General features: G+C 69.8%; 297 protein-coding genes, 2 tRNA genes, 2 pseudogenes and 1 riboswitch (1 of these 302 running past the window's edge). Of the genes and pseudogenes, 122 read left to right on the top strand and 179 right to left on the bottom strand.

All coding sequences use genetic code 11. The annotated features are described in order from the left end of the window. A pseudogene (locus tag H8N03_RS26685) lies at positions 1–108 on the top strand (IS30 family transposase); the annotation flags it as partial. A 34-nt stretch (positions 109–142) separates the two neighbouring features. On the opposite strand, the gene H8N03_RS08690 reads toward H8N03_RS26685, so the two are convergent. Further along, a complete protein-coding gene (locus tag H8N03_RS08690) occupies positions 143–598 on the bottom strand; it encodes a c-type cytochrome (protein ID WP_187075750.1) in 456 nt (151 codons plus the stop codon). A 90-nt stretch (positions 599–688) separates the two neighbouring features. Further along, positions 689–1144, bottom strand: coding sequence for a c-type cytochrome (locus tag H8N03_RS08685; protein ID WP_187075749.1), 456 nt, complete (start codon positions 1142–1144; stop codon positions 689–691). 89 nt (positions 1145–1233) lie between these two features. Here H8N03_RS08685 and H8N03_RS08680 point away from each other — a divergent pair, with 89 nt between their 5' ends. Then, complete coding sequence (locus H8N03_RS08680) at positions 1234–1926, top strand: cytochrome b/b6 domain-containing protein (protein ID WP_187075748.1); 693 nt, start codon at positions 1234–1236, stop codon at positions 1924–1926. Between the two features lie 111 nt (positions 1927–2037). Further along, a complete protein-coding gene (locus tag H8N03_RS08675) occupies positions 2038–2514 on the top strand; it encodes a GNAT family N-acetyltransferase (protein ID WP_187075747.1) in 477 nt (158 codons plus the stop codon). A 117-nt stretch (positions 2515–2631) separates the two neighbouring features. On the opposite strand, the gene H8N03_RS08670 is transcribed toward H8N03_RS08675, so the two are convergent. From H8N03_RS08670 to H8N03_RS08565, 22 genes are all read right to left on the bottom strand, one after another. After that, a complete protein-coding gene (locus tag H8N03_RS08670) occupies positions 2632–3138 on the bottom strand; it encodes a peroxiredoxin (protein ID WP_187075746.1) in 507 nt (168 codons plus the stop codon). Between the two features lie 81 nt (positions 3139–3219). Next, positions 3220–3489 (bottom strand): 30S ribosomal protein S17, encoded by a 270-nt coding sequence (gene rpsQ, locus H8N03_RS08665; protein ID WP_187075745.1) that lies wholly within the window; start codon positions 3487–3489, stop codon positions 3220–3222. A 12-nt stretch (positions 3490–3501) separates the two neighbouring features. Next, complete coding sequence (rpmC, locus tag H8N03_RS08660; protein WP_169423006.1) at positions 3502–3705, bottom strand: 50S ribosomal protein L29; 204 nt, start codon at positions 3703–3705, stop codon at positions 3502–3504. A 14-nt stretch (positions 3706–3719) separates the two neighbouring features. Then, positions 3720–4136 (bottom strand): 50S ribosomal protein L16, encoded by a 417-nt coding sequence (gene rplP / locus H8N03_RS08655; RefSeq protein ID WP_145895491.1) that lies wholly within the window; start codon positions 4134–4136, stop codon positions 3720–3722. Positions 4137–4158: 22 nt separating this feature from the next. Further along, complete coding sequence (gene rpsC / locus H8N03_RS08650) at positions 4159–5064, bottom strand: 30S ribosomal protein S3 (protein WP_187075744.1); 906 nt, start codon at positions 5062–5064, stop codon at positions 4159–4161. Positions 5065–5072: 8 nt separating this feature from the next. Further along, positions 5073–5408 (bottom strand): 50S ribosomal protein L22, encoded by a 336-nt coding sequence (gene rplV / locus H8N03_RS08645; protein ID WP_187075743.1) that lies wholly within the window; start codon positions 5406–5408, stop codon positions 5073–5075. Positions 5409–5417: 9 nt separating this feature from the next. Further along, positions 5418–5696: a 30S ribosomal protein S19 gene (rpsS, locus tag H8N03_RS08640; protein WP_187075742.1), complete on the bottom strand. Its 279-nt coding sequence runs from the start codon at positions 5694–5696 to the stop codon at positions 5418–5420. A 12-nt stretch (positions 5697–5708) separates the two neighbouring features. After that, positions 5709–6533: a 50S ribosomal protein L2 gene (gene rplB, locus H8N03_RS08635; protein WP_187075741.1), complete on the bottom strand. Its 825-nt coding sequence runs from the start codon at positions 6531–6533 to the stop codon at positions 5709–5711. A gap of 2 nt (positions 6534–6535) precedes the next feature. Continuing rightward, complete coding sequence (rplW, locus tag H8N03_RS08630) at positions 6536–6862, bottom strand: 50S ribosomal protein L23 (RefSeq protein ID WP_187075740.1); 327 nt, start codon at positions 6860–6862, stop codon at positions 6536–6538. Beyond that, complete coding sequence (rplD, locus tag H8N03_RS08625) at positions 6859–7482, bottom strand: 50S ribosomal protein L4 (RefSeq protein ID WP_187075739.1); 624 nt, start codon at positions 7480–7482, stop codon at positions 6859–6861. The genes rplW and rplD overlap by 4 nt, the downstream gene beginning before the upstream one ends. Further along, positions 7483–8181 carry a 50S ribosomal protein L3 gene (gene rplC / locus H8N03_RS08620; RefSeq protein ID WP_187075738.1) on the bottom strand — a complete coding sequence of 233 codons (699 nt, stop codon included), beginning with the start codon at positions 8179–8181 and terminating at the stop codon, positions 7483–7485. A gap of 321 nt (positions 8182–8502) precedes the next feature. Next, a complete protein-coding gene (gene rpsJ, locus H8N03_RS08615; RefSeq protein WP_145895499.1) occupies positions 8503–8814 on the bottom strand; it encodes a 30S ribosomal protein S10 in 312 nt (103 codons plus the stop codon). A gap of 2 nt (positions 8815–8816) precedes the next feature. Beyond that, positions 8817–10007 (bottom strand): elongation factor Tu, encoded by a 1191-nt coding sequence (gene tuf / locus H8N03_RS08610; protein WP_187075737.1) that lies wholly within the window; start codon positions 10005–10007, stop codon positions 8817–8819. 224 nt (positions 10008–10231) lie between these two features. After that, the gene (fusA, locus tag H8N03_RS08605; RefSeq protein ID WP_187075736.1) at positions 10232–12334 is read right to left on the bottom strand and encodes an elongation factor G; all 2103 of its coding nucleotides are present in this window, start codon (positions 12332–12334) and stop codon (positions 10232–10234) included. Positions 12335–12401: 67 nt separating this feature from the next. Then, entirely contained in the window at positions 12402–12875 is a 474-nt protein-coding gene (gene rpsG / locus H8N03_RS08600) for a 30S ribosomal protein S7 (protein WP_135251794.1), read from the bottom strand. 152 nt (positions 12876–13027) lie between these two features. Then, the gene (rpsL, locus tag H8N03_RS08595) at positions 13028–13405 is read right to left on the bottom strand and encodes a 30S ribosomal protein S12 (RefSeq protein WP_027477404.1); all 378 of its coding nucleotides are present in this window, start codon (positions 13403–13405) and stop codon (positions 13028–13030) included. 295 nt (positions 13406–13700) lie between these two features. Beyond that, the gene (locus tag H8N03_RS08590; protein ID WP_187075735.1) at positions 13701–14930 is read right to left on the bottom strand and encodes a D-alanyl-D-alanine carboxypeptidase family protein; all 1230 of its coding nucleotides are present in this window, start codon (positions 14928–14930) and stop codon (positions 13701–13703) included. Positions 14931–14952: 22 nt separating this feature from the next. Next, on the bottom strand, positions 14953–16098 hold the full coding sequence (locus H8N03_RS08585; RefSeq protein ID WP_255428142.1) for a D-alanyl-D-alanine carboxypeptidase family protein: 1146 nt from the start codon (positions 16096–16098) through the stop codon (positions 14953–14955). A gap of 11 nt (positions 16099–16109) precedes the next feature. Then, positions 16110–16739: an alpha/beta hydrolase gene (locus tag H8N03_RS08580; RefSeq protein WP_187075733.1), complete on the bottom strand. Its 630-nt coding sequence runs from the start codon at positions 16737–16739 to the stop codon at positions 16110–16112. A 2-nt stretch (positions 16740–16741) separates the two neighbouring features. Then, positions 16742–17083: a (2Fe-2S) ferredoxin domain-containing protein gene (locus H8N03_RS08575; protein WP_187075732.1), complete on the bottom strand. Its 342-nt coding sequence runs from the start codon at positions 17081–17083 to the stop codon at positions 16742–16744. Next, complete coding sequence (locus H8N03_RS08570; RefSeq protein ID WP_187075731.1) at positions 17080–18210, bottom strand: VanZ family protein; 1131 nt, start codon at positions 18208–18210, stop codon at positions 17080–17082. The genes H8N03_RS08575 and H8N03_RS08570 overlap by 4 nt, the downstream gene beginning before the upstream one ends. A 2-nt stretch (positions 18211–18212) precedes the next feature. After that, a complete protein-coding gene (locus tag H8N03_RS08565) occupies positions 18213–18635 on the bottom strand; it encodes a CopD family protein (protein ID WP_187075730.1) in 423 nt (140 codons plus the stop codon). Between the two features lie 259 nt (positions 18636–18894). On the opposite strand from H8N03_RS08565, the gene hemB reads away from it, so the two are divergent. From hemB to H8N03_RS08545, 4 genes are read left to right on the top strand one after another with little or no spacing between them, the layout of a single operon-like run. Next, the gene (hemB, locus tag H8N03_RS08560; protein ID WP_187075729.1) at positions 18895–19896 is read left to right on the top strand and encodes a porphobilinogen synthase; all 1002 of its coding nucleotides are present in this window, start codon (positions 18895–18897) and stop codon (positions 19894–19896) included. Between the two features lie 4 nt (positions 19897–19900). Beyond that, positions 19901–21007 carry a magnesium transporter CorA family protein gene (locus tag H8N03_RS08555; RefSeq protein ID WP_187075728.1) on the top strand — a complete coding sequence of 369 codons (1107 nt, stop codon included), beginning with the start codon at positions 19901–19903 and terminating at the stop codon, positions 21005–21007. Position 21008: 1 nt separating this feature from the next. After that, the gene (locus H8N03_RS08550; protein WP_354005093.1) at positions 21009–21590 is read left to right on the top strand and encodes a DUF1003 domain-containing protein; all 582 of its coding nucleotides are present in this window, start codon (positions 21009–21011) and stop codon (positions 21588–21590) included. Beyond that, complete coding sequence (locus tag H8N03_RS08545) at positions 21587–22315, top strand: DUF72 domain-containing protein (protein WP_187075727.1); 729 nt, start codon at positions 21587–21589, stop codon at positions 22313–22315. Before H8N03_RS08550 ends, H8N03_RS08545 begins: the two co-directional genes overlap by 4 nt. On the opposite strand, the gene H8N03_RS08540 is transcribed toward H8N03_RS08545, so the two are convergent. From H8N03_RS08540 to H8N03_RS08530, 3 genes are read right to left on the bottom strand one after another with little or no spacing between them, the layout of a single operon-like run. After that, positions 22298–22948 (bottom strand): glutathione S-transferase family protein, encoded by a 651-nt coding sequence (locus H8N03_RS08540; protein ID WP_187075726.1) that lies wholly within the window; start codon positions 22946–22948, stop codon positions 22298–22300. The two genes, H8N03_RS08545 and H8N03_RS08540, sit on opposite strands and share 18 nt — an antisense overlap. Continuing rightward, entirely contained in the window at positions 22945–23814 is an 870-nt protein-coding gene (locus H8N03_RS08535) for an amidohydrolase family protein (protein WP_187075725.1), read from the bottom strand. The genes H8N03_RS08540 and H8N03_RS08535 overlap by 4 nt, the downstream gene beginning before the upstream one ends. Further along, complete coding sequence (locus H8N03_RS08530; protein WP_187075724.1) at positions 23814–24497, bottom strand: dienelactone hydrolase family protein; 684 nt, start codon at positions 24495–24497, stop codon at positions 23814–23816. The genes H8N03_RS08535 and H8N03_RS08530 overlap by 1 nt, the downstream gene beginning before the upstream one ends. A 117-nt stretch (positions 24498–24614) precedes the next feature. Between H8N03_RS08530 and H8N03_RS08525 the strand changes: the two genes are divergently transcribed. The 7 genes from H8N03_RS08525 (at position 24615) to H8N03_RS08495 (ending at position 36170) form a co-directional block, all read left to right on the top strand. Beyond that, positions 24615–25361 carry an SDR family oxidoreductase gene (locus H8N03_RS08525; protein ID WP_187075723.1) on the top strand — a complete coding sequence of 249 codons (747 nt, stop codon included), beginning with the start codon at positions 24615–24617 and terminating at the stop codon, positions 25359–25361. Continuing rightward, complete coding sequence (locus tag H8N03_RS08520; protein ID WP_187075722.1) at positions 25361–25822, top strand: MaoC family dehydratase; 462 nt, start codon at positions 25361–25363, stop codon at positions 25820–25822. Before H8N03_RS08525 ends, H8N03_RS08520 begins: the two co-directional genes overlap by 1 nt. After that, on the top strand, positions 25822–26466 hold the full coding sequence (locus tag H8N03_RS08515; protein WP_187075721.1) for a MarC family protein: 645 nt from the start codon (positions 25822–25824) through the stop codon (positions 26464–26466). The genes H8N03_RS08520 and H8N03_RS08515 overlap by 1 nt, the downstream gene beginning before the upstream one ends. A gap of 84 nt (positions 26467–26550) precedes the next feature. Next, a complete protein-coding gene (locus H8N03_RS08510; protein WP_187075720.1) occupies positions 26551–29961 on the top strand; it encodes a DUF748 domain-containing protein in 3411 nt (1136 codons plus the stop codon). A 105-nt stretch (positions 29962–30066) separates the two neighbouring features. Beyond that, positions 30067–32004 (top strand): GAF domain-containing protein, encoded by a 1938-nt coding sequence (locus H8N03_RS08505; RefSeq protein ID WP_187075719.1) that lies wholly within the window; start codon positions 30067–30069, stop codon positions 32002–32004. Positions 32005–32011: 7 nt separating this feature from the next. Beyond that, on the top strand, positions 32012–34174 hold the full coding sequence (locus H8N03_RS08500; RefSeq protein WP_187075718.1) for a PqqD family peptide modification chaperone: 2163 nt from the start codon (positions 32012–32014) through the stop codon (positions 34172–34174). A 4-nt stretch (positions 34175–34178) separates the two neighbouring features. After that, on the top strand, positions 34179–36170 hold the full coding sequence (locus tag H8N03_RS08495) for a preprotein translocase subunit SecA (RefSeq protein ID WP_187075717.1): 1992 nt from the start codon (positions 34179–34181) through the stop codon (positions 36168–36170). 30 nt (positions 36171–36200) lie between these two features. Here H8N03_RS08495 and H8N03_RS08490 read toward each other — a convergent pair whose 3' ends face one another. After that, complete coding sequence (locus H8N03_RS08490) at positions 36201–73454, bottom strand: tandem-95 repeat protein (protein ID WP_187075716.1); 37254 nt, start codon at positions 73452–73454, stop codon at positions 36201–36203. Positions 73455–73833: 379 nt separating this feature from the next. Beyond that, entirely contained in the window at positions 73834–74643 is an 810-nt protein-coding gene (locus tag H8N03_RS08485; RefSeq protein WP_187075715.1) for an efflux RND transporter periplasmic adaptor subunit, read from the bottom strand. A 123-nt stretch (positions 74644–74766) separates the two neighbouring features. On the opposite strand from H8N03_RS08485, the gene H8N03_RS08480 reads away from it, so the two are divergent. From H8N03_RS08480 to groL, 3 genes are all read left to right on the top strand, one after another. After that, a complete protein-coding gene (locus tag H8N03_RS08480; RefSeq protein WP_187075714.1) occupies positions 74767–76155 on the top strand; it encodes a TolC family outer membrane protein in 1389 nt (462 codons plus the stop codon). A 240-nt stretch (positions 76156–76395) separates the two neighbouring features. After that, positions 76396–76686: a co-chaperone GroES gene (groES, locus tag H8N03_RS08475; protein ID WP_187075713.1), complete on the top strand. Its 291-nt coding sequence runs from the start codon at positions 76396–76398 to the stop codon at positions 76684–76686. Positions 76687–76730: 44 nt separating this feature from the next. Beyond that, positions 76731–78377 carry a chaperonin GroEL gene (gene groL, locus H8N03_RS08470; RefSeq protein WP_187075712.1) on the top strand — a complete coding sequence of 549 codons (1647 nt, stop codon included), beginning with the start codon at positions 76731–76733 and terminating at the stop codon, positions 78375–78377. A gap of 60 nt (positions 78378–78437) precedes the next feature. Here groL and H8N03_RS08465 read toward each other — a convergent pair whose 3' ends face one another. Continuing rightward, the gene (locus H8N03_RS08465) at positions 78438–79022 is read right to left on the bottom strand and encodes a hypothetical protein (RefSeq protein ID WP_187075711.1); all 585 of its coding nucleotides are present in this window, start codon (positions 79020–79022) and stop codon (positions 78438–78440) included. Positions 79023–79163: 141 nt separating this feature from the next. Between H8N03_RS08465 and xylF the strand changes: the two genes are divergently transcribed. Genes xylF through H8N03_RS08445 form a run of 4 tightly spaced genes read left to right on the top strand, consistent with a single transcriptional unit; the run spans position 79164 to position 82607 of the window. Next, positions 79164–80186 carry a D-xylose ABC transporter substrate-binding protein gene (gene xylF, locus H8N03_RS08460; protein ID WP_187075710.1) on the top strand — a complete coding sequence of 341 codons (1023 nt, stop codon included), beginning with the start codon at positions 79164–79166 and terminating at the stop codon, positions 80184–80186. Between the two features lie 4 nt (positions 80187–80190). Continuing rightward, positions 80191–81450 (top strand): sugar ABC transporter permease, encoded by a 1260-nt coding sequence (locus H8N03_RS08455; protein ID WP_354005092.1) that lies wholly within the window; start codon positions 80191–80193, stop codon positions 81448–81450. Then, complete coding sequence (locus tag H8N03_RS08450) at positions 81447–82214, top strand: ATP-binding cassette domain-containing protein (RefSeq protein WP_187075709.1); 768 nt, start codon at positions 81447–81449, stop codon at positions 82212–82214. Before H8N03_RS08455 ends, H8N03_RS08450 begins: the two co-directional genes overlap by 4 nt. A 30-nt stretch (positions 82215–82244) precedes the next feature. Then, positions 82245–82607, top strand: a complete 363-nt coding sequence (locus H8N03_RS08445; protein WP_187075708.1) for a hypothetical protein — start codon at positions 82245–82247, stop codon at positions 82605–82607. Here the strand turns inward: H8N03_RS08445 and pcl are convergent. The 4 genes from pcl to H8N03_RS08425 form a co-directional block, all read right to left on the bottom strand. Next, complete coding sequence (gene pcl, locus H8N03_RS08440; protein ID WP_187075707.1) at positions 82604–83842, bottom strand: 4-coumarate--CoA ligase; 1239 nt, start codon at positions 83840–83842, stop codon at positions 82604–82606. The genes H8N03_RS08445 and pcl overlap by 4 nt on opposite strands. Then, positions 83839–84225, bottom strand: coding sequence for a photoactive yellow protein (gene pyp / locus H8N03_RS08435; protein WP_222622884.1), 387 nt, complete (start codon positions 84223–84225; stop codon positions 83839–83841). The genes pcl and pyp overlap by 4 nt, the downstream gene beginning before the upstream one ends. Before the next feature lie 85 nt (positions 84226–84310). Further along, a complete protein-coding gene (locus tag H8N03_RS08430) occupies positions 84311–85090 on the bottom strand; it encodes a pseudouridine synthase (RefSeq protein WP_187075706.1) in 780 nt (259 codons plus the stop codon). Further along, positions 85083–85808 (bottom strand): Crp/Fnr family transcriptional regulator, encoded by a 726-nt coding sequence (locus H8N03_RS08425; protein ID WP_187075705.1) that lies wholly within the window; start codon positions 85806–85808, stop codon positions 85083–85085. The genes H8N03_RS08430 and H8N03_RS08425 overlap by 8 nt, the downstream gene beginning before the upstream one ends. 119 nt (positions 85809–85927) lie before the next feature. Here H8N03_RS08425 and H8N03_RS08420 point away from each other — a divergent pair, with 119 nt between their 5' ends. The 9 genes from H8N03_RS08420 (at position 85928) to H8N03_RS08380 (ending at position 96411) form a co-directional block, all read left to right on the top strand. Next, entirely contained in the window at positions 85928–87862 is a 1935-nt protein-coding gene (locus tag H8N03_RS08420) for an AMP-dependent synthetase/ligase (RefSeq protein WP_187075704.1), read from the top strand. Further along, positions 87859–88686, top strand: a complete 828-nt coding sequence (locus H8N03_RS08415; RefSeq protein WP_187075703.1) for an ABC transporter ATP-binding protein — start codon at positions 87859–87861, stop codon at positions 88684–88686. Before H8N03_RS08420 ends, H8N03_RS08415 begins: the two co-directional genes overlap by 4 nt. 1 nt (position 88687) lies before the next feature. After that, positions 88688–89617, top strand: a complete 930-nt coding sequence (locus H8N03_RS08410) for a branched-chain amino acid ABC transporter permease (protein ID WP_187075702.1) — start codon at positions 88688–88690, stop codon at positions 89615–89617. A 2-nt stretch (positions 89618–89619) separates the two neighbouring features. Further along, positions 89620–90696, top strand: coding sequence for a branched-chain amino acid ABC transporter permease (locus H8N03_RS08405; protein WP_187075701.1), 1077 nt, complete (start codon positions 89620–89622; stop codon positions 90694–90696). Positions 90697–90717: 21 nt separating this feature from the next. Next, a complete protein-coding gene (locus H8N03_RS08400; RefSeq protein ID WP_187075700.1) occupies positions 90718–92031 on the top strand; it encodes an ABC transporter substrate-binding protein in 1314 nt (437 codons plus the stop codon). Positions 92032–92124: 93 nt separating this feature from the next. Continuing rightward, a complete protein-coding gene (locus H8N03_RS08395) occupies positions 92125–92925 on the top strand; it encodes an ABC transporter ATP-binding protein (protein WP_187075699.1) in 801 nt (266 codons plus the stop codon). Positions 92926–92944: 19 nt separating this feature from the next. After that, positions 92945–94195: a phenylacetate--CoA ligase family protein gene (locus H8N03_RS08390; RefSeq protein ID WP_187075698.1), complete on the top strand. Its 1251-nt coding sequence runs from the start codon at positions 92945–92947 to the stop codon at positions 94193–94195. Between the two features lie 127 nt (positions 94196–94322). Next, complete coding sequence (locus H8N03_RS08385; RefSeq protein WP_187075697.1) at positions 94323–95303, top strand: tripartite tricarboxylate transporter substrate-binding protein; 981 nt, start codon at positions 94323–94325, stop codon at positions 95301–95303. Between the two features lie 94 nt (positions 95304–95397). Then, positions 95398–96411, top strand: a complete 1014-nt coding sequence (locus tag H8N03_RS08380; protein WP_187075696.1) for a Bug family tripartite tricarboxylate transporter substrate binding protein — start codon at positions 95398–95400, stop codon at positions 96409–96411. 95 nt (positions 96412–96506) lie between these two features. Here H8N03_RS08380 and H8N03_RS08375 read toward each other — a convergent pair whose 3' ends face one another. Beyond that, a complete protein-coding gene (locus H8N03_RS08375; protein WP_187075695.1) occupies positions 96507–96830 on the bottom strand; it encodes a DUF1840 domain-containing protein in 324 nt (107 codons plus the stop codon). Then, positions 96830–98092, bottom strand: a complete 1263-nt coding sequence (locus tag H8N03_RS08370; RefSeq protein ID WP_187075694.1) for a class I SAM-dependent methyltransferase — start codon at positions 98090–98092, stop codon at positions 96830–96832. Before H8N03_RS08370 ends, H8N03_RS08375 begins: the two co-directional genes overlap by 1 nt. Before the next feature lie 138 nt (positions 98093–98230). On the opposite strand from H8N03_RS08370, the gene H8N03_RS08365 reads away from it, so the two are divergent. Then, positions 98231–98710, top strand: coding sequence for a MarR family winged helix-turn-helix transcriptional regulator (locus tag H8N03_RS08365; protein ID WP_187075693.1), 480 nt, complete (start codon positions 98231–98233; stop codon positions 98708–98710). Further along, positions 98707–100332 carry an AMP-binding protein gene (locus tag H8N03_RS08360; RefSeq protein ID WP_187075692.1) on the top strand — a complete coding sequence of 542 codons (1626 nt, stop codon included), beginning with the start codon at positions 98707–98709 and terminating at the stop codon, positions 100330–100332. The genes H8N03_RS08365 and H8N03_RS08360 overlap by 4 nt, the downstream gene beginning before the upstream one ends. Here H8N03_RS08360 and H8N03_RS08355 read toward each other — a convergent pair. The 4 genes from H8N03_RS08355 to H8N03_RS08340 form a co-directional block, all read right to left on the bottom strand. Beyond that, positions 100313–101512, bottom strand: a complete 1200-nt coding sequence (locus tag H8N03_RS08355; RefSeq protein WP_187075691.1) for a multidrug effflux MFS transporter — start codon at positions 101510–101512, stop codon at positions 100313–100315. The genes H8N03_RS08360 and H8N03_RS08355 overlap by 20 nt on opposite strands. 116 nt (positions 101513–101628) lie before the next feature. Continuing rightward, entirely contained in the window at positions 101629–102162 is a 534-nt protein-coding gene (locus tag H8N03_RS08350; RefSeq protein ID WP_187075690.1) for a GNAT family N-acetyltransferase, read from the bottom strand. A 19-nt stretch (positions 102163–102181) separates the two neighbouring features. Then, complete coding sequence (locus tag H8N03_RS08345; protein ID WP_187075689.1) at positions 102182–102685, bottom strand: hypothetical protein; 504 nt, start codon at positions 102683–102685, stop codon at positions 102182–102184. 6 nt (positions 102686–102691) lie between these two features. Next, the gene (locus H8N03_RS08340) at positions 102692–102901 is read right to left on the bottom strand and encodes a DUF3606 domain-containing protein (protein ID WP_187075688.1); all 210 of its coding nucleotides are present in this window, start codon (positions 102899–102901) and stop codon (positions 102692–102694) included. A 105-nt stretch (positions 102902–103006) separates the two neighbouring features. Here H8N03_RS08340 and gspF point away from each other — a divergent pair, with 105 nt between their 5' ends. Together gspF and H8N03_RS08330 are read left to right on the top strand one after the other, a co-directional pair. Further along, positions 103007–104230: a type II secretion system inner membrane protein GspF gene (gene gspF, locus H8N03_RS08335; RefSeq protein ID WP_187075687.1), complete on the top strand. Its 1224-nt coding sequence runs from the start codon at positions 103007–103009 to the stop codon at positions 104228–104230. Positions 104231–104234: 4 nt separating this feature from the next. Beyond that, positions 104235–105140 carry a 5'-nucleotidase gene (locus tag H8N03_RS08330; RefSeq protein WP_187075686.1) on the top strand — a complete coding sequence of 302 codons (906 nt, stop codon included), beginning with the start codon at positions 104235–104237 and terminating at the stop codon, positions 105138–105140. A gap of 137 nt (positions 105141–105277) precedes the next feature. On the opposite strand, the gene H8N03_RS08325 is transcribed toward H8N03_RS08330, so the two are convergent. Beyond that, complete coding sequence (locus H8N03_RS08325) at positions 105278–106225, bottom strand: DMT family transporter (protein ID WP_187075685.1); 948 nt, start codon at positions 106223–106225, stop codon at positions 105278–105280. A gap of 72 nt (positions 106226–106297) precedes the next feature. Further along, positions 106298–106447: riboswitch (FMN riboswitch) on the top strand. A gap of 103 nt (positions 106448–106550) precedes the next feature. On the opposite strand from H8N03_RS08325, the gene ribB reads away from it, so the two are divergent. Further along, entirely contained in the window at positions 106551–107189 is a 639-nt protein-coding gene (gene ribB / locus H8N03_RS08320) for a 3,4-dihydroxy-2-butanone-4-phosphate synthase (RefSeq protein ID WP_187075684.1), read from the top strand. 149 nt (positions 107190–107338) lie between these two features. Here ribB and acuI read toward each other — a convergent pair whose 3' ends face one another. Genes acuI through H8N03_RS08290 form a run of 6 tightly spaced genes read right to left on the bottom strand, consistent with a single transcriptional unit; the run spans position 107339 to position 112425 of the window. Then, positions 107339–108316 (bottom strand): acrylyl-CoA reductase (NADPH), encoded by a 978-nt coding sequence (gene acuI / locus H8N03_RS08315; protein ID WP_187075683.1) that lies wholly within the window; start codon positions 108314–108316, stop codon positions 107339–107341. A gap of 9 nt (positions 108317–108325) precedes the next feature. After that, entirely contained in the window at positions 108326–108883 is a 558-nt protein-coding gene (locus H8N03_RS08310) for a Crp/Fnr family transcriptional regulator (RefSeq protein ID WP_187075682.1), read from the bottom strand. 6 nt (positions 108884–108889) lie between these two features. After that, positions 108890–109513 (bottom strand): ABC-type transport auxiliary lipoprotein family protein, encoded by a 624-nt coding sequence (locus H8N03_RS08305; RefSeq protein WP_187075681.1) that lies wholly within the window; start codon positions 109511–109513, stop codon positions 108890–108892. Continuing rightward, on the bottom strand, positions 109510–110463 hold the full coding sequence (locus H8N03_RS08300) for an MlaD family protein (protein WP_187075680.1): 954 nt from the start codon (positions 110461–110463) through the stop codon (positions 109510–109512). Before H8N03_RS08300 ends, H8N03_RS08305 begins: the two co-directional genes overlap by 4 nt. Positions 110464–110488: 25 nt before the next feature. Further along, positions 110489–111307, bottom strand: a complete 819-nt coding sequence (locus H8N03_RS08295) for an ABC transporter ATP-binding protein (protein ID WP_187075679.1) — start codon at positions 111305–111307, stop codon at positions 110489–110491. After that, positions 111307–112425: an MlaE family ABC transporter permease gene (locus tag H8N03_RS08290; RefSeq protein ID WP_187075678.1), complete on the bottom strand. Its 1119-nt coding sequence runs from the start codon at positions 112423–112425 to the stop codon at positions 111307–111309. Before H8N03_RS08290 ends, H8N03_RS08295 begins: the two co-directional genes overlap by 1 nt. 106 nt (positions 112426–112531) lie before the next feature. On the opposite strand from H8N03_RS08290, the gene H8N03_RS08285 reads away from it, so the two are divergent. The 4 genes from H8N03_RS08285 to H8N03_RS08270 all read left to right on the top strand — a co-directional run bounded on the left by H8N03_RS08285 (position 112532) and on the right by H8N03_RS08270 (position 118444). After that, positions 112532–113305 (top strand): enoyl-CoA hydratase/isomerase family protein, encoded by a 774-nt coding sequence (locus H8N03_RS08285; protein WP_187075677.1) that lies wholly within the window; start codon positions 112532–112534, stop codon positions 113303–113305. Between the two features lie 2 nt (positions 113306–113307). Next, complete coding sequence (locus H8N03_RS08280; RefSeq protein WP_187075676.1) at positions 113308–115077, top strand: acyclic terpene utilization AtuA family protein; 1770 nt, start codon at positions 113308–113310, stop codon at positions 115075–115077. A gap of 28 nt (positions 115078–115105) precedes the next feature. Beyond that, positions 115106–116647 carry a CoA-acylating methylmalonate-semialdehyde dehydrogenase gene (locus tag H8N03_RS08275; protein WP_187075675.1) on the top strand — a complete coding sequence of 514 codons (1542 nt, stop codon included), beginning with the start codon at positions 115106–115108 and terminating at the stop codon, positions 116645–116647. A gap of 159 nt (positions 116648–116806) precedes the next feature. Then, positions 116807–118444, top strand: a complete 1638-nt coding sequence (locus H8N03_RS08270; RefSeq protein ID WP_187075674.1) for a GMC family oxidoreductase — start codon at positions 116807–116809, stop codon at positions 118442–118444. On the opposite strand, the gene H8N03_RS08265 is transcribed toward H8N03_RS08270, so the two are convergent. After that, entirely contained in the window at positions 118441–119238 is a 798-nt protein-coding gene (locus H8N03_RS08265; RefSeq protein ID WP_187075673.1) for a hypothetical protein, read from the bottom strand. The two genes, H8N03_RS08270 and H8N03_RS08265, sit on opposite strands and share 4 nt — an antisense overlap. A gap of 2 nt (positions 119239–119240) precedes the next feature. Further along, entirely contained in the window at positions 119241–120260 is a 1020-nt protein-coding gene (locus H8N03_RS08260) for a hypothetical protein (protein ID WP_187075672.1), read from the bottom strand. Between the two features lie 410 nt (positions 120261–120670). Here H8N03_RS08260 and H8N03_RS08255 point away from each other — a divergent pair, with 410 nt between their 5' ends. Beyond that, a complete protein-coding gene (locus H8N03_RS08255) occupies positions 120671–121429 on the top strand; it encodes a sulfite exporter TauE/SafE family protein (RefSeq protein WP_187075671.1) in 759 nt (252 codons plus the stop codon). Positions 121430–121453: 24 nt separating this feature from the next. Beyond that, positions 121454–121996 carry a DUF2946 family protein gene (locus tag H8N03_RS08250; RefSeq protein ID WP_187075670.1) on the top strand — a complete coding sequence of 181 codons (543 nt, stop codon included), beginning with the start codon at positions 121454–121456 and terminating at the stop codon, positions 121994–121996. A gap of 45 nt (positions 121997–122041) precedes the next feature. Here H8N03_RS08250 and H8N03_RS08245 read toward each other — a convergent pair whose 3' ends face one another. Continuing rightward, positions 122042–122974: a c-type cytochrome gene (locus H8N03_RS08245; RefSeq protein WP_187075669.1), complete on the bottom strand. Its 933-nt coding sequence runs from the start codon at positions 122972–122974 to the stop codon at positions 122042–122044. A 103-nt stretch (positions 122975–123077) separates the two neighbouring features. Between H8N03_RS08245 and H8N03_RS08240 the strand changes: the two genes are divergently transcribed. From H8N03_RS08240 to H8N03_RS08200, 9 genes are all read left to right on the top strand, one after another. Further along, positions 123078–123153, top strand: a tRNA-Arg gene (locus tag H8N03_RS08240). 93 nt (positions 123154–123246) lie between these two features. Then, positions 123247–123933 (top strand): TetR family transcriptional regulator, encoded by a 687-nt coding sequence (locus tag H8N03_RS08235; protein WP_187075668.1) that lies wholly within the window; start codon positions 123247–123249, stop codon positions 123931–123933. 117 nt (positions 123934–124050) lie between these two features. After that, positions 124051–124614, top strand: a complete 564-nt coding sequence (locus H8N03_RS08230) for a TRAP transporter small permease (RefSeq protein WP_187075667.1) — start codon at positions 124051–124053, stop codon at positions 124612–124614. Continuing rightward, positions 124611–125891, top strand: a complete 1281-nt coding sequence (locus H8N03_RS08225) for a TRAP transporter large permease subunit (RefSeq protein WP_187075666.1) — start codon at positions 124611–124613, stop codon at positions 125889–125891. The genes H8N03_RS08230 and H8N03_RS08225 overlap by 4 nt, the downstream gene beginning before the upstream one ends. Positions 125892–125921: 30 nt before the next feature. Then, on the top strand, positions 125922–126920 hold the full coding sequence (locus H8N03_RS08220; RefSeq protein ID WP_187075665.1) for a TRAP transporter substrate-binding protein: 999 nt from the start codon (positions 125922–125924) through the stop codon (positions 126918–126920). Positions 126921–126927: 7 nt separating this feature from the next. Beyond that, the gene (gene aroQ / locus H8N03_RS08215; protein ID WP_187075664.1) at positions 126928–127398 is read left to right on the top strand and encodes a type II 3-dehydroquinate dehydratase; all 471 of its coding nucleotides are present in this window, start codon (positions 126928–126930) and stop codon (positions 127396–127398) included. Next, positions 127395–128255 carry a shikimate dehydrogenase family protein gene (locus tag H8N03_RS08210; RefSeq protein WP_255428113.1) on the top strand — a complete coding sequence of 287 codons (861 nt, stop codon included), beginning with the start codon at positions 127395–127397 and terminating at the stop codon, positions 128253–128255. Before aroQ ends, H8N03_RS08210 begins: the two co-directional genes overlap by 4 nt. A 4-nt stretch (positions 128256–128259) precedes the next feature. Further along, a complete protein-coding gene (locus H8N03_RS08205) occupies positions 128260–129174 on the top strand; it encodes a 4-hydroxyphenylpyruvate dioxygenase (protein ID WP_187075663.1) in 915 nt (304 codons plus the stop codon). Next, positions 129171–130076 carry a sugar phosphate isomerase/epimerase family protein gene (locus tag H8N03_RS08200; protein WP_187075662.1) on the top strand — a complete coding sequence of 302 codons (906 nt, stop codon included), beginning with the start codon at positions 129171–129173 and terminating at the stop codon, positions 130074–130076. Before H8N03_RS08205 ends, H8N03_RS08200 begins: the two co-directional genes overlap by 4 nt. Here H8N03_RS08200 and H8N03_RS08195 read toward each other — a convergent pair. Beyond that, complete coding sequence (locus H8N03_RS08195; protein WP_187075661.1) at positions 130073–130777, bottom strand: glutathione S-transferase N-terminal domain-containing protein; 705 nt, start codon at positions 130775–130777, stop codon at positions 130073–130075. The two genes, H8N03_RS08200 and H8N03_RS08195, sit on opposite strands and share 4 nt — an antisense overlap. Before the next feature lie 221 nt (positions 130778–130998). Here H8N03_RS08195 and H8N03_RS08190 point away from each other — a divergent pair, with 221 nt between their 5' ends. Further along, positions 130999–131322, top strand: a complete 324-nt coding sequence (locus H8N03_RS08190; protein WP_187075660.1) for a hypothetical protein — start codon at positions 130999–131001, stop codon at positions 131320–131322. A 15-nt stretch (positions 131323–131337) separates the two neighbouring features. On the opposite strand, the gene H8N03_RS08185 is transcribed toward H8N03_RS08190, so the two are convergent. From H8N03_RS08185 to glpK, 28 genes are all read right to left on the bottom strand, one after another. Continuing rightward, positions 131338–132168, bottom strand: a complete 831-nt coding sequence (locus H8N03_RS08185) for an amidohydrolase family protein (protein WP_187075659.1) — start codon at positions 132166–132168, stop codon at positions 131338–131340. Between the two features lies 1 nt (position 132169). After that, complete coding sequence (locus tag H8N03_RS08180; RefSeq protein ID WP_187075658.1) at positions 132170–133312, bottom strand: ABC transporter substrate-binding protein; 1143 nt, start codon at positions 133310–133312, stop codon at positions 132170–132172. Between the two features lie 27 nt (positions 133313–133339). Then, positions 133340–134188 carry a shikimate dehydrogenase family protein gene (locus tag H8N03_RS08175; RefSeq protein ID WP_187075657.1) on the bottom strand — a complete coding sequence of 283 codons (849 nt, stop codon included), beginning with the start codon at positions 134186–134188 and terminating at the stop codon, positions 133340–133342. A gap of 14 nt (positions 134189–134202) precedes the next feature. Then, positions 134203–134949, bottom strand: a complete 747-nt coding sequence (locus H8N03_RS08170) for an ABC transporter ATP-binding protein (RefSeq protein ID WP_435531659.1) — start codon at positions 134947–134949, stop codon at positions 134203–134205. 2 nt (positions 134950–134951) lie between these two features. Then, complete coding sequence (locus H8N03_RS08165) at positions 134952–135695, bottom strand: ABC transporter ATP-binding protein (protein WP_187075656.1); 744 nt, start codon at positions 135693–135695, stop codon at positions 134952–134954. Beyond that, positions 135692–136678 (bottom strand): branched-chain amino acid ABC transporter permease, encoded by a 987-nt coding sequence (locus H8N03_RS08160; RefSeq protein WP_187075655.1) that lies wholly within the window; start codon positions 136676–136678, stop codon positions 135692–135694. Before H8N03_RS08160 ends, H8N03_RS08165 begins: the two co-directional genes overlap by 4 nt. Continuing rightward, positions 136675–137550, bottom strand: a complete 876-nt coding sequence (locus tag H8N03_RS08155; protein WP_187075654.1) for a branched-chain amino acid ABC transporter permease — start codon at positions 137548–137550, stop codon at positions 136675–136677. Before H8N03_RS08155 ends, H8N03_RS08160 begins: the two co-directional genes overlap by 4 nt. Before the next feature lie 142 nt (positions 137551–137692). Further along, positions 137693–137769 (bottom strand) — tRNA-Met (locus H8N03_RS08150). A 20-nt stretch (positions 137770–137789) separates the two neighbouring features. Then, the gene (rplQ, locus tag H8N03_RS08145) at positions 137790–138188 is read right to left on the bottom strand and encodes a 50S ribosomal protein L17 (protein WP_187075653.1); all 399 of its coding nucleotides are present in this window, start codon (positions 138186–138188) and stop codon (positions 137790–137792) included. A gap of 64 nt (positions 138189–138252) precedes the next feature. Continuing rightward, complete coding sequence (locus H8N03_RS08140; RefSeq protein WP_187075652.1) at positions 138253–139242, bottom strand: DNA-directed RNA polymerase subunit alpha; 990 nt, start codon at positions 139240–139242, stop codon at positions 138253–138255. Positions 139243–139325: 83 nt separating this feature from the next. Beyond that, positions 139326–139949 (bottom strand): 30S ribosomal protein S4, encoded by a 624-nt coding sequence (gene rpsD / locus H8N03_RS08135; protein ID WP_187075651.1) that lies wholly within the window; start codon positions 139947–139949, stop codon positions 139326–139328. 87 nt (positions 139950–140036) lie between these two features. Next, the gene (gene rpsK / locus H8N03_RS08130) at positions 140037–140441 is read right to left on the bottom strand and encodes a 30S ribosomal protein S11 (protein WP_187075650.1); all 405 of its coding nucleotides are present in this window, start codon (positions 140439–140441) and stop codon (positions 140037–140039) included. A gap of 19 nt (positions 140442–140460) precedes the next feature. Continuing rightward, entirely contained in the window at positions 140461–140826 is a 366-nt protein-coding gene (gene rpsM, locus H8N03_RS08125) for a 30S ribosomal protein S13 (RefSeq protein WP_187075649.1), read from the bottom strand. Between the two features lie 22 nt (positions 140827–140848). Next, positions 140849–140962, bottom strand: a complete 114-nt coding sequence (gene rpmJ / locus H8N03_RS08120; protein ID WP_011481465.1) for a 50S ribosomal protein L36 — start codon at positions 140960–140962, stop codon at positions 140849–140851. 24 nt (positions 140963–140986) lie between these two features. Next, positions 140987–141205, bottom strand: coding sequence for a translation initiation factor IF-1 (infA, locus tag H8N03_RS08115; protein WP_077563621.1), 219 nt, complete (start codon positions 141203–141205; stop codon positions 140987–140989). A 2-nt stretch (positions 141206–141207) separates the two neighbouring features. Continuing rightward, positions 141208–142524 (bottom strand): preprotein translocase subunit SecY, encoded by a 1317-nt coding sequence (gene secY / locus H8N03_RS08110; RefSeq protein ID WP_187075648.1) that lies wholly within the window; start codon positions 142522–142524, stop codon positions 141208–141210. A 16-nt stretch (positions 142525–142540) separates the two neighbouring features. After that, complete coding sequence (gene rplO / locus H8N03_RS08105) at positions 142541–142972, bottom strand: 50S ribosomal protein L15 (protein WP_187075647.1); 432 nt, start codon at positions 142970–142972, stop codon at positions 142541–142543. Then, positions 142972–143160 carry a 50S ribosomal protein L30 gene (rpmD, locus tag H8N03_RS08100; RefSeq protein ID WP_187075646.1) on the bottom strand — a complete coding sequence of 63 codons (189 nt, stop codon included), beginning with the start codon at positions 143158–143160 and terminating at the stop codon, positions 142972–142974. Before rpmD ends, rplO begins: the two co-directional genes overlap by 1 nt. Positions 143161–143171: 11 nt before the next feature. Next, entirely contained in the window at positions 143172–143693 is a 522-nt protein-coding gene (gene rpsE, locus H8N03_RS08095; protein WP_187075645.1) for a 30S ribosomal protein S5, read from the bottom strand. A 17-nt stretch (positions 143694–143710) separates the two neighbouring features. After that, positions 143711–144079, bottom strand: a complete 369-nt coding sequence (rplR, locus tag H8N03_RS08090; protein WP_187075644.1) for a 50S ribosomal protein L18 — start codon at positions 144077–144079, stop codon at positions 143711–143713. Positions 144080–144090: 11 nt separating this feature from the next. Beyond that, on the bottom strand, positions 144091–144624 hold the full coding sequence (gene rplF, locus H8N03_RS08085) for a 50S ribosomal protein L6 (protein WP_187075643.1): 534 nt from the start codon (positions 144622–144624) through the stop codon (positions 144091–144093). A gap of 15 nt (positions 144625–144639) precedes the next feature. Further along, on the bottom strand, positions 144640–145035 hold the full coding sequence (gene rpsH / locus H8N03_RS08080) for a 30S ribosomal protein S8 (RefSeq protein WP_187075642.1): 396 nt from the start codon (positions 145033–145035) through the stop codon (positions 144640–144642). 21 nt (positions 145036–145056) lie between these two features. Continuing rightward, positions 145057–145362 (bottom strand): 30S ribosomal protein S14, encoded by a 306-nt coding sequence (rpsN, locus tag H8N03_RS08075; protein WP_187075641.1) that lies wholly within the window; start codon positions 145360–145362, stop codon positions 145057–145059. Between the two features lie 9 nt (positions 145363–145371). Then, positions 145372–145914, bottom strand: a complete 543-nt coding sequence (gene rplE, locus H8N03_RS08070; protein WP_187075640.1) for a 50S ribosomal protein L5 — start codon at positions 145912–145914, stop codon at positions 145372–145374. A 2-nt stretch (positions 145915–145916) separates the two neighbouring features. Beyond that, positions 145917–146234 carry a 50S ribosomal protein L24 gene (gene rplX, locus H8N03_RS08065; protein WP_187075639.1) on the bottom strand — a complete coding sequence of 106 codons (318 nt, stop codon included), beginning with the start codon at positions 146232–146234 and terminating at the stop codon, positions 145917–145919. 9 nt (positions 146235–146243) lie between these two features. Next, positions 146244–146612 carry a 50S ribosomal protein L14 gene (rplN, locus tag H8N03_RS08060; protein ID WP_187075638.1) on the bottom strand — a complete coding sequence of 123 codons (369 nt, stop codon included), beginning with the start codon at positions 146610–146612 and terminating at the stop codon, positions 146244–146246. 229 nt (positions 146613–146841) lie between these two features. Then, entirely contained in the window at positions 146842–148467 is a 1626-nt protein-coding gene (locus H8N03_RS08055) for a glycerol-3-phosphate dehydrogenase/oxidase (RefSeq protein ID WP_187075637.1), read from the bottom strand. Then, a complete protein-coding gene (gene glpK / locus H8N03_RS08050) occupies positions 148440–149936 on the bottom strand; it encodes a glycerol kinase GlpK (RefSeq protein WP_187075636.1) in 1497 nt (498 codons plus the stop codon). The genes H8N03_RS08055 and glpK overlap by 28 nt, the downstream gene beginning before the upstream one ends. Before the next feature lie 53 nt (positions 149937–149989). On the opposite strand from glpK, the gene H8N03_RS08045 reads away from it, so the two are divergent. The 3 genes from H8N03_RS08045 to H8N03_RS08035 are packed head-to-tail and all read left to right on the top strand — an operon-like array spanning position 149990 to position 152795. Next, entirely contained in the window at positions 149990–151147 is a 1158-nt protein-coding gene (locus tag H8N03_RS08045) for an esterase-like activity of phytase family protein (RefSeq protein ID WP_187075635.1), read from the top strand. Further along, entirely contained in the window at positions 151144–151965 is an 822-nt protein-coding gene (gene proC, locus H8N03_RS08040) for a pyrroline-5-carboxylate reductase (RefSeq protein ID WP_187075634.1), read from the top strand. Before H8N03_RS08045 ends, proC begins: the two co-directional genes overlap by 4 nt. 14 nt (positions 151966–151979) lie before the next feature. Further along, positions 151980–152795, top strand: a complete 816-nt coding sequence (locus tag H8N03_RS08035) for an FkbM family methyltransferase (protein ID WP_187075633.1) — start codon at positions 151980–151982, stop codon at positions 152793–152795. Here H8N03_RS08035 and ubiA read toward each other — a convergent pair. From ubiA to recG, 4 genes are read right to left on the bottom strand one after another with little or no spacing between them, the layout of a single operon-like run. After that, the gene (gene ubiA / locus H8N03_RS08030; RefSeq protein ID WP_187075632.1) at positions 152780–153637 is read right to left on the bottom strand and encodes a 4-hydroxybenzoate octaprenyltransferase; all 858 of its coding nucleotides are present in this window, start codon (positions 153635–153637) and stop codon (positions 152780–152782) included. The genes H8N03_RS08035 and ubiA overlap by 16 nt on opposite strands. 2 nt (positions 153638–153639) lie before the next feature. Then, positions 153640–154584, bottom strand: coding sequence for a Dyp-type peroxidase (locus H8N03_RS08025; RefSeq protein WP_187075631.1), 945 nt, complete (start codon positions 154582–154584; stop codon positions 153640–153642). Next, the gene (locus H8N03_RS08020) at positions 154581–155534 is read right to left on the bottom strand and encodes a LysR substrate-binding domain-containing protein (RefSeq protein WP_187075630.1); all 954 of its coding nucleotides are present in this window, start codon (positions 155532–155534) and stop codon (positions 154581–154583) included. Before H8N03_RS08020 ends, H8N03_RS08025 begins: the two co-directional genes overlap by 4 nt. 47 nt (positions 155535–155581) lie before the next feature. Continuing rightward, positions 155582–157648 carry an ATP-dependent DNA helicase RecG gene (recG, locus tag H8N03_RS08015; RefSeq protein WP_435531658.1) on the bottom strand — a complete coding sequence of 689 codons (2067 nt, stop codon included), beginning with the start codon at positions 157646–157648 and terminating at the stop codon, positions 155582–155584. Positions 157649–157696: 48 nt separating this feature from the next. On the opposite strand from recG, the gene queA reads away from it, so the two are divergent. Then, complete coding sequence (gene queA / locus H8N03_RS08010) at positions 157697–158737, top strand: tRNA preQ1(34) S-adenosylmethionine ribosyltransferase-isomerase QueA (RefSeq protein ID WP_187075628.1); 1041 nt, start codon at positions 157697–157699, stop codon at positions 158735–158737. A 23-nt stretch (positions 158738–158760) separates the two neighbouring features. Continuing rightward, positions 158761–159921: a tRNA guanosine(34) transglycosylase Tgt gene (gene tgt / locus H8N03_RS08005; RefSeq protein ID WP_187075627.1), complete on the top strand. Its 1161-nt coding sequence runs from the start codon at positions 158761–158763 to the stop codon at positions 159919–159921. A 128-nt stretch (positions 159922–160049) separates the two neighbouring features. Here tgt and H8N03_RS08000 read toward each other — a convergent pair whose 3' ends face one another. Further along, positions 160050–161987, bottom strand: a complete 1938-nt coding sequence (locus H8N03_RS08000; protein WP_187075626.1) for an MFS transporter — start codon at positions 161985–161987, stop codon at positions 160050–160052. 137 nt (positions 161988–162124) lie between these two features. On the opposite strand from H8N03_RS08000, the gene H8N03_RS07995 reads away from it, so the two are divergent. Next, positions 162125–162862 carry a helix-turn-helix domain-containing protein gene (locus tag H8N03_RS07995; protein ID WP_187075625.1) on the top strand — a complete coding sequence of 246 codons (738 nt, stop codon included), beginning with the start codon at positions 162125–162127 and terminating at the stop codon, positions 162860–162862. Between the two features lie 6 nt (positions 162863–162868). Here the strand turns inward: H8N03_RS07995 and H8N03_RS07990 are convergent, their stop codons facing one another. After that, positions 162869–164539, bottom strand: coding sequence for a glycosyltransferase family protein (locus H8N03_RS07990; protein WP_187075624.1), 1671 nt, complete (start codon positions 164537–164539; stop codon positions 162869–162871). Between the two features lie 177 nt (positions 164540–164716). On the opposite strand from H8N03_RS07990, the gene H8N03_RS07985 reads away from it, so the two are divergent. The 4 genes from H8N03_RS07985 to H8N03_RS07970 are packed head-to-tail and all read left to right on the top strand — an operon-like array spanning position 164717 to position 168357. Next, the gene (locus tag H8N03_RS07985) at positions 164717–165670 is read left to right on the top strand and encodes an NAD-dependent epimerase/dehydratase family protein (protein ID WP_187075623.1); all 954 of its coding nucleotides are present in this window, start codon (positions 164717–164719) and stop codon (positions 165668–165670) included. Continuing rightward, a complete protein-coding gene (locus tag H8N03_RS07980) occupies positions 165667–166977 on the top strand; it encodes an NAD(P)/FAD-dependent oxidoreductase (protein ID WP_187075622.1) in 1311 nt (436 codons plus the stop codon). The genes H8N03_RS07985 and H8N03_RS07980 overlap by 4 nt, the downstream gene beginning before the upstream one ends. Positions 166978–166984: 7 nt before the next feature. Next, complete coding sequence (locus H8N03_RS07975; RefSeq protein ID WP_187075621.1) at positions 166985–167386, top strand: GtrA family protein; 402 nt, start codon at positions 166985–166987, stop codon at positions 167384–167386. Then, positions 167383–168357: a lysylphosphatidylglycerol synthase transmembrane domain-containing protein gene (locus tag H8N03_RS07970; protein WP_187075620.1), complete on the top strand. Its 975-nt coding sequence runs from the start codon at positions 167383–167385 to the stop codon at positions 168355–168357. Before H8N03_RS07975 ends, H8N03_RS07970 begins: the two co-directional genes overlap by 4 nt. Before the next feature lie 35 nt (positions 168358–168392). Here H8N03_RS07970 and H8N03_RS07965 read toward each other — a convergent pair whose 3' ends face one another. The 6 genes from H8N03_RS07965 to H8N03_RS07940 form a co-directional block, all read right to left on the bottom strand. Continuing rightward, on the bottom strand, positions 168393–169826 hold the full coding sequence (locus tag H8N03_RS07965; RefSeq protein ID WP_222622883.1) for a UbiA family prenyltransferase: 1434 nt from the start codon (positions 169824–169826) through the stop codon (positions 168393–168395). An 87-nt stretch (positions 169827–169913) separates the two neighbouring features. Then, positions 169914–171161 (bottom strand): FIST signal transduction protein, encoded by a 1248-nt coding sequence (locus H8N03_RS07960; protein WP_187075618.1) that lies wholly within the window; start codon positions 171159–171161, stop codon positions 169914–169916. An 8-nt stretch (positions 171162–171169) separates the two neighbouring features. Continuing rightward, positions 171170–171820 carry a PhaM family polyhydroxyalkanoate granule multifunctional regulatory protein gene (locus H8N03_RS07955; protein ID WP_255428111.1) on the bottom strand — a complete coding sequence of 217 codons (651 nt, stop codon included), beginning with the start codon at positions 171818–171820 and terminating at the stop codon, positions 171170–171172. Positions 171821–171885: 65 nt separating this feature from the next. After that, positions 171886–172332 (bottom strand): copper chaperone PCu(A)C, encoded by a 447-nt coding sequence (locus tag H8N03_RS07950; RefSeq protein WP_187075617.1) that lies wholly within the window; start codon positions 172330–172332, stop codon positions 171886–171888. A 28-nt stretch (positions 172333–172360) separates the two neighbouring features. Next, complete coding sequence (locus H8N03_RS07945) at positions 172361–173164, bottom strand: enoyl-CoA hydratase/isomerase family protein (protein WP_187075616.1); 804 nt, start codon at positions 173162–173164, stop codon at positions 172361–172363. Further along, entirely contained in the window at positions 173161–174132 is a 972-nt protein-coding gene (locus tag H8N03_RS07940) for a TraB/GumN family protein (RefSeq protein WP_187075615.1), read from the bottom strand. The genes H8N03_RS07945 and H8N03_RS07940 overlap by 4 nt, the downstream gene beginning before the upstream one ends. Positions 174133–174168: 36 nt before the next feature. On the opposite strand from H8N03_RS07940, the gene H8N03_RS07935 reads away from it, so the two are divergent. The 5 genes from H8N03_RS07935 to H8N03_RS07915 all read left to right on the top strand — a co-directional run bounded on the left by H8N03_RS07935 (position 174169) and on the right by H8N03_RS07915 (position 179342). Continuing rightward, positions 174169–174582: a VOC family protein gene (locus tag H8N03_RS07935; protein ID WP_187075614.1), complete on the top strand. Its 414-nt coding sequence runs from the start codon at positions 174169–174171 to the stop codon at positions 174580–174582. A 93-nt stretch (positions 174583–174675) separates the two neighbouring features. After that, complete coding sequence (gene otsB, locus H8N03_RS07930; protein WP_187075613.1) at positions 174676–175416, top strand: trehalose-phosphatase; 741 nt, start codon at positions 174676–174678, stop codon at positions 175414–175416. Continuing rightward, positions 175413–177218, top strand: coding sequence for a glycoside hydrolase family 15 protein (locus H8N03_RS07925; RefSeq protein ID WP_187075612.1), 1806 nt, complete (start codon positions 175413–175415; stop codon positions 177216–177218). The genes otsB and H8N03_RS07925 overlap by 4 nt, the downstream gene beginning before the upstream one ends. 10 nt (positions 177219–177228) lie before the next feature. Further along, the gene (gene otsA, locus H8N03_RS07920; RefSeq protein ID WP_187075611.1) at positions 177229–178632 is read left to right on the top strand and encodes an alpha,alpha-trehalose-phosphate synthase (UDP-forming); all 1404 of its coding nucleotides are present in this window, start codon (positions 177229–177231) and stop codon (positions 178630–178632) included. A 173-nt stretch (positions 178633–178805) separates the two neighbouring features. Next, entirely contained in the window at positions 178806–179342 is a 537-nt protein-coding gene (locus H8N03_RS07915) for a fasciclin domain-containing protein (protein ID WP_187075772.1), read from the top strand. 1 nt (position 179343) lies between these two features. Here the strand turns inward: H8N03_RS07915 and H8N03_RS07910 are convergent, their stop codons facing one another. The 4 genes from H8N03_RS07910 to H8N03_RS07895 all read right to left on the bottom strand — a co-directional run bounded on the left by H8N03_RS07910 (position 179344) and on the right by H8N03_RS07895 (position 183685). Next, a complete protein-coding gene (locus tag H8N03_RS07910; RefSeq protein WP_255428110.1) occupies positions 179344–181065 on the bottom strand; it encodes an OPT/YSL family transporter in 1722 nt (573 codons plus the stop codon). 20 nt (positions 181066–181085) lie between these two features. Next, a complete protein-coding gene (locus tag H8N03_RS07905) occupies positions 181086–181466 on the bottom strand; it encodes a hypothetical protein (RefSeq protein WP_187075610.1) in 381 nt (126 codons plus the stop codon). A 68-nt stretch (positions 181467–181534) separates the two neighbouring features. Continuing rightward, positions 181535–182503 carry a Bug family tripartite tricarboxylate transporter substrate binding protein gene (locus H8N03_RS07900; protein WP_187075609.1) on the bottom strand — a complete coding sequence of 323 codons (969 nt, stop codon included), beginning with the start codon at positions 182501–182503 and terminating at the stop codon, positions 181535–181537. A gap of 162 nt (positions 182504–182665) precedes the next feature. Beyond that, entirely contained in the window at positions 182666–183685 is a 1020-nt protein-coding gene (locus tag H8N03_RS07895) for a fumarylacetoacetate hydrolase family protein (protein ID WP_187075608.1), read from the bottom strand. A 97-nt stretch (positions 183686–183782) separates the two neighbouring features. Between H8N03_RS07895 and H8N03_RS07890 the strand changes: the two genes are divergently transcribed. The 3 genes from H8N03_RS07890 to H8N03_RS07880 all read left to right on the top strand — a co-directional run bounded on the left by H8N03_RS07890 (position 183783) and on the right by H8N03_RS07880 (position 185918). After that, entirely contained in the window at positions 183783–184568 is a 786-nt protein-coding gene (locus H8N03_RS07890) for an IclR family transcriptional regulator (RefSeq protein WP_187075607.1), read from the top strand. Then, complete coding sequence (locus tag H8N03_RS07885; protein WP_187075606.1) at positions 184565–185524, top strand: DUF3108 domain-containing protein; 960 nt, start codon at positions 184565–184567, stop codon at positions 185522–185524. The genes H8N03_RS07890 and H8N03_RS07885 overlap by 4 nt, the downstream gene beginning before the upstream one ends. Before the next feature lie 121 nt (positions 185525–185645). Continuing rightward, positions 185646–185918, top strand: a complete 273-nt coding sequence (locus H8N03_RS07880; protein WP_187075605.1) for a BTH_I0359 family protein — start codon at positions 185646–185648, stop codon at positions 185916–185918. Positions 185919–185969: 51 nt separating this feature from the next. Here H8N03_RS07880 and H8N03_RS07875 read toward each other — a convergent pair whose 3' ends face one another. Further along, on the bottom strand, positions 185970–187028 hold the full coding sequence (locus H8N03_RS07875) for an AbrB family transcriptional regulator (protein WP_187075604.1): 1059 nt from the start codon (positions 187026–187028) through the stop codon (positions 185970–185972). Positions 187029–187048: 20 nt separating this feature from the next. On the opposite strand from H8N03_RS07875, the gene H8N03_RS07870 reads away from it, so the two are divergent. Next, the gene (locus H8N03_RS07870) at positions 187049–187786 is read left to right on the top strand and encodes a ChaN family lipoprotein (RefSeq protein WP_187075603.1); all 738 of its coding nucleotides are present in this window, start codon (positions 187049–187051) and stop codon (positions 187784–187786) included. 102 nt (positions 187787–187888) lie between these two features. On the opposite strand, the gene aptA is transcribed toward H8N03_RS07870, so the two are convergent. Together aptA and H8N03_RS07860 are read right to left on the bottom strand one after the other, a co-directional pair. Beyond that, a complete protein-coding gene (aptA, locus tag H8N03_RS07865; RefSeq protein WP_187075602.1) occupies positions 187889–189220 on the bottom strand; it encodes an omega-aminotransferase AptA in 1332 nt (443 codons plus the stop codon). Between the two features lie 37 nt (positions 189221–189257). Next, positions 189258–189950 (bottom strand): DUF4197 domain-containing protein, encoded by a 693-nt coding sequence (locus tag H8N03_RS07860; protein ID WP_187075601.1) that lies wholly within the window; start codon positions 189948–189950, stop codon positions 189258–189260. An 86-nt stretch (positions 189951–190036) separates the two neighbouring features. Here H8N03_RS07860 and purU point away from each other — a divergent pair, with 86 nt between their 5' ends. The 3 genes from purU to H8N03_RS07845 all read left to right on the top strand — a co-directional run bounded on the left by purU (position 190037) and on the right by H8N03_RS07845 (position 193322). Then, positions 190037–190885: a formyltetrahydrofolate deformylase gene (gene purU / locus H8N03_RS07855; RefSeq protein WP_187075600.1), complete on the top strand. Its 849-nt coding sequence runs from the start codon at positions 190037–190039 to the stop codon at positions 190883–190885. 4 nt (positions 190886–190889) lie between these two features. Further along, positions 190890–191759: a LysR substrate-binding domain-containing protein gene (locus tag H8N03_RS07850; protein WP_187075599.1), complete on the top strand. Its 870-nt coding sequence runs from the start codon at positions 190890–190892 to the stop codon at positions 191757–191759. Positions 191760–191828: 69 nt separating this feature from the next. After that, the gene (locus H8N03_RS07845) at positions 191829–193322 is read left to right on the top strand and encodes an FAD-linked oxidase C-terminal domain-containing protein (protein WP_187075598.1); all 1494 of its coding nucleotides are present in this window, start codon (positions 191829–191831) and stop codon (positions 193320–193322) included. Here H8N03_RS07845 and H8N03_RS07840 read toward each other — a convergent pair. After that, a complete protein-coding gene (locus H8N03_RS07840; RefSeq protein WP_187075597.1) occupies positions 193319–197107 on the bottom strand; it encodes a two-partner secretion domain-containing protein in 3789 nt (1262 codons plus the stop codon). The genes H8N03_RS07845 and H8N03_RS07840 overlap by 4 nt on opposite strands. 254 nt (positions 197108–197361) lie before the next feature. Here H8N03_RS07840 and H8N03_RS07835 point away from each other — a divergent pair, with 254 nt between their 5' ends. Then, the gene (locus H8N03_RS07835; protein WP_187075596.1) at positions 197362–198300 is read left to right on the top strand and encodes a GlcNAc-transferase family protein; all 939 of its coding nucleotides are present in this window, start codon (positions 197362–197364) and stop codon (positions 198298–198300) included. A 1-nt stretch (position 198301) separates the two neighbouring features. Here H8N03_RS07835 and H8N03_RS07830 read toward each other — a convergent pair whose 3' ends face one another. Genes H8N03_RS07830 through tsaB form a run of 3 tightly spaced genes read right to left on the bottom strand, consistent with a single transcriptional unit; the run spans position 198302 to position 200189 of the window. Next, positions 198302–199018, bottom strand: coding sequence for a uracil-DNA glycosylase family protein (locus H8N03_RS07830; RefSeq protein WP_222622882.1), 717 nt, complete (start codon positions 199016–199018; stop codon positions 198302–198304). A gap of 2 nt (positions 199019–199020) precedes the next feature. Further along, positions 199021–199485, bottom strand: a complete 465-nt coding sequence (gene rimI / locus H8N03_RS07825; RefSeq protein WP_187075594.1) for a ribosomal protein S18-alanine N-acetyltransferase — start codon at positions 199483–199485, stop codon at positions 199021–199023. Next, entirely contained in the window at positions 199482–200189 is a 708-nt protein-coding gene (tsaB, locus tag H8N03_RS07820; RefSeq protein ID WP_187075593.1) for a tRNA (adenosine(37)-N6)-threonylcarbamoyltransferase complex dimerization subunit type 1 TsaB, read from the bottom strand. Before tsaB ends, rimI begins: the two co-directional genes overlap by 4 nt. A 48-nt stretch (positions 200190–200237) precedes the next feature. Between tsaB and dacB the strand changes: the two genes are divergently transcribed. Continuing rightward, on the top strand, positions 200238–201623 hold the full coding sequence (gene dacB, locus H8N03_RS07815) for a D-alanyl-D-alanine carboxypeptidase/D-alanyl-D-alanine endopeptidase (protein WP_187075592.1): 1386 nt from the start codon (positions 200238–200240) through the stop codon (positions 201621–201623). Between the two features lie 231 nt (positions 201624–201854). On the opposite strand, the gene H8N03_RS07810 is transcribed toward dacB, so the two are convergent. Genes H8N03_RS07810 through purE form a run of 4 tightly spaced genes read right to left on the bottom strand, consistent with a single transcriptional unit; the run spans position 201855 to position 205510 of the window. Beyond that, positions 201855–202805, bottom strand: a complete 951-nt coding sequence (locus H8N03_RS07810; protein ID WP_187075591.1) for an SGNH/GDSL hydrolase family protein — start codon at positions 202803–202805, stop codon at positions 201855–201857. A gap of 53 nt (positions 202806–202858) precedes the next feature. Continuing rightward, positions 202859–203848: an L-threonylcarbamoyladenylate synthase gene (locus H8N03_RS07805; RefSeq protein WP_187075590.1), complete on the bottom strand. Its 990-nt coding sequence runs from the start codon at positions 203846–203848 to the stop codon at positions 202859–202861. Positions 203849–203852: 4 nt separating this feature from the next. Continuing rightward, positions 203853–205007, bottom strand: coding sequence for a 5-(carboxyamino)imidazole ribonucleotide synthase (locus H8N03_RS07800; RefSeq protein WP_187075589.1), 1155 nt, complete (start codon positions 205005–205007; stop codon positions 203853–203855). Continuing rightward, complete coding sequence (gene purE, locus H8N03_RS07795; RefSeq protein WP_187075588.1) at positions 205004–205510, bottom strand: 5-(carboxyamino)imidazole ribonucleotide mutase; 507 nt, start codon at positions 205508–205510, stop codon at positions 205004–205006. The genes H8N03_RS07800 and purE overlap by 4 nt, the downstream gene beginning before the upstream one ends. Positions 205511–205564: 54 nt before the next feature. Here purE and trxA point away from each other — a divergent pair, with 54 nt between their 5' ends. Beyond that, positions 205565–206455, top strand: a complete 891-nt coding sequence (gene trxA, locus H8N03_RS07790; RefSeq protein ID WP_187075587.1) for a thioredoxin — start codon at positions 205565–205567, stop codon at positions 206453–206455. Between the two features lie 189 nt (positions 206456–206644). Here trxA and H8N03_RS07785 read toward each other — a convergent pair whose 3' ends face one another. The 4 genes from H8N03_RS07785 to pyk form a co-directional block, all read right to left on the bottom strand. Then, positions 206645–207067 carry a hypothetical protein gene (locus H8N03_RS07785; protein WP_187075586.1) on the bottom strand — a complete coding sequence of 141 codons (423 nt, stop codon included), beginning with the start codon at positions 207065–207067 and terminating at the stop codon, positions 206645–206647. Between the two features lie 53 nt (positions 207068–207120). Continuing rightward, positions 207121–208023 (bottom strand): phosphoribosylaminoimidazolesuccinocarboxamide synthase, encoded by a 903-nt coding sequence (locus tag H8N03_RS07780; RefSeq protein ID WP_187075585.1) that lies wholly within the window; start codon positions 208021–208023, stop codon positions 207121–207123. Positions 208024–208092: 69 nt separating this feature from the next. Next, on the bottom strand, positions 208093–209157 hold the full coding sequence (gene fba / locus H8N03_RS07775) for a class II fructose-bisphosphate aldolase (protein ID WP_187075584.1): 1065 nt from the start codon (positions 209155–209157) through the stop codon (positions 208093–208095). 259 nt (positions 209158–209416) lie between these two features. Beyond that, positions 209417–210850, bottom strand: coding sequence for a pyruvate kinase (gene pyk, locus H8N03_RS07770; RefSeq protein WP_187075583.1), 1434 nt, complete (start codon positions 210848–210850; stop codon positions 209417–209419). Positions 210851–210976: 126 nt separating this feature from the next. On the opposite strand from pyk, the gene H8N03_RS07765 reads away from it, so the two are divergent. Then, on the top strand, positions 210977–212053 hold the full coding sequence (locus H8N03_RS07765; protein ID WP_187075582.1) for a fatty acid desaturase: 1077 nt from the start codon (positions 210977–210979) through the stop codon (positions 212051–212053). On the opposite strand, the gene H8N03_RS07760 is transcribed toward H8N03_RS07765, so the two are convergent. The 7 genes from H8N03_RS07760 to def form a co-directional block, all read right to left on the bottom strand. Next, positions 212046–212675, bottom strand: a complete 630-nt coding sequence (locus tag H8N03_RS07760; RefSeq protein ID WP_187075581.1) for a hypothetical protein — start codon at positions 212673–212675, stop codon at positions 212046–212048. The genes H8N03_RS07765 and H8N03_RS07760 overlap by 8 nt on opposite strands. 99 nt (positions 212676–212774) lie before the next feature. Continuing rightward, complete coding sequence (locus tag H8N03_RS07755) at positions 212775–213968, bottom strand: phosphoglycerate kinase (protein ID WP_187075580.1); 1194 nt, start codon at positions 213966–213968, stop codon at positions 212775–212777. A 61-nt stretch (positions 213969–214029) separates the two neighbouring features. Continuing rightward, complete coding sequence (locus tag H8N03_RS07750; protein WP_187075579.1) at positions 214030–214368, bottom strand: AzlD domain-containing protein; 339 nt, start codon at positions 214366–214368, stop codon at positions 214030–214032. Continuing rightward, positions 214365–215102: an AzlC family ABC transporter permease gene (locus tag H8N03_RS07745; protein ID WP_187075578.1), complete on the bottom strand. Its 738-nt coding sequence runs from the start codon at positions 215100–215102 to the stop codon at positions 214365–214367. Before H8N03_RS07745 ends, H8N03_RS07750 begins: the two co-directional genes overlap by 4 nt. Further along, a complete protein-coding gene (gene fmt, locus H8N03_RS07740; RefSeq protein WP_187075577.1) occupies positions 215102–216061 on the bottom strand; it encodes a methionyl-tRNA formyltransferase in 960 nt (319 codons plus the stop codon). Before fmt ends, H8N03_RS07745 begins: the two co-directional genes overlap by 1 nt. After that, positions 216061–216555, bottom strand: coding sequence for a hypothetical protein (locus H8N03_RS07735; protein WP_187075576.1), 495 nt, complete (start codon positions 216553–216555; stop codon positions 216061–216063). Before H8N03_RS07735 ends, fmt begins: the two co-directional genes overlap by 1 nt. Before the next feature lie 11 nt (positions 216556–216566). Beyond that, a complete protein-coding gene (gene def / locus H8N03_RS07730) occupies positions 216567–217079 on the bottom strand; it encodes a peptide deformylase (RefSeq protein WP_187075575.1) in 513 nt (170 codons plus the stop codon). 138 nt (positions 217080–217217) lie between these two features. Here def and H8N03_RS07725 point away from each other — a divergent pair, with 138 nt between their 5' ends. The 3 genes from H8N03_RS07725 to H8N03_RS07715 all read left to right on the top strand — a co-directional run bounded on the left by H8N03_RS07725 (position 217218) and on the right by H8N03_RS07715 (position 220122). Continuing rightward, complete coding sequence (locus H8N03_RS07725) at positions 217218–218450, top strand: LysM peptidoglycan-binding domain-containing protein (protein WP_187075574.1); 1233 nt, start codon at positions 217218–217220, stop codon at positions 218448–218450. A 9-nt stretch (positions 218451–218459) separates the two neighbouring features. Next, complete coding sequence (dprA, locus tag H8N03_RS07720) at positions 218460–219572, top strand: DNA-processing protein DprA (protein WP_187075573.1); 1113 nt, start codon at positions 218460–218462, stop codon at positions 219570–219572. Positions 219573–219639: 67 nt separating this feature from the next. Then, positions 219640–220122, top strand: a complete 483-nt coding sequence (locus H8N03_RS07715) for a Smg family protein (protein WP_187075572.1) — start codon at positions 219640–219642, stop codon at positions 220120–220122. A 107-nt stretch (positions 220123–220229) separates the two neighbouring features. On the opposite strand, the gene H8N03_RS07710 is transcribed toward H8N03_RS07715, so the two are convergent. From H8N03_RS07710 to H8N03_RS07690, 5 genes are all read right to left on the bottom strand, one after another. Beyond that, positions 220230–222869 carry a DUF1631 family protein gene (locus H8N03_RS07710; RefSeq protein ID WP_187075571.1) on the bottom strand — a complete coding sequence of 880 codons (2640 nt, stop codon included), beginning with the start codon at positions 222867–222869 and terminating at the stop codon, positions 220230–220232. Between the two features lie 13 nt (positions 222870–222882). After that, on the bottom strand, positions 222883–223836 hold the full coding sequence (secF, locus tag H8N03_RS07705; RefSeq protein WP_187075570.1) for a protein translocase subunit SecF: 954 nt from the start codon (positions 223834–223836) through the stop codon (positions 222883–222885). Between the two features lie 44 nt (positions 223837–223880). Further along, entirely contained in the window at positions 223881–225764 is a 1884-nt protein-coding gene (gene secD, locus H8N03_RS07700) for a protein translocase subunit SecD (protein WP_187075569.1), read from the bottom strand. Positions 225765–225767: 3 nt separating this feature from the next. Beyond that, entirely contained in the window at positions 225768–226100 is a 333-nt protein-coding gene (yajC, locus tag H8N03_RS26265; protein ID WP_187075568.1) for a preprotein translocase subunit YajC, read from the bottom strand. Between the two features lie 122 nt (positions 226101–226222). Then, positions 226223–229792 carry an indolepyruvate ferredoxin oxidoreductase family protein gene (locus H8N03_RS07690; RefSeq protein ID WP_187075567.1) on the bottom strand — a complete coding sequence of 1190 codons (3570 nt, stop codon included), beginning with the start codon at positions 229790–229792 and terminating at the stop codon, positions 226223–226225. Between the two features lie 128 nt (positions 229793–229920). Between H8N03_RS07690 and H8N03_RS07685 the strand changes: the two genes are divergently transcribed. After that, a complete protein-coding gene (locus H8N03_RS07685; protein WP_187075566.1) occupies positions 229921–230400 on the top strand; it encodes an Lrp/AsnC family transcriptional regulator in 480 nt (159 codons plus the stop codon). Positions 230401–230497: 97 nt separating this feature from the next. Here H8N03_RS07685 and mltA read toward each other — a convergent pair whose 3' ends face one another. Continuing rightward, positions 230498–231691 (bottom strand): murein transglycosylase A, encoded by a 1194-nt coding sequence (gene mltA / locus H8N03_RS07680; RefSeq protein ID WP_222622880.1) that lies wholly within the window; start codon positions 231689–231691, stop codon positions 230498–230500. Here mltA and H8N03_RS26260 point away from each other — a divergent pair. Further along, a complete protein-coding gene (locus H8N03_RS26260; RefSeq protein WP_255428107.1) occupies positions 231639–231767 on the top strand; it encodes a hypothetical protein in 129 nt (42 codons plus the stop codon). The two genes, mltA and H8N03_RS26260, sit on opposite strands and share 53 nt — an antisense overlap. On the opposite strand, the gene H8N03_RS07675 is transcribed toward H8N03_RS26260, so the two are convergent. The 4 genes from H8N03_RS07675 to H8N03_RS07660 form a co-directional block, all read right to left on the bottom strand. After that, on the bottom strand, positions 231764–232393 hold the full coding sequence (locus H8N03_RS07675; protein WP_187075565.1) for a response regulator transcription factor: 630 nt from the start codon (positions 232391–232393) through the stop codon (positions 231764–231766). The two genes, H8N03_RS26260 and H8N03_RS07675, sit on opposite strands and share 4 nt — an antisense overlap. A 2-nt stretch (positions 232394–232395) precedes the next feature. Continuing rightward, the gene (locus H8N03_RS07670; protein ID WP_187075770.1) at positions 232396–234345 is read right to left on the bottom strand and encodes a two-component system sensor histidine kinase NtrB; all 1950 of its coding nucleotides are present in this window, start codon (positions 234343–234345) and stop codon (positions 232396–232398) included. A 68-nt stretch (positions 234346–234413) separates the two neighbouring features. Then, positions 234414–235223 carry a carbon-nitrogen hydrolase family protein gene (locus H8N03_RS07665; RefSeq protein ID WP_187075564.1) on the bottom strand — a complete coding sequence of 270 codons (810 nt, stop codon included), beginning with the start codon at positions 235221–235223 and terminating at the stop codon, positions 234414–234416. Between the two features lie 10 nt (positions 235224–235233). After that, entirely contained in the window at positions 235234–239346 is a 4113-nt protein-coding gene (locus H8N03_RS07660; RefSeq protein ID WP_187075563.1) for a YhdP family protein, read from the bottom strand. Between the two features lie 24 nt (positions 239347–239370). Between H8N03_RS07660 and glnE the strand changes: the two genes are divergently transcribed. The 5 genes from glnE to H8N03_RS07635 all read left to right on the top strand — a co-directional run bounded on the left by glnE (position 239371) and on the right by H8N03_RS07635 (position 249560). Further along, positions 239371–242166 carry a bifunctional [glutamate--ammonia ligase]-adenylyl-L-tyrosine phosphorylase/[glutamate--ammonia-ligase] adenylyltransferase gene (gene glnE / locus H8N03_RS07655; RefSeq protein WP_187075562.1) on the top strand — a complete coding sequence of 932 codons (2796 nt, stop codon included), beginning with the start codon at positions 239371–239373 and terminating at the stop codon, positions 242164–242166. 138 nt (positions 242167–242304) lie between these two features. Further along, positions 242305–243717 carry an efflux transporter outer membrane subunit gene (locus tag H8N03_RS07650; RefSeq protein WP_187075561.1) on the top strand — a complete coding sequence of 471 codons (1413 nt, stop codon included), beginning with the start codon at positions 242305–242307 and terminating at the stop codon, positions 243715–243717. A gap of 31 nt (positions 243718–243748) precedes the next feature. After that, positions 243749–244993, top strand: coding sequence for an efflux RND transporter periplasmic adaptor subunit (locus H8N03_RS07645; protein ID WP_187075560.1), 1245 nt, complete (start codon positions 243749–243751; stop codon positions 244991–244993). Next, positions 244990–248076, top strand: a complete 3087-nt coding sequence (locus tag H8N03_RS07640; RefSeq protein WP_187075559.1) for an efflux RND transporter permease subunit — start codon at positions 244990–244992, stop codon at positions 248074–248076. Before H8N03_RS07645 ends, H8N03_RS07640 begins: the two co-directional genes overlap by 4 nt. A 50-nt stretch (positions 248077–248126) precedes the next feature. Further along, positions 248127–249560 (top strand): sulfatase-like hydrolase/transferase, encoded by a 1434-nt coding sequence (locus tag H8N03_RS07635; RefSeq protein WP_187075558.1) that lies wholly within the window; start codon positions 248127–248129, stop codon positions 249558–249560. Here the strand turns inward: H8N03_RS07635 and rfaE2 are convergent. Both rfaE2 and H8N03_RS07625 read right to left on the bottom strand, forming a co-directional pair. Next, a complete protein-coding gene (gene rfaE2, locus H8N03_RS07630) occupies positions 249557–250048 on the bottom strand; it encodes a D-glycero-beta-D-manno-heptose 1-phosphate adenylyltransferase (protein WP_187075557.1) in 492 nt (163 codons plus the stop codon). The two genes, H8N03_RS07635 and rfaE2, sit on opposite strands and share 4 nt — an antisense overlap. Then, the gene (locus H8N03_RS07625) at positions 250045–250902 is read right to left on the bottom strand and encodes a ferritin family protein (protein WP_187075556.1); all 858 of its coding nucleotides are present in this window, start codon (positions 250900–250902) and stop codon (positions 250045–250047) included. The genes rfaE2 and H8N03_RS07625 overlap by 4 nt, the downstream gene beginning before the upstream one ends. Before the next feature lie 145 nt (positions 250903–251047). Here H8N03_RS07625 and H8N03_RS07620 point away from each other — a divergent pair, with 145 nt between their 5' ends. Then, complete coding sequence (locus H8N03_RS07620; RefSeq protein WP_187075555.1) at positions 251048–251614, top strand: glutathione peroxidase; 567 nt, start codon at positions 251048–251050, stop codon at positions 251612–251614. Between the two features lie 264 nt (positions 251615–251878). Here the strand turns inward: H8N03_RS07620 and H8N03_RS07615 are convergent, their stop codons facing one another. Next, the gene (locus tag H8N03_RS07615; RefSeq protein WP_187075554.1) at positions 251879–252490 is read right to left on the bottom strand and encodes a glutathione S-transferase family protein; all 612 of its coding nucleotides are present in this window, start codon (positions 252488–252490) and stop codon (positions 251879–251881) included. Between the two features lie 143 nt (positions 252491–252633). Between H8N03_RS07615 and purB the strand changes: the two genes are divergently transcribed. Further along, positions 252634–254013, top strand: a complete 1380-nt coding sequence (purB, locus tag H8N03_RS07610; protein ID WP_187075553.1) for an adenylosuccinate lyase — start codon at positions 252634–252636, stop codon at positions 254011–254013. A 1-nt stretch (position 254014) separates the two neighbouring features. Further along, complete coding sequence (locus H8N03_RS07605; RefSeq protein WP_187075552.1) at positions 254015–254575, top strand: YaeQ family protein; 561 nt, start codon at positions 254015–254017, stop codon at positions 254573–254575. Between the two features lie 178 nt (positions 254576–254753). Here H8N03_RS07605 and H8N03_RS07600 read toward each other — a convergent pair whose 3' ends face one another. Both H8N03_RS07600 and H8N03_RS07595 read right to left on the bottom strand, forming a co-directional pair. Further along, entirely contained in the window at positions 254754–255053 is a 300-nt protein-coding gene (locus H8N03_RS07600) for a putative signal transducing protein (RefSeq protein ID WP_187075551.1), read from the bottom strand. A 1-nt stretch (position 255054) separates the two neighbouring features. After that, positions 255055–255483 (bottom strand): DUF3717 domain-containing protein, encoded by a 429-nt coding sequence (locus tag H8N03_RS07595; RefSeq protein WP_187075769.1) that lies wholly within the window; start codon positions 255481–255483, stop codon positions 255055–255057. Between the two features lie 284 nt (positions 255484–255767). Between H8N03_RS07595 and H8N03_RS07590 the strand changes: the two genes are divergently transcribed. Genes H8N03_RS07590 through H8N03_RS07580 form a run of 3 tightly spaced genes read left to right on the top strand, consistent with a single transcriptional unit; the run spans position 255768 to position 257262 of the window. Further along, a complete protein-coding gene (locus H8N03_RS07590; protein ID WP_187075550.1) occupies positions 255768–256451 on the top strand; it encodes a TerC family protein in 684 nt (227 codons plus the stop codon). Positions 256452–256462: 11 nt separating this feature from the next. After that, entirely contained in the window at positions 256463–256870 is a 408-nt protein-coding gene (locus H8N03_RS07585; protein WP_187075549.1) for a hypothetical protein, read from the top strand. A gap of 35 nt (positions 256871–256905) precedes the next feature. Continuing rightward, entirely contained in the window at positions 256906–257262 is a 357-nt protein-coding gene (locus tag H8N03_RS07580; protein WP_187075548.1) for a phage holin family protein, read from the top strand. Here H8N03_RS07580 and H8N03_RS07575 read toward each other — a convergent pair. Together H8N03_RS07575 and tfpZ are read right to left on the bottom strand one after the other, a co-directional pair. Further along, the gene (locus tag H8N03_RS07575) at positions 257230–258672 is read right to left on the bottom strand and encodes a M48 family metalloprotease (protein WP_187075768.1); all 1443 of its coding nucleotides are present in this window, start codon (positions 258670–258672) and stop codon (positions 257230–257232) included. The two genes, H8N03_RS07580 and H8N03_RS07575, sit on opposite strands and share 33 nt — an antisense overlap. A gap of 56 nt (positions 258673–258728) precedes the next feature. Beyond that, positions 258729–259526 carry a TfpX/TfpZ family type IV pilin accessory protein gene (gene tfpZ, locus H8N03_RS07570; RefSeq protein ID WP_187075547.1) on the bottom strand — a complete coding sequence of 266 codons (798 nt, stop codon included), beginning with the start codon at positions 259524–259526 and terminating at the stop codon, positions 258729–258731. Here tfpZ and moaC point away from each other — a divergent pair. Then, a complete protein-coding gene (moaC, locus tag H8N03_RS07565) occupies positions 259525–260013 on the top strand; it encodes a cyclic pyranopterin monophosphate synthase MoaC (RefSeq protein ID WP_187075546.1) in 489 nt (162 codons plus the stop codon). The genes tfpZ and moaC overlap by 2 nt on opposite strands. Before the next feature lie 47 nt (positions 260014–260060). On the opposite strand, the gene H8N03_RS07560 is transcribed toward moaC, so the two are convergent. Together H8N03_RS07560 and H8N03_RS07555 are read right to left on the bottom strand one after the other, a co-directional pair. After that, the gene (locus tag H8N03_RS07560; protein WP_354005091.1) at positions 260061–261677 is read right to left on the bottom strand and encodes a PglL family O-oligosaccharyltransferase; all 1617 of its coding nucleotides are present in this window, start codon (positions 261675–261677) and stop codon (positions 260061–260063) included. Between the two features lie 7 nt (positions 261678–261684). Further along, positions 261685–262899, bottom strand: coding sequence for a glycosyltransferase (locus H8N03_RS07555; protein ID WP_187075545.1), 1215 nt, complete (start codon positions 262897–262899; stop codon positions 261685–261687). Between the two features lie 53 nt (positions 262900–262952). On the opposite strand from H8N03_RS07555, the gene H8N03_RS07550 reads away from it, so the two are divergent. Continuing rightward, a complete protein-coding gene (locus tag H8N03_RS07550; protein WP_187075544.1) occupies positions 262953–264005 on the top strand; it encodes a glycosyltransferase family 4 protein in 1053 nt (350 codons plus the stop codon). Here the strand turns inward: H8N03_RS07550 and H8N03_RS07545 are convergent. The 14 genes from H8N03_RS07545 to sucC all read right to left on the bottom strand — a co-directional run bounded on the left by H8N03_RS07545 (position 263947) and on the right by sucC (position 281787). After that, entirely contained in the window at positions 263947–264852 is a 906-nt protein-coding gene (locus H8N03_RS07545; protein ID WP_187075543.1) for a glycosyltransferase family 2 protein, read from the bottom strand. The two genes, H8N03_RS07550 and H8N03_RS07545, sit on opposite strands and share 59 nt — an antisense overlap. Then, positions 264849–265775 carry a glycosyltransferase family 2 protein gene (locus H8N03_RS07540; RefSeq protein WP_187075542.1) on the bottom strand — a complete coding sequence of 309 codons (927 nt, stop codon included), beginning with the start codon at positions 265773–265775 and terminating at the stop codon, positions 264849–264851. The genes H8N03_RS07545 and H8N03_RS07540 overlap by 4 nt, the downstream gene beginning before the upstream one ends. After that, complete coding sequence (locus H8N03_RS07535; RefSeq protein WP_187075541.1) at positions 265775–266959, bottom strand: hypothetical protein; 1185 nt, start codon at positions 266957–266959, stop codon at positions 265775–265777. Before H8N03_RS07535 ends, H8N03_RS07540 begins: the two co-directional genes overlap by 1 nt. Further along, a complete protein-coding gene (locus H8N03_RS07530; protein ID WP_187075540.1) occupies positions 266956–267765 on the bottom strand; it encodes a hypothetical protein in 810 nt (269 codons plus the stop codon). The genes H8N03_RS07535 and H8N03_RS07530 overlap by 4 nt, the downstream gene beginning before the upstream one ends. After that, the gene (locus H8N03_RS07525; RefSeq protein WP_354005090.1) at positions 267758–268921 is read right to left on the bottom strand and encodes a glycosyltransferase family 2 protein; all 1164 of its coding nucleotides are present in this window, start codon (positions 268919–268921) and stop codon (positions 267758–267760) included. The genes H8N03_RS07530 and H8N03_RS07525 overlap by 8 nt, the downstream gene beginning before the upstream one ends. Before the next feature lie 105 nt (positions 268922–269026). Next, entirely contained in the window at positions 269027–269503 is a 477-nt protein-coding gene (locus tag H8N03_RS07520; protein ID WP_187075539.1) for a pilin, read from the bottom strand. Positions 269504–269647: 144 nt separating this feature from the next. Then, complete coding sequence (locus H8N03_RS07515) at positions 269648–272056, bottom strand: GspE/PulE family protein (RefSeq protein WP_187075538.1); 2409 nt, start codon at positions 272054–272056, stop codon at positions 269648–269650. Next, entirely contained in the window at positions 272053–272844 is a 792-nt protein-coding gene (locus H8N03_RS07510; RefSeq protein WP_187075537.1) for a 3',5'-cyclic-nucleotide phosphodiesterase, read from the bottom strand. Before H8N03_RS07510 ends, H8N03_RS07515 begins: the two co-directional genes overlap by 4 nt. Positions 272845–272860: 16 nt before the next feature. Then, entirely contained in the window at positions 272861–275110 is a 2250-nt protein-coding gene (locus H8N03_RS07505) for a CHASE2 domain-containing protein (RefSeq protein WP_187075536.1), read from the bottom strand. A 25-nt stretch (positions 275111–275135) separates the two neighbouring features. Continuing rightward, positions 275136–275840 carry an FHA domain-containing protein gene (locus H8N03_RS07500; protein ID WP_187075535.1) on the bottom strand — a complete coding sequence of 235 codons (705 nt, stop codon included), beginning with the start codon at positions 275838–275840 and terminating at the stop codon, positions 275136–275138. 48 nt (positions 275841–275888) lie between these two features. Further along, positions 275889–276674: a Stp1/IreP family PP2C-type Ser/Thr phosphatase gene (locus H8N03_RS07495; protein ID WP_187075534.1), complete on the bottom strand. Its 786-nt coding sequence runs from the start codon at positions 276672–276674 to the stop codon at positions 275889–275891. Between the two features lie 10 nt (positions 276675–276684). After that, positions 276685–279468, bottom strand: coding sequence for a CHASE2 domain-containing serine/threonine-protein kinase (locus tag H8N03_RS07490; RefSeq protein ID WP_187075533.1), 2784 nt, complete (start codon positions 279466–279468; stop codon positions 276685–276687). 247 nt (positions 279469–279715) lie between these two features. Beyond that, entirely contained in the window at positions 279716–280609 is an 894-nt protein-coding gene (sucD, locus tag H8N03_RS07485; protein ID WP_187075532.1) for a succinate--CoA ligase subunit alpha, read from the bottom strand. Positions 280610–280620: 11 nt separating this feature from the next. Beyond that, positions 280621–281787, bottom strand: coding sequence for an ADP-forming succinate--CoA ligase subunit beta (sucC, locus tag H8N03_RS07480; RefSeq protein ID WP_187075531.1), 1167 nt, complete (start codon positions 281785–281787; stop codon positions 280621–280623). Positions 281788–281944: 157 nt separating this feature from the next. Here sucC and argC point away from each other — a divergent pair, with 157 nt between their 5' ends. Beyond that, the gene (gene argC, locus H8N03_RS07475; protein ID WP_187075530.1) at positions 281945–282865 is read left to right on the top strand and encodes an N-acetyl-gamma-glutamyl-phosphate reductase; all 921 of its coding nucleotides are present in this window, start codon (positions 281945–281947) and stop codon (positions 282863–282865) included. On the opposite strand, the gene H8N03_RS07470 is transcribed toward argC, so the two are convergent. Then, positions 282849–284675 (bottom strand): tetratricopeptide repeat protein, encoded by a 1827-nt coding sequence (locus H8N03_RS07470; RefSeq protein ID WP_187075529.1) that lies wholly within the window; start codon positions 284673–284675, stop codon positions 282849–282851. The genes argC and H8N03_RS07470 overlap by 17 nt on opposite strands. A gap of 14 nt (positions 284676–284689) precedes the next feature. Then, entirely contained in the window at positions 284690–286531 is a 1842-nt protein-coding gene (locus H8N03_RS07465; RefSeq protein ID WP_187075528.1) for a tetratricopeptide repeat protein, read from the bottom strand. A gap of 104 nt (positions 286532–286635) precedes the next feature. Between H8N03_RS07465 and H8N03_RS07460 the strand changes: the two genes are divergently transcribed. After that, positions 286636–287514 (top strand): glycosyltransferase family 2 protein, encoded by an 879-nt coding sequence (locus tag H8N03_RS07460; RefSeq protein ID WP_187075527.1) that lies wholly within the window; start codon positions 286636–286638, stop codon positions 287512–287514. A gap of 9 nt (positions 287515–287523) precedes the next feature. Here the strand turns inward: H8N03_RS07460 and H8N03_RS07455 are convergent, their stop codons facing one another. Genes H8N03_RS07455 through recA form a run of 6 tightly spaced genes read right to left on the bottom strand, consistent with a single transcriptional unit; the run spans position 287524 to position 294946 of the window. Then, entirely contained in the window at positions 287524–289374 is a 1851-nt protein-coding gene (locus tag H8N03_RS07455; RefSeq protein WP_187075526.1) for a tetratricopeptide repeat protein, read from the bottom strand. Between the two features lie 2 nt (positions 289375–289376). After that, complete coding sequence (locus H8N03_RS07450; protein WP_187075525.1) at positions 289377–289670, bottom strand: hypothetical protein; 294 nt, start codon at positions 289668–289670, stop codon at positions 289377–289379. 4 nt (positions 289671–289674) lie between these two features. Next, positions 289675–291411 carry a tetratricopeptide repeat protein gene (locus H8N03_RS07445; RefSeq protein WP_187075524.1) on the bottom strand — a complete coding sequence of 579 codons (1737 nt, stop codon included), beginning with the start codon at positions 291409–291411 and terminating at the stop codon, positions 289675–289677. Continuing rightward, positions 291408–293372 carry an O-linked N-acetylglucosamine transferase, SPINDLY family protein gene (locus H8N03_RS07440; protein ID WP_187075523.1) on the bottom strand — a complete coding sequence of 655 codons (1965 nt, stop codon included), beginning with the start codon at positions 293370–293372 and terminating at the stop codon, positions 291408–291410. The genes H8N03_RS07445 and H8N03_RS07440 overlap by 4 nt, the downstream gene beginning before the upstream one ends. Before the next feature lie 40 nt (positions 293373–293412). Continuing rightward, entirely contained in the window at positions 293413–293874 is a 462-nt protein-coding gene (recX, locus tag H8N03_RS07435) for a recombination regulator RecX (protein ID WP_187075522.1), read from the bottom strand. A gap of 10 nt (positions 293875–293884) precedes the next feature. Next, complete coding sequence (recA, locus tag H8N03_RS07430; RefSeq protein ID WP_187075521.1) at positions 293885–294946, bottom strand: recombinase RecA; 1062 nt, start codon at positions 294944–294946, stop codon at positions 293885–293887. 146 nt (positions 294947–295092) lie between these two features. Here recA and H8N03_RS07425 point away from each other — a divergent pair, with 146 nt between their 5' ends. Continuing rightward, a complete protein-coding gene (locus tag H8N03_RS07425; protein ID WP_187075520.1) occupies positions 295093–295569 on the top strand; it encodes a MarR family winged helix-turn-helix transcriptional regulator in 477 nt (158 codons plus the stop codon). Between the two features lies 1 nt (position 295570). Here H8N03_RS07425 and H8N03_RS07420 read toward each other — a convergent pair whose 3' ends face one another. Continuing rightward, the gene (locus tag H8N03_RS07420; RefSeq protein WP_187075519.1) at positions 295571–296038 is read right to left on the bottom strand and encodes a hypothetical protein; all 468 of its coding nucleotides are present in this window, start codon (positions 296036–296038) and stop codon (positions 295571–295573) included. A 195-nt stretch (positions 296039–296233) separates the two neighbouring features. On the opposite strand from H8N03_RS07420, the gene H8N03_RS07415 reads away from it, so the two are divergent. Beyond that, entirely contained in the window at positions 296234–296905 is a 672-nt protein-coding gene (locus H8N03_RS07415; RefSeq protein WP_187075518.1) for a response regulator, read from the top strand. A gap of 121 nt (positions 296906–297026) precedes the next feature. Next, entirely contained in the window at positions 297027–298499 is a 1473-nt protein-coding gene (locus tag H8N03_RS07410) for a sensor histidine kinase (RefSeq protein WP_187075517.1), read from the top strand. Positions 298500–298587: 88 nt separating this feature from the next. On the opposite strand, the gene H8N03_RS07405 is transcribed toward H8N03_RS07410, so the two are convergent. The 4 genes and pseudogenes from H8N03_RS07405 to H8N03_RS07390 form a co-directional block, all read right to left on the bottom strand. Then, the gene (locus H8N03_RS07405) at positions 298588–299244 is read right to left on the bottom strand and encodes a glutathione S-transferase family protein (protein WP_187075516.1); all 657 of its coding nucleotides are present in this window, start codon (positions 299242–299244) and stop codon (positions 298588–298590) included. A 23-nt stretch (positions 299245–299267) separates the two neighbouring features. Further along, a complete protein-coding gene (locus H8N03_RS07400) occupies positions 299268–299924 on the bottom strand; it encodes an SPOR domain-containing protein (RefSeq protein ID WP_187075515.1) in 657 nt (218 codons plus the stop codon). A 5-nt stretch (positions 299925–299929) separates the two neighbouring features. Then, positions 299930–300691 (bottom strand): biotin--[acetyl-CoA-carboxylase] ligase, encoded by a 762-nt coding sequence (locus tag H8N03_RS07395; RefSeq protein WP_187075514.1) that lies wholly within the window; start codon positions 300689–300691, stop codon positions 299930–299932. A 19-nt stretch (positions 300692–300710) separates the two neighbouring features. Then, a pseudogene (locus H8N03_RS07390) lies at positions 300711–301217 on the bottom strand (SET domain-containing protein); the annotation flags it as partial. Between the two features lie 121 nt (positions 301218–301338). Here H8N03_RS07390 and H8N03_RS07385 point away from each other — a divergent pair. Further along, complete coding sequence (locus H8N03_RS07385; RefSeq protein WP_187075512.1) at positions 301339–304290, top strand: DNA topoisomerase III; 2952 nt, start codon at positions 301339–301341, stop codon at positions 304288–304290. Positions 304291–304383: 93 nt separating this feature from the next. On the opposite strand, the gene H8N03_RS07380 is transcribed toward H8N03_RS07385, so the two are convergent. After that, positions 304384–304782: a DUF3703 domain-containing protein gene (locus H8N03_RS07380; RefSeq protein ID WP_187075511.1), complete on the bottom strand. Its 399-nt coding sequence runs from the start codon at positions 304780–304782 to the stop codon at positions 304384–304386. A 109-nt stretch (positions 304783–304891) separates the two neighbouring features. On the opposite strand from H8N03_RS07380, the gene H8N03_RS07375 reads away from it, so the two are divergent. Together H8N03_RS07375 and H8N03_RS07370 are read left to right on the top strand one after the other, a co-directional pair. Then, the gene (locus H8N03_RS07375) at positions 304892–305458 is read left to right on the top strand and encodes a YbhB/YbcL family Raf kinase inhibitor-like protein (protein ID WP_187075510.1); all 567 of its coding nucleotides are present in this window, start codon (positions 304892–304894) and stop codon (positions 305456–305458) included. Between the two features lie 49 nt (positions 305459–305507). Continuing rightward, entirely contained in the window at positions 305508–306548 is a 1041-nt protein-coding gene (locus H8N03_RS07370) for an AI-2E family transporter (protein WP_187075509.1), read from the top strand. Here H8N03_RS07370 and H8N03_RS07365 read toward each other — a convergent pair. The 6 genes from H8N03_RS07365 to H8N03_RS07340 all read right to left on the bottom strand — a co-directional run bounded on the left by H8N03_RS07365 (position 306545) and on the right by H8N03_RS07340 (position 313565). Then, entirely contained in the window at positions 306545–308167 is a 1623-nt protein-coding gene (locus tag H8N03_RS07365; protein WP_187075508.1) for a sulfatase-like hydrolase/transferase, read from the bottom strand. The two genes, H8N03_RS07370 and H8N03_RS07365, sit on opposite strands and share 4 nt — an antisense overlap. A 142-nt stretch (positions 308168–308309) precedes the next feature. Then, complete coding sequence (locus H8N03_RS07360) at positions 308310–309689, bottom strand: aldehyde dehydrogenase family protein (protein ID WP_187075507.1); 1380 nt, start codon at positions 309687–309689, stop codon at positions 308310–308312. Continuing rightward, positions 309686–310459 carry a gamma-glutamyl-gamma-aminobutyrate hydrolase family protein gene (locus H8N03_RS07355; protein ID WP_187075506.1) on the bottom strand — a complete coding sequence of 258 codons (774 nt, stop codon included), beginning with the start codon at positions 310457–310459 and terminating at the stop codon, positions 309686–309688. The genes H8N03_RS07360 and H8N03_RS07355 overlap by 4 nt, the downstream gene beginning before the upstream one ends. A gap of 103 nt (positions 310460–310562) precedes the next feature. After that, positions 310563–311696 (bottom strand): iron-containing alcohol dehydrogenase, encoded by a 1134-nt coding sequence (locus H8N03_RS07350; RefSeq protein WP_187075505.1) that lies wholly within the window; start codon positions 311694–311696, stop codon positions 310563–310565. Then, positions 311693–312196 carry a GNAT family N-acetyltransferase gene (locus H8N03_RS07345; protein WP_187075504.1) on the bottom strand — a complete coding sequence of 168 codons (504 nt, stop codon included), beginning with the start codon at positions 312194–312196 and terminating at the stop codon, positions 311693–311695. Before H8N03_RS07345 ends, H8N03_RS07350 begins: the two co-directional genes overlap by 4 nt. 7 nt (positions 312197–312203) lie before the next feature. Beyond that, positions 312204–313565 carry a glutamine synthetase family protein gene (locus H8N03_RS07340; protein ID WP_187075503.1) on the bottom strand — a complete coding sequence of 454 codons (1362 nt, stop codon included), beginning with the start codon at positions 313563–313565 and terminating at the stop codon, positions 312204–312206. Positions 313566–313655: 90 nt separating this feature from the next. Here H8N03_RS07340 and H8N03_RS07335 point away from each other — a divergent pair, with 90 nt between their 5' ends. Both H8N03_RS07335 and fusA (H8N03_RS07330) read left to right on the top strand, forming a co-directional pair. Continuing rightward, a complete protein-coding gene (locus tag H8N03_RS07335) occupies positions 313656–314501 on the top strand; it encodes an EamA family transporter (RefSeq protein WP_187075502.1) in 846 nt (281 codons plus the stop codon). A gap of 406 nt (positions 314502–314907) precedes the next feature. Next, positions 314908–316959, top strand: coding sequence for an elongation factor G (gene fusA, locus H8N03_RS07330; RefSeq protein WP_187075501.1), 2052 nt, complete (start codon positions 314908–314910; stop codon positions 316957–316959). A 33-nt stretch (positions 316960–316992) separates the two neighbouring features. On the opposite strand, the gene H8N03_RS07325 is transcribed toward fusA (H8N03_RS07330), so the two are convergent. The 3 genes from H8N03_RS07325 to H8N03_RS07315 form a co-directional block, all read right to left on the bottom strand. Next, entirely contained in the window at positions 316993–318843 is a 1851-nt protein-coding gene (locus H8N03_RS07325) for a DUF6600 domain-containing protein (protein ID WP_187075500.1), read from the bottom strand. Positions 318844–318969: 126 nt separating this feature from the next. After that, positions 318970–319677, bottom strand: a complete 708-nt coding sequence (locus H8N03_RS07320) for a GntR family transcriptional regulator (RefSeq protein ID WP_187075499.1) — start codon at positions 319675–319677, stop codon at positions 318970–318972. Between the two features lie 68 nt (positions 319678–319745). Continuing rightward, the gene (locus H8N03_RS07315; protein WP_222622878.1) at positions 319746–320471 is read right to left on the bottom strand and encodes a maleate cis-trans isomerase family protein; all 726 of its coding nucleotides are present in this window, start codon (positions 320469–320471) and stop codon (positions 319746–319748) included. 311 nt (positions 320472–320782) lie between these two features. On the opposite strand from H8N03_RS07315, the gene hydA reads away from it, so the two are divergent. The 12 genes from hydA (at position 320783) to H8N03_RS07255 (ending at position 333293) form a co-directional block, all read left to right on the top strand. After that, on the top strand, positions 320783–322201 hold the full coding sequence (gene hydA, locus H8N03_RS07310; RefSeq protein WP_187075497.1) for a dihydropyrimidinase: 1419 nt from the start codon (positions 320783–320785) through the stop codon (positions 322199–322201). After that, entirely contained in the window at positions 322201–322947 is a 747-nt protein-coding gene (locus tag H8N03_RS07305; RefSeq protein WP_187075496.1) for an aspartate/glutamate racemase family protein, read from the top strand. The genes hydA and H8N03_RS07305 overlap by 1 nt, the downstream gene beginning before the upstream one ends. A gap of 14 nt (positions 322948–322961) precedes the next feature. Continuing rightward, positions 322962–323954: a TRAP transporter substrate-binding protein gene (locus H8N03_RS07300; RefSeq protein WP_255428104.1), complete on the top strand. Its 993-nt coding sequence runs from the start codon at positions 322962–322964 to the stop codon at positions 323952–323954. Positions 323955–323976: 22 nt separating this feature from the next. Further along, on the top strand, positions 323977–324504 hold the full coding sequence (locus H8N03_RS07295; protein WP_187075495.1) for a TRAP transporter small permease: 528 nt from the start codon (positions 323977–323979) through the stop codon (positions 324502–324504). Continuing rightward, on the top strand, positions 324501–325781 hold the full coding sequence (locus tag H8N03_RS07290) for a TRAP transporter large permease (protein ID WP_187075494.1): 1281 nt from the start codon (positions 324501–324503) through the stop codon (positions 325779–325781). The genes H8N03_RS07295 and H8N03_RS07290 overlap by 4 nt, the downstream gene beginning before the upstream one ends. Before the next feature lie 37 nt (positions 325782–325818). Beyond that, positions 325819–326481 carry a TRAP transporter small permease subunit gene (locus H8N03_RS07285; protein WP_187075493.1) on the top strand — a complete coding sequence of 221 codons (663 nt, stop codon included), beginning with the start codon at positions 325819–325821 and terminating at the stop codon, positions 326479–326481. Next, positions 326478–327785: a TRAP transporter large permease gene (locus H8N03_RS07280; RefSeq protein ID WP_187075492.1), complete on the top strand. Its 1308-nt coding sequence runs from the start codon at positions 326478–326480 to the stop codon at positions 327783–327785. The genes H8N03_RS07285 and H8N03_RS07280 overlap by 4 nt, the downstream gene beginning before the upstream one ends. Before the next feature lie 5 nt (positions 327786–327790). Beyond that, positions 327791–328828, top strand: coding sequence for a TRAP transporter substrate-binding protein (locus H8N03_RS07275; RefSeq protein ID WP_187075491.1), 1038 nt, complete (start codon positions 327791–327793; stop codon positions 328826–328828). A 23-nt stretch (positions 328829–328851) separates the two neighbouring features. Then, complete coding sequence (locus H8N03_RS07270; RefSeq protein WP_187075490.1) at positions 328852–329889, top strand: TRAP transporter substrate-binding protein; 1038 nt, start codon at positions 328852–328854, stop codon at positions 329887–329889. Continuing rightward, the gene (locus tag H8N03_RS07265) at positions 329890–331299 is read left to right on the top strand and encodes an amidase (protein ID WP_187075489.1); all 1410 of its coding nucleotides are present in this window, start codon (positions 329890–329892) and stop codon (positions 331297–331299) included. It begins immediately after the preceding gene. Between the two features lie 139 nt (positions 331300–331438). Then, positions 331439–332506, top strand: coding sequence for a Rossmann-fold NAD(P)-binding domain-containing protein (locus tag H8N03_RS07260; RefSeq protein ID WP_187075488.1), 1068 nt, complete (start codon positions 331439–331441; stop codon positions 332504–332506). A 28-nt stretch (positions 332507–332534) separates the two neighbouring features. Then, positions 332535–333293, top strand: a complete 759-nt coding sequence (locus tag H8N03_RS07255) for a fumarylacetoacetate hydrolase family protein (protein ID WP_187075487.1) — start codon at positions 332535–332537, stop codon at positions 333291–333293. Positions 333294–333443: 150 nt separating this feature from the next. On the opposite strand, the gene H8N03_RS07250 is transcribed toward H8N03_RS07255, so the two are convergent. Both H8N03_RS07250 and H8N03_RS07245 read right to left on the bottom strand, forming a co-directional pair. Beyond that, entirely contained in the window at positions 333444–333740 is a 297-nt protein-coding gene (locus H8N03_RS07250; RefSeq protein WP_187075486.1) for a hypothetical protein, read from the bottom strand. Positions 333741–333848: 108 nt separating this feature from the next. Continuing rightward, a complete protein-coding gene (locus H8N03_RS07245) occupies positions 333849–334565 on the bottom strand; it encodes a hypothetical protein (RefSeq protein WP_187075485.1) in 717 nt (238 codons plus the stop codon). A gap of 6 nt (positions 334566–334571) precedes the next feature. Here H8N03_RS07245 and H8N03_RS07240 point away from each other — a divergent pair, with 6 nt between their 5' ends. From H8N03_RS07240 to H8N03_RS07220, 5 genes are all read left to right on the top strand, one after another. Further along, a complete protein-coding gene (locus tag H8N03_RS07240) occupies positions 334572–335870 on the top strand; it encodes an MFS transporter (RefSeq protein WP_435531657.1) in 1299 nt (432 codons plus the stop codon). Positions 335871–335872: 2 nt separating this feature from the next. Then, entirely contained in the window at positions 335873–336349 is a 477-nt protein-coding gene (locus tag H8N03_RS07235; RefSeq protein ID WP_187075484.1) for an FKBP-type peptidyl-prolyl cis-trans isomerase, read from the top strand. A 156-nt stretch (positions 336350–336505) separates the two neighbouring features. After that, positions 336506–337525, top strand: a complete 1020-nt coding sequence (locus H8N03_RS07230) for a pirin family protein (RefSeq protein WP_187075483.1) — start codon at positions 336506–336508, stop codon at positions 337523–337525. A 138-nt stretch (positions 337526–337663) separates the two neighbouring features. Beyond that, positions 337664–338701, top strand: a complete 1038-nt coding sequence (locus H8N03_RS07225) for a Bug family tripartite tricarboxylate transporter substrate binding protein (RefSeq protein ID WP_187075482.1) — start codon at positions 337664–337666, stop codon at positions 338699–338701. A gap of 51 nt (positions 338702–338752) precedes the next feature. After that, on the top strand, positions 338753–339283 hold the full coding sequence (locus H8N03_RS07220; protein ID WP_187075481.1) for a GAF domain-containing protein: 531 nt from the start codon (positions 338753–338755) through the stop codon (positions 339281–339283). A gap of 4 nt (positions 339284–339287) precedes the next feature. On the opposite strand, the gene H8N03_RS07215 is transcribed toward H8N03_RS07220, so the two are convergent. The 4 genes from H8N03_RS07215 to tkt form a co-directional block, all read right to left on the bottom strand. Next, positions 339288–339494 carry a hypothetical protein gene (locus H8N03_RS07215; protein WP_187075480.1) on the bottom strand — a complete coding sequence of 69 codons (207 nt, stop codon included), beginning with the start codon at positions 339492–339494 and terminating at the stop codon, positions 339288–339290. Continuing rightward, complete coding sequence (locus tag H8N03_RS07210; protein WP_187075479.1) at positions 339491–339694, bottom strand: hypothetical protein; 204 nt, start codon at positions 339692–339694, stop codon at positions 339491–339493. Before H8N03_RS07210 ends, H8N03_RS07215 begins: the two co-directional genes overlap by 4 nt. A 158-nt stretch (positions 339695–339852) precedes the next feature. Further along, positions 339853–340851 (bottom strand): type I glyceraldehyde-3-phosphate dehydrogenase, encoded by a 999-nt coding sequence (gene gap / locus H8N03_RS07205; RefSeq protein ID WP_187075478.1) that lies wholly within the window; start codon positions 340849–340851, stop codon positions 339853–339855. Between the two features lie 25 nt (positions 340852–340876). Continuing rightward, positions 340877–341279, bottom strand: the end of a protein-coding gene (tkt, locus tag H8N03_RS07200) for a transketolase (protein ID WP_187075477.1). 1613 nt of this gene lie beyond the right edge of the window; 403 of the gene's 2016 nt are visible here — the last part of the coding sequence; the start codon falls outside the window, past its right edge; its stop codon occupies positions 340877–340879.

The raw sequence follows: 341279 nt of genomic DNA, 5'->3' as shown, positions 1-341279 counted from the left end.
GAGCAGCTCGACGAAATCGCAAGGAAGCTAAATACCCGTCCCAGAGAGACTTTGGGATTTGAGAAGCCAGTCGAAAGACTGGCTGCCAGCGTTGCATTGATCCCTTGAGACCGCCCCCCGCCTCCGCGGGGATGACGGAAGGCTACTCTTTCCGGAAATCGTCGTGGCAGGCCTTGCACGTGTTCGCGGCGGGCCCGAAGGCGGCCTTCATCGTGTCCAGGTTGCCTGTCTTGGCGGCGACGGACAGCTTGCCCACCGCGTCGACCATCTTGTCGTAGTTGCCCTTGAACTTCGCGTTCTCGGTCCAGATCTCCGGCTTCGCCCGCGTCTCGCCCTTGTCGGTGCCCGGCACGAAGCCGGCGGCCGGCAGGTGGGACACCAGCGCGATGACGTCGGCGCTGCGGGACGCGGCCGCCGCATCGAACGGCACGCGGCCGTTGGCCATCGCGCCCAGCACGCCGAAATGCGCGGCCATCACGGTCATGGCGCTGCGCCGGTACTTGATCGCGTCCTCGGGCTTCTGGAAGTTCTGGGCGGACGCGCCGGTGGCCAGCACGAGGGCGGCGGTGGCGGCGGCAAGGGTCGCGGGGAATCTCATGGGCAATCTTCTCCGTGGGTTGGAAGGTGGCGAAAACATGAACGCTGCGCGCCCGTCCGCCATTCCCTCCACCCGCGGAAAAAATCCGCGTCAGTCCTTGCGATAGGCGTCGTGGCAGGCCTTGCAGGTCTGGGCCGCGGGGCCGAAGGCGGCCTTCATGGCGTCCAGGTTGCCACCCTTCGCGGCGACGGCCAGCTTGCCGACGGCGTCCTGCATCTTCTCCGCGCCGGCCTTGAACTTGGCCTGCTCGGTCCAGACCTGCGGGTCCGCGCGCGTCTCGCCCTTGTCGCTACCCGGAACGAAACCGGCGAAGGGCAGGTGCGACACCAGCGAGATCACGTCGGCGTGGCGCGCGGCGGCGGCCGCATCGAACGGGGCACGGCCATTCGCCATCGCGCCGAGGGCGCCGAAGTGGCTGGCCAGGACCGTGAAGCCGGCGCGGCGGTACTTGATGGCGTCTTCCGGCTTCTGGAAGCTCTGGGCGGATGCACCGGTCGCGAGGAAGAGGCCGGCGGTGGCGAGCGCGAGGGTCGCGGCAAACTGCATGGGAAATCGTTCTCCGTGGTTAAAGTGGCGGCTGCCGGGCCCGGCGTCGCCGCCCCGGAATGTACCGTCAACAAGAACATGGGTAGCCGATGCCGCATCGTGTCCGAGTCTGGGACCTCCCCACCCGCCTGTTCCACTGGGCGCTCGTCGCCTGCGTGGTGCTTCTCGTGATCACCGGGTACGTCGGCGGCGATGCGATGCAGTGGCATGCCCGCTTCGGCTATGCGGTGCTCACGTTGTTGCTGTTCCGGCTCGTGTGGGGCTTCATCGGCGGGCGCTGGTCCCGCTTCCGGAGCTTCCTCTACGCGCCTTCGTCCGTGCTGGCGTACGTCGGCGGCCGCGCCCACCCGGACCACCTGGTGGGGCACAACCCGCTGGGCGCGGGCTCGGTGTTCGCGATGCTGCTGGTGCTGCTCGCGCAGGTGGGCACCGGCCTGTTCGCCGACGACGAGATCGCGTTCACCGGGCCGCTGAACCGCTTCGTCCAGGGCAGCACCGGCCTGGCGGCGACCTGGTACCACAAGTCCGTGGGGCAGTGGCTGATCGTCGGCCTCGTGGTGCTGCACGTCGCGGCCATCGTGTACTACCTGAAGAAGAAGCGCGAGAACCTGGTGCGCCCCATGGTGGTCGGCGACAAGGACCTCGCCGCGCCGGCGGAGCCTTCGCGTGACGACACCGCGTCGCGCGTCGTCGCCCTGGTGGTGCTGGCCGTGTGCGCGGGCGTCGTCGCCTGGATCGCCAGCCTGGGGGCCGGCGGCGGGAGCTCCGGCGGCTTCAACTAGCTCGGCCGTGCGGTCGCGCTAAGATCCGCTGTCCATGGACTCGCATCCCGGACCTTGGACACTGCCCCGTTGCCGCTGATCGAACTCAGCTCTCCCCGGAGCGCGCCCGACATGGACGACGTGCGCGCCATCTTCCGGGAGTACGCCGAAGGCCTCGGCGTCGATCTCTGCTTCCAGAACTTCGAGGAGGAGCTGGCCTCCCTGCCCGGCGAGTACGCCGCGCCCGGCGGCGCCCTGTTCCTGGCGCGCGTCGACGGCGAACTGGCCGGATGCTGCGCGCTGCGGCCCCTCGAAGGCACCGACTACCCGAACGCGAGCGAGATGAAGCGCCTGTACGTGCGCAAGGCCTTCCGCGGCTTCGGCCTCGGCCGCCAGCTCGCGGAGGCGACGCTGGACGCCGCCCGCCGCGCCGGCTACGACTGCGTGCTGCTGGACACGCTGGACGACATGGAAGCCGCCCGCGCGCTGTACGAAGACCTCGGGTTCGAGGACATCCCGCCCTACTACCACAACCCGATCCCGGGGGCGCACTACCTCAAGGCGGACCTGTGGCACAGCGGGCCGGCGCCTCTCAGCAGCAGACTGTAGGTTGGTTTCACCCCCTCCCCCTCTGGGGGAGGGTTGGGGTGGGGGCGCTCCGGCCTCCGCACACGCGCCGCGTGCCCCCACCCTAGCCCTCCCCCGGAGGGGAGGGAACAAAACCGTTCAGCCCTTCGCCTGCGCCAGCAGCGTCTGCGCGTCGCTGACTTCGAACTTGCCCGGCGCCTCGACGTTCAGCGAGGCGACCTTGCCGTCCTTGACCAGCATCGAGTAGCGGTTGCTGCGCACGCCCATGCCGCGCGCGGTGAGGTCCAGCGTCAGGCCGGTGGCCTTGGCGAAGTCGCCGCTGCCGTCGGCCAGCATGCGCACCTTGCCCGCGGTCTTCTGGTCGCGCGCCCAGGCACCCATCACGAACGCGTCGTTGACGCTCACGCACCAGATCTCGTCGACGCCGCTGGCCTTCAGATCGTTGAACTTCTCGACGTAGCCGGGGACGTGCTTGGCGGAGCAGGTGGGCGTGAACGCGCCGGGCAGCGCGAACAGGGCGATGGTCTTGCCCTTCGCGGCTTCGCTCACCTTCACGGGGTTCGGGCCGATGCTGCAGCCGTTGCCCTCGACTTCCGAATATTCCATCAGGGTGACATCGGGCAGCGTGTCGCCGACTTTGATCATGGGAGCTCCTCGTTCGTTGGGGGAAAAGAAAAACGGCCCACGATTGTGGGCCGTTTTTGCGTGGCTTGCAGCCGGGGCGTCTTAGACCTCGGAGGCCTTCTCGACCAGGCGGGTCGCGACCCAGTTCTTGGTCTTGGAGATCGGCTTGCTTTCCGTGATCTCGATGACGTCGCCGGTGTGGTACTCGCCCTTTTCGTCATGGGCGTGGTACTTGCTCGACTTCATCACGATCTTGCCGTAAAGCTCGTGCTTCACGCGGCGCTCCACCAGCACGGTCACGGTCTTGGCGCGCTTGTCGCTGACGACCTTGCCGATCAGGGTGCGCTTGAGGGAGGTCTTGGCTTCCGTCATGTTCACTCCTGATTACTTGGCGGATTCGGCACGCTTCTGCGCCAGGATGGTCTTGGCGCGAGCGATGTCACGACGCGTGGAACGCAGCGTGGCCGTGTTGTTGAGTTGTTGCGTGGCCTTCTGCATGCGCAGGCCGAAATGGGCCTTCTGCAGGCTCTTCACTTCGGCTTCCACGCCGGCGGCGTCCTTGGAACGGAGATCCTTGGCTTTCGTCATGTTCTCTGCTCCTCTTACTGGCCGATCATGCGGGAAACGAACGTGGTGCGCAGCGGCAGCTTGGCGGCAGCCAGCTTGAACGCTTCGCGCGCGAGTTCCTCGGGCACGCCGACGATCTCGAACACCACCTTGCCCGGCTGGATTTCAGCCACGTAGTACTCCGGGTTGCCCTTGCCGTTACCCATGCGCACCTCGGCGGGCTTCTGGGAGATCGGCTTGTCGGGGAACACGCGGATCCAGATGCGGCCGCCACGCTTGACGTGACGGGAGATCGCGCGACGCGCGGCCTCGATCTGGCGGGCCGTCAGGCGGCCACGGTCGGTGCACTTCAGGCCGAAATCGCCGAAGGCCACGGAGTTGCCCGTGGTCGCGACGCCGGTGTTGCGGCCTTTTTGCTCTTTGCGGTATTTGCGGCGAGCGGGTTGCAGCATTTATCTCTCCTTTACCGTCGGATCAGCTCTTGCTGGCCGGCGCGGGACGAGCCACGCGCTTAACGGTAGATTTCGGCGCTTCCGCGCCTGCGGTTGCTTCAGCGGGCTTGTCGCTGCCTTCGGCAGGGGCGACGTTCGTCGCACCGGCGTCGCGGCGGGGGCCGCCACGGCCGCCACCGGGGCCGCCACGGCCGCCGCCAGGGCCGCCACGGCGGTCGCCGTCACGGCGCGGGCCGCGCGGGCCACGGCGCTCTTCGCCTTCGGGACGCGGCGTGGAGTCCAGGGACGGCAGGTCGGTGCGACCCAGCGTGTCACCCTTGTACACCCACACCTTGACGCCGATGACGCCGTAGGTGGTCTTGGCTTCGGAGAAGCCGTAGTCGATGTCCGCACGCAGGGTGTGGAGCGGCACGCGGCCTTCGCGGTACCACTCGGTACGCGCGATCTCGATGCCGTTCAGGCGGCCCGACGACATGATCTTGATACCCTGGGCACCGAGACGCATCGCGTTCTGCATGGCGCGCTTCATCGCGCGGCGGAACATGATGCGCTTCTCGAGCTGCTGGGTGATCGAGTCGGCGATCAGCTGGGCATCGACTTCGGGCTTGCGCACTTCCTCGATGTTCACCGCGACCGGCACGCCCAGGCGGGTGGCGAGTTCCTTCTTCAGGTTCTCGATGTCCTCGCCCTTCTTGCCGATCACCACGCCCGGACGGGCGGAGTAGATCGTGATGCGGGCGTTCTTGGCAGGACGCTCGATCAGCACGCGGGAGACCGCGGCGTTCTTCAGCTTGGTCTTCAGGTAGTCGCGGACCTTGATGTCCTCGGCGAGCATGTCGCTGAAGTCACGGTTGTTCGCGTACCAGCGGGAGTTCCAGTTGCGGGTGACGGCCAGGCGGAAGCCGGTCGGATGGATCTTCTGTCCCATGTTCTTCCTCAGTTCCCGACGGTCACGTACACGTGGCACGTACCCTTGCTGATGCGGTTGCCGCGGCCCTTGGCGCGCGCGGTGAAGCGCTTCAGCACGGTGCCTTGTTCCACGTAGATCGTCTTGACCTTCAGCTCGTCGATGTCGGCACCGTCGTTGTGCTCGGCGTTCGCGATCGCGGACTCCAGCACCTTCTTGACGATGACGGCACCCTTCTTCTGGGTGAAGTTCAGGATGTTGAGGGCCTGGTCCACCTTCTTGCCGCGGATCAGGTCGGCCACGAGGCGGCCCTTGTCGACGGACAGGCGGACGCCGCGGAGCACAGCTTTGGTTTCAGTAGCCATGTCTCAGCCTCACTTCTTCACGACTTTTTTGTCGGCGGGGTGACCCTTGAAGGTGCGCGTCAGGGCGAATTCGCCCAGCTTGTGGCCCACCATCTGGTCGGTGATGTAGACCGGAACGTGCTGCTTGCCGTTGTGCACGGCGATGGTCAGGCCGATGAAATCGGGCAGGATCATCGAGCGGCGCGACCAGGTCTTGATCGGCTTCTTGTCCTTGGTGCTCACGGCCTTGTCGACCTTGTTCACCAGGTGGTGGTCCACGAACGGACCCTTCTTGAGAGAACGCGTCATGTTGCGGACCCCTTACTTCTTGCGGCGCGAGACGATGAACGTCTGCGTGCGCTTGTTGTTGCGAGTACGGTAACCCTTGGTCAGGTTGCCCCACGGGTCGACGGGATGACGGCCCTCGCCGGTCTTGCCTTCGCCGCCGCCGTGCGGGTGGTCGATCGGGTTCATCACCACGCCGCGGACGGTCGGGCGGATGCCCATGTGGCGCTTCACGCCGGCCTTGCCGAGCTGGCGCAGGCTGTGCTCTTCGTTCGCGACTTCGCCGATGGTGGCGCGGCACTCGATGTGGATCTTGCGGACCTCACCGGAGCGCATGCGGACCTGGGCGTAGGTGCCTTCGCGCGCCAGCAGCGTCGCGGAGGTACCGGCGGAACGCGCGATCTGCGCACCCTTGCCCGGCAGGATCTCGATGCAGTGGATCGTCGAGCCCACGGGGATGTTGCGGATCGGCAGCGTGTTGCCGGCGCGGATCGGCGCCTCGGAACCGGACAGCAGCGTGGAGCCGACTTCGACACCGCGCGGGGCGATGACGTAGCGGCGCTCGCCGTCGGCGTAAACCACCAGGGCGATGTGCGCGGAGCGGTTCGGGTCGTACTCGATGCGTTCCACCTTCGCCGGGATGCCGTCCTTGTTGCGGACGAAATCGACCACGCGGTAGTGGTGCTTGTGGCCACCGCCCTTGTGACGGGTGGTGATGTGGCCGTTGTTGTTGCGGCCGGCCTTCTGGATCTGGGGTTCCAGCAGCGGAGCGTACGGCGCACCCTTGTGCAGGTGGTCGCGCGAGATCTTCACCGTGCCGCGCTGGCCGGGAGTCGTCGGTTTGAGCTTGATGACTGCCATGATTAAGCGGCCTCTCCGGAGAAGTTCAGCTCCTGGCCGGGCTGCAGCGTCACATACGCCTTGCGGATGTTGTCGCGGCGGCCGACCGAGCGGCCGAAGCGCTTGGTCTTGCCCTTGATGTTGGCAACGGACACGCCCTTGACCTGCACGTTGAACATCAGTTCGACGGCGGCCTTGATCTCGGGCTTGGTGGCGTCCTGCAGGACCTTGAAGGTCACCGCGTTGGTCTTGTCGGCAACCAGCGTGGCCTTCTCGGACACGATGGGGGCGACCAGGACCTGCATCAGGCGGCCTTCGTCGAATTTCTTGGCTGCGGTGTTCGTGGTCATGCGAACATCTCCTTCAGCTTCTCGATCGCGCCCTTGGTGACGAGCACTTTCTTGTAGTGCACCAGGCTCAGCGGGTCGGCGTAACGCGGCTCGACGACGAGCACGTTCTGCAGGTTGCGGGAAGCGAGGTACAGGTTTTCGTCCACTTCGTCGGCGATCACCAGCACCGACTGACCCAGGTTCATCTGCTTGAACCGGGCGGCCAGCTGCTTCGTCTTGGGGCTGTCGACCTTGAGGGATTCGACGACCGCCAGGCGGCCGTCACGGGCCAGCTGGGAGAAGATGGACGCCATGCCGGCGCGGTACATCTTCTTGTTGATCTTCTGGGTGAAGTTCTCGTCCGGGCTGTTCGGGAAGATGCGACCGCCCCCGCGCCACAGCGGAGACGAGGTCATGCCGGCGCGAGCGCGGCCGGTGCCCTTCTGGCGGAACGGCTTCTTGGTCGAGTGCTTGACCATCTCGCGGTCCTTCTGGGCGCGGGTGCCTTGACGGGCATTCGCCTGGAAAGCGACGACGATCTGGTGGATCAGCGCTTCGTTGTATTCACGGCCGAACACGGTCTCCGGGGCGTCGATCTTGGACGCGGCCTGGCCCTGCTCGTTCAGGAGTTCGAGTTGCATTTACTTCTTCCCCTTCTCGGCCTTGGCTTGCGCCTGCACCGGCTTGGGCTGGCCCTTGGCGGCCAGGCGCACGGTCACGAAACCGTTCTTGGCGCCGGGGACGGCACCCTTGACCATCAGCAGGCCGCGGGTCTCGTCGACGCGAACGACGTCGAGGTTCTGCACGGTGGTGGTCACGTCGCCCAGGTGGCCCGACATGCGCTTGCCCGGGAACACGCGGCCCGGGTCCTGCGCCATCGAGATCGAGCCCGGCACGTTGTGCGAACGGCTGTTGCCGTGCGACGCGCGCTGCGAGCTGAAGTTGTGGCGCTTGATCGTGCCCGTGAAGCCCTTGCCGATCGAGGTGCCCTGCACGTCGACCAGCTGGCCGGCGGCGAACACTTCCTGCACCGGAACGGCCTTGCCCGCGGCGTACTTGCCGGCGGTGTCGGCGTCGACGCGGAATTCACGGATGATTTCACCGGCTTCGACGCCCGCCTTGGCGAGGTGGCCGGCCTGCGGCTTGGTCACGCGGGAGGCCCGGCGCTGACCGAACGTGACCTGCAGGGCCACGTAGCCGTCCTTGTCCTGGTTCTTGACCTGGGTCACGCGGTTGTTGGACACGTCCAGCACCGTGACGGGAACGGCGTCCCCGTCATCGGTGAACAGGCGCATCATGCCCACCTTGCGGCCCAGCAACCCGAGGCTGCTCAGACTCATGTTGTTACTCCGTTGCTTTCGCCGTGGCCGCTGCAATTGGCTGCCACGTTTGAGGTACGAAAGAGGGTTGATAAAAAGCTCCGCCCGGCCGGAACCGAGCGAAGCCCGCAATTGTAGCAGCTGTAGGAAACGTCTGCCAAGGTGCGCGGTGGGATGGGAGGGAAAGCTGGGGTGCGCTGCGCGCAACCCAGCCTACAAGGCTACCCCGAACCCCTGCTGCGCCCGCGTAGGCTGGGTTGCGCGCAGCGCACCCCAGCAAACGACGGCCCCAGCAGAAAGGCCGCCCGCAGGCGGCCTTTCCGGGAGCTCGAAACCGCAGTCTTACTGCAGCTTGATCTCGACGTCCACGCCCGCGGGCAGGTCCAGCTTCATCAGGGCGTCGACCGTCTTGTCGGTCGGGTCGACGATGTCCATCAGGCGCTGGTGCGTGCGGATCTCGAACTGGTCACGCGAAGACTTGTTCACGTGCGGCGAACGCAGGATGTCGAAGCGCTTCATGCGCGTCGGCAGGGGCACCGGGCCCTTGACGATGGCGCCGGTGCGCTTGGCCGTGTCGACGATCTCGGCGGCGGACTGGTCGATCAGCTTGTAATCGAAGGCTTTCAGGCGGATGCGGATCTTCTGCTGGGCCATGATTACTCCATGATCTTGGCAACGACGCCGGCGCCGACGGTCTTGCCGCCTTCGCGGATGGCGAAGCGCAGGCCTTCTTCCATGGCGATCGGGGCGATCAGCTTGACGGTGATCGTCACGTTGTCGCCGGGCATGACCATTTCCTTGTCCTTCGGCAGCTCGATCGCGCCGGTCACGTCCGTCGTGCGGAAGTAGAACTGCGGGCGATAGTTGTTGAAGAACGGCGTGTGGCGGCCGCCTTCGTCCTTGGACAGCACGTACACCTCGGCGGTGAAGTGCGTGTGCGGCTTGATGGAGCCGGGCTTGCACAGCACCTGGCCGCGCTCGACTTCCTCGCGCTTGGTGCCGCGCAGCAGGATACCGACGTTGTCGCCGGCCTGGCCCTGGTCCAGCAGCTTGCGGAACATTTCCACGCCCGTGCAGGTGGTCTTGAGCGTCGCCTTCAGGCCGACGATCTCGATTTCCTCGCCGACCTTGATCACGCCGCGCTCCACGCGACCCGTCACCACGGTGCCGCGGCCGGAGATGGAGAACACGTCTTCCACCGGCATCAGGAACGCACCGTCCACGGCGCGCTCGGGCGTCGGGATGTAGGTGTCCAGGGCTTCCGCCAGCTTCATGATGGCCTGCTCGCCCAGCTCGCCCTTGTCGCCTTCCAGCGCCAGCTTGGCCGAGCCCTTGACGATGGGGGTGTCGTCGCCGGGGAAGTCGTACTTGGACAGCAGCTCGCGCACTTCCATCTCGACCAGTTCCAGCAGCTCGGCGTCATCGACCATGTCGCACTTGTTCAGGAACACGATGATGTAGGGCACGCCCACCTGGCGCGCCAGCAGGATGTGCTCGCGCGTCTGGGGCATCGGGCCGTCGGCGGCGGACACGACCAGGATCGCGCCGTCCATCTGGGCGGCGCCGGTGATCATGTTCTTCACGTAGTCGGCGTGGCCAGGGCAGTCCACGTGCGCGTAGTGACGGTTCTGCGTCTCGTATTCGACGTGCGCGGTGTTGATCGTGATGCCGCGGGCCTTCTCTTCGGGGGCCGCGTCGATCTGGTCGTACGCCTTGGCTTCGCCGCCGAACTTGGTCGACAGCACGGTCGTGATCGCCGCCGTCAGGGTCGTCTTGCCATGGTCCACGTGGCCGATGGTGCCCACGTTGACGTGCGGCTTGGTCCGCTCGAACTTACCTTTTGCCATTCAGAAATCTCCGATAAAGAGCATTGCCCGTGTGCTGGTTTAACGTCTGCACTCCGCTGCTGGATCCCCCACCACGGGCAAATGGGGGGCGCGGGGTCGCAGACAAAACTTCGAACGCAGAGGTCGCAGAGGTTACGCAGAGATCGCAGAGAACCTTTGATGGATGTTCTCTGCGACCTCTGCGGGTCTCTGCGTCCTCTGCGTTCTACTCTTCGATCGAGCGCCTACTTGGCCCGGGCAGCGATGATGCCTTCGGCCACGTTCTTCGGAGCTTCGCTGTAGTGCTTGAACTCCATCGTGTACGTCGCGCGGCCCTGGGACATCGAGCGCAGCGTGGTGGAGTAGCCGAACATTTCCGACAGCGGGACTTCGGCCTTGATGACCTTGCCGCCGCCGGGCATGTCGTCCATGCCCTGCACCATGCCGCGACGGGACGACAGGTCGCCCATCACGTTGCCGGCGTAGTCTTCCGGCGTCTCGACTTCCACGGCCATCATCGGCTCGAGGATCACGGGCTGCGACTTCTTCGCGCCTTCCTTGAAGCCGAAGATGGCGGCCATCTTGAACGCCTGCTCCGACGAGTCCACTTCGTGGTACGAGCCGAAGGTCAGCGTGACCTTCACGTCCACGACGGGGTAGCCCGCCAGCACGCCGGAGTTCAGCGCCTCTTCCACGCCCTTCTGCACGGCGGGAATGTACTCGCGCGGCACCACGCCGCCCTTGATCGCGTCGACGAACTCGAAGCCCTTGCCGGTCTCGTTCGGCTCCACCGTGAAGACGACGTGGCCGTACTGGCCCTTGCCGCCCGACTGGCGCACGAACTTGCCTTCCACGTCGGCCGTCTTGCGGCGGATCGTCTCGCGGTAGGCCACCTGCGGCTTGCCCACGTTGGCTTCCACGCCGAACTCGCGCTTCATGCGGTCGACGATGATTTCCAGGTGCAGCTCGCCCATGCCGGCGATGATGGTCTGGCCGGATTCCTCGTCCGTGTTCACGCGGAAGGACGGGTCTTCGGAAGCCAGGCGCTGCAGCGCGACGCCCATCTTCTCCTGGTCGGCCTTCGTCTTCGGCTCCACGGCCTGGCGGATCACCGGCTCGGGGAACACCATGCGCTCCAGGGTCACGATGGACTCGGGGTCGCACAGCGTCTCGCCGGTCGTCACGTCCTTCAGGCCCACGCAGGCGGCGATGTCGCCGGCACGGATCTCCTCGATCTCGGTGCGCGTGTTCGCCATCATCTGCACGATACGGCCGATGCGCTCCTTTTTGCCCTTCACCGGGTTGTAGACGGTGTCGCCCTTGGTCAGGACGCCCGAGTACACGCGCACGAAGGTCAGCTGGCCCACGAACGGGTCGGTCATCAGCTTGAACGCCAGCGCGGAGAACTTCTCGGCGTCGTCGGCCTTGCGGCTGGTTTCCTTCTCGTCTTCATCGATGCCGGCCACCGGGGGAATGTCCACCGGGGAGGGCAGGAAGTCGATGACGGCGTCCAGCATGCGCTGCACGCCCTTGTTCTTGAAGGCGGTGCCGCACAGCATCGGCTGGATCTCGGTGGCGATCGTGCGGGTGCGGATGCCCAGCTTGATCTCGGCTTCCGTCAGGTCGCCTTCCTCGAGGTACTTGTTCATCAGTTCCTCGGAGGACTCGGCGGCGGCCTCGACCATCTTCTCGCGCCACTCGTTGGCGGAGTCGACCAGGTCGGCGGGGATGTCGCTGTACTCGAACTTCATGCCCTGGGACGCCTCGTCCCAGATGATCGCCTTCATCTTCAGGAGGTCGACGACGCCCTTGAAGTTGTCCTCGGCACCGATCGGGATCACGACGGGCACGGGGTTGGCCTTCAGGCGTGTCTTCATCTGGTCATAGACCTTGAAGAAGTTCGCGCCGGTGCGGTCCATCTTGTTGACGAACGCAAGGCGCGGCACCTTGTACTTGTTGGCCTGGCGCCAGACCGTCTCGGACTGGGGCTGCACGCCGCCCACGGCGCAGTACACCATGCAGGCGCCGTCCAGCACGCGCATGGAACGCTCCACCTCGATGGTGAAGTCCACGTGGCCGGGGGTGTCGATGATGTTGAAGCGGTGCTCCGGATAGGACAGGTCCATGCCCTTCCAGAAGCAGGTGACGGCGGCGGAGGTGATCGTGATGCCACGCTCCTGCTCCTGCTCCATCCAGTCGGTGGTAGCGGCGCCGTCGTGCACCTCGCCGAGCTTGTGGTTCACACCCGTGTAGAACAGGATGCGCTCGGTCGTGGTGGTCTTGCCGGCGTCGATGTGCGCGGAGATACCGATGTTGCGGTAGCGCTCGATAGGCGTTTTGCGGGCCATGATGAGTCTTTCTGTAAACGGCACAGGCCCGCTCGTGGCGGGCCCGCACCTAAGATGGGGACGGACTTTAGAAGCGGAAGTGGCTGAAGGCCTTGTTGGCTTCGGCCATGCGGTGCACTTCGTCGCGCTTCTTCATGGCGCCGCCACGGCCTTCCGTGGCTTCCATGAGTTCGTTCGCCAGGCGCAGGGCCATGGACTTCTCGCCGCGCTTCTTGGCGGCTTCCTTGATCCAGCGCATGGACAGGGCCAGGCGGCGGACGGGACGGACCTCGACGGGAACCTGGTAGTTCGCACCGCCGACGCGGCGCGACTTCACTTCGACCATGGGCTTCACGTTGTTGATGGCCATGGTGAACGCTTCCACCGGATCGCGACCGGGGTTCTTCTTCTCGATCTGCTCGAGGGCACCGTAGACGATGCGCTCGGCGACCGCCTTCTTGCCGCCTTGCATGATCACGTTCATGAACTTGGCGAGCTCGACATTGCCGTACTTGGGATCCGGCAGGATTTCACGCTTGGGGACTTCGCGACGACGCGGCATTTCAAACCTCTCTCTTTGCTTCAGTTGGCCCGCCTTCCGGCGCGGCCGCGGGAGCCATCAGGGCATCCCACTTACTCGATCCTTGTTCAGGATCACTACGCTTCCTCAGCCTGCCGAGGCTGGAAAGCACCGACAAACCAACCAATGGCCGTTTAGGCCTTCTTCGGGCGCTTCGCGCCGTACTTGGAACGGGCCTGCTTGCGATCCTTCACGCCTTGCAGGTCCAGGGAACCGCGGACGATGTGGTAACGCACACCGGGCAGGTCCTTGACGCGGCCGCCGCGGACCAGCACCACGCTGTGTTCCTGCAGGTTGTGGCCTTCGCCGCCGATGTAGGAGATGACTTCGAAGCCGTTGGTCAGGCGGACCTTGGCGACCTTCCGCAGGGCGGAGTTCGGCTTCTTCGGCGTCGTGGTGTACACGCGGGTGCACACGCCACGGCGCTGGGGGCTGTTCTGCATCGCGGGGGACTTGGACTTGGTCTTTTCGACCTCGCGCCCCTGACGCACGAGCTGGTTGATGGTTGGCATTTAAAAAACGTCCCTAGTTGCGTGAAATCCGTCGATCAAACGGAAAGGCTCTTCCCGCCCCAAATTGCGGGAAAGCCGACGAGTATAGCCCGACGCGGCCAAGGCCGCAAAGGGCGCACGAGGAGCCCCGGCGGAAGCCGGGGCCCATACGGCGTGAAAAATCCCTCGCGAGGCTCCAGGATCCCGGCTCTTGCGAAGGCTCCATGGATCCCGGCTCTTGCGAAGGCTCCGTGGATCCCGGCTTCCGCCGGGATGACGCACGCGGGGGCGGCATGCTGCCGCCCGGCGCTGAGCGTCACTTCCCGAACATCCCCGACACCGCCTGCCAGGCCCGCAGGAAGAACCCTGCCCGCTCCACGTCGGCCTGGGCCACCAGGGGCGCCTCGGCCAGCGGCTTGCCGTTGGAGCTCGCGACCACCTTGCCGATGACGGCACCCTTGGTCACGGGCGCTTCCACGTCCGGCCGGAGCTGCACCGCGGTGTCCACCTTCTGGCCGCGCGGCACGGTCACCGTCCAGGGGCCCGCCAGGCCGGCCGCCACCGTCTCGGCCTTGCCGAACTTGACCTTCGCGGTACCGACCGCCGTGTTCGCCGGGATGGGCGTGGCCTTCTCGAAGTTGGCGAAGCCCCAGTTCAGCAGGGTGCGCGACTGGTCGGCCCGCGCCTGCGCGCTGCTGGTGTTCAGGATGACCGAGATCAGGCGCATCCCGTTGCGCTTCGACGAAGTGACCAGGCAGTAGCCCGCCGCCTCCGTGTGGCCGGTCTTCAGGCCGTCCACGGTGGGGTCGGTGTACAGCAGCGCGTTGCGGTTGCCCTGCTTGATCTTGTTGTAGGTGAACTCGCGCTCCGAATAGAGCGGGTAGTACTCGGAGCTGTCGCGGATGATCGCGCGCGCCAGGATGGCGAGGTCGCGGGCGGACGCCTTGTGCGCCGGGTCGGGCAGGCCGGTGGCGTTCACGAAGTGCGTGTTCTTCATGCCCAGGCGCTGCGCCTCCGCGTTCATCAGCTTGGCGAAGTTCTCCTCGGAGCCCGCCATGTGCTCGGCGATCGCCTTGGACGCGTCGTTGCCGGACTGGATGATGATGCCGCGCAGGATGTCGATCACCGTGGCCTGGCCGTTCAGGGGCAGGTACATGCACGACTCGGTGCTCGAGCCGCGGCACCAGGCGTTCTGGCTGGTCGTGACCAGCTCGTCCTTCTTGAGCTTGCCCGTGCGCAGCGCCTGCTCCACCAGGTAGCTGGTCATCATCTTCGTCAGCGAAGCAGGCGGCAGCGCCTCGTCGGGGTTGGCCGAGGCGAGCACCTCGCCCGAATCGAAGTCCATCAGCAGCCAGGCCTTGGCGGCCAGCGCGGGCGCCCCGCCGGCGACGGCGGTCTGCCCCTGCAGCGGGGCCGGCCCCTCCACGGCAGCCTTCTTGGCGGCCGCGGGCTTCTGCGGAGCGGCGAAGGCCGCCGAACCCGGTGCCAGGCCGCCCGCCGCGAGGGCGAACACGAGGGGGAAGAGGGAGAGTTTCTTGGTTTGCATGGGGTTCATGGGCACATGGCCGTCATTTGATCCAGAGGCGGATCGCGTCCCAGGCGCGGCCGAAGACGCCCGCCTGCTCGACTTCCTGCAGGGCCACCAGGGGCACCTCGCGCAGGACCTGTTCGCCGGCCAGGATCTTCAGCGTCCCGACCTGCTGCCCCTTCTGGATGGGGGCCACGAGAGGGTCGGGCCGGACCACCTGGGTCCTGATGCGGCTGGCGCTGCCGACCGGCACGGCCAGCACGATGGGACGCGGCTGGCCCAGCTTGACCGTCTTGTCGCTGCCCTTCCAGACCTGCGGCTCCAGCACCGCCTGGTTGCCTTCGAACAGCTTGAGGCCCTCGAAGGCCGTGTAGCCCCAGTTCAGCAGCTTCTGCGCCTCGTTCGCGCGCGCGGCCTCGCTGCTGGCCCCCAGCACGATCGCGAGCAGGCGGCGGCCCTGCAGGTTGGGGAAATCGCGCCTCGCCGTCGCGACCAGGCAGTAGCCCGCCGCATCGGTGTGGCCCGTCTTGAGCCCGTCGACCGTCGGGTCGCGGAACAGCAGCATGTTCCGGTTCGTGTCGTTCGCCGTGGGCGTGCCCTGGTAGCGGTACTTCTTGATCCCGTAGTAAGGCAGTTCGTCCGGGAAGTCCTGCATCAGCCGCGTGGCGAGGATCCCGAGGTCGCGCGCGGTCGTCACGTGCCCCGGCGCGGTGAGCCCCTCGGGGTTCTTGTACGTCGTGTTCGCCATGCCTAGCGCCTTCGCCTGCTGGTTCATGAGGTCCACGAAACGCTCCACGCTGCCGGCCACGCCTTCGGCGAGGGCCACGGTGGCATCGTTGCCGGACTGGACGATCATGCCCTTGAGGAGGTCGTCGACCGGCACCTGCATCTTGGGATCGATGAACATGCGCGAGCCCGGCATGCGCCACGCGCGCTCGCTCACCGGCAGCTTCTGGTCCAGCGCGATCTTCTTCGCCTTCAGCGCGTCGTACACCAGGTAGCCGGTCATCAGCTTGGTGAGCGATGCCGGCTCCACGGGGGCATCGGCGTTGCGCGAGGCGAGGACCTGGTTCGCGCTCACGTCCAGGAGCAGGTAGCTCTTGGCGGCGATCTCCGGGGGCTCGGGCACCTGTGCCAGCGCGGCCAGGCAGAAAAGGAACATGCACGGCGCGAGCAGCGCCCGCATCCAGCGAGTCATCATCCTTGTGCGCGCAGGTGGCGGACCACCAGGTTCTTCAAGAGGGGCAATTGTCCGTGAAAGAAATGCTCGACCCCGGGCACCACCGTAACGGGGAGTGACTGGGGACGGGCCCAGTCCAGGGCGGCCGCGAGCGGCACGGTGTCGTCGACCTCGCCATGGATCACGAGGGTGCGATCGTGTGACTCGGCCGGAAGTTCCGGCACCTGGAAGCGCGCGGCGGCGGTGCCCACGAGCACGACGGCGCGCACGTCACGCTCTCCCCACACCGATTGCAGGGCACGGGCGGTGACGTACGCGCCGAAGGAGAAGCCCGCCAACGCGACTTCGCCTTGCGGGGCGAGTTCGCCGAGCACGTGCTGCAGGTCCAGCGTCTCGCCCTCGCCGTTGTCGTGCGCGCCTTCGCTCGTGCCCACGCCGCGGAAGTTGAAGCGCACCGCGGTCCATCCGCACTGCACGAACGCGCGTGCGAGCGTCTGCACGACCTTGTTGTCCATCGTGCCGCCGAAGAGCGGATGCGGATGCGCGATCACCGCGGTCCCGCGCGGCGTGCCCGCGGGCTGGTCGCGCAGCACCTGGATGCGGCCCGCCGGCCCGGCGAGCTCCAGGCGTTCGGTCTGCGCGTTCATGCCTAGCGCCCGAGGTGCGGCGGCGTCAGCAGGCGCTCGACCACCTTGCCGTTCTGCAGGTGGGACTCGACGATCTCGTCGATGTCGTTCGCGTCCACGTAGGTGTACCAGGTGCCTTCGGGATACACGACCGCGATCGGCCCGCCCTGGCAGCGATCGAGGCAACCCGCCTTGTTCACGCGCACCTTGCCCGGGCCCGCGAGGCCCTTGGCCTTCACCTGCGCCTTGCAGCGGTCGAAGGCGGCCTGCGCGTTGTGGTCGGCACAGCAGGCCTCGCCGTTCTCGCGCTTGTTCAGGCAGAAGAAGATGTGGTGCTCGTAATACTGTTGCTGCGGCGCGCTCATGCGGGGATTGTAGGAGTCCGCTCGGGACGCGAGACCCGCAGCAGCACATAAACCAGCACCGCATAAGGCCAGAGCCATCCCAGCCACTGCGCCAGCCCGTTGAAGCGGATGAAGCGGCCCTGCTCCCACGCCTGCAGCGTGTCGGCGAAATAGGCGCTGGCCGGCGCCTGGTTCAGCACGCTCAGGTGCACGACGAGCGCGAGCAGCAGCATGGCCGCGCAGCCGCGGCGCGGCACGGCCAGCATCAGCATGGCCAGCAGCAGGCCGAACACGAGCCCGAGCCGCACCGGCAGGCTCATCCACGCCCACGCGTGGTTCGGGCCCCAGCTGAGGGCGGCCGACAAGGCCGTGATCGCCGTGCCCAGCGCCACCGCGACGATCGCGAACACCGCGCGGCGCCCGACGGAACGCAGGATCGTGTATCCGAGCAGGCAGGGGATGAAGGCGCCGAGCGCGACGCACAGCAGCTCCGCCGCCGGCACGAGCGGCTGCAGTTCCACTTCGCGCATCGGCATCCATTCGAGGAAAGGTGTTTCCTGCAGCCATTCCGCGATGCTGCCTTCCAGCCGCTCGAGCACCTGCCCCAGGCCGAGGGGAACGGCCGCGGGGAACAGCAGCGCGAAAGGCCACAGCGCGAGCAGCACGAGCGCGCCGCGCGCCTCCGGGATGAACCAGCGCTCGCGGAAGCGGCTCCAGTGGTCGATGGCGCCCGCGAGCTCCAGCGCGGTCGCGACCACGGCGCCCGCGAGCGTGCCCGCGACGTTGAGCCCGAAGTCGACGTTCGACGCGACGCGCGAAGGCAGATAGTTCTGGACGCCTTCCATGCAGAACGACAGCACCGTCCCCGCGGCGACGGCCACTGCGATGCCGGCGAGGTTGGGGTGGTTGGCGAAGTAGCGCACGTTGCCGCGCCGCATGAAGCTGAGGGCGAGCAGGAAGCCGAGGGGCACGTAGCCCACGACGTTGGCGGCGAGGTCGAAGCCCGTCCAGTACTTGGGCCAGCCGGCGAAGAGGAAGTCCCACGGCGGGATCTCCTGGTCGCGCCAGCCGGCGAACGGATAGAGGCTTGCGTACACGATGAGCACCACGTACGCGCCGGCGAGCGGCCAGGCGGAGGTCTTGTGCATGCTCAGAAGGGTTTCACCGTGACCAGCACCACGGCCGCCACGAGGAACAGCACGGGCAGCTCGTTGAAGAAGCGGAACCACTGGTGGCTGCGCGTGCTGCTGCCATGGGCCAGCTTGCGCAACAGCACCGCGCACGCATGGTGGTAGCCGATGGTGAGCACCACGACCGCCAGCTTCGCGTGCATCCAGCCGGCGCCGCGGCCGATGCCATAGCCGAGGAACAGCCACAGCCCGAGCGCGACCGCCGGCACGGCGAGCAGCGTCGTGAAGCGCAGGAGCTTGCGCGCCATGAGCAGCAGGCGCTCGCGCTCGGCCGAGGAGCCGGGCGGCACCATCGCCAGGTTGACGAAGATGCGCGGCAGGTAGAACAGTCCCGCGAACCAGCTCGCCACGAACACGATATGGAAGGCCTTCACCCAGAGCATGCGCGGAGTGTACGGACCGGCTCGCCGCCGCGGGGCGCGCTGCGCTGCGATGCAGCAGGCAGAAAAAAACCCCGGTTCCATGGGAACCGGGGTTGGAAGCCTTTTTGCTGTCACACATCAAGGCGCCCGCTCAGGGAGGAAAAGCGGGGGGCGGCAAGCCGCCCACGCGTAATTTAACAGCGGGTGCCTGTGCTTTCAAGCCTAAAGTCTTAAGTTCTCTGACTGGGGCGCGGGGACGGCATCGTGCACAATTTTCCTTATGACTTTCTACGCACCTTACCCGCACGGCCGGCCGCGGCGCCTGCGGCGTGACGCGTTCACGCGCAACCTCGTACGCGAGCACGCGCTTTCCGCGAACGACTTGATCTACCCGGTGTTCGTGCTCGACGGCCAGAAGCAGCGGCAGGCGGTCGCGTCGATGCCGGGCGTGGAGCGCGTGAGCCTGGACCTGCTGCTGCCCGTCGCCGAGCAGTGCATGAAGCTGGGCGTCCCCGCCCTGGCGCTCTTCCCGGTCATCGACGCGAAGCTGAAGACGCCCGACGGCCGCGAGGCCTGGAATCCCGAGGGCCTCGTGCCCCGTGTCGTGCAGGCGCTGAAGAAGGAGTTCCCCGAGCTCGGCGTGATGACGGACGTGGCCCTCGACCCGTTCACCAGCCACGGCCAGGACGGCCTGCTCGACGAGACCGGCTACATCCTGAACGACGAGACGGTGGAAGTGCTGGTGAAGCAGGCGCTCACGCAGGCGCAGGCCGGCGTCGACATCGTCGCCCCTTCCGACATGATGGACGGCCGCATCGGCGCGATACGCGGTGCGCTGGAATCCAACAGCCACATCCACACGCGCATCATGGCGTACAGCGCCAAGTACGCGAGCGCCTTCTACGGCCCGTTCCGCGACGCCGTGGGCTCCGCGGCCAACCTGGGCAAGAGCAACAAGAAGGTCTACCAGATGGACCCCGGCAACACCGACGAGGCCCTGCGCGAAGTGGCGATGGACCTCGCCGAAGGCGCCGACATGGTGATGGTCAAGCCCGGCATGCCTTACCTGGACATCGTGCGCCGCGTGAAGGACGAGTTCCGCGTCCCCACCTTCGCCTACCAGGTGTCGGGCGAGTACGCGATGCTCAAGGCCGCCGCGCAGAACGGCTGGCTGGACCACGACCTGGTGATGATGGAAAGCCTGCTCGCGTTCAAGCGCGCCGGCGCGGACGGCGTGCTCACGTACTTCGCGCTGGATGCGGCGCGCGCCCTGAAAGCCTGATCGCGTGCAGATCGTCGAGTTCGGCGCCGGCACGCTGCGTTTCCTGGACCACCTGCCCCAGCGCGCGCCGGACGGCGGCTTCGTCTGGATCTACCTCGAACGCGAGCACCTGGAGCAGGACCTGCCGGTGCTGCAGCGCGCGGCCACGCACCTGGGCGGGTCGCCGCTGCTCGACCTGCACATCAAGGACCTCGGCAACCGCGGCCACCCTTCGCACTACGACTACACCTCGGTCTACGACCTGGTCATCTTCCGCAGGCTGGCCACGGACGCCGAGGTGAACGCGGAGCTCGGGGGAAGCGGGCCGCCGAAGGACGCGCCGCTCGCCGCGTTCCACCGCATCCGCACGCGCGCGGTGGGCTTCGTCGTGTTCGACCGGCTGCTGATCACCGTGCACCCGGAAGGCTGCTTCGCGGCCCGCACGTTCATCGAGCGCTACCTGAAGGACGCGCTGCAGACCGAGGGCCTGAGCGCGGCGGCGCGCAACCGGCTGCCCGCGAGCGCGCCCGACCTGATGCTGCGCATGCTCAACGTCATGGTCGACAACTTCCTGGACCTGCGCAAGGTGCTGAGCGGCGAGATCGACCGCTGGCAGCAGGACCTGCTCGCTCCCAAGCAGCACGGCGTGGAGGCGGACTGGGGTGCGCTGATGACCGCGCGCAATGCGCTGCACGGCCTGCAGGACCTCTGCGAGGAACAGAACGACGCGATGCAGGAGTGGCTGGACACGCAGCGCGAGCAGCCGCCGCCGTGGATGTCGCAGGCGGAGCTCGACTCGCTGCTCGCGCGCGCACGCGACGTCGTCGAGCACATCCAGCGCGTGACCCACCACGTGCACCGCATGGAGCAAGGCGCGGAGACCGCGGTGCAGATCCACTTCTCCGCCGTCGGCAACCGCACGAACGACATCATGCGCACGCTCACGGCGCTCACGGCCATCTTCCTGCCGCTGAACCTGATCGCGGGCATCTTCGGCATGAACTTCGAGCTGCTGCCGCTCACGCACCAGGCGGCGGGCTTCTGGTGGACGCTGGCGGCCATGGGGCTGATCGCGGTGCTGCTGGGCATCGTGTTCTGGCGCAAGCGCTACCTCGCGAGGACGGAGCGCTGACGTGGGCGCGGGCGGCAACCACGAGCACTCCAGCTACCGCCGGCCCCGCAGCGTCGCCGACGTCACGCGCGAGAACGTCCGCGCCATGCGCAGGCTGGAAGACCTGGCCGTGGCGCACCGCACGGTGGCCGACCGCATCGCGGAGTTCGTCGCGAAGTTCTGCGGCAGCATCACCTTCGTCTGGATCCACGCGGTGATCTTCGGCGCGTGGCTCCTCTGGAACGTGCTGCCGCACCTGCCGCACTTCGACCCCTACCCCTTCACCTTCCTCACCCTGTGCGTGTCGCTGGAGGCGATCTTCCTGTCGTCCTTCATCCTGATCGCGCAGAACTACGAGATGCGCGTGTCGGAGCGCCGCAACCAGCTGGACCTGCAGATCAACCTGCTCGCCGAGCAGGAGAACACCAAGATGCTGCAACTGCTGGACCGCATGGCCAAGAAGATGGGCCTGTACGAGGAAGACGATCCGGAGATCGCCGTCCTGGAGCAGGCCACGCGGCCGGAGACGCTCGCGAAGCAGATCGAGGACGCACTGCGGGAGCAGACCCGGCACAAGCGCAACGGCACGCGGGACAAGCCGTGATTCGCATCGGCTGTGCCGGCTGGAGCCTGCCGCGCGACGTGCAGGAGGCGTTCGGTGAAGGCGCGAGCCACCTCGCGCGCTATGCAACGCGCTTCCCCGTCGCGGAGATCAATTCCTCGTTCCACCGTCCCCACAAGCGCAGCCTGTACGAGAAGTGGGCGGCGAGCGTGCCGGAAGACTTCCGCTTCTGCGCCAAGCTGCCGAAGACGATCACGCACGAGAAGCGGCTGGTGGATTGCGAAGGGCTGCTCGATGCGTTCCTGGAACAGGCTGGCGGGCTGGGCACCAGGCTCGCGTGCCTGCTCGTGCAACTGCCTCCCAGCTTCGCCTTCGATGCGGCGGTCGCCCGGGCCTTCCTGGAGCTGCTGCGTTCCCGCTTCCCGGGCTCGCTCGCGATGGAGCCGCGCCACGCGACGTGGTTCGAGCCGGAGGCCGATGCGCTGATGCGCGAGCTGCAGGTCGCCCGCGTGCTGGCGGACCCCGTGCGGCACGATCCCGGCCGTGCGCCGGGCGGGTGGCCCGGCCTCGTCTACCTGCGCCTGCACGGCACGCCTCGCGTCTACTACTCCTCCTACGAGACGCCGGTGCTGCAGGCGCTGGCGCAGCGCCTGCAGCTCGCACGGGCCGAGGGCGCGGACTGCTGGTGCATCTTCGACAACACCGCCTCGGGTGCGGCGGCCGGCAATGCGCTGGAGCTGCAGCGCCTGCTAGAAGAAGGGCGCTGAGAGCTCCTCGGCCGCGAACACCCGCTGCACCGCCGGGCGCTGCGCCACGCGCTGGAGGTAGGGTCCGAGCGCGGGCAGGTCGCGCGCCTTGCGGCCCTGGAAGTTGCGCGTCCAGCGGCACAGCGTGAAGACGTAGGCGTCCAGGGCCGTGTAGTCCTTGCCGAGGATCCACGGTCCGCCGTGCGACTGCAGCAGGCCTTCGAGCTGGTCGAGCAGGCCGTCGACCTTGCCCTGCATGCGCTGCTTCACTTCCGCGGCGCCTTCCGCATTGCCTTCGCGCACCCAGCGGTCCGGATAGAAGTACGCCTGCAGCGTGGTCTGCAGCGTATTGCTGCACCACATCAGCCACTTGTAGAAGTGCGCGCGCTCCGCGGTGCCCACGGGCGGCGCGAGCTTCGCTTGCGGATGCGTGTCGCACAGGTGCAGCACGATGGCGGCGGTCTCGTAGAGCACCAGGTCGCCGTCCACGAGCACCGGCATGAGCCCGTTCGGGTTCAGCTTCAGGTAGTCCGGCGCCTTGTGCGCGTCGCGCGTGCGGTCGACGAACACGCGCTCGTAGGGAACGCCCAGTTCCTCCAGCACGATGTGCGGGATCATGGAGGCGGTGCTGGGGTAGTAATGCAGTTGCATCATGGTTTCGTCAGTCCGAACAGGTTGGCTCCGTTGTCCCACGCGATGCGCCGCGCGACGTCGGGCGGCAGGTCGCCCAGCCAGGTGCGGTAGCCGCGCATGGTGGCGTCGTAGCTTTCCCAGCGCTGGTTGATCCAGGTGTCGGAGCCGAGCAGGAAGCGGTCCGGGTACTTGAGCACCAGCGCGCGCCATTCGGGACACAGGCTCCCGCCGTCGCACGTGAGGCCGGGGCGGTACGACAGCTCTCCCATGAGGCGCGGATAGCGCACGAGGAGCTGCTCCACGCGCGCGACGGGCGCGCCGCCGATGCCGGTGTGCGCCCAGATCAGGCCGACCTTCGCGCCTTTCGACGGCGTGTGGGCCATCAGCAGGTCGACGGCGGTGTCGTCGACGTGCGCCAGCACCGCGAGCCCCTTCTCCTCGGCGAGCGCCATCAGCTTGCGCGCGACCGGGCCGTTGGCGTTCTGCGCGTCGTACAGGTGGAACTCGCCGAGGCCGCGATAAGGGCCGGCCGCCGTGCCGCGGGCCAGCTCCTCCTGCACCATCGCGTGGATGGTCTCGTCGCGGAACCAGTTGTCGTAGTCCGCGCGGTTGCGGTACAGGCGCACGAAGGGCACGACCGTCACGCCGGCCCGGCGCGTCTGCGGAGCCTGCGCGAGCCGCTTCGTGCCTTCGTTCGGCCGCGAGTTGGCGATCACCGCGCGCACGCCGCTGCGCTGCATGCGCGCGAGCGCGTCGGCCAGCGGATGCGGCCCGTCGTACGCCTCCACGTTGTAGTGGAGGTGCGCATCGAAGATGGGGCCGGCGTAGTCGGCTGCCGCCGCACCCGTTGCGAGCAGGACGCCGGCGGCGGCGAGCCAGCCGCGCATCAGCCGACGTGCTTGCCGAAGAAGGCCAGCGTGCGCTCGCGCGCGAGCTTCGCCGCCGCCTCGTTGTACGAGCCGCGCTGGTCGCAGTTGAAGCCGTGGTCCGCGTGGTACAGGTGGACTTCGACTTCCGGGTGCGCGCGCTTGAACGCTTCCACGCTCTCCACGGAAATGTGCTTGTCCTTGTCGCCGAAGTGCGCGAGCACCGGCACCTTGGGCTTGCGCGCGATCTCGTCGGGCGTGGTGCTGCCGCCGCCGTAGTAAGGCACGGCGGCGCTCAGGCCCCGCAGCGTGGCGGCGGCGCGCCAGGCGAGCAGGCCGCCGTAGCAGTAGCCGACGATGCCCACCTTGCCCGCCTGCGCGGCGTGGTCGATCGCGGCCTGCAGGTCCTGCATGATGCCGGGCGAGGGCAGCGCCTCGGTGGCGGCCTTCAGCGACATGCCTTCGGTCATGTCGTCGGGCTGGTAGCCCAGGTCCACGCCGGGCCGCACGCGGTGGAAGATGGCCGGTGCGACCGCGAGGTACCCGGCGGCGGCATAGCCGTCCGCCACCGAACGGATGTGCGAGTTGACGCCGAAGATCTCCTGGATCACGACGATGCCCCCCTTGGGCTGGCCCTGGGGCTGGGCGACGTACGCGGGGATCATCTGGCCATCGGCTGCTTTGAGTTCTGTGTTCTGACCCATGTCGGTCTCCTGTGCAATGCGAGGCGCCGAGCTTCCCCGATGGCACGGGCGGCGTCAATCCATTGCTTTTGATCTAATGGCGGCACGACCGCCGCAACGCGGCAGTGGAGGAGAAGCGTGAGCGAAGTCCTGTTGGTGACCGGCGGCAGCCGCGGCATCGGTGCCGCCACGGCCGTCCTGGCGGCGCGCAAAGGCTATGCCGTCGCCGTGAATTACGCGAGCAACGAAGCGGCCGCGAACGAGGTGGTGCGCACGATCCGCGACGCGGGCGGGCAGGCGATCGCCGTGCGCGCCGACGTCGCGGACGAGTCGCAGGTGCTGGAGATGTTCGCGCAGGTGGACGCCCAGCTCGGGCGGCTCACCGCCCTCGTCAACAACGCCGGCGTCGTGGACCGCCCCGCGCGCGTCGAGGACATGAGCGTCGCGCGCCTGGAGCGCATGTTCGGCATCAACGTGATCGGCAGCGTCCTGTGCGCGCGCGAGGCGGTGAAGCGCATGGGCAAGAGACACGGCGGGCGCGGTGGCGCCATCGTCAACCTCTCCAGCGCGGCAGCGCGGCTGGGCGCGCCTGGCCAGTACGTCGACTACGCCGCCGCCAAGGGCGCGATCGACGCGTTCACCATCGGCCTCGCCAAGGAGGTCGCGGCCGACGGCATCCGCGTGAACGCCGTGCGGCCCGGGCTCATCGAGACCGAGATCCACGCGTCCGGCGGACTTCCCGACCGCGTGCGCGAGCTGTCGCACCAGGTCCCCATGCAGCGCGGCGGCACCGCGGAAGAAGTGGCGCATGCGATCCTCTGGCTGCTCTCGCCGGAAGCGAGCTACACCACCATGTCCCTCGTCGAAGTCTCCGGAGGCCGCTGATGGCGATCACGCTCTACTGGGAAGACCTGCAGCCCGGCACCGTCCGGGACCTCGGCACCACCTCGGTGACGGCCGAAGAGATCAAGGAGTTCGCCGCGAAGTACGACCCGCAGCCCTTCCACCTCGACGAGGAGGCGGGGCGGCAGTCGATGTTCGGCGCGCTGGCGGCCAGCGGCTGGCAGACGGCCTGCCTCGCGATGCGCCTCACCGTGGACAACATGCTGCGGCACTCCGCCAGCAAGGGGTCGCCGGGGCTGGAGAGCCTGAAGTGGCTCAAGCCCGTGTACCCGAACGACCAGCTGAGCCTGCGGCACACCATCCTCGAGTCGCGTCCGCTCAAGTCGCGGCCCGACACCGGCCTCGTGCGTTCGCGCTGGGAGCTGTTCAACCAGGACGGCGACAAGGTGCTGGAGATGGAGGGCTACGGGATGTTCGGGCGGCGCCACCCGGCCGTCGGCTGATGGAGTTCAAGCCGCTCGTCACGCTGCTGGCCATCGTCAACCCGCTGGCGATCGTCCCCTTCTTCATCCACTACACCGAGGGCCTCTCGCCCGAGGCGCGGGCGCGCACGGTGTGGGTCTCCTCGTTCACGGCCTTCCTCGTGATCGCGGCCAGCGCCTTGTTCGGCGTCGCCATCCTGGAGTTCTTCGGCATTTCGCTCGCGAGCTTCCAGGTGGGCGGCGGCATGCTGCTGCTCACCAGCGCGCTCAACATGCTCAACGCGAAGCCGGCCGAAGTGAAGCCCGCGAGCACGGACGTGAGCGAAGGCGCGGAGAAGGCCGCGATGGGCGCGAGCATCGCGGTCGTGCCGCTCACGATCCCGCTGCTGACCGGGCCCGCGACGATGTCCGCGGTGGTGATCTACGCCGACCGCGCCAGGAGCTGGTGGGAACTGGGCACGCTGGTCGGCTACGGCGTGGTGGTGGGCCTCGTGACGGCGCTGTGCTTCTCGCTCGCGCACCCGATCGCGCGTGCGCTCGGCCGCACCGGCATCAACGTGATGACGCGCTTGATGGGCTTGATCCTCGCCGCGCTGGCGGTGGAAGTCATGGCCAGCGGCCTGGGCAAGCTGTTCCCCATCCTCTCCCGCACCGGCGCCCTCTAGCCCCGCCGGTAGGAATTCGTTACCCGCCGTCCGGCACGAAAGTCCCATGGCCGGCCGCGGCCGCCGCGCGCATCCTGCGCTGCCATGGGACGCTACCTGTCGAAGATGCTGCGCAGCAGGCTGCTGCGCATCGCAGCGGGCCTGTTCGCGCTGTACCTCCTCGCCGGCTTCTTCCTCGTCGACCCGCTCGCCCGCAAGCTGCTGCCCTGGGCCGGCGAACGGATGCTGGCCAGCCGCCTCGCGGCGGAGCGGGTCGAATTCAACCCGCTCACCCTGGAACTGCGCGTGCACGGGCTGGTGCTGGCCGAGCCGGACGGCCGCCTGCTTGCGGGCTTCGCCCAGCTGTACGCGGACGTGGAGTCCGCGGGCCTCGCCCGCTGGGCCTGGCGCATCCGCTCACTGCAGGTGGACCGTCCCCAGGTGCGCGTGGAGGTGCGGCGCGGTGGCACCCTGAACTGGGGCGCGCTCGCCGCCCGGGTCCGGGAGCGCATGGGGCCGCCCTCGGACGCCATGGCACGCGTCCTCGTCGACCACCTGCGCATGGCCGAGGGCGACATCCTCTACACGGATGCGGACCGTCCCGGCGAGCCCTTCCAGGCGGCATTCGCTCCCCTCGGGCTCGAGCTGGAAGGGCTGTCCACCCTCCCGGAGGACCGCGGCGGCTACCTCCTGGCCGCGAAGCTCGCGGAGCAGGGCGGCACGCTCCGGTGGAAGGGCGACGTGGCGCTGAACCCGCTGCAGTCGCACGGCGAACTCGCGCTGGAAGGCGCGCGTGTCGACAAGGTGGCGCGCGCCCTGGCCGGCGCGCTCGACGCGGAGCCGGCGGGCACGCTGGACGTGGCCCTGCGCTACCGCTTCGCGATGCTGCGCACGAGCGCGAAGGCGGACGTGGCCTCGCTCGAGGTCTCCGGCGCGCGCGCCGTGGTCCGCGGCTTCACCATCGCGCCGCGCGGTGGCGGCGATCCGCTGCTGCAGGTGGGCGAAGCGCGCGTCGAGGATGCGTCCTTCGACCTGCTGCGCCGCGAGATCCGCGTGGGCGCGCTGAAGCTCGATGGCGGCACGCTGGCCGCCGCGCGGGACGCGCACGGGCAGGTCGACTGGCGCGGGCTGTGGACCGCGGATGCGCGGGGCAACGGGGATGCGCCGGCGCCGGGCGCGCCATGGAAGCTGGCCGTCGCCGACATCCGCCTCGCCGGCTGGAAGGCGCGCTGGACCGACCGGACCTATGCGACGCCGCTGTCGGCGGAGGTGGAAGGCCTCGCCCTTTCCGCGGCCGTCGAAGGCACGCTGGACGGCACGGCGTCGCTGGTGGTGGCGCCGCTGGAAGTCGCGCTGGGGCCGGTGCAGCTGCGCTCCGGCGGCGAGCCCGTCGTGCGGATGCGGCAAGGTGCGATCAAGGGAGCGCAACTGCAGCTGCCCGCGGGCACGCTGCGCGTCGCGGAGGTGCACCTCGCGGGCGCCAGTGCCTCCGTGGAGCGCGACAGGCAGGAGCGGCTGAACTGGACGGAGATCCTGCGCAAGGAGGGTGTCGTGGAGCAAGGTCCCGCAGGGGCACCACCGGACCTGCGGGTCGCGCTCGTGCGTCTCGAGGACTTGCAGCTGCGCTTCGTGGACGCGACGCCCGCCACCCCGGTCACGCTCGACCTGCAGCAGGGCGCGATCGAGCTGCGCGACGTGGACCTCGACTTCGCGCACCCCCTGCCGGTGCAGGCCCGCTTCGCCGTGCAGCAGGGCGGCCGCTTCGAGGCGAAAGGCAGCGTCGTCCCGGCGAAGGCCTCCGGGCAGCTGGACCTGCGCGTGACGGGCTTCTCGCTCAAGCCCTTCGCGCCCTACGTGAACCGCTTCGCGAAGCTGGACCTCCAGACGGGGTCCATCGCCACGGCCGGCAAGCTGTCCTTCGCGCCCGCCGCGTCCGGCACCGCGCTCACCTACGCCGGCGGCTTCTCGCTGGACGACCTGTCGATCACCGAGGAGGATTCGGGCGAGGCCTTCCTCGGCTGGCGGAAGCTCTCGTCCGGCTCGCTGCGGGTCTCGCTGGGGCCCGACCGCGCGCACGTCGGCGAACTGGTGGCGCTGCAGCCTTTCGGCAAGGTCATCATCTTCGAGGACCAGAGCCTCAACCTGCAGCGCATCCGGCGCGACGCACCGGTGCAACCCGCGGCGGCGGCGGCGAGCGCGTCCGCGCCCTTCCCCCTCGTCGTCGAGCGCCTGCGCATCGTGGACGCCAACGCCGAATTCGCCGACCTCTCCCTCACGCCCCGCTTCGGCACGCGCATGCAGGAACTGGGCGGGGTGGTCACGGGCCTGTCCACCGACCCGTCGGCCGTCGCGCAGCTCGAGCTGGATGGCAAGGTGGACGAGTACGGCTCCGCGCGCATCCGCGGCACCCTGCAGCCTTTCCACGCGACCGCGTTCACCGACGTCACGCTGGCCTTCCGCAACCTGGAGATGACGCGCCTGACGCCGTATTCGGGCAAGTTCGCGGGCCGGCGCATCACCTCGGGCCGCCTCTCGGTGGACCTCGAATACAAGATCCGGCAGCGGCAGCTCGCCGGCACGAACAAGTTCGTGGTGAACCGCCTCAGGCTCGGCGAGCCCGTGGAGAGCCCCGGCGCGATGAAGCTGCCGCTGGACCTCGCCATCGCGCTGCTGGAGGACAGCAACGGCGTGATCGACCTCGACCTGCCGGTGTCCGGCAGCCTGGACGATCCGCAGTTCAGCTACGGCGCGATCGTCTGGAAGGCGATCGTCAACGTCCTCACGAAGATCGTGACGGCGCCCTTCCGCGCCCTCGGCGCGCTGCTGGGCGGCAATGCGGAGCGCTTCGAGTCCGCCGGCTTCGATCCGGGCAGCAGCGTCCTGCTGCCGCCCGAGCAGGAGAAGCTGAAGCTGCTCGCCGACGCGCTGGCGAAGCGGCCCGCCCTGACCGTGCGCCTGGAGCCCGGGTACGACCCCGATGCGGACCGCAAGGCCTTGCAGGACGCGGCGATGCGGCGCGAGGCCGCGGCGGTCGCGGGGGTGCAGCTCGCGCCCGGCGAGGCGCCGGGCCCCGTGGACATCAACCACCACAAGGTGCAGACCTGGCTGGAGGACCGGTATGCGCGCGAAGCGGGCAAGCCCGCGTACGAGCAGCTCCGCGCCAGCTACCGGGGCAAGGAGGCCGGGGCGGTCACGCGGGTGCTGGAAAGCAGTTTCGTCGAGCGGCTTGGACGGCGGTTCGGCGAGCGGGATGCGGGGCCGCCCTCGGCCCTCCACGCCGAACTGCTGGAGCGCCTCGCGCGCGAGGTCGCCGTGACCGACGCGCAGCTGCAGGAACTCGCGCAGGCCCGCGCCCGGGCCATGCAGGAGCACGTGGTCCGGCTGGGGCTGGACCCGGCCCGCATCGCGATCGGCGCGCCACGAACTGCAGCGGCCAGGGAGAAGCTGGTGGCGACCGCCGTCGCCCTCGACGCGGCACGGCCGCCCGCGGCGCAGCCGGTGTCGCAACAGCCCTAGGACTTCCGCGCGGGCCGGCGCGAACCCGGCTCCGGCCCCCTCCTTCCGGCCCCTTCCCCTGTGCGTCCCGCTCGACTATTCTCCCGTTCCAGGGGGGATGACCACATGAGCGCGACGACCGCCGGGGCTCCCGCGAGGGAGACCGGTGCCCGCCAGGCACCTGCGCCGTCTCCCGCCAGCGGGGAGCCCTGGACCGCCTTCGTCACGGCACGGACGCCGCAGGCCTATTTCCGCGGCTGGCTCGAAGTCGTGTGCGCCCGCTTCCCCGAGGTCCGCGCCGCCGCCTTGCTGGTGCAGGGCGATGCCGGCGCCAGCCTCCTGCCCATCGCCGTCTGGCCCTCCGCGGATGCCGACCTCTCCCGCCTGACGCCCACGCTGCAGCGCGCCGTGGGCGAGCGCCGCGGCCTCATCGACCACGTCACGCAGCCGCCGCCGGCCCAGGATGGCGAGAAGCCGGCGCCCTTCGTGCCGGTGAGCCGCATCGGGTATCCGGTGCTGATGGGCGACCGCGTCGCGGGCGCCGTGGTGCTGGAGATGCTGCCCAACCCGGCACGGGCCACCGAGCTGCTGCGCCACCTGCACTGGGGCCTGGGCTGGGTGCTCGAGGCCTTGCAGCGGCGCGACACGGAGCAGGCCACCACGCGCAGCGCCCGCATCCTGTCGGTCATGGAATCGGTGGCCACGGCCCTGCGCCCGGGCAAGCTGCACGAGATCCTGTTCGAGGTGGCCAACGACATCTCGCGGCGCCTGGGCTGCGCCCGCGTGGGCATCGGCCTCGCGCGCCACGAAGCCGTGGAGCTGAAGGTGCTCTCGGACACGGCCTGGATCGAGCGCAACTCCGCCCTCGCGCAGGCGTACGTCGCGGCGATGGAGGAGGCGTACGACAACGCGGCGCCCATCGTGGTGCCGCCGCTGGTCGCGGCCGCGGAGCGCAAGGAGGAGAGTCCCGCGCCCGGCGTGGCCCCGGCACCGCGGCACGATGCGCTGCGGGCGGAACACGAAGCTTCGAGCGTCGCCTCCGTGCCGCTCATGCTGGGCGTGCGCTGCGTGGGCGTGCTGACGCTGGAGTGGCACGGCGAGCGCCTCTGCACCGGGGAGGAACTGGCCTGGCTGCTGGCGTTCGCCGCCATGCTGCCTTCCATCATCGAGGACAAGCGGCGCGCGGACCAGGGCGCACTCTCCAAGGGGGCGGACGCCGGCAGGCAGGTCGCGACGAAGATCTTCGGTCCGCGGCACCTGGTGTGGAAGGCCGCGACGGCTGCCATCGCGATCACGGTGGCGGTGCTCGCGCTCGTGCCCGTGACCTACCGCGTCTCGGCCAAGACCGTGATCGAGGGCGAGACCCAGCGCGTGGCCGCCGCGCCCTTCGAGGGCTTCGTCGCCGAGGCGCCGGTGCGCGCGGGCGACACCGTGCGCAGCGGCCAGCTGCTGGCACGCCTGGACGACCGCGACCTCAAGGCCGAACTGGAGAAGTGGAACAGCGAGCGCGACCAGTACGAGCGCAAGGTGCGCGAGGCGCTGGCCAGCCGCGAGATCAGCACGCTGCAGATCGCGCAGGCGCAGTTCAACCAGGCCGAGGCGCAGGTGAAGCTCGCGAGCGAGAAGCTGCGCCGCTCCGCCATCACGGCGCCCTACGACGGCGTGATCGTCTCGGGCGACCTGAGCCAGCAGATCGGCGCGCCGGTGGAACAGGGCAAGAAGCTGTTCGAGATCGCGCCGCTGGAAAGCTACCGGGTGATCCTGCAGGTGGACGAGCGCGACATCCGCTACGTGCAGGCGCGGCAGGAGGGCGAGCTGCTGATCGCCGGCCTGACCGAGGACGCGATGCCCTTCACGGTGACCAAGGTCACGCCGGTGGCGACCACGCAGGACGGCCGCAACTTCTTCCGCGTGGAGGCGAAGCTGCTGCGCGCCGACGAGCGCCTGCGCCCCGGCATGGAAGGCGTGGGCAAGGTGGCCACGCGCGAGCTGCGCCTCTGGACCGTGCTCACGCGCAGCTTCACCGACTGGCTGCGCCTGCAGCTGTGGACCTGGCTGCCCTGAGGCGCGCATGGGCCGACCGCTTTTCAGCGCCTCCTGGCACAGCGTCGCCGAGCTGCGCCCCCAGCTCCTGGCGCAGGCCCGCGTGGAGCGCCACGTGTACCGCGGCCAGGTCTGGTACGTCGTGTCCGACCCGGCCGGCGGCAAGTTCCACCGGCTCTCCGGAACCGCGTACGAGTTCGTCACGCGCATGGACGGCCGGCAGACCGTGCAGGAACTCTGGGACGGCCTGTGCCGGTCCAGCGAGGCGGTGCACGCCGGCCGCGACATCCCGACGCAGGACGAGGTGGTGCAGCTGCTCGTGCAGCTGCACGCGGCGGACCTGCTGCAGCCGGACGTGGTGCCCGATGCCTCGCTGCTGTTGCTGCGCTACCGCAAGCGCCGCAACCAGACCTGGAAGCAGTGGCTGCTGCAGCCCACCAGCCTGAAGCTGCCGCTGGTCAATCCCGATGCCTTCCTCGGGCGCTGGGTGGACCGCCTGCGCTGGATCTTCACGCCCTTCGGCGCCCTGCTCTGGCTGGCGGTGGTGCTGCCCGCGGCGCTGCTCGGCGCGCGGCACGGCGGCGAGCTCACGCACAACCTCGCCGACCAGGTGCTCGCGACCAGCAACCTGTGGGTGATGGCCGCCGTGTTCCCGGTGGTCAAGCTGCTGCACGAGCTGGGGCACGGGTTCGCCGCGCGCGCCTGGGGCGGGCGGGTGCACGAGATGGGGCTGATGCTGCTGGTGTTCGCGCCGGCGCCTTACGTCGATGCGTCGTCCTCGTCCTCTTTCCGCTCCAAGTGGCGGCGCGCGATCGTCGGTGCCGCGGGCATGCTGGCCGAACTCTTCGTCGCGGCGCTGGCGATGTACGTGTGGGTGAGCGTCGAGCCGGGGCTGGTGCGCGCCATCGCTTTCAACGTGATGGTGGTCGCGGGCGTCTCGACCATCGTGGTGAACGGCAACCCGCTGCTGCGCTACGACGCGTACTACATCCTGTGCGACCTGCTGGAGATGCCCAACCTGGCGCAGCGCGGGCAGAAGCTGCTGCAGTACCTCTGGAACCGGCACGTGTTCGGCCTCCCGGACCAGGAGCCGCCGCACGAGAGCCCGGCGGAGCGTCGCTTCCTGCTCGCCTACACCGTGCTCTCGTGGTGCTACCGCGTGTTCATCACGCTGGGCATCGCGCTGTTCATCGCGTCGCACTTCTTCATCTTCGGCGTGCTGATCGCGCTGTGGACGGCGTTCGGCCTCGTGTGCGTGCCGCTGTGGAAGGCGGCGCGCTTCGTGCTGTACGACCCGGCGCTGGAACGCAGGCGGCAGCGCGCCCTGCGCATCAGCATGGGCCTCGTTGCGGGCGTGCTGCTCTTTGCGTTCGCGGTGCCCGTGCCTTCGCGCACGCAGGCCACCGGCGTCGTCTGGCTGCCGGAGCAGTCGCTGCTGCGCGCGGGCGCGAACGGCTTCTTCGCGCGCTGGCTGGTTCCGCCGGGCACGCCGGTCGTGCGCGGCACGCCCGTCATCGTGCTGGAAGACCCGCTGCTCACCGCCGAACTGGAAGTCGCGCAGGCGAAGGTGGACGAGGCGCGCGCCCGGCTGCACGCCGACCAGTTCACGCAGCCGGCCAAGGCGGAGATCGCCAAGCGCCAGCTGCAGCAGGAGGAAGTGCAGCTCGCGCGGGCGCAGCAGCGCCACGCCAGGCTCGTCGTGGTGGCCGGCGCGGACGGCGTGCTCACCGCCGCCAAGCCGCTGGACATGCCCGGCCAGTTCTACAAGCAGGGCGAGCTGCTCGGACACGTGCTGGAGCCGCGCGAGCTGGTCGCGCGCGTGGCCGTGCAGCAGGCCGACATCGACCTCGTGCGCAAGCGCTTCCGGGCCGCGCAGCTGCGCCTGTCCGAATCGGTGGAACAGGTGCATGCCAGCGCGATCCTGCGCGAGGCCGCGGCCGGCGTCCAGGAGTTGCCGACGCCCGCGTTGGCCGTGGCCAATGGCGGCCCGATCGCCACGGACCCGCAGGACGCCCAAGGCACGAAGCCGCTGGAACGCGTCTTCATCTTCGACCTGCAACTGCCGCCCGGGACCGCACCCAGCGCCTTCGGCGAGCGCGTGCACGTGCGCTTCAGCCACGTGCCGGAGCCGCTGGGGGTGCAAGGATGGCGGCGGGTGCGGCAGTTGTTCCTCAGCCGGTTCACGGTGTAGCGGTATGGCGATGGTGGGCGCCCTGGTGAAGGGCAAGGGCATCACGGTGGGCGACGGCGTCTACCTGGAACGCAAGGACGTGCGCGAGCTCGCGGCGGAAGCATGGCTGCGCGGCGCGCTGGCGCGGCTGCCCGCGCTGCCGCGCCGCGGCATGCCGTGGGACGCGGTGGTGCGCGCGGCTGGCCGCCACGAGGCCGCAGTGCAGGCGCTGGACGACGCGGCCTTGCGGGCCGACTTCCGCGCGCAGTGCGCGCGCATGGCCAAGGAAGGCTTCACCGACGTGCTGCTCGCCCGCGCTTTCGCCGGCGCGCGCGAGGCCTCGCGCCGCGCGCTCGGCAAGCGCCACCACGACGTCCAGCTGATGGGCGGCTGGACGCTGCTGCACGGCTACGTCGGCGAGATGGCCACGGGGGAGGGCAAGACGATCACGGCGGGTCTGGCCGCATCGGTGGGCGCCGCGACCGGTGCCGCCGTGCACGTGGTGACCGTCAACGACTACCTCGCGCAGCGTGACGCGGAGGAGAACCGCGCGCTGTTCGACTTCCTCGGCCTGAGCGTCGGCGTGATCCAGGGCGACATGGAGCCGGACACCCGCCGTGCGCAGTACGCGCGCGACATCACCTACGTGTCGAACAAGGAACTGGTGTTCGACTACCTGAAGGACCGCATCGCGACGAAGGGCACGCTGGACGCGCACGTCCGGCTGCGCGCGTATGCGACGGGCGCGGCGCGCCTGCCGGTGCTGCTGCGCGGCCTGCACCTCGCCATCATCGACGAGGCCGACAGCGTGCTGATCGACGAGGCGCGCACGCCGCTGATCATCTCCGAGACGCTGCCCGACGAGCTGGGCGCCGAGCTGTACCAGCAGGCGATCGCCTTCGCCCGCCGCATGCGCGAGGGCGAGCACTTCGAGCACAAGGGCGGGCAGCAGCTGTACCTGAACGCGGCCGCGGAAGCGGACATGACGGAATGGACGGTGGGCCTGCCCGGCGTGTGGCGCTCCGCCGTGTGGCGGCGGGAACTGATCCACAAGGCCTTGTCCGCCCTGCACTGCTTCCACCGCGACCAGCACTACATCATCGCCGAGGACAAGGTGCAGATCGTCGACGAGTTCACCGGCCGCGTGATGCCGGACCGCTCGTGGGAGCGCGGGCTGCACCAGATGATCGAGGCCAAGGAAGGCGCGGAGATCACCGGCCAGCGCAAGACTCTGTCGCAGATGACGTACCAGCGCTTCTTCCGCCGCTACCTGCTCCTGGGCGGCATGACGGGCACGGCGCGCGAGATCGCCGCGGAACTGAAAGGCACCTACGACCTGGAGGTGCTGCCCGTGCCGACGCACAAGCCGGGCCGGCGTCTGCGCCTGCGCGATGCGTGCCACGCCACCGACGACGCGCGCTGGGCCGCCGTGGCGGCGCGTGCGGCGGAACTCGCCGCGGCCGGACGCGCCGTCCTGGTGGGTACGCGCTCGGTGCAGGCGTCGGAGATCCTCGACAGGTTGCTGGAGGACGAGGGCGTGCCGCACACCGTGCTGAACGCGCGCCAGGACCAGGCCGAAGCGGAGGCCGTGGCGCAGGCCGGCGGCCGCGGCCGCATCACGGTCGCCACCAACATGGCCGGTCGCGGCACCGACATCAAGCCGGAAGCCGACGTGCTCGCGTCAGGCGGCCTGCACGTGATCCTCACGGAGTTCCACGAAAGCGCGCGCGTGGACCGCCAGCTGTTCGGCCGCTCCGCGCGGCAGGGGCAGCCGGGCACCGTGGAGGCGATCGTGTGCGTGGACGACGAGGTGTTCGTGCGGTTCGGGCAGCCGTTGCAGGCGGTGGCGCGGGCCGTGGCGCGGCGCAGCGGCCGCCTGCCCGCGTGGCTGCTGAAGCTGCTGGCGCGCTACACGCAGGCCCGCGCCGAGGCGCACAACCGGCGCGTGCGGATGCAGACGCTGAAGCACGACCGGCGCACGGGCGAGCGCATGGGCTTCACGGGCAAGAGCGACTAGCCCACCGCGCGTTGCGGTGGGCTGGTCCGCTCACTCCTGGTCCATCCGCAGGCTCAGCCCCACCAGTTGCGCCAGGCGGACCAGGTCCACGTCCTCGCCCGCCCCGAGCAGGTCTGCAAGCCATGCACTGTCGGCGGTCCCACTTCCAGGCAGCGATCCCAGGTCGGTGACCTGCGACCAGTCGACCGGTACGCCGGCCGCCGCGCTGGCCGCGTCGGGCCCGGCGTTCAGCACGAGGTACTGGACGGGCTCCGTTTCCGCAAGGCTGGTGCTGCCCTCGGACGACTGCACGGTGATCGTCGCGCTGGAATCGCCGCACGGCGGCGGGCTCGCGGGCCTGGCCACCACGACCAGCGTGATCACGCCGGAAGCACTGAGCGAACCGTCGCTCACCGTATAGGTGAAGGTGTCGATGCCGGTGAACCCCGTGGCGGGACGGTAGGTGTAGCTGCCATCCAGGTTGCGCGACAGCGTGCCGTGCGCCGGCCGGCTCACCGTGATGGTGAGGCAGTTGCTGTCCACGTCCTCCACGAGGCCGTCGAGCCGGACGCGGATGCTGCCGCCCTTTTCCAGCGTGTAGCTCGCGTTGAAGGCCGTCGGTGCGTCGTTCACCGGCGCGATGTTCAGCGTCACCGTCGTCGCCGCGGACCACGCGGTGCCGTCGTTCACGCGATAGGTGAAGGTCTCGGTGCCGTACCAGTTCGCTTGCGGCAGGTAACTGTAGGTCCCGTCGGCGTTGCGCGTGAGCGTGCCGTGCTGCGGCTGCGTGAGGATCTCCACGGCCAGGGTGTCGGCGTCCGCGTCCGTGTCGTTGGCCAACAGGTTCAGGCGGACGACCGCATCTTCGCCGCCCGCACCGCTGTCGGCATTCGCCACTGGAGCGGTGTTGGGGCCTTCCACGGTGAGCGTGAACGATTGCGTGGAGGAGCCGCCGCGGCCGTCGCTGGCCAGCACGCTGAAGCTGTACGTGCCGGTCGTAGCCGTCGCCCAGGTCACGCGGCCCGTCGCCGGGTCGATGCTTGCGCCGTCCGGCGCATCCGCGAGCGAGTAGCTGAGGACATCGCCGTCCGCGTCGCGTGCATCGGCGTCGTAGTCCAGCCGCGCGATCAGGCCATCGCGGGCGCTGGCAAGGCCGCGTGCGTTGATCACCATGTCGTTGAAGTCCTGGTCGCCGCCGCCAGTGAGGTCCTCCCAACGCAGCGAGAGGACGCCATTGCCGCCGAGCGTGGCACGCAGATGGTCGAAACCGTCCGGGTTGGCTTGCGCAAAGCTGAAGAAGGCGAGCGGCCCGTTGCCGACCTGGTTCGCGCTGTTCTTCGTGCGCCAGTAGCCCGCGCTCGCATCCTGCACCAGGTAGAAGCCCAGGTACCGGCCGGCGGGCAGCTGGCGGGCGTGCGTGATGCCCGACGCCGCGCTGCCGGCGAAGATGCTGGTGGACCGGGACAGCGACAGGGCCGCCGCCGCATATCCGGGGTCGCCCGGCAGCAGGTTGCCGATGCGGCCCTGCGCGTCGTCGACCACGAAGTAGCCGAATTCGTCCTTCATGGTGGACTCGCGCTGCGACAGCGTGAAGCTCGCCGTGGTCTTGCCCTGGGTGCCCGCCACCTGCCAGACGCTGTCGCCGGGGGCGTAGTTGGTCTCCAGGTGAATCACCGCGGGCGGCGCGCTCGTGAACTCGGGATCGCGGTTGGTGCGGATCACGTCGATGGCCACCGTGACCGGGCTCGACTGCAGCTGGCCGTCGCTCACCACGTAGCTGAAACTGTCGGGGCCCCAGTAACGGTTGGTGGGCTTGTACGTGACGGTGCCGTCCGTGTTGAGAGTCAGCGTGCCGTGCGCAGGCTGCGTGACGATCACCGGCTGCAGCTGCTCGCGGGTGTTGTCCACGTCCGTGTCGTTGGCCAGCAGGTCGATGCGCACGGTGCCCACGTCGTCCACGTGGACGGTCTCGCCGGCGGCCACGGGAGCGTCGTTGACCGGCGTGATCGTGAGACTGGCGACCGCGGTGCTGGACAGCGTTCCGTCGCTCAGCGTGTAGCTGAAGCTGTCGGCCCCGAAGTAGTCCGCGAAGGGCGTGTAGCGGTAGCTGCCGTCCGCTTCGTGCACCAGCGTGCCGTGCAAGGCCCCGGTGGCCGTGAACGTGACGGGGTCGCCGTCGATGTCGCGGGATCTCACGGCGATGAACACCGTGCCGTCCTCCGCCAGCGTGATCGCCATCGGCTCCGCGACGGGCGCGTCGTTGACGGGGCGCACCGTCAGCCACAGCGTGGCGAGGTTGCTGGTGCCGCCTTCGGTGTCGCGCAGCCGGAAGAAGACCTGGTCTTCGCCGTGGAAGTTCGCCGCGGGTCGGTAGACGTAGCGGCCGTCTTCGCCCAGTGCGAGCGTGCCGTGGTCCGGCCCCCCGACGATCTCCGGCAGCAGCGCGCCGGGTTCGACATCGCGCCCGAAGCCACGCAGGTCGAACACGACGCTGTCGTCTTCGTCCAGCGCGAGCGCCTGGTCGAAAGCGAGCGGCACGTCGTTGACCGGCGTCACCGTGACGGTGACGGTGGCAGGCTGCGACGCCAGCGCGCCGTCGCCGACGCGGTACGTGAAGGCGTCGGTGCCGTGGAAGTCGGCGTCGGGGGTGTAGGTGAAGGTCCCGTCGGCATTCACCACCAGCGTGCCGTGGGCGGGACCGGTCGCCACGGTGCCCTGCAGGGCAACGCTGTCGACGTCCTGCGCCGCCGCGAGCAGGCTGCCGGAGACGGCCTGGTCCTCATCGACCGTGAGCGACAGGTCGCTGGCGGTCGGGGCGTCGTTGACCGGCACCACGCGCAGCAGCAGAGTCGCCGGTGTGCCGAGGGCGCCGGAAGCATCGCGCAGCGCGAACACGACCCGGTCGTCACCCGACCAGTTCGCCGCCGGCGTATAGACGTAGCTGCCGTCCGCCTGCAGCACGAAGCTTCCGTTGTGCGGCCCGGACACCAGCTGGGGCGTGAGCGTTTCCTGCTCGACGTCGGTGCCGAGGGTGCGGAGATCGATGCCAGCCGCCGTGTCTTCGTCCGTCAGCAGCATCCAGTCCGAGGCCACCGGCACGTCGTTCACCGGATCGACGGTGATCGCGAAGGTCGCCGTGCGCGATGCCGCGGTGCCGTCGGAGACGCTCCACGTGAAGCTGTCCGTGCCGTACCAGTTCGCATCCGGCGTGTAGCGGAGGGTGCCGTTGGCGGCGACCGTCAGCGTCCCGTGTGCCGGGCCGGCGACGATGGATGCGCCCAGCGCGACATCGTCGACGTCGGACGCGGTCGCGAGCAGGTTGCCGGCGAGGGCATGGTCCTCGGCCACCGTCTCTGCCTGGTCGCCCAGCACGGGTGCGTCGTTCACGGGCAGGACCTGGATCGCGATCGTCGCGACGCCGGAGTACAGGCTGCCATCGGTCACGCGGACGGTGAACACGTCGGCGCCGAAGTAGTCCCCGTCGGGGCGGTAGCTGAAGCTGCCATCGGCGTTCAGCGCCACCGTGCCGTGCGCAGGACCTTGTTCCAGGACGGACTGGAGCAGCGCGCTGTCGATGTCCGTGGCACGGTCCAGGACGTTGCCGGACAGCGTGCCGTCCTCGGGCAGTTCCAGCGCCTGTCCCTGCAAGGCCGGCGCATCATTGACCGCGGCGACCACGATGCGGACGGTGGCGACGTTGCTCCGGCCGCCTTCGCTGTCCACGAGGCGGAAGCGCACGACTTCTTCCCCGTTCCAGTCCGCATCCGGCACGTAGACGTAGCTGCCGTCACCCTGGGGCGCGAGTGTCCCGTGCACGGGGCCGTCGACGATCTCCACCGCGAGCTGCAGGTCCTCGACGTCGCTGCCGAAGCGGCGCGGATCGAAGGCCAGCGACGTGTCTTCGCCGGTGGCGAGCGTCCGGTCCTGCGCGACCGGCAGGTCGTTCACCGGAGCGACGACGATCGTCACGGTCGCGGCGTTGCTGGAGAGCTCTCCGTCCGAGACCAGGTAGGTGAAGCTGTCGGTCCCGTAGAAGTTCCCGTCCGGCACGTAGACGAAGTTGCCTTCGGCCGTGAACGTGACCGTGCCGTGGCTCGCCTGTGCGAGCAGCACCGGCACGAGGCTGGCGCTGTCGATGTCGCGCGCGCCGGCCAGCAGGCTCCCGGTGGCGGACACGTCCTCGTCGGTGGCCAGGGCGACGTCGTCGAGGCGGGGCGCGTCGTTCACCGGCGTGACGGTGATCCGGAACGTGGCCGCGTTGCTGCGGGAGCCATCGCCGTCGTCCATGGCGAAAGTGAACGCATCCGCGCCAAAGTAGTCCGCATCCGGCCGGTAGGTGTACGTGCCGTCGGCGTTCGCGACCAGCACGCCATGCGCGGGGCCGTCCAGGATGACCGGCACCGGCGTGCCGTCCTCGACGTCCGAGCCGAGCGGCCGCAGGTCGATCGCCAGCTGCACGTCTTCCGCGGTCTGCGCGGCCCCGTCGATGGCGAGCGGCACGTCGTTGACAGGCCGCACGGTGATCGTCACCGTGGCCACCCCGCTGTCCAGCGCACCGTCGTTCACGCGGTAGGTGAACGTGTCGGTGCCGTTGTAGTTGGCGTCGGCGCGGTAGGTGAACGTGCCGTCCGGATTGCGGTCCACGCGGCCGTGCAGGGGCTGGGCGACGACGCTCGCCACGAGGCCGGCGCTGTCGATGTCGCTCGCCTGCGCGAGCAGGTCGATGGCCAGGTCGGTGTCCTCGTCGACACCCAGTGCGTGCGTGCCGGCGATCGGCGCGTCGTTGACCGGGCGCACGACGATCGCGACCGCCGCAATGCCCGACGACAGCGTACCGTCACTCACCTGGTAGGTGAAGCTGTCGGGACCGAAGTAGTCGGGGTCGGGCGTGTAGACGAAGCTGCCGTCGGCGGCCAGCGCCACCGAACCGTGCTCCGGCGCGGCGACGATGGTGGCGGAGAGGGCGGGACCGTCGACGTCGTCCGCCGTGGCGAGCAGGTTGCCGGCGATGGGCGTGTCCTCGTCGCCTTCCACGGCCTGGCCTGCCAGCGTCGGCGCGTCGTTGACGGCAGTGACCACGAGCGTCAGCGTCGCTTCGTTGCTCGCCGCACCCGCGGCGTCCACGAAGCGGAAGCGCAGGGCGTCGACGCCGTTGAAGTCCGCGGCCGGCGTGAAGGTGTACGTGCCGTCGCCATTGGCCGTGAAGCTGCCCTGCGCCGGATCGCCGACAACCTCGGCCACCAACGTGGCGTCGTCCACGTCGAATCCGAAGTCCCGCAGGTCGACGGTTGCCGTGCCGTCCTCGGCCAGCGTGACCATGCCATCGCGTGCGACCGGCGCGTCGTTCACGGCAGTGACCGTGATCGTGACGGAAGCCGGCGCGGAGGACAGCTCCCCGTCGCTCACGGCATAGGCGAACGTGTCCGTGCCGTTGAAGTCAGCTGCTGGCGTATAGACCGCCACGCCGTCCGCGCCGACGGTCACCGTGCCGTGCTGCGGCTGCGTGGTGACGACCCAGGCGAGCGGCGTGGACTCCACGTCGCTGCCGGAAAGCGCCAGGGTGACGCTGCCGTCCTCGTCCGCACCGGCATTCGCCGGCGCGGCTTCGGGGGCGTCGTTCACCGGCGTCACCGTGAGGGTGACGGTGGCGATGTTGGAGCTCTCGGCCTCGGTGGCACCGGCGATGCGGTACGTGAACGAGTCCGTCCCGTAGAAGTTGGCTGCCGGAACGTACGTGAAGGTGCCGTCCGCATTCACCGTGACGCTGCCGTGGGCGGCGCCGGCCACCAGCTCCGCCGCAAAGCCAGGGAGCTGCGCGTCGACGTCGTTGGCGAGAGCGGAGATGACGACGCTTCCGTCTTCCGTCGCGACCGCTTCGTCGTCGGCCGCCTCGGGGGCGCCGATGAAGTGGACGTCGCGAACGGTGACCACGCTGTCCGCGGCGCCGAAGCCGATCAGGTCGAACCGGAGGTTGACGATGCTGCCCGCGACCATGCTGCGCAGGTCGAGCAGGTAGGTGGTGCTGCCGTCCGCGTTACGCGTGCTGTGCACCGGGTCCGCGGCGCGGCGAAGGAGGCCGCCGCCGGCTCCCTGGACATTCAGCAGAGCGTCGCTGCGCGTCAGCCCGATGGTCCCATGGAGTGGCTGCATCGCCGCGTCCAGCAACGCCGCCTCGAACGCGTCGCGCGGGCCGAAGCCGGCCGTGGACAAGCCGCTGTCGTCCACCGTGAAGGTGAGATAGCGATCGCGCACGCCGAGCGTGAAAGCCTGGGCCGCCCCCGCCTGCGCGGCGGTCGACTCGCGCAGCACGATGGAGCCCTCGATCGCAGCGAGCGTCGTGGGCGCAAGGAACGCCGCCGTGGCCTGCAACGCCTGAGCTGGCGTGTTGCTGCCGCCTGCAACGAGCTCCAGCGGGGCGCCCACGCGTTCGACGAAACTGGCGGGGTTGGCCTCGCGCCATGCCGCCAGGTCTGCGGCTGTCGGCATGCGACGAACCCCCGGGGCCAGATGGCCGCTCATGACGTCCTCGGACCGCGCGAGGTCGGCGGCGCCAAGGACGTGGCCGAGTTCATGGACCAGCACGGTGAACAGGTCCAGTCTCCCGCTCGCCTCCGACCCCGCACCGGCTGCGTAGGACTGCAGTGTCTCGTCATACGTGAACTCGCCCGCCTCGAGCGGGGTGCCGTCCACGAACCATCCCCACCCGCCGCCGTCCGCGGCGATCTCCACATGCGTGCCGATCGTGCGTCCCGCCACTCCCGCGGGCAGGCCGGCGGCGAGTTCGACGGTGACGTCGTTCAGGACCCCGATGGACGCGCCCTGGGCGATCCAGTACGCCCTGGCCTCGTCGAGCAAGGACTCGAGCCGGTCTGCCACGCCCGGATCGGCCACGCCCGCCGCGGGGCCCGTGCCCGCCAGTTCCTGCAGGCGGTACGTGGAGGAGTTCTGCTTGAGGAACTGGTAGGCGTCGCGCAGGTTCTGGGCGCCCGCGCCGCGCGCGGCGTCCAGCGCCTCGAGTGCCTGCCTCGCCGGCGCGGTATACGACTCCCACAGTCCCGTCGCCGGATTCTTCCTGAATCCCACCACGGTGTCGCCACCGACGAAGCGCCCGTCCGGAAGCTGCTTGCGCAGCGTGATGAAGATCCTGTCGGACATCCAGTCGTTGGGGTTCCAGCCCGGGATGGATTCGGTTGCGGCCTGCAGCCTGTTCCAGCTGGCCGGATCGTTCGCCATCTTCAGGATGCTCTGCGTCGCGAGCTCGACGCCCCTGGCTTCCTGCACGGCATACACATGCGCCGGAACGGACCCCTGCGCTATGCGCGCCGAGACCATGCGCAGCTCCTTCGAAAACTTCAGCAGCCCGCTCCTGACGCTGTCTCCGGCTGTCGGGAAATCGAAATCGCTCTTGATGAACTGGTAGAGATTGTTCGTCTGGAAGCCGAAGGGGCCCGCCTTCACGTCCATCGTGGCGGCAACGGCCAGCGGCTTTCCGGAGCCATCGTCGATGTGCGCGATGGCATCGCCGTGCTTGCCGTAAAGCTCCCTGACGCCCGTCCCGAAGGGACTCTTTCCGAGCACGGCGATCGCGAACAACTGATTGGACTTCGCGTCGAATGCCGCACCGTAGGTGTTGTACTGGACTCCCTTCCAGTTGTCCTCGATGCGCTCTGCTGCCTCGGCGACCGTATCGGGTACGACGCGGACGCCCTTCAGTTCCCCAGCCCCCAGGGTACGCACGTAGTCGTCGAACTCACGGATGCTGGTGTACACCTTCTGCACCGAGTCCAGCCTCTGGTATCCCCCGCAGTTCGCGTTGTGGACCCAGATGCCCATGGTGTCCACGAAATAGGTGTGGAACTCCTCGACCTCGAAGTTGTAGACCTTCGTCCGGTACCAGGACTCGGGAGCGGTTCCCGGCGGCTCGTCATCGAGATACGCCTCGTCCGGGTTCTCGCGCATGCCGTAGAGCGGTGAGCCATCGGGCCGGAAACGGTTCTCGTGCAGGGGAACATGCGGGCGGACCTGGCCCTGCGCCATGCGCACCAGCAGCCCCTTGCTTCCATCACCCGCATAGTCCACCCATCCCTGGGTGCTGTCGTCCGTCTTGTAGACGCGCGCCGAGGTGACCACGCGGACGAGGCGGCCATCCGCCAGCAGCAGGTTCATGCCCGCGGCCAGGTGGTCTGCACGCACCCACTGGCGGGCCGGGTAAGGCGGCCCGAGGCGAACGTTCGTCTCCGCCCACCGCAATGCGTCCTCGTCGGAGTCGACCACCCAGAACGGGTGGTTCGGGGTCGTGACGACGAACCCGTTGCCGTAGGCGTCCAGGTAATCCTGCTCGGCGATCCCGGTCTTGAGCTTCTGCAGGAGTGCCTGGTCTTCCCAGGACACGAACCAGGTCTCCTGGGCCTCTTTCTCGAAGGTCCGGATCACCCGCTTGTAGGTGGGTTCGCCGCCCCCCTGCTCGGGCGAGGACAGCACATAGTCCCCCGCCTTGATCTGCTCGATGGGCCGCAGGCCCTCGCGCGTGTGGACCAGCGTGCCCGCAACGAAGCAGGCGATCTGCTCCGTGTTGCGCTTCGCCGCTTCCGCGATCTTCTCCCACAGCTTCGTTCCGGCGTACTGCTTGCCGAGTTGATCCCGAAGCTCCCCGAAAGTCTTGATCGGATGGAAGGCATTGAGGGTGGCAATGAGGTTGCCGTCCTTCAGGCTGTTGCGGGAGGCCAGGAGGATGTACTCCTGCATGCGCACGGCCTGCAACGCCTGCTCCATCGCCGTGGCCGACCGGTTGATGTACTGGTCGATGTTGCGACCTTCGCGCTCCATCCAGCCGAGGGCTTCGTCGAGCGTGTGGACGCCCTTGGGGGGAACCGCGAGCGCGCGGCCGCTGTAGGTGGTGATCTCGCCACCCGCCGCGGCAAGGATCCGTCCGCCGGAGCTGTCCGCGGCCGAGCCTCGCAGCCCGTAAGGGTCTGCCGCCAGTTGCGGTTCCACCACGCGGATCCGCGTGGGGTTGACCGTGTTGGGGCTGTTCGCCACTGCGCGCACGTGGCTTCGGCTGCCCATCCACCCCATCAGCCATCCGAGCCCGCTGTCGAGCATCACGTCCGACGTCAATTGGGTGAGGTTCGCCGCCGACAGGTACGAGGCGGTGGCCGCATCCAGCGACTCGCCCATGCTCGGGATGCGCTGCCGGGCGTCCTGCGTGAAGTTGTAGGTCGCGACCTGGCCCGCCTTCTGGATGATGCTGTAGGTCACGGCACCCGCCGCACTGCTGGCGAACTCGCCCCAGAACCCCGTGCCGACTGCGCCGGCAGCTGCCCTGCCTGCATAACCCGCCGCACCGATCGCGGCGACGCTCGCCAGGCCGTCGATGCCCGTGGCGTTCCAGTACTGGGTCGCGCTGATGTCGCCATTGGTGACGGCGGCATACCGGTCCGCTTGCCGGCCGACGAAGCCCGCCGTGAAGAAGTTCCAGCCGTTGTAGAAGAGCGTCTTCGCCGCGTAGGCGTAGATGCTGCCGTCCCCCTTGAGGATGTTGTCGTAGTCGCGGTCGGTGATCCCGAGCGCCTCGCGGTACACGTTCCCGGTGTACCGGTACTCGATCTTCGGGTACACGTCGTCGGGAGCCTGCGCGAAGTTGCCCCGGCCCGGAACCGAGTAGGTGCCGATGCCGTAGATCCAGCCGAACACGCCGTTCTCCGCGGGGCCGTCGTACCGGGTCGGCATGGCGTACGGTATCTGCTGCGTATCGGTGGGGGAGAGCCGGTCGATGGGGACCGACGCCCGCATGAAGTGCGTGTTGCTCTTCGCTTCCCGTGCGGCCTTGACCAGTCCCGCGGCATCCCAGACGAACAGGGATTTGTAGCTGCGCGAGCCCGTCGGCGTCTCCTCGTCGATCCAGACGTCGGCGAACAGCTTGTTGCCCAGCAACGAGAGATGGTCGACCGAGCCGCCGACGATGGGGCTGGTCGCGCCCAGGAATTTCGGCGCGCCGCGCTTGCCGAAGGGATCCTCGATGACGCCGATCTTCCCGCCCTCCTGCTTCCCGAGTCCGTAGAAGGCGTCGGAATTCCAGAAGGCCCCGTTGAAGGCGAAGTAGTAGTCGGCCACGAGCGCGTACTCGACGCCATCGACGTCGATCACCACGTTGCCGGCGGCACGCTGCACGTTCTCCTGCATGCGGCGCGTGAGGTACGTCGGGTCGTCACGCTCCGCGTCGCGCGGCGTCAGCCCCTTCGGCTTCACCAGCTTGAACGACCGGTCCAGGTTGCCGTTCGCGTCGGTGCCCGCGATCACGGCGATGACGCCGTCGTTCTTGTCCTTGCCGCTGGACAGCACGAACTCGCCATTCCCGTTGCCGCTCGTGATGTACTGGGGCTGCTTGCCACGCCCGGCAGGGAAGTCGGCGGCACGGATGACGGTGACCGCGCTCGCATCCACGCGCCCGGTCCACCGGTCGATCTTCCCCAGGTCGAGGATGTAGACGCTTCCGGCCTGCCCCGAGTTCGGGAGCATGGTCACCGAGTCGCGCATCATCGGCGCGGCCAGTCCGAGGTAGCTGCCGTTGTTGACGGCCATGTCCGTGAAGCCGAAGGGCGCTTCGTACGCGAACTGCACCCGCTGCTGCTCGCGCAGGAATCCGGTCGACAACTGGTCCACGTTCACGCGCATCAGACGCGTGTTGCTGGCGCCGTTGCGCGTGCCTTCCGTCACGTAGAGCCAGCCGTCGGCGACCTGGAGATCACTGATCTCCCCGTCCGTGCGGTTCACGAGGTGGATGGTGTGGACCACGGCCAGCGTCTGGCTGTCCACGACGTAGATGCGCCCACCCGAACCCGCCACGTAGGCGAGCGCACCGTCGTCGGAGTAGACGATCTGGTTCCCGTACTTGCCCGCCATGAGCAGCGCGTTGCCTGCCTCGTCCGCCGTGATCGACTTGAGCAGCCCGAAAACCGATCCGGCGAACTGCACGTCGCGGAACACGTGGATGCTGGCGCGCTCGGTGACGAGCACGTTCGCGGTCCCCAGCTGCCACGCCTGGACCGGATCGCTCTCGACCGGCCAGCTCTTGACCGTCCCCGTGCCGGAGGGAATGATCGCCCGCCGCTGCACGTAGACCTCGTGCATGGACAGCGCGATCCCCTCGGGCAGCTCGATCTCGAGTTGCCCGGCCGAGACGGCGGTCGGCGTGAACGAACGCCACACCAGCCCGCGGTCAGGCGTGGAGGATGCGTTGCCGGGCTTCGCGATCTGTTCGCCACGCGGCCGCAGCCAGACGGTGACCTCGTACCCGGATGCCGATGCACCCGGCGGCAGGAAGTTCTGGCCGGCAAGCGTCAGCTTGCGCGTGTTCGCATCGAACTGCAGGCTGGTGATGGCTGGCGACTGATCCACGTAGCTGGGGGGCGACGGGAAGTTCAGCAGCGAAGTCGCGAACTGCCCGGCGGGAATCGGGTCCGCCGTCGTATACGTGCCCATCAGGGTGTACTTGATCGGGACCACGGTGGCCGTGCTGAAGACGGCCACGGCTGTCGCGCTCATGAACGCCGACGGCATGATCGCCATCGTTGCCGCGGCAGCCCACATGGCGTCGAAGTTGACGAAGCCGCCCTTGACCTGGATCTCTCCGGTGCTCGCGTCCGTCACGGTGCTCTTCGTGAGCGCGAAGATGCCGCCGGAGCCGCTGATGCCGCTGTACGGGGGGCTGGAAGTCCTGGCGACGCCGTCGTCTCCGATCACGCCGTTGTCGACCAGCCACCAGGTGTCGTGCTCCACGCCCTGCGCGTCGCGGATGGTCCCCTTCTTCCAGAAAAGGACCTCCGTGCCGGCGGCGAGCGTCTCGGTCTCGCCGGTGTCCGGGTTCAGCACACCGCCGGGGAGCACCGCGAGCTGCAGCGGGAGCTGCGCGTCGGCACTCAACTGGATCTCGTACAGGCCCAGCCCGATCTGCGACCCTGCGCCCGGCAATGGCATGTCGAGGTCCGCGAGGCTGCGCGACTGGATGGAAACCGATGCGCCCTCGGGGAGCGCCCCCGGAGGAACCATGAGCAGGTTGCCCGCCTCGTCCCGGACCGCCACGCCCTGGTTGCCGGCAACCACGCCCTGGCCGTCCACTGCCGGCTGCACGTTCAGCGTGATGCGATGCTGGCGCCCGCCGTGCACGATGGTCACGGTCGCGACGCCGGCCGCCTTGGACCGGATGAGGCCGTCCGCGGTGATTTCCGCGACCGTCGCGTCGCTGACGAAGTACAGGGTGCCCGCATTCGCGCCCGTGATGTTGGTCGACCGGCCTTCGTTCTCGCCGGTCAGGTCCGGCAGGCTCACCTTCAACTGGCGCTGCCCCATGAGCGGCAAGGTGATCGCAAGCGGGTAGACATCCACCTCGAAGCCGCTGTCGCCCAGTTCGGGCGCGCGGCCGTCCACGCTGACGGTGAATGCATTCACGCCCTCGATGCCGCGAGCTTGCGCGGTCACGTAGGCCGTGCCCTGCCCCGTCCCCCGGACGCGGCCGGCCTCGTCGACGCCGACCACCGCGCCGTTGCTGCTGGCAAAGGTGACATACCCGCCCGTCAGCGCGACGCCGCTTTCGTCTTCGAACTCGCCCGTGACACGCAACAGCCCGGCTTGTCCGGTCGTCAGGACCGCCATCCGCGCCATGTCGATCCTCAGCAGCTTCGCACCGCTGACATTCACCGACATCTCGATGGGCGCAGTGGCCGCAAAGCCGTCGTCGGCCTGCAGGACGATCTGCGCCTGCCCCGCGTACCCTGCTTCGGGCGAGAAGAGCACGTAGCGCCCGTCCGGACTGAGGCTCGCGGTGCCGTGCGTTGCGCCGAGGACGCGCCAGAACACCCGATCGCCCTCCAGGTCCTCGGCGATGTCGTCCACGCGCCGGGCGCCCTGCAGGTCGGTGTGCGTCCTGAGCTGCGCGACGCCGACTGCCACCGGCGCCACGTTCGCGCGATAGCCGTAGTTCGCATGAACCAGCGGCCGGTTCGCGTCGGCCGCCAGCGCAGCGTCGCCGCCATCGACCTTGCCGTCGGCATTCAGGTCGCCGGCGATGCTCACGCGCACCGCGGCGGCGCCTTCTCCGTGCAGCCGCAGCAGCTTGACGCCTTCCTCCGTCACGCGCACGAGCGTCGTCTTGCGGGATCCCACCTGGGTCGTGCCCAGCACCGTCCCGCCCGTCACTTCGAGGCTCAGCGTGTCGCTGCCCTCGGTCTCGATCGCGACGATCACCGCGCCCACCGCACCGGGTGCCTTCACGGTGGAACCCAACTCGCTTTCCCGCACCACGAAGGAGAGCGTGGTTCCGCCGGCGGCGACCGCCCCGCTCCACTGCCCCGGCGTGCTGCCGGCCACCGGCGCGCTGGTCCAGGCGACCGCGGCCCCCAGGTTCGCCGTGATCGCGTCGGTGAGCAGCTGGCTGCCCTGGTACGCGTAGGGCGTGCCCATGTCGGGCGCGCTCAGGCTGCGTGCGAGCACCAGGCGGCCGTCGCCGTCGTAGCGGTACGCAATGGCCTGCTCGCCCAGGCTCACCAGTTCGATACGGCCGCTCGGGTCGCGGTTGAAGACCACGCGCTGGTCGGTGCCCACCGCCGTGACGCCGGCATCGGACACCAGCCATTCCTTGCCGTCGCCGAAGCGCACGGACGTGACTTCACCGGTGGCCGTCAGCGTGTAGCGCGTACCGTCCGGCCCGGTCAGCGTATAGCCGGCGGGCGCCCACGGCAGCCCGGCATCGTCGCCGGCCTGCTGGTAGAGGCGGCTGCCCAGGCGCAGCAACGCCTCGGGTGCGTTGCCGTCCGCGCTGCTGTGCGCCTCCAGCGTCCACCCCGCCGCGGAGCTGGTGAACACCGGCCGCAGGACGACCGGCGCGCCCGGCTGCGCGGAGAGTCGCTCCGTCGTCGTCGCAAGCGTGAACCGCAGGTTCTGCGGCGCACCGCCGGTCAGGCTCGGGGCTTGCAGCCACACCCGTGCGCCTTCGCGCCAGGCCGCTTCCTGCAGCGAAGCGTCGGCGCCCGCCACCTGGTCGTGCGTCAGGGCCGTGGCGAGACCGGCAAGCTGCCAGTTCCCGAAGTCGACACCAGTCGACGCGTTGAGCGAGGGCAGCGCGCGAGCCAGCGTGAAGTCATGGCCGGCCAGCGACACGGTCGCGTCCGCGACCATGGCCTGCGGCTGCGCCTTCGCGGTGCTGTCGATGATCACCCGCGTCTCGATCTCACGCGTGCGCCCGCCCAGGTCGGTGGCGCTCAGGCGCAGCGTGTAGACGCCGTTGGTCCAGAGCGCAGGGTCCAGCGTGAACAGGTCGAGGTCGGCGTCCACCGCTGCAGCCGCGAGCTCCTCGCTCGCCAGCGTGCGCCAGCCATCCGTGCCCACGGCGGCAATCTGGAGTTGCCATGACATCAGCTGCGCGTCGGCCACGTGCGCGCGCAGCGGCGTGGCCGCGGCAATGCCTGCGGCACCCAGCGTGTCCAGCGCGCCCGTCCAGGCGAGCGCCGGCCCTGCCGTGTCCGCCGCATCGCGAACGCGCACGCTGTGGATCTCGGTGGCCGTGAAGCCGTCGACGTCCGTCGCGGTCACGCGGATGTCCACGAGGCCCGGTTGCGCCGGCGTCAGGCGGAAGCGTCCCGCCGCATCCAGCGCCACGCTTTGCCAGGCATCCGGCTGCGCCGCGTCCAGCCCACGCACCTGCACCGAGATGCTCGCGATGGACGCGTAGCTGTCGGCGCGCACGCTGGCCACCACCAGCTGTCCGGGCAATGCCGGGGCGCCGGGCGTGGTGGTCACGCTGATCTCCGGCGCATTCGCACTCGCTTCCGCGACGACGCGCAGCGTGAAGGTCTGCATCGCGGACTGCGTGCCATCCGCCGCGAAGGCGGCGACGACGAAGTCGCCGATCTGGCCGGGGCCCGGGGTCCAGTTCAGGCGCCGGGTCGCCGCGTCGTACACCGCGCCTTCCGGCAGTCCTTCGAAGCGCAGCGCGAGCGCTTCCGTCTGTTCGGTGCCATCCGGATCCCAGGCACCGAAGCCCGCCGCGCTGGCCGCCTGCCCCAACGCGATCGGCAGGCTGAAGCTCGCACCGGCCACGAGCGCGTGGTTGCTCGCCACGATGCGCGGGGCGCGGTTCGTGTCGAACACGCGCACCTGCACCGTCTGCGTCGTCGTGACCTGGCCGTCGCTGGCGCTGAACGTGAACGTGAAGGCCTGGTTCGCCAGCGCCGCGTTGTTCACGACGTCCTGGCCCGGCGTCCACTCGAAATAGCCGCTGGTCGCGTCGAACAGCACGCCCGCGGGCATGTCGCCCGTGTGCACCAGTTGCAGAGCCGTGGCGTCGTTGTCGCCGTCCGCCGCGCGCACGGTGAAGGCCAGGGTCTCGCCCTCCTGCACCAGCTGCAGCGGCAGCGGCAGGATGCGCGGGGCCTGGTTGGTGTTGGCGACCTGGATCTCGAGCACGCGCGTGAACTGCGCGGAGCCGTCGCTCGCCGTGACCTGCACCCGGTAACGGCCGTTCCCGCCGCCCTCGATGTTGGTGTCCTGCGCAGCGAAGCCGCCGGGCGTCCAGTCCAGGCTGGCGCTCTGGCCCGAAGCGGCGACCTGCAGGGCCATGCCCTGGGGCAGGCCGCTCACGTTCCAGTGGAGGCGGTCCGTGTCGGTGTCGCCGGCGAAGAGCGCCAGGGAGAACGGCGTGCCTTCGGCGGCATTCAGCGACATCGTCGCGGTGTCGCTCGCCACGAGCTGGCCGTTCAGCTGCGCGCCCAGCAGCGTGGGGGCCGCGTTCGCGGCGCGCACGACCACGCGCAGCAGGTGGCGCGTGGTGTTGGGCACCGGGTTCCCCGGGATCGTGTAGCCGGCATCGGCAGGCGGCAGCCCGCTGTCGGTGACCACGACCTGCAGGTCGTAGACGCCGACATCCGCCGACGTGGGGGTCCACTGGATGCGGGCACGGCCGTACTGCGGGTCGAACACGAGCCGGGCGCCACCGGCGCCCAGCTGCGCCAGTCCCTCGACGGAAATCGCCAGCGCGTCCTGGTCGAGGTCGCTCACAAGGATGGGGAGGTCCAGCGCCTGCCCCGCCACGGCGACCACTTGCAGGGGCGCGGTGATCACGGGGGCCTCGCTCACGCTGCGCGCCGTCACCACGAAGCTGCGGGCGAAGGCCTGCACCTGGTTGATGTCCCCGTCGCCGTCGTCGCGCGCCATCACGGTGATCGTGTAGTCGCCGCGGTCCTGCGCGCCGGGGGCGAAGCGGACCAGCGCCTGCGCCTGCCCGTTCGCGGCGACGGACTGCGTCACCGTGGCGAAGCGCGGCAACCCGGTGAACGTCAGCTGCAACGGATTCCCGTCGGCATCGCTGGCGGTGACCGGGATCTCCAGCACCGCGCCCTGGTCGACGAAAGCGTTGGCGATCTCCCCGATCTCCGGGGCGCGGTTCGCGTTGCTCACCACGATCGGAACGATCACGGTGGTGGTCTTCGGAACGCCCGTGCCGTCACCGTTGTCAGTGGCACGCACCAGCACCTGGTAAGCCTCGGCGCGGGCCTGCGAATACCCGGGCGTCCACACCAGCTCCAGCGTCTCGGCATCGAAGCTCGCGCCCGTCGGCAAGCCGATCACCTCGTAGGTGACGGTGGGATCCGTCGTCTCCGGCCCGGTCGCGGGGGAGGTCGGCGTCAGCCGCACCTTGGGCTCGAACACCGGGTTGTCCGGGTCGAACGCGAACACGCTGATGCGCAGCGGCTGGCCTTCGAGGATGTTCCAGGTGGAGCCGACGTCCGGATCGAACTCCGGCGCGCCGTTGGCGTTGAGCACGTTCAGCACCAGCTCGCGCGTCACGCGGGTGACCACCGGATCGACCTCGCCCGGCGCGAGATACGAAGCCGTGAGCGTCACCGGCACGCGGAAGGTGCCATGCTGGTTGAAGCCCGGCTCCCATGCCAGCCAGCCGGTCTCCGTGTTGAGCGTGGCGCCGCCCGGCAACCAGGGCGCCGAATAGTCCAGCGTGACGACCGTGCCGTCTGCCTGCTCGTAGGTGGCGGGACCGGTGCGCCGCGCGCCCGGCACCGAGCCGGCCAGCTGCAGGGTGAAGGCGTCTCCTTCACGCAGCGTCTGCGCCGCCACCGCGCCCAGCACGGGTTGCGCGTAGCCCTGCGTGACAGTGACGGTGAAGCTGCGCTGCACGGTGCGGATGCCGTCGCTCGCCAGCACGGTCACGCCGGCGTAGACACCGGCCTGGTCGTAGTCGGGCGTCCACGAGAGCGTCCCGGTCGCGGCGTCGAAGCTGGCTCCGGCGGGCAAGTGGCGCATCGCGAGCGTCAGCGCCTGGCCGTCGGCATCGGAGGCCACCAGCGGCAGGACCAGCGACTCGCCTTCCTCCAGCGTGATGTTGCCGATGAAGTCCAGCACCGGTGCGTGGTTTCCGCCCGCGACCGCCACGTGGAAGCGCCGCGTGGACACGCCGCCGCGGCTGTCCTGCACGCGCACGACGATCTCGGTGTCGGCGTCGGCGCGCTCGGTCGGCGTCCAGGCCAGGGTTGCGCGATGGTGGTAGCCGTCCGCTTCCGCGGTGTAGGCCGCATCCGGGGTGAGCACCAGGCCAGCGGGCGCGCTCACGACCTGCCAGTACATGCGCGTGCCGTCGACATCCACGGCTTCCAGCTGCGCCGTCCACGGCTGGCCCGCGGTTGCAGGGGCGAGGTCTTCCGACACCAGGTCGGGTGCCGCCGGCGCCTCGGCGATCCCGAGCGCCGGCGGGATGTTGGCGAGCGGCAGGGCATAGATGCCATGGCCGAACTCCGCCTTCACCAGCGCCGCCACGCCGGGCGAGACCGACGACAGCGGGCGGATGGTGACGGTCTGGCCGAGCAGCGTCGCCCCCGCCTGCAGCCTGTTGCCGAAGGCCTGGAGGCCGGGGGTCAGGTCCAGGATCCAGAGCTCGCCGCTGTCCGTCGCACCGGCGATGCCGGCCCCGAAGGCGCGCAGCGGGTCGAGCAGCAGCGTCACCGGTCCGCGAATGTCGTCGCTGCCGATGTTGGTGATGTCCACGTCGTAGCTGACTTCACCGGTCGCGCGGTTGCCGCGTGTGTTGGAGAAGGTGAGCTGCACCTGGTGGCTCAGGTCGACCACCGCGGTGAAGCTGGTCACGTAGCGCGCGCCCAGCTGGATCTCGGCCGCGCTCTTGATCGTCGGTGCGATCTCCAGCTGCCACTGGCCCGCAGGCAGGCCGGAGACGTCGAGGATCGCGGTCCGCGTCGCAGCATTCCAGCGCACGCCGACCGGATCGAACGTCTCGCCGGCGTTCACGCCGAGGCCGAACAAGCGGTAGTTGGCCGGGTCGAGCACCGAGCCCGCGCCTTCGCCGATCCACATCGCCTGGTCGAAACGCACGGCCACGCCGCCCACCGGGAGCGGCACCACGGCACCGTCCGCGATGCTGACCGATTGCACTTCGGGCGCCTGCAGCGGAGCGATCTCATCCACCCCACCCGTCTGCGCCAGCAGGATGCGCCCATCCGCCGTCGCCAGCAGCGTCTCGCCGCGCGTGCCCCCCTGCGCCAGTTGCAGCACCTGCCGGGTGGCGAGCTCGATCGCCCACACGCGGGCCTGGTGCGGCACGTCGGTCGTGCCATTCACCGGGCGCTGCTGCACGTTGCTGCTCGCGACCAGCAGGCCGTCCAGCGCCGTGCCGGCCTTGCCGAAGGCGATGCTGTCGATCACGCCGGTGAGGCGGTATTCCAGTTCCGCGCGGCCGGCCAGGCGGCCGGACATGGGGAAGCTGATGATGTCCGTCGTGGCGGACGCACTGGCCGCGTCGATGCGCGAGCCCGTCCAGCGCACGCCCCACAGGCGGCCGTCGGGGCCGAAGGCGAGGTCGCCCACTCGCTCGTTGCTGAAGTGGCGCCACGCGCGGGAGGCATTTGCCTCGCCCGGCCGGAACACCTCGATGCCGGCGCCGGAGGCGACGTAGATCTCGCCGGTGCTCGGATGGATGGCCAGCGCGTGCGTCAGCTCCTGCTGGCTCGGCCCCTGCACCTGGCGCAGGATCGCGCCCGTCGCGGGGTCGACCTGCAGCAGCTCGTGGCCGGTCAGCACCCAGAGCTGGCCGAGCGCGTCGACGGCCATGTCCATGACGGGCTGTTCCATCGTGAACAGCGGCACGGTGCTGCGGCCCCCGTCCACGCCGAAGGCGAAGACCTCGTTGCGCTGGCTGCCGGCGCTCACCAGCAGCGTGCCGTCCGGCAGCTGCACCATGGCGAAGCCGCCGACGTCGCCCGCGCTCGCTGCGTAGCCCTCCGCGAAGCTGCGCACGGAGAACGGCGCGACCACGCTCGCGAGTTCCGGCGTCTGCACGGGAGCGACGAAGCCCGGGAGCATGGCCTGCGCCTGGTCGAACAGCGCGTTGTCGGCATAGACGCGGCCAGGGGTGGCGATCGGCAGTTCAGGCGTCTGCTCCACGCTTTCGGTCGCACCCAGGGCGTCGAGCAGCGCCTGCCGCGAGCCGTCGTCCGGCAGCACCGCGTTCGCCACGCTGGCCGCCTCGCGGTTGCCGGCCACGTCGGTGGCCACGGCCAGGAACTCGTAGCTGCTGCCCGCCTCGCCGGTGAAGATCGCCTGCGTGCGGTCCGGCGCGGCTTGCCGCAGCCAGATCTGGAAGTCGCCGCCGTCCTTGGCCACGTACACGGTCACGTGCTTGACGCCCGACACGTCGTCGCCCGCGCTCCAGCGCACGTCGAACTGCGGCTCGCCCTGCGCGTTGCTGCCCAGGGCCGTCGCGGCCAGCGTGGTGGACGGCGCCGAGCGGTCCACCTTGATGCTCGTCGTCGCACTTTCGCTGGGCGGCGCGTCGTCGATGAAGATGCGCGCGGAGCTGGCGATCACCGCCTCGGTGTCGCTGTCGTCGCTCGCCATCACCGTGTAGGTGACGAAACCTTCCTGCAGCTTGCCGGTGGCCGCCTGCGACGGGTCGCCGGCCGCGCCCAGCAGCCCGCGCACGGCATCGCGCATCACCTCCCCGGTGTCGGGGTCGATCGCCTGCAGCAGCCACGTTGCGATGCGGTGCTCCGCGTCCACTCCCGCGCTCACGCGCAGGATGAAGCCCTTGCTGCCGCTGAAGTCGAAATCGGCCTGGAAGTTGGCCTGCCCGGGCGGCACGTGGACGTTGATGTCGCCCAGCTTCAGGTCGCCCAGCCGCAGGCTGCGCGGATCGAGCGAGGGATCGAGCTCGGTGACGATGCGCAGCTGCCCCGCCGGCCCGTTGGACGGGTTGCGGAAGTTGATCGTGTACGGCAGCGCGACGCCCGCAGGCACGTAGGCGGAGCCGTTGGCCGAGAGGCTGCCTTGCGGGCCTTGCACGGCCACCGTCGCATTGGCGGCGGCGGCCTGCTGCAGGTACTGGGTGAGGTTCAGCGCCTGCTGCGTGATGCCGAGGCGGGCGATGTATTCCTGCTCCGCGACGCCGCCTGCGAAGACGTTGAAGTTGATGAAGTGCGTGTCGCCGCGCGCGTCCAGGTCGTACGCGGCCGGGTCGGCCATCACCGGCACGGGGATCTCCACCTCGTTGCCGTATTCGTCGCGCCGGTACTCCTTGAAGGCGATCTCGGCGTCCGTGGCCTGCGGGTCGCCCGCGTAGCGCGCCGTGTCGCCGTACCACTTCTGCACCTGCGTGAAGAAGCCGAGGATGTCCGCCTGCGTGCGGTAGCTCTCGCCCGCGTGCGACAGCAGGATGCCGGTGGCGAGCGTCGCATTGAGGCTCACCACCTTCTGGCCCGCGCGGATCGGCGGCGCCTCGTCCAGCGGGCGCAGGAGCCCGGCGCTCTCGAGAGCGCCCAGCCAGCCTTCGGCCCATTGCTGCGCGTCCGCGGCCAGCACGCGCAGGCCGGCGACCGCCGTGGCGTCGGCGAGGATCGCCTGGCGCAGGCGCTCCGCGTGCGCGCGCTGGTCGGCGATGAATTCGTCGCGCGTGAGCGGCGTGGCGGTGCCCAGCACGTTGAAGCGGAACGGCATCGCAAGGCGCTCCAGCTTGTCGACGTGCACCTCTGCCTCGGTGGAGAGGAACTTCTGCGCCAGGCCCTCGGCGATCTTGTCCAGGTCCTGCACGCCGCCATCGAGCAGCCCCTGCGCCTTCCAGTCGGGGCGCACGGCATAGAGCTTGTCGCGCAGGCCCTCGAAGTCGTAGGCCAGCCACTCGGCGAGGCCGGGGTAGGTCTGCACGTTGAAGGTGGCGCCCGCGAAGCCCTGCCCCGCGATGTCGAAGGCGTAGCCCGGCGTGAGGTTGAAGCCGCTGGTGTTCAGCTGGTTGTCCAGGCTGGCCCACGGGATGTCGTTGCGCACGGCGCCGTTCGCATCCGTGATGCGCGTGGGCGTCGTCCCGTAGGCCTGCGTGTTGCCCGCGGTGTCGAGCGTGGCGCCATCGGGCTGCCCGCCCACGTTGCTGCCGAAGACGACGTACGGCAGGTTCAATCCACCGAGGACGTACTCGCTGTCGCCCATTTCGGGCACGCCGATGTCGAAGCGCACGTACGGCGTGTCGACGTTGGTCAGGCTCTGCAGCGCGACGCTGTAGGTGCCGCGGTCGCCCGGCTCCAGGTTGCGCGGGCCGCCGATCCCGATCGTGACGTCGGCTTCGATGCCGCGCTCCACCAGGTAGCGATAGGGCTCCGTGACGGAGGAACCGTCCGGATTGATGACCGTCAGGTCGTACAGGCCGCGCGGCGCATGGCGCAGGTCGAAGACGGCGCGGATGCGCGTCGCATCCAGCACCTGCCAGCGGGCCGGCTCGATCTCCGCCACGCCCGGGCGCGTCAGCTTCACCAGCGCGCCGGCCTTGAAGCGGGCACCGGTGATGTCCACCGTCACCCAGCGATGGTCGTCGTCGCCGGTGCCGCCCTCGTCGGGCGTCACGGACGTGATCATCAGCGGCAGCAGGTCCGCTCGGATCGTCACGGGCGTGTTGGCCGCCGTCTGCCGCGAGCGCACCAGCACGTAGTAGTCGCCCGCCTGGGTGCTGGGGATCACGGCCTGCTGGTCCGCCGCGAACGGCACGCCGTAGGCGGCGTCGAAGGCATAGGAGCTCGGGAGGTCGCCGTAGCGGATGTAGACCTCGTTGGCGCCATCGGCGGCGCTGGAGTCGAGGCTCACGCGCAGGGTCTCGCCCGCGGCGACCGTCACCTTGTACAGCTTCACGTCGTTGGCCGACAGCGTGGTCTGCAGCGGGCTGGCGACCTGCAGCACCGGCACCGTGACGGCCATCGTGCCACCGGAGGCGATGCGGTTGTTCGCCTCGCCCGGCGCCATGTTGAGGCCGGTCTCGGTGTACGTGATGGCGCCTTCGTAGACGTCGTTGTAGAGGTCCGGGCGCACGATGATGCGCCAGGTGCCGTCCTTCACCGGCGGCAGCAGCGCGGTGAGCGTCTGCGTGTAGCTGGCGCGCCCGGCCAGGTCGCCGGCCGTGCGCTCGATCTTCCCGAGCAGCTTGTCGCCCAGGTCCCAGGTGTTGTCGGAGGACAGGTAGATCGCGTCCGTCCAGCGGCCCAGCGCCGGGTAGTCGGACTCGTTCTTCACGGTGTACGTGACCTGCACCTGGCCGCCCACGGAGCCGGTGCCCGGGATGACCACGTTGCTCACCACCAGGTCGGCGGGCGGGGGCGTCTCGATGATCACCGGCTGCTCGGCGGCCGTGGCGTTGTTCTGGTCCTTGCCGAACTCGCGCACCTCGCCGAACTCGCCGCGGCCCCACGCGCGCGCGGGGTCGGTGACCACGAAGACGTAGTACGGCCCGACCATGTCGCGCGGCACGTTGATCGCGAGCTGGCCGTCGTAGCTGGCGCCCGCGGCGAGCCCGTTGGCGTGGGCGACGTAGCCCACGTAGCGGTCCTGGTTGACGTCCAGGAAGCGGTCCTTCGACAGGTACACCAGGTCGTTCCAGCGCTGCTGGTCCGAGGGCGTGTTGCCGCCCTCGTTGCGCACGGTGTAGCGCACCGTGAAGCTCTGGCCCGCGATCACGTGGTCGACGGCCGACACGGCGGTGACCTGCAGGTCCGGCGGCGTCACGGCGCGGATGGTCAGCGCCTTGGTGGCCGTGTTGTTCGACTCGTTGGCGAACTCGTGCACCGCGTCGTTGATCGAGCCGCGCCAGATCACCGGCAGGCCGTCGCGGATCGTGCTGGCGGTCTGCCAGTACGGGTCCATGGTCAGCTGCGTGTCCGCCTTGACGATGATGTGGAAGCTGCCGCTGACCGACTCCGGCAGGTTGAAGGTGGCGGTGTTGGTGTAGCTCTGGCCGGGCTCGAGGTAGTTCGGCACGCGCTGCCCGTTCGGCAGCAGCAGCGTGCCCAGCGAGGTCTGGCGCACGCGGTAGACCGTCTCGGCCTGGCTGCCGCGGTCGACCATCGGCTCGTCGGAGTTGTCCAGCGAAGCGTCGCGCGACAGGTAGACGCCGTCGAACCAAGCCGTGTTGCGGGTGGCCCGGTTGCCGTTGTTGCGCACCGTCCAGGTCACCGTCAGCGGCTGGCCCGAAGCCGGGTCCGCCTCGGAGATCTGGATGTTCTCCACCACCAGGTCCGGCTCGCGGTAGGTGATGTTCAGCGCCGCCTGGCCGCGGTTGTTGTCGTTGCGCAGGTCTTCGTAGACGTTGCTCGCGTAGTAGCTGCGCGTGGCGGCGCCGTCGCCCGGATCGCGCATCTCGGAAGAGGCGAGCGGCAGTCCGTAGGGGGACGGCCGCAGCGCCAGGCCGTCGCCCTCGTGCGAGATGTCGGTGATGACGTAGATGTAGTACTGGCCGTCGGCGCCTTCCGGCAGGCGGACCTTGGCGGAGGCGGTGTAGCTGGCGCCGGAGGCGAGGCCGCCGGTGTTGGCGTGCACCAGGCTGCCGACCAGCGACGCCCGCTCGCGGATGAAGGTCGGGTCTTTGCTGATGTAGATGCCGTCCAGCCAGCCCTGCGTGCCGGCCCACACGTCCGCGCCGTGGTTCGTCACCGTCCACGTGACGGTGGTTTCCTCGCCGGAGAAGTTCTCCGGTTGCGTGACGACGCTCGTGATCCGCAGGTCGGACGCCGCCGGCGTGACGGTGGTGGGTGTCGACCGCGTGTTGTTGCTCTCGGAGAGCTCGCCCACGTAACCCGTCCACCAGCGGTTCCAGGTGTAGCCGTCGGCCTTGACGATGAGGTACAGGCCGTCGACCGGCGGGCCGAACTGCACCGTGTAGGTGTTCGTGTAGCTTTCGCCGTTGCCCAGGCTGCGGTTCTGCTCGAAGCCGCCGAGCGACCACACGCGCGTGGCCGCCTCCAGGTCGGGGCTGTTGGCGAGGAAGACCGAATCGTTCCACTTGCCGCCGAACGCATCGCCCTTGTTCTGCACCGTGTAGGTGAAGGTGAGCGGCGCACCGGCAGTGGCCTGCGTCGCCGCGCTCAGCGCAGTGACCACGAGGTCCGGTGGCGTGATGCCCAGGATGCTGATGGGGCGCGCCTTGTAGTTGTTGTTGTCGAACTGGCCCGGATCGTCCGGGTTGATGTTCGTCGCGAGCGTGTCCTCCAGGATCACGTCGTAGACGTCGGTCCACACGGTGATGTAGTACTGGCCGGAGCCCAGCCCGGCCGGCAGGCTCACCTGCACCGTGTTCAGGTAGTCCTCGCCGACCTCCAGCAGCCCGTTGTGCGTGAACTCGGCCAGCTTGACGTCGCCGCCCTTGCCGGGCCGCGTGCGGTCGCGCGTGAGCCACACCGTCTCGGTCCAGCTGGTGCGGCTGGCCGCCTCGCCGCGCGTGGCGGCGCTGCCCTTGTTGGTGACCTTGTAGCTCACCTCGATGCTGGAGCCGTGCACCGCCTGGTCGGGCGCCACGACGTTGCTCGTCACGAGGTCGGCGAAGGGCACGGGGTCGATCGTGAGGCGCGCCGCCTTCACGTTGTTGCCCTCGTTCGGGTACTCGTTGACGTTGTTGTTGGAGTCCGCCACCACGATCAGGTAGGCGTCGCCGCGGTAGCGGATCGGGATGTTGACCGTCGCGGTGTCGTTCGAGTAGCTCTCGTTCGGCGCCAGCGCGGAGCCGTTGCCGAAGGTGCCCACCAGCAGGTCGTCGCCGCTGAGGGCGCCGTCCAGCGACAGGTACACGCGCTCGACCCACTGGCCGGAGGTCGCCACGGACCCCATGTTGCTGACCGTGTACTTGATGCCTGCGGTGCCGCCGGCGACCACGTGCTCCGGCACCGTGACCGTGCCGACGCGCAGGTCGGGCCGGTCCAGCAGGCTGACCAGCGTGGAGGCCGTGGTCGTGAAGCCGTTGTTGTTGCGCGCGGCGGCGTGCTCGTACACCGAGTTGCCGGCGTTGGTCACCACCACGAGGCGGTACTGGCCTTCCATGCGGCCCGGCAGGGTCACGAGCTCGGTGCGCGAATAGCGGATGCCGGCGTCCAGCCCGCGGTCGTAGGTGAAGCTTCCCAGCCACACGTTGCTGCCGGAACCGCTGGCGGGCACGAGGTACACCTGGTCCACCCACGTGCCTTCCGCCCGCGCCGCCCCCTGGTTCACGACCGTCCAGCCGATCTCGATCTGCGAACCTTCCTTGGCCGTCGCCGGCAGGGTGGCCGCTTCCACGACGAGGTCGGGCGAAGGCGAGAGGCTCACGGGAATGGCGACGGAGGCGCCCGTGTTGTTGCCGCCGTAGAGGAACTCGTACACGCCGCCGGTGCGCACGTTCAGGTAGAAGTCGCCCTCGATGCCCTGCGGCAGCACGACGTCGATGGAGCGCGTGTAGCTGTCGTTCACGCCCAGCTGGCCGATGTGGCCGGCGGCGCCGTAGCCCTGCACGCTCGCCCCGCCCGGCGTGCGGCTCAGCCAGATCTGGTCGCTCCAGGTGTCGGTGTTGGTGCTGGCGATGCCGCGGTTGGTGACGGTCCACGTCAGGCGCAGCGGCCGGCCGCTGGACGCCGTTCCCGTCGTGACGACGGAATCCACCTGCAGGTCCGCATACGGGATCGGCATCACGTCGACGACGTGGTCCAGGCGGGCGGCGTTGTTGCCCTCCGCGCCGTTCTCGAACACCTCCGAGCGCGCGTCGCTGACCACGAACAGCTTGTAGCGTCCGGTGGTGGCCGGCGGCAGCAGGAAGCGCTCCGTGCGCGTATAGGAGGTCCCTGCCTCCAGCGCACCCTCGCGCCGGTATTCGCCCACCACGAGGTCGTCCGAGTTGCCGTAGGTGTCGTCCTGGGACAGTACGACGCGGTCCGTCCAGCTCGAGGTGATGCCGGCGCCGGTGCCCTGGTTGCTGACGGTCCACGTGACGTCGATCGGCGCAGGGTCGTTGATGATGCGCTCGGGCGCGGTCACGGACGTCACTGCGAGGTCGGCGTACGGCGACAGTTCGACCGTGAGGTTGCGGCTCGCCCGGTTGTCGGTGCGCGAGTGGTCGTCGATCACGTTGCCCGCGTCGGTGACCACCAGCAGTTCGTACTCGCCGTCGAAGTCGAGCGGCACCGTGAAGTCGGCGGAAGCGGAATAAGCGGCACCCGCGGCGAGGCCGCCGGTGTGCACCACCGTCGCCATCAGGCGCGAGACGCCGCCCTTGACCAGGTAGACCTGGTCCGTCCAGTTCGCCGGCGTCTGGTTGCCCGCGTTGGTGACGGTCCAGTCGACGTGGAGCTGCCCGCCCGAACGCACCAGCGTCGTGCCGGTCAGGCCGCCCAGTCGCAGGTCAGGGCGCGCGATGTGCACGCCGGCCGCGGCAGCGACCTGGTTGTTGCCCTCGCCCGCGAGCTCGGACACCGTGTTGTCCGCGTCGGTGCGCACCACCCACCGGAAGTCGCCCTCCTGGAACGAGGCAGGCAGCACGAAGCTGACGCTGCGCGCGGCGCTCGCGCCGATCTCCAGCCGCTCGGTGTTGAACCGGCTGGCCACTTCCACCAGCCCCGCGGCGCCGCGGTCGACGTAGATGCGGTCGCGCCACGAGCCGACGGCGGCAGCGGTGCCGTCGTTGCGCGCCGTGTAGGTGATGGTGACGGGGTCCCCGGGGCGCACGGACAGCGGCCCCGAAACGTCGGCGACCGCCAGGTCGGGAGCGAGCTCGGGCAGGATCTGCGTCGGCGCGGCCGACGCGGCGTTGTTCGCGGTGTTGCCGCGTTCGAAGACGCTGCCGAACGCATCGGTCTTGACGATGAAGTATTTCGGCCCGACCCCGACGGTGCGGGGCACGACGAGGTCGAACGCGGTGCTGTAGCTGCCGCCGACCGCCAGCGCACCGGAGTGCGTGACGGATCCGATGAGGATCGCGCCCGCGCCCAGCGTGGGCGAGGTGGAGAGATACACCTGGTCGACCCAGTTGCCGACGTCGGTCGCGATCGTTCCCTGGTTGCGGACGGTCCACTCCACGCGCGCGGTGCCCGCGATGTGGGCGTCCACCGGCACGGCGGTGATCTCGGGGACCAGGTCCGCATAGGTGGCGGTGATCGTCAGCGGCGTCGAGATGCGGGTGTTGTCCGTGCGGGTGTCCGGCTCCAGCACCACGCCCGCGACGTCGCCCACGACCACGATGCGGTATGCGCCCTCGATGCGCGTCGGAATGCGCACGGTCGCGGTCGTGGCATAGCTCGCGCCCGCGGCCAGCGGTTCGCTGCGCGTGACGTTCGCGAGGACCACGTCGTCCGCATTGCCGATCGTGCTGTCCTGCGACAGGATGATGCGGTCGACCCAGGACGATGCCCCCGTGACGATGTTTCCGCGATTGGTCACCTGCCACGTCACGTCGATGTCGTCGCCGGACCGCGCGGTGGCCGGCACGGTCATGCTGCTCACCGCGAGGTCGGCATACGGCCTGGCCTGCGCCGCGACGTTCGCCAGGGATGCGTTGTTGCCCTCCGCGTCGCCCGCCTGGTTCGCCTCGAAGATCGACCCCACGTTGGCGGTGTTCCGGTCCGCGGTGACGCTGATCTCGATCTCGCCGGTGCCGCGGATGCCGTCCGGCAGCTTGTACGTGAAGGAACGCGCCCGGGACTGGCCGGCGACTATGGCGGTGTTGCCGGAGACCGCGGGGTCGTAGAAGAGGGCCGTCCGGTTCAGCTCCTCGCCGGTCGTCTTGTTCCGGATGACGACCAGGTCGTAGAAGGCGGCCGCCACCGGTGCATTGCCGCCGTTGAAATCGTCCCAGCGGATGGTGAGCGTGTCGCCGGACTGGATCGCGGCCTGGTCGACGGCGAGGTTGCGGATCTGCAGGTCCGGGTAGGGTGCCAGCGTCGACGCCGCGCTGGCCTGGGCCGTGTTGTTCGTCTCCGCGGTACCGGCCCCGTTGGCTTCGAAGATGTGGCCGTGGTAGTCGCCGGTGACCTGGATGTCCAGCGTGCCCACGCCGCGCAGGCCGTCCGGCAGCTTGAAGCTGTAGCTGCGCGCCTGCCCCTGGCCGACCGGCAGTTGCACGGCGGCGAACCAGACGGTGGTGTCCAGCAGCGTTTCGCCGGTGCTGGTGTTGCGCAGGTAGACGCGGTCGTAGTACCCGCCGTTCAGCGCTGCGTTGCCGCTGTTGAAGTCGGTCCAGCGGATCGTGATCGTGTCGCCGGACTGGATGGTGCCCTGCTCCACCCCCAGCCCCTGCACCTGCAGGTCGGGATAAGGAGCGAGCGTGGACGTGGCGGCCACCTGCGACGCGTTGTTGCTCTCCGCGTTGCCCGCGCCGTTCGCCTCGAAGACGTAGCCGTAGTAGTCGGCAACGACCTGGATGTCCAGGGTGCCCACGCCGCGCATGCCGTCGGGCAGCGTGAAGCTGTAGCTGCGCGCCACCGCCTGGCCCGTCGCCACTTGTCCGCTGAAGTACACCACGGTGTCCAGCAGCGTCTCGCCGGTGCTGGCATTGCGCAGGTACACGCGATCGTAGTAGGCGCCGTTGAGCGTGCCGTTGCCGGTGTTGACGTCGTTCCAGCGGATGGTGATCGTGTCGCCCGACCGGATGGTTTGCTGCTCGACGGCCAGGCCCTGCACCTGCAGGTCCGGATAGGGCGCGAGCGTGGAAGTCGCGCTGGTCTGGGCGGTGTTGTTGCTCTCGCCCGTGCCCGCGCCGTTGCTTTCGAAGAAATTGTTCTGGTAGTCGGTGGTCACCTGGATGTCCAGGGTGCCCACGCCGCGCGCGCCATCGGGCAACTTGAGGCCATAACTGCGTTGCAGCCCCTGGCCCGCGCCGATCTGCGCTCCGTTGATGGACTGCACGGTATCCAGCAGGACCTCGCCGGTGCTGGCATTGCGCACGTAGATGCGGTTGGCATAGGAGCCGCCGAGCACACCGATGCCGTCGTTGAAATCGGTCCAGCGGATGGTGATGTCGTTGCCGGACTGGATGGCCGCCGGCTCCACGGCCAGGTTGCGGACCTGCAGGTCGAGGTCGGGGCGAACCAGGTGGATGGCCGCCGAGGCCAGGCTGTTGTTGCCCTCGTTCGATTCGGCCTGGTAGGAGAACTCGTCCGCCCGGACGATCAGGTAGTAGGTGCCCGTCGGCAGGTCGCTGTGCACGGGCAGCACGATCTGCACCGTACGGGTGTACTCGCCGTTGGCGGAGAGCGGGCCGTCGTTGACGTACACGTACGTCAGGCGCGTATCGTCGCCGCCGATGGCGCTGTCGCGCGACAGCCAGACGGCGTCGTACCAGGAGGTCTGGGTGGGGTCCGTGCCGGAGTTCCGGACGGTCCAGGACACCTCGAGCGTCTGCCCGAAGACGTTGGTGCCCGTCGCGGAAACCGCTGCCACCGTCAGGTCCGGCGAGCGCACGGTGACAACGGCGCGGTAGCTGTCGCCAGCCTCCCCCTTGGTGCCGTTGTTGTTCTGATCCATCAGGTTGCCGACGATGTCCGCGATGTTCGGCCCGAGGACCAGCTCGTACTGGCCCAGCACCATCTGGCTGTTGAAGCGCACGGTCACGACGTTGCCCGAGGCGGTCACGCTGGCGACCTGCCCGAGCAGGTTCACGCCGCCGGGACCCGTGAAGCTGCTCACGTCGGCCAGCGACACGGTGGCAGGGTTGACGGCCTCGCTGAACGTGAAGTCGATCTGGCCGAAGGGGGCGGACACCGCCTGCGCCGATTGCGCGATGACGCGCGGGCCGCCGTGGTCCACCACGAAGCTGCTGGCGAACGCCGCATTGCCCGCGCCGCCGAGGCCCTGGATCGCCCCCGCCGCGATGCTGTACTGGTAGGCGACTTCCACGTCCTGCGCATCGATCGCGAACCGCAGCGTGCGGCCGTCGACCACCTGCACGCTGGTCGCCACGGCGCCGTTGTCCAGGACCAGGTCGGACGCCTGCACGGTGTCGAGCCGCAAACCCTCCGAGAAGGTGAGTTCGACGAAGCCGGGCGGGGCCGCAACGACCTGCGCGTTCGGCGTGGACTGACGGATCACGCGCGGGCCGGAACTCGCGGTGGCCGTGGATCCCGTCACGGACACGACATAGGCGCCCCCCGTGCCGTTCTCGCCGGCGATCTGGACGCGATAGACGCCCGCGGTGGCCACCGTGTACTGGATGCGCGCATTGCGGCCATCCGGCCCGTTCAGGTTCTCGGCGACCGGCGTGCCATTGGGCCCGTACAGCACCAGGCGGGCGTCCAGCAGGTTGACGGGTTCGCCGCTGCCGCCGCCGGGCGCCAGCGTGGTGATCTCGAGCGTGTCGCCCGCGTTGGCGGAGACGAGGTATTCGTCGGGCGCCGCCACGTTGAAGTTGACCACCGCCCGCCGCTCGCTCGAGCTCATCCCGGCGAGCGCATCCCCTTCGAGCGCGGCCAGCTTCGGCGCCAGCGCCAGCGCGGTGGCCTGGCTGCCCGCCATCGACGCGAAGTGCATGACGATCTTCGCCTCGCCGGGGGCAAGGGTCAGGCCGTAGCTGTAGCTGATCTCGCCGGATCCCCTCACGAAGGTGGTCGGGCGCATCTTGCCGCCCTGGCCGGCGACCACGTGGGTCACCACGGGGTCGCCGCCGGAACTGCCGGAAAAACTGTCGTCGGTGATCACCCAGTCGTCGCCAACCGTGGCGACGGAATCGCCGCTCGAGGTCATCACGAAGCGCTCACCCCCGTCCGAGCCGAGGTTCGTGTAGATCGGCACGGTGTAGTTCACCGTGCTGCCGCTCGTGTTGGTGATGATCTCCAGGTACCGTGCGAAGCCTTGCGTCGGCGACACGTAGACCTTGCGCGTGACCTGGATCCCGCCGGATGCGGGCGCGGTGAAGACCAGTTCCCTGCCGTTCTCCTCGGTGGGCACGCTGGAGAAGTAGGAGGGGAAGCTGGTGTTGCGCATGCCGCCGTCGTAGGCGTCCGACACCCCGTCGCTGACCTGGCCGTCGCCCTGCAGGTCCCAGCGGTAGCCGGTTCCGTCCAACAGGTTCACGGGCAGGAACGTCGAGCCCGTGGCCCCGCCGCCGCTGGCGCTGCTGCCGGCGCCGAGGCTGCCCAGCAGGCGGCCGGATTGCGTGATGTCCTGCAGGACGCCCGTTTCCTTGCTGCTCACCTGGAAGCTGCTTCCGCGCACCACCACGAGCCCGTAGGCACCCGCGGTCGTTCCGCTGACGCGCGCGCGGTAGGTCCCTGTCGTCGCCGGCAGGAAATCGGCAATGAAGCGGTCGACGTTGCTGGCGTCCGTGCGCCCCGCGGCCAGCAGCACGTCATCCGGGCCATAGAGCTCGAGGCTCACCGCCGGGGACTGCTGGTGCAGGTCGTGGGCCAGCGCGAGGCTGGCGAGTTCGCCGGCGTTCAGGGTGAAGCCGTACCAGTCGCTTCCGCCCGCTTCGAGCACGCCACGGACGGCGCCCCGTGTCGCTGTCCCGCCGAGGCCGATGAAGCTGCCGTCCAGGCTCTGCGCCGTTTCACGCGTGTCGTTGGCTTCCGTCGCGATCACCGCATTGAGCACGGCGCGCACGCGATAGCTGCCGGAGCCCGCGATGCTGCTCGCGTCGATGCGGTACGTGCCGGCCTCGGAGACGGGCACCGTCTGCAGCAATGCGCTGCGTCCGGCCGCCGCCGCGTCGGCGGTGCCGAGCACCGTGGTTCCGTCGGGCCCGACCAGGGCAATGCGTCCCTGCACGGCGCCATCGGGCGATGCGAGTTCGATCGTGACGGCCTGCCCGGCCTCCAGCGTGATCGTGAAGCTGTCGTTGTCGCCGGCCGCGTGGAAGGTGCCGGTGGAGGACTTCTCGAAGACCAGCGAGCCCGCGGGAAGCTGTTCGACCAGCGGCGTCGGGTAGGCCTTGACCGTGGCGTCGGTCTGGAAGTTCACGGCGAAGTCGCTGCCGCCGTTGAGCCAGTTGCCGGCGAGGTCACGGAACCCGCCCTGCAGCAGCGTGAGGCGATATGGGCCTTCGGCCAGGAGCGGGAACTGCAGGAGGAGCTGCCCCGCGGCGACGTCGTAGTCCAGCGAGGACACGGCGACCCGCAAGCCGGTCTGGGTGTTGACCAGCACGACACTCGCCGCATCCAGGTAGCCGGGGTCGATCGGCTCGCTGAACGTGACGAGCACGTCGAGCGGCTGCTCCGGCAGCACGGCGTCCGGCGCGATGGAGATGGCGCTCACGACCGGCGGTTGCAGGTCGTACTCGAACCCGAGGGTGTAGGGTGCCAGCGCGTTGCCGTGGATGTCGTACAGGCCGGCCAGCTGCACGTCGTACGGACCTTCGACTTGCGCGAGGCCGGACAGGTCGAACGAGAGCGTCCGGCCGTCGAGGATGCTGACGCCCGACGGCGCCTGGCCATTGACGCTCAGGACCGACGTCGAGACGCTGCTCAGAAGGAGCGTATCGGAGAACGTGAGTTCCAGCGAACCGGGGAACGTGCCCAGGCGATAGCTGGAGCCGTTCGGGATCGAGGTGTCGCTCACCTCCAGCGGCTTCGCCGCGCTGGGGGTCGCCCCTGCCACGGACAGCACGAAGCTGCCTTCGGTGTAGTTCAGCGGCCTGACTTCCACCTGGTACGGGCCGTCCCCGCCTTCGGGCACGACATAGGCGAGGCGCACGTTGCGCCCGTCGGGAAGCAGGGTGTACGTGTAGTCCGCCGCAGGCACCAGGCTGCCGTCGGGTGCGTACAAGACCAGCTCCGGGGCCAGGGCGTTGTACAACTGGCCGGGGCCGGCGTCCGGCGTCCGGGTCTCGAGCACCAGGGTGTTCCCCGCCGCGGCGTCGAACGCGTACGCCGTCGTGCGCCAGTACACCGCATGGCCGAGGACGGCGTGCGTCGCCGAGATGTCCTGCGCCTGCCCGTTGCCGGGCCGCATGCCGAACGCCGCGCCCCGCGTGACCACCAGGCTGTAGTCCGCATCGGCCGTTCCCATCACGCGCGCGTAATAGGTGCCGGTCGTCGCGGCGACGAAGTCGGCGATGTACCGGTCCACGTTGTCCGCATCGTGGCGCGCGATCGCCAGCAGCACACCGTCGGCGTCGTAGAGCTCCAGGCCCGGAACGGACCAGTAGTACGTGTCGGTCAGCGCGAGCGTCGAGGCTTGTCCCGCCTGCAGCCTGAAGCTGTACCAGTCGTCGTGCACGCCGTCGAAGTGGCTGCGCGCCGCGGCGCGAGTCGCCATCCCGCCAAGGCTCACGGAGCTGCTCTCCAGGTCCAGCGCAGCATCGCGGGTGTCGTTGGCATCGGCCACGACGAGCGCATTGAGCACGGTGCGGACGCGGTAGCGGCCCGCGCCGGCGAGGCTGCTGGCGTCGATGCGGTACTCCCCCGTTTCCGGGACACGCACGGTCTGCAACCACGCCATTTCTCCGGGGGCCGGCGCTTCCACCTCTCCCAGGACGGTGCTTCCATCCGGACCGACGATCGCGACCCTGCCCTGCACACCGGCGTCGACCGCCGTCAGTTCGAGCGTGACGGTCTGGCCCGCGACGAGCGCGAGCGTGAAGCTGTCGACGTCGCCGGCAGCGTGGAATGCACCCGACGTGGTGTTGTCGAAGATCAGCGACCCTGCCGGCTGCTGGTCCGGCTGCGGCGACGGGTACGTGCGCGTCGCGGCATCCACCGCGAAGCTGGTCACGAAATCGGTGCCGCCGTTGAGGAGGTTGCCGGCGCGGTCGCGGAAACCGGCGCTGGCCAGGGTGAGCTGGTACGTGCCTTCGTCCAGGGTGGGGGAGACCACGTGCACTTCGCGCGTCGCGGCGTCGTACGCGAAAGAGGAGACGTCGACGGACCACCCGGTCTGGGTGTTGACGAGACCGACGTTCCACCAGCGCACGTAGTCCGGATCCAGTTCCTCGCTGAACGTGACGCGCAGGTCCAGCGATCCGGTGGCCAGCACCGCGCCTTCCGCGAAGGACACCGCGCTCACCACGGGCGGTTGCGAGTCGTAGCTGAAGTCCAGGTCGAACGGCGCCAGCGCATTGCCGTGGACGTCCACGATGCCCTGCAGCTGCAGCGCGTACAAGCCGTCGCCCTGCCCCAGGCCGCCCAGGTCGAACTCGATGGTCTGCGCGTCGACGATGGTGAACTCCGGAACGTTCACCCCGTTCACGCTCAGCGATGCCGGCGTGACGCTGCTCAGGAGGATCGAGTCGGAAAGCGACACGCGGAAGGTGGCGGGGAACTGCCCCGCGCCGAGGACCGCGCCGTCATCGACCGAGGTGCTCGTGACCTGCAGGGCGCGTGCGGCGCTGCCCGTGGCTCCAGCGACCGAGAGGACGAAGCTGCCGTCGGTGTTGTTGGACGTGCCCACGGTCACGCGGTAGGTGCCGCCCGCTCCGGCGGGCACCGTGTACGCGATGCGCACGTTGCGGCCATCGGGCAGGACGGAGTACGTGTAGTTCGCAGCAGGAACGGCGGTGCCGTTCGGGGCATAGAGCGCGAGCTTCGCTGCGAACCCGTTGTACACGCCGCCCATGCCGTCTCCCGGCGTGCGCGTCTCGATCACGAGCTGGTCGCCTTCCGCTGCCGTGAAGGCGTAGGGAACGGCCGCCTTCACCTGGCTCGCGCCATAGGCCAGGATGTTCGCGAGCAGGTTGTTGGACTGCGGCTGCGGACTGTGGAAGTTGGTGGTCGTCATGCCACCGAACAGCACCGTGCCGGAGCCCCACTTCAGCTCCGCGAGCACCGCATCGCCGCCGGAGTTGTCCCGCAAGAGGGGCGTGATGCCGCCGCCCGACACGGAGCCATGGGAGAAGGAGTTGCCCGAGTACGTCGCGACGACGGGCGTGAACGGCCCCTGGAAGATCGGGTGGCTCGTGTCGACGATCGTCGCCGTGGCCCCGAAATCCGCATACCGGAGGGTCACCCCCCCGAAGCCGAAGTCGATGCTGCTGCCTTCGTTCGGGGCTGCATTGATGAAGAGCGAATTGCCGCTGGCGACGTAGTTCTGCAGCTGCGCGCGGTTCGCCTGCAGGAAGGTCCTGAGTTCGTCCGCGTTGCTGTCGCTGCCATCGAGGTAGATGAAGCCGTGGTTCGCCAGCAGGTCGGCGACGTTGACGGTTTCGAACTTGAGGCGGTCCCAGCCGTTGGGGAACGCCGCGTTCATCTGGCTCACGTTGCTGGAGGAGCCCCAGGGCTCCCCGACATACGCGGACACCAGGTAGGCGGCCCGCTGCGTGGTGGCCACTTTCGCCGAATACCCGAGGACGACGTCGGTTGCCGAGATGTCCAGGGGCTGGGTGCCTTGCAGGCGCAGGTCGAAACTCGCCCCGCGCGTCAGCAGCAGGTTGTAGCCGGCGGGGGAGCCCCCCGCGATGCGCAGGTAGTAGGTACCGGTCGTCGCCGGCATGAAATCGGCGATGTAGCGGTCCGCGTTGGTGGCGTCCCTGCGGCCCAGCGCCAGGAGGACACCGTTGCCGTCGTAGAGCTCGAACGCGAGGTCGTCCGCGTTCGGCAGCAGCGTGTCGGTCAAGGCGAGCGTCGACGCCTCGCCCGCACGCAGGGTGAAGCTGTACCAGTCGCTGTCGACGCCATCGAGGCTGCCCTTGGCCGCGCCGCGGGTTGCCGTGCCGCCGAGGCTGACGAAGCTGGTGTCGAGGCTTTGCGCCGTCTCGCGGGTGGTGTTCGTCTCGGGTGAGATCACGGCGTTGAGGACGGCACGCACGCGATAGCGCCCGATCCCGGCGACGCTGCGCGCGTCGATGCGGTACGTGCCTGCCTGCGCTGCCGCGACGGTCTGCACCAGCACCGTCTGTCCCGCGGCAGCCGCGGCGGCCGCGCCGAGCAGCGTGGAGCCGTCCGGGCCGAACAGCGCGATGCTGCCTTGCACTCCTGCGTCGATGGGCGTCAGTTCGAGCGAGACGGTCTGTCCCGCATCGAGCGCGATGGTGAAGGCGTCCGTGTCGCCCGCGTCATGGAAGGCGCCGGTTGCCGTGCTCTCGAAGATGAGCGAGCCGGCGGGCTGCTTGTCGATCAGCGGCGCCGGATAGGTTCTCGCGGCCGCATCGACGCCGAACTCCACCGCGAAGTCCGCGCCGCCCTGGAGCGTGTTGCCCGCAAGGTCGCGGAATCCGGTGCTCACGAGGGTGAGCTGGTACGCGCCTTCCTGAAGCACCGGGAACTGCACGCGAACCTGCCGGGCGGCATCGTCGTAGCTCAGGGAACTCGCCGCCACCTGCGCGCCGGTCAGCGTGTTGACCAGGACGGCGTTCGCCGCGCCCAGGTAGGCGGGGTCCAGCGCTTCGCTGAACGTGGCGCGGAAATCGAGCGCCTGCTCGGACAGCGCCGCGCCGGCAGGGAGGTTGTGGAACAGCACTTCCGGCGTGGCCTGCACGTCGATGCTGTAGTCCGTCGCGCCGGTCGCCGCGATCGCGCCCTCGATCAGGAGCGTGTAGGTCCCGCTCGCCGCCAGGGCTGCGGGGTACTCGGAACCGGAGCCCGTGAAGGCGGACTGGAACACCGGGTTCCCGCTGGGATCCCACAGCGACCAGGTGATGCCGCCCGTGTTGTTGTCGCTCGCGAGATCGAAGCGGAAGCGCTCGCCCTCGAGTGCGTCGAACTGGTAGGCGTCGGTTTCGCTGGCGGGACTGAGCTGCCCGTCCAGCGTCGAGCCGGGCTCGATCGGCGTTGCCGACGAAAGATCCAGCAGGCGGAACGCGTAGTCGCCGATGGCACCCGCGTCGCCGTCGACGGTCACCGAGTACGCGCCCGCCGCGAGCTCCACCGGCGGGTTCGTTCCCGTGGCGCCGAACGCCTGGCCGGCGATGGGGCCCGAGGCGCCACTGAGTTGCCACGAGAGATCGGACCGGTTCGTCAGGCTGTCGAACGCCACGCGCGTCGGCTGGTCCAGCGTGAACGCGATGACGTCCTGTTCGCCCGGCGCCGAAATCTCCGCGGTGACGGCCACCACCGGCGTGACGTCGCCCGAGAGCAGCACGCGCGGTTCGAGCGCCTGCATCAGCATGGGCAGCGCGCTGGGAGGAGGGGGCGGGGCGTCCTGCGTCTGCGGCCGGCGAACCGCGAGAGCCGCTTTCGCGGCCGCCGCAAGCGGCTGGACCAGGAAACGCTGCACCGGCGAGACCGGCTTGGCAGCAGGAACGTTCTTTTCGGACGCGCGAGCGCGCCCGGACGCGTGACGACGCATAGGCCCCTCCCCTGGTAGATCGATATGGGTCACCGCGCCGAGGCGGGGCGCGATGCTGCGAAAGATTCTGCAGCAGCTACCACCAATCGGCTACATCCGACCCTCCATCCGGAGGCTGGCCGAAAGGAGTCTTGACAGAAATGGGAAACTGGGCGGGCCGCCCGGTGCTCGCGTTAACCCGTAGGAAGGGGCCCTAAAGGCGCGCCTTGCAACGCACGCCCGCGGGCACGTCGAGCGAGCGGTTCGGCATTTCCGCGATGACGGTGAACGTGCCGCTTGCTGCGTCGACCAGGCGGTCGACCGAGCGCACGGTGGCCGGATAGGCGGCCTTGCTGCCCGCGAGTTCGGGCGCGATCTCGATGGACTGGCCCTGCTTCACGGATCCGAACAGCTTCATCGGGACGATGACGCGCACGCGCAGCGGATCGAGCTGCGCGAGCTTCAGGATCGCGCGCTTGTTGCTGCTGGCGTCGACGATCTCGCCCGGGTACAGGAGCTGGTCGACGACGACGCCGTTGAACGGGCTGCGCACGGTGCGCAGCGCCAGCATGCTGCTTTGCTGCTGGTACTCCTGCTTCGCCTGCTGCACGGCCTCCTGCGCCAGCAGCAGTTCGGCGCGCGCCTGCGCCAGTTCGGCCTCGGCGTCGTCGCGCTCCTGCACGGAGCCGAGCTTCTGTTCCGCCATCTCCTTGCGCCGCTGGTACTTGCGCTGCGCGAACTCCATCTTCTCGCGCGCGGCCTGCTGCGGGCCCTTCGCCTCCGACTTCAGGCGCGCGAGTTCGGCGGCGGCGGCCTCGGCGCGGCTTTCCAGCACGGCGAGCACCTGGCCTTGCGCGACGCGGTCGCCGCGGCGCACCAGCACCCGCTCCAGCAGGCCGGTGCCGGGGCTGCCCACTTCCACGGTCTGCGCCGGTTCGACCAGGCAGTCGTGCGCCGCCTGCCCCCAGGCCGAAGCGGCAGCGAGCCCGAAAGCGGCGGCAATGCAACGGCGAAGCAGGCTCATGTCGTCCTTTGGGAGGTGCACCCTGTCCGCACGGACCCGTGTCCGTATGATCCGTGCCGGGCGGAGGGGTGCCCCGTGCGACATGACGACAAGGTTTCGATGACGGGCGGATTCTATGGGGCGGTGCGTACGCGGCAAGCGCGTGCGCGCGGCGTGTTGCTCGCCGCCATCGCCTGCGTGGCGCAGGCGGCCGCGGCACAGGGCTTCGCGGACGCCTGGGAGCGCGCGCTGGCCACCGAGCCGGCCCTGCAGGCGGCGCGGGCCAATCGCACCGCGGCGGAGGAACGCACGATCGGCGCCCGCGCGGCGTTGCTGCCGCAGATCGACGCGAACGCCAACCGCAACCTGAACCGCCGCACCTTCGTGCAGAACACGCAGAACCCGTTCACGGGCGAGCCTTCGCCGGAGACGGGCGAGCGTTACTACGCCACCACCGCGCAGGTGAACCTGACGCAACCGCTGTGGCGCCCGCAGAACTGGGCGGCGCTGGCGCAGGCGCGCGAGTCCGAGCAGCAGGCGTACTGGGAAGCGCTCGCCACCGAGCAGGACCTGCACGGCAAATTCGTGACCGCGTGGTTCGACGTGATGGCGGCCCGCGACAGCGTCGTGAACGCGGGCGAGCAGGTGGAAGCGACGCGCCAGCAGCGCGAGGTGATGCAGCGCGGCCTGGCGCTCGGCACGCACAGCGAGGTGCAGGCCGCGGAAGCCGTCGCGCGCCACGAGCAGGCGCTCGCCGATCGCGCCGGCGCGCAGACGGAACTCGAAGCGAAGACCGCGGTGCTGGAACAGCTCACCGGGCCGCTGCCCGCCTTCCACGTGCCGCAATGGCGGTCCGGCGATGCCGCGTTCCTGTTCGCGCCGCTTGCTCCCTTGCCCGAATGGCTCGCACGGGTGGAGAGCGACAGCCCCGCGGTGCGGGCCGCCCAGCGCGCCGTCGCCGCCGCACGCGAGGAAGTGCGCAAGCAGCAGGCGCTGCACCAGCCGACGGTGGATTTCGTCAGCCGCCACGCCCGCATCGACCAGGGCAGCGGCACGTCGCCCGGCCAGCCCGGGTACCGCAGCCGCGAACATTCCTGGGGCCTGCAGCTGAACGTGCCGATCTACTCGGGCGGCGGCAACAGCGCGCGCGCGCGCGAAGCGGCTGCCATGGCGATGAAGGCCGAAGCAGACCTCGAGGGTGCGCGCCGCAACGCGCTCACGCAGGCCCGCCAGGCCTGGGCGACGGCGCAGGCCGCGCAGGCGAAGAGCCAGGCGGCGGAACACGCGCTGCGTGCCGCCGAGGTTGCGCTGCGCGCGGCGACCACCGGCCAGGGGACCGGGCTGAAGACGGTCCTGGACGAGCTGCAGGCGCGGGAGCAACTCGCGCACGCCCGCCGGGACCAGCAGCGCGCGCACTACGACCGGGTGGTCGGGCTGGCCAGGCTGCGCGCCGCCGCCGGCGAACCGGCCGACGCCTTCATCGCCGCCATCGCCGTCTTGCTGGGTCCCGCCTCGTCGGCGCCGGCCCGCTAGGAAGTCCCCCCGCACGGCCGGGAGGCGCCACGGCGAAGCAGGAAGTATTACGGATTCGGCGCCGTCGGCGCCGGACTACGCCCTGCCCCGCTTGAAACCGACAGGAGTTCCCTTATCATTAGCACTCGTTGGAGCTGAGTGCTAACAGCAGAGCTGGCAGGCACCCTCCACGAACAGTTAATGAGCGCTAACTTGTGTTGGCGCTTTTTGATGTCCCCTGTTTCCGATGAAGGAGATGCAATGAAACTTCGCCCCCTGCACGATCGCGTGATCGTCAAGCGCCTCGAGAACGAAACCAAGACGGCCTCCGGGATCGTGATCCCCGACAACGCCGCCGAGAAGCCTGACCAGGGTGAAGTGCTGGCCGTCGGCCCGGGCCGCAAGAGCGACAAGGGCGACCTGATCGCCCTGAACGTCAAGGTCGGCGACCGCGTCCTGTTCGGCAAGTACAGCGGCCAGACCGTCAAGGTCGATGGCGACGAGCTGCTGGTCATGAAGGAAGACGACCTGTTCGCGGTCGTCGAGCGCTGAACCGCTTCCTCCCCGCAACCAACTGAATATCCGGAGTAAACAACATGGCTGCTAAAGACGTGGTTTTCGGCGCTGACGCGCGCCACCGCATGGTCGAAGGCGTGAACATCCTGGCCAACGCGGTCAAGGTGACCCTGGGCCCCAAGGGCCGCAACGTGGTGCTCGAGCGCTCCTTCGGCGCCCCCACCGTGACCAAGGACGGCGTGTCCGTGGCCAAGGAAATCGAGCTGAAGGACAAGCTGCAGAACATGGGCGCGCAGATGGTCAAGGAAGTCGCTTCCAAGACCAGCGACAACGCCGGTGACGGCACCACCACCGCCACCGTGCTGGCCCAGGCCATCGTGCGCGAAGGCATGAAGTACGTGGCCGCCGGCATGAACCCGATGGACCTCAAGCGCGGCATCGACAAGGCCGTCGTGGCCCTGACCGAGCAGCTGAAGAAGGCCTCCAAGCCGACGACCACCTCCAAGGAAATCGCGCAGGTCGGCTCCATCTCCGCCAACAGCGACGAGTCCATCGGCAAGATCATTGCCGACGCGATGGACAAGGTCGGCAAGGAAGGCGTGATCACCGTCGAGGACGGCAAGTCCCTGGACAACGAGCTGGACGTCGTCGAAGGCATGCAGTTCGACCGCGGCTACCTGTCGCCCTACTTCATCAACAACCCCGAGAAGCAAAGCGCGCTGCTCGACAACCCGTTCGTGCTGCTGTACGACAAGAAGGTCTCCAGCATCCGTGACCTGCTGCCCGTGCTGGAGCAGGTTGCCAAGGCTTCGCGCCCGCTGCTGATCATCGCGGAAGAAGTCGAAGGCGAAGCGCTGGCGACCCTGGTGGTCAACACCATCCGCGGCATCCTGAAGGTCGTGGCCGTCAAGGCTCCGGGCTTCGGCGACCGTCGCAAGGCCATGCTGGAAGACATCGCCATCCTGACCGGCGGCAAGGTGATTTCGGAAGAAGTCGGCCTGACGCTCGAGAAGGTGACGCTGGCCGACCTGGGCCAGGCCAAGCGCATCGAAGTGGGCAAGGAAAACACCACCATCATCGACGGCGCCGGCGCCGCTGCCGACATCGAAGCCCGCGTGAAGCAAGTGCGCGTGCAGATCGAGGAAGCCACGTCCGACTACGACCGCGAGAAGCTGCAGGAGCGCGTGGCCAAGCTGGCCGGCGGCGTTGCCGTGATCAAGGTCGGTGCCGCGACCGAAGTGGAAATGAAGGAAAAGAAGGCGCGCGTGGAAGACGCGCTGCACGCCACCCGCGCTGCCGTGGAAGAAGGCATCGTGGCCGGCGGCGGCGTCGCGCTGCTGCGTGCCCGCCAGGCCGCCGGCGCCATCAAGGGCGACAACGCCGACCAGGACGCCGGCATCAAGCTGGTGCTGAAGGCGATCGAGTCCCCGCTGCGCGAGATCGTGGCGAACGCCGGTGGCGAGCCCTCCGTGGTCGTCAACGCCGTGCTGGGTGGCAAGGGCAACTACGGCTTCAACGCCGCCAACGACACCTACGGCGACATGATCGAGATGGGCATCCTGGACCCCACCAAGGTGACCCGCACCGCGCTGCAGAACGCCGCGTCCGTTTCGTCCCTGATGCTGACGACCGAAGCCATGGTCGCGGAAGCGCCGAAGGAAGACGCTCCCGCCATGCCCGGTGGCGGCATGGGCGGCATGGGTGGCATGGGCGGCATGGACATGTAATGTCCGCCTGAAGCTTCCTGCTTCGACGAGAAAGCCCGCGGTGGAAGCCGCGGGCTTTTTTCATGGGGCCTGCCGCTGCGATGGCATGAAGCGCGTCGCGCGCCGCGGCCAGGCGAGCCCCAGCACCGCGAGCCCCGCCAGCAGCAGGAAGCCGATGTTCCACCAGATGCGACCGTGGTCGGTGGCCTCCAGGGCGCCCGCGAGCCAGTGCAGGTGCCGGCGCGCGACGGCGCCATCGGCGAGGACCATCTCCGCGGCCTCCTGCCGCGAGATGCGCCCCTGCAGGCTGTCGTCCGCGCGCCCGATCGTCCGCACGTTGTTCCGCAGGCGCACGACCACCGGCACCAGTTCGTCCATGCGCTCCTGCAGGGACGCAGGCACCGCCTGGGCGGGACGGTCTCCCTCCTTCAGCGTGCGCGCCGCCGAGACCACGTCCCGGGCGCCCGCCTGCAGGTCCTGCACGCGCGAGCGGTCGCCCGCGATCACCTCCGTGGCCACCGCCTCCATCCGCTCCAGCGTCGCGACGGTGCGCCGGACCAGCGCGATGCGCGCCTCGCGCTGTTCGCGAGAAGGCAGGAATTCGCCGGAGACGAGCACCAGCGCCAGCAAGGCCAGGAGCGCGGTGCCAACGAAGAGCTTGCGCATGCCCGATTCTGTCGGGGACAGGGCCGGCCGGTCCACCCTCCCGGGTGCCTAGCCTTTTCCCTATGGCGGTGCCCCGCTTCCAGCCGCGTCCAAAAAGTGCTGGAATCCGCGTGCCCGATCCACTCAGGGAAGGAGACAGCCATGAAGAAGCAGTACGCGTTCCTGCTTGCGGCGCTCTTCGCCGCGGCCTCGTCGCCCAGCCTCGCGCAAGTCGTCGGCGTGAGCTGGTCCAACTTCCAGGAGGAGCGCTGGAAGACCGACGAGAAGGCCATCAAGGACCAGCTTGCCAAGCTCGGAGCCAGCTACGTCAGCGCCGACGCCAACGCCTCGGCCGAGAAGCAGATCGCCGACGTCGAAGGCCTGATCAACAAGGGCGCCAAGGTCCTCATCATCCTCGCCTACGACAAGGACGCCATCGCGCCGGCGATCGCGAAGGCCAAGGCGAAGGGCATCCCCGTCGTCGCCTACGACCGCCTGATCGAAGCGCCGGAAGTGTTCTACATCTCCTTCGACAACAAGGAGGTGGGTCGCCTGCAGGCACGCTCCATCTTCGCGGCCAAGCCCAAGGGCAACTACGCGATGATCAAGGGGTCCTCCACGGACCCGAATGCGAACCTGCTGCGCGAAGGCCAGCAGGAGGTGCTGGCGGACGCGATCAAGAAGGGCGACATCAAGATCGTCGGCGAGGAATACACCGACGGCTGGAAGCCGGAGGTCGCCCAGCGCAACATGGAGCAGATCCTCACCAAGTCCGGCAACAAGGTCGACGCGGTGGTCGCCTCCAACGACGGCACGGCCGGCGGCGTGGTGGCGGCGCTCTCGGCGCGCGGGCTCAAGGGCGTGCCGGTGTCCGGGCAGGACGGCGACCATGCGGCGCTGAACCGCGTCGCGCTCGGCACGCAGACCGTCTCGGTCTGGAAGGACGCGCGCGACCTCGGCCGCGAAGCGGCGACCGTCGCGGTTGCCCTGGCCAAGGGGCAGAAGCCTGCCGGCGCCACCACGTTCGACGGCGGCGAGAAGAAGGTGAAGATGAACGCGATCCTGCTCAAGCCCGTCGCCGTCACAGCCGACAAGCTGGACTCGGTGATCAAGGCGGGCTGGATCTCGAAGGATGCAGTCTGCCGCGGCGTCGACAAGGCCACGGGCCCCGCGGCCTGCAAGTGAGCGCGTGGCGCTGACCGACGGCGGGGCCGCGCAGGCCCTGCACGACGAGGAAGCCGGCAGGGCGCGCGCGGCGCCCGTGCCTCTCACCGAGCGGCTGCACGTCAGCTCGCTGGACCTGCGCCTGGCGATCATGGCCGCCGTGCTGGCGGCCATGGCCATCGCCTTCCACGCCGTCACCGGCAACTTCCTCACGCCGGAGAATCTCTACAACGTCGCGCAGCAGTCGGCGGTGGTCGGCATCGTCGCCGCGGCCATCGCGCTGGTGATCGTCGAGCGCCAGATCGACCTGTCGGTCGGCTCCGTGCTCGCGACGGTGGGCGTGCTGGTCGCGTGGCTGATCTACACGAAGGGCTGGCACTGGGCGCCGGCCTGCCTCGCCGGCTGGGCGGTGGCCGTTGCGATCGCGGTGTACCAGGGCTGGCTCACGGCTTACCTGGGCGTGCCTTCCTTCGTGGTGACCCTCGGGGGCCTGGTCACCTTCCGGGGCGTCGCCTTCCTCATCTCCGACGGCCGCACGCAACCGGTCACCGACGCCACCTTCCTGCTGATCGGCGGCGGGCTCGATGGCGCCATCGGCGTGACGGGCAGCTGGGCGCTCGGCATCCTCGTGTGCGGCTGGCTCGCCTGGAACGCCGCGCGGCGGCGGCGGCTCGCCGTGCAGCACGGCTTCACGCCCCGTCCGCTGCTGCTGGACGTCCTGTACACCGGCTTCTTCGCCGTGGCCGTGCTCGGCTTCGTGGCGGCGATGTGCGCGTACCGCATCCCGAGCAAGGAGGCGCCGCAAGGCATCCCCAACCCGGTGCTGATCTGGGCGCTCGTCGTGGCCTTCATCGCCTTCCTCGTCAACCGCACCAGCTTCGGCCGCTACGTCTACGCCATCGGCGGCAACCCGGAAGCGGCGGCGCTGGTCGGCATCCCCGTCAAGCGCGTGATGCTCCAGACTTTCGTGCTGCTCGGGACCATGGTCGCCGTGGCGGCCGTCGTCGCCGTCTCGCGCCTGAACGCCGGAACGAATTCATTGGGCAGCGGCATGGAGCTGTACGCCATCGCCGCCGCGGTGATCGGAGGCATCGCGCTGTCCGGCGGAAGTGGCACGGTGCTGGGGACGGTGCTCGGTGCGCTCGTGATCCAGTTCCTGGAAAGCGGCCTGCTGCTGCTGGACGTGAGCGTGGGCCACCGCATGCTGATCATCGGGCAGGTGCTCATCGTGGCCGTGGTGTTCGACGTGATCTACCGCCGCCGCACCGGGGAGCGCTCGCAATGAGCACGGTGCCGCTCGTCGAGTTCCAGGACGTCGCCAAGTCCTTCGGCGGCGTGCGCGCGGTCGACGGCGTGAACCTGAGCCTCTACCCGGGCGAGGTCGTCGCGGTGCTGGGACACAACGGCGCGGGCAAGTCCACGCTGATGAAGCTGCTCGCCGGCGCCTTTCCGATCGACCAGGGCGCGATCCGCGTGAACGGCGAGGCGGCCACGCTCGCCAACCCCTCCGACGCGCAGGCCCTCGGCATCGAGACGATCTACCAGACGCTGGCGCTCGCCGACAACCTGGACAGCGTCTCCAACCTGTTCCTCGGGCGCGAGCTGAAGAACCGCTGGGGCCTGCTGGACGACTTCGCGATGGAGCGCGCGGCGCGCGAGGTGTTCCGCCAGCTCAATCCCCACTTCCGCAACATCCGCGTGCCCGTTCGCGCGCTCTCGGGCGGCCAGCGCCAGGTCGTGGCCATTTCGCGTGCCGTCTACTTCCGCGCCCGGACCCTGATCATGGACGAGCCCTGCGCCGCCCTCGGCCCGGAGGAAACGCGCATGGTCCACGAACTGGTGCGGACGCTCAAGGCCGCGGGCGTGGGCATCTTCCTCATTTCGCACGACATGCCGGACGTGTTCGGCCTGTCCGACCGCCTGTGCGTGATGAAGAACGGGCGCGCGGTGGGCACCTTCCGCACCGCGGAGGTCACCGAAGACGAGGTGCTCGGCATGATCATCGCGGGCCGGAAGGTCACGCGGGTGGCGGAAGCGCACGTGGCCTAAACCGCGGGCGATTCCTGCGGATGTATTGCGGTGACGACCATCGATCCCCGGGCTTCCGTCCTGGCTGCTCTCCAGATGCGCCTGTCGGCGCGGCGTCCGTCCTCCCGCACGGGCGGGCCGGCGCGGGCTCGCGGCGGCGCGCCGCCGGACGCCGCGGCGCAGGCGCTCGCGCAGCGCCTGGCTGCCATCGACCGGTCCGACCCGGACGGCCGGCGCAAGGCGGTGCGCGTGCTGCTGGAGGCGCAGCTGGCGCGCGAGTTCGGCACAGCGCTGCTGAACGACCCCGCCTTTCCGGGCATGGTCGAGGCCGTGCAGTTGCAGCTGGAAGGCGATGCGCAGGCCGGGGCGGCCGTGCGCACGCTGGGGGACTGGTTGCTGAGCGCGCCGGCCTAGGCGGCCGGTCGCAGGCCACCCTCCTGCAGGTCCCACTCGGCCGGCTTGCCGGTGGGGCCGACGGGCAGGCGGGGACCGAGCCGCAGGGCCTTGGGCCGTTCGGGCGGCGTCAGCTCGCGCTCGATCCAGGTCCGCAGGTCGGCCAGGAGGGCGTCGTCGTGGGCCGTGCCGGACCGCGGCACGATGAAGGCCTTCAGGCGCGTGCCTTCCTCCGGGCGCATCAGCCGCACGGCCACGTCCTCGACGCCAGGGTGCCGGCGCAGCACGTCGCGCACGCGCTCGGGGAAGACATTGATGCCGCCGACCTGCACGGCGGCATCGTGGCGCGCGCCCAGGACGAACTGCCGCTCGCCGACGGGCTGCAGCGCGTCCTGGGGCGCGAAGGGCTGCTGCGCGCCATCGGGCAAGGTGCGCAACAGCGAACGCGCGTCATCCGCGTCCAATCGCCAATGCGGGAAAAGGGTGTACGGATCGTCGTGCGAGCGGCGCCATGCGATGCCTCCCGTCTCCGAAGCGCCGTACACCTGGACGAGGCGGGCGAGCCCGCTTTCGCCAAGTCGACGCGCGGTATCGACGGCAAGCGGCGCCGTGGAGCTCACGCCCACCACGTGGGCGGGCAGCTGCGGCACGGCGCGGGCCACCGCGGTCCAGAAGTCCGGGTGCGCGACCACCAGGTCGCCAGGCTGCGCGCCGCGCGCGAGCCACGCCGGAGAGCTGGCCCGCAGGTCGACCACCGCATCGGCGGCAACACCCAGCTCGCGCGGCAACAGCACGCCGAGCAGGAATCCGTAGATGTGGTGCGAGGGGACTGCGCAGAGCACGCGGCGCCGGCCTGCAAAGAGGGTGGCGAGATGCGCCGTCTCCTGCTGCAGCGTCGCGACCGCATGCGGGCAGGGCTTGGGCGTCCCGCTGCTGCCCGAGGTGCGGAAGGTGAGGCGCGCATCGAAGCGCTCCAGCCCCGCCGCCGCGATGTCGGTCCACTCGCCGATGGTGCGGCGCGCGAGCAGGTAGTCCTCGATGCCGGACTCGTGCAGGTGCAGCGCTTCGGCCAGTGCGGCGGCCAGCGTGATCAGCTCCAGCGAATCGACGGCCAGGTCCTCGTCCAGGCGCAGGTCCTCGGCCCAGGGCTGCGGCACGGGCAAGGCACCGCGCCGCAGGTGCGCGAGCTCGCCCGCGACGAGGTCCGCCACGAAGCGCCGCAGCGCGAGCCGCGGCTCCCACCACCGGGTGTTCACAGGCGCTTGACGAAGATCCAGTAGCTGTCGCCGGCGATCGCCTTCTTCATGTGGATCTTCACCTTGGTCGGCGACATGTTGTAGTCGAAGACGTACTCGAACATCGTGTTCAGGTCGCCCTTGCGCACCCCGGCGTCGAACACGCCCTTGAACTTCGGCGAGTTGGTGCACGGGGCAACGTCGCGGAAGAAGTTCCTGCCCAGCACGTCCTTGCTCGCACGCCCGGTGATGCTGGCCTCCGCGGCGTTGTACTGGAGGATGGTGCCGCGGGCGTCCAGCTGCACGGCGCCGAAGGCGAGCTGGTCGATCTCCTGCGCGGTCAGCTTGGAGAGGACGTTGTCGATGTCGTCCTTGCCGAAGCCGACGACGTTCATGGACTGCATGGGGGCTTCCTGTAGTAGAACAAGAAGCGTGACTGTAAGTAACGGAGCCCGGATCAGGCAACCGCTGGTCGCCGCCAGGCGACCGCTAGAACCGCTCGTTCGGCGCCAGGTACCGCCACTGCCCCAACGGCAGCTGCCCGAGCGTCACGCGGCCGATGCGCACGCGCTTGAGGCCGACGACCCTCAGCCCCACCAGCTCGCACATGCGCCGGATCTGGCGCTTCTTGCCCTCCGTGAGCACGAAGCGCAGCTGCTCCGGGTTCTGCCAGTCCACCTTCGCGGGCTTGAGCGCCTGGCCGTCGAGGCTCAGGCCGTGGCGCAGGCGCGCGAGCTGCGCCGGCGGGAAAGCCGATTGCACGTCGTTCGCCACCGGCCCGAAGCTCACGCGGACCAGGTACTCCTTCTCGGTCGTCGAGTCCTCGCCGATCAACTGGCGCGCCACGCGGCCGTCCTGCGTCAGCACCAGCAAACCGGTGGAATCGATGTCGAGGCGGCCCGCGGGCGCGAGGCCCTTGAGCTGCGCGGGCGCGAAGCGCTGTGGCGCGGTGTCGCCCTTCCAGCGGTTGCGCCCTTGCACCAGGACGACGGCGGGCTCGTAGCCTTCCTCCGCCTGGCCGCTCACGTAGCCGATCGGCTTGTGCAGCAGGATCGTCACCTGCTCGCGCTGCTGGCCGCGCGCCTTCGGGTCGATCTCGATGCGTGCGTTCGGGGCGACCTGCAGGCCCATGGGCGCGACGGCGCCGTCCACCTTCACCCAGCCGCGGGCAATCCATTCGTCGGCCTCGCGGCGCGAGCACAGGCCGAGTTCGGCCATGCGTTTGTTCAGGCGGGTCGTGGCGCCGGGAGCGGCGGGGGAATCAGGCATGGGTGCGGGTGGGGAAAGGGGCGGAACGCAGCGACGGCAGGTCCAGGATGCGCAGGCCGCCGTATTCGACTTCGATGATGCCCTGCTCCTGCAGGGACGAGAGCGCCTCGTTCACGCGCTGGCGCGACAGGCCCACGAGGTAGGCGAGCTCCTGCTGCGTGATGCGCAGCACCTCGCCCACGCCCGGGAACAGCACGGGGTTGAACAGCGCGGCGAGGTTGCGTGCGACGCGCAGGTCGGGATTGTTCATGCGGTCGATCTCGCGCGCCGCGATGAACTGCGCCAGCCGCTCGTTGAGCTGGTTCATCACGAAGCGGTTGAAGCCGATCGAATGATCCAGCAGCCAGTGGAAGGTGTCCGCCGTCAGGCCGGCGACCGTGCTGCGCCGCAGGGCCTGCACGTTGTAGCGGTAGATCTCGCGCTTGAGCACCGTGCCTTCGCCGAACCAGCCCCCGGGCGGCAGGCCGCTGAAGGTGATGGTCTGGCCCTGCGCGGTCTCGTTGCTCATCTTCAGCAGGCCTTCGACGACGCCGAACCAGTAGGTCACCGGGCGCCCCACGCGGCAGACGTAGTCGCCCGCGAGCGCATCGCCCACCTTGATGTCGGCCACGGCGCGCTCCCGCTCCGCGGGCCCCAGCAGCGCGAGCCACGGGATGCCCGCGAGTTCGTCCGCCGTCGGGTCGCGGCGGCGCTGGTGCAGCGTGAGTTCGGAAGGCATGGAAGGCGGGGGTCTAGGGTTAGTCCCTCCAAGGATTATCCCTAGGAATGTCGTCGCAAAGACAGATTGGCGTCAAACCCCTGCCTACATTGCGCCGGATACGCATGCAAGGACACGGCATGGACAGCACTTTCCCGCGGCTGCTGGCGCAGCACGCAGCCCAACGGCCGCAGGCCGCGGCAATGCGCGAGAAGGAATACGGCATCTGGCAGACGCTCACGTGGGCTGGACTGGCCCGCATGGTCGACCACATGACCTGCGGACTGCACCAGGCGGGCCTCGCGCGCGGCGAGCACATCGTCGTGATCGGTGCCAACCGGCCGCGCCTGTACGCGGCGATGCTGGCCGCGCAGTCGCTAGGCGCCATCCCGGTGCCGCTCTACCAGGACGCCGTCGCGGCGGAATGCGCCTACCCGATCAACAACGCGGAAGTGCGCTTCGCGATCGCCGAGGACCAGGAGCAGGTGGACAAGCTGCTGGAGGTACGCACGCAGTGCCCGCAGCTGTCGCGCATCTGGTTCGACGATCCGCGGGGCCTGCGCAACTACAGCGAGCCGGGGCTCGCGTCGCTCGACGTCCTGCTGCAGCAAGGCGAGCAATTCGGGCAAGCGCATCCCGACCTCGTGCGCAGCGAAGTGGACAAGGGCCAGCCCGACGACGTCGCCGCCATGTTCTTCACCTCCGGCACCACGGGGCAGCCGAAGGGCGTGGTGCACACGCACCGCACCCTGCTCGATCGCGCGCGGGCCGGCGCCGAGTTCGACAAGCTCACCGAGCGAGAGGAGGTGCTCGCCTACCTGCCGCCGGCCTGGGTGGGCCAGAACATCTTCAGCTACGCCCAGTGGCTCGCCTGCGGCTTCGTGGTGAACTGCCCCGAGTCCTCGGGCACGGTGATGATCGACCTCAAGGAGATCGGCCCCACCTACTACTTCGCGCCGCCGCGCATCTTCGAGGGCCTGCTCACGAGCGTGATGATCCGCATGGAGGACGCCGGCGCGATCAAGCGCGCGATGTTCCACCATTTCATGGACGTGGCGCGGCGCGTCGGCCCTGCGCTGCGCGACGGCCAGTCCGTGGGCTTCCTGGATCGCCTCAGGTACGCGCTGGGCAACGTGCTCGTGTACGGGCCGCTGCGCAACAACCTCGGCATGTCGCGCGTGCGCGTGGCCTACACCGCGGGCGAGGCGATCGGGCCCGACCTGTTCACCTTCTACCGCGCGATCGGCATCAACCTGAAGCAGCTCTATGGCAGCACGGAAACGGCGGTGTTCGTCTGCATGCAGCCGGACCACCAGGTGCGCGCCGACACGGTGGGCATCCCGTGCCGGGACGTGGAGATCCGCCTCGAAGACAACGGCGAGATCCTCGTGCGTTCGCCGGGCCTGCTGAAGGAGTACTACAAGAACCCGGAAGCCACCGCCGAAGTGAAGACCGCCGAAGGCTGGTACCGCACGGGGGACGCCGGCTTCCTGGACGCGCACGGCCACCTGAAGATCATCGACCGGGCGAAGGACGTCGGCAAGCTCGCGGACGGCTCGCTCTTCGCGCCCAAGTACATCGAGAACAAGCTCAAGTTCTTCCCGCACATCAAGGAAGCCGTGGCCATGGGCGACCGGCGCGACATGGTCTGCGCCCTGGTCAACATCGACTTCGAGGCCGTGGGCAACTGGGCGGAGAAGCGCAACCTGCCGTACGCGGGCTACACCGACCTCGCGCAGAAGCCCGAGGTCTACCAGCTGGTCAAGGAGTGCATCGAGAAGGTCAACGCCGACCTCGCGTCCGACGAGAAGCTCGCCGGCAGCCAGGTGCACCGCTTCCTCATCCTGCACAAGGAGCTGGACGCGGACGACGGCGAGCTCACGCGCACCAACAAGGTCCGCCGCGGCTTCATCGCCGAGAAATATGGCGTGCTGGTGGATGCGCTGTACGCCGGCCTGAACGAGCAGTACATCGCCACGCAGGTCAAGTTCGAGGATGGCCGCACCGGCACCGTGAGCGCCACGCTGAAGATCCTCGACGCCCGCACCTTCCCCGCCATGAGGGCCGCCGCATGAAGATCGTCGACGATCCCGGCGTGGTCGCCGCCTCGCCTGCCACCGGCCGCAAGCTCGGCGAAGTCATCCTCGACGTGCGCAACATCTCGCTGGCGTTCGGCGGCGTGAAGGCGCTCACGGACATCTCCTTCGACGTGCGCGAACACGAGGTGCGCGCCATCATCGGCCCGAACGGCGCCGGCAAGAGCTCGATGCTGAACTGCATCAACGGCGTGTACCAGCCGCAGCAGGGCAGCATCACCTTCCGCGGCAAGACCTTCCACCACATGAAGAGCCGGCAGGTGGCGGAGATGGGCATCGCGCGCACCTTCCAGAACCTCGCGCTGTTCAAGGGCATGAGCGTCCTGGACAACATCATGACGGGCCGCAACCTGCGCATCCGCAGCAACCTGCTGCTGCAGGCGCTGCGCATCGGGCCCGCCGAGCGCGAGGAGATGCGGCACCGCGAGGCGGTGGAACGCATCATCGACTTCCTCGAGATCCAGGCCTACCGCAAGACCCCCGTGGGCCAGCTGCCCTACGGACTGCAGAAGCGCGTGGACCTGGGCCGCGCGCTGGCCATGGAGCCGCAGGTGCTGCTGCTGGACGAGCCCATGGCCGGCATGAACCTGGAAGAGAAGCAGGACATGTGCCGCTTCATCCTCGACGTGAACGACGAGTTCGGCACGACCGTGGTCCTGATCGAGCACGACATGGGCGTGGTCATGGACATCTCCGACCGTGTCGTGGTGCTGGACTACGGCAAGAAGATCGGCGACGGCGCGCCGGACGAAGTCCGCAGCAATCCCGACGTGATCAAAGCTTACCTGGGCACGACGCACTGACATGGGCTTCTTCCTCGAAACCCTCCTGGGCGGCCTCATGGCCGGCATGCTCTATTCGCTGGTGGCGCTCGGCTTCGTGCTGATCTTCAAGGCCTCCGGCGTCTTCAACTTCGCGCAGGGCGCGATGGTGCTGTTCGCGGCGCTCGCCATGGCGCGCTTCGCAGAATGGATCCCGGCATGGACCGGCATCCAGAGCCCCGTGTTCGCCAACGTCGCCGCCTTTGTCATCGCCGGCGCGATCATGTTCGCGGTCGCGTGGGTCATCGAGTACCTGGTGCTGCGCCACCTCGTGAACCAGGAAGGCGCGACGCTGCTGATGGCCACGCTGGGCATCACCTACTTCCTCGAAGGCCTGGGCCAGACGCTGTTCGGCAACAGCATCTACAAGATCGACATCGGCATGCCGAAGGACCCGGTGATCGCCTTCGACAAGGTGTTCGAAGGCGGCATCCTGGTCAACAAGGAAGACCTGATTGCGGCGCTCATCTCGGCGGCGCTCGTGCTGCTCCTGAGCCTCTTCTTCCAGAAGACCTCCACCGGCCGGGCGCTGCGCGCCGTGGCGGACGACCACCAGGCCGCGCAGTCGATCGGCATCCCGCTTGCGCGCATCTGGGTCATCGTGTGGTGCGTTGCCGGCGTGGTGGCGCTGGTCGCCGGAATGATCTGGGGCAGCAAGCTGGGCGTGCAGTTCTCGCTGGCGACGGTGGCCTTGCGCGCGCTGCCCGTCGTGATCCTCGGCGGCCTCACCTCGGTGCCGGGCGCCATCATCGGCGGGCTGATCATCGGCGTGGGCGAGAAGCTCTCGGAGGTGTACATCGGCCCGCTGGTCGGCGGCGGCATCGAGATCTGGTTCGCCTACGTGCTGGCGCTCGGGTTCCTGCTCATTCGTCCCCAGGGCCTGTTCGGGGAAAAGATCATCGATCGGGTCTGACCATGCTTTACCGCGAGAACGGCCAGTTCAAGACCAGCTACCGCGCCGACCAGCAGATCTTCCCGATCCTGCAGGACCGGTGGGGGATGCTGGCGCTCCTCCTCTTCGCCTACCTCGCCGTCCCGGCGCTGGCGAGCCCGTACATGTTCCCCGCCGTCCTGATCCCCTTCCTGATCATGGCGCTGGCGGCGCTGGGCGTGAACATCCTCGTCGGCTACTGCGGCCAGATCTCGCTCGGCTCCGGCGCGTTCATGGCGGTGGGTGCCTACGGCGCCTACAACTTCTTCGTGCGCGTGCCGGACATGCCGCTGATCCCGGCGATCCTCCTCGGCGGCGTGTGCGCCATGGCGTTCGGCATCCTCTTCGGCCTGCCCAGCCTGCGCGTGAAAGGCCTCTACCTCGCGGTCGCCACGCTGGCCGCGCAGTTCTTCGCCGACTGGATGTTCCTGCGCATCAAGTGGTTCACCAACGACTCGCCCTCGGGCTCGGTCTCGGTGAACAACCTGCAGGTGTTCGGCTTCCCGCTCGACTCCGACGCGGCCAAGTACTGGTTCTGCCTCAGCTTCCTCGTGGTGACGGCGCTGCTCGCGAAGAACCTGGTGCGCAGCGCGATCGGTCGCGAGTGGATGGCGATCCGCGACATGGACGTCGCCGCCGCGGTGATCGGCATTCGCCCCATGTACGCCAAGCTCACCGCCTTCGCCGTGAGCTCCTTCATCGTCGGCATGGCCGGCGCGCTCTGGGCCTTCATCTACCTGGGCGCCTGGGAGCCGGCCGCATTCTCCGTGGAGCAGTCCTTCCGCCTGCTGTTCATGGTGATCATCGGCGGCCTCGGCTCCATCACGGGCGGCTTCTTCGGCGCCGCCTTCATCGTGGTGCTGCCGATCTTCCTGGCCAACTACCTGCCTGCCGCCGCATCGCTGGTCGGCATGAGCATCGGCACCGCCGGCATCGAGCACGCGCAGCTCATGATCTTCGGCGCCCTGATCGTCTGGTTCCTCGTCGTCGAGCCGCACGGGCTCGCCCGCCTCTGGGCCACCGGCAAGCAGAAGCTGCGCCTGTGGCCCTTCCCGCACTGATTCACCACAAGGAGACACGCCATGAAGTTACGTTCGGTTTTCGCCGCCGCCCTGCTCGGGGCCGCCGCCGCGGGCGCCTTTGCGCAGGCGAAGGAGCAGTTCTTCCCGCTGCTGTCCTACCGCACGGGCCCTTACGCCCCGAACGGCACGCCCTGGGCGAACGGGAAGCAGGACTACCTGAAGATGATCAACGCCCGCGACGGCGGCATCAACGGCGTGAAGCTCACCTTCGAGGAGTGCGAGACCGGCTACGCCACCGACAAGGGCGTGGAATGCTACGAGCGCCTGAAGACGCGCCCCGGCGTGACGCTGTTCGACCCGCAGGCCACCGGCATCACCTTCGCGCTCACCGAGAAGGTGGCCAACGACAAGATCCCGCTGATCACGCTGGGCTACGGCTTGTCGGTGGCGCAGGACGGCACCGCGTTCAAGTGGAACTTCCCCATCATGGGCAGCTACTGGACGGGCGCCGACATCATCCTGCAGCACCTGGCCAAGACCAATGGCGGCTGGGACAAGCTCAAGGGCAAGAAGATCGCCCTCGTCTACCACGACTCGCCTTTCGGCAAGGAGCCGATCCCGCTGCTGCAGGAACGCGCGAGGATGCACGGCTTCAACCTGGAGCTGATCCCCGTGACCGCGCCCGGCGTGGAGCAGAAGTCCGCGTGGCTGCAGGTGCGCCAGCAGCGTCCCGACTACGTGCTGCTCTGGGGCTGGGGCGTGATGAACTCCACCGCGCTGAAGGAAGCGCAGGCCACGGGCTATCCGCGCGAGAAGATGTACGGCGTGTGGTGGTCGGGCGCGGAACCCGACGTGAAGGACGTGGGTGACGGCGCGAAGGGCTACAACGCGCTCGCGCTCAACACCTCGGGCCAGCAGCCCAAGGTGATCCAGGACATCCTGAAGCACGTGCACGACAAGGGCCAGGGCACCGGTCCTCGCGACGAGGTCGGCTCGGTGCTCTACACCCGCGGCGTGATCATCCAGATGCTCGGCGTCGAGGCCGTGCGCCGCGCGCAGGAGCGCTTCGGCAAGGGCAAGGTGATGACGCCCGACCAGGTGCGCTGGGGCCTGGAGAACCTGGCGCTGGACCAGAAGAAGCTGGACGCGATGGGCTTCGGCGGCGTGCTGCGCCCGATCAGCACCTCGTGCACCGACCACATGGGCTCCACCTGGGCGCGCATCCACACGTGGGACGGCAAGCAGTGGAAGTTCTCCAGCGACTGGTACCAGGCGGACGAACAGATCATCAAGCCGATGGTGAAGGCGGGGGCGGACAAGTACCTGGCGGACAAGAAGCTCGAACGCCGCCCGGTCTCGGACTGCCAGTCGTAAGAACGAGGGACTAGGGGCTAGGGCCTAGGGGCTGGGGAAACAGCCCCGCGCCTTCTTCCCTAGTCCCTAGCCCCTAACCTCTAGCCCCTCTCCATGACTCCCATCCTCAACGTCAACGGCATCGAAGTCATCTACAACCACGTCATCCTCGTGCTCAAGGGCGTGTCGCTGCAGGTGCCCGAGGGCGCGATCGTGGCGCTGCTCGGGGGCAATGGCGCGGGCAAGACGACGACGCTGCGCGCCGTGTCCAACCTGCTGAAGGGCGAGCGCGGCGAGGTGACCAAGGGCTCCATCGAGCTGCGCGGCGAGCGCATCGAGAACCTCACGCCCGCGGACCTCGTGCAGCGTGGCGTGGTGCAGGTGATGGAGGGCCGGCACTGCTTCGCCCACCTGACCATCGAGGAGAACCTGCTCACCGGCGCCTACACGCGCAGCAGCAAGGGCGAGATCGCGGCCAACCTCGAGAAGGTCTACGCGTACTTCCCGCGCCTGAAGCAGCGGCGCGAGTCGCAGGCTGCGTACACCTCGGGCGGCGAGCAGCAGATGTGCGCGATCGGCCGCGCGCTGATGGCGAGCCCCAGCCTCGTGCTGCTGGACGAGCCGTCCATGGGCCTGGCGCCGCAGATCGTGGAGGAAGTGTTCGAGATCGTGAAGGACCTCAACACCCGCGAGAAGGTGACCTTCCTGCTCGCGGAGCAGAACACGAACATGGCGCTGAAGTACGCGGGCTACGGCTACATCATGGAAAGCGGCCGCATCGTCATGGACGGGCCCGCCTCGGAGCTCGCGACCAACGAGGACGTCAAGGAGTTCTACCTGGGCGTCGGCGGCGGCCAGCGCAAGAGCTTCCGCGAAGTGAAAAGCTACAAGCGCCGCAAGCGCTGGTTGGCGTGAGACGCGGGGAGGGGGAGACATGGACCAGGAATTCTTCGATGCGCTCGAGACGCGCCCGGCCCCGCAACGCGAGGCGCAGCTGCTCGCGGCGCTGCCGGGCCAGGTGCACCACGCGCAGCGCAACACCCCGGCCTTCGCCGAGATCCTCGCCGGCATCGACGCCGAGAAGGTGACCTCGCGCGAGGCGCTCGCCAGGCTGCCGGTCACGCGCAAGGGCGAGCTGCTGGAGCGGCAGAAGGCCCGCCGCGCGCAGGACCCTTTCGGCGGGTTCAGCGCGCTCGTGCGCGGGCCGGCGATGCCGCACGTCTTCGCCTCGCCCGGGCCCATCTTCGAGCCCGAGGGCGGCACGCGCGACTACTGGCGCTGCGGCCGCTCGCTCTTCGCCGCGGGCTTCCGGGCCGGGGACCTGGTGCACAACGCGTTCAGCTACCACATGACGCCGGGCGCCTTCATCTTCGAGTCCGCCGCGCACGCGGTCGGCTGCTCCATCTTCCCCGCCGGCGTCGGCCAGACGGAACAGCAGCTCGAGGCGATCACAGCCCTGCGCCCGACCGCGTACACGGGCACGCCCAGCTTCCTGCGCATCCTGCTGGAGAAGGCCGCGGAGACCGGCACCGACGTGACCAGCCTGCGCAAGGGTCTCGTGGGCGGCGAGGCCTTCCCGCCCAGCCTGCGCGACTGGTTCGCCGAACGCGGCATGGACGTCTACCAGAGCTACGCCACGGCGGACCTGGGCCTCATCGCCTACGAGACCAGGGCGCGCCAGGGCATGGTGGTCGACGAAGGCGTGCTGGTGGAGATCGTGCGCCCGGGCACCGGCGACCCCGTCGCGCCCGGAGAGGTGGGCGAGGTGGTGGTCACCACCTTCAACCCCGCCTACCCCCTCATCCGCTTCGGCACGGGCGACCTCTCCGCCGTGCTGCCCGGCGAGGACCCCACCGGCCGGACCAACATGCGCATCCGCGGCTGGCTGGGCCGCGCCGACCAGACCACCAAGATCCGCGGCATGTTCGTGCACCCGGGGCAGGTGGCGGACATCGCGCGCCGTTTCCCGGAAATCGTCAAGGCGCGGCTGGTCGTCAGCGGCGAGATGGCCAACGACGTGATGACGCTGAAGGTGGAGGCGTCCTCGCCGTCGCAGGGCCTGGACGCACGCGTCGGCGAGGCCGTGCGCGACGTGACGAAGCTGCGGGCGGACGTCGAGGTGCTCGCCCCCGGCAGCCTGCCCAACGACGGCAAGGTCATCGAGGACGCGCGCAGCTACAAGTAAAGAAAGTGTTGCGCGGGTCCACCGCCGGGCGCCTCATCCGTTGATCCAGGACAGTGCCTGGCCACGCCCGGGCTGCACGATCCCGGCCGGGTCCGTATGATCCCCCGGTTTTCCCCTGGAGACCCCAATGAAGAAGTTTCTCAGCACCCTGCTCCCGCTGGCGCTCGCCGCCGCCTCCCTGTCCGCCGCCGCGCAGGACTACCCCGCCAAGCCCGTCACGATCATCGTGCCCTTCACGGCCGGCGGCCCGACCGACAAGGTCGCGCGCGACCTGGCCGAGGCGCTGCGCAAGCCCCTGGGCCAGACCGTGATCGTTGACAACGCCGCCGGCGCCGGCGGCTCCATCGGCGCCAACAAGGTGGCCAAGGCCCAGCCCGATGGCTACACGCTGCTGGTCCACCACATCGGCATGGCGACCATGCCCACGCTGGTGCGCAACATCCCCTTCAAGGTGGAGAGCGACTTCGAGTACCTGGGCCTGATCAACGACGTGCCGATGACGATCATCGGCAAGCCCGGGCTGCCGGCGAACAACTTCAAGGAGCTCACCGCCTGGATCCAGGCGAACAAGGGCAAGATCAACCTCGGCAACGCCGGCGTCGGCTCCGCTTCGCACCTGTGCGGCATGCTGTTCCAGCACGCCATGGGCGTGGACATGACCGCCGTGCCCTACAAGGGCACCGCCCCCGCCATGACCGACCTCATGGGCGGCCAGATCGACCTGATGTGTGACCAGACCACCAACACCACTTCGGCCATCGAAGGCAAGAAGGTGAAGGTGTTCGCGGTCAGCACCCCGAAGCGCCTGGCGATCCCCGCGCTGAAGGACGTGCCCACCATGCAGGAACTGGGCATGAAGGACTTCAACGTCTCCATCTTCCACGGCCTGTACGCGCCCAAGGGCACGCCGCCGGCCGTCCTCAAGAAGCTGAACGACGCGCTGAAGGTCGCGCTGAAGGATCCCGACTTCGTGAAGCGCGAGGAAGGCCTGGGCGCCGTGGTCGTGAACGACAACCGCACGAGCCCCGCCGAGCACAAGAAGTTCGTGCAGTCCGAGATCAACAAGTGGAGCCCGCTGATCAAGGCCGCGGGCGTCTACGTGGAATAAGGTTCGCGTTTCCCCACGCGACAGGAGCCGCCCCGTGGGGCGGCTTTTTTTTTGGCATCATCCCCGCGCAACGAACAACGCTGGAGACCTTCCCTTGACCCGCTCTTCCTCCCGCCGCCGCCTGCTCGCGTCGGCATCCGTGCTCGCCCTCGCCTCCCTGGCACCGCTCGCCTCCTTCGCGCAGGGCGCGTGGCCCGCCAAGCCCGTGCGCATCGTCGTGCCCTTCGCGGCCGGCGGCACCACCGACATCCTGGCGCGCGCCGTCGCGCAGGAACTCACGAAGTCCCTCGGCCAGTCCTTCGTCGTCGACAACAAGCCGGGCGCCGGCGGCAACATCGGCGCGGACCTCGTCGCGAAGGCGGCACCGGACGGCTACACGCTGCTGATGGGAACCGTGGGCACGCAGTCGATCAACAAGTCGCTGTACGCGAAGATGCCTTACGACCCGCAGAAGGACTTCCAGCCGATCACGCTGGTGGCGGGCGTGCCGAACGTGATGGTCGTCAATGCGGACAAGGCCCGCGAGCGCCACATCAACACCGTGCAGGACTTCATCAAGTACGCCAAGGCCAACCCCGGCAAGCTGAACATGGCCTCGAGCGGCAACGGCACGTCGATCCACCTCGCGGGCGAGCTGTTCAAGACCATGAGCGGCACGTACATGACGCACTTCCCCTTCCAGGGCTCCAACCCCGCGCTCTTCAGCCTGATGTCGGGCGACATGGACGTGATGTTCGACAACCTCCCTTCGGCGATGTCGCACATCAAGTCCGGCAAGCTGAAGGCGCTGGCCGTCACGAGCTCCACGCGCTCGCAGGCGCTGCCCGACGTGCCCACGGTGGAAGAAGCCGGCGGCCCGTCGCTCAAGGGCTTCGAGGCGAGTTCCTGGTTCGGCCTGCTCGCGCCCGCGGGCACGCCGATGGAGATCGTCAACCGCGTGCAGCAGGAGACGGCCAAGGCGCTGGCCACCCCCGCGATGAAGGAGCGGCTGCTGGCGCAAGGCGCCATCCCCAGCGGCAACACGCCGGCGCAGTTCGCGCAGCTGATCGACCGGGAGCTGAAGAAGTGGGCGCCCGTGGTGAAGGCGTCGGGCGCGAAGGTGGATTGAGGGGGTGCTGGGGTGCGCTGCGCGCAACCCAGCCTACGGCCGATGCGAACCTGGTAGGCTGGGTTGCGCGAAGCGCACCCCAGCGATCGACGGCTTCACACCCCCCACACCACCTCTTTCCCCGCCTTCTCGCAGCGCTTGAGCATGTCGATGAAAGGCACGGCCCGCTGGCGCAACGACACGGCATCGAACTTCGGGGGCACCTGCCCCTTGGCCTTCGCGTCGTCGATGGCGGCCTGGTGCTCGGCCTCTTCCCGCGCGATCGCGTCGTCCAGCTTCGCGATCGCGCCGGGCATCTCCTCGGGCAGGATGATGCCCTGGGGCCCCGCATCCTTGCCGATGATCTCCAGCACGCGCCGGCCGTTCGGCTCCAGCATGATCAGGTCGCCCGCGGCCTTGGATTTGAACTTGTAGAGCATCAGCGGTAAATGTAGTCGCGGTTGAAGGGATAGACGGACTGTGCGCCCGGCAAGGTGCCGGTGTGCATGTTGCCATCGGGGCGCGTGGCCAGGATCTGGTGCAGCGCGATCCAGCCGCGCTCGAAGCTCATCGCCGTGCCGGCCAGGTAGAGCCGGTACGCGCGCAGCACGCGGCCGGAGCCGGCCTCGCCGTGGCTCTTGCGCAGGACCGCTCTCGCTTCCTCGAGGCGCGACTCCAGCGCATCCGACCAGGCCCACAGGGTACGCGCATAGTGCGGCCGCAGGTTCTCGGTGTCCACCATTTCCAGCCCGCCCATCGCGAGGTCGCGCAGCACGAGGCTGGGGTGCAGCAGCTCGCCGCCCGGGAAGATGTACTTGCCGATGAAGTCGCCCATGCCGGCCCCGAGCTGTCCCGAATCCACGCTGCCCGCCGTGATGCCGTGGTTCATGACCAGGCCGCCCGGGGTGAGCAGCCGATGGATCTTGCCGAAGTAGGCCGGCATGTTCACCTGGCCCACGTGCTCGAACATCCCCACCGAGGCGATCTTGTCGTACGGCGCGTCCTCCGGCAACTCGCGGTAGTCGAGCAGCAGCATCTGCACCCGGGCCTTGAGTCCCTTCTGCTCGATCAACCGGTTCACGTGCGCATGCTGGTTGTGGGAGAGCGTGATGCCGGTGGCGTTCACGCCGTAGTGCTCGGCGGCCCACAGCAGCAGCCCGCCCCAGCCCGCGCCGATGTCCAGGAAGCGCTCGCCGGGGCGCAGCATCAGCTTGCGGCAGATGTGATCCAGCTTCGCTTCCTGCGCCTGCGCCAGGGACATGGCCGGATCCCGGTAGTAGGCGCAGGAGTAGACGCGCCGCGGGTCCAGCCACAGCGCGTAGAAGTCGTCGGAGATGTCGTAGTGGAAGCGGATCTGTTCCGAGTCCTTCTGCGGCGTATGCGACTTCAGCGATTTCGCGCGGCGCAGCGCCTGCGTCCACCAGCTCGTGTCGCTCGCGACCGGGCTGCCCGGCAGCATGGCGGCCGCGGCGATCATGAGGTCGCGCATGGAACCCTCGATGCCCACACGCTCCTCGACGTAGTCCTCGCCCACCTTGCCGATCTGGCCGGCGGCCAGCGTGGCCAGCCCCGACCAGTCCTGGAACGACAGGCGCAGGGCCGCGTCTCCAGCGCCCAGGCGGCGCCCGCCCGGCAGGTCCAGCGCCACCTTGACCGGAAGCGCCGCGAGTTGGGTCTCGAGCTTCTTGAGGAGGGGTTCCATCCGCGGATTCTTGCCAGCCGCCGGAGTCCGCGTCAACAGCAGGGCTGTAGGACGGTGGCTCTTCCGGCGCCGGGAAGGTACCAGTTGCGGACGCATTAGTTCAAGCCTAAACTATTTAGACCGAGTCAAAGGACGTCCATGGACATCGAAGCCCGCGCCCACAGCGAGCACCCGGAGGCCTTGCGCCTGTGGCTGCGCCTCCTCACCTGCACCCAGATCGTCGAGAAGCAGGTCCGCACCCAGCTGCGCGAACGCTTCGACACGACCTTGCCCCGCTTCGACCTGATGGCCCAGCTCGAGCGCGCGCCCGACGGCCTGAAGATGAACGAGCTCTCGCGCCGGATGATGGTCACGGGCGGCAACGTCACCGGCATCACCGACCAGCTCGTGTCCGAAGGGCTGGTCGAGCGCATCGAGGTCGAGGGCGACCGCCGCGCCTACCGCGTGCGCCTCACCCCCAAGGGGCGCCGCCAGTTCAACGACATGGCCCACCAGCACGAAGCCTGGATCGTGGATGCCTTTGCCGGCCTCAGCGACAAGGAGATCGCCACCCTGCACAAGCTGCTGGGCAAGGTGAAGGACCACGCCACCCAGCCCCGCCAGGAGTCCGCCGCATGAAAGCCCCCGTCACGTCCGCCCAGGTCGACCGCTTCGTCCACGACCGCCTGCCGCCCCGCAGCCAGTGGCCGCAACTGCGCTACGACCTGCCGGAGCTGCAGTTCGGCCCGCAGCTGAACGCCGTCGCGGAACTGCTGGACCGCGCCGGCGAGAAGGGCTGGGCCGACCGGCCCATGCTGCGCTCGCGCGAGGGCGTGCTCACGTACGCGCAGGCCCGCGAGCAGGTCGACCGCTGCTGCCGCCTGCTGGTGGAAGACCTGGGCCTGGTCCCCGGCAACCGCGTGCTGCTGCGCGGCGGCAATTCCGTCGTCATGGCGCTGGCCTGGCTGGCCGTCGTGAAGGCGGGCGGCATCGCCGTCGCCACCATGCCCTTGCTGCGCGCGCGCGAGCTGGGCGACATCATCGACAAGGCGCAGCCCACGATCGCGCTGTGCGACGCGCGGCTGCTGCAGGAGCTGGAGCTGGCGCGCGCCGAGCGGCCGGTGCTGAAGACCATCGTCCCCTTCCATGCGCCGGCCGACCCGGCGTCGCTGGAGGCACGCGCGGCGCGCAAGGAGCCCGGCTTCGACGCCTGCCCCACGGCGGCGGACGACATCGCCCTGCTCGCCTTCACCTCCGGCACCACCGGCAAGCCCAAGGCCGCCGTGCACACGCACCGCGACGTGCTGGCCGCGTGCGAGGCCTGGCCGCGGCACGTGCTGCGCGCGACGCCCGAGGACATCGTGGTGGGTTCGCCCCCGCTCGCCTTCACCTTCGGCCTCGGGGGCCTGCTGGTGTTCCCCATGTGGGCGGGCGCCTCCGTCTACTACCCGGACGGCCCGTACACGCCCGAGGGGCTGGTGCGCACCATCCGCGAGGTGGGCGCGACGATCTGCTACACCGCACCGACGTTCTATCGCCAGGCGGCACCGTTCGCGCGCGAGCAGGGCATCGGCAAGCTGCGCATCAGCGTGAGCGCCGGCGAAGGCCTGCCGGACGCCACCCGCCAGCTGTGGAAGGAAGCGACGGGCAACGAGATGGTCGACGGCATCGGCGCCACCGAGATGTTCCACATCTTCATTTCCGCGGCGGGCGCCGACGTGCGGCGCGGCGCGATCGGCAAGGTGGTGCCGGGCTACACGGCACGCGTGGTCGACGACGAAGGCCGCGAGGTCCCGCGCGGCACCATCGGCAAGCTCGCCGTGATGGGCCCGACCGGCTGCAAGTACATGGACGACGCGCGCCAGGCGAACTACGTGCAGGACGGCTGGAACTACCCCGGCGACGCGTTCTCGCAGGACGCGGATGGCTACTTCTTCTACCAGTCGCGCGCCGACGACATGATCATCACCGCCGGCTACAACGTCGGTGGGCCCGAAGTCGAGGACGCGCTGCTGAAGCATCCCGCCGTGGCCGAGTGCGGCGTGATCGGCAAGCCCGACGAGGAGCGCGGCATGATCGTCAAGGCCTTCTGCGTGCTGCGGCCGGGCCACCAGGGCGACGCCGCGCTGGTGAAGGCGCTGCAGGACCACGTGAAGGCCACCATCGCTCCCTACAAGTACCCGCGCGAGGTCGAGTTCGTCCCCGCCCTGCCGCGCACCGAGACCGGCAAGCTGCAGCGCTTCAGGCTGCGGCAGATGTGAGCGCGGGGCGCCGCAAGGTGCCCCAGGTCAGCACGCAGGCGAGCGCCGCGCTCGCCGCGATGCCCACCAGCATGGGCACCGGCGCGCCGTTCGCGAACGGCGTCAGCAGCGCCATGACCAGGATGCCGCAGACGAAGTGCAGCGTCCCGCCGAGCGCCGACGCGGTGCCGGCGATGCTGCCGTGCGCCTCCATCGAGAGCACCATGCTCGCGGGCACGACGAGCCCCAGCGCACCGTAGCCGAGGAAGAGCAGCGCGAGCATCACCGCCAGGCTGTCCACGCCCGCGAGCTGCAGCCCCGCGGCGAGCAGCATCACGATGGCATAGGCCGTCGCCGCCACCTTCACCATCGCGGCCAGGCCGAAGCGCTGGCCGAGGCGGGCGGTGAGTTGCGAGACGCCGATGAAAGACGCCGCATTCGCCGCGAACGCGATGCTGTACTGCCGCGGCGTGAGGCCGTAGTGGTCGATCAGCACGAAGGACGAATTGGCGAGGTAGGCGAAGAAGCTCGCGACGCCGAAGCCGCCGATCAGCGAGAGCCCCAGGAAGTGGCGGTCGGCCAGCAGGATCCCGTAGCCCTGCAGCGCGCTGCGCAGGTTGCTGCCCACGCGCTCTTCCGGCGCCCGCGTCTCGTGCAGGCTGGTGGCCAGCAGCACCAGCGAGAACACCGCGGTCGCGGCCACCGCCCAGAACACGGCACGCCAGCCGAAGGCGTCGATCAGCAGGCTGCCCGTGAGCGGCGCGAGGATGGGCGAGACGCTGAACACCAGCATCAGCAGCGACATCAGGCGCGCCGCCTCCGTGCCCGTGTGCAGGTCGCGCACGACCGCCCGCGGCACGACCATGCCCGCGCACGCACCGAGCCCCTGCACGAAGCGCCAGGCGATCAGCGTGCCGATGTCGGGCGCGAGCGCGCAGCCGACGCTGGCGATGCCGAACAGGACCAGGCCGAAGTACAAGGGCCGCTTGCGGCCGACCATGTCCGACACCGGCCCGTACACGACCTGGCCGAGCCCCAGCGCGATGAAGAACGCGATCAGCGACGCCTGCACGGCACCCGGCGAGCCGCCCAGCGCCTGGCCGATGCGCGGCAGGGCGGGCAGGTACATGTCGATGGCGAAGGGACCGACGGCGGAAATGAGGCCCAGCACCAGCGCCAGGCCGAAGAACGAACGGGACATCCGGCGGATTGTGGCCGACACGCGCCGACGGACTGGCGCAGGCGGTGGCAGGCGAACGTGCAGCCGGTGATGATCGAGCGCGATACGGCCTTGTCGCTGCGCCCGCGCCTGCGTGGTCAGGTCTCCGGAAACACGCGCGCGTAGAGCACGGTGTCGATCAGCCTGCCGTCCTTGGTGGCGGAGCAACGCAGCACCGCCTCGCGCGTGAAGCCGGCCTTCTCCAGCACGCGCATCGAAGCCGGGTTCCATGCGAAGACCTGCGCTTCCAGGCGGGCGAAGAGGCGTTCGCGTTCGATGTGGTCGGCCAGCGCCGTCGCGGCCGCCGTGGCGATGCCGCGTCCCCAGAAGGGTTCGCCGAGCCAGTAGCCGAAGCGCGCCGTCGCGACCTGGATACCCTCTCCCGCGATCGCGCCGATGCCTCCGACGGCTTCGCCCTCGCAGTCGACCGCGAGCTGAAGGCTGGCACCCGGGTTGGCCGCGATCTCGAGCCAGAGGTCCGCGTCCGCGTCGGTGTACGGATGCGGGAAGGTGTGCGTCATGTTGCGCCACACGCGGCGGTTGTCCGCGAGGCGCAGCAGGTTGGGCCGGTCCGCCGGGCGCCAGGGCCGCAGCACGCAACCGGACAGGGCCGTGGGCAGGTGCACGCTCATCCGCCCATCGTAGCGCCTGCTACTCCAGCTTCTCGTCCTCCTCCTTGGCCTGCTCCATCGCCTCGGGCTCCAGTTCCTCGGCGGAGCGGTTCAGGCGCACGAACACGCCCCAGCCCGCGAGCAGGGCCGCGGAGGAGACGATGAGAAGCGAGGCGTGCAGCAGCTGCGTCATGTCCTCGTGCAAGGCCTTGATCGTCGCCACCAGCCCTTCGATCACGAGCGCGACGACCAGCACGACGAGGAAGCGGGAGAGGAAGCGGCGCACGCGCGTGGGGGCGCTCACGTGCACCTCGCGGATCACCTCCTCTTCCGCGATGGTCTGCGCGATCTGCAGGGCGACCACCGCGGCGGCGAGCAGGCCCACGGCGTCGATGACTTCCTGGGCCGCGGACATGTGCAGTCCGGCGGACACCGCGTCCCAGCCCACGCGCGCCGCCGCCGCCATCAGCACCACGGCGGCGATGGCGAACAGCGCCGCCATCACGCCCTGCACGACGGCGAACGCCCCCAGGACGATCCTCATCGCGGCTCAGCCGCCGAGTTCGTGCACCCGCTCGGAGTTGCTGCTGCTGCGCGACCCCTTCAGGTGCATCTCCACGTCGGCGACCTTGTCGCCCACGGCCTGCACGGCCTCGCGCAGCTGTTCCGGCGTGGCGTCCAGGCGCTTCGCCCAGGCCTCGAGGGCGGATGCATCCTGCAGGTCGATGCGGTCGGGCTCGGTGCCCGGCGGGTTCGGCATGGCGGGTCTCCCTGTGTTCAACACCGCCATGCTGACGCAGCCGCGCGCGACGCCTTGTAGGCCGCCGCCGCGGGCTCCCGGCTGCCGTCCACTTATGATCCGCGCATGCCGGCATATGCATTCGAGGCCCTGGACGCGGAGGGCACGACCCAGAAGGGCGTGATCGAGGCCGACACCGCCAGGGCGGCGCGCGGGTTGTTGCGCAACCGCGCGCTGGTGCCGCTGGAGGTGCGCCCCGTGGCGGCGTCCGAGTCGGGTGGCGGGCTCGCGCAGCGCGACCTCTTCCGCCGGGCCGTGTTCGGCTCCACCGGCCTGGCCATCTGGACGCGGCAGCTCGCCGGCCTGGTCGCCTCCGGCCTCACGCTGGAGCGCGCCCTCACCGCGCTGGCCGACGAAGCCGACAACCAGCAGCAGCACCACCTCGTCGCGGCCTTGCGGGCCGAGGTGAACGCCGGCTCCTCGTTTGCCAAGGCGCTGGGCCGCTTCCCGCGCGAGTTCTCCGAGATCTACATCGCGGTGGTCGGCGCCGGCGAACAGAGCGGCCACCTCGGCGCCGTGCTGGAACGCCTGGCCGACGACCTGGAGGAACGGCAGGCCCTCAACGCCAAGCTGCTCGCCGCCACGCTGTACCCGGCCATCGTGACGGTCGCCGCGATCGCGATCGTGCTGCTGCTCATGACCTACGTGGTGCCGCAGGTGGCGAACGTCTTCGCCGGCACCAAGCGCGCGCTGCCGCTGCTCACGACGATCATGCTGGGCCTGAGTGCCTTCGTCCGCAGCTGGGGCCTGCTGGTGCTGGTGGCGCTGGGCGCCGCGTTCGCCGCGCTGCGCCTGTCGCTGCGCAACGAGGCGTTCCGCCAGCGCTTCGACGCGGGCTGGCTCACGCTGCCCCTGGTGGGCCGCCTTTCGCGCGGCTACAACGCGGCGCGCTTCGCCGGCACGCTGGCCATGCTCGCCGGTGCCGGCGTCCCGATCCTGAAAGCCTTGCAGGCCGCCGCCGAGACCCTCGGCAACCGCGCCATGCGGGCCGATGCGCTGGACGCGCTGGTGCTGGTGCGCGAAGGCGCGCCGCTCGCGACGGCCCTGGCGCAGAAGAAGCGCTTTCCCGGGCTGCTGGGCATGTTCGCGCGCCTGGGCGAGCAGACCGGCCAGCTGCCGGCGATGCTGCAGCGGGCCGCCAACCAGCTGTCCGCGGAAGTGCAGCGCCGCGCGCTGCAGCTCGCGACGCTGCTGGAGCCCCTGCTGATCGTCGGCATGGGCCTGGTCGTGATGCTGATCGTGCTGGCGGTGCTGCTCCCTATCATCCAGCTCAACCAGTGGGTACGATAGGCGCATGGCTGCGATGTCCCTGGACGACAAGCTGGTGGTCGCGATCTCCTCGCGGGCCCTCTTCGATTTCGAGGAGGAGAACCGGGTGTTCGAGAGCGGGGACGCCGACGGGTACATGCGGCTGCAGCTGCAGCGCCTGGACGTGCCGGCGGCGCCCGGCATCGCCTTTTCGCTGGTCAAGAAGCTGCTGGCCTTCAACGACGCGAGCGCGCAGCGCGTGGAAGTGGTCGTGCTCTCGCGCAACGACCCGGTTTCCGGCATGCGGGTGTTCCGCTCCGCCAAGGCCAACGACATCCAGTTGCAGCGCGGCGTGTTCACGCAGGGCCGCTCGCCCTTCGGCTACCTGCGGCCGCTGAAGGCCACGCTGTTCCTCTCCGCCAACGAAGACGACGTGCGCGGCGCGCTGGCGGCGGGCTTCCCCGCCGCGCGGGTGCTGACCGAATCGGTGCTGGCCCACGACAACTACCCGAACGAAGTGCGCATCGCCTTCGACGGCGACGCGGTGCTGTTCTCCGACGAGGCCGAGCAGGTGTTCCAGGCGCGTGGGCTGGAGGCCTTCCAGGAGCACGAGCTGAGCAAGGCCACGCAGCCCTTGCCGGGCGGGCCCTTCAAGCCGCTGCTCGCAGCGCTGCACCGCCTGCAGAACGCGGGCAATGCGCGCATGCGCATCCGCACGGCGCTGGTCACGGCCCGCAGCGCGCCGGCGCACGAGCGTGCGATCCGCACGCTGATGGACTGGAAGATCGACGTGGACGAGGCGATGTTCCTCGGGGGGCTGCCCAAGGGCGAGTTCCTGCGCGAGTTCGAGCCGGATTTCTTCTTCGACGACCAGACGCGGCACGTGGCGCATGCGGCGCTGCACGTGCCGGCGGGGCATGTGGCGGCGGGGATCGCGAACGTGCTGAATTGAAACGCCCTTCGGTGGGGTTCGCGTTCGCTCACCTTCCGCGGCATTCGCCGCGCCACCCTACATAAGCGCCGGGCCCCCTGTAGGGTGGCGGCGCGCCAGCGCCGGACGGTGAGCGAACGCGAACCCCACCGAAGGACCTACCCCTTCGGCCCCCGCGCCTCCCGCCGCGCGATCCAGATCGTCGACCCGCAGATCACCAGTCCCCCGATCAGCGTCGACCGGCTCGGCGCATCCGCGAACACCAGCCAGCCGATCAGCGTCGCCCACACCAGGTCCAGGAACTTGACCGACTGCGTCGCCGAGATGTCCGCCGCCGCATAGGAGCTGGTCAGGCAGTAGTGCCCCGCGCTTCCCAGCAGGCCGCACAGCAGGAACAGCAGCCACTGCCCGGCGCTCGGCCACTGCCAGTGCAGCAGCGCCAGGGGGAACGAGAACAGGGTGACCGTGATGGCCTGCCACACGACGATCACCTCGGTGCGCTCGTAGCGCGTGAGCGCCTTCGTCATGAGGAAGGACGCCGCGAACACGGGCGCGGACGCGAGCATCACCAGGTTGTACAGGCCGCCGCTGCCCGTGAGCTTGGGCGCCACCACGATCAGTACGCCGCCGAAGCCCAGCCCCGCGGCCAGCCAGCGCTCCCAGCGCATCGGCTCCTTGAACACCAGCACCGCGCCCAGCATGATGAAGATCGGGCCCGTGAAGCCGATGGCGGTGGTGTCCGCGATGCTGATGTGCGGGATGGCGGTGAACCAGATGCACAGGCCGATGGTGTGCACGCCGCCGCGCGTGAACTGGCCCAGCGTGTTGTGCGGCTTGTAGGCAGCGAAGCCGCTGCGCGCGATGAAGGGCAGCATCACCGCCAGCCCCATCAGGTAGCGCAGGAACTGCGTCTGGAAGGGATCCAGCGCGATCGACAGCCCGCGCATCAGCGAGTTGAGCAGCACGAACAGCAGGCCCGAGGCGGCGGACCAGAGCAGCGCGTGCAGCGTGGGGTCGAGCCGGCTCGCGCGCCGGTGCGCCACGGCCGCATGCCGCGCGAACAGGTGCCGCTTGCCGCGCGCGGCGGTTGGTGCGCTTCTCCCCATTGCACCGACTATAGGGCCTGACGCGCCGGTGACTGCGCCGGCAGCAAGGATGTTCGTCCTCTCCTAAGATGCGTGCGTCTTCAGGGCGGGGTGGAAGTCCCCACCGGCGGTAGGCGGCGCAAGCCGCGAGCCCGCGAGCGCTCCGCAGCCACGCCGCGGAGGTCAGCAGACCCGGTCGAATGCCGGGGCCGACGGTCACAGTCCGGATGGAAGAAGATGCGCGCCGCCGCAGGGTGGCGCGTGCACGCGCACGGCCGCCCGCGAGGGCCGGCCCGCGCGTTCTTGCCGCCTTGGAGCGCCTTTGTTCAACCGACAGGAGCGTTTCATGACCACTGCCACCCTCATCGACGGCGCGATCGCGCTGAGTCCCGTGCCCGACGTGCTGGCGCGCATCGCCGCCGGCGAACCCGTGCTCGTCCTCGACGATGCCGACCGCGAGAACGAGGCCGACCTCATCGTCGCCGCCGACCGCATCTCTCCCGCCACCATGGCCATGCTGATCCGCGAAGGCAGCGGCATCGTGTGCCTGTGCATCCGCCCGGAGCGCGCCAGCGCGCTGAAGCTGCGGCCGATGGTGGAGGTGAACCGCTCGCGCTACGCGACGGCGTTCACGCAGTCCATCGAGGCGGCGTTCGGCATCACGACCGGCGTATCGGCCGCCGATCGCGTGCAGACCATCCAGTGCGCGCTGCGCAGCACGCTGGAACACAGCGAGATCGTCAGCCCGGGGCACGTGTTCCCGCTGGTCGCGAAGCCGGGCGGGGTGCTGGAACGGCAGGGCCACACGGAAGCAGCCGTGGACCTCGCGGCGCTGGCGGGGTGCGAGCCGGCAGGCGTGCTGTGCGAGCTCATGAACCCGGACGGGACGATGGCGCGTGGGGAAGAGATCGCCGCGTTCGCGCGGAGGAACGGGTTGCTGTGTACGACGGTCGAGGCGGTGCGGGAGTACCGCGCGCAGGGTTGAGGCCGATGCTGGGGTGCGCCTGCGGCGCAACCCAGCCTACGGGCGCCGGGTTGCACGAAGTCCACGTAGGCCGGGTTGCACGAAGTCCACGTAGGCCGGGTTGCACGAAGTGCACGTAGGCTGGGTTGCACGAAGTGCACCCCAGCGTTTCAGCCCGTCCTCACCACGATCCTCCCCCGCACCTGCCCCGCCATCAGCTTCTGCGCCGCGTCGACCGCTTCGCCCAGCCCGATCTCCGTCGTCATCGTCTCCAGCAGCTTCGGGTCCAGGTCGCGTGCGAGCCGGTGCCACGCCTGCTCGCGCAGGTGCATCGGCGCCATCACGCTGTCGACGCCGAGCAGCGCCACGCCGCGCAGGATGAAGGGCGCGACGCTGGACGGAAAGTCCATGCCTTGCGCGAGGCCGCAGGCGGCGACGGCGCCGCCATAGCGCACCTGCGCGCACGCGTTGGCAAGCGTGTGGCTGCCCACCGCGTCCACCACGCCGGCCCAGCGTTCCTTCTGCAGCGGCTTGCCTGGCGCGGAGAGTTCGTTGCGGTCGATGATGGCCGACGCACCCAGCGCCTTCAGGTAATCCGCCTCGGCGGCCTTGCCGGTGGCCGCCACCACCTTGTGTCCCGTCTGCGCGAGCACCGCGACGGCGACGGAGCCCACGCCCCCGGTCGCGCCCGTCACGAGCACCTCGCCGTCGCCGGGCCGCAGGCCGTGCCGCTCCAGCGCCATCGCGCACAGCATGGCCGTGTAGCCCGCCGTGCCGATCGCCATCGCCTGCCGCGCGCTGAACGCGGACGGCCGCCGCACCAGCCACTGCGACTTCAGCCGCGCCTTGCCCGCGAGGCAGCCCTTGTGCACCTCGCCGACGCCGAAGCCGTTCAGCACGAAGGGATCGCCGGCCTTCCAGCCGGGCGCACTGCTTTCCAGCACGGTGCCGGCGCCGTCGATGCCGGCCACCATGGGCCAGCTGCGGACGACCGGCGACTTGTTGGTGATCGCCAGTGCGTCCTTGTAGTTGAGCGTCGAGTAGTCGACGGCGACCGTGACGTCACCTTCCGGCAGGAAGCCGTCGTCGACGGAGCGCACCTCCGCGCGGAATGCGGGTTCCTTCTCGAGGACCAGGGCGTGGAACATGTCGGTCTCCTAGGTAGTCGTCTGGTGCCGCAGCACCTTCACCAGCTGGCTGCTGGTGTTGCGCAATCGCTGGGCGAGCAGCTGCGTGAGCTTCACCAGCAGCTTGGCGCCGATCTCCGGGCGCGACTTGATCAGCCGCGCGACGGCCGCGCGATCGAGCACCGCCGCCTCCACCTCGCTCAGCGCCCAGCAGCTCGCGTAGCGCGGTTCGCCGTCGAACATGGACATCTCGCCGAGCACGGAGCCCGGGCGCAGCACCGCCAGCCGCGTGTTGTCGCCGCGCACCTCGCGTTCGGCCTCCGGGCCGATGCGCTTGCCCACGTCCACCGTGCCGCGCAGCAGCAGCATCATCCAGTCGTCGACATTGCCTTCGGTGATGAGCATCTGGCCCGGGTTCGCGCGCACGTGCAGCATGAGCGCGCCCAGCACGTCCGCCTCCTCGGGGGTGAAGTCCTCCAGCACCGCGCTCTGCTCCAGCAGCCCCGGCCATTTCGACAGGCGCTCGCAGCAGCCCGTGACCTCGAGCCCCACGGCGCGGATCTGGTCTTCGGTGCTGGCGGTGGCCATGGCCGGTCAGCGCTGCTGCAGCCAGCGCGCGATGTCCAGCGCCGCGGCGTCGACGGCGGCGGTCAGCGCCCGCACGCCGCCCGGCGCATCCGCGCTGGGAGCGGGACGCTCCACCGCGAAGGCACGCTGCGCCACGAGCCGTTCGCCCCCACCGCGCGCTTCCAGCAGGGTGCAGCGCAGGCGCAGCATGCCCCGGCTGGTGGCCGGCGCATCGAACAGCTGGCTGAACTCCTCCAGTTCCACGCGCAGCACGGGCGGGCGGTCCGCGCCGCGCCGCACCAGCGCCGCGGCGGCGGCGGAGTCCAGCACCGCGCGGTCGCGCCCCAGCACCTCGCGCAGGCGTTGCCGCAGCAGCTGCGGCGGCGGCGCGCTCCAGCGCGCGAAGGCGTAGGGCCGCAGCTGGAAGGGATCTTCGTAGCCGAGCCGGTACAGCAGCGCCGTCGTCTCGAGGATGCCTTCGGCTTCCACTTCCGGCAGCACCAGCGCGGCCCGGTTCACGCCGTCCGTGCCCTCCGCGGCAGGCGGCGGGCCGAAGTCGTACATCGTCTGGCGCGTCGGTTTCTCGGGCAAGGCGCTGCACCCCGCCAGCCCGGCGGCGCCGAGAGCTGCCAGCAGCACGCGCCGCTTCATCGCCGCGCTCCGCTGCGGAAACCGGGTTCGCCGGGGCCGGGCAGCACCGGCCCTTCGCCGTAGATCAGCATCTGCGGATTCTCCGTCAGGTCGTTGATCGCGCGGTTGAGGGTGCGCACCGTGCGCGTGGTCTCGTCCGCGACGCGGTTCAGGCGCGGCAGGGTGCCGGCACTGAAGGTCTCCATGGTCTGCGCGAGGGCGTCGGTGCCTTCGGACACCCGGTCGATCGGCCCCCCGGGCGCGTTCAGCCGCTGCGCGGTCTGGCGGAATTCGGCGGCGGTGCCGCCGATCTGGTCGATGGTGCGCTGCGCGCCGCGCACGGTGACCGTCAGCTGGTCCAGCGCCGGATCCAGCCGCTGCCGCACCGTCGCGTCCACGCTGGTCACCAGCTTCTGCGTCCCCGCCGCGGCCTGGCTGATGTTCTCCAGCGCGCTGGCCATGCGCTTCTGGTTCGGGTCGCCCAGCAGGGTGTTCACGCGCCGGGTCACTTCCTCCACCTGTTCCAGGATCACCTCGCCCTTTTCCTCCAGCCGCGCGAGCAGGCCGGGATGCAGCGGGATGCGGGGCGGCACTTCGTCGTTCGGTGCGAGCTTGGGGGCGGGCTTGCCGTTGTCCGAGAGCTGGACGAAGGCGAGGCCCGTCACGCCCTGGTAGCTGAGCGTCGCGAAGGTGTCCGTGGTCAGCGGCGTGTCGCGGTCGACCTCCATGCGCACCAGCACGGCGCCGGTCACCTTGGGATCGAAGCCGATGCGCGTCACCTTGCCGACGTCCACGCCGCGGAAGCGCACGGGCGCCTGCTCCTGCAGGCCGGTGACGGTTTCCTTGGTCGAGATCTCGTACACGTCGCGCACGCCCGTCTCGCGCGTGAGCCAGGCGGCGAGCGCCAGCACCAGCGCGCTGAGCAGCGCGACGAAGATGCCGGCAGCCAGGGCATGGGCCTTGTTTTCCATGGTGGTCCTGATCCTTTCCTCGTTCTCAGATGGCGAAGGGATATTCGCGCAGCAGTTCCATCGCGCGCTGCCCCCGCTCGCCCAGGAAGAAATCCTCGATGAAGGGATGGCGGTAGGCGATCACCTCCCGCGGGCGGGCGGCCACGATCACGCGCTGCTCGGCGATCACGGCGATGCGCGTGGACAGCTCGAACAGCGTATCGAGGTCGTGCGTGACCATCACCACCGTCAGGGCGAGGTCGTGGTGCAGGGAGCGCAGCAGGCGCACGAAACCGTCGGAGCTGTCCGGGTCCAGGCCGGCCGTCGGCTCGTCCAGCAGCAGCAGCGGCGGGTCCATGATCAGCGCCCGCGCGAGGGCCGCTCGCTTGATCATGCCGCCCGAGAGTTCGGACGGCATCTTCTTCGCGTCGGTCGGCTTCAGGCCCACCATCTGCAGCTTGACCATCGCCGCTTCCTCGATCAGGCGCGGCGGCAGGGTCTTGAGCTCGCGCAGCGGGAAGGCCACGTTCTCCAGCACCGTGAAGGCCGAGAACAGCGCGCCATGCTGGAACAGCATGCCGACGCGCGCGGACGCGCCATGGCGCGAGAGCGAGGCCACGGGCTGGCCGAGGATGCGCACCTCGCCGGCCGCGGGGCGCTCCAGGCCGAGGATCTGCCGCAGCAGCACCGTCTTGCCGGAGCCGGAGCCGCCCACGATGGACATCACCTCCCCGCGCTCCACGGTGAGGCTCAGGTCCTTGTGCACCACCATCCTGCGATCGGGCAGGTTGAAGATGGAGGACAGGTGGCGGATCTCCACCATGGGCCCGTTCTCCGGGATCGTGGACAGGACGCGGCCGGCCATCAGATCCCGACGCTGCTGAAGAGGATCGCGAACAGCGCATCCACGAGGATGACCATCGTGATCGCCGTCACGACGGAAGCCGTCGTGCCCTGGCCGAGGCTCTCGGTGTTGGGCTGCACGCGCAGGCCGAAATGGCAGCCGATCAGGGCGATCATGATGCCGAACACCACCGACTTCGACATGCCGAGGATCAGGTTCGGCAGGCTCACCGCCGCGGGCAGCGCCTTCAGGAAGAACATCACGCTGATGCCGAGCGACAGGTCCGCGGCGATCATGCCGCCGATGAGGCCGGCCACGGTCGTCCACCCGCTGATCAAGGGCATGGCGATCGACAGCGCCATCGCCCGCGGCATCACCAGCCGGTACGTGTGCGAGATGCCCATCACGCGCATCGCGTCCAGTTCGTCGGTGACGCGCATGACGCCGATCTGCGCCGTGATCGCCGAGCCGGAGCGGCCGGCGATGAGGATCGCCGCGAGCATCGGTCCCAGCTCGCGCACGAGCGCGATGCCCAGGATGTCCACGATGTACGCATCGGCGCCGAACTGCCGCAGCTGCTGCGCCGTGAGGTAGGCCAGCACCACGCCGATCAGCCCGCCCACGAGGGCCGTGATCGGCAATGCGGTGGCCCCGATGTGGTACAGGTGCCCGGAGAAATCGCGCCAGGGCGCGCGGTGCGGCGCGCGCACCAGCTCGCGCAGGTCCAGGGTGAGCTGCCCGATCAGGCGGATGAAGTCCTTGGCATGCCCCACGCCGCGCAGGACGGAGGCGCCGGTCGCCAGGTACCACTCCCAGAGGCCGCGCTTCGGCGCAGGCTCGGGGCGGCGGGTGAACTGCGCCACGCGCTCCAGGATCGTCCGCTGCGCGGGGAGCAGCTCCACCTGCTCCGGCCAGCGCTGGCCCCAGTGGTCCCACAGCATCTGGGCGCCGACGTGGTCCAGCTGCGCGGCCTGGCGCAGGTCCCAGGACTGGCGGTCCGCCTCGCGCGGCAGCGTGCGGAGCAGGTCCCGGAACAGGCGGGGCTGCGCGAACTGCGCGGCGGTCCATTCGCCCAGCAGCCGGATGGCCCGCCCTTTCGGCGCTGGCGCATGTTCGAAGCGGGGCGTGGCGTCGGTCATGGCTGGACAGGGGCACCGATCGTAACGGCAGAGCCTGGACCTGTCGTGTAGGAGAACGGGCCGCCGTCGGCGCCCGGTTATAACGGCGCCGGAAGGAGACCGGGCGATGACGACCAACCCCGAACTGGGCGTGGAGCGCCGCGACGGCGTGCTCTGGCTGACCATCCGCAGGGAGGAGCGCCGCAACGCCCTCAGCCCCGGCGTGCTGGAGGCGCTGTCCGTCGCCCTCGCCGAGGCGCAGGCCGACCGCTCCGTGCGGGCCGTGGTGCTGACCGGCGCCGGCGAGAAGGCCTTCTGCGCCGGCGCCGACCTGCAGTCCGGCCAGTCCTTTGCCTTCGACTTCTCCGAGCCCACCGGCGCCTTCGCCCGGCTTCTGCGGCAGGCGCGGGCCAGCCACGTGCCGCTGGTCGCCCGCGTCAACGGCGCCTGCATGGCTGGCGGCATGGGCCTGCTGGCCATGTGCGACCTCGCCGTCGCCGCGCCGCACGCGACCTTCGGCCTGCCGGAGGTGAAGGTCGGCCTCTTTCCCGCGCAGGTGCTCGCCGTGCTGCAGCACCTGCTGCCGCGGCGCCACCTCGCGGAGCTGTGCCTCACGGGCGAACCCGTCGACAGCGCGCAGGCGCTGGCCATGGGCCTGGTGAACCACGTCGACGCGGACCTCGACGGCCGGGTCGATGGGTTGCTGCGGCGGCTCATGGACAAGTCCCCGGCCGCCATCCGGCGCGGGCTCTACACGCTGAAGTCCATCGAGACGATGGCGTTCGAGGAGGCGATGGCCTTCACCGAGAGCCAGATCGCCCTGTTCGCGCAGACGGAGGACGCCCGGGAAGGCCAGGCCGCGTTCCGCGAGAAGCGGGCGCCGCAATGGAAAGGCCGCTGACCATGGACCGCACCATCCGCATCGGCGGCGCCTCCGGGTTCTGGGGCGACAGCAGCGTGGGCGCGCCGCAACTGGTCGCGGCCGGCGTCGACTACCTCGTGTTCGACTACCTCGCCGAACTCACCATGTCGCTCCTGGCCGCCGCGCGCGGCAAGGACGCGTCGCTCGGCTACGCGACCGACTTCGTCCAGGTGACGATGAAGTCCATCCTGCGCGACGTGGTGGCGAAAGGCACGCGCGTGGTGAGCAACGCCGGCGGCGTGAACCCGCAGGCCTGCGCCGCGGCGCTGCAGGCCCTGGCCGCGGAACAAGGCATTGCACTGCAGGTCGCGGTGGTCACCGGCGACGACGTGCAGGCGCTCGTTCCCCAGCTGCGCGAGCAGGGCGTGCGCGAGCTGCAGAGCGGCGCGCCGCTGCCGGACCGCCTGCTCACGGCCAACGCCTATCTCGGCGCCCTGCCGGTCCGCGATGCGCTGGCCGCCGGCGCGCAGGTGGTGATCACCGGCCGCTGCGTCGACAGCGCGGTGACCCTGGGCGCGCTGATGCACGCCTACGGCTGGCGCGAGGACGACTGGGACCGGCTCGCGCAAGGCAGCCTGGCCGGCCACGTGATCGAGTGCGGCTGCCAGGCCACCGGCGGCCTGCACACCGACTGGGAACAGGTGCCGGATTGGGCGCACATCGGCTATCCCATCGTGGAGTGCCAGGGCGACGGCAGCTTCGTGGTGACCAAGGGGAACGGCACCGGCGGGCTCGTCACCACCGCCGTCGTCGCGGAGCAGGTGCTGTACGAGATCGGCGATCCCCGGCGCTACCTGCTGCCGGACGTGACCTGCGACTTCACCGACGTGCGCCTCGAGCAGCTGGGCGAACACCGCGTGCGCGTCACCGGCGCGCGCGGCCTGCCGCCGGGGCCGCAGTACAAGGTGTCCGCGACCTACATGGACGGCTGGCGCTGCACGGGGCAGCTCACCATCGTCGGCTTCGACGCCGCGCGCAAGGCGCAGCGCACGGGCGAGGCCATTTTGGCGCGCACGCGCGAGCTGTTCGCGCAGCGTCGCTGGCTGCCGTACACGCGCACGCGCATCGAGGTGCTCGGCGCGGAGGTCGCCAACTACGGGCCCCATGCGCGCACGCACGACGTCCGGGAGGCCGTGCTGCAGGTGGCGGTGATGCACCCGCAGAAGGAAGCGCTGGAACTCTTCGCGCGCGAAATCGCGCCGGCAGGCACGAGCTGGTCGCCCGGTACGACCGGTGCGGGCGGGCGGCCCAGCCCCTCGCCGGCCATCCGGCAGTTTGCTTTTCTGGTGGACAAGGGCCTGCTGAAGCCGCAGGTGCATGCCGGCGGCACCGTGCACGCCGTGGACGTGCCGACGGGGCAGGCCCCCGTGCCACCGCCGGAACCCGTCCCGGCCGTGGATGCCGTGCTGCCCCGCCCGGACTGGCCGCAGGTGCCCCTCCTGCAGCTGGCCTGGGCGCGCAGCGGCGATAAGGGCAACCACTCCAACATCGGCGTGATCGCCCGCCGGCCCGAGTGGCTGCCCTGGCTGCGCGGGCAGCTGACGCCCGAGCGCGTGAAGGAATGGCTGGGGCACCTCGTGCAGGGCGACGTGCTGCGCTACGACGTGCCGGGCCTCCACGCGATGAACTTCCTCTGCACCGACGCGCTGGACGGCGGCGGCATGGCTTCGCTGCGCAACGACCCGCTCGGCAAGGGCATGGCGCAGATCCTCCTTTCCCTGCCCGTCGCGGTGCCGCCGGGCTGGCGGTAGACTGCTTTCCTCTCCGAAGGACCTCCCCATGAACGCTCCCGACAAGAACCGTCCGGCCGCGACGCAGGCCTCCATCGAACACTGGATCGGCGGCCGCCTGGTCCCCGGCCAGAGCGGCCGGCGCAGTGACGTGTTCAACCCCGCCACCGGCCAGGTGACCGGCCGCGTCGCCCTCGCGAACACGAACGAGGTGGCGCAGGCCGTCGCCTCGGCGCAGGCGGCCTTTCCCGCGTGGGCCGACACGCCGCCGATCCGCCGCGCGCGCGTCATGTTCAAGTTCCTCGAGCTGCTGAACAAGCACCGCGACGAGCTCGCGCACATGATCACCGCCGAACACGGGAAGGTGTTCACCGACGCGCAGGGCGAGGTCACGCGCGGCATCGACATCGTGGAATTCGCCTGCGGCATCCCGCAGCTGCTCAAGGGCGACTACACCGACCAGGTCTCCACCGGCATCGACAACTGGACGATGCGCCAGCCGCTGGGCGTGGTGGCGGGCATCACGCCTTTCAACTTCCCGGTGATGGTGCCGATGTGGATGTACCCCGTGGCCATCGCCGCGGGCAACTGCTTCATCCTCAAGCCGAGCCCGCTCGACCCGACGCCTTCGATCCGCATGGCGGAACTGCTGAAGGAGGCGGGGCTGCCGGACGGCGTGTTCAACGTGGTCCAGGGCGACAAGGACGCGGTGGACGCGCTGCTGGAACACCCGGATGTCAAGGCAGTCTCCTTCGTCGGATCGACGCCGATCGCGCAGAAGATCTACGAGACCGGCGCGAAGCACGGCAAGCGCGTGCAGGCGCTGGGCGGCGCGAAGAACCACATGGTGGTCATGCCCGACGCGGACATGGACCAGGCGGTGGACGCGCTGATCGGCTCCGCCTTCGGCTCCGCCGGCGAGCGGTGCATGGCCATCTCCGTCGGCATCCTCGTCGGTGAAGCGGCCGACAGGATCATGGACAAGCTCGCCGAGCGCACGAAGTCGCTGAAGGTGAAGAACGGCACCGAGCTCGACGCGGAGATGGGCCCGATCGTCACCAACGTGGCGCACCAGCGCATCACCGGCTACATCGCGCAGGGCGCGGCCGAAGGCGCGAAGCTGGTGGTCGACGGCCGCAAGTTCCAGGGCGCGATGGCGGGCGCGGGCTGCGACGCCGGCTTCTGGATCGGCGGCACGCTGTTCGACGACGTGAAGCCCGACATGAAGATCTACAAGGAAGAGATCTTCGGCCCGGTGCTCGGTTGCGTGCGCGCCAAGGACCTGAAGGAAGCGGTGGACCTGGTCAACGCCCACGAGTTCGGCAACGGCGTCTCGCTGTTCACCCGCGACGGCAACACCGCCCGCGAGTTCTCGCGCCGCGTGCAGGTCGGCATGGTGGGCGTGAACGTGCCCATCCCGGTGCCGATGGCGTGGCACGGCTTCGGCGGCTGGAAGAAGAGCCTGTTCGGCGACATGCACGCCTACGGCGAGGAAGGCGTGCGCTTCTACACCAAGCAGAAGTCGATCATGCAGCGCTGGCCGGAGAGCATCGGCAAGGGCGCGGAATTCGTGATGCCGACGGCGAAGTAGTGGCTGGTTGGAGAGGAAGAACGCAGAGGTCGCAGAGACTCCGCAGAGGTCGCAGAGAAGACCTTTTCATGGATTTCTCTGCGACCTCTGCGTGACCTCTGCGACCTCTGCGTTCAAGAAAGCCGTGATCAACAACGGTCCCCCGAGGAGACAACAAGCTTGAGCGACACCAGCTTCGACTACATCATCATCGGCGGCGGCACCGCGGGTTGCCTGCTTGCCAACCGGCTCTCCGCCGATCCGCGCAAGCGCGTGCTGCTGATCGAGGCGGGGCGCAAGGACGACTATCACTGGATCCACATTCCGGTCGGCTATCTCTATTGCATCGGCAACGCGCGGACCGACTGGCTTTTCCATACCGAGGAAGACACCGGGCTGAACGGCCGCAAGCTGCGCTATCCGCGCGGCAAGACGCTCGGCGGCTGCTCCAGCATCAACGGCATGATCTACATGCGCGGGCAGAAGCGCGACTACGACGGCTGGGCGCAGCATGTCGGCGACGCGGGCTGGACCTGGGACAACTGCCTGCCCTACTTCAAGAAGCACGAGGACTACTACAAGGGCGCCGACGCGCTGCACGGCGCCGGCGGCGAATGGCGCGTGGAGCGGCAGCGCCTGCGCTGGGACATCCTCGACGCCTTCGCGCAGGCGGCGCAGCAGGCCGGCATCCCCCACAGCGAGGACTTCAACCGCGGCGACAACGAAGGCGTCGGCTACTTCCAGGTGAACCAGAAGAACGGCTGGCGCTGGAACACGGCCAAGGCCTTCCTGCGGCCCACCTGCTACGGCCGCCCGAACTTCGAGATGTGGACCGGCGCGCACGTCACCCGCCTCGTGTTCGAGACGCTGCCGGACGGCACGAAGCGCTGCACCGGCGCGGAGGTCTGGACCGGCCAGGAGCTGGTGCGCGCCGAAGCGGCGCGCGAGACGCTGCTGTGCGCGGGCAGCATCGGCTCGCCGCAGATCCTGCAGCTCTCGGGCATCGGCCCCGCCGCGCTGCTGCAGCAGCACGGCATCCCCGTCGTGCGCGACCTGCCGGGCGTCGGCGGCAACCTGCAGGACCACCTGCAGATCCGCGCCGTCTACAAGGTGGACGGCGTCACGACGCTGAACACGCTCGCGAACAGCTGGTGGGGCAAGCTGAAGATCGGCGCGGAGTACGCGCTCAAGCGCAGCGGCCCCATGAGCATGGCGCCTTCGCAGCTGGGCGCCTTCACCCGCAGCACGCCGGACCAGCCTTACCCCAACATCGAGTACCACGTGCAGCCGCTCAGCCTCGATGCGTTCGGCGAACCGCTGCACCCGTTCAACGCGTTCACGGCGAGCGTGTGCAACCTGAACCCGACGAGCCGCGGCTGGGTGCGCATCCGCAGCCCGCGCTTCGAGGACGCGCCGGCGATCACGATGAACTACCTGAGCACGCCGGAAGACCGCAAGGTGGCGGCCGATTCGCTGCGGGTGACACGGCGCATCGCCGCGCAGCCCGCCCTCGCGAAGTACAAGCCCGAGGAGTGGCGCCCCGGCCCGCAGTACCAGACCGACGAGGAACTGGCACGGCTCGCCGGCGACATCGCCACGACGATCTTCCACCCGGTCGGGACCACCGCGATGGGCGCCGACGGCGACCCCAACGCGGTGCTCGACGCGCGCCTGCGCGTGCGCGGCATCGCGGGCCTGCGCGTGGTGGACGCGGGGGCCATGCCCACCATCACCAGCGGCAACACGAACTCGCCCGTGCTGATGATGGCGGAGAAGGCCGCGGAGTGGATCGTGCGCGACGCGGCGCAGGGCCGCTAGAACGCGCGGCGCACGCGCAGCATCACGTCGTCGATCTCGATGCGGGGCTGGCGCACCGTGCCGGCCGCCGCACCGCCACGCGTGAGCGGCGCTCGCTCGCTCGCGGCCTGGCGGGCGCGGGTCCATTCGAAGGACCAGCTCCACGGCGAAGCGGCCGTGGACGCATCGAGCACGAGCGACAGCTCGTTGCGGTGCCCGCCGTCCAGGTCCTGCGCATCGTAGAGCCCGCGGTAGTCCACGTGCAGCCGGTGCCAAGCGCTGGTCCGCAGTTCGGCGGCCGGCCGCAGTCGCCAGCGGGCCGCATCGAAACTGCCGGTCCAGCGCACGCCGGGCATGACGAGGGTCGACGTCTCGCGCAGGCCCGTGACCGTCGCCGTGGAGGCGATGTCGCGGCGCTGCTGCACGGCGCGCAGCACCAGCCACGCTTCGCCCCATGACGCCGGCGCCCACGGACGCCAGCCGAAGGACAGCGCGAGGTCGCGGTGGCGCGAGTCCGTCGCGAGCGGCGCACCCGCCTGCGTGCGGCCTTCGTAATCCAGCGTTCCGCCGGCGAGCCCGGCGCCCGCCTGCAGCGCGCCGCCGCCTTGCAGCTTCAGCGCGCCGTCGAGCGCGAGGCGCAGCATGGGCCCGGACTCTTCGACGAGCCGGCGGCCGTCGTCGGCCCGTTCGACCAGGCGACGGTGCTGCACGCCCGCGGAGACACCCCAGGAAAGATCGGGGGCGGCAAGGGCTTGCGCCCCCGCCGCCCCCGAGGCCAGCGCGAGCAGCGCCGGCGACAGGAAGCGACAAGCCATCGTCAGAGCAGGCCGGCCAGCGCGGTGCGCGTGACGGTGTTGCTGGACTCGTACGTGCCGTTGCCGTCCGCGTCGACCTGCACCGTGAAGCTGTCCGCGCCCGTGGCGGTCAGCACCACGTTCGAGCCGCTGGCGCCCGTGGCCTTCAGCACGCCCGCGGTCACCTGGCCGGCGCTGTTGACCACGATGGGCGTCGTGGTGGTGACCTGGTAGCTCACCGTGCCCGTGCCCAGGCGGCTGTTGTTCGTCTCCACGGTCGCCGTGATCTGGATGGTGGCGCCGCTGGAGGTCTCGGTGACGGTATGCGTGTAGCCCTTCAGGGTGACCGCGTGCGAACCGACCTTGGACGACATGCGGCTGGACTTCAGCGTGACCTTGGCGTCGCTGAAGCTGGTCTGGGTCAGGTCGATCGTGACGTCGCCGTTGGCGACCATCGTCTCGCCGCCCTGGACGACGGTGAAGTTGCTGGCGCTGGTCTGCATCGAAACGGAGCGCGGGTACGCGCCGGACGCATTGAACGTGCCGCTGAGGATGGTGATCGACATCGTGCCGTTCATGCGCATCGTTTCCGTGCCGACGGTCTCCGTGCAGTTGTTCGCCGTGAAGGACATGGAGTCGCCGGCGGCCAGCACGCCGCTGGTGCTGGCGACGCTGTACGACACGGTGAGGGTGCCGCTGGAGCAGGCGAGGGTTTCGGTGGCGCTGACACCGGTGGCGAGCGACGGACCGGCGGGCACCTTGGCCAGGAGCTGGCTCGTCGCCTTCGCGAGCAGCAGCGGGTTCGCGGCGCCACCGCCGTCGACCTCGACGCCGGTCAGCAGCGAGGCGCCGCCGGCCGCGGCTTCGTAGCTGGCCGATGCTTCGAGGGATTCGGCCGCGACGGCCTGCGAGTTGGCGGACGTGATCGCCAGTTGCACCGCGGTGGCGGCATTGCCGGAAGAATCACCGCCGCCGCCGCCGCACGCAGCGAGGAACAGGGCCGGCACGAGCGCCAGGGCATGGCGCAGGAACTTCGTTTTCATGAACGCTCCTCCCGATGAGCTTGGATGGGACGACGGCAGCTTACGGGCGGGCCGCACCATCCCGGCGCGTGCTCCCCCAAAAGATGGAGCCTTTTTGACTTAAGTCGTGGGGCCGGCGCGACAGGCAGCGTGCGGCCACGGGCAAGGTCCGAGGGGCTGGCGACAGGGCCTCCACGGGGGAAAGCCCCAATGCACCGGCCTCGTGCGCACTGCTACAGTCCTTGCACTCGCGTCGTGCCCCCGGGGACGACAGGACGAGGGACCGAGGAGACAAACCCCGCACAGAATTCGAAGAGACAAGCGCGGCACCGCACAGCGGGCCGGATACCTCCAAAGCGCCGCATTCGCGGCGCTTTTTCTTTGCCCGTGCCATTTCGGGCGTGCCCGGGCCGCCTGCGACAATCGGGCCAATGGAGTTGTTGCTCGTGTCGCTGGCCTCGGTGCTGGCCGGGTTCGTCGATGCGATCGTGGGAGGCGGCGGACTGATCCTGGTGCCCGCGCTGTTCGCGGTCTTCCCCACCACCCACCCCGCCACCCTCTTCGGCACCAACAAGAGTGCGTCGATCTGGGGCACCGCCTTCGCGGCGCGCCAGTTCAGCCGCAGGGTGGACATGCATTGGCCCGCCCTGCTGCCCGCCGCCGTCGCCGGCCTGGTCGGCGGCTTCCTCGGGGCCTGGGCCGTCACCGTGCTGCCGTCGGAGTTCCTGCGCAAGCTGCTGCCCGTCGTGCTGGTGGGCGTGCTGCTCTACACGCTGGTGCGCAAGGACATGGGCCGCGAGCACGCGCCGCGCCTCGCGGGACACACGCAGACGGCGGTGGCTTGCGCCATCGGCCTGCTGCTGGGGTTCTACGATGGCTTCTTCGGCCCCGGCACCGGCAGCTTCTTCGTGTTCCTGTTCGTGCGCGTGCTGGGCTACGACTTCCTCAATGCCTCGGCCGCGGCCAAGCTGCTGAACACCGCCACCAACTTCTCCGCCCTCGTGCTGTTCGCGCTGAAGGGGCACGTGTGGTGGCAGTACGCCGTCGCGCTCGCGGTGGCCAACGTGGTGGGCAGCCTGCTCGGCACGCACCTCGCGCTCAAGCACGGAGCCTCCTTCGTGCGGGGCGTCTTCATCCTCGTGGTGTCCGCGCTCATCTGCAAGACCGGGTACGACGCTTTCCTGCGCTGAGCGGGCCGCGCCCATAATCGTCCGATGGACGACATCGTGCGCCAGGCCATGGCGAAGTGGCCGAACGTGCCGCACTGCTACGGCTGGCTGGGGCTCGACGAGCGCGGCAGCTGGTACATGCGCGACGACCGCGTGCAGGCGGCCGGCCCCTTCCCGCAGGAGAAAGGCTCGCTGCTGCGGCACGAGAAGCTGGTGGCCTTCATCCACCGCAACTACGAGCACGACGCGGAGGGGCAGTGGTACTTCCAGAACGGGCCGCAGCGCGTGTACGTGGAGCTGCAGGCCACGCCGTGGATCTGGCGCCTTGCCGACGACGGCACCGTCGCAAGCCACACCGGCGTGACCGTGCAGCCGCGCGCCTGCCTCGTGGACGAAACCGGCCGCGTCTACCTGGAGACGGAACTGGGCATCGGTCTCGTGCACAGCCAGGACATCCTGCTCGCCTCGGAAGCGATCGACGCCGGCCGCTGGCAACCGCAGGAGGTGCTTTCGCATGACCTGCCCGCGCGCTACGGCTTCGTGCGCAGTCCGGCGCAGGGGCAGCCCATCTCCCGCGGCCAGGAATGAAAAAAGCCGGCGCGAGGCCGGCTTTCCGTTCGGTGCGTGCGTCGCTTACTTCGACGCAGCGACCATGTAGTCGACGGCCGCCTTGATGTCGGCGTCCGGCGCGGGGCTGCCACCCTTGGGCGGCATGGCGCCCTTGCCCTTGAGCGCGGAGTTGTACAGCGCGGGCATGCCTTGCGCGAGGCGCGGTGCCCAGGCGGCCTTGTCGCCCAGCTTGGGCGCGCCGGCGACGCCGGCGGCGTGGCAGGCCATGCAGACGCCGTTGTACACCTGCTGGCCGTTGCCGGCGGCGGCGGCCTGCGTGGGCGCCGCAGCAGCGGCGGGCGCTGCAGCCGGGGCGGGCGTGGCGGCGGCGGCGACGGCGGCGGGTGCAGCAGCCGGGGCAGCGGCGGCCGCGGGAGCGGCAGCGGCGGCAGGCGCAGCACCGCCCGCGTCCGCGGCGGCGGGCGCCGCCGGCGCGGCGGGCTCGGCGAACTTCGCGCCGCCGGAATTGGCCATGTAGGCGACGGCACGTGCGATCTCCACGTCGGAGAAGTCGCCGCCGGCCTGCGGCGGCATGGCGCCCTTGCCCTTCAGCGCGGACTGCACCAGCGCGTCGAAGCCGCTCTTGATTCGGTTGGCCCAGGAAGCCGCGTCGCCGACCTTCGGTGCGCCGGCCACGCCCGCGGTGTGGCAGGTCGTGCACTGCGCCTTGAAGACCTGCTCGCCGGAAGCGAGCGGACGGTTGGCATCGCGGATCTCCACGGTGCCGACCTTGCGGATGCGTTCCGCCACGCCGCGCTCGATGTCCTGCGCCGTGACGCCGCCGAGCACGTACTTGTCGATCTGGCTGCTGCCCGCAGGCTTGCTGTCGGACGAGACATACGCCACGAGGGCGATGATCGTGAACACGGGGATCAGGAAGGAGAACAGCACCGCGATCAGCAGCTGCTTGGGGGTCTTGATCGGACCGGTGTGGGCTTCTTCCAGCGTGTCGCTCATGGCGTCCTCAATGAATTCGCGTTATCGGGATCAACCGGCGATTATAGCCAGCGCCTCCTGCACGCCCTCGATGCGCCGTCGCGTCGGATAGAATGCGCGCTGTGCGGCTGTAGCTCAGTGGATAGAGTATTGGCCTCCGAAGCCAAGGGTCGTGGGTTCGATCCCCGCCAGCCGCGCCACATCGCTTCCTTCTCTTTCTCCCCCGTTTGCCGAACCGAGCGCATGCGCCATGCGTGCTTGGTCGCGCCGTGGCGCAGTCCTATACTGCGCGCATGAACGAACTAGTACATTTGAAGTCGGCCAGGGCGCGTGCGTCCAAGCCGGCCGCCAAGGAGACCACGCGCACGAACGACCCGGAGCGCACGCGGGCCAACATCCTGGAGGTCGCGGCCGCGGAGTTCGGCGAGAAGGGCCTGGCCGGCGCGCGCATCGACGAGATCGCCGCGCTCACGCAGACCAGCAAGCGGATGATCTACTACTACTTCGGCAGCAAGGAGGGCCTGTACCTCGCCGTGCTGGAGGAGTCGTACCGCAAGGTGCGCGAGATCGAGGCGGAACTCCACCTCGAGGACCTCGAGCCCGAGCAGGCCCTGCGCCGCCTCGTGGCGTTCACGTTCGACCACCACCTGTCCCACGAGAACTACATCCGCCTGGTGATGACGGAGAACATCAACCGCGGCCAGTACATCGGGCAGTCCAAGCGCATCCAGGAACTCAACGTGACGGCGATCGCCTCCATCCGCCAGCTCTACGAGCGCGGCGTGAAGTCGGGCGTGTTCCGCCCGGGGCTGGACCCCGTCGACATCCACGCATCGATCTCCGCGCTGAGTTTCTTCAACGTCTCCAACCGGCACACCTTCGGCGTCATCTTCAAGCTCGACACGCGCTCGGCAGCGTACATCGCGCACCGGCGCGACAATGTGATCGAGATGATCGTGCGCTTCATGCGCGCGGACTGAGCGGGCGCTAGGGTTTACCCCCGGAGAAAAACTAACCAGTCCGTACAAAATGCGGCGGACGAAGCGGCCCGCCGTCCGCACGGCGAGCGGCCCGCGGCCGCCCAGGAGACAAGTCCCATGTTGCAGACCCTCATCGACCGGCTGTGCCGGGTGCTCACCGCCATCATGGTGGTGTTCCTCGCATTGATGGTCGTGATGGTGTTCGGCAACGTGGTGCTGCGCTACGGCTTCAACAGCGGCATCACCGTCTCCGAGGAGCTCTCGCGCTGGCTGTTCGTGTGGATGACGTTCATCGGCGCGCTGATCGCGCTGCGATCGCACGCGCACCTGGGCACGGACACCGTCGTGTCGCGCCTGCCCGTGGTCGGCAAGAAGATCTGCCTGGGCCTCGCGCACCTGCTGATGCTGTACCTGTGCTGGCTGATGTTCCGCGGCTCGTGGCAGCAGACGGTGATCAACTGGGGCAGCACCAGCGCGGTGATGGAAGCCCGCATGGGCTATTTCTACGCGAGCGGCCTGTTCTTCTCCGTGTTCGCGTTCCTGTTCATCCTCGTCGACTTCGTGCGCCTCGTGACCGGCCAGCTCGCCGAGTCCGAGCTGATCGGCGTCACGGAATCCGACGACATGCCGCACGGCAACCCCGAAGTCGACCCGCAACCCGCCCCGCAGGTGAAGCCATGACCATCGCCATCTTCCTCGGCTCGCTGCTGGGCGCCATGGCGCTGGGCGTGCCCATCGCCTTCTCGCTGCTCGCCTGCGGCGCCGCGCTGATGTGGCACATGGACATGTTCGACGCGCAGATCCTCGCGCAGAACACGATCGAAGGCGCCAACAGCTTCCCGCTGCTGGCCGTGCCCTTCTTCATGCTGGCCGGCGAGATCATGAACGCCGGCGGCCTGTCGCGCCGCATCGTGAACTTCGCGATGACGCTCGTGGGCCACGTGCGCGGCGGCCTGGGCTACGTGGGCATCATGGCCGCCATCCTCATGGCGGCGCTCTCCGGCTCCGCGGTGGCGGACGCGGCGGCGCTTGCCGCCCTGCTGCTGCCGATGATGAACCGCGCGGGCTACAACACGGCGCGCTCCGCCGGCCTGCTCGCCTCGGCCAGCATCATCGCCCCCATCATTCCGCCCAGCATCGGCTTCGTGGTGTTCGGCGTCGCCGCCAACGTGTCGATCTCCAAGCTGTTCCTCGCCGGCATCGCGCCCGGCATCATGCTCGGCGCCGCGCTGTGGATCACGTGGTGGTGGCTGGTGCGCAAGGAGAAGATCGAGCCGGGCCCGCGCGCGAGCCGCGCCGAAGTGCTGGTCGCGCTCAAGGACGCCACGTTCGCGCTGGTGCTGCCCGTCATCGTGGTCGTCGGCCTGAAGTTCGGCGTGTTCACGCCCACCGAAGCCGCCGTGGTCGCCGCGGTGTATGCGCTGTTCGTGTCGACCGTGATCTACAAGGAGCTGAAGCTCTCGCAGCTCTATGGCCTGTTCGAGGCCGCCGCCAAGACCACCGCCGTCATCATGTTCCTCGTGGCGGCGGCGATGGTGTCCGCGTGGATGATCACGGTCGCCAACCTGCCCAACGAAGTCGTGGCGCTGCTGCAGCCGCTGCTGGACAACCCCACGCTGCTGATGATCGCGATCATGGTGCTCACGATGGTGGTCGGCACGGCGATGGACATGACGCCGACCATCCTGATCCTCACGCCGGTGCTGATGCCCATCGTGAAGGCGGCGGGCATCGACCCCGTCTACTTCGGCGTGCTGTTCATGATCAACAACGCCATCGGCCTGATCACGCCGCCGGTCGGCACGGTGCTGAGCACCGTCGCCGGCGTCGGCAAAGTGAGCATGGACGAGGTGACCAAGGGCGTGTGGCCCTTCATGGTGGCGCAGTTCGCCGTCATGTTCCTCATGGTTCTCTTCCCGCAGCTGGTGACCGTGCCGGCGCGGTGGTTCCACGGCTGATCCCGGCCCTTTCAACGGAGACGACAAGCAATGAAAAGACTGTTCCTGAAGACCATCGCGGCGGCCGTCGCCCTGTCCGCCTTCGGGCTCGCGCAGGCGCAGACGCGCACGATCAAGTTCGCCAACCAGAACGCCAAGGGCCACCCCATCGTGATGGGCATGGACAAGTTCGCCGAGCTGGTGGACAAGAAGTCCGGCGGCCGGCTGAAGGTGCAGGTCTTCCCCGGCGGCACGTTGGGCAGCGACCAGGCCAACGTCTCCGCGCTGCAGGGCGGCACGCTGGAGATGGCCTCCATGAACTCGGGCATCTTCGCGAGCCTGGTCAAGGAATTCGCGATCTACGACTTCCCCTTCCTGTTCGGCAACCCGAAGGAAGCGGATGCGGTGGTCGACGGGCCCTTCGGCCAGAACCTGCACAAGAAGCTGGAAGACAAGGGCCTGGTCGGCCTCGCCTACTACGAGCTGGGCTTCCGCGAACTCACCAACAGCAAGCGCCCGATCACCAAGGTGGACGACATCGCCGGCCTGAAGCTGCGCGTGATCCCCAACCCGATCAACGTGGACTGGGTGAAGGCGCTCGGCGCCAACCCGACGCCGCTGCCGTTCCCCGAGCTGTACGCCGCGCTGGAGCAGGGCGCGGTCGACGGCCAGGAGAACCCGGTGGCCACCATCAAGGGCGCCAAGCTGTACGAAGTGCAGAAGTACATGACGCTCACCAACCACCAGTACAACCCGCAGTCGGTGGTGGTCAGCAAGAAGTTCTGGGAGTCGCTGCCCGCCGCCGACCGCAAGATCCTGCAGGAAGCCGCGACCGAATCCGCCGCCTACGAGCGCACGCAGTCGCGCGCGCAGCTGCAGGCCGGCCTGGAAGACCTGCGCAAGGCCGGCATGCAGGTGAGCGAGCTGCCGCCCGCGGAGATCGCCAAGCTGCGCGAGAAGATGAAGCCCGTCATCGAGAAGCACAGCGCCAGCGTCGGCGCCGACACGGTGCGCGACATCCAGGCCGAACTCGCCAAGGCGCGCAAGTAAGCCGACCGTGAAGAAGATCCTCGTCCTCAACGGCCCCAACCTGAACCTGCTGGGAACGCGCGAGCCGGCGCAGTACGGCTCCACGACCCTGGCGGACGTGGAGGCGATGTGCCGCGCCGCCGGCGAGCGCCTGGGCTTCGAGGTCGAGTGCTTCCAGAGCAACTGGGAAGGCGCCCTGATCGACAGGATCCAGGAGTACGGGCGCCTCTGCAAGGAAGGAAAGGCGCTGGGTTGCGTGTTCAACCCCGGCGCCTACACCCACACCTCGGTGGCCCTGCACGACGCGATCAAGGGCGTCGACCTGCCGGTGATCGAGTGCCACATCTCCAACGTGCACGCCCGCGAGGCCTTCCGCCACCATTCGTACATCTCGCCGGCCGCTGCCGGCATCGTCGTCGGCTTCGGCGTGGCCGGGTACGTGGTGGCGCTCGAAGGCCTCGTGCGCAGGCACGACCCCGACAACGCCAGCCTGCGATGAACGCGCGCATCCCCCGTCCCATGCTGATCAACGGCCACACCGACTTCATCGCGCACCTGGGCTGGCCCACGCACAGCTTCAAGGCCCCGATGATCTACAACCCGTACTTCGCGTCGGCGGGGATCAACGCGGTCGTCGTGCCCATGGGGTGCAAGCCCGACGCCTTCCCCGACGCGCTGCGCAGCCTGTTCCGGCTGGAGAACATCCGCGGCGCGCTCATCACCATGCCGCACAAGGTGACCGTCGTCGACCTGCTCGACGAAGTGTCGCCGACGGTGAAGGTGGCGGGCTCCTGCAACGCGGTGAAGCGCACCGCGGACGGGCGACTCGTCGGCGACATGTTCGACGGCGAGGGCTTCGTGCGCGGGCTGCGCGGCAAGGGCCTGCAGCTGCGAGGCGCGAGCGCGCTGGTCGTGGGCAGCGGCGGCGTGGGATCGGCGATCGCGGCGTCCCTCGCCGCGGCCGGCATAGGCACCCTGGCGCTGTACGACGTGCAGGAAGCGGCGGCCGAGGGCCTGGCGCAGCGCCTGCGCATGCACTACCCGCAGGTGACGGTGCGCACCGGCACCCGCGATCCGGCAGGCTTCAGCCTCGTCGTGAACGCGACGCCGCTGGGCATGAACCCCGGCGATCCGCTGCCCATCGACATGGATCGGCTGGACCCGCGCGCCTTCGTCGGCGAAGTGGTGATGAAGACCGAAATGACGGCCTTCCTCCAGGCTGCGCAGGCGCGCGGCTGCCGCGTGCAGGTGGGCACCGACATGCTGTTCGAGATGATCCCGGCCTACCTGGAGTTCTTCGGCTATCCGACCACCAGCGCCGACGAGCTGCGCGCGGTGGCACGTCTGGAGTACTAGCCCCATGTCCGACCTGCTGCTGCAACCGGAACACGCGCGCGAGCCCCTGCAGGACTCGTTCAGCGACGAGGACAACCCGATCGGCGTCGACGGCGTCGAGTTCATCGAGTTCGCCACCGCGAAGCCGCAGGCCCTCGGCCAGGTGCTGGAGATGATGGGCTTCCGCCCCGTCGCGCGGCACCGCTCGCGCGAGGTGCTGCTGTATCGCCAGGGCGACATCAACATCGTCGTGAATGCGCATCCGCGCGACGCTGACGGCGCCACGCACGGCGACGCCTCGCCCGTCATCGCGGCCGTCGCCCTGCGCGTGCGCGACGCGCGTGCGGCCTACCGCTACGTGCTGGAGCATGGCGGCTGGGAAGTGCCCACGCACCCCGAGGCCATGGAGCTGAACATCCCCGCCATCCACGGCGTGGGCGGCAGCCGCATCTATTTCGTGGACCGCTACCGCGAGTTCTCGATCTACGACGTGGACTTCATCCCCATCCCCGGCGTGGAGCGCCATCCGCCGGCGGTCGCGGGCATGCACTTCTTCGGCATCGTGCAGTACATCGGCGCGGGCCGCACCTACGACTGGCTCGAGTTCTATCGCGAGCTGTTCGGGATCCAGGCCATCCCCGATGAACAGCGCTTCGGCATCATGCCGGCGGGCAAGTTGCTGCGCGCGCCGGCGCTGCAGCCGGCCAACCGCTTCATGCTGCAGGTGATCGAGCCCGAGGCGGATTCGCTCGACACGAGCGAGCGCCTGCAGCGCATCGGGCTCGGCGTGCCCGACGTGCTGGCGGCCGTGCGCGAACTGCGGGCGCTCGGGATGGAATTCGTGGAGAACGCGGCTGCGCACACCGAGCGCCGCGGCGCGATCACGAAGACCTTCCTCGGCAGCGTCGTGTTCGAACTGGTGCACAGCCACAGAGCATGACGGACCGCCGCAGCCTCCACCAGGCGATCCGTGCCTTCGGCATGGACACGATCACGCTCGCCGGCCCGCTCGAAGCCAAGCTCGAAGCGATGCAGGACGCCGGCTTCAGCCAGGTGATGCTCAAGGCCAACGACCTCGTGGGCCACCCGCAAGGCTGGCGCGCTGCCGTGAAGGCGGTCCGCGAGAGCGGATTGCGCGGCACGGGCTTCCAGGTGCTGCGCGACTTCGAGGGCCTCTCCGGGCACCTGCACCAGTACAAGGTGGACATCGCGAAGACGATGCTGGAGATGTGCGCCGCGCTCGGCTGCGACGTGCTGCTGGCGTGCTCCTCGACGTCCGCGCATGCGAGCCAGGACCTGGACCACATCGCGCGCGACCTCCGCAAGCTGGCGATGCTGGCCATTCCCTTCGGCATCCGCATCGCCTACGAAGGCCTGTCCTGGGGCCGGACGGTCAACGAGTTCACCACCGCCTGGGACGTCGTGTGCCGCGCCGACTGCCCGAACCTCGGCATCGGCATCGACTCCTTCCACATCCTCGCGGCGAAGACGCCGCTGGCGGCGATGGAGGACCTCGACCCGGCGAAGATCTTCCTCGTGCAGCTCTCCGACTTCATGTGGCAGGAGACCCGCACCTTCGAGGAGCGCATGGCCACCGCGCGGACCTTCCGCGTCTTCCCCGGGGAAGGCGTGCACACGCAGGAGCTGGTGCAGATGGTGCTGAAGCTCGACGCGCTGGGCTACGCCGGCGACTACAGCTTCGAGGTCTTCAACGACGACTACGTGCAGATGCCGCTGCCCATGGTGGCGCAGCGGGCCCTGCGCTCCGCCATGTGGCTCGGCGAGGACGTGCTGCGCCGCTCGGTGCCGCTGCCCGGGCAGCTGCGCCTGCGCCCGGTCTAGTCGCGCTTCGGGATTTCCAGGCCGCGCTGCACCGCCGGCCGCGCGACGAAGGCATCCAGCACGCGCTGCACTTCCTTGTACGCATCGAAGCCCACGATCTCGCGCGCACCGTAGAAGCCCACCAGGTTGCGCACCCAGGGGAAGGTGGCGATGTCGGCGATGCTGTACGCGTCGCCCAGGATCCACTCGCGGCCCTTGAGGTGGCCATCGAGTACGCCCAGCAGCCGCCTGGCCTCGTTCACGTAGCGGTCGCGCGGACGCTTGTCCTCGTAGTCCTTGCCGGCGAACTTGTGGAAGAAGCCGAGCTGGCCGAACATGGGGCCGATGCCTCCCATCTGGAACATCAGCCACTGCAGGCACTCGTAGCGCGCCGCTTCGTCCCGCGGCATGAGCTGCCCGGTCTTCGCCGCGAGATAGACCAGGATGGCGCCCGACTCGAACAGCGCGAGCGGCTTGCCGCCGGGCCCGTTCGGATCGAGGATCGCGGGGATCTTGTTGTTCGGGTTGAGCGACAGGAACTCGGGGCTCGTCTGGTCGTTCTTCCCGAAGTCCACCTTGTGCACCTCGTAGGGCAGGCCGGTCTCTTCCAGCGCGATGGAGACCTTCACGCCGTTGGGCGTGGGCAGCGAGTAGAGCTGCAGGCGGTCCGGGTGCTGCGCCGGCCAGCGGCGGGTGATGGGGTAGGAGGAGAGATCGCTCATGCGGGATCCAGGGTTGGGAAGCCTCCAGTGTGCCGGGTTCGCCGTCTTCCTGCGCCGGACGCAACGCGCCACCCGCTCGCGCGTTGACAGGGAACGGCGCATGGGGGGCGCTTCGCTGCTTCCCCTTTCCCCCATTGAACCGGACAGGACGTAACGCGACGATTCGTCTCCTGGACCCGGCCGTCCAGGTCCCACGCGCCCCTTCTACGGAGAGAACGACCATGATCAAGATCATCCTGACCACCGCCGCCGCCAGCCTTGCCCTGCTCGCGTCCGGTGTCTACGCCCAATCGGACACCGCGGGCGAGAGCCGCGCCGCGCCCGCCAAGTCGGCGACCAAGGCCGAAAAGGAATCCGCGAAGGCGAAGCGCCGCGCTACCAGCAAGGAGATCGCGCAGGGCAAGGGCTCGACGACTTCCGACAACACGGTGAAGGAAGGCAAGACCGCTACGGCTGCGGAGAAGTCCGCCGCGAAGTCCAAGCGCAAGACAGAAGGCGCCGCGGCCGCCAAGACGGGCTCCGCCGGCGGCGAAGCAAAGCAGTAGGTCTCCCGGGCGCCTTCAGGCGCCCAGCCCCAGCCACCGCCGCGGCGTGTCCCACCAGATGCGCCGCCGGTCGGCGGCGTCGGGCACGAAGCGCTCCAGCTGCAGCAGCAGCGGCCCCACGTCCAGCCGCACGGGCGACTTCAGGAAGGGCCAGTCCGAGGCCCACATGCAGGCATCCGGCGTGTAGGCGTCCAGCAGCGCCTGCACGAAGGGCCGCGCGTCCTCGTACGGCGGCGCTTGCAGCGAGAACTTCTGGTAGCCCGAGAGCTTCACGGCCGTGCGGCCGTTCTTCGCCATGCCCAGGAGCGCCTGGAAGCCGGGTTGCCCGACTCCTCCGCCCGCACGCGGTCGGCCGCAATGGTCGAACACGATCCTGGCGCCACTGCGCTCCAGCAAGGGCCGCAGCGCCAGCAGCTGGTCGTGCTCCACCTGCAGGGAAACGAAGAGGTCCAGGTCCGCCACGAGGCGCAGCAGCTCGCCCGCCGCCAGGTAGTGGTCCACGCCCAGGACCGTCGCGTTGAACGCGACGCCGACGACGCCCGCCTGCTTCAGCCGCTGCAGCTCCTCGCGCGCGATGTCGTTGCGCACGACGGCCACGCCCCTGAAGCGGCCGGCGCCGCGCGCAAGCGCGTCGAGCATGCACCCGTTGTCGAGTCCGTACCCGGAGTTGGGTCCCACGAACAGCGCGTGGCGGATCCCGTAGGCCGCCATCACCTGTTCGTACTGCTCCAGCGGCGCGACCTCCTGCCCCGCGGGGCGGTATGCGACGTCCGGCGCGTACGGGAAGCGCGCCGGGTCGAGCACATGGCAATGCGCATCGACCTTGGGTTCCGCGAACAGGCTCACGTCACTTCTTCGACAGCGCCGGCAGGACTTCCCGGATCTCCTGCTTGCCGTTGCGCACCTCGACGAGGAAGCTCTCGCGGTCCAGGTCGCCGTTGTTGTCCACGGCCACGTCGAGGATCACGCCCGGCTCCTTCGCGGCGGAGACCTTCAGCCCGTGCAGGGCCTGCACCACCGCCTTGCGATCGGGCTTGCCCGCTTTCTCGATGGCGGCCTTCAGCAGGTACACGCCGGTGTAGCCCTTGATGCCGTTGTGGTCCGGGATGTAGCGGTACTCCTTCTCGAACTTCGCGCGGAACGCGCGCATCGCCGGCACCGGGGCATCGACCGTGAGGCCCACGTGCGCCACCGCGCCGTTGCCCGCCTCTCCCGCAAGCTCGATGACCTTCTGGCCCACGAGCGTCGTCTCGCCGACGATGGGCTTCGTCACGCCCTGCTTGCGCAGTTCGCGCAGGGCGCGGGCGGACTCTTCCTCGTTCGTGTACACGAAGACGACGTCGGCATTGCTCTGCTTGGCCTTCAGCACCGCGGCGGAGAAGTCCACCTGGTTCTGGTCGGTGGAGATGTCCGCCACGACCTTCATGCCCAGCGGCTCGATCGCCTTCATCAGCGACTCGCGCCCGCCCTTGCCGTAGTCGTTGTTCACGTAGATCAGGGCGAGGGTCTTCGCCTTGAGCGGGCCCGCCATGTAGCGGGCGATCTTGGGCATCGCCGTTTCCTGCGTGAAGCTGGTGCGGAAGATGTAGGGGTTGCCCTGCTTGGTGATGCCTGCCGCCTCGCCGCCGGTGAAGTTGGGGATCTCCGCGCGCTTCGTCTCGGCCATGCTGACCATGATGGAACCGGAGAACACGGGGCCGAAGACGGCGAAGACGTTGTCGTCCACCGCCTTCTGCGCGAGGCCCTTCGCCACGCCCGGGTTGCTCTGCGTGTCGGCGGTGGTGGTCTCGATCCTGTGCCCCAGGATGCCCCCGGCGGCATTGATCTCCTTCGCGGCCAGCAGCACGCCGTCGCGGAAGTTGGTGCCCGAGGTGGCGCCGGCGCCGGAGAGTTCGACGATGTTCGCGATCTTGATGGCCTGCGCCCAGGCGGGAACCTGCAGCAGCACGGCCACCGCGGCAGCGGCGATCCAGCGGGTGGGATGGGTCATGGCTTGTCTCCTGTTGGTGGGCGGGAATCAGGTCCTGGGAACCAGCACGGCACGCACGGGGCCGAGGTCGGTCTGCAGTTTTTCCGCGAGCGCGTCGTAGCCGAAGAAACGCAGGTACTCGGGCACCTGCTGCACGAGCATCTCGAAGCCGGCTTCGGCGCGCAGGCCCCGCGCGCGGCAAGCGCGCAGCAGCGGCGTGGGCTCGCGGCTCATGATGATGTCGACGACGGCGGCGCCGGCGTCCACCCGCTGCGGGTCGAAAGGCAGCGCGTCGTCGGGCTTCAGCCCTTGCGAGGTGCAGTTGACGACGAGGTCGTAGCCGGCCGGGTCGTTGCCGTCGGCGAGCGCCGCGGGGCCGATGGGCCGCAGGCGGTCCACGAGGGCCTGCCCGCGTTCCCGCGTGCGGTTGTGGATGGCCAGGACGGCAGGGCGGCGCTGGGCGATGGCCGCCGCGACGGCCTGCCCGCCGCCGCCTGCACCCACGACCAGCACGCGCTTGCCGTCGACCGCGATCCCGAAGTGGTCCAGGCCTTTCACGAAACCGATGCCGTCGAAGAGGGCGGCCTCGAGCTTGCCGTCCGGCAGCCGGCGCACCGCGTTCACGGCGCCCGCGACCCGCGCGACCGGGTCGGCGGGATTCAGGTACTGCGCCAGCGCCGGCTTGTGCGGGATGGTCGCCCAGAAGCCGCCGATGTTCTCCGCCGCCATGCCGTGCTGAAGGAAGCCCTGCAGCGCGCGGGCGGGCAGCTTCAGCGGCACGACCACCGCGTCGATGCCATGCTCCTCGAAGAGCCGGTTGTAGACCTCCGGCGCGCGCACTTGCGCGACGGGATCGCCGAGGATGTAGAAGACCCGGGTGGTCCCGGTGATGCGCATGGCAGCTCCTTGGTTCATGGCGTGGCCAGGCTGGCGGGGACGTGGCCGCCGCCCAGGAAGAGGCGTTCGATGTCGGGGTCGGCGAGCAGCTGCGGGGCCGGCTTGTGCAGCACGAGGCGTCCCGCCTCCAGCGCGATGGCGTCGTCGGCCATCTTCAGCGCGCTCTTCACGTTCTGCTCCACCATCAGGACGGTGACGCCCTGCTCGTCGGCGAGGCGGCGCAGCAGCCGGAACACGTCCTGCACCACCAGGGGCGACAGGCCGATGGAGGGCTCGTCGATCAGCAGCACCTTCGGCCGCAGCAGCAGCGCGCGTCCGACCTCCAGCTGCTTCTGTTCTCCCCCCGAGAGGGAGGAGGCGGCGCTGTGCAGGCGCTCCCGCACGCGGGGGAACAGCGCGAGCACCTCCGGGATGCGCGCCCGCGTCTCCTGCGTGCCCAGCGTGATGCCGCCCAACTCCAGGTTCTCGTACACGGAGAGCTGGCCGAAGAGGTTGCGTCCCTGCGGAACGAAGGCGACGCCGTGCTGCGTGAGCAGCTCGCGCGGCTTCGCGCCGGTGATGTCTTCGCCGAACAGGCGGATGCGACCCTGGCGCAGCTTCAGCAAGCCGAACAGCGTCTTCAGCACCGTGCTCTTGCCGGCGCCGTTCGGCCCGATCAGCAGGGTGATCCTGCCGCGCGCGGCCCGCAGGTCGAGGCGGTCGAGGATCATGAGCTCGCCGTAGCCGGCGGTCACGCCCTCGAAGGTGATGGCGGCGTCCATGCTCAGTTGCCCAGGTAGGCGTCCAGCACCTGCTTGTTCGCCCGGATCTCGCCGGGGGTGCCCAGCGCCATCACGCGGCCTTCCACCATCACGAGGATGCGGTGGCACAGGTCCATCACGAAGTCCATGTTGTGCTCGATCACGACGAAGCTCGCGCGCCGCGTGCGATTGAGCTCCTTCAGCAGCGTGGAGATGCCGCCCACCAGCGCGGGGTTCACGCCGGCGCAGGGTTCGTCCAGCAGCACGAGGTCGGGGTCGCTCATGAAGGCCATCGCGATGTCGACCAGCTTCTGCTGCCCGTAGCTCAGTTCGCCGGCCTTGCGATGCGCGACGTCGCCGATGCGGAACTGGGCGATCAGCGCGTCGGCCTTGGCGCCCAGCCCGGAATCGCCGGGCGCGAACATCCGGGACAAGAGGGTGCCGCGATGCTCCTGCGCGGCGACCAGCAGGTTGTCGCGCACGCTCATCTTCCCGAACACCTGCAGCGTCTGGAAGGTGCGGCCCACGCCGCGGCGGTTCAGTTCCACGGGCGAGAGGCCGGTGATGTCCCGGCCCTTCAGGGCGATGCGGCCCTGCTCCGGCGCGATCTGGCCCAGCACGCTGTTGAACATGGTGGTCTTGCCGGACCCGTTGGGGCCGATCACGCCGAAGATCTCGCCCGGCATCACCTCGAAGCTCACGCCGTCGACGGCCTGGATCGCGCCGTAGGACTTGGAGATGCCCGTGACCTGGAGCAGCGGGCTCATGCCGGCTCCTCCGCCCGCACGGCAGCGGCGTTGCGCTGCGCGTTGGCGTCCCGCGCATGCCGGCGCCGGCGCAGTCGCTCGGGGATGCCGAGGAGTCCGTCCGGCAGCCACAGCATCAGCGCCACGACGGCGAGGCCGAAGAAGAACAGGTACCAGGCCTGCGCGAAGCGCAGCCACTCCGGCAGCAGCACGCCCACCGCGGCGCCGAGCAGCGGGCCGAAGAAGTAGCCGGCGCCGCCCACGACCACCATCAGGTACATCATGATGGACGTGCCCACGCCGAAAGGTGCTGGTTCGATGAATTCCACCAGGGGCGCGAACAGTGCGCCCGCGACGCCCGCGTACACCGCGCCGATGGCGAAGGCGAGCAGCGTGTACGCGCGAGTGTCGACGCCGAGGCTCTCTGCGCGGATCGGGTTGTCGCGCAGCGCGGTGAACGCCTTGCCCCAGGGCGACGCCAGCAGCTTCCAGAGCACCAGGGCCAGCAGGCACGCGACGGCCAGGACGAAGTAGTAGAAGGCCAGCGGCTTGTCGAGGGACAGGCCCAGGAAGCCCGGGCGCGCGATGCCGTTGATGCCGAAGGTGCCGCCGGTGAGCCACTCCTCGTTGCGCAGGACCAGCCACACGGCCGTGTTGAAGCCGAGGGTCGCGAACGCGAGGTACAGCGTCTGCACGCGGAGCGCGGGAAAGCCGATCGCCAGCCCGATCGCGAAGCATCCCAGCATCGCCATCGGCAGGCCGAGCCAGAAGCTGAACCCCGCCTTCATGAGGATGGCGACCGTGTACGCCCCCAGGCCGAAGAAGGCGGCGTGCCCCAGCGACTTCTGGCCCGCGTAGCCGATCGTGAGGTTCAGGCCCATGGTGGCGATCACGAACACCAGCCAGTAGGAGAACAGGTAGATGCCGTAGTTCTTGAGGAAGGGCGGCACGGCCAGCAGCACGAGCATCACCAGCGCGCCGATCGCCAGGGAGATGCGGCTCATACCTTGCGTTCCACCTTCTTGCCCAGCAGGCCTTGCGGCTTGAAGAGGATCACGGCCATGAAGATCACGAGCGCCACCGCGTCCTTGTACGCGGGCGAGATGTAGGCCGCCGCGAGGTTCTCGCAGACGCCCACGATCAGCCCGCCGAGCAGCGCGCCGCGGCTGTTGTTGAAGCCGCCGATGATCGCGGCGAAGAAGGCCTTGGTACCCAGGGACTCGCCCATGTCGAACTTGGCCAGGTAGGTCGGCGTGACGAGCAAGGCCGCGGCGCAGGCGAGCACCGCGTTGATCGCGAACGTGTAGAAGACCATGCGGGGGACGTCGATGCCCAGCACCGTGGCGCTCTCGGTGTTCTGCGCCACCGCCTGCATCGCGCGGCCGGTGATCGTGCGCGCGAGGAAGGCCTGCGTCCCCAGCACGAGCGCGAGGGCGAGGACCAGCGTGCCCACGTCGGCGAGCGACACGGTGACGCCCGCGAACTGGAACAGCCTGTCGGCGAAGAGGCTCGGGAAGGGATGCGCCTCCGCGCTGTAGCCCGCGCGCATGCCGTTGCGGATCGCGATCGCGAGGCCGATGGTGGCGACCACGATCGGCATCAGGCCGAACTTCAGCAGCGGGTCCGCGATCCCGCGCTTGAAGCCCCAGCCGAGGACGACGACGGCCAGCACGCAGGTGACGGCGAACGCCGCGAGCAGCGGCAGGCCGAGCTTCGCGAACACCAGCATCGCGAAGGCCGGCAGCATGACGAACTCGCCCTGGGCGAAGTTCACCGTGCCCGAGGCCTGCCACAGGAGCGTGAAGCCTAGGGCGGCCAGGGCGTAGATGCTCCCCGTGGCCATGCCGGAGAACACGAGCTGGAGGAGGTCCGTCATCTTGCGGGCGCACGGTCGGGCGTGCCCGCGCATCGTAGGTGCGCGCAGGATGAACGAGACGAGGGGAATTCCGGACGGCGGCCCGATTCATGGCGCCGCGCCAAAGAAAAAAGCCCGCTGGAGAACCAGCGGGCTTTCAATTTGGTTGCGCGGGCAAGATTTGAACTTGCGACCTTTGGGTTATGAGCCCAACGAGCTACCAGGCTGCTCCACCGCGCGTCAGAGATTGCTATTGTAGCTTATTCTGCGGCGCCTTGCGTTCCGGCGGCTTCGGTCGGCTCGGGACGATCCACCAGTTCCACGAGGGCCATCGGCGCGTTGTCGCCGACGCGGAAACCCATCTTCAGGATGCGGGTGTAGCCGCCCGGGCGCGTCTGGTAACGCGGGCCGAGTTCGTTGAACAGCTTGCTCACGTTGTCGCGGTTGCGCAGGCGGTCGAAGGCCAGGCGCTTGTTCGACAGCGTGGGTTCCTTGCCGAGCGTCAGCATCGGCTCGATCACGCGGCGCAGTTCCTTCGCCTTCGGCACGGTGGTCTTGATGACCTCGTGCTCGATCAGCGAATTCATCATGTTGCGCAGCATGGCGAGGCGGTGCTCGCTGGTGCGGTTCAGTTTGCGAAGGCCGTGTCCGTGACGCATGGTGTGTTCCTTTCCTTATGCAGCCCGCAGCCGTGTCAGGTACTGCGGGGTCACCATCGATTGATTAACGCTTGTCCAGGCCGGCGGGCGGCCAGGATTCCAACTTCATGCCCAGCGTGAGACCGCGGGAAGCCAGGACTTCCTTGATCTCGTTGAGCGACTTGCGACCCAGGTTGGGGGTCTTCAGCAGCTCGTTCTCGGTGCGCTGGATCAGGTCACCGATGTAGTAGATGTTCTCGGCCTTCAGGCAGTTCGCGGAGCGAACCGTGAGCTCGAGCTCGTCGACCGGGCGCAGCAGGATCGGGTCGAACTGCTGCGAGCTGCGCTGCACCGGCGCGTCGAACGCGGCGAGTTCCGAGCCTTCCAGCTGGGCGAAGACGGCGAGCTGTTCGACGAGGATCTTCGCGGAGGCGCGCACGGCGTCCTCGGCGGTGATCGCGCCGTTGGTCTCGATCTCCATCACCAGCTTGTCCAGGTCGGTGCGCTGCTCCACGCGGGCGCTCTCGACGGTGTAGCTCACGCGCTTGACCGGGGAGAACGATGCATCCAGCACGATGCGGCCGATGGACTTGGTGGGCTCGTCGCCGTAGCGGCGCACGTTGCCCGGCACGTAGCCGCGGCCCTTCTCCACCTTGATCTGCATGTCGATCTTGCCGCCTTGCGACAGCGTGGCGATCACGTGGTCGGGATTGATGATCTCGACGTCATGCGGGGTCTGGATGTCGGCGGCCGTGACGACGCCTTCGCCGTCCTTGCGCAGGGAGAGCGTCACCTCGTCGCGGTTGTGGAGCTTGAACACCACGCCCTTGAGGTTCAGCAGGATGCCCACCACGTCTTCCTGCACCCCGTCGATCGACGAGTACTCGTGCAGGACGCCGGCGATGGTCACCTCGGTCGCCGCATACCCGACCATCGACGAGAGCAGGACCCGGCGCAGCGCGTTGCCGAGCGTGTGGCCGTAGCCGCGCTCGAAAGGCTCCAGGGTCACCTTGGCGCGGTTCGTGCCAAGCTGTTCCACGTTGATGGACTTGGGTTTCAGCAGGTTGGTTTGCATGCAGGACTTCCTCTCAATACCCCCGGCTCGTTACACCGGTAAGGCTGGGGCCCTGGCGCCGTGCCCGGCGCCAGGGAACTCGATTAACGCGAATACAGTTCGACGATCAGCGATTCGTTGATGTCGGCGCCGAATTCGTCGCGGTCCGGGACCTTCTTGAAGGTGCCTTCCGCCTTGTCGACGTTCACTTCGATCCAGGCCGGGATGCCCACTTGCGTGGCCAGCTGCAGGGCCTCGACGACGCGGTTCTGCTTCTTGGACTTCTCGCGCACCGCGACCACGTCGCCGGCCTTGACCTGGTACGACGGGATGTTGATGGCCTGGCCGTTGACCGTGATCGCCTTGTGGGAGACCAGCTGGCGGGCTTCCGCGCGCGTGGAGCCGAAGCCCATGCGGTAGACGACGTTGTCCAGGCGGGACTCCAGCAGGAACAGCAGGTTCGCGCCGGAATTGCCCTTGCGGCGGGACGCTTCCTCGAAGTAGCGGCGGAACTGCTTCTCCAGCACGCCGTACATGCGCTTGACCTTCTGCTTCTCGCGCAGCTGCAGGCCGAAGTCGGACGTGCGCTGGCCGGAAGTGCGGCCGTGCTGGCCGGGCTTGGAGTCGAACTTGGCCTTGTCGCTGATGGCGCGGCGGGCGCTCTTCAGGAACAGGTCGGTGCCTTCACGGCGGGAGAGTTTGGCCTTGGGGCCGAGATAACGTGCCACTTTTGCTTTCCTTAAATGACTACTGCGCCCTACTGGCGCAGGAGCCGGCGGTGCGGTGCACCACCGGCGGTGGGCTTACTTGCCGACTTAGATGCGACGGCGCTTCTGCGGGCGGCAGCCGTTGTGCGGGACCGGCGTCACGTCGGAGATCGACGTGATGCGGATGCCCAGCGCGGCCAGCGCACGGACGGAGGACTCGCGGCCCGGGCCGGGGCCACGGATCTCGACGTCCAGGTTCTTGATGCCCTGCTCCATGGCGGCGCGGCCGGCCACTTCGCTCGCGACCTGCGCGGCGAACGGCGTGGACTTGCGCGAGCCCTTGAAGCCCTGGCCACCGGAGGAGGCCCAGGACAGCGCGTTGCCCTGGCGGTCGGTGATCGTGATGATCGTGTTGTTGAAGGAAGCGTGCACGTGGGCGACGCCGTCGCTCACGTTCTTGCGGACCTTCTTGCGCACGCGCTGCGCGGCGTTGTTGGCAGGAGCCTTGGCCATGTCTTAACTCTCTTCCGGTTTATTTCTTGAGCGCCTGCGCAGCCTTGCGCGGACCCTTGCGGGTGCGGGCGTTGGTGCGGGTGCGCTGGCCGCGCATGGGCAGGCCGCGGCGATGGCGGAAACCGCGGTAGCAGCCGATGTCCATCAGTCGCTTGATGTTCATCGTGGTCTCGCGGCGCAGGTCGCCTTCGATCGTGAACTGGGCGATCTGGTCGCGGATCTTTTCCAGGTCGGCGTCGGAGAGGTCCTTCACCTTCTTGGAGTAGGGGATGCCCGTCGCTTCGCAGATCTTGCGGGCGCGCGTGCGGCCGATGCCGAAGATCGCGGTCAGGCCGATCTCGGCGTGCTGGTGCGGCGGAATGTTGATACCGGCGATACGTGCCATGTCTTTTCCTCTAAATCCGAAATCAGCCCTGGCGCTGCTTGTGGCGCGGGTCCGTGCAGATCACGCGCACGACACCCTTGCGGCGGATGATCTTGCAGTTGCGGCAGATCTTCTTGACGGAAGCCGAAACTCTCATTGCTTTTCTCCTAATTCCTCTCCGCTACTTCGCGCGGAACACGATCCGTGCCCGCGACAAGTCGTAGGGCGTCAATTCCACGGTGACCTTGTCACCCGGCAGGATGCGGATGTAGTGCATCCGCATCTTTCCCGAAATATGTCCGAGCACGATGTGCCCGTTTTCCAACTTCACCCGGAAGGTTGCATTCGGGAGGTTTTCGACCACCTCCCCCTGCATCTGGATGACATCGTCTTTCGACACGATCAGCCACCGAGCGAGGTCTTGAAGTTCGCCTTCTTGAGCAGACTCTCGTACTGCTGGCTCATCAGGTAGTTCTGCACCTGCGCCATGAAGTCCATCGTGACCACCACGATGATCAGCAGCGAGGTCCCGCCGAAGTAGAACGGCACGTTGTACTTCAGGATCAGGAACTCGGGCAGCAGGCACACGAAGGTGATGTAGATCGCGCCGGCCAGCGTCAGGCGAGCCAGGATCTTGTCGATGTACTTCGCCGTCTGCTCGCCCGGGCGGATGCCCGGGACGAACGCGCCGCTCTTCTTCAGGTTGTCCGCGGTCTCCCGGCTGTTGAACACCAGGGCCGTGTAGAAGAAGCAGAAGAACACGATCGCTGCAGCGTAAAGCATGACATAGATCGGCTGTCCGGGGCTGAGCGTGGCCGCAATGTCCTTCAGCCAGCGCATGGAATCGCCGGTGGAGAACCAGCTCACCACGGTCGCGGGCAGCAGGATGATCGAGCTGGCGAAGATCGGGGGGATCACGCCGGCCATGTTCAGCTTCAGCGGCAGGTGCGAGCTCTGGCCGCCGTAGACCTTGTTCCCGACCTGGCGGCGCGCGTAGTTGACCAGGATCTTGCGCTGGCCACGCTCCACGAACACCACGAAGTAGGTCACCAGGACCACGGTCGCGACGATGAAGATCGCCACCAGCGGGCCCATCGAGCCCGTGCGCACCAGTTCCAGCAGCCCGCCGATCGCGTTGGGCAGGCCCGCGGCGATGCCGGCGAAGATCAGGATCGAGATCCCGTTGCCGAGACCGCGTTCGGTGATCTGCTCGCCCAGCCACATCAGGAACATGGTGCCGGCCGTCAGGCTCACCACCGCGGTCATGCGGAAGCCGAAGCCCGGGTTCAGCACCAGGCCGGCGGAGCCTTCCAGCGCCATGGCGATGCCGAGCGACTGGAACAGCGCCAGGCCCAGCGTGCCGTAGCGGGTGTACTGGGTGATCTTGCGCCGGCCGGCCTCGCCCTCCTTCTTCAGCTGCTCGAACGTCGGGAGGACGTAGGTGAGCAGCTGCATGATGATGGAGGCCGAGATGTACGGCATGATCCCCAACGCGAACACCGTGAAGCGCGACAGCGCCCCGCCCGAGAACATGTTGAACAGGCTCAGGATGCCGCCCTGCTGGCCCTTGAACAGCTGCGCGAGCTGGTCCGGGTTGATGCCGGGCACGGGGATGTGCGCGCCGATGCGGTAGACCACCAGGGCGAGCAGCAGGAACACCAGCCGGCGACGCAGGTCGCCGAACTTGCCGGTCTTCGCGATCTGGGCTGCGGTTGCCAAGTGCTTGCGCCTCGTCTTAGTTCAGGGAACCGCCGGCCGCCTCGATGGCAGCCTTGGCACCCGCGGTCGCACCGATGCCGGTCAGCTTGACCGAGCGCTTCAGTTCGCCGGACTTGATGACCTTCACGCTCTTCACGATCTGGGGCACCAGCTTGGCGGCCTTCAGCGACAGCAGGTCGACTTCGGCCGCGCCCAGCTTCTCCAGCTGCGCCAGCGTGATCTCGCCGTTGAACTGCAGGTTGTGCGACTTGAAGCCGCGCTTGGGCAGGCGGCGCTGCAGCGGCATCTGGCCGCCTTCGAAGCCGACCTTGTGGTAGCCGCCCGCGCGGGACTTCTGGCCCTTGTGGCCGCGGCCTGCGGTCTTGCCCAGGCCGGAGCCGATGCCGCGGCCGACGCGGCGACGCGCCTTCTTGCTGCCCTCTGCGGGCTTGATGGTGTTCAGTTCCATTACAGCACCTTCACCAGGTAGTCGATCTTGTTGATCATGCCGCGCACGGCCGGCGTGTCCTCGAGCTCGCTGACGGAGTTCAGCTTGCGCAGGCCCAGGCCGCGCACCGTCGCGCGGTGCGATTCCTTGGTACCGATCGGGGAGCGCACGAGCTGCACCTTCACGGTCTTCTTCTGTTCGTTAGCCATCTGCTAGCTCCTTAGGCGGCGAAGATGTCTTCGACCGACTTGCCGCGCTTGGCAGCCACTTCCGACGCCGTGGTGGAGTTCTTCAGCGCATCCAGCGTCGCGCGGACCATGTTGTACGGGTTGGACGTGCCGTGGCTCTTGGCCACGACGTCGGTGATGCCCATCACTTCGAACACGGCGCGCATCGGGCCGCCGGCGATGATGCCGGTACCCTTGGGCGCCGGCGCCATCATGACGCGGGCGGCACCGTGGTGGCCGTGCACCTGGTGGTGCAGCGTGCCGTTCTTCAGCGACACCTTCATCATGTTGCGGCGGGCTTCTTCCATCGCCTTCTGCACGGCCAGGGGCACTTCCTTGGACTTGCCCTTGCCCATGCCGACGCGGCCGTCGCCGTCGCCGACCACGGTCAGTGCGGCGAAGCCGAGGATACGGCCGCCCTTCACCACCTTGGTCACGCGGTTCACCGCGATCATCTTCTCGCGCAGGCCGTCTTCCGGACCGTCACCCTGGCGGTTAGCTTGAATCTTTGCCATTTGCTTATCCGTGTCCGTTAGAACTGCAGGCCCGCTTCGCGGGCGGCATCGGCCAGCGCCTTGACGCGGCCGTGGTAGGCGAAGCCGGCGCGATCGAACGCGACCTTCTCGACGCCGGCGGCCTTCGCCTTCTCGGCGATGCGCTTGCCCACGGAGGCCGCAGCGGCAACCGTCGCGCCCTTGCCGGAGGCGCCGAGCTCCTTGCGGACGTCGGCTTCGGCGGTGGAGGCGGAGGCCAGCACCTTCGAGCCGTCGTCGGAGATCAGCTGCGCGTAGATGTGCAGGTTGGTGCGGTTCACCGTCAGGCGGGCCACACCTTGCGTCGCAATGCGGATGCGGGTCTGGCGCGCGCGGCGCAGACGCTGTTCCTTCTTGGTCAAAGTCATGGTGTGGTTCCTTACTTCTTCTTGGTCTCTTTGATCACGACCTTCTCGTCCGCGTAGCGGATGCCCTTGCCCTTGTAGGGCTCGGGCGGGCGGACCGCGCGGATTTCCGCGGCGATCTGGCCCACGCGCTGGCGGTCCGCGCCCTTGACGATGATTTCCGTCGGGGCGGGGGTGGCGACCGTGATGCCCTCGGGCATCTCGATGTTCACGGGGTGCGAGAAACCGATGGCCAGGTTCAGTTTGTTGCCCTGGGCGGCGGCGCGGAAGCCCACGCCGACCAGCGTCAGCTTCTTCTCGAAGCCGGCGGTCACGCCCTGCACCATGTTGTTCACCAGCTGGCGCATCGTGCCGCTCATGGCGTTCGCTTCACGCGACTCGTCCACGGGGGTGAACGTCAGCTTGCCGTTCTCGTTGCTCACCTTGACCAGGCGGTTCTGGGACAGCGACAGGTTGCCGCCCTTGCCCTTGACGCTGATCTGGTCTTCCTTGATGGCCACGTCGACGCCCTGGGGGACGGCGACCGGCGACTTTCCGACTCGGGACATGTTCCTATCCTTCCCTTAGGCGACGTAGCACAGCACTTCGCCGCCCACGCCGTTGGCGCGCGCCTTGCGGTCGGTCATCACGCCCTTCGGCGTGGTGACGATCGCCACGCCCAGGCCGTTCATGACCTGGGGGATGTCGTTGCGGCCCTTGTAGACGCGCAGGCCGGGACGGCTCACGCGCTCGATGCGTTCGATCACCGGACGGCCGGCGTAGTACTTGAGGGCAATCTCGAGCTCGCTCTTGTTGCCTTCGGTCTTCACCTGGAAACCGTCGATGTAACCCTCGTCCTTCAGCACCTGGGCGATGGCCACCTTCACCTTGGAAGAGGGCACCGACACCGTCGCCTTGGAGACCATCTGCGCGTTGCGGATGCGCGTCAGCAGGTCGGAGATGGGATCACTCATGCTCATATCTGTCTCTCCTCGCCCGGCTTACCAGCTGGCCTTGGTGATGCCGGGGATGTCGCCAGAGAAGGCCATCTCGCGGATCTTGTGGCGCACGATGCCGAACTGGCGGAAGGTGCCGCGGGCACGGCCGGTCAGTTCGCAGCGGTTGCGCTGGCGGGTCGGGTTGGCATTGCGGGGAAGCTTCTGCAGCGCCAGGCGGGCGGCCATGCGCTCGTCGTCGCTCTTCTTCGCGTCGTTCGCGATGGACTTCAGCTCTTCGTACTTCTTCGCGTACTGGGCAACCAGCTTGTCGCGCTTCAGCTCGCGCTGGATCAGGGCAGTCTTGGCCACGTGGATACCTCAGTTCTTGAAGGGGAAGCGGAAGCCCGCGAGCAGCGCCTTGGCTTCCTCGTCGGTCTTGGCCGTCGTGGTGATCGAGATGTTCAGGCCGCGCAGGGCGTCGACCTTGTCGTACTCGATTTCCGGGAAGATGATCTGTTCCTTGACGCCGATGTTGTAGTTGCCGCGGCCATCGAAGGCACGGCCGCTGACACCACGGAAGTCACGCACGCGCGGCAGGGCCACGGTGATGAAGCGGTCCAGGAATTCGTACATGCGGGCGCCGCGCAGCGTGACCATCGTGCCGATGGCCTGGCCTTCGCGGATCTTGAAGCCGGCGATGGCCTTCTTGGCCTTGGTCACCACGGGCTTCTGGCCGGCGATCTTGGTCAGGTCGCCCACGGCGTTTTCCATGACCTTCTTGTCGGCGACCGCCTCGCTCACGCCCATGTTCAGCGTGATCTTGGTGATGCGGGGCACCTGCATCGGCGACTTGTAGCCGAACTTGGCGGTCAGCTCGGGAGCGACCTTGGTCTTGTAGTGTTCTTGGAGACGAGCGCTCATGGTCAGGCCACCTTGATTTCTTCGCCGGACGACTTGAAGACGCGGGTGCGCTTGTCGCCATCGACCTTGATGCCCACGCGATCGGCCTTGCCGGTCGCGCCGTTGTAGATCGCCACGTTGGACTGGTGGATCGGCATGGCCTTCTCCACGATCCCGCCGGTGGTGCCCTTCATGGGGTTCGGCTTCGTGTGCTTCTTGACGAGGTTGATGCCCTCGACGACGACGTACTGGTCGTCCTTGCGCAGCGACACCTTGCCGCGCTTGCCCTTGTCCTTGCCGGCCAGGACGATGACTTCGTCACCCTTGCGGATCTTGTTCATGGCGCTTCCTTAGAGGACTTCGGGAGCCAGGGACACGATCTTCATGAACTTCTCGGTACGCAGTTCGCGCGTGACCGGGCCGAAGATGCGGGTGCCGATGGGCTCCAGCTTGTTGTTGAGCAGCACGGCGGCATTGCCGTCGAACTTGATGAGGGAGCCGTCGCCGCGGCGGATGCCCTTGGCGGTGCGGACGACCACTGCGCTGTAGACCTCGCCCTTCTTGACGCGGCCGCGCGGAGCAGCTTCCTTGATGCTCACCTTGATGATGTCGCCCACGCTCGCGTAGCGACGCTTGGAGCCGCCCAGCACCTTGATGCAAAGAACGGACTTCGCGCCGGTGTTGTCGGCGACTTCGAGCCGAGATTCAGTCTGGATCATTTCATTTATTCCCAACTTGACCCGAACGCACCCTGCAGGACGATCCGGCAGGACATCGGGGCAGTCTTGGGCCCGCCGTCCCCGTTGGGCCCGCAGGCCCGCAAGTTCCGAATGGGCGACGCCGGCTCCCAGGGAGACGGCACGATGCATACACACTCGCCCAAAAAGGCGAGCCCGCGATTATGGCAGATCGGGGACGGTTGTCAAACGGGTCCTACAGACGCCCCACTCACGCGGGCATCCGCAGGTAACTCGCCGCCAGCTCGCGGAAGGCGGCCGCCTGGGGGTCGACGCCGGTTTCCGCGCGCAACAACTCGCCGACTTCGGCCGCCAGCGAGGCGGCCAGGGCGGCGTCCGTGAACAGCAGCCGCAGGCGCCGCGCCAGCACGTCTTCCACCGTCCGCGCATATTCATGGCGGGCGGCGAAGCGCACCATCGCCACGGTCAGGCCGCCCCCGAGGTGGCGGTCGCCGCCCGGGATGGAGGCGACCTGGGCCGCTTCGGTTCCATACAGATGCAGGCCGGGGGCCGCGGCGATGGACGTTGCCACCTGGCCGGAAGCCGGGGCGCCCACCAGCGGCAAGTCAGCAGTCACTCCCGCGGAACGCCGCGGGAGCAGGCGCGTCTCGAAGCATTTCTCCAGGACGTCTTCCGCCATCGCGCGGTACGTCGTCCACTTCCCGCCCGTGACCGTGACCAGGCCGCTGCGCCCCACCAGCACGGTGTGCTCGCGGCTCAGCGATTTGGTCGGCTCCCCTTCGTCCCCGACGGGCTTCACGAGCGGCCGCAGGCCCACCCACAGGCTGCGGATGTCTTCCGGGCGCGGCGCCCGCACGAGGTAGCGCCCGGCCTCGGACAGGATGAACGCCAGTTCCTCGCGAAACGGCCGCGGCTCGCGCGGCAGGTCGCCCCGGGGCGTGTCCGTCGTTCCCAGGATGAGCTTGCCCATCCACGGCACGCCGAACAGCACGCGGCCGTCGGCGGTCTTCGGAACCATCAGCGCATGCTGGCCAGGCAGGAATTCGCGGTCCACCACGGCGTGCACCCCCTGGCTCGGCGCCACCATGGGCCGCACCTCGCGCCCGGTCGCTTCCGCATCCTGGCGCCGCAACTCGTCGACCCAGACGCCCGTCGCATTCACGATGCAGGTCGCCCGCACGTCGAACTCGCGCCCGCTCTCGGCATCCTTGCAGACGAGCCCCGTGACCTTGCCGTCCCGGTGCACCAGGCGCGTGACGGGGCAGTAGTTGACCAGCAGCGCCCCGCGCAGCGCCGCGGTCCGGGCGAGCGCCAGCGCCAGCCGGGCGTCGTCGAACTGGCCGTCCCAGTACTTGACGCCGCCCTTGAGGCCGTCGGGCCTTGCGGTCGGCAGGCACGCGAGCGTCTCGCGGCGGCTCAGGAATTCGGTGGCGCCCAGCCCCGCCGCGCCGGCCAGCGCGTCGTACATCTTGAGCCCGATCCCGTAGAACGGCGTCTCCCAGTGCCGGTACGAGGGCATCACGAACGGCAGGGGCTGCGCCAGGTGGGGCGCATTCTTCAGGAGGGTGGTGCGTTCGCGCAGCGCCTCGCGCACCAGGGCGATGTCGCCCTGCGCCAGGTAGCGCACGCCGCCGTGCACCAGCTTCGTGGCGCGCGAGGACGTGCCCTTGGCGAAGTCGTGCGATTCCAGCAGCACAACGCGCAACCCGCGCGCCGCGGCATCCAGGGCCACGCCGAGCCCGGTGGCGCCACCGCCCACCACGGCCAGGTCCCAGGTGCCGCCTTGCGCGAGGCGCGCCAACAGCTCTTCGCGCCGCGTCGGGGCGGCGCCGGTCGGGGATGCGTCGGTCAAGGGCGGGCCCAGCCCTTCGCGCATTCGACCGCTTCGCGCCAGCGCGCGAGCTTGGCCTGCCGCTCGCCTTCGCCCAGGCGCGGCTCGAAACGCCGGTCCGCCTGCCACTGGAGCGCGATCTCGTCGGCGTCGCGCCAGAAGCCTGTCGCCAATCCCGCGAGATAGGCCGCTCCCAGGGCCGTCGTCTCCGTCACTTGGGGGCGCACCACCGGCACGCCCAGGAAATCCGCCTGCATCTGCATGAGCAGATTGTTGCGCGAAGCGCCCCCGTCCACGCGCAGTTCGCGCAACGCAATCTGCGAATCGCGCGCCATCGCGGCGAAAACGTCGGCACTTTGCAGCGCTATGGCCTCCAGCGCCGCCCGCGCGATGTGCGCGCGACCGGTGCCGCGCGTCATGCCCACGAGCGTTCCGCGGGCCCGTGCGTCCCAGTCGGGCGTGCCGAGGCCCACGAAGGCGGGAACGAGGTAGACGTCGTCCGTGTCGTCCACCTGCGCCGCCAGCGACTCCACCTCCGCGGCCGACTGGATGATCTGCAGCCCGTCGCGCAGCCATTGCACTGTCGCGCCCGCGACGAACACGCTGCCTTCCAGGCAATACGCCAGGTTGGTCTGCCCCTGCGGGCCGCGCCAGCCCACGGTGGTGAGCAGGCGGTTGCGGCTCGGCACGCGCTGCGCGCCGGTGTTCATCAGCATGAAGCAGCCGGTGCCGTACGTGTTCTTGGCCATGCCCGGAGACCAGCACGCCTGGCCGAAGGTGGCGGCCTGCTGGTCGCCCGCGATGCCGGTGATGGGCAGCGCCGCGCCGAGCAGCGAAGGCTCCGTCTCCGCGATCTCGCCGCTCGACGCCTCCACGCGCGGCAGCACGGCGGCCGGAATGCGCAGCAGCTTGAGCATGTCCGCGTCCCAGGCGCCCGTGCGCAGGTTGAAGAGCATCGTGCGCGAGGCATTGCTCGCATCCGTCGCATGCACGCGGCCGCCGGTGAGGTTCCACACCAGCCAGCTGTCGACCGTGCCGAACGCCAGCTCGCCCGCTTCGGCGCGCGCGCGGGCGCCGGGCACGTGGTCCAGGAGCCATTCGAGCTTGGTCCCGGAGAAGTAGGCATCGATCACCAGGCCTGTCCGCTGCTGCACGACGCGGGCAAGTCCGCGCGCGCGCAGCTCGTCGCAGCGGCCGGCGGTGCGCCGGTCCTGCCAGACGATGGCGTTCGCCACGGGCTGGCCGGTGGCGCGGTCCCACAGCACCGCCGTCTCGCGCTGGTTCGTGATGCCCACGCAGGCGATGCGCGCCGCCCCGCCCACCTGCGCGATGACGTCGAGCGCCACCGCGTGCTGCGTGGCCCAGATCTCGCGCGGATCGTGCTCCACCCACCCCGGCTGCGGGAAGATCTGCCGGAACTCGCGCTGCGCGATCGCCGCCACGCGGCCTTCGCGGTCGAAGGCGATGGCCCGCGAACTGGTCGTGCCCTGGTCGAGAGCCAAAACGTAGTCCATGGGGGCGCAGCGTAACCCAACCGTGGGGTGCGAGGGACTAGACTGCCGCTCCCATGGTGTTTCCGCATGCTTCTCCCGGTCGCCGCGTGTTCCTGCGCGGCGCTGCTTCCGCCCTGGCGCTCGCGGCCGTCGGCTGCGCGACGCGCGCGCCATCGACGCCTTCCGCGGCTGGCGCTTCGCAGCTGCGGCTGCTCGGCGAAACCACGTTGCCGCACGGCCTCGCGTTCGAGGGCACGACCGTCGGCGGGCTCTCCGCCATCGACCACGATCCCGCCACCGGAACGTGGGTCGCGCTCAGCGACGACCGCTCCGAGTTGCAGCCGGCGCGCTTCTACACCCTGCGCGTGGACGTGCGAGACGGCGGCCTCGCCGTCGAAGTGGCCGACGTGGTCACGCTGCGACAGGCGGACGGCAAGCCCTTCCCGCGCCGCGACACGCGCGGCGAAGTCGTCGACCCGGAAGGCATGCGCCTGCTGCCCGGTGCACGCGGCGTGCTCTGGACCAGCGAGGGCGACTTCCGCGCGGACCAGCCGCCGACCGTGCGCGAGTCGCGCCTGGACGGCACCTACGTCCGCAATTTCGCCGTGCCGCCGATGTTCCGCTTCGCGCAACGTCCCGGCAGCGGGTCGCGCAACAACCTGACCTTCGAGGGCGTTGCGCTGACGCCGGACGCACGCACCGCGTGGGTGTCGATGGAGAACGCCCTGCAGCAGGACGGCCCCGAGCCGGGCGTCGGCCGCCCGGGCGGCCCGTGCCGCTTCACGGCCTACGACGTGGCGAGCGGGCGCGCCGTGCGCCAGGTGGCATACCTGCCCGACGCGGTGCCGCGCGCGCCCACGATCCCGGGCGCGCCCGTGGACAACGGCGTGGCCGAGATCCTGATGGTGGACGCGCAGCGGATGCTGGTGCTCGAGCGCGCCTTCGTGTTCGGCTTCGGCACGTCGCTGCGCCTCTACGAGATCGACACTTCCGCGGCCAGCGACACCCTGGCGCAGGAGCGCCTGCGCGAAGGCGACTACCGCCCCGCCGCCAAGCGCCTGGTCGCGGACTTCGCCACCCTGGGCCTGTCCCGCCTGGACAACACCGAGGGCATGTGCTGGGGACCGCGCCTGCGCAACGGACACCGCAGCCTGGTGGTCGTGAGCGACGACAATTTCAGCTCGCGGCAGGTCACCCAGTTCGCCGCCTTCGATTACCTGGAGCCGACATGAACGACACCGACGCACGCATCGCCTTCATCGGCGGCGGCAACATGGCCAGCGCCATCATCGGCGGCCTCGTCCGCCAGGGCCTGCCGCCCGCGCAGGTGGCGGTGGTGGAGCCTTTCGCCGAAGCGCGCACGCGGCTGAAGCAGCAGTTCGGCGTCGATGCGCAGGACCAGGCCGGCCCCGCGCTGGCGGACGCGGACCTCGTCGTGTGGGCCGTCAAGCCGCAGACCTTCAAGGAGGCGGCGGCGCAGGCCCGGCCGCACGTGCAGCAGGCGCTGCACCTCAGCGTCGCCGCGGGCATCCGCTCCGACAGCATCGCGCGCTGGCTGGGCACCGAGCGCATCGTGCGCTCCATGCCCAACACGCCGGCGCTCGTCGGAAAGGGCATGACCGCCTTGTACGCGCGCTCCGCCGCCACCGAGGCGGACCGCCAGCGCGTCGAGCAGGTGATCGCCACCACGGGCGAATCGCTCTGGGTCGAGCAGGAGAAGCACCTGGACGCGGTGACGGCGCTTTCCGGCTCCGGCCCCGCCTACGTGTTCTATTTCCTGGAAGCCATGACGCAGGCGGGTGCCGAGATGGGGCTCGCGCCCGAACAGGCGCGCCGCCTCGCCATCGCGACGTTCGCCGGCGCGTCGGAGCTGGCGCGTGCGTCGCCGGACCCGCTGCACGTGCTGCGCGAGCGCGTGACCTCCAAGGGCGGCACCACGTACGCAGCCCTCACGTCGCTGGAAAGCGACAGCGTGAAGGCGGCCTTCATCCGCGCGCTGCACGCCGCGGCGCGCCGGGCCGACGAACTCGGGGACGAGTTCGGGCGCTGATCTACGATGGCGGGATGGCCTTCCCACCCCGCCCCATCGCCTACGTGCTCGCCGCGACCAACCACGGCAGCATGATCGTCAACCGCAACGACCATTCGGGCGGCGGCGGAAAGTCGTTCGGCGTCGGCTTCGAATTGCTCGACCAGAGCGCCTTCGATCCGGACGAAGTGGCCGGCGTGCTGGAAATCCTCGACGTGCGCAGGCGGCACTTCGGCGACGGCCTGGTCGCGCTCGACGGGGGCGCCAACATCGGCGTCCACACCATCGAGTGGGCACGGCACATGTTCGGCTGGGGCCGCGTCCTGTCGTTCGAGGCGCAGGAGTACGTGTTCTACGCCCTCGCCGGCAACATCGCCCTCAACAACTGCTGGAACGCCTCGGCCCGCTGGTGCGCGCTGGGCGGAGGCGAAGGCTCCATCGACATCCCCGAGCCGGACTACCTGCGCCCGGGCAGCTTCGGCAGCCTGGAACTGCGCCGCCTCGGCAAGACGGAGTACATCGGCCAGCAGGTCTCGTACGACCACGAGGACCTGGTGCGCACGCCCATGGTCAGCGTGGACTCGCTCGCGCTGGAGCGGCTCGACCTGCTGAAGCTCGACGTCGAAGGGATGGAGATCGAGGTCCTCCGCGGGGCCCGCGCCACCCTCGAGCGGTGCAAGCCGGTGGTCCTGGCCGAATTCATCAAGTCGGACAAGGCGGGGCTGCTGGCCATCCTGCGGGACGCCGGCTACGGGAAGTTCCTGCAGGCCGGCATGAACGTGCTGGCCTTCCACGCCAGCGACCCCTGCGCCAACGAGTTCCGCGGCCCGCCGCTTCAGGCGAGCGCGTAGCCCGCCACCGTCCCCGCGAACACGGCGAAGCCGAACCAGTGGTTCAGGCGGAAGGCACGGAAGCATCCTTCACGGCTGCGGCCGCGGATCAGCGTGTAGTGCCAGGCCGCCTGCGCGCCGGCGGCGGCCAGCGTGAGCAGGACGACGGCGGCGGGGATGCGGCCCACCATCACCACCGCCCAGACGAACAGGGTGGCCACGTAGCAGGCCATGATGACGGCGACGTCGGCGCGGCCCAGCGTGATGGCGGACGTCTTGATGCCGATGCGCAGGTCGTCGTCGCGGTCCACCATCGCGTACTCGGTGTCGTAGGCGAGCACCCAGAACAGGTTGCCGAGGAGCAGCACCCAGGCGAGCAGCGGCACCTCGCCGCGCACGGCCGCGAACGCCATCGGGATGCCGAAGCTGAAGGCCACGCCCAGCACGGCCTGCGGCATGGACACGTAGCGCTTGGCGTACGGGTAGGCGATGGAGATCGCCAGCGCGGCGAAGGACCAGGCGATGGTGGCAGCGTTGGTCGTGAGCACCAGTGCGAACGCCGCCAGCGCGAGCACCGCGCCGAGCACGAGCGCCTCGCGCACCGACACCGCTCCGGTCGTCACCGGCCGCTGCGCGGTGCGCTTCACGTGCCGGTCGAACTCGCGGTCGGCCACGTCGTTGACGCAGCAGCCGGCGCTGCGCATCAGGATCGTGCCCAGCGTGAACACCACGACGAGATGCCAGCCGGGGAAGCCGCCGGCCGCGATCCACAGCGCCGCGAGCGACGGCCACAGCAGCAGCAGCCAGCCCGCCGGGCGGTCCCAGCGAATGAGGTCGAGGTAGAGCCGCAGCTTGCCGTCCACCGTCAGGACACGCCCAGCCCGAGGCGGCGCAGGTCCAGCCGGCCTTCGCGCATGGGCGGGCACCAGAAGTAGGCACCGGTCACGGGGCTGGAGATCTTGAACATCGCATCGACGATGCCGTCGTCATGGCCCGCCATGCGCCGCATCTGCTGCTCGAAGGCCTGGTGCGACTTGCCGAAGGCCACGAACATCAGCCCCGCCTTCATGCTCGCCATCCAGGGCATCGAGCGGCGCAGCACGAAAGCCTCGGGATCGAAGCTTTCCTGCGCCGTGCGCTTGACGTGCGCGGTCTCGGGCGCGTCCTCGATCTCCTCGTTGTCCGACAGGCGCCGGCCGATGTGGTGGTCGCGCGCCTCGTCCCCCAGCGCCTCGAACGCGTCGAGGTCGTGCACCCACTGCTGCACGGCGACGTAGCTGGAGCCGTCGATGCCTTCGCCGAGCCCGTGCGCGAAGGCGGCCTCTTCCGCCGCTTCGCCCACCGGGTTCTCGGTGCCGTCCTCGAAGCCGGTGAGGTCGTGGCCGTGCCCGCCTTCCTTCCAGGAATGGCGGAAGCCGTCCACCACGTGCCGCACGGTAAAGGCCGGCGCCAGCGCCTTCTGCACCTTGCGCGTGACGTGCAGCAGGTCGCCGAGGTCGGAGCCGCGCAGCCAGCACCACAGCGTACCCGGCGTCACCGGCACCTTGAGCTCGCCGCGCGAGAAGTCGGGGTACTCGTGCAGGTTGGGGATGTCGGCGCCCAGTGCCTTCACGAGCGAAGGGCCCAGGCCGATCACGACATCGCTGCCGTTCACCAGCGGCGTGACGCGCGTGAGCGCTTCCTTGATCGCGGCCTCGTCGACCGACTTGTCGGCGAGCTGGAACCAGACGTAGCGGGCAACGGGCGGGATGCCTTCGAAGATCCCGGGCTGGTAGGGTTTCTCGATCGGTGTGGTGCTTGCTTCTCTCATGAAAGTCTCTTCACGCCCGGCAGCTCGCAGGCGTAGATGGCATTGCGCAGGGCGGCGATCGCCTCGTAGCGCGTGAAGCTGCGCCGCCAGGCCAGCACCACGCGGCGGCTCGGCGGGTCGCCCTCGAAGGGGATGTAGCGGACGAAGGCCTGGTCGTCGCTGCGCCGCTTGGGCTTGGCGGCGAAGGCCTCCTTCGGGACGGACAGCCGCGGCACGAGCGTCACGCCCATGCCCGCGGCCACCATGTGCTTGATGGTCTCCAGCGAGGAGCCTTCGAAGCTCTTGCGGATGCCTTCGGCGTCGCTGGAGAAGCGCGCGAACTCCGGGCACACCTCCAGCACGTGGTCGCGAAAGCAGTGGCCGGTGCCGAGGAGCAGCATGGTCTCCTGCTTCAGTTCCTCGGCGGTGATCGTCTTGCGCTCGGCCAGCGGATGGTTGCTGGGCACCGCGGCCAGGAAGGGCTCGTCGTAGAGCGGCGCGATCGCCAGCCCGGTGTCGGGGAAAGGCTCGGCCATGATGGCGCAGTCGATCTCGCCGGTGCGCAGCATCTCCAGCAGTTTCACCGTGAAGTTCTCCTGCAGCATCAGCGGCATCTGCGGCGTGCGGGCGATCGCCTGGCGGACCAGGTCGGGCAGCAGGTAGGGGCCGATCGTGTAGATGACGCCCAGGCGCAGCGGGCCGGCCAGCGGGTCCTTGCCGCGCTTGGCGATCTCCTTGATCGCCGCGGCCTGCTCCAGCACGCTCTGTGCCTGCCGGACGATCTCCTCGCCGAGGGGCGTAACCGAAACCTCGTTGGCGCTCCGTTCGAACAGCTTGACTTCCAGCTCATCCTCGAGCTTCTTGATCGCGACCGACAGCGTCGGCTGCGACACGAAGCAGGCCTCCGCGGCGCGGCCGAAGTGCTTCTCGCGCGCGACGGCGACGATGTATTTGAGTTCGGTCAGCGTCATATTTGAGGGGACAGAGCTGAAGGCCTGTCCCCGGGTCACTGGTTCTTCTACGCCTTCAGGTATTCCGATTTTCCACCCAACCACCGGGTCACGTGTTGCGCCGCGAGGGTCGGATGCCGGTCCAGCATGAGCGGTGCGACCTCGCGCGCCCATTCCAGCAAGGCGGTGTCGGTCGTGAGGTCGGCAAAGCGCAGCAGGGGCGCACCGGACTGGCGCGCGCCCAGGAACTCGCCCGGCCCGCGGATCTCCAGGTCGCGGCGGGCGATCTCGAAGCCGTCGCTCGTCTCTGCCATCGCCTTCAGGCGGGCCTTCGCCGTGTCGCCCACGCGGCCGCTGTCGCCGGCGGAGTAGAGCAGCACGCAGGCCGAAGCGGCCGCCCCGCGGCCCACGCGGCCGCGCAGCTGGTGCAGCTGCGAGAGGCCGAAGCGCTCCGCGTGCTCGATGACCATCAGCGACGCATTGGGCACGTCCACGCCGACCTCGATCACGGTGGTGGAGACCAGCACGCCCATCTGCCCGCCGGTGAAGAGCGACATCACGGCCTTCTTCTCCGGCACCGGCATGCGCGAATGCAGCAGGCCGACCAGCACGCCGGGCAGGGCGGCGCTCAGTTCCGCGTGCGTCTCGGTGGCGTTCGTGAGGTCCAGCGTCTCGCTTTCCTCGATCAGCGGACAGACCCAGTACACCTGCCGGCCCTCCGCGAGCTGGCCGCGGATGCGCTCGACCACCTCGTCGCGCCGGCTGTCGGAGATCAGCTTGGTGACCACGGGCGTGCGGCCGGGCGGGAGTTCGTCGATGGTGGAGACGTCGAGGTCCGCGTAGTAGCTCATCGCGAGCGTGCGGGGGATGGGCGTCGCCGACATCATCAAGAGATGCGGTTCGCCACCGCTTTCCTTCATCTTGCCGCGCAAGGCGAGCCGCTGCGCCACGCCGAACCGGTGCTGTTCGTCGATGACGGCCAGCGCGAGCGCCTTGAACTGCACCTGCTCCTGGATCACGGCATGCGTGCCCACCACCAGCGCCGCCTCGCCGCTCGCCACCAGTTGCAGCATCTCGCCGCGCTCCTTCTTCCGCTGGCTGCCGGTGAGCCACGCGACGCGCTGGCCGCGCGGGGCGAGCAAGGGCTCCAGCCAGCCGATCAGCTTGCGGAAGTGCTGCTCCGCGAGGATTTCCGTCGGCGCCATCAATGCGCATTGCCAGCCCGCGTCGATCGCGATCGCCGCCGCCAGCGCCGCGACGATGGTCTTGCCCGACCCGACGTCGCCCTGCAGCAGGCGGTGCATGGGCCGGCCGCGCGCCATGTTCCGCGCGATCTCCTCGCTCACGCGCCGCTGCGCGCCCGTGAGCTGGAACGGCAGCGCCGCGAGCAGCTGCTCGTGCAGCCCTCCGGGTTTCGGATGCAGCGCGGGGGCCTGCAGCGCGTCGTGCTCGCGCCGGCTCTCCACCTGCGACAGCTGCTGCGCGACGAGCTCCTCCGCCTTCAGGCGCAGCCAGGCCGGGTGCGTGCGGTCCTCCAGCGCGGCGAGCGGCGTCTCCGGGGTGGGATGGTGCAGGAACTGCAAGGCCTGGCGCAGGCTCCACCGCGTGGCGTTGCCGGGGACCGGCGGCGCGTCGGCGGGGATCGTTTCCGTGAGGTCCGCTCGGGCGAGGCCGCTGGCCACCGCCTTGCGCAGCCAGGGCTGCGGCAGCCCCGCGACGGTGGAATACACCGGCGTGAGCGCATCCGGCAGCTCGCCGCCGGCCGCCTTGTACGTCGGGTGCACCATCTGCAGGCCGAGGAAGCCGCCCTTGAGCTCGCCCCGGATGCGCAGGCGCGCGCCGGGCGCGAGCGCCTTCTGCTGCGACGGGTAGAAGCTGAAGAAGCGCAGCGTGCAGGTGTCGCTGCCGTCGTCCACCGTCACCACCAGCTGGCGGCGCGGCCGGTACTGCACCTGGCTCTCGGTGACCGTGGCCTCGATCTGCACGGTGTCGCCTTCGCGCGCGTCGCGCAGCTGCACGATGCGGGTCTCGTCCTCGTAGCGCAGGGGGATGTGCAGGGCGAGGTCGATGTCGCGGGCGAGACCGAGCTTCAGCAGGGCTTTCTGGGGTTCCGACAATGCCTTGGTCTCGGCCATGGGACAATTCTGCCCTTCCTTGGAACGGGTCCGTCCGGCCCTCATGCGATGCGCCATTTCTCCCTGGGCGATTTCGACTTCGCCCTCCCCCCCGAACTGATCGCCCAGCACCCCGCCGCCGAACGTAGCGGCTCGCGGCTGCTGGATGGCACCGGGCCCGCGCCCGTCGACCGGGTCTTCCGCGAACTCCCCGGCCTGCTCGCCCCCGGCGACCTCCTGGTCTTCAACGACACGCAGGTGGTCAAGGCGCGCCTGTTCGGCGAGAAGCCCACGGGCGGCAAGCTCGAACTGCTGGTGGAGCGCGTGCTCGCCGGCCGCGAGGTCGTCGCCCACATGAAGGTGAGCAAGAAGCCGCCGGTGGGCACGGAGCTGCGCATGGACGGCGGCTTCACCGCCGTCCTCCTCGGTCGCTACCCCGACGAGGACTGCCCCCTGTTCCGCTTCGCCTTCAGCGACGATCCCTACGCCCTGATGGAGCGCCACGGCCACGTGCCGCTGCCGCCGTACATCACGCACGCCGACACCGCCGAGGACGCGAGCCGCTACCAGACGGTGTTCGCGAAGAACCCCGGCGCGGTCGCCGCGCCCACCGCGGCCCTGCACTTCGACGAAGGCGTGCTCGCGGCGCTGCAGGCGCGCGGCGTGGAACGCGCCAGCGTCACGCTGCACGTCGGCGCCGGCACCTTCCAGCCCGTGAAGACCGAAGACATCGCCCAGCACCGCATGCACAGCGAGTGGTACGAGGTGCCGCAGGCGACGCAGGAGGCGATCGCCCGGGTGCGTGCACGCGGCGGCCGCCTGGTGGCGGTCGGCACGACCACCGTGCGCACGCTGGAATCGTGGGCGCGCAGCGGCCAGGCCAGCGGCGACACCGACATCTTCATCACGCCGGGCTACCGCTTCCGCGAGGTGGACCTGCTGCTCACCAACTTCCACCTGCCCAAGTCCACGCTGATGATGCTCGTGAGCGCCTTCGCCGGCTACGAGCACGTGATGGACCTGTACCGCCACGCCATCGAGGCGCGCTACCGCTTCTTCAGCTACGGCGATGCCATGCTGCTCTCCCGCACCGACGCTGGGGTGCGCTGACGCGCAACCCAGCCTGCCAATCCATGCTCCAATTCGAACTGCTTCGTACCGAAGGCCACGCCCGCCGCGGCCGCCTCACCCTGAACCACGGCGTCGTGCAGACGCCGATCTTCATGCCGGTGGGCACGTACGGCACGGTCAAGGGCGTGATGCCGCGCTCGCTGGAGGAGATGGGCGCGCAGATCATCCTGGGCAACACCTTCCACCTGTGGATGCGCCCCGGCCTCGACGTGCTGAAGCAGTTCGGCGGGCTGCACCGCTTCGAGCAGTGGCACAAGCCGATCCTCACCGACTCCGGGGGTTTCCAGGTGTGGAGTCTGGGCGAGATGCGCAAGATCGCGGAGGAAGGCGTGAAGTTCGCGTCGCCGGTCAACGGCGACCGCCTCTTCCTCACGCCCGAGGTCTCGATGCAGATCCAGACGGTCCTGAACTCGGACATCGTCATGCAGTTCGACGAGTGCACGCCGTACGAGACCAAGGGGCACCTCACCACCGAAGCGGAAGCGCGCTTCTCCATGGAGCTTTCGCGCCGCTGGGCGGTACGCTGCCAGGCGGAGTTCGCGCGGCTGGAGAACCCCAATGCGCTCTTCGGCATCGTGCAGGGCGGGATGTTCGAGAACCTGCGCGAGGAGTCGCTGCAGGCGCTGGTGGAGATGGACTTCCCCGGCTACGCCGTGGGCGGCGTGAGCGTCGGCGAACCCAAGGAGGACATGCTGCGCATCATGGCGCACACGCCGCACCGCCTGCCGGCGAACAAGCCCCGCTACCTGATGGGCGTGGGCACGCCGGAAGACCTGGTGGACGGCGTCGCGCAAGGCGTGGACATGTTCGACTGCGTGATGCCCACGCGCAATGCGCGCAACGGCCACCTCTTCACGCGCTTCGGCGACCTGAAGATCCGCAACGCGAAGCACCGCAGCGACGAGCGTCCGCTCGACGAGACCTGCACCTGCTACACGTGCAAGGGCACGACGAACCCGGACGGCAGCGTCACGGGCGGCTTCTCGCGCGCCTACCTGCACCACCTCGATCGCTGCGGCGAGATGCTCGGGCCGATGCTGGCGACCATCCACAACCTGCACTACTACCTCAACCTGATGCGGGAGGTGCGGGAGGCGCTGGACGCTGGCCGGTTCGCGGCGTTCGCGCAGCAGTTCCGGCAGGACCGGCAGCGCGGGGTTTGACGCCGTTCGGTGGGGTTCGCTTCGCTCACCTGCGGCGGCGGTCGCCGCCCCACCCTACGCGCGACCCCGTCGTAGGGTGGGCCGGCGTGAGCCGGCGAAGGTGAGCGAAGCGAACCCCACCGTGCCTCTTACGCGAGCAGCTGCGCGACCCGCTGGTGCAGCAACTCCGGCTGCACCTGCTGCGCCGGCATCGCCGGGCCGACGTTCAGGCCCACGCGGTTGAAGATGCCGCGCCGGAACGGCCGCACCATCGCGCCGTCCTTCTCGATGCGGCTGAAGAACGAGCCCCACAGGTTGGTGAGCGCCATCGGCACCACGGGCGGCTCGATGCCCTCGGCCCGGGCGCGCTCCAGGATCTTCATGATGCCGCCCTTGAAGGGCTGCAGCTGGCCGTCGCGCGTGATGCCGCCTTCCGGGAAGATCAGCAGCAGGTCACCATTGCGCAGCACCTGCACGGAACGCTCGAAGGCGGCTTCGTAGACGGCCGGATCTTCCTTCTGCGGGGCCACGGGGATCGCCTTCGCGAGGCGGAACAGCCAGCCGAGCACCGGCAGGCGGAAGATGCGGTGGTCCATCACGAAGTAGATCGGCCGCGGGCTCGCCGCCATCAGCAGCACGGCGTCGACGAAGCTCACGTGGTTGCAGGCCAGCACCGCGGGTCCCGCGACCGGGATGTGCTCGTCGCCGTGCACCCGGAACCGGTATGCCACGTGCGTCGCCATCCAGGCAACGAAGCGCAGCAGGTACTCGGGCACGAGCAGGAAGATGTAGGCGGCCACGAGGGCGTTGGCGATGCCCGTGAGCAGGAAGATCTGCGGGATGCTCGCGCCCGCCCCGAGCAGCGCGCCGGCGATCACCGAGCTCGCGATCATGAACAGCGCGTTGAGGATGTTGTTGGCCGCGATGATGCGCGCGCGGTGGGTCGGCTGCGCGCGCAGCTGGATCAGCGCGTACATGGGCACCGAGTACAGGCCGGCGAACAGCGACAGCAGCGCGAGGTCGGCCATCACCCGCCAGTGCGCCGCCACCGCGACGAACTGGGCGACGGTGAGCGTGGCAGACGGCGGCAGCCCGCGCGCCGCGAAGTACAGGTCGACCGCGAACACGGTCATGCCGATCGCACCCACCGGCACCAGGCCGATGTCGACGTGCCGGCGCGACAGCATCTCGCACAGCAGCGAGCCCACGCCGATGCCGACGGAGAACACCACGAGCAGCAGCGAGGCGACCTGCTCGTTGCCGTGCAGCACCTCCTTGGCGAAGCTGGGGAACTGGCTGAGGAACACCGCGCCGAAGAACCACATCCAGCTGATGCCCAGGAGCGAGCGGAACACGACGAGGTTGCCGTGCGCCAGCTTCAGGTTGCGCCAGGTCTCGGTGAAGGGGTTCCAGTTGATGCGCAGTTCCGGGTCCGTCGACGGCGAGGCGGGGATCCACTGCGCGACCAGCCGGCCCGCCACGGCGAGCGCGATGCAGCTCAGGCCGACCCAGTGCGGCCCCACCTCCGGCACGGCCACGATCAGCCCGCCCGCCACGTTGCCCAGCAGGATCGCGACGAAGGTGCCCATCTCCACCATGCCGTTGCCGCCGGTGAGCTCGCGCTCGCCGAGGTGCTGCGGCAGGTAGGCGAACTTCACGGGCCCGAACAGCGTGGAGTGCAGCCCCATGAGGAAGGTGCACGCGAGCAGGATGGGGACATTGGCGCCGAAGAAGCCGACGGTCGCCAGCGCCATGATCCCTATCTCCAGCCACTTCACGAAGCGGATCAGCGTGCGCTTGTCGTACTTGTCCGCGAGCTGCCCGCTCGTGGCGGAGAACAGCAGGAACGGCAGGATGAAGAGAGCGCCGATCACCAGCCCCGCCAGCGCCGGCGGCAGCCAGGCCACCTGCAGCTGGTAGGTGACCATCACGGTGAACGCGAACTTGAACAGGTTGTCGTTCGCGGCGCCCGCGAACTGCGTCCAGAAGAACGGCGCGAAGCGGCGCTGCTTCAGGAGCGCGAACTGGTTGGGATGCGCATGCGCGGCGGAGGGCGCGACCGGTTCTTCGGCGACGGCGGTGCTCATTCGGTTTCTCCTCTGGAGCGGATCATGGACCATGGGCGGTCCGCTGGCGCGAGTGTCCGCATCCCGAAGGGGAAAGTGCTGCGATTCCGCTACATTGCCGCCAGGCAGCCCCGCCGGTATCGCAATCCTGTACTCGCATGAGCACCACCGCCGACCTCGTCCTCGCCCTCAAGAAGGAGCTCAAGTCCGCCCAGATGACGTACGCCGACCTGGCCAAGGGGCTCGGGATGGCGGAGTCCAGCGTGAAGCGCATGCTGGCCAAGGGCGACATGGCGCTCTCGCGCATCGACGCCATCTGCCGCGTGCTGAAGCTGGATTTCGCGGAGCTGGCGCGCCGCGTGGCCGACGCGCAGCCGCTGCTCACCGAGCTCACGAAGGAGCAGGAAAAGGCGGTGGTCGCGGACAAGAAGCTGCTGCTGTGCGCGATCTGCGTGCTGTCGCAGTGGACGATGGAGCAGGTCACCACCGAGTACCGGCTCTCGGAGGCCGAGTGCATCCGCTACTTCGTGCAGCTGGATCGCCTCGGGATCATCGAGCTGAAGCCCATGAACCGCTACCGCCTGAAGCTCGCGAAGACCTTCCGCTGGCGGCCGCACGGGCCGGTGATGAACTACTTCCGCGACCACGCCGTGCTGGACTACTTCGGCGGCGGCTTCGACGGCCATGCGGAGACGCTGCTGCTGGTGCACGGACAGGTGAGCCGCGCGATCGCGCCCTCCTTCGTCGACCGCCTGCAGAAGGTGGCGCAGGACTTCGCGCAGCAGCACCTGGCGGACCAGAAGCTGCCGGCGAAGGAGCGCGAGGGCTACACGCTGGTGCTGGCGATGCGAGACTGGGAGTTCGGCGCGTTCACGCAGCTGCGGCGGGGGAAGTGAACCGCCCTAGGGCCTGGGCAGGTAGATCCGGCAGTCGTCCACCGTGACCACCTCGCTCTGCGGAAAGCGCGCGGCGATGGCGGCACGCAAGGCATCGACGTTCTCCTCGGGACAGGAGACGACCGCCGAAGGCGCCGTGGGCAGGAAACGTTCCGTGGACTGGATGGCATCCATCTCCATCCGCGTCCAGGGCGGCACGGCCAGCGCCTTGCGCTGCGCGTAGTACGGCAGCTCCGAGGACCAGTCGTAGCCCAGGATCAGGAGCGGCCGGTCCGCGGGCGTGTGGTTTCGCAGGAACTCCGCGAGCTTCAGCGTCCGGCTGTTCCCCGGGCCGAGGATGGTCGCCTTCCAGGGGTAGTACATGCCATGGAAGAAGAGGAGGTTGCCTGCCACGAAGACTGCCATCGCGAGCGGTGCGGCAGCCGGGTGCCAGCGCACGAGCAGCCCGCTCGTCGCATACACCGCGACGGCGACGGCCGCCACCAGGAACACGAGGTTGGCCGTCTGATAGTAGTCGTGGACGAAGTGCAGGTTGGTCAGCACCGCCATCGGCAGGACGAACAGCAGCAGCCCCAGCGCCGCCACCTTCTTCACCGAGGCGTCGCTCCAGCGCAGGAACAGGAGCCCCAGCACGAGCACCCCCAGCCCCAGGGCCGTGGAAGGCAGCACGATCCGATGCAGCACCACGTCGACCAGGAAGGCCTTGCTGAAGCGCTGTCCCAGGGTCCCGTAGTTCCAGCCCGAGAGCGTGGGCGAGTTCGAGGCGAGGAAGCGGCCGAACTCGTTGCGCACCTTCACGGCGTCCGTGTACATCACCCACCCGTAGCCCACGACGAGGGCGAGCCCGCCGACCGCCCCGACCAGCAGGGCGCCACGCACGACCGGGGAGCGCAGGTTCAGCCCGTGGCGCATGGTGCCCAGCGCGCGCCAGGCGAACGCCGTCAGCCCCACGAAGGCGGGGAAGGCGCCGGTCGTGATCTTCTGCAGGAGGGCAAGCGTGAGGAACGCGCCGAACAGCACGAGGTCCCGTGCGGTCACGCCGAGCCGGTACATCTTCAGGAGGTAGTAGCCGGCGCTCATGGCCAGCAGCAGCGCGAGCCCCTCGATCATGAAGGTGCCGGACCAGAACAGGTACACCGGTGCCGTGAGGTACAAGGCGTTGGCGTAGTGCGCGGCGCCTCGCTCCACCCCGAGCAGCCGCAGCGAGCGGTACAGCGGCAGGCACACCGCCAGCGTGGCGACCAGGCTGACCGCACGCCCCACCGGGTCCAGCGGAGCGCCCGTCAGCCTGGCGATCCAGGCGACCAGGAACTGGAACAGCGGGAACTCGAAAGGGATGCTCCAGGGGGCGCCCAGCACCGGCGTGGGATACGCGAGGGAAAAGCCTTCCCGCTGCATCCAGTAAGCGGTGATGGCCGTCTGCGTCTGGCGGAACGGATGCATCTCCAGCAGCGCCTGGCCCAGGTTGAACAGGCCCATCCAGAGGAACACGCCCAGCGCGAGGACGAACAGCAGCTTGCCGGCCCACTCGCGCGAGGCATCTGTCGCCGGCGCCGCCAGATCCGGCGTCCTCCACCCGGGCGTCCGGCGCGACGCATAGCCGCGCCGATGGAAATCCCGCGCGAGGCGGCGGCGGGACGACCGCCAGGACCCCACGCCCTCCTGGAAATTGTTCATGTTCTGCACTATCCCGCCCTGGTCTCGTGCCGCAGCGCGCGACACGTGCGTTGCGGAAGTCGCAAAGTATACGGAGCGGCCCTCCTGCGCCCGGCGGGCAACTGGCGGGCAACTGGCGGGCAGGTCTTATACTTTTTGGTCCTGTCCCCCGCGCCGGGCCATCCCGCGCGCCTTTCGATGATTCCTGACATCCACTCCCAGAAGATCGTGATCACCGGCGCGGCCGGCCTCGTCGGTCAGAACCTCACGATCATGCTGCGCGAGATGGGCTACCGCCACGTCGTCGCCATCGACAAGCAGAAGAACAACCTGGCGCTGCTGGCGCAGCTCAATCCGGGCGTGCGCACGGTGCTGGCCGACGTCGCCGAGGAAGGCGTGTGGACCGCGGAGCTCGAAGGCGCCGGCGCCGTGGTGATGCTGCATGCGCAGATCGGCGGGCTGGAGCCGCAGGTGTATGTCCGCAACAACATCGAAGCGACGGACCGCATCCTCGAGGCGGTCAAGCGCCATGGCGTGCCGTGGGTGGTGCACGTCAGTTCCTCGGTCGTGAACTCCGTGGCCGACGACGACTACACCAACACCAAGAAGGTCCAGGAGCAGCACTTCATCGCCAGCGGCGTCGCGGGCTGCGTGCTGCGTCCCACCCTCATGTACGGCTGGTTCGACCCCAAGCACTTCGGCTGGCTCGCGCGCTTCATGGAGAAGGTGCCGGTGTTCCCCATTCCCGGCCACGGCCGCTACATGCGCCAGCCGCTCTACAACCGCGACTTCTGCCGCGCCATCGAGTGGTGCCTGCGCAACCGGCCCCAGGGCCAGATCTACGACCTCGTGGGCCAGGACCGCATCGACTATATCGACGTGATCCGCGCGATCCGCCGCGTGAAGGGCCTGCGCACGCCGATCGTGTGCATCCCCAAGTGGCTGTTCGCCACGCTGCTGCGCATCTACGGCGCCTTCAGCAAGCAGCCTCCTTTCACGGCGGCGCAGCTCAAGGCCCTCACCGCCGGCGACGACTTCCGGGGCGTCGACATCCGCCAGACCTTCGGCTTCGAGCCGACGCCGGTGGAGGCGGGGCTGCGCGAGACGTTCACGCACCCGATCTACGCCAAGTACGCGGTGGAGCGCGCATGACCACCGCCCCCGCCCGCATCGCCGTGATCGGCGCCGGCCCCATGGGCCTGGCGGTCGCCTACGAACTCGCGAAGAAGGGTGATGCCGTCACCGTCTTCGAGCGCGACGGCCGCATCGGCGGCATGACCGCCGCCGTCGACTTCGGCGGCGTGCAGATCGAGCGCTACTACCACTTCGTCTGCGGTCCCGACGAGACCACCTTCGCATACCTGAAGGAGTTCGGCCTCTTCGACCGCCTGAAGTGGACCGACACCCACATGGGGTTCTACTTCGACGGGAAGCTGTACGACTGGGGCCATCCTTTCGCCCTCCTGCGCTTCCCGGGCCTCACGATGCCGGAGAAGGTGCGCTACGGCCTGCACGTGATGCGCGCCAAGGGCATCCGGGACTGGAAGCCCTACGACACGTTCTCCTCCACGAAGTGGATCAAGGACGCCATCGGCGAGCGGGCGTACAACGTGATGTGGAAGAGCCTCTTCCACTACAAGTTCTACGAGTACCAGGACAGCCTGTCCGCGGCGTGGCTCGGCACGCGCATCAAGCGGGTGGCGCTCTCGCGCAAGAACCTGTTCCAGGAGCGCCTCGGCTACATCGAGGGCGGCTCCGAGGTGCTGATCGACGCCATCGCGCGCCGCATCCGCGAGCTCGGTGGCCGCATCGAATTGAACGCCGGCGTGCAGGAGATCGTGTCCGCCGGCGGCCGCGTCACGGGCGTGCGCGTGGACGGCACCGAACAGCCCTTCGACCAGGTGATCTCCACGGTCCCCCTGCCTTACCTGTCGCGGATGACGCCCGGCCTGCCCGCGGAGGAACGCCGCAAGCTGGAAGCGATCCGCAACGTCGGCGTCGTGTGCGTGCTGCTGAAACTCAAGCGGCCGTTCACGCGCAACTTCTGGATGAACATCAACGACCCGCGGATCGAGATCCCGGGCCTGATCGAGTACAGCAACCTGAACCCGTCGGTGGGCGCGACCATCCTGTACGCGCCCTTCTACATGCCGCAGACGCATGCGAAGTACCGCCGGCCGTTCCAGGAGTTCGTGGACGAGACGATCGCGGCGATGCGCAGGATCCGCCCGGACTGGGATCCCGCGGACGTCGTCGACAGCATGGCTTCGCGCTACGAGTACTCGCAGACGGTGTGCTCCCCCGGCTTCTTCGATGCGCTGCCGCCGATGCGCAGCGGCCTGGAAGGGCTGTTCCTCGCGGACACCTCGCACTACTACCCCGAGGACCGGTCCATCCAGGAAAGCGTGAAGCTGGGCCAGCACCTCGCCGGCCTGGCGCAGTCTGCGCGCCCTGCGTGAGCACGCGATGCTGAGCGCACAGTTCCTCCGCTTCGTGCTCGCCGGCGGCGTCGCGGCCGCGGCGAACTACGGCTCGCGCTTCGGCTTCAGCCTCTGGCTGCCGTACCCGGCGGCGATCACCTGCGCCTACCTCGTGGGCATGACGGTGGCGTTCCTGCTGATGCGCCAGTACGTGTTCTCCGCTTCGGGGCAGCCGCTGCTGCCGCAGGTGGTGAAGTTCACCATCGTGAACGTGCTGGCGCTGCTGCAGACGCTGGTGGTGAGCCTCGTGCTCGCGCGCTGGGCGCTGCCCGCGCTGGGCGTGGTCACGCACGCGGAGGCGATCGCGCACCTGTTCGGCGTGGCCGTCCCGGTCTTCACCAGCTTCCTCGGCCACCGGCACGCCACGTTCCGCCGCGCGGCCGAATGAACACGGCCGTCGCGGCCCCGTGGGCGGCGCCGGGACGGCGCCTCGCGCTCGGGCTGCTGGCGGCGGTCGCGGCCTACCTGGGCCTCACCCTCTGGTTCGGCGGCGCCGACACCGCGGACGCGGCCTCGCGCATCGGCGCCGGCTGGCTGCTGGCGGGCATGGCGCTGACGACGGCGAACTTCGCCGTGCGCGCGACACGCTGGCATTTCCTGCTGCGCACCCTGGGCCACCACGTGCCGCCGGCGGTGGACGGCGCGGTCTACCTCGCCGGGATCGGCCTGAGCGCGACGCCCGGCAAGGCGGGCGAGACGGTGCGCAGCGCCTTCCTCGTGCGCCATGGCGTGCCCGTGGGCAGCAGCCTCGCGGCCTTCCTCGCCGATCGCCTGTCCGACGTGCATGCGGTGCTGCTGATCGCGCTGCTGCCGCTCGCGTGGGCCGCCGGCTGGAACGATGCCGCGGCGCTGCGCTGGCTGCTGGTGCTGGGTGCCGTTGCCGCGGCGCCGCTGGCCGTGTCGGCGTTCGTGCACGGCCGCCACTGGCGGCGCTTCGTCGCCGCGGCGGCGCGCCTGAAGGCGCTGCGCCGGCCGGCCGAGTGGATGCGCACGGGCGCCGACGACTTCGTGCGGCTCTGGCGCCCCGGCGTGGCGTCTTGGTCGGTCGCCGCGTCGCTGCTCGCCTACGCCCTGCAGGCAGCCACCTTCGCCGGCATGGTGGCGCAACTCGGGCTCCAGGTGCCCTGGCACGTGTGCTTCGCGATCTTCGGCGCCGCCACGCTCGCGGGCGCGGCGAGCCTGCTCCCCGGGGGCCTCGGCGCCATGGAACTCGCCCTCGTGCTGATGCTGCGACAGCAGGGCGCCGACGGTGCCAGTGCGCTGGCGGCCGCCCTGTGCCTGCGGGCGGTGACCTTCTGGTTCGGCCTGCTGCTCGGCGCGGCCGGCCTGGCCGTCGCGTCCCGCCTGCAGCGCGCCTGAGGCGCTGCAGTCCCAGCAGGGTACCGCCTGCGGCCTTACCAGTTCCAGCCGAGCGAGCCCAGGGCGAGCACGAGCGCGAACGCCACGCCGGCCGCGAGGCTCGCCTTGTCCTTCACCGCGAAGACCAGCGGGTCGTCGTGCATCTTGCCGCGGTGCGCCTGCATCCACATCCAGCTCACCCAGAACAGCAGCACGGGCACGGCGCCCCACATGATCTCGGGCGTGCCATAGAGCCGCAGGACGGCGTCGCTGTTCAGGTACAGCGCCAGCACCAGCACGGCACCGTAGCCTGCCGTGATCCCGAGCGTCTGCACCAGCGGCGCGTCGGTGGTGTAGTAGCCCCGCCCGTGCGCCTTGCGCTTGCCGCTGTGCAGCTGCACCTCGAGCTCCGCGTAGCGCTTCACGAAGGACAGCGAGAGGAACAGGAAGACCGAGAACGCCAGCAGCCAGAACGACAGGGACAGCCCCGCCGCGGCCGCGCCGGCGACGACCCGCACCGTGTACAGCATCGCGAGCGCGAGGCAGTCCACCAGCATCAGCCGCTTCAGGATCCAGGAGTAGGCGCAGGTGAGGACGAAGTAGAAGCTGAGCCAGGGCAGGAAGTTGCCGCCCACCCGCGTCGCCAGCCCATAGCTCGCGGCCAGCAAGGCGACCGAGAGCACCAGTCCCTTCCAGACCGGCACCGCGCCCGCAGCGAAGGGCCGGGCCTTCTTGCGCGGGTGCGCGCGGTCGCTTTCCAGGTCGAGGAGGTCGTTGAAGATGTACACCGACGAGGCGCACAGGCTGAAGGACACGAAGGCGAGCACGAGCGCCATCCACGCGCCGGAGTTGCCCAGCTCGTGGGCCGCCAGCAGCGGCATGAACAGCAGCAGGTTCTTCAGCCACTGGTGCACGCGCAGCACGCGGCCCCACACCCTGAGCCCCATCGGCAGGCCGGGGAACACCTTCTCCACTTCGCACAACCCGCCGGCCTTCACGGCCAGCGCCGCCGGCGCGTTCACGACGATTGCGCGCCGGGAGTGGCGCCACACCGGGATGTCGGCGGTGGAGTTGCCCACGTAGTCGAACCCGCGGTCGCCGTAGCGCTCCACCAGCGAAGCCGCCTTGACCTTGCCGCCCAGGTTCTGCGACCCGTCGCTGGCCATCACCTCGTCGAAAATGCCCAGGTGGCCCGCGACGGACTGCGCCACGGCCATGTCGGAGGCGGTGCACAGCACCAGCTTGCGGCCGGCGGCCTTCTGCTCGCGCAGCCAGGCGAGGAGGGGCTCGTGGTACGGCAGGTGCTGCGGATCGAAGCGAGCGCGCGTGGCGAGGTTCTGCTTCACCACCGCCTTGCCTTGCGGCAGCCAGACCGGAATGCGCCACAGGTCCCAGGGCGTGTCGCGCAGCACGCGCAAGGACGTCTCGTGCAGCATGTCCGTGCGCACCAGCGTTCCGTCCAGGTCGACGACGAGCGGCAGCGTATCCAAGGTTCCCCCGAGCATTGAACGATCCTCTGGCGGAACCCCGCCCCTCCGGGCCGAATTTTACGGCCCGGGGGCGGTTGCGCCTCGCGCTCAGGTGAATACGGTCAGCACCCCGGTGTACCCGTACAGGTGCCGCCGGGCGATCTCGCCGCCCGCGAAGAAGCCCACCAGCGGCACGTCGCCGAGCGCCCGTCGCACGACCTGCAGTTCCGCGCTGGGCCCGCCGAAGTGCGGGCCGCCGCGGCCGGCGCAGCTCACGTAGACGGCCCCGGCGATGCGGCGGGCGGGGTTCGGCTCGTTCGCCGCTTCGGAACTCGCAAGCGCCGCCGCCACCGCGAGGGGCAGCTCCTCGGGCTCCAGCTCCTCGCGGATCTCGGCGCAGATGCGCACGAGGTCGGCCCGCGCGGCCTCCACGTCGCGGCGGCAGAAGGCCAGCTTCATGCCTTCCTCCACGCGATCGGCGATCGCGACGCCGCGGCGCCGGGGGTCGAGGCCGATGATGTGGCGCACGACCACGTCCGTGCCGAAATGGCCGGTGCGGTTCACGACGTCTTCGGAGGCCTGCGTGAGCCCCACCAGCGTCTTGCGCAAGGCGGCGATGGCGGCCTCCGGCTCCTCCAGCGTGAGGTCGAGGTCTTCCAGCAGCACGTCGAGCGCGGGCTCGCCATCGAGCTCGGTGATGAGGTTGCCGTCCGCACCCGTGATGCTGCGCGCCGGCGCCACCGGCTGGCAGCCTTGCGTCACGCGCGACACGAGCTGCACGCCTTCGGCGAAGGCGACGCCCGACAAGCCGCCGCTGAACACGCCGCCGGCCTTGCCGTGGCCGCTCAGGTTGCCGTTGCCGCCGATGGCGAACTGCACCGCCTCCGAACGGCTCGAAGCCAGCCCGCCGAACAGGTAGCCCGTCGCCGTGCGGTCCGACATCTCGGTGATCAGTTCCGCAAGCTCCGGCGTGCCGGAATCCGCGTGCACCAGCGCCGTGTGCGGCCGGAAGGTGGCCGGCAGCGGCGATACGCCGGAGAACACGCGGTACTGGTCGGACGGCACCGCGCACAGCATGACCGCGAGCGCCGGCTCGTCGAAGTACTCCACGTTGGACGAGGCGATGCCCACGCCGACGGTGCCGGACCAGTCGGTCACGGTCGGCAGCTCGGCGCCGAGGTGGTCGAGGATCTCCTGCGCGTGCGCGGCGTAGTGGTCGGTGATGTACAGCAGCCCCAGCGTGGGGCTCGCCGCGTAGCCGTGCAGCGTCATCTGCGCGCGCAACTGCGCCAGCACGAGGCCGGCCGCCATCTGCCACTGCGGATGCGTGGCATGGCCGAAAGGGAACAACTGCATGACGGCTCCTACGACGTCGCCGGCGCCTTCTTCCTGGCCGGGGCCTTGCGGGCGCTGCCCTTCTTCGCCGGCTTTTCCTTGGCCGCGCCTGCGGCCATGTTCTTCGCGGCATGCACCACGGTCTTCTGCGCCGCGTCCTTCATCGCGTTGGCGGCGATCTCCTGGAACTGCTGCGTGAGCGCGCCCCACCATTGCAGCGGGTCGACCGGCGCGGCACCGCCGTTGCCCTTCTCTTTCTCTTTCTCCTTCTCGCCCGCCACCTTGCGCCTGGCGGCGCCGGCGACGCCGGCCACCGTGCCGGCCGCGGTCGCGGCCTTCTGCACGCCGGAGCTCACCGTCTCCGCGGTCTTGAGCTTCAGCGCGTTGGCGACGTCGCCCATGTTGAAGTTCATGCCCTGCAGCGTCGCGAGGGTCATCTTCTGCACCTCGAGCGCCTGGATCGTCGCGCCGAGCGCCTTGCTGTTCTGGTCCAGCCAGAAGTGCACGGCCTTCAACTCGCCGATGCGCTTCTCCAGCTCCTCCACGTTGAGCGTGGGCGCCACCCAGTTCGACAGGTTCGGCAGCTGCGGGATGGTCTGCGACGCGCCCTTGGCCAGGTTCTGCAGGAAGTCGAAGCCCGGGACCAGCTTGGCAAAGCCGAAGTTCGTGTTGTCGTTCATGGCGCGCTCCTGGGGTGCTCTGGCGTACAGCTTAACCCCAGATGCGCGCCCCCGGGTACTGGGGATTAGTGCTTGCCGGGTGGCATGCGCGTGACCGGCACATCCACCGGCAGCTTGCGCTCCCTGCCCTGCGCATCGCGGAAGCGCAGCGTCATGGGGATGCTGCTGCCGGCCTGGAACGGCGCCTTCAGGTCCATGAGCATGAGGTGGAAGCCGCCGGGCGCGAGCTGCAGCGGCTTGCCGGTGGCCAGCGGCAGCGTCTCCGCGGCGCGCATCTTCATCACCTCGCCTTCCATCCGCATCTCGTGGATCTCGACGATGCCGGCGGCGGGCGTGTCCGCGCCCAGCAGCGTCAGCGGCTCCCGCGCGGTGAGCGTCATGTACGCGCCGGTGGAGTCCTGCCCGGCGACGGTGCTGCGGGCCCAGGCGCCGTGCACGGCGACGGGCGCCGCGGTCTGGGCGAAGGCGGCGCCGGCGGCCGCGAGCAGGAAGGAGGCGAAGGCGGTCTTCATGCGGCGGATTATCCCGGGCCGCCGCACCTCAGAACTTCGGCGGCCGCCTTTCCCGCAGCGAGGCGAGGCCTTCCCGCACGTCCGGCCCGCCGAAGCCCAGGAATTCCAGCGCGAGCGAGGTGTCGAAGTTCGGCCCCGCCTGGCGCAGCCAGTTGTTCAGGGCGTACTTCGTCCAGCGGATCGCGCTCTGGCTGCCCTGGGCGAGGCGGTCGGCGATCTCGTAGGCCTTGGGCAGCAACTGGTCGGCGTCGACCGCCAGCGAGACCAGCCCGATGCGCTCGGCCTCCTCGCCGCTCACCGGATCGCACAGCAGCAGGTAGTACTTCGCCTTGGCCATCCCGCACAGCAGCGGCCAGACGATGGCCGCATGGTCGCCCGCGGCGACGCCCAGGCGCGTGTGCCCGTCGACGATCTTCGCGTCGCGCGCGGCCACCGAGATGTCGGCCAGCAGCCCGGCGACGAGCCCCGCGCCCACGGCCGGCCCGTGCAGCGCGCTCACGATCGGCTTGTCGCAGTCGATCACGTTGTAGACGAGGTCGCGGGCCTCCTTCCACACGCGCGAACGCGTCTCGAAGTCGTCGGCCATGTCCTGCACCAGCGCGAGGTCGCCGCCGCCGGAAAAGCCCAGGCCCTCGCCACGCAGCACGGCGCAGCGCACGCTCTCGTCCGCGCCGACATCGCGCCAGATCTCCGCCAGCTCCCGATGGCCGGCATGGCCCGCGGTCGGCAGCTTGCCGTTGGCGGCCCTCATCTGGATGTCCAGCACGCTGTCCGCGGGGCCGCGGCGCGTGATGTTCAGGGTCTGGTAACGGGCGTAGTCGATGGTGGTCATGGGGCATTCCCGCGTGAAGGGGGCACCGGCCGCACCTCGAAGCCGCGGGCGCGCAGCAGCCCCGGCAGGGCCTGCGGGCCGGTCATGTGCAGCGCGCCGACCGCGGCGAAGAAGCGCTTGCCCGAACCGTGCAGCGCGAGCAGGCGGTCCGCGATCGGCCCGTTGCGCTCGTCGTTGATCCGCCGCAGGTAACGCTGCTCCTGCGGCGTCTCCATGCACTCGCACCATTGCTCGTAGCTCGCGAGCGCGGGCAGGTCGCTGTCCGCCCAGGCCTGCAGCAGCCGGCGCATGGAGCGCCGGTCGGCGCCCGATTCGATCTCCTCGAGCGACCGGGTCACCAGCACGCGCTCGTCGGCCTCGGTGGCAGGCGTCAGCGCTTCCAGCTGCGCGGCCGGCGTTTCCAGCGCCACGACCGGCTTGCCCATGCGCTGCATGAACCCCCACAGGACGGCGTCCACCGCGAGCTCCGGATGGAAGCCGTCGCGGCGCGACTGCTGCAGGCCCAGCGTCGTCACCTGCAGGATGGGTCGCATGGCCGCGAGCTTCGCCACCGGCAGGCACTCGCGCTCGGCGACTTTCGCCAGGCGCGGCTGCAGGCCCGCCATGACGCGGGCTTCGCGGGCGGCGTCGCCGGGCGCGGTGAAGATCCGCACCAGCTCCGGGTCGCCGGGGTCGAGTTCGAGCGCCAGCACTTCGCTTTCCTGCAGCGCGGCCTGCACGCGCCGGCCGGGCAGCAGCCACTCGGGCCGGCTCACGTGGACCGTGCCATACAGCCAGGACTTGCGGCCGTCGCGCGTGAGCTCCCAGAGGAAGCCCCGGTCGCGCACGTCGGCGCGCACCTGTTCGGGCTTCAGGGTCTCGAGCGTCGGCGCCGGCGGCGGGCAGGTGGACTGGGCGACGGCCTGGCCGGCCGCGAGCAGGAAGGCCACGCTGCCCAGCAGGGCTCGGGCGAAGGGGAACAGGTGCATGGCCGGGCATGGTACGCCACGCGTTATCCTCCTCGCATGCCCGCGCTGTTCCACCTTGCTTTCCATGTCCGCGACCTCGACCAGGCCCGCCGCTTCTACGGCGACGTGCTCGGCTGCCGCGAAGGCCGCAGCACCGACACGTGGGTGGACTTCGACTTCGAGGGCCACCAGCTCTCCCTGCACCTCGGCGAGCCGTTCCACACCAGCCGCACCGGCCGCGTCGGCGACAAGCTGGTGCCGATGCCGCACTTCGGCCTGGTGCTGGAGCTGCCGCAATGGCAGGCGATGGCCGGCCGCCTGCAGGCCGCCGGCACCGAGTTCGTGCTGGAGCCGCAGCTGCGCTACCCGGGCGAGCCCGGCGAACAGTGGACGATGTTCTTCTGCGACCCGTTCGGCAACCCGATCGAGGTGAAGGGCTTCCGTTCCCTGGATGGGCTGTACGCCACCTGACCCCCCTTCCCGCCGGGTGTAGGAGCCTTCCTACCCGGCGCGGTGTCCAGCCGGTCTGGCGGCGCGCGCCCGGCTTTGCTACGTTCACGCCACATGACGCTCGCGGAGATCCTCCATCCCTCCTGCGCCCTGTTCCTGGATTTCGACGGGACCATGGTCGACATCGCACCGCACCCCGACGCCGTGCACGTGCCCGAACCCCTCCTGGCGGTGCTGCAGGAGGTGAAGGACTACCTCCAGGGCGCCGTCGCGGTGATCTCCGGCCGTCCGATCGCGCAGATCGACGAGTACCTCCGGCCCCTGGTGCTGTCCGTCGCGGGCGTGCACGGCGCCGAGCGCCGCGGCGGCGACGGCACGCTGCACCTGCTGGACACGCACCCGCTCGACCACGTGGTCGAAGCCGCGTGCGCGCTGGCGTCCCGGCATCCCGGCCTGCTGGTGGAGAACAAGCGCGGCTCCATCGCGCTGCACTACCGGCAGCGGCCCGAGCTCGAGGCGCTGTGCCTCGCCACGATGCAGCAGGCGGTGGACGAATCCCGCGGCCTCGCGCTGATGCGCGGCAAGATGGTCGCCGAAGCCAAGCCCGGCGGCGCGAGCAAGGGCCACGCCATCGAGGACTTCCTGGCCGAGCCGCCCTTCGCCGGCCGCACGCCCGTCTTCATCGGGGACGACGTCACCGACGAGGCGGGTTTCTCGACGGTGCAGCGCCTCGGCGGCGTGGGCATCAAGGTGGGGGAGGGAGAGAGCGTCGCGCGGCGGCGCCTCGCCAGCCCCGCCACCCTCCGACAAGAACTGGAGGCGGCCCTCGCCGCCCGATCGACGAGAACAGCATGAACAACAACGCTTCCTTCGTGACGCCGAACTCGCTGCAGGTGGGGATGATCGGCAACTGCGCGTACAGCGCGATGGTCGACCAGCAGTCGCGCATCGTGTGGTGCTGCCTGCCGCGCTTCGACGGCGATCCGGTGTTCAACGCCATGCTCGACCCGAGCGAGAACGGCAGCCTGTGGGCCTTCGAGCTGGAGGACTACGACCGCACCGAGCAGCACTACGAGCCCAACACCGCGGTGCTGCGCACGCGCATGTACGACCGCAAGGGCCAGGGCATCGAGGTCACCGACTTCGCGCCGCGCTTCTGGAGCCGCGGGCGCATGTTCCGGCCGCTCACCCTCGTGCGGCGCGTGAAGATCCTCTCGGGTTCGCCGCGCATGCGCGTGCTGCTGCGGCCCCGCTTCGACTGGGGCCGTACCAAGCCCGCGGTCACGCAGGGCAGCACCCACATCCGCTACGTCGCGGGCAACAGCACGATCCGCATCAACACCGACGCGCCGATCTCGTACGTGCTGGCGGAGACCTACTTCGTGGTCGACCGCCCCATGAACTTCATCATGGGGCCGGACGAGACGCTCACCAACGGCATCGAGGAAACCGCGCGCCTGTTCGAGCAGGAGACGGTCGCCTACTGGAAGCAGTGGTCGCGCGCCCTGGCGCTGCCGCTGGAGTGGCAGGACGCGGTGATCCGCGCCGCCATCACGCTGAAGATGTCGCTGTTCGAGGACACGGGCGCGATCGTTGCCGCGATGACCACCAGCATCCCCGAGGCGCCCGGCAGCGGGCGCAACTGGGACTACCGCTACTGCTGGCTGCGCGACGCCTTCTTCGTGGTGCGCGCGCTCAACTCCATCTCCGAAGTGGCGACGATGGAGGAGTACCTGCGCTGGCTGATGAACGTGGTGATCCGCTCCGGCGGCGGCCACATCCAGCCGCTCTACGGCATCGGCCAGGAGGAGCAGCTGCCGGAATTCATCCTGGACCACCTGCCCGGCTACCGCGGCATGGGCCCCGTGCGCGTGGGCAACCAGGCGCAGGAGCACTTCCAGCACGACGTGTACGGCAACATCATCCTGGCGGCCGCGCAGGCCTTCCACGACCACCGCCTGTTCAAGCGGGCCGGCCGCGCCGAATTCGCGCACCTGGAAGCCGTGGGCGAGCAGGCCTGGAAGATCTACGACACGCCGGACGCGGGCATGTGGGAGCTGCGCACCCGCGCCCGCGTGCACACCTCGTCGGCCCTCATGAGCTGGGTGGCCTGCGACCGCCTCGCGAAGGTCGCTTCGGCCCTCGGCCTCCCCGAGCGCATCCGTTACTGGCGGGAACGCGCCGACACGATCCGCGGGCGTATCCTGAAGGAGTCCTGGAGCGAGGAGCGCCAGGCCTTCGCGGAAAGCTTCGGCGGCCGCGACCTGGACGCCAGCGCCCTGCTGATGGCCGAGGTGAACATGATCGACCCCAACGACGCGCGCTTCGTGTCGACCGTCGACGCGCTCGAGAAGTCCCTGTGCGACGGCCCGTTCATGCGGCGCTACGAGGCGGCCGACGACTTCGGCAAGCCGGAGACCTCGTTCAACGTGTGCACCTTCTGGCGCATCGACGCCCTGGCGCGCATCGGCCGCAAGGCGCAGGCGCGCGAGATCTTCGAGGTGATGCTGAAGCACCGCAACCACCTGGGCCTGCTGTCCGAGGACATCCATCCGGTGACCAGCGAGATGTGGGGCAACTTCCCGCAGACCTATTCCATGGTCGGCACGATCAATGCGGCGGTGCGCCTCTCCGCATCCTGGGACACGGTGATCTGAAGGAACGCCCTTGGGCCGCCTGGTCGTCGTCTCCAACCGCATCGCGGACCCGCGCAAGACGGCGGCCGGGGGCCTGGCGGTGGCGCTCGCGGAGGTGTTGAACAACACCGGCGGGATGTGGTTCGGCTGGAGCGGCAAGATCGTCGACCACAGCGAGGTCGACGACGTGCACCTGGAGCACGCCGGCCCGGTCAAGCTGGCGATGGTGGACCTCTCGAAGGCGGACCACGACGCCTTCTACCTCGGCTACTCCAACGGCGTGCTCTGGCCGGTGTTCCACTACCGGCTGGACCTCGCCGACTTCGACGCGGGCTACATCGCCGGCTACCGGCGCGTGAACCAGCTCTTCGCGCGCAAGCTGCTGCCGCTGCTGCGCGAGGACGACGTGATCTGGGTGCACGACTACCACCTGATCCCGCTCGCGGCCGAACTGCGCGCGCTGGGCTGCACGCAGCGCATCGGCTTCTTCCTGCACATCCCGCTGCCGCCGCCGCTGATGCTCGCCGCGATCCCGGGCCACGACTGGCTGATCCGCGCCCTGTTCGCGTACGACCTCGTCGGCTTCCAGAGCGAGTCGGACCTCGACCACTTCGCCCGCTACGTGGAGTCGGAAGCGCACGCGCAGAGGCTGGAGGACCAGCGCTGGCGCGCGTTCGGCCGCACCGTGCATGCCGGCGCCTTCCCGATCGGCATCGACGTTCAGGAGTTCGAGCAGCTCGCCGCCGGCGCCGAGGCGACGGACATGTACGAGCGCATGAAGCGCGAGTACTACCGCCGCAAGCTCCTCGTGGGCGTCGACCGCCTGGACTACTCGAAGGGCCTGCCGCAGCGCATGCGCGCCTTCCGCGAATTCCTCGCCAAGAACCCGGAGCTGCGCTCCAGCGCCACGCTGATCCAGATCGCCTCGCCCAGCCGCGAGAACGTCGAGGCCTACACGGACATCCTGCACGAGCTGGAAAGCCTGTGCGGCTCCATCAACGGCAACTTCGGCGAGCTGGACTGGATGCCGGTGCGCTACATCCACCGCACCGTGCCGCGCGCGCGCCTGCCGGGCCTGTACAAGGCGAGCCGCGTCGCGCTCGTCACGCCGCTGCGTGACGGCATGAACCTCGTGGCCAAGGAGTTCCTTGCCGCGCAGGACGAGGAAGACCCCGGCGTGCTGGTGCTCTCGCGCTTCGCCGGCGCGGCGGAGCAGCTGAAGGAAGCGCTGCTGGTGAATCCCTACGACACGGAAGGCACGGCGACGGCCATCCTGCTCGCGCTGCAGATGCCGCTGGAGGAGCGGCGCGAGCGGCACCAGGCGCTCATGCGCAGCGTGCGGCAGTACGACGTGCACTGGTGGTGCGAGAGCTTCCTGGGCGCGCTCGCCGAGGCACGGGCCGAGGAAAAAGGCACGTCCTGGCTGCGGCTCTGAATCCATCCGCGCTGCTCCCGCGTAAAGGCGGGTGAGCGGGCCGCAACGGCCCCTCGCCAACCCCACAGGAGAGCACCATGCAACGCCAACGTCATCTCGCGGCCGCTTGCGCCGCCACCATCCTTGCCGCCTTCGCCGGCACCGCCCTCGCCGAAGGCTACGGCCACGGCGTCATGATCGACCAGAACGCTTCCGCCGCCGGCTCCACCGCGAGCATGGGCGCGATGGGCACGAAGATGGTCGGCGGCGCGACCATGTACCCGACGAAGGACATCGTCGCCAACGCCGTGAACTCGAAGGACCACACCACCCTGGTCGCGGCGGTGAAGGCCGCCGGGCTGGTGGACACGCTGCAGGGCGCGGGCCCCTTCACCGTCTTCGCGCCGACCAACACCGCCTTCTCCATGCTGCCGGCCGGCACGGTGGACACGCTGCTGAAGCCGGAGAACAGGGCCATGCTGACGCAGGTGCTGACCTACCACGTGGTGCCGGGCCGGATCGACGCGAAGGCCCTCGCGGAGCAGATCCGCGCGGGCGGCGGCCAGGCCATGCTGAAGACGGCGAGCGGCGGCACGCTGACGGCCATGATGCGCGGCCGGGACATCGTGATCCACGACGCGAAGGGCGGCACCTCGGTGGTCACGACCGGCGACGTCTACCAGTCCAACGGCGTGATCCACGTCGTGGACCACGTGCTGATCCCCGGCTGATTCAGAAGACGGTCGCCAGCAGGCCGGCGGCCCCGATCGCGAGCGCCGCGAGCGCGTCGCCCGCGATCAGGCCGCCGCCGAAGAGCGACGTGCCGCTCATGTCCGCGGGCAGGTCGCGGCGCTGCGGCGCGCGCGCCTGCACCAGCCCGGCGAGGATGCCGCCGGCGCCGAACCAGGCCGAGGCCTGCAGCGGCAGGAACCCGCCGAAGGACACCGCATACGGAGAGGGAAGCAGGATCGCGTCGACGAGGAAGCTGCGCGGCTTCCAGCGCTTGCGCGCGAGTTCGATCACGAGGCCGAGCGCCACGCCGACGAGGATCGCCGTGCGCTGGTACGGCTTGTCGTCGGTGAGGCTGCGCAGCACGCCCACGAACTTGTAGGTCATCGCGGAGGTCCACTCCGCCGGCTGCTCGCCCGCCTTGAGCACCGTCTGGTCCTGCAGCAGCACGGGGTAGGCCGCCATGAACAGGCGCGCGAACACCACGGCGAGCACGGCGCCGACCAGGATGCCCAGCACCTGGTAGCGGAACTGCAGGACGCGAGGCGTGCCGAGGCGCCAGCCGGTGGACCGGTCCTGCTGCATGTCGCACGCCACGCTGGTCGACACGAGCAGCACCGCGCCCGCCATGAGCCCCACCGCGGGGTCCGTGAGCCCCATCAGCGCCATCACCACGACGGACACGACGAAGGCCGACGAGATCGGGTTGGAGTCGCTGATGCCGACGGAGATGCCGTTGACCATCGCGAACAGGAACACGAGCGCGATCGCCAGGAGCTGGAAGGGCAAGGGCTGCCCGAGCAGGAAGTGGCCGGCGGCGACGGTCCCTGCCGCCCACGCCACCACCCAGGCGAGCAGCCGGCCACGATGCACGCGGCGCCAGTCGTTCGTCGCGGGCTGCTGCGCCGCGCGGGCGCGCGCACCCGGCAGCGAGCGCCGGAAGATCAGCGCCAGGTCCACGGCCGCCGCACCCATGATCAGGCCGAGCGCGATCAGGAAGGTGATCTTCCGGAAGGGATCGCCGGGCTCGAGCCAGCCGATGCGCACGAAGAAGGGCTGCAGGACCCAGCCGAGGAGGCCCCCGACGATGGCCGCCGTGCCGATGCGCGGCCCGACCACGAGGCCGGCGCCGAGCGTCGACGCGGAGAAGTGGATGTTGGCGAGCCAGGCGAAGCGGTTCGCGGCGAGCCCCGTCGCGAGCCCCGCGGCCACGCCGCCGCCCAGCCGCCCCAGCGAGCGGCGCAGCAGGACGGGGTCCGTCAGCGCGCGCAGGATGTTGGCCACGGCCAGCCCCGAGGGAAACGCGAGCTGCAGGCGGTCCACCAGCACCGGCGTGTACAGCATGCCCACGCCGACGCCGAACATGCCGATGCAGGCGAAGTAGGCAACCAGCTTCCAGGCGGGCGGCTGCGGCAGCCCCATCCACACCATCGCCTGCAGCAGGACCCCCATGGCGCTCATGCTCGCCACGGAGGCGGCGGCGGTCTGGATGTAGTTGGCCCCGTGGCGCCCGGCCGCGCCGTAGCCGGCAGTCACGGCGGACCCGAGCAGGCCCGCCAGCACCTGGCCGCCGACGAACACGCCGAGCGAGAAGTTCATGTACGCCGCCGTCACGCCGGCGAGCGGCCCCAGCACGAGCATGCCGGTCGCGGCGAGGAGGCAGTGGTACGCCCAGCTGCCCTGCGCGGGCAGCCAGGCCCAGCGTCGTGGGGCGGCGGTCTCCATCGGCCGCCAGTATGCGGGGATCAGGGCTGTTCCGGCTCCATCAGCCAGTCGATCGCCGCCTCGAAATCGAGGAAGGCCCGGATCCGGGAGAAGCCGTAGCTCGCGGCCAGCAGGGAGAAGAAGCGCGCGTTGTCGAAGCGCTCGCGCGGGCACAGCACGGCGGTGCGGTGCAGGAAGGTGCTCCGGAACGTGATCAGGCTGCCGGCGAGTTCGTGCAGTTCGTCGGGGCTGAGCCGCCCGACGGCGTCGCGGATGTCGATGAGCACCTCGTAGCGCTCCAGCCTCCCCGCGGCGGCGGCGACCCGCGCCAGCAGTTCCTTGCCCGCGTCGAGGTCCACCTGGCCGTCGGTGCGGACGCGCAGGAAATCGGGGGGGCGGACCACGCAGACCTGGGTGCTCATGCCCCCGCATTCTTCCGGCACCGGGGCGGCGGGCGCATTGGACGAAAGTCCAAGGCCCGCCGGCGGGATCAATCCAGCTTGACGCCGGCCGCCTGGATGATCGGTCCCCAGCGCTTCGCCTCGGCGCGCGCCATCGCCTTGAACTGCGCGGGCGTGCCGGGAAGCACCTCCATGCCGAAGTCCGCGGCGCGCTTGCGCACGTCGGGGCTGGCCAGCGCCTTGTTCAACTCGCCGTTGAAGCGGCTCACGATCGCCTCGGGCAGCCCCGCGGGACCGAGCACGCCCTGGAAGGCGAAGACTTCGGTGTCGCGCACGCCGGACTCGGCCAGCGTCGGCACGTTGGGCAGCGCCGGCGCGCGCTGCGCCGAGCCGATGGCGAGCACCCGCACCTTGCCCGACTGCATCACGGAGAGGCCGCCGGCGAGGTCGAGGAACATGCACGGAACCTGCCCGCCCATCACGTCCTGCAGCGCGGGCGCCATGCCGCGGTAGGGGATGTGGGTGATGAAGGTGCCGGTGCGGTTCTTGAACAGCTCCATCGCCAGGTGGTGCGGCGAGCCGTTGCCGGGCGAACCGTAGTTCACCTTGCCGGGATTCGCCTTCGCGTAGGCGATGAACTCCTGCACCGTCTTCGCGGGGAAGGACGGGTGCACCACCAGCGCGAGCGGGAAGCGGCCGATCGCGCCGAGATAGCTGAAGTCCTTCTCGGGGCTGAAAGGCAGCTTGCCGAACAGGTGCTCGTTGAAGGCGAGGATCGCGTTGTCCGCCGACAGCACGGTGTAGCCGTCCGGCTTCGCGTGCGCGACGAGGTCGCCGCCGATGTTGGTGGCCGCGCCCGGGCGGTTGTCGACGACGACCTGCTGGCCGAGCGAGGGGCGCAGGGCTTCCGCGAGCGCGCGGGCGATGACGTCGGTGCCGCCGCCGGCCGGGTAGGGCACGACCCAGCGGACCGGCTGGTCCGGCCAGGACTGCGCGAGCGCGGACCAAGGCGTGGCGATCGCCGCGGCGCCCGCGGCGAGGAAGTGTCTCCGTTGCATGGTGTGTTGGTGGTGCTTTAGAAAAATGGTGTCGCGCGAGTCACTCTGAACGCAGAGGTCGCAAAGGTACGCAGAGGTCGCAGAGAACACCCTGAAGAATTTCTCTGCGACCTCTGCGCAACCTCTGCGACCTCTGCGTTCTCCTGCCGGATGAGGCGCGGCCTACGCCGGCTGGGCGGGACCGACCACGCGCTGCTCGATCGCGCCGAACACGCTCTGGCCGTCCTTGCCCTTCATCTCGATGCGGATCGTGTCGCCGAAGCGCATGAACTCCGTCGACGGCTTGCCGTCCTGGATGGTCTCGATCGCGCGCTTCTCCGCGATGCAGCTGTAGCCCTTGGGCCATTCGGTGCGGCCCTTGGCGTCGATCACGCCCTTGTTGCTCACCGTGCCGGAACCCACGATGGTGCCGGCGCGCACGTTGCGCGTCTTGCAGATGTGCGAGATCAGCTGGCCGAAGTGGAAGGTCATGTCGGGGCCGGCGTCGCACATGCCGACCTTGCGGCCGTTCCAGGCGCTTTGCAGCACCAGCTGGATGCGGCCGCCCTCCCACGCGTCGCCCAGTTCGTCGGGCGTGACCGCGACCGGGCTGAACGCCGTCGCGGGCTTGCTCTGGAAGAAGCCGAAGCCCTTGGCGAGTTCGTTGGGGATCAGGTTGCGCAGGCTCCAGTCGTTGGCGATCATCAGCAGGCGCACGCCGTCGAGCGCCTGCTCGGGGCCGGCGCCCATGGGCACGTCGCCCGTCACCACGGCCACTTCCGCCTCGAAGTCGATGCCCCACTCCTCGCTGAGGAAACGCGCGTCCTCCTGCGGGCCGAGGAAGTCGTCGCTGCCGCCCTGGTACATGAGCGGGTCTTCGTAGAAGGTCTTCGGCACTTCCGCGTTGCGCGCGGCGCGCACCAGCTCCACGTGATTGAGGTACGCCGAGCCGTCGGCCCACTGGTAGGCGCGCGGCAGCGGCGCCATGCACTGCGCCGGATCGAAGGGGAACGCGTGGCGCGCCTTGCCGCCGTTCAGCGTGTCGTAGAGGTCCTGCAATTGGGGGGCGAGGAAGTTCCAGTCGTCGAGGACCTGCTGGAGCTTGTGCGCGATGCCGGTCGCATAATGCGCCGACTGCAGGTCGCGCGAGACCACCACCAGCTGCCCGTCGCGCGAGCCGTCCCTGTACGTTGCCAATTTCATTCGATGGACCCCGGTTTGCGGATGCGCTAGAGTCCGCCCGGACCATTACGCATTGTGAAATGAATTTACCTAATCGTAATTCTAGCGGGTGGCTGGCGTGACCGCCGCACGGGAGCGGGCCGGAATCCAGTCGGTCGAAGTGGGCTTCGGGCTGCTGCAGGTGCTCGGCGAGGCGGAAGGGCCGCTGATGCTGCGCGACCTCGCGCGCGCCGCCAACATGAGCGCCGCCAAGGCCCACCGCTACCTCGTGAGCTTCCAGCGCCTGCAGCTCGTGGTGCAGGACGCCGCCACGACGCGCTACGACCTTGGGCCCGCGGCGCTGAAGCTCGGGCTGGCCTCGCTGGAGCGGCTCGATGCCGTGAAGCTGGCGCGCGAGCGCGTGGCGCGCCTGATGGAGGAGGTCGGCCACACGCTCGCGCTGGCCGTTTGGGGCAACCACGGACCGACCATCGTGCACTGGGAGGAATCCCCGTCGGCCGTCACGGTGAACCTGCGTTTGGGGGACGTGATGCCCCTGCTCACGTCCGCCACCGGCCTCTGCTTCGCCGCCTACGCCCCCAAGGAGGCGATCGCGGCCATGCTCAAGGAGGAGATGGCGCGCGCGCAGAAGCAGGGTCGCACCGACGTGCCGGGCACGATGGCGGAAGCGCGGGCGCTGCTGGACAAGGTGCGCCAGCGCGGCGCGTCCCGCGTCGTCGACACGCTGCTGCCCGGCATCGTCGGTTTCTGCGTGCCCGTGTTCGATGCCGACGGGCACATGGCCCTCGGCATCGTGGCGCTGGGCCCGTCGGGCACCTTCGATCCCGAATGGGGAGGCGCGGTCGAAGGGCCGCTGCGGCGCGCGGCGGCGCAGCTCTCGAGCGACCTGGGGCATAGAACATGATCCTGGGCCGGCACGGACGGCGGAAGCAGCTGGCGCTGCTCACCGTCGCCGTGCTGGCCGTGCACCTGCTCGTGCTGCGACCGCGTGCGCCGGTGCTCGCGCCCGAGCGCACCGCGGGGATGCCGTTCGCGACCCGCACGCTGGCGCCACCCGCGCTGCCACCTTCCGTTGCCGCCGCTGCAATGCCGCCGCCCGCGGCCACGCGCGTCGTGCGACCTGCTCCCGCGCCGCGCAGCACCCGTCCCGCGGCGGCGCCTGCTGCCGCGAAGCCCGCGACTGCAGGCACGCCGCCTCGCGCGACGCCCTGGCCCGACGCGCTCACCGCCTGGCCCTCCGCCGTGCTGCACTACGAGCTCGAGATCCGCGCGCGCGGTGCCAGTTCGCAAGGCGAGGCCCGTCTCGACTGGAGGCAGGACGGCCAGCGCTACGAGGCCCGTCTGGAGCTCGCCGCGCCGGGCCGGCGCCCACGCGTGCAGCAAAGCACCGGCGCGATCGGCCCGCAAGGCCTGGTGCCCGAGCGCTTCTCCGACCGCTCGCGGGGCGAGCAGGCCACCCACTTCGATCCCGCCACCGGCCGCATCGTCTTCAGCAACAACCAGCCGCAGGCCGATTGGGTCGCGGGCGTGCAGGACCGCCTCTCGGTGGTGCTGCAACTCGCGCTCCTCGCCGCCGCGCAGCCCGCGCGCTTCGTGCCGGGCACGGAAGTGGTCCTGCCGACGGCGACCACGCGGGACGCGCAGGCGTGGACGTTCCGCGTCACGGGCGAAGAAGACCTGGTGCTGCCGGGAGGAACGGTGGCCGCGCTCAAGCTGGAACGCCCCCCGCGCGGGGAATACGACCAGCGCGTGGAACTGTGGCTCGCTCCCGGGCAGGCTTACGCCCCGGTGCGCCTGCGTCTGACAAACCCGGACGGTGGGTGGGTCGACCAGCGCTGGTCCTCAACCGACAGGCGCTGAGCCCGCCCCCGCCTAAATTCTGTCCATGGCCAATCCGGCCGGTGCCTGCGGGGAACCTCTTTGAGTGCCACACTTGAATCGGAGCCCAATGCAGCCAGCTAAAGGGCAAAAGGAATAGATCATGCAGATGCTTTATGACTCCGATTCTTTCGTCGTGGTGCACCTGCAGGCGAACGAGCCTGCCGAGGGCGAGGAGCACCCGAACGTCGTGCGGCACGGCTTCGAGATCGTGGACAAGCGGTCGAACAAGGAGGTCTACCTCGACGGCACGTGGGCGGACGCGTTCCAGCGGCAGATCAACGCCTGGCAGCTGAACACGCCCACGCAGGAAGAGGTGGAGGCCACCCTGGACGGCTACGCCGAGCTGGCGCAGAACCCCCTGGTCATCCACTGACGGTTTTTTCTCTCCAAGGTCTTTCCACGCGCGGCTTCGGCCGCGTTTTTTTTACCCCGCCGGCCGCACGCGCCGGTAGAGCGGCTCGACCAGGACCAGCACGGCCACGAGCCGGCAGACCTGGAACGCGGTGACGACCGGAACGCCGAGCTGCAGGACCTTGGCCGTGATCGCCATCTCGGCAATGCCGCCGGGCGAGGTGCCCAGCACGAGCGTGGCGGGATGCAGGTGCGTTCCCCAGCTGAGCAGGAGCGCTAAGCCGGCGCACAGCGCGATCATTCCCACCGTCCCGATCGCCACGTCCAGCAGCCAGCGCGGCGCCGCGTGCAGGAACTCGCGCTGGAAGCGCACTCCCAGGCTGACGCCGATCACCAGCTGGGCCGCATTCGTCAGCTCCCTCGGCATCGCGGACCATTCCAGCCCGGCCATGGTGATGCCCATGCTCACCAGCAAGGCCCCCATGAACCAGGGGTTCGCCCGGCCGGTGCGCGCCATGAGCCAGCCGCCGGCCGCGGTCAGGACGGCCAGCAGCGCCAGCCCGCCCCAGTGCACCACGCGGGCGCCGGGCAGGGTCGCGTCGATGCCGTGCAGGCCCGAGTACTGGAACGCGAAGGGAATCACGAGCGTGACGATCACGAGCCGCACCGTGTGCGCCGCGGCCACGAGGTCGCTGCGGCCGCCTTCGCGTTCCGCCAGCAGCGTCATCTCCGAGGCGCCGCCGATCGAGCCCGAGAAGTAGGTCGTGGCCCAGGCCGTGCCCGGCCCGCCGCCCATGCGCTGCGCATGCCGTGCGTGCAGCCACCGGCCGAAGCCCCAGCCGAGCGCGAGCGCCCAGACGATGGCCAGCACGATGGCCCACCAGAGGCCGGCGACGAGGGCGGTGACCTGCGGCGTGAAGTACAGGCCCAGCGACGTCGCGATCAGCCATTGCGCCGCGTTGCGCAAGGGCGGCCAGCTGCGGGTGGGCGCACCGGCGATGGAAACGAGGGAGGTGGCCAGCAGCGGGCCGATCATCCACGGCAGGGGCGTGCGCAGCCACACGCACAGCAAGGCGGCCGCCAGCGCCAGCAACAGCGTGCCGGCGGTGCGCAGGAACACGGGGAACGACATCGGGGGCGTAGTATCCCCGCATGCGCTTCCATCCTGCCGTCGCCGCCTGCGCATTGCTCGCGGGCTGCGCGACTTCCGCCGTCCCCGAACTCTCCGGCGTCGACGCGCTCCTGATCGGCGAGCAGCACGACGCGAGCGCCCATCCCGGCCTGCACGAACGCTGGGTCGCCTCGCTCGCCGACCGGGGCCGCCTGGCCGCCGTGGCGATCGAGATGGCGGAGCGCGGCACCACCACCGCCGGCTTGCCCGCGAGCGCGAGCGAATCGCAGGTCCAGGAGGCGCTGCGCTGGAATGCGCAGGGCTGGCCCTGGCCGCGCTATCGCCCCGCCGTCATGGCGGCCGTGCGCGCGGGCGTGCCGGTGCTGGGCGCCAACCTGCCGCGCGACCAGCAACGGGCCGCCATGCAGGACCGCAGCCTCGACCAGCTGCTGCCCGGCCCCGCGCTGAAGGCGCAGCAGCAGGCCGTGCGCCTCGGGCATTGCGAGCTGCTGCCGGAGTCGCAGATCACGCCGATGACCCGCGTGCAGATCGCGCGGGACGTCGCGATGGCGCAGACCATCACCGCGGCGACGCAGCCCGGCAAGACGGTGGTGCTGCTTGCCGGCGCGGGGCACGTGCAGGAGGACGTGGGCGTGCCGAGGCACCTGCCGCGCGCCGTGCGCGCGAAGTCGCTGCCGTTGCCGGCGGAGGAGACGGGGAAGGACTACTGCGAGGAGTTCAGGAAGCAGATGCCTGCCGGCATGCCATCCCGCTCGTGACGCCCCGACGCTGGGGTGCGCTGTCGCGCAACCCAGCCTACGAGCCGCCAGCGCCCTCCGTAGGCTGGGTTCGCCGCAGGCGACCCCAGCACGGCTGCGCGATCAGGCGTTGCGCCGGATCGAATCCGCCAGCGTGTTCACCAGCTGGTCGATATGGCTCTTCTCCACGATGTACGGCGGCGCGATCACCACCACGTCACCCGCCGGCCGCACGAGCGCGCCCTTCTTGAAGCAGTCGATGAAGATGTCGTAGGCGCGCTTGCCCGGCGTGCCGGCGATCGGCGCGAGTTCCACCGCCGCCGCGAGCCCCAGGCTGCGGATGCCCACGACGTTCGGCAGCCCCTTCAGCGTGGAATGGAAGGCGTCGCCCAGCACCTTGCCCATTTCCGCCGCGCGCGGGAACAGGCCCTCCTTCTGGTACAGGTCCAGCGTGGCCACCGCCGCAGCGCAAGCGACCGGGTGGCCCGAGTAGGTGTAGCCGTGGAAGAACTCGATGATGTGTTCCGGCGCGTCCGTCTTCATCATCTGGTCGTAGATCTTGTCGCGGCAGATCACGCCGCCGAGCGGAATCACGCCGTTGGTCACGCACTTGGCGAAGTTCAGCATGTCCGGCACCACGCCGTAGAAGTCCGCGCCGAAGTTCGTGCCCATGCGGCCGAAGCCCGTGATCACCTCGTCGAAGATCAGCAGGATGCCGTGCTTGTCGCAGATCTCGCGCAGGCGCTTCAGGTAGCCCTTGGGCGGCAGGTACCAGCCCGCGGAGCCGGCGACAGGCTCGACGATGATCGCCGCCACGTTGCTCGGGTCGTGCAGCGGGAGGATGCGGTTCTCGAGCTCGAGGAGGAAGTCCTCCTTCGACTCGGGTTCCTGGTTGTGGATCCAGGCGTTGGCCGGGTCGTGGATGAAGCGCAGGTGGTCCACGCGCGGCAGCAGCGCCGTGCCGTACACCTTGCGGTTGGCCGGGATGCCGCCCACGCTCATGCCGCCGAAGCCGACGCCGTGGTAGCCCTTCTCGCGGCCGATGAAGACGTTGCGGTGGCCTTCGCCGCGCGCGCGGTGGTAGGCGAGCGCCACCTTCAGCGAAGTGTCCGCGGCCTCGGAGCCCGAGTTGCAGAACAGCACCTTGTTCAGGTCACCGGGCGCCATCGCGGCGATCTTCTCCGCGGCGAGGAAGGCCTGGTCGTTGCTGGCCTGGAAGGCCGTCGCGTAGTCCAGCGTGTCCAGCTGCTTCTTGATCGCCTCGTTGATGGGCTTGCGGTTATGCCCCGCCCCGACGCACCAGAGGCTGGAGATGCCGTCGATGACCTGGCGGCCGTCGTGCGTGGTGAACTGCATGCCGTCCGCCGCGACGAACACGCGGGGTTCCTTGCGGAAGTGGCGGTTGGGCGTGAAGGGCAGCCAGTGGCTGTCCATGTTGAAGTCGTTGTAGGCCATGGGGACTCCTTGGGACCGAGCCCCCATTTTGCACCCGCTACCGCAGGCCGCCGAAGACCTTCGCCAGCAGCGCGCTGCCCGTGCCGACCGGGTCGCGGCGGATCTTCTTCTCCTCCTCACCGATCATGAAGTAGAGGCCGTCGAGCGCCTTGCGGGTGACGTAGTGGTCCACCGTCGGGTCCTCGGGCCGGTAGAGGCCGACGCCCTGCGCTTTCTGCGAGATGCGCTCGTATTTCTCGACCACGCCCACCTTCGCGGTGGCCTGGTGCACCACCGGCAGGAAGGTGCCCGTGAGCGGCTGGCGCGTCTTGTCCGCGAAGAACTCCGTGACAGAGGTGTCCCCGCCGGAGAGGATGCGCTTCGCGTCGGACACGCTGATGTTCTTCACGGCGTTGACCAGCAGGTTCTTCGCCATGGGCACGGCGGTTTCGGCCGCGCGGTTCATGGAGACTTCCAGCTCCTCCAGCTGCTTGCGCATGCCGAAGGCGGACAGCAGCCGCGAGACGTCCTGGATCGCGCGCGGCAGCGGGATGCGCACCTGCGGATTGCCGAGGAAGCCGTCCGGTCGCCCGAGCAGCTGCACGGCGGCGACGGCGCCCTTCTCCAGGGCCGTGCGCAGCCCCTTGCCCGCGTCGAAGTCACTGATGTCCGCCAGCCCCTGCGCACGGGCCTGGAGCAGCAGCACGGGCGCGGCCAGCACCGGCGCGACGACGAAATGGCGTCTGAGCATGAAGTCCCCCAACCTTTTTCCTGTGGAGCCATGATGCCAAGCCCCACGGCGCAGCGTCAATCGCGCTGCTGCGACAATCGCAACATATGTCCGAAGCCTACATCCTCACCCTTTCGTGCCCGGACCGGCCCGGGATCGTCCACGCCGTCTCCGGCTTCCTCCTGGAGCGCGGAGGCAACATCGAGGAGGCCGCGCAGTACAACGACCACGACACCGGCCTGTTCTTCATGCGGGTGCGCTTCGCCTGCGGGCAGCTCACGGCCGACGACCTGCGGCTGCAGCTGAAGATGTTCGCCGAGGGTTTCCAGATGGACTGGAAGCTGCACGCGTCGGCGCAGCCGATGAAGACGGTGATCTTCGTCAGCAAGGAAGGCCACTGCCTCAACGACCTGCTGTTCCGCTGGAAGAGCGGCCTGCTGCCGCTGGACATCCGCGCGATCGTCTCCAACCACCGCGAGTTCTACCAGCTCGCCGCGAGCTACAACGTCCCCTTCCACCACATCCCCGTGACCGCCGCGACCAAGCCCCAGGCCGAGGCGCGCCAGTACGAGGTGATCGAGGCGGAAGGCGCCGAGCTGGTGGTGCTGGCCCGCTACATGCAGGTCCTCTCCGACGACCTGTGCCGCAAGCTCTCGGGCCGCGCGATCAACATCCACCACAGCTTCCTTCCCAGCTTCAAGGGCGCCAAGCCCTACTACCAGGCGCACGACCGCGGGGTGAAGCTGATCGGCGCGACCGCGCACTACGTGACGGCGGACCTCGACGAAGGCCCGATCATCGAGCAGGACGTCGCGCGCGTGGACCACAGCTACACGGTGGAAGCGCTCACCGCGACCGGCCGCGACACGGAAAGCATGGTGCTGGCCCGCGCGGTGAAGTGGCACAGCGAGCACCGCGTGCTGCTGAACGGGCACAAGACGGTGATCTTCAAGTGACCCCATGAACCCGCGCATCCCGCCGATCCAGTGCCTCGTCACCTTCGAGGCCCTGGCGCGGTTGCGCTCCGTGAGCCAGGCGGCGGACGAACTCTGCGTCACGCCGAGCGCGGTGAGCCACCGCGTGCGGCAGCTCGAACAGATCCTGGGCACCAAGCTGTTCGGGCGCGCCGATTTCTCCCTCACCACCGAAGGCAGCGAGTACCTGGCCCACGTGCGCGAAGGCCTCGCGGTGCTGGGGCGCTTCCCCGGGCGCGAAGCCGGCGGCGGCAAGCGCAAGCTGCGCGTCGCGGTCACGCCCACCTTCGCGCGCTCCCTGCTCATGCCGCGGCTGCGCGGCTTCATCGAGGCCTACCCCGAGGTGGACCTCACGCTGCAGGTCTCGATACCGCTGCTGGACGTCGTCGCCGAGGACGCGGACCTCACCATCCGCTTCGGCACGGGTCGCTATGCCGACGTCGAACACCTGTGCCTGCTGACCGACGAAGTCACGCCCCTCGCCTCGCCGGCCTTCCTGCGCGAGCACGGGCCGTTCGACAGCGCCGAGGAGCTGCTGGGCGCCAAGTTGATCAAGAGCCCGCTGGAACCCTGGCGCACCTGGTTCCTCGCGCACGGCATCGACGCGCCGGAGCCGGCGGAAGGCTCCGCCTTCAACGACATCGGCCTGATGTGCGATGCCGCGGCGCAAGGGCTCGGCGTCGCGCTGGTGCGGCTGAAGCTGGGGCAGCCCTGGCTGGAGAACGGCAGCCTGGAACGCCTGTCGGACCGCAACGTGCCCAGCCCGCACGCACACTACCTGTGCTGGCGCACGGGGACCATGGACCGCTGGGAGTGCGCCGCCTTCGCCGAGTGGCTGCGCAAGAGCCTCGCCTGAGGCCGCGTTTCATCGCCCGCGTAAAAAAACTTCAGCCACCCCGCCCGCCGCCTGCGCGATGATGGCGGCATGAACGCCCCGACCGATCCCGACGTCCTGCAGCGGGCCGAGCGCCAGGCCCAGGTGGTCGCCGCCTTGCAGAAGGTGCTGCCCCACGGCTGCCTGCTCTGGCATGCGGAGGAAACCACGCCCTACGAGTGCGACGGGCTCACGGCCTACCGCCAGCGGCCGCTGGTCGTGGCGCTGCCCGAGGACGAAGCGCAGGTGCAGGCCGTGCTGAAGGCCTGCCACGCGCTCGCCGTGCCCGTGGTCGCCCGCGGCGCGGGAACGGGGCTCTCCGGTGGCGCGATGCCGCACGCGCTCGGGGTGACGCTGTCGCTCGCCAAGTTCAACCGCATCCGCAGCGTCGATCCCGTCTCGCGGACCGCGGTCGTGGAATGCGGCGTGCGCAACCTCGCGATCAGCGAGGCGGCCGCCAGCTACGGGCTCTACTACGCGCCCGACCCTTCCAGCCAGATCGCCTGCACCATCGGCGGCAACGTCGCCGAGAACTCGGGCGGCGTGCACTGCCTGAAGTACGGGCTCACGCTGCACAACGTGCTCAAGGTGCGCGGCTTCACGGCGGACGGCGAGCCCGTGGAATTCGGCGGCGACGCGCTCGACGTGCCCGGCCTCGACCTGCTGCCGGTCGTGATCGGCAGCGAAGGCATGCTGGCCGTCGCGGTGGAAGTGACCGTGAAGCTGGTGCCCAAGCCCCAGCTCGCGCGCTGCATCATGGCCAGCTTCGACGACGTGCGGAAGGCGGGCGACGCGGTCGCGGCGGTGATCGCGGCCGGCATCATCCCCGCCGGCCTGGAGATGATGGACAAGCCGATGACGGCGGCCGTCGAGGACTTCGTGCATGCCGGCTACGACCTGGCCGCGGAGGCCATCCTGCTGTGCGAGAGCGACGGCACGCCCGAGGAGGTGGAGGAGGAAATCGGCCGCATGAGCGAGGTGCTGCGCAACGCCGGCGCCACCGCCATCGCGGTGAGCCGCGACGAGGCGGAACGGCTGCGCTTCTGGAGCGGCCGCAAGAACGCCTTCCCCGCTTCCGGCCGCATCAGCCCCGACTACATGTGCATGGATTCCACGATCCCGCGCAAGCGCCTGGCGGACATCCTGCTGGCGATCCAGGAGATGGAGAAGAAGTATGGCCTGCGCTGCGCCAACGTCTTCCACGCGGGCGACGGCAACCTGCATCCGCTGATCCTCTTCGACGCCAACGACCCCGACCAGCTCCACCGCTGCGAGCTGTTCGGGGCCGACATCCTCGAGACCAGCGTCGCCATGGGCGGCACCGTGACCGGCGAGCACGGCGTGGGCGTGGAGAAGCTCAACTCCATGTGCGTGCAGTTCAGCGCCCAGGAGATGGAGCAGATGCGCGGCGTGAAGCGCGCCTTCGACCCGCGGGAGCTGCTCAATCCCGGCAAGGTGATCCCGACGCTGAACCGCTGCGCCGAGTACGGGAAGATGCTGGTGCGCGCCGGCCGCATCGCGCACCCGGACCTTCCCCGCTTCTAGCGCGTGCAGGCGGTGTCGGTGACGACGATGTCGTCCTTGCCGATGCGCCTGGGCTCCTGGCGCTGCAACTGCTCGAACAGCGTGAGGAAGGTCGTCACCTGGTTGTTCGCCTGCTGCTGCGCCTGCTGTTCCACGGCGCCCGTCGGCGGAGGCGGCGGCGTGACCGTCCCCGCGGCGACCAGCAGGAGATCGTTGCCCGCGGCCTTCGCCGTGAACTCCGGCTTGTTGACCGCCGGCAGGCTTGTGGCGTCGAGGCCGTTGGACTTCAGCACGGCGACGCTGTCGCCCGCGGCGTAGCTCGCGCCGGACAGCAGGTTCACCTGCACGGTGCCGCCGGTGCGCGCCGCACCCGCGACCACCACCTGGTCGTGCACCGTGGTGTCCTTCAGGTCCGCGGCATAGACGGACCCCGACTGCATGGTGAGGTTGCCGTTCACGTTCAGCGTGCCCACGGTGCCGGCACCGCCGGGTGCGAGGGTGCCGAAGTTGTCCACCGTGCCCGTGCCGCCGTCGACGTTCAGCGTGCCGCTGCCGGCGATGGTGCCGGACGCCTGGTTGGTGAACACCGCACCGCTGCCCAGTGCGGCGGCGGCGACGCCCAGCGGCGGCAACGGCGGCGGCGAAGGCGTGGGCACCGGCGGAGGTGCGCCGGCGCTGCTGCCCAGGTTGAGCGTGCCGTTGACGACCAGCATGCCGCTGTTGTCGGTGAACTGCGCCGCATCGAGCGTGCTGCCGGCATTGATTTCCACGAGCCCGCTGTTGCGCGTGAGCGTGGCGCCCACGCGGCTGCCGAACGCGCGGAAGCGGCCGCCGTTCTCGACGGCCGCCATGCCCAGGAAGCTCGTGCCGTACAGGTTCACGTCGCTGGCGTTGCGGAAGATGCCGCTGCCGGCCACGATCGCCGCGTCGCGCAGGTTCACCACGGAGTTGTTGATCCAGTGGCCGTCCAGCAGGAAGCTGTTCACGACTTCGACCGCCGTGCCGCTCGCGGTGAACGTGCCCAGGGCGCCGTCCGCGGCCCGGGTCACGCCATCCGCCCCGACACCGCCCCCGCCACCGCCGGCGGAGAGCAGCGCATCGCGCAGGGTCACGGTGCCCTTCGATTGCACGGTCAGCGTGCCGCCGGCACCGCCCTTGCCCGCGAGGCCGGTGCCGCCGCTGTACACGTCGCCGCCCTCCCCGCCGCCGGCGGCGAGGATCATCGAACTGTCGATCACGAGGGGCGCGCCCGTCTCCACGCGGATGGTGCCGCCCGCACCGCCGTCGGTGCCGCCGGTGGGCGAGCCATTCCCCTGGCCGCCGCTGGCGGAGACCCACGCGACGCCGCCGGTGGTCGGCGGGCTGGCGCAGTCGCAGCTGATCACGGGCAGCGCGCGCACGGTGCCGCCGGCCTTCAGCGTGATGCTGCCGCCCTGGCCGCCGGCACCGCGTTCGCCATAGCCGCCGTCGGCGTTGATGGCGTCGCCGCCGGCGCGCGGCGTCATGACGATGTCGCCCTTGACGTCCACGAGCACCGTGCCGCCCTTGCCGGACGCGACGGGGTCGTACGAGCGGCCGCCGACGGCCTGGATCTCGTCGAAGGTGAAGCTGCCGTCGGCGGTCACGCTGACGGTGCCGGCCGCGGAACCGGTCAGGCCCAGGGCGCCGGAGACCTTCATGTAATCGATGGCCACGTCGCCCTTGGCCACCACCTCGATGTTGCCCGCCGCGCCGGCCGCGCCGGACGGCAGCGATCCGCCGGCGGAGTCGCCGCCGTAGGCCGTGATGTCGCTCACCGTCACGCCGCCGCCGTTCGCCTTGAGGGTGACCTTGCCGCCCCTGCCGCCCTTGCCGGGCGGGACGGGCGGCATCGTGAAGACCGGCCGCTCGTAGGCGTTGCCGCCCTGCGCGGCGATCGTACCGACGGCGATGCTGCCGCCCGCGGTGACGGTCACGTCGCCGCCGTCGCCACCGTCGCCGCCGGCGAGGTAGTCGCCGTAGGCGTAGATGGCATTGCCCGAGACGTTGCCGCCCGCGTTCAGGACGACGGGGCCGGCGCTGCGGCCGCTGCCGCTGCCGGTGCTGACGTAGCCGGCGCGCAGCGACCCGAACTGGATGTCGCCGGTGGCGCTGAACGTGATGCCGTTGCCCACCTGCACGGTGGCCGACGGGTTCAGCACGATGCTGCCGTTCTTCGCCGTCATCACCAGCGACGCGCCGGCGTTGTCGCCGGAGATCCAGCCGCCCAGCATGGCGATGCCCTTGTCGGCGAGGAACTCCAGCCGGTTCGGCGTCGTCCAGTTGATGTCGACGTCGGCGTTGATGGTGATCTGGCCGCCGGTGCCCGTGTCGGGGCTGATCGGCGAGGCGTAGCGCGAGGAGTCGTGCGACGTCGTGATCGTCAGGTTGCTCGTGCGCAGCTGGCTGTTGATGATGCCGTCGGCCATGTAGCTGGGGCCGCCGGTGTACGTGAAGTCGGTGCCGCCCGAGTTGTTGGCCAGGGCGATCGCGTCGTGGGTGTACGCCGTGTCGCCGGTGTGGAAGATCACGATGTCCTGCGGGTCCAGCAGCAGGTCCCCGACGCGGCCGCGCGGTGCGGACAGGTCGGTGAAGCCCGTGTAGGCCAGGTGGCCCTTGCTCGACACCTCGACGAAGCCGCCGTTGCCGGCGAGGTTGCCGCCGCGCGCGGAGATCGCGCCCCGCATGCGCGTGACCTCGTCCGACCACACGATCACGCGCCCCCCGTTGCCGGCCAGCGAGGCGTCCGCCCGGATCTTCGCGGATGCGTCCACGAAGACCGCCTTCGCATTGGGCACGGCCGCATTCCTGCCCTGGTAGTCGCCGCCGATGCGGATCGAGCCGCCGCCGAAGAGGCCGCTCGCGTCGACCGTGCTGCCCGCGAGCAGGCCCACGCGCTCGCCCAGCACGTCGATGCTGCCGCCGCGCTTGCCGCTGGCGCGCACCGTCCCGTCCACCAGCGCGTCGGCGGTCGCCTTCAGCACCACCTTGCCGCCTTCGGCCGTCGCCGCCTGCGCCTGCACCAGGCCGCTGTGCTTCAGGGTGCCGGCGAAGATCGCCACGGCGTCGCCCCGCAGCGTGCCGAGGTTCACCGCCTCGTTGCCGGCGTTCACCTCGAGCCGGATGCCTTCGAGGCCACGGCCGGTGACTTCCACTTTCTCGCCGGCGGCCAGGATGGTCGCGCCGCTCGCCTGCACGACGGCGTTGCGCTCCACCTGCACGCGCGAGCCGACCAGCACGACGTCGCCGCCGCGCGCCAGCACCTGCGCACCCTCGCCGACGCGCAGCTCGCCCGCGCCGCCCTGGAACAGCAGGCGGCCCGCGATCGCGTCGGCCTCGCTCAGGCCCATCGCCGACGCGGTGAAGCCCGCGGTGTCGACCATCGCGTTGGCGCCGATCGCGATGCCGGAGGGGTTCACCAGCACCAGCTTGCCGTTGGACCCGAGGCTGCCGAAGATGTCCGAGCGCACGCCGCCCGTCACGCGGTTGATCGAGGTGCTCGCCGCATCCGGCTGCTGGAACCACGTGCGGCTGCCCGCGGGCACGTGGAAGGACTGCCAGTTGAGGACCGAGCGGTGCCCCGCGCCGTTGGTGGTGGTGACCAGCAGGTTCGCCCCGTCGCGCTGGTATGCCGCCGTCCCGTGGACGGCCCCGGCCGGGACCGACTGCGCGTGCGCGCCGGCGTGCAACGCGAAGGCTGCCGCCACCGCGAGCGCGGACTGGCGGAAACCGGCGACAGCCGGCGTGGAGGCGACGCGGCGCGCCGGCCTGGACGGGACCCTGGACATGTTTCTCTGCTCCTGCGGCGTCGCCGAACGCGCGGGGGGCGCTGGGCGCTGCACGGGTTGATCGCGGCACCGCCCGGCCCGTGGCTGCGGACGGCCTTCTTCTTGGTGCGCGGGAAGGTAGCACAGCGTTACAAGGCTCCGCAATGCGCCGCACGGGGTAACGGGCACGCCCGCCGGCGCTTGCTGCGGCATACGTCACGCTCGCGGCACGCAAGCGCCCTGCGGCGCGCGCTTGCTACCATGCCGCGCACGCCATGCGCATCTTCGTCAGCATCGCTTCCTACTGCGATCCCGTGCTGTCCTTCACGCTGGAACGCGCCGTCGCCGCCGCGGCCGACGACTCGCGCCTGCACTTCGGGGTCGTCGACCAGTCGCCGGCAGGCAGCCCTCGCGTGGCCGCGCCGGGGCGCGCGCGCCTGAGCCTGGTGCAGGTGGATGCGCGCGACGCGCGCGGCCCGTGCTGGGCGCGCGCGCTCGCGATGTCGCTGCACGACGGCGAAGACTGGTTCCTGCAGCTCGACTCGCACATGGACTTCGACCCGGGCTGGGACGACACGCTGGTGGCGCAGGCGCTCGCGCTCGGCGGCCCGCGCCGCCCCGTCGCCATCTCCTCGTACCCCGATGCGTTCACCTTCGTCGATGGCGCCGCCGTGCGCCGCCCCACCACCACGGGCGTGCTCGCGCAGGTGCTGAAGCCGGACGCGGCCTTCGCGCCGGACCACCCGGTGCTGGGCTTCCAGGCGCAGCCGGTGGAGAGCAGCGAGCCGCTGCCCGCTTTCCACGTGGGCGCGGGCTGCCTCTTCGCGCCGGGTCGCATCGTGCGCGAGGTGCCGTACGACCCCTGGCTCTACTTCCATGGCGAGGAACAGGCGATGGCGCTGCGTCTGTACACGCACGGCTGGGACCTGTTCCACATGCCGGGCCTGCCCGTGCACCACCTGTACAACGATGCGAACTCCGGAGGCCCCCCGCGCCCGCTGCACTGGGACGCGCAGCAGGAGGCGGAGCGCGCGCTGCCCTGGTGGCAGCTGGAGCAGCGTTCGCGCGAGCGGCTCGCGGCGCTGGTGGACGGCGCGGACCTGGGGATCTACGGGCTGGGACGGGTGCGCAGCGTCGCGGACTTCGCCGCGTTCAGCGGGATCGACTACGCGGCGCGGACCCTGGCCGCGGCAGCGTTCGCGCCCCGCGCGTGACCTACGTGGCGCCGCGCAGGACCGACAGCGCCAGCACCAGGTCCGCCCAGGCCTTCGCCTTGTCGGGCAGGTTGCGCAGCAGGTAGGCGGGCGGATAGGTCACCACCACCGGCACGTCGTCGCAGCGGTGCACGCGACCGCGCAGCTTGCCGACGGGTTCCGTCGTCTGCAGCAGCACCTGCGGCGACGCGCGGCCCATGGCGAGGATGATCTTCGGCCGCAGCAGCGCCACCGGCCGGCGCAGCACCGCGTCCTGCCCTGCATCGGAGGCGCGCATCGCCGGGACCCGGGCGATGCACACCTTCTCGCCGGCGGGCAGCGCCAGGGCGGCCAGCATGCCGTCCAGGAGCCGGGCAGCCTGCATGGCGGGCTCGCCCTCGCTTTCGGAAGCGTCGCACAGGACGAGCCATCCGCCCTGCAGGTCCGCGGCCGACGCGGGATCCACCGGACCGCGGACCGCGCGCGCAGCCGGGTCCCATGCGAGGAGGTCGATGCCGGGCAGCGCCGTCCCGGCAGGCACGGCAGGCGCGGCGGGCCGAACCACGGGTGCGGCCTCGGGCACGCGGACATCCGGGCGCGGCCGGGCGACAGGCACTTCCACGGCGGGCTGCGCGCGAGCGAGCACTGGCTCTTCGACTTCGACGGGGGCCGACTCCGGCCAGAACAGCCGGATCCCCATTTCCTCCAGCATGGCGCGCTGGCGCGGATCGAGCTCCATGCTCACAGGCGGTAGCTCATGACGATCGCATCCTCGCGCCCGTGCTCCGCGGGGTAGTAGTTCCGGCGCTCGCCCACGCGGCGGTAGCCGTAGCGCTGGTAGACCTGCTGCGCGCGCAGGTTGCTCGTGCGCACCTCCAGCCACAGCCACTGGGCGTGCTGCTGGCGCGCCCAGAGCGCGAGGGCGTCGAGCAGCACGCGGCCCCAGCCGAGGCCCTGGTGCGCGGGATCCACGGTGATGTTCAGCAGGTGCACCTCGTCGACGCCCTGCATGGCGACGAAGTAGCCGATGATGGTCTCGCCGCCCACCAGCAGCTGGGCCTGGTAGCCGGAGCGCAGCGAATCGGCGAAGTTGCCGCGCGTCCACGGGTGGGCGTAGGCGCGGCGCTCGATGGCCACCACCTCGTCCAGGCGCGGCTCGGTCATGGGCTCGAAGCCCGCTTCCATGCTCTTGAAGACTGCGCTCATGTCGACGGCCGCTTCAGCGACTCCTTGCGCGCGCGATCGGCCGCGCGTTCCTCGGTAGTTTGCGCTACTTTGTCGCGGATGTAGAGCGGGAGGGCTTCCGCGGCGGGGTGCCGGCCCTGCGCGAGCGCGGCGGGGGCCAGGCGCAGCAGCGCCCGGGCGGTGGGCAGCGCCGTGATGCGGCCGGCGGCCGAAGGCAGGCGCTGCGCGTGCAACTCCAGCGCGTTGCCGGCCAGCACCCAGCCGGCGGGCGCCTGCACGTCTTCGGGGCGCGCCAGCGCAGGCGCCTGCCGGGTGTGCCAGAGACCGTCCACGCGCTCGTAGGCCGCGACGTAGACCTCGTCCATGCGCGCGTCCAGGACGGCGACGATGCGGTCGCCGCCCCCCTGGCCACGGGCTTCCTCGGCCACGGCCAGCAGCGTGTCGATGGGCAGGACGGGGATGCCCGCGCCGAAGCCCAGGCCCTGGGCCACGGCCGCCGCGGTGCGCAGCCCGGTGAACGAGCCCGGCCCGCGCCCGAAGGCGATCGCCGCGAGCTCGCCCAGCGCCAGGCCGGCGCGCGCCAGCAGGTCCTGCACCGCGGGGATCAGCGCGGCGGAAGCCTGCGGCCCGCCGGCCGCCGTGTGCTCCAGCACCGGCGCGCCCTCGCCCGCGGTGACGGCGATGGACAGGATCTCGGTGCTGGTGTCGAAGGCGAGCAGTTTCATGCGGGGGGCGGAACCCGCCATTATCGACGTCCCACCATAATGGCGCGCATGCCGCGCTGGTCCCGCCTCGCCTGTTGCCTGCTGGCCTGGTCCGCCGCCGCCTGGGGCCAGGCCCTGCCGCCGGAAGTCGGCGCCGCGCTGGACGCGCAGGGGCTGCCCCGCGATGCGGTGGTGATGTTCGTCGCCCCGGCCGAAGGCGGCCCGGCGCGGGTCGAGCACCGGCCCGACGTCGCCATCAATCCCGCTTCCGTCGCCAAGCTCGCCACCACCTACGCGGCGCTGGACCTGCTGGGCCCGAACTTCACGTGGACGACGCCCGTCTATTTCGACGGGCCGGTGCGCATGGGCACGCTGGAGGGCAACCTCGTCCTCAAGGGCCAGGGCGACCCCAAGCTCGTGATCGAACGGCTGTGGCTGCTGCTGCGGCGCGTGCGCGCGCTCGGCGTGCACACGATCCAGGGCGACATCGTCCTGGACCGCAGCGCCTTCCAGCTGCCGCCGCACGACCCCGCCGCCTTCGACGGCCAGCCCCTGCGGCCCTACAACGCCAGCCCCGACGCGCTGCTGGTGAACTTCAAGACCGTCACCCTCACCTTCACGCCCGACGGCAACCAGGCGCGCGTGCACGCGGACCCCGAACTGGCCGGCGTGCGCTGGCCGGCCACCGTGCCCGGCGCGCTCACGGATTGCGGCGACTGGATCACCTCGCTGGCCGCGGACTTCCGCGACCCGGCGCGCGTGCGCTTCGCGGGCCGCTACCCCCTCGCCTGCGGCGAGCAGTCGTGGCAGCTGGCCTGGCCCGACCCCGGCACGTACCCGGCGCGTGCGATCGCGGCGCTCTGGCAAGGGGTGGGCGGGCACCTGCGCGGCCAGGTGCGCGAGGGCCTCGCGCCCGCCGGGCTGAAGCCTGCCTTCGAATTCGCGTCGCCGCCGCTCGCGGAGGTCATCCGCGACATCAACAAGTTCAGCAACAACGTGATGGCGCAGCAGGTCTTCCTGACGCTCAGCCTGCAACAACGGGGCACCGGCACCTTCGAGGGCTCGCGCGAGGTGCTGCGCACCTGGTGGCGCGAGCGTTTCGGGGGCGAGCCGCCGGTGACCGAGAACGGCTCGGGCCTGTCGCGCAACGAGAGCATCACGGCGCGGCAGCTCGCGCAGCTGCTGCAGGGCGCCTGGGCCTCGCCCCTGATGCCCGACCTGGCCGCCTCGCTGCCCTTGCTGGGCGTGGACGGCACGCTGCGCCGCCAGCGCCAGAACGTCGGCCTCGCGCACCTGAAGTCGGGCAGCCTCAACGAGGTGTCGGGCGTGGCCGGCTACGTGCACGGCCCGCAGGGGCGCCGCTACGTGCTGGTGGCGATCGCCAACCACCGCCGCGCGTCGGCGGTGCGGCCCGCCGTGCAGGCGCTCGTCGAGTGGGCTGCGCACCAGCCCTGACACCGCAGGCCGGCTTCGCGCAGCGAGAGGTTCTTCACTGCATTCCGGGAAGATCAAGGAGTTCAGAACGCAGAGGTCGCAGAGAAAGCCCTCCGAGGCCCTGGCTGTTCTCTGCGACCTCTGCGTGACCTTTGCGACCTCTGCGTTCTCCTGCTCGAGCCCCCCGGAGGCCCATGAAAAGCCCAAAAAAAAGCGCGGGAGCCCCGCGCTTTTTCCTCATGCCTTCCCGGCTTACCAGCGATCCCGGATCCGGCCCTTGGCGTAGTCACCGAACAGCTGGTGCGCGCGCGGCGTGGGATACACGCGGTCGGCGAACACGTACTGCGCCGGGTTGGCATTGGCCACCAGCGTCGACGTCGTGCACAGGCTCGAGTTCACCTGCCCGTTGCCGGTCCCGATGCCGGGGCCCGCGTCCACCGACGTGCACACCGGCTCCGTGCGGTTGCTGAAGTCGCTGCCGCCGTCGGCCGTCTGGTTGTTGAAGTACAGCGCGGCGTCCACGTACAGCACCGTCCTGCCGTAGTCCACGAGCGCGACCAGCAGGGCGCCGTTGAAGCGCGTGCTGGCGGCCTCCATCAGTCCGGTCGAAGCCGTCTGGCGCGCCCAGGGCGAGCGGCCCAGGTTGAACGGGCCCGCGACCACGACGTGCGTCGCACCGGCGCTGACGAGGCGCTTGACCTGCTCGGCCAGATCGCGCCCGGCCTGCTCCAGGTTGGCCTGCATCTCCGCCTGCGTCTGGCTGCCTTCCAGCACCAGGCGGGCCTGGGTGATCACGTCGGACGTGCCGGCCGACACCATGACGAGGTCGTTGCCGCCCAGCTTGTTGCCGGCCAGGAAGGCGTCGATCTGCTCCTTCACCGTGCGCGTGCCGCTGTTGCCGGCGGCATCGGGCTTGGCCGTGACGCGAGCGTTGCCGGTGGCATAGGACAGGCCGCCCGCGGCGCTCGGGGCGAGGTCGCGGCCGTACTGGCTGGCGACGAACTGGGTCCAGTTGTTGACGGTGCCGTCGTTGACCGTGTAGCGGCTGCCCGCCTGGCCGAGGTCGCCCATCGCGTCGCCGAACGCCACCACGCGGTCCGGGGAGAACTGGGAATCGACCGTGCCGCCGCCGCAGGCGGCCAGCAGCAGGGCCGAGGCGCTCGCGGCCACGAGCCACGCGCGCCGCATCCAGTGAAGTGCCATGAAATTCGCTCCAGCAAAACCGGCGAGTTTAACGATTGCCGGTCAACCGCCGGTTAACCGGCCGAAGCGCGCCTCAGCCGGTCGCGCACGCCGTCCCACTCGGGGCTCTCCGGCAGCGCCTCGATCCAGATCAGCCTGGCGCCCGCGGCATCGAACTCGCGCAGCACCGCGAAGAGCTGCCGCGCCGTCTCGATCGCGTCGTCGGGCATGCGCCGGTAGTGCGGCGTGCGGGTGCGCAGCGCCGTGCGGGCATAGACCGCGATGGACGCGGCATCGGGCCCCAGCACGTCGAGCGCGGCCTGCAGCTGCTTCGCATCCATCAGGCGCACCTTCGCCTGCGGCGCGTAGTGCGATTCCAGCGTGCCGGAAGCGCGCGGCGCGGCTTCGGGACGTTCCTCGGGCAGCCACAGGCGTTCGCCGCACGCCGCTTCGATCTCGGCGCGCGTGAGCGTGCCGGGACGCAGCAGCACCGGCACGGCGCGCGTGCAATCCACGATGGCGGACTCGATGCCCACGCGGGTCGCGCCGCCATCGAGCACCAGCAGCCGGTCGTCGAACTCGGTGGCCACGTGCTGCGCGGTCGTGGGACTCACGCGCCCGAAGCGGTTGGCGCTGGGCCCGGCGAGGCCCAGCACCGGCGGGCTGGCCTGGGCGCAAGCGACCAGCAGCGCGTGCGAGACCGGGTGGGCCGGACAACGCAGGCCGATGGAGTCCTGCCCGCCCGCCGCGGCACTTGCCATCCCGGGGCGGCGCGGCAGGATCAGCGTGAGCGGCCCGGGCCAGAACGCCTGCATGAGGCGGCGCGCGACGTCGGGCACGTTCGCCGCGAAACGCGGCACGGCGTCAGCGTCCGGCACGTGGACGATGAGGGGATGGTCGCTGGGCCGGCCCTTGGCCGCGAAGATGCCCGCGACCGCTTGCTCGTTGCCGGCGTCCGCGCCCAGGCCGTACACCGTCTCGGTGGGGAAGGCGACCAGGCCGCCGCCGGCCAGCACGCGGGCTGCCTGCGCGATGGAGTCCGGGTCGCGGCCGTCGAGGATCATGGCTTCAGAAGGGCGCGATGCCGAGGCGGCTCGCGGCGTCGAGCGCCGTCGCGCGCACGCCGGCGACGTCGCCGCCAGTGATCGTGAGGTGGCCCATCTTGCGGCCCGGCCGCGCGCTCGCCTTGCCGTACAGGTGCAGGTGCGTGCCGTGCAGGGCGAGCACCGCGGCCCAGTCGGGCGTGCGCTCCTGGCCGTCGCGGAACCACAGGTCGCCGAGCAGGTTGAGCATGATCGCGGGGCTGTGCTGGCGCGGCTGCACCAGCGGCAGGCCGGCGAGCGTACGCACCTGCAGCTCGAACTGCGACACGTCCGCCCCCTCGATGCTCCAGTGCCCGCTGTTGTGGGGCCGCGGCGCCACCTCGTTCACCACGAGCGAGCCGTCCTGCAGGCCGAAGAACTCGACGCACAGCACGCCGACGTAGTCCAGGCCCTTCGCAATGGCTTTCGTCGCGTCGACCGCGCGCTGCGCGAGGTCCGGCGCGACGCAGCCGTCGTGGACTTCCGTCACCGCGAGGATCCCCGCGCGGTGCAGGTTGCGCTGCACGGGCAGGTGCACCATCGCGCCATCGCGCCCGCGCGCGACCACGACGGAGCATTCGAAGGCCAGCGGCAGCAGCTTCTCCAGCACGCAGGGCGCGCGCTGGAGGTCGTCCCACGCGGTGCGCAATTCTGCGCGCGTGGTGACGCGCACCTGGCCCTTGCCGTCATAGCCGAGGCGCGTCGTCTTGAGGATGCCGGGCAGGAGGTCGTCGCCGACGGCGGCCAGGTCCTCGTCGCCGTCGATCACCGCGTGGGGCGCGACCGGCACGCCGCAGCGCATGAAATGCGCCTTCTCCTCGGCACGGTCCTGCGCGATGGCGACGGCGGCCGCGCCGGGCGCGACGGGCCGCTTCTCCGCGAGGCGCGCGAGCGCATCGGCCGGCACGTTCTCGAATTCCGTCGTGACGGCGTCGCTGAAGCCGGAGAGGCGCGCGAGGCCGATCTCGTCGAGGTAGTCGGCCTGCACGTGGTGGTGGCTGACGCGGCCCGCAGGGCTGTCCGCGTCGGGATCGAGCACCGCCGTGAAGTAACCCATGCGCTGCGCGGCATGCACAAACATGCGGCCCAGCTGGCCGCCTCCCATCACGCCGAGGGTGGAACCGGGAAGAAGCACGGTCATGCGGGATCCCGCGGGGGCAGCGTCATCGCACGCGCCGCTTCGGTCTGCTTCGTGCGGAACGCCTCCAGCTTCGCCTTCAGCGCCGGGTCGTTGACCGCGAGCATGGCGACCGCGAACAGCGCCGCGTTCGCCGCGCCCGCCGCGCCGATGGCGAACGTGGCGACGGGGATGCCCTTGGGCATCTGCACGATGCTGTGCAGGGAATCGACCCCTTGCAGGTGGCGGCTCGCCACGGGCACGCCCAGCACGGGCACCGTCGTCTTCGCGGCCAGCATGCCGGGCAGGTGCGCCGCCCCGCCCGCGCCGGCGATGATCGCCTGCAGGCCGCGGGCGGCGGCCTGCTCCGCGTACGCGAACATGTCGTCCGGCATGCGGTGCGCCGAAACGACCTTGGCTTCGTGGGCGATCCCGAATTCCTGGAGAATCTGCACCGCGTGCTGCAGGGTGTCCCAGTCGCTGCTGGACCCCATGACGACCCCGACGGCCACGGCACTCTTGTTCATAGAATTCCCGATGAGAAGCCCCAAATTTTACTTTGACGAGCAGAGGGAGCCGGAATGATCGACGTCACCATCGAGAACTTCGAGCAGGAGGTGGTTGCCGCCTCGCTGAGCCAGCCGGTGCTGGTGGATTTCTGGGCCCCGTGGTGCGGCCCGTGCAAGGCGCTGGGCCCGGTGCTGGAGAAGCTGGAGGTGGCCTACGGTGGCGCCTTCCGGCTGGTGAAGATCAACTCGGACGAGGAGCAGCAGCTCGCGGGCGCCTTCGGCATCCGCAGCATCCCCACCGTCATCCTCATGAAGAACGGCCAGCCCGTGGACGGCTTCATGGGCGCGCTGCCCGAGGGCAAGGTGCGCGAGTTCCTCGACAAGCACGTGCAGCCGCTCGCGGCCGGGGAAGAGGAAGAGGAGCCGCTGCTCGAGGAACCCGGCGACGCCGACCCCGAAGCGCTGCTGGAGCGCCTGCAGCATGCGGTGGCCACCGACCCGGCGAACGACGACGCGCGCTTCGACTACGTGAAGGCGCTGCTGGCCGCGGGCCGGGAGGCGGATGCGCGCCGTGCGTTCGAGCCGGTAGCGAACAAGGTGGGCGTGTCGCGCAAGCTCGACGCGCTCGCGCGCTGGATGGACGCGATCGCTTTCGCCAGGGCGCACCCCAACCCCGCCGACGAGGACGCGAAGATCGCCGCCAACCGGCGCGACTTCCAGGCCCGGTTCGACCGCTCGCGCCTGCTGGTCGCCCAGCAGCGCTGGACGGCCGCGATGGACGAGCTGCTGGAGATCCTGATGCGCGACAAGTCCTGGAACGAGGACCTGGCCCGCAAGACCTACATCGCGATCCTGGAGATCATCGAGCCGCCGAAGCCGAAGGTGGCGGAAGGGCAGATCCCGCCGGACGATCCGGTGGTGGCGGCGTATCGGCGGCGGTTGTCGAGCGTGGTGTTGTCGTAAGCGCTCTTCGGTGGGGTGTCCGAGGCTCGGCTTCGCCTTCACTTCGGGCTACGTGCCGCCTCCGCGGCACTCGAACGCTCGCGCTCACCTGCCGGCGCTCTCGCGCCGCCACCCTACAGGGTTCCATGTAGGGTGGCGCGGCGAAGCCGCGGACGGTGAGCGCCAGCGAACCCCACCGCCGCGAAGCGGTCAGCGCGTCATCATCACGACGCGTTCCGCCGGCACCCGAACCCGCAGTTCCACCAGCTCCCCGCCCACCTGCAGCTTCGGATAGGCCACGCTCTCCACCTCGACCGTCCCGCGCGCCAGCGCCGGCACCTCGGTCTTGCGGCCGGGCGGCTCGTTGTCGGCGTTGAAGAGCGTGTTGTTCCCGTCGCACTTCGACAGCAGCGCCGGCTCGTCGAGCGTCGCGCGGCGGACGTTGGCCAGCGCGGCCTTCGTCGGCGTCGCGACCGGACGGCCGTCGCCGTCGAACAGGTGGATGGTCCCGTGCTTCGGCGCCCACAGGCCGTCGCTCAGGCGGCCCGCGACGATGCACTGGGCATCCGGTTGCGCGAAGGCCGGCGCGGCGAACGCCGCGGCAGCCGCGAGGAGGAAGAGGCTGGCTTTCATGCGGGCCAGCATAGCGCCGCGATGGGCGCGGCGTCCAAGGGCTTTACACGCGGCTACGCAGTCAGCCGCTGCAGGGCCTCGCGGTACTTGGCGGCGGTCTTCTCGATCACGTCGCGCGGCAGGCGCGGGGCGGGCGGGGTCTTGTCCCAGGGCTGGCCATCGACCTTGACGGCCTCCAGCCAGTCGCGCACGAACTGCTTGTCGTAGCTCGGCGGGTTCTCGCCCTTCGCGAACGCTTCCTGGTAGCCCTCCACCGGCCAGTAGCGCGAGGAGTCGGGCGTCAGCACCTCGTCCATGAGCACCACGTTGCCCTGCTCGTCGAGGCCGAACTCGAACTTGGTGTCCGCGATGATCAGGCCCTTGGTCAGCGCGAAGTCCGCCGCCTCCCGGTAGATGCGGATGCTCAGGTCGCGGATCTTCGCCGCGAGGTCGGGTCCGATCATCTCCACGACCTTCTCGAAGGACACGTTCTCGTCGTGGCCGGAGGTGGCCTTCGCCGCCGGCGTGAAGATCGGCTGCGGCAGCTTGCCGGCGTTCTTCAGGCCCGCCGGCAGCTTCACCCCGCACACGCTCTGCGACTCCTGGTACTCCTTCCAGCCGCTGCCCGCGAGGTAGCCGCGCACCACGGCCTCCACCATGATCGGCTTCAGGCGCTTGACCAGCATCGAGCGGCCCTGCACCTGCGGCACCTCGGCCGGCGCCACCACGCTCTCGGGCGCCTCGCCCGTCAGGTGGTTCGGGCACACGTGCCCGAGGCGCGCGAACCAGAACAGCGCCATCTTCGTCAGGATCTCGCCCTTGCCCGGGATGGGCTCGCCCATGATCACGTCGAAGGCCGAGAGCCGGTCGCTCGCCACCATCAGGATGCGGTCGTTGCCGACGGCGTAGTTGTCGCGCACCTTGCCGCGCGCGAGCAGCGGCAGCGAGGTGATGTTGGAGGTGTGGAGGGCGGTCATGGCAGGCTGCAAATGAAAACGGCCCGCAGCGGGGGCGGGCCGTCGATTATCGCAAGGGTGGAAACGGGCTCAGTTCACGACCTGGGCGAGCTCGCCCTTCGTATACCGGGCCGCGACCACCTGCAGCGAGTCGCCCTTGATCTTGCCGGCCTGGCCTTCGCAGCCGAACTCGACGTAGCGCTGCTTGCAGATCTGCTTGGCGGCCTCGCGCGCGGGCTTCATCCACTCGCGCATGTCGAACTTCTCCGGGTTCTCGGCCATGAACTTGCGCACCGCGCCCGTCATCGCGAGGCGGATGTCGGTGTCGATGTTGATCTTGCGCACGCCGTGCTTGATGGCTTCCTGGATCTCCTCCACCGGCACGCCGTACGTTTCCTTCATGTTGCCGCCGTACTGGCGGATGATGGCCAGCAGGTCCTGCGGCACGGAGGACGAGCCGTGCATCACCAGGTGCGTGTTGGGGATGCGGCGGTGGATTTCCTTGATGCGGTCGATCGCCAGGATGTCGCCCGTGGGCTTGCGCGTGAACTTGTAGGCGCCGTGGCTGGTGCCGATGGCGATGGCCAGCGCGTCCACCTGGGTCTTCTTGATGAAGTCGGCGGCCTGCTCGGGGTCGGTCAGCAGCTGGTCCCGCGTCATCGTCGCGTCGGTGCCGTGGCCGTCTTCCTTGTCGCCGCGCATCGTCTCCAGGGAGCCGAGGCAGCCGAGCTCGCCCTCGACGGTCACGCCGGTGCGGTGCGCCATGTCGACGACCTTGCGCGTCACGTCGACGTTGTAGTCGTAGCTGGCGATGGTCTTGCCGTCGGCTTCCAGCGAGCCGTCCATCATCACGGAGGAGAAGCCCAGGTCGATGGCGCCGCGGCACACGTCGGGGCTCTGGCCGTGGTCCTGGTGCATGACCAGCGGGATCTTCGGATAGGCCTCGATCGCCGCGGAGATCAGGTGCTTGATGAAGGACTCGCCGGCGTACTTGCGGGCACCCGCGCTCGCCTGCAGGATGACGGGCGCGTTCACTTCCTTCGCGGCTTCCATCACCGCCTGGACCTGTTCGAGGTTGTTGACGTTGAAAGCCGGGATGCCGTAGCCATTGGCGGCGGCGTGGTCCAGCAGTTCGCGCATGGAAACGAGAGGCATGGCAATTCCTGGGAGGTACGACGGAGGAATGGCACGGTTGGCGTAACCGCGCCGTAACTCCTGCCGATTCTACCGGCTGAGGCTGGGGAGAGGGGCTGGAACGGGAGCGGGAACGGGAGCGGGAACGGGAACGGGAACGGACAGCCGAACGCAGAGGGCGCAGAGATGACGCGGAGGTCGCAGAGGAAAACCAGAAGGATTGCCTTCTCTGCGTCCTCTGCGAAACCTCTGCGACCTCTGCGTTCCTTCCCCGTCTTCTTCAGCTCGCTCGCACGATCTTCAGCATGTTCGTCCCGCCGGGGGCGCCCATGGGTTCGCCGCAGGTGATCGCGTAGATGTCGCCGGAGCTCACGATGCCGCGGCTCTTGAGGTGGGCTTCGGCTTCGGCCAGTGCCGTGTCGCGGTCGGCGCTCTGGTCCATGAGCAGCGGGCGCACGTTGCGGTACAGCGCCATGCGACGCTGCGTCACGAGGCGCGGGGTCAGCGCATAGATGGGGATGTGGATGCGGTGCCGGCTCATCCACAGCGCGGTGGAGCCCGAGTCGGTCAGCGCGACGATCGCCTTGCAGCCCAGGTGGTAGGCCGTGAACAGCGCGCCCATCGCGATGGACTGGTCGATGCGCGAGAAGGCCATGCCCGTGAAGTCGGCGTCGAGGCGCACGTCCTCGGCCATCTCGGCCTCGGCGCAGATCGCGGCCATCTGCTGCACGACTTCCACCGGGTACTTGCCGGTCGCGGTCTCCGCGCTGGTCATCACGGCGTCGGTGCCATCGAGCACCGCGTTCGCCACGTCGCTCACCTCGGCGCGCGTGGGCACCGGCGCGGCGATCATCGACTCCATCATCTGCGTCGCCGTGATCACGACCTTGTCGTGTTCGCGCGCGAGCCGGATCATGCGCTTCTGCAGCGCGGGCACGGCGGCGTTGCCCACTTCCACCGCAAGGTCGCCGCGCGCCACCATGATCGCGTCGCTCGCCTTGAGGATCTGTTCGAGGTTGGGGATCGCTTCGGCCCGCTCGATCTTGGCGATCAGCGCCGGCTTGTGGCGGAACTCCGCCGCGGCCACGTTGCACAGCTGGCGCGCCATCTCCATGTCGGTCGCGCTCTTGGGGAAGCTCACCGCCACGTAGTCGGCCTGGAAGCTCATGGCCGTGCGGATGTCTTCCATGTCCTTGGCCGTCAGCGCCGGCGCGGTGAGGCCGCCGCCCTGCTTGTTGATGCCCTTGTTGTTGGAGAGCACGCCGCCGAGCTTCACGCTGGTGCGGATCTGGTCGCCCTTCACGCCGTCGACCGTCAGCACGATCAGGCCGTCGTTCAGCAGCAGCGTGTCGCCCGGCTTCACGTCGCGCGGCAGCTCCTTGTAGTCGAGGCCCACGCCATGGACGTCTCCCGGCTCCGTGCGCCCCGCATCCAGCACGAACTTCGCGCCGGGATCGAGGTGCACCTTGCCTTCGGCGAACTTGCCGACGCGGATCTTCGGGCCCTGCAGGTCCGCCATGATCGCGACTTCGCGGCCGGCACCCTGCGCCACTTGCCGCACCAGGCTCGCGCGGTCGATGTGGTCCTGCGCCGTGCCGTGGCTGAAATTCAGGCGCACGACGTTCACGCCCGCGCGGATCATGCGCTCGAGGACGGCCGGCTCGCTGGACGCGGGGCCGAGGGTGGCGACGATCTTGGTGGCGCGACGGGCCATGGGCGAGGTGCTCCTTGTAACTTGGTTTCCGATTCTCACACGAAGCGGTTACGGCCCGGTTACCGCGCACTTCCTTTGACGAACATCAGCGACGGCCGTGCACCTGCCGCCTAGCATGGCCGGTCCATGACCCTGTCCTCCACTCCCATTCCCCGCGCGGCGGACCTGCCGCACCGCAAGGAGATCCGGCAGTGGCTGCTGCCGCTCGCCGCGCGCACCACGCTCCTTCCCGTCCTGCTGCTCGCGTTCGACTACGCCTTGCTGCTCGCCGCCTTCGCCGGCGCCGTGCTGCTCGATCCCCTGTGGGCCCGCCTCGCCTGCGGGCTGGCGGCGGGCTTCGTCACCGGACGGCTCTTCATCATCGGCCACGATGCCTGCCACCAGAGCCTCACGCCGCACCGGCGCCTGAACCACTGGCTGGGACGCATCGCCTTCCTGCCCTCGCTCACGCCGTACTCGCTGTGGGAAGTCGGGCACAACGTGGTGCACCACGGCTACACCAACCTGAAGGGCTTCGACTTCGTGTGGGCGCCGCACACCGCGGAGGAATACGCCGCGCTCACGCCCGTGCAGAAGGCGCTGGACCGCATCTACCGCAGCGGCTGGGCGCCGGGCCTCTATTACCTGGTGGAGATCTGGTGGAAGCGCATGTTCTTCCCCAGCCGCCGGCAGATGCCCACGCGCCGCCGCGTGTTCCTGCTGGACAACCTGCTGGTGTCCGCGTTCGCCCTCGCGTGGATCGGCTCGCTGGTCGCCGTCGCGGCTTTCACGGACCGCGATCTCGCGTCCGTGCTGCTCACGGGCTTCCTCGCGCCCTTCCTGTTCTGGACGGCGATGATCGGCTTCGTCGTGTACGTGCACCACACGCACACCGAGGTGCACTGGCATGCGGAGCGCGGCGAGTGGTCGCGCGCGCAGCCCTTCGTGTCCACCACCGTGCACCTGCGCTTCCCGCTGCGGCTCGGCGGCGCCATGCACCACATCATGGAGCACACGGCGCACCACGTGGACATGACGATCCCGCTGTACCGCCTGAAGCAGGCGCAGGCGAAGCTGGAGGAGATGCTGCCGGGGCGCATCATCGTCCAGGACTTCTCCTGGCGCTGGTACTTCGACACCGCGCGCCGCTGCAAGCTGTACGACTTCGCGCGCAGCTGCTGGACGGACTACGCGGGCCGCGCCACCAGCCCCGCGCTCACGTGAGGCCCAGCCCCGCGAAGGTGCTCAGGAAGGCATTCGAGCGGGGCGCGAGCGTGAGCGAGGTGACGCCCGGCTCGTCGCCGTCGTATTCCGTCATCACCATACAACCCGCGATCCGCACCACCGCGTCGTGCAGCAGCTCGAAGGTCTCGGGCGCGAGGCGGATGCTGCCCGCGGTGGCGTGACGGGTGAGGGTCTCGACGCGGTCCACCGCGCCGCCCACCAGCACCGGCAGCGAGGTGCCCTCCATCTGCAGCGTCGCGAGCGTGCATTCGCCGGTCGCGATGCCGACCTGCCAGCGCACCTCGCCCACGGCCTGCTGCAGCTCGATCGCCATCGCGAGCGCGTGGTGCGGGTCGTCGAAGCTGACCAGCGCCGCGTCGTGCGGGCACGGGTCGATCTCGCCGCCGTGCGAGCGGGCGAGGAACTCCAGGTCGCGCTGCGCCGCCCCGGTCCAGGCCGGGCCGGGCGCCGCGGCCGCCAGGAAGGTGCCGTGGACGGTCGTGAAGTGCATGACCTCGTCCACTGGCTTCAGGAACACCTTCCGCCAGGCGCTGGCGGGCAGGTGGCGCAACATGCGCTGCGACAGCGCATCGAGCAAAAAGCTCGGATCCTCGTACTGCATGGGGCTCCCACTCCTTGTTGAGCCCGCAGTCTCCCAAGTGCTACCGAAGCCTACAAGGCGTAAACATCTGTAAGCAGGTCAGCCAATTCCCTAAGGGGGTCACGCGGCCGCGCGCTTTTCCAGGATCTCGAAGGCCGGCAGCTTCCTGCCTTCCAGCACTTCCAGGAAGGCGCCGCCGCCCGTGGAGATGTAACCCACGTCCTGCTCGATGCCGTACTTGGCGATCGCCGCCAGCGTGTCGCCGCCGCCTGCGATGCTGAACGCCTGCGAAGAGGCGATGGCGCGTGCGATCGTTTCCGTGCCGTTCGCGAAGGCGTCGAACTCGAACACCCCGACCGGCCCGTTCCACACGATGGTGCCGGCCGCCTCGAGCTGCTTCGCCAGCCTGCGCGCGGTCTCCGGGCCGATGTCCAGGATCATGTCGTCGGCCGCGACGTCGCGCGCCGCCTTCACCGTGGCCGGCGCGTCGGCCGCGAAGGTCTTCGCCACGACGACGTCGGTGGGGATCGGCACTTCCGCGCCGCGCGCCTTCATGGCTTCCATCACCGCCTTCGCTTCGCCGACCAGGTCGGCTTCGGCCAGCGACTTCCCGATCGGCAGGCCCGCGGCCAGCATGAAGGTGTTGGCGATGCCGCCGCCCACCACGAGCTGGTCGACGTTCTTCGCGAGCGACTGCAGGATGGTGAGCTTGGTGGACACCTTGGAGCCGGCCACGATGGCGACCAGCGGGCGCTTCGGGTTCGCGAGCGCCTTGGTGATGGCGTCGATCTCCGCCGCGAGCAGCGGGCCGGCGCACGCCACCTTCGCGTACTCCGCGATCCCGTAGGTCGTCGCTTCCGCGCGGTGCGCCGTGCCGAAGGCGTCGTTGACGTAGATGTCGCACAGGGCGGCCATCTTCTGCGCGAGCTCCGGGTTGTTCTTCTTCTCGCCCTTGTTCACGCGGCAGTTCTCCAGCAGCACGACTTCGCCGGGCTGCACGTCGACGCCGTCCACCCAGTCCTGCTTCAGCGGCACCGGGCGTCCGAGCAGCTCGGAGAGGCGCCTGGCCACGGGCGCCAGGGAGTCCTCCGGCTTGAGCTCGCCCTCGGTGGGGCGGCCAAGATGCGACGTGACCATCACCGCGGCACCGCCCGCGAGCGCCATCTGGATGCAGGGCACCGAGGCGCGGATGCGGGTGTCCTCGGTGATGTTGCCGGCATCGTCCTGCGGCACGTTCAGGTCGGCACGGATGAAGACGCGGCGGCCGCGGGCACGGCCTTCGTCGCACAGGTCGGAGAAGCGCAGGACTTTCATGATCGTGAATGCTGGTGAGGGGAACCCCGCATTCTAGGAACCCGGCGCCGCTGCCGGTCGCCTACCAGCCCAGGCGCAGGTGCAAGGGCAGGTAGACGGCCATCCCCACGATCAGCGTCACCAGCACGCTGCGCCGCCAGAAGAAGGCGGCGGCCCCTGCCACCGCGGCGAACAGGCGCGCGTCCTGCCAGGTCGACACGAGGTGGCCGTTGCTCATCACCACCTCGGGCAACACCACGCCGGCGAGGGCGGCCACCGGCGCGTAGCGCAGCGCGCGGTGCGCCCAGGCCGGCATCGTCCACGGCCGGTCCAGGATGAAGAAGAAGCAGCGCGTGAGCACCGTCACGCCGGCCATGCCGAGGATGATGAACAGCGTCCAGAGGTCGGTGGTCGCTCTCATGCCGCCCGCTCCCGCGCCGGCGGCGGCATCCGGTTCTCCACCACCATGCAGGCCAGCACCGCGATGGCGATCGCCGCCACCACGTTCAGCTTCAGGGGCAGCGCGAAGGTGGCCACCGCGGCCACGCCGGCCACGGCCGCGGCCATGAGGCGCATCGGCGTGTTCGCGAGCGAGCAGACGATGCCCACCAGGCACAGCACGCCGGCGAAGCCCAGGCCCCATTCCGCCGGGATGGCGTTGCCGATCGCGATGCCCACCAGGCTGGCGCCGATCCACGAGCACCAGGTGAGGAAGTAGTTGCCGGCGAGGAAGGCTTCCTGTTCCAGCCGCCCCGCCGCGTCCTGCGCGGGCTCCGGGTGCCGCCCGGTGAACAGGGCGTAGGTCAAGTCCGCGGTGAGGAATCCGTTGGCCAGCCGGCGCCACCGCGGCAGGTGCATGAGGTAGTCGCGCAGGTGCAGGCTGAACACGACGAAGCGCAGGTTCACGCAGAAGGACGTCGCCCACACCACCCACGCCGGCGCTCCGGCCACGATCAGCGGGATCGCCGCGAGCTGCGAACTGCCGGCGTACACGAACAAGGTCATCGCGACCGCCTCGACCACGCTCATGCCGGACTTGATCATCGCGACCCCGGTCATCAGCCCCCAGGCGGCGATGCCGGGCGCGACGCCGGAGCTGGACCGGATGCCGTCGCGGAACGCGGGATGGCGATGGATCTCGGGCAGGAAGAACATCAGGAATCGAAACGCTCGCCGGCCTCGACGGGGAAGCCGCGCAGGAAATCGGCGGCCGCCAGGCGCTTGCCGCCGGGCCGCTGCAGTTCGGTGACTTCGAGGCGGCCCTGACCGCAGGCGATGCCGATGCCGCTGGCATCCACCGCGACCACGGTGCCGGGCGCGACGCTGCCACGCCCCTGCATCAGCGCGCGTCCGCGCCACAGCTTCACCGTCTCGCCGCGCACTTGCGCGCTCACACCCGGGAAGGGATCGAAGGCCCGCATGCGCCGCGCGATCGCGTCGGCCGGCTGCGACCAGTCCACCTGGGCCTCGGCCTTCTCGATCTTGTGCGCGTAGGTGACGCCTTCTTCCGGCTGCGGCACGGGCTGCAGGCCGCCGCAGGCGGCGAGCTCCAGGGCTTCGACGACCAGCCGGCCGCCGAGCGCGGCGAGCTTGTCGTGCAGCGTGGCCGTGGTGTCGTCGTCCGCGATGGGAAGGCGCTCCACGAGCAGCATCGCGCCGGTATCCAGCCCCGCATCCATCTGCATGATGGTGACGCCGGTCTCGGCGTCGCCCGCTTCGATGGCGCGGTGGATCGGCGCCGCGCCGCGCCAGCGGGGCAGCAGCGAGGCATGGATGTTGAGGCAGCCCAGCCGCGGCAGGTCGAGCACCCACTGCGGCAGGATGAGGCCGTAGGCCGCCACGACCATCACGTCGCACTGCGCCGCCAGCAGCGCTTCGCGCGCGGCGGCCGCCTCGTCCGGGTACTTGCCGTCCAGGCGCAGGCTGCGCGGCTGCGCGACGGCGATGCCGTGTTCCAGCGCGAACTGCTTGACCGGCGAGGGCTGCAGCTTCATGCCGCGGCCCGCCGGCCGGTCCGGTTGCGTGAGCACCAGCGGGATCGTGAAACCCGCGGCGTGCAGCCGCGCCAGGGCGACGCGGGCGAAGTCGGGCGTGCCGGCGAACGCGACCCGCATCAACGGGACCGGGGATCGTTGCCGTTGATGTGGTCGATGGCGGGATGGGCCCTGCGCACGACGCCTTGCGGGTCGAAGTAGACGTACCAGAACATCGGACCCTGGCCGGGCTCGTACCAGCGGTAGCGGTAGATCGGCCCGTTCCAGCTCGCCACGGCCTCCACCTGCGCCGGCGGCCCGAACTCGCGCTGGACGTCCTGCATCGTCCAGCGGTTGTCCTCGATGCGCAGGAACTCGCGCGGCGTCATCACCTGCCGCGTGCTCACGACGCGGCCGGCGGGATCGAGGTCGACCATGAACGCGTAATAGCCCATGGGCATCAGCGTGTACTGCAGGCGCTGGCCGCCGTCCGGCAGCGGCCACACCCCCACGGGCGGGCCGGCGTGGGCGATGACCTGGTCACGCGGCGTGCCCGGGGGCACGTTCATGGAATTCCAGGGATGGGCGCAGCCCGCCAGCAGGGCGGCCGCAGCCACGAGGGCGGCGATACGCATGGAAGATCCTTTCAGACCCGCTCGGCGTCGCGGCGGGCCTTGAGCATCTTCGTCTTGATGCGATTCCTCTTCAATGGTGAGAGGTATTCGACGAAGACCTTGCCGAGCAGGTGGTCCATCTCGTGCTGGATGCAGACCGCCAGCAGGCCTTCGGCCTCGATCTCGCGCGACTGGCCCTCGCCGTCGAGGGCACGCACCCGGATGCGGGTGGAGCGCTCGACGCCGTCGTAGATGCCGGGCACCGACAGGCAGCCTTCGTCGCCGACCTGCTTCTCGTCGCTGGCCCACACGATCTCGGGATTCACCAGCACGAGCGGCTCGTTCCTTTCCTCGGACACGTCGATCACGACCACCCGCTCGTGCACGTCGACCTGGGTCGCGGCCAGGCCGATGCCGTTCGCGTCGTACATGGTTTCCAGCATGTCGGCGACGAGGGCGCGGATGCGCGCATCCACGGCCTGGACGGGTTTCGCTACCGTGTGCAGGCGCGGATCGGGATAGGTGAGGATCGAAAGGAGTGCCATGGACGACAGATGGTGTCTCTGTCGCTATTTTCCGCCACTTTTGCTGTTGCCACCGGCCCACATGGGCAATATTCATTGCCCGATCAAGGACTTGAGGCCAGAATCGCCAGCAACTTGTCAAGAGCGGACGAAAACGAGATGGCCCCAACCAAGGCAGCTTTTGGCCTGACAACCCGCACGATCGCAGCCGCCTGCGCGGCCCTGGTCGTGGGAGGCGGGTTGTCCATCCCGGCCCAGGCACAGAACTATCCCATCACGCCCGCCCAGCGCTCCACGGCGGAGCAGGTGGCCAAGGCGGGGGTCCCGCTCTCCGAGCTCGCGCCCGACGCGCCGGACAGCTACACCGTGGTGCGCGGCGACACCCTCTGGGCGATCTCCGGCAAGTTCCTCCGCAGCCCGTGGCGCTGGCCCGAGCTGTGGGGCATGAACCTGGATGCGATCCGCAACCCGCACCTGATCTATCCGGGCCAGACCCTGTACCTGGAGAAGGTCGACGGCATGGCGCGCCTGCGCACCACGCCGCCCGGCAGCGACGCGCCCGGCACCGTGCGCGTCTCGCCGCGCACCCGGATTTCCGGCGTGAACGACACGTCGATCCCGGTGCTGCCCCCGCACATCATCGAACCCTTCCTGAACGAGGCGATCATTGTCGACACGTTCGAGGAAGTGGAGAACGCGCCGCGCATCGTCGCGACGACCGAGGACAAGGTGCTGCTCACGCTGGGCGACCGCGCCTATGCCCGCGGCCGCGGCGCCCCGCTGGTCGAACAGGATCCGCGCGTGGTGGAGAACTACCGCATCTTCCGCAACGCGGTGCCGCTGCGGGAGCCGGTGACCGGCCGCATCCTGGGCTACGAGGCCAAGTACCTCGGCGCCGCCGAACTGGTGCGCAGCGAGACGGTGCAGACGGTGCCCGTGGCGGCCGGCGCGACCTCCGCGATCGTCCCCGCGACCATCGACATCAAGCGCGCCAAGGAAGAGATGCGCATCGGCGACCGGCTGCTGCCCATGCCGCCGCGCCAGATGGAAAGCTACGTGCCGCACGCGCCCATCGTGCCGGTCGACGCCGTGATCGTCTCCGTGTACGGCGATGCAGTGGCCCTGGTCGGCCAGAGCTCGGTCGTGGCGCTGAGCGCCGGCGCGGCGCAGGGCCTGGACAACGGCACGGTGCTGGCCATCCAGAAGACCGGCCCCGTGATCCAGGACCGCTCGATGCAGGGCGACTTCGCCCGCATCAAGCTGCCCGACGAGCGTGCCGGCCTGCTGATGGTGTTCCGCACCTTCCAGAACCTGTCGTACGCCCTCGTGCTGGAAGTCACCCAGCCCGTGCAGGTGGGCGACCGGGTGGCCGACCCGACCACGCGGCGCTAGGCGCTTCGCATGGAGCGCGACGAGCTGGCCGGCTGGCTGCGCCTCGCGCTCTCCCTCCCGCAGGACGGCGCCGCGGCCCGCAGGCTGCTCGCGGCGTTCGGCCTGCCGTCTTCCATCTTTGCGCAGGACCGGGGCGCGCTCGCGCTGGTCGTCGACCGCGCCGCGGCCGATGCCCTGGCCCAGGAGCCGCCGGACCTGGCCCAGCGGCTCGATGCCACGCTCGACTGGCTCGCCGAAGACCCCGCGCACCGGCAGGTGCTGACGCTCGGCGACCCGGACTATCCCCGCGCGCTCCTCGCGATCGAAGACCCGCCGTTGATGTTGTACCGGCTGGGGGTGTTGCAGGCGCCGCCGGCGCGGTCGCTGGCCATCGTCGGCAGCCGCAATCCCACGCCGCAAGGCCTGCAGAACGCGCGGCGCTTCGCCCGCGCCTTCGCGGAAGCCCGCGTGACGGTCGTCTCCGGGTTGGCGCTCGGCATCGACGGCGCCGCCCACCAGGGGGCGCTGGACGGCGCCGCGCAGGATGCGATCGCGACGATCGCGGTGGTGGGCACGGGGCTGGATCGCGTCTATCCCCGGCAGCACCTGGAGCTCGCGCACGCCATTGCGGGCCGAGGGCAGATCGTGAGCGAGTACCCGCTCGGCACGCCGCCGCTGCCGCACAACTTCCCGCGCCGCAACCGCCTGATCGCCGCCTTGAGCCAGGGCACGCTGGTCGTGGAAGCGGCCTTGCAGTCGGGATCGCTGATCACCGCCCGCCTCGCGTCCGAACAGGGCAAGGAAGTCTTCGCGATCCCGGGGTCCATCCATTCGCCGCAGTCGCGGGGTTGCCACGTCCTGCTGCGCCAGGGCGCCAAGCTGGTGGAAAGCGCGCAGGACGTGCTGGAGGACCTGCGGCTGGTGCTGCCCGGCCCGCCGGCCCCGACGCCGCCGGAGGAAGCGGAAGGCGAGGGCAGCGCCTTGCTGGAGGCGCTGGGGCACGACCCCGTCGGCCTCGATGCGCTGATCGCGCGCACCGGCATCCCCGCGCCGCTGCTGCAGGCGCAATTGCTGGAGCTGGAACTCGCCGGCCAGGTCGCGCGCCTGCCTGGCGGCCTGTTCCAGCGCCTCGGTAAAGCCTGACGCCCGGCCGCAACAGGGCCGAAAAAAGGCTTTGCGGGTCCCGCCAACCCGTGCACCATTGGCGTTCATGTTTGAAGTGCTGGTGTACGTTTACGAGAACTACTGGCGCGGCGACGCGTGCCCCGAGCTCCACCAGCTCGAACGCAAGTTGAGCGCCCATGGCTTCGAACCCGACGAGATCCACGACGCGCTCGTGTGGCTCGACGGCCTCAACTCCGCGGCGGAGAACATCCTCGTGCCCGCGGACTCCGAGACGGACTGGACCCCGCAGCCGAGCGACGCGAGCATGCGCGTCTACTCGATCGCGGAGCAGGACCACCTCGGCGCCCCGTGCCTGGGGTTCATCAGCTTCCTGGAAGGCTCCGGCGTCCTGCCTCCGGCCCTGCGCGAGATCGTGGTGGACCGCGCGATGGCGACGGCGGGCGACCCGGTGTCGCTGGACCAGCTGAAGATCATCGTGCTGATGGTCTACTGGCGGTTCAGCATCGAGCCGGATGCGCTGGTGCTGGATGAGCTGTGCGACGACAGCGAGGGGCGGCTGGCGCATTGAGGCGGGCGGGGAAAGCTGGGGTGCCTTCGGCAACCCAGCCTACGAAAACCCCGAGGCCCGTTCCCCTGTAGGCTGGGTTGCGCGAAGCGCACCCCAGCACGACCGCCTCACGACAACAACCGCTCCGGATTCGCATCCAGCTTCGCCAGCGCATCCCGCGTGGCGCGCACCGTGAGCGCTTCTTCCTCGGTCGGCACGAGCAGCCCCGCCTGCAGGTAGGACGCCAGCCGGCGCAGCGGCACCAGGAAGCAGTAGCCGTCGCCCGCCGCGAACAGGTGCAGCTGGCGGCGGTCGCTGCACCAGGCGTACTGCACCTGCGACACGCGGCCGTTGTGGTCCAGCGTGAACCAGTTGCCGAGCTGCAGCTCGTTGGCCCACGCGGTGTTGGCGGCATTGGGCTGCGAGCCGCCGGTGCTGATCACCTCGATCATCGAGGCGTCGATGCCCAGCATCATCTCGATGCTTTCCTGGTCCAGCGGCAGCTCGCCCGCGTCGTCGTCGGAGACGAAGTCCTCGAGGTTGGCCAGGCGCCGCGTCATCTCCTCGATGCGCGCGTGCGGGATGGCCTCGGTCTTGGACAGGAAGGCGTCCGCGAGGGTGTCGCCGATCACCTTGATGTGGTTCTCCTGCTCCGAGGGCTCCAGCCCCAGCAGGGTCATGCCGCGGCGCAGGCGGGCCAAGAGGTCCGGCAGGTCCTGGATCACCTTGGCGCGGTCGTGGCGGTTCGGCTTGGCGCTGGCGGCCCACACCAGGTCGCTGGCGGACTTCTTCAGCGCCAGCGTCTCCTCGTGCTGCGGGCCGTTCTTCACGCCGGCCACGGCCAGCACCTCGGCCCAGACCTTGAACAGGAACTCGCGGATCTCGTCGCGCACCGGCACGTCCGCGAGCATCTTGCGCAGCTCGATGGTGTACTGGATCGCCATCGTTTCCTTCTGCTCCACCTGCTGCGCGACGCTCACCAGCTTCTGCGTCGGGCCCTTCTCGGTGAGGAAGCGCGAGAGGAAGCGCTGGAACTCGTCGTAGACCAGCTGGAACACGCGCCGGCCGGTCTCGGGGTACTGCTCGATCACCTGCACCACGCGGCGGATCTCCGTCTCCAGCGCGCTGCCGGAGATGGCGGTGGAATCGAAGCCGAGCACGCAGGAGCCCATGCGGTCGATCAGCTGGCGCGCCGGGTGCTCCAGCGAGCCGAAGAATTCGGGTTCCTGCAGGGCCACGCGCAGCACCGGCATCTGCAGCCGCGCGAACCACACGCGCACGGCCGGCGGGATGCGTTCCTCGGCCAGGATGGCCTGGAACATGAGCGCCACGATCTCGATGGTGGCCTTCTCGTTGGAGCTGGCCGCCTTCTGCTTCAGTTCCTGCGAGCGGTGGCGCAGGTCCAGCGCCACCTGCTCCACGGCGTCGTCGTCGAAGATGACGATGTCGCCGACGGTCATGGCCTCGTTGACGCGGGTCTGCACCTGCGTCTGCACCTGCGTCGCGTGGTGCGTCACCGCGGCCACCAGCGATGCGGAGGGCGGCGTGGGCGTGCCGCCTTCGGGCACGCCGACCTTGTCGCGCAGCAGGCGCTTGATCTGTCCGAGCACGCCGGTCGCGCGCTGCTTCGCGCGCGCGAGCGGGGTGGAGGCCGTGCCGTCGCCGCCGTTCATGACGGCCGCGGGCGAGAAGAACGAGTCGGACATCGCGCCGCCACCGGCGCCGCCGCCTCCCCCACCACCGCCGGCACCGCCTTGCGCCGTGGCGGGACCGAAGCTGCTGGCGCCGAAGCCGCCGCCGCCGCCACCGCCGCCGCCCACACCCGGCGCGCCTGCGATGCCGCCACCGCCACCGCCGCCGCCGCCCGAGCCCGCGCCACCGGCGCCGCCCGGACCGGCCACGCCGGATCCATTTCCACCACCGCCGCCGCCGCTGCCGGCGCCCATGCCGCCACCGCCGCCACCGCCGGTCCCGGTGCCGCTTCCGCCGGAGCCACCGCCGCCGAAGCCGCCGGCTCCGCCGCCGCCCTGGCCTCCGCCCGATCCACCGCCGCCGCCGCCGGTACCACTACCCCCACCGCCCGCGCGCGCTTCCGGACGCGCCGTCGGCGCGGGACCGGCCGCCGGCCGGCGCACGCGCGCGCGCAGGTCGATGTGCGGCAGCACGCCGCTGTCGACCAGGAATTCGTTCGCCTGCTGGTAGCCCTCGAGCGCCCGGGGCACGAGCATCTGCTGGATGACGTCCTTCACCGCGACCCAGGTCTCGCGCGGCAGCTTGGTGGCCGACCACTGCTCCACCATCATCTGGGCGAGCGCCTCGGGCCGCAGCACGTCCTCGGTGGCGAGTTCCTCGCCGCCTTCCAGGTGCGTGATGCGCAGCTTGAGGTCGTTCAGCTCCCAGACCGCCTTTTCCTGCACCGCCATCGCGAGGCGGGAGGACAGGATCTTGTTCTCCACCACGTCGTCGCCGATCAGCTCCAGGCTGGCCAGTTCCATGCGCACGCGCGACGTGGCGGTGGGCGGCACGACCGCGCGGCGCCAGGCGCGGCCCACCGCGTCGATCCAGCGGGCGCCGTTCTGCTCGAACTCCACCAGCGCATCGCGCCGCTGCTGCATCTCGCGGCTGCTCTGCGCGGTGTTCATCATGTCGCCCAGCGTGGTGCGCACCGCCTCGCCCAGCTCGGGCAGCAGGCCTTGCAGGTGCGCCACGAAGCGCTCACGCGCCTGCCGCGCCAGGGGCGCCGAGGCGGGAGTGAGCGTGGACGACATGCGCGCTGGGTCCTCAGACGGTGGCGCCGGCGTTGGGATCGTTCGGGTCGCCCTCGCGCCTGGACGTGGCCTTGACCATGTCCTCGCGCTTGACGCCCAGCCACATGGCGATGGCCGCCGCCACGAACACCGACGAATAGATGCCGAACAGGATGCCGACCGTCAGCGCCATCGCGAAATAGTGCAGCGTCGCGCCGCCGAACAGCAGCATCGACAGCACCATCATCTGGGTGGAGCCGTGGGTGATGATGGTGCGGCTGATCGTCGACGTGATCGCGTGGTCGATGACCTCCACCGTGCTCATCTTGCGCTGGCGGCGGAAGGTCTCGCGGATCCGGTCGAAGATCACCACCGACTCGTTGACCGAGTAGCCCAGGACCGCGAGCACCGCCGCCAGCACCGCCAGCGAGAACTCCCACTGGAAGAAGGCGAAGAAGCCCAGGATGATGATCACGTCGTGCAGGTTGGCGATGATCGCGGCGACCGCGAACTTCCATTCGAAGCGCACGGCCAGGTAGATCATGATGCCCACGACCACCATGGCCAGCGCCTTCAGGCCGTTGGAGACGAGCTCCTCGCCGACCTGCGGGCCCACGAACTCGACGCGCCGCATGCTGACGCCCGGATCGCCGGCTTTCAGGGCGGCCAGGGTGCGCTCGCTCTGTTGCGCGGAACTGACGCCTTTCTGCGCCGGAAGGCGGATCAGGACGTCGCGGGCGGTGCCGAAGTTCTGCACCTGCACGTCCGCGTAGCCCAGGCCGGCGACGGCCTGGCGGACCTTCTCGATGTCGGCGGGCTGCGAATAGCTCACCTCCATCACCGTGCCGCCGGTGAATTCGACGGACAGGTGCAGCCCCCGCGTCACGAGGAAGAACACCGCGGCGAGGAACGTGACGAAGGAAATCACGTTGAACACCAGCGCGTTCTTCATGAACGGGATGTCCCGGCGGATCTTGAAAAACTCCACTACTTGTCCTTAGCTTGGGCGCAAGGCGCCGTGCGCATGTTTTTCTACTCGGCCTTGGTTATAGCGCCATCGGCCTCCGGCCGCCAGACCGTCCCGATGGAGACGGACTTCAGCTTCTTCTGACGGCCGTACCACAGGTTCACCAGGCCGCGCGAGAAGAAGACGGCGGAGAACATGGAGGTCAGGATGCCGATGCAGTGGACCACCGCGAAGCCGCGGACCGGCCCGGAGCCGAAGGCGAGCAGGGCGACGCCGGCGATCAGCGTGGTGACGTTCGAGTCCAGGATGGTCGCCCAGGCCCGGTCGTAGCCGGCGTGGATGGCCGCCTGCGGGGAGGCGCCGTTGCGCAGCTCCTCCCGCACCCGCTCGTTGATCAGCACGTTGGAGTCGATGGCCATGCCCAGCGCGAGCGCCATGGCCGCCATGCCGGGCAGCGTCAGCGTCGCCTGCAGCATGGACAGGATCGCCACCAGCAGCAGCAGGTTGACCCCCAGTGCGATGCTGGAGAACACCCCGAACAGCATGTAGTAGACGACCATGAAGGCGCAGATCGCGGCGAAGCCCCAGGCCACGCTGTGGAAGCCCTTGGCGATGTTCTCGGCGCCGAGGCTCGGGCCGATGGTCATCTCCTCGATGATCTCCATGGGCGCGGCCAGCGAGCCGGCGCGCAGCAGCAGCGCCACGTCGTTGGCTTCCACGGTCGTCATGCGGCCGGAGATCTGCACGCGGCCGCCGCCGATCTCGCTGCGGATCACGGGCGCGGTCACGACCTCGCCCTTGCCCTTCTCGAACAGCAGGATCGCCATGCGCTTGCCGATGTTCTCGCGGGTGACGTCGCGGAAGATCCGCGCGCCCTTGGCGTCCAGCGTCAGGTGCACGGCGGCTTCCTGCGTCTGGTTGTCGAAGCCGGCCTGGGCGTCGGTGAGGTTCTCGCCCGTCAGGATCACCTGCTTGCGGACGATGACGGGGCGGCCTTCGCGGTCCAGGTAGCGCTCGCTGCCGAAAGGCACGGGGCCGCTGCCGACTTCGGCGGCGCGGCCTTCGGTGCTCTCGTCCACCATGCGGACTTCCAGTGTGGCCGTGCGGCCCAGGATGTCCTTGGCGCGCGAGGTGTCCTGCACGCCCGGCAGCTGCACCACGATGCGCTCCACGCCCTGCTGCTGGATCACCGGCTCGGCCACGCCCAGCTCGTTGATCCGGTTGTGCAGCGTGACCATGTTCTGCTTCAGCGCCTGGTCCTGCACGCGGCGCGCCGCCTCGGGCTTGAGCGTGGCCACGAGCGTGGTGGTGTCGCCGTTGACGCGATCGGCCACCACAAGGTCCGCGAACTGGTCGGCCAGCACCGCGCGCCCCGCCGTCAGCGCCGCGGGATCGCGGAACGCGACTTCCACGGCCTGCCCGTTGCGGTTGATGCCGGCGTGGCGGATGTTCTTGTCGCGCAGCACGGTGCGCAGGTCGCCCGCGTACGACTCGGCCTTCTTGGTCAGGGCCGCCTGCATGTCGACCTGCAGCATGAAGTGCACGCCGCCGCGCAGGTCCAGGCCCAGGTACATGGGGCGGGCGTTGATGGACGCCATCCACTCGGGGGTCTTGGACAGCAGGTTGAGCGCGACCACGTAGGCGGCATCGTTCGGGTCCGGCGCCAGGGCCTTCTGGATCGCGTCCTTGGCCTTGAGCTGGACGTCCGTGCTCTCGAGGCGGACCTTGACCGAGGCGGGGTCACGCTCGATGCCCAGCGGCTTGATGCCGGCCTGGGCGAGCGCCTGCTCGATGCGCGCCTGGGTCGACGCGTCGATGCGCACGCTGCCGCGGCCGGACGATACCTGCACCGCGGGGTCCTCGCCGAAGAAATTGGGCAGGGTGTAGAGCACCCCGACGAGCAACGCGACCAGCAGGATCGCGTACTTCCAGAGGGGATAGCGGTTCACGGCTTACTTGACGGAGCCCTTGGGCAGCACCTGCACGACGGCGGTGCGCTGGACCTGGACTTCCACGCCGGGGGCGATCTCCACGCCGAGGAAAGTGTCGCCCAGCTTGGTGACCTTGCCGACAAGGCCGCCGGCGGTGGCGACCTCGTCGCCCTTGGCCAGCGCGTCGATCATCGAGCGATGTTCCTTCTGCCGCTTCATCTGCGGGCGGATCATCACGAAGTACAGGACGACGAACATCAGCACCAGCGGCAGCAGGCTCATGAAGGAGGACTGCATGTCGCCGCCGGCTGCGGCGGCCGGCGCCGTCTGGGCGTAGGCGGAAGAAATGAACACGGTGGCTCCAGGGGTCCAAAACCAGGGGACGACCGCGGCGGAGCCGGCGGGTCGCCGGACGCCTGCCGCGGGAGGAGCGATGATTGTATGCGGGCCCCCGCACGCGGGCCCGCCGGCCGGGCTCAGGCGGCGCGGCGCTCCGCGCCCTGGGCGCGCCACTGCTGCATCAGGCGGTCCCATTCCGGCCGCGTCGCGGCCAGGTTGCGGGCCTTGACGTGGCCGTAGCCGCGGATCTTCTCGGGCAGGCCGGCGATCTCCACCGCCAGGGCGTGGTTGCCCGGCTGCAGGCCCGCCACCAGTTCCTCCACCGTCTGCCGGTATTCGGCGATCAGGGCGCGCTCGGTGCGGCGCTCCTCGGTCCTGCCGAAGATGTCCAGCGCCGTGCCGCGCAGGCCCTTGAACTTCGCCAGCACGCGGAACAGCTGGTAGGTCCAGGGGCCGAACTTGCGCTTCACCAGCTCGCCCTTGTCGTTGTGCTTCGCGATCAGCGGGGGCGCGAGGTGGTAGTGGACCTTGAAGTCGCCCTCGAACTGTTCCGCGATCTTCTCGCGGAAGCCGGTCTCGGCATGCAGGCGAGCGACCTCGTATTCGTCCTTGTACGCCATCAGGCGGAACAGGCCCTTGGCCACGGTCTCGGTGAGCGTGGCCTTGCCGAAAGGCAGTTCGGCGACGCGCACGCGGTCGACCAGGTCCTTGTAGCGCCCGGCGTACGCGGCGTCCTGGTAGGCGGTGAGGAACTCGACGCGCCGCGCGACCACGCTGTCCAGCGTCTCGCGCTTCTTGAATTCGATCACCTGCGCGCTGGGCGCGAGCAGGCCGGCGATGCGCTCCGGCTCGTGGGCGGCGCGGCGGCCCCATTCGAAGGCGGCCTTGTTGTTCTCCACCGCCACGCCATTGAGCTCGATGGCGCGCAGCAGGGATTCGCGCGCCAGGGGCACCCAGCCCTTCTGCCAGGCGTAGCCCAGCATGATGGGATTGGTGTAGATGCTGTCGCCCATCACCCTGGCGGCGAGGCCTTCCGCGTTGAACGCGGCCAGGTTGTCGGCGCCGACGGACTTGCCGATCTCCACCGCGCACGCGTCTTCCGGATTCTCCCAGGCGGGGTTCTTCACGAACGCCGCGGTCGGCGTGCTGTGGCCGTTGAGGGCGACGCGGGTGCGGCCCGGGCGCATGCGCAGCACGGTTTCCTTGCCGCCGGTGACGATGGGATCGCAGCCGATCACGAGGTCCGCCGCCGCCATGCTCACGCGCGTCGTGCGGATGTCGTCCTGCCGGTCCGCCACCAGCACGTGGCTCCAGGTCGCGCCGCCCTTCTGCGCGAGGCCGGCGGCGTCCTGGGTGACGATGCCCTTGCCTTCGATGTGGGCGGCCATGCCGAGCAACTGGCCGATGGTGATCACGCCGGTGCCGCCGACGCCGGCCACGACGATGCCGTACGCATCCGCCGTCGAGGGCAGCAGCGGCTCGGGGAGCTCGGGGCCTTCGTAGGGCGAAGGCGCCTTCTCCGCGCCTTTCGCCTTCTTCTTCAGCTGCCCGCCTTCCACGGTCACGAAGCTGGGGCAGAAGCCCTTGAGGCAGCTCGTGTCCTTGTTGCAGGTGCTCTGGTTGATGGTGCGCTTGCGGCCGAACTCGGTCTCCAGCGGCTCCACGGACAGGCAGTTGGACTTGACGCTGCAGTCGCCGCAGCCTTCGCAGACCAGGTCGTTGATCATGACCCGCACGGCCGGGTCGACCATCGTGCCGCGCTTGCGGCGGCGCCGCTTCTCGGTGGCGCAGGTCTGGTCGTACAGGATCGCCGTGGTGCCTTCCAGTTCGCGGAACTCGCGCTGGATGCGATCGAGCTCGTCGCGGTGGTGGACCGTCACGCCCTCGGGCAGCTTCGCGCCGTCGTACTTTTCCGGCTGGTCGGTCACGACCACCAGCTTGCGCACGCCTTCGGCGACCAGGCTGTGGGCGATCTGCAGCGGCGTGTGCCCTTCGGGGCGCTCGCCGACGGGCTGGCCGCCGGTCATCGCGACCGCGTCGTTGTAGAGGACCTTGTAGGTGATGTTGACGCCGGCGGCGATGGACTGGCGGATCGCCAGCAGGCCGCTGTGGAAGTAGGTGCCGTCGCCGAGGTTGGCGAACACGTGCTTCTCGTTGGAGAAGGGCTGCTGGCCGACCCACGGCACGCCCTCGCCGCCCATCTGCGTGAAGCCGATGGTGGCCCGGTCCATCCACGTCGCCATGAAGTGGCAGCCGATGCCGGCCATGGCGCGCGAGCCTTCGGGCACGACCGTGGACGTGTTGTGCGGGCAGCCGGAGCAGAACCAGGGCATGCGGTCGCCCTTGACCTCCACCACCTGCATGGCGCGTTCCTTCGCCTCCAGGATGGCGAGCTGCGCATCGATGCGCGCCTGCACGTCGGCATCCAGCCCCAGCTTGCGCAGCCGGCGCGCGATGGCGCGAGCGATCAGCGCCGGCGACAGGTCCGCGTTGGCGCGCAGGAGCGTGTGCGCCGTCGGGTTCGGCATGGACCATTCCCCGCCCGAGTAGTCGCCTTCGCCTTCGTCGAACTTGCCCAGCACGTTCGGGCGCACGTCGGGGCGCCAGTTGTACAGCTCTTCCTTCAGCTGGTATTCGATGACCTGGCGCTTCTCTTCCACCACCAGGATCTCGCGCAGGCCCTGCGCGAACTCGCGCGTGCCCTGCGCCTCCAGCGGCCACACGACGCCCACCTTGTGCAGGCGGATGCCGAGGCGGCGGCAGGTGTCGTCGTCGAGGCCGAGGTCCAGCAGCGCCTGGCGCGTGTCGTTGTACGCCTTGCCGCTGGCGATGATGCCGAAGCGGTCGTTCGGCGTCTCCACGACGTTGTAGTTCAGCCGGTTGGCGCGGATGTAGGCGAGCGCGGCGTACCACTTGAAGTCGTACAGGCGCGCTTCCTGCTCCAGCGCCGTGTCGGGCCAGCGGATGTGCACGCCGCCGGGCGGCATCTGGAAGTCCGTGGGCAGCTGGATCTGCACCCGCTCGGGGTCGATCACCGCGGTCGAACTGGATTCGACGATCTCCTGGATCGTCTTCATCCCCGCCCACACGCCGGAGAAGCGGCTCATGGCGAAGGCGTGCAGCCCCATGTCCAGGATCTCCTGCACCGTCGCCGGGAAGAACACCGGCAGCCCGCAGGCCTTGAAGATGTGGTCGCTCTGGTGGGCGGCGGTGGAGCTCTTGGCGACGTGGTCGTCGCCGGCCACCGCGATGACGCCGCCCCAGGGCGTGGTGCCGGCCATGTTGGCGTGCTTGAACACGTCGGAGCAGCGGTCCACGCCCGGACCCTTGCCGTACCAGATGCCGAAGACGCCGTCGAACCTGTTGCTGCCGGGGGGCGCGAAACCCATCTGCTGCGTGCCCCACAAGGCCGTCGCCGCGAGTTCCTCGTTCACGCCGGGCTGGAAGACGATGTTCTGCGCCTGCAGGTACTTCTTCGCCTTCCACAGCGCCTGGTCGTAGCCGCCGAGGGGCGAGCCGCGGTAGCCGCTGATGAAGCCGGCGGTGTTCCTGCCCTGCATGGCATCGCGCTGCCGCTGCAGCATGGGCAGCTTCACCAGCGCCTGGATGCCGCTCATGAAGGCGCGGCCGACGTCGAGCGAGTACTTGTCGTCCAGCGTGACGGTCTCGAGCGCCTTGCGGATGTGTTCGGGCAGGGGTGCGTTCATCTTGCGTTTGTCTCCACGACGCGACCAGGGGCCGCTGCACAGTGTATGCCCGATGCGGCGATACGTTATTGCTTTTGATGCCGTCCAAACCCTAAGATGGGAAAGGTTCTTTCTCAAAAGCGCGCCGAATGGAAACACTTGACAGGTATGACATCCAAATCCTTACCGAGTTGCAGGCGGATGCACGGCTGACCAACACCGAGCTGGCCCAGCGCGTGGGCCTGTCGGCGGCGCCCTGCTGGCGCCGCGTGCGGGCGCTGGAGGAGGCCGGCTTCATCAAGGGCTACCACGCCGAAATCGACCGCCACAAGATCGGCCTGGGCGTGCTGGCCTTCGTGCGTCTGGACGCGGACCGCAACACCGGCGAGCGCACGCGCGAGATGGAAGACGCGATCCGCAAGATCCCGGAGATCGTGTCCTGCCACTACATCAGCGGCGCCGGCACCTTCGAGCTGCAGGTGGTCTCGCGCGACCTGGACACCTTCTCCCAGTTCGCCCGCAAGGTCCTGATCAACCTGCCGAACGTGAAGGACATCCACACGAGCTTTTCGCTGGGGGAGGTGAAGGCGTCCAGTAGCTGGCCGCTGGCCCACCTGAACCCGACTTGAACGCAGAGGTCGCAGAGGGAACGCAGAGGTCGCAGAGCTTTCCCCTGACTTCTCTGCGACCTCTGCGACCCCTCTGCGACCTCTGCGTTCTTCCTGCTCACCTCGGCCACAACACCCACAAGGCGAGCGGCTGCTTCATGCGCCCGGCGATCTCGCCGGCCTCCAGGCCCCAGCCCACGAAGTAGTCGGCGCGGACGGCGCCCACGATGGCGCTGCCGGTGTCCTGGGCGAAGACGAGGCGGTTGAGCGCGAGCAGCGGGCCGGGCGTGGAGAGCCACATGGGCGTGCCGTAGGGGACGCTGTCCTTTTCCACGGCGATCGAGCGGCCCGGCGTGAGCGGCACGCCTTGCGCGCCGCGCGGGCCGAAGGCGGCGTCGAGCTCCGACAGCGGCTCCTCGCGGAAGAACACCACGCGCGGGTTGCTCCAGAGCATCTCCTGCGTCCGCTGCGGATTCGCCCGCGCCCAGGCCTTGATCCCGGACCACGACGCATCCGTCAGCGCGCGCTGTTGCAGCAGCCAGCCGCCCACGCTGCGGTACGGCTGCTCGTTGCTGCCGGCGTAGGCGAGCCGCGCCATCGTGACGCGCCCGTCGGGCTCCGCGATCCGCACCCGCCCGGATCCCTGGATCTGCAGCGACAGGGCGTCGAGCGGGTCGGCCACGTACGCGATTTCGCGTCCGCGCAGCGCCGCCCGGGCCGCGGGCGAGGTGTCGATCTCCTGCCGCGTGTACCAGGGACGGCGCGTGTTCAGGTCCGCGGGCGGCCGGTACAGCGGCACCTGCTGCGTGGCCGTCGGGACGCGCGACGCCTCCAGCATCGGTTCGTAGTACCCGGTCAGCAGCGGCTCGCCCCCCTGCAGCGGCTCGATGCGGTACGGCTGCAGCCGCTGCTGCAGCCACGCGCGCTGTTCCTCCGGCGCGCCGATCGAGAGCCGCCGCACCTCCGGGCACAGGGCCGCGTGCGCCGGCGAGGGGCGCTCGCAGCTGCGGATCCAGGCATTCCAGGCTTCGTGCAGCGCATCGTCCGCGAACCCGGGCAGGTCCGACCAGCGCACCGGCACCCAGCGCGCCTTGCCCTGCACGCGCGCGGGCGGCAGCGGGCCGGCTTCGTCGGCGGGAGGCAGCGTGGCCGCGGGCGCCCCCGGTGGCACCACGCGCGCAGGCGGCGGTTCGTAGCGGGGGGGAGCGGCGCAGGCGGCGAGCATCCCTACAATCGCCGCGAGGAAGAGGACCCGGAACATGCTGCTGATTCTGCTGGAAGCGCTCGCCGCGCTGTTGCTGCTGGTGCTCATCGTCTGGTGGACGATGTTTTCCGGCCGCAAGGGCGGGGAGCCCCCGCCGGAGCAGGACGACGAAGAGCGCCGCTAGCCCAGGTCGCGCAGCAGGTTCGCGAGTTCCACCGCGGACTTCACGTCCATCTTGTCGAACACGCGGGCGCGGTGCACTTCCACCGTGCGCACGCTGATCGCGAGCTGGTCGGCGATCAGCTTGTTCGGCAGCCCCCTGGCCACCAGGCGCATCACGTCGCGTTCGCGCTCGGTCAGCTCCGCGAGGCGGCTTTGCAGCGCGCCCTTCTCGCGCTGCGAGGCGAGCACCTCCGCGGAGCGGCGCAAGGCCTCCTCGATGCGGTCGACCAGGGCGTTGTCGGAGAACGGCTTCTCGCAGAAGTCGAAGGCGCCGCGCTTGACCATGTCCACCGCCGTCGGCACGTCCGCATGGCCGGTGAGGAAGATGACCGGCATGGCCTGCACCAGGCCGCGCTCCGCGAGCTTGTCGAACAGCGCCAGCCCGCTCATGCCCGGCATGCGCACGTCCAGCAGCAGGCAGCAGGGCTGCGCCGGCAGGAAACCGCCCTGCAGCAGCGCGTCGAACTCCTCCGCGCTGGAAAAGCTGGAGGACAGCAGCCGCCGCGAGCGCAGCAGCCAGGCGAGCGCCTCGCGCACGCCCGCGTCGTCGTCGACGATGAAGACGGTGGCATCGGCCGAGGGCTGCATGGTCAGGGTTCTTGGACAGGCAAGGTGAACCGGAAGATCGTACCCCGGGGATGGATGGGCTCGAACACCAGCTGCCCCCCGTGCTGCTCCACGACCGTGCGGCACAGGCTCAGGCCCAGGCCCATGCCTTCCTCCTTGGTCGTGAAGAACGGCGTGAACAGCTGCCGCTTCACCTCCTCGGGAATGCCCGGCCCGCAGTCCGCCACGGAGAACTCGAGCCAGCGCTTGCCGCTTTCCGTGGCCGACGTCGGGCGCACCTGGACGACCAGCTCGGGTTGCGGCACGCGCGCTTCGTCCATGGCCTGCATCGCATTGCGCGCGAGGTTCAGGAGCACCTGTTCCACCATCGTCCGGTCGCACACCACGCGCGGCAGCCCCACGGGCACGCGGATCTCGACCCGCACGCCCAGCTTGCGGGCCTGCAGGTTCACGAGCGGCAGCACCGCCTCGACCAGCGCGTCCGCGCCGACCGGCTGGCGCGCCTGGTCCCGCCGGCGGACGAAGTCGTGCACGCTCTTGATCACGCGGCCGGCGCGGTCCGCCTGCTCCGCGATCCGGCGCATCGCCACCTGCAGGTCCGGCGCGGGCGCGGGCGCGTGCTGCAGCAGGTTCATCGAACCGTTGGCATAGCTGGCGATCGCCGCCAGCGGCTGGTTCAGCTCGTGGCTCAGCAGCGACGCCATCTCGCCCACCGTGGCGAGGCGGGCCGTCGCCTGCAGCCGTTCCTGGCTCGCGCGCGAGAGTTCCTCCACGCGCCGCTGCTCGCTGATGTCCAGCACGGCGCTCATCCAGCCGGTCTGCAGGCCCTGCGCGTTGATCAGCGGCGCCTCGATGATCAGCACCGGGAAGCGCGTGCCGTCCTTGCGCATGAAGACGGACTCGAAGCCTTCGCGCGGCGGGCGGCTGCCCCCGGTGAGCCGCACGGCCTGGCGCTTGCCGTATTCCTCCGCGCGCTCCGGCGGCCAGTAAGGCGCCGGCGAGCCGCGGCCCAGGAGCTCCTCCGGCGAGAAGCCCACCATCTGGCAGAAGGCGGGGTTGACGTAGGTGGTGCGGCCCTGCAGGTCGCGCGCCCGCAGGCCGGTGACGAGCGAGTCTTCCATCGCCTTGCGGAAGGCGAGCGCGTCGGCCAGGTCCTCCTCCACGCGCAGGCGCCGCCGCGTGTCGTGCCCCAGGAGGAACAGCACCGTCACGAGCGCGATCGACATCACCGTGACCAGCGCCGTGAGCACGTTCGGGAACAGGTCCGGCTCCGAGCGCCGCCAGCTGTCCATGCGCAGCACCATCGTGTTGCCCGGCAGGTCCAGCAGCTGCGTCGCGGAGAACACGCGCGTGCCGCGCCGCGCGAGGCCGTGCATCGCCAGCCGCGTGCCGTCCGCCTCGGTGAAGGAGATCTCCTGGCTGCGCCCCATCTGCGGTCCGATCTGCGTGGCGAGCAGGTCCACCAGCGAATAGGTCGCCACCACGAAGCCCTTCAGCCGGCCGACCTCCACCTGCGGCAGGCAAAGCTCCATCAGCTCCAGGCCCAGGCCGTCGGCCTGCGGCTCGAAGTGGCTGCGCGCATAGGAATGGCTGCTCAGGCGGCGGGCCGACGCGCAGGCCTGCTGCACCTCGGTGAGCGAGTTGGCGCGGCCCAGGCGCTCGAAGACCGGCTTGCGGAAAGGCGTGTCCGCTTCGGCGATGAGCTCCAGGTTGGGGCCGCGCCATTCGATGCGGACCCACTCGCGGTGCCGGCGCAGCAGCGCCTCCGCTTCCGTGCGCCAGGCGGCGGGATCGTGCTGCACCGACTGCAGCGCCTGCAGTTCCTGCACGTTGCGCGTGAGCGCCGAACGCATGTCGCTGAGCGCGTCGGCGGCGTCGCGCTCCACGTTGCCCTGCGCCACGCTCGCCTCGTAGCGCGCGGCGAGGTAGACGAGCGTGACCAGCATGCCCACCACGAGCACGCCGAGCAGCATCCACAGCGACCAGCGGCGCCAGTTCGGCCAGCGCCGCAGGCCGGAGGAGAAGGGAACCGCGACGGCCGTCACAACACCTTGTGCTCGAGCGCCGGCAATTGCGTGCGCACCTGCGCGATGCGCGCTGCCTCGAGGTCGGCCAGCACGACCCCGGCGCCGTCTTCGCGCCGCTGGGCGAGCACCTCGCCCCAGGGGTCGACCACCATCGAGTGGCCCCAGGTGCGGCGCCCGTTCTCGTGGCGTCCGCCCTGCGCCGGGGCGCAGACGTACGCCAGGTTCTCGACCGCGCGGGCGCGCAGCAGCAGCTCCCAGTGCGCCTCGCCGGTGGGATGGGTGAACGCGCTGGGCACGAGCAGCAGGTCGGCACCCAGGCCGCGGTACAGCTCGGGGAAGCGCAGGTCGTAGCAGACGGACAGGCCCACGCGCCACGCGTGGCCGTCGCGCGAGGGCAGCACGAAGGCCTGCGGCGCGTCGCCGGGTTCGATGACCCGCGATTCGTCGTACTGCTCGCGTCCGTTGTCGAAGCGGAAGAGGTGCACCTTGTCGTACCGCGCGACGCACTCGCCTTGCGGCGAGTACGCGAGGCTCGTGTTGCGCACGTGCTCCTCGCTGTCGGCCTCGAGCGGCAGCGTGCCGCCCACGATCCACAGCCCCAGCGCGCGCGCCTGCGCGGCCAGGAAGTCCTGCACCGGGCCGCTGCCGAAGCGCTCGCGCACCGCGAACTTGTCGCGGTCCTTCTGCCCCATGAGGCAGAAGTATTCGGGCAGGACCGCGAGCTCGGCCCCGGCCCCGGCCGCCTGCGCGAGCAGGCCGCGCGCGGCCTCGAGGTTGGCGGCCACCGTGGTGCCGGAGACGGTCTGGAGGGCGGCGATCTTCATGGACTCTCCTTCAGCGCGCGGGCGCTTCCCCGCCGGCCCCGCTGGTGGAGGTCGCGGGCGTGCGCTCCACCTTGGTCACGCGCGGGTCGGCCCAGGTGCCGTCCACGTGGAACTCCTGCGTGGCCGCCTTCATGAGCGGCTCGCGCAGGAACATCTGGGCGAGGAAGGTGCCGAGGCCGATCGCGGGATTGATCGCGGTGGCGACCAGCGAGGCCGTGCCGGCGTTGATCTCGGGGACCACCACCACCTTCAGGTCCTGCGTCTCGCGCGCGAGGTCGGCCCGGCCTTCCATCAGCACGGCGGCGTTGACGCCCTTCATCTGCAGGTTGTTGGTGGCGGCGATGCCCTGGTCGATGGTGATGTCGCCGCGCACGAAGTCGAAGGCGAAGCCCTGGCTGAACACGTCGCGGAAGTCGAGCGAGAGGCGGCGGGGCAGCGACTGCAGGCTCAGCACGCTCAGCAGCTTCGCCAGGCCCGGGTCCGCCTTGAGGAACTGGCCGTTCTCCACGTTCACGCGGAAGCTGCCGGTGAGCGAGGGATAGTCGAACGCGAGCGGCGAACCGAGCCAGGACACCGTGCCTTCCATCTGGCCGCGGCCGCGCCGCACGACGCCGTTCATGCCGAAGCGGCCGAGGGCCTGGCCGGCATCGGCGATGTCGAAGCGGAACTTCATGGACGTGCGCCGCGGCTCCGGCCCGGCCGGCTGCCGCGCGCCGGCAGCGGCCTGCGCACCGACGGCCGCCCAGTTGCCGGAGGCGGAGAAGCTCGCTTCGGGCATCGTGAGCGCCAGCCGGTTCAGCCGCCATTCGCGCACGCCGCCCTCGCGCGCGACCACGCCCGGCCCGCGGTTCACCGCGTCGATCTCCAGCCGCCCGAGCTTGCGGCCCTTCAGCTCGAAGTCGTCCACCACGACGTCGAGCGTGGGGATGCTGGAGGCCTGCTGCTCCAGCAGGCTTTCCACGTCGCTCGCCGCCGACGCGGCGACGTTCAGGCGCGCGAGGCGCGCGTACAGGCGGCCGGCACCGAGGTTCTGCGGCTGGCGGTATTCGAGGTAGCCACTGAGTTCGTCCGCGTCCACGTTCGCGCGCCACACGCGGCCGTCGCGCGAGCCGCCCACCACCACGTTGTGCAGCTGCCGGCCCTCGATGGCGAGCTCCTTGGCACGCAGCGCGATCATGGTCGGCAGGTAGCCGGCGCCGGCGGACGCGTCGGTGCGAAGCGCGCTGCCGCCGCCCCCACCGCGCGCCGCATCGCTGCCCGCCACGCGGGCCAACGCATCCTGCCAGGCATCGACGTCGAAGCGCCCGAGCTGCACGCTGGCCAGCACGCCCTCCGTGGGCAGGGTCACGGCCTCGCCCGGAGGCAGGCCGACCGCGATGCTGCCGCGCAGCACCTGCGCCTCCGCGCCGGCCACGTCGCGCACGAAGTGCACGGCCGCCACGCGCCCGATCTCCACCGACAGCTGCTCCTGCAGGCGCGCGCCGGGGGCCAGCGCCTCGCGGGTGAGCGCCGTCTCGTAGCGCAAGGGCAATGGCGCCTCCGCCGGCTTGTTCAGCGGTGCGGGCAGGTTGATGCCCAGGCCCTGCAGGCTGCTCGTCACCTGCACCTCCGGCGTGCCGCGCCGGAACAGCAGGCCCAGGTTGTAGTTCGTGGACCCCGTGAAGTCGCGCGCGATGCGCGAGAGGAAACCCATCTCGCCCGCGGCCCGCAAGCCTTCCGCGGTGGCCGTCCCCTGGCCGCGGAACTGCACGACCGGCGCGGATTCGCCCGGCATGGAACGGGTGCCGCCCTCCAGGCGCACGTCGCCCCCGAGGGCCCGCGCCTGCACGTTCACCAGCTGGAAGCCGCGGTCGGAGAACTGCACGGCGCCCCGCGAGCGCGAGAGCACCGGCGTGTCGGGGGAGATCTGCACGTCGTTGCCGGCGAGCGTGACGGTGCCTTGCACCTGCGAGCGCGCCATCTCGTGCAAGGGGAGCACGAGGCGCAGGCTGGTCTCCGCATTCCCGGTGCCCGTGGCGCGCGCCAGCGCGTTGTTCGTCATGCCCGCCACCGGCGTGGTGGCGACGACGGTGAGCGCATCGGCCAGCGGACCGGTGATCCTGCCTTGCACCTGCACCTGGGACTTGTGGAAGTCGGGGATCTGCGCGTCGGCCTGCACCTGCAGGCGCGGCAACCCCAGGACGCGACCCTTCACGTCCTTCACCTGCATGCCGTTGCCGCGGAAGACCAGCTCGGCGTCGACGTCGGCAAACGCGGGCCACGGCGCGCCGCCGCGCGAGATGCCGCGCGGCACGTAGGCATAGGTCACGTCGCGCACCTGTGCGGAGATGAGGAACTCGCCGCCCTTGTTCTCCGGGAAGGGGAACTGCCGCAGGTCGCCGCGCACGCGGAACTTCGCGCTGGTGGCGTGCCCCGCCTCCACCGCTTCGTGCACGTAATCGCGCGCCTCCTTCGGCACGCCCAAGGGCAGGTAGCGCCACACGCGCGTGCCGTCGGCGCGGCTCAGGCTGCCCGTGAGGTCCAGGGTGCCGGGGAAGCGGCTCGCGCCCGGCTGCTTGCGCGGGTTGCCCGTGCGCCAGTTGGCCTGCGCCTCGCCGCTCGCATCGGCATTGCTGAAGCGCGCGTTGTTCACGGAGAGCGACAGCTGCTCGCCGTCCACCTGCCATTGCAGGTCGGCGTTCAGCATGTCGAGAGGCAGCACGGGCTCCTCGAAGACGCCGGGGAATTCGAGGGCGCCCTGCGCCAGCGCGAGCCTCGCCTTGCCGCCGGCCTGGGTGAGGTCGAAATCGACGGTGGCGCCGCGCACGCCGGGCGTGCCCGCGTGGCCGGCGGGATCGGGGCGCGCGGCGACCTCGAGGCGTGTCGCCCGGCCGCGGGCTTCGTACTTCTCCGGCTTCTCCAGCGGGCCTTGCCAGCGCGCCTGCACCCGCTCCACCAGCCCGCGCGGCGCATAGGCCTGCAGGGCCGCATGCGTGGGCGCGCCCAGCGGCAGGCGGCTGGCGATCTGGCTCAGCGCGCCCAGGTCCAGCATGTCCGCGCGCAATTCGCCCTGCGCCGCCGCCAGCCCTTCGGCGCCGGTCCAGGACAGGGCGACGTTGCCGCCGGGCCAGCGCTGGCCGTCCTGCGTCACGAACTGCAGTTCCTGCGTGTGGAACTCGAAGCCGCCCGCGAGCCGCCGCCCGCCCAGGCGCCCCGACACCGATTGCAGCGCGAGCGGCTCGAGCTTCGCGCCGAGCGTGGCGCTCACGTCGCGCAGCACCACGTCGGCCGTCGCGCCCACCACCTGCCCGCGCTCCAGGTCGGCCCAGGCCCGCAGCCGGCCCTGGCCTTGCGCGATGTCGATCCCGAGGTCGGCCTGGCGGCGCAGCTGCGAGAGGTCCACGGCGGTGAAGTCCGCGTGCATCTCGCCGCTCCACTGCTGCCACTGGCCGGCGCGGTGCGTGAGCAGCGGCTGCCGGAACACGCCCGCCAGGCTGAAGCGCTGCCCCCAAGTGGCGGGCGGCGTGGCATCGAGGCGCAGCAGGTGGCGCCGCGCCGCGTTGCGGGCGACGAAATCCACCTGGCTCAGGACCAGGGGCGGCGCGCCGCGCTGTTCGTCCGTCCACTGCAGCCAGCCGCCCTGGATGATGAATTCGGCCTGGCTGAAGAACCAGTCGGCGGCGCGGCCCTCGTTGTCGCTGGTGCGGGAGAAGTCCAGGCCCGCCACGAACACGCGTCCGTCCGCGGTGCGCCGGATGTCCAGGCGCGGGCCTTCGATGTACAGCTGCTCGAACCCGAGGTTCCACAGCGAGCGCGGCGAGACGGCGCCGATCACGAGCGGCAGGGTGAGGGCGGCGCGGCCCTGGGCGTCCAGGAGCACCACGTCGCGCAGGACGACGGAGGGGATCAGGCCTTCGCTGCGCGCGCTGATCGCGCCGATGCGAACCGGTACCCCCAGCACCCGGCTGGCCCGCATTTCCAGCGCGGGGCGCAGGTCGCCGATTCGCGGCACAATGAACTCATGAAGCGCCCCCCACGCCAGCGCGAGCAGCAAGGCTGCGGCCAGCAGCAGCCACAAGGACCACTTGACCGCTGCGGCAAACAACCTCAGAGCGCGTGAGGGATTCGGCGGCGTCGCATTCATGAATACATCGGACAGGCAGGAATTATGACCCTGGGCGCCGCGCCGGGTTCTGCAGGCAAGGACACTCCGGCCCCCAACAACGGGGGGGCACCGCACCCGGGAGACACGGGCGCGGAAGATTTACCTTCCGCGGGCCATTCCCGCTTCGTGCAGCGGCTGCGCCGGCGTTACGCCGGGGAACTGTCTTTGTTGCCGCCGGGCGCTCCCGGTTCCGCCGAACTCGCCGGCGCCTACGAAGCCTTGCGCGCGCGCGGGCACGACGTGCCCTCGGCGCTGCGCGTGCTGCGCCAGCTGGTGATGGAGCGGCTCGTCGTGCTCGATTGCGACCGGCAGGCGCCGCTGGCGACGATCACGTCCGCCGTGACCACCCTGGCCGAATTCGCGCTCGACGTCGCCTGCCGCCAGGCCTTCGCCGAGGTCGACGCGCTGCACGGCGCGCCGCTCACGCCGGACGGCCAGCGGGCGCAGCTGTGGGTCGTGGGCATGGGCAAGCTCGGCGCGCGCGAGCTGAACGTCTCCAGCGACATCGACCTGATCTACGTCTACGACGACGACGGCGAGACCGCAGGCACAGGCGAGGGGCGCGGCCGCATCACCAACCACGAGTACTTCGCCAAGGCGGTGAAGGCCATCTTCGGCCTGGTCGGCGACGTCACGGAACACGGCTTCGTCTTCCGCGTCGACCTCGCCCTGCGGCCCAACGGCAACTCCGGCCCGCCCGCCGTCTCGCTCGGCGCCCTGGAAGACTACCTGCAGGTGCAGGGCCGCGAATGGGAACGCTTCGCCTGGATGAAGAGCCGGGTGGTCGCGCCCCGCAGCTGCGTGGAGGACGGGTCCGCCTGCCAGCTGCGCTCGGTCGTCCTGCCCTTCGTGTTCCGGCGCTACCTGGATTACGGCGTGTTCGAGGCGCTGCGCACGCTGCACCGCCAGATCCGCGAGCACGCCGCGCGGCGTGCCGCCGGCCGGCCGGAACGCGCGAACGACGTGAAGCTGTCGCGCGGCGGCATCCGCGAGATCGAGTTCATCGTGCAGCTGCTGCAGGTGGTGCGCGGCGGCCAGTTCCCGGAACTGCGCACGCGCCCGACGCTGCAGGCGCTGGAGCGGCTCGCCGCCGCCGGGCTCATGTCGGAGGAAACGGCGCGCGCCCTGGAGGCTGCGTACGTCTTCCTGCGGCGCGTGGAGCACCGCATCCAGTACCTGGACGACCAGCAGACGCACGTGCTGCCCATGGGGTGCCGCGACGACGACGACGGCTCCGACCTGTCGTGGATCGCCCGCACCATGGGGTACGCGGACTGCTGCCCTTTCCTGCACGAACTGGACGGCCACCGCGAGTTCGTCGCGCAGGAGTTCGACCGCCTGCTGGGCGGCACCACCGAATGCAAGGGCTGCAAGGGCTCCAGCAAGGCGCCCGCACCCGACCTGGACACCCTGATCGAGACGCTGCCGGCGCAGCTGCAGATGCGCATCGAGCGCTGGCGCAAGCACCCGCGCGTGCTCGCCCTGCGCGACGACGCGCGCCAGCGCCTCGCCCGCCTGCTGGGACGCACGGCGCAGTGGCTGCGCGAGGGCCGCGTCACCGAGGAAGCCGCGGTGCGCATGGCCGACTGGATCGAGCCGCTGCTGCGCCGCGAGAGCTACCTCGCGCTGCTGTGGGAACGCCCCGGCGTGCACGAGCGCCTGCTGCGCCTGCTGGGTGCCGCGCGCTGGCCGGCCCGCTACCTGATGCAGCACCCGGGCGTGATCGACGAACTGGCCGGCGCCAGCCTGCTCGAGGAGCGCTTCAGCCCCGGGGACTTCGAGCGCGACCTCGACGACCGCAAGCGCGCGCTGCAGCGCACCGGCGAAGCCGACGACGAGGCCCTGCTGAACCTGCTGCGACGCGCCCACCATGCGGAGCTGTTCCGCACGCTGGCGCGTGACGTCGAAGGCGCGCTGACGGTGGAGGAAGTGGCCGACGAGCTGAGCCTGCTCGCCGACACCACGCTGAAGGTCACCGCGCGCTGGTGCTGGGAGCGCCTGAAGCAGCGGCACCGCGAGACGCCGCTCTTCGCGATCCTGGGTTACGGCAAGCTGGGCGGCAAGGAGCTCGGTTACGGCAGCGACCTCGACATCGTGTTCGTCTTCGAGGACGAGGACGAGCGGGCGCCGGAAGCGTATGCCGCCTACGTGCGCAAGATCATCAACTGGCTGTCGACGAAGACGGCCGAAGGCGACCTGTTCGAGATCGACACCGCGCTGCGCCCCAACGGCAGCTCGGGCCTGCTGGTGACGACCTTCCACGCCTACGCGAACTACCAGGAAGGCCGCGGCAGCAACACCGCCTGGACCTGGGAACACCAGGCCATGACGCGGGCGCGCTTCGTGGCAGGGCTGGAAGCGCTGCGGCCGCGTTTCGACGCCGTGCGCGAGGCGGTGATCACGGCACCGCGCGACGTCGCCGCGCTCCAGCGCGAGATCGTTGCGATGCGCGAGAAGGTGCGCGCCGCGCATCCCGTCAAGCCGGGCCGCTTCGACCTGAAGCACAGCCCCGGCGGCATGGTCGACGCGGAGTTCGCCGTGCAGTTCCTCGTGCTGTCGCAATCGGGACAGCACCCCGAGCTGCGGCCGAACGTCGGCAACATCGCGCTGCTGCAGCGCGCGGAAGCGTCCGGGCTGCTGCCGGCCGGTGTCGGCCAGGCGGCCGCTTCCGCGTACCGCGAGCTGCGCCGCCGCCAGCACCACGCGCGCCTCAACGAGGAAAGCACGCAGGTGGAGCAGGACGGGCTCGCCAGGGAACGCGACGCGATCCTGGCGCTTTCGAAGCACGTCTTCGGCTGAACCTTTCCGGTTACCGGTTGAGACCTTTGTCTCACGCCAGCACCCGGCAGTGTTAGGCTAGCCGGTTTTCGCCGCACGCCACCGCACGAGGGTGGCGGCCGCGGTGCAAGCACGAAAGCCCCGATCGGGGAAGGACCGATGAAGCTTCTGCGCCCCCTCGCGGCGGCCGCCGGCGTGTTGTCGTTGCTCGCCGGCTGCGCCCTCCCTCGTCCGCCGTCCACCACCGCCAGCCCGGCACCGCCGCGCTGGTACGCACCGCTGCCGCATGGCGGCACGCAGGCCGACCTGCGCCAGTGGTGGCGGCGGTTCGACGACCCCCTGCTCGCGGATCTCGTCGAGGCCGCGCAGGCCGCGAGCCCCGACGTGGCCACCGCCGGCGCGCGCATCGCCGAAGCGCGTTCGGCCCGCGTGGCTGCCGGCGCCGCGACGCTGCCCGCGGTGGACGCGAGCGTGAGCGCGGTGCGCGGGAACGCGCAGAGCGGCGTGCCCGCCTTGTCCACGGTCGTGCAGAACTCCGTGCAGGTCTCCTGGGAGGCCGACCTGTTCGGCGGGCTGGGCTCGCGCGTGGACGCGGCCACTTCCCGCCTGGCGGGCGCGGAAGCCGGGTGGCACGAGGCCCGCGTCGCGGTGGCCGCCGAGACCGCCACCACCTACGTCGACCTGCGGACCTGCACCGGGCTGGTGGCCGTCACGCGCAACGACGCCGCCTCGCGCGCCGAGACCGCGCGGCTCACGCGCCTGAGCGCGGACGCCGGCTTCACCGCGCCCGCCGTCGCAGCGCAGGCGCGCGCGAGCGCCGCCGAAGGCGCGGTGCGCGTCACGCAGCAGCAGGCACAGTGCGACCTGCTGGTCAAGGGGCTCGTCGCGCTCACGGGCATGGCGGAGCCCGAACTGCGCCGCCGCCTCGCCGCGCCCTGGGAGGAGCCCGCAGGCATAGGCCGCGTGGCCGTTCCCTCGGTGCCTGCCGCGCTGCTCGCGCAGCGTCCGGACATCTACGCGGCCGAGCGCGAAGTGGCGGCAGCCAGCGCCGACGTCGGCGCCGCGCGCGCCGACCGCTTCCCGCGCCTGACGCTCACCGGGCAGATCAACAACGGCTGGATCCGCGTCAACGGCCAGACCAGCAACGCCCGCACCTGGGCTATCGGCCCGCTCGCGGTGACGCTGCCGCTCTTCGACGGTGGCCGGCTTGCCGCCGCAGAGGACGCCGCCGCGGCCCGCTACGAAGAGGCGGCCCTGCTCTACGCGGCACGCGTGCGGCTGGCCGTGCGCGAAGTGGAGGAAGCGCTCGTCAACCTCGACAGCGCCATTTCGCGCAGCGAGGACGTGCGCACCGCCTACGAGGGCTACCGCGCCTCCTTCCTCGCCGCCGAGGCGCGCTACCGCAGCGGCCTGGGCAGCCTGATCGAGATGGAGGACCAGCGCCGCCTGGCCCTCGGCGCCGAACTGGCGCTGGCCAACGTGCAGCGCGACCGCCTCGCGGCCTGGATCGCGCTGTACCGCGCGCTCGGCGGCGGCTGGGAACGACCGGAACCGCCGCTCGCGCAGCAGTGAGACACCACGAGAACAAGGAAGAAGAACAGTGATGCATCGAGCGAATCCGCTGGCCGCCGCCGCCCTGGCGCTGGCCGTCCTGGCAGGCTGCGGCGACAAGGCCGAGGACGCGAAAAAGGCGCAGCCCAAGCCCGCCCTCACGGTCACGACGGTGACGCCGCAGCAGGTGATGCTGCCCGTCGTGCTGGCGGCCAACGGCAACCTCGCGGCGTGGCAGGAGGCGAGCGTGGGCGCGGAGGCGAGCGGCCTGCGCATCTCCGACGTGCTGGTGAACGTCGGCGACCGCGTGCGCCGCGGGCAGGTGCTCGCGCGCTTCGCGGCCGACACCGTGCGCGCCGAGGCGGCGCAGGCGCAGGCGGCCGTCGCGGAAGCGGAAGCAGCGGCGGCCGAGGCGGCGAACAACGCGGCGCGCGCGCGCACGCTGCAGCAGACCGGCGCCATGAGCGCGTCGCAGATCAACCAGTACCTCACGGCGGAAAAGACGGCGCAGGCGCGCGTGGAAGCGGCCCGCGCCCAGTTGCAGCAGCAGCAGGTGCGGCTGAACCAGACGCAGGTGCTCGCGCCGGACGACGGCGTGATCTCCGCGCGCACCGCGACGGTCGGCGCGGTGGTGAACAACGGCACCGAGCTGTTCCGCCTGATCCGCAAGGGCCGCCTCGAGTGGCGGGCGGAAGTGACGTCGTCGGAAATCGCGCGCCTCACGCCCGGAACGCGCGCGCTCGTCACCGCGACGAGCAACGCGCGGCTCGAAGGGCGCGTGCGCACCATCGGCCCCACGGTGGACCCGCAAAGCCGCATCGCGATCGTGTACGTGGACGTGAACCCGCTGCCCGGGCCGGCTGCCGGCAGCGCGCGCGCGGGCATGTTCGCGCGCGGCGAATTCGACCTCGGCGCGCAGCCTGCGCTGACCGTGCCGCAGCAGTCGCTCGTGGTGCGCGAAGGCTTCAACTACCTGATGCGCGTGCTGCCCGACAACCGCGTGAACCAGGTGAAGGTGCAGATCGGCCGCATCGCCGGCGACCGCGTGGAGGTGCTGTCCGGCGTGGACAGCAGCACGCGCATCGTCGCCAGCGGCGGCGGCTTCCTGAACGAGGGCGACCTCGTGCGCGTCACGAACGGTCCGGCGCCGACGGCCGCTGCAGGCGCGGCTTCGGCGCCCAACCCCACCGCGCCGGCCGCTGCAGCCGTCGCCTCGGCGGCCGCGAAGGTCGCATCCGCCGCGGCGCTCACCGCGTCCGCGGCAGCCTCCGTGGCGAGCCAGGGGAACAAGCCGTGAACGTCTCCGCGTGGTCGATCCGCAACCCGATCCCGGCGGTGATGCTGTTCGTGCTGCTCACGTTCGGCGGGCTCCTGTCCTTCAAGGCGATGAAGGTGCAGAACTTCCCCGACATCGACCTGCCCACGGTGATGGTCACCGCCTCGCTGCCCGGCGCCTCGCCTTCGCAGCTGGAGACCGACGTCGCGCGCAAGCTCGAGAACTCGATGGCCACCATCCAGGGCCTGAAGCACATCACGACCAAGGTGCAGGACGGCGTTGTGACGCACACGGTGGAGTTCCGGCTGGAGAAGCCGGTGCAGGAAGCCGTCGACGACGTGCGCTCCGCCGTCGCACGCGTGCGCTCCGACCTGCCGGCGGACCTGCGCGACCCCATCGTCAACAAGCTGGACCTCGCGACGCAGCCGATGCTCGCCTTCACCATCGCGTCGCCGCGCATGGACGAGGAGGCGCTGTCCTGGTTCGTCGACAACGACCTGTCGCGCCGCCTGCTCGCGGTGCCCGGCGTGGGCGCGGTCAACCGCGTGGGCGGCGTGAACCGCGAGATTCGCGTGGCCGTCGACCCGCTCAAGCTCGAGGCGCTCGGCGTCACGGCGGCGGACATCTCGCGCCAGCTGCGGCAAGTGCAGACGGAGAGCGCCGGTGGCCGGGCGGACGTGGGCGGCGGCGAGCAGCCGGTGCGCACGCTCGCCACGGTGCAGACGGCGCGCGAGATCGGCCAGCTGCAGATCGCCATCGGCGGCGGCCGCAGCATCCGGCTGTCGGACGTGGCGGAGGTCACGGACACCATCGCCGAGCGCCGCGCGGCCGCCTACCTGGACGGCAAGCCGGTGGTCGGCTTCGAAGTCTCGCGCAGCCGCGGCGAGAGCGAGGTGCAGGTCGGCGCCGCCGTGCGCCAGGCGCTCGACCAGCTGAAGGCGCAGCACCCGGACATCCAGCTCACGCAGGCCTTCGACTTCGTGACACCCGTGGAGGAGGAGTACGAAGGCTCGCTGCACCTGCTGTACGAGGGCGCCATCCTCGCGGTGGTGGTCGTCTGGCTGTTCCTGCGCGACTGGCGCGCCACCTTCGTCTCGGCGGTGGCGCTGCCGATGTCGGTGATCCCCGCCTTCATCGGCATGCACCTGCTCGGGTTCTCGATCAACGTGGTGACGCTGCTCGCGCTGTCGCTCGTGATCGGCATCCTGGTGGACGACGCGATCGTGGAGGTGGAGAACATCGTGCGCCACCTGCAGATGGGCAAGACGCCCTACCAGGCCGCGATGGACGCCGCCGACGAGATCGGCCTTGCCGTGATCGCCACCACCTTCACGCTGATCGCGGTGTTCCTGCCGACGGCCTTCATGAGCGGCATCGCCGGCAAGTTCTTCAAGCAGTTCGGGTGGACCGCGGCGCTCGCGGTGTTCGCGTCGCTGGTCGTGGCGCGCATGCTCACGCCGATGATGGCCGCCTACATGCTGAAGGACGTGGCCTCCGGGCACCACGAGCCGAAGTGGCTGCGCCTCTACATGCGCGCCGTGACCTGGAGCATGAAGCACCGCGTGAAGACGATGGTGCTCGCCACGCTCTTCTTCATCGCCTCGGTGCTGCTGATCCCGCTGCTGCCCACCGGCTTCATCCCGCCCGACGACAACTCGCAGACGCAGGTCTACATCGAGCTGCCGCCCGGCTCCACGCTGGAGCAGACGCGTGCCGCCGCCGAACAGGCGCGGCTGGCCGTCATGCGCGTCAAGCACGTGAAGAGCGTCTACACCACCATCGGCGGCGGCGCGGCCGGCGGCGACCCGATGGCCAACGTCGGCGCGGCCGAAGCGCGCAAGGCCACGCTCACGCTCGTCCTGGACGAGCGGGGCGAGCGGCCGCGCAAGCAGGGCATCGAGAACCAGATCCGCACCGCGCTCGAGCCGCTGCCGGGCGTGCGCACGAAGGTCGGCCTCGGCGGCTCGGGCGAGAAGTACATCCTGGTGCTCACCGGCGAGGATCCGAAGGCGCTGCAGCAGGCCGCCGTGGCGGTGGAGAAAGACCTGCGCACCATCCCCGGCCTGGGCCAGATCGCCTCCACCGCGAGCCTGATCCGGCCGGAGATCGTCGTGCGGCCCGACTTCGCGAAGGCGGCGGACCTCGGCGTGACCAGCCAGGCGATCGGCGATACGCTGCGCATCGCCACCACCGGCGACTACGACGTGGCGCTGCCCAAGCTGAACCTCGCGCAGCGGCAGGTGCCGATCAACGTGCGCCTCGACGACGCGGCGCGCCAGGACCTCTCCGTGCTGGAACGCCTCTCGGTGCCCGGCGCACGTGGCACGGTGATGCTGGGACAGGTGGCGACGCTGGAGCTCACGGGCGGGCCGGCGGTCATCGACCGCTACGACCGGTCGCGCAACGTCAACTTCGAGATCGAGCTCTCGGGACAACCGCTCGGCGAAGTGGCCGAAGCCGTGCAGCAGCTGCCCTCGGTGCGCAACCTGCCCGCCGGCGTGCGCGTCGCCACCGTCGGCGACGCCGAGATGATGGGCGAGCTCTTCGCGAGCTTCGGCCTGGCCATGCTGACCGGCGTGCTCTGCATCTACATCGTGCTGGTGCTGCTGTTCAAGGACTTCCTGCACCCGCTCACCATCCTGAGCGCGCTGCCGCTGGCGCTGGGTGGCGCTTTCGTCGGCCTGCTGGTGGCGCAGAAGAGTTTCTCCATGCCATCGCTGATCGGCCTGATCATGCTGATGGGCATCGCGACGAAGAACTCGATCCTGCTGGTGGAGTACGCGATCGTCGCGCGGCGCGAGCAGGGGCTGTCGCGCTTCGACGCGCTGCTCGACGCCTGCCACAAGCGCGCCCGTCCCATCATCATGACCACCATCGCGATGGGCGCGGGCATGCTGCCGATCGCCATCGGCTTCGGCGCGGCGGACCCGAGCTTCCGCTCGCCCATGGCGATCGCGGTGATCGGCGGACTGATCACCTCCACGGCCCTGAGCCTGCTGGTGGTGCCCGTCGTGTTCGAGTACGTGGACGATGCGGAGCATTTCGCCGGCCGCGTGAAGGACCGCCTGAAACGCGCCGTGCGGCGGCGTCCCCGCGCCGCCTGACGCCGGCGGGTGGACGGGGCGGCCGGAGGCGGCTATACCCCAGGCTGCCCATGCTGCCCCCGTCCTGGTCCCTGCTGCGCCTTGCCGCCTACCTCGTGCCGTTCATGGCGATCGGGGTGCTGTACTGGCTGCATGCGACCTTCGGCGACGTCACGGTCGACCAAGCCTTGTGGCACCTGCAGTACGCCGAGGGCGCTGCGATCCGGATCAGCGAGATCTTCTACGTCGAATGCGCCGTCTACGGCTTCGTCCTCCCGCTGGTGGCAGCCCTCGTGGTCTCGCTGGCGCACCTCGCCATCGCGCCCTACCTGGGGGGCTGGCCCCGCAAGCTGCTGCGCGCCGGCCCGGCCGCGGCCGGCTTCGCGGCCGTGGGGCTGTTCTGCGCGCAGTTCTCCGTGGTGTCGTACGCAGCGGCGTACCTGGAGCCCGACCGCTTCGCCCAGGAGTACGTCGACCCTTCGCGGGTGCAGCTGGTGCCCGAACGCCGCCGCAACCTCGTGCTGATCTACGCGGAGAGCATGGAGGCCAGCTACGGTGACGCGCACATGTTCGGCCGGGACCTGCTCGCCCCCTTGCACGCGCTGGGCGGCCGCAGCTACGGCTGGTACCGCCCGGCCGTGGGCGCCACGTGGACGATGGCCGGCATGGTCGCCACCCAGTGCGGCGTGCCGCTCAAGGTGTACTCCGAGGTCGACGTGCGCCCGCGCGGGGAGGACCGCGTCTTCCTTCCCGGCGCGCACTGCCTCGGCGACGTGCTGCAGGCGCGCGGCTACCGCAACGTCTTCATGGGCGGCGTCTCCCTCTCCTTCGCCGGCAAGGGCCGGTTCCTGAAGGACCATGGCTACCAGGAAACCTGGGGCCGGGACGAATGGGAAGCGAAGGGCGCGCGGCCCGAGGAATTCAACGCCTGGGGCATGTGGGACGGCAACCTGTTCCAGCGCGCGAAGGAACGCCTGGACCAGCTGCACGCCTCCGGCCAGCCCTTCAACCTGACGCTGCTCACGCTCAACACGCACAACCCGTTCGGCTTCCTCTCGCCGCGCTGCCGCGCGCGCGGCGTCGACACTTTCGAGGGCATCGTCGGCTGCAGCGCCGAGCGCATCGCCGAGTTCATCTCGTACGCACGCGAGCGCGGGTACCTGGAGGACACCGTCGTGGTGGTGATCGGCGACCACCTCGCCGTGCCGAACCCCGTCTACGACAGGCTCGTGCAGGCGCCGCGCCGCGGGATGTTCAACCTGTTCCTCGGCAAGGACCTGCCACCGCCGAACCGCGACGAGCTGCTGCCCTTCGACCTGTTCCCGACGCTGGTGGAGTTGACGGGCGCGCGGGTGACGGGCGACCGGCTCGCGCTGGGCTATTCGGCGGTCGGCCACGCGGAGGCGGATCCCCCGCCGGATCGCGCGGAGGCGTGGGCCCAATCCGCCATGCGGCCCTCGAGCCGCTACGACCTGCTCTGGGACGCGCGCGCGTCCGACGACTAGGAGCCTGCGCGGATGCGCTCCACCAGGCGCGTGGTGGAGTAGCCTTCGACGAAGGGGATCGCGAGCGAACGTCCCCCGTAGCCTTCCACGAGCGCCGTCTCGGCGAGCTTGCGCATGTCGTAGTCGCCGCCCTTCACGTACACCTGCGGCTTCAACTCGGAAAGCAGCTGCACGGGCGTGTCCTCGTCGAACCAGGTCACGAGGCTCACGGATTCCAGGGCCGCCATGACGATGGCGCGGTCGGCTTCGGCGTTGAGGGGCCGGTCCGGGCCCTTGCCGAGGCGGCGCGCGGAGGCGTCGGTGTTCAGTGCGACGACGAGGCTGCCGCCGAGGGCGCGCGCCTGCGCGAGGTAGGTGACGTGCCCGCGGTGCAGGACGTCGAAGACGCCGTTGGTGAAGACGACGGGCCCCGGCAGCGAGGCCATGCGGGCGGCGGCTTCGCGCCGCCCGACGATCTTGTCCAGGAAGGCCGGCCCGGTCGTGGTCATGCGGGGTCCGGGACGGCGCCGCCGCCCAGGCTTGCCTGCAGTTCCTTGCGGTAGCGATTGAGCTCCTGCACGCTCTTGAAGCTGCGGTCCATGAGCAGGCTCATGTTGTGGAGGATGCGCTCCACCACCTTGTTTTCCCACACCGCGTCGAACTTGATCTGCGTGTCCAGCCAGTGCTCCAGCCATTCGGGGTTGGGCAGGCGCGACTGGATCGTGTCGCGCGGGAAGAGCGCCTTGTTCACGTGCAGGTTGGTCGGGTGCAGCGCCTGTGCGGTGCGGCGGGCGCTGGCCATCAGCACGCCCACCTTGGCGAAGGCGGCCTTGGCCTCGACGCCGAAGTTCGCGATGGCGCGCTTCATGTAGCGCAGGTAGGCGCCGCCGTGCCGCGCCTCGTCCTGGCTCAGGGTCTGGTAGATGTGCTTGATCACCGGCTCGGTGTGCCACTCGGAGGCGCGGCGGTACCAGTGGTTCAGGCGGATCTCGCCGCAGAAGTGCAGCATCAGGGTCTCGAGCGCGGGCGCGGGCTCGAACTCGAAGCGCACCTCGTGCAGTTCCTGCTCGGTCGGCACGAGGTCGGGGCGGAAGCGGCGCAGGTATTCCATGAGCACCAGCGAGTGCTTCTGCTCCTCGAAGAACCAGATCGACATGAAGGCGGAGAAGTCGCTGTCGTCGCGGTTGTCACGCAGGAACATCTCGGTGGCGGGCAGCGCGGACCACTCCGTGATGGCGTTCATCTTGATCGTCTGCGCCTGTTCCTCGGACAGCAGCGACGCGTCGAACTTGTCCCACGGGATGTCCTTGTCCATGTCCCAGCGGACGGACTCGAGTTGCTTGAACAGTTCCGGATACAGCATGTCAGGCCTTCTTGTAACCCTTTATTTTAGGCCGGGCGCGGCCCGGCTGCTCGTCGGCGGCCCTTGCCGGCCGTCCGGCAAGGACATCCTGCCGGAGGGGCCGTGTGCTGGACACACCCGTGGCCCGGGGCCAAGATCGCGCCCCATGGCCCGATTCCTGTCCGCCCTCCTGCTCGCCGCCGCCTTCGCCGGCCCCGCCGCCGCGGCCGGTGCCCCGGCCGCGGCCGCGTGCCCCGCGCTGCTGCAGCACACCTTCCCGCGCCTGCAGGACGAGAAGCCGCAGTCGCTCTGCCAGTACAGCGGCCGCGTGCTGCTGGTGGTGAACACCGCCAGCTTCTGCGGCTTCACGCCGCAGTACGAAGGCCTGGAGAAGCTGCACGCCCGTTACCGGGAGCGCGGCCTGGTGGTCCTGGGCTTCCCCTCCAACGACTTCGCGCAGGAGAAGGGCAGCAACAAGGAGATCGCCGACTTCTGCGAGAACACCTTCGGCGTGAAGTTCCCGATGTTCGGCAAGAGCGCGGTGCGGGGCAGCGACGCGAACCCGCTGTTCCGCGAACTCGCGGCGCAGACCGGCCGGGCGCCGCTGTGGAACTTCTACAAGTACCTCGTGGGGCGGGACGGCAAGGTGATCGGCGTCTACAGCAGCATGACCAGGCCGGAAGACCGCGACTTCGTGCAGGCCCTGGAGCAGGCGCTCGCCGCCCACAAATAATAGGGACGGCGGCCCGCAGGCCGCCGTCGGAAGAAAAATGCTGCGAAGCGCCCCTTGACGAAGGAGGGAGGGAGGGAGGAGGAGAAGAGTCGCCTCGGGATTGCATCCGGAACGGGGTTCACGGATGACTTCGCAGCAGCAAAACTGGTGAGCGGAAAGTCCCTGCCTCTATGCCCTCATGGACTCGTCCGGCGCGTCACCGGTTCCCCGCCGCGAATGGCTGGGCTGGTAAATTTTTGTGAAGGCCGGGGGCCCGGCCCTGGATCAGGGCTGCGTGTCGGTGAAGCTCGGCCGCTGCATCAGCTTGTCCTGCAGCTTCGCGAGGTTCGGGTACGTGGTGCGCCAGCCGAGCTCCGGGAAACGGAAGTCCGCGTAGCCGAGCGCGCAGCCGACGGCGATGTCCGCCAGGCTGAGGTAGATGCCGGCGCAGAAGGGCTTCTCGCCCAGGCCCTGGCTCATCGCCTTGAAGCTGGCCTCCGCCTTGGCGAGCTGGCGGTCGATCCAGGCCTGCGAGCGCTCGCCCTTGGCCCGGCCCTGCCAGTGCGACTCGAGCCGCGCGAGCACCAGCGCGTCCATCACGCCGTCGGCCAGCGCCTCCCAGGTCTTCACCTCGGCACGCTCGCGGCCCACCGCGGGAATCAGCTTGCCGACCGGGGACAGCGTGTCGAGGTACTCGACGATGACGCGCGAATCGAACAGCGCCTCGCCGCCTTCCATCACCAGGCAGGGCACCTTGCCCAGCGGGTTGGACTGCATGATGGTCGTCTCGGTGGCCCAGACGTCTTCCTCGACGAACTGGTAGTCCAGCTTCTTCTCGGCCATCACGACGCGCACCTTGCGCACGTAGGGGCTGCTGGTGGATCCGATCAACTTCATGGGCGCGGCCTGCTGTTCGAGTTCTGGGAAGAAGGGACGGGGGGAGCGTTTCATTCTAGGGGAAGAGCTTTGCGGCGTTGTCGTGCACCCGCGACAAGGCCCCGCGCCCGGCTCGCGCAAACGCGGCGCCTACAATCCGCCCCATGCCTCTCTCCCCGATTTCCGCGCTGTCGCCCCTCGACGGCCGCTATGCCGCGAGACTGGCAGCGCTGCGCCCGCTGATGAGCGAGCAGGGCTACATGCATCGCCGCGTGCAGGTGGAGGTGTGCTGGTTCATCGCGCTGTCGGATGCGGGTTTTGCCGAATTCAAGCCACTGACCCCGGGTGCGCGCACGTACCTGCTCGGCCTCTGCAAGAACTTCTCCGAGGCGGACGCCGCCGCCATCAAGGAGATCGAGAAGACCACGAACCACGACGTGAAGGCCGTGGAGTACTGGATCAAGTCGAAGTTCGAGGCCCGGCCCGAGCTGCGTGCGGCCAGCGAGTTCGTGCACTTCGCGTGCACCAGCGAGGACATCAACAACACCAGCCACGCGCTGCAGCTGAAGGCCGCGCGCGAGCAGGTGATGCTGCCCGCGCTGGACGCCGTCATCGACAAGATGCGCACGCTGGCCCACGAGTACGCCGACGTGCCCATGCTCAGCCGCACGCATGGCCAGACCGCGAGCCCCACGACGGTGGGCAAGGAGATCGCCAACGCGGTGGTGCGCCTCGCCGCCGCGCGCGAGCGCATCGCGGGCGTGAAGCTCATGGCCAAGATGAACGGCGCCGTGGGCAACTACAACGCGCACCTCGCGGCGTGGCCCGGCTTCGACTGGGAAGCCTTCGCGCGCAAGGTGGTCGAGAGCCCCGAGCCGCTGGGCCTGGGCCTGACGTTCCAGCCTTACAGCATCCAGATCGAACCGCACGACTACATGGCGGAGCTGTTCGACGCGGTCGCGCGCGCCAACACCATCCTCATCGACTGGTGCCGCGACGTCTGGGGCTACATCAGCCTGGGTTACTTCAAGCAGAGGCTGCGCGAAGGCGAGATCGGCTCGTCGACGATGCCGCACAAGGTGAACCCGATCGACTTCGAGAACGCCGAAGGCAACCTCGGCCTCGCGAACGCGCTGCTCAGGCACCTGTCGGAGAAGCTGCCGGTCTCGCGCTGGCAGCGCGACCTGACCGACTCCACGGTGCTGCGCAACATGGGCGTCGCCCTGGGCTACGCCGCGCTGGCCTACCACTCGCTGGGCATCGGCCTCGCGAAGCTGGAGCTGAACGAGGAGGCGCTGCGCGCCGACCTCGACGCCGCCTGGGAAGTGCTCGCGGAGCCGATCCAGACCGTGATGCGCCGCTACGGCGTGCACGGCGCCTACGAGCGCCTCAAGGAAGTCACGCGCGGCAAGACCGTCGCGGCCGAGGACCTGCACGGGCTGATCCGCGGCCTGGAGATCCCGCAGGAAGAGAAGGACCGGCTGCTCGCGATGACGCCGGCGTCGTACATCGGCAAGGCGGCCGAACTCGCCCGCCGCTGCTGAAGTGGCGCTCAAGTCCACCGTCTTCAAGGCGCAGCTCGCGGTCGCCGACATCGACCACGCGTACTACGCCGACCACGCGCTGACGCTCGCGCGCCACCCCAGCGAGACCGACGAACGCATGATGGTGCGCCTCGCCGCGCTGGCCCTGCAGGCGCACACCCTGCAAACCGTGTGCGGCGGCGACGGCACGCTCGCCTTCGGCAAGGGCCTCTCCGATCCCGACGAGCCCGATGCCTGGCTGCGCGACTTCACCGGCGCCACGCGCCTGTGGATCGAGGTGGGCCAGCCGGACGAAGTCGCCATCACCAAGGCCTCGCGGCAGGCGGACCAGATGGTGCTGTATGCCTTCAGCCACGCGGCGGAGGTCTGGTGGAAGGGCATCGCCAGCAAGCTCACCCGCCTGCAGAACCTCGCGGTCTGGCGCATTCCCGCGGAGACCTCGAAGGAACTGGAGAAGCTCGCGGAGCGCTCGATGCAGCTGCAGGCGACGATCCAGGAAGGCGTGCTGATGCTCGGGAACGGCGAGCGGCACGTGGATATCGAGCCGGTGCGGTGGATGTGACGGTGCGCTGGATGTGACGGTGGATGGACGCTGGGGTGCGCTTCGCGCAACCCAGCCTACGGGGGGAGTTCGCCGCGTCCGAGCATCCATCCCCAGCGATCCCGCCCCACCCCCCGACTCAAGCGTCCGTAGGCTGGGTTGCGCGCAGCGCACCCCAGCAATTCCGGCACCCCTCTCCTCAAGGCATCGCCCGCCCGCAATTCCAGCACGACTCGAACCCGCCCTCCACCAGTTCCCCGCACGCGCACTTCCACCGCCTCTGCGGCAGGCTCAGCAGCGCGTCGATCAGCGCCTTCGCCTGCGCGAGCTGTTCGTCGAAGGTGACCCACACTTCCGGCAGGCACTGGTCGGGCGGGATCTCGCCGGCGACCCCGCTCAGGAACTGGCGCTGCACGCTGGCCGCGATGCCCGCCTCGCGCAGCAGGTCCGCCCAGAGCGCCGCGATGGCGAGGTTGGGGGCCTGGCGCACGCGGCGCACGCTAGCGTTTCCCTGCCTCGGCCGCGCCTTCGGCGGCGCGTTCGGCGTAGCGGTTGAAGCGCCACGCATCGCCGTGCAGCGTGATGCGGCGCCAGACCTGGCGCTTCTCGGCGGGGCTCATCTCCGTCCAGCGCTGCACTTCCTCGAAGCTGCGCCCGCAACCCTTGCACTGCGCATCGCCCTGGCTGGTCGAGCAGATGGCGATGCAGGGGGTGTCCGGCTGGCTCTCGTACCAGGCCATCCATGCGGCGCGGGCCTTGGCCGGCAGGCTGCGCTCGTCCGCCTCGTCCTCGCGGTAGAAGACCATCAGCGCGTACACCTCGGCCAGCGCGCGCAGCTCGGGCGCGAGCGTGACGCCGTCCGGCGAGGGATGGCGCTCGCGCCAGAAGTTGATGGCGGCTTCGATGTCTGTGATGTGGATGCCGGCCATGGCGGGGAGGCGGGTACTGCGGATGGGCATCATAGCCCCGGAGGGGGTGCGTCCGCCGCGGTCTTGTGTTCTAATCCGCTCCAGCGAAGGGGAGTAGCTCCCGGTCGGTCCGTCGTCAATACGAAGCGCATGCTTCCGGCGGTCCGGGCAGTGCCTGTGAAGGCCTGCCGAGCAAGACCTTCGATCGGGCCCGGGCGGGCCCGGATCGAAGCATCCCGACGCTCCACCGCGCAGCTCCGATCCGTTCCCGTCCGGGCGAACACTGCCTGATCCGGAGCTTTTGCATGGAATTCATGTCCGCTGCCTGGTGGTCCGCCCTGCTGGCCATCATCCTCATCGACCTGGTGCTCGCCGGCGACAACGCGATCGTGATCGCGCTCGCCGCACGCAACCTCCCCGACCACCTGAAGAAGAAGGCGATCATCTGGGGGACGGTCGGTGCCATCGTCGTGCGTTCGGCGATGACGATCGGCGTGGTGTGGCTGCTGAAGATCCCCGGGCTCATGGGCGTGGGCGGCGCGGCGCTCCTGTGGATCGCCTACAAGCTGATCGCGGACGACAGCGGCGAGGACGAACACGGGCCCGTGGCCAGCACCTTCTGGGGCGCGATGCGCACCATCATCATCGCCGACGCGCTCATGGGCGTGGACAACGTGCTGGGTGTCGCCGGCGCGGCCCACGGCTCCTTCGACCTGGTGGTGATCGGCCTGCTGGTGAGCGTCCCGATCGTGGTGTTCGGCAGCACGATGGTGCTGAAGCTGGTGGAGCGCTTCCCCATCATCATCCAGGCCGGCGCCGCCGTCCTCGCCTTCACGGCCGCCAAGATGATCGTCAGCGAGCCGATGCTGCGCGATGTCTTCGACCCGAATGCCATCGCGCGCTGGAGCACGTATGCTCTGTGCATCGCCGGCGTGCTCGGTGCCGGCTGGCTCGCCAGCCGCGGCCGCCGCAGCAGCGCCCAGACCTGACTGGAGGCCGCATGGAGAAGGTGATCGTGTACCTGGACGACCCCGCCTACGCCCGGCAGCGCATGCCCGGTGGCGACGGGGCCCCGACCCACTGGCTGCTGGTGGCCTGCGCGCCGCGCATGACGCACCGCATCAGCAAGTGGGTCAGCCACTCCGCCCGCGAGAACTGGCGCGCCAAGTGGGCGGACCGCCTGTTCGAGCAGGTGATCCCGCAGCTGCAGGCACGCGGTGACACGGTCACTCCCATCCTGGCACGCGGCCCGCTGCCGGAACTCACCCGCACCCTGATGGCGGAACACGGCGAGACCCGCGTGCTGGACGTGCGACGTCCCAAGCAGGACCAGCCCGGCCAGGGCGGCAACTGGGCCTCCGGCACGATGATGAGCCTGGGCGCCCTGTTCCTCCTCGCCTTCGACTGAGGGCTCCGCGGGGCGCGGTGCTATGCTCCGCGCCCATGCTGAAGCTGATCGCGAAGTGGCTGCTCAGCGCCTCGGCGCTGCTGTTCGTGGCCTACCTGTACAGCGGCGTGGAGCTGCGGTCGTTCACGTCCGCCATGCTCGCGGCACTGGTGATCGGGCTGCTGAACGCGGTGGTCCGGCCGGTGCTCGTGCTGCTCACGCTGCCCGTCACGGTGCTGACGCTCGGCCTCTTCCTCTTCGTGATCAACGCTCTGGTCTTCTGGGCCGCCTCGGCCCTGCTCGACGGCTTCTTCGTGCGCGGCTTCGTCGCCGCGCTGGTCGGCTCGGTGCTGTACACCGTCTGCGGGATGGTGATCGAGTCAGCGCTCGAGCGACTGTTCGCGAAGAAGTGATTCCACCTGCCGCGCGCGGGTGTCGATGATCGAGGCCTCGATGTAGTCGCTGCGGTCCGTGGCCTTGCGCGCCATGTCCTGCGCGGCGCGGAAGCGGTCCATCGCCGCGCGGTAGTCGAGTTGCGCCACCCGCGCTTCCGCCTCGGCGCGGACGCCGCGCAAGGCCTGGCCCTGCTCCCCGTACGCTGCAGCGAGCAGCTGCCACGCAGCGGCATCGCGCGGTTGCGCGGCGACCCACGTCTGCAGGCGTTGCGCGGCATCGCGCGAGCGGCCCGTGTGGGTCCAGGCCTGCGTGGCGAGCAGGACCTCCGGCCGGCGATCGCTCGCCGGATCCACCAGCTGCAGCACGCGCGGCCAGTCCTGCTGCGCCTGCGCGATCTCCGCGGCGAGCAGGCGCGCGAGGCGCTGGCCCTCCGCATCGCCCGCGGCGGCGGTGTCGAGCCGCGAGAGCAGCTGGCGCGTGGTGGCGGCATCGCGCAGGCGCGCCGCCGACAGCGCGCCTGCGTAGAGCGCGCCCGCCTGGCGGGGGCGCGGCTGCGAGGCGAGGCCAGCCGACTCCGCCTCCGCCACCATGCCCCGCAAGGCGTCGACGCCGGCGTTGGAGATGACGCGCGCGCGGGCCGCGACCATCGCGTGCTCCAGCGTGGGCTGCACGGGCGCGCGCGCGGCGAGCTGCTGGCGCGCCTGCATGTCCGCCGCGCGTTCCGTCGTCATGGGGTGCGTGCGCAGGTACGGGTAGGCGCCGCTGTCGTTCAGGCGCGCGGCCTGCTGCAGCTTCTCGAACATGGACACGAAGCCTTGCGGCTCGAAGCCGGCGGCGGTCATGACGCCGAAGCCGATGCGGTCCGCCTCGCGCTCCATGTCGCGCGAGAAGTTCAGCGCCTGCTGCGCGCCCAGCCCCTGGCTGCCGGCGACGATGGCGCCGCCCATCTGCGGGTTCTTGCTGGCCGCCATCGCGCCCAGGATCATCGCCGCCACCATCCACGGCGCCTGCTGGTTCTGCTGCGTGACCATGCGCGAGATGTGGCGCTGCGTCACGTGGCTCAGTTCGTGGGCCAGCACGGAGGCGAGTTCGTCGCGGGTCGTGGTGACCGCGATCAGGCCCGAATGCAGCCCCAGCCAGCCGCCCGGGAGCGCGAAGGCGTTGACGCTGCGGTCCTTGCCGAGGAGCACCTGCCAGGCGAAGCGCTCGTCGAGTTCCGCAGTGAGTTCGCCGCGACCGCGCGCCGCGTCCAGCAGGGGCTGCCACAGGCGCTGCACGTACTCCACCAGGATGGGATCGTCGATGTAGTCCGGGTCCCGGTACAGCTCCCGCGCGATGCGCTCGCCGAGCTTGCGCTCGGCCGACGTGCCCATGTCGCCCGTGTCGCCCAGCTGCGGCAGCTGCGCGCGCACGGGCGCGGCTGCCATCACGAGGGCCAGGACGGCGGCGACCGGCGCACGCCAGCGCGGGAAGGGGAACAGGCTCAAAACGAATCCAGCGGGACGTAGCCGACGATCTCGGCGCTCTTCGCATCGAGCAGCACGGTCCATGCGACGGCCTGGCGCGCGATCAGCGGCAGGTACACCGTACCGGCGGCGTCCCGGCCGGCCTGGGACAGCGCCGCGTCGATGGCGGCCCCCTGCTGCGGGAAGCGCTGCTTCAGCTGCGACACGGGCCTGGCGGCCTGGAGCACCCGTGCGGTTCCGACCTCGTAGGGCTGCCAAAGTTCCGGCCGCATGGAGACCTGCAGCCCCTGCAGCGCCGCCATCGTGTATTCCCCCTGCTCCGCGGCATCGCGGAAAGGCCGCAGGACCAGGGGCGTGGGCCCGCCGAGCGGAGCCAGCGGGATGCCCGGCGGCACGGCCGCCTCGAGCTCGCGCGGGATGTCCACCTGGTGCACGACGCGGAAGCGGTCGTACTCGAACACCAGGTGCACGGGGCGCGCCTGGTGCACGGTCCACAGGCCGTAGGCGAGGCCCGCGAGCTGGAGGGCGACGATCACGGCGAGGTCGCGCCGCAGCTCGGCCCGGGGCTTGCTGCGCTGGAACACGATGAACGTGAGCAGCGGGCCCAGCACGATGTCGACGGCGACGACCAGCCGGAACAGCTCGCGGCCGCCGGAAAGCTCGTTGTAGGGCCAGGGATACCAGAAGGAGAACACGAGCAGCGCGGTGGCGATCGCCACGAGCACGCTCAGCACGAGGTGGATGCCCGCGGCCCGCAGGCGGGGCTTGAAGGCGAAGGCCGTATGATGTTCAGCGGAAAGCGATGGTTGCTGCATGAGTGGATTGACCCATTTCGACGCACAAGGACAGGCCCACATGGTGGACGTCGCGGCGAAGCCCGCGACGCACCGGGTCGCGGTCGCCCGGGGCCGTATCGAGATGCTAGCGGCTACGCTCGCGCTGATCCAGAGCGGCACTGCAAGGAAGGGTGACGTCCTGGGCATCGCGCGCATCGCCGGCATCCAGGGCGCCAAGCGCACGAGCGATCTGATCCCCCTGTGCCATCCCATCCCTCTCACCCGGGTGGCGGTGGAATTCGAGGTGCAGCCGGCGCAGGGCGACGGACCGGGCGCCGTGACCTGTACGGCGACGGCCGAGACCGTGGGCCCGACGGGCGTCGAGATGGAAGCGCTGACCGCCGTGAACGTTGCACTTCTCACGATCTACGACATGTGCAAGGCCGTGGATCGCGGCATGACGATCGCGGAAGTGAAGTTGCTGGAAAAGCACGGGGGGAAGTCGGGGAGCTACGTCGCGCCCTGAGCGGTGGGGTTCGCTCCGCTCACCGTCCCGGCGTTCCGCCGGCCACCCTACGGCGCCGCCAGCCCCTGCGCCCGCCGCCACGCCTCGTAGTCCGAAGGAAAGGCCGCGCGGTAGCGCGCGAGCAGCGCCACCGCCTCGTCGTCGCGCCCCAGCAGCGTCGCGCTCTCGATGGCGCGCTCGATCACCCGCGGCTCCGGCGAGTAGTGCAGCACGTCGAGGGCGAGGGCGTGCATGCGCTGCGCGTTCGCCCGCCCGGGCGTGTCCAGCGTGAGGTCCGCGAAGCGCGCCGGGCCGCGGAACAGCCAGGACTGCCGCGCGACCTGCAGCGTGTCGTCGGCCCAACGCTCCACCCGGCGCTCCGGCGGCAGGTAGATCTGGCTCACGCGGGTGTAGTCCCAGGCGGCATAGCCGGTGGCGGCCAGCAGCACGGCGGCGAGCGCGAAAGCAGGGGCCCGCGGCCGGGCGGGCGCGTCGAGCGCTTGCGGCCGCACCAGCAACCATCCGAGCGCCGCGCCGGAGGCGACCTGGAACGGCCCGTACCAGAGCGGGTACTCCAGCAGGCTGTGCAGGACGACCAGTGCCAGCAAGGCCCAGGCGAGCTGGCGCCGCGGCACCCCTTCCGACCACGGCCTCTGCCGCAAGGTCCAGATGACCGCGATCGCGCACACCAGCACCGCCGCCGGTACGCCGAGCTCCACGGCGACGTGCAGCGGCAGGCTGTGGGCGTTGTCCAGGATGTCGCAGAAGCGCGGGCCCGCGTAGAGCGTGGTGAAGTGCGCGAAATCCAGCTCGCCCCAGCCCCAGCCCGCGATCGGCTTCTGCGCGATCAGGTGCAGCACGTTGGACCAGAGCACCACGCGGCTGCTGCAGGGATTGCCGCCGCTCAGGCGCCCCCACAGCGTACGCGCCGGAGTGGCGCCCGTCGCCGCATCGAGCGCCACCGGCAGCAGCACCGTGGCCGCGAAGTACGCGATCGCGGCGACCGCGCACAGCTGCAGGCGCTCGCGCCGCGGGCCGGGCCACCAGGCCGCCAGCAGGGTGAGCACCAGGCCTTGCAGCAGCCCGGTGCGCGAGACGGAAGCCGCGCTGCCCGCCGCCAGCAGCACGAGCAGCGCCATTGCCGCGGCGCGGTGCAGCCGCAAGGTGCCGAACAGCACGATGGCACCCCCGATCCAGCACAGCGTGGCGTACTGGTTCGGCTGGCGCAGGTTCGCGTACGCCTCGCCCGCCTCCGCCGTGTTGCTCCAGGGGGCGAGCAGCGGCGACAGGCCGAAGTACTGCACGAGGCCCAGCACGGCACTCGCCGCGGCGGCGAACAGGAAGCCGGCCTGCATCCCCCGCGCGAGCTCCGGCACGGGCGCGAAGCCCGCGGCGAGCACCAGCAGCAGCAGCCCGCCGGCGAGCATCGCGACCTCCGGCCGCACGGGCAGGTGGGCGAGCGCGGCCCAGGCCACGAGCGCGAAAGCGATCACGGCGAGGCCGCGCGGAATCCTCGGCCGCGATGCGCCCGTGGCCGCGAGGATCCACAAGGCGATGCCGCACACCGCACTCGCCATCCAGGGCGTCGCCGAAGGCGAAGGCCCGCGCGAGAGCGGGTTGAGCCAGGGCAGCGCGGCCAGTGCGAAGGCCAGCGCCACGCGCCAGGACAGGGAGTCGCCCTTCACCGCCGGTTCACGCCAGGAGTTCGCGGGGCGGCGACTGCAGCCCGCCGCCGGGGACCAGCGCCGCTTCCACCGAAGAGGGATCGCGGCGCCACGCCGACCAGGCCTGTTCCACGATGGCGCGGAACCTGTCCCGGAACACGGCTTCGTCGAAGCCTTCCGCCCAACGGCGGCAGTCCCGCGGATCGACCGCGGCGCCGTCGAACGCCTCCACGGCCGCCTGCAGCGCGGCGGGCGTCTGCTCGTCGAACAGCAGGCCGGTGGGCCGCACCTCGGTGCGCAGGTCGCGCACCGTCTCGCGCGAGCCGCCCACGCCGTACGCGATCACCGGCGTGCCGCAGGCCTGCGCCTCCACCGGCGAGATGCCGAAGTCCTCGTGGGCCGCGAACAGGAAGGCGCGCGCGCTGCCCATCTGCTCCTGCACGACGGCATCGTCCTGGAACCCCATCAGCTGCACGTTGGGCGGGCACATGGCGCGCAGCCGCGGCATCTCCGGCCCGTCGCCGACGACCACCAGCTTGCGCGAGGGCATCGCGCGGAAGGCGGCGAGCAGCAGGTCGATGCGCTTGTACGACACGAGCCGCGACACGGTGACGTAGTGGTCGCCCTTCGCCGGCTCGTAGCGGAACCGGGACACCGACACCGGCGGGTACAGCACCTGCGCGACGCGCCTGTAGGTGCGCCAGATGCGCCGCTGCACGTGGCGCGAGTTGGCGAGGAAGAGGTCGACGTTGTTCGCGGTCTGCCGGTCCCACTGCCGCAGCCGGTGGAACATGTAGCGCGCGAGCAGCCCCTTCGCGCCCCGGTCGAGGCGGTAGTCGGCGAGGTACTCGTGGTGCAGGTCCCAGGCATAGCGCATGGGCGAATGCACGTAGCTCACGTGCATCTGTTCGGCCGTGGTGAGCACGCCCTTGGCGAAGGCATGCGAGCTCGAGACGATCACGTCCGCGCCGCGCAGGTCGTGCGTCTCCACCGCGAGCGGCGTGACCGGCAGGTAGTTCCAGAAGCGCGTGCGCGCCCACGGTGCCTGCTGCAGGAAGGTGGTGCGGATCGGCACGCCGCCGAACTTCGCGCGGTTGGCCTCGGAGAGGAAGTCGATGGTGGCGTGCAGCGCCGCCCCGGGCAGAGCCTGCAGCATGGCGCGCGTGACGTCCTCGGAGCCACCCCACTCGGTGAGCCACTCGTGGACGTAGCGGACCTGCGAATCGACGAGCGCGTGCGGCATCGGGACGAGATGCTATCAGGGGCTCCGGCATCGCAGCTACACTCGGCCCGCAAGTGCAGCCGCCCATCTACTTCGATCCTCGCTGGAACGGAAACCACGGCATCGGCCGGTTCTCGGCGGAACTGCAGGCCCGCTTGCCCGGCGTGGTGCCGCTGCGGATCGCCGGGCCCAAGCTGTCGCTCGTCGACCCCCTCGCCTCCTCCCTGGCGCTCGCCGGGCTGCGCGAAGGCTGCTTCCTGTCGCCGGGCTTCAACCCGCCCCTGCGCAGCCCGATCCCCTTCGCCTTCACGATCCACGACCTCGTGCACCTGCGCGTCCCGGCGGAATCGTCCGCGGTGCGCCGCCTGTACTACGCCAGCGTCGTGCGTCCCGCGACGCGCCGCGCGTGGCGCATCCTGACGGTGTCGGAGTATTCGAAGCAGGACATCGTCGAATGGTCCGGCGTCGACGCGGCGCGGGTCCACGTGGTGGGCAACGGCGTGTCGCCGGTGTTCGTGCCGGGCCCGGGGCGCGCGCAGCGCGAGCGCTTCTTCCTGCACGTCGGCCGAAGGGCGGGGCACAAGAACATCGAGGGGCTGCTGCGGGCCTTTGCGCAGTCCGGCCTGGCCGGCGAGTTCCGCCTGGTGTTCACCGGCGAACCCGACGCCTTCACGATGGACCACGTCCGCGCGCTCTCGCTGGGTGAATGGGTCCGCTTCTCGGGCCCCGTCGACGACGAGGCGCTGCTGGGCCTGTACCACCGGTGCACCGCGCTCGTGTTCCCGTCGCTGCACGAAGGCTTCGGCCTGCCGGTGGTGGAGGCGATGGCGACCGGGACACCCGTGGTGACGTCCACCACCACCTCGATGCCGGAGATCGCGGGCGAAGGCAACGCGCTGCTCGCGGACCCGCGCGCCCCCGAGGAGATCGCGCAGGCCCTGCGCCGCATCGCCGGCGATGCGCTGCTGTGGGACCAGCTCGCCGCGCGTGGGAGGGAGCGTGCCAGGGCCTTCACCTGGGAGCAGGTGAGCGAGCGGACGCAGCGCGCGCTGGGCCTGGGCGCCGGCCTCAGCGCAACCAGAGGCGGGGGGAAAACATCAGGCGCAGGACCAGGGCGGCGCGACTGAACTCGCCGTGCAGCACCCGGTCGCCGGCGACCGCGAACAGGCTGGCCCACACGATGGGGAGGTACTGCGGCCAGAACTTGCGCGTGACGCGCAGCCGGTTCACCACGCCGTGGTGCTCGGAGAGCAGCGACTTGTTCCGCACGCCGCCCTGCGACCCCGTGCTCGCGCCTTCCTTGTGCCGCAGCCGGCTGCGCAGCGCGATCACCGGACGCAGCCCATGGCGCCGCCCGCGCTCGACCCAGTCGATCTCCTCGTAGTAGAGGAAATAGCCGTCTTCCATGGGCCCCACGCGGTCCAGGTACGCGGCGCTCACGAGCAGGGAAGCTCCGACCGGGTAGTCCATCGCGAGACTGACGTCGTCGCGGGCGTCCGGGGCTTCCTTCGCGTGCACGCCGACCCCTAGCCATTTGAGGTAGCGCCCGCCGACGGCCTGCACCGGAGAGGGGGTGTCCCACTCCAGCAGCACCGATCCGACGAGCCCCGCATCCGGTACCTGCCGGTGCGCGTCGAGCAAGGCCCGCAAGGCCCCGGGCAGGGCGCAGAGGTCGTTGTTCAGCAGCCAGAACCAGCGCGCCTGCGTGTGCCGGCGCGCCCAGGCGACGCCCGCGTTCAGGCCGCCCGCGTAGCCGAGGTTCTGCGGCAGGACAAGGAGGTGCACGCCTTCGCTTCCGACGAGGGCGTCGCGCAGTTGCGTCGCGGATCCATCGGTCGAGCCGTTCTCGCATACGACCACCAGGCCCGGCGGTTCCTCCAGGGCGAGCAGGCTTGCGACGCAACCGACCGTGTCCCGCCAGCCGTTCCAGTTCACGACGACGGCGCAGACGTCGCGGGTGTGCACTTCGCTCATGCGCGCGGCCCGAAGCGGCGCGCGGCGAAATCGGCCAGGCCCTGCAGCATCGCGCCGAGTTTCGCGAGCCGCTGCTCTTCGAGCAACAGCACGAACACGCTCACTGCCGCGAGGGTGGCCAGGGCGCGCGCGCACAGGACCGGGTCGAACAACAGGTGGCGGCCGAACACCTCGAGCTGGTTGCGCGTCATGTAGTAGCGCCGCAGCGGGCTGTGGTGGGTGGCCACCGTGCGTCGGCCGAGGATGTTGTGGACGCGTGATGCCCCGAGGGAATGCGGCATCAGCACTGCGGGTACCTCCACGACCCGCCAGCCGTGCCGCCGGCTCCGCAGGCAGAACTCGTGGTCGATGCAGTCGATGAAGAGCCGCTCCTCGAAGAGCCCGAGCTGCCGGAGGGTTGCGCAGCGCACCAGGCTGCCGGAGGTGATGGTGGTGCGCAGTTCGCGCCACCGCGCTCCCTCCTGCAGGACGTCCGACGGGTGGTGGTACGCGCGCCCGGTACCGCGGTCCGCGTGCGACACCGCCAGGATCGCAATGGAAGCAGGTGCGGGATGGGTCTCCGCCGCATCCAGCAGGCTCTGCACAGCTGCGGCGGGCACGAGGCTGTCCTGGTCGAAAGTGGCGAGCCACGTGGCGCCCCGGGCGAGCGCGAGTTCCGCGCCCTGGTTCAGCGCCGCAGCGAGGCCCCGGTTCGCCGCGTTGCCGACGAACTCGCAGCCGGTCGCCTCGCAAACCTCGCGGATGGCCGCTGCCTGGCTTGAACCGTTGTCCACGACGATGGCCTGCGCGACCTGCTCCCGGATGGCGAGCAGGTGCGCGTGCAGTTCTGGGCCAGGGTTGAACGTGACCACCACCGCGACCACCAGCGGCGCACACGCCGGCGTACCGCCGGAGGTCCGGTCGCCGGCCGCTGCGTCGTCCATCAACGCGCCCCGGTCCTCCACGCTCCGTCCGAGCGCACGCCCATGCAATCGAGCTGTACCTCGCCGGCGAGCAGTTCCGCGGACTTCCCGACGCGGACCGGGTTCAACGCCCGCCAGAAGTGATACCAGACCTCGCCGTTGTCCAGCACGTAGGCGCGCGTCTGGGAGGAGTAGTTGCGCACCCACCCATCGCTCAATCGCCGCAACTGCATTTCCCCCTGGGGAAAGAACCGGGGGCACAGATCACCCAGCTTGGCAAGTGCGTCCTGGACCTGCGCCGGAACGGGCGGGGTCTGGTTCGACGCCGCGGATGCGACCGTCGGGTCATAGACGACCGGGCAGGTCCAGAACCCGAGCTTGGGCGGGGGTCCTTCCTGGGGCCCCCGGTCCCGCAAGGCCATGAACAGCAGGCCCGGGGAGTCGAAATAGCGGCACTGGCCCTGCACGCGAAGTTTGCGCGGGGCGATCAAGCGGTTCCATGCGGCGATCACCTCCGCATTCGGCGTTCCATCGGGTCGGCTCGCCCAAGGCAGCGAAGGCGTGATCACCTTGACGGGCCCTTCCGCAGCCGCCTGCCTGAGGAAAGCGTCGGTGCGCTCTGCGGCGAGCGTCGTCACGGGTTCGGTGTACAGGTTGATCCAGCGCGTGCCGGCCGGGAATTGAGGTGCGATCAGCGAGTACGTGAGCAGCGACAAGCTCCCGTACGTGGTCGGCGGAGCGTCCTTCTCCTCGGGGCCGAGGTTCACCTCGAAGTAGCTGCCGTCCTTCCAGTGCATCACCGTCCAGGTGTTCCAGGGCGGCTGCTGCGAAAGGACGAATGCCTGTCCGGCCAGCAGCCCCACCGCCAAGGTGGCGCGGAAGGCGCGCGTCAGCGGCAAGGCGCAGACCAGGCCCACCGCGAGCGGCCCCGCGACCACGAGCAGCGGTATGAAGTAGCGTCCATTGCCGGTGCTCGCCAGCCAGGTGATGGTGGACACCAGCAGCACGCCCAGCATTGCGAACAACGCACTCCGGCCGGGGCCGAGGCGACGCCAGGCGAACAGGGCGACCGCAGCCAGGATCACGATCGCCGCGAAGCGGATGTCCGGCGCGGGGATCTCGACGTACACGTTTGCGTCCGGCGCAGCCATGTCGAAGAAACGCAGGAGCGCCTGCGGGAGCGTGTCGGGCTGGAAGCGGATCATGGCTGCCAGCCCAGGAACGCGCGCATGGGCTCGAACACGCCGTCATACAACGGGTACATGGGATTGCCGAAGTGGGTCCAGAGTTGCCAGCCCCAGTAGCCGTAGCACGCCACGAACCCCGCGAGCAGGGCACATCCGGCGACGATGCAGCGTCCCGCGCGCGCAGGCAGCGACCCGCCGGTCCATAGCCAGAGCACCGGCAAGGCGACGACCAGAAAGCCGTTGCTCAGCTTGAATGCCAGCGCGACGCCGGCAAGCGCCCCGGACAACACCGCGCCACGCAACGCGGAGGCCTTCGGGTCCGCGATGGGCTGCAGTGCGAGCGCGTACGCCCACAGCAGCGGGATACTCGCCAGCAGGTCGTTGGCGGTGGTGTCGAACAGGGACAACACCAGGCCACTCATGAACGCAAGCGCCACCGCGATGGTGCGCATGCCGGCAGCGAACATGTCCTCGCCCGGGATCGTCGCGCGTGCGATGAGCCATACGGGGGGGATGGCCAACGCATGCAGGAGCGCCAGGACCATCCCCGCCGTGGCGCCGCTCACGCCCGACATCGCGAGTTTGTAGAAAGGCCAGTACAGGTACGGGAACTGGTAGGACTGGTACGCGGCGGCAACGTAGTCGCGGTCGAAACGCGGGTGCTCGGCCGTCCATCCCAGGTAGATGTGGTGGTTCAGCGCGTCCCAGCTGATTCCCAGGTAGCCAAGCCACAGGGGAATGGCCACGAAGGCGAGCGTGCCGGCCAGGCACACAAGCCACCCCTCGCGCCGCAGCACCCAGCGTGTCGTGTCCGTCTCACGCATCCCGCTTCTGCCTTCCCGTCCGCCAGGCCAGCTCGACCGCGGCCGCGAACAGCGTTCCGGCGACCGCCTGCATGCCGATGATCATGAGGGTGACTGCGGGAATCGCGGCCCGCATGCCCTCGGTGGGCGGTAGCGGGCCGAACCCGGAGCCCCCCCAACGCTGCAAGAGTCCGACGGACCACAGCAGTCCGATCGCGAACAGCCCCAGTCCGACCACGAGTCCGAATTCCAGCTTGAGGAGGGGCTGAGAGCGGCGCAGCCAGGCGGGCGGTGGCACGATGCCGGAGAGCACCCCAAGCCACTTCGTGAGAACCGCCAGCTGCACCAACTGCACACCGAGCACCATCGCGCCCGCCATGTAGAGCAGCGTGTGGATCCGTACGTCTTGCCCATCGTGGCCCAGCGGCTGCTGGAGCCAAGTGAAGCCGAGGAGTCCCGCCACCGCAAGCAGGACGCCGGGATAGAGGAACAGCCAGCGCGGGCAGAACAGCAGCAGGAACTTGAGGTGCCGCCAGCCGTCGCGCCAGGTGCGCAGGTGGGGCGGGCGGTCACGGCCGTCGGGGCGCAGCCGGGTCGGCACCTCGGCGATCGGCAGTCCTGCAAGGGCCGCCTTGGCCACCATCTCGCTCGCGAACTCCATCCCGGTGCTCACGAGGCCCAGGGAGCTCACCGAATCCCGATGGAAGCCGCGGATGCCGCAATGGAAGTCGCCGATGTCCGTGCGGAAGAACAGCCGGCCGATGAAACTCAGGACGGGGTTGCCCAGGTAGCGGTGCAGGAAGGGCATGGCGCCCTCGTCGATGCCGCCGCGGAAGCGGTTGCCCATGACGAGCCGGTCACCGGAGCGAAGCCGCTCCACGAAGCCGTCGAGGTTGGTGAAATCGTAGCTGCAGTCCGCGTCGCCCATGATCACGTACTGACCGCGGGCCGCCGCGATGCCGCCGAGCAGCGCGGCACCGTAGCCGCGCTGGGGCACCGGGACCACGCGCGCGCCGGCCGCTTCCGCGATCTCGCGCGAGCCGTCGGTGGAGCCGTTGTCGGCCACCACCACCTCGCCTGAGGTCCCGGACCGCGCCAGGTAGTCGCGGGCGGCGCGGACGCACTGGCCCACCGTACGCGCCTCGTTGAGGCAGGGCATCAGGATCGTCAACTCCACCTCGGGAAGTGTACGGGAAGCCTCTTCCGCCACTTCCGGGGCGCGTTGCCCGGAGCCCACGTAAAAAAGGGGCCGGACGGCCCCTTCTTGCATCTGCATGGCAGATCAGCCGCGGCAGGAACCGGGCAGGTACTTCGGGGGCGTGGTGGTGCCCAGCGCCGTGCTGCCACAGAGCCAGCGGTTGATGGTCTGCGCGCTGTTGGTATAGGTCATCGCGCCGCCGCCGGAGTCGGCCGGGACCAGGGACACGGTGGTGCCGTTCAGGTCGCTGGCGATTTCGGTCGGGGTGACGAAGATGCGGCCGTTGGCGTCGGTCAGCACGCGGAACACGTACTTGGACGCAGCCTGGGTCGTCGACTCGCAGCCCCAGGAGTTCGGGGTCATGGAGACGGACGTACCGGACTGGTACACCTCGGTGATGGTGGTGCGGCAGGCGGACGCCGCGAGGATCACCTCGGACATCTTGGCGCGCTTGGTGTAGTCCTGGTACGCGGGCAGGGCCACGGCAGCCAGGATACCGATGATCGCGACCACGATCATCAGTTCGATCAGGGTAAAGCCCTGTTGGAGTTGACGCTTCATTGAGTACCTCCGGGTTGATGAAGAAGCGAGGAGGTAGTGCAAGCGGTGTGCCAACCTGGTTTCGTGAACTTTTGCGCACCCCAAGGGGTGCTTTACTGGATGTCGCCGACGTAAACCGTCGTTTCGGCTGACAAATTTGGTCGGTTAGCGGATGCACACGGACCGAACCTGCTTCAGGTCGGTCAGGCCCATGAGGATCTTTTCCATGCCGTCCATCTTCAGCGTGCGCATGCCGCCGGCGACGGCGGCCACGAAGATGTCCGCCACGCGGGCGCGTTCCTGGATCAGGCGTTTGATCTCGTCGTTGGCCACCAGCAGTTCATGCAGGCCGACGCGGCCCTTGTAGCCCGTCTTGTTGCACTTGTCGCAGCCGACGGCGCGATAGAACTTCAGCGAGCCGTCCTCGCCGTATTCGTCCACCCAGGCCTCGTACAGCTTCTGCGCCTCGCCGCCCGGGTCGTCCTTCCAGGCCTGCGTGTTCTTCAGGTCCAGCGAGTACTCGGAGATGAAGCTGCGCAGTTCCTCGTGCGAGGGCGCGTAGTGCTCCTTGCAGTCGCACAGGCGCTTGGCCAGGCGCTGCGCGAGGATGCCCAGCAGCGCATCGGCGAAGTTGAACGGGTCCATGCCCATGTCCAGCAGGCGCGTGATGGACTCCGGCGCGGAGTTCGTGTGCAGCGTCGAGAACACGAGGTGGCCGGTGAGCGAGGCTTCCACGCCCATGGCCACCGTTTCCTTGTCGCGCGACTCGCCGACCATGATGATGTCCGGGTCCGCGCGCAGGAAGGCGCGCATCACCATCGCGAAGTCGATGCCGGCCTTCTTGTTCACCTGCACCTGGCGCAGGCCCTTCTGCGTGATCTCGACCGGGTCTTCCGCGGTCCAGATCTTGGTCTCGGGCGTGTTGAGGAACTTCAGCACCGAGTGCAGCGTCGTCGTCTTGCCGGAGCCGGTGGGGCCGCACACGTAGAACAGGCCGTAGGGCTTGCTCACGGTCGCCTCGAGGTTCTCGCGGTTGTGCGGCGTGAGTCCCAGCTTCTCCAGCGGGATCGGCTCGCCGGCGGCGAGGATACGCATCACCACGTCCTCGACGCCGCCGGCGGAGGGGATGGTGGCCACGCGCAGCTCGATGTCGAGCGGCCCGAAGCGCTTGAACTTGATCTTGCCGTCCTGCGGCTTGCGCTTCTCGGAGATGTCGAGGTCGCACATGATCTTCAGGCGCGTGACCAGCGCCTGGCGGAAGTGCGCGGGCACCTCCACATAGGGCATGAGCGAGCCGTCGATGCGGAAGCGGATGCCGGTCTTGGCCTTGCCCGGCAGCGGCTCGATGTGGATGTCCGAGGCGCGCTGGTGGTAGGCGTCGATGATGATCTTGTTGACGAACTTGACCAGCTCGTTGTCCGCCGCGGCGGATTCGAGCGTGGAGCCGTCCTCGCCTTCGTCGTCCAGCGGCGCGTTGAGGTCGGCGAGCAGTTCCTCGACCGACTGGCCGCTGTCCTGCGAGCCCCAGAGCTGGTTGAGCGTCTGGTTGAAGTCGCTCTGCGTCGTGACGCGCCAGGCGATCTTCGCGTTGCGCGGGAAGACCTGCGGCACGATGCGCGAGCCGCGCACGGCCTCCGGGTCGAGGCACATCACGACCAGTCCCTCGGGGCCTTCCTCCAGCGGGATCCAGCCCTGCTCCATCACGAACTCGGGCTTCAGCTGCCCCTGCAGCGCCTCGACGCGGATGCGCCCGGGGTTCGATGCCTCGTAGGGCACGCCGAAGAACTTCGCGAGCGACGCGCCGATCTGCGCCGGCTTGATGGAGTAGTCGTCCATCAGCACCTCGTCGACCGGGATCGCGTCTTCGCGCGCCTTCAGCACCGCCGCCTGCAACTCCTCGTGCGTGAGCACGCCGTCGGCGATCAGGCCGTCGTACTTGGTGGCCTTGCGGCGCGCGCCGTCGGCCTCGCGCTGCATGCGCTGGTGGATGGCCGTGGCGAGCGTCTTGCAAAGCTGCGTCGCGCCCTCGACCTCGAGGTCGCCGAAGGGCTGGTCGCTCTTGTTGTTGATCACCTGCAGCACGCCGTGCAGCACGGTGCCGTCGAGGATGGGCACCACCAGCATCTGCTTGGTGCGGTAGCCGGAGCGCTTGTCCACTTCCTTCAGGAAGGACAGGCTCGGGTGGATGCGCTTGAGGGCCTCGTCGTCGTAGACGTCGGAGATGTTCACCATCTCCCTGGAATGCGCGACGTAGCCGGCGATGGACTGCGCGCTGATCGGCAGCTTCAGGTCGCGGCTCGTGTTCAGGCCGGTCTTGACCTTGGAGACGATGGCGCTGCGGTCCTCGTTGACGGCGTACAGCGTGAGGCGGTCGGCGTTGAACAGCTTGCAGATGTCCTGGCTCGCCTCGAGCATGATCTCGTCGATGTGCTCGGTGGCGTGGATGCGCGTGGTGACGGCCTGCAGCTGGCGGAAGAACAGCGCCTCGAAGGACACGCCGCGCTTCTCGGGCGGCAGCTGTTGCGAGGAGAGAAATTCCTGCTCGCTGTCGCGGTTCTTCAGCACTGCGCTCATAGGTCGAATTCCTGGCCCGCGCGCAGCCAGCGGATGTCATGGCTCACGTCCGGCCCGAACGGCTGCGTCTGGTCGAACCGCTGGATCTCCGTCATGATCAGCTCGGTCTCCGCCGGCTTGGTGTGCGTGATGAAGATCGGGAAGGTCTTGTTCTTGTCGATGCAGTCCAGCTCCTCGGCGAGGACCTGCGGCGAGAGGTGGAGGCTGCGCTTCGCGAGGTCGATCTCGCGGTTGGAGAAGGCGGTCTCGATCACGAGGGCGGCGACATCGAGCTGGTTCAGGCGGCGCCAGAACGCGGGGTTGCGCTCCGTGTCGCCGGTGAACACCCAGCAGCCGCCGCCCGCCGTCACCGCGTAGCCGCAGGCCGGGACCGTGTGCACCGCGGGCAGCACCTCGATGGCCTTGCCCTGGAGCTCCAGCACCTGGCCGACCTGGATCTCGTGGAAGGCGACGAAGGGTGCCTGCGGCGAGGGGATGCGGCTGAAGTCGGGCCAGATCACGTTGTTGAACACGTGCGTCTTGAGCGCGGCGATGGTGCCGGGCAGCGCGTGCACGTGGATCGGCTCGTCCAGCTGCGAGGCGACGGAGTCGATCATCAGCGGCAGGGCCGCGACGTGGTCCAGGTGGGAATGCGTGAGGAGGACGTGGCGCACGCCGCGCATCTCGTCCAGCGAGAGGTCGCCGACGCCCGTGCCGGCGTCGACCAGCAGGTCGCCGTCGATCAGGAAGGACGTGGTACGGCAGTCCTTCGCGATCGCGCCGGAACAGCCCAGCACCCGCACCCTCATCTCGCGCGCCCTCTCTCTATTTCGTCTCGAAATTGGTCGCGCCGTCCCAGCCCGGGTCGAAAGGCAGCAACCTCATGGAGGCTACACGTTCGGAGTACAGGTCGTAAAGGTACTTTTTGGCGCCCAGCCGGTGGAGGTTGAGCAGCTGCAGGTCGCACTGGTCCCAGTCCTGCGCGCGGTACGCCTTGAGGAACGCCGCCCAGGTCTTGAGCTCGTCGGACGTGGATTTTTCCAGCTCCCGGGCGACAGCCACGGGGTAGAAGATGCCCACCGCCTGCTCCTTGCCCTTCACGCGCACGCGGTCCAGCTCCTGCCAGGCGAACTCGCGCGCCTGCTGGCGCGCGGACTCGCTCACCACGATGTCGACGCCGTAGACCTTGGACAGGCCTTCGAGGCGGGAGCCCAGGTTCACCGCGTCGCCGATCACCGTGTAGCTGCGGCGGATGTCGGAGCCCATGTCGCCCACGCACATGGTGCCGGTGTTGATGCCGACGCCGACCCCGATCTCCGGAATGCCCTTGGCGCGGTGCTCCGCGTTGATCTCGTGCACGGCCCGCGACATCTCCATCGCGGACTTCACCGCCAGCTCCGCGTGGTTGGGCGTGTCCACGGGCGCGCCCCAGAAGGCCATGACGCAGTCGCCCATGTACTTGTCGATGGTGCCGCGGTTGGCGCGGATGATGTCCGTGAGGCGGCTGAAGACGGCGTTCAGCAGCTCCTGCAGCTGCGTGGGCTCCATCTTCTCGGACATCTTGGTGAAGCCCCGCATGTCGCAGAACATGACGGTCAGCTCCTTGCTCGCCGCCTTCATGCTGTAGCTGTCCGGGTCCTTCACCATCTCGTCGACCAGCTCCGGCGGCACGTAGGTGCCGAACAGGTTGGCCAGCTCGCGCTTGCTGCGGCTCTCGACGAAGTAGCCGTAGCTCATGTTCAGCGCGAACGCGAGGCCCGCCATCACCAGCCCGCCCGCCAGCGGCATCACGAGGCCGTACGACGCGAACAGCCAGTAGTTCAGTGCGAGCAGCAGGGCGACCACGCCGACGCTCACCAGCACGGCGACCGTGGCGGAGAGCAGCGGCAGCAGGAAGGCGAGGGCCAGGCCGGCGACCAGCAGCACCACGACTTCGTAGCCCACGGCGTAGTCCGGCTTGACGTACAGCCGCCCTTCCATGAGCCCCGAGATCAGGTTGGCGTGCATCTCCACGCCGGGGTAGGTCTCCGCCACCGGCGTCACCCGCAGGTCCAGCAGGCCGGGCGCGGTGGTGCCCACCAGCACGATCTTGTCCTTCAGCTCGCCGGGGGCCAGGCGCTTCGCGAGCAGGTCCGAGGCCGACACGTAGCGGAAGGACTTGCCCGCCGGCCCGCCCGGACCGCGGAAAGGCACGAGCGTCGCCACCTTGTCGTCCACGGGGATCGCGAGGCGGCGTTCGCCGAGCTTCAGCACGATGCTTTCCAGCCCGCCGTAGCTGCGGCTCACGAAGCGGTCGCGCGGGAAGCCGGGCTCCACCGTCGGCTGGCCCGCCATCACGCGGAACATGGCGAGCGCGAGCGACTCGTAGTAGGCGCCGCCGTGCTCCGCCACCAGCGGGATCGAGCGCACCACGCCGTCGGTGTCGGTGATGGAGTTGAAGTAGCCCGCCACCGGCGCCGCCTGCGCGAGCTGCGGGATGTTGGAGCCGTAGCCGTCGAAGCTGTAGAAGGAGATCGGCCGGCCCTGCAGGTTCTCGCGCTGGAGCACCGGCTTCGGCAGCACGCCGCTCTTGCGGCCGTCGCGGTCGCTCGTGAGGTAGTAGCCGAGGACGACCGGGCGCTTCTCCAGGGCGTGCGCGAAGGCGGCGTCGTAGTCGAGGCTGGATTGCAGCTGCGCCAGGCGCTGCTGGAAGCCCGCCGTCTCCTTCAGCTCGCCTTCGGCGAGTTCACGCAGGCGGCGCAGGCCGGAGGAGTCGTCGGGCTCCGCGAACACCACGTCGAAGCCGACGATGGACGCCTGCTGGCGGTCGAACAGCTCGTCGATCATCACCGCCAGCTTGTTGCGCGCCCAGGGCCAGCGGCCCACTTCCGCGAGGCTCTTCTCGTCGATGTCGACGATCACCACGCGCGGGTCCAGCGTGCGCGGCATGGCCGCGCGCAGCCGCGCGTCGTAGAGGACGGCGTCGAGCCGGGTCAGGAAGCCGACGGGCAGAGCGCCGATGGCGTGCAGCAGCGCGAACACCAGCGGAGCCAGCGTGATCGCGATGCGCGGCCAGTGCCGGGCGAGCGTCCCCATGCGGCGGGCGCGCGGCGGCGGGCGCTCAGGTCGCCTGCAGGAACTGCATCTGCGTGCCCGCGAGCTCCAGCATGTCGCCGTTCTTCAGCGCCACCGGCTCCGGGCCGATGGCCGTGCCGTTGAGGGTCGGCTTGTTGGAGCCTTCGACGTGCGCGACGACGAAGCCATGGGCACGCTTGGTGATGGCGGCCACGGCGACGCCGGGCTTGCCGATCGTGGTCACGACCTTCACCAGCGGCACCTCGCGGCCCGCCGCGGCGCCGGAGAGCACCTTGATGCTGGCGTTGACGGCTTCCGCGCCGGCCCCGGCGGGCTTGGCGGCGGCAGGCGCGGCGGCGGTCGCAGCGGCAGGCGCCCCCGCGGGTGCCGCGCCGGGCTTCGCCGGCATGGGCGGCACCATGCCCGGCTTGATGATCATGGTCTTCTCGAAGGTCGCGCCGGGCGCCTCGTTGATGAACTTGATCTTGTACTTCCCGATCTCGACGGTGTCGTTGTTTTGCAACAACTGCTTCTTCACCGCCTTGCCGTTCACGTACGTGCCGTTCGTGCTGTTCAGGTCCTCGAGGTAGACCTCATTGCCCGTCAACTGCAGCACGGCGTGCTCGCCGGACACCGCGAGGTTGTCGATCACGATGTCGTTGTACGGGCGCCGTCCGAGCGTCGTCCGGTCCTTCGTCAGCTGTACTTCCTTGATGACGACACCGTCGATCGAAACGATCATCTTCGGCATGGCCGACTCCTCTGATTCAGTTCTCTAGCCTGTAGTAATTCCTGCGGCTCATTGACCCAGCCAGCGTGAGATCAGCCCGCGCTTCTTGGAGCCGCTGCTTGCTTGCGCCAGCAGCACCGAAATGTTGTCGCGACCGCCGTTGGCGTTCGCCGCATCGATCAATTGCACCGTCTTCTGTTCCAGCGATCCGTCCCCGGTGAGGATCTGCGAGATGGCATCGTCGTCCAGCATATCGGACAAGCCGTCGGAGCACATCAAGTACAGGTCGCCGGGTTCCACCTTGTGCTCGTTCACCTCGAGCAGCACCGCGTCCTCGACGCCGAGGGCGCGCGTGACGAGGTTCTTGTTGGTGGAGGTCGCGGCCTGCTCCGGCGTGATCAGGCCCGCGTCCATCTGCTCCTGCAGCAGCGAGTGGTCCTTGGTGATCTGTTCCAGGTGCGCGGAACGCAGCCGGTAGCAGCGCGAGTCGCCGATGTGTCCCAGCATCAGCCGGCCGTCCTGGAACACGCCCACCACGAGGGTCGTGCCCATGCCGCTGTACTGCGGGTTGGAGTTGGCGGCGTTGAAGATGGAGCGGTTGGCGTTGTCGACGCAGATCTCCATCGCCCGGCGCACCTCGCGCGCGTTGGCGTGGCGGCCCGCCTGGGCCAGCCAGCGACCGAGCTCCGACTTGATGAAGGTCGTGGCCATGCCGCTGGCGACTTCGCCGGCGTTGTAGCCTCCCATGCCGTCCGCGAGGATCCCGAGGCGGGTCGGCTCGTCGACGGTGACGGAATCCTCGTTGTTTTCCCGCGCGAGACCCGGGTCCGTGCGGAAGCAAAACTCGTAGTTCATAGTTCGCGGGTCAAGGCTCCTGGCCGGTCTTCCCGCCGCCGGCCTGGGGCCTCTCCTGAGCCCCCGACTTGTTCATCACGGTGGTCTTGTCGAGCGACGCCCCCGGCACCTGCTCGTCCTTCTGGGACGCATCATAGCCGGGGGATGCCGAACCTGACACGAAAGCGTTGCCTGCCGCCATCACTGGCGCGGCTTCGGCAGCGCGGAAAGCAACGGTGCGGTCCTCGGCATCGGCGGGTGCGGGCGCCGAGGCAGCCTTCGCGGTGCTGCCGCCCGTCCCCGCCGGCATGCCGGCCAGCACGGCGCGCAGGTCCCGCGCGAATTCGTCGCCGTCCTGGTAGCGCAGGTCCGGCTTCTTGACCAGGGCGCGGGCCACCACCTGCGCCAGCCGCTCGGGCAGGTCCTTGCGGATCTCGCGCAGGTCCGGCGCCTCCTGGTTGGCGATCTTGTACATCAGCTCCGCCATCGAGTCGCCGCGGAAGGGCAGCACGCCCGTGAGCATCTGGTACAGCGTCACGCCCAGGGAATACAGGTCGGAGCGGCCGTCCACCTTGCGCCCGGCGATCTGCTCGGGCGACATGAAGCTGGGCGTGCCCAGCACGAGGCCGGTCTTGGTCTTGCTGGCATCCGTGATGCGGGCGATGCCGAAGTCGGTGACCTTGACCGTGTCCGAGTCCGGCTCGTACATGATGTTGGCCGGCTTGATGTCCCGGTGCACCACGTGCTGCTTGTGCGCGTAGGCCAGCGCCTCCGCCACGCGCGCGACGATGGACAGCACCTGCGGCACCGGCAGCAGGTTGCCGTCCTTGCAGTGGTCCACGAGGTCGCGGCCCTTGAGGAACTCCATCGCGATGTAGGCGAGGTCGTGTTCCTCGCCGGCGTCGAAGATGGTGACGATGTTCTGGTGCTGCAGGCGGCCCGCCGTTTCGGCTTCGCGGAAGAAGCGCTCGCGCGCGTCCACCAGCTCGTCGCCCTCGAACTCCTGCGACAGCGCCATCGTCTTGATCGCCACCACGCGGCCGATCTTGGGGTCGCGGCCCTGGTACACGACGCCCATGGCGCCCTTGCCCAGCTCCTTCTCCACCTGGTAGCGCCCGAGGAAGGGCTTCTCCACCGCGCCGTCCGCGAGCAGCATCGTGCCGCCGGGATGGCTGCCGCCGCCACCCAGGATGACGGTCTCGGACAGGTTCTTCGCCCGCGCGAGCTTGGCCTCGATGTCCTTGTACTTGCGGTTGTAGCGGGCCATGTGCTCGTACACCGCTTCGGCCTTGTTGAACTGGCGCTTGCGCTCGAAGTCCAGCGCCAGGTTGTACAGGTTGGCCATGAGCTCGTCGCTCACCGGCACGCGCTGGAAGCGGTCGAAGGCCATGTCCAGCTGGCCCTGGCCCTGCAGGGCGAGGCCCATCATGCGGTTGGTCTCGGCGGACTGTTCGTCGGCCTTCACCTTGCCGGCTTCGGTGATCAGGAAGCGCTTGGTCGTGAGCGCGATGTGCCCGATCAGCAGCAGCGCCGCCGGGAACACCAGCTGCACCCAGGTCGCGCCGCCGGCCAGCAGCCCATACTCCGCCGCGAGCAGCACGACGAAGAAGAGCGCCGTCACGCCGCCGCCCATGCCGGCCGAGAGGCGCGGCAGCACCGCGACGACGTAGCCGGCCACCAGCAGGAAGGCCCCGAGCGCCGCCCAGGTGCCCCACGAGGGCGCGACGATGTAGTGCTCGCTGAGGATGCTGGACGTCATGTGCGCCAGCATCTCCACGGGCGTCACCGCGGCGTAGCCCGGCACGGGCGCCTGCGTGCCCACGCCTTGCGCCGTGGCGCCGATCAGGACGATCTTGTCCGCGTACTTGGAGGCCGGGATCTTGCCCGTGAGCACGTCGTAGAAGGAGTCGACGGTGAAGGGCGAGGAGCCGTCCGCCTTCGGCTTGTAGAACTGCGGGAGCACGCGCGCGACTTCGTCGGTGCGCACGCGCAGGCGTCCCACCTGCACCGAGTCGCCCGGGTTCAGGCGGATGTCGGCCATCGACAGGTTCAGGCTCTTGGCGGTCGCCAGCAGCGCGAGCGAAGGCACCGCCTTGCCGTAGTAGTTGACCAGCAGCGGGTTCCAGCGCACCGCGCCGTCGACGTCGTTCAGCAGGTTCAGCTGCCCGATGCCCGCCGCCGCGTTGGCGATGGACTCGATCGGCTGCGTGTTGGCCACGCTGGGAACGGAGAAGGCCTGGTTGTCGTCCAGCGCGCTCTTCAGCGCGGCGGCGGACAGCGGCCGGTCCGGCTTGCCCAGGGGCTCCCCGAGCGTGAAGAAGGAAGTGAGGAGCACGTTGCCCGCCTTGGCGATGCTGGCGGCCAGGCGCGCGTCGTAATCGAGCTTCTGCTCCGCCTCGGCGATCACCTTGGCGGCTTCGTCGACGGCGGGCTGGCCGGCGGCGGGCGCCAGCGTCTCCTTGATCTTGCGGATGTAGGGCAGGCCGCGGTCGCTCTGCGGCTCCGCGAAGTTGACCATTTCCACGATGGTCTTCGCCTTGCCTTCGGCGAGGCGGTCGATCAGCTCGGCGTGCACGTCGCGGCGCCAGGGCCACTGGCCGATGTTGCCGATGCTGTAGTCGTCGATGGCGATGATCGCGACCTTCTGCGAGGGCTGCCGCCCCGTGGCCGTGCTCGCGAAATCGTAGAAGCGGCGCTCCAGGCCGCTCAGGACGTCCGTGGAGGCCTGCAGCGCGATGACCGCCACCACCACCAGGACGCCCACGAACCAGTCGCTGCGCCAGAAACTGCCGCGCCTCGCCGACGATGTGCCCACTTCCTGCCCCTTGCCGGCGTGACGCCGATCCGCGCCGTGGAAACCCACGGCGATGCTTGCCGAACCGCCGCGCTCCGGGGCCGGATACGTCCAGCGACGGTAGCAGACGCCCTGCGTAGCCACAAGGAACTATGTGGCGCGCAGAGAACGTTTTGTTGCAAAACCCGGGCCCCGCGTCAAGAGGAAATGACAAGGGCCGGACACCTTGCAGTGCCCGGCCCGTGAACCTTGCGCGGAAAGCGAGGACTTACAGCAGCGATTTCAGGATGCGGCCCATCTCGGACGGGTTGCGCGTCACCTTGAAGCCGCACTCTTCCATGATCGCCAGCTTGGCGTCGGCCGTGTCGGCGCCGCCGGAAATCAGCGCGCCGGCGTGGCCCATGCGCTTGCCGGGGGGCGCGGTGACGCCGGCGATGAAGCCCACGATCGGCTTCTTCATGTGGTCCTTGCACCAGCGGGCGGCGTCCGCCTCGTCGGGGCCGCCGATCTCGCCGATCATGATCACGGCGTCGGTGTCCGGATCGTCGTTGAAGGCCTTCATCACGTCGATGTGCTTCAGGCCGTTGATCGGGTCGCCGCCGATGCCGACCGCGGAAGACTGGCCGATGCCCAGCTCGGTGAGCTGCGCCACGGCTTCATAGGTCAGCGTGCCGGAACGCGAGACGACGCCCACGCGGCCCTTCTTGTGGATGTGGCCGGGCATGATGCCGATCTTGATCTCGTCGGGCGTGATCAGGCCGGGGCAGTTGGGGCCCAGCAGCAGCGTCTTCTTGCCGCCCTTGGCTTCCTTCGCCTTCATCCTGTTGCGCACTTCGAGCATGTCGCGCACCGGGATGCCTTCGGTGATGCAGATCGCCAGGTCCAGGTCGGCTTCCACCGCTTCCCAGATCGCCGCGGCGGCGCCCGCGGGCGGCACGTAGATCACGGACACGGTCGCACCGGTCTGCTGCGCAGCTTCCTTCACCGACGCGTAGATCGGGATGTTGAAGATGGACTCGCCCGCCTTCTTGGGGTTCACGCCGGCGACGAAGCAGTTCTTGCCGTTCGCGTACTCCTGGCACTTCTCGGTGTGGAACTGGCCGGTCTTGCCCGTGATGCCCTGGGTGATGACCTTGGTGTCCTTGTTGATGTAGATCGACATGTTCGTGTACCTCAGGCCTTCTTGACGGCGGCCACAACCTTTTGCGCGGCTTCCGCCATGGTGTCCGCGCTGATGATCGGCAGGCCGCTCTCGGCCAGCATCTTCTTGCCCAGTTCCTCGTTGGTACCCTTCATGCGCACGACGAGCGGGACGTTCAGGTTCACGGCCTTGCAGGCGGTGATGACGCCGGTGGCGATGGTGTCGCACTTCATGATGCCGCCGAAGATGTTGACCAGGATGGCCTCGACCTTCTTGTTCTTCAGCATGATCTTGAAGGCCTCGGTCACCTTCTCGGGGGTGGCGCCGCCGCCCACGTCGAGGAAGTTGGCCGGCTCGGCGCCGAACAGCTTGATGGTGTCCATCGTCGCCATGGCCAGGCCCGCGCCGTTCACCAGGCAGCCGATGTTGCCGTCCAGCGAGATGTACGCGAGGTCGAACTTGGAGGCCTCGATCTCGGCGGGATCCTCTTCGTCCAGGTCACGCAGCGCCACGATCTCGGGGTGGCGAAACAGCGCGTTGCTGTCGAAGTTGAACTTGGCGTCGAGGGCGATCACGTTGCCCTTGGAGTCGCGGTTCAGCGGGTTGATCTCGACCAGCGAAGCGTCGGTGTCCATGTAGCACTTGTAGAGCTTCTGGCAGATGTCGACGAACTGGTTGCGCGAGTCGGCGGGCATGCCGATGCCCTTGGCGAGCTCGTCGCCCTGCGCCTGCGTGAAGCCCGCGAGCGGATCGACGAACACCTTCACGATCTTCTCGGGCGTGGCGTGCGCCACTTCCTCGATGTCCATGCCGCCTTCGCTGGAGGCGATGAAGGCCACCTTCTGCGTCGCGCGGTCGGTGACGACGGAGAGGTAGTACTCCTTCTGGATGTCCGCGCCGTCCTCGATGTACAGGCGGCGGACCTTCTGGCCTTCCGGGCCCGTCTGGTGCGTCTTGAGCTGCATGCCCAGGATCTGGCCGGCGAGCTTCTTCACGTCGTCGACCGATTTCGCCACCTTGACGCCGCCGCCCTTGCCGCGGCCGCCCGCATGGATCTGGGCCTTGACCACCCAGACCGGGCCGCCGAGCTTCTGCGCCGCTTCCACGGCTTCCTGGACCGTGAAGGCGGGGATGCCGCGCGGCACGGGCACGCCGAAGTTGCGCAAGATCTCCTTGCCTTGGTACTCGTGGATCTTCATGAGGGTTCTCTCGGGGGGATGAAAACTGGACGGCCGACGAGGCGCGGGGCGGGGGCGGCGGTCAGCGGAAAACGAACGGCGACTGTATCATGGTGCATCGCACCAATTCCGGGCAGGGGATAACCGTTGCCATAAGCCCGGGCTGATAGGAACCCAGATGGCCAAGGTCTTCATCGACGGCGAAGCCGGTACCACCGGCCTCCTGATCCGCGAGCGCCTCCAGGCGATGCCGCAGGTCGAGCTCGTGAGCATCGCACCCGAGAAGCGCAAGGACCCCGCCGCCAAGAAGGCGCTGATGGCGGGCGTGGACCTCGTGATCTTCTGCCTGCACGACGACGCGGCGCGCGAGTCGGCGGCGATGATCGAGGAGATCGGCCGCGAAGGCGGGCGCAAGCCCCGCATCATCGATGCGTCCACCGCGCACCGCACCGCGGACGGCTGGGTGTTCGGCTTTCCCGAGCTCTCCGCCGGCCAGCGCGAGGCGATCGCGAAGGCCGACCGCGTGAGCAACCCGGGCTGCTACGCCACCGGCGCGATCGCGCTGCTGCGCCCGCTGGTGGATGCCGGCGTGCTGCCGAACGACTATCCCGTGGTGCTGCCTTCGGTGAGCGGCTATTCCGGCGGCGGCCGCAGCATGATCGAAGCCTACGAAGCCGGCACCGCGCCCGCCTACGAGGTCTACGCGCTGGGCCTGAAGCACAAGCACCTGCCGGAGATCATGAAGTACACGGGCATGGTCCGCCGCCCGATCTTCATCCCCGCGGTGGGCAACTTCCGCCAGGGCATGCTGGTGGAGCTGCCGCTGCACCTGAACACGCTGCCCGGCAAGCCCACGCCCTCCGACCTGGAGAGCGTGCTGAAGCGCCACTACGAAGGCAGCGAGTGGGTGACCGTGGAAAAGGCGACCGAGGACGGCAAGCTGGAGCCGCAGGCGCTGAACGACACCAACAGGATGGAACTGCGCGTGTACGCAAACATGGACTACTCGCACGCGGTGCTGATTGCGCGCCTGGACAACCTGGGCAAGGGCGCCAGCGGTGCCGCGGTGCAGAACCTGAAGATCATGCTGGGGCTGTAGCCGCCAGCACTTCCAGTTCATCGCGGACGCGCCGCAGCACGGGCGCCCAGTCGCCGCGCCCCGGCTGCCGGAACAGGCGCGCGGTGGGGTACCAGGGCGAATCCTCCCGTTCCAGCATCCAGCGCCAGTCCGGCGCGTACGGCAGCAGGATCCACACCGGGCGGCCGAGCGCGCCGGCGAGGTGGGCAACGCTGGTGTCGACGGTGACGACGAGGTCGAGCGCGCAGAACAGGGCCGCGGTGTCGGCGAAGTCGTGCAGCTGCGGACCGGCGTCGACCAGGCCCGGCCACTGCGCGAGCGCCGCGCGGTCCGTTTCCCGTACCTGCGGTTGCACCCCGACGAACTGCACGCGCTCGGTCGCCACCGTCCGGAACTCCGGGAGCGCGATCGAGCGATTGCGGTCGTTGCCATGCTGGGCATTGCCGGACCAGGCGATGCCCACGCGCGGCGCACGGGTGCCGGCCAGCCGCTCGCGCCACGCAGCCACCCGCGCGGGATCGGCACGGAGATAGGGCACCGCGGCGGGAATGTCGGCGAGCGCGGTGCGGAAGGCGTGCGGCAGCGAGAGCAAGGGGCACTGGAAGTCGGGCGCTGCAAAGGGTTCGCCCGGCCGCAGCAACCGGCAGTTCGCGGGCAGCGCGGACAGCAGCGGCAGCAACGCGGGCTGCACCTGCAGCAGCACTTCGCGCGCACGCTGCGCCACCAGCGGCAGGTAGCGCAGGAACTGGATGGAATCGCCGAGGCCCTGCTCCGCGTAGAGCAGGATGGAGCGGTCGGCCAGGTCCTGCACGCCGGTCCAGCGCGGGCTGGCGGGCGCGCCGAAGCCGTGGGTCGATGCGGCGAAGCCCTTCGCCTGCCAGCGTGCCTCGTGCGCTTCCCAGCCCGGCACCAGGTCGCCGGTCAGCAGGTGCGCGACGGCCACGTTCCAGCGCAGGTCCGGGTCGTCCGGATACTGCCGTGCGGCCTGCACCGCATGCCGCAGTCCTTCGTCCATGCGCAACTGGTCCAGCAGGGCACAACCCTTGTTGTGGAGCGCGGCGCGATGCACCGGGTCCAGGCGCAAGGCCTCCTCGGCGCATGCGAGCGCTTCTTCCTGCCGGTCCAGCCGCAGCAGCGCGGCGCTGGCATTCGCGAGGGTCTCCGGCGACGGGCCCTGCGCGCGCAGCAGCTGCTCGAAGCACGCGAGCGCCTCGCCGCCGCGCCCGAGTTCCAGCAGCACGGTGCCGAGGCTCTCCAGCACGCCGGGATCCCCCGGCCGCGCCTGCAGCGCCGCCTGCAAGGGCGCCAGCGCCTCCTCGCGCCGGCCGGTCGCATGCAGCGCCTGCGCGAGCAGCACCAGCGTGGCAGGGTCCGCGTCGTACGCGCCCGCTTCCTGCACGGCGGCCAGCGCTTCGGCGGCGTCCCCGCGCGCGAGCAGCAGGCGGACCATCTCCTGGAGCGCGTCGGCAAACCGGGGCCGCGCCGCGAGCGCGGCGCGATGGCTCGCGAGGGCCCGCTCCGGCTCGCCGAGCGCGGTCCACGCGCGCCCGAGCAGGAACTGCGCATCCGCCAGGACGTCCGGCGTCGACGCCGCGAGCCTCGCGGCATCCTGGAGCGACCCGGCAGCCTGCTGCGCGTCGCCTTGCTCCAGCAACACGTAGCCCAGGTTCACGCGCGCCGCCGCGTCGGCCGGATCCGCCTCCGCCGCCTTGCGGTAGCACTCGGCCGCCTGCGGCAGGCGTCCCTGCGCCAGCGCCTCGTTGCCTTTCGCGCGCCAGTCGGCCGCCCCAGGGGCCGGCGGCGCGGCAGGCTTGCGTCCGAACCCGAACATGGGCGCGAAGCGCTTCAGCGCTGCGCCGCGAGCGCGGCCAGGTCCGCGCGCGCCTGCGCCACCGGCGTCGCCCAGTCGCCCGCCACGGGCTGGCGATACAGGCGCGCGCTGGGGTACCACGGCGAGTCGGTCCGCTGCAGCAGGTAGCGCCAGTCGGCGGCGTGCGTCAGCAGGATCCAGACGGGCTTGCCCATCGCTCCGGCGAGGTGGGCCGAACTCGTGTCGACCGAGACGACCAGGTCGAGCGCCTCGACGAGGGCCGCGGTCTGGCCGAAGTCATGCAGTTCGGCCCCGAGGTGCACCGCCTCCGGCCAGTCAGCCAGCAGCTCGCGGTCGCCCTCGCGCAGCTGCGGCTGGAGCGTGAAGAAGCGGCAGCCCGGCGCGGCGATCTCGCGCAGCATGGCGAGCGGCATGGAGCGGTTGCGGTCGTTGGCCTGCGCGGGATTGCCCGCCCACGCGATGCCGATCCTGAAGCCGTCCGTCCCGATGCGGTCGCGCCAGCGCTGCACCGCGGCGGGATCGGCGTGCAGGTAAGGCATGGGCCCGGGAAGCGCGTCGAGCGTGACGCCCAGGTGCCGCGGCAGGCTCATGAGCGAACTCTGGTAGTCGACGTGCGGCAGGACGGCCCGGGGGGGCACGAGCCGGACGTTCACCGGAAGTTGTCCGCGGACCAGCGGTTCCATCGCCTCCGGCACCACGAGCAGCACCGTGCGTGCGAGCTTCGCCACCCGGGGCACGAAACGCAGGAACTGGATGGTGTCGCCGAAGCCTTGCTCCGCGTGGAGCAGGATGGTGCGGCCCTCGAGGCGCTCGCCTTGCCAGACCGGCTGCGGCAGCTTCGTCTGCGCGCCGCGGTAATTGGCGCTGCGGCTGCGCCAGTCGAAATCGGGCCAGCCCCGCGCGTAGTCGCCCCGCAGCAGCAGCGCGAAGCCGCGGATCCAGTGCAGGTCGCCGTCCTCGGGGTGCAGGCGCAGGGCGGCGTCGGTCGCGGCAACCGCATCCTCGATGCGCAGCTGCCCCAGGAGCACCGTGGCCCGGTTCACCAGCGCCTGGCGGTGCCCCGGCTCCAGGGCGAGCGCCCGGTCCAGGCACGCGAGCGACTCGTCGTAGCGCCGCAGCCGCTCCAGCGGCACGGAGCGGTTCACCCACAGCGCCGCATCGGGCACGACCAGCGCGTGGGCGCGATCGATCTCCACCAGCGCTTCCTCGAAACGGCCGGCGCGCACCAGCGCATGGTGCCGCAGCACGATGGCGTCGATGTTGCGCGGCTCCTCCGCCACCACCTGTTCGAGCAGGTCGGCGGCTTCCGCATGGCGACCGGCACGATGCAGCGCCTGCGCCAGCAGCATGCGCGCCGCGGGCGTGGGCTGCAGCTGCAGCGCGCGCTCGAGGCGTTGCACCGCCTCCGCATGGCGGTCCAGCGCCTGCAGGACACCGGCGCCTTCCTGCAGCGCCTCCACGAAACCGGAGCGCGCGCCGGCGGCGGCATCGAAGCTCGCGAGCGCCTCGGGCAGGTGGCGCTGCGCGGCCTGGGCGCGCGCGAGCAGGAAGTGCGCATCGGCCTCGTAGCCGTCGCCCGGCCGGCGCACCGCGAGCGCCTGGCGCAGGCGTTCGGCCGCGGCGGCGAACTGCCCCTGCTCCATCAGCACGAAGCCGAGGTTCACGAGCAGGGGACCGTCCTGCGGCGACTCCTGCAGGCCTTGCCCATAGCAGCGGGCGGCCTCCGCCAGATTGCCCGCCGCGAGCGCGGCGTTGCCCTGCTGGATCCAGGGGACGGTCGCTTGCACCGGTGCTGCCGCCGGTGCCGGTGCGTCCGGGCGCTTGCGCACGAAGGTGTTCCGCAACCAGTTGCTCATGGCCCCATTCTCGCGGAGCGGGGCCATGGCGCACCGCCCCTGTTGCACGGGCGCGACTGTGTCCAGCGGGCGGCGTTACGATGCGCGCACCACCCGGAGGACCCATGGCCGTCGTGCCGATCATCATCCCCTTCTACAAGGAACACGAGAAGCTGCGGCAGTGCCGCGCCGCGATCGCCGCGCAGACCTGGCGGGAGTGCGAGACCTTCGTCCGGGACAACACGCACGACAACATCCTGTACACGGCGGCCGTCAACGAAGGGCTCGCGAAGTACTGCTACCGGCCGGACGTCGACTACGTGGTGGTGTTGAACCAGGACGCCTACATGGACCCGGAGTGCGTGCAGCGCCTCGTCGCGTTCATGGAGGCGACGCCGGACTGCGGCATCGCCTGCCCCGTGCAGTACCAGCACTCCGCCTCGACGGGGCAGAAGCAGGTGACGTGGGGTGGCTCGCTGCGCGCGTGGCCGACCGGCGTGCACCGCTGCGACCCGTTCGAGAGCTACCGGGACCCGTTCGAGACCTACTGGGCCAACGGGGCCTGCATGATGATCCGCACGCGGGTGGTGCGGGAGATCGGCCAGTTCGACGCCAACATGCGCTTCATCTGCTCCGATTCCGACTTCGCCTTCACGGCGCGCGCGCGGGGCTGGGGCGTGTACGTCGTGCCGCAGGCGCTGTGCCGGCATTCGCTCGGCGCCTCGGGCAGCCCCACCAACGATTTCATCAACCTGGTCAAGCTGCGCGACGCGGTGTACTTCACCGAGAAGTGGCTCACCGGCGGGCTGTACCGGGCGCTGGCGCTGGAAGGCCCGGAGCTCACCGGGCCGTGGATCCGGCAGGTGCTGCGCAAGTACAAGTGGAACGTCACCGCGATGGAGCGCAAGCTCGGCGAGCACGAACCCTCGCCCGCCGATGCATGGCCTTCCTGGCTCACGGAGATGCACATCCCTGCGCAGGAAGCACGCAAGAAGGGCTTCTGAGCCGCCGGTTCAGCGGCCCTGCGCCAGCTGCGCAAGGTCGCGGTGCACCTGCGCCAGCACCGGGCCCCACTCCCCTGCGGCGGGCTGGCGATGGAGGCGCGCACTCGGGTACCAGGGCGAGTCGCTGCGCTCCAGCATCCAGCGCCAGTCGGGCACCCAGGGCAGCAGGATCCACACCGGCTTGCCGAGCGCGCCCGCGAGGTGGGCGATGCTGGTGTCGACGGTGATCACGAGATCGAGCGCCTGCACCAGCGCCGCGGTGTCCGCGAAGTTGCGCAGTTCCCGCCCGTGGTCGACCGCCTCGGCCCAGGCGGCGAGCTCCGCGCGATCCGCCTCGCGCAGCTCGGGCTGCACCGTCACGAAGCGGCAGCCTTGCGCCTGCAGCGACCGGAAGGTGGCCAGCGCCATCGAGCGGTTGTGGTCGTTGACGTGGCGCGCGTTGCCCGACCAGGCGATGCCCACGTTCAGGCGGTCCGTGCCGAGCCTCGCGCGCCAGGCCTGCACCTTGCCTTCCTCCGCGAACAGGTAAGGCACTTGCGCGGGCAGGTTCTCCAGCGTGCAACCGAGCACCGCCGGCACGCTCATGAGCGGGCAGTGGAAGTCGATCGGGGGCAGCAGCGAACGCTGCGGCAGGATGCGGCAGTTCGCCGGCAGCACGCCCGCCACCAGCGGCTCGAGCCCGGGCGGGATGAGCAGCAGCACTTCCTTCGCCCGCGCGGCGACCTGCGGCACGAAGCGCAGGAACTGGATGGCGTCGCCGAAGCCCTGCTCCGTGTGCACGAAGAGCGTCCTGCCCGCGAGGTCTTCGCCCTGCCACTGCGGCTGCGACAGCTGCAGCGCCTTGTTGCGGAAGGCCACGCTGCGCATGCGCCACTCGCCTTCGGCCCAGCCGCGCCGGTAGTCGCCCAGGAGCATGAGGCCGATGCTCAAGGTCCAGTGCAGGTCCGCGTCGTCGGGATAGGTCCGCAGCGCTTCCTCCACCGCCGCGACGGACTCCGCCACGCGCAGCGTCTGCAGCAGCATCGAGCCGCGGTTCACGAGGGCGTCGCGCTGGTGCGGCTCGAGGGCGAGCGCCTCGTCCAGGCAGGCAAGGCCTTCGTCGAAGCGGGCGAGCCGCTCCAGCGGCACCGAGCGCATGACGAGGAGGGGCGCCGTGCGGCCCCCGAGCTCCAGCGCGCGGTCGACGGCGGCCAGAGCCTCCTCGACCCGTCCCGCCTTGATCAGCGCGCGGTAGTGGAGGACGGCGGCTTCCAGGTTGCCCGGGTCCGCCGCGCGCACCTCGGCCAGCACCGCGGCGGCGTCCCCGGATTGCCCGGCGAGCAGCAGCTCGTTGCCCAGGACCATGCGGGTGAACGGGTCCGGGCGCAGGTCGCAGAGGCGGCGCGCCCACTGCGCGGCCTCCGCATGCCGTTCCAGCTGGTGCAGCGCGCGCGTGCCTTCGTCGAAGGCTTCCACGAAATCGGGCTTCAGCAGGGTGGCGGCCTCGAAGCTGCGGAGTGCGTCTTCGTTCTGGCCGAGCGCGGCTTGGGCGCGCCCCAGCAGGAAGTGCGCTTCGTGCGCGAACCCGTCCTGCGGTCGGCGCAACGCCAGCGCCTGCGCGAGCCGCTCGGCGGCCCCGGCGAACTGCCCTTGTTCCAGCAGCACGTAGCCGAGGTTCATGCGCAGCGCGGCATCGCCGGGCTCGGCGAGCACGCCCTGCTCGTAGCAGCGCCGCGCTTCGGCCAGGTCGCCGGCCGCGAGGGCCTGGTTGCCGAGGGTGCGCCACGCGGGCGTGGCCGGCGGCGGGGATGGGGACGGAGACGGCCTGGTGGCGACGGCCGGCTGGCCGCCGCGGCCGAACACGTCGCGCAGCCAGCCCACGGCTAGAGCCGGACGCTGAGCCAGTCGGTCAGGCTGCTGGCGTATTCCTCGCTGCAGCCGCTGTCCTTCAGCGTCCAGAGGAAGGCGTTGGCCAGCTTGGCCTTCTTGAAGACGTTCATGCGCTCGCGCACCTTGAACTGCTGCAGTCGTTCGTCGGCACGCAGGAGCGCCTTCTCCGCCTTCGCGGTGAACTTGGCGTCGTTCTTCGCGGCCGAGGCCGAGAGTTCGGAGAGCACGAAGGTGGCGAGCTCCTGCCCGAAGCGGACCGACTCCGCCGTGGAAAACCAGCTGAACATGGGCCTATTGTCGCGGAGCCTGCCAGGACTGCAACTCGCGTTGTACCTGCGCGACGACAGGTCCCCAGTCGCCCAGCGCCCGTTGCCGCAGCAGGCGCATCGAGGGATACCAGGGTGTGTCGCCGCGATCCAGCAGCCAGCGCCAGTCCGGCGCGAAACGCAGCAAATTCCACACGGGGACGCCCAGCGCGCCCGCCAGGTGCGCCACGCTGGTGTCCACGGTGACCAGCAGGTCCAGGCACTGCAGCAGGGCCGCCGTGTCGCCGAAGTCGTGCAGGAGCGGCCCGGCGTCGAACAGGCCCGGCCAGGCCGCCATGGCAGCCCGGTCGTCCTCGCGCACCTCCTGCTGCACGCTCACGAAGCGGCAGGGCAGCGCCGCCAGGCCGGCCAGCTGCGCGAGCGGGACGGAGCGGTGGCGGGGCTTGGCCCCTCCGGACCACACGAGCCCGACGCGCGGTCCGGGGCCTTCGGGCAGCACCGCACGCCAGCGCGCCACGCGCTGGGCATCCACGTGCGGGGTCGGCACCTGGGCCGGAACGGTCCCCGGCGTGGTCCCGAACACCTGCGGCAGGCCCATGAGGGGGCACTGGCAGTCCACGGCGGGCACGGGCGCGCCGAGCGGGATCGTCCGGCAATTGGGTGCGAGCCCCTGCGCCACCGGCAGCAGCGGTGCCTGCAGCACGAGCACCACCTCGCGGGCGCGCCGCGCCACGAGCGGCACGTAGCGCAGGCACAGCAGGGAGTCGCCGAGCCCCTGCTCGCACACGAGCAGGATGGTGCGCCCGGAGAGGTCTTCGCCGCGCCAGCGCGGCCAGCGCTCCCACGGGGCGTCCTTGCCGATCCACGCCTGCCAGCGCCGGTCGAAGCCATTCCAGCCCTCGGTCCAGTCGCCCAGCGTGAGTTGCGCGAAGGCGCGGTTCAACTGCAGCTCCGCATGGTCCGGATGCGCCTGCGCCGCCTCGCGCGTGACGCGCACCACGTCCTGCGGCCGCTCGAGTTCGAGCAGGGCCACGGCCTGGTTCACCACGCCTTGCACGGAGGGGCCGTGCACGGCCTCCATCCGCTGGAAGTCGGCGAGCGCCTCCTCCGCGCGGTCGACCTCCAGCAGCAGGGTGCCCCGGCTTTCCAGGGCACCGGGGTGGTCCGGATGGCGCGCGAGCAGGGCGGCCAGCGTGGCCAGCGCTTCCTCGGTCCGCTGCATCTGGTGCAGGGCGCGCGCGGCGAGCATCCACGGCGTCGGTGACGTCGTCCTGGCCTGGGCCGCGCGGGCGATTTCGAAGGCCTGCTCCGCGCGACCGCCCGCCAGCAGCAGGTCGATGGCTTCCGCGAGCGGCTCCTCGAAATCCGGGCGGCGGTCCAGCGCGGCGCGGTAGCTCGCGAGTGCGTCGTCGTCGCGGCCGAGCATGCGCTGCGCGCGACCGCGCAGGAAGAAGGCATCGGGCAGGAAAGCGTCGCCGGCCTGGCCAAGGGCAATGGCCTGCTCGAGGCTGTCCACGGCCCCCGTGGCGTCGCCCGTCTCCAGCAGGACGAAGCCGAGGTTCAGGCGGGCGACGGCATCCGCGGGTTGCGCGTCCGCAGCCACGCGGTACTGGCGCGCTGCCTCGGCGAAATCCTGGCGCTGCAGCGCGGCGTTGCCCTCGGCGAGGGCGGCGGCCGCCTTCGCGGCGGCGTCCTCGCCGCGCTGCGCCTGGGCCTCCGCTTCGGGACGCCGGCGCAGCCGCGCGAACAGCCCGCCCATCATGCGGCGGCTCCGGCGGCGGCACGCTCGCGCCAGGCGCGCTCCAGCGCGTCCTGGAACGCGGCGACGAAAGCCGGTTCGTCCATCAGCGGCGAACGGCGCAGGCGCTCCCGCAGCGTCCGCCGCAGGTCTGCCAGGGCGGCGACGTCGCGCGCGCGTGCGATCGCCTGCTCCTCGTACGCCGCGATCTCCGGCGCGATCCAGGCGTCCAGGGCCAACGCCTGGAGGATGCTCGCCGCGCTGCGCGACGCGGGCAGCGGCCCGGACACCGCCAGCACCGGCACACCCATCCAGAGCGCGTCGAAAGTGGTGGTGCCGCCGCCGTAGGGGTAGCTGTCCAGCGCGATGTCGATGTCGTCCATCAGCCGGTAATAGCCTTCGAGGTCCGTGCGCGGCGCGAAGCGCACGCGCTCGGCGCTGCCGCCGCCTTCCACGATGGCGCGCAGCAGCGCATCGCGCTTCTTCTCCGACGCGATGCCGGCCACCACCAGCCGCGCGTCCGGCAGCGCCTGCAGGATGCGGCCCCAGCGCCGCGCCATGGGTTCCGTGAGCTTCACGACGTTGTTCAGCGAACCGAAGGTGACGAAGCCGTTGCGCTCGCACGGCGCGGCCGGTGCGAGCGGCACTTCCAGGAAGGGGCGGAAGCACCACTGGCTGTGCGGCAGGTACAGCAGGCGCTCGGTGTGCATCGCCTGCGATACCGCGGGCGGGTCGCAGCGCGCGTCGGTGAGGCGGAAGTCCATGCGCGTGAGGCCGGTGGTGTTCAGGTAGCCGATCCAGGCCACCTGCACCGGCGCCGGCTTCGTCGCGAACACCGCCAGCCGCACCTGGCTCGTGTGCCCATCGAGGTCCACGAGGATGTCGATGCCGTCGGCGACCATGCGCTGCTCCAGCCGGTCGTCCTTCCAGCCGGCGGCGTCCACCCAGTGGCCGCTGAGCGACTGCAGGCGCTGGGTGATCGCGTCCTTCTGCGCATTGCTGGCATAGCAGGTGACCTCGTAGCGGCGGCGGTCCAGCCGCTCCAGCACCGGCAGCAGGAACAGGGCGACGGGGTGCGTGCGCATCTCGCCGGACACGAAGCCGAGCCGCAGGCGCTGCCTGGCCGCGTCGGGGGTTCCGTGCGTGCGCGCCTTCACCACCGACTCGAGCTGCGCGCCGAGCTGGCGATGGCGTTCCCAGACTTCCTCCACCGACACGCCTTCGACGAGGTTGAGGAGGAACAGCTCCTTGGAGCGCAGGTCGAAACGCGCGGGCGCCAGCGCGATCGCGCGCTGCAGCTGCGCGAGCGCTTCGGCGGCAAAGCCCTGCGTGACGAGGGCGGCGCTGTGCGCGGAGAGATAGTCGGCGTTGTCCGGATCGAGCGCCGCCGCTCGGGCAGCGGCCGCTTCGCATTCGTCCATGCGGCCCAGACGCCGCAGCAGGCTCGCCTGGTTGAACAGGGCGCCGGCGTAGTCCGGTTGCAGGCGCAGGGCCTGCGCGATGGCGTCGGCTGCGCCTTGCAGGTTGCCCAGGGCATCCAGCACGTTGGACAGCAGCACCCACGCCTGGTGGAAGTCGCCCTTGCCGGCGATCGCCCGGCGCAGCAGGGTTTCGGCTTCGCGCAGCCGGCCCTGGGTGAATTCGAGCTTGCCGAGGTTGTAGGCGCCGAAGGGATGGCCCGGCTCCAGCGCCAGCACCTGGACGTAGCGGGCACGGGCCGCCTCGGCGTCGCCGAGCGCCTCGAGTGCGATGCCGAGATTGAGGTGCGCGGAAGGCAGGGCCGGTGCCAGCGCGACGGCCCGCTCGTACAGGCCGCGCGCCTGCGCGAGCTGGCCGGCGTCTTCCGCGGCGTTGCCCTGGGCGATCAGCGCCTGCGCTTCGACGTGCGCTCCTGCCGCCGCCGGCGCGGGTGCCTGCGCGGGTGCCGGCGTGGGTGCCGGTGCCGGGGCGCTGCCCTGGATGGACTTCAGCAGGTTCTTGAACATGGGGTCGCTGCGATGCGTCCCCCGCATTGTGCGTGCCGCCTCAGCCGCCGCCTTCGTCCGCCTCGTCCCAGGCAAGCACGCGCCGCACCGCTTCGGCGGAAAAACCACGGCCGATGAGGAAGCGGGCCTGCTTCGCGCGCTGCTGCGCGTCGGCCGGCGGCGCGTCGAACTTGCGGCGCCACACTTCGCGCGCCCGCGCCACCTCGGTGCCCCGCAAGGCCGCCACGGCATCGGCGACGCGGTCGGCGGCGATGCCCTTGGCCTGCAGCTCCTGCCGGATGCGGGCCGCACCCAGCCGCGACGCCCGCCGGTGCAACAGCGAATCGACGACGCGCTGTTCGTCGATGAAACCGCGCGCCTGCAGTTCGTCGAGCGCCGCCTTCACCTGCCCCGGCTCGGTTTCGTGCTGCGCGAGCTTGCGCTCCAGCTCCTGGCGGGAATGCTCGCGGGCCGCGAGCAGCTTCAGCGCACGGCCCTTGAGCGAGAGTTGCCCGAAGGCCATGGGCCCGCGCTTACTCCTGTTCGGCGACGGCGTCCGGCAGCAGGGAGATGCCGATGGCCTCGCGGATCTTGTTCTCGATCTCGTGCGCGAGGTCGCGGTTCTCGCGCAGGAACTCGCGCGCGTTGTCGCGGCCCTGGCCGATCTTCTCGCCGTTGTAGGCGTACCAGGCGCCGGACTTCTCCAGGATGGAGTGCTGCACGCCCATGTCGACGATCTCGCCTTCGCGGCTGATGCCCTCGCCGAACAGGATGTCGAACTCCGCGGTCTTGAACGGGGGCGAGACCTTGTTCTTGACGACCTTGACCTTGGTCTCGTTGCCGATGGCCTCCTCGCCCTTCTTGATCGTGCCGGTGCGGCGGATGTCCAGGCGGACGGAGGCGTAGAACTTCAGCGCGTTGCCGCCGGTGGTGGTCTCGGGGCTGCCGAACATCACGCCGATCTTCATGCGGATCTGGTTGATGAAGATGACCATGCAGTTGGTCTTCTTGATCGTGGCGGTCAGCTTGCGCAGCGCCTGCGACATCAGGCGGGCCTGGAGGCCGGGCAGCGAGTCGCCCATCTCGCCTTCGATTTCCGCCTTGGGCACCAGGGCCGCCACCGAGTCGACGATGATCAGGTCGACCGCGCCGGACCGCACCAGCGAGTCGACGATCTCGAGCGCCTGCTCGCCGGTGTCGGGCTGGGAGATCAGCAGGTCGGAGACGTTGACGCCCAGCTTCTGCGCGTACTGGATGTCCAGCGCGTGTTCGGCGTCGACGAAGGCGCACTGGCCGCCCTGCTTCTGCATCTCGGCCACGACCTGGAGGGTCAGCGTGGTCTTGCCCGAGGATTCCGGGCCGTAGATCTCGACCACACGGCCGCGCGGCAGGCCGCCGACGCCCAGGGCGATGTCCAGGCCCAGGGAGCCGGTGGAGACCACCTGGATGTCCTCGATCACCTCGCCTTCGCCCAGGCGCATGATCGTTCCCTTGCCGAACTGCTTCTCGATCTGCGCCAGCGCGGCCTGCAGGGCCTTGGCCTTCTCGCTGTCGCCAGCCGCCGCGATCTTCGTGCCCTTGACTTGAGCGTCCATGACTTGTTTCTCCTTGGCCATCAATCACTTACCTGTTGGGGCACCCACTGGTTCGACGAACAGGCTGGATGCATGCCCAGTAATGTAACGAACGAGGCTGCCGGCGGACAACGTGTTTTTTGGTCAGTTTGCCTTACGATTGGTGAATGACGACACTGGACGAAGGCTGGCGGCTCACCCACCTGGGCCGCCTGCTCGGGCACGCGCTGCGGCGCTTCGACGAGCGCGTGCTGTACCTGATGGCGCACAACATCGACGTGCCGCTGGCCCTGTCCAACCTCGCGGCCCGGGCGCAGATCAGCGCCGCGCACATCCACATCACCCGCCACCTGGACCTGGACGGCACGCGCCTCACCGACCTCGCGCAGAAAGCCGGCATGAGCAAGCAGGCCATGGGCGACCTCGTCGACCAGTGCGAGGCCTGGGACCTGGTCACGCGCGAACCGGATGCGCGCGACGCCCGCGCGCGCATGGTGCGCTTCACGCCCACGGGGCTGCTGTGGCTGGCGGCGTTCAAGGACGCCGTCGCGCAGGCGGAAAAGGAGTTCCGCGCCGAGGTCGGCGCGGACGTCGCGACGGTGGTGAAGATCGGCCTGGAGGCCTACGCGGGCGGCCTGCCCTGAGTCAGGCAGGCTGCTTCGCCGCCGCGGCCGCGGGCACGGGGACGCGGTCGATCCAGAACCCGCGCACGCGCCACACGCCGCCTTCGCGCACCAGCTGCATGCGGATGCGCGCATCCGCCTTCTCGAAACGCGCGGGCGCTTCGTAGTGGCCCACGATGCCCTGGCCGTGCGCCGCGTCGCCGAAAGCCACCCCGGCGGTGCCGCGGAGTTCGCCGAGCTGGCGCAGGGGACCGAGCTGCTGCCGCAGGAAGGGCAGCAGCTCCTTCACGGTCGCCCGCGTCTTCGGGTCCTCGCGCACGGCGGCACTGGCGAGGAACTCGAAATCGTCGTAGCGCCACTCGGTGAACAGCAGCTTCATGTGCCGCTCGGCCGCCGGGCTCGCCTGCCGGTCGAGCCACAGGGCGCCGCCGACGAACACGCCGGCCGCCACCAGCGCGGCCAGCAACAGTCCTCCCAATGCGCGCAGCATGGTCCCCTCCTGTGCTGCGGGCAGTATCCGGGGCGGGCGTGCGCCGGGAAACGCCGACCGGCGCCGTCTGATCTACGTCAGTCGGACGCGAGAACGGTGGGGTTCGCTTCGCTCACCTTCCGCCGCTGGCGCGGCGCCACCCTACAATTTCCGCCACAGCGCCCGCAGAGGCGCAACCCCCGACAGGAGACGAGCATGCGCATCCTCATCGCGGAAGACGACCAGGTGCTGGCCGACGGGCTGCTGCGCAGCCTGCGGGCATCGGGTGCGGCCGTGGACCACGTCGCGAGCGGCACCGAGGCGGACGCCGCGCTCATGACGAACAACGAGTTCGACCTCCTGATCCTGGACCTCGGCCTGCCGAAGATGCACGGCCTGGAGGTGCTGCGCAAGCTGCGCGCCCGCGGCTCCAGCATGCCGGTGCTGATCCTCACCGCTGCCGACGCGGTGGAAGAACGCGTGAAGGGCCTCGACCTGGGCGCGGACGACTACATGGCCAAGCCTTTCGCGCTCACCGAGCTCGAGGCGCGCGTGCGTGCGCTCACGCGGCGCGGCATGGGCGGCGCCACCAGCACGATCAAGCACGGCCCGCTGGTGTACGACCAGGCCGGCCGCGTCGCCACCATCGACGGCAAGATGGTGGAACTCTCCGCCCGCGAGCTGGGGCTGCTGGAGGTGCTGCTGCAGCGCGCCGGCCGCCTCGTGAGCAAGGACCAGCTCGTGGAGCGCCTGTGCGAATGGGGCGAGGAGGTGAGCAACAACGCCATCGAGGTGTACATCCACCGCCTGCGCAAGAAGATCGAGAAGGGACCGATCCGCATTGCGACGGTGCGGGGGCTCGGGTACTGTCTGGAGAAGATCCCGTAGCGCTTGGCGCATCGCTGGGGTCGGCTGCGCCGAACCCAGCCTACGAACGCGGGGTTGCGCACAGCGCACGTAGGCTGGGTTGCGCGAAGCGCACCCCAGCAACACCGATCCGCAGTCCCTGATGAAGATCTTCCAGCGCGAGCAACGATCCCTCTTCGGCGAAATCCTCGACTGGATGCTCACGCCCCTGCTGCTGCTGTGGCCGGTGAGCCTGGCGCTCACCTGGCTCGTGGCGCAGAGCATCGCGGGCAAGCCCTTCGACCGCGCGCTCGAATACAACGTGCAGGCGCTCGCGCAGCTCGTGAGCGTGCACACGCAGCGCGCCAGCTTCAACCTGCCGCAGCCCGCGCGCGAGATCCTGCGCGCGGACGACTCCGACCAGGTCTACTACCAGGTGCTGGGCCCGCAGGGCGAGCTGCTCTCGGGCGAGCGCGACTTCCCGCCGCCGCCCGACGACGAGCGCCCCGTGCCCGGCGAGACCCGCCTGCGCGATGGCGAATTCCGCAACCTCGACGTGCGCATCGCCTACACGTGGGTGCAGGTGCCCGGCGCCACGCCCGCACTGGTGCAGGTGGCCGAGACGCGCGAGAAACGTTCCGTGCTCGCCACCGAGATCATCAAGGGCGTGATGCTGCCGCAGCTGGTGATCCTGCCGCTCGCGGTGCTGCTCGTGTGGCTGGCCCTCGTGCGTGGCATCAAGCCGCTGTCGGAGCTGGAAGAGCGCATCCGGCAGCGCAAGCCGGACGACCTGAGCCCCCTCGACGAGAAGGTGGTGCCGCTCGAGGTGGCGCCGCTCGTGTCTTCCGTGAACGACCTGCTCACGCGCCTGAAGGGCTCCATCGCGACACAGAAGCGCTTCCTCGCCGACGCGGCGCACCAGCTCAAGACGCCGCTCGCGGGGCTGCGCATGCAGGCGGACCTCGCGCAGCGCGAGCAGGTGGACGCGGAGCAGCTGAAGCAGTCGCTCAAGCAGATCGGCCGCTCCAGCATGCGCGCGACGCACACGGTGAACCAGCTGCTGTCGCTGGCTCGGGCCGAGAGCAGCGGCAAGGCGCTCGTGCGGCAGCCTTGCGACCTCGCGGCGCTCGCCATCGAGGCGGTGCAGGACACGGTGCCGCGTGCCATGGACCGGCACATCGACCTCGGCTACGACGGCGCGCAGCCCGGCGCGCCCGGCGTGGTGCTGCAAGGCAACCCCACGCTGCTGAAGGAGCTGGTGCGCAACCTCCTGGACAACGCCGTCAACTACACGCCGTCGAGCGCGCAGCAGCCCGGCGTGGTCACCGTGCGCGTGCTCGCCGATCCCTTCGGCCGCGTGCTGGTGCTGCAGGTGGAGGACACGGGGCCGGGCATCCCGGAAGCGGAGCGCGAGCTGGTGTTCCAGCCGTTCTATCGGGCACTCGGCACCAACGTGGACGGGTCGGGCCTGGGGCTGCCGATCGTCCTGGAGATCGCGCGGCAGCACCAGGCGAGCATCGCGATCGAGGAGGCGCGTTCGGGGCAGGTGCCGCCGGGGACGAGGGTGTCGGTGCGGTTCGATGCGGCGGCGGCGGAAAGCACGGAAGTCGAAGAGTTGTCATTGCGGGCTGGGTGAGCCTGCCCCGGACTTGATCCGGGGCAATCCATGGCGCCTTCGAGGCCTCATGGATCCCGAGTCAAGCCCGGGATGACAAGGGGGCGCTTCAGGCCTTGAACAGGTTCAACTGCAGCCGCTCCCGCTCGACCGCCTTCGCCACGCCCGGCTGCTGCGCCACCTTCTGCACGTGCGCCCACAGCGCCGGAAACGACGCGGGGTCGATCTTCGCGAAGCCGCCCCAGCGCAGGAGCGTGAGCGAGTAGACGTCCAGCGGGCCCAGCTTGTCGCCGCCCAGCCAGGGCTTGCCGGCGTCCGCCGCCTTCTTCGCCATCGCCTCGATCTCGCCCAGCAGCCCGGCGTACACCTTGGCGTTGAAGGACTTCAGTTCCTCCTGCGCCTCCGGCGTGCCCGCGAACTTGAAGGGCATGAACACGTGCGTGAAGGTCGGGTGCACGGTGTTGTTCATCCAGGCGAGCGTCTCCAGCACCTTCGCGCGGGCCAGCGGGTCCTTCGGCAGGTACTGCTGCTCGGGAAACTTCGCGTCCAGGTACGTGACGATCGCCACGATCTGCGTGATGGTCTGGTCGCCGTCCACCAGCACCGGCACCTGGCCGCGCGGGTTCACGGCGCGGAAGGCGGGCTCGTTCTGCTCGCCCTTGTGCAGCTTGACCATCACGGGTTCGTAGTCGGCGCCCGCCGTCTCCAGCAGGCTGTGCGGCACGAAGGAACAGGCACCGGGCGCGAAATAGAGCTTCATGGCCATGGGGGACTCCTCGGGGGAAGGGATCAGCGGCAGGGCCGCAGGGGTTTGCCCGCGAGCGCGAACTTCAGTTCGTCGAGGCGCGGGCGCAGGTTGTCGTCGACGGCGGGCAGCTGCAGGCGCTGGCCCTTCTGCTCGGGCCGTTCCTGGACGACCCGCGCGGTGCGCACGCCTTTTTCGGCGAGCGCCGCGAGCTGGCCGCTGGCCGCCGCTTCGCTGGGGAAGGAGCCGAGCGACAGCCCGGGCTCCAGCTCCGGGTTCGTCGGCGGCTCGAAGGTGATGCCCAGCTGCCGCAGCTCCGCGCGCTTGCGCGCGACCTGCTCCACGCCGGGGTACTTGCCCATGTAGATGATCCAGCGCGCCGGCTCGGTCACGGCGTCGAGGGTCCATGAGCCGGCGGGCCAGGTGTCCAGCACCGTGCGCAACTGCGGGACCTGGGTCGCATCCAGCGCCGCGGTCTGCAGGCACTCCGGCGGCCGCGGGGCCTGCGCGGCGACCGTCTCGGCCTGCCGCAGGTCCGAGGCGGACAGCACGCGGACCGTCTCGGGCCGCACCTGCTGCGCGACCCTCTGCGGCTCGGACTGGCGCGTGGGGCCGAGCCCCCATGCCAGCAGCAGGCCTTGCGACCAGGCGAAGAAGGCGGCGTTGGCGAGCAGCAGGACGAGGACGAGCAGGCGCAGCATGCGGTTCAGCGGGAGGCCGGGCGCACGCTGACTTCCGAACTGCCGACGGCGCGCAGGCCGGCCGCAGTATGCACCAGCAGGCTGCCGTCCTCGCCCACGCCATGGGCAGTGCCCGCGGTGCCGTCGCTGAGGGTCACCTCGCGGTCCCGCAAGGCGTCGCGGGCATCGAACCGGGCGTGGAAAGGGGCGAAGCCGGCCTGCGCGAAGCCCAGCACGTCCCGCACCAGCGCGGGCACGACCTGCTCCAGCACGCTGCCGGCGTCGGCGCGAGGCAACAGTTCGCGGACGGCCGCCGGCGGGGTGGACAGGCCTTCGGCCGCGCGCGGGGCGATGTTGATGCCGACGCCGATCACGGCCTGGCGCGTCCCGCCCGCTTCCCCGAAGCTCGCCGTCTCGATCAGGATGCCGCCCAGCTTGCGGTCGGCGACCCACAGGTCATTGGGCCACTTCAGCCGCACGGACGGATGCAGGCTTTCCGCCAGGCTCGCCCCCACGGCCAGCGAGAGGCCGGACCAATCCACCGGCGCGAGCGGCAGGCCCAGCGAGAAGGTCAGCGAATCGCCCGGCGCGCTCTGCCAGCTGCGCCCCAGGCGGCCGCGGCCGGCGGTCTGCCGTTCCGCCACCAGCAGCACGGGGTCGGGCTGGCCGGCACGCGCCCGGCGCATCAGCTCGCTGTTGCTGGAGTCGACCTCGGGCAGGATCTCCACGGTGAAGCCCGGCAGCAGCGGCTCCACCGCTTCCCACAGGGCTTCCGCCGGCCAGCGCATCGCGAACCGCTCAGCGGCGCCGCTTGGGCGCCAGGAGGGTGCCGCGGCAGTTCTTGCTGCCGCACCAGCAGGGATACTCGGCCTTCAGCTTCTTCGTGTACGGTTCGTCGATGATCAGGCCGTAGTCGTAGTTCAGTTCCTCACCCGCCTTGATGTTGCGCAGGCTCTTGATGAACACCCGGCCTTCCTCCTCGTCCGCCTCGCAGTTCGGGTCGCACGAGTGGTTGATCCAGCGGGCGGCGTTGCCGCCGACCGCGGCGTCGATCACCCGGTTCTCGTCCACGTGGAAGTAGAACGTGTGGTTGGGGTCATCGGGGTTCCAGGGGTGGCGGCGCTGCGCCTCCTTCCACGTGATGATCTCGCCCACATATTCGATCAGCGTCTCGCCCTCGGGGATGTCCTGCAGCGCGAACACGCCCTTGCCATGGACGCCCGACTTGCGGACCTGGATGCGGCGGTTGGTCTTGGGAACGGGGGCTTTCTTGCTGGCAGCGGCCTGGGGTTTGGCCGGGGACTTGGCGGGCATGAAATGAAATCGTGTTAATTTGGATTCGTACACGTGCGCGCATGCGCGTGCGCGTACGCGCGCGAGGAAAGCGCAGATTGTAAGAACCTCCAGGAGGGGCGCCGAGAGCGCCAGTGGATCCGTGAGCAAAACATTGGTCATTGCCGAGAAGCCGTCCGTGGCCCAGGACATCGTCCGGGCCCTGACGCCCGTGGCCGGCAAGTTCGACAAGCACGACGAGTACTTCGAGAACGACACGTACGTCGTCACCAGCGCGGTGGGCCACCTCGTGGAGATCCACGCGCCCGAGCAGTACGACGTGAAGCGCGGCAAGTGGAGCTTCGCCCACCTGCCCGTGATTCCCCCGTTCTTCGACCTGAAGCCGGTCGACAAGACCAAGACGCGCCTGAACGCGGTGGTCAAGCTCGCCAAGCGCAAGGACGTCACGGACATCGTGAACGCCTGCGACGCGGGGCGCGAGGGCGAACTCATCTTCCGGCTCATCGAGCAGTACGCCGGCGGCGCCAAGCCGCTGGGCAAGCCGGTGCGGCGCCTGTGGCTGCAGTCCATGACGCCGCAGGCCATCCGCGAAGGCTTCGAGAAGTTGCGGACCGACAAGCAGATGGAAGGCCTGGCCCACGCCGCGCGCTCCCGCTCGGAGGCCGACTGGCTGGTGGGCATCAACGGCACGCGGGCGATGACCGCGTTCAATTCGCGCGACGGCGGCTTCTTCCTCACCACGGTGGGCCGGGTGCAGACGCCCACGCTCGCGATCGTCGTCGAGCGCGAGGAGCAGATCCGCAAGTTCGTCAGCCGCGACTACTGGGAGATCCACGGCACCTTCCAGGCCGAGGCGGGCACCTATCCGGGCAAGTGGTTCGACCCCAGGTGGAAGAAGGACCCGGAGGACGCCGAGAAGCGGGCCGACCGGCTCTGGAACGAACGCGACGCGCGCGCCATCGCCGACGCGGTGCGCGGCAAGCGCGGCACGGTCACCGAGGAGTCGAAGCCGACCACGCAGGCCTCGCCGGGACTGTTCGACCTCACCTCGCTGCAGCGCGAGGCCAACGGCCGCTTCGGCTATTCGGCCAAGACCACGCTGGCGCTCGCGCAGTCTCTGTACGAGCGGCACAAGGCGCTGACCTATCCGCGTACCGATTCGCGCCACCTGCCTTCCGACTACGTGAAGGTGGTGCACCAGACGATGGGCATGCTGGCCGACAGCGGCATGGGCCACCTCGCGCCCTTCGCGAAGGAGGCGATGGCGAAGGATTACGTCAAGCCGATCAAGCGCGTGTTCGACGACAGCAAGGTCTCGGACCACTTCGCCATCATCCCGACGCTGCAGGCGCCCAGCGGCCTGTCGGACGCGGAGCAGAAGGTCTACGACCTGGTGGTGCGCCGCTTCCTCGCGGTGTTCTTCCCGAGCGCCGAATACCAGGTCACCACCCGCATCACCGAGGTGGAAGGGCACCACTTCCGCACCGACGGCAAGGTGCTGGTCAAGCCGGGCTGGCTGGCGATCTACGGCAAGGAAGCCGTCGACGTCGACGAGGTGAGCGGCAAGGAAGGCGAGAAGGGCCAGAACCTCGTGCCGGTGAAGCCGAACGAGAAGGTGCTGACCGAGACCGCGGACGCGAAAGGCCTCAAGACCCGCCCGCCTGCGCGCTACAGCGAAGCCACGCTGCTGGGCGCCATGGAAGGCGCGGGCAAGTTCGTGGAAGACGACGAACTGCGCGAGGCGATGGCGGAGAAGGGCCTGGGCACGCCGGCGACGCGCGCGGCCATCATCGAAGGCCTGATCAACGAGAAGTACATGCTGCGCGAAGGCCGCGAGCTCATTCCCACGGCCAAGGCCTTCCAGCTGATGACGCTGCTGCGCGGCCTGGGAGTGGAGGAACTGAGCAAGCCCGAGCTGACCGGCGAGTGGGAATACAAGCTGGCCCAGATGGAGCACGGCAAGCTCTCGCGCGAGCAGTTCATGCACGAGATCGCCGACATGACGAAGCGCATCGTCATGAAGGCCAAGGAGTACGACCGCGACACGGTGCCGGGCGACTACGCGACGCTGAAGACGCCCTGCCCCAATTGCGGCGGCGTCGTGCAGGAGACCTACCGCCGCTACAACTGCGTCGGCAAGGCCGGCCAGCAGCCTTGCGGCTTCTCCTTCACCAAGATCCCCGCGGGCCGGCCGTTCGAGCTCGACGAGGTCGAAGCCTTCCTGCGCGACAAGCGCATCGGGCCGCTGCAGGGCTTCCGCTCCAAGGCGGGTTGGCCCTTCACCGCCGAACTGGCGCTGGCCTACGACGAGGAAGAGAAGAACTGGAAGCTGGAGTTCGACTTCGGCGAGAGCAAGGATCCGGCGGAGACGGGCGAGATCGTCGACCTCTCCGCGCAGGAGCCGCTGGGCCCCTGCCCGAAGTGCGGCCACAAGGTCTTCGAGTGGGGCAGCAACTACATCTGCGAGCGCGCGGTGCCCACCGAGGCGCACCCCACGCCGACCTGCGACTTCAAGAGCGGCAAGATCATCCTGCAGCAGCCCGTGGAGCGCGAGCAGATGGCCAAGCTGCTGGCCACGGGCAAGACCGACCTGCTGGACAAGTTCATCTCGATGCGCACGCGGCGGTCGTTCAAGGCCTTCCTGGTGTGGGACGCCGAGGCGAACAAGGTGAACTTCCAGTTCGAGGAGCGCAAGTCGAAGTTCCCGCCGCGCAAGACGCCGGCCGCGAAGGAGCCCGCGACGCCGTACAAGGCCACGGCCAAGGCGGCGAAGGCGGTCGCGGGCAAGTCAGCGGCGAAGAAGGCCGCGCCCGCGAAGAAGGCGGCGCCGGCCAAGAAGGCTGCGGCGAAGAAGGCGCCCGTGGGCAACCTGAAGCCGAGCCCGGAACTCGCGGCGGTGATCGGCGACGGCCTGGTCGCGCGCACCGAGGTGATCAAGAAGATCTGGGACTACATCAAGGCCCAGGGGCTGCAGGACAAGAAGGACAAGCGGGCGATCAACGCCGACGACAAGCTGCGGCCGGTGTTCGGCAAGAACCAGGTGACGATGTTCGAGCTGGCGGGGATCGTGGGGAAGCACCTGTCGGCGGAGTGAGGCCGGGCGTTGCTGGGGTGCGCTTCGCGCAACCCAGCCTACGGAGGGAACGCGACCGGGGCCGTAGGCTGGGTTGCGCGAAGCGCACCCCAGCTACCCCAGCCGCGACATCGCCGGAATCCGCACCGCCAGGATCGCCCAGTCGATCAGCCGCTGCACCGGCTCCGGCGGCTCCATCACCTTCGTCACCCCGACGGTCGCGCGCCCGATGTTCCCCCGCGGGATCTTGCCCAGCACGTGCCCCAGCGGCAGCAGCGCGATGCGCAGCAGCTGCCCCAGCACCTCGCCCCAGTCGCGCGTCTCGCGCGCCAGGCCCAGCATGCGGCGGTGGCTGTCGAAGTGCAGCGCCACCTGGTGCTGGCCCACGACGTGCGCCGCCATCAGCCAGACCCACCGCTCCTCGAGGCTGAGGGGCGTGGGGCTCACCGAAGCGAAGCCGCGCACGAGGCGCTCGTAGACCAGCGGCCGCTCGGCCGCGCGCAGGGTATGCATGCCAGGAACTTGTAACAAGCGTCCTTGCATTTTGTCAAACTTTGATGCGAATTCGCCGCCGCCCGGCGGCTGGGCTAGCATGCGCCGGTCCCTGTCGACAGGAGCTTCCATGACCCGTTCCCTGCTGGCCGCCGCCCTGGTGCTGGCGACCGGCGGCGCCGTCCACGCCGCCGGCTTCACGCTGGAAAGTCCGGACATCAAGCCCCGGGCGATGATGGACAAGCGCTTCGAAGCGAATGTCTTCGGCTGCTCGGGCGAGAACAAGTCGCCGGCGCTCAAGTGGAGCGGCGCGCCCAAGGACACGAAGAGCTACGCGGTGACCGTGTACGACCCGGACGCGCCCACCGGCTCCGGCTGGTGGCACTGGTCGGTCATCAACATCCCGGCGAACGTCACCGAGCTCAAGCCCGACGCAGGCAACGCGAGCAACGCCAACCTGCCGGCGGGCGCACGCCAGGTGCGCATCGACTACGGCACCGCCGCGTGGGGCGGCACCTGCCCGCCGGAAGGCGACAAGCCGCACCGCTACGTCTTCACCGTCTACGCCTTGAAGACGGACAAGCTGGACATCCCCGCCGACGCCACCGCGGCGCTGGCCGGCTTCATGATCAACGCCAACGCGATCGGCAAGGCGAGCTTCACGGCGAAGTACGGGCGGCCGAAGGCGAAACGGTAACGCCGGGCCGGCGCCCCCGGCCGCCAGGGCCGCGCGGCACAATGACCCGGTGAAGCGCCCCCTCTCCTCCAGCGAGACCACGCCGCCCGGGCTCGTGCCCGAGCACCTGCGGGTGCGCGCGGTGCTCGCGATGGGTGCGGTGCTGCTGGGCATCCTGTGGCTGCACCTGCTTTCGGCAACTTTCGCCGGCCTCGCCGGCTACGTGCTGTACCGGCGCGTGCGGCATTTCACCGGCCCGGCGCAAGGGTCGTGGAAGAAGCGTGCGCTGCGCTGGCTCGTCGTCTTCGGCGTCATCACCGGCATCATCGGCGGCCTGCTGTTCGCGTTCGAGCTGCTGTTCAAGTCCGGCGGCCTGGGGCGCCTGATGCAGCTCGTGGCCGACACGCTGGACGAGATCCGCGCGATGGCGCCGGTGTGGATCGGCGACCGCCTGCCCGAATCCGCCGAGTCGATGCAGCACGCCCTGAGCGTGTGGCTGCGCGAGCACGCCGGGGAGATGCAGCGCTGGGGCGCGGAGGCGCTGAAGATCCTCGTGCACATCCTCATCGGACTCGCGATCGGCCTGATGGCCGCGGCCGCCCGGCGCGAGGTCGATGCCGCGCCGCGCCGTCCGCTGATCCTGCTCGCGCAGGCCCGCATGCTGCAGCTGGCCGACGCCTTCGGCGACGTGTTCTCGGCGCAGCTGCGCATCTCCTTCATCAACGCGGTGCTCACCGGCATCTACCTGCTGGTGGTGCTGCCGGCGCTCGGCTACCGCGTGCCGCTCGCGCCGACGCTCGTCGGCTTCACCTTCTTCGCCAGCCTGGTGCCCATCATCGGCAACCTGCTGTCCAACGCCGCCATCACCATCGCGGCGCTGACGGTGTCCGCCTGGCTCGGCATCGCCTCGCTCGGATTCCTCGTGGTGATCCACAAGCTGGAGTACTTCCTGAACGCGCGCATCGTCGGCGGTCGGACCAACGTTCCGACCTACGCGATGCTCGCCGGCATGCTGGTGCTCGAGGCCGCGTTCGGCCTCGCGGGGCTGGTGGCCGCGCCGATCTTCGTGGCGTGGCTGACGCGGGAGTTGCGGGAGGGGAGCTGGGTCTAGGGCGCCGGGCGGCGCGCAGGTTCGCCGGCCTCGAACACCAGCGTGTCCCACGCGCTCACGGCGCCCAGCGCCTTCTGGACGACACGCTGCCGCGCAGGGACGGGCTGCTGCAGCAGGTTCACGGCGGGCCGCGGCCTCTCCCGGTAGCGCACCTGGGCGGCCCCGAGCAAGGTGGGGACGAGGTCCGCGTGCATCAGCGGCGCGCGGGTGTTCGCGGAGAGCTGCGCCCACGCCTGCGGATGGGCCGCCTTCCACGCCGCATTGGCCCAGAACACGGCCGGTACGTGGGTGTCCCACCTCGTCGGGTGCCGCAGCGCGTGTCCGTACAGCGCACGCCGGTCATCCAGCAGGTTCTCGCCGTGGTCCGGTGTATAGACCAGGAACGCTTCGCCGGGCACGCGCTCCAGGCGCTCGATGACCTGGTTGAGGAAGTCGACGGATGCGTCGACCGCACCCGCGTACACGGATCTCCACCGCGCGAGATCCGCATGCGTCGGGCCGCTGGGAGGGATCGGGCAACCCGCGCCGGCCGGCGAAGCCTTCGCGTCGAACCGCTCGCAGTAGGGCGCGTGCGCCCCGTACCCATGCAGCACGATGGAGGACGCCGGCTCCGGCGACGCGAGGACGCGGTCCAGCAGGGGCAGCAGGCCCTCGGGATCGCGCTCGACGGGATAGGCCTGGACCATGGCGTCCGGCCACGCGATGGAGTTTCCCTGCGTGCCGAACCAGTACGTGCGGAAGCCGGCCTCCTCGAACGCCCGCTGGAACGTTGCGTCGTTCGAGACACGCGCGCCGTACCCTGGCCATTCCCGCGAGATCAGGAGCGGAACCGAGGTGTGCGTCGCATTCGCGCCGGCGGCCACGTCGCACGCGACCAGGGCGCCGGCGCGGACGGCGCGAACCGCGGCCGGCCCGCCGCATTCCCGGAGGAAATCCGCGCGCACGCTTTCGCCGATCAACAGGATCATGGTCTGGCGGGCGGAGGGCGCCGCCACCCGCGTCGCCTCCCAGGAGGACTGGGGGTTTCGCGGACTGGCCAGCGTCACCGAACTCGCCGCATGGGCCACTGCCGGCGAGTTCACGGCGAACGCGACCCCGACGAGGGTCGCGTTGACGGGCCATGCGCGTGGCCACGTCGCCGCCGGGAGCAGCACCGCGAGGCACGCGGTCCCCACCAGGACCGCGGAGTACCGGACGCCGGCACCCAAAGGGTGAGGGCCGGCGCCACGCGCCGCCCACCAGCAGAGGACGCCGAGGCCAACCGAAGTCCCGGCCAGCATCCAGCGATAAGGCGCGGTCGCCTCGGCGACCTCCGCAGCGTTGAACGTGTTCCACTCCGCCGCAAGCTCCAGCAGGTTCACGTTGCGCAGCAGGTCGGCCACGAGGCAGGCCAGCCCGAACAGCGCCAGCGGATAGGTGAGCCACGGAAACACCCGCGGCGGCACCAGCAGGCGGAGACAGATGATCGACCAGCCGGACGCGAGCAGCAGCTGGCCCGCATCGAGGTCCCAGGGCTCCGCGGCGGACAGCGTCAGCGCCGCCGGCAGGATGAGGATCACGAACCACGCGAGCGGCGCGATCGCGGTCCGGCGGATGCCGGTACCCCGGGGAGGACTCATGGATGCGGAGGCACGGGCGCGCGTGTAACAAGGATGTAACGAGCGGGATTGTGCCGAGCTCGGCGGCAAAAACGCAAGAAGCCCCTGTGCGGTCGGCACAACAGGGTTCCTCGCCCGGGGGCGAAGCGCGCCCCAGGCGCCGTCAGCCTCCCGACCGCAGATGCCAGGCCTTCGTCCGCGTGAACGCCTGGATGCCGTACTTCGACAGCGTGAGCCCCACCCCCGAATCCCCCACGCCGCTCCATGGCAGCCGCGGGCTCACGCGGTCGCAGCAGTTCCAGTAGACGCTGCCCGCGCGCACCTGCGACAGGATGCGGCGCGCGCGCGCCTCGTCGCGCGTGTAGACGCCGGCGGTGAGGCCGTAGCGCGTGTCGTTCATCAGCTGCACGGCTTCCTCGTCGCTCCGCACCTTCTGGATGCCGATCACCGGACCGAAGCTTTCCTCGCGCATGATCTCCATGTCGTGGTCCACGTCGACCATGACGGTCGGCTCGTACCAGTTGCCCGGCCCGGCGCCCTTGCGGCCGCCGAGCAGCAGGTCGGCGCCCTTGCGCTGCGCGTCCGCGACCTGGTGGTCCAGCACGTCCAGCTGCGGCGCGCGCGTGATCGCGCCGATGTAGGTGTCTTCGCTCATCGGATCGCCGCGCTTGAAGCCCCGCACCGTCCGCACGAAGTGCTCGACGAAGGCGTCGTGCACCGCTTCGTGCACGTAGATGCGCTCCACCGAACAGCAGCTCTGGCCCGTGTTGTACATGGCGCCGTCCGCGAGGGATTCCGCCGCCGCCTGGACGTCCACGTCCTCGCACACGTAAGTCGGATCCTTGCCCCCGAGTTCCAGCTGCAGCTTGACGAAGCGCTTGCCGACGGCTTCCGCGATGCGCTGGCCGGTCCCGTGCGAGCCGGTGAAGAAGACGCCGTCCACCGGCTGCGCGAGCAGCGCCGCGCCGACCTCGCCCCCGCCCACCAGGCAAATCATGACGTCGCGTGGCACGCCCGCCTCGTGCAGCAGGCGCGTGATCTCCTGCCCGGTGAGCGTGGCGTACTCCGACGGCTTGTACAGCACCGCGTTGCCGGCCAGCAGCGCCGGCAGGATCACGTTGCAGCCGACGAACCAGGGATAGTTCCAGGCGGAGATGTTGGCGACCAGCCCGAGCGGCTCGTGCTGGATCTGCTCGCGCATGCCGCCTTCGTCGTACACCGTCTCGGCGGCAATGGCCTGCTCCGTTTCGGCGAGGAAGAAGTCGATGCGCGGCAGCAGCCCGTTCAGCTCGTTGCGCGACATGCGGATCGGCTTGCCGGTCTCCTCCGTCATGACGCGCGCGAGCTGCTCGAGGTCGCGCACGACGCCGGCGCGGAAGCCTTCGATGCAACGCTTGCGCTGCTCCAGCGGGCGCATCGCCCAAAGGGCCTGTGCCTCGCGGGCGGCGCGCGCCTTGGCGGCGACCGAGTCCGGCGTGTCGGCCGGCAAGGTGGTGACGACTTCCCCGGTCGCGGGGTTGTGGATGACGAGGAGGGTGCTCATTCGGCCCTGGCCGCGCGCGCGGCCTGCAGGAAGTCGCGCAGCAGCGGGGTGTCGTCCACGACCCCCAGCTCCGGGCGATGGAATTCGGGATGCCATTGCACGCCGGCGACCCAGGGGCCGCCCACGTGCCGGATGGCTTCGACGACGCCGTCGATGGGCGAGACCGCCTCCACGACGAAGCCGGGCGCGAGGTCCTTGATGCCCTGGTGGTGCACGCTGTTGATCTTGTGCCGCCCGGAGGGGAGCAGTTGCGCGAGGCGCGTGCCCGGCAGGATGTCCACCTCGTGGAAGTTCAGGTCGTAGATCTCCGCGTCGCGGTGCACCAGCGCGCCGGGCTTCTGCGTGCGGATGTCCTGGTAGAGCGTGCCGCCGTGCGCCACGTTGAGCAGCTGCACGCCGCGGCAGATGCCGAACACCGGCTTGCCGACGCGCGAGAAGGCCTGCACCAGCGCGATCTCGTACTCGTCCCGCACGCGGTCGCCGTGCCACTCGGGACGCAGCGGCTGTTCACCGTAGCTGCCCGGCCAGACGTCGGCGCCGCCGTGCATCACGAGGCCGTCGAGCCACTGCGCGTAGTCTTCCACGCGCACCTCGCCGCGGAAGGTGGCGCCATTCAGCGAGGGAATCATCACCGGCAATGCGCCTTCCGACATGACCCAGTGCGCCGTGGACTGCTCGATCCACAGCAGGGTCTTGGAAGGCGCGGCCTTGCGTTCCCCGTCGGGGTGGAAGAAGCAGGCGCTGATGCCGATCTTGAGGCGGTTGGTCATGCGGGGGTCCTTGCTGGGGTGCCTTCGGCAACCCAGCCTACGGTGTGGCTCCCTGTAGGCTGGGTTGCCGAAGGCACCCCAGCAAGGGCCCGCCCACCCCCCGTCACATCGCCTCCAGGAACAACCGCTCGAAATCCCCCGCCGTCACCGGACGCGGATTCGTCTGGTGGCAGATGTCCTTCACCGCGATATCGACGAGCTTCGGCACCTGTTCCTTCTTCACGCCGTGCGAGGACAGCGTGCCCGTGATCCCGACCTGCTGCTTCAGGTGGCCGAGCCAGCGCACGAGCCCGGGGCCGCCGCCCGCCACGCGGCACACATGCGCGAGCTCCTCGAACTTGTCCTGCGCCGCCTCGATGTTCCAGGCCATCACCGTCTCGATCATCAGCGCGTTCGCCAGCCCGTGGTGCATGTCGCACACCGCACCCAGCGCGTGCGCGCAGGAGTGCACCGCCCCCAGGTCCTTCTGGAAGGCGATCGCGCCCATCATGGAGGACATCATCATGTCGCTGCGCGCACCGATGTCGTTCGGCTCGCGCACGGCCTTCACGAGGGAGCGCGCCGCGATGCGCACGCCTTCGAGCGCGATGCCGTCGCACAGCGGGTGGTACGCCGGCGAGAGGTAGCTCTCGATGTTGTGCGTCAAGGCGTCCATGCCCGTGGCGGCGGTCACGTGCGGCGGCAGCGCCAGCGTGAGCTCCGGGTCCGCGAAGACCTTGCGCGCGAGGATCTTCGGGCTGAACACCACGCGCTTGAGGTGCGTCTCGTCCTCGCTGATCACCGAGGAGCGGCCGACTTCGGAGCCGGTCCCGGAGGTCGTCGGCAGCGCGACGAAGTACGGCAGGTCGCGGGCTATGGCGCGCACGCGCGGATGGTCCCAGGCGTATTCGATGATGTCGCCTTCGTGCGTGGCCGCGAGCCCCACGACCTTCGCGACGTCCAGCGCGGCCCCGCCGCCGAAGCCGATCACGCAGTCCGCCTCGTGCGCCTTGTACGCCGCGGCGCCGTCCATCACCTGCCGCGCCGTGGGGTTGCCCGCGACGCCGGAATAGACCGCCACGTCCAGCCCTTGCAGGTGCGACAGGAACTCCGCCAGCACCGGCAAGGCGGCCAGCGCCTTGTCCGTCACGAGCAGGGGGCGCTTCAGCCCCTGGCCCTGCAGGTGCTGCCGCACCTCCTTGCGGGCGCCAGGGCCGAAGGCGATGGCGGTGGGAAAGGAAAAACTTGCGAGGCTCATGGTGCGGTGCCGAGGTCCAGGTGCATGTGGTTCTTGCCGTGGGAGCGCCCTTCGATGCGGATCGCATCGGGCTCGATGCCGAAGCTGCGGAAGCCGACGGCGCGGTACAGGTTCAGGGCCCGCTCGTTGCCCTCGGTGACGGTGAGCACCAGCGAGCCGAGCCCCGCGCTGCGCGCGTGGGCGAGCAGCGCGGACAGCAGCGCGCGGCCGACGCCCTGCCCCGCCACTTCGGGCGCGACGAACATCGCGACCACCGTCGCCTTGTGGCGGTTCTTGGCGCGGTGCTCGCGCTCCAGCCCCACGAAGCCGTACAGCTCCGCGCCCTGGAACGCGCCCCAGAAAGCCGTGTCGCCCGCCAGGCGCGCGGCGGCTGCTTCGACCCCCAGCTCGCGCTCTTCCTCCCAGCTGGAGGTGAAGGCGTCCGGGTGCTCGCGCAAGGCCCGCAGCCGCAGCGACCGGAAGGACAGGGCGTCGGCAGGGGCGAGGCGGCGGATCTGCATGGCGCGCTCAGATGATCTCGAAGTAGCGCTTCAATTCCCAGTCGGTCACCGCATCCTGCCACTGCCGCCACTCCCAGTCGCGGGTGGCGGCGAAGTGCTCGACGAAGGTGTCGCCCAGCCAGTCGCGCGCGACGGCCGACTCGCGGAACACGCGCGCCGTCTCGATCAGCGTGCGCGGCGCGCGCGGCACGTCCTCGCCGCCGACGTTGGTCCCGGTGACGGGCGGCGTGGTGAGTTTGAGCCCCTTCTCCACGCCGTGCATGCCGGCGGCGATCACCGCGGCCATCGCGAGGTAGGGATTCACGTCGGAGCCGGGGCAGCGCGTCTCCAGGCGCGTGGCCTTGGGCGAGCCTGCCAGCACGCGGAAGCTGGCCGTGCGGTTGTCCATGCCCCAGGTCGGCTTCACCGGCGCCCAGAAGCCGTCGACGAGGCGCTTGTAGCTGTTGATCGTCGGCCAGAGCATGGGGCCGAACTCCATCATGCAGGCGACCTGGCCGGCGAGGTAGCTCTCGAACAGCGGGCTCATCTTGCGCTCGGTGTTCGCGTCGTGGAAGAGGTTGGACTTGCCGTCGGAGAGGCTCTGGTGGATGTGGCCGCTGCAGCCCGGGTATTGCGCGCTCCACTTGGCCATGAAGCTGGGCATGATGCCGAAGCGCTTGCCGATCTCGCGCGCGCCCGTCTTGAACAGGATGGCGCGGTCGGCCTGCTGCAGCGCGGGCGAGAAGCCGATCGCGGCCTCGTACACGCCGGGGCCGGTCTCCGTGTGCAGGCCCTCGATCGGCACGTCGAAGGCGAGCATCTCGTCCATCAGCGCGTTGAAGAACTCCGGGTTGTCCGCCATTCGCAGCAGCGAGTAGCCGAACATGCCCGGCGTGATCGGCTCCGGCGGCAGCCCGCGCTTCTCCGCCCAGGTGTGCGGCGTCTCGCGGAAGTTGAACCACTCGAACTCCATGCCGGTCATCACCTGGTAGCCGAGCTTCTCCGCGCGCGCGAGCACGCGCTTGAGCGTCTGTCGCGGACAGAGGGGATGCGGCGAGCCGTCGGCGTTGACGAACTCGCCGAGGAAGAAGGGCACGTTGTTGTCCCAGGGGACGTTGCGCGCCGTGCCGAGGTCCACCTGCGCGAGCGCGTCCGGGAAGCCGTGCTGCCAGCCGGTGACGGTGGTGTTGTCGTAGGTGACGTCCAGCATGTCCCAGCCCAGCACGACGTCGCAGAAGCCGAAGCCGCCGGTGGCGGCGCCTTCGAACTTGTCGATGTGCAGGTACTTGCCGCGCAGCACGCCGTCGATGTCGCTCACGGCCACCTTCACCTTGGTGGCGCCGCTCTTGCGCAGGCGCTCGAGCACGGGGTGCGGGTTCGATGAGGCCAAGTTGGGTTCTCCGGCGCGCGACGTGCGCCCGGGAAAATCCTAGCGCGGATGCGGCGCCAGCGGGGCCGTTTGCGCCATGATGGTGCCTGCATGATCCTCACCTGGCCCATCGCGCTGGCGGTCCTGTTCGCCGCGCTCCTGCACGCGAGCTGGAACGCCCTGGTCAAGTCCGGCACCGACAAGGCCATGGACACGGCGGTGATGAACCTCATCGGTGGCGCGATGGCCGTGCCCGTCGTGCTCGTCGCCGGACTGCCGTCCGCCGCCGCCTGGCCCTGGCTGCTGGGATCGGCGGCCATCCATGTCGTGTACTACGCCCTGCTCACGGCGGCCTACCGCCACGGCGAGCTGGCGCTCACCTATCCGCTGATGCGCGGAGTGGCGCCACTGCTGGTGGCGCTGGTGTCGGTCGCCGCGTTCGCCGAGCCGCTGTCGACGGCGGGCTGGACGGGGGTGCTCGGCGTCTGCGCCGGCGTGCTGGTGCTGGGGCTGTCGCGGCACGGGCTGGAGTCGGGGCGTGCCGTGGCGCTGGCGCTCGCCAACGCGGTGGTGATCGCCGGGTACACGGTGGTGGACGCGCATGGCGTGCGCGCGAGCGGGACGGCGGCGGGCTATGTCGCGACGCTCTTCGTGCTGAATGCGGTGCCTTTCGGCGCGGTGGTGCTGGCGCGGCGGGGCTGGCGGCCGCTCGCGGAACATGCCGTACGGCGGGGGCCGCTCACGGCACTGGGCGCGGCGGCTTCGCTGGGCTCCTATGGCATCGCGCTGTGGGCGATGACGCGCGCGCCGGTGGCCAGCGTGGCAGCCTTGCGGGAGACCTCGGTGCTGTTCGCGGCGCTGATCGGCGCGTGGCAGCTGCAGGAGCGGTTCACGCCGCGCCGGGCGCTGGGGACGGCGGCAATCGTGGCGGGGGTGGCGGCGCTGCGGTTGGGGTAGGGGTGCGTTTTGCTGGGGTTCGCTTCGCGAAACCCAGCCTACGGTTCGCTGTCTTGCGAGGCCTCAGCCCGCGCGCTCTTCGCGTGGTGGCGGACGCTCCGCCTGCGGGCCCGCATCCTCGCCGTGCGTCGCGCCGTTGGTCCCCGCTTCGCGGGGCAACCATTCCCTCGGCGCGCGCCGCGGTTTCGGCGGGCGCCGGGCGTGGTCCGAAGGCCTGCGGGCAGGACGGAGGCGCGGCATGCGGTACAGGCTAAGCACGCGCCGCGAACCATCCTGTAGGACTGCGCCTCCTCGCGTGTGGGACACGTTCGACTCGGCCGACGAGGCCGGGCACGCGACGTTGCGGCGCGCGTCCGTCCTGCTTAGGATGGTCCTCCCTTGATTCGACGTTGCAGGGAGGGCTTTCGTGGCTACTCATCGCGACATCGCCTCGCGGCGCACCCTGGCCCTGGTGGGGCCGAGCGCCGCAGGCAAGACCAGCCTGGCCGAAGCCTTGCTGTGGAAGGCCGGGGCGGTGGGCGCGCCCGGCAGCGTGGAAAAGGGGAGCACCGTCTCCGACCACGACCCGCTGGAGAAACGGGGGCAGCGTTCGCTGAACACGACGCTGCTGCACTTCACCCACGGCGACATCACCACCCACCTCGTCGACACGCCCGGAGCGCCGGACTTCCTGGGGCAGTCGCTGCCCGCGCTGGAAGCGGTGGAAACGGCGGCGATCGTGATCAATGCCTCCACCGGCATCGAGCCGATGGCCGTGCGCATGATGGAGTGGGCGCGGCAGCGCGAACGTGACCGCATCATCGTCGTCAACAAGATCGACGCGCAGGGCGTGAACCTCGAAGCGCTGGTGGGACAGATCCAGGCCACGTTCGGCAAGGAGTGCCTGCCGGTGAACCTGCCTTCGCAACGCGGCGAGCGGGTGCTCGACTGCTTCTGGAAACTGAAGGACGAAGGGCCGCCGCCGGACTTCTCCAGCGTGGAGGCCGCGCACCGCGCGCTGGTGGAACAGGTGGTGGAAGTCGACGGCGACTTCGTCGAGCGCTACCTGAACGACGGCGACGTGGCGCCGGAGGAGCTGCATGCGCCGCTGGAGCAGGCGCTGCGCGAAGGCCACCTGGTGCCGATCTGCTTCGTCTCCGCGCGCACCGGCGCGGGCGTGCCGGAACTCCTGGACGTCATCGAGCGCCTGCTGCCCGACCCCACCGAGAGCAACCCGCCCGCCTTCCTGGAAGGCGAGGGCGAGGACGCGACGCCCATCCAGGCCGTCACCGATCCCGACAAGCACGTGCTCGCGCACGTCTTCAAGATCACGCAAGACCCTTACGTGGGCAAGATGGGCGTGATCCGGGTGCACCAGGGCACGATCACGCGCGACAGCCAGCTCTATGTCGGAGACGGGCGCCGCCCTTTCAAGGTGGGCCACCTCTTCATGCTGCAGGGCAAGGAGCTGAAGGAGGTGGCGAAGGCGGTGCCGGGCGACCTGTGCGCGATCGCGAAGGTGGAGGAGCTGCACTACGACGCGGTGCTGCATGACGCCGCCGAGGACGCGCACATCCACCTGAAGCCGCTGGACTTTCCCGTGCCCGTGCACGGCCTCGCGATCACGCCCAAGCGGCGCGGCGACGAGCAGCGCCTGCACGACATCCTGCAGAAGCTGGTGAGCGAGGACCCGTGCCTGAAGGTGGAGCACGTGGCCAGCACCAACGAGACCGTGGTCTACGGCCTCGGCGAGCTGCACCTGCGCACGCTGCTCGATCGCCTGACCGAGGTGCACGGCTGCCAGGTCGACACGCGGCCGCCGCGCATCGCCTACCGCGAGACGGTGACGCTCAACGCGGAAGGCCACCACCGGCACAAGAAGCAGACGGGCGGCGCCGGCCAGTTCGGCGAGGTGTTCCTGCGCATCGAGCCGCTGCCGCGCGGCTCCGGCTTCCAGTTCGTCGACGAGACCAAGGGCGGCTCCATCCCCTACAACTTCATTCCCGCGGTGGAGAAGGGCGTGCGCCAGGCGATGGAGGAAGGCGTGGTCGCGGGCTACCCCGTGGTGGACCTCAAGTGCGTCGTGTACGACGGCAAGCACCACAGCGTGGACAGCAAGGAAATCGCCTTCGTCACCGCCGGCAAGAAGGCGCTGATCGCCGCGGTGCAGGCCGCGCGGCCCTGCCTGCTGGAGCCGATCGTGGACGTGGAGATCACGGCGCCGGAAGCGAACATGGGCGACATCACCGGCGACCTCGCCACGCGCCGCGGACAGGTGAGCGGCACGCGCGGGGACACGGCCGGTGCGCTGACGGTGCTGGCGCAGGCGCCGCTGTCGGAGCTGTCCTCGTACCAGTCACGCCTGAACTCGCTGACCGGCGGGCAAGGCCGCTACACGATCGCGTTCAGCCACTACGAGCAGGTGCCGGCGAACGTGCAGCAGCAGCTGGCCTCGCAGTACAAGCTGAAGGAAGAGTAATTCCGTCACCCCCGCGGAGGCGGGGGTGACGTGTCAGCGGTTCCAGTGCCCGCGCCCGCGGCCCTCGTCCCCGCCTTCGCGCTGCTGCCAGCGCCCACCCTGCCCGCCGCGCTCCTCGCCGCGCTGCCAGCCGCGGTGCTCGCGCTGGGGCTGCCGCTCCTCGCGCGCGATGGGCATCGTCTGCTGCCGCGGCACCGGCACGGGCTGTTGCACCGGCTGCGTCTGGCGGTACATGCGGGGCTGCTGCTGGTCGAACCGGCGGAGGGCGCCACCCTGGTCGATCTCCACCCGGCCGGCGTCGCGCTGCGAACCTCCGAAGTCCACCCGGCCCGCGTCACGCTGCGGCACGCCCAGGTCCACGCGGCCCGCGTTGCGCGGCGCGTCGGGACGCTGCCGGTACTGCTCGCGGATCTGCCGGCCCGCGTCACGCTCGGCTTCGTATTGCAGGCGGTCCTGCTCGCGCCGCGCGCGGTACTGCTCGCGCACGGCAGGCGCCGCTTCGCGCTGCGGCCAGTTGCGCGGGCTCACGGCCGGATGCACCACCTGCGGCGGCGCCGACTGGAAGCGCGGCGCGACGTGCACTTCGCGCTCCGAGCGGTTCAGCGGGCGGATCGGCACGGCATTGACGCGCGCACGGTCGATCATGTTCGGCTGCACCGGCTGCCAGTGGCGCTCCACCGGGCGGCCACGCCGGAAGTCGTCTTCACGCACGGCAGTCACGGCATAGGGACGCTGGCGCCACTGGTGGTTGGTCGCGCCGCGCGGCCAGCGGTTCAGGTCGATGCGCCAGTTCGCGTAGCTCACGTAGCGCGGGCTGGTGCGGTACCAGGGGTACCAGGCTTCGCCGGGCGCGAGCGGATACCAGCCGACGGCGGGACCCGTGCTGAACGAGAACTGCGAGCCGCCGCCGCCGAGGAACACCACCAGCGCGGGCGAGTACACGGGCCGCGCCGCCAGCTGCCCCGGCACCCAGGCCCAGCGCTGGCCGATCTGCGTCCAGCGGCCGTAGTGGAAAGGCGCGAAGCCCCAGGGCGCGTCGTCGATCCAGGTCCACCCCCAGGGCGCGATCCAGGACCAGTGGCCGTAGCGATAAGGCGCCCAGTTGGCGACCGTCACCGTGGGATACCAGACCGTGCCGTAGCCGGGGTCCTGCGCCCAGGTGCCGTGCGAATCGAGCTCGGTCGCGCCGACCACGCCGCGTGGCACGTAGCGCGTGGCGACCGCCTGGTCTTCCTGGCGGTTGCGCTCCTCGGCCCAGCGCGCGAACTCGTCGCGCGCGAACGCGGGGCCGTGCACCTGCGCGAGGAAGCGGCCCGCGAAGCTCGCCGCCTGGCCCGCGCCCAGGTGGATGGACTCGCCGCCTTCGCCGAAGACCGTTGCCGTGCCGCTGTGCACGACCACGCGTGTCTGCTGCGTGCCCGCGTCCACGTCGATGCGGTAGTCGCCCGGCTGCAAGGCGCGGAACGCGAGGTTGGGCGTGCCGACCTCGAAGTTCTCGCCCTGCGCCAGGTCGCGCACGCGCGCATTCATCGTGCCCTGCTGCAGCATGAAGCGGACGCCGCCGTCGCCAAGGTCGCTGATGCCCAGGTGGCTTTCCGCCTTCACGTGCAGGGTGGCGGTGCCCAGTTGCAGTTCGGCGCGGCCGCCCGCATCGGTCCACAGCCGGTCGCCTTCGGTGAGCGGCCGGTTCTGCGGCAGCTCCATCCACTCGTCCTCGCCTTGCGGCGCGAAGACCACGCTGCCCTGGCGCTCGCTCACGAAGGCGACGCGGCCGGGTGGATCGGCGACTTCCTGCGCCAGGGCGGCGCCGGCCAGGCAGGACAGCAGCAGGGCGCCCAGCCAGGGCAGCAGGCGCGCGAGACGGGGGGAGGAAACGGAAGGCATGGTGCTCCTCGACGGACGTTGACCTCTACAACGCGGCAGCTTCGCGCCCTGCCGTAAACCCATCGTAAATCCGGCAACGCCGCGCGACCGGCGGCGGCCCCCACGTGACTTTTTAACGCCGGAACGCTAGTCGCGGAAGATGGACTCCAGGTCCGCCTCGCCGTTGCCCTGGTCCAGCTGCAGGCTGCCTTCGATGTGGTCGAGGTGCTCCAGCATGATCTCCTCCGCGCGCGCCGCGTCGCGGCGGGCGACCGCGTCGATGATCATCTGGTGCTCGTCGTCGCGGCAGCTCTGGCTGGTCGGCGCGTCGTAGAGGAAGATGGTCAGGCAGGTCAGCATGCACAGCTCGCGCATGCTGCGGGACAGCGCATAGTTGCCCGCGAGTTCGGCGAGCAGCGTGTGGAACTCGCCGGAGAGGCGGATCACGGCGCGCTTGTCGTTGCGCCGGCGCGCGTCGTGCTCCAGCTCCACGTGCTGGCGCAGGCGCTGCACCTTGTCCGGCGTGTGGGTGTCCACCAGCCGCCGCAGCACCGCCGGCTCGATCAGCCGGCGGGCCTCGAAGATGTCACGCGCCTGCTCAATGGTGGGCTTGGCGACGTAGGCGCCGCGCTGCGGGAAGAGCTCCACGATCTGTTCGTGCGCGAGGCGCGCCAGCACCTCGCGGATGCGCGCGCGGCTCACGCCGAAGATGTCGGCCAGCCGCTCCTCGCCCAGCTTGGTGCCGGGATGCAGGCGGTGCTCCAGGATGGCGACGTAGATGCGCTCGTAGATCTCGTCGACGGAGCTTTCGCGCTCGGCGCGGGCGGGCGGGGACTTGCGCGCGGTGGCGGGCATGGGACGGCTGCTGGAGGCGGCGTGGGAATGGCCGGCGATTCTAGGGGGGCGCTTGCGCCCGGGCGGATTCAGGTCCATTGGAACAGTTCTCCCCAGCCGGTGATCGCCGCGGGCGAACCGCCGGCCGCGCGCACCATGCCCCACACCGTGGTGCTCACCGTATCGAGCAGCGGGATGCCGTGCGCGCGCTCGATCTCCGGCGCGAGCTGCGCCGCGCGCAGGTTGGTGCAGAAGGTGGTGATGGCCTGCGGCCGCGCGCCCGCGACCTGGTCCATCAGCTCGCGCAGGCGGCGCGGATCGACTTCCGCGAAGGCGTGGTTCACGCGGATGCCGAGGTGGCGCTCCGCCACGACCTCGATCCCCAGCTGCGCGTAGTTGCCGACGATGCGGTCCTGCACGTCGGCGGTGTAAGGCGTGACCAGCGCGAGGCGGCGGATGCCCTTGAGCGCCATCAGCTCGTTGAGCGCGAGCACCGCCGTGGTTGCAGGGATGCCCGTGCGCTCGCGGATGCGCTCCACGAGCTTGCGGTCGCGGTCGAAGCCGAGCCAGCCGGCGGCGGTGCCGCTCCACCCGATCACGTCCACCTTGGCATCGGCCAGCAGTTCGGCCGCGGCCAGGATCTTGCTGTCGTCGAACTGGCCGAGCGCCACCGCGTCGAGCGAGATCTCGGTGACCCGGAAGCGCGAGAAATGGGCGCTGGCGCCCGGGAGGGCCGCCACGAGCGCGCTGGTCAGCGGCTCGAGCGCGGTGTTGGAAGAGGGGGTCAGCACCCCCAGCCGCAAGGGTCGGTTCAAGGCAGGGCTCCGCGCCACGGCCACCGCCGCGGCTGATGTTCGATTCCCTGCATTCTGGTCTTTTGACCTGTGATTGTCGACACTGGTGTAAACACCATGCGTGCGCCGCGGCCGGTCGTCCATAGTTCGAACGGCTTCATTTCACCCGGAGCGCCGCCAGGAGGGTGGCCCGGAAGTTGCAGACATCCCCTTCGTGACCATGACGTATCTCCGCTTCGCACCAAACCCGTCGATGAACTGTTTGTCGACAATCCTGTCGGCACTTTCCTGGGGTGTTTCCCGCACCGCGCTGGTGCCGACGGGGGCGCTGCATGGCTGACGCGCTCGACCTGGTGATCCGCAACGCGGAGGTGGCGACGGCCAGCGACACCTTCTTCTGCGACATCGGCATTCGCGGAGGCCGCATCGCCCTGCTCGGCGACGGGTTGCCGGCGGGCCGGCGCGAGATCGACGCGGCCGGCCGCACGGTGACCCCCGGCGGCGTGGACGCGCACTGCCACCTGGACCAGGCGATGGAAGGCCCGGCGAAGATGGCCGACGACTTCCTCACCGGCACGCGCTCCGCGGCCTGCGGCGGCACGACGACCATCATTCCCTTCGCGGCGCAGATCAAGGGCCAGTCGCTCGAGGCCGCCGTCGTGGATTACCACGGGCGCGCCGAAGGCAAGGCCTGCATCGACTACGCCTTCCACCTGATCGTGAGCGATCCCACGCCGCAGGTGCTCGCGAAGGAACTCCCCGCGCTCATCGCCCAGGGCTACACCTCGTTCAAGGTCTACATGACCTACGACGACCTGAAGCTGGACGACGCGCAGGTGCTGGACGTGCTGGACGTCGCGCGCACGCACGGCGCGCTCTGCATGGTGCACGCCGAGAACGCCGATTGCATCGAGTGGCTGACGAAGCGCCTCGAGGCCGCCGGCCGCACCGCCCCACGCTGGCACGCGCATGCGCGTCCCATGCTGGTGGAGCGCGAAGCCACGCACCGCGCCATCGCGCTGTCGGAACTGGTGGACGTGCCTATCCTCATCGTGCACGTGTCCGGCCGCGAGGCGATCGAGCAGATCCGCTGGGCGCGCAGCCACGGCCTCTCCATCTTCGCCGAGACCTGCCCGCAATACCTGTTCCTCACCGCCGAAGACCTGGGCATCGACGACAGCTACCACGGCGCCCGCTGCATCTGCAGCCCGCCGCCGCGCGACAAGGCCAACCAGGAATTCATCTGGAACGGCCTGGGCGACGGCCTCTTCACCGTCTTCTCCTCCGACCACGCGCCCTTCCGCTACGAGGACCCGCAGGGCAAGAAGATCGGCGGCAAGGAAGTCCCGTTCCGCTACATCCCGAACGGCATCCCCGGACTGGAGACGCGCCTGCCGCTGCTGTATTCCGAGGGCGTGCTCGCCGGCCGCATCACGCTGCAGAAGTTCGTGGAGCTCACGGCGACCAATCCGGCGCGCGCGTACGGCCTGCATCCGCGCAAGGGCACCATTGCGGTCGGCAGCGATGCGGACCTGGTGGTCTGGGACGAGCGCGAGGTGACGGTCGACAACGCCGCGCTGCACCACGCCGTGGACTACACGCCATACGAAGGCATGAAGCTGAAGGCGTGGCCGGGCCTCACCCTCTCGCGCGGCGAGGTGGTGTGGGACGGAAAGGCCTTCACGGGCCATGCGGGCCGAGGCAGGTTCCTGCCCTGCGGCACGCCTTCGCTGCTGCCGCGGAGGCCGTGATGCGTATCCTGCTCGTCAACCCCAACATCTCCGACAGCGTCTCGGACCTGATCCGCGACGAGGCGCGGCGCAGCGCCTCGCCCGGCACGGAGATCGAGGTGAAGACGGCGCCCTTCGGCGTGGCGTACATCGAGACCCGCTTCGAGGCACTGGTCGGCGCGTATGCCGCGGCGCAGGTGGCCGCGGAGAACGTGCAGCGCTTCGACGCCGTCGTGGTCGCCGCCTTCGGCGACCCGGGGCTCACCGGGCTGCGCGAACTGCTGCCCGTGCCCGTCACCGGCATGACCGAAGCGGCGCTCGCCAGCGCGCACCTGCTCGGGCACCGCATCTCCATCATCGCGATCTCGCAGCGCATCCAGGCCTGGTACCGCGAGGTCGTGGACAGCTACGGCTTCGGCAGCCGCCTCGCGAGCATCCGCGCGTTGGACCGCCCGATCAGCGCGATCGGCGGCGTGCAGCAGGAACATGCGCAGGCGCTGAAGGCGCTCGCCGAACGCGCCGTCGACGAGGACGGCGCCGAAGTGATCATCCTCGCCGGCGCGCCGCTCGCGGGCCTCGCGCGCTCCCTGCAAGGCCAGTTGCCCGTGCCGGTCGTCGACGGCGTGTCCAGCGCCGTCCGCCACGCCGAAACGCTCGTTTCCCTGAAGCCGGGCCGCGCGCAACGCGGCAGCTTCGCCCGCCCCCCCGCCAAACCCCACCGCGGCCTGCCCGACGCCATCGCGCGGCTGCTCGACTCACCCCGCTGAAAGGTCCCAGCCCGATGAAACCCGCCCTGGCCCGCCTCGCCCTCGCCTCCCTGCTCGCCCTGGGCGCCGCGCTCCCCGCGGCCGCGCAGCAGAAGCTGCAGATCGCCGGCAACTTCGCCACCGAACACCCGTCCAGCGTCGCCGTCGAACAGGTGTTCCGCAAGGAGGTCGCACGCCTCACCAACAACCAGCTGCAGGTGGACGTGTTCCCCGCGATGCAGCTCGGTGGCGCCAAGGAGAACGTCGATGCGGTGCGCTCCGGCACCCTGGCGCTCACCTGGGTGGGCGCAGCGTTCCTGTCGCGGATCGCGCCGGAGCTGGAGGCGGTGAGCCTGCCCTTCGTGTTCGCCAACCGCGAATCGGCCTTCCGCGTGATCGACGGCCCCGTCGGCCATGCGATCGACAGGAAGCTGCAGGACAAGGGCTTCCTCTCGCTAGGCTGGATGGAGCTGGGCATGCGCCACGTCACCAACAGCAAGGCGCCGATCCGCACGATGGCCGACCTCAAGGGCCTGAAGGTGCGCCTGCAGCCGAACGAGACGCACCTGGCCACCTTCCGCGCGCTGGGCGCCAACCCCGTCGCGATGGACGTGAAGGAGCTGTACTCCGCGCTGGAGCAGCGCGTGGTCGACGGCCAGGAGAACCCGTACACGGTGATCTCCGCCAGCCGCTTCAGCGAGGTGCAGAAGAACCTGTCCAACACCGGCCACTTCTTCGACTTCATCGCGGTGGTCGCGAGCAAGAAGGCCTTCGAGCAGCTGAAGCCCGAATACCAGAAAGCGGTGCGCGAGGCGATGACGTCGACGATCGCCTACCAGCGCAAGCTGGCCGCGGAGCAGGAGGCGCAGAAATTCGCCGAGCTGAAGGCGAAGATGGCGTACACCGAGATCACGCCGGCCGCGCGCGACGAGATGCGCAAGGCGTCGCTGCCGGTGATCGAGGACGTGAAGAAGCGTGCCGGCGCCGACCTCGTGAACCAGGTCCTCGCCGAGGTCGCGAAGCCGTAAGGCCATGGACGAGCCCGTCCCCATGGAACACGCCCTCCCGCTCCCCGCGGTGGCCGCGCCCGCGTGGCCCTTGCGCCTGCTGCGCACGGCCGACCGCGCGCTCACCGCCGTCCTGCTCGCCGCCGTGGCCGTCATGGTCGCGGTCGTCTCCTCGCAGGTCGCCCTGCGCTACGGCTTCAACCGTTCCATCGACTGGGCGGACGAAGTGGGCCGGCTCGCCTTCGTGTGGGCCATCTTCCTCGCCATCCCGCTGGGCGTGCGCGACGGCGCGCACATCGGCATCGACCTGCTGGTCGACAAGCTGCCCGCCGCGGGCCAGTCGGCGCTGCGCCGCGCCGGTGCCGCGCTGGGCGCCGCGATGATGCTGGCGATCTTCTGGGCCGCCGTGCGCACGTGCCGCGAGCAGTGGGACGAGCTCATGGCCACGGTGGACTGGAGCGTGGGCTGGTTCATCGTGCCGGTCGCCATCGGCGCGCTGTTCTCCGCCCTGCACCTGCTGCACATCGTGATCGCCGGCCCGCCCGCGAAGAAGCTGGAGAGTGCCGAATGAGCGCCGCCGTCGTCGCCGGCTTCATGGGCCTGTCGCTGCTGGGCCTGCCGATCGCCTTCGCCATGGGCGTCGCCGCGCTGCTCGCGCTGCTCGCCACCGGCGTGGACCTGAGCATGGTGCCGCAACGCATGATGCATGCGGTCAACTCCTTTCCGCTGATGTCCATCCCCTTCTTCATGCTCGCGGGCGAGCTGATGATCAAGGCGGGCATCGTGGAGCGGCTGATCGCGCTGGCCAACACGATGGTCGGACGCGTGCGCGGCGGCCTGGCGCACGTGACGATGCTGTCCGGCGCGGGGCTGGCGACCGTCTCCGGCGCCGCGGTCTCGGATGCGAGCGCGCTGTCCTCCATCCTCGTGCCCTCGCTTTCCAAGGTGTACGACAAGGGCTTCGCCACCGCCATCGTCGCGGCCGCCGCCAACCTGGGTCCCATCATCCCGCCCAGCGGCGCGATGATCGTCTACGCCTTCATGGCCGGCTCCTCCGTCTCGGTGGGCGGCATGTTCATGGCCGGCGTGGTGCCCGGGATCATCATCACCATCGGCTTCATCGCGCTGTGCTCCTGGATCGCGACGAAACGCGGCTGGGCCGTCACCGGCGACCCGTTCCGCCTGAAGGCCGTGTTCGCCGAACTGCGCCGGTCCCTGATCGTGCTGGCGATGCCCGTGCTCGTGATCGGCGGCATCGTCGGCGGCGCCTTCACCGCTACGGAAGGTTCCGCGATCGCCGTGATCTACGCGGCGCTGCTCGGCTTCTTCGTCACGCGCACGCTGAAGCTGTCCGACCTGCCCGGCATCGTCGTGCGCGCGGCGATCACGTCGGCCATGGTGGGCGCGCTGATCGCCTTCGCTTCCGTCATCACCTACCTGATGACGGTGGACCTGCTGCCGCAGAAGCTGACCGTGCTGCTCAAGGCGATCACGGACAGCCCGCTGATGTACATGGCGCTCGTGGCGATCCTGCTGTTCGTCGTCGGCATGTTCCTCGAGTCCAACGCCGCCTACATCATGCTGGTGCCGCTGCTGCACCCGATCGCCATCCAGTACGGCATCGACCCGCTGCACTTCGGCTTCCTCTTCGTCCTGAACCTCGTCATCGGCATGCTCACGCCGCCGGTGGGCGTGGTGCTGTTCGTCGTCTGCGGCATCACCGGCGTGCGCATGCGCGAGCTGGTCGCCAACGTCTGGCCCTTCATCGCGCTGATGTACGGCGTGCTGGTGGCCTGCATGCTGTTCCCGCCCCTGGTGACCGCGCTGCCGCGCGCGCTGGGTTACTGAGTCCTCGCCATTCCATGCACAACAGAGGAGTCCGCCCATGAAAACCCTGCTGCCGCCCGGGCGCACCAGCGCCGCCATCGCGGGCTTCACCGATGTCGCGGCGCTGGCCTGCGGCTGGTGGCTCATCGCCCTGAGCGTGATCACCTGCATCGAGATGCTCGGGCGCAAGGTCTTCGGCTTCAGCCTGCAAGGCGTCGACGAGATCGGCTCGTACACCTACGCCATCGTGGGCAGCATCGGCTTCGCGCACACGCTCATCACGCGCAGCCACACGCGGGTGGACTTCCTGATCTCGCGCTTCTCGCCGCGCGTGCGCTCGGTCCTGAACCTCGTCGCCATGCTCACGCTCACCGCCCTCGCGCTCCTGTGCCTGTGGCGCGGCTTCGCCGTGGTGCGCGAGAGCATCGACCTCAAGGCCACCGCCTCGACGCCGCTCGCCACCCCCATGTGGATCCCGCAGACGATCTGGCTCGCAGGCTACGTGCTGTTCGCCGCGGTCGCCCTGTGCGCGGCCTGGCATGCGCTGCACCTGTTCCTGCGCGGCGACCACGAAGGCGTCAACGACACCTTCGGCCCGCAGACGCTGGACGAGGAGATCGAGGCCGAGACCGAGCTGCACATGCACACCCCTGCGAGCCCCGCGCCCGAAGCGGCGGCCGCCCCCGTCCTTTCCCTCGAAGCCCAAGGAGCCAAGGCATGATCAGTCCCCTCGAGATCGCCATCGGCCTCGCCCTGATGCTGGGCCTGATGTTCGTCGGCCTGCACGTGGCGACGACGATGCTCGTCGTCGGCCTGCTGGGCGCCATGATCCATTTCGGCATGCCGGCCTTCAATGCGCTGGGCGAGCAGATCTGGGCGGCGGGCGAAGACTACCTGCTGCTGTCCATTCCCCTGTACATCCTGCTCGGCGAGATCCTGATGCGCGGCGGCGCGACGGACAAGATGTACCAGTCGCTCGCCGACTGGCTCAAGCGCCTGCCCGGCGGACTGCTGCACACCAACATCGGCGCATCGGCGCTGTTCTCCGCGGTGTCGGGCTCCTCGGTCGCGACGGCGGCGACGATCTCCACCGTCGCCCTGCCAGCCTTCAAGAACCGAGGCTACGACCAGCGCATGGTGCTCGGCTCCATCGCCGCCGGCGCGAGCCTCGGCAACCTGATCCCACCGGGCGTCGCCTTCATCATCTACGGGTCGATGACCAACACGTCGGCGTCGCGCCTGTACATGGCCGGCGTGATCCCGGGCGCGATCATGACGGTGCTCTTCCTGCTCACGATCCTCGCCGTCTGCGTCTGGCGTCCTTCGATGGCGGGCAAGGCCGAAGGCAAGGTAAGCTGGGGCGAGCGCCTGAAGCACTCGGTGCACCTCGCCGGTCCGCTGCTGGTGTTCGGCGTCGTGATGGGCGGCATCTACACGGGCTGGGCCACCGTGACCGAGAGCGCGGCCCTGGGCGTGATCGTCTGCCTGCCGATCGCCTGGGCCTACGGCAAGCTGAACGTGAAGATGCTGCACGAGTGCTTCCGCTCCACGCTGCGGCTCACGGCCATGACGGCGCTGATCCTGGTCGCCGCCCTGTACCTGAACTTCGTGCTCTCCATGCTGGGCGTGCCGCAGTCGCTGGCCGCGCTGATCAAGTCGCTGGACGTCTCCCCGCTGCTGCTGCTGTGGGTGCTGGCCGTGATGTACGTGGTGCTCGGCGTCGCGCTGGAGACCATGCCGATGATGGTCGGCACGCTGCCCGTGGTGTTCCCCATCATCCAGGCCGCCGGCATCGACCCCGTCTTCTTCGGCGTGTTCATGGTGCTGATGTGCGAGCTCTCGCTCCTGAGCCCGCCGATCGGCATGACGCTCTACGTGATCCAGGGCGTGCGCGGCGAAGGAACGATCAACGAGGTGTTCCAGGGCACGCTGCCCTTCCTCGTCGCGATGATCGCCATGACCGCGATCCTCATCCACTTCCCGGCGATCGCCACCTATTTGCCCAACCTGATGTTCGGACGATGACGCGCATGAAAACCCTCCACCTCCTCGCCGCCGCCGCGCTCGCGCTCGGCTCCGCCACCGCCCAGGCGCAGCAGCCGCTCAAGCTGCGCGTCGCCGGCAACTTCGTCGCCGCGGGCCTGCTGCAGCAGCAGAAGGAACAGCCCTTCTTCGACAACTTCGCCAAGGTCGCCGGCCTGCCGGTGGAGATCGACTACAAGCCGATGGATGTCGTCGGGGTGAAGGACGTGGATGCGCTGCGCGTGATCAAGTCCGGCCTGTTCGACGTCGTCGCGCTGCGCCTGGCGCAAGCCTCGCGCGACGACCCGACGCTGCTCGGCCCCGACATCGTCGGCCTCTCCACCGACTACGACACCGCGCGCAAGGTGTGGGACGCCTGGCGCGGCCCGCTGGACCAGCGCCTGCAGGAGCGGCACAACGCCAAGCTGCTGTCCGTGTATCCCTTCGGGCCGCAGATCCTGTTCTGCAAGGGCGCATTCACCAGCCTCGCCGACATGAAGGGCAAGAAGGTGCGCGTGAGCGACCAGGTGCTCGCCAAGTTCATGGAGAAGATGGGGGCCATCCCGGTGACGCTGGCCTTCGGCGAGACGCAGCAGGCCCTGGAGCGCGGCGTGACCGACTGCGCGATCACCGGCCCCAGCTCCGCCAACAGCGGCGGCTGGCCGGAAGTCACGACGCACGTGATGCCGCTCGGCTTCCAGGTGCACCAGGTGGCTTTCGCCATCAACCTGAACAAGTGGAAGGCCATGACGCCCGACCAGCAGGCGAAGGTCGCCGCCGCCTTCCAGAAGTTCGAGGCGGAAGCCTGGGCCTATTCGCGCGAACTGTGGGACGACGCGGCGCGCTGCAACGTCGGCAAGGAATGCCGGATCGGCAAGAAGTTCGCGCTGAAGGAAGTCGCACCGACCGCGGCGGACCGCCAGCTGGTGGCCGACGCCGTGCGCACCGTTTCCTTCCCCCTCTGGGCCGAGTCCTGCGACAAGGTCTACGACAAGTGCTCCTCGGCCTGGAAGCAGGCCATCGGCCCCATGGTGGGCCTCAAGTAAATCCACCCGAAAGGACGCCTCCCATGAAACTCGTGAACCTCGCACTGGCCGCCGCACTCGCCTTCGGCGGCGCGACGGCCCAGGCCGACAACCTGAAGCTGCGCGCCGCCGGCAACCTGGTGGCCACCGGCCTGATCCAGCAGACCAAGGAACAGCCTTTCTTCGAGAACTTCGCGAAGAACACCGGCACGCCCATCGACGTGGACTACAAGCCGATGGACGTGCTCGGCGTGAAGGACGCCGACGGCCTGCGCGTGCTGAAGTCGGGCCTGTTCGACATCGTCACGCTGCGCCTCGCGCAGGTTTCGCGCGACGAGCCCTTCTTCCTCGGCCCGGACATCGTGGGCCTCTCCACCGACTACGACACGGCGAAGAAGGTGGTCGACGCCTACCGCGACGTCTTCGACAAGCGCCTGCAGGAGCGCTACAACGGCAAGCTGCTGGGCATCTACCCCTTCGGCCCGCAGGTGCTGTTCTGCAAGACGCCGATCGGCGGCCTGTCCGACCTGAAGGGCAAGAAGGTGCGCGTCTACGACGCGTCGCTCGCCAAGTTCATCGAGAGAATGGGCGGCATCCCGGTCACGATCTCGTTCGGCGAGACGCAGCAGGCCCTGGAGCGCGGCGTGACCGACTGCGCCATCACCGGCCCCAGCTCCGCCAACTCCGCCGGCTGGCCGGAGGTCACGACGCACTTCATGCCCATCGGCTTCCAGAGCGCGCTCAACGCGTACGCGATCAACCTGGACAAGTGGAACAAGCTGCCGGCCGACCAGAAGGCGAAGATCACCGAAGCCTTCAAGAAGTACGAGGCGGAAGTCTGGGGCTACTCGAAGGAGCTGTTCGACGACGCCGTGCGCTGCAACGTCGGCAAGGATCCCTGCAAGACGGTCAAGAAGTACAAGATGACCGACGTGCCGGTGAAGCCCGCGGACACCAAGCTGATCCACGACGCGCTCACCACCGTCTCGCTGCCGACGTGGAGCGAGCAGTGCGACAAGTCCTTCGACAAGTGCTCGGCGACCTGGAAGCAGGTGGTCGGCCCCGTGGTCGGCATCAAGTAGGTGGACGCCGCAACCGGCACCTGGCGGCTGCCCGCCACCGAGCTGGCCCGCCGCTACCGCGCCGGCAGCCTGACGCCCACGCAGGTGGCGCGGTCCTGCCTCGCGCGCCTGGAGGCGGTGAACCCGCGCATCAACGCGGTGGTCGCGCGGCGCGACGCGGCCTTCCTCGCCGAGGCCGCGGCCGCCACCGAGCGCTTCGCGCGGGCCCAGCCGCTGTCTGCCTTCGACGGCATCCCGCTGTCGGTGAAGGACAGCCTCTACACCGCGGACCAGCCGACGACCTGGGGCTGCCCCGCGCTGCGGCAGCATGCGACGGGGCAGGACGAGCTCGCGGTCGCGCGGGCCCGTGCCGCCGGCGCCTTGATCATCGGCAAGACCAACGTGCCCGAGTTCGCGCTGGAGGGCTACACCGCCAACCCGATCTTCGGCGCGACGCGCAATCCATGGGGCCTGGCCCTCACGCCCGGGGGCTCCAGCGGCGGCGCCGTAGCATCCGTCGCGGCGGGCATCACGCCGGTGGCGATCGGCCAGGACGGTGGCGGCTCCATCCGCCGGCCCGCGTCGCACACGGGGCTGGTGGGGCTCAAGCCGAGCCTGTCCGCCGTGCCCCGCGAGCACGTGCTGCCCAGCCTGCTGCTGGATTTCGAGGTGATCGGGCCGCTCGCGCGCACGGTGGCCGATGCGCGCCTGCTGTTCGAGGTGATGCGCGGGGCGGCGGCCGTGGACCGCTCCTCGCTCTCCGCGGCGCTGGCTGCCGCGGGGCCGCGCGTGGCGGGGCCCTTGCGCATCCTGTACGTCGAACGCTTCGGCAGCGCGCCGCTGGACCCGCAGATCGCCGCCAGCGTGGGCCAGGCCGTGCGGCGCCTCGGCGCGCTCGGACACGAAGTGCGCGAAGGACCACTGCCGCTGGACCTCGACTTCTACGCGGAAGCCTGGCCGCAGATCGGGCAGGCCGGGCTGGCGCAGATGTTCGATCGCCGCCCCGACTGGGCGGCACAGGCCTCGCCCAAATACCTGGAGATGGCGGAGAAGGGCCGCGCGATTCCCGCTGCGCGCCTCTGGCAGGTCCTGGAGCAGGTGAAGAAGCTGCGGCGCGACACCGTGGCCTTGTTCGCCGGCGTGGACGTGATCGTGCTGCCTTCGGCGGCGGCGCTGCCCTGGAAGGCGGAGGACGCGTACCCGGCGCACATCGCCGGCCAGGAAGTCGGCCCGCGCGGCCACGCCGTCTACACGGGGTGGGTGAACGCCGCGGGGCTGCCGGGACTCGCGTTGCCCTGCGAACCTTCGTCCACAGGCCTGCCGATCGGGATGCAGCTGGTGGGGCGCTACGGCGCGGACGACGCCTTGCTGGACCTCGGCGCTGCCTACGAAGCGGCCCATCCCTGGGCGCAGCGCTGGCCGGCGCTGTGAGCGCGGACTGCTGCGTTGCAGCGAGTCCGTCGCTTTTGGTCAAAAGCGTTTCGCCTTGAGCATCGCGCCGCAACAGGCGTACCTTACGGCCGGGCAGGTGGTTTGCCCACGCAGTAACCAACAAGCAAAGGAGACATGAATGGCCAAGATCCTGATCCTGGGGGCGTCCTACGGCTCCCTCCTCGCGTCCAAGCTGCTGTTCGCCGGGCACGAGCTGAAGCTGGTGTGCCTGCCGGCCGAGGCGGACCTGATCAACGCGGAAGGATTCCGCGTGCGCATGCCGGTGCGCGGGCGCGCCGGGGAGGTGGAGATCGATTCGCGCAAGCTGCCCGGCAAGGTGAGCGCCGCGGGCACGGGCGACGTGAACCCCGCCGACTACGACCTCGTCGGCCTCGCCATGCAGGAGCCGCAGTACCGCTCGCCCGGCGTGCGCGAGCTGATGGCGGCCGTCGCGAAGTCGCGCGTGCCCTGCATGTCCATCATGAACATGCCGCCGCTCACCTACCTGCGCCGCATCCCGGGCCTGGACGCCGAGGCGTTGAAGCCGGCGTACACCGACGCGAGCGTGTGGGACGGCTTCGAGCCCGGCCTGCTCACGCTGTGCAGCCCCGACCCGCAGGCCGTCCGCCCGCCGGAGGAGAAGGTCAACGTGCTGCAGGTCACGCTGCCGACGAACTTCAAGGCGGCGCGCTTCGACGCCCCGCAAGCCACCGCGCTGCTGCGCCAGCTGGAGGCCGACGTCGACGCCGTGCGCTATCCCGCGCCGGAAGGCCCGATCGAGCTGCCGGTGAAGCTGCGCGTGTCGGAGTCGATCTTCGTGCCGCTGGCGAAGTGGTCCATGCTGCTCGCCGGCAACTACCGCTGCATCACGCCGGACGGCATGCGCACCGCGCAGGAAGCCGTGCACACGGACATCGCCGAATCGAAGTCCGTGTACGACTTCGTGTACGACGTGTGCCTGCGGCTCGGCGCCCGCAACGAGGACCTGGTGCCTTTCGAGAAGTACGCGGCGGCGGCGGCCAGCCTCACGCGCCCCGCGTCGGCGGCACGCGCGCTGAACAACGGCGCACCCTACATCGAGCGGGCCGACAAGCTGGTGCAGCTGGTCGCGCGCCAGCTCGGATTGCGCCATCCGGTGGTCGACCGCATCGTGGACCTGGTGGACACGCGCCTGCACGGCAACCGCGAGGCGGCGAAGAACCGCTAGCATCGGCGGATCATTCGAAGGAGACCCCATGTCGAGCCAACCGCTGGCGGACGCGCTCGTGCGCGCGCACCGCGAAAGCCACACCATCGCCGCCGCCCCGTTCGAGTCCGCGCTGCAGGACGCCGAACAGGCCTACCAGGTGCAGGACGCGGTGGCGCGGGCGATGGGCTGGTTCGACCGGCCCGTGCCGCAGCACTGGAAGTCCGGCGGGCCGTCCAGGAGTGCCACGCTCACGCACGCCGGCCTGCCGCCGCAGCACGTGTGGTCCAGCCCCGCCGATGCGCGCGGCACGCACTTCAACTGGCGCCTGATCGAAGCCGAGGTCGCGCTGCGCCTGGGCCGCGACGTGGCGCCTGGCGACGCAGCCGCGTTCAACCCGGCGGCGGCGCACCAGTGGCTGGACGGCATGTGCGTCTCCATGGAGATCGTGGATTCACGCTGGGAGAACCGCGCGGCCACGGCCTTGCTGAAGCTGGCGGACCTGCAGTCGCACGGGGCGCTGGTGCTCGGCGCCTGGAAGCCGTTCTCGCCGCGCGACTGGTCGCAGCAGGCGTGCACGGTGCAGGTCGGCGACGCCGCGCCGCAATCGTTCCAGGGCACGCACTCGCTGGGCGATCCGGCGTGGCTGCTGCCGATCTGGCTGCGGCACGTGACGCGGCATGGGGCGACGGTGCCGAAGGGCACCGTCGTGACCACCGGCACCTGGTGCGGCATGCTGGAGGCGAAGGCCGGCGACAGGGTGAAGGCGGTGTTCGAGGGGATCGGGGAAGCGGAAGTGCAGTTGTAGGGTTCGCGCGGGCGCCGATCGGTGGGGTTCGCGTCCGCCCACCTTCCGCGGCTTCGCCGCGCCACCCTACGAACCCGCACGCATCCGTCTTCGTAGGGTGGCGGCGCGTAGCGCCGGACGGTGAACGAAGTGAACCCCACCGATCCCGTCTCACGCCGCCAGCGCCAGCACCCGCGTCCGCGGCCGCAACGCCACGCGCTCCGCCTCCAGCCCCCGCGCCAGCGCCTCCATCCCCCCGCGCCGCGCCGCCTCCATCAACGTCAGGTCCAGCACGTCCCGCTGCGCATGGCTGCCGCCGAACCGGTGCGCGCCGCTGCGCACGCGCCGCAGCAGCTGCACGCACAGCGCATGGTCCCCATGCGCGAACGCACGGATCGCACGGGCCGCGTCGTGCCCCACCTCGGCGGTAAACGCGCGGTTGTCGTCCTCCCGCTGCATCGCGTCCACCTGCGCCTCCAGCACCGCCGCCTGCGCCTTCTCGCGTCCCGCACCGCAATACCGCCAGCGCTTCGGGCGGCTCGCGCGCGAGCTGCAGGAGATGGCCGCGCCGGGCCGCTAGGAGCAGCGCACCCGCACGAGGCCTGCGCCAGCACCTTCGGTGACGTCCGCGAGCGTGGCCCCGTCCTGCGCGAGCCGGTAGCGACGCCACGCGAGTCGCGTGCTGCCTTCCCCGCGCAGGCGGGCGACCACGTCGAGCTGCCGCGCATCCCGCGGGTCCGCGACGGCGGCGAGCACGGTGCCGCTGCTCTCGTGGAAGCGGACGCTGTCGCCCGCGAGCGCCAGGCGCGATTCCGCACCGGGCTGCGCGCACGCCCGGCGGTCCGCCGCCCACGTGCCGTGGAAGGCGGGTGGCACCGGCGGGGCGGCGGCCTCGACGGCTTCCAGCGTCATCTCCACCGGCGTGCCCGGGTGGCTGCGCAGGCGCAGGCGCGCCGGCTGCTGTTCCAGCACGTCGACGGGATGCGTTTGCGAGTCCTCCACCATCGCCAGCCGGCCGCCCTCCTCCCGCCAGCGACCCTGCGCCACCTGGCTGCCCGGCGTGGCGACGAGCAGCGTGCCGCCTGGCAGGAAGACATAGAGCGACCCGGCCGCCACGCTGCCGGATGCCGTGACGCGCCACACTTGCGACGCGAGAGCGTCCGTCGCGAGCGCCACCGGTGCGGCGGGCGCGGGAGGGTCGGCCGGGGCGGGCGCGGGCTGCGGCGCTTCCGTCCGCGAACACCCGGCGGCCGCGAGCGCGGCGAGCAGTGCGAAAGCGATGCGGGCAGGCATGCCCCGATGATCTCCCGCCACGCCGTCGCCCGCTGTCAGCCCGCGCCGCGCGATCCCGCTAAAGTGCACGGCTTGACCTCCGCCGCCTCCACCCGCAGCGCCTGGCTGATGCTGCTGGTGCTGATCTCCGGATTCGCCCTCAGCCAGGCGTTCCGCACCGCCGCCGCGATCATGGCGCCGCCGCTGCAGCAGGCCTTCGGCCTCACGCCGCAGCAGCTGGGCCTGTTCGCCGGCGCCTTCCACTTCGCTTTCGGCGGGCTGCAGCTGTTCATGGGCATGGGCATCGACGTGTACGGCGTGCGGCGCACGGTGCTCGCGGTCTTTCCGCTGACGGTGGCCGGTGCGCTCGTCACGGCGTATGCCGACAGCTACGCGGGCCTGCTGTTCGGACAGGCCCTCACCGGCGTCGGCTGCGCGCCCGCTTTTCTCGTGTGCACGGTGTTCATCGCGCGGCGCTTCCCGTCCGAACGCTATGCATCGGTGAACGGCGCGGCGCTGGGCATCGGCTCCGTCGGCCTGCTGCTCACGGGCACGCCGCTGGCCTGGGTAATCCAGGCCTGGGGCTGGCGCTCGGGCTACGTCGCCCTCGCGGCGTGCGCCGTGCTCGCGTGGCTCGCGATCCTGGTGTTCGTGCGCGAGGATGCGCCCGTGCACACGGAGCGTCCCAACGTGCTCGCGGCCCTGCGCGGCTACGGCGAGCTGTTCCGCCTGCCGCAGACGGCGGGGATCATCGGCCTGTCGCTCTTCACGTACGCGTCCTTCCTCTCGCTGCGCGGCTTGTGGCTGGGCCCGCTGCTGATCGACCGCTACCAGTTCACGCTGGTGGGCAGCGGCAACGTGGCGGTGGCGATCTCGGTGCTCGGCATGGTCGGCCCCCCGCTCTTCGGCCGGCTCGACCCGGGAGACGCGCAGAAGCGCCGCCGCTGGATCGCGCGCTACACCATCGGCTGCGCGGCGCTGTTCGCCGCGATGGCGTTCGCGCTGCCCGCTTCGCTGGAAGTGGCGCTGGCGCTCGGCGTGGGCATCGTCTCCGGCTACATGGTGATGCAGTACGCAGACGTGCGTGCGACCTACCCGGCGCGCATGACCGGCCGGGCGATGGCCGTGTTCACCATGGCGATGTTCCTCGGCGTCGCGCTGATGCAGTGGCTCACCGGCCTGGCCGCGTCCGCCGCGGCCGTGCTGCACGTGGAGACGTACACGGCCGTGTTCGCCGCCATCGCGTTCTTCCTCGTGCTGGGCACGTGCCTCTACCGCTTCCTCCCCGGCCCCCGCACCGCGGGCGCGGAACCGTCACAATCCTGAGCATGAACATCACGAAGGACACGGTCGTCACCCTGCAATACCGGGTGGCGGACAGCAACGGCCGCCTCATCGAGCAGAGCAAGACCCCCATGGTCTACCTGCACGGCGGCTACGAGAACACGCTCCCGAAGATCGAGGAAGCGCTGGAAGGCAAGGACGCGGGCCACGAGGTCACGCTGGACCTGCAACCCGAGGACGCCTTCGGCGTGCGCGACGAGTCGCTCGTGCGCGTGATCCCGAAGAGCGAGTTCCCGCCCGGCGTGAAGGTCGGCGGCCAGCTCCAGGGCCACACCGACGACGGCACGCCGCACGTCTTCCACGTCATGAAGATCAAGGGCCCCGAGGTCCACCTCGACGGCAACCACCCGCTCGCGGGCAAGGCGCTCAAGTTCCACCTCAAGGTCACCGCCGTCCGCCCCGCCACCGCCGAGGAGATCGCCCACCGGCATGTGCACGGCGAGCACGGGCACCATCATTGACGGTGGCTGGTCAGGGAATTTGAACGCAGAGGTCGCAAAGGTACGCAGAGGTCGCAGAGGAAAACCCAACGAGAGGATTCCTCTGCGACCTCTGCGTCATCTCTGCGACCTCTGCGTTCCTCTTGACCGATTCGCAACCGCCCTCATCTCCGGAAGATGTCCACTCCCATCCTCTCCGTCCGTCCCCTCGGCTTCCCCTGGGAAACCGCGGATCCCTTCCTCTTCTGCGCGTACCACGACGATGCGTATCCGCGCGGCAACGGGAAGATGGGGCCGGCCGTGTCGCTGGCGGGGCGGGACATCGGACAGGACTTCAGCCGCAAGGACGGCTGGAGCATGTACCACGGCGACAGCGTGCCGGGCTTTCCCGCGCATCCGCACCGCGGCTTCGAGACGGTGACCATCGTGCGCAAGGGCCTCATCGACCACAGCGACTCGCTGGGTGCCGTCGCGCGCTTCGGCGGCGGCGACGTGCAGTGGGTGACCGCGGGGAAGGGCATCGTGCACTCCGAGATGTTCCCGCTGCTCAAGACGGGCGAGGACAACCCGCTGGAGCTGTTCCAGATCTGGCTGAACCTGCCGAAGCGCAGCAAGATGGCCGAGCCGCACTTCACCATGTTCTGGAACGAGCAGGTGCCCCGCGCCGTGCTCGCCGATGCGCAGGACCGCAAGACCGAGGTCGCGGTGATCGCCGGCAGCTTCGGCGACCTGCGCTCCCTCGCGCCGCCGCCCGATTCCTGGGCGGCCGACCCGAAGTCCGACGTCGCGATCTGGACCCTGCGCATGGAGCCGGGTGCCGGCGTGCAGCTGCCGCCCGCCACGCTCGCCGGCACGCGCCGCACGCTCTACTTCTTCAAGGGCGCGGCCGCCAGCGTGTCCGGCCAGCCGGTGCAAGGGCCGGTGGCGATCTCGCTCGATGCGGGCGTGGAAGTCGCCATCCAGGCCGGCGACGGCGTGTGCGAGTTCCTGCTGCTGCAAGGCCAGCCCATCGCCGAGCCGGTCGCGCAGTACGGGCCGTTCGTGATGAACACGCAGCAGGAGATCATGCAGGCGATGCAGGACTACCGCCGCACGCAGTTCGGCGGCTGGTCCTTCCCGGACCAGGCGCCGGTGCACGGCAGCGAGCCGGATCGCTTCGCGCGGTATCCGGACGGGCGCGAAGAGCGCCCGGCGTGACAGGAAAGCGACAGGCTCGGCCCGCGGCCTAGGGGTTTCCCAGCGAAATCCCGGCCGTTAGGCAATCGGCTGATTGGGCGCCGCGCGATGCGGCGCTTACAAATTCCTTTCTTGCTGTCACACAAGAAGGAAGTCCACATGAAGTCCACCCTCGCGCGCGCCTCCTCCGCAGGCCTGCTGCTCGCTGCCGCGTGCACCGCGTCGTTCGCGCAGAACACCACCGCGCCCCTTGTCATCAAGAAGGCACCGCCCACGGCCGCCGCCGTGCCGGTCACCACGTGGCCGACGAAACCCGTCAAGCTGCTGATCGGCTTTCCGCCGGGCTCCGTGCAGGACCTGTCCGCGCGCGCCATCTCCGAGCAGCTGTCGAAGGTGCTCGGCCAGCCCGTGCTGGTGGAGAACAAGAGCGGCGCCGCCGGCACCATCGCCGGCGACCAGGTCGCGAAGGCAAGCGACCAGCACACCTTCGGCGTCATGAACAACAGCCAGCTCACGATCGCCAAGATGCTCAATCCCGCGATCGGCTACGACCCCGAGCGCGACCTCGCGCCCGTCGCGCTGATCGGCACCACGCCCATGGTGCTGGTGGTGAGCGCGCAGGCGGCCGGCAGCACGCCGCAGGAATGGCTCACGTGGCTGCGCAACCAGGGCTCCAAGGCGAGCTACGGTTCGCCCGGCACCGGCACGCCGGGCCACCTCGGGATGGAGCTGGTCAAGAGCCGCGCCGGCTTCGACGCCATGCACGTGCCTTACCAGGGCAACCCCCACATCATCACCGCGATGATCGGCGGCCAGCTGCAGGCCGCGCTGCTGCCGCCCGGCCTCGCCTTGCAGCAGGTGAAGGCCGGCAAGATGAAGGCGGTCGGCGTGACCTCGGAGCGCCGCAGCGTGCTCGCGAGCGACCTGCCGACGCTGCGCGAAGTGGGCGTGATGGGCGCCGACGTGGAACTGTGGACCGCGCTCGCGGGCCCCGCCTCGCTGCCGCCCGCCGTGCGCGAGAAGATGGCCGCCGCGGTGATCGAGGTGGTGAAGGGCGAGGAGACCCGGCAGCGCCTGATCGGCGTGGGCTGGCAGCCGGCGCCTTCCACCGCCGAGGGCCTGAAGATCCGCATCAAGACCGACGTCAAGAGCTTCGGCGGCATCATCATGATGCGCAACATCCGCGCGGAGAGCTGAGCGAGAGGAGTCCCTCTTGCCAGGCGGCGGCAGCTTCCTATACTGCCGTCGATGTCCGACCAGGGAACCCTGAGCGCCGAAGAGCGCGCGATCGTCGAGGCCGCCGCGGCGCGTGCCCGCGGCGCGCTGCACTCCGGCAGCCCCTTGCGGGACGTCCTGTCGGTGCTGACGGCCGCCGTCGAGGCGCTCGGCAAGCACCGCGTCGTCGCCTCCATCCTGGTCCTCGACCGCGAAGGGCTGCTGCGCAACGGCGCATCGCCCAACCTCCCCGCCGACTACCTCGACGCCATCGACCGGCTCAAGCCCGACCCGCGGGTCGGCACGTGCGCGGCCGCGGCGGCGACCGGGGAGGTGGTGGAGACGCCCAGCTTCCTGGAGGACGCGCGCTGGTCCGAGCTGCGCCACCTGCCGATGGCGCTGGGTTTCGCCGGCGCGTGGAGCATGCCCATCAAGCGGGAAGGCCGCGTGCTCGGCACCTTCGGCACCTACTTCCGCGAGCGGCGCCGCCCGACCGCCGCGGAGCGCGCCGCCATGGGCGTGCTGGCGCCGGTGGCCGCCGAGGCCATCGCCGGCGCCTGGTAGCACGCTACTGCCACAGGCATTTCTGGCACCAGGCGGCGCCGAACTGGCGCACGCAGTCGTCCCACACGCCTTCGGCCGCACGCTTGGGGAACCAGCTGCGGTTGGCGTGGCAGTCGGGGGCTTCGGCGACGGGCGTGCCGCACGCGGCGACGGCCAGGGCCGCGACCGCGAGCCCCGCGCGCAGCGCACGTCCCAGGCGGGAGGCGTTCATCGGTTCAGGCACTCGCGGCAGGCCGCCTGGCCCATCTGGCGCTCGCAGGCTTCCACGACGTAGTGGCGCTCCTGCGTGTTGAGGTAACCGCGGAAGAGGCGGCACTGGTCTTCGGCGCGCTGCTCGGGGGACGCGGGCGGGCTCTGGCAGGCGGCGAGCAGCGCAGTGCCGCACAGGAGAAAGGCAAGGCGGATGGGCATGGCGTCGCTCCTTGGGACGCATGCATGGTCCGGCCGCGGCGTGCGCGGCGGTAGGGGACCAAGGTCTTACGGCGGCGGGGGAATAAAAAAGGCGCCCGGTGGGGGCGCCTCATGGATCCCGGCTTGCGCCGGGATGACGAGCTCCTGACGTTCGCTCGTCACTTCGCCACGACGCGGACCATCTCCAGGCACTTGTTCGAGTAGCCCCACTCGTTGTCGTACCAGCTCACCAGCTTGACGAAGGTACCATCCAGCGCGATGCCGGCGTCGGCGTCGAAGATGGAGGTGCGGGCGTCGCCCACGAAGTCAGTCGCGACGACCTTGTCTTCGGTGTAGCCCAGGATGCCCTTGAGCGCGCCTTCGCTCTGCGCCTTCATCTCGGCGCAGATCTCGGCGTAGGTCGCCGGCTTCTCGAGTTCCACGGTCAGGTCGACGACGGAGACGTCGGAGGTCGGCACGCGGAAGGACATGCCGGTCAGCTTCTTGTTCAGCTCGGGGATCACCACGCCCACCGCCTTGGCCGCGCCGGTGGACGAGGGGATGATGTTCTCCAGGATGCCGCGGCCGCCGCGCCAGTCCTTGTTGGACGGGCCGTCGACGGTCTTCTGCGTCGCGGTGGCGGCGTGCACGGTGGTCATCAGGCCGCGCTTGATGCCCCACTTGTCGTTCATCACCTTGGCGAGCGGCGCCAGGCAGTTGGTCGTGCACGAGGCGTTGGAGATGATCTCCTCGCCCTTGTACTTCTGGTGGTTCACGCCGAAGACGAACATGGGCGTGTCGTCCTTCGACGGCGCGGACATGATCACCTTCTTCGCGCCGGCCTGGATGTGCTTCTGCGCGCCGTCCTTGGACAGGAAGATGCCGGTGGACTCGATCACCACGTCGGCGCCGACCTCGCCCCACTTGAGCGCGGCGGGATCCTTCTCCTGGGTCAGGCGGATCTTCTTGCCGTTGACGATCAGGGTGTTGCCCTCGACGGCGATCGTGCCCTTGAAGCGGCCGTGCACCGAGTCGTACTGCAGCATGTAGGCCAGGTAGTCCGGCTCCAGCAGGTCGTTGATGCCGACGATCTCGATGTCGGGGAAGTTCTGCACCGCCGAGCGCAGGACGTTGCGGCCGATGCGGCCGAATCCGTTGATGCCAACCTTGATAGCCATACCACTGCTCCTTTGAACTGAAACCTTAAGCCTGCTGCAACACCGCCCTGACGGTGTCCGCGACGTTTTCGGGCGTGAAGCCGAAGTGCTTGAACAGCACATTAGCAGGAGCCGACTCGCCGAAGGTGTCGATGCCCACCACGGCAGCGCAGCCGTACTTCCACCAGAAGTCGGTCACGCCGGCTTCCACGGCGATGCGCGGCACCTCGGCCGGCAGCACGCTTTCCTTGTAGTCGCGGTCCTGGCGGTCGAAGGTCGTCGTGCTGGGCATGGACACCACGCGCACCGCCACGCCCTCCGCGGCCAGCTGCTCGCGCGCCTTCAGCGCCAGCTGCACTTCGGAGCCGGTGGCGATGATCACCGCGTCGGCCTCTTCGTCTTCGCCGGCCAGCACGTAGGCGCCGCGGGCGATGTCGCCCAGCGTCGTC

Origin of the sequence: Ramlibacter cellulosilyticus, from assembly GCF_014297465.1 — a bacterium.
Taxonomy (GTDB): Bacteria; Pseudomonadota; Gammaproteobacteria; order Burkholderiales; family Burkholderiaceae_C; genus Ramlibacter; species Ramlibacter cellulosilyticus.
The sequence above is the reverse complement of the archived record's forward strand: the minus strand, read 5'-3'. Positions and strand labels throughout refer to the sequence as shown.

What these genes read in the sequence shown, in the direction of transcription:
- H8N03_RS08690 (WP_187075750.1), bottom strand. Translation starts at nt 598, where the DNA reads ATGAGATTCCCCGCGACCCTTGCCGCCGCCACCGCCGCCCTCGTGCTG.
- H8N03_RS08685 (WP_187075749.1), bottom strand. Translation starts at nt 1,144, where the DNA reads ATGCAGTTTGCCGCGACCCTCGCGCTCGCCACCGCCGGCCTCTTCCTC.
- H8N03_RS08680 (WP_187075748.1), top strand. Translation starts at nt 1,234, where the DNA reads ATGCCGCATCGTGTCCGAGTCTGGGACCTCCCCACCCGCCTGTTCCAC.
- H8N03_RS08675 (WP_187075747.1), top strand. Translation starts at nt 2,038, where the DNA reads ATGGACGACGTGCGCGCCATCTTCCGGGAGTACGCCGAAGGCCTCGGC.
- H8N03_RS08670 (WP_187075746.1), bottom strand. Translation starts at nt 3,138, where the DNA reads ATGATCAAAGTCGGCGACACGCTGCCCGATGTCACCCTGATGGAATAT.
- rpsQ (WP_187075745.1), bottom strand. Translation starts at nt 3,489, where the DNA reads ATGACGGAAGCCAAGACCTCCCTCAAGCGCACCCTGATCGGCAAGGTC.
- rpmC (WP_169423006.1), bottom strand. Translation starts at nt 3,705, where the DNA reads ATGACGAAAGCCAAGGATCTCCGTTCCAAGGACGCCGCCGGCGTGGAA.
- rplP (WP_145895491.1), bottom strand. Translation starts at nt 4,136, where the DNA reads ATGCTGCAACCCGCTCGCCGCAAATACCGCAAAGAGCAAAAAGGCCGC.
- rpsC (WP_187075744.1), bottom strand. Translation starts at nt 5,064, where the DNA reads ATGGGACAGAAGATCCATCCGACCGGCTTCCGCCTGGCCGTCACCCGC.
- rplV (WP_187075743.1), bottom strand. Translation starts at nt 5,408, where the DNA reads ATGGCTACTGAAACCAAAGCTGTGCTCCGCGGCGTCCGCCTGTCCGTC.
- rpsS (WP_187075742.1), bottom strand. Translation starts at nt 5,696, where the DNA reads ATGACGCGTTCTCTCAAGAAGGGTCCGTTCGTGGACCACCACCTGGTG.
- rplB (WP_187075741.1), bottom strand. Translation starts at nt 6,533, where the DNA reads ATGGCAGTCATCAAGCTCAAACCGACGACTCCCGGCCAGCGCGGCACG.
- rplW (WP_187075740.1), bottom strand. Translation starts at nt 6,862, where the DNA reads ATGACCACGAACACCGCAGCCAAGAAATTCGACGAAGGCCGCCTGATG.
- rplD (WP_187075739.1), bottom strand. Translation starts at nt 7,482, where the DNA reads ATGCAACTCGAACTCCTGAACGAGCAGGGCCAGGCCGCGTCCAAGATC.
- rplC (WP_187075738.1), bottom strand. Translation starts at nt 8,181, where the DNA reads ATGAGTCTGAGCAGCCTCGGGTTGCTGGGCCGCAAGGTGGGCATGATG.
- rpsJ (WP_145895499.1), bottom strand. Translation starts at nt 8,814, where the DNA reads ATGGCCCAGCAGAAGATCCGCATCCGCCTGAAAGCCTTCGATTACAAG.
- tuf (WP_187075737.1), bottom strand. Translation starts at nt 10,007, where the DNA reads ATGGCAAAAGGTAAGTTCGAGCGGACCAAGCCGCACGTCAACGTGGGC.
- fusA (WP_187075736.1), bottom strand. Translation starts at nt 12,334, where the DNA reads ATGGCCCGCAAAACGCCTATCGAGCGCTACCGCAACATCGGTATCTCC.
- rpsG (WP_135251794.1), bottom strand. Translation starts at nt 12,875, where the DNA reads ATGCCGCGTCGTCGCGAAGTCCCCAAGCGTGAAATCCTGCCGGATCCC.
- rpsL (WP_027477404.1), bottom strand. Translation starts at nt 13,405, where the DNA reads ATGCCAACCATCAACCAGCTCGTGCGTCAGGGGCGCGAGGTCGAAAAG.
- H8N03_RS08590 (WP_187075735.1), bottom strand. Translation starts at nt 14,930, where the DNA reads ATGCAAACCAAGAAACTCTCCCTCTTCCCCCTCGTGTTCGCCCTCGCG.
- H8N03_RS08585 (WP_255428142.1), bottom strand. Translation starts at nt 16,098, where the DNA reads ATGCGGGCGCTGCTCGCGCCGTGCATGTTCCTTTTCTGCCTGGCCGCG.
- H8N03_RS08580 (WP_187075733.1), bottom strand. Translation starts at nt 16,739, where the DNA reads ATGAACGCGCAGACCGAACGCCTGGAGCTCGCCGGGCCGGCGGGCCGC.
- H8N03_RS08575 (WP_187075732.1), bottom strand. Translation starts at nt 17,083, where the DNA reads ATGAGCGCGCCGCAGCAACAGTATTACGAGCACCACATCTTCTTCTGC.
- H8N03_RS08570 (WP_187075731.1), bottom strand. Translation starts at nt 18,210, where the DNA reads ATGCACAAGACCTCCGCCTGGCCGCTCGCCGGCGCGTACGTGGTGCTC.
- H8N03_RS08565 (WP_187075730.1), bottom strand. Translation starts at nt 18,635, where the DNA reads ATGCTCTGGGTGAAGGCCTTCCATATCGTGTTCGTGGCGAGCTGGTTC.
- hemB (WP_187075729.1), top strand. Translation starts at nt 18,895, where the DNA reads ATGACTTTCTACGCACCTTACCCGCACGGCCGGCCGCGGCGCCTGCGG.
- H8N03_RS08540 (WP_187075726.1), bottom strand. Translation starts at nt 22,948, where the DNA reads ATGATGCAACTGCATTACTACCCCAGCACCGCCTCCATGATCCCGCAC.
- H8N03_RS08535 (WP_187075725.1), bottom strand. Translation starts at nt 23,814, where the DNA reads ATGCGCGGCTGGCTCGCCGCCGCCGGCGTCCTGCTCGCAACGGGTGCG.
- H8N03_RS08530 (WP_187075724.1), bottom strand. Translation starts at nt 24,497, where the DNA reads ATGGGTCAGAACACAGAACTCAAAGCAGCCGATGGCCAGATGATCCCC.
- H8N03_RS08520 (WP_187075722.1), top strand. Translation starts at nt 25,361, where the DNA reads ATGGCGATCACGCTCTACTGGGAAGACCTGCAGCCCGGCACCGTCCGG.
- H8N03_RS08515 (WP_187075721.1), top strand. Translation starts at nt 25,822, where the DNA reads ATGGAGTTCAAGCCGCTCGTCACGCTGCTGGCCATCGTCAACCCGCTG.
- H8N03_RS08510 (WP_187075720.1), top strand. Translation starts at nt 26,551, where the DNA reads ATGGGACGCTACCTGTCGAAGATGCTGCGCAGCAGGCTGCTGCGCATC.
- H8N03_RS08505 (WP_187075719.1), top strand. Translation starts at nt 30,067, where the DNA reads ATGAGCGCGACGACCGCCGGGGCTCCCGCGAGGGAGACCGGTGCCCGC.
- H8N03_RS08500 (WP_187075718.1), top strand. Translation starts at nt 32,012, where the DNA reads ATGGGCCGACCGCTTTTCAGCGCCTCCTGGCACAGCGTCGCCGAGCTG.
- H8N03_RS08495 (WP_187075717.1), top strand. Translation starts at nt 34,179, where the DNA reads ATGGCGATGGTGGGCGCCCTGGTGAAGGGCAAGGGCATCACGGTGGGC.
- H8N03_RS08490 (WP_187075716.1), bottom strand. Translation starts at nt 73,454, where the DNA reads ATGCAGGCGCTCGAACCGCGCGTGCTGCTCTCGGGCGACGTCACGCCG.
- H8N03_RS08485 (WP_187075715.1), bottom strand. Translation starts at nt 74,643, where the DNA reads ATGAGCCTGCTTCGCCGTTGCATTGCCGCCGCTTTCGGGCTCGCTGCC.
- groES (WP_187075713.1), top strand. Translation starts at nt 76,396, where the DNA reads ATGAAACTTCGCCCCCTGCACGATCGCGTGATCGTCAAGCGCCTCGAG.
- groL (WP_187075712.1), top strand. Translation starts at nt 76,731, where the DNA reads ATGGCTGCTAAAGACGTGGTTTTCGGCGCTGACGCGCGCCACCGCATG.
- H8N03_RS08465 (WP_187075711.1), bottom strand. Translation starts at nt 79,022, where the DNA reads ATGCGCAAGCTCTTCGTTGGCACCGCGCTCCTGGCCTTGCTGGCGCTG.
- xylF (WP_187075710.1), top strand. Translation starts at nt 79,164, where the DNA reads ATGAAGAAGCAGTACGCGTTCCTGCTTGCGGCGCTCTTCGCCGCGGCC.
- H8N03_RS08450 (WP_187075709.1), top strand. Translation starts at nt 81,447, where the DNA reads ATGAGCACGGTGCCGCTCGTCGAGTTCCAGGACGTCGCCAAGTCCTTC.
- pyp (WP_222622884.1), bottom strand. Translation starts at nt 84,225, where the DNA reads ATGCAGTCCATGAACGTCGTCGGCTTCGGCAAGGACGACATCGACAAC.
- H8N03_RS08430 (WP_187075706.1), bottom strand. Translation starts at nt 85,090, where the DNA reads ATGCCTGATTCCCCCGCCGCTCCCGGCGCCACGACCCGCCTGAACAAA.
- H8N03_RS08425 (WP_187075705.1), bottom strand. Translation starts at nt 85,808, where the DNA reads ATGCCTTCCGAACTCACGCTGCACCAGCGCCGCCGCGACCCGACGGCG.
- H8N03_RS08420 (WP_187075704.1), top strand. Translation starts at nt 85,928, where the DNA reads ATGGACAGCACTTTCCCGCGGCTGCTGGCGCAGCACGCAGCCCAACGG.
- H8N03_RS08415 (WP_187075703.1), top strand. Translation starts at nt 87,859, where the DNA reads ATGAAGATCGTCGACGATCCCGGCGTGGTCGCCGCCTCGCCTGCCACC.
- H8N03_RS08410 (WP_187075702.1), top strand. Translation starts at nt 88,688, where the DNA reads ATGGGCTTCTTCCTCGAAACCCTCCTGGGCGGCCTCATGGCCGGCATG.
- H8N03_RS08405 (WP_187075701.1), top strand. Translation starts at nt 89,620, where the DNA reads ATGCTTTACCGCGAGAACGGCCAGTTCAAGACCAGCTACCGCGCCGAC.
- H8N03_RS08400 (WP_187075700.1), top strand. Translation starts at nt 90,718, where the DNA reads ATGAAGTTACGTTCGGTTTTCGCCGCCGCCCTGCTCGGGGCCGCCGCC.
- H8N03_RS08395 (WP_187075699.1), top strand. Translation starts at nt 92,125, where the DNA reads ATGACTCCCATCCTCAACGTCAACGGCATCGAAGTCATCTACAACCAC.
- H8N03_RS08390 (WP_187075698.1), top strand. Translation starts at nt 92,945, where the DNA reads ATGGACCAGGAATTCTTCGATGCGCTCGAGACGCGCCCGGCCCCGCAA.
- H8N03_RS08385 (WP_187075697.1), top strand. Translation starts at nt 94,323, where the DNA reads ATGAAGAAGTTTCTCAGCACCCTGCTCCCGCTGGCGCTCGCCGCCGCC.
- H8N03_RS08375 (WP_187075695.1), bottom strand. Translation starts at nt 96,830, where the DNA reads ATGCTCTACAAGTTCAAATCCAAGGCCGCGGGCGACCTGATCATGCTG.
- H8N03_RS08370 (WP_187075694.1), bottom strand. Translation starts at nt 98,092, where the DNA reads ATGGAACCCCTCCTCAAGAAGCTCGAGACCCAACTCGCGGCGCTTCCG.
- H8N03_RS08365 (WP_187075693.1), top strand. Translation starts at nt 98,231, where the DNA reads ATGGACATCGAAGCCCGCGCCCACAGCGAGCACCCGGAGGCCTTGCGC.
- H8N03_RS08360 (WP_187075692.1), top strand. Translation starts at nt 98,707, where the DNA reads ATGAAAGCCCCCGTCACGTCCGCCCAGGTCGACCGCTTCGTCCACGAC.
- H8N03_RS08355 (WP_187075691.1), bottom strand. Translation starts at nt 101,512, where the DNA reads ATGTCCCGTTCGTTCTTCGGCCTGGCGCTGGTGCTGGGCCTCATTTCC.
- H8N03_RS08350 (WP_187075690.1), bottom strand. Translation starts at nt 102,162, where the DNA reads ATGAGCGTGCACCTGCCCACGGCCCTGTCCGGTTGCGTGCTGCGGCCC.
- H8N03_RS08345 (WP_187075689.1), bottom strand. Translation starts at nt 102,685, where the DNA reads ATGAGGATCGTCCTGGGGGCGTTCGCCGTCGTGCAGGGCGTGATGGCG.
- H8N03_RS08340 (WP_187075688.1), bottom strand. Translation starts at nt 102,901, where the DNA reads ATGCCGAACCCGCCGGGCACCGAGCCCGACCGCATCGACCTGCAGGAT.
- gspF (WP_187075687.1), top strand. Translation starts at nt 103,007, where the DNA reads ATGCCGGCATATGCATTCGAGGCCCTGGACGCGGAGGGCACGACCCAG.
- H8N03_RS08330 (WP_187075686.1), top strand. Translation starts at nt 104,235, where the DNA reads ATGGCTGCGATGTCCCTGGACGACAAGCTGGTGGTCGCGATCTCCTCG.
- H8N03_RS08325 (WP_187075685.1), bottom strand. Translation starts at nt 106,225, where the DNA reads ATGGGGAGAAGCGCACCAACCGCCGCGCGCGGCAAGCGGCACCTGTTC.
- ribB (WP_187075684.1), top strand. Translation starts at nt 106,551, where the DNA reads ATGACCACTGCCACCCTCATCGACGGCGCGATCGCGCTGAGTCCCGTG.
- acuI (WP_187075683.1), bottom strand. Translation starts at nt 108,316, where the DNA reads ATGTTCCACGCCCTGGTCCTCGAGAAGGAACCCGCATTCCGCGCGGAG.
- H8N03_RS08310 (WP_187075682.1), bottom strand. Translation starts at nt 108,883, where the DNA reads ATGGCCACCGCCAGCACCGAAGACCAGATCCGCGCCGTGGGGCTCGAG.
- H8N03_RS08305 (WP_187075681.1), bottom strand. Translation starts at nt 109,513, where the DNA reads ATGAAGCGGCGCGTGCTGCTGGCAGCTCTCGGCGCCGCCGGGCTGGCG.
- H8N03_RS08300 (WP_187075680.1), bottom strand. Translation starts at nt 110,463, where the DNA reads ATGGAAAACAAGGCCCATGCCCTGGCTGCCGGCATCTTCGTCGCGCTG.
- H8N03_RS08295 (WP_187075679.1), bottom strand. Translation starts at nt 111,307, where the DNA reads ATGGCCGGCCGCGTCCTGTCCACGATCCCGGAGAACGGGCCCATGGTG.
- H8N03_RS08290 (WP_187075678.1), bottom strand. Translation starts at nt 112,425, where the DNA reads ATGACCGACGCCACGCCCCGCTTCGAACATGCGCCAGCGCCGAAAGGG.
- H8N03_RS08285 (WP_187075677.1), top strand. Translation starts at nt 112,532, where the DNA reads ATGACGACCAACCCCGAACTGGGCGTGGAGCGCCGCGACGGCGTGCTC.
- H8N03_RS08280 (WP_187075676.1), top strand. Translation starts at nt 113,308, where the DNA reads ATGGACCGCACCATCCGCATCGGCGGCGCCTCCGGGTTCTGGGGCGAC.
- H8N03_RS08275 (WP_187075675.1), top strand. Translation starts at nt 115,106, where the DNA reads ATGAACGCTCCCGACAAGAACCGTCCGGCCGCGACGCAGGCCTCCATC.
- H8N03_RS08265 (WP_187075673.1), bottom strand. Translation starts at nt 119,238, where the DNA reads ATGGCTTGTCGCTTCCTGTCGCCGGCGCTGCTCGCGCTGGCCTCGGGG.
- H8N03_RS08260 (WP_187075672.1), bottom strand. Translation starts at nt 120,260, where the DNA reads ATGAAAACGAAGTTCCTGCGCCATGCCCTGGCGCTCGTGCCGGCCCTG.
- H8N03_RS08255 (WP_187075671.1), top strand. Translation starts at nt 120,671, where the DNA reads ATGGAGTTGTTGCTCGTGTCGCTGGCCTCGGTGCTGGCCGGGTTCGTC.
- H8N03_RS08250 (WP_187075670.1), top strand. Translation starts at nt 121,454, where the DNA reads ATGGACGACATCGTGCGCCAGGCCATGGCGAAGTGGCCGAACGTGCCG.
- H8N03_RS08245 (WP_187075669.1), bottom strand. Translation starts at nt 122,974, where the DNA reads ATGAGCGACACGCTGGAAGAAGCCCACACCGGTCCGATCAAGACCCCC.
- H8N03_RS08235 (WP_187075668.1), top strand. Translation starts at nt 123,247, where the DNA reads ATGAACGAACTAGTACATTTGAAGTCGGCCAGGGCGCGTGCGTCCAAG.
- H8N03_RS08230 (WP_187075667.1), top strand. Translation starts at nt 124,051, where the DNA reads ATGTTGCAGACCCTCATCGACCGGCTGTGCCGGGTGCTCACCGCCATC.
- H8N03_RS08225 (WP_187075666.1), top strand. Translation starts at nt 124,611, where the DNA reads ATGACCATCGCCATCTTCCTCGGCTCGCTGCTGGGCGCCATGGCGCTG.
- H8N03_RS08220 (WP_187075665.1), top strand. Translation starts at nt 125,922, where the DNA reads ATGAAAAGACTGTTCCTGAAGACCATCGCGGCGGCCGTCGCCCTGTCC.
- H8N03_RS08210 (WP_255428113.1), top strand. Translation starts at nt 127,395, where the DNA reads ATGAACGCGCGCATCCCCCGTCCCATGCTGATCAACGGCCACACCGAC.
- H8N03_RS08205 (WP_187075663.1), top strand. Translation starts at nt 128,260, where the DNA reads ATGTCCGACCTGCTGCTGCAACCGGAACACGCGCGCGAGCCCCTGCAG.
- H8N03_RS08200 (WP_187075662.1), top strand. Translation starts at nt 129,171, where the DNA reads ATGACGGACCGCCGCAGCCTCCACCAGGCGATCCGTGCCTTCGGCATG.
- H8N03_RS08195 (WP_187075661.1), bottom strand. Translation starts at nt 130,777, where the DNA reads ATGAGCGATCTCTCCTCCTACCCCATCACCCGCCGCTGGCCGGCGCAG.
- H8N03_RS08190 (WP_187075660.1), top strand. Translation starts at nt 130,999, where the DNA reads ATGATCAAGATCATCCTGACCACCGCCGCCGCCAGCCTTGCCCTGCTC.
- H8N03_RS08180 (WP_187075658.1), bottom strand. Translation starts at nt 133,312, where the DNA reads ATGACCCATCCCACCCGCTGGATCGCCGCTGCCGCGGTGGCCGTGCTG.
- H8N03_RS08175 (WP_187075657.1), bottom strand. Translation starts at nt 134,188, where the DNA reads ATGCGCATCACCGGGACCACCCGGGTCTTCTACATCCTCGGCGATCCC.
- H8N03_RS08170 (WP_435531659.1), bottom strand. Translation starts at nt 134,949, where the DNA reads ATGGACGCCGCCATCACCTTCGAGGGCGTGACCGCCGGCTACGGCGAG.
- H8N03_RS08165 (WP_187075656.1), bottom strand. Translation starts at nt 135,695, where the DNA reads ATGAGCCCGCTGCTCCAGGTCACGGGCATCTCCAAGTCCTACGGCGCG.
- H8N03_RS08160 (WP_187075655.1), bottom strand. Translation starts at nt 136,678, where the DNA reads ATGAGCCGCATCTCCCTGGCGATCGGCGCGCTGGTGATGCTCGTGCTG.
- H8N03_RS08155 (WP_187075654.1), bottom strand. Translation starts at nt 137,550, where the DNA reads ATGACGGACCTCCTCCAGCTCGTGTTCTCCGGCATGGCCACGGGGAGC.
- rplQ (WP_187075653.1), bottom strand. Translation starts at nt 138,188, where the DNA reads ATGCGTCACGGACACGGCCTTCGCAAACTGAACCGCACCAGCGAGCAC.
- H8N03_RS08140 (WP_187075652.1), bottom strand. Translation starts at nt 139,242, where the DNA reads ATGCAAACCAACCTGCTGAAACCCAAGTCCATCAACGTGGAACAGCTT.
- rpsK (WP_187075650.1), bottom strand. Translation starts at nt 140,441, where the DNA reads ATGGCCAAGGCTCCTGCCAACAACGCCGCGCAGCGCGTGCGCAAGAAG.
- rpsM (WP_187075649.1), bottom strand. Translation starts at nt 140,826, where the DNA reads ATGGCACGTATCGCCGGTATCAACATTCCGCCGCACCAGCACGCCGAG.
- rpmJ (WP_011481465.1), bottom strand. Translation starts at nt 140,962, where the DNA reads ATGAGAGTTTCGGCTTCCGTCAAGAAGATCTGCCGCAACTGCAAGATC.
- rplO (WP_187075647.1), bottom strand. Translation starts at nt 142,972, where the DNA reads ATGGAACTGAACACCATCAAGCCCGCAGAGGGCAGCAAGAAGGCGCGT.
- rpmD (WP_187075646.1), bottom strand. Translation starts at nt 143,160, where the DNA reads ATGGCTAACGAACAGAAGAAGACCGTGAAGGTGCAGCTCGTGCGCTCC.
- rpsE (WP_187075645.1), bottom strand. Translation starts at nt 143,693, where the DNA reads ATGGCAAAGATTCAAGCTAACCGCCAGGGTGACGGTCCGGAAGACGGC.
- rplR (WP_187075644.1), bottom strand. Translation starts at nt 144,079, where the DNA reads ATGACTTTGACCAAGAAGGAACAGCGTCTGCGCCGCGCGCGCCAGACC.
- rplF (WP_187075643.1), bottom strand. Translation starts at nt 144,624, where the DNA reads ATGTCCCGAGTCGGAAAGTCGCCGGTCGCCGTCCCCCAGGGCGTCGAC.
- rpsH (WP_187075642.1), bottom strand. Translation starts at nt 145,035, where the DNA reads ATGAGCATGAGTGATCCCATCTCCGACCTGCTGACGCGCATCCGCAAC.
- rplE (WP_187075640.1), bottom strand. Translation starts at nt 145,914, where the DNA reads ATGAGCGCTCGTCTCCAAGAACACTACAAGACCAAGGTCGCTCCCGAG.
- rplX (WP_187075639.1), bottom strand. Translation starts at nt 146,234, where the DNA reads ATGAACAAGATCCGCAAGGGTGACGAAGTCATCGTCCTGGCCGGCAAG.
- rplN (WP_187075638.1), bottom strand. Translation starts at nt 146,612, where the DNA reads ATGATCCAGACTGAATCTCGGCTCGAAGTCGCCGACAACACCGGCGCG.
- H8N03_RS08055 (WP_187075637.1), bottom strand. Translation starts at nt 148,467, where the DNA reads ATGCGCGAAGGGCTGGGCCCGCCCTTGACCGACGCATCCCCGACCGGC.
- glpK (WP_187075636.1), bottom strand. Translation starts at nt 149,936, where the DNA reads ATGGACTACGTTTTGGCTCTCGACCAGGGCACGACCAGTTCGCGGGCC.
- H8N03_RS08045 (WP_187075635.1), top strand. Translation starts at nt 149,990, where the DNA reads ATGGTGTTTCCGCATGCTTCTCCCGGTCGCCGCGTGTTCCTGCGCGGC.
- proC (WP_187075634.1), top strand. Translation starts at nt 151,144, where the DNA reads ATGAACGACACCGACGCACGCATCGCCTTCATCGGCGGCGGCAACATG.
- H8N03_RS08035 (WP_187075633.1), top strand. Translation starts at nt 151,980, where the DNA reads ATGGCCTTCCCACCCCGCCCCATCGCCTACGTGCTCGCCGCGACCAAC.
- H8N03_RS08025 (WP_187075631.1), bottom strand. Translation starts at nt 154,584, where the DNA reads ATGAGAGAAGCAAGCACCACACCGATCGAGAAACCCTACCAGCCCGGG.
- H8N03_RS08020 (WP_187075630.1), bottom strand. Translation starts at nt 155,534, where the DNA reads ATGACGCTGACCGAACTCAAATACATCGTCGCCGTCGCGCGCGAGAAG.
- recG (WP_435531658.1), bottom strand. Translation starts at nt 157,648, where the DNA reads ATGGCCGAGACCAAGGCATTGTCGGAACCCCAGAAAGCCCTGCTGAAG.
- queA (WP_187075628.1), top strand. Translation starts at nt 157,697, where the DNA reads ATGCGCCATTTCTCCCTGGGCGATTTCGACTTCGCCCTCCCCCCCGAA.
- tgt (WP_187075627.1), top strand. Translation starts at nt 158,761, where the DNA reads ATGCTCCAATTCGAACTGCTTCGTACCGAAGGCCACGCCCGCCGCGGC.
- H8N03_RS08000 (WP_187075626.1), bottom strand. Translation starts at nt 161,987, where the DNA reads ATGAGCACCGCCGTCGCCGAAGAACCGGTCGCGCCCTCCGCCGCGCAT.
- H8N03_RS07995 (WP_187075625.1), top strand. Translation starts at nt 162,125, where the DNA reads ATGAGCACCACCGCCGACCTCGTCCTCGCCCTCAAGAAGGAGCTCAAG.
- H8N03_RS07990 (WP_187075624.1), bottom strand. Translation starts at nt 164,539, where the DNA reads ATGAACAATTTCCAGGAGGGCGTGGGGTCCTGGCGGTCGTCCCGCCGC.
- H8N03_RS07985 (WP_187075623.1), top strand. Translation starts at nt 164,717, where the DNA reads ATGATTCCTGACATCCACTCCCAGAAGATCGTGATCACCGGCGCGGCC.
- H8N03_RS07980 (WP_187075622.1), top strand. Translation starts at nt 165,667, where the DNA reads ATGACCACCGCCCCCGCCCGCATCGCCGTGATCGGCGCCGGCCCCATG.
- H8N03_RS07975 (WP_187075621.1), top strand. Translation starts at nt 166,985, where the DNA reads ATGCTGAGCGCACAGTTCCTCCGCTTCGTGCTCGCCGGCGGCGTCGCG.
- H8N03_RS07970 (WP_187075620.1), top strand. Translation starts at nt 167,383, where the DNA reads ATGAACACGGCCGTCGCGGCCCCGTGGGCGGCGCCGGGACGGCGCCTC.
- H8N03_RS07960 (WP_187075618.1), bottom strand. Translation starts at nt 171,161, where the DNA reads ATGCAGTTGTTCCCTTTCGGCCATGCCACGCATCCGCAGTGGCAGATG.
- H8N03_RS07955 (WP_255428111.1), bottom strand. Translation starts at nt 171,820, where the DNA reads ATGAACGACAACACGAACTTCGGCTTTGCCAAGCTGGTCCCGGGCTTC.
- H8N03_RS07950 (WP_187075617.1), bottom strand. Translation starts at nt 172,332, where the DNA reads ATGAAGACCGCCTTCGCCTCCTTCCTGCTCGCGGCCGCCGGCGCCGCC.
- H8N03_RS07945 (WP_187075616.1), bottom strand. Translation starts at nt 173,164, where the DNA reads ATGACCACCATCGACTACGCCCGTTACCAGACCCTGAACATCACGCGC.
- H8N03_RS07940 (WP_187075615.1), bottom strand. Translation starts at nt 174,132, where the DNA reads ATGCACCTGTTCCCCTTCGCCCGAGCCCTGCTGGGCAGCGTGGCCTTC.
- H8N03_RS07935 (WP_187075614.1), top strand. Translation starts at nt 174,169, where the DNA reads ATGCCCGCGCTGTTCCACCTTGCTTTCCATGTCCGCGACCTCGACCAG.
- otsB (WP_187075613.1), top strand. Translation starts at nt 174,676, where the DNA reads ATGACGCTCGCGGAGATCCTCCATCCCTCCTGCGCCCTGTTCCTGGAT.
- H8N03_RS07925 (WP_187075612.1), top strand. Translation starts at nt 175,413, where the DNA reads ATGAACAACAACGCTTCCTTCGTGACGCCGAACTCGCTGCAGGTGGGG.
- H8N03_RS07915 (WP_187075772.1), top strand. Translation starts at nt 178,806, where the DNA reads ATGATCGACCAGAACGCTTCCGCCGCCGGCTCCACCGCGAGCATGGGC.
- H8N03_RS07910 (WP_255428110.1), bottom strand. Translation starts at nt 181,065, where the DNA reads ATGGAGACCGCCGCCCCACGACGCTGGGCCTGGCTGCCCGCGCAGGGC.
- H8N03_RS07905 (WP_187075610.1), bottom strand. Translation starts at nt 181,466, where the DNA reads ATGAGCACCCAGGTCTGCGTGGTCCGCCCCCCCGATTTCCTGCGCGTC.
- H8N03_RS07900 (WP_187075609.1), bottom strand. Translation starts at nt 182,503, where the DNA reads ATGCAACGGAGACACTTCCTCGCCGCGGGCGCCGCGGCGATCGCCACG.
- H8N03_RS07895 (WP_187075608.1), bottom strand. Translation starts at nt 183,685, where the DNA reads ATGAAATTGGCAACGTACAGGGACGGCTCGCGCGACGGGCAGCTGGTG.
- H8N03_RS07885 (WP_187075606.1), top strand. Translation starts at nt 184,565, where the DNA reads ATGATCCTGGGCCGGCACGGACGGCGGAAGCAGCTGGCGCTGCTCACC.
- H8N03_RS07880 (WP_187075605.1), top strand. Translation starts at nt 185,646, where the DNA reads ATGCAGATGCTTTATGACTCCGATTCTTTCGTCGTGGTGCACCTGCAG.
- H8N03_RS07875 (WP_187075604.1), bottom strand. Translation starts at nt 187,028, where the DNA reads ATGTCGTTCCCCGTGTTCCTGCGCACCGCCGGCACGCTGTTGCTGGCG.
- H8N03_RS07870 (WP_187075603.1), top strand. Translation starts at nt 187,049, where the DNA reads ATGCGCTTCCATCCTGCCGTCGCCGCCTGCGCATTGCTCGCGGGCTGC.
- aptA (WP_187075602.1), bottom strand. Translation starts at nt 189,220, where the DNA reads ATGGCCTACAACGACTTCAACATGGACAGCCACTGGCTGCCCTTCACG.
- H8N03_RS07860 (WP_187075601.1), bottom strand. Translation starts at nt 189,950, where the DNA reads ATGCTCAGACGCCATTTCGTCGTCGCGCCGGTGCTGGCCGCGCCCGTG.
- purU (WP_187075600.1), top strand. Translation starts at nt 190,037, where the DNA reads ATGTCCGAAGCCTACATCCTCACCCTTTCGTGCCCGGACCGGCCCGGG.
- H8N03_RS07850 (WP_187075599.1), top strand. Translation starts at nt 190,890, where the DNA reads ATGAACCCGCGCATCCCGCCGATCCAGTGCCTCGTCACCTTCGAGGCC.
- H8N03_RS07845 (WP_187075598.1), top strand. Translation starts at nt 191,829, where the DNA reads ATGAACGCCCCGACCGATCCCGACGTCCTGCAGCGGGCCGAGCGCCAG.
- H8N03_RS07840 (WP_187075597.1), bottom strand. Translation starts at nt 197,107, where the DNA reads ATGTCCAGGGTCCCGTCCAGGCCGGCGCGCCGCGTCGCCTCCACGCCG.
- H8N03_RS07835 (WP_187075596.1), top strand. Translation starts at nt 197,362, where the DNA reads ATGCGCATCTTCGTCAGCATCGCTTCCTACTGCGATCCCGTGCTGTCC.
- H8N03_RS07830 (WP_222622882.1), bottom strand. Translation starts at nt 199,018, where the DNA reads ATGGAGCTCGATCCGCGCCAGCGCGCCATGCTGGAGGAAATGGGGATC.
- rimI (WP_187075594.1), bottom strand. Translation starts at nt 199,485, where the DNA reads ATGAGCGCAGTCTTCAAGAGCATGGAAGCGGGCTTCGAGCCCATGACC.
- tsaB (WP_187075593.1), bottom strand. Translation starts at nt 200,189, where the DNA reads ATGAAACTGCTCGCCTTCGACACCAGCACCGAGATCCTGTCCATCGCC.
- dacB (WP_187075592.1), top strand. Translation starts at nt 200,238, where the DNA reads ATGCCGCGCTGGTCCCGCCTCGCCTGTTGCCTGCTGGCCTGGTCCGCC.
- H8N03_RS07810 (WP_187075591.1), bottom strand. Translation starts at nt 202,805, where the DNA reads ATGGCACTTCACTGGATGCGGCGCGCGTGGCTCGTGGCCGCGAGCGCC.
- H8N03_RS07805 (WP_187075590.1), bottom strand. Translation starts at nt 203,848, where the DNA reads ATGATCCTCGACGGCCGCGACCCGGACTCCATCGCGCAGGCAGCCCGC.
- H8N03_RS07800 (WP_187075589.1), bottom strand. Translation starts at nt 205,007, where the DNA reads ATGACCGTGCTTCTTCCCGGTTCCACCCTCGGCGTGATGGGAGGCGGC.
- purE (WP_187075588.1), bottom strand. Translation starts at nt 205,510, where the DNA reads ATGAACAAGAGTGCCGTGGCCGTCGGGGTCGTCATGGGGTCCAGCAGC.
- trxA (WP_187075587.1), top strand. Translation starts at nt 205,565, where the DNA reads ATGATCGACGTCACCATCGAGAACTTCGAGCAGGAGGTGGTTGCCGCC.
- H8N03_RS07785 (WP_187075586.1), bottom strand. Translation starts at nt 207,067, where the DNA reads ATGAAAGCCAGCCTCTTCCTCCTCGCGGCTGCCGCGGCGTTCGCCGCG.
- H8N03_RS07780 (WP_187075585.1), bottom strand. Translation starts at nt 208,023, where the DNA reads ATGACCGCCCTCCACACCTCCAACATCACCTCGCTGCCGCTGCTCGCG.
- fba (WP_187075584.1), bottom strand. Translation starts at nt 209,157, where the DNA reads ATGCCTCTCGTTTCCATGCGCGAACTGCTGGACCACGCCGCCGCCAAT.
- pyk (WP_187075583.1), bottom strand. Translation starts at nt 210,850, where the DNA reads ATGGCCCGTCGCGCCACCAAGATCGTCGCCACCCTCGGCCCCGCGTCC.
- H8N03_RS07765 (WP_187075582.1), top strand. Translation starts at nt 210,977, where the DNA reads ATGACCCTGTCCTCCACTCCCATTCCCCGCGCGGCGGACCTGCCGCAC.
- H8N03_RS07760 (WP_187075581.1), bottom strand. Translation starts at nt 212,675, where the DNA reads ATGCAGTACGAGGATCCGAGCTTTTTGCTCGATGCGCTGTCGCAGCGC.
- H8N03_RS07755 (WP_187075580.1), bottom strand. Translation starts at nt 213,968, where the DNA reads ATGAAAGTCCTGCGCTTCTCCGACCTGTGCGACGAAGGCCGTGCCCGC.
- H8N03_RS07750 (WP_187075579.1), bottom strand. Translation starts at nt 214,368, where the DNA reads ATGAGAGCGACCACCGACCTCTGGACGCTGTTCATCATCCTCGGCATG.
- H8N03_RS07745 (WP_187075578.1), bottom strand. Translation starts at nt 215,102, where the DNA reads ATGTTCTTCCTGCCCGAGATCCATCGCCATCCCGCGTTCCGCGACGGC.
- fmt (WP_187075577.1), bottom strand. Translation starts at nt 216,061, where the DNA reads ATGCGGGTCGCGTTCGCCGGCACGCCCGACTTCGCCCGCGTCGCCCTG.
- H8N03_RS07735 (WP_187075576.1), bottom strand. Translation starts at nt 216,555, where the DNA reads ATGCGTATCGCCGCCCTCGTGGCTGCGGCCGCCCTGCTGGCGGGCTGC.
- def (WP_187075575.1), bottom strand. Translation starts at nt 217,079, where the DNA reads ATGGCACTCCTTTCGATCCTCACCTATCCCGATCCGCGCCTGCACACG.
- H8N03_RS07725 (WP_187075574.1), top strand. Translation starts at nt 217,218, where the DNA reads ATGGCCCCAACCAAGGCAGCTTTTGGCCTGACAACCCGCACGATCGCA.
- dprA (WP_187075573.1), top strand. Translation starts at nt 218,460, where the DNA reads ATGGAGCGCGACGAGCTGGCCGGCTGGCTGCGCCTCGCGCTCTCCCTC.
- H8N03_RS07715 (WP_187075572.1), top strand. Translation starts at nt 219,640, where the DNA reads ATGTTTGAAGTGCTGGTGTACGTTTACGAGAACTACTGGCGCGGCGAC.
- H8N03_RS07710 (WP_187075571.1), bottom strand. Translation starts at nt 222,869, where the DNA reads ATGTCGTCCACGCTCACTCCCGCCTCGGCGCCCCTGGCGCGGCAGGCG.
- H8N03_RS07690 (WP_187075567.1), bottom strand. Translation starts at nt 229,792, where the DNA reads ATGAACGCACCCCTGCCCGAACACATCCGCAAGGCGCTCGAGACCGTC.
- H8N03_RS07685 (WP_187075566.1), top strand. Translation starts at nt 229,921, where the DNA reads ATGGAAACACTTGACAGGTATGACATCCAAATCCTTACCGAGTTGCAG.
- H8N03_RS26260 (WP_255428107.1), top strand. Translation starts at nt 231,639, where the DNA reads ATGCTGCTGATTCTGCTGGAAGCGCTCGCCGCGCTGTTGCTGCTGGTG.
- mltA (WP_222622880.1), bottom strand. Translation starts at nt 231,691, where the DNA reads ATGAGCACCAGCAGCAACAGCGCGGCGAGCGCTTCCAGCAGAATCAGC.
- H8N03_RS07675 (WP_187075565.1), bottom strand. Translation starts at nt 232,393, where the DNA reads ATGCAGCCCTCGGCCGATGCCACCGTCTTCATCGTCGACGACGACGCG.
- H8N03_RS07670 (WP_187075770.1), bottom strand. Translation starts at nt 234,345, where the DNA reads ATGCTGCTCGGCGTGCTCGTGGTGGGCATGCTGGTCACGCTCGTCTAC.
- H8N03_RS07665 (WP_187075564.1), bottom strand. Translation starts at nt 235,223, where the DNA reads ATGAAGATCGCCGCCCTCCAGACCGTCTCCGGCACCACGGTGGCCGCC.
- H8N03_RS07660 (WP_187075563.1), bottom strand. Translation starts at nt 239,346, where the DNA reads ATGAATGCGACGCCGCCGAATCCCTCACGCGCTCTGAGGTTGTTTGCC.
- glnE (WP_187075562.1), top strand. Translation starts at nt 239,371, where the DNA reads ATGACCCTGGGCGCCGCGCCGGGTTCTGCAGGCAAGGACACTCCGGCC.
- H8N03_RS07650 (WP_187075561.1), top strand. Translation starts at nt 242,305, where the DNA reads ATGAAGCTTCTGCGCCCCCTCGCGGCGGCCGCCGGCGTGTTGTCGTTG.
- H8N03_RS07645 (WP_187075560.1), top strand. Translation starts at nt 243,749, where the DNA reads ATGCATCGAGCGAATCCGCTGGCCGCCGCCGCCCTGGCGCTGGCCGTC.
- H8N03_RS07635 (WP_187075558.1), top strand. Translation starts at nt 248,127, where the DNA reads ATGCTGCCCCCGTCCTGGTCCCTGCTGCGCCTTGCCGCCTACCTCGTG.
- rfaE2 (WP_187075557.1), bottom strand. Translation starts at nt 250,048, where the DNA reads ATGACCACGACCGGGCCGGCCTTCCTGGACAAGATCGTCGGGCGGCGC.
- H8N03_RS07625 (WP_187075556.1), bottom strand. Translation starts at nt 250,902, where the DNA reads ATGCTGTATCCGGAACTGTTCAAGCAACTCGAGTCCGTCCGCTGGGAC.
- H8N03_RS07620 (WP_187075555.1), top strand. Translation starts at nt 251,048, where the DNA reads ATGGCCCGATTCCTGTCCGCCCTCCTGCTCGCCGCCGCCTTCGCCGGC.
- H8N03_RS07615 (WP_187075554.1), bottom strand. Translation starts at nt 252,490, where the DNA reads ATGAAGTTGATCGGATCCACCAGCAGCCCCTACGTGCGCAAGGTGCGC.
- purB (WP_187075553.1), top strand. Translation starts at nt 252,634, where the DNA reads ATGCCTCTCTCCCCGATTTCCGCGCTGTCGCCCCTCGACGGCCGCTAT.
- H8N03_RS07595 (WP_187075769.1), bottom strand. Translation starts at nt 255,483, where the DNA reads ATGGCCGGCATCCACATCACAGACATCGAAGCCGCCATCAACTTCTGG.
- H8N03_RS07590 (WP_187075550.1), top strand. Translation starts at nt 255,768, where the DNA reads ATGGAATTCATGTCCGCTGCCTGGTGGTCCGCCCTGCTGGCCATCATC.
- H8N03_RS07585 (WP_187075549.1), top strand. Translation starts at nt 256,463, where the DNA reads ATGGAGAAGGTGATCGTGTACCTGGACGACCCCGCCTACGCCCGGCAG.
- H8N03_RS07580 (WP_187075548.1), top strand. Translation starts at nt 256,906, where the DNA reads ATGCTGAAGCTGATCGCGAAGTGGCTGCTCAGCGCCTCGGCGCTGCTG.
- H8N03_RS07575 (WP_187075768.1), bottom strand. Translation starts at nt 258,672, where the DNA reads ATGGCAGCCGCGCCCGTGCGCGCGCAGCTGCCGCAGCTGGGCGACACG.
- moaC (WP_187075546.1), top strand. Translation starts at nt 259,525, where the DNA reads ATGAGTGGATTGACCCATTTCGACGCACAAGGACAGGCCCACATGGTG.
- tfpZ (WP_187075547.1), bottom strand. Translation starts at nt 259,526, where the DNA reads ATGCAGCAACCATCGCTTTCCGCTGAACATCATACGGCCTTCGCCTTC.
- H8N03_RS07555 (WP_187075545.1), bottom strand. Translation starts at nt 262,899, where the DNA reads ATGCCGCACGCGCTCGTCGATTCGCAGGTCCGCTACGTCCACGAGTGG.
- H8N03_RS07545 (WP_187075543.1), bottom strand. Translation starts at nt 264,852, where the DNA reads ATGAGCGAAGTGCACACCCGCGACGTCTGCGCCGTCGTCGTGAACTGG.
- H8N03_RS07540 (WP_187075542.1), bottom strand. Translation starts at nt 265,775, where the DNA reads ATGGACGACGCAGCGGCCGGCGACCGGACCTCCGGCGGTACGCCGGCG.
- H8N03_RS07535 (WP_187075541.1), bottom strand. Translation starts at nt 266,959, where the DNA reads ATGATCCGCTTCCAGCCCGACACGCTCCCGCAGGCGCTCCTGCGTTTC.
- H8N03_RS07530 (WP_187075540.1), bottom strand. Translation starts at nt 267,765, where the DNA reads ATGCGTGAGACGGACACGACACGCTGGGTGCTGCGGCGCGAGGGGTGG.
- H8N03_RS07520 (WP_187075539.1), bottom strand. Translation starts at nt 269,503, where the DNA reads ATGAAGCGTCAACTCCAACAGGGCTTTACCCTGATCGAACTGATGATC.
- H8N03_RS07515 (WP_187075538.1), bottom strand. Translation starts at nt 272,056, where the DNA reads ATGAGCGCAGTGCTGAAGAACCGCGACAGCGAGCAGGAATTTCTCTCC.
- H8N03_RS07510 (WP_187075537.1), bottom strand. Translation starts at nt 272,844, where the DNA reads ATGAGGGTGCGGGTGCTGGGCTGTTCCGGCGCGATCGCGAAGGACTGC.
- H8N03_RS07505 (WP_187075536.1), bottom strand. Translation starts at nt 275,110, where the DNA reads ATGGGGACGCTCGCCCGGCACTGGCCGCGCATCGCGATCACGCTGGCT.
- H8N03_RS07500 (WP_187075535.1), bottom strand. Translation starts at nt 275,840, where the DNA reads ATGCCGAAGATGATCGTTTCGATCGACGGTGTCGTCATCAAGGAAGTA.
- H8N03_RS07495 (WP_187075534.1), bottom strand. Translation starts at nt 276,674, where the DNA reads ATGAACTACGAGTTTTGCTTCCGCACGGACCCGGGTCTCGCGCGGGAA.
- sucD (WP_187075532.1), bottom strand. Translation starts at nt 280,609, where the DNA reads ATGTCGATCTACATCAACAAGGACACCAAGGTCATCACCCAGGGCATC.
- sucC (WP_187075531.1), bottom strand. Translation starts at nt 281,787, where the DNA reads ATGAAGATCCACGAGTACCAAGGCAAGGAGATCTTGCGCAACTTCGGC.
- argC (WP_187075530.1), top strand. Translation starts at nt 281,945, where the DNA reads ATGGCCAAGGTCTTCATCGACGGCGAAGCCGGTACCACCGGCCTCCTG.
- H8N03_RS07470 (WP_187075529.1), bottom strand. Translation starts at nt 284,675, where the DNA reads ATGTTCGGGTTCGGACGCAAGCCTGCCGCGCCGCCGGCCCCTGGGGCG.
- H8N03_RS07465 (WP_187075528.1), bottom strand. Translation starts at nt 286,531, where the DNA reads ATGAGCAACTGGTTGCGGAACACCTTCGTGCGCAAGCGCCCGGACGCA.
- H8N03_RS07460 (WP_187075527.1), top strand. Translation starts at nt 286,636, where the DNA reads ATGGCCGTCGTGCCGATCATCATCCCCTTCTACAAGGAACACGAGAAG.
- H8N03_RS07450 (WP_187075525.1), bottom strand. Translation starts at nt 289,670, where the DNA reads ATGTTCAGCTGGTTTTCCACGGCGGAGTCGGTCCGCTTCGGGCAGGAG.
- H8N03_RS07445 (WP_187075524.1), bottom strand. Translation starts at nt 291,411, where the DNA reads ATGATGGGCGGGCTGTTCGCGCGGCTGCGCCGGCGTCCCGAAGCGGAG.
- H8N03_RS07440 (WP_187075523.1), bottom strand. Translation starts at nt 293,372, where the DNA reads ATGTTCAAGAACCTGCTGAAGTCCATCCAGGGCAGCGCCCCGGCACCG.
- recX (WP_187075522.1), bottom strand. Translation starts at nt 293,874, where the DNA reads ATGGCCTTCGGGCAACTCTCGCTCAAGGGCCGTGCGCTGAAGCTGCTC.
- recA (WP_187075521.1), bottom strand. Translation starts at nt 294,946, where the DNA reads ATGGACGCTCAAGTCAAGGGCACGAAGATCGCGGCGGCTGGCGACAGC.
- H8N03_RS07425 (WP_187075520.1), top strand. Translation starts at nt 295,093, where the DNA reads ATGACGACACTGGACGAAGGCTGGCGGCTCACCCACCTGGGCCGCCTG.
- H8N03_RS07420 (WP_187075519.1), bottom strand. Translation starts at nt 296,038, where the DNA reads ATGCTGCGCGCATTGGGAGGACTGTTGCTGGCCGCGCTGGTGGCGGCC.
- H8N03_RS07415 (WP_187075518.1), top strand. Translation starts at nt 296,234, where the DNA reads ATGCGCATCCTCATCGCGGAAGACGACCAGGTGCTGGCCGACGGGCTG.
- H8N03_RS07410 (WP_187075517.1), top strand. Translation starts at nt 297,027, where the DNA reads ATGAAGATCTTCCAGCGCGAGCAACGATCCCTCTTCGGCGAAATCCTC.
- H8N03_RS07405 (WP_187075516.1), bottom strand. Translation starts at nt 299,244, where the DNA reads ATGGCCATGAAGCTCTATTTCGCGCCCGGTGCCTGTTCCTTCGTGCCG.
- H8N03_RS07400 (WP_187075515.1), bottom strand. Translation starts at nt 299,924, where the DNA reads ATGCTGCGCCTGCTCGTCCTCGTCCTGCTGCTCGCCAACGCCGCCTTC.
- H8N03_RS07395 (WP_187075514.1), bottom strand. Translation starts at nt 300,691, where the DNA reads ATGCGCTGGCCGGCGGAAGCCCTGTGGGAAGCGGTGGAGCCGCTGCTG.
- H8N03_RS07380 (WP_187075511.1), bottom strand. Translation starts at nt 304,782, where the DNA reads ATGCATACCCTGCGCGCGGCCGAGCGGCCGCTGGTCTACGAGCGCCTC.
- H8N03_RS07375 (WP_187075510.1), top strand. Translation starts at nt 304,892, where the DNA reads ATGACCCGTTCCCTGCTGGCCGCCGCCCTGGTGCTGGCGACCGGCGGC.
- H8N03_RS07365 (WP_187075508.1), bottom strand. Translation starts at nt 308,167, where the DNA reads ATGAGTCCTCCCCGGGGTACCGGCATCCGCCGGACCGCGATCGCGCCG.
- H8N03_RS07360 (WP_187075507.1), bottom strand. Translation starts at nt 309,689, where the DNA reads ATGAGCACCCTCCTCGTCATCCACAACCCCGCGACCGGGGAAGTCGTC.
- H8N03_RS07355 (WP_187075506.1), bottom strand. Translation starts at nt 310,459, where the DNA reads ATGACCAACCGCCTCAAGATCGGCATCAGCGCCTGCTTCTTCCACCCC.
- H8N03_RS07350 (WP_187075505.1), bottom strand. Translation starts at nt 311,696, where the DNA reads ATGAGCCTCGCAAGTTTTTCCTTTCCCACCGCCATCGCCTTCGGCCCT.
- H8N03_RS07345 (WP_187075504.1), bottom strand. Translation starts at nt 312,196, where the DNA reads ATGCAGATCCGCCGCCTCGCCCCTGCCGACGCCCTGTCCTTCCGGTCG.
- H8N03_RS07335 (WP_187075502.1), top strand. Translation starts at nt 313,656, where the DNA reads ATGATCCTCACCTGGCCCATCGCGCTGGCGGTCCTGTTCGCCGCGCTC.
- H8N03_RS07325 (WP_187075500.1), bottom strand. Translation starts at nt 318,843, where the DNA reads ATGCCTTCCGTTTCCTCCCCCCGTCTCGCGCGCCTGCTGCCCTGGCTG.
- H8N03_RS07320 (WP_187075499.1), bottom strand. Translation starts at nt 319,677, where the DNA reads ATGCCCGCCACCGCGCGCAAGTCCCCGCCCGCCCGCGCCGAGCGCGAA.
- hydA (WP_187075497.1), top strand. Translation starts at nt 320,783, where the DNA reads ATGGCTGACGCGCTCGACCTGGTGATCCGCAACGCGGAGGTGGCGACG.
- H8N03_RS07305 (WP_187075496.1), top strand. Translation starts at nt 322,201, where the DNA reads ATGCGTATCCTGCTCGTCAACCCCAACATCTCCGACAGCGTCTCGGAC.
- H8N03_RS07300 (WP_255428104.1), top strand. Translation starts at nt 322,962, where the DNA reads ATGAAACCCGCCCTGGCCCGCCTCGCCCTCGCCTCCCTGCTCGCCCTG.
- H8N03_RS07295 (WP_187075495.1), top strand. Translation starts at nt 323,977, where the DNA reads ATGGAACACGCCCTCCCGCTCCCCGCGGTGGCCGCGCCCGCGTGGCCC.
- H8N03_RS07290 (WP_187075494.1), top strand. Translation starts at nt 324,501, where the DNA reads ATGAGCGCCGCCGTCGTCGCCGGCTTCATGGGCCTGTCGCTGCTGGGC.
- H8N03_RS07285 (WP_187075493.1), top strand. Translation starts at nt 325,819, where the DNA reads ATGAAAACCCTGCTGCCGCCCGGGCGCACCAGCGCCGCCATCGCGGGC.
- H8N03_RS07280 (WP_187075492.1), top strand. Translation starts at nt 326,478, where the DNA reads ATGATCAGTCCCCTCGAGATCGCCATCGGCCTCGCCCTGATGCTGGGC.
- H8N03_RS07275 (WP_187075491.1), top strand. Translation starts at nt 327,791, where the DNA reads ATGAAAACCCTCCACCTCCTCGCCGCCGCCGCGCTCGCGCTCGGCTCC.
- H8N03_RS07270 (WP_187075490.1), top strand. Translation starts at nt 328,852, where the DNA reads ATGAAACTCGTGAACCTCGCACTGGCCGCCGCACTCGCCTTCGGCGGC.
- H8N03_RS07260 (WP_187075488.1), top strand. Translation starts at nt 331,439, where the DNA reads ATGGCCAAGATCCTGATCCTGGGGGCGTCCTACGGCTCCCTCCTCGCG.
- H8N03_RS07255 (WP_187075487.1), top strand. Translation starts at nt 332,535, where the DNA reads ATGTCGAGCCAACCGCTGGCGGACGCGCTCGTGCGCGCGCACCGCGAA.
- H8N03_RS07245 (WP_187075485.1), bottom strand. Translation starts at nt 334,565, where the DNA reads ATGCCTGCCCGCATCGCTTTCGCACTGCTCGCCGCGCTCGCGGCCGCC.
- H8N03_RS07240 (WP_435531657.1), top strand. Translation starts at nt 334,572, where the DNA reads ATGATCTCCCGCCACGCCGTCGCCCGCTGTCAGCCCGCGCCGCGCGAT.
- H8N03_RS07235 (WP_187075484.1), top strand. Translation starts at nt 335,873, where the DNA reads ATGAACATCACGAAGGACACGGTCGTCACCCTGCAATACCGGGTGGCG.
- H8N03_RS07230 (WP_187075483.1), top strand. Translation starts at nt 336,506, where the DNA reads ATGTCCACTCCCATCCTCTCCGTCCGTCCCCTCGGCTTCCCCTGGGAA.
- H8N03_RS07225 (WP_187075482.1), top strand. Translation starts at nt 337,664, where the DNA reads ATGAAGTCCACCCTCGCGCGCGCCTCCTCCGCAGGCCTGCTGCTCGCT.
- H8N03_RS07220 (WP_187075481.1), top strand. Translation starts at nt 338,753, where the DNA reads ATGTCCGACCAGGGAACCCTGAGCGCCGAAGAGCGCGCGATCGTCGAG.
- H8N03_RS07215 (WP_187075480.1), bottom strand. Translation starts at nt 339,494, where the DNA reads ATGAACGCCTCCCGCCTGGGACGTGCGCTGCGCGCGGGGCTCGCGGTC.
- H8N03_RS07210 (WP_187075479.1), bottom strand. Translation starts at nt 339,694, where the DNA reads ATGCCCATCCGCCTTGCCTTTCTCCTGTGCGGCACTGCGCTGCTCGCC.
- gap (WP_187075478.1), bottom strand. Translation starts at nt 340,851, where the DNA reads ATGGCTATCAAGGTTGGCATCAACGGATTCGGCCGCATCGGCCGCAAC.